A 454,787-nucleotide genomic window follows, 5' to 3' on the forward strand; every position below is an offset into this window, starting at 1 on the left:
AGTACATCCAGTACGAGGGCTCGCACCCGGCACGCCGAGAGCACGCACCGGACGCCGCTCCTTGACGGGCAAACGTTGCCTGCCGCGGCACTAGTCGCGAGCCTCCGTGAGCAGCATCAGGCCGTTGCCGTCGGGGTCCCGGAAGGAGGCCATCCGGCCCCAGGGGAAGTCACCGGGGCCCTCCACCGCGATCCCCGCCCCGGCGAGCCGTGCGCAGTCGGCGTCGACGTCGGTCGTGACCAACATGATCCCCCGAGCGGAGCCGGGCTCGAAATCCCCCATGCCCGGACCGGACAGCGTGAAGACGGTCTGCGCGCCCTTGGGGGCGACTTGCAGCCACCGGCCCTGCGGCATGGCCAGGTCGGCGGTGACCTCGAAGCCGAGGACGTCCGTGTAGAAGCGCAGGGCGCGGTCCTGGTCGGCGACCGGGAGGGTGAGGAAGGAGGCGTGGGTGATGTTCATACCGTTCATGCCGTTCATGTCCTCGACGATAGGTAGGTGTTTCCCTACCAGTCAAGCGTAGGGAAACGCCTACCTGTGCCTGCCCGTGCCTGCCTATGAGGTCCTCCTGGGAAGTGCTGGTAGCTTGCTGCGGTCCCGCCGGTCGACCGGCGGCCGTTTCCGGCTACAGCTTGGGAGCATGCAGTGACTTCCCCGACCAAGAAGGTGGCGCCGGCGGCGTCCACGAGGGTGCGGACAGCGGCCGCGGCGGCGGGGCTGGCGGGCGCGCTGGCGCTGACCGCGTGCGGCGGCGGGGGCGACTCCAAGAACGACTCCTCGACGGGCCCGAGCGCATCGGCGTCCGCTTCGGCCTCCTCGTCCGCGGACAGCGGGGGCGGCACGGGCGGGGTCACGGGCTCGTCCGGCGCCCTTCAGGGCAGCTGGCTCGCCACGACCGACGGCAAGGCCGTCGCCCTGGTCGTCACCGGCAAGAAGGCCGGGCTGTTCTCCACCGGCGGGACCGTGTGCAGCGGCACCGCCGGCGAGGAGGCCGGGATGGAGATGATCCACCTGAGCTGCGCCGACGGCAGCAAGGACCGGGCGACCGGGATGGTCGACTCGACCGGCAAGGACTCACTGAAGGTCACCTGGTCGGGCAAGGCCGGCAAGGAGACGTACACCAAGGCCGAGGGCGGCAAGCTGCCGTCGGGGCTGGCGACGGCGAGCTTCCCCGCGTCCTGAACGGTGGGGCGTGCGACGGGACTCCGCGCGCAGGCGCAATGATGCTGGGGCACCGTCACGCTCTCGACAGGGACACCATTCATGCGCGCCATTCCGCTCACCGTCACCGCCCTCGCCGCCGCCCTCGTCCTGACCGCCTGCGGCCACGGCGGCGGCAGCGGCGACAAGGGCAAGAACAGCTCCGCCTGCGAGATCGGCGGGGTCTCCGTGCAGATCGGCTCCGCGAGTGTGGCCCCGGCCGCCGGGGACACGGGCGAGGTGCCCGTCAGCATCACCAACCAGAGCGCGCCGTGCACCCTGGAGCACTTTCCCGGCGTCACGCTGGAAGGCGGCGGGGCCTCGGCGAGCCTCTCCGCCCAGCAGGGCGCGAAGGCGCAGAAGCTGAAGCTCGCCAAGGGCGACTCCGCGTCCTTCACCATCTCCTACGTACGGGGCGCGGCCGGCGGCAGGAACAGCCTCGCGGCCAAGACCGTGAAGATCACCCTGCCCGGCGGCAGCGCCGACCAGAGCTTCCCCTGGAAGTACGGTCCGGTGGCCGGGAAGACCAAGGCCGGCGACCAGGCCTCGGTGAGCGCCTTCCAGCAGGTCGGCGACTGAGGCTCGCCCCGACAGAGGCTCAGTCCAGGCGCGGGCGGGCCCCGACCTGGGCCCGGTCCGCCGCCCGGGCGCCCTCCGTCCAGCCCGCCGCGTCGCTCACACCGCGCAGCCGGGTCGTGGTGGTCTCCGGGAACAGGTTCTCCAGGCGGTGGGTGACGGCTGTCTCGCGGGTGGCCAGGACCGGGAGCAGGTCCTGGGTGACCTGGGTCCCGGCGACGGCCGCGAGGCGCTCGCCGACGCGGTGGGCGTAGGCCGCGAGGAACGACTGCCGGAAAGTCTTCGTCCGCTTGCGGCCGCCGGCTCGCTGGGCTGCCTCGGCCTTCGTCATCGCGCGCGTGGCCTGCACGAGGAGCGAGGTGTGGAGCAGCTCGACCGCCTCCAGGTCGGGCTCGAAGCCGACGACCGTGGAGAAGCCGAGCGGTTCGTTCCACACCGCCCGGCAGTGGTTGGCGGTGGCGACCGCGTCGAGCAGGACCGCCTTGGCCTGTTCGTACGGCGGTTCGACGCCGATCCGGCAGGCGCCGGGCGTGTCCGCCGAGGGCGCCCCGGCCGCGAGCAGCGCCTCGTCGACGCTGTGCCGGGCCATCAGCTCCTGCGCCTTGGCACTCAGCGCCTCCGCCTCCTCCGGGTACCCGGTCGCCTCCGCCTTGGCGAGCAGCGCCCGGATCCGGGTGAGCATGCGGGAGGCGGGCCGGTGCTGCTCCTGGCGGGGTTCGTCCAGGGGCTCCAGGGAGGGCAGCCGCAGCAGCAGGCGGTACACCTCGAGGACGGTGGTGGCGTGCGAGAAACGGTCGGCCACGCGCGCGGGTCCGTCCGGCTCCGGGAGGGCCTCGAGCTGCGCGGCCCAGCGCCGACCACGCAGCCGGTCCCCCGGCGCCTGCGCCCGGATGAGCTCCGCCGCCAGCGCCACGTGCGCGTCCTCCAGCTCGCGCCGCACCAGTCGTACGACGTCGGCGGGCTGCCAGCCGCGCCGCCAGGCCGTCGCGACCAGCTCCGTTCCACGCCGGGCCAGTTCGGCGTCCGCCCCGGGGTCGGCCGCGAGGAGTGACGCGCCCGTGTCCAGGCCGGGGTCGGAATCGTCGTACAGGGCGGCCCGGAAGGCGCGCTCGACGGTGCTGGTCTCGCTGCTCACCCGTCGATCGTGCCATGGGCCGCCGACAGCGGGCGGCGGCCGTCCACAGCCTGTGGACAACGGATGGGGTCGGACGGCCGGCGTCTCACTCCCCGAAATTCGGTCGCCCCGCCGCGGGGCCGCCCGAAGCATGGCCGGCATGGTCGACACATCTCTCTACGCGGCGTTCCTCGTCGCCGCCTTCGCGCTCTGTGTCACTCCCGGTCCCGACATGATGTTCATCGTGGCGATGGGCGGCCGGGGCGGTCCCTCGGCGGGGGTGACGGCCGCCGTCGGGGTGGCCTGCGCGATGTTCGTGCACGCGGTCGCCGCGGCGCTCGGGCTGTCGGCGCTGTTCCTGACGCTGCCGGTGCTCTACCACGTGCTGCGCTGGGCGGGCGCCGCCTATCTGCTGTACCTCGCGGTCAAGGCGTTCCGCGGCGGCTCCGCCCCGGTCGAGACGGACGGGGCCGCGGGGGCGGGACGGCGGTGGGCCTTCTGGCGAGGGGCCGTCACCAACCTGCTGAACCCCAAGGTGATCCTCTTCAACGTGTCCTTCCTGCCGCAGTTCGTGGACCCCGGGCTGGGGCATGTGCGCGAGCAGTTCCTCCTGCTCGGCGTCACGATCACGGTGATGGGCCTGGTGGTGGACGGCTCGGTCGGGCTGCTGTCGGGGAAGCTCGCCACGCTGCTGCGGCGCAGCCGGCGGGTGGCGCGGGGGCTGGACCTGTTCAGCGGGACGGTGTTCGCGGGGCTGGCGGTGCGGTTGGCGGCGACGCCCAAGTAGAGGAGTCGAGTTGAGGACCCGAGCAGAGGACGGGAGTAGAGCCCGATCGCTGTCAACTTCGGGTTGACGCCCCCTCGGTGTCAACCTAAGGTTGACATATGTCGACGAACCCGACCACGTCATCCGTACGTCTCGACGACCTCATCGCGGCGATCAAGAAGGTCCACGCCGAGCCCCTCGACCAGCTCCAGGACGCGGTGATCGCCGCGGATCACCTCGGTGAGGTGGCCGACCATCTGATCGGCCACTTCGTGGACCAGGCCCGGCGCTCCGGTGCGTCCTGGACCGACATCGGCCAGAGCATGGGCGTCACCCGGCAGGCCGCGCAGAAGCGGTTCGTGCCGAAGGAGTCCACCGACCTGGACCCGAACCAGGGCTTCGGGCGGTACACCACGCGCGCCCGCAACGTGGTGATGACCTCGCACAACGAGGCCAAGGCCGCTCCCCACACCGAGGTCGTGCCGGCCCATCTGGTCCTCGGCCTGCTCGCCGAGCCCGACGGCCTGGCCGCCAAGGCGATCGCCGCCCGGGGCGTCTCCGCCGACGCCGTGCGGGCAGCCGCGACCGCCGCGCTCCCGCCCGCCGCCGAACAGGCCCTGGAGCTCGTCCCGTACAGCTCCGACGCCAAGAAGGTCCTGGAACTCACCTTCCGCGAGGCCCTCCGCCTCGGACACAACTACATCGGCACCGAGCACATCCTGCTGGCCCTGCTGGAGTTCGAGCACGGCACCGGGGTGCTGTCCGGCCTCGGTATCGAGAAGGAACCGGTGGAGGCCCAGCTCGCCGAGGCCCTGGAGAAGTTTCTTCAGGCCCCGCCCCAGCCGAGCTGAGGCCGTTGTCAGACCCCCCTGCCACACTCCAGTCATGACCGACCGCTGGGCGCTCGCGCCGGCCGAGGACGGTGGCGTGGAGCTCGCCCCCCTCGGCCCGGACGGGCTGCCCTGCGGGCCGGTGCGGCGGGAGCCCGATCTCGCCGGGGCGGTGCGGAGCCGCCCGGAGGTGACGCGCTGGGTGTGGCGGTCGACCGCCGAGGTCTATCCGCGTCTGCTCGCCACGGGGGTGCGAGTGGAGCGGTGCTACGACATCGAGGACGCCGAGACACTGCTGCTGGGCCACGAGGGGCGGTACGGCGAGCCGCGTTCGGCCGCCGCCGCCCTGGCCCGCCTCCGGGGCGGCCCCGTACCGCCCGATCCACCGCAGCGCGCCGCCGAACCGGGCGCGCAGTCCCCGCTGTTCGAGCCGCAGGGCACCCGCCTGCCGCTGGCGGACCTCCTCGCGGTCTACGCCGAGCAGCAGCGGCGGCACGACCGGGCCGCGCACCCCGACCGGATGCGGCTGCTGACGGCGTCCGAGTCGGCGGGGATGCTGGTGGCCGCAGAGATGAACCGCGCGGGACTGCCGTGGAGCGCGGACGTCCACCGCGAGCTGCTGCGCGATCTGCTCGGCGAGCGGTACGCGGGCGGGGGCGAACCCCGCCGGCTGGCCGAGCTGGCGGACGAGGTGTCCGCGGCGTTCGGCCGCAGGGTGCGGCCCGACCTGCCCGCCGATGTCGTCAAGGCCTTCGCCCAGGCCGGGATCAAGGTGAAGTCCACCCGCCGCTGGGAGATCGAATCCCTCGACCACCCGGCCGTGAAGCCGCTGCTGGAGTACAAGAAGCTGTACCGCATCTGGGTCGCGCACGGCTGGACCTGGCTGCACGACTGGGTGCGCGAGGGGCGGTTCCGGCCGGAGTTCCTCGCGGGCGGGACGGTCACCGGGCGCTGGGTCACCAACGGCGGGGGCGCGCTCCAGATACCCAAGGTGATCCGGCGGGCGGTGGTCGCCGACCCCGGCTGGCGGCTGGTGGTCGCCGACGCCGACCAGATGGAGCCGCGGGTGCTGGCGGCGATCTCCCGGGATCCGGGGCTGATGGAGGTGGCCGGCCGGGCGAGCGACCTGTACCAGTCCGTCTCCGACCGGGCCTTCTCCGGCGACCGCGCGCAGGCCAAGCTCGCCGTGCTCGGCGCGGTCTACGGCCAGACCTCCGGTGACGGCCTGAAGAACCTCGCCGCGCTCAGACGCCGTTTCCCCAAGGCCGTGGCGTACGTCGACGACGCGGCGCGGGCCGGTGAGGAGGGGCGGCTGGTGCGCACCTGGCTGGGGCGGACCTGCCCGCCCGCGGCCGGGGCCGACCAGGACGCGGCGGAGGAAGCCGGCATCCCGGCCGGGGAGGAGGAGTCCGACGGGCAGCAGTGGGTGCCCGGTTACGCCTCCACCAACGCCCGCGCCCGTGGCCGCTTCGCCCGCAACTTCGTGGTGCAGGGCAGTGCCGCCGACTGGGCCCTGCTGCTGCTCGCCGCGCTGCGCCGGGCCTGTGCGGACCTGGCGGCCGAGCTGGTCTTCTTCCAGCACGACGAGGTGATCGTGCACTGTCCCGAGGAGGAGGCCGAGACGGTGGTGGCGGCGATCCGGGAGGCGGCGGACCTGGCGGGGCGGCTGACGTTCGGCCAGACGCCGGTGAGGTTTCCGTTCACGACCGCGGTGGTGGAGTGCTATGCCGACGCCAAGTGATCATCCGTTCGCGGCGAGCAGCTCCCGCAGCTGTGCCACGACCGCCTTCTCGTCCGTGCCGTCCAGCGCGGCGAGCGCCTCGCGCCAGGCCTCGTACGCCTCCCGAACACGCCCCTCCTCGCGCAGCAGGAACCCGTGCTGGTGGCGGGCGAGGCCGCCCATGTAGCGGTCGGCGCGGGCGTCCGCGCGGGTCAGCAGTTCGGCGCACTCGCGCCCGGCGCGTTCGGTGCGGCCCAGCTGCCGGAGCGCGCGGACCAGGCCGAGCCGGGTCTGGGACTCGCCGTGCCAGTCGCCGTGGCCGCCGAGGATGCGCAGGCTCTCCTCGAAGTGCGTGGCGGCGGCGGCCGGTTCGCCGAGGGTGAGGTGGGCGTAGCCGGTGTTGCAGTGCGCGGAGTGCTGCACGATGACGGCGCCGATCGCGTCCCCGATCGCCAGCGAGCGCCGGTGCTGTTCGATGGCGGCGCGCGGGTCGGTGTGCTCGTACAGGTTGCCGAGGTGGCTGTAGGTGATGGCCTCCCCGTAGGGGTCGTTGAGCTGCCGCGAGTACTCCAGGCTCTGCCGCAGCGCCTCGCCGGACTCCGCGTACCGGCCGAGGCCCTCCAGCAGCAGGCCCCGGTTGTTGAGGCAGCGCCGGATCCAGGAGACCGTGCCCAGGCGCCGCCAGATCGTCAGGGCCTGGTCGGTGAGGGCGAGGGCGTCGTTCTGCCGGCCGGTCAGGAAGTGCAGGCCCGCCAGGTCGCCCAGCGCGTACGCCTCGGCCGCCTCGTCGCCGAGCCGCCGTGCCGTGCCCAGGGCGGCCCGGCCGAGCACCTCCATCTCGGCCACCCGGCCGCCGCGCTGGAGACAGGGGAAGAACAGCCGCACGAGCGTGGCGAGATGGGCGGCCTGCCGGTCGTCGGGGGTCTCGGCGTACCGCTCGACCAGGGCGACGACGCTCTCCAGTTCCTCGTCGCCCCAGGCGAAGGCCTCCTCGGCGGAGCCGAAGGGCGGTACGGCCCGCACCTCCGCCGCGTGTGTCGGCGGCTGGGCGGCCGTCGGGCGGCGGCGGTCGTCCTGGTCGAGGCCCTGTTCCACGATGGCGGTGAGGGTGCGCTCGGCGACGGCGGCGTACCAGCGCAGGGCCGCGGTGGCGGCGGCGGTGTCCTCGCCGGCGGCGGTGAGTTCCCGGGCGAAGTCGCGGACGAGGTCGTGGGGTGCGTAGCGGCCGTACGCGGTCTCCTCCAGCAGGGCGACGTCGACCAGGCGGTCGAGGGCGGCCTCGGCCCGGCGCTCGTCGGTGCCGGTGAGACGGGCGATCAGGGCCGCGCCGTACGCGGGCAGGTCGAGGGCGCCGATGCGGCGCAGGGCGCGGGCCGCGTCCCGGTCGGCCTCGCGCACGGAGGCGGCGAGCGCGTCGTGCGCGACGGCCAGGGAGCGGCGGACGCTCAGGTCGTCGTACTCCAGGTGGTGCAGGCGGCCTTCGGTGGCGGCCAGTTGGCCGGCGAGGACGTCCGGGGTGAGGGCGCGGCGGGCGGCGAGCCGGGCGGCGACCACCCGCAGGGCGAGCGGCAGGCGGCCGGTCAGCTCGACGAGGGGGTGCCCGGCGTCGAGCCCGTCGCGGCCGGAGACCGTGCGCAGCAGGGCCGCGCTGTCCTCGCCGGTCAGCGGCCCGAGCGGGAAGCGGTCGGCGCCGTCGAGGGCGGTCAGCGGGGAGCGGCTGGTGACGATCACCGCGCATCCGGCGCCGGCCGGCAGCAGTGGCCGTACCTGCGCGGCGTTGGCGGCGTCGTCCAGCACCATGAGGGTGCGGGTCGGCGCGAGCAGGGAGCGCAGCAACGCGGCGGCCGCGTCCGGATGTTCGGGGATGCTGCGGGGGTCGGCGCCGAGGTCGCGCAGGAGGGCGCCGAGGGCCTGGGCGGGGGGCAGCGGGGACATGCCGGGGGTGGCGCCGTGCAGGCTGACGTACAACTGCCCATCAGGGAATCGTTCCCGCAGCTGGTGTGCCACATGGAGGGCCAGGGCGCTCTTGCCGACGCCGGCCATGCCGCTGATGACGGCGACGACGGGGGGCCGTGCGTGGCCGTCCTCGGCGTGGCCGTCGTCCGCACCGGGGCGGGCGAGGGCGCGGCGCAGGTCCTGGAGTACGGCGACGCGACCGGTGAAATGCGCTGGTGGTGGCGGGAGTTGGGCGGGCGGAGTGGCGTTCCTGCGCGTGGCCGCGGGGGTGTGCGACGGGACAGGGGTGTCCTCTTGGGACGGCGCGCCGTCGTCCTCCTCCCGGCCTACAGGGGCGGTCGCCGCTTCGGAGTCCGTCCGTTCGCCCCCCGTCCGCTCGGCCTCCTCCGCCCCCCGCAGCACCTCGACATGGGCTTTGCGTATCGCCGGGCCAGGCTCGATGCCGAGTTCCTCGACCAGGCGGGTGCGCAGGTCGCGGTGGACGGCGAGGGCCTCGGCCTGGCGGCCGGTGCGGTGCAGGGCCAGCATGAGCTGGCGGTGGAAGGCCTCGCGCAGGGAATGTTCGGCCACCAGGGCGGCCAACTCCGGGACCAGGGAGGACAGCCGGGGGCCGCCGAGGGCCAGCTCGGCGTCGTACCGCCACTCCAGCAGGAGCAGCCGCGCTTCCTCCAGGCGCTGGGTGAAGGCGTATCCGCCGAGTTCGGCGGGCAGCCCGCTCAGCGGCGCGCCCCGCCACAGCGCGAGCGCCGCCGTGCAGGCGCGCAGCACGCCCGCCCAGTCCCGGCGGCTGTGCGCGGTCCGCGCCTCGGTCACCCGCGCGTCGAAGAGGTGCACGTCCAACTCGCCGTCGTAGACGCGCAGCTGATAGCCCGGCGGTACGGCCCGCAGCCGCTCCGGGTCGTCGAGGATCCGCCGCAGCCGGGTGACGTGGTTGTGCAGCGAGGCCCGCGCCGAGGCGGGCGGCGCACCGCCCCACAGCGCGTCCTTGAGCGCGTCGACCGACACGACGCGGCCGGCCTCCAGCAGCAGCGCGGCGAGCAGGGCACGCACCTTGGGGCTGCCGATCGGCCGGACCGAGGGGGCCGAGCCGCTGCGGTCCCCGGTGTCGTGGATGTCGTGGGCGTCGCGGCCGCGGCCCGTGCGGGATTCGTGGACGAGCGGGTCGCCGGCGTCCTCCACGGCGTTGTACGAAATACCGTACGCCGCACGGTCGTACAGGACGGGTGGGCCCAGCAGTCCGAACCGCAGCTCGCACCGCCGCATCTCGCCGTCCACTGCCTTCCCGCGCGGTCATACCGGACCGTGCTCCGCGGCGGGCGCGCGCCCGCCGTCCGTGGCGGAATTCCGCCCTGTCCCCGACGGTATCCCGCCACCTGCCCTCTGTCGGTTACCGCCGGAATCCGTTACGGTTCCGGCCTACGGCCGCCGTCGCCCGGCGAGTTCACGCCATCCGATCGACTGCCTCAGAAGAAACCGTTGGCCACATGTTAGCGATCCGTTGGCGCGTCCTGATGTGATCGTTCCACGGAGCTGGCCCGACGGCGCGCGCGTACGACGCGCAACTCGGGGGAGTGTCGCCGCAGGCCGGATCCGGGGACGCAAGAGGGCCCCGGTCGGCGGAGGTGACCGACCGGGGTCCTTGTCCCGTCCGTCTCCCCCGTCTGTCTCCCCTGCCTGTCTTCCCCGCCCGTCTCCCCGTTCGGCTTCGTGTCAGATGACGGGCGGGCGTCCCAGGCGGGTCAGCCGCCACACCGTCCGCCAGCGCATGGGCCGTCGCTCCCCGGCGGATTCGCGCAGTCCTTCCACGAATCCGCCGAACCAGGCCCTGAGGCCGGCGGCCGACCGGGTGCGCAGGAGGGTGAGCAGCGTCCACACGCCCAGGTGGACCGGGATCAGCGGCAGGGGCAGCCGGCGCCGGACCAGCCAGACGCGGTTGCGGGCGGTCACCCGGTGGTAGATGGCGTGCCGGGCGGGCGAGGTCTTCGGGTGCCGCAGGAGCAGTTCGGGCGCGTAGAGGATCTTCCAGCCGGCGTCGGCGGCCCGCCACGCCAGATCGGTCTCCTCGTGCGCGAAGAAGAACTCGGCGGCCCAGTCACCGGTTTCGGCCAGCATCCGCATGCTCAGGGCGTGCCCGCCGCCGAGGAACCCGGTCACGTAGCCGCCCCGCATCGGGTCCGAGGCGCCGACCCGGGGCACGTGCCGCTGCTGGGTCTCGCCGTTCTCGTCGGCGATGCGGAAGCCGACGATGCCCAGGCGCGGGTCGGCGGCGTACAGGTCCCGCACCCGGCGCAGTACGTCGGCGTCGACCAGCAGCCCGTCGTCGTCGAGGTCGACCACGACGTCCACGTCGCCGAACTCCCGCAGCCGGGCGAGGGCGACGTTCCGCCCGCCGGGGCAGCCGAGGTTGTCGTCCACGTCGAGGGTGGTGACCTCGCCGGGCAGTGACAGCCGCCGGGCGAACTCGGGCAGCCGGCAGCCGTTGCCGACGATGACGATCCGGGCGGGGGCGAGGTCCTGCTTGGCCACGGACTCCAGCAGGGCGTCGACTTCGGCGGGCCGGTTGCCCATGGTCACCACGGCGACGGCGATCCTCGGCTCCACCACGTCCCTCACCTCATGCGGCCGACGGCAACCCCACGCCCTGTGCGCGCGAGGTCTCCGTTCACCAAGATGTTGCCTCAGGGGCTCCGCTCTTCCCGACTCCGGTTTACTTTTGCGGCGGCTTTGCCCCGCTTTGGGTCGGGCGTGCGCCCGCTTCACATCCGTATACGGCCCCGGGCGCGCGCCCGCTCATTCGGTGCGCAGCGCACCGGCGGTGTCCCCCCTGGCCGCCCACCCGGCCGGCAGCAGCGCGCCCGCGACCGCGATGACCAGCCCGCCGAGGGCGAGCAGGACGAGCTGGGGCGCGTGGTAGACGGCGATGTCCGACGGGGGCAGGGTCATGCCGACCGCATCGCCCATCAGGGGAGTGACGTACCGGTGCAGGGCGACCCCCACCGGAACCCCCGCCAGCCCGGCGAGCAGCCCGGTCCCGGCGACCGAGGTGACGACCATGGCCACGGTCTGCCGCGGGCTCATCCCCAGGGCCTTGAGGACGCCGAGGTCGTGGACGCGGTCACGGGTGTCGAGGAGAACCGTGTTGAGCACGCCCAGGCCCGCCACCGCCACGAGCATCAGGGTGAGCGTGCCGATCAGCGCGTCCATGGTCATGATGACGTCGGACTCGTTCCCCGTGTCGGCCATGGCGACCGCGCCGGCCGGCTGGAGGGCGGTCCGGAGCGAGGCGAGGTAGTGCGCGAGGTTCGTACCCGGCTTCGTCCGCACGTCGTACCGGCCCGGTGTCGCGTCGAGTCCCAGGTCCGCGAGGGTCGAGGTACGGGTGAGGAGTTCCATGCCCTCGCCCTCGGTGAAGAACGCCTCGCCGACGATCCGTACCGTGGTGTGCCGCCCCTGCTCGGTCAGGGGCACCGTGTCGCCCACGTGGATTCCGGCGGCGTCGAGGAAGCGGCGGGTGACCACCGCCTGGCGCGGGCCGTCGAGCCAGTGGCCCGAGACCATCCGGGGGGCGGCCCAGGAGGCGTCGCCCTGGTAGGCGACCACGGTCGTGGCGCCGGTGATCCCGGACGCGTTCACCTGCGCCTGGGCGATGCCGTAGAACCGGGCGGTCCCGGGCTGGGCGCGGAGTGCGGCGGCGACCCGGGCCGGGTCGGCCTTCGGCCGGTCCCGCCCACCGGCCGCGGGGACCGCCTGGGCGCCCGGCGGGGCCTGCGAGCCGCCCGCCGCCACGGTCACCGAACCGGCCGAGCCGAGCATGCGGCCCGACTGGACCGCCCCGAGCGTCAGGGCGAGCCCGACCCCGAACGTGACGGTGACCGCGCCGAAGACGACCGCGGCGGCCGTCGCGGCCGAGCGCGCCGGGCGGGTGAACGGGTGCGCCAGCCCCAGCCCGACCGCACGCGGCACCGGCAGCCGTCCCGTCAGCCGCCGTACCGCACGCCCCCGTCCCGCGCGGGGCGTGCGCCCCACCGTGATCGCCTCCACGGTGCGCAGCCGGCCGGCGCGCAACGCGGGCGGCAGCGCGGCCAGCGCCACCAGGACGAGGGCGGCCGCGGGCACCGCGACGTCGATCCACACCGGGATCGACGCCGACGGCCCGTCGAAGGCCTCGCCGACGTCACCGAGCACCGGGACGGCCAGCAGATTGCCCAGGGCCAGCCCCAGCACGCAGCCGATCCCCGCCGGGATCAGCGCCTGCCCGACGTAGGCCCGCACCACCTGCGCCGGGGTGAAGCCGAGGGACTTCAGAATGCCGATGCGCCGGGTCGCGGCGCCCACCGCGCCACTCACCACGATGCCGATGACCAGCACCGACAGCAGCAGTCCGAGAACACCGAAGGCGGCCAGGAAGGGCACGAACGCCATCGCGTTGGCGGTCTCCCGCTGCCGGACGGTCAGATACGACTGCGCCCCGGTCATCGCCCCCTTCGGTACCGCAGCGCCGATCGCGGCCCGGTCGGCGGCCACTTCGGCGCCGGTACCGGCGTGCCGGAAGCGGTAGAGCATCTCGTACGCGGGTGCGCCGCCCGTCCCGGTCAGGGCCTCGGCCTGCGCGGGGGTCACCCAGGCGTCCGCGGTGCCGGTCACCGAACGGGCGACGCCCACCACGGTCAGGGTCGGGCCGCCCGGTGCGTCGGGGATCTTCAGCCGGGCGCCCGGACGCAGCGGAACCGTGCCGACGGCCAGCACGATCTGGCCCGGACGGGTGGCCCAGGTGCCCTCCGTGAGGGTGACCCGGTCGACCGGCCCTCCGGCCGCGGTCCGGCCCACGACGGTCAGCGGCGGCAGGTCGACCCCGGCGGGCAGCATGTCCGACGCGGAGACCGTGCGGGGGCGCGCGGACAGGGTCGCGAAGGGGCCCGCCACGTCGGTCACCCCGGCCGCGTGCGCGGTGGCCGCGAGCCGCGCCGGCATCACCCTCGTCCCGTCGAACCGTGCGGTCAGGTGGGCGCCGTGGCGCTGGGCGAAGGCGTGGTCGAAGGGCGCCCGGGACGCCAGGAGGAGCCCGGCGGCGAGGACGGAGGCCGTGACGGACATGAACGTGGTCATGATCAGTACGGCGGTCTGGACGCGGCGACGGCCCACTCCGGCGCGGACGACTCGGGCGAGGGCGCTCATCGGGCCACCCCCACGGAGGCGCTGTCGCGGACGACGCGGCCGTCGACCAGTTCGACGGTGCGGGTGGCGCAGGAACGGGCCAGGCCCAGGTCGTGGGTGACGAGGACGATCGTCTGGCCTTCCGCGTTGAGGTCGGTCAGCAGCTCACGGACGTCCTCGCCGGCGGCGGTGTCCAGCGCGCCCGTCGGCTCGTCGGCCAGCAGCAGGGCCGGACGGTTCATCAGGGCGCGGGCCACGGCGACCCGTTGCCGTTCGCCGCCGGACAGCCGGCCGGGGTAGGCGTCGGCGTGCCGGTCGATGCGCAGGTGCTCCAGCAGTCCGGCGGCACGTCTGCGGGCCTCGGCCCGGGGCAGGCCGGCCAGTTGGGCCGGGAGGAGCACGTTGTCGGTGACGGTCAGGTCGTCGAGGAGGTTGAAGAACTGGAAGACCATGCCGATCCGGGTCCGCCGGTACTGCGCTGACGCGGCCTCGCTCAGTTCGTCCACCCGCAGGCCGGCGACCGTGACGCTGCCCGTGCTCGGCCGGTCGAGCCCGGCGATCAGGTTGAGCAGCGTCGACTTGCCGCTGCCGGACGGGCCGAGGACGGCGACCGCCTCTCCGGCGCACACGCTCAGGGTCACGTCGGCGAGGGCCGGGGGGCCTTCGCCGTACGTTCTGGTGGCGTCCCGGATGTCGATGACGGGCGGGTTCGTTGTCATGGGGCCCGAAGGTAGGGGCCGGACGGTGCCGGGGGCGTCGGCCGCGACGGCGAACCCGGCTGCCGTTTCCGGATGACCCGGCGGGGGCGTCATCCTCGCGATGTACGCGGGGGTTGCAGCGCCCCGCCGTGCCGTCCGCGCCGGGAGGGATGTGGGTGGGAGCGGGAGGTTGCCACACTGGGCGCATGGCCGGGGCTGTGGGGGCGGGTATCGCGGGGATCGCAAGGATCGCAAGGATCGCGGGGCGGTGGCGGTCGGGCGTCGCCGCGGTACTCGCTCGGCTTCCGCTGCCGGCCCCGGTGCCGCTGCTGGGCCGGGGCCCGCTGCCGCGCCCGTCCCGCTGGGCGTGGGTGGCCGACGGGATCCTCGCCGTCGTGCTCGCCGCCTGCACGGTGGGCAGTACGCAGCGGCAGGACCACGGCGCGTTCCCGGTTCCGCCGGCCGGGGGACCGTGGGTGGATCCGGGATCGGCAGGGGCAACGGCGCAGGGCGGCGCGCCTGTTGTGCCCAGCGTGCCGGATGCGCCCGGTGCGCCGCTGCCCGGTGTACGGGGCCTCGAACAGGCGGCCGTCTCACCCGGGCTGCTGGTGCTGGCGGCCCTGACGGCGTTGCCCCTGGTGGTGCGGAGGCGGTATCCGCTGGCCTCGTTCTGGGCGGTGACCGCCGTGAGCCTGGCGTTCGGGCGACGCCTCGGCGGGGGCGACGCAACCGTGTACACCTTCCTCTCCTGTGTGGTCGCCGCCTACAGCGCCGCCGTGTACAGCCCGCACCGGGTGGGCGCCCTCGCCAGTGTGGTGCTCGGCGCCGGCCTGCTCGCCGCGTTCCACGACGAGACCTTCCCGCACCTCACACCTGGTCTGCTGCCGTTCCTCGCACTGCTCGGAGTCGGCTTCGGCGCCGGCGCGGTGCACACCTGGAAACAGCGGGTACGCGTCCTGCGGGAGGAGCAGCGGGCCGCCACCCGGCTGGCCGTGGAACGCGAACGCTCCCGAATCGCACGTGAGTTGCACGACATCGTCACCCACAATGTGAGCGTGATGGTCATCCAGGCGGGCGCGGCCCGCAAGGTGATGGACGCAGCGCCGGACCGGGCCCGCGAGGCCCTCCTCGCCGTCGAGGCCGGCGGGCGCACCGCGATGACCGAACTGCGCCATGTCATGGGACTGCTCACCATGGCGGACTCGGACGTTCCCCCGGACCGTACGTCGGACCCCGAGCTGGCGCCGCAACCGGGCCTGGCGCAGGTGGACGCCCTCACCGCGCGTGTGCGGGCGACCGGCGTCCCCGTCGAACTGACGGTCACCGGCACCCCGGCGCCGCTGCCCGCCGGGGCCGATCTGGCCGCGTACCGCGTGGTGCAGGAGGCGCTGACCAACACGGTCAAGCACGCCGCCGGCGCCCGTGTCCGGGTCGCCGTCGAGCACACCCCGGACGCCGTGCACATCGAGGTGTCCGACACCGGCGGCACCTCCGCGGCACCGGCCGGCCCCGGCGGCGGCCGTGGCCTGACCGGCCTGCGCGAACGCCTCGCCGTCTACGGGGGCACGTTGGAGGCGGGCGAACGTCCCACCGGCGGCTTCCGGGTCCGCGCGGTCGTCCCCGCCGCCCCACCGGTCCAGGAGCTCTCATGACCCCACCGCCGCGCGTGCTGATCGCCGACGATCAGGCGCTGGTACGTACGGGCTTCGGCATGATCCTGACCGCGGACGGCGTCGACGTCGTGGCCGAGGCCGCCGACGGCGACGAAGCGGTCGAAGCCGTCCACCGCACCCGCCCCGACCTGGTCCTGATGGACATCCGGATGCCCGGCACCGACGGTCTGGAAGCCACCCGGCGCATCCTGTCCGGCGCCCTGCCCGAGCCGCCCCGCGTCATCATGCTGACCACCTTCGACCTCGACCGCTACGTCTACGCCGCGCTCACCGCGGGCGCCAGCGGCTTCCTCCTCAAGGACGTCACCCCGGAGCACCTGGTCGCCGCCGTCCGCCTCGCCCGCAACGGCGACGCGCTGCTGGCCCCCGCCATCACCCGCCGCCTCATCGAACGCTTCGTCTCGCAGGACCCCGACTCCCCCGCCCTCCACCGCGACCTGGCGGCCCTCACCCCGCGCGAACTCGAAGTCCTGCGCACGCTCGCCACCGGCCTGAGCAACGCCGAACTGGCCGCCCGCTTCCGCCTCAGCGAGGCCACCGTGAAAACCCACGTCGCCCGCATCCTCGCCAAACTCCGCCTGCGCGACCGCGCCCAGGCCGTCGTCGTGGCCTATGAGACGGGGCTGATCGTGCCGAGGACCGGCCAAGGACAAGACCATTAGAACACCGGAGCTTTACCTTCCTTTTGCATAGAACGTTTCATATAATCGCACCAACCATCGCGGCTGCCGCCACCCCTCCGACCAAGGGCGCCCGGCAGCTGAGAAGCGAGGCACGGGGGTGCTGAATTGACCATTGCGGACATGTCCGTACTCGGGCTCTCGGAGCTGGAGGAACGGCTCTACCGTCACTTCCTCAGAAATCCCGGCACGACGGCCGACAACGTCCACCCGCGACTGGACGCTCCGCTCCCGGAGGTCGAGTCGGCACTGGAGAGGCTGAGCGCACTGGCCGTCCTGGCGGAGGGCGCCGACGGCAGATACCTCCCCGCCCCACCCGAACTGGTCGTGGACAGCCTGACCGACATACGGCTGAGAGAACTGCACGACGAGATGAGGGCGGTGACGCAGGCCCGGCATCTGATCACCTCCTTCCGCAGCGAACAGGACCGCGCACCGGCCGCGGCACCGGTCGTGGAGAAGATCGACAACCTCGACACCATCCGCAGCAAGATCGACGCCCTCGCCTTCTTCGCCCGCGAGGAGATCCTTTCCGCCGAGCCGTACACCGCGCTCACCCCCGAGAACATCCAGCACGCCCGGCCACTGGACCTGCGCTGCATCAGAAGAGGCGTACGGATCCGGAGCGTCGTCCTGAGAGCGGCCCTGGACGACCCGCTCACCGTCGGCTATCTGCACGAACTGGCCTCACTGGGCGCGGAGATCCGCGTGGTGGACGAACTCTCCGCGCGCATCCTCGTCTACGACCGCCGTACGGCACTGACACCGGTCGACCCGGCCGACAGTTCGCGCGGGGCGCTGCTGGCGCAGGAGGCCGGGCTCGTCGCCAACTTCGTGGCGCTCTTCGAGAAGATCTGGGCCGGCGGCGTGGAGCTGGCGGCCTTCTCCGCGGAACCCGACGCGGATCGGCTGCCCTCGGTGGAGCAGTGCGTCCTGGAGGCCATGTGCCAGGGCACGAAGGACGAGATCGGGGCGCGGGACCTGGGTGTCTCGGTCCGGACGTACCGCCGTTACGTCGCCAACATCCTCCAGATCCTGGAAGCGGCGAGCCGCCCGCAGGCGGCGCTGCTCGCGCGTGAGCGGGGGTGGATCTGAGTCCTGGCGGATGGCTCCGGAGCCGCCCAACTCCCTTTTCGTCACCGGCGTTCGGGGACTTGCCATGTTGGAAAGTCGAGGTAGACTTTCCAACATGGAAAACATCGTTCCCGAAGATCCTGCCGACGCCCGCGCGGCCCTCGCCGGCGCGGACACCGCCCGTGCCGCCCTCGCCGACCGCGCCACCGCCCCCTGGTGGTACCACGCCGGTCTCGGCCTGGGTGTGGGTCTCGTCTTCGCCTCGATCGACCTCGGCGGCAGCCTGGTGCCCACCGGTGTGGTCGTCGGCGGGATCCTCCTCCCGGCGGCGCTCACGCTGAGCGTGGCCCGCTCCCGGGGTGTTTCCGTCAACCGCTCCGTGTCCGCGCCCGGCACCCGCGGGCTCAACGGCCTGTTCCTGATCGCGCTCATCGTCTTCGGCGGCATCGGCCTGACCCTCAAGCTGGCCATGGACCTGCCGGGCGCCATGTCGGTCGCCGGTCTCCTGGCACTGGCCCTCACCGTCTACGTCAGCAGGCGCAACGACGAGGCGCTGCGCCGCGACCTGCTGCGCCGGTCCTGACCATGTCCGGTCTCGACGAGGTCATCCACCCGGCCCACCGGCTCCAGATCTGCGCCATGCTCGCGGCCGTCGAGTCCATGGAGTTCTCCGTGATCCGCGACGCCCTCGGGGTCAGCGACTCCGTTCTGAGCAAGCAGATGAAGGTCCTCCAGACGGCCGGCTACGCGACCGTCACCAAGGCCCCCATGAACTCCCGCACCCACACCTGGCTCGCCCTCACCGACACGGGCCGCGAGGCCCTCACGGGCCACCTGGCGGAACTGCGCCGCATCGCGGCACTTGCGGACCCGGCGAAGCGGTAGCGCCCCTCCGCACCAGAACGGCCCCGGTGTACTCCTCGGCGGTACACCGGGGCGCGGCGCGTGGCGGGCCCGGAGCACCGGCGCGGCGGACGCGCGGGCGGGCGAGCGTGGCCGGTTCGGCGCAGCAATACGGCGAATTCACGGCCGGGCACGGCGGATTGGACGCAGCAACGCGGCGAACGCGCGGCCGGCCACGCCGGACCCTGAGCACCGACGCGGCGAACGAGACGCCGGGCACGGCGGATTCGGCGCAGCAACGCGGCGAACTCACGGCCGGGCACGGCGCACCCTGAGCGCCGACGCGGCAAACAAGCCGACGGGCACGGCGGATTCGGCGCAGCGACGCGGCGAACGAGCCGACGGGCACGGACGGTTCGGCGCCGGGGAGGGCGCGAAGTGGCCGGAGCGGCCGTCAGCCGTGGCCCGCGGGCGTCGGTACCAGTTCCCTCGCGCGGTCCGCGGCCAGGTTGCCGAAGAGCACCGTGTCCATCTCGGCGGCGGCGAAGAGCTCCGCGCCCGCACGTGCGACCTCGTGGGCGGGGACCTCGCGCAGGAGCCGGGGGAGGCGGGGCAGCCAGTGGGGGTCGCGGCCCGCGGCGGTGAGCTGGCGGAGCAGGTCGGCCTGGCCGGCCGGGGAGTCGAAGGCTCCGAGGGCCTGGGCCGCGCAGAACTCCCGCGCCGCCGCCACCTCCGCCTCGCCGAACGGTTCCACCCCCGCTCGGCGCAGTTCCTCGCGGATCCCGGCGAGCGTCTCGTCGGCCAGGTGCGGTGCCACGCGTGCCCGCACGAAGACCCGGGGGATCTCCAGCGCGACGTCCCGTCCGGAGTACGCCTCGTAGCCCGCGCCGGTCACCCGGCGGAGGCGTGCGGCCAGCCGGGACCCGAAGTAGCCGCCGAACGCGGCCGTGGCCAGGTAACGGGCCGCCTCGGTGGTCTCGGCGTCCCCGCTTCCGGCCGGCGGCTCGGGTGCGCACAGGGTGAGGTGCAGTGCGGGCTCGGACGGGGCGCGCAGCACCAGCAGCCCGCCGCCCAGGGGGTGTTGCCGGTCGGTCTCCGCCGGACGAGGGGGCACGGACGGCCTGCCGGAGAGTGCGTCCCGCGCCAGCGAGGCCGCCCGCTCCGGGTCCACGTCGCCGAGCAGGACCAGGACGCCGCCCCGCCGCTCCCACGGGCGGGCCTCCCCCGCGGCGGCGTCCGCGAGCCAGTGACGGCGTACCGCGTCGTCCATCAGGCGCTGCGGCGTCGGGCGGGCGAGCCTGTGGCCGTCCGGCAGCGCGGGGAACGGCTCGTGCGGCGCGGTGAGTTCGGCCAGGACGGCCAGCCAGACGGCCAGTTCCCGTGGCGGCACGGCCCCCGTGACGTCCAGCCACTGCCCGTCCGTGCCCGCACTCAGACTGCCGCCCAGGGCCGCCGCGCGGTCCACCGCCCGGGTGCGGGCCAGCGCCCGGCGCAGCAGCGCTTCCGCGCCGGCCGGCTCGCGCCAGCCGTACGGTCCCAGCGGCAGCCGCAGCCGTACCTCCACGGACGGGGCCCGGTGATCGGCGAGCGCGACCACGCGCAGCCCGTCGTCCAGCGTCGTCGCGCACAGCGGAGCCGGCTCGGGCACGAAGGGGGGTCCGTACGGCGGCAGCGGCCGAGGCTCCGGCATGTCCTCGGCCGGAGAACTCCCGCCCGCCGCACGGCGCTCGGTGTCCCCGTCGGCGAAGGACACCTCCGGCCGGGTACGCCCCGGCCCGGGGCGGAGCACCAGCCCCGTCACCGGGCCCTGCGCCAACTCCTTCGCGGCGTGCGCCACTTCGGCCGGGCCGATGGCGGCGAGGTGTTCCGGCAGCAGGTCGAGGAGGTCGGCGCGTCCGAAGAGGATCTCCAGTCGTCCCAGGGCGCGGCACCGCGTCTGGAGGTCGCCGTGGTCACGGTGGTGCTCGGCCGTCATCAGCCGTACGGTCCGCCGCACCGCCTCCGCCGGGGGCCGCTCGGCCCAGTCGGACCACCGTCGGGTGATCGCGGCCGCCGCCTGCTTCGGGTCGGCGTCGTGCGGCAGCAGGGCCGTGACCATGAGGGCGTCGGGGTCCTTGGCGTCCAGGGGGCCGAAGAAGCCGCAGCTCGTGCTGACCGGGGACAGGCCGGGTGCGGGCGGGCCCTGCTCGGCGGTGAGTCGCGCCAGTACGGCGTGGGCCAGGTAGGCCGGGAGGTCCGCCGCCGGGTCGGGCAGCCGGTGGCCGGTCGCCAGCGCGGTCGCCGTGATGCCCGGCTCGCTGCACTCCACCCAGCGCTCCTCGGTGGGGCGGGGCTCGGTGAGCACGGGACCGGGCGCGAGCGGGCGGGGCGGGATGCCGGCGAAGTGCCGCTCGACCAGGGCGCGGGTGGCCTCGGGATCGGCCGCGCCCACGACGGTCAGGACGGCGTTGCCGGGCACGTAGTGCGCCGCGAAGAACTCCGCGCAGTCCGCGACCGTGGTGGTACGCAGCCGGTCGGCGTCGCCGTAGCCGTCGTGCGCGTTGGCGAAGGTCCGGAACAGCGCGCCGGGCATCAGCGGCCAGGGGAACCCGCCGTACGGTCTGGCGTGCACCGCCTGGTGGATCTCCTGTGCCACGCCGTCCAGTTGCTCCGCCAGCGCCGTCTCGGTGAACAGCGGGGCGCGCATCCGGTCGGCCTCCGCGAACAGGGCCCGCTCCAGTGCCTGGGCGGGCACCACCTGGTAGTAGTCGGTGTAGTCCTGGTGCGTGGTGCCGTTGGCCCGGGCGCCGAAGCGGTGCACATGGTCGTAGTAGCGCCCGTCGGGGAGGCTCGCGCTGCCCCGGAACATCAGGTGCTCGAAGAGGTGGGCGAACCCCTCGCGGCCGGGCGGTTCGGACCGGAACCCGGTGCCGTGGTGCACCGCGACCGCCACCCTCGGCTGCGGGAACCGGCAGTCCAGGATCACCCGCAGCCCGTTCGGCAGGGTGAACCTGTGCAGCCGGGGCTGCGGACCGTTGGCGCGCATGACGAACATCTCCCGTTGGTGGTCGCGGAGTCGGGGCCGGCTCGGGCCGGTCAAAGGTCGATCAGAGGCCGGTCAGAGGTCGATCAGAGGTCGATCAGGAACATCAGGAACGTGGCGTAGTGGTCGAACCCGGCGGTGTGCCAGCCGACGTACGCGGCGATGTCGTGGACGTGCAGCAGGATGCGCAGTGCCGCCACGCGGTTCCACTGGGCGCCGAGGTCCCGGCCGTACCCCTCGAAGAACACCTCCAGGAGGAGTTGCCACTCCTGCTGGTCCCCGCCCAACTGCCATTTCAGTTCGACCAGTTCGCCCAGCACCCAGCCCAGGTCGAAGTACCAGGGGGCCACCGCCAGGTCCTCGCCCGTCAGCAGGGCGGCCGGATCGACGGCGTCCCCGACAACCAGCGAGCCGAGGCCGGGAGCGCCGTGCACCAGCGTCACGTCGGTGTCCTCGGTGACCTGGCGGCACCAGTCGGTGGCCTTGGACCAGCGCTCGGGGCCCAGTCGGCCCCGCAGTTGGGAGCCGACGTAGGCGGCACGGGCGGCCGGGGCCCGGCCCGCCAGCCAGGTGTCGAGCCGGATCAGGCCGCGGGGCGGGCCGAGCCGCTGCGCCGACGGCGGCGGGCCGTCCGCGTGCAGCCGGTTCAGCGTCCGGCCGAGCCCGCGCAGCGGCTCCCGCAGCTGTGGCCGAGGGCCTGCGGACAGCAGCCGGTTGGCGACCGACTCGCCGCCCGCGACCGTGTACCGGCGGCTCGTCGCGTCGCCCTGGCCCACGGCCGGCCGGACGGCGCCGTCACGGCCGGCGGCCGTCAGCCGGTCGCCGAGCCCGCCGACCGGCCGGAACCCGGTGGGCGCCAGCCGGCCGCAGGTCCGGGTCCATTCGTGGCCGCCCGAGGTCAACGGCCGCACGGTGGTGCGCAGCAGATCGGTGCCGTACTCCACCACGCCCTCGGGTACCGCCGGGGCCGCCGGGATCGCTTCCAGGCCGCTCATGCGCGGGCCAGATCTGCGGCGAACTCGGCCGGTGTGGCGGGCGGTTCACGATCGGGGGCGCCGGCCTCCAGCTCGGCACGGCGGTGTTCCAGCATGCCGATGACCTCCGGCAACAGGGGCGGCACCCAGGCGTCGGCGCGACCGGTGGTCAGGCTGAGGCCGGGATGGGGCGGGGCGAGGACGATGTTGGGGCGGGTGGCCAGCGCGGCCCAGTGCGCCTGGAAGGCGGCGCTCTCCAGGCCGCCCGGCGGCAGGGCCGGGGCGACCGCCACGGGGGCCCGGGTGCAGTGGCAGGCGAGCAGCGCGGGCGAGTCGGCCAGGCCCAGCGCCAGCCGGGCGGTGAAGTGGAACGTCGCGGGATAGACGACGACCCCCTGGGCCCATTCGGCCAGTTCGACGTGGCGGGCCGTCGCCTCGTCCTCGGGCCACTCGTCGAGCAGCACCTCGCCCCGCCGGTGCAGCCGCCCCGCCAGCGCCTGCCGGGTGACGAACCGCTGGGCGGTGCGGGTGAGGACGAGCTTGATCTCCAGCCCGGGGTAGGACAGGCGCAGCCAGTCGGTCCAGTACGGCATGCCGGTCGCGAAGGCGGAACCGGCGGTGACGACCAGCAGCCGCTCGATGTCCAGGGCGGGCGCCTGCGCGTCCGGTACGGGGGTTCCGGGTACGGAGGTTCCCGGTACGGGGATCCCCGGTACCGGTGAGCCGTGCTCCGTCATGACGTCACCTCCGCGAGGATCGCCTCCAGCTCGCGCAGCGCGCTCTGGCCGCCGTACGTGCCGTGCACCCCGGTCACGTTCAGCACGATCTCGTCGACGCCGGCCTCGTGGAACGTCCGCAGCTCCTCGGCGAGGACCTTGGGTTCCCCGTACAGGAAGGCCCGTCCCTCGACCAGGGCCGCGGCACCGGCGGCCGGGGCGTCGCTGTCGGTCTCGATGCCGGAGCGGCGCAGCATGTCGACGTAGTGCGGCAGCCGGAGATGGCCGATGTTGCTCGCCAGGGCCAGCGCGGCCGGGTCCCGGTCCGGGCCCGCCAGGGCGACCGGCACGATGGACACCAGGCGGGGCACCGGACGCCCCGCGGCGTCCGCGCCCTCGCGCAGGGCGGGGACGATCGTGTCCCGCAGGTAGGCGGCGGGCGTCAGCCAGGTGATGGCGGTGTCGGCGACCTCGCCGGCCAGCCGGGCCATGGCCGGGCGGAGCACGCCGAGCCCCACCTCGATGGGCGGCCGCGGGACGGGGAGCAGCCGTCCGTGGCAGGTGAAGTACGTGCCGTCCTGCTCCACCGCCTCGCCGTCGAGCAGACCCCGTACGGCCGTGAGGTACTCACGCGACGCGGTGAGCGGGCTGCGGTACGGGGCCCCGTACATGCTGCGCTGGAGCACCGCCGCGCCCGGCCCGAAACCCGCCACCACGGGGTGTCCGGTCGCCGCGGCCACCGACTGGGCCTGGAGCGCGGCCTCGTAGGGGTGCGTGAACGGCATGAGGGTCACGCCGAGTCCGACCGGCACCCGGAAACCGGACGCGGCGGCGTAGGCGAAGGCCTGGTGCGGCTGGTTGAGCATGGCCTGGCCCTGCCACAGCCGGTGTGCGCCGCTCCACTGGGTGAGCGCGGCGTAGGGCAGGATCTGCTCGGGCCGCGGCGGCGCGAAGGGCATGAGGATGGAGTACGTGGGTTTCGTGTGGTTGCTCACGGGACGGCTCCTGGCCGGTGTCATCACCGGTGTCGTGACCGGCGTCATGACCGGTGTCATCGGGACGAAGTGCTGAGGACCTGGCCGCTCACCAGGTCGGCGTAGTCGGGGCAGCGGTCGAGGAGATCGAGGTGGGTGCCCTGGTCCACCACCCGGCCGGCGTCGAGCACGATCACGTGGTCGGCGTGCTGGACGGTGGAGATGCGGTGGGCGACCACCAGGACCGCGCGGTCGGCGGCCAGTTCGTCGACGACGTCCCTCAGCTTCTGCTCGTTGACGGAGTCCAGATGGGAGGACGGCTCGTCGAGCAGCACCAGCCGCGCCTCGGCCAGCAGGGCGCGGGCCAGCGCGAGCCGCTGACGCTGGCCTCCGGAGAGGTCGACCGCCCCGCCCAGGACCGTGTCGAGGCCCTGCGGCAGCTGCCGTATCTCCCCTGCCAGGCCGACCCGGTCCAGGGCGGCCATCAGGATCGCGTCGTCGGCCGCTGATTCCTCGTGCCCGAGCAGCAGGTTCTCCCGGACGGTGGCCTGGAGCAGGGTGCAGGGCTGGTCGACGTACGCGATCCGGGACCGCAGTTCGGCGAGCGGCCAGTCCGGCAGGGCGCGCCCGAGGACCTCGATGCGGCCCTCGTCCGGCTCCATGAACCCCTCGATCAGACCGAGCGCGGTCGTCTTGCCCGACCCCGAGAGCCCGACCATCGCGGTCAGCCCGCTCGCCGGGACGGTCAGGCCGGCGTCCCGCAGGACCGGGCGCCCGTCGTCGTACCGGAAGCCGACGTGCTCGAAACGGACGGCGGCGGGGGCGAGTGCCTCGTGCGCGGGGTCCGGCGTCGCGCCGGGAGCCGGATCCGTACGCCCCGAGGTCTCGGTCGGCAGGGCGAACAGCTCCTCGAACCGCTTCCGCGCCACCAGCCCGGTCTGGAGTCCGCTCACTCCCGACGCGGCCATGATCAGCGGTGCGGTGAGCTGGAGCAGGTACAGCAGGAAGGAGACGAAGTCGGCCAGGGCGAGCTGCCCGTCGAGCATCCGGCTGCCGCCGCCGATGACCACGCTGACCAGGGCGACCTGCTGGCCGAGATTGATGATCGGGACCATCAGGGACTCCATCCGGGCCGCCCTGGTCTCCAGCTCGGCGACCTGGCGGGCACGGTCGGCGAGGCGGTCGCCGACGGCCTTCTCGGCGCGGTGCGCCTTGATGATGGTCAGCGCGCCGAGCGCGGCGACGAACTGCTGCGCGAGCGCCCCGACCTCCCCCTGGACGGCCGCGTACGTGCGGCGCAGCCCCTTGACGACCAGCGTGATGAGGCCGACGGCGATCAGGAAGGCCAGCAACGTGATCAGCAACAGGACCCAGTCGAGCAGGCCCATGATCACCAGGGTGCCGAGCACCGTGACCCCGGCCATCGGCAGCTGGATCGGGCCGATGTCGATGAGGTTCTTGATCATGGCCGCGTCGGCCGTCGTACGGGACACCAGATTGCCGGGGCCCTCGCGTCGTGCGTCGCTCAGCCGCAGCTCCAGGGCGTGCCGCATGGTGCGTACGCGCAGTCCGAGGATCAGCCGCTGGCCCATCCGGCCGAGCAGGTACGCGGCCAGCGCCCCGGCGGCGGCCGAGCCGAAGCCGGCGCCCACCATCGCCAGGACCCACCACGTGGGGTTGTCCCCGCGCTGGATGACGGCCAGCAGCCGGCCCACCACCATGGGCAGGGCCAGCGTCGCGCCGGTGGAGACCAGCGCGAGCACGGCGATGACGCCGACCTGGACGCCTCTGCCCCGGGTCAGTTCGCGCAGGACGCGCAGCCGCGCCGGTTCCCCGCCCCGCGCGGCGGCTGCCGCGTGCGGGCCGGGCGCCGCGTGCGGGCCGGGCGCCTCGGTGTGCGCGGCCGCTTCAGACCGCTGCGGCCTCGCGGTGTTCGTCGCCTCGTCGGCGTTCAGTACGTTCGCCATGTCCGGCTTCCCCTCCTCGACCAGCCCTCAGTGCGCCGCACCGCGCAGCGCGTCCCCGACCTTGACGATGCCGCCGTACCTGAGCAGGCCGCCGCGGTAGACGCGGGCGCCCACCCGGACCAGCACGGCGATCGCCAGCAGCATCAGTGCGCAGGCCGCCCCGATCTGCCACCACGGCACCGGGCCGGCGGCCATACGCATCGGCATCGCCGCCCAGGACAGGCCGGGCACCATCGAGACGACGGTCAGCGCAGGGTCGTCCGGGCCGCCGCGCACCGCGAGGGCGGGTCCGGCCAGGCTCAGCATCTGGAGCATGTTCACCGGCCCGATGACGTGGTTGACGTCCTCCTGGCGCGAGACCAGCGCGCCCGCCACCGCGTACAGGGTGACGAACAGGACGTAGCCCGGTACGAACCACAGCAGCAGGTTGGCGGCGGTACCGATGGCGCCCAGCGGGGCATCCAGCGCGCCGAAGCCGATCGCCGCGGACAGCACCGCGGTCATCATCAGCAGGATCTGCGCCAGCGCGGCGGCCCCCAGGCCGACGATCTTGCCGGCCAGCAGATGCCAGGCCCGCACCTTGGCCAGGAGCACCTCGACGATGCGGCTGGACTTCTCCTCCGCGACACCCTGGGCGATGCCCAGACCGGAGATCAGCATCAGGATGAACAGCAGGAACACGCCGAGCCCCGCGGTCATCGTCCGCTCCTGGACCTCGCCCGCGTCCGCGTCGAGGGCGCTGACCCGCAGCACCGGCGGCGCCAGTGCCCGCGCGGTCTCGTCCGGTCCCGCGCCGAGTTCCTTCAACCGCTCGACCTGACCGGCCGTCTGCTCGGCCTGCCGGATCGTGCGGCCCAGGTCGGCGGGCAGGTTGCGGAGCACCAGCACCTCGCCGCCGGGCAGTACCGCGGCGTCCACCGTCCCGTCGCGCACGGCCCGGCGGGCGGCGCCCGCGTCGCCGTACTCCTTCACGGCGGTCTCGGGCCGCAGCGCCGCCGCGACCGGGGTCCGCGCGCCGACGACCCCCACCTCGGGGGCGTCCCCGCCGTCGCCCTCGAGCACGCCGGTCAGGGCGAAGGAGAGGCACATCATCGCGGTGGTCACGATCACCGACGCCCAGAAGGCCTTGCTGCGCAGCTGCCGGGTGACCTCGCGGGAGGCGACGATCCTGATCAGTTCCAGATCCGTACGGCGGTTCATGCCTCCACCGCCTCCCGGAAGATGTCGCCCAGGCCGGCCTCCTGCCGGCCGAAGTACTGCACCCGCCCCACGGTCTGCGCCTCGGCCAGCACGTCGTAGGCCCGCCGGTCGGACTCCAGTTCCAGGGTGGTGACGCCGTTCTTCTCGGCCAGCACCCGCGCACCGCTCAGGCCGCGCGCCCACTGCGGGGGCACGTCCCGCACCGTGATGCGCAACCGGCCGGGACCGGCGGCGCCGCGCAGCTCGTCCACCGTGCCCTCGGCGACCAGGCGGCCGCCGCGCAGGATGCCGACCCGGTCGCACAGCCGCTCCACCAGGTCCAGCTGGTGGCTGGAGAAGACCACCGGCACACCGTCGCGGGCGCGCTGGAGCAGTACGTCCGCCATGGCGTCCACGGCCACCGGGTCGAGCCCGGAGAACGGCTCGTCGAGGACGAGGACGGACGGATCGTGGATCAGGGCCGCGATCAGCTGGACCTTCTGCTGATTGCCGAGGGACAGCTTCTCCAGGGGATCCTTGGGACCGCCCACCACGCCGAGCCGGTCGATCCACTCGGCTGCCCGCTGCCCGGCCTCCCGGGGCCGGAGCCCGCTCAGCCGCCCGAAGTAGGCGAGTTGGTCCAGGGGAGTCATCTTGGCGTAGAGGCCCCGCTCCTCCGGCATGTAGCCGAAGCGCCTGCGGGAGTGGGCGTCCACCTCGTCGCCGTCGAAGCGCACGGTGCCCGAGTCCGCGGCGAGCACGCCGAGGGCGATGCGCATCGCGGTGGTCTTGCCGGCGCCGTTCGCGCCGCAGAACCCGAAGAGTTCACCGGGCCGCACGTCGAAGCTCAGCGCGTCGAGGACGCGCCGGCCGCCGAAACTCTTGCTGACGGCGTCGAAACTCAGCACGGCGAGAACTCCAGGATCGACCGTACGGGGGTCGCCGGGCCCTCCCACGTCAGGCGCAGGCCCGCCGCCGCACCGAGCGTCCTCAGCTGCTCGACGGTGCGCACCGGGGCGGGCATCGTGGCACGCAGCCACAGCTCCAGGGCCGCCGACTCGGGTATCCCGCGCGGCACTTGCAGGTTCACCTCGGCGACCAGGACCTTGCCGGACGGGCCGGCCGCTTCGGCGCAGCGCCGCAGAACGGCCGTGGCCTGCTCGTCGGCCCAGTCGGCGAGGACCGCGGACAGCAGGTACACGTCGGCGCCCGCGGGCAGTGGTTCGAAGAAGCTGCCCACCACCGCTTCGGCCCGGTCCGCCAGCCCGGCGGCGGCGAACCGGCCGCCGGCCACCTCGGCGGCGTTCTTGAGGTCGAGCAACGTGCCGTGCAGATGGGGCTGTTGGCGCAGCAGTTCCATGAGGACGGCACCGCTGTGGCCGCCGACGTCGACGACCCGCCGGATCCGGCTCCAGTCATAGCTGTCGAAGATGAGTTCGGCGCCCCAGCCGGGCTGCGGCGTGGACTCGCTCTGCTCCAGCGCCTCGACGAAGGCGGGGTCCTCGTTGACGCTCTCCCAGTAGCCGGCACCGAAGACGCCGGTGTGGGCGGGCTCTCCGGTACGCAGCGTGTGCAGGATGTTGACGAGCGCCAGATCGGCCCGGCCGTAGAGACCGTCGGCCGTCAAGTGCCCGCGCAGGCTTTCCGGGTGGTCCTCCCGCAGCCGGTCGCCGAGCTCGGTGACGGCGTAGGTGCCGTCGTCGTCCCGGCTCAGCACGCCCTTCACCGCGAGGTGGCGCAGCAGGAGGTCCAGCAGGTCCGCCCGGGTGCCGGTGAGTGCGGCGAGCTTCGCCACGTCACCGCTCCCGGCGCCCAGACGGTCCGCGATGCGAAGGGTGGCCGCGGCACGAATCGCGGCGGGTGTCAGGAGGTCCGCCATCTCCAGCAGATCTCCGTGGTCCGGTTGCTGCGCCATCGGTCGGTTCCCATCTGGTAGCGCGGGCGAACAAAGTCGAAGGAAGAGGGTGGAAGAAGGGGGTGAAGACCGCCGGGCGGCCGACCGCGCGGGTAGCGGGACCTCTGCGGTCGGCCGACCGGCTCGCCGTGATCAGCAGCCGCCGGCGATCGTCCTGGCCGAGAACTGGCTGGCGACGAAGCTGGCGGTGGCGCTGGCGAGGCAGGCGGGCGAGGTGGCGGGCGCCTCGGCGGCGGCCGTCACGTTCAGCTCACGCGCGTCGCTGTAGGCCTCGTAACCGGCCATCAGCTCCATGATCGCGGTGGTCTTCTCCATGGGATTTCCCTTCTTCGTGCTCTCCTTGCGGAGCGCTGCCGGCGGTCGCCGGCAGGTTCGAGGGGCGGTGGGTCAGCAGGTGAGCTCGTAGGTGGCACCGCTGACCGCGCTCGCCGAGGCGGCGCACCAGCTGGAGCTGGCGACGCTGGCCGCGCAGACCGGGGTGGTGGCCGGGGCGTCGGCCGCCGCCGTGATGTTCAGCTCGTCGACGTCCGCGTAGGCGTCGTAGTTCGAAACGAGCTCCATGATCGCCATGGACTTGTCCATAGTTGTCTCCCTTTCCGGGTAACTGGGGTTGTTCTTCTGGGAAAACAGAGGGTTCCCGGACTCAGCAGCCGCCGGCGATCGTCTTGGCCGAGAACTGGCTGGCCACGAAGCTGGCCGTGGCGCTGGCGAGGCACGCGGGCGAGGTGGCGGGCGCCTCGGCGGCGGCCGTCACGTTCAGCTCACGCGCGTCGCTGTAGGCCTCGTAACCGGCCATCAGCTCCATGATCGCGGTGGTCTTCTCCATGGGGACTCCCTCTCCTTGCGGTGACTACCGGCGGTCGCCGGCAGGCTCGAGGGGGCGGTCGGTCAGCAGGTGAGCTCGTAGGTGGCACCGCTGACCGCGCTCGCCGAGGCGGCGCACCAGCTGGAGCTGGCGACACTGACCGCGCAGACCGGGGTGGTGGCCGGGGCGTCGGCCGCCGCCGTGATGTTCAGCTCGTCGACGTCCGCGTAGGCGTCGTAGTTCGAAACGAGCTCCATGATCGCCATGGACTTGTCCATAGTTGTCTCCCTGTCGGGTTTCGGTGATCGGTTTTTCGTGCCGTTCCAGTGAGGCGCACGGAATTTCAGACGGCCTTCACGGACCGGTACGAGGCTTTTCGGACGGGCACCGTGCTTTTTGGGCAGGCGCATTCCAGGCAGGTGCTTTCAGGCGGGCGCATTCCAGGAAGGTGCATTCCAGGAAGGCGATTTTCAGTCAGGCGCCTTTCGAGCCGGCGCCCTCCAAGCCGTTGCCTGTCAAGCCGGTGCCTTCAGGCAGGCACGAGGCCGGAATCCCGCGGGCTGTCGAGCACCGCCGGAAATTCGGGGGAGGCGCTGTTGCGCGCCGGGAGGGCGGGGTCGATGCCCGCCTCGGTGAAGCGGGTGACGACGGCCTCTTCCAGGCGGGCCCGGTCGGTCGCGCCGTCGAGCAGGGCACGGGCCAGGGCGGTGGCCCGGTGCTGGCCGAAGCTGAGGCCGGACATACCGGGGCGGTCGTCCTCGGGTTCCCAGGCGATGGCGACACCGGGCGCGACCGGCTCGGCGAAGACGGATGTCTCCTGCCCGATGCCCGGTGTCCCGCGCAGTGCCTCGGCGAGTTCGGGCACCCGCTGCCACGACTCCTGGCTCAGATAGACCACCAGGGCGTCACGGCGGGGATACAGGGCCTTGGCGGAGAGGATCTTCGAGCGGTACGCGATCCCCCGCTGCTCCAGGTGGCCCAGTACCCGCGCCCAGACCGGGGCCGCGTCCTGCCAGCGCGTGATGTGGATGTACACGCGCAGGAGTTCACGCTGCGGGCTGCGCGGCAGCGAGCCGTCCACCACGAAGAAGCCGGGTGACAGCGCGGGCCGGCGTGCGGGCACGTCGAGCGTCACGACCTGGCCCGCGGTGAGCGGGCCGTCCTCCTGCACGGCCGAGACCGGAACCCACACCCGCACCCCGTCCCGCTCGACCAGCGCGCGCTCCCGCGAGCCCTCGTCGGCGTCGGACGGGGGGATGTGCACCCGGGCGCGGGCGGTGCTGCGCTCGTGCGGTACCGCCGCGCCGAGCACGCGTTCGAAGGGCTCGTCGCGCAGCCGGAAGGACAGCGCGCCCTTCTCCACGTACTGCCCCGCGTGCAGGATGTCGTACAGCGCCTCGGCCAGCAGCCTGCGCATCTCGCGTGGGCTGTCCGCCTCGACCTCGCGGTCGTCCACCCGCGCGCGGGTGCCGTCGGGTGCGACGGTCACCCGCCCAAGGGCGTCCCTCAGCCGTGGTGCCGGGGTCAGCGGTGGTGCCGGGGCCAGCCGTGGTGCCGGCGCCGTGTGTGCAAGGTCCCCGCTCACGCGGCCTCCTCATGTGCTTCGAAGGGGTCCTCCGCTGCCACGGGGTCCTCGAACCCGAGCGTGGTCACGAACCTCTCCGGCGTGATCAGTGCCGCCCGGCCGATGCCGGCCGCGGCCCGCTCGATGCCGGAGAGCCTGGACGTCCGGGACGCGCCGGCCATCAGCCGGTCCAGCAGATGCCAGCCGGCGTAGGCGGTGGCCCGCGTGGCGAGTCCGGCGTCCATGCCGGGGCGGACCTGCCGGTAGCCGCGCCAGAAGGCGCGCACCAGCGGCAGCAGGCGCTGCATCTTCTCCACGCCCCGGCTGAGCACCGCCTCGTGGGTCAGCTCGATGTCCTGGAAGACCGAGTCACCGCGGGTGGTGACGATGTCGAGGACCGAGCGGTGCAGCCACTCGCCGGCGAACGCGCCGACGTCACGGGCCGGGTCCGCCAGCCGGAACTCCTCCCAGTCGGTCACCAGGAAGTCGTCCCCGGTCACCAGGAACTGATCGACGCGCAGATCGCAGTGGGACGGCACCTTGGGAGCCTCCTTCTCCCGCTCCCGCAGCTCCCCGACAGCCCTGACGAGCGCCTCGTCGGTCTGCATCAACCGCCAGCCCTGTAGTTCCGCGAAGCTCAGCGACTCGAACACCGGCAGCGGCAGCCCTTGCAGGAAACCCAGCGGGGGATGCGTGGGCAAGGACCGGTCGAACTCCCCGAGCCCGGCGACCGGCGCCTCGTGCAGCAGCCCGATCGCCTGGCCGATGTTCTCCGCGAGGCCCGCGTCGAACGTCTCGTCGATCATCAACTCGGCACCGCTGCGCGCGCCTTCGACACAGTCGTACGCCACCAGCGCCGCCGCCTCGTCCGCGCCGAGGAACGCCGGTCCGCGCAGCGCCGCCGTCGGCAGCCCTTCGGCGAACCGCTCGAAGGACAGCAGCCGGCGCATCCGGGAACGGACATCGGATTCGGGCCCGAGCAGATGCTTGACGAAGATGTTCCGTCCGCTGGTAGTAGCGCCCACCCAGGAGTCGTTCCGCCCGACCGGCGCCGTCAGGGAGTCCCGTACGAACGGGCCCGTCCCCAGTTCGACGAGGAGTGCGTCCACCGACGGGACCTCGTCCAGATCTCGCGGCTTGAACGTCGCCGCACTGTTGTTCCCCACAAGCCCTCGCTGAGTTCGGAGAGTCGGCATTCGGAGACTCGGCCAGCCGGTCACTGCCAGCCGTTGACGCGGCTGGGGAGCGGGAGAATGCTCCCCTCGAGCTCGGACACCAGCCCGGTGACGGCCTCCGAGATCCGCTCGCCGACCGTCGCGGCGGAATGCGCCGCGGGAGTGTCCTGTTCAGCCGCGAATGCGTTTCCGGAGAGCATCGGTGCCCCGGTGATCACGAGCGCCACGCCGGCCGTCACACCGATTCGGGCGATGGAAGCCGAAACGATCGAATGGAAATTCCTGCTCACGGTTCCCCCTCAATTTCCCTCTGCCCATGACTTTGTCAGCATGCGTGTGCGCGTTCCACAGAGATCGCTGGCAGGTTGGTGCAGGCGCGGTCAGCTTGCTGCCGTGCCCCCGGGCAACCGCGTGAAACCGCGCTGAAACCACGCTGAACCGCCTCGGCCGCAAGCTCTGCGGCATGACGACGGACCACGAACTCGCGATCGCGGCCACCGGGCTGCGCAAGTCCTACGGGGACAAGACCGTCCTCGACGGCATCGACATCCATGTGCCCGCCGGCACGGTCTTCTCCCTCCTGGGGCCGAACGGCGCGGGCAAGACCACGGCGGTCAACATCCTGTCCACCCTGATCTCCGCCGACGGCGGACAGGCGCGGATCGCCGGGCACGACCTCACCGCCGAGGCCCAGGCGGTACGGGCCGCCATCGGGGTCACCGGCCAGTTCTCCGCGGTGGACGGCCTGATCACCGGCGAGGAGAACATGCTCCTCATGACGGACCTGCACCACCTCTCCAAGCGCGAGGGCCGGCAGGTCACCGCCGAGCTGCTGGCGCGCTTCGACCTCACCGAGGCCGCGAAGAAGCCCGCCTCCACCTACTCCGGCGGCATGAAGCGCCGCCTCGACATCGCCATGACCCTGGTCGGCGACCCGCGGATCATCTTCCTCGACGAGCCGACCACCGGCCTCGACCCGCGCTCCCGCCACACCATGTGGCAGATCATCCGCGAACTGGTCTCCGGCGGTACGACCGTCTTCCTCACCACCCAGTACCTGGACGAGGCCGACCAGCTCGCCGACCGCATCGCGGTGCTCAACGGCGGCAGGCTCGTCGCCGAGGGCAGTGCCGAGGAGCTCAAGCGGCTCGTCCCCGGCGGCCACGTACGGCTGCGCTTCTCCGACCCGGTCGCCTACGAACAGGCGGCCACCGCGCTGCGCGAGACGACGCGGGACGACGCGGCACTCGCCCTCCAGATCCCCAGCGACGGAAGCCAGCGCGAGCTGCGCGCCATCCTCGACTGGCTCGACACCGCCGGCATCGAGGCCGACGAGCTGTCCGTGCACACCCCGGACCTGGACGACGTGTTCTTCGCACTGACCGGTACTTCCGAGCCCACCTCCGCCCCAGCCACCGCCACCCGCGCCGCCGCCACCGCCGCCGCCGCCGCCGACAAGGAGACCGCCCGATGAGCGCCCCCGCCCACGCCTTCCGTGACAACCTCACGATGCTGCGGCGCAGCCTCCTGCACGCCCGCCGCTACCCCTCCCTCACCCTGAACCTGCTGCTCACCCCGGTGATGATGCTCCTGCTCTTCGTCTACGTCTTCGGCGACGTGATGAGCGCGGGCATGGCCGGCGGCCATGCGGACCGCTCCGAGTACGTCGCCTACATCGTCCCCGGCATCCTCCTCATGACCGTGGGCATGACCTCGCTGGGCACCGCCGTGTCCGTGGCCACCGACATGACCGAGGGCATCATCGCCCGGTTCCGCACCATGGCGATCTCCCGCGCCTCCGTGCTGACCGGCCATGTGATCGGCACCGTGATCCAGACGATGCTGGCCCTGGCGCTGATCCTGGGCATCGGGGTGGCGATGGGTTTCCGGCCCGACGCCACGCCGCTGGAGTGGCTCGCGGCGGCCGGCCTGATGGCCCTGGTCAGCCTCGCCCTGACCTGGATCGCGGTCGGTATCGGCCTGGTGAGCCCGAACGCCGAGGGGGCCAGCAACCTCGGCATGCCGCTGACGATGCTGCCGCTGCTGTCCAGCGCGTTCGTGCCGGTGGACGCCATGCCGGGCGGGTTCCGCTGGTTCGCCGAGTACCAGCCCTTCTCGCCGGCCATCGAGACCCTGCGCGGGCTGCTGCTGGGCAGCGAGATCGGCACGAAGAACGCGCTGCTGGCGGTCGGCTGGTGCCTGGGGCTGACCGTGCTGGGCTACCTGTGGTCCAAGGCGCAGTTCAACCGCGAGCCGCGGCGGTGAGTTCGCGCAGGGCCGCGGCCCGCAGCTCCTCCTGCCCCAGGGTGGCGTACGCCGATCTCGCCTCGGCGTAGGCCGCCCTGTCGGCGTTCTCGGCCGCCGGCCGGGACCGCGCCGAGGACAGGGTGGGGAGGTCCCGCATCACCGGCATCCGCTCCGCCAGCGCCATCAGCCGTACCGCCGCCGTGTCGCCGCGCGCCAGCCCGGCGAAGCCGAGCGCCAGCAGGACCGTGCCGTACACCGGCAGTTCCGGCAGATCCCCGGCACCGGGGGCGCCGGACAGCATCCCGAGCAGCCGTTCCCGCAGGCGCTCGGCCAGGTGGGCCACGGGCTCCAGCCGGCCGTGCTGCGCGTGCGCGGCGAGCGCGGCCGCCTGCACCTGAAGCGACCAGGACTCCAGGAAGGGATCGCCGGCCACCAGCAGGCTGCCCTGCCGTATCCCCTCCGCCGCCTGTCGCCACAGGCCGAGGCCGACCTCGGTCAGCCCCCGGGCCAGGGCGATCTCCGCCCGGGACTGGAGCAGTTCGGGGGTGAAGGCCTGGGGGGACTCCGGCTGCCGGTCCGGGGCGGCGAGGCCCAGCCAGTACTCCGCCTCGTCGACGTCCCCGCGCTGCAGACAGGCGGACACCAGCCCGTAGCGGACGCCGATCGCGTCCGACCAGTCACCGACCTCACCGAGCGCGTCCGCGGCCCGCAGATGGTCGTACGCCTCCGCGCCGCGTTCCGTCTTGAGGCACAGCTCGCTGATCCGCCCATGGCTGAGCAGCATCATGAACGGATTGCCGAGCGGCTCCACCGCGGTGAGCATCCGGCGGGCGCATGCGAGCGCGCGCTCCGTCTCGTACGCGGATTCCCACACGTAGCTGGCGACGGCCGCCGCGATGCCCGCCAGCATGGGTTCATCGGTGTCGCACAACTCCTGGAGCCGCGCGTACCGCGGCGGGTGTATGTCCGGGACGGCACCCAGCACGACGGCCAGGGCCCGCAGCACGCTGTCCGGCGCGGCGGGCGGCAGGCGGCGCAGGGTGACGAGCTGGCGCACGGCGTGCGGGCCGTGGCCCATGAAGAGCCCGGCCGCGCACACCACCGCCGCGCTGCGAGCCGCCTCCAGGTCCTCGGGGTCCTCCGGTCCCGGGCGGAAATGGGACAGCGGCCCGCCGGTCTCGGCGGCGAGGGAGGTGAGCCGTGCGTAGTTGTTGCCGGCGGACCACACGCAGCCCAGCGCGGCGGTGACGGCGGCGATGGCCGGCGCGTCCGTACGGGCCAGGGCGTGCCGCAGCGCCAGGACGAGGTTGTCCTGCTCGGCACGGACGCGGCCGAAGGAGGCCAGCGCGTCGCCGCCGAACAGCGCGTCGTGGTGCGCCCGGCCGAAGTCCCGGGCCCAGGAGAGGAACCGGCCGGTCACCGCCTCGTCCTCGCCCGCCTCCGCACGCCGGGCGGCGCTGAACTCCCTCAGTGTCTCCAGCATGTGGAAGCGCACCCCGGACGGGCTGTCACCCACCTTGATCAGGGACTGACCGGCCAGCTGCTCCAGCAGGTCCAGCGCGCCCCCGGTCTCGCCGAGCACGTACTCCGCCGCGTCCTCGGTGAAGCCCCCGGGGAAGACCGACAGTGCGCGCAGCGCCGCCTGACCGTCGCCCTCCAGCAGGTTCCAGCTCCACTCGACCACGGCTTGCAGGGTGCGATGCCGCTCGGGGGCGTCCCTGGCGCCGCCGCGCAGCAGCACGAAACGGTCCCGCAGCCGGCGCGAGATGTCGGCCACGGAGAGCACCCGCACCCGGACCGCGGCGAGTTCCACGGCCAGCGGCAGCCCGTCCAGGTGACGGCAGACCTCGGCCACGTGGTCGGCGGGCAGCTCCACTCCGGGCCGGGCCGCCCGCGCCCGCTGTTCGAAGAGCTCGACGGAAGTGGCCAGGGACAGCTCCGGCAGCGCGTACACGGACTCCGAGGTCAGCCCCAGTGGTGCCCGGCTGGTCGCCAGCACCCGCAGCTCCTTCGACCGCGACACCAGCGCCTGTACGAGACCGGCCGCACCGGCGAGCACATGCTCGCAGTTGTCCAGCACCAACAGGGCGGGGCCGGGACCCAGCGCGGTGACGATGCCGCTCACCGCGTCCCCGCCGGGGGCGAACTGCCGGCCTTCCCCGGTGCCGACCGCCGAGGCCACTTCGCCGGCCACGTCGTCGTCGGCGGTGACACCGGCCAGGGTGACGAAGTGCACCAGGCGCTGCTCGACCGCCCGGCTCACCGCGTGGGAGAGCCGTGTCTTGCCCAGCCCGCCGGGGCCGGTGACGGTGACCACCCGCACGTCGCGCAGCAGCCCGGCGACGGCGGCGACATCGGCGGCCCGCCCGAGCAGGGGGTTCGGCTCGTGCGGCACGCCGTGGCGGACGGGCGGTGTGTCCGCGTGCAGCAGTTCCTGGTACACGGACCTGAGCCGGGGCCCCGGATCCGTGCCCAGCTCGTCGCGCAGCCCGCGTCGATAGGCGTCGTACCGGGTCAGCGCCGCGGCCCGGCCCACGGTGGCCGCCTCGCAGCCCAGCAGCTCCGCCAGCACCTCCTCGTCGCGCGGCAGTTCGCGGGCCAGCCCGGCCAGCGGCGCCGCGGCCTCCTCCTTCCGGCCCAGCCGGGCCAGCGCGAGCGCCCGGGACCGGACCAGCGAACGGAACACCCGGACCCGGTCGGCACGCAGCGCCATCACCGGATCGTGCCGCTCCTCGCCCTCCCCGGCACCCAGGCTGCCGTCCCACAGCGCCAGCCCCTGCTCGGCCCGCGCGAGGGCCCCCTCGTGGTCCCCCGCCCGCGCGCGCTCGGCGCTCGCGGTCTCGTGCGACAGCAGCACCGAGCTGTCGACCTGCGCCTCGTCGAGCGCGAGCCGGTACCCCGTAGGTGTGCTCTCGATCAGTCCGGCACCCACCTGTGCCCGGAGCCGCGACACCAGCACCTGCACCGCTTTGCCCGGCCGCTCCGGCAGTTCATCCGGCCACAGCCCCTCCACCAGCCGGCCCGTGCTGCACCCGGTCCGCAGATCCCCGGCGAGCAGCGCCAACAGCCCACGCAGCCGCGGCGCCGTGATCTCCCGTCCACGGCAGGCGACTTGGGACAGCAGCGTCAACTCGGTCGTCACGCCCTGAAGACTAGCCAGCAGCTCCACCGAAGCAGAAAGCCCAGCTCAGAAAGTCTCCGAGCTGGGCTTCAGTGGAGCCGCTTTCGGGATTCGAACCCGAGACCTACGCATTACGAGTGCGTTGCTCTGGCCATCTGAGCTAAAGCGGCGTGTCGTGCGCACCATGGTGCGATCAGCAACGTCGGTAAGTCTACACAGTTTCCCGGGGTGCTTCGCACACGCCCCGGGGAGGGGGCCTCCGGGGCGTGTGATGGGGCTGTGAGCTGGGGTTATGTGCTGGGGTCAGGTGCAGCGCTTGGCGGGGGCGGGAGGGGTCCCGTGGAGGAGGTAGGTGTTGATCGCGGAGTCGATGCAGACGCTGCCCCGGCCGTAGGCGGTGTGGCCGTCGCCGACGAAGGTGAGCAGGCGGCCCGAGGAGAGCTGGTGGGCCAGGGACTGGGCCCAGCGGTAGGGGGTGGCCGGGTCGCGGGTGGTGCCGACCACGACGATCGGGGCGGCGCCCTTCGCCTGGATGCGGTGGGGTTCGCCGGTCGGCTTCACCGGCCAGTACGCGCAGTTCAGGGAGGCCCAGGCGAGGCCGTCGCCGAAGACCGGGGAGGCCTTCTCGAAGACGGGGAGGGCCTTCTCGACCTGGTCGGGGGTGGAGAACGCGGACGGGAGGTCCAGGCAGTTCACGGCGGCGTTGGCGAACATCAGGTTCGTGTAGCGGCCGTCGGGGTCGCGTTCGTAGTAGCTGTCGGAGAGGGCCAGCAGGCCCGCGCCGTCGTTGTTCTTCATCGCCGAGGCCAGGGCCGCGCGCAGTTGCGGCCAGGTCGCCTGGTCGTACATCGCGGCGATCACCCCGGTCGTGGCGAGGGCCTCGCCGAGCTTGCGGCCGTTCGCGTCGCCGGCGGGGATGGGGTGGGCGTCGAGCTTCTGGAAGAAGGCCTTGAGGTTGTTGCCGACCTGGGTGGGCGTCGTGCCCTTGTGGCCGAGCGGGCAGTCGCTGTGCCGTACGCAGTCCTTCGCGAAGGCCTGGAACGCCGTCTCGAAGCCCGCGGTCTGGTCCAGGTTCATCCGGCGCGCGGGCAGGGAGGGATCCATCGCGCCGTCCAGGACCACCCGGCCCACGCGCTTGGGGAACAGGCCCGCGTACGTCGCCCCGAGGAACGTCCCGTACGACGCCCCGACGTAGTTCAGCTTCCGGTCGCCCAGCACGGCCCGCAGGATGTCCATGTCCCGGGCCGCCTCCACCGTGGAGACATGGCGGAGCAGCCGGGGGTCGTGCGCCCCGCAGCCGCCGGCGAACTTCTTGTACGCGTTGACCAGCGCGTCCCTCTCCTGCTGGTCGTCGGGGGTGGCGTCCGTCTGGGTGAACGCGTCCATCTGCCGCGCGCTGAGGCATTCGATCGGCTCGCTGCGGGCGACACCTCGCGGGTCCATCGCGACCATGTCGTAGTGGGCGCGGACCTGGGGCGGGTAGCCGATGCCGGCGTACTGCTGGAGGTAGCCGATCGCCGAGCCGCCCGGTCCGCCCGGGTTGACCAGGAGCGAGCCGATGGGCTTGCCCTTGCCGGTGGCCTTCTTGCGCGCGACGGCGAGCCGGACGTCTCCCGCACCGGGCTCGTCGTAGTTCAGCGGGGCCTTCATCGTGGCGCACTCGAAGCCGGGGACACCGCAGCTGCGCCAGGCCAGTTTCTGCGTGTAGTACGGCGTGAGGGCGGACGGGGTGGCGCTGGGCAGCGCGGCGAGCGCCGCCTCGGCCGCGCCGTCCACCGCACGTGTCGTGCTCGTCGCGCTCCCGGAGGAGCAGGCGGAGACGAGCAGCGCGGCGGCCGCGAGGAGGGGTACGGCCGCCCTGCCGGGGCGGAGCCGGACCGGAGGGGTGGCCCGGGGGGCTCTGCCGGCCCCGGGGGTCTCGGTGGTTCGGGCGGTCGGGCGGAGGATTCGCCTGAGGTGCATCAGGCGAGCGTAACGCTGTGCCATGGATCGGATGCCCTACGTGTGCGCCGTGCCTCTTACGGGTGATGCCGTCAATCCTGTGTGCTGGTCACCCCGCTCTCAGAGCCATCGTCATCGCCTCCACCGCCAGCAGCGGCGCCACGTTGCGGTCGAGTGCCCCGCGGCAGGCGGCGACCGCCTCGATGCGGCGGAGGGTGGATTCCGGGGAGCTGCCCCGGGCGAGCCGGTCCAGGGCGTCCTCGGCGTCCCCGTTGGCGATCGCCACGCGGGAGCCGAGCTGGAGGGCGAGGACATCGCGGTAGAAGGCGGTGAGGTCGCCCAGCGCGACGTCCAGGCTGTCGCGCTGCGTACGCGTCCTGCGCCGCTTCTGCATGTCCTCCAGGTCCTTCATCACGCCCGCCGTACCGCGCGGCAGCCGGCCGCCCTGGGCGGCGCCGAGAGCCGTTTTCAGCTCCTCGGCCTCCTTGCCGTCCATCTCCTCGGCGAGCTGCTTGGCGTCCTCCGCCGCCGCGTCCACCAGTTCCTGCGCGGCCTTGAGGCAGGCACCGACCTCGTCGAGCCTGAGCGGCAGCTTCAGCACGGCGGCTCGGCGCTCGCGGGCGGCGGGGTCGGTGGCCAGGCGGCGGGCCCGGTCGACATGGCCCTGTGTGGCGCGGGACGCCGCGGCGGCCACGCCGGGTTCGACGCCCTCGCGTCGTACGAGCATGTCGGCGACGGCGTCGACCGAGGGCGTGCGCAGGGTGAGGTGGCGGCAGCGGGAGCGGATGGTGGGCAGGACGTCCTCGATCGAGGGGGCGCACAGCAGCCAGACCGTACGGGGGGCGGGCTCCTCCACGGCCTTGAGGACGGCGTTGGCCGACTTCTCGTTCAGCCGCTCGGCGTCCTCGACCAGGATGATCTGCCAGCGGCCGTTCGCCGGTGCGGTGAACGACTTGCGGACCGTGTCCCGCATGTCCTTCACCAGGATCTCGGCGCCGACCGCGGCGACCGTGTTGACGTCGGCGTGGGTGCCGACGAGCGCGGTGTGGCAGCCGTCGCAGAAGCCGCAGCCGGGGGTTCCGCCGAGGGCGCGGTCGGGGCTCACGCACTGCAAGGCGGCGGCGAAGGCCCGCGCCGTCTGGTTGCGGCCCGCGCCGGGCGGCCCCGTGAACAGCCAGGCGTGCGTCATCCGCGACGCCTCCGGCGGGGGCGTGTCGGCGGCGGCCGCGGTGACGAGGGCGTCGGCGTCCCGAGCGGCGGCCTCGAGCACCGCGCTCACCTTCTCCTGCCCGACGAGGTCGTCCCACACGGTCATGGGTCACGCCGCCCTTCCGTCACGTTCACCTTGTGCAGTCCATTGTGCGGGGCGGCACTGACAACGGCCCGGCCGGCAGCCGGGCGAGGAGGCGCTCAGCGCCCCCGGCCCCGCCGGCGCCCCCGCCCCTCGTCGGGGTCCTCGTCCTCCCGGCGCGGTCCGAGCAGTTCGTCCGCCAGCGAGGGCAGGTCGTCCAGCGGCGTCTCCTCGGCCCAGTCGGGCCGCCCGCGGCGCCGGGGCGCCCCGTCCTCGTCGACCTGCGGCAGCTCCCGGGTCCGGTCGCCGGAGCCGTCGGGGTCCGCGGCCGCACGCTCGTCGCGGAAGAATCCCTTCGGCATCCGGTCCGCGGGATCCGTGCCCCGCACCGGCGGCAGCACGGCCGTCTCGTCCGCCTGGTCCGGAGCCACGGGAGGCAGTACGGCGGTCTCGTCGGCCGCACCGGACGGCACCTGCGGCAGAACCGCCGTCTCGTCCGCCGCACCGGAGGGCGCCGGCGGCTGCGGCAGTTCCGCCGTCACCTCGGAGTCGGCGTCCCGGTCCCGGACGGGCCGCAGCACCGCCGTCTCCTCCACCGGACCGCCCGACGCGTTCTTCGGCGTCACGACGGGCGTGGGCACGGTCAGCGCCTCCGGCGGCGCCGCGGCGGCTTCGGGCACCACCGGGCGCGGACCGGCCTGCGCCTCGGCCGTGGCCCGCTCGGCCGCCCTGCGGGCCTCCTCGGCGCGCAGCAGCGCCTCCTCGGCCTTGCGCTGCTTCTCCAGGCGCCGTGCCTCGGCCTCGGCGTGCAGCCGGGCCTGCTCCTCGGCCTCCTTGCGCCGCCGTTCCTCCGCGGCCCTGCGACGGGCCTCCTCCTCGGCGCGGGCCTTCTCCTCGGCGAGCAGCCGCTGCCGCTCCTCCTCGGCCCGGCGCTTCGCCTCCTCGGCCCGCTGCCGGGCCTCCTCCGCCTGCCGTTCGGCCTCCCGGCGCTGCGCCTCCTCCAGCTCGCGCCGCTTGCGCTCCTCCTCCTCGGCGCGCAGCTTGGCGAGCTGCTCCTGGCGCTCGCGCTCCAGGCGCTCCTCCTCGGCCTTGCGGGCGGCCTCCTCCTCGGCCTTGCGGCGGGCCTCCTCCTCGGCCTTCTTCCGCGCCTCCTCCTGGGCCTTGATCTCCGCCTCGGACAGCGGGAGCACGGTGTCGAGCCGGTGCCGGATCACGGTCGTGACGGACTCGGGCTCCTGACCGGCGTCGACGACCAGGTAGCGGCCGGGGTCGGACGCGGCGAGCGCGAGGAAACCGGCCCGCACGCGCGCGTGGAACTCGGCGGGCTCCGACTCCAGCCGGTCCGGGGCCTCCGTGAACCGCTCCCGGGCGGTCTCCGGCGAGACGTCCAGCAGGACGGTGAGGTGCGGTACGAGGCCGTCGGTCGCCCAGCGGTTGATGCGGGCGATCTCGGTCGGGGACAGGTCGCGGCCCGCCCCCTGGTAGGCCACCGACGAGTCGATGTACCGGTCGGAGATGACGACGGCCCCGCGCTCCAGGGCGGGCCGTACGACGGTGTCGATGTGCTCCGCCCGGTCGGCGGCGTACAGCAGCGCCTCCGCCCGGTGCGACAGGCCCGCCGACGACACGTCCAGCAGGATGGAGCGCAGCCGCTTGCCCACCGGGGTCGCCCCCGGCTCACGCGTGAGCACGACCTCGTGGCCCTTGGCCCGGATCCACTCGGCGAGCGCCTCGGCCTGGGTGGACTTGCCGGCGCCGTCACCGCCCTCCAGGGCGATGAAGAAACCGTTGCCCGCAGGGGCCGTGGCGGGGTCGTCGCCGCCGAGCAGCGCGTCCCGCAGGTCGTGCCGCAGCGGCACTCCGGAGCGGTCGTCGGCCTTGGCCAGCACCAGCGCGGCCACCGGCAGCAGCAGCGCGCCGACCAGCATCAGCGTGAACGCGGCGCCGCCGTGCGCGAACACGAACTTGCCGTTCTCCAGGCGGTGCGGGCCGATGAGGGCCGCCACCATGGGCGCGATCAGCGCGCCGAGCGCGACGAAGACCCGTACGACCGCGTGCAGGTGCTCGGTCGTGCGCGGCCGGCGGTACTCCTCGGTCTCCTGGTCGAGGAGGGTGTGCCCGGTGTTGGCGGCGACACCCGCGCCGACGCCGGCCAGCGCGGAGATCAGCAGCACGCTGGTGACGTCCGGGTCGAGACCGGCGGCCAGCAGCGCGATGCCGGTGAAGGCGATCGCCAGCGCCAGCATCCGGCGACGGGAGAGCGAGGGCAGCAGGGAGGGCGCCGTGCGGATGCCGACGGCGACCCCGCCGGTCAGCGCGAGCACCAGCAGCCCGTACAGCACCGGACCGCCGCCCAGGTCCTTGGCGTGCAGCACGGCCACGGCCACGGCGGCCGAGATCGCTCCGGCGACGGCGGCGCAGGCCAGGACGAGCAGCGGCAACGCGCTCGTGCGGCCCTTGTCGACGCCGGTGCCGGTCTTGGGGCGGCGCAGTCCCTCGAGCGGGGACCGCGCGCGCGGGGTGCGCGTGGCGGGCAGTTCCAGGGAGGTCAGCACGGACAGGGAGGCGGCGAACAGTCCGGCCGCCACATACGACCCGAGGGCCGCCTGGTGCTGGGCGAACCAGGCGATCCCGGCGCCCAGCAGGTTGTTGCACAGCGAGGCGACGACGAGGGCGGCGGCGGCCAGCGGGATCGCGACGAAGCCGGTGCGCAGCGACAGCCGGCGCAGGGCGTCCATGTGGTCCGGCAGCGGCCGTACCGTCGCGCCCTCGGGGGGCGGGGCGGGCAGCAGCGCGGGGGCGGCGCTCTCCCGGCACACGGTCCAGAACCGCTCGGCGACCCCGATCAGGAAGGCGGTGACCAGCAGGACGGCCGGCGCGTTGGCCGGGGTCCAGTCGATCCACAGCGGGGCGACGATCAGCAGCGCGGCACGCAGTCCGTCGGCGCCGGCCATGGTCCAGCGGCGGTCGAGCGGACCCTCCTGGGAGGTGAGCGAGGTGAGCGGTCCGAGGAGGACGGCTCCGAAGAGGAGGGTCGCCAGGATGCGCGCCGCGAAGACGGTCGCCACTGCGAACGCCACGCCTCGGTAGCCACCGCCGAACGAGCCTTCGGCGATCGCCGCCTGGAGGGTGAGGACGACCAGGACGAGGAGCGCGAGGGTGTCACCGACACCGCTCACGAGTTGTGCGCTCCACAGCCGCCTCAACTGGGGCCGGCGCAGTAGCGCACGGACCGCGCGCTCACGGGAATCCGCCACGAGGGTGTCGTCGGGGGCCGGGGTGTGGGCCGTTGGCTGCTCGGCTCGCGTCATGCTTTCAGCCTATCGGCAGCGACTGACGGCCCGCCGCGACCGTCCGGACGTGCGCACACCCCGACACCAAAGTGATGCCGGGGCGTTCTTTTCGCGAAGTGTTCGTGCGGTCGCGGTGAAGGACCGGGGTGCCGGACTCTCAGCCGTCCGGCACCTCGCCCGGTCCTCGGGCGCCTTGCTCCACTCCTACGGCGCTTTGCCTCAGTCCTCCGCCGCGTTGGAGGCCGTCGCCTTCTTCGCGGTGGCGGTGGTCTTCTTGGCGGTGGTCTTCTTCGCGGCCGTGGTCGTCTTCTTCGCGGCCGTCTTCTTGGCCGCGGTCTTCTTCGCCGGGGCGGCCTTCTTCGCGGGCGCCTTCTTCGCCGTCTTCTTGGCGGGGCCCTTGGCCCGCTTCTCGGCGAGCAGCTCGAAGCCGCGCTCCGGGGTGATCGTCTCGACGCTGTCGCCGGAGCGCAGGGTCGCGTTGGTCTCCCCGTCGGTGACGTACGGCCCGAAGCGGCCGTCCTTGACCACGACCGGCTTCTTGCTGACCGGGTCCTCGCCCAGCTCCTTCAGCGGCGGCTTGGCGGCGGCGCGACCACGCTGCTTGGGCTGGGCGTAGATCGCCTGCGCCTCCTCCAGCGTGATCGTGAAGAGCTGGTCCTCGGACTGGAGGGAACGCGAGTCCGTCCCCTTCTTCAGGTAGGGCCCGTAGCGGCCGTTCTGCGCGGTGATCTCCACGCCGTCCGCGTCCGTGCCGACGACGCGCGGCAGCGACATCAGCTTCAGGGCGTCCTGAAGCGTGACCGTGTCCAGCGACATCGACTTGAACAGCGAGGCCGTACGCGGCTTGACGGCGTTCTTGCCGGTCTTCGGGGTGCCCTCGGGGAGCACCTCGGTGACGTACGGGCCGTAGCGGCCGTCCTTGGCGATGATCTGGTGGCCGGTCTCCGGGTCGGCGCCCAGCTCGAAGTCGCCGCTCGGCTTGGCGAGCAGTTCCTCCGCCAGCTCGACGGACAGCTCGTCCGGCGCCAGGTCGTCGGGGATGTCCGCGCGCTGGTGCTGCTCGGTGTCCTTCTCGCCGCGCTCGATGTACGGGCCGTACCGGCCGACCCGCAGCACGATGTCGTTGCCCACGGGGAACGACGACACCTCGCGCGCGTCGATCGCGCCCAGGTCGGTCACCAGCTCCTTGAGGCCGCCGAGGTGGTCCCCGTCGCCGTTGCCGGCGTCGGCCGCGCCGCCCGTGACCGACCCCTCGCCGAAGTAGAACCGCTTCAGCCACGGCACGGCCTGCGCCTCGCCGCGCGCGATGCGGTCGAGGTCGTCCTCCATCCTGGCGGTGAAGTCGTAGTCGACGAGCCGCCCGAAGTGCTTCTCCAGGAGGTTGACCACCGCGAAGGACAGGAAGGACGGCACCAGGGCCGTGCCCTTCTTGAAGACGTAGCCGCGGTCGAGGATCGTGCCGATGATCGACGCGTACGTCGACGGGCGGCCGATCTCGCGCTCTTCCAGCTCCTTGACCAGCGAGGCCTCGGTGTAGCGGGCCGGGGGCTTGGTGGCGTGCCCGTCGACCGTGATCTCCTCGGCGCTCAGCGGGTCGCCCTCGGTGACCTGCGGCAGGCGGCGCTCGCGGTCGTCGAGCTCGGCGTTCGGGTCGTCGGCGCCCTCGACGTAGGCCTTCAGGAAGCCGTGGAAGGTGATCGTCTTGCCGGACGCGCTGAATTCGACGTCCCGGCCGTCGGCGGCGGTGCCACCGATCTTCACGGTCACGCTGTTGCCGGTCGCGTCCTTCATCTGGGAGGCGACGGTCCGCTTCCAGATCAGCTCGTAGAGCTTGAACTGGTCGCCGGTCAGCCCGGTCTCGGCGGGGGTGCGGAAACGATCACCCGAGGGGCGGATCGCCTCGTGCGCCTCCTGCGCGTTCTTGACCTTGCCGGCGTACGTGCGGGGCGCGTCCGGCAGGTACTGGGCGCCGTACAGCTGCGTGACCTGGGCGCGGGCGGCGGAGATCGCCGTGTCGCTCAGGGTCGTGGAGTCCGTACGCATGTACGTGATGTAGCCGTTCTCGTACAGCTTCTGCGCGACCTGCATGGTCGCCTTCGCGCCGAAGCCGAGCTTGCGGCTGGCCTCCTGCTGAAGCGTCGTCGTACGGAACGGGGCGTACGGCGAGCGGCGGTACGGCTTGGACTCGACGGACCGCACGGAGAAGCGGGTGTTCTCCAGGGCGGCGGCGAGGGCGCGGGCGTTCGCCTCGTCGAGGTGGAGGGTGTTCGCGCTCTTGAGCTGTCCCAGGGAGTCGAAGTCGCGGCCCTGCGCGACCCGCCTGCCGTCGACGGTCTGGAGGCGGGCGACCAGCGACGACGGGTCCGACGGGTCGCCGGCGCGGCCGGTGGCGAAGGTGCCCGTCAGGTCCCAGTACTCAGCAGAACGAAAAGCGACGCGCTCGCGTTCCCGCTCCACGACGAGCCGGGTGGCGACGGACTGGACGCGGCCCGCCGACAGACGCGGCATGACCTTCTTCCACAGCACCGGCGAGACCTCGTAGCCGTAGAGGCGGTCGAGGATGCGGCGGGTCTCCTGGGCGTCGACCATGCGCTGGTTGAGGTCGCGCGGGTTGGCGACGGCCTCGCGGATCGCGTCCTTGGTGATCTCGTGGAACACCATCCGCTTGACCGGGACCTTGGGCTTCAGGACCTCCAGGAGGTGCCACGCGATGGCCTCGCCCTCGCGGTCCTCATCGGTGGCGAGGAAGAGTTCGTCGGAGTCCTTCAGCAGGTCCTTGAGCTTCTTGACCTGGGCCTTCTTGTCGGCGTTGACGACATAGATCGGCTCGAAGTCGTGTTCGACGTCCACGCCGAGGCGGCGGACCTCGCCGGTGTACTTCTCCGGCACCTCCGCGGCGCCGTTGGGGAGGTCGCGGATGTGCCCGACGCTCGCTTCGACGACGTAGCCGGGGCCCAGGTAGCCCTTGATCGTCTTCGCCTTGGCAGGCGACTCGACGATGACGAGTCGGCGGCCGCCCTGTGCGGTCTCGCTGGTCGGGGACAACTTCGCTCTTCTCTCCGGTCGACGCTGGGGCCTCCCCAGGCCTTGGTCCCGGGGGCGCGGCGTTGCTGTGTGGCTAGCTCTTGTGACGCTGCGGAGTGTGACGGTACATCCCGCCCCCGTGTCAAACGGGAAAAGCTCACAACGGCCACTCGAACGGTAACCCGACTACCGCCCTTCCTGCCGCCCGGAGTCCTCAGCCGACCGTCCGTCCCTGTCCGGAGCGTGACGCTCCCTTTACTGGGACGACATGGTGCGGGCCGCCTTCAGAGGCGGGTCAGGCAGTACGTTCCGAGGCCCAGCGCGATCACTGCGGCGAGGCCCGCGAGGGTCGCGGATGCGACCTGACTCACACCGAGGGCGACCGGCTCGCCGCGCCGGACCCGAGTGACGGTCCACACCAGCAGTGCGGCTCCGAACAGGGCGAACACCGCTCCCGCGAAGATCGCCGGTCCGCTCTCCATGACCCCGTGCGCCCCTTGTCTGCCGTCTGCGAGTGCCCAGCGCGGGGAGAGTGACACGTCCGGGCGGCGGGCGGGCGAACCCGAGGTGAACACCGGGCTGACAGCCCTCCGTGCGCTCCTTCGCGCGCCTCGGGGCGGCCGGCGGGGCACCGGTAATTTTCCGGTCGAATTCTTGTCGTCGGCGAGCCCGAGGAGCGCGAGAATCCGGTTCCCGCGCTTCTTGGCCGGTTTCCGACGGCTGCGGTGCTGGGGCTCCGGGGCGGGGGTCTGCCTCGGGCGTCCCGCGGCAGACCGGTGACGTGACTCTCGACACCGACGTCCGGAGCCTGGGGTGGACGTCGGCGGGACGACTCGGGTCCGGCGGTCCCGGGCCGGGCCGACCCGACCGCCAGAGCCTGGGCCTTAGCCTGAGCCTGAGCCCGATGGCCCTCGACCGGTCACGTGGCCCGGCGGCACCGACCGGGGCAGCCCCCTTGGCGCGGTGACCGACCTGCCCCAGGCTGCCTCAGCCCGGGGACCCAGGACTCACTGCCTCGGCCCGATGCCCTGGCCCACGACGGCCGGGCCCTGCGGCCTCGGCCTGGCCGCTCCGGTCCGCTCCGGTCCGGCGACTCCAGCCCTGCGCCGCAGGACCAGACGGGCACAGCCCCGCCCCCGGCCTCAGCCCGTCGGCTCCAGGAACCCCTGTTCCACCAGCAGGCGGATCTGCGCCGGTGTGCGGTCGCGCAGGATCACGGGGTCCTCGCCCATCAGCTGGGCGATGGCGTCCAGGATGCGGCCCGCGCTGAGCGTGCCGTCGCAGACGCCCGCGAAGCCGGCGCCGACCGTGTCGACCTTCGTGGCGCGGCGCATCCCGCGGTGCTGGCGCAGCACCACGTGCTCCGGGTCCTCGGCGCCGGGCAGCCCGACCTGCTCCTGGACCACCTCCGCGGCGAGCTTGAAGTGCCCGGCGAGCAGCGCCGCGTCGTCGTGCTCCCGCAGGTAGTCGAGGCGTTCGAAGTGGGTTCGGATCGCGTCTCCGAGCGGCTGTTCGATGGCATGCGGCCACTCCTCCACGGTGACCGAGGGCTCGACGGCCCCGGTTCTGCGCAGCGTGATCCAGCCGAAGCCCACCCCCTTGACCTTCCGCGCCTCGAACTCCTCCAGCCAGGCGTCGTACCGCGCCTGGTAATCGGCCGGGCCGGACCGGTGGTCACCGGCGTCCCTCAGCCACAGTTCGGCGTACTGCGCGACGTCCTGCACCTCGCGCTGCACGATCCACGCATCGCACCCGCGCGGCACCCACGACCTGAGCCTGTCCTGCCAGTCCTCCCCTTCCACGTGCTGCCAGTTGGCGAGGAACTGCGCGAACCCGCCCTCGTTCAGCCGTTCCCCCGCTCCCTGAACGAGCGAGCGGCACAGATCGTCCCCGCCCATCCCGCCGTCGCGGTACGTCAGCCGGGCGCCCGGCGAGATCACGAAGGGCGGGTTGGACACGATCAGGTCGTACGTCTCGCCCTCCTTGACGGGCTCGAACAGCGAGCCCTGGCGCAGGTCGGCGGCGGGGGCGCCGGACAGGGCGAGGGTCAGCGCGGTGATGTGCAGCGCGCGCGGGTTGAGGTCGGTCGCCGTCACGCGCGTGGCGTGCCGGCCGGCGTGCAGCGCCTGGATGCCGGAGCCGGTGCCGAGGTCGAGCGCCGCGCCGACGGGGGTGCGGACGGTGATGCCCGCGAGGGTGGTGGACGCGCCGCCGACACCGAGGACGACGCTTTCGTCGCGGCTGCCGATGCCCCCCGCGCCGCCGACCGCGCACCCGAGGTCGGACACGATGAACCAGTCCTCGCCGCCGGGCCCGCCGTACGGCCGTACGTCCACGGTCGCGGCGACGTCGCTCCCCGCGGCACCGCCCGGACGCACCAGCCAGCCGCTCTCCAGGCAGTCCTCGACGGGCAGAACGTCCGCCACGCGCGCGTGCGGCACCGGCTGCTGCAACAGGAACAGCCGTACGAGCGCTTCCAGAGGCGTGTCGCCGCGGGTCGCCCGGAGCGCGGGCACGGTCTCGCTGCGGGCGAGCGCCGCGTACGCGGGCGCGCCGAGCAGTTCCAGCAGCCCGTCGGCGGTGAAGGAGGCGCCGAGCAGGGCGTCGCGCAGCCGGGCGGCGACGTCGGGGCGGTCGGCGGACGGCAGGGAGGGCACAGTGGCGTTACTCACGCCCCCCATTGTGACCCGCGGGCCGGGCTCAGCCGGCGGTCGCCGACCCCGAATCCGAGGTCGACACCTTCTTGCAGCTCGCCTGCTTGGCGATGGCGTCCTTGACGTCGCCCTGCTCCAGGGCCTGCAACGCGACGGTGCCGCTCTGGCTCTGCTTCTGCAGATCCGTCATCTGGGTGGCGATGTCGTGCAGCCCGGTGGCGAACTTGCCCTGGCTCTTCGTGTCCAGCGCGTCGACCTTCTTCTTCAGGTCGGCGTAGGCCGAGGAGAGGTCGTTGAGGTTCTTGACGGCGGCCTGCTGCCGCTTGGTGCCGTCGTCGACCCCGGGAGGCGCCCCGGCGCCGCTGATGGCCGCGCCGAGCGCCTTGTAGCCGTCGGACATGTCCTGGAAGGCCTTGGAGTCGGTCTTCTGGATGGTCGCCGGCGGGTTGGAGGTGTCCGAGGCGGTCTTCGTGATGGCGGCGTTGGCGGCCTTGATCTTGGCGTCCTGCGCCGGCACCGCGTCGCAGACCTGCTTGGCCCACGCGTCCAGCTTGGGGTTGCCCTTGTCGCCGCTGCTGCATCCCGTCAGCGCCACCGCCAGTACCGCACCGCCGGACAGCGCGGCCGCGAGCTTCTTGTTCACCGGTTTGGTCCCTTCCACGGCTCTCGGCCCCCGGAATCTACACGCCGAACGGCGGACCACCCAGTAATAACATCCGTTAAGACCGTATTGTCACTGTTTGAACGATCGAGAGAAGGCTCACGGTGAAGCGGCGCCCACACGCGAGAGCGGGCGGACGGCGCGTCAACGCGCGCCCTCCGCCCGCCCCTTGAGCAGGGCATCTGTAAGACGGCCTACGAAACCACCGCAGGGTCAGCCGACTTGGACACCCGTTCCGCGTTTCCCTCCTCGTCCCCCACGGCGATGCCGCGCCGCTTGGAGATGTAGACCGCGCCGACGATCACGATGAGCGCGAGGACCGCGATCGCGATCCGTACGCCGATGTTCTTGTCCTCCCCGTAGGAGAACTTGATCACCGCGGGCGCGATGAGCAACGACACCAGGTTCATGACCTTCAGCAGGGGGTTGATCGCGGGACCGGCGGTGTCCTTGAAGGGGTCGCCGACCGTGTCGCCGATCACCGTGGCCGCGTGGGCCTCGCTGCCCTTGCCGCCGTGGTGACCGTCCTCCACGAGCTTCTTGGCGTTGTCCCAGGCACCACCGGAGTTGGCCAGGAACACCGCCATCAGCGTGCCCGCGCCGATCGCGCCCGCCAGATACGAGCCGAGCGCCCCGACGCCGAGCGTGAACCCGATGAAGATCGGCGCCATGACGGCGAGCAGACCGGGCGTGGTGAGTTCCCGCAGGGCGTCCTTGGTGCAGATGTCGACGACCTTGCCGTACTCCGGCTTCTCGGTGAAGTCCATGATCCCGGGGTGCTCACGGAACTGCCGCCGCACCTCGTACACCACGGAACCCGCCGACCGCGACACCGCGTTGATCGCCAGCCCCGAGAAGAGGAAGACGACCGCCGCGCCGGCGATCAGGCCGACCAGGTTGTTGGGCTGCGAGATGTCCATGATCAGGCTCATCGGCGCGCCAGGTCCGGACAGCTTCTCACCGACGTCCTGCGCGCCGGTGGTGATGGCGTCGCGGTACGACCCGAACAGCGCCGACGCCGCGAGCACGGCGGTGGCGATGGCGATGCCCTTGGTGATGGCCTTGGTGGTGTTGCCGACCGCGTCCAGGTTGGTGAGCACCTGCGCGCCCGCGCCCTCGACGTCACCGGACATCTCGGCGATGCCCTGCGCGTTGTCGGAGACCGGCCCGAAGGTGTCCATGGCGACGATCACGCCGACCGTGGTGAGCAGGCCGGTGCCGGCCAGCGCCACCGCGAACAGGGCCAGCATGATCGACGTACCGCCGAGCAGGAACGCCCCGTACACGCCGAGTCCGATCAACAGGGCCGTGTAGACGGCCGATTCGAGACCGAGCGAGATGCCGGAGAGGACAACGGTGGCCGGGCCCGTGAGGGAGGTCTTGCCGATGTCCCGCACGGGACGGCGGTTGGTCTCGGTGAAGTAGCCGGTGAGCTGCTGGATCACGGCGGCGAGCAGGATGCCGATGGCCACCGCGACCAGGGCGAGGATCCGCGGGTCGCCGTCCTTGGCCTTGATCGCCGCGTCGGTGACGCCGTCGAGGTCGGCGTACTTGGCGGGCAGATAGACGAAGACCGCGATGGCGACCAGGGCGAGCGAGATCACCGCGGAGATGAAGAAACCACGGTTGATCGCGGACATGCCGCTGCGGTCGGCGCGGCGCGGCGCGACCGCGAAGATGCCGATCATCGCGGTGAGCACGCCGATCGCCGGCACCAGCAGCGGGAAGGCGAGCCCGGAGTCGCCGAACGCCGCCTTGCCGAGGATCAGCGCGGCGACCAGGGTCACGGCGTACGACTCGAAGAGGTCGGCCGCCATGCCCGCGCAGTCGCCGACGTTGTCGCCCACGTTGTCGGCGATGGTCGCGGCATTGCGCGGATCGTCCTCCGGAATGCCCTGTTCGACCTTGCCGACCAGGTCGGCGCCGACGTCGGCGGCCTTGGTGAAGATGCCGCCGCCGACACGCATGAACATGGCGATGAGGGCGGCGCCGAGGCCGAAGCCCTCGAGCACCTTCGGCGCGTCGGCCGCGTACACCAGCACCACACAGGAGGCGCCCAGCAGGCCGAGCCCCACCGTGAACATGCCGACGACGCCGCCTGTGCGAAAAGCGATCTTCATGGCTTTGTGCGAGACGGCGGTGAGATCCTTTTCCGGCTCACCCTCCGTCGGGGTCGCTTCCCGGGCCGCCGCGGCCACGCGTACATTGCTGCGCACGGCGAGCCACATGCCGATATAGCCGGTGGCCGCGGAGAACACGGCACCGATCAGGAAGAACACCGACCGTCCGGCACGCTGATTCCAGTCGTCCGCGGGCAGCAGCATGAGCAGGAAGAACACGAGGACGGCGAATACGCCGAGCGTGCGCAGCTGCCGGCCGAGATAGGCCTTGGCGCCTTCCTGGACCGCTTCCGCGATCTCCTTCATGCTCTCGGTGCCCTCGCCTGCCGCCAGCACCTGGCGCACCAGGACGCCGGCGACCAAGAGCGCGGCCACCGCGACGGCCGCGATGGCCGCCACGATGATCCGGTTGTCGTCGGTCAGGACTGCGGCTGCGAAGGTTGTGGGGTGGTCCAGCTGATGAGGGGTAGAAAGCCCCGCCATTCGTCCTCCTTGACGCTTGGGCTGAGCTCAAGATGTGGACGGATTCTAGGTACCGGAACCTGATCTAAACAGAGCGCGGTAAACGGATTTGGCCTTCACCCGCTCTTCAGCAAATGATCGACATCGCGCCACGGAACCCGAAAGCGGTAATGCCTTTGAAGCATTGACGCTTGATCAATTATCGGGTGATTGATCGTGAATTCATTCACGAATTCCGAAGGTCCGTCAAGAGCAAGACAGGACGACATGACAAAAGGACCCTGCTGAGCAGGGCCCTTCGGGTGATGCGGCTGGTTCAGACGAGTGCGACGGCCGGCGGGGCGGTCGGCCAGGTCATGCGGATCAGCCCGCCGTGCTCGCCGGTGCTGACCTCCACGTCGTCGACGAGGCCGCTGATGACCGCCAGGCCCATCTCGTCCTCGTCGGCCTCCACGTCCGCGTCCGGCGCGGCTCCGGAGGACGTTCCCGGGACCGCGTGCGGCGCCTCGTCGCCGACCTCGATGGAGAACTGCTTCTCCTCTTCGATCAAGGCCACCTTCACCGGCGCCGTGATGCCGACGCTCTGGTGCAGCCCGACGGCACGGGAGCAGGCCTCACCCACGGCGAGCCGGACCTCGTCGAGGACGGCCTCGTCCACCCCGGCCCTGCGCGCCACCGCTGCCGCCACCAGCCGGGCGGTCCTGACGTGCTCGGGCAGCGCGCTGAAGCGGAGTTCGACGGTGGCCATGCATCCCCCTCGGAACATCGGGCTGCGGTCGGGGGCCGGGCCGCCGAGAGCCCGAGCCCCCTGATGAACTTCTTCCGCCCGGGTGATCGACACCCGGGAAACGGACCGACCGGATCGACCGGACGACCGCGTCGACGGCACACGGAACCCCTTGGCCCGCGGCACCTCGACAGCCCGGCCCGGCCGGTGGCCCGGATCCGCCGCCACGCTCCGGGCCGCCTCCGCGGCTCCGCAGTGTGTCGTCGGCCCAGGACCGGCCGGTGACCGAGATCGGTCGGGTCACCCGAGTCAGTCGGTTGCCGCCACCGCTTCCTCGACCGAGGTGTGAATCGGGAACACCTTGGTGAGACCGGTGATGCGGAAGATCTTCAGAATGCGCTCCTGGTTGCAGACCAGGCGCAGCGAGCCCTCATGGGCACGCACCCGCTTCAGGCCGCCGACCAGCACGCCGAGCCCGGTGGAGTCGAGGAAGTCCACGCCCTCCATGTCGACGACGAGATGGAAATTCCCGTCGTTCACCAGCTCAACCAGCTGCTCGCGCAACTTGGGCGCGGTATATACGTCGATTTCGCCACCGACCTCGACGACCGTACGATCGCCGACGGTACGGGTCGACAGGGACAGGTCCACGGATCCTCCAGCACCTTGCTATCGAGCGGTCGTCCCTAGGGCACCTCGGCTTGCGGCCCCCGGGACGCATCGCCAGCCGCGATGGCATTCAATCACTTACCGGCAGGCGTGCACGACGCCTTGGCTCCATTGTCCGTCACGCCAGTGACACACTCGGTGCCGATGGCCAAGAATCACCACACCGATCGACCCCCGGCGGAGCCCGTGTCCCGGTTCTCGCCGGGCAAGGTCCTGGACCGGCTCGCCTCGGGACCGAGCCGGGCCTCGCGCATCACTCATACGGAGCACTTGCCCCCGCGCGCGGGTCGCCATGCCGTTTGGCCTGATCGAATTCGCTCGGAGGTGCTCGCCGCCGTACAGGCGTGCGGCATCGAGCACCCCTGGGCCCACCAGGCACTCGCCGCCGAGCACGCCCTGGACGGCGACTCGGTGGTCGTCGCCACGGGTACGGCGTCCGGCAAGTCCCTGGCCTACCTCGTCCCCGTGCTGTCCACGCTCCTGGCCGGCTCGGAGGCGGCGAACGGCCGCGGCGCCACCGCCCTGTACCTGGCCCCGACCAAGGCCCTCGCGGCCGACCAGTGCCGTTCGGTGAAGGAACTTTCACAACCGCTGGCTTCCGCGATTCGCCCGGCCGTGTACGACGGCGATACTCCGTTCGAGGAACGCGAGTGGATCCGCCAGTACGCCAACTACGTCCTGACCAACCCCGACATGCTGCACCGCGGCATCCTCCCCTCCCACCCCCGCTGGGCCTCCTTCCTGAAGGCGCTCAAGTACGTCGTCATCGACGAGTGCCACACCTACCGGGGTGTCTTCGGCTCCCACGTCGCCCAGGTCCTGCGCCGGCTGCGCCGCCTGTGCGCCCGTTACGGCGCCTCCCCGGTGTTCCTGCTGGCCTCGGCGACCGCCGCCGAGCCGTCCGTGGCCGCCCGCCGGCTGACCGGCCTGCCGGTGGTCGAGGTCGCCGACGACGCCTCCCCGCGCGGGGAGCTCGTCTTCGCCCTCTGGGAGCCCCCGCTGACCGAGCTGCACGGCGAGAAGGGCGCCCCGGTCCGCCGTACCGCCACCGCCGAGACGGCCGACCTGCTCACCGACCTCACCGTGCAGGGCGTCCGCTCGGTGGCCTTCGTACGTTCCCGGCGCGGGGCCGAGCTGATCTCGGTGATCGCCCAGGAACGCCTGGCCGAGGTCGACCGCTCCCTCGCCCGGCGTGTCGCCGCCTACCGGGGCGGCTACCTCCCCGAGGAGCGCCGCGCCCTGGAGCGCGCCCTGCACTCCGGCGAGCTCCTCGGGCTGGCCGCGACGACGGCCCTGGAGCTCGGTGTGGACGTCTCCGGCCTGGACGCCGTGGTGATCGCCGGATACCCGGGCACGCGCGCGTCCCTGTGGCAGCAGGCGGGCCGGGCGGGCCGCTCCGGCCAGGGCGCCCTGGCCGTACTGGTCGCCCGCGACGACCCGCTGGACACCTTCCTGGTCCACCATCCCGAGGCCCTGTTCGACCAACCGGTGGAATCCACCGTCCTCGACCCCGACAACCCGTACGTCCTCGCCCCGCACCTGTGCGCGGCCGCCGCGGAGATCCCGCTGACCGAGGACGACCTGGAGCTGTTCGGGCCCGCCTGCGCGGAGCTGCTGCCGCAGCTGGAGGCCGCGAAGCTGCTGCGCCGCCGTACGAAGGCCTGGCACTGGACCCGCCGGGAGCGGGCCGCCGACCTGACCGACATCCGCGGCGGGGGCGGCCGGCCGGTGCAGGTCGTCGAGGCCGGCACCGGCCGCCTCCTCGGCACGGTGGACGCCTCGGCCGCGCACTCGACGGTGCACGAGGGCGCTGTCCACCTGCACCAGGGCCGTACGTACCTGGTGCGCTCCCTCGACCTGGAGGACTCCGTCGCCCTGGTCGAGCAGGCCGACCCGCCGTACTCGACGGTCGCCCGCGACACGACGTCGATCTCCGTCCTGGAGACGGACATCGAGGTCCCCTGGGGCGCGGGACGGCTGTGCTACGGCTCGGTGGAGGTCACCAACCAGGTGGTCTCCTATCTGCGCCGGCGTGTCATCACCGGTGAAGTGCTGGGCGAGACGAAACTCGACCTCCCTCCTCGGACGCTGCGCACGCGCGCGGTGTGGTGGACGGTCACCGAGGACCAACTGGACGAGGCCCGGATCAACCCGGAGATCCTCGGCGGCGCCCTGCACGCCGCCGAGCACGCCTCGATCGGCATGCTGCCGCTCTTCGCGACCTGCGACCGCTGGGACATCGGCGGGGTCTCGGTCCCCCTGCACCCCGACACGCTTCTGCCCACCGTCTTCGTGTACGACGGCCACCCCGGCGGCGCGGGTTTCGCCGAGCGCGCCTTCCACACCGCCCGCGACTGGCTCACCGCCACCCGCCAGGCCATCGCCTCGTGCGAGTGCGACGCCGGCTGCCCGTCCTGCATCCAGTCCCCCAAGTGCGGCAACGGCAACGATCCACTGCACAAGCGGGGCGCGGTGCGGCTGCTCACGGTGCTGTTGCGGGGGGCGCCGGAGGAGAAACCGGAGGAAGAGCATCCGGAGAAAGAGGATCCGGAGGAGGAGAGGCCGCGGGAGAGGCCGGTCCCGCAGGCCCCGCCCGCGATCTGACCTCCGCCGCGAACGGCTCCCGGCCGGACGCCGCCGTCACGTCCGAGGTCTCGCCCACGACCGCGCACCGCACCAGACGTGCCCCCTGGGCCCGCGCCACCCGGTCGGCCCGGGCGCAGGCCTCCGTGGTGCCCTCGGCCCAGTGGTCGGCCGCCGCGAGCGCCGCGAGATCGGCACCGCCGGCCGCGCGGTGCCGGACGACGAGGGCCTGCCCGAGGGCGAGGAGGACGCCGAAGACCACGCACAGCACGGCGATGGCGACGACACTCCAGACGGTGGCGGATCCCCGGTCGCGGTCGCGGCCCGAGAAGTCGCGGCGGCGGCCCGGGAAGCGGCCTCTCACGGCCCCGCCCCCGCCCCGGCAGGCGTGGCCCCCGCCCCGGCGCCGACGGCCTCCTCCGCCGCGGCCACGGCCTCCTCCCGCACCTCGAAGGGCAGGGCGGTCAGCACCGGCGGCTTCGCCACGACCGTCACCCGCACCTGTTCACCCTCACGGGCCACGGTGATCTCCGCGCCCTGCGGTGCCGCCTCACGGGCCACCGCCACCACCGCGTCCGGGGCGTCCTGACGGGCCGCCGCACGGGCGCCGGTGCGCGCGGCGTCCACGCACTGGAGCTGCGCGGCCATCACGAGCAGCCCCCAGACCAGCGCCATGGTGAACGCCACCAGCACCGGCAGCACCACGGCCGCCTCCGCGGTCACGAACCCGCCGTCCGCCATCCGTCGCCGGGCGCGCCCTCGGTCTCGTCCTCGGGCGCGCCCGCCTCGGCGCTCACATCCGCGCACTGAGGGCTCGTTTCACGATGGCCTGCAGTTCCGCCCGGACCTGCCCGCTCGTCACGACCTCGTAGAGCAGCATGGCGAACCCCACCGCCGCGACGATGCCCATGGCGTACTCCGAGGTGACCATGCCCGCGTCCCGGCGCCACCGCGCCCGCAGCCGCCGCCCCATGTCCTTCGGCTTCTTGCTCATGCCAACCCCCGTGTTCTTGCTCATCTCAACCCCGTGAGGTTCGTTCCTACGACCACTTCTGATCGCTTCGCCGGTTACTTCACTTCGCCGGTCGCTTCACTTCGCCGCTCTCATCCCTTCAGCCGCTTCCGTCACCCACCACCCCCTCCCACGACGCCGCTCGCCAGCCCGATCACCACGGGCAGCACGCCGACCGCGATGAAGGCGGGCAGGAAGCACAGCCCCACCGGCGCGCTGACCAGAACGGCCGCCCGTCTGGCCCGTGCGGTCGCGGCCCGCGACCAGTCCGCGCGCGCGTCCGCCGCGAGCCGCGCGACCGGTGTGGCCGCCGGGAGCCCCGACTCGTCCGCCCGCTCCAGCAGCCGGGCCAGGGCGGCGGCGCCCGGGATCGAGGCCAACCGGCGCCAGCCGTCCGCCGGTTCACCGCCCAGGCGCACCTCCGCCGCGCCCTGTGCCAACGCCTCCCCGACGGGGCCTCCGAGGGCCTCGCCCACGGCCCGGGCGGCGACCACCGGCCCCGCTCCGGCCGCGATGCAGGCGGCCAGGAGATCGGCGGCGAGCGGGAGTTGGCGGGCGGCCGCCGCAGCGTCGAGCCGCACCGCCCGGCCCGCGTCGTCCCCCTGCCGGCTCCGCCACCGCCACAGCCCCAGCGCGCCCACCAGGCCCACCGCGGCCCCGCCGACGCCACCGACCAGCACCCACCCGGTGGCCACCACTCCGGCCATGGGCAGCCATCGCCGTACGGCACCCCGTACATCCGCGGACGGCCGCGGGGGTGGGGGCCGCAAGGCAAGCAGCTCGGCCAGGCGACGCCGCGCCCAGCGCTTGCGCCGCGCCATCTCCAGTCGCCGTACCAGCCATCCGAGAGCCACGACCACCGAGACGGTCATCCCCAGCCTGTGGACGAATCCGGTGCTCATACCGCCTCCGCCGCGCGCACGATCCGCGCCGACCACCACAGCCCGGCGGCCTCCAGGAGGCCGCCGACCAGCAGACATCCCATCCCCGCCCCGCTGTGCAGCAGCACGTGCAGAGGGTCGGCGCCCATGGCCGTACCGAGCAGGAGACCGAGGACCGGCAGCGCGGCGAGCATCACCGCCGTGGCCCGCGCCCCGGCCAACTGGGCGCGCAGGTCGACGCGCTGGTCCCGTTCGGCACGCAGCGCCGCGTCGAGCCGGTCGAGGCCCGCCGCGAGCCCGGCACCCTGGTCCACAGCCACCCGCCAGCAGGCCGCGAGTCCCAGCAGCCCCTCGGCGCCCGGCTGCCGGGCCGCCCCCGCGAGCGCGCCCGGTACGTCGCCGCCGAACCTCGCCGCCGCGAGCACGGTCGCCTGCGCCTCGCCGAGCCCGCCGGAGTCCCGCGCGGCGTACAACAGCGCCTCACCCGGCTGCCGTCCGGCGCGCACCTCCCCCGCGAGCGCACCGCACAGCGCGATCACCGCGTCCCCGAGCCGCTCACGTGCCCGCCGTGCCTCTCTGGCCAGCCGAAGCCGGCGCAGCACCGCGACCCCGGCCGCCCCCGCGACGACCGGAACGACCGAGGCACCCAGCAGCGCCAGCACCAGCCCGGAGACCAGCGCCCACCACTCGCCCCGCAACCGGCCGCCCAGCCGCCGAAGTTCACCGACGATCTGCCGGACGGACGGCGGACCGGACCCCACCACTCCGCCGCCCGCGAGCAGCAGCCGCGCCCGCCGCGCGCCGTAGTGCCGTCCGCCCGTCAGCCACGCCGCCGCTCCGACGCACGCCAGAGCGGCGCCCATGGCCACCTCACCCGTCGATACCTCACCCATCTCCCTCGCCTCCTCCGTCACCGTGGCCGTTCGCCCCGCCACCCGGTTCGCCTTCGACGTCACTTCGCAGCAGCCCGCGCAGCCGCTCCCATCCCCGCTCCCGCGCGAAGGCCTCCGGGCCCCAGCTCAGCGCCGGCACCGTCCGCACCAGCCCGGAGGGGTCCCGCTCCAGCACGTGCATCTCGGAGATGCGGCGCCGGCCGGCCCGGTCCCGCACGAGGTGCAGTACCACCGACAGCGCGGCCGCCAACTGGCTGTGCAGCGCGGCCCGGTCGAGCCCGGCGGCCGTCCCCAACGCCTCCAGGCGGGCCGGGACGTCCGCCGCGGCGTTGGCGTGGACCGTGCCGCAGCCGCCTTCGTGCCCCGTGTTCAGCGCGGCCAGCAGGTGCACCACCTCGGGGCCGCGGACCTCGCCCACGACGAGCCGGTCGGGTCGCATCCGCAGCGCTTGGCGCACCAGGTCCTCGAGGGTGACCAGGCCCGCGCCCTCCTGGTTGGCGGGTCTGGTCTCCAGCCGTACGACATGCGGGTGGTCCGGTCGCAGTTCCGCGGAGTCCTCGGCGAGCACGATCCGTTCGCCGGGTCCGACCAGTCCGAGCAGCGCGCTCAGCAGCGTCGTCTTGCCGCTGCCCGTCCCGCCGCTGACCAGGAAGGACAGCCGTGCCCGCAGCAGCGCCCGCAGGATCCGGTCCCCGCCGGGCGGCACCGTGCCCGCGGTGACCAGTTCGTCGAGTGTGAACGCCCGGGGCCGTACCACCCGCAGGGACAGACAGGTACAGCCGACGGCCACCGGGGGCAGCACCGCGTGCAGCCGGGTTCCGTCGGGCAGCCGGGCGTCGGCCCAGGGGCGGGCGTCGTCGAGCCGGCGTCCGGCCACGGCGGCCAGCCGCTGCGCGAGGCGCCGTACGGCCGCCGCGTCGGGGAAGGTCACGCCGGTGAGCTCCAGTCCGCCGCCGCGGTCCACCCACACCCGGTCCGGGGCCGACACCAGGACGTCGGTGACCGACGGGTCGGCGAGCAGTGGCTCCAGCGGCCCGCTGCCCACCAGCTCGGACCGCAACTCGGCGGCGGCTCCAAGGACTTCGGCGTCGCCGAGGACCCGGCCCTGTTCTCGCAGCGCCTGCGCCACGCGCGCGGGTGTCGGTTCTGCTCCGCTCTCGGCCAGCCACCGTCGCACCCCGTCGAGCAGCGCCGGGGAGTCCACCCGTTCGAGCTGGGGAAACGCGTTCATACGCCACCCGCCTCCACCAGGGCCTGCTCCCAGAACCGCGTGCAGAAGCGCGCCAGCGGCCCGCGACCGGCCGCGCCGGGTGGTTTGCCGCCGTCGTTCGGGCGCAGCAGCCCTGGTTCGACGGGCACCTCGCCGACCAGCGGCAGGCCGAGCAGCCGGGCCACCCCGCGGTCGTCGAGTCCGGGTGCGTACGGCCCGCGTACCGCCACTCTGAGATCGCGCAGGACCATGCCGACGGCGGACGCCACCCGTCCGGCCGCCGCGACGGCACGCAGTTCGGCGGGCACGACGAGGAGCGCGAGGTCGATCTGGGCGAGCGCCTCGGCGACCCCGTCGTCCAGGCGGCGCGGCAGGTCGACGACGACGGTGCCCCCGCGTCGCCGGGCTGCGGCGAGCACCGCTCGCACGGCCTGGGACGGGATGGCGACGCAGTCGCCGCGGTCCCAGCTGAGCACCCTCAGGGAGTGCAGCCGGGGCAGCGACTCCTCCAGGGCGCCGCCGCCGACCCGGCCGCGTGAGGCGGCGAAGGCGGGCCAGCGCAGCCCGTCGGCGCTTTCTCCGCCGAGGAGTACGTCGAGTCCGCCGCCGAGCGGATCGGCGTCGACGAGCAGGGTGCGCAGGCCCTCGCGCGCGGAGGTGACGGCCAGGGCGCAGGCCAGCGTGGACGCGCCGGCCCCGCCTCGGCCGCCGATGACACCGACGGTCAGCGCCGGGCGGCCCACGCCCTCGGCGACGTCGGCGATACGGTCGACCAGCCACTGCTCGCCCTCGGGGAGCATGAGGACGTTGTCGGCGCCGATCTGGACGGCCCGTTTCCAGACGCCGGCGTCGTCCTGGTCGCGGCCGACGAGTACCACCCCCTGCCGGCGGGCGGCTCCGCGGACGCGGTGCGCCGCGTCGTCGCCGACCAGGACGAGCGGGGCCGCCTCCCAGCCGCCTCCGCGTTCCGGTACACCGTGATGGACCTCGGGTGTGGCTCCGGCCGCCGCGCACAGGCGCAACAGGTCGTCGAGGAGTTCGGCGTCCTCGGTGATGATCAGTGGCTGCCCGGCGGTGGCGGGCTGTGGATCATGGGTGGCGGTCTTGGCCATGGCGTGTTCCCCCTTCGCCGCGTCGTGCGCGCAGTCCCCTGCGGCCACGCGATTCCCAAACGTGTGAAGAACCGGCAAGCGGCCTCCATATGAGCGACCGATACAAACCGGCCAAAGACGCTCCGACAAACAGAACCGGCCATGAACTCGCCTCGGTCGGAGCGCGCTGGAATCACGGTGCAGCGATCCCGGAAATCGTGTGGATCTTGGTGGAAAACTGTGGACAACTCAGCGGTTGTGAATATCGCCATCACTCATACCGGTGACCGCTGTAACCGGCCCCGCTTCGACTTCCGCAGAGCACCCTATCGACTACCGAGAGTAACCAATCATGGACATGCAGAGACGGCGGCCGCCATCGGACACCGACAGTCCGGCAACCGCTTGAAGGAAGAAGAAAACCCACCCGGACATGCGACGACCCCCGCCGGGGGGGAGAGCGGGGGTCGTCCCCACGGCCGACTCGGGGGGGGAGGAGTCGGACCGGGTTAGCACGGTCGCGAACGATCCGTGACTTCCATGGTGTACCCGAGAGCCCTCTCAGGCAAACCCACGCGCCCCACCTTACGCCGAATGGTGGGCGCCTATGCTCAGGGTCGTGGAAAACCACTCCTTGCCCCGCACAGCGGCCTTCTTCGACCTGGACAAGACGGTCATTGCGAAGTCGAGCACACTCACGTTCAGCAAGTCGTTCTACCAAGGTGGCCTGATCAACCGCCGAGCCGCGTTGCGTACCGCATATGCCCAGTTCGTCTTCCTGGTCGGCGGACTCGACCACGACCAGATGGAGCGCATGCGCGAGTACTTGTCGACGCTGTGCCGCGGCTGGAACGTGCAGCAGGTGAAGGAGCTCGTCGCCGAGACCCTGCACGACCTGATCGACCCGATCATCTACGACGAGGCCGCCTCCCTCATAGAGAGGCACCACACGGCCGGACGCGACGTGGTGATCGTCTCCACGTCGGGCGCCGAGGTGGTCGAGCCGATCGGCGAGCTGCTCGGGGCGGACCGGGTGGTGGCCACCCGGATGGTCGTGGGCGACGACGGCTGCTTCACCGGCGAGGTGGAGTACTACGCCTACGGCCCCACGAAGGCGGAGGCGGTCAGGGAGCTGGCCGAGTCGGAAGGGTACGACCTCGCCCGCTGCTATGCCTACAGCGACTCGGCGACCGACCTGCCGATGCTCGAGGCCGTCGGCCATCCGCACGCCGTGAACCCCGACCGCGCCCTGCGCCGCGAGGCACTCGCGCGTGGGTGGCCCATCCTGGACTTCCACCGGCCGGTGCGACTCAAGAAGCGACTGCCCACACTGTCCGTACCGCCGAGACCGACGCTGGTCGCGGCCGCGGCGATAGGAGCGGTGGCCACCGCAGGCCTCGTCTGGTACGCCGCCCGGCGCCGCAGCTCAGCGATCTGAACCATTTGTGACCGTTTTTGACCTAAAAGCAAAGAACGGTGGGCAGGGGTTCCACTTGCTCCGGGCTTGCAGTACAAAGGACTTAACGGCCCGCGAGACCGAAGGACATCCGAGAGGATCACCTTTAGAACGCATTTGGCCCCACGGACCGAGCATGAAGATCGGGCACCCACGCGACGTCGACCCGTCGATTACGGGCCAGCCGCACCAGGTGACGGGCAAAGCTCCCGACCTGATGGGCAACATATCGAGGACGCTTGGTAACCCGGTGGTCATGCCAGCGGCGGTACGAGCACTCGTACCGCCGCAACCCTGTTCGGGCCCCTTCGAAGGGGCCCTTTTCACGTCAGGCTCCCGTCAGGCCGCCCCGCGCTGAAGCGCCTCGCACACCGCCGTCGACTCCCGCACGCCCAGCTCCACCGCCCTGCCGCAGTGGACGATCCAGGCCGCCATGCCCTCCGGCGTTCCGGAGACATAGCCGTCCAGGGCCGCCAGGTACGCGGCGCGGCCCAGTTCGGCGTGACCCACCTCGGCAGGGCAGACCGCCTTCGGGTCCAGGCCGCTGCCGATCAGGACGATCCGCTCGGCCGCGCGCGCGACCAGGCCGTTGTGGGACACGAAGGGGCGCAGCGCGAGCAGCTCGCCGTGCACGACCGCGGCCGTCACCAGCGCGGGTGCGGAACCGCCCGCGATGATCAGCTGGGAAAGACCTTCCAGCCGCCCGGACACCTCCGCCGCGTCCGGCAGCGGCAGCTCGACCAGCGGCTCGTCGACCGGCTCGCCCGCCTGGCGCGGCCGGCCGAGCTCGTCAGTCTTGCCCGCCGCGGCGACCAGATGCAGCCGGGCCAGCACCCGCAGGGGCGACTGCCGCCAGATGGACAGCAGCTGGCCCGCCTCCGCGGTCAGCCGCAGGGACGCGCCCACCACGCGCGCCTCGTCGTCGCCGCTGAAGTCGGTGCGTCGGCGCACCTCCTCCAGGGCCCAGTCGGCACCGGACAGCGCCGCGGAGCCACGGGCGCCGCGCAGTGCCGCTTCGGAGGTGATCGCGTTGCTGCGGCGGCGCATGACCCTGTGCCCGTAGACCCGGTCCACGGCCTTGCGCACGGACTCCACGGACTCGGCCACACCGGGCAGCGAGCCCAGGGTCGCGAGCGGATCGGCGGACGCGCCTGTCGTACTCATGAGTACGACCCTACGCACCCCGGCGCCGCGCCCCACGAAGGAGTGGTCTTCTTCACCCTCCCACCACTCAGAGCCATGACACGACTACTCTTGGTGAACATGAAAATTGCTTTCGTCGGGAAGGGCGGCAGCGGCAAGACCACTCTGTCCTCCCTGTTCATCCGCCATCTCACGGCGGCCGGCGCGCCGGTGGTCGCCATCGACGCCGACATCAACCAGCACCTCGGCGCCGCTCTCGGCCTCGACGACGCGCAGGCGGCCGCGCTGCCCGCCATGGGCGAGCGGCTGTCTCTGATCAAGGACCATCTGCGCGGCAACAACCCGCGCATCGCCTCCGCCGCGACGATGATCAAGACGACCCCGCCCGGCGAGGGATCGCGACTGCTGCGGGTGCGCGAACCCAACCCGGTGTACGACGCCTGCGCACGACCGGTGGAACTCGACGGCGGCGCCGTCCGTTTGATGGTCACGGGCTCCTTCACGGACGCCGACCTGGGGGTCGCCTGCTACCACTCCAAGACGGGAGCGGTGGAGCTGTTCCTGAACCACCTGATCGACGGCTGCGACGAGTACGTCGTGGTCGACATGACCGCGGGCTCGGACTCCTTCGCCTCCGGCATGTTCACCCGCTTCGACATCACGTACCTCGTCGCCGAGCCGACCCGGAAGGGGGTCTCCGTCTATCGCCAGTACAAGGAGTACGCCCGCGACTTCGGCGTCACGCTGAAGGTCGTCGGCAACAAGGTGCAGGGCCCGGACGACCTCGACTTCCTGCGCGCGGAGGTCGGAGACGACCTGCTGGTGGCCGTCGGGCACTCGGACTGGGTGCGCGCGATGGAGAAGGGCCGGCCGCCCCGGTTCGAGCTCCTGGAGGAGGCCAACAGCCGCGCCCTGCGCACCCTTCGGAGCGCCGCCGACGCGACGTACGAGCTGCGGGACTGGGAGCGGTACACGCGCCAGATGGTGCACTTCCACCTGAGGAACGCGCACTCCTGGGGCAACGAGCGCACCGGGGCCGACCTGGCGGCGCAGGTCGACCCCGCCTTCGTGCTCAGCGAGGCGGTCGCCGCATCCGCCTGACGGCGACCGCTCCGGTACTCACTGCGGGACCGCCGGCGCCCCCGGCACTCCCTTCGGGGCCGGGGCGGTGCGGCCCGACAGGAAGGACGCCCAGCCCTGCCTGGGGGCCTCGCCCACCTTCAGGGTGCGCAGCCTGGCCAGCACCTGCGGGTCCTGGGCGTCCAGCCAGTCGGCGAGTTGCCGGAAGGAGACGCAGCGCACCTCGGGCTTGTTGCACACCTGCTCGACCACCTCGTCGATGGCGCGCATGTAGGTGCCGCCGTTCCAGGACTCGAAGTGGTTGCCGATGATCAGGGGGGCGCGGTTGCCGTCGTAGGCGCGGTAGAAGCCCTTGAGCAGGCCGTCGCGCATCTGGGCGCCCCAGTAGTCGTACTTGGCCGGGTCACCCTGGGTCGAGGTGCCGGACTGGTTGACCATGAAGTTGTAGTCCATGGTCAACTGCTCGTAGGAATGCCCGGGAAAGGGCACGAGCTGCATCGACAGATCCCACAGGCCGTGCTTCTTCTTCGGCCAGACCTGGTTGTCGACCCCGCTGGTGTCATAGCGGAAGCCGAGCTCGCGGGCCGCCTTCATGAAGTTCTTCTGCCCCTCCAGGCAGGGGGTGCGGGCGCCGATGAGCTCCTTGTCGTAGTCGAAGGGCAGCGGAGCCTCCTTCGTCATTCCGGTGTTGGTCCTCCAGGTCTTCACGAACTGCTTGGCCTGGGCGATCTCGCTCTTCCACTCCGCCACCGACCACTTGCCGACCCCGCCGTTCTCGCCGCAGAAGTGGCCGTTGAAGTGGGTGCCGATCTCATTGCCCTCCTCCCAGGCCAGGCGCAGTTGCGTGACGGTGTCGGCGATGCCCTGCTCGTCGTTGAAGCCGATCTCGGAGCTGCCCGGAGGGTGCTGCGGCGGCGTGTAGAGGTCGCGCTTCTCCTTCGGCAGCAGGTACACCCCGCTGAGGAAGTACGTCATCGTCGCGTTGTTGGCCTTGGCGACGCCGCGGAAGTGGGAGAACAGCTTCTGGCTGTCCTCGCCCGCGCCGTCCCAGGAGAAGACCACGAACTGGGGAGGCTTCTGACCGGGTTCGAGCCGCTCGGGTCTGGGCAGATGCGGCTGTGATCCGGTGTACGCGGTGGAGCCGTCGCCGATCAGCTGGAGCACGCTGTTGGGCGGTGGTGCTCCCTTCTGCGGGCCGGGCGCCCCTTCCTTCGAACCGCTGGAGCCGCCGGCGCAACCGGCCAGCGACGCGGCACAGGCCGCGGCGGCCATGGCTCCCGCGGCGATCCTCTGGGTGGCGGCCATGTTCCGCCCACCTTCTTCCTTCTCTCAGGCAAACGCTGACGAGGGCGTTTTGTGGCGATCTGCTGGGTTTGCCGACAGTGCCGCCAAGGTCGCACGAGGCCGAGAAAGGAATTAATACGACAAGCCGATAAAAAGCTCGCATCACTCGGGCGAGTGAACTAATGCGCCAATTGCGCCAAAAGTCCATGCCTGATCTTTACTCTGCATTACGGTTCATTTACCGATAGTTGATTCATTCGTTGATCCATCCCGCCACTGCACGCCGTGACCCACGGCCGCGACGAGTTCCGCGACCGCGCTGCCCCGGAGGAGACGGGAAACATGTCAGCCTGCGCACCCACCCAGCCCCAGACCCCGACGCGGACCGAGCGCCCCCACCAGCCGCACAGTCCGCCCCACCGCTTCCGCGTCGCCGGCGCCGACGTGTCCGCGTCGATCGCCGTCTTCCTGATCGCCCTGCCCCTGTCACTCGGCATCGCCCTCGCCACAGGCGCCCCGCTCCAGGCCGGGCTGGTCGCCGCCGCCGTCGGCGGGATCGTCGCCGGGCGGCTGGGCGGCTGCCCGCTCCAGGTCAGCGGCCCCGCCGCCGGACTCACCGTCGTCACGGCCGACTTGATCGGCCGCTACGGATGGCGGGCGACGTGCGGCATCACCGTCCTCGCCGGTCTCGCCCAACTCGGCCTGGGCTGCCTGCGCGTGGCACGCTCGGCGCTCGCCGTGAGCCCGGCCGTGGTGCACGGCATGCTCGCCGGCATCGGCGTCACCATCGCCGTCGCCCAACTGCACATCGTGCTCGGCGGCAGCCCGCACAGTTCCGTCCTCGACAATGTCCGCGCCCTGCCGGGGCAGTTGGTCCAGCTACGGCCTGCCGCCGTCACGATGAGCGCGCTGACGCTGACCCTGCTGCTGGCCTGGCCGAGGCTGCCCGGCCGCCCCGGCCGTCTGCTGCGCGGGATCCCGGCCGCGCTCGTCGCCGTCGCCGGGGCCACCGCGACCGCCTCGCTCACCGGGCTGACGCTGCCCAGGGTCGACCTGCCGTCCTGGCGCAGCCATGCCCTGGCGGGGCTGCCCGAGGGACCGGTACTCGGCGTCGCCGCCGCCGTGCTGACCACCACCCTGGTGTGCAGCGTGCAGTCGCTGCTCGGGGCGGTCGCCGTGGACAAGATGGTCGCCGGACGCCCCGGTCCGCAGGCCCGCGTCGGCCGCTCGAATCTGGACCGGGAGCTACTGGGCCAGGGTTCCGCCAACATCGTCTCCGGGGCGCTCGGCGGGCTACCGGTCGCGGGGGTGGCCGTGCGGAGCTCGGCGAATGTTCAGAACGGCGCCGTGAGCCGGAACTCCACGATGCTGCACGGCGTTCTCGTAGTAGTCGCCGCGCTGCTGATGGTCCCGATCCTGGAGCTCATCCCGCTCGCCTCACTCGCCGCCCTGGTGATGGCCGTCGGCATCCAGATGGTGTCCCTGCACCACATCCGCACGGTGACCCGCCACCGCGAGGTCCTGGTGTACGCCGCCACCACCCTCGGCGTGGTCGTCCTGGGTGTCCTGGAAGGGGTGCTGTCCGGGGTCGCCATGGCCGTCGCCGTCGCCCTGCACCGCCTCACCCGCACCCGTATCACGCACGAAGAGAAGGGAGGAGTCCATCACATCCACGCAAGAGGCCAGCTGACGTTCCTCGCGGTTCCCCGGCTCAGCCGGGCCCTGCATCTCGTACCCCAAGGCGCCCACGCCGTCGTGGAGTTGGACGGTTCGTTCATGGACCACGCGGCGTACGAGTCACTGCAGGACTGGCAACACGCACACACCGCGCAGGGCGGCTCCGCCGAACTGACCGGCCGGCGGGGCGGCGTCCGGACCGCCACGTCCGAACACCGCGGATCCAGACCCGACGGCACGGACGGCAGACCGGACGACGGACAACACGACGAGAGACACGACCGCAGAGACGACGACGGACACGACCGCAGACACGACCTGGCACGCGGCATCAGCGCGTTCCAGCGCGACACCGCGCCCCTGGTGCGGGGCGAGCTGGCGCGGCTGGCGCGGGAGGGGCAGCGGCCGTCCCAGCTCTTCCTCACCTGCGCCGACTCGCGGCTCGTCACCTCGATGATCACCTCCAGTGGTCCGGGCGACCTCTTCGTCGTGCGCAATGTCGGCAACCTGGTCCCGCTGCCGGGCGAGGAGAGAGGCGACGACTCGGTGGCGGCCGCCATCGAGTACGCGGTGGACGTGCTGAAGGTGCGCTCCATCACGGTGTGCGGGCACTCCGGATGCGGGGCCATGCAGGCGCTGCTCGAATCCGAGCCGGGCGGCGCGCGGACACCGCTGAGGCGGTGGCTCCGGCACGGGCTGCCGAGCCTGGAGCGCATGGGCGACGGCACCCGTCCCGGAGCACGGCTGGCCGGCCGGTCCGCCGCGGACGCGGTGGAGCAGCTCGGCCTGACCAACGTGGTCCAGCAACTGGAGCACCTGCGTGCGCACGAGTCGGTCGCGCGAGCTCTGCGGGACGGAGTACTGGAGTTGCACGGGATGTACTTCCACGTGGGCGAGGCCCAGGCGTACCTGCTCGACGGAGCGAGCGGGGACGAGCTGTTCGACCGTGTGCGGGAGGCGGACCTGTCGGCGTGACCCGCTCCCGCCGCGGACGGCCTCCCCCGTGGGGCCGCCCGCGGAGGGGCTCGGGGTCTGTCTAGCCGACGGACTCCGGTTCGCAGGGTGCGATCTTGCCCTTGACCGCGTAGAACATCTCGCTCGGCGTCGCCTTGGGGTTCTTCTGGCTGAGGTTCTCGATCGCCAGGGAGTCGCCGGGGTGCAGGGTGACCTTCATGATGTGCCCCGGGTCGGGCTCGCCGGTCGGGACGGAGCCCTCCTTGGGCGGCTTCCCGATGTAGCCCCGAACCAACGTGTTCGACAGCAGCTCGCCGCGTGGCTGCGCGCACTGGTGGCCGTACGTCAGGTCGTCGATGGTGACGTGGATGCCGTCGGCACGCAGCCGTTCGGCGAGTTCGCGCTGGCCCGCCGGGCCGATGCCGATCTTCAGCAGGCTGAAGGTGACGGTGCCGTCTTGGTGGCGGTCCACCGCGTACGCCGGTGAGTCGGCCGGAGAGCCGGGGACCAGCACCATCGCGAGCCCGGCGACCGCGCAGGCCCCGGCGGCGAGGGCGAGACGGCGGCGGGTGAACAGCGGACGGCCCGGAGCGGGCGCTTCGGTCCGGCCGATGCGCTCGCCCGCGGCGTGCTCCCGCCGTGCGCCGACCTCACGTCGCTCGATCTCCGCCTGCAACTGCGCCAACAGCCGGTCCTCGAACATCGCCTTTGTGGTCATGCCTCTCCCTCGGTTCCTCCGTTGACGTATGACAGTGACGTGCCCCGGGGGGCCGGGGCGGGCGGTTCCGCCTCCGTGCGCAAGGACTCCGTGCGCAGGGACTTGCGGGCCCTGTGGAGCCGTACGCGGGCGGTGACCTGGCGGATGCCGAGCGCGGCGGCGGCCTCGGTGACCGTGAGCTGATCGACCGCGATCAGTTCCATGACGGCCCGCTCCCCCTCGGGGAGGCGCTTCAACGCGTCCAGGGCGCGGCGGCCCGGGCTCTCCGCGTCGAGCTTGTCCTCGAGGCGGGCGATGTCGTCGCCCTCCAGCAGCCGCCGCCCCGAGATGCGCCGGACGCGCTCGGTCTCACGGGCGACGCGGCGGTACTCGCCGGAGACCACGTTGCGGGCGATGCCGTAGAGCCAGGCGGTCTCGCTGCCGCGGGACGGTCGGTAGGTGTGGGCCGAGTCCAGGACCGCGAGGAAGACCTCGGCCGTCAGGTCGGCCACCGTGTGGGCGTCGGCGACACGCCGGGCCACGAAAGACGTCACCGCATCCACATGGCGCCGGTAGAAATCTTCGAAGAGCTGTGGGTCGCGAGCCGCCGCAGCCGGCCCGCCCCGTGTCACTTCCACTCGGTCTTCCCCTCGTCGTCGGTGGCGGTTCATCTGTACTTGGGCCGGGGCGTGAAAGGCGTTACAAGAGCGGATGCACAGATAGGTCTAAACCAATTTTCCGTCGGCCCTTGTCACCGGCCCCCCGGGTCTGATGAGCTGTGGCCTGGGACACAACGGACACCCTGCGATTGGGAGATGTCGTGAGCAACGAGAGCCTGGCCAACCTGCTCAAGGAAGAGCGCAGGTTCGCGCCGCCCGCCGAGCTGGCCGCGAACGCCAACGTCACGGCGGAGGCGTATGAACAGGCCAAGGCTGACAGGCTCGGCTTCTGGGCCGAGCAGGCACGCCGGCTGACCTGGGCCACCGAGCCCACCGAGACGCTGGACTGGTCGAACCCGCCGTTCGCCAAGTGGTTCAAGGACGGCAGTCTCAACGTCGCCTACAACTGCGTGGACCGGCATGTGGAGGCGGGGCACGGCGACCGGGTCGCCATCCACTTCGAGGGCGAGCCCGGCGACAGCCGCGCGATCACCTACGCCGAGCTGAAGGACGAGGTGTCCAAGGCGGCGAACGCCCTGCTGGAGCTGGGGGTCCGGAAGGGCGACCGGGTCGCGATCTACATGCCGATGATCCCGGAGACCGCGATCGCGATGCTGGCCTCGGCCCGGATCGGCGCCGCGCACTCGGTCGTCTTCGGCGGCTTCTCGGCGGAGGCGCTCGCGACACGTATCCAGGACGCCGACGCCAAGGTCGTCATCACCTCCGACGGCGGATACCGGCGCGGCAAGCCGTCCGCGCTCAAGCCGGCCGTGGACGAGGCGATCGCCAAGGTCGACAACGTCGAGCACGTGCTCGTGGTCCGCCGCACCGGCCAGGAGGTCGCCTGGAACGGCGAGCGGGACGTGTGGTGGCACGAGATCGTCGAACGGCAGTCCGCCGAGCACACGCCCGAGGCGTTCGAGGCGGAGCACCCGCTGTTCATCCTCTACACCTCGGGCACGACGGGGAAGCCCAAGGGCATCCTGCACACCTCCGGCGGCTATCTGACGCAGACGGCGTACACGCACTGGGCGGTGTTCGACCTCAAGCCGGAGACGGACGTGTACTGGTGCACGGCCGACGTCGGCTGGGTCACCGGGCACTCGTACATCGTGTACGGGCCGCTGGCGAACGGCGCGACCCAGGTGATGTACGAGGGCACGCCCGACACCCCGCACCAGGGCCGGTTCTGGGAGATCGTGCAGAAGTACGGGGTGACGATCCTGTACACGGCGCCGACCGCGATCCGTACGTTCATGAAGTGGGGCGACGACATCCCCGCGAAGTTCGACCTCTCCTCCCTCCGCGTCCTCGGCTCCGTCGGCGAGCCGATCAACCCCGAGGCGTGGATCTGGTACCGCAAGAACATCGGCCACGACCGCACTCCGGTCGTCGACACCTGGTGGCAGACCGAGACCGGCGCGATGATGATCTCGCCGCTGCCCGGCGTCACCGCCGCCAAGCCCGGCTCCGCACAGACCCCGCTGCCCGGTATCTCCGCGACGGTCGTCGACGACGAGGCGAACGAGGTCCCGAACGGCGGCGGTGGCTACCTGGTGCTCACCGAGCCGTGGCCGTCGATGCTGCGCACCATCTGGGGCGACGACCAGCGGTTCATCGACACGTACTGGTCGCGGTTCGAGGGCAAGTACTTCGCCGGTGACGGGGCGAAGAAGGACGACGACGGGGACATCTGGCTGCTCGGCCGGGTGGACGACGTGATGCTCGTCTCCGGGCACAACATCTCCACCACCGAGGTCGAGTCCGCCCTCGTCTCCCACCCGTCCGTCGCCGAGGCGGCCGTCGTCGGCGCCGTCGACGAGACCACCGGTCAGGCGATCGTGGCCTTCGTGATCCTGCGCGGCACGGCGTCCGAGGACGACAAGCTCGTCGGCGCGCTGCGCGACCACGTCGGCAACACGCTCGGCCCGATCGCCAAGCCGAAGCGGATCCTGCCGGTGGCGGAGCTGCCGAAGACCCGCTCCGGCAAGATCATGCGGCGCCTGCTGCGGGACGTCGCGGAGAACCGTCAGCTCGGTGACGTCACCACGCTGACCGACGCCACGGTCATGAACCTCATCCAGGCGAAGCTGCCGGCGGCGCCCAGCGAGGACTGAGCAGGGCTGAGCAGGATTGTCGAGAGGCACCCGGCGTCGCACACCGGGTGCCCCTTTCACCGCACGCAGGGTGCCGCTTTCGCGCACGTTAGGTAAAATAAGCAAAAAACGTCCACTACAGGTGCGCCGGGAAGTCTGGTCGGCATGTGCTCCGTCCTGCCCACCGACCGGAGGTCACCCCCGTGCCCGCGCCCCGCACCACCGCCCCCCGCAAGGTCCTGGGACGGCTCTCCCTGCCCGAGCGGACCCACGTCGCGGACGCCCTGCGCACCGAGACCGTCGGCGGCGTGCTGCTGCTGGTCGCCGCCGTCGCGGCCCTGCTCTGGGCGAACGTCCCGGCGCTGCACCACAGCTACGAGAGCGTCAGCCACCACCGCCTCGGCCCCGCCACCCTGGGGCTGAACCTCTCCGTGGCGCACTGGGCGGCCGACGGACTGCTCGCGGTCTTCTTCTTCGTCGCCGGCATCGAGCTCAAACGCGAGCTCGTCGTCGGTGACCTCCGGGACCCGAAGGCCGCCGCGCTGCCCGTGATCGCCGCGCTGTGCGGCATGGCCGTACCGGCGCTCGTCTACACCCTCACCAACATCACCGGCGACGGCTCGCTCGCCGGCTGGGCGGTGCCCACCGCCACCGACATCGCCTTCGCGCTCGCCGTGCTCGCGGTCATCGGCACGGCGCTGCCCGGCGCCCTGCGCGCCTTCCTGCTCACCCTGGCCGTCGTCGACGACCTCTTCGCGATCCTGATCATCGCGGTCTTCTTCACCGAGCGCATCGACTTCGCCGCGCTCGCCGGCGCGGTCGCCGGGCTCGTCGTCTTCTGGCTGCTGCTGCGCATGGGCGTACGCGGCTGGTACGTGTACGTGCCGCTCGCGCTGGTCGTCTGGGGGCTGATGTACAACAGCGGCGTCCACGCCACCATCGCGGGCGTCGCCATGGGCCTGATGCTGCGCTGCACCACCCGTGAGGGCGAGCGGCACTCGCCCGCCGAGCGTGTCGAGCATCTCCTGCGCCCCCTGTCGGCGGGGCTGGCCGTGCCGCTGTTCGCGCTGTTCAGCGCCGGGGTGGTGGTCTCCGGCGGGGCGCTCGCGGACGTGTTCACCAAGCCGGAGACGCTCGGTGTGGTGCTCGGGCTGGTCGTCGGCAAGACGATCGGCGTCTTCGGCGGCACCTGGCTCACCGCCCGCTTCACCCGGGCCTCGCTCAGCGACGACCTCGCGTGGGCCGACGTCTTCGCCGTGGCGACGCTCGCCGGCATCGGCTTCACGGTCTCGCTGCTCATCGGCGAGCTCGCCTTCGAGGGCGACCCGGTCCTGACGGACGAGGCGAAGGCCGCCGTACTGACCGGGTCGCTGATCGCGGCGGTCTGCGCGACGGCCCTGCTGAAGGTGCGCAACGCCAAGTACCGCAGGCTGTGCGAGGAGGAGGAGCGGGACGAGGACCTCGACGGCATCCCGGACATCTACGAGCAGGACGACCCGGCCTACCACCTGCGCATGGCGGACCTCCTGGAGCGCAAGGCCGCCGAGCACCGGCGTCTCGCCGCGGACCTCGCCAAGACGGCCGCCGGACGCCACACGAGTGCCGAAGTACCGGGCAGGGCAGGCGAGGAAGGCGACCGTCCGGCATGATCTGACGAGACGGTACAAAACGAGACGGCACAAAAAGACGAAGAGGGAGAACGCGATGAGCGCACCCGACGGCAGCCCGGTCGGCGCCGAACGCAGCATCGGCCAGCTGTTCGCCTCGGCGACGACCGAATTGTCGGCGCTGGTGCACGACGAGATCGCGCTGGCCAAGGCCCAGCTGAAGCAGGACGTCAAGCGCGGCGCGACCAGTGGCGGCGCCTTCACGGTGGCCGGCGCGGTGCTGCTGTTCTCCCTGCCGATGCTCAACTTCGCCCTCGCGTACGGCATCCGGACCTGGAGCGGCTGGAACCTGGCGGTCTGCTTCCTGCTGTCCTTCGCCGCCAACGTCCTCGTCGCCGGCGTTCTCGCGCTGATCGGCGTGCTCTTCGCGAAGAAGGCGCAGAAGAGCAAGGGCCCGCAGAAGGTCGCCGCGTCCATGAAGGAGACGGCGGGCGTCCTCCAGAAGGCCAAGCCGCACCCCCGCCAGACGCCGGCCCTGGAGGACCGGTCCCCCGCGGCCATCGAGGCTGTGGCACGCTCGTCGTCATGACGGACCCCGGCGCTTCGGCACACCCTTTCTCGGTCGTACGGCTGGACGTTCCCGGCGGCCGGGAGGTGACGCACCGGGACGTCGCCGCCAACGGCGCCCGCTTCCACATCGCGGAGCTGGGCGACGGCCCGCTGGTGCTGCTGCTGCACGGCTTCCCGCAGTTCTGGTGGACATGGCGGCACCAACTCGTCGCGCTCGCCGACGCGGGCTTCCGCGCCGTCGCGATGGACCTGCGGGGCGTGGGCGGCAGCGACCGCACCCCGCGCGGGTACGACCCGGCCAACCTCGCCCTCGACATCACCGGCGTGGTGCGCTCCCTCGGCGAGCCCGACGCCGCGCTGGTCGGCCACGACCTGGGCGGCTACCTGGCGTGGACGGCCGCCGCGATGCGGCCCAAGCTGGTGCGGCGGCTCGCGGTGGTGTCCATGCCGCATCCGCGGCGCTGGCGCGCGGCGATGCTGCGGGACGCCCGGCAGACGGTGGCCGGCTCCTACATCTGGGGGTTCCAGCGGCCGTGGATCCCGGAACGGCAGCTGACCGCCGACGACGGGGCGCTGGTGGGCCGGCTGATCCGGGACTGGTCCGGGCCGCGGCTGCCGGACGACGAGGCTGTGGAGACGTACCGCCGGGCCATGTGCATCCCGTCGACCGCGCACTGCTCGGTCGAGCCGTACCGCTGGATGGTCCGGTCGCTGGCCCGCCCGGACGGCATCCAGTTCAACCGCCGTATGAAGCGGCCGGTTCGGGTGCCCACGCTGCATCTGCACGGCTCCCTCGATCCCGTCATGCGCACGCGGAGCGCGGCCGGTTCGGGCGAGTACGTCGAAGCCCCGTACCGCTGGCGGCTGTTCGACGGGCTCGGGCACTTCCCGCACGAGGAGGACCCGGTGGCCTTCTCCTCGGAGCTCATCAACTGGCTGAAGGATCCGGAGCCGGACCGCTGACGCATGCGCGCCCCGGCTCCGGTCCGACTGGCCGAAAGGCCACCGGGCCGGATCGGTGACCGCGCCAATGCGCCCGGTATCCGGACCTGAACACCTGTTCCACGAACGGCCACATGCCCAGCGCATAGGCCAATTGAGGGGCTCCGAGGCGGTTATCGACCTTGAGGCGGGGGCACACGTCCGGGTATGGGCTGGACGCACGACTACAGTGACGCACCCCGCAACCGACGCTCGGCCACCGGCCTGGGCTCGCACCGGGGAGGCGCTCCGCAGATGCAGGGCACGGACCTCCGGGTGGGAATTCCGCGCATCCTGCGCCGCCGGGCCCGCTGGGTCTCGGTACGCCTGCGTCACCCCCGCGGCTGAGCCAACGCGGCTGAGCCCCTGCGGCTGGGCCGCGTCGGCGCCCGTCGCCGCCCTAGAGAGCGCAGCTGTCGGTGCCCACCTGCTGGTTCGCGGTACGACCCTGGTCGATGTCCTGCTGGATCTCGTCCGCGGTGAGCGCGTAGCCGGTGTTGGCGTCGTCGAGTGACTTCGCGAAGACCACGCCGTACACCTTGCCCTCGGGCGTGAGCAGCGGGCCGCCGGAGTTGCCCTGGCGGACGGTCGCGTAGAGCGAGTAGACGTCACGGCGGACGGTGCCGCGGTGGTAGATGTCCGGGCCGTTGGCCGTGATGCGTCCGCGTACGCGCGCGGCACGGACGTCGTAGGACCCGTTCTGCGGGAAGCCCGCGACGATCGCGCCGTCGTCGCTCGCCGCGTCCTTCGCGGAGAAGCCGAGGGGGCGTGCCTTCAGGTCCGGGACGTCGAGGACGGCGATGTCGCGGTGCCAGTCGTAGAGGACGACCTTCGCGTCGTACTTGCGGCCCTCTCCGCCTATCTGCACGGTCGGCTCGTCGACGCCGCCGACCACGTGCGCGTTGGTCATCACGCGGCGGTCGGCGAACACGAAGCCGCTGCCCTCCAGGACCTTGCCGCAGCTCTGGGCGGTGCCCATGACCTTGACGACGGACCGCTGGGCGTGCGCGGCGACCACGCTGCCCGCCAGGGCCGGGTCGGGGGGCTGTACGTCGGTGATCGGCTCGTTGGCGAAGGGGCTGAAGACCTGCGGGAAGCCGTTCTGCGCGAGGACGGAGGAGAAGTCCGCGAACCAGGTGTCGGCCTGGGAGGGCAGCGCCTGGGAGACGCCGAGGAGCACCTTGGAGTTGCGGACCTCCTTGCCCAGCGTCGGCAGCGTGGTGCCCGCGAGGGCGGAACCGATCAGCCATGCCACGAGGAGCATCGCGACCACGTTGACCAAGGCCCCGCCGGTGGCGTCCAGGGCACGGGCCGGGGACCAGGTGATGTACCGGCGCAGTTTGTTGCCGAGGTGGGTGGTCAGGGCCTGGCCGATGGAGGCGCAGACGATCACGACCACCACGGCGACGACGGCGGCGGTCGTGCTGACCTCCGCGTTGTCGGTCAGGGCGTCCCAGACGACGGGCAGCGTGTAGACGGCCACGAGACCGCCGCCGAGGAAGCCGATCACCGACAGGATGCCGACGACGAAGCCCTGGCGGTAGCCGACGATCGCGAACCACACGGCGGCGACCAGCAACAGGATGTCCAGCACATTCACGGGGATCACCCTGTCATGACCGCCAGTCGAGCGGGACCTGCTTCTCCCGGTCCCACGGGCGCTCCCAGCCCGCGTAGTGAAGCAGACGGTCGATGATCCCGGCGGTGAATCCCCAGACGAGTGCCGATTCGACCAGGAATGCCGGACCTCGGTGACCGCTGGGGTGAACGGCCGTGGCGCGGTTGTCGGGGTCCGTGAGATCCACCACGGGGACCGTGAAGACACGGGCGGTCTCGTTCGGGTCGACGACGCCCACCGGACTGGGCTCGCGCCACCAGCCGAGCACCGGGGTGACGACGAAGCCGCTGACCGGGATGTAGAGCTTGGGCAGCACGCCGAACAGCTGCACCCCCGAGGGGTCGAGACCGGTCTCCTCCTCGGCCTCGCGGAGAGCGGCCCGCAGCGGCCCGTCGCCCTTCGGGTCGCCGTCCTCGGGGTCGAGGGCGCCGCCGGGGAAGGAGGGCTGCCCGGCGTGGGAGCGCAGCGAGCTCGCGCGCTCCATCAGCAGCAGCTCGGGACCCCGCCCGCCGTCGCCGTCGCTGCTGCCGTCGCCGTCGCCGTCGCCGAACAGGATCAGCACCGCGGACTGGCGGCCCGCGCCGTCCTCGGGCGGCAGGAAGCGGCTGAGCTGTACCGGCTCGACCGTCTCCGCGGCCCGCACCACCGGGTCCAGCCAGGCCGGCAGGTCCACCTTGCTGAGCGTCACCGCGCCGCCCTGGGTATTGCTCGCGTGCGTCATCGCCACCCCCGTTCTGCCCTCTTCAACGCCCGGGTGCCTCGAGATCGTTCCGTCATACGGCCCCCAGCGGCGGCGCCGGGCGGCCGCCCGCGTCGAGGTAGGCCTGCGGGGGCTTCAGGCGCTGGCCGGGGAAGCCGCCCTTCTCGTACTTCAGGAGCTTCTTGGCCTTCTCGGGGTCGGTCTCGCCCTCGCCGTACGCCGGGCAGAGCGGGGCGATGGGGCAGGCGCCGCAGGCGGGCTTGCGGGCGTGGCAGATGCGGCGGCCGTGCCAGATCACGTGGTGCGAGAGGTCCGTCCAGTCGCTCTTGGGGAAGAGCGCGCCGACCTCGGCCTCGATCTTGTCGGGGTCGCTCGCCCCGGTCCACTTCCAGCGCCGCACCAGCCGCTGGAAGTGCGTGTCCACGGTGATGCCGGGCCGCCCGAAGGCGTTGCCGAGGACGACGAAGGCGGTCTTGCGGCCGACGCCGGGCAGTTTGACCAGGTCCTCCAGCCTCCCGGGGACCTCGCCGCCGAACTGCTCGGTCAGGGCCTTGGACAGCCCTATGACCGACTTGGTCTTGGCCCGGAAGAAACCGCACGGGCGGAGGATCTCCTCGACCTCCTCCGGGTTCGCGCCGGCCAGGTCCTCGGGCGTGGGGTACTTGGCGAAGAGCGCGGGCGTGGTCTGGTTGACCCGCAGGTCGGTGGTCTGGGCGGACAGGACCGTGGCGACCACGAGCTGGAAGGGGTTCTCGAAGTCGAGTTCCGGATGGGCGTACGGATAGACCTCCGCGAGCTCGCGGTTGATGCGCCGGGCCCTGCGGACGAGAGCGGTGCGCGACTCGTCCGCCGGTACCTTTTTAGCTGTTTTGACTGTTTTATTACCGCGGCCGGGATCCTGTTCACCCACAGCGGAATCACGACGTACAACCACCCGCCCAGCCCCCTTGGCCTGTGCTCTCACCGGCGATTTGGACACCCGGCCAGCCTAAAGCCCGGCACCGACATCCGCCCCGGACCCGGAAGATCAGCCCCCGATTGGACCCCACCCGCTTACCTCGGGACACCTGTGCGGCATCCTTGTGACAGATCACACTGTTTGGATCGTCCGGCAAAATGGGGAACACGGTCCCCTGGCACATGGGGGAGCAAGATCCCCTGAGCAGGTCGACAAGGGAGAATTCGTGGACGACGTTCTGCGGCGCAACCCGCTCTTCGCGGCGCTCGACGACGAGCAGGCCGCGGAGCTCCGCGCCTCGATGAGTGAGGTGACCCTCGCGCGCGGTGACTCGCTGTTCCACGAGGGCGACCCCGGTGACCGGCTGTACGTCGTCACCGAGGGCAAGGTCAAGCTCCACCGGACCTCTCCCGACGGCCGCGAGAACATGCTGGCGGTGGTCGGTCCCGGCGAGCTCATCGGCGAGCTGTCGCTGTTCGACCCGGGCCCGCGCACGGCGACCGCGACCGCGCTGACCGAGGTCAAGCTGCTGGGCCTCGGCCACGGCGACCTCCAGCCCTGGCTGAACGTGCGTCCCGAGGTGGCCGGCGCCCTGCTGCGCGCCGTCGCACGCCGTCTGCGCAAGACCAACGACGCGATGTCCGACCTGGTCTTCTCCGACGTCCCCGGGCGCGTCGCCCGTGCCCTGCTGGACCTCTCCCGCCGCTTCGGCGTGCAGTCGGAGGAGGGCATCCACGTCGTCCACGACCTCACGCAGGAGGAGCTGGCCCAGCTCGTCGGCGCCTCGCGCGAGACCGTGAACAAGGCGCTGGCGGACTTCGCCCAGCGGGGATGGCTGCGCCTGGAGGCGCGGGCGGTGATCCTGCTCGACGTGGAGCGGCTCGCGAAGCGCTCGCGGTAGCCACGCGGCCCGCGCGGAAAACGGGCTGCCCGGCGCGTATCCGCCGGGCACAGTGGGCGCATGACCGAACCGGCTCCCCCGAAGGGTCTCGACGACCGGGGCCACATCGCGCGTGAAGGCTCGCTCGCGCGCGTCCCGCACGCCTTCCGCCCCGTCGTGGCAGCCGCCCGCGAGCGGCTCCTGGACGCCTTCGGGGCCCGCCTGGACAGCGCGTACCTTTACGGGTCGATTCCGCGCGGCACCGCGCGCGTGGGGCGCAGCGATCTCGATCTGCTGCTCGCCCTGCGCCAGGAGCCGGCCGACGCGGACCGGCAGGCGGCACGCGCAGTCGGTGAGGCGCTCGACAAGGAGTTCCCGCAGATCGACGGCGTCGGGACCCTGCTGTTCGGCCGGGCCCGGCTGCTCAGCGACCTGGAGAGGTACGACCTGGGGTGGTTCGTCGCCTGCCTGTGCACCCCGCTGCTCGGCGACGACCTCGCGGCGTTCCTGCCCCGCTACCGGCCCGATTCCCTGCTGGCCCGCGAGACCAACGGCGACCTGGCCCGGTTGCTGCCGCGCTGGCGTGAGCGGATCGCGGGCGCGGCCGGCAGCGAGGAGGCCCGGCGGCCCCTGGTGCGCTTCATGTCCCGGCACCTCGTCCGCACCGGCTTCACCCTGGTCATGCCCCGCTGGAACGGCTGGACCAGCGATCTCCGCGAGATGGCCGAGGTGTTCGGCGCGTACTACCCGGGGCGCGCCGGACAGCTGCGCACGGCGGCGGAGTACGGCCACGAGCCGGTCGGCGACCCGGACGTCCTGCGGTCGTACGTCGACGACCTGGGGCCCTGGCTGGCCGAGGAGTACGCACGCGTGCACGGGGTGAAGGCCCCGCGCCCCGAGGACGGGCCCTAGATGAGCCCGTGCTCGCTCAGGTAGTCCAGCTGGGCCCGTACCGACAGTTCCGCCGCCGGCCACAGGGTGCGGTCCACGTCGGCGTAGACGTGGGCGACGACCTGGCCGGGGGTGCGGTAGCCGTCCTCGACGGCCGTCTCCACCTGGGCGAGGCGGTGGGCGCGGTGGGCCAGGTAGAACTCCACGGCGCCCTGGGCGTCCTCCAGGACCGGGCCGTGGCCCGGGAGGACCGTGTGGACGCCGTCGTCGACCGTCAGGGACCTCAGCCGCCGCAACGAGTCCAGATAGTCGCCCAGCCGGCCGTCGGGATGCGCCACGACGGTCGTGCCGCGTCCGAGGATCGTGTCGCCGGTGAGGACGGCACGGTCGGCCGGGAGATGGAAGCACAGGGAGTCCGCGGTGTGCCCCGGGGTCGGTACGACCCTCAGCTCGAGGTCACCGACCGTGATCACGTCACCGGCGGCCAGGCCCTCGTCGCCGAGCCGCAGCGCCGGGTCCAGGGCACGCACGCGCGTGCCGGTGAGTTCGGCGAAGCGCCCCGCGCCCTCGGCGTGGTCGGGGTGGCCGTGGGTGAGCAGGGTGAGGGCGACGCGTTTGCCGGCCTTCTCGGCCGCGTCGACGACCGCGCGCAGATGACCGTCGTCCAGGGGCCCCGGGTCGACGACCGCGGCCAGCTCGGAGCCGGGCTCGGAGACGATCCAGGTGTTCGTGCCGTCCAGGGTCATCGCGGAGGCGTTGGGCGCGAGGACGTTGACGGCACGTTCCGTGGCGGGCCCGGCCAGGACTCCGCCGCGGGGCTGGCCGGGCAGGGCTGCTGCGTCCGTCATACGGGGCCTCCACCGGGCGTCGGGAGTGTCGGGGGTGTCGGGATGTGCTTGGTGAACTCGTCGTGGCCGGGCCAGGACAGGACGATCTCGCCGTCCACCAGGCGGGCCCGGGCCAGTACGGGGGCCAGGTCGCGCGCGGGTGCGGCGGCGAGGGCCGCGGCGGCGGTGCCGTACGGGGACAGCTCGCGCAGCGTGGCGATGGTGGGCGGCATCATCAGCAGCTCGCCCTTGTCGTAGCGGGCCGCCGCGTCCCCCGGCCGGATCCACACCGTGCGGTCGGCCTCCGTGGAGGCGTTGCGGGTGCGCTGGCCCTCGGGCAGGGCGGCCACGAAGAACCAGGTGTCGTAGCGGCGGCTCTCGAACTCGGGGGTGATCCAGCGGGCCCAGGCGCCCAGCAGGTCGGAGCGCAGCACCAGGCCGCGGCGGTCCAGGAACTCCGCGAAGGACAGCTCCCGGGCGACCAGGGCGGCGCGGTCCGTCTCCCAGTCGGCGCCGGTGGTGTCACCGACGACCGACTCGGGTGTGGGACCGGCGAGCAGGACGCCCGCCTCCTCGTACGTCTCCCGGACGGCCGCGCAGACGATCGCCTGGGCACCGGTCTCGTCGACGCCCAGCCGGTCGGCCCACCACGCGCGCGTGGGGCCCGCCCAGCGGATGTCGCGGTCGTCGTCGCGCGGGTCGACCCCGCCGCCGGGATACGCGTACGCGCCTCCGGCGAAAGCCATGGAGGCGCGTCTGCGCAGCATGTGGACGATCGGGCCGTTGCCGGCGTCCTTCAGGAGCATCACCGTGGCCGCGCGGCGCGGAAGCACCGGTGTGAGGGTGCCCTCCGCGTGCGCACGGATGCGTTCGGGCCACTCCGGGGGATACCACTGCCCATTCGCCATGGCCGGAGGCTATCCCGTGGTGCTCGAATGTTCGAGAGGCGCCCGGGACCAGGGACTACTCCGCACCCGTTACGGCAGGAGTCCCGCGGAGTCGCCGGGGGAGGAGCTCCACGGGGTCGACGGCAGGAGCTCCACCTGGACCTCGACCTCCACCGGCGCGTCCAGCGGCAGCACGGCGACACCGACCGCGCTGCGCGCGTGCACGCCCTTGTCGCCGAGGACCTCGCCGAGCAGCTCGCTGGCGCCGTTGACGACACCCGGCTGGCCGGTGAAGTCGGCGGCCGAGGCGACGAAGCCCACGACCTTCACCACGCGCGCGATGCGGTCCAGGTCGCCGGCGACGGACTTCACGGCGGCCAGCGCGTTCAGCGCGCAGGTGCGGGCCAGCTCCTTGGCCTCCTCCGCGGTGACCTCCAGGCCCACCTTGCCGGTGACCGGAAGCTTGCCCTCCACCATCGGCAGCTGACCGGAGGTGTAGACGTAGGGTCCGGACTGCACGGCGGGCTGGTACGCGGCCAGCGGCGGCACGACCTCCGGCAGGGTCAGACCGAGTTCGGCCAGCCGGTCCTCGACGGCGCCCATCACTGCTTCTCCCGCTTCATGTAGGCGACGAGCTGCTCGGGGTTGTTCGGCCCGGGCACGACCTGGACGAGCTCCCAGCCGTCCTCGCCCCAGGTGTCCAGAATCTGCTTCGTGGCATGGACGAGCAGAGGCACGGTTGCGTATTCCCACTTGGTCATGTGGCCGACTGTAGCCTCTGTTATCCACAGCCTCCCGCGTAGCCCGCGGGCGGACTGGTTAGGCTCGAAGACGTGAGCAGGCTCCAGGTCGTCAGCGGCAAGGGCGGGACCGGAAAGACGACGGTCGCCGCCGCACTCGCGCTGGCCCTGGCCACGGAGGGGAAGCGGACGCTTCTCGTCGAGGTCGAGGGTCGGCAGGGCATCGCACAGCTCTTCGAGACGGAGGCGCTGCCCTACGAGGAACGGAAGATCGCGGTGGCTCCCGGGGGCGGGGAGGTGTTCGCCCTCGCCATAGACCCCGAACTGGCCCTTCTGGACTACCTCCAGATGTTCTACAAGCTCGGCAGCGCGGGCAGGGCTCTCAAGAAACTCGGCGCCATCGACTTCGCCACCACCGTCGCGCCGGGCGTGCGGGACGTCCTGCTCACCGGCAAGGCGTGCGAGGCGGTCCGGCGCAAGGACAGAAGCGGACGGTTCGCGTACGACTACGTGATCATGGACGCGCCGCCGACCGGACGCATCACCCGCTTCCTCAACGTCAACGACGAGGTCGCCGGGCTCGCCAAGATCGGCCCGATACACAATCAGGCCCAGGCCGTGATGCGCGTCCTGAAGTCGCCCGAGACGGCCGTTCACCTGGTGACGCTCCTCGAGGAGATGCCCGTGCAGGAGACCGCGGACGGGATCGCGGAACTGCGCGCGGCCCGGCTGCCGGTGGGCCGGGTCGTGGTGAACATGGTCCGGCCCGAGGTGCTGGACGCGGAGGACCTGGAACTCGTACGGACCGTGGAGCACACCGCCGTCGCCCGGTCGCTGTCCGCCGCCGGGCTGGGCGGGGCGCGCCGCGGCGGGGTCGCCGAGCGGCTGGTGGACCCGCTGCTGGAGCAGGCCGAGGAGTACGCCGAGCGGTACGCGCTGGAGCAGGAGCAGCGCGCGGTCCTGGGCGAGCTGGGCCTGCCGCTGCACGAGCTGCCGCTGCTCGCCGAGGGCATGGACCTGGCGGGCCTGTACCAACTCGCCCACGAGCTGCGGAATCAGGGGATGTCATGACTCCGGACCCGACCCAGGCGCAGGACACCGCACGCCACCGGCTCTCCCCCGCGCGCGTGCTCGACGTCGATCCGCTGCTCGACGACCCCGGGACCCGGATCGTGGTGTGCTGCGGCTCGGGCGGGGTGGGCAAGACCACGACCGCGGCGGCGCTCGGGCTCAGGGCCGCCGAGCGGGGCCGCAAGGTGGTCGTCCTCACCATCGACCCGGCGCGCAGGCTGGCCCAGTCCATGGGCATCGACTCGCTGGACAACGTGCCGCGCCGGGTGAAGGGCACCGAGAACGACGGCGAACTGCACGCCATGATGCTCGACATGAAGCGCACCTTCGACGAGGTCGTCGAGGCGCACGCCGATCCCCAGCGGGCGGCCGCGATCCTGTCCAACCCCTTCTACCAGTCGCTCTCGGCGGGCTTCGCGGGCACGCAGGAGTACATGGCGATGGAGAAGCTGGGGCAGCTTCGGGCGAAGGACGAGTGGGACCTCATCATCGTCGACACGCCTCCGTCGCGCTCCGCCCTGGACTTCCTGGACGCCCCCAAGCGGCTCGGCTCCTTCCTGGACGGCCGGCTGATCCGGCTGCTGACGGCCCCCGCGAAGCTGGGCGGGCGCGCGGGGATGGCCTTCCTCAACGTCGGCATGTCGATGATGACCGGCACGCTGGGCAAGCTGCTGGGCGGTCAGCTGCTGAAGGACGTCCAGACGTTCGTGGCGGCGATGGACACCACCTTCGGTGGCTTCCGTACGCGCGCGGACGCCACGTACAAGCTGCTTCAGGCGCCCGGCACGGCGTTCCTGGTGGTGGCGGCCCCGGAGCGGGACGCGCTGCGCGAGGCCGCGTACTTCGTCGAGCGGCTGGCCGCGGAGGACATGCCGCTGGTCGGGCTGGTGCTCAACCGGGTCCACGGCAGCGGCGCCGACCGGTTGTCGGCCGAGCGTGCGCTCGCCGCCGCGGAAAATCTTGAAGAGCCCCGCATTGTGGATCAGGGGGACGGGAAAGCTGGACTTCGTAACTCTCCCGACACGTACGGCAGTTCAGAATCATCCGCGTCGGAGCCGACCGCGTCCGAATCTCCCACGGCGGAGGCGTCCACAGCGGAATCCCCCACGGCGGAATCCCCCGTCGACCGGCTCGCCGCGGGCCTGCTGAGGCTGCACGCCGAGCGCATGCGGTTGCTCTCCCGCGAGCAGCGCACACGTGACCGCTTCACCGCGCTCCACCCCGAGGTGGCGGTGGTGGAAGTGGCCGCGCTGCCAGGCGACGTGCACGACCTCACGGGGCTGCGGAACATCGGCGACCGGCTCGCTGCCGGCCGGCCCGAGCTTTCCTAGGCCCTGCGGCTTTCCTAGGCCCCTGTCAGCCGACCTCCGCGGTCAGCTGACGGCCGCGTAGTTCTCGTACACCTCGTCGCTGTCGAGGGGCACGATTCCGACCCCCCGCTCGTACTCCAGGCGCGCGGTCTCCAGGAGCCTGCGCCAGGAGGTCACGGTGGGCCGCCTGCGCAGCAGTGCGCGGCGCTCGCGCTCCGTCATGCCTCCCCACACGCCGAACTCGACGCGGTTGTCCAGCGCGTCGGCCAGGCATTCGGTGCGTACCGGACATCCGGTGCACACCGCCTTGGCCCTGTTCTGCGCTGCTCCCTGAACGAACAGTTCATCCGGATCGGTAGTGCGGCAGGCAGCCTGCGCACTCCAGTCGGTTACCCAGCCCATACCGGCGCCGTCCTCTCCCGAATCGAGGCTCCCCCACGGCGGCTTGCGGCATATTCACCGCCGCCAGTTGAGGACGTTACGGAAGGTGGGCACAGCGCAACACCCCCTTCGGGCCCAATCTTGAATGGCCCGAACGGACTATGGGTAAGCGGCAGATCACCCGCGGGAGTGAGCTGGCGACATGCGTGATCATCCCGGCAAACCGGTACAGCTGTGGTGCGTCACAACGGGCGCCAGGTGACACACGAGGCGGATTCGGACACGCCGCCCACAAAAAATTCGACTACATCCGGAACGATTCGGGGTCGCGGGACGTATTGATACGTGGCCTCACTGCTGTGACAGTTGAGAGCAGCTTAGGCCAAGGCCTTCACGCGTGTCCGGCGAATGAGAACGTAGGCTGCCCTCATGCCAAAGAAGCGCTCGGGCGGTGGTCTGTCGGCGACGCAGCAGGCCGCCAAGTTCCTCGGTGTCAGTGTGCTCGCGGGAGCCGTGATGGCCGGTATCGCGCTGCCCGCGGCCGGTGCGCTCGGTCTCGCGGCCAAGGGTACGGTGCAGGGCTTCGACGAGATCCCCGCCAACCTCAAGAGCCCGCAGCTCAGTCAGCGCACCGCGATCCTGGACAGCGCGGGCCACAAGATCGCCTCGGTGTACTCCCGGGACCGTACGGTGGTGGACCTCAAGGACATCTCGCCGTACATGCAGAAGGCGATCGTCGCGATCGAGGACTCCCGCTACTACCAGCACGGCGCGATCGACCTGAAGGGCGTCCTGCGCGCCCTGAACAAGAACGCGCAGAGCGGCGGGGTCGCCCAGGGCGCCTCCACGCTCACCCAGCAGCTGGTGAAGAACTACTTCATCGAGGAGGCCGGCGACGACCCGACGAAGGTCGCGCAGGCCACCCAGCAGACGCTGGGCCGCAAGATCCGCGAGCTGAAGTACGCGATCCAGCTCGAGGACAAGCTCGGCAAGAAGAAGATCCTCGAGAACTACCTGAACATCACCTTCTTCGGCGAGCAGGCCTACGGCATCGAGGCGGCCTCGCAGCGCTACTTCTCCAAGCACGCCAAGGACCTGAACCTCCAGGAGTCGGCGCTGCTGGCCGGCATCGTGCAGTCCCCGAGCCGGTACGACCCGGTCAACGACGAGGCCGAGGCCACCAAGCGGCGCAACACCGTGCTCACCCGTATGGCTCAGGTCGGCGACATCTCCGGCGCGGAGGCGGACAAGGCCAGGAAGGCCCCGCTCGGGCTGCACGTCAGCCGGCCGAAGAACGGCTGCATCACCGCCTCCAAGGGGGCGGCGTTCTTCTGCAAGTACGTCGAGAACGTCTTCCTCACCGACCCGACCTTCGGCAAGACCCGCGAGGCGCGCGCCAAGCTGTGGAACAAGGGCGGCCTGACGATCCGTACGACACTCGAGCCGCAGGCCCAGGAGTCGGTGCAGACCTCCCTCAAGGAGCACGTCTACAAGTCCGACCGGGTCGCCGCCGCCTCCACCCTGGTGGAGCCCGGCACCGGCAAGATCCTGGCGATGGGCCAGTCGAAGCCGTACGGCTACGGCAAGGACGAGACCGAGTACAACTACTCCGTCAACCACGACATGGGCGGCTCGAACTTCGGCTTCCCGACCGGCTCGACCTTCAAGCCGTTCGTGGCCGCCGCCGCCATCGAGGGCGGCAAGCCCCCGACGCAGCCGTACTCGGCGCCGTACAAGATGAACTACCCGAGCCCCGTGCAGACCTGTAGCAGCAAGCCGTGGGTCAACGACCGCTCGTACACCGTGGAGAACGAGAGCGAGTCCGAGAAGGGCCCGTACCGCATGAAGGAGGCGATGGCGAAGTCCGTCAACACCTACTTCGTGCAGCTCATCTCCGACATCGGCCTGTGCCCGGTGATGAAGATGACCGACGGCCTGCACGTGGTGCAGGGCAACGGCGACAAGCTCCCCGAGAACCCCTCCATCGCCCTCGGCGCGATCGGCCTCTCCCCGCTGACGATGGCCAGCGCGTACGCCACCTTCGCCGACCGGGGCATGTACTGCACGCCGATCGCCATCGAGTCGATCACCCAGAAGGTCGGTGACGAGCAGAAGTCGCTCCAGGTGCCGAAGTCGACCTGCTCGCGCGCGATGAGCGAGAAGACCGCCGACACGGTCAACACCCTGCTGCGCGGCGTGATCGACTCCGGTACGGGCCAGCAGGCCGGACTGAGCGACCGCGAGAGCGCGGGCAAGACGGGTACGACGGACGAGCGGAAGAACGCCTGGTTCGTCGGCTACACCCCCAACCTGGCCGGTGCGGTCTGGGTCGGCAGCGCCAAGCAGAACGTGAAGATGGTCAACATCACCATCGGCGGCCGGTACAACGACCTCGTCTACGGCGGCCGGGTCCCCGGCCCGATCTGGCGCGACGCCATGGACGGCGCGCTGGCCGGCAAGGACGCCCCCGACTTCAACCTCGTCGACATCCCGGACGACAACAAGGACAAGGGCGACGGCAAGGGCAACGGGCACGGGAACGGAAACGGGAACGGCGGCAACGGGGACAACACCGGTGGCGCCATCGGCGGGCTCATCGGCGGTACGACCGGCGACAACAACGGCTTCCCGACGCCCACCTTCTCCTTCCCGGACGGCTTCATCCAGGGGCAGAGCAACGGGGGGACCCGGGGTAACGGGAACGGCGGGCGAGGCTGACCCACCGGGCAACGCGGCAATGCGGCGGGGCCGCACCCTCTGACCGAGGGTGCGGCCCCGCCGTCGTACCTCTGCCGGATCCACCGGCGTGGCGGTCAGCCCGCCAGCAGCTTCTTGACCGCGGCGGCGACCCGGCCGCCCTCGGCCTGACCGGCCACCTTCGGGTTCACGATCTTCATCACGGCGCCCATGGCCCGCGGCCCCTCGGCACCGGCGGCCCTGGCCTCCCCGACGGCCTGCGCCACGATCGCGTCCAGCTCCTCGTCGGACAGCTGCTTCGGCAGGTACGCGGCGAGCACCTCGCCCTCCGCCTTCTCCCGCTCGGCCTGCTCGGCACGACCACCCTGCGCGAAGGCCTCCGCCGCCTCGCGGCGCTTCTTGGCCTCCTTGGTGATCACCTTCTGGACCTCGTCGTCGGAGAGCTCGCGCTTCGCCTTGCCCGCGACCTCCTCCTTGGTGATCGCGGCGAGCGTCAGCCGGAGCGTGGAGGAGCGGAGCTCGTCACGCTCCTTGATCGCGGCGTTGAGGTCGTCGTGCAGCTTCGACTTGAGCGTGGTGGTCATGGCTCGATTGTCGCAGGTGCGGTGACGCGAACGCCCGCTGATTTAAAGGACCCCCGCCGAGGGCCATGGGGCAGCCCCCGCCGAGGGCCATGCGGCGGCCCCATCGAGCGGCCCTATGGGACGGCCCTATGGGACGGCCCGTCTCGATGCCCCGTCAGCGTCTGACACGATGGAGGTATGCGCGCGCGATACGGAGTACCCCTGGGAGTCGTGGCGGCCGGCGCCGCCGGTCTGGTGTATGCGGCGGGCTTCGAGGTCCGTTCGTTCCGCCTCCGCCGGGTGACGGTGCCCGTCCTGCCCCCGGGCATGCGCCCGCTGCGCGTGCTCCAGGTCTCCGACATCCACATGGTCCGCGACCAGCGCAAGAAGCAGCGCTGGCTGCGCTCGCTGGCGGGCCTGCGCCCCGACTTCGTGATCAACACGGGCGACAACCTCTCCGACCCGGAGGGCGTGCCGGAGGTGCTGGACGCGCTCGGTCCCCTGATGGAGTTCCCGGGCGCGTACGTCTTCGGCTCCAACGACTACTACGGCCCCAAGCCCCGCAACCCCGCCCGCTACCTGCTGGAGAAGGCCAGCGGCCGGCACGGCCTGAACGGCAACCCGCCGGCCGTGGGCGCCATCCACAACCCGTGGGAGGACCTCCGGGACGGCTTCGACGGGGCGGGCTGGCTGAACCTGACCAACACCCGGGGCGAGCTCAAGATCGAGGGCATCTCGGTGGAGCTCACCGGCCTGGACGACCCGCACATCAAGCGCGACCGCTACGCCCGGGTCGCCGGCGGCCCCTCCGCCTCCGCCGACTTCTCGATGGGCGTGGTGCACGCTCCGTACCTGCGCGTACTGGACGCGTACACGGCCGACGGCTACCCGCTGCTCCTGGCCGGCCACACCCACGGCGGCCAGCTCTGCATCCCCTTCTACGGCGCCCTGGTCACCAACTGCGACATCGACACGGACCGCGTGAAGGGCCTGTCCACGCACACGGCGGAGGGCCGTACGGCATACCTCCACGTCTCGGCGGGCTGCGGCACGAACCGCTACACGCCGGTACGGTTCGCGTGCCCGCCGGAGGCGTCGCTACTGACGCTGGTGGCGAAGGAGCGATAAGAGGCGGAGGCGGAGGCAGACGCGGCCGGGACACGAAGGGGGGTAACCCACCCGGATCCACCCGGATCGCCCCTTTTGCCCGCCTTGCTTAGCGTGAGGGCATGACCGTCCCGACGCCCTCGACGCCGCCGTCGCCTCGGATACCTCGGACACCTCCGATACCCCGGGAGATCCCCGACCTCCCCCCGGTGCCGGGCTCCCCCGCCCTGCCGCTCTCCCCGGTCCCGGCCGCGGCGGTGGTACCTCCCGTACAGCGCCCCCTGACCGCGGTCTTCCGCCTGCTGATCGCCGCGCTCGCGACGGCAGGCGTCGCGCTGGAGCTACTGCTCGGCAGCCCGGCCCGGACCCTGAGCTACTTCAGCGTCCAGAGCAACGCCCTCCTGGCCCTGACCTTCGCCGCCTCGGCCCACCGCGCGGGAACGGCCCGCCGCCCCCTGCCGCCGTCCCTGACGGGCGCGGTGCTGCTGTACGCCTTGATCACGGCGGCGGTCTACCACCTGTTCCTCCCCCACACGACGCCCCCGTTCGCCATGACGGACGCGACCGCGCCCCCGGCACGCTGGCACGGCCAGTGGACCGCCCTCCAGATCCTCCACACGGCCGTCCCGCTCGGAGTGCTCCTGGACTGGCTCCTGCTCACCGCCCCCGGCCGCCTGCACCTGCGCCAGGCCACCGCCTGGATGCTCTACCCCCTGGCCTACCTGGCCTTCTCCCTCACCCGAGCCGAACTGCTCCTCCCCGGCACCCCGGCCCGCTACCTCTACCCCTTCCTCGACGTCGACCAGCACGGCTACAAGCACACCCTCGCCAACGCCCTCCTCCTCGGCCTCTCCTTCTACGCCCTGGCCGTCCTCCTGGTCGCCCTCGACCACACCCGCCCCAACCCCGTCCGCCGCCACCGCAAAACCGGATTTCGTCTCCGGCCACCGGTGGGCTAAAGTAAACGACGTCGCCGCGACAAGCAGCGACACCGGGGTGTAGCGCAGCTTGGCAGCGCGCTTCGTTCGGGACGAAGAGGCCGTGGGTTCAAATCCCGCCACCCCGACAGCCGCAACAGCAGGTGAGGCACCTAGGAACGCTCCTAGGTGCCTCACCTGTTTCCGTGTGCGTGTCCATCTGCGGGACCGGGAGATCTCCTCCAGTGGGACGCCGCGGTCGGAGAGCAGCGAGACGAAGCTGCCTGCCTCCGGCGGGGGATCGGCCGGCACCGGGTGGGAGGGGCGCCGTTCCTGGCCGCCGGCAACCTCAAGCCGCACGGTCCACAGCCCACCGTGATCGACCTGATGAGGATGAGACCAGGCCGCGAAGACGCGTAGTGCCGGCCTCGGTCGACGGACGGTGTCGGGCTGACTTGATGGCGCTTCTTGAGAATTACTCGCCGACAGCGCCAACCATGCCGCGCAGGCTGAATTCAAGGGACGTGGACGACACCTCGCCGAGTAAACCCTTTGGCTGATTGTTTGAGTGCTAGGTTCCTCGCAGTGCTATTTGGCAGTCGCGTCGACGTAAATAGTTGACTGTCGCGGCTTTCACTCAGAGGACGGTACGTATGGCGCTTCGGGGTTCTTTGGCTCTGGCTGTGGTGGGGGCGGCAGCGGCGTCTGCTGCTGTTCCGGGCACGGCATCCGCGGCTGCTTCGGTTTCGCGGACCTTGACAAGCTGTAATGGTGCGCAGTTGCAGCAGGCGGTCGCGCAGGTGAACAGTAATCCTGGCGGGGGCACCGTCAAGCTGAAGCGAGGCTGCACCTACAGACTCACCCAAGCAGACCCGGTAGGCACGCCAAATGGTTTTACGCCGATCACTAATAGTAGCGGCGTCACCATTCAGGGAAACGGCGCCACCATCAAGCGGGACAGCGCAGCGAAGTTCCGTTTCTTCGAGGTGCTCTCGGGCGGTGTTCTCACTCTCGACAACGTCACCCTGACGAACGGTCACGCCGCCTCCCCGGCAAACGCTGCGGTCGGGGGCGCCGTCTGGCTCCATGGCGGACAGGTGACGATCAACCGGAGCTGCCTGACACGCAACACGGCGGACCTCGAAGGCGGAGCTCTCGACAACGACAGCAGTCTGATGACCGTCACGGACAGCACCGTGGAAGGCAATTCGGTCGTCCACCCCGTGACCACCCCTTTCGGCGCTTTTGGCGGGGGCCTGGCTTCGGCAGCAGGCGCCTTTACCGTCTTCAACAACAGCACCATCACCAAGAACTCCGTCGTTTCCAAGGGAGCTGACCGGAGCGCGGGGGGTGGCATCGAGGTGGATTCGAGTACCGTGAGGTTGAACCATTCCCTCGTGAGCCACAACCGCGTCACTGGGCCCGATGCGCGTGGTGGCGGAATCGTCGACCAGAACGGCAGCCTGGCCGCTCTGGACCACACCAAGGTGATCGGCAACAAGGTGACCGGTTCAGTCGTTGCTCGTGGCGGTGGCATCTATAACGACTCCACACTGGAACTGACCGACAGCCCGGTCGGCGCCGACTCCCAGGGAAATACCGTCAATGGCGTCGGGGTACCAGGGCAGGGTGGTGGAATTTTCAACGGCGGCAACGGTACCGCCACACTGACGCGGAGCCCGGTTGAATTCAATCGCGCTTTCGGGACACCTGGAGACGGCGGCGGAATTTTCAACAGCGCGCCTCTCGGTAATGTGATCCTGGTGAACAGCCCGGTTCGCAAGAACATCCCCAACAACTGCGTCAACGTCGACTGCTGCTGATCTGCCGGCAGCCACAACACCCAGAGGGCCTGGTGCGAACATCGCACCGGGCCCTCTGTCGTGCGTACACGCCACACCCGCGGAAGTGCGGCGCGGTGTCGCTACGATCACCGGTCATGGATTGGCTGGACCGCGCCGCGAAGCTGAGGCAGTGGAGTCGGGACGGGGTGCGGGCGCCGCACAAGCCATTGCTGCTGCTGTACGCGCTGGGCCGCTTTCAGGCGGATGCAGATGACGCGTTGCGCTACAGCGCCGTGGAAGCCGATCTGAAGCAGCTGCTGGCGGAGTACGGTCCCGCTCACGGGACCACGCCTGCCTACCCCTTCCACCATCTGGTCAGCGACGGGGTGTGGGAGGTACGAACCGATCACGGCGTCGGCAGCCCCGGCACCGGGGTGCGGGGGCTGCGTGCCAGTGGCGCCACCGGGCGGCTGGCCCCGGACCTGCGGACGGCGCTCCGGCGCGAACCGTCACTGCTGGGGCGCATGGCGAGAGTACTGCTGGACCTGCACTTCCCTCCGTCGCTGCATCAGGACCTGTGCGACGCGGTGGGCCTGGAACCGGAGCTGGCGGAGACGGACGCGCTGGCGGCGGCGCCCGGGAGGCGGCAGCGGGACAGGCGCATGCGGGAGCTGGTGCTGACCGCCTACGAGTACCAGTGCGCCTTCTGCGGCTACGACGGCATGATCGGCACGGTTCCCGTCGGGCTGGAGGCGGCCCATGTGCGCTGGTGGGCGTTCGACGGCCCGGACGACGTCGACAACGGGCTGTGCCTGTGCTCACTGCATCACAAGCTGTTCGACAAAGGCGTCCTCGGCATAGGCGACGGCCACCGCATTCTGGTCTCGCAGCGTTTCGTCGGGCGCAGCCCCAGCGCCCGCGACCACGTCACAGCACTCGCGGGCCGTCCGCTCATCGGACCTCAGCCCGGCGCCCGGCCCATCGCCGAGGCCCACCGCTCCTGGCACACCAGCCAGGTCTTCCGAGGCTCCCCACGCCCCAGCGCCGTTTAGAGCCCGCCCTCGCATCCCTTCGCATCCCCTCGCGCCCCTTCGCACCATCCGTGAAGAGCGAAGCCCGCTCACAGCCATCCGATAGCATCTTCAAATTCATATTGATCACCCTCCAATATCTAACAAATCGGCCAAACAATTGACATCTATAGCATCGCGGACATTTTCGCGAATAAAACGCAGATATGGGTTCGCCGCGTGGCCTCAACCGCGGACGCTGCTGTGGGCCACGGCGGGTGTGGTGACCCTGGGGTTCCTGGTCACGCTGGAGATCGCCGCGCGTCGCTACGGGCTGCCGGGGCCGATCACCAATCAGGTGAAAGAGGTGGTTTTCCCGCCCAAATCGGGGCCGCTGCTGTACGCCAGCATGGCCTTGATGATGGTGGTGCTCACGTGGCGGGAGCGGTTCATCGCGGCCGGTGTCGCGGTCGGTATCGACGTCGTCCTTTTCGTGGCGCGGTTGGCGGTCGGCGTCAAGGTGCCCGAGGGGAATGGGCACCCCTTCGGGAACGGCGCGTTGTGGGTGATCCTGGGCTATGCGGTCATCGCCGTCACGCGCCGCACCGGCCAGGAACGGGTCCTGCTGCTGAAGGGTGTCGGGCTGGCCCTGCTGCTGGTGGCCGGCCGCAAGACCGGTGACACCTGGCTGCTCATCACGTCGAAGACCCGCCCGACGGTGCTCGACCAGTACGTGGCGACCGCCGATCACGCGCTGGGCAATCCGTCGTGGGTGGTGGGCCGGGTGGTCAAGGCCACCGGTCCGGTCGGCGCCCATGTTCTCGACTACGTCTACATCCAGCTCGCGGTGATGGCGGTCGTCGTCGCGCTGTACCAGCTGCGGAACGTGGCGGTCGAGCGCCGGTTCCCGCGCCATCATCTGGTGCGCACGTTTCTGGTGATCGGCCTCCTCGGGCCGGGCATCTACATGATCTTCCCGGTGGTCGGTCCGATCTTCGCCTACGGCGCCGACGGCGGGCACTGGGCGGCGGCCAGTCTGTGGCCGAACACGCCGCCGCCGTTCAACGCGCCGCACTCGATGTCCTTCGACGCGATCACCCCGCGCAACTGCATGCCCAGCCTGCATACGGCGTGGGCCACCGCGATTTTCATCCACTCCCGCAGGGGCCCGAGGGTTCTGCGCTTCGCGGGCGCGTTCTGGCTGGTCGCCACGCTCGGCGCGACGCTGGGCTTCGGCTACCACTACGGCGCGGATCTCGTCGCCGGTGTGGTGTTCACGCTGACGATCGAGGCGGCTCTGCGCACGCAGGTGCGTGGCTGGGACCGGTCGGGGATCCAGCTGGTCGCCTACGGCACGACGGTCTTCGTCGCGCTCCTGCTGTCGTACCGCTATCTGCCGGTGGAGATGGCCAGGTATCCGTGGGTGTCCGGACCGCTTCTCATTCTGGCGATGGCCTCGGTGATCCAGGGATATGTGCGGACCACCCGGCTGTGGGAGCCGAAGGCCGTACCGGCGCCGCGGCCGGAACGACCGGAACAACCGGAACAACCGGAGCCGCAACCCGAACCGGTTTGAGCAGTCTCACCAGGCCGTATGGCTGAGCACGACGAGCAGGCCGAGCACGCCTGGTACGCCCAGTACGCCGAGCACGCGCGTCATGATCCGGAAACACTCGCATGACCAGTCGTTTACCTCGCCTTTGTCAGCGCCTGGTGGTCTGTCCCTCGTCACCGCGTGCCTACGCGAAACGCCGGACGCCGGACGCCGGACGCCTCAAGGAGTCGTATCCATGCCCAGAGCCACCCGCCGTCACCTCACGGTCGCCACCGCACTGGTCGCCGCGGCCACGGCCGCCGTGGCCGTCACCAACGCCGCCGGCGCCTTCGACAACGCGCAGCAGGCGAAGGACGCGATCAAGGGCGGGAAGGCGAAGAACGTCATCCTGCTCATCGGTGACGGCATGGGCGACTCGGAGATCACCCTCGCCCGCGACTACACCGTCGGCGCCAACGGCCGCCTGAACATGGACAAGTTCCCGCTGACCGGCGCCTACACCACCTACGCGGTGCACGCCGACGGCACCCCGGACTACGTCACCGACTCCGCCGCCAGCGGCACCGGCTGGGCGACCGGCGTGAAGACGGTCAACGGCCGTATCTCCAAGACGCCCGGCACCGACAAGGCCGTCAAGACGGTCCTGGAGCTGGCGCAGAAGAGCGGCTACGCCACCGGCAGCGTGACGACGGCCGAGCTCACCGACGCCACCCCGGCCGTGCTCGCCTCCCACGTCACCGACCGCTCCTGCCAGGGCCCGGCCGACATGGCCAAGTGCCCCACGGACACGATCGCCGCAGGCGGGCCCGGTTCCATCGCCGAGCAGTCCGTCAACCACAGGGTCGACGTCCTCATCGGCGGCGGCAAGCAGCGCTTCGACCAGAAGGTCACCGACGGCAGGTACAAGGGCCTCACCGTCACCGAGCAGGCGCAGAAGCTCGGCTACCAGGTCGTCACCGACAACGCGGGCCTGAAGAGCGTCAAGGCCGGCAAGCCGGTGCTGGGCCTGTTCGCCTCCGGCAACGTGCCGGTGGAGTGGACCGGCAAGGCGGCGGCGGTCGGCGGGACGGACGCGCAGCGGTGCGTGACCTCCAACCCGAACCGCCCGTCCACGACTCCGAGCCTCGCGGACTCCGCCACCAAGGCGATCCAGCTGCTGGAGGACAAGCAGAAGGCCAAGCACTCCAAGCAGGGCTTCTTCCTCCAGATCGAGGGCGCCTCGATCGACAAGCAGGACCACGCGGCCGACCCCTGCGGCCAGATCGGCGAGACCGCGGCCTTCGACCGTGCGGTGAAGGTCGCCCGCGCGTACGCGGCCAAGCACCCGGACACCCTGGTCGTCACCACCGCCGACCACGGCCACACCAGCCAGATCGTCCCGCTGGAGGCCACCCCGCCCGGCCTGTCCTCCACCCTGGTCACCGACGAGGGCCAGCAGCTGAAGGTCAACTACTCGACCAACACCCCGGGCCAGTCCCAGGAGCACACCGGCACCCAGGTCCGCATCGCCGCCCAGGGCCCGCAGGCGTACCGCGTCCTCGGCGTCACCAACCAGACCGACCTGTTCACCACGATCCGCGAGGCGCTGCGCCTGCGCTGAACACCGTGAGCACGTGAACACGTGAACAAGGGGTTCTGATCAGGGGCCCGGTCCGCAAGCGCGGGCCGGGCCCCTGAGTGGTTCCCGGGGAGAGCTCAGGACGAGTTCAGGACGCGCTCGGGACGGGGGTCGGGCCCGTGCCCGTCGCGTGGACGATCTCGCCGCCGAGCCTGGTGCGGAACCGGTTGAGCATCGTCGGCTGGGCGCTGACCACCCAGCGCGTTCCGACCAGGTACGTGCCCTGGTACGGGCTGATCGAGTCGAGCCAGGTCTGCTGGTACTTCTCCTCGGGGAACGTGGTGATGAGGTAGTCGCCCTCCTTGGTGTGGCAGATGCCTTCGCGCAGTTCGTCCGCGTCGACCCGGATCTTGACCTTGCAGTCCGTCAGGCCGGCGATGACCTCCACCTTGGCGGGCGCCACGACCTGCGCCTGCTGGGCGGATATCGCCGGGCTCTTCGACTTCTTGTCATCGGGGGACGCGTCGTCCTCACCGGCACCGCCGCCGCAGGCGACGGTCAGCGGGAGGAGGGCCAGGCTGCCGGCCAGGGCGGCGCCGCGGGCCAGGCGGGCGGCGGGGGAGGTGACAGGTCGCATGTAGGAGGTACGAACGGGTGCCGGTCGGTGTTCACCGAAGAGCGGTCGGCGCCACTTCCCGGCCCGCCGACTGCCGGTCGCGGCCCGCCTCCTGGACCCGCCGGATCCTTGTCCGCGAGGGCACGGTGGGTCGCGAGGCTCCTCAAAGGACCTGGGGAAAGAACTACCCGCCCACCCACCCTCCCCGCCCGCGTCACCCGTGCGGGTGACCGGCTTGCAGCGGCGGGATACGGACCGTTACGTTCGCGGCAACTACCGCAGACAGACGACGGCCCCCGGCCGGGACTGGCATCCCGATCGAGGGCCTGACCGATCAGGAAGCTCCAACCTTCCCAATGGCTGACTCGCAGTCTAACGCGCGCCTGCGCGCCGACGCCGGGGCACCGACCTCCGGCGTGATCCACGTACGCACCCGGCTGACGGCCGACTTCACCGTGATCTCCAATGCCCTCGCGCAGCGTCGCGGAAGTGCCGTCACGGTGGGCGTCGCGGCCTACATCCTGTCCCTCCCCGACGGGGCTCCCGTGAGCATCGCCGCGCTGTGCGCGCACTTCACGGAGGGCGAGATCCTCATCTCGCGGGCGCTCAGGGAACTCGAAGCGGCCGGATACCTGGAGCGCCGCCGCGAGCGGTTGCCCAGCGGGCGGATCCGTACCCGGACGTACTTCTACGACGTACCCGGCGGCGCGCCGGATCCGGACGGGCCTCCCGAGCCACCGCGGCCTCACCGCCCCCGGGAGCAGCCGGTTCCCGAAGAAGCGGTACCGGCGCCCCTCGCCGGCGCCGACCCGGAAGCGGTCGCCGTGCTCGCCGCCCTGCGCCGAGTCGACCCGCGTCTGGTCCTGTCCGGGCGGGAAGCCGCCCGCCTGGCACCGGCGGTCGCCGAGTGGCTCGCGGCGGGTGTGGGGGCACGGCAGATCACCGAGGCGCTCACCACAGGGCTCCCCCACCATTTCCTCGCCCGCCCGGCACGCATCCTCGCCTTCCGCCTGCGCGAGACCCCACTGCCCGCCCCACCCCCACCGACGCATCCCACGGAACGCCCGGCCTTCCTGCCCCTCCAGACCTGCGACGGCTGCGACCGCGCCTCCGCGCACCGGAACCCGGCCGCTGCCGGGACTGCCGAGCCGGAAGCCTTCTCCGTGCGGCCGGCTGAGCCGGTCGCCGGGTGTGCTTGAAGTGTTCTTTTCGGGGGCATTACGGGACAGATGGGTCGTATTTTCTAGGGAATGGAAGATGGGTCTCGGTGCCAGCCTTCCGGCGGTGGGGCGTGGGGCGGTTGTGCGTGTGTCCATGGCGGTCGTGGTCGCCGCCGGGCTGGTGCTGGCCGGGGCGTGCAGTGGCCAGGGCGGGGGCGGGAGCCTCAGTGTCGGGGTGTTGCTGCCGGGCGGGGGTGCCTCGCGGTTCGGGAAGTTCGACGGGCCGCTGATCGAGAAACGGCTGAAGGAGCTGTGCCCGCACTGCCCTGCGGCGGCCTTCGGGGCGACGCCCGACGCCGCGGTCCAGCAGGAACAGCTACAGGCCATGATCACCAGGGGGGTGGATGTGCTGATCGTCGCCGCCATCGACCCCAAGCTGCTGCGCCCGTCGGTCGAGGCCGCGCACCGGGCCGGTATCCCGGTCGTCGCCTACGACCGGCTCGCGCAGGGCCCGATCTCCGGTTACGTCTCCTTCGACGGCGCGGAGGTCGGCAGGCTGCAAGGGCGGGCGCTGCTGAAGGCCATGGGCGCGAAGGCGGACGGCGGCCGGATCGTGATGATGAACGGCGCCAGGAGCGATCCCAATGCCGGCTGGTTCGAGCGGGGAGCGCTCTCCGTCCTCAAGGGCAAGGTGAAGATCGCCAAGTCGTACGACACCGTCGGATGGCGGCAGGAGAACGCCTTCGACAACATGAACGGCGCCATCGCGGCCCTGGGCGGGGGCGGCATCGACGGCGTGCTGGCCGCCAACGACACCCTCGCCGGCGCCGTGGTCTCCGCCCTCAACGCCCACGAGGTCAGGCCGCTGCCCCCGATCACCGGCCAGGACGCCGACCTCGCGGGCGTGCAGCGCATCGTCAGGGGCGACCAGTCCATGACCGTCTACAAGCCGTACAAAGACTCGGCCGACGCCGCCGCCGAGATGGCCATCGCCCTGGGGCGCGGCAGGAAGGTCGATTCCATCGCCACCGACACCGTCGACAGCCCGACCAGCAAGAACGTCCCCGCCGTCCTGCTTCCGTCGGTCTCGGTGACCGTCGGCAACATCAGGACGACCCTGGTGAAGGACGGTACGTACACCATCGACCAGATATGCACCCCGGCGCTCCGGTCCGACTGCGCCAAGGCCGGACTCACCTGACGGGCGTTCCCCGAAGGCGGAAGGAGGTGGCTCCGTGCCGGTTCAGCCCCTGCTGGCGATGCGCGGCGTCTCCAAGCGGTTCGCCGCCGTCCAGGCGCTGCTCGACGTCGAACTGGAGATCAGGGCCGGGGAGGTGGTCGCCCTGGTGGGCGACAACGCCGCCGGCAAGTCCACCCTGGTCAAGGTGATCTCGGGGGTCGGCCCCGCCGACAAGGGGATCATCGAGTGGCAGGGCAGGGCGATCCAGATCAAGCGCCCCCAGGACGCCCAGGTCCTGGGGATCGCGACCGTCTACCAGGACCTCGCGATGTGCGACAACCTCGATGTCGTCGGCAACCTCTTCCTCGGCCAGGAGATCCACCGGCGCGGCATCCTCGACGAGGTGGAGATGGAGCGCCGCACCCGCGACCTGGTGCACACCCTGTCCATCCGCATCCCCGACGTGCGCGCGCCGCTCGCCTCGCTGTCCGGCGGCCAGCGGCAGGCCGTCGCGATCACCCGCTCGCTCCTCGGCACGCCCCGGCTGCTCCTGCTCGACGAGCCCACCGCCTCCCTGGGCATCGAGCAGACCAATCAGCTCCTCGACCTCATCGAGGCACTGCGCGACCGGGGCCTCGGGGTGCTCCTCATCAGCCACAACATGGGCGACATCAAGGCCGTCGCCGACCGGATCGCCGTACTGCGCCTCGGCCGCAACAACGGTGTCTTCGACGTGAACACCACCTCCCAGGAGCAGATCATCTCCTCGATCACCGGCGCGGCGGACAATGCCGTCGCCCACCGCCGGACCCTCCCGGAGGAGACATGGCCGTGAGGGGCCGGGGGACCCGCGCGGGCGACGCCACCGACGCCGCGACGGACACCGGGCGGCGGCGCGCCGGGCGCCGGTGGTACGCCGACCGCCTCGGGACGTACGCCGGCGGGCTGCGCCGCAGACTGCACGACCGGGACCTCGGCCCCGCCCCGGTCCTGCTCGCCCTCGCCGTGATCTGGGCGGTCTTCCAGGGCCTCAACGACAACTTCCTCTCCCCGCGCAACCTGTCCGTCCTCAGCGTGGACATGGTCGGGACCGGCATGATCGCCGTCGGCGTCGTCTTCGTGCTGCTGATCGGTGAGATCGACCTGTCGGTGGGCTCGCTCGCCGGCCTGGCGGGCGCCGTGTTCGCGACGCTGAACGTGAACCTCGGCATGCCGGAATGGATCGCCGTGATCATCGCGGTGAGCAGCGGTGCGGCAGCCGGGGCCGTCCAGGGGTTCTCCTTCGCCAGGATCGGCGTACCCGCGTTCGTGGTCACCCTCGCGGGCCTGCTGGGCTGGAACGGCCTGATGCTCTACCTGCTGGGGCCGGACGTCAGCATCAATTTCAGCGAGGACGGGCTGGTCGCCCAGCTGACCAGCCGCTACTTCGACGCCGCCGTCGCCACCTACGGCCTGGCGGCGCTCGGCACCGCCGCGTACCTCCTCGCCGCCTGCCGCGACCGCAGCCGCCGCGGCGCCGCCGGGATGCCGTGCCGGCCGCTCGGGGAGATCTGGGCGCGTACGGCGCTCCTCGCGGTGGTCGCGTTCGCCGCCGTCTATGTGCTGGGCCGGTTCGCGGGCCTGCCGCTGGCTCTCCTGCTCTTCCTCGGCGTCATCGTCGCCTCGGACCTCTTCCTGCGCCGCACGCCCCACGGCCGGCAGATCCTCGCACTGGGCGGCGGTGTGGAGGCGGCCCGGCGGGCCGGCGTCGACGTGGTGCGGGTGCGGATCGCGGTGTTCATGGTGTCGGGGGCCCTGGCCGCGATCGGCGGGCTGTTCATCGCGTCACGGCTCACCTCGGCCAGTCAGGTCCCGGGCTCGGGCATGCTGCTGGTCAACGCCATCGCCGCCGCGACCATCGGGGGCACCAGCCTGTTCGGCGGGCGCGGCTCGACCTGGTCCGCGCTGCTGGGGGTGCTCATCATCCAGTCGATCGCGTCGGGCATGGCGCTGCTGGGCGTCGAGTCGTCCGTCCAGTTCATGATCACCGGCGGGGTGCTGTTCGCCGCGGTGGTCCTGGACTCGCTGGCGAACCGTGGCGCGGAGGCGCGGGGGCGGGCCTGAGCCATACCGCGGGCCCGCCCCCCCCGTGTCCGTGTCATGTGACGTCAGCTGCGGCGATACGGCGGCACTACTACGGCGCCCGGCGACGTTGCCGCCGCCGGGCGCCGCTCCGGGCCCGTTCTGCCGTGCCTCGGCGTCGCGCCTCAGCCTTCTGTCCTGCGCCTGCCGCGCAACAGCCAGGTGGCTCCGCCGATGGCCAGGGCGACCGGCCATTCAAGAGCACCGGCCACGGTGAGTACTCCGAGGCCGCCGTAGAAGGCCAGGTCCCGGGCGGGCAGTTCCTCCCTGTTGAGATAGGGGATCGGAACCGGAGGGCGGAACGTTCGGGTACGCAGGTGGAGACCCGCGCCGTCAGGGTGCGTCTCTTCACGCTCCTGCCGAGCCTGCGGACTCCCTGTGGTCATGCGCGTGCTCGGGGTGCTCCGGGTATGCGGCTGCCCTTTCTGGGCCCGTACCCGCGCGGCGGGCTCGAGCACGGTCTGAGCTGCGGTGGTCATCCCGTCTCCTCCTCTCGTTCGAGTCGGTATGGATGTGCCTCTTCCATCCTCCCGCGTCTCGGCCATGCCCTCACGGCATGGTGAGCACCATCCGGAAACGGGCTGCGCCGGACATCATGCGCCGGTAGGCCGCGTCGGCCTGGTCCAGGGGGACGGGCTCGATCATCGGGCGGATGCCGTGCAGGGCGCTGAAGGCCATCGTGTCCTCGGTGTCCTGGGAGGTGCCGGACGCGTGGCCGCGGACGACCCTGCCGCCCATGATGAGCTGGGCGGGGCTGATCCGCATGGGTTCGGCGGCCGCGCCGAGGACCACCAGCTCGCCCCGGTGGCCGAGCCCCTCCAGGGTCGCCGTGATCGCGTCGGAGTTGGCGGCGGTGGCCAGGACCACCCGGGCGCCGCCGAGGGACTGGAGGGCCTGCGCGACGGAGGTGTCCGCGGTGCTGTCGATGTAGTGGTGGGCGCCGAGCTGCTTGGCGAAGTCGGCCTTGTCGGCGCCGCGGGCGATGGCCACGGTCTCGAAGCCCATGGCCGTCGCGTACCGCACTCCCAGGTGGCCCAGGCCGCCGATGCCCAGTACGGCGACCAGGTCGCCGGGGCGTGCCGAGCTGCGCCGCAGCCCGTTGAACACCGTGATGCCGGCACAGGCCAGGGGTGCCGCGTCGGGCGCCGCCAGGGCGTCGGGGATGCGGGCCAGGGCGTCCTCGGGGGCGATCACCTTCTCGGCGAAGCCCCCGTCGTACGCCCAGCCGGGGACCTTCAGGTTCACGCAGCTGATGAAGTCGCCCTGCCGGCAGGGCGTGCAGTGGCCGCAGCTGCCGCCGAACCAGCCCACCGCCACCCGGTCGCCCACCTGCCAGATGTCGTCCGTTCCCTCGCCCAGCTCGTCGATGCGCCCGGCGATCTCGTGGCCGGGGACCACCGGGAAGCGGATCCCCGGCACGGCCGCGTTCACGAACAGGGCATCGCTGTGGCAGACCCCGCAGGCCTCCACGGTGATCCGTACATGACGCGGACCCGGCTCCGGCACCTCACGCTCGACGATCTCGAAACGGCCACCGCTCTCGGTCACCTGCGCGACTCGATGCGTACTCATCGGGGTCTCCCGGGGTGCGGGTGCTTGAGGACACCCCTTGAACCATCAGACCAGCTACGGCCGGTTCACGCGCGTCGGGTCGTCGGGGACGATCGCCGGCAGGGGGATACGGGCCGTGACCCGGTGGCCGCCTTCGGGTCCCGCTCGCCTTCGGGTCCCGCTCGCGATCGAGTTCCGCTCGCGTTCGAGTTCCGCCATCCTCGTCTGCCGGTCCTCAGCCGCGCACGCCAGTTGCGCATGGCGTACGCCGTCGCGGTGAGCGGAACGAGGACCAGCAGAGGGAAGTACTGGTTCGGGATGGTGGGCCCGGGCCGCTAGCGGTCGCGGAAGGACGTGCAGTCGCCGACCCAGGAGCCGGCGTACTCGCAGACCTTGAGGGAGATGTGGGTGTAGCCGCTGAGGTTCTTGGAGGCGTGTGCGCAGGCGTCGCCCGACTTCGGGTCGCTGGCCTTGAGGAGGACGGTGCCCTGGGTCTCGTCGCTCGCGGAGGGGATGTACACGTAGGCGCGGACGCCGTATCCGTCCGCGGCCATGTCGCAGACCGAGAGGGCCTCGGTGTCGTCGGCCCAGTCGCCGTAGCCGCCGCTCGTCTGGGTGTAGATCTGTCCTGTGTTGGCGCTCGCCGTCTGGCTCAGGGCCAACACTCCGGCGGCGGCCAAGGCCGCTGCCACCGGGAGTCGACGCGTCAGTGAAAGGGTCCTTGTCCGCATGGGGATGGCCACTCCTTGCATGGTCAGTGCTTTCACGAGTCGCATGATCCTTGCCGGGTCCGGACGAACGTACTGGCGCCGGTTGCTGAATTCGCCGTTCCGGTGAATGAGAAACTCCTGAATTCGATCACTCGAACATCTCCCTGATCGCCGACTCCACGGCCGCCACCCGGTCCGCGAGCAGGCCGAGCGTCGCGACGGCTCGGGTGAGGGGGTCGCCGTCCGGGGTACCGGCGGCCTCCGCTCGGGCGTACGCCGCCTTCAACTCCGCCCAGCGAGCCGCCTGTCCGGCACTCAACCGGCCCCGGATCTCCGCCAGCCGGAGCAGGCCGGCCTCGGCCCCGGACGCGAGCGCCTGCGCCTCCGCCCGGTAGTGGTCGTCGACCACCGCGGCCAGCTCCGCCTCGTTCATCACCGGCCGCACCCGCTGCGCGATCTTGTTCATGTTGCGGTACGACCCCTGGAGCCGGAAGGGCGGCTCGCCGCGGCCCGTGTCGGTCCGGGTGGCGGACGCGATGTACGCCGCGTTCACGGCCAGCACCGTCTCCCGGGCCGTCAGCAAGTGGCGCAGCACCGCCAGGATCTGGTCCAGTTCGGCGGGGAGGTACGGGTGGACCAGCCGGTCGGCCCGAGCCGTGGCGTCGCCCTCCGCGAGGCGGATGAGGAGATCGAGGTCGGCCCGGTCGCGGCCCGCCAGGGGTGTCAGGACCGGGTTGGCCGTCAGGGCGTTCTCGACGAAGCTCAGCGCGAAGTGGTCCTCCTTGCCGGTGAGGACGTCACCCAGGTTCCACACGTCGGCGCGGTTGGCCAGCATGTCGGGGACGTGGAAACGGGTCCCGGACTCGGTGTACGGGTTGCCCGCCATGCAGACGGCGAAGCGTTTGCCGCGCAGGTCGTAGGTGTGCGGCAGACCGTCCCGCACACCCTCCACGCGGCGCGTGGAGTCGCACAACGGGACGAACCTCTGGAGGAGTTCGGGGGACGTGTGCTGGATGTCGTCCAGGTACAGCAGCGTGTTGCCGCCCGCCGCCAGCGCGAAGTTGATCTTCTCCACCTCCTGGCGGGCCGTGGCGTCGGGGGCCTCGGCCGGGTCCAGGGAGGTGACCGCGTGGCCGAGGGCCGGGCCGTCGACCTTGACCAGGACCAGGCCGAGGCGGTCGGCGACGTACTCCATGAGGGTCGTCTTGCCGTAGCCGGGCGGGGAGAGGAGCAGCAGCAGGCCGCCGGAGCCCGGCTGCCCGCCCTCCCCCGTGGTGCCGAGCTGCTTGGCGAGGCTGTCGCCGATCAGCGGGAGGTAGACCTCGTCGATGAGGCGGTTGCGGACGAACGCCGGCATCACGCGCGGGCGGTGGTCGTCCAGGCGGAGCCGGGACCGCTGCGCCTCCACCAGTGCCGTCCGCCGCCGCTGGTAGGCGCGGTGGCCGGGCACGGAACGGGCGCGGAACTCCCCCGTGCGGGCCAGGAATTCGTCGATGCGCACGGTGAGCCGGCCGCCGGCGACCCGCGGGTGGCCGCCCAGCAGCCCCTCGGCCGTCGCCGTCAGCGGCGCGTCCGACTCGTACCGCGTGAGGCCGGGGCAGAGTTCGGCGGCCACCGCCTCGGCCAGGTCGTCCGGGGCGAGCTCGGAACCCGTGGTGGAGGCGTAGGCCGACAGCCAGGTCTCGACCAGCTGGCGGCGGGCGGGCAGGTCCTCGGGGCCGGCGAGGGCGGCGAGGTCGTCCTCGTACGCGGACGTGCCCACCGCACGGCGGAACTTGTCCAGGAAGGTGCGGGTGGCCGCGGCGACGACGAAGCCCTCCGGGCCGGTCGTCAGCTCGTCGAAGAGGTACGCCGCCGCGGGCGCGCCCACCTCGGCGGCGAGTTCGGCGCACAGGTCGGCGATGGCGGGGGCGAGCCCGAAGGTCTCCCGGGCGCGGGCCAGCGACACCGCTCGCCGCGTCCAGTTCCCGCGGGCCTCGGCGGTGGTGCCGTGCGCCCAGAACAGCTGGGCGGCGGCGCGGGCGGCGGGCCGGTGGCGGAGCGGTCCTGCGGCCTCGTGCAGGGGGAGCAGCGCGGTGAGGAGGGTGGTGGCGTCGTGGTCGTGGACGCCGCGTTCGTAGCCCTCGTCGTACGACTCCTGCGCCGCCCGGCGGACCAGCGCGGCCAGGTCGTCCGTCGCGGCGAGGGCGGCGGGGCCGGGTTCGTCGAGGAGGCGGGCCGCGAGGTGCTCGGCGCGGTAGACCTCGGGGGACTCCGAGGGCAGGGGGCGGTTCCAGTAGGGGCGGGTGTCGGCGAAGCCGGGGTCGGTCACCGGGGAGCGGTAGTCGGTGCCGGTGACGGCGAAGGCCAGGCCGTCGTCGCCGTGCGGGACCAGGGTGAGTTCGAAGGGCTCGGTGTTGACGGCGAAGCGGTGCCGGCCCAGGCGCAGGGTGCGGCCGGCGTCGGCGTACAGGTCGGTGCGGTCGCGCAGGGCGCGGGCGGCCTCCTGGCGGGCGGCCGTGAGCAGGCCGGTCAGCTCCTCGGCCCGTACCGGGTCACCGAGGTCCGCGAGCTCGTCGGCCGTGCGGCGGATCCTCGCGACCATCGGGTCGGCGGCGAAGTACGCGCTGACCGCGTCGGCGTCGGCGAGCGCGGTGGCCCGGCGGGTCACGGTGGCGAGGACGCGGTGCGCGGAGGCGGCGAGCCGTTCGGCGCGGCGGGCCCGCTCGTCGGCGAGGCTCTGCTTGCGGGCGGCGAAGGTGTCGTGGATCGCGGCGCGCTTGTCCGCGAGTTCGATGAGGAAGTCGTCGAACTCGGCGAAGCGGGCGTCCAGCCGCTCCAACCGCACGAGCAGCAGGGCGAGTTGGTCCTCGCAGGACGTCGGGTCCACCGAGGCCGCGAGCGCGCCCGTGACCGACTGGGCGAGCAGGGCGAGTTCGGCGGCGAACTCGGCGCGGCCCTCGTGGTCGAGGAGGGCGCGGCGGCGGGCGTCGAGTCCGGCGCGGGTGCGGTTGATGCCGCCCAGCACCTCGGCGACGCGCTCCAGGACGGAGGTGCGGACCGTGGCGTCGCCGACGTCGAGTCCGGCGACGACCTCGGTGACCGTGCGCAGTTGCTCGGTCAGGTCGTCGAGGCGGGCGGCGAGGGGCGCGGTGCCGGCGGCCGTGGTCAGCGCGCCGGCCTCGGCGTCGAGGGCCTCGACGTCCCGGTGGTAGCCGGCGAAGGCGTCCTCGCGGGCCAGCGCGGCCACGGCCCGCTGCCCGAAGGAGGCGAGGTCCGCCTCGGTGTCGGCGGCGAGCGCGTCGATGCGGGCGGTGTCCGCGTACCGCAGGTCCTTCAGCGTGAGCAAGTGGCCCTGTGCGCGGCGCAGTTCGGTCAGTCCGCCGACCCAGGCGGCGGCGTCCCGGGGGGTCTCGCCGCGCAGTCGCCGGACGAGGCCGGTGATGTGCTCGGCGGTCTCGTCGAGGGCGTCGGCGGCCTGCCGGGTGAGGGCCTGGACCGTCTCGAACTCGGTCAGCACCTGCTCGGCGGTGGCCCGGACGGCGTCCAGCGGGGTGCGCAGATCGCCGAGTCCGGGGTCGCCGAGCCAGTGGTGGGTGTCGGCGGCGCGGACGCAGGCGGCGACGAGGGCCTCGTACACCTCGGTGGTCGGCGTCGTCCCGGCGACCGCGGCCCGCAGGGACAGGCAGTCGGAGATGCCCCGCACGAGGTCGGCGTTGCCGACGCGGGCGAGCGGGCCGTGGCCTGCGGGCCGGCCGGCGGCGTGGGTGTCGGAGACGTACGGGGAGCTCCACAGCCGCACCGGATGCACACGGGCCGGCTCGGCGCCGGCTCCCGCGGGATCCGCGCGCAGCGCGACCAGCGTGCCGTCGTCGAACAGCGCCCAGCCCTGGCAGGTCAGCGGCGCCGCGACCTCCCCCCGGACCAGGTTGTACGGCAGCAGCAGGCCGCGCCCGTCCACCCGGGCCCGGTACGCGAACAGCACGTCCTCGCCGTTGGGCGAGCGCACCACCCGCTCGAACTCCAGCCCGTCGGTGTCCGTGTCGAAGGTCTTGTACGCGCCCGTGGCGAGGCAGTAACCGCCGGGGAACACGATCCCCTGGTCCTCGGGCAGCCGGCGGCACGACTGCCCGATGCCGTCCAGGCGTACCACGGTCCGGGTGAGGGTGTTGAAGACCAGATGGCGGTCGGTGTCCTCCTTGTACGGCCGGATCCGCAACAGGATCAGGGCGCCCACGCGCGCGTACGCGATGTCCGCGTCGGCCAGGGACTGGAGCGGTTCGTCGACCGGCTCGGAGTGGATGCCCTCCCCCGACTCGGTGTCGTCCTCGGTCTTGACGGTGAGGCGGCCGCCGGCCGTGGAGACGAACACCTCGCCCTGGACGCGGACGTGCGGGTGACGGCCGAGGACGTGGTCGTCACGGGTCGCCCCGGTCCACGCGAAGTCGTGCGCCGGAGGGAAGACGTCGTCGCGCTCGCCGTGCGCGTCGAGGAAGGCCGCGTGTCCGCCGTCGGACAGGGACCAGCGCAGGACCCGGATGTCGCCGGCCCGTTCGCCGGTCCGGAACACGGCGAGCAGCCGGCCGTCGACATGGCGCAGGCGCAGCAGCCGGGCGTCGCGGTAGTAGCGGTGCAGGGCGGCCAGTTCCCGTTCGAAGTCCGGGTCGTCGAGCAGGCCCGGCACCGCGTCCTGGGGCAGCCGGTTCAGGTCGCGGTCGTACAGGGCGAGGACGTCGGCCTCCGGCCGGGAGCCCGGCGGGACGTCGCAGCCGAGGAGCAGGGCGTCGCCGACGGCGACGAGGTCGCGGGCCGTGCGGCCGCGCTCGGTGCGCAGGCTGCCGGTTCCGGTGAGCTCCAGCCGCAGTGAGCCGAACTCCTCGACGCGGCGGGTGTTGAGCGCCTCGGCGCGGCGGGCGAGTTCGGCGGCCTGTGCGGCGAGCCGGTCGCGGAGCACCTCGTACGTGCCGGCGTCCAGGCCGGTGGTCGGGCCCGTGGTCATGGTTCCTCGCAGGAAGTCGTCAGAGGTGGGGTCCGGAGCCGCCGTCCCCTGTGCGGCGGCTCCGGACCCGTCGGCAGGTCAGTGCCGGGCGCTGCCGTTCAGTGCGGCGAGCGGTGTGTCGGCGAGGCCCAGCTCGCCTGCCTTGTCGAGGAGTTGGCGCATCGCGTCGGAGTCGCCACCACCCGTGTTCATGAGCTTCAGCAGCAGCGCGGAGACGGTCAGGTTCTGCACGTCGGCCGTGGAGACCGAGCCGAGGACGCGGCTCAGGTCGTCGGTGAAGCTGGAGGTGCCGTCCAGCCAGGGCCTGGCGAGCGCCTGCGCCGTCCGCGAGTTCTCCACGAAGCCGTCGACGCCCTTGCCGAGCGTGACCGAGGAGACGAGGCGGTCGAGGAAGACGGAGTCGCCGCCGACGATGTCGATGTCGGCGTTCTCCAGGCCGGTCGCGAGGACCGTGGCCTGCGCCTCGGCGACCTGCCGCTGTACGTCGAGGCCCGCCAGCCGGATCTCCTTCTCCGCCTGGAGCCGCAGCCGGTACTCCTCGTGCCCGCGGGAGGCGTCGTCCAGGGCCGCCATCGCGACCGCCTTCTGGCTCAGGCCCTCCGCCTCCGCCTTCAGCTTCTCGCCGATACCGGTGGCCTCCGCGAGCACCTTGGCCCGCGCGCCCTCGGCCTCCGCGCGCATCCGCGCCTCGGTGCCCTCCGCCTCGGCCCGCATCCGGGCCTCGGTGGCCACCGCCTCCGCGCGGCCGGCCTTCTCGGTGACCTCGGCCTCCTTGTCGCGGACCCGCACCGCCGCGAGGCCCTCGGCGGCGGCCTCGGCCTGCACGCCCTCGGCGAGCCGCAGCTTGGCCTGGGCGTCGAGGTCGGCGGACTTCAACCGGGCCTCCGCCAGGGTCAGTTGCTCGGCCGCCCGGTGCTTGGCGGCGGCCTCCGCGGCCTCGGCCGCCTTGATGTCCTTGACCAGCCTCTCCTGCGCCTCGGCCTCGGCGGCGATGACCACGGACTGCCGGCCGCGCTCGGCCTCCTCCACCACCCGCAGCTTCTTGATGGCCTCCTCCTGCTCGGCGACCGTACGGTCCACGGCGATCCGCTCCCGGACGACGTCCGCGACCTCGCGGCGCTCGGCCTCGACCTCCTTGTCCCGGGCGATCCCCGACAGGGCGGTCTCCCGCTCCCGCGCGATGACTTCGAGCAGGCGGTCCTTCTCGATCCGCTCGTTCTCCACGGCGATGACCCGCTCGCGGTTCTTCTGCGCGACGGCGATCTCGCGGGCCTGGTTCTCGCGCTGGACGCCGAGCTGTTCCTCGGTACGGATGAACGCGGTCTGCGCGCCCAGGCGTTCCTCCTCCTGCACCCGGGCGGTGACCGCCTCCTCGCGGGCCCGCAGCGTCTCCACCTCGCGGCGCTGCTTGATCTCCGCCTCGGCCTGGCGGCGTTCGAGCTCCAGGATGGTCTCCCGGGCCTCCACGTTCTGGCGGGTGATCTCCTTCTGCTCGGTGCGCTGGTACTCGTTGGTGCGGACGTGCTCGACCGTCGTCAGCTCGGTGATCTTGCGGATGCCCTGGGCGTCGAGGATGTTCGCCGCGTCCAGCTGGGACATCGGGGTCTGCTCGAGGAAGTCGATGGCCGCGTCGTCGAGGTGGTAGCCGTTGAGGTCGGTGCCGATGACCTGGATGATCCGGTCCCGGAACTCCTCGCGCTTGGTGTAGAGGTCGACGAAGTCCAGCTGCTTGCCGACGGTCTTGAGGGCCTCGGAGAACTTCGCCGCGAAGAAGTCCTGGATCGCGGCCGGGTCGCTCGCGGTGTGGGTGCCGATCGCCTGGGCGACCTTGATGACGTCCTCGACGGTCTTGTTGACCCGTACGAAGAAGCTGATGTGGATGTCGGCGCGGATGTTGTCCTGGCAGATCAGGCCCTCGCGGCCGGTGCGGCGGATCTCGATGGTCTTCACCGAGATGTCCATGTACTCGGCCTTGTGCAGCACCGGCAGGACGACCGCGCCGGTGAAGGTCACGTCGACCTTCTTCGTCTTGGAGATGATCAGCGCCCGGCCCTGCTCCACCTTGCGGAACAGCCGGCCGACCACCAGCAGCAGGGTGAGCGCGATGAGCAACACGACGGCGACGAGCACGCCGATGCCCATGGTGATGGCGTTCATGACATACGTCCTCGAAGGATGAGAAGGGTTGGGCGTGAGGGAAGGGAGGAGGGGCAGGGGCGGGCCTGCCGGCAGCGTGGCGGCGGCATCCAGGGGTCCCTGACGGCCTGAGCCGCCCCCTCTGGCGGAGCCGAACCAGACCCCCTGCCAGGGCCGACCCGAGCGGCCCCTGCGGGGCTCGGCCGGGCGGGACCCGGGAGCTCTACCCGGGCGGGGCCTGAGAGGTCGAGCCGGGCGAGGCCTGAGAGGTCGAGCCGGGCGGAGCCTGCGAGTCCGAGCCGGGCATCACCGGCGCCATCGAGGCGAGCGGAGCCCGCGGGGCCGAACCAGGCGGAACCTCAGAAGCCGAGCCGGGCGGAACCTGCAAGGTCGTGCCGGGCGGGGCCTGCGAGGTCGTGCCGGGCGTCACCGGTGTGGCCGAGCCGAGCGGGTCCGGCGGGGCGGGGGTTGCCGCGTCCGGCATCAGGAGCGCGTCCAGGGACGGGGAGGCCGCCACCCAGAAGAACTCGCCGGGCTCGTCGTAGGCGTACAGCAGGCCGCTGCTGCCCTTGGAGAGGGATTCCTCGCCGGTCTGGCGGACCTGGACCAGTGCGCTGGAGCCGTCCTCCGCCCTGACCTCGGCCTGGCCGAAGCGGGCGTCCACCCAGCCGGTGCGAATGGTGCAGGTCAGGCCGATGAAGTCCTGCCGGGACGGGCCGCGCTCCTCGGGGAAGAGCCGGTGGAGGGGCCGTACGAGCAACCGGGTCAGCCGCCAGGCGACCAGCACCGACCCCGCCAGCACCGCCACGCTCACCGGCGCCTTGACCAGCGCCGAGCGGGTGAGCGGAGCCAGCAGCACGGTCGCGCTGAGGCTCAGGAACCAGCCGATGGCGGTCAGCAGCGAGAAGGACACCGTCACCGGCACCCCGCCCATCCCCCAGGCGTCGCCGTGCCCGTGCCCGTGGAAGCCGTGCGCATGCACCCCGTGCGCGTCGGCCGCGCCGACGGCGGCCAGCAGCCAGAAGACGACGACCACGACCAGGGCGGAGGTGAACAGAATGGTGGGAAAACCCGCGGCGGCCGCGAGAAACGCCCCCATGGTCCCCGACCCCCCGCTCTCTCCCGTCGTACGCCCTGTACGACGGCCCCGCACGTTCGGGGACGGCGGACCGAGGTCCCGGTGCCGGGCGCCCGCCATCTGCCGGGCTCCGGCATCGGGACCATCCGCAGTGCTCCCCGCGGCACATGGTGCACGCCCCGCGCACACCGGCGCATTGCCGGTTTCCGGCAGTGTTCATTAGGGTCAGCGTGCCGGAGGCGCTAAGAAAGCGTCACCGGCGCGTCAAAATCCGGGGGGACGACGTGACGGAGTACGAGATACCCGACCAGTATCTGCGGGGGTACGCCCAGCTTCTGGCGGACGTCTCCGCCACCGGCCGGCGCCTGACCCGGGACGAGATCGAGGCCCGGCGCGCCCTGGGCGAACAGGCCGCCGAAGCCGGCCACGGACTGCGCGCCCTGGTCCGGGCCCATCTGGCCGCCACCCGCGCCTCCTGGCCCGGCGACCCCGGCTCGACCGACAGCGCCCTGGCCGCCGTGCAGCAGGTCGTCGACGCCTTCGCCGAGGGCTACGAACGCGCCCAGCGGCACGCCGTACGCCAGGAGGAGGCCGCCCGCCGGGAGTTCATCGACGACCTCCTGTACGGCCGCAGCGACCTGGGCCGCCTCGCCGAACGCGCCGAACGCTTCGGGCTGCGCCTGTCCCAGACCCACGCGGTCGCCGTCGCGCAGAGGCCGGCGGCGTACGACGAGAGCGGCCCGGTCCCCCGGCAGGTGGAACGCTCCCTCATCGCCCGGTTCGGCGACCGCAGCATCCTGCTCACCACCAAGGGCGGCCACATGCTGTGCGTCGCGCCCGGCGACCAGGACGAGATCCTCACCCACTTCGCCAAGCAGGTGTACGCGGCCACGGACGGCGGCCGGGTCGCCATCGGCCGCCCGCAGCCCGGCGCCGGCGGGGTCGTCCAGTCGTACGAGGAGGCCCTCAACACACTGGAGCTGGCCGAGCGGCTCCAGCTGACGGACCCGGTCCTGCGCGCCGCCGACTTACTCGTCTACCCCGTCCTCTTCCGCGACCGGCAGGCCATGGCCGACCTCGTGCGCGCCGCGCTGGGGCCGCTCACCACCGCCCGGGGCGGCGCCCAGCCGCTCCTGGACACCCTGACGGCCTATTTCGACTGCGGCTGTGTGGCAGCGGAGGCCGCCCGCCGGCTCTCACTGAGCGTGCGCGCCCTGACCTACCGGCTGGAACGCATCCACCGCCTCACCGGCGCCGATCCGTCCGACCCCGCCCACCGCTACATGCTTCAGACGGCGGTGATCGGCGCCCGGCTGCTGGACTGGCCGGCCAGGCAGCTGTGACGTGCTGCGTTTTGCGCGCGCCGGGCGCATGGTGGTGGCATGAGTACGGGTCCTCCAGTGGTGGTGCTGCCGCCGGCCGCGGACGGTGGGCGGCAGGTGACGGTGCGCGGTGAGCGCGTGGGGACGGCGTACGACCTGTTCGACGTGCTGGACCTCGTGCACCGTGCGGGGCTGCCCGCCGAGGACCAGGCCGTCGACGATCCCGATCTGATCGAGTGGCGCGGTGGCGGGCCGTACGACTTCAACGGCGGCGCCGAGGGCGGCGGCGGCAAGGGCGGCGGCACCGAGGGCGGCGGCGGCAAGGGCGGCGGTGCCGAGGGCGGCGGTGCCGAGGGCGGCGGCGGCAAGGGCGGCGGCACCGAGGGCGGCGGCACCGACCGGGGTGAGAAAGCGGACCAGTGAGCGCCGGGCCCGGCCCAGCTGGTCCGGGTGCCTCGTCGCGTCACTCGCGGACGTGCGCGTTCGCTGTGGGGCGCGCGTCACCGCCGTCCGCGGCCAGGCCCGCGAGCAGGCGCAGGCCGTCCTCGGCGGGGCTGCCGGGGGCCGCGGACAGCACCAGCAGCTCCATGCCCGATTCGTCCGGCAGCGCGAAGTTCTCCTGGTGCAGTTCCAGCAGCCCGACCAGCGGGTGCCGGTACGCCTTGCGTCCATGCGTGCGGGCACGCACGTCCGCGCGGGCCCAGAGGCGGCGGAAGCGCTCGCTGCCCATCGCCAGCTCGCCGATGAGCGAGGCCAGTCGGGGGTCCTCGGGATACTTGCCGGCGGCCAGGCGCAGGTGCCCGACCACGTCGAGGGTGCATTTCTCCCAGTCCGCGTAGAGACCGCGCTCGGCCTCCTCCAGGAAGATGTGCCGGGCGGTGTTCAGACCCGGCATCGGACGGCCGTAGAGGAGCCCGGCGAGGCGGTTCCCGGCGAGCACGTCCAGGCGGTGGTCCACGATCAGCGCGGGTGCGTCGGCGACCAGGCCGAGGACGCGCAGCAGCTCCGGCCGGACCCGCCCGCCCGGCGCCTTCGCGCGGCGGCGGCGCTGCCGCGCGAGCCGGTAGAGATGGCCGCGTTCGGTCTCGTCGAGGCCGAGGACGCGGGCGAGCGCGTCGAGGACCTGCTCGGAGGGCTGGGTCGCGCGGCCCTGCTCCAGGCGTACGTAGTAGTCGACGCTGACTCCGGACAGGTGCGCGACCTCTTCGCGGCGCAGCCCTTCGACCCGGCGGCGGCTGTCTGTGGGGATGCCGGCGGCTGCCGGGTCGACCCGGGAACGCCGGGTCCGGAGGAAGCTCGCAAGGTCGTCCATGCCCCCCAGTATGGCTTCGGTGGTGCCCGCGAAGGTGGCCCTGCCAATACCAGGAAGCCGGGTCCGACGGAAGAGGAGCCCCTGAACGCCGGGCGCCGCGGCGCGCAGGATCGAAGGCATCCGATCCGAAGGAGTTCCCGTGAAGACGCTGATCGTCTACGCCCACCCGGAGCCGAAGTCGCTCAACAGCTCGCTGAAGGACCTCGCGGTGTCCACACTGGAGAGCGCCGGGCACGAGGTACGGGTGAGCGATCTGTACGCGATGAACTGGAAGGCGGTCGTGGACGCCGCGGACTACGGCCCCGACGCCTCGAGTCCGCTGAAGGTCGCCCGTGACTCGGGCCGGGCCTTCGACGCCGGGACGCTCACCGCGGACGTCCGCGCCGAGCAGGAGAAGCTGCTGTGGGCCGACACGGTCATCTTCCAGTTCCCGCTGTGGTGGTACACGATGCCCGCGATCCTCAAAGGCTGGGTGGACCGGGTGTTCACCTACCACTTCGCGTACGGCGTCGGCGAGCACAGCGACACCAGGTACGGCGAGCGCTTCGGTGAGGGCACCCTCGCGGGCAGGAGGGCTCTGCTGTCGGTGACCACCGGCGGCCCGGAGTCGCATTACGCCGCTCGCGGGATCAACGGCCCCATCGACGACCTGCTGTTCCCGATCCAGCACGGCATCCTCTACTACCCGGGCATCGAGGTGCTGCCGCCCTTCGTGCTGTACGGCGCCGACCGGATGACCGGCGAGGACTACCCGGACGTCGCCAAGGCGTGGGAGCAGCGCCTGCTCACCCTGGAGTCGACCGAGCCGCTCGCGTTCCGGCGGCAGAACTTCGGCGACTACGAGATCCCCTCGCTGCAACTGAAGGAGGGACTGGAGCCCGAGGGCCGCACGGGGTTCGGGCTCCACGTGCGGGACTAGGGCCTGTCCGGCGACGACGTACGGGCAGTATCAGGTGTTCCACGTCTCGTCGTACGGGTCGTGCGGTGTGGGCACCGGGCGGGCGGCGGTCACCTTCAGGAACGGGATCGGTCCGTTGTTGACCGGGTCCTTGACCTGCTTCGACGTGTAGGTGCCGGTCACCTCCAGCCAGCTGTCCGGTTGCAGGACCGGCGGGACCTTCCCCATGAGGCCGATCTTCACCGGCTGGGCGTCGGCGGCGCAGCAGTTGAGGGCCATCCGGACCAGGTACGGGGCGCCCGTGCGGTCCAGGGCGATGAACCCGGTGATGCGGACCTGGCGGCCGCCGAGGGAGCGGCCGTGGTCGTAGACCGCGCGGCCCGCGTAGTCGACCAGGCCGAGCGGCACCGGGTTCTTCGCGGGCAGGGACGTGTAGCCGTACGGATGTTGCAGGGCGGTGCCGGTGCGCATGGCGCTGTAGGAGCCCAGGGCGGGCGGGGCGACCAGGATGAGGGCGAGGAGGGGGAGGATCAGCAGCCAGGAGATACGGGGCTCGGGGTGCGCGTGGCCGTGGTCCTCCGCGTGGCCGTGGCCGTCGGCCTCGGGTGCGCTCTCGGGCGTGGCCTCGCCGGTGTGCGGCCCCCGGCGGGTGCGCTTCCACTCGTACCAGGCCGTCGCCAGCGCGGTCACGATCAGCAGCGCGCCGGCCAGCAGCAGCAGCGGTTGCAGCCCCGCCTTCACATAGCGCAGGTAGAGGCCGGTGAGGCCCGCGTGCAGGAGGGCCGCGCCGGTCAGGAACAGGACCGCCGCCTGGGCCTGCCGGTTCACAGCAGCACCGCCCCGGTCAGCACCGCGCCCACGATGGCCAGGGCGAAGGTGGCGGGGGCGAAGCGCAGGGCGAAGCCCCGGCCGAAGGTGCCGGCCTGCATCGCGAACAGCTTCAGGTCGATCATCGGGCCGACGACCAGGAACGCCAGCTTGGCCGTGAGCGAGAACTGGGTGAGCGAGGCCGCCACGAACGCGTCCGCCTCCGAACAGATCGACAGCAGTACGGCGAGGACCGCCAGGGCCAGGACCGAGACCGCCGGGTTGCCGGCCGCGGTACGCAGCCAGCTCGCCGGGGCCACCGCCTTGAGCGTCGCGGCGGCCATCGCGCCGAGCACCAGGAAGCCGCCGGCGTGCATCAGGTCGTGCCGGACCGAGCCCCAGAACGCCTCGCCCTTGCTCTGCCCCTCGTGCCCGGCGTGCTCGGGCTGCCGGATCCAGTCGGTACGGCCGATCCGCTGCCACAGCCAGCCCATCGCGCACGCCACCAGCAGGCTCGCGGCGAACCGGCCGAGCACCATCTCGGGGTTCCGCGGGAAGGCGACGGCGGTGGCGGTCAGCACGATCGGGTTGATCGCCGGGGCGGAGAGCAGGAACGCGATCGCCGCGGCGGGGGTGACCCCGCGCCGGACCAGCGCCCCGGCCACGGGCACCGACGCGCACTCGCAGCCCGGCAGCACCGCGCCCGCGAGCCCGGCGACCGGCACGGCGAGAGCGGGCCGGCCGGGCAGCGCGCGGGCGAAGAACGACGGCGGCACGAACACCGCGATCCCCGCCGAGAGCAGGACACCGAAGGCGAGGAACGGCAGGGCCTGCACGACCACCGCCACGAACACCGTCATCCAGCTCTGCATCACCGGGGCCGACAGCGCCCCGCGGATCGGGCCCTGGAGGACCACGACCAGGACCAGCAGAAGGGTCAGGGCCAGCGGGGAGTTGAGGTGCCAGCCGTCCTGCTCCGGCCGCTTCCCGGCGCCGGGCGGCGCGCCGGCGTCGTCGGGGGCCCGCCCGGGCGGGGCTTCTTCGGTGATGGCCACGGGTGGGGTACCTCCGCGTGCGGGCGCTGGTCCGCGATCTGGGTGCGTCTTCTCCCTCCCCTTCAGTACGGCACGCGGGCGCCCGGCGTTCAGCTGATTGCTGGAACCACCCGTCCCGTTGGGGCAGTCTTTTCCCTCGTGGCGAGCGTTCCGTATCAAGGTGGGCACAGTGGTGGGCACGGTGGTGCGCCCGCGCACATGGTGGTGTGCGGGGACGACGGGCTCGCGCATCGGCTGGCCGCCGAGTTGCGCGGGGTGTACGGGGAGCAGGTGACGCTCGTCGTACCGCCGAACGAACGCACGGCGCGCCCACCGGTCGTCGGGCGGGCACGGGCCGCGTCGGCGGCGCTGCTCGACCGGGTGGTGAACGCCGCGGTGGGGCGCGGGCCCGGGGCTCCGGGCGGCAACGGCGGCAGTGCCGGCGGCAGTGAACCTCCCCGGGGCGAGCGGCTGTTGGAGGCCGCCGAACCCAGCGAGGCGGTGCTCGCCGAGGCGGGGGCCGAGCAGGCGGTCGCGCTGGCGCTCGTGTACGAGGACGACGAGACCAACATCCGTGCCGCGCTCACCGCCCGGCGCCTCAATCCGCGGCTGCGGCTCGTCCTCAGGCTCTACAACCGGCGGTTGGGCCAGCACATCGAGGAACTCCTCGACCAGGCGGCCACGTTGGCCGGGAACGACGACGCCGCCGGGGACGCGTCCACGGTCGTGCTGTCCGACGCCGACACCGCCGCGCCCGCGCTGGCCGCCACCGCGGTCGCCGGCACCAGCAAGGTCGTACAGACCGACGGGCTGCTGCTGCGCGCGGTGGAGCGTCCGCCGCCGCGGCCGGGACAGGTCACCGACCCGGGGCTGTGCACCCTGGCGCTGCTGTCCAGCAGCGATCCGGCCGGGGCGGACGGGGCCGAGGGCAGCGGAGAGCACGGGCCTCGGCTGCTGCCCGACGCGGCCGAGGTGCGGGACGCCGGCGGGCGCGGGTCGGTGGTGCTGGAGCAGGTGTCGTACTCCGCCGGGGCGTCGCTGACGGCGGGGCGCGGGGTCGGCGTCGTACCGCCGTTCGCCTCGCTGTTCTCGCGGCGGCTGCGGTGGTCGCTGGCCGGGATGGTGGGGTGCGTGGTGGCGCTGGCGGTCGCCCTGTCGGTGGTGACCGGGATCCATCCGCTCAGCGCCTTCTATCTGACGCTGCTGGACATGTTCGCGATCGACGACCCGGCCATCGGCAAGTCCCTCGGGCGGCAGATCCTGCAACTGCTGTCCGGACTGGTGGGGTTGCTGCTGCTACCGGTGCTGCTGGCGGCGGTCCTGGAGGCGCTGGGCACCTTCCGGACCGCGTCCGCGCTGCGCAAGCCGCCGCGCGGGCTGGGCGGGCACGTGGTGCTGCTGGGCCTGGGCAAGATCGGCACGCGGGTGCTGACGCGGCTGCGGGAGCTGCACATCCCGGTGGTGTGCGTGGAGTCCGACCCCGAGGCGCGCGGGCTGGCCACGGCCCGGCGGCTGCGGGTGCCGGTGGTGCTGGGCGATGTGACGCAGGAAGGGGTCCTGGAGGCCGCCAAGATCCACCGCGCGCACGCCCTGCTGGCGGTGACCAGCGCGGACACGACCAACCTGGAGGCGGTGCTGTACGCGCGGTCCGTGCGGCCGGATCTGCGGGTGGTGCTGCGGCTGTACGACGACGACTTCGCGACCGCCGTGTACCGCACCCTGCGGGCCGCGCACCCGCAGGCCCAGACCCGGAGCCGCAGCGTGACCCATCTGGCCGCGCCCGCCTTCGCCGGGGCGATGCTGGGGCGTCAGATCCTCGGGGCGATTCCCGTGGAACGGCGGGTGCTGCTGTTCGCGGTGGTGGACGTGGGCGGGCATCCGCAGCTGGAGGGCCGCACGGTCCGGGCGGCGTTCCGGGCCGGGGCCTGGCGGGTCCTGGCGCTGGAGGGCCACCCGGAAGCGGACGAGGGATACGTGCTGCGGGCCGAGGACCGAGTGCTGCTCGCGGCCACCCGCCGGGGCCTCGCGGAACTCCTGGGCCGGCGCGGGGCGCCCGCCCGGACACCGGGACCGGTGGACTGAGCCGGCGCCGATCCGGGCCCGCCGGGCAGGCCCTGGGGCAGTCGGAGTGGTTCCCCGCCACCGGGACGGACGGCGACGCGAAGGGCCGCGGGCGGACCGAGCACTGCTCAAGGCCCCCGCCCCGCCGACTCGCGCAGCCTCCGGGCCGACGCGGAGCGCCCGCCCGGACACCGGGACCGGTGGACTGAGCCGGCGCCGAGCCGGGCCCGCCGGGCAGGCCCTGGGGCAGTCGGAGTGGTTCCCCGCCACCGGGACGGACGGCGACGCGAAGGGCCGCGGGCGGACCGAGCACTGCTCAAGGCCCCCGCCCCGCCGACTCGCGCAGCCTCCGGGCCGACGCGGAGCGCCCGCCCAGAGACCGGGACCGGTGAACTGAGCGGGCGCCGGTGAGGGGCTGCCGGGCGGGTTCTGGGTCAGAGTGATTCCCCGGCGCCGGGGGCGGGCGGCGTCGCGAGGTGCTCCTGGGAGGCCCGCGAGCGGTGCCGCGGGGTGGCCCGGCGGGGCGGTCGGGTCAGGGTGATCTGCCGGACGAGCTGCTGGAAGCAGGCCAGTGCCGCGACCCCGGGCAGGGCCGCCGCCGCCGTGTCCTCGATGGTCCGGGGTGCCTGGACCACGCAGAGCAGTACCGCTACGGAGGAGAAGAGCAGCACGACGAACCACGAGTGCACGGCGCGCCGCTGGTGCAGCGCCGCCCGCAGGATGGACAGCGATCCCGCCATCCAGGGCCCGTAGACCAGCATGGGCCACCAGTCGTCGGTGCCACCGTGGTCGTGCGAGGTGACGACGAGCAACGGCTCGTACGTGGCCAGGCCGCTGAAGACGCTCACCATCGACACGATGATCGCGGCCAGTGCGGCGATGAGGCAGCTGGCGATGCGCAGACCGCCGACACGCCGGTGCGCCGGAATTCTGCGATGCCCCCGGCGGGGCCCGCGCACCGGCGGCAGCTCGGCCGTGATGTCCTGAAGGTGCCGCATGGGACTGCCGGCCGGAGGAGCGGTGACCGACGCCTCGTCACGAGGGGGCGGCACGGACCTCGCGGCTTCCTCCTGGCTGGCCTTCTGTAGCAGGTAAGCGAGTTCCTCGGCCGGGTCCCAGGCCGGATCCGGCGACGATTCGTCGAACTCGTCCAGGTAGTCGGTGCTGCCGTGCCACATACGGCTATAGCGCTCGTCATTCATGAGAATGACAGTGCGCAGGCCCAGCGACCGGCGAGGTCGGATTCCTGCTTCCGGACAGCGGTGAGGAAATTCTGCAGCAGCGGGTCGGTGACCTGGAGTACGACAGGCACACCATCCTTACTGAGGATTCCGGGAGTATAGACGTACGGTCCCACCGTCACCCCGTACAGGCCGGCCGACTCGCCAGGATCGCTTGCATTAGCCATGCCCGACTAACGTCGGCCCTTTTCACTTGGATGCGCGGCGATCGGGTGAACAACCACACGGAAAAACGCTTTAAATAACCCTCGTTTCTTCCGGATCTGAAGTAGCGCGGATAACCAGACTGAAAAAGAAACGTAAGTCGCATTGCACTAAGTCGCATTGCAGACAGTCCACCGGGCCGGGGCCGTGCCGCGCGGACGCGCACGGCCCCGTACGTCACGCCGACGGCTTCAGATGCCTCGCCGCGAAGTCCAGCTCCAGCCGCACCTGCTTGATCCGCTCGTCCACCACCAGCGATCCGTGCCCCGCGTCATAGCGGTACACCTCGTGGACGGCCCCACGGGACTCCAGGCGCTTGACGTAGTTGTCGATCTGGCGGATCGGACAGCGGGGGTCGTTGACGCCGGCGGAGATGTGGACGGGCGCCGTGACCTGCTCGACGTAGGTGAGCGGGGAGGAGGCCTCGAAGCGGTCGGGGACCTCTTCCGGGGTGCCGCCCAGGAGGGTGCGGTCCATGGCCTTCAGGGCTTCCATCTCGTCGTGGTACGCGGTGACGTAGTCCGCGACCGGGACGACGGCGATGCCCAGGGTCCAGACGTCCGGCTGGGTGCCGATGCCGAGCAGGGTGAGGTAGCCGCCCCAGGAGGCACCGGTAAGGATCAGCCGCTCGGGGTCGGCGAGCCCGGAGGAGACCGCCCACTCGCGGACCGCGGCCACGTCCTCCAGCTCGATCAGACCGACCCGGTGCTTGAGCGCGTCCGTCCAGGCCCGGCCGTAGCCCGTGGAACCCCGGTAGTTGATCCTGACCACCGCGTAGCCGTGGTCCACCCAGGCCGCCGGGCCCGCGGCGAAGGCGTCGCTGTCGTGCCAGGTCGGGCCGCCGTGCAGGTCGAAGACGGTGGGCAGGGGGCCCGTCACGCCGGCCGGCTTCTGGATCAGGGCGTGGATACGGCCACCGGGACCCTCGACCCACACGTCCTCCACCGGGACCGAGCCGGGACACTTCAGGCCGGGCGGGTCCAGGACCACCCGGCCCGTCGTCGAACGGACCGACGACGGCTCGGCGGCCGAGGACCAGAGGTACTCCACGCTGCCGTCGGGGCGGGCCGTCGCGCCGGAGACCGTGCCCGGCGGGGTGGGGATCCTGGTCAGCTCGCGGCTGCCCAGGTCGTAGCGGAACACCTCGCTGCGGGCCTTGAAGCTGTGGGCGACGAGCAGTGCCGTGCCGTCCGGGTACCACTCGGCGCTCACGTCGCCCGGCAGGTCCAGCGCCAGGTCCGTCTCCGTGCCCGAGGCGATGTCCCAGACCAGCGGCTCCCACCGGCCGCGCCGCTGGTGCCCGATGAGCAGACGCGTGTCGCCGTCGAGCGGGGCGAAGCCCAGCACCTCCAGGCCCAGCTCTTCCGTGCCGCCCTTGGTGTCGTCCAGCTCGGCGACCGCCGTGCCGTCCGGGCGCAGCACGCGCAGCGCCGAGTGCATCGCGTCGCCGTGCTCCGTGTGCTCGACGGCGATCAGGGAGCCGTCGTGGGAGAGGTCGCCGACGCCCGCCGACTCCCGGTGGCGGTACAGCTCGAAGGGCGCCTCGCCCTCTCTCGCCACGTGGATGGTCGAACCCTCGTCGTCCGTGGAGCGGCCGACGACCGCCGTACGCCCGTCCCGGGACAGGGCCAGTCCCGCCGGGTAGGAGGGCTCCAGGCCCGGGGTGGCCAGTTCGTCCTCGCCGCCCGTGAACCGCTGGCGGCGCCACACCCCGAACTCGTCGCCGTCCTTGTCGTCGAACCACCAGATCCAGGCGCCGTCCGGGGAGAGCACGCCGTCCGTCGTGCCGTTCGGCCGGGACGTCACCTGGCGCTGCTCTCCACTCGTGCGGTCCCAGGCGTACAGCTCGTACGTCCCCGTCGCGTTCGACACGAACAGGGAGCGGTGCGGCGCGTCCTCCGCCCAGTCGGGCAGTGACACCCGCGGCGCCCGAAAGCGCTTCTCCCAGTCCGGCATGTTGCTCTCACTCATGGCCCCAGTCATGCGCCCATACTGCCCGTCCGCGACGACAAATAGCTGGTGGGTATGCGCAGCCTGTGGATAACTTTTGCGATCATGCGCCTCCGAAGGCCTCCCGGGTCCGGGCACGCGAGCGGGCCCCCGTACCGTTGACGGCGTGTACCGCTTTCTGCTGACACCCCGCTGGTGGGGCATCAACGTCTTCGTGCTGCTCGCCATCCCGTTCTGCGTCTTCATGGGGTCCTGGCAGCTGAGCCGGTTCGAGGCGCGGGTGCAGGACCACCGCGACGCGAGCGAGCGGGCCGTGTCCGACCGGCACGAGGCGGCCCGGCCGCTGGCCGAGCTGCTCCCCGTGGACCAGAACACCTCGGGCAAGCAGGTCACCGCGACCGGGCGGTACGGCAAGCAGCTCCTCGTGCCCGGCCGGGAGCTGGACGGCAAGAACGGCTTCTACGTGCTGACGCTGCTGCGCACCGACTCCGGGCGGGCCCTGCCGGTCGTACGCGGCTGGCTGCCCGGCACCGCGAATCCGGCCGAGGCGCCCGCCGCGCCGGCCGGCCGGGTCACCGTCACCGGGGCGCTCCAGGCCTCCGAGACGCCGGGGGACAACGGCGTCAGCTCGGCGAGCGGGCTGCCGGCCGGGCAGACGGCGGCGATCAGCTCCGCGTCGCTGGTGAACCTGGTGCCGTACCGGATGTACGACGCCTGGGTCACCCTCGACAAGGGCGACTCGGGGATGAAGGCCGTCCCGGCGACCGCGCCCGCCGGCTCGGGGCTGGACCTCAAGGCCTTCCAGAACCTCGGCTACACCGGCGAGTGGTTCGTCTTCGCCGGCTTCGTCGTCTTCATGTGGTTCCGGCTGCTGCGCCGCGAGGTCGAGTTCGCACGGGACGCTGCGCTGGGCTTGGTGCCGGATCAGGAGACCGCTGGGGTGTGACCCCCGTTTCCCGGTTGATCGAGGGTGCGGATCATTCAGCCTGTCCGGCGTTTGAGGACGAGGCCGTTCAGGCCGAACGGGGGCCCAGGGGGCGGAGCCCCCTGGTAGCTACGAACCGGAGAGCACCCCGGTCCAGTAGACCGTTCCGGCGCAGGCGTTGGGGACCGTCACGGACGCCGCAGGGGAGCCGCCCTCCGCGGTGTGGGACACCACGACGCTGCCGTCCGCCGTGCCGTCCGCCGTGAAGAGCTGGGTCGTGGTCCCGGAGGACGTCGTACCGGAGGTGTCCGCGCTGCCGGTCTCACCGGTCTGCGTGGGCGTCGGGTCGGGCGTCGCGCCCCCGGTGTCCGAGCCGCCGCCGGTTTCCGTGCCGCCGCCGGTGGTGGGGCAGGTCTCGGACGGGACGAAGGCGAACTTCTCCTCGTAGGCCGCGCCGGGCAGCAGCACCAGGCCGGAGGCCTCCAACGAGGGGTCGGGCAGGCCCGCCGCCGCGTCGCCGGAGACGTGCCGGGCCGTGACGATCTTGGTCGGGTCCGCGGCGCCCTGCGCGGCGGCGCCCACGCTGCCCGGACCGCCGACGGTACAGCTGGTGGAGGAGACGTTGACGACGCGGAAGGTGCCGTAGACCACACCGGTCGCGTCGGGCGCGTTGGCGGTTCCCGTGGCCGAACCCAGCTGGGCCGCCGTGCACACCGAGGTGGCGGTGCCCGCGGTGGCCGAGGGGTTCGCGCCGCCGGTGGAACCGGTGCCGTTGCCCGTGCCCTTGTCCTTGCCGGAGGGCTTCGTGCCGCCCTTGTCCTTGCCGCCGGTCTTGCCGCCGGTGCCGCCCGAGGTGCCGGCCCCGCCGTCCGGGTTCTTGCCCGAGCCGCCGCTCTGGGCCTGGGAGGCCTGGCCGGCCATGGAGGTGTTGGGGTCGGAGCCGGTGGAGTTGGAGACGTGTACCAGGGCCGGGATGGCGGTGCCGATGAAGAGCGCCGCGGCGGCCATGCCGACGACGGCCTGCCGCTTGCGCGCCCGCCGGGCGGGCACCGCGCGCCGCAGGTGATCGAGCGTGCCGTCACTCGGCTCGATGTCGTCGACGGCCGAGTGCAGCAGCCGGCGCAGGTCCAGCTCGTCCGAGTCGAGCCCGTCGGGGCTCTGGTCGGCGGGGCCGTGGTTCACAGTTGCGTTCCCAGCGTGCGTCGGCGTGTGCTCTTGCTCGTCCTGCGTGGTCGGTTCGTGCCAGGCATAGGGTTCGTGGCGGTCATGTGAGCCGCCCTCTTCGACGCGGTCGCTCATGATGCCGACGCCTCCATGGAGACCCGGAGGGCCGCGATGCCGCGCGAGCCGTACGCCTTCACGGAGCCCAGCGATATCCCGAGCGTCTCGGCGACCTGGGCCTCCGTCATGTCGGCGAAGTAGCGCAGGACGAGGACCTCGCGCTGGCGGCGCTGAAGGCCCTTCATCGCCTTGATGAGGTCCCGGCGCTCCAGCGAGTCGTACGCGCCCTCCTCCGCGCTCGCCATGTCGGGCATCGGCTTCGACAGCAGCTTCAGGCCGAGTATGCGGCGGCGCAGCGCGGACCGGGAGAGGTTGACGACGGTCTGGCGGAGGTAGGCGAGCGTCTTCTCCGGGTCCCGGACGCGTTTGCGGGCCGAGTGGACGCGGATGAAGGCCTCCTGGACGACGTCCTCGCAGGAGGCGGTGTCGTCGAGGAGGAGCGCGGCCAGGCCGAGCAGCGAGCGGTAGTGGGCCCGGTAGGTCTCGGTGAGGTGGTCGACGGTGGTACCGGCCGCCTCGGTGTCCTCGGTGCCCTCGGCGCTCTCGCGCGGAGTCGGTACGCCGTCGCGCTGGTTCGGGATGCGGGTGGGCCGCGCTGCGGGCATGGGCGCGATCACCGGCATGCCGCCGGGCGTGCCGGGCATGCGGGGTCGAAGCGACGCGCGGGGCCGGAGAGCCGTGCCGCGGGGCGCAACCGTGAAGTCGAGTACCTCTGCCACGCCAGTTGGACACGCTTCCCCCCGTCGGGGTTGTACGTGCCGGGCATCACTTTCGCGCGGAGTGCCGCCGGGGTGATCCGCGCCTGTGCGGCCGACGGCGTCGCCGTGACCGACAGCACACCCGACGAGGCCTCAAATGCCGTCATGCGTCCCGCTCTTCCCTTATATCCCATATGAACGGGCGTCCCCACGCCCCGATCACGGCGTCCCCACGCCAGGATCATGCGTCCCCACGCCCCGAAAGGGCGACCGCAAAGACGCTCCCCGCCCTCCGCGTGGTTGCGGAGGGCGGGGAGGAAAATCTTCGGACGCCGAAGGGGGTCGATTCAAGTGGTCCGGACCATGCTCCTGACCACACTTTTTTGCGCAGAACCTACGAATGGGTGCGCTCCCACCGCCGGTCTTCCGGCGGGCCCGGGGGCCTCACGAGAACTCTGCCGCCACCAGCTCGGCGATCTGCGCGGTGTTCAGAGCGGCACCTTTGCGCAGATTGTCCCCGCATACGAAGAGTTCGAGCGCGGTGGGATCGTCGAGCGCCCGCCGCACCCGCCCCACCCAGGTCGGGTCGGTGCCCACCACGTCGGCGGGCGTGGGGAACTCCCCGGCGGCGGGGTTGTCGCAGAGCACGACACCGGGCGCCGTGGCGAGGATCTCCCGGGCTCCGTCGACGGACACCTCGCCCTGGAAGCGGGCGTGGACGGTGAGGGAGTGCGTGGTGACGACCGGCACGCGCACGCAGGTCACCGCGACGGGCAGCTTCGGCAGTCCGAGGATCTTGCGGGACTCGTCCCGCACCTTCATCTCCTCCGACGACCAGCCGTCCTCCCGCAGCGACCCGGCCCACGGTACGACGTTCAGCGCGACCGGCTCCGGGAACGGCCCGGTGTGGTCCCCGACGGCCCGCCGCACGTCACCGGGGCTGGTCCCGAGCTCCGTACCGGCGACCAGGTCCAGCTGGGCGCGCAGCGTGTCCACGCCGGCCCGCCCGGCCCCGCTCACCGCCTGGTACGAGGAGACCACCAGCTCGCGCAGCCCGAACTCGGCGTGCAGCGCGCCCAGGGCGACGATCATCGTCAGGGTCGTGCAGTTGGGGTTGGCGATGATGCCGCGCGGGCGGACCCGGGCCGTGTGCGGATTGACCTCGGGGACGACCAGGGGCACGTCCGGGTCCATCCGGAAGGCGCCCGAGTTGTCCACGACGACGGCACCGCGCGCGGCGGCGATCGGCGCCCACCGTGCGGAGACCTCGTCGGGAACGTCGAACATGGCGACGTCGACCCCGGCGAAGGCCTCCTCCGTGAGGGCGGCCACCTCGACCTCCTCGCCGCGCACGGCCAGCTTGCGGCCGGCCGAGCGCGGGGAGGCGATCAGTCGGATCTCGCCCCAGACGTCCGCGCGCTCGGACAGGATCCGGAGCATGACCGTGCCGACGGCTCCGGTCGCTCCCACGACCGCGAGCGTCGGTCGGCGGGTCATCGCCCGGTGCCTCCGTACACGACGGCCTCGTCGGTGTCGGAGTCGAGTCCGAAGGCGGTGTGCACGGCCCGCACGGCCTCCGGCACGTCGTCGGCGCGGGTGACGACCGAGATGCGGATCTCGGAGGTCGAGATCAGCTCGATGTTCACGCCCGCGTCGGACAGCGCCTCGAAGAAGGACGCGGTGACACCCGGGTTGGTCTTCATGCCCGCGCCGACCAGGGAGATCTTGCCGATCTGGTCGTCGTAGCGCAGCGAGTCGAAGCCGATGCCGGACTTGTTCCGCTCCAGCGCGTCGATGGCCTTGCGGCCCTCGGTCTTGGGCAGCGTGAAGGAGATGTCCGTCAGGCCGGTGGAGGCGGCGGACACGTTCTGCACGACCATGTCGATGTTGACCGCGGCATCCGCGATCGCGCGGAAGATCGAGGCGGCCTCGCCCGGCTTGTCCGGCACACCGACGACCGTGATCTTGGCCTCGGAGGTGTCGTGCGCGACACCGGAGATGATGGCCTGCTCCACCTTCTTGTCCCCTTGCTCGATCGGCTCGCTGCTGACCCATGTGCCCTGGAGTCCGCTGAAGCTGGACCGGACGTGGATCGGGATGTTGTAACGGCGGGCGTACTCCACACAGCGGTGGAGCAGCACCTTGGAGCCGGAGGCCGCGAGCTCCAGCATGTCCTCGAAGGAGATCCAGTCGATCTTCTTCGCCTTCTTCACCACGCGCGGGTCGGCGGTGAAGACGCCGTCGACGTCGGTGTAGATCTCACAGACCTCGGCGTCCAGCGCGGCCGCGAGGGCCACGGCCGTGGTGTCCGAGCCACCCCGGCCCAGGGTCGTGATGTCCTTCTTGTCCTGGCTGACACCCTGGAACCCGGCGACGATGGCGATGTTGCCCTCGTCCAGCGCGGTGCGGATGCGGCCTGGCGTGACGTCGATGATCCGGGCTTTGTTGTGGACCGAGTCGGTGATGACACCTGCCTGGCTGCCGGTGAACGACTGGGCCTCGTGACCCAGGTTTTTGATCGCCATGGCCAGCAGGGCCATGGAGATCCGCTCTCCGGCGGTCAGCAGCATGTCGAACTCGCGCCCGGCAGGCATCGGGGACACCTGCTCGGCGAGATCGATCAGCTCGTCCGTCGTGTCGCCCATCGCGGAAACCACGACAACCACCTGGTTGCCGTTCTTCTTGGCTTCCACGATCCGCTTGGCGACGCGCTTGATGCCCTCGGCATCGGCTACGGAGGAGCCTCCGTACTTCTGCACGACAAGGCCCACGTGCGCTCCTCGCTCCGGTATGTATCGGTCGGCTCAGTCTAACGAGCGCCCGGAATTCCCCTCCGCGATATCGCATCGTGAGATCCCGGCCACCCGTCCGGAACAGCACATGCCCAGCCCGGGGGAGCCCACTCGGAAAGTGCCCGGGGTCACAAAGACCACCGCGCGGCGGCTACCTGGCTTCGCGCATCCCCAGCGGGTCGGCGATCTCCTCCGCCATGACGCGGCCCGCCTCGAACTCCAGGGTCTCGTCGCCCATGGCGGGCTGGTCGGTGTCGAGGCCGTCGAGTTCTTCCAGGGGCTGGTTCAGGCGGACGTGGATGAGCACCGACTGGAGGGCGCGCAGCACGGCGGAGGCCGTGGGGCCCCAGTTGGAGAAGTAGGAGAACTGCCACCACCACAGGGCCTCCGTGGTGCGGCCGGCCCGGTAGTGGACCATGCCGTGGCGCAGGTCGGTGATGACGTCGGCCAGGTCGTCGGAGATCCGGGCCGGCACCGGCGCCTTACGGGGCTCGTAGGGGTCGAAGACCTCCGAGTAGACGTCGATCGGGTCCAGGAGCCGTACGAGGTTCTCGCGTAGCCCGTCGGCGTCGGGCTCCGGGCCCGGGTCCGGCTCGTAGCGCTCGTCGGGGACGATGTCCTCGTGGGCGCCCAGCCGGCCGCCGGCCAGCAGCAGCTGGGAGACCTCCAGGAGGAGGAAGGGCACCGCCGAGTCCGGCTCGTCGCCCTTCGCCACCTCCGTGACGGCCACCAGGAAACTCTCCACCTGGTCCGCGATCTGGACCGCGAAGTCGTCCGGGTTCTGCGTCGTGTCGTGCAGCGTGGCGTCAGACATCTAGGAGTCGTCTCCCCTCGAAGGCGCGGCCGAGTGTGACCTCGTCCGCGTATTCCAGGTCGCCACCCACCGGGAGGCCGCTGGCCAGGCGGGTGACCTTCAGGCCCATGGGTTTGATCATCCGGGCGAGGTACGTGGCCGTGGCCTCGCCCTCCAGGTTCGGATCCGTGGCAAGGATCAGCTCCGTGACCGTCCCGTCGGCCAACCGCGCGAGAAGTTCTCGTATACGCAGGTCGTCGGGGCCGACGCCCTCGATCGGGCTGATCGCGCCGCCGAGCACGTGGTAGCGGCCGCGGAACTCGCGGGTGCGCTCGATCGCCACGACGTCCTTCGGCTCCTCCACCACGCAGATGACGGCCGGGTCGCGGCGCGCGTCACGGCAGATGCCGCACAGCTCCTCCTGCGCGACGTTGCCGCAGGTCGCGCAGAAGCGGACCTTCGCCTTCACCTCCAGGAGGGCCTGTGCGAGCCGCCGTACGTCCGTCGGCTCCGCCTGGAGGATGTGGAAGGCGATCCGCTGCGCGCTCTTGGGACCGACGCCGGGCAGGCGACCCAGCTCGTCGATGAGGTCCTGGACCACGCCTTCGTACAACGGACTGCCCTTCCTGGAGTCTTACGGTACGTACCGTAGTTGGCGGTGGCCGGTCTTAGAAAGGCAGGCCGGGAATGCCGCTGCCGCCGCCCAGGCCCTGGGCCAGCGGACCCAGCTTCTGCTGCTGCAACGCCTGGGCGTTCTCGTTGGCCGCCTGGACGGCCGCGACGATCAGGTCCGCGAGGGTCTCGGTGTCGTCGGGGTCCACCGCCTTGGGGTCGATCCGCAGCGCGCGGAGCTCGCCCGAGCCGGTCACCGTGGCCCGCACCAGGCCGCCGCCCGCCTGCCCGTCGACCTCCGTGGCCGCGAGCTCCTCCTGCGCCCGCGCCAGATCCTGCTGCATCTTCTGGGCCTGCTGGAGCAGCTGCTGCATGTTGGGCTGGCCACCACCGGGAATCACGATCAGCTCCTGGTCTTGTCGTTTCCTCCGTTGTGCACGAGCCTACGTGGTCCACTCAGCCGTCGCCCCAGCACTCTTTCGAGTGACATATGCGCCGGCCCTATACCTGACCAAGGCCCCCTTACGGGCGGAAAACCGACCGAAACCACGCCCTCGCCACCCGTTGGGCGGTAGGAAGGGTCCGCACATCGACATGCGCTATCACGCGGAGTGACGGGTCGGCATCAGTAGGGTCGCAATCAGTAGGGAGTGCCGGGTGGGTCAGCCGGAGATGCAGCCCGAGGGTCCGCCTCAGGACGGGCGGGGCGAGGGGGCGGCCGGGCTGCGGCCGGGCGATCTGACCGGGCGGCCGTTTCCGCTCGGGGACTGGGGCGAGCCGGCGGAGCGGCTCGACGAGCTGTACCGGTGGGTGGAACGGGGAGCACTGGACACCGCGGCCTGGTACCTCGCGGACCGGGTGTGGAAACGTCGCGGCGCGCGGGCGCTGCGGGGCGGAGCGGCGGCCGGGGCGGTGTGCGGGGCCGCGCTGCCCCTGCTGGACCTCACCGGGGTGGTCGGCGGGGCCGCCGCCTGGGGGTATCTGGCGTTCGTGCTGGCGGTGGCGTGCGTGGCCGTGGACCGGTTCTTCGGGATCACGTCCGGGTGGGTGAGGGACGTGGCCACCGCGCAGGCCGTGCAGCGACGGCTACAGGTGTTCCAGTTCGACTGGGCGTCGGAGAGCGTGCGGGAGGTGCTCGGACCGACGGAGGGGACGGCCGGGGAGGCCGCGGAGCGGTGTCTCGGGGTGCTGCGGAGGTTCTCCGAGGACGTGACGGAGCTGGTGCGGGTGGAGACGGCGGACTGGATGGTGGAGTTCCGCACCGGGGCGGCGCCGCTGGGCATCCAGACGGCGGTGGCTTCCGGGGCGCGGCCGGAGAGCGCGTCCACCGGGCCGGGCCGGTTTCCCCTCCCGCCGGGCCCGGCCCGCCCGAACATGCCCCGGCAGCGGCCACCGGAACCTCGCTGACCCGCTCCGCGGCCATACCGACCGAGTCACCCGCAGAGCTTCATGCCCTCCGGTGTCCAGCACGGGACGTGGCCGTGGGTGCGGATGATGTCCTGGCCGTTGCCTCGGGAGAGGTAGGTGAGGAAGCTCGAGGCGAGGGAGTCGGCGGGCGGCCGGCCGTAGGTGTAGGCGTACTCGATCTCCCGGTACGGGTACGCGCTGCGGCCGTGCTCGATGGCGTCCACCGACGGCGCGTCGCCGTCGAGGTCCAGCACGCGCAGCCCCTTCGCGGCGGCGGCCAGGTTCAGCTCGCTGTACCCGACCGCGCCGGGCAGCCCCGCGACCTCGGTCAGGACCTGGTCGGTGGAGTCCAGCTCGCAGCGGGTCACCGGGGCCGTGGCGTCGTCCTTGTGGACGCAGTCGACGGAGGAGTTGGCGATCTCGCCCCGGCCCAGCACCCGCCGCTGGAACACCTGCCGCGTCCCGGAGTTGGCGTCCCGGCTGACCAGGCGCACGGGGAGGTGCGGGCCGCCCAGCTGCCGCCAGTCGGTGATCTCGCCGCGGTACAGGCGGCGTACGTCGGCCGTGGAGAGGTTCTTCAGGCCCACGTCGTCGTTCACGACGAGCGCGAACACGGACACCGCCACCCGGTTCTCCCGCAGCTGGGGCATGTCGCTCGGCTTGGGCCCGTCGGAGAGGGCCACGACCGGCGGGGAGCTCTTCTCCCCCTTGCCGAGCGCGTCCAGCTCCCGTACGCCCGCCGTCGAGCCGTGCGGGTCCACCGTGATCGCCGAGCCCTCGCAGTCCCCTTCGTACTTGCGCGCCGCCTCCCGCAGCACGGGCGCGAACGCCGTCGAGCCGATCACCCGCAGCGTGCCCTTCTCGCAGCCGATCGGCGGCGGGGTGTCGTCCCGGACCACCACGATCGCGGCGAGCGTGACCACGCAGACGGTCAGTGTGAGGGTGATCAGCCGGGACGCCCTGCTGAACAGCGGCGGCTTGTCGTCCGGGGTGGCGCTGCGGTTGGGGTGGACCTCGCCCTCGCGGATCCCGCCGATGAGCCGTATCTCGCGGCCCACGTCCCCGCCGGACAGCAGCACGAGGAGCTTGAAGTGGTCACCCCGGTTGAGCGGGACGCGCGGTATGCGCAGGGTGTTGCCCTCGTAGCCGAACCCCCGCGCGGCGGTGAAGTGGTCCATGAGGTGGTCGGTGTCGGTCGGCTGGGTGACCGAGACGCCCCGGACGGTGCGGTCGGCGAACACCGCGGTGAGGCCGTGCGGTTCGGGGCTGGTGTAGTCGTCGCGGTCGATGCCGATCGAGCCGTCGTTCTCGACGCGCAGCAGCACCAGGGTCGCGTCGGCCATGACCGGGGCCTCGTCGAACAGGCCGAGGCGGCGGTTGGCCCGGCCGGAACGGACGTCGTCGCCGATCGGGTTGTCCATCTGCACGCGGTAGCCGATCCGTTTGCGACGCGGCACCCGCCGCTCGTACCAGACCATGCCCGCCGAGGCCACGATGCCCAGCACCGCGGTGCCGACGGCCACGACGTTCTCCGCGCTCAGCCACTCCATGTGGGTGCCCCCGCCACTCCCCGGAGTCGAATGGTGGGGTCACGGTATGTGTCTCGGCGAGGACAATCCGGTCACGCCCGCTGAAGTTCGCCGGACGTTCAACGACCTCATTCCTTGGTGTAGGTCAGGCTCTCCACGCTGCCCTGCATCTCGCGCCGCAGCCTGCCGTCCGACAGCAGGGTGACCTCGCTGGGGTCGCCCGGCTTGCAGTCCGAACTCGGGCCTTCGGTGACGCTGGACGACCCGATCTCCAACGGGCCGTCGGCGCCAGGCTGTTGGGCGAGCTTCGCCTCGAAGACGCAGTGGTACGTCCCGCCGTCCCTGGTGGGGCCGTCGGCGACCACCGTGAGGACCGTGTCCCCCACCTCGCCCTGCTGGAGGGTCAGTTCGCGGGTGTGGTGGCCGAGGGAGTTGTCGATCGTTCCCGACCACGTGCCCAGGTACGCGGCCGGGACCGCGCCGTCCGACGCCGACGGGATCGGGGACTCCGGCTCCGTGGTGGTCGGGGTGGGCCCGGGGGTGGTGGGCGCGCCGGTGGCGGTCGGGGACGGACTGACCGTGCCCCCGCCGGTGTCGTCGCCGCCGTCCCTCATCAGCGCGTACACCGAGCCGCCCGCGGCGAGCGCGACGACCAGCGCGACCACGACGAGCAGCGCGGTGGACCGCCGGTTTCCCTGCGCGGGCTGCTGGGGTCCGAGACCGATGGGCGGCGGCCCGTACGGCGGGGTCGAGCCGTAGCCGCCCGCGTACGGGTTGTACGGCGCCTGGGGGCCGGGCTGTTGCGGGTAGCCGTAGGCGACGGGCTGCGGGTGCTGGGGGTGCTGCTGGGGATAGCCGTACGCGGGGTGCGCCGGGGGCGCGCCGGGCGGGGGCGTCTGACCCTGACCGGCGATCATCGTCGGGAGGTGGTTCAGGGGCGCGCCGCCGCCCTGCTGTCCCTGCGGGCGCGGGTCCCCGGGCGGGGGCGGCGCGGAGGCGTCGTCGGAGGCGGGGGCGTGCTCGGGGGAGGCGGCGGGTGCGGGGGCCGGCGGACGGTCCGGCATACGGTCCTGGCCGGGCGCGTGGTCGGGCGTGGGGTCAGGCGTGCGGTCGGGCATACGGTCCTGGCCGGGCCCGGGTTCCTGCCGCCGGTCCTTGTCCTCGAGCCACGCGGGGACGGGGTCGGGCATCCGGTCTCCCCCGGGGACGGCCGGCGGGCCGGCCACCGGACCGGGCGCGGGGACGGACGCCGCCGCCACCTCGCCTGCCCCACCGGCTCCCCCGGTCCCGTTGACCCCTCCAGTCCCCCCAGTCCCCCCAGTCCCGCGAGCCCCGCCGGCCCCCGAGGTCCCCTCCGGATCCTCCGTGTCCAGCAGCCGCACCGCGTGCCGCCCCAGCTGGGCAACGAGTGCCCCCGGCAGCCAGGGGTCCCGGGAGCGGCCCCCGGCGACGGTGTCCTCCGCGCCCGTGAGCTCCAGGATCGTGTCCAGCGTCGGGCGTGCGGCCGGGTCCTTCTTCAGGCAGTCGCGGACGAGGTCGGCGATGCCCTCGGGCACGCCCTCCAGGTCGGGTTCCTCCTGGGCGATGCGGAACATCATCGCGTGGACCCCGCTGTTGGAGGTCCCGAAGGGCAGCGCGCCGGTCGCGGCGTACGCGAGGACCGAGCCGAGGCAGAAGACGTCGCAGGCGGGCGTGATCCGGTCGCCGCGCACCTGCTCGGGCGCCATGAACCCGGGCGAGCCGACCAGTGAGCCGGTGCGGGTGAGCCCGTCCCCGGCCAGGGTCTCCAGCGCCCGCGCGATGCCGAAGTCGATGACCCGGGGCCCGTCGATGGTGACCAGCACGTTGGACGGCTTGAGGTCGCGGTGGACGATCCCGGCGGCGTGGATGTCCTTCAGCGCGTGCGCGAGCCCGGCCGCGAGGATCCGTACCGACCGCTCGGGCAGCGCCCCGTGGTCGTGCCCGACGACCTGCTGGAGGCTTGGCCCGGCGACGTACCCGGTGGCCACCCAGGGCACGACGGCCTCGGTGTCCGCGTCCAGCACGGGCGCCGTCCAGTGGCCGCCGACCCGGCGCGCGGCCTGCACCTCCTGCCGGAACCGCGCCCGGAACTCCTCCTGTTCGGCGAGCTCCTCGCGCACCAGCTTCACGGCGACGGTACGGCCCCGGTCCGACCGGGCGAGATACACCTGCCCCATGCCGCCCGCGCCCAGCCGCGCCAGCAGCCGATACGCCCCGATGCGTTGCGGATCCCCCGGCCCCAGCTTCTCCATCGCCGCGCCGCCTCCCCCGATAGGCCCGAAATCTGCGCGTGTGCAACAAACCGAGAATAGTGCGGCACTGATCCCCTCCGCACCGAGCGGGCTCTACGGTTCCGTAACAGCTCTCGACACCCTGTCGCGGAAACCCTCCACCCAGGGAACAGGACGCCGATACCGGCTGCGCATCGCGGACATCTACGCTCACCGCCATGACCCCTCAGCCCAACCCTCAGGCCGGCGCCGCCGTGAAGGCCGCGGACCGTGCGCACGTCTTCCACTCCTGGTCCGCGCAGGAGCTCATCGACCCGCTCGCCGTCGCCGGCGCCGAAGGGTCGTACTTCTGGGACTACGACGGCAGGCGGTACCTGGACTTCTCCAGCGGGCTCGTCTTCACCAACATCGGCTACCAGCACCCCAAGGTCGTCGCCGCCATCCAGGAGCAGGCCGCGACGATGACGACCTTCGCGCCCGCGTTCGCCGTCGAGGCGCGCTCGGAGGCGGCCCGGCTGATCGCCGAGCGGACGCCCGGCGACCTGGACAAGATCTTCTTCACCAACGGCGGGGCCGACGCCGTCGAGCACGCGGTGCGCATGGCCCGGCTGCACACGGGCCGCCCGAAGGTGCTGTCCGCGTACCGCTCGTACCACGGCGGCACCCAGCAGGCGGTGAACATCACCGGCGACCCGCGCCGCTGGGCCTCCGACGGCGCCGCGGCCGGGGTCGTGCACTTCTGGGCCCCCTTCCTCTACCGCTCCCGGTTCTACGCCGAGACCGAGGAGCAGGAGTGCGCGCGGGCGCTGGAGCACCTGGAGACGACCATCGCCTTCGAGGGGCCCGCGACGATCGCCGCGATCATCCTGGAGACGATCCCGGGCACGGCCGGGATCATGGTCCCGCCGCCCGGTTATCTCGCCGGGGTGCGTGAGCTGTGCGACAAGTACGGGATCGTGTTCGTCCTGGACGAGGTCATGGCCGGGTTCGGGCGGACCGGCGAGTGGTTCGCGGCCGGCCTGCTGGACGTGGTGCCCGACCTGATGACCTTCGCCAAGGGCGTGAACTCCGGATACGTGCCGCTCGGCGGCGTCGCGATCTCCGGGAAGATCGCGGAGACCTTCGCCCGGCGGCCCTACCCCGGCGGCCTGACGTACTCGGGGCACCCGCTGGCCTGTGCGGCGGCCGTCGCCACGATCAACGTGATGGCCGAGGAGGGCATCGTCGCCAACGCCGCCGCGCTGGGCGCGTCGGTGCTTGAGCCGGGGCTGCGGGCGCTGGCCGAGCGGCACCCGAGCGTGGGCGAGGTGCGGGGCGTCGGCATGTTCTGGGCGCTCGAACTGGTGCGGAACCGCGAGACCCGGGAGCCGCTCGTGCCGTACAACGCGGCCGGTCAGGACAACGCGCCCATGGCGGCGTTCGCCGGGGCGGCGAAGGAGCGGGGCCTGTGGCCCTTCGTGAACATGAACCGGACGCACGTGGTGCCGCCGTGCAACGCGAGCGAGGCGGAGCTGAAGGAGGGGCTGGCGGCACTCGACGCCGCACTGAGCGTGGCGGACGAGTACACGGGGTGACCGAGTAGCGGTTGTCACAGCTACGTACGCGAATGCTCCGAACGCGTAAGGTGGCGTGCTCGTAGACATAAGCGAGCAACCACCCGCACGTGTGAGGAGATCCCCCCGACGATGCCCGGCACCGGCGCCGTGACCCGCAGCACCCTGCGACAGCAGATAGCGGACGCGCTACGTGACGAGGTACTGGCCGGGCGGCTGCTGCCGGGGCGGGAATTCACCGTGAAGGAGATAGCGGAGCAGTACGGGGTCTCCGCGACGCCGGTCCGCGAGGCGCTGGTCGACCTGTCCGCCCAGGGGCTCCTGGAGGCCGACCAGCACCGCGGCTTCCGGGTCCCTCAGTACACGGCGGCCGACCACCGGAACATGATCGAGGCCCGCAGCCTGGTCACCGACGGCATGTTCCAGGCCCTCGCCGAGGGCCACGACGACTTCCGGAACCCGGAGGACTCCCGTACGGCGGCCGCCCTCGCCGTGGTGCGCCGCCGCGGCGAGGAGGCGCGGCGCGCCGCCGCGGCCGGTGACCTCTCCGTGCTGATCGGCTACGACCTGCGCTTCTGGCGCGAGCTCAGCGCCATGTTCGGCAACCCCTACCTGGCGGACTTCCTGCACCGGCTGCGCGTGCAGTCCTGGGTGTGCACGGTGCAGCACCTGCGCCGCCTCACCGACCTGCGCGGCCACCTGTGGTCCCGGCACACCGAACTGGTCGACGCCCTGGCCCGCCGGGACGACGCGACCGCCCGGTCGATCGTCGCCGCGTACAACGCGCACTCCCTGGCGCTGATCGAGCGGCGGATCGAGCGGCCTGGCGAATGAGGCCCGGGGCATGGGTATGGGACGTGCACGAGGGGAGTCGACCGGGTACCGCACCGACTACGCTTCCCTGTCCACCCTGCCATGCTGTACGCGTGCTGATGCGAGGAGCCCTCATTGGCTTGTGACCTGTGGCTGGTCCCGCTCGTCGATGTGTTGTGCCACACCCCGGACAACCCGTTCGCCGAGGAACTCGCGCAATACAACAAGGTGCTCACCGAGGCCGGGCTCCCACCGGTGCCCGTCTACCAGTACATGCCGGGCCTGTCCGGCGAGGTCGCCCCGGTGGCCGGCTTCGACTACGACGCGCTGCATTTCCTGCGCCGCGTCTACCTGCTCCAGATGTGCGGCCTGCCGGTGGCCCCGGTCGACGAACTGGGCGGGGACTACGAGCAGTTGCTGGAGATGTTCGAGTCGACGGCGCAGCAGTCCCACCTGGTCTGGCACTACGACCACGCGGGCGCCTACGTCCCGGTGGACTTCCCGAACCCGCTCTCCAACGACGATCTGCTGGCCGGCGGCGGACCGCTGGGCTCCGCCCAGAGCCTGCTCAGGGAGCTGGAGTTCGTGGCCCCGTCGATCGGCATCGACCCGGCCAATCCGCCGGCGCCGCCGGAGCCGCCCCGGGCGCCGACGGAGCTGGAGGAGCCGGCCGTCGCCGCCCCGTACGACCCCAGCCCGTTCGCGCGCGAACGGCACGTCTGGCTGGGGTTGCACGCGGCGGCGACGCGGAGCCTGGCGCAGGGCTCGATGATCGTGTTCAGTTGAACCATTCTCGGCCTACCCACCGGTAGTTGACGGGCTCGTGTCACGATCGCGACACGAGCCCCTCGCCTGGTTGTCCTTACGTCTTGACGTCACTTGGTTTCTCTGCGTTTCCTTCCTTGCACATCATCGGTTCACGCATGATGCCCCCCTCGGAAGGCACCGCTGTGTGCAGCACCCGTAGGACCCTCGTACGCCGTATCGCCATGGCCCTGACCGCCTCCGCCTCGGCCCTCACGCTCGCCGCCTGCGGTGCCGTCGACAGCATCGGCGGGAGCGACAGCACCGCGACCCCCAAGAAGGGCGACGACATCACGGTGGGGCTGCTCCTGCCCGACAAGGACACGGCTCGTTTCGAGGCCTTCGACCACCCCATCTTCAAGAAGGAGGTCGCCTCCCTCACGCACGGCAAGGGCAAGGTCGACTACGCCAACGCCGAGGCGAGCCAGGACAGACAGAGCCGGCAGTTCCAGGAGATGGTGTCCAGGAAGGTCGACATCATCGTGGTGGACGCGCTGGACTCCAAGGCCATCGCGCCGGACGTCCGGAAGGCGAAGGCCGCCGGCATCCCCGTCATCGCCTACGACCGGCTCGCCCAGGGCCCGATCGACGCGTACGTCTCGCACGACAACGAACTCGTCGGTGAGGTCCAGGGCCGCGCCATCCTCGAAGCCCTCGGCGGCAAGGCGGCGACCAGCGAGGTCGTCATGATGAACGGCGACCCCGCGGACCCGAACACCGGGAAGTTCAAGGAAGGCGCCCTCAGCGAGCTCAAGAACAAGGTCCGGCTCGCCAAGGTGTACAACACGGACAAGTGGGCGCCGGACGCCGCCAAGGCGAACATGGAGAAGGCGATCCAGGCCATCGGCCTCGACAACATCGCCGCCGTCTACTCGGCCAACGACGGTATGGCGGGCGCCGTGATCGAGGCGCTGAAGGAGGCGGGCGCCGCCAAGATCCCGCCGGTGACCGGACAGGACGCGAACCTGGACGCGGTGCAGCGGGTCATCTCCGGCGAGCAGTACATGACGGTGTACAAGTCGTTCCTGGAGGAGGCCACCAACGCGGCGGAGATGGCGGTGTACAAGGTGCAGGGCCACGACATCCAGTTCGACGCGCTGGCCAAGGACACGGCGGACAGCCCGACCGAAAAGAAGATCCCCGCCGCGCTGGTTCCGGTGGTCTCCCTCACGAAGGACAACATCAAGGACACGGTGATCGCGGACGGCGTGTACACCGTCAAGCAGCTCTGCACCCAGAAGTACGCGGCGGACTGCGCCGCGATCGGCCTGAAGCCCTAGAACACCGGCGTGCCGGCCTGGGTGAGCTTCCAGTTGACGGCCGCGAAGTCCTTCGGGTCGAGGGTCTTCTTCGCCGTCACGTAGTCGATCATCAGCTGGCGGATCTCGTTCGTGGAGCTGTAGGCGATCTCCGCGGAAGAGATGTGCGGGTACCCCGAACCGCCGTTGGCCCGGTAGTTGTTGACGGCGACGACGAAGACCTGGTCGTCGGTGACCGGCGCGCCGGCGTACGTCAGGTTCTTGATCCGCGAGCCGTCCGCCTGCGCGATGTCGATCTCGTAGTCGACGCCCGCCGCGGTGTCGTACATGTAGTCCAGGAAGCTGTTGGCGCCGGTGAGGGTGGCGGTGTCCACCGCCGTGCCCGACGGGACCTGGTGGTAGTACTTCGCCGCGTACTCCAGGTAGTCCTTGAGCTGGGCGCCGGTGAGCTTCTTGCCGTACAGGGTGTTGTCGTAGATGTAGAGCCCGGCGATGTCCTTGATGGTCACGTTCCCGGCGGGGATGTCCGCCGTGCGGCTGAAGGGCGCGGCGACCGAGATCAGCGGCAGGGCCGCGTCCGCCGTGGACAGGCCCGCCTTGACCGTGTCCGCCTGGACCTTGTGGATGAAGTCCATGATGGGCACGTCCTTCCAGCAGGACTCCGCCGCCGAGAGGTCCTCGGTGCAGGTGCCCACCGCCGTGTTGACGTACTTCACGACCAGTTCGTGGTCGGCCGCCAGGAGCTTCTTGATCTCCGGGTCCTCGTCCACCGTGTTGGCGTTGAGGGTCTGCGCCTTCTTGCCCGTCACCTTCCACTGGCCGTGGCGCAGTTCGAGCTCGAAGTCGAAGACGCTGAGGCGGTAGCCCCAGCAGTACGGCTCGGAGAGGAGGACGTCCTCGCCGGTCTGCTCGTTCTTCACCGTGTACGACGGGACGTCGACGTGGGTGTGGCCCACCAGGATCGCGTCGATGCCCGGGACCTGCTCGGCGACGAGGTTCGAGGCGTTCTCGACGTACGGCAGTGCGTCACCGTAGGAGGTGGAGCCGTCGAGGCCGGAGTGGTCGGTGAGGAAGACGACGTCACAGCCCAGCGCCCGCAGCCGGGGCACGTACTTCTTCGCCTGCTCCACCAGGCCGGGGAACACCATCTTCCCGCTGACGTTGTCCTTGTCCCAGATCGCGATGCCCGGGTTGGTGAGGCCGAGGATGCCGACCTTGATGTCGGGGGCGCCGGGGACGCGGATCTTCTTCACGGTGTACGGGGCGAACGCCGGGCGCAGGGTCTTCGCGTCCAGCGCGTTCGCGCCGAGCAGCGGGAAGCGGCACTGCTTCTCGAACCTGCGCAGCACGTCGATGCCGTAGTTGAACTCGTGGTTGCCGAGCGCGGCGGCGTCGTAGCGCATGTGGTTCATGGCGACGGCCATCGGGTGCTGGACGCCGTCGGTGATGGGGTCCACGCGCGCGAAGTAGTAGGCGAGGGAGGTGCCCTGGATGATGTCGCCGGCGTCGACCAGGAGGACGTGGTCCTCGCCCTTCGCCTCCCGCTGCTGCTTGACGAGCGTGGCGACGCGGGCGACGCCCACGGAGTTGCCGGCCTTGTCGCTGTAGGCCGCGTCCTTGTAGTAGTCCCAGTCGAAGACGTGGCTGTGCAGGTCCGTGGTGCCCAGGATGGAGAAGGTCCAGGTGCGGGGCTTGCAGTCGGGCTTGTGCCCGGCGGCCTCGGCGGTGCCGGTGCCGGCCGCTCCCGCGACGGCCACCGCCGCACCGGTGACGGCCGACTTCTGCACGAACTCACGGCGGTTCATGGGACTGACGGGCATTCGGAACTCCTGGAGGGGGAGGGAGGAGGAAGACAGGCAACTACCCGCGTAGATGCTTGCTCTCGGCCACTTCCGTGCGGAACCACGAACAGCCCAAGGGCCGGTCAAGGATGCTCATGTCCATGACCGGCCCAACGGGAGACGGAGACAGCGGACTTACAGGAACGAGTTGATCTCGATCGTCTCGTCACGGCCCGGACCCACGCCGATCGCGGAGATCGGGGCGCCGGACATCTCCTCCAGCGCCTTGACGTAGTTCTGGGCGTTCTTCGGCAGGTCGGAGAAGGACTTCGCCTTGGTGATGTCCTCGGACCAGCCCGGCAGGGTCTCGTAGACCGGCTTGGCGTGGTGGAAGTCGGTCTGCGAGTAGGGCAGTTCCTCCACCCGCTTGCCGTCGATCTCGTACGCCACGCAGACCGGGATCTGCTCCCAGCCGGTCAGCACGTCCAGCTTGGTGAGGAAGAAGTCGGTCAGGCCGTTCACGCGGGTCGCGTAGCGGGCGATGACCGCGTCGAACCAGCCGCAGCGCCGGTCACGGCCCGTGGTCACACCCCGCTCGCCGCCGATGCGGCGCAGCGCCTCGCCGTCCTCGTCGAACAGCTCGGTCGGGAAGGGACCGGCGCCGACGCGCGTGGTGTACGCCTTGAGGATGCCGATGACCCGGCTGATCTTCGTCGGGCCGACACCGGCGCCGGTGCAGGCGCCGCCGGCGGTGGGGTTGCTGGAGGTGACGAACGGATACGTGCCGTGGTCGATGTCCAGCAGCGTGCCCTGGCCGCCCTCGAAGAGGACGACCTTGTTCTCCTCCAGGGCCTGGTTCAGGACCAGCACCGTGTCGGTGACGTACGGCGCGAGCTTGTCGGCGTAGCCCAGCAGCTCCTCGACCACCTGGTCGACGGCGATCGCGCGCCGGTTGAAGAGCTTGGTGAGGACCTGGTTCTTGATGTCGAGGGCCGCCTCGACCTTCTGGGTCAGGATCGACTCGTCGTACAGGTCCTGCACGCGGATGCCCACACGGTTGATCTTGTCCGCGTACGTCGGGCCGATCCCGCGCCCGGTGGTCCCGATCTTCCGCTTGCCGAGGAAACGCTCCGTCACCTTGTCGACGGTGACGTTGTACGGCGTGATGATGTGCGCGTTTCCGCTGATGAGGAGCTTGGACGTGTCAACGCCTCGCTCGTTCAGACCGCTCAGCTCGGAGAGCAGGACCGACGGGTCGACGACGACGCCGTTACCGATGACCGGCGTACAACCGGGCGAGAGGATTCCGGAAGGGAGGAGGTGGAGTGCATACTTCTGGTCGCCGACGACCACCGTGTGGCCGGCGTTGTTGCCGCCCTGGTAGCGCACCACATAATCCACCGAGCCACCGAGCAGGTCGGTCGCCTTTCCCTTGCCTTCGTCACCCCACTGAGCACCGAGCAGCACAAGTGCGGGCACGCGCGTACACCCCTTCCGGGCGGGGCATGTCCAAGGTCAGGGGCGCACGCGTAGGCTTCACCGCCGCGTACCACCGCGACCGTCATTGGTCGCACAACCGTCGGACCGGATGCCCCGGAATAGACGAAGCCCCTGGCGCAATAGCGCAAGGGGCTCTTGCACAAAGATGCTACCCGAGGAAGCGAGGCAGGACCGAGGTGGCGACTTTCGCGACGTCCGATCAGCTGCTGGTGATCATCGATCCCGTCGCCCGGCAGGCGGACGGGGAGGCGGTACGGATCGCGAAAGACGTGCTCAGCGCGGGTGCGGCGACCAAGGTGTGCCTGCCGGACGACCCCGAGGAATTCGCGCGGGCGCTCACCCGGCGGGGCTCGCGGCGGCCGGTGGTCGTGGGCGACGACCGGGCGCTGGTCCGCGCGGTGACCCTGCTGCACCGCCAGCGGGAGCTGGCCGGATGCGTGCTGTCGATGGTGCCCGTAGGGGGTTCCCTCGCCCTGGCGGAGACGCTGGGCGTGCCGACGGGGGCCGTGGCGGCGGCGCGGGCGGTGCTGGACGGCACCGAGCGCCGGATGGACCTGCTCGTCGACGACAGCGACGGGGTGGTGCTGGGCGCGCTGCGGATCCCGCCGGTTCCCGCGCGGGAGGCCGCGACGGTGGAGCGGGTGGCGTCGACTTCCGGGCACCCGTGGCTGCGTACGCGGTACCGGTCGCTCGTACGGACCCTGGCGGCCCGCCCCGCCCGGCTCACCACGACCGTCCCCGGCCCCGGCCCGTCCCGGCTGCGGGTGGAGGTCGACGGGGAGACGGTCGTCGGCCTGGAGCAGCCGGTGGAGGCGGTGTCGGTGACCGCGGGCGCCTGTGGTGTGGCGGACGTGGAGGTGCGGCCGGTGTCGGTGGGCGCGGAGGCGTCGCCCCTGCTGGCGTCCGGCCGCACGGTGACCGTGACCGGCGCGGACTTCCGCTACCGCGCGGACGCGGGGGTGTCGGGGCCGGTACGCAGGCGGACGTGGCGGGTGATGGAGGGGGCCTGGGGGCTCACGGTGCCGCCGGCGGAGACCGTCGCACGCTGACCGGCGTCAGCGGCCGAAGGTCCGCTCGCGGTACGCGCGCCAGCGCTCCATCATCCCGGCGACGTCCTTCTCGATGAACTCGAAGAAGGCCAGCGTCTCGGCCAGCCTGCGCCCCGCCGGAGTGTCCGGGCCCAGGCCGGCCACCCCCTCCCGCAGCGCCTCCTCCCAGCGCTTGATGATCGCCTCGCGGCTGGTGAGCGCCTCGTACCACTGGTCGCTGTGCACCCGGTACCGCTCCCGGCGCGAACCGGGCTCCCGCTCCCGGGAGACCAGGTGCACCTGGGAGAGGTAGCGCACGGCGCCGGAGACGGCCGCGGGGCTGATCTTCAGCTGCTCGCCGAGCTCGGCGGAGGTCAGGGTGCCGGTGTCGGAGGCCAGGAGCGCTGCGAAGACCCGGGCGGGCATGCGGGGCACGCCGGCCTCGACGAGCTGCGCCGCAAAGTGCTCCACGAACCTGGAGACCGACTCGGGGTCCCGCCCCACCTCTTCCGTCATCCCACCACCCTAACCAACCATTCGGGACTTCGGTAACTTCACAAATTTCTGAAAGAAGCGTACGTTCGGTGCCATGACGAAGGCAATCACGGTCTCCGGGCTGCACAAGTCCTTCGGCCGTACGCACGCCCTGGACGGCCTCGACCTGGACGTCGAGACCGGCGAGGTGCACGGCTTCCTCGGCCCCAACGGCTCCGGCAAGTCCACCACCATCCGGGTCCTGCTCGGCCTGCTGCGCGCCGACTCCGGCGCCGCGCGGATACTGGGCCGCGACCCGTGGACCGACGCGGTCGAGGCGCACCGCCGGATCGCCTACGTGCCCGGGGACGTGACCCTGTGGCGCAACCTCTCCGGCGGCGAGGTCATCGACCTGTACGGCCGGCTGCGCGGAGGACTGGACCCACGGCGCCGGGCGGAGCTGGTCGACCGCTTCGAACTCGACCCCACCCGCAAGGGCCGCACCTACTCCAAGGGCAACCGGCAGAAGGTCGCCCTGGTCGCCGCCTTCGCCTCGGACGTCGACCTGCTGATCCTCGACGAACCGACCTCCGGGCTCGACCCGCTGATGGAGGAGGTCTTCCGGCGCTGCGTGACGGAGGAACGGGACAGGGGCCGCACGGTCCTCCTCTCCTCGCACATCCTCAGCGAGGTCGAGGAACTCTGCGACCGGGTGAGCATCGTCCGCAAGGGCCGCACGGTCGAGACCGGCTCGCTCGCCGACCTGCGCCACCTCACCCGCACCAGCGTCACCGCCGAACTCGCCGGCCCGCCCAACGGCCTGGCGCGCCTGCCGGGCGTGCACGACCTCGACGTCCGGGGACGGCGGGTGCGGTTGCAGGTCGACACGGACAAACTCGACGCCGTGCTGCGCTCGCTGACCGAGTCGGGCGTACGGTCGCTGACGTCGACGCCACCGACGCTGGAGGAACTCTTCCTGCGCCACTACCAGGACGAGGCGGCCGGCCTGGGCGAGGTGGCCCGATGACCGTGCTGCGAGCGGGCCTCACCGGCACCGGCACCCTCACGCGCTTCGCCCTGCGCCGCGACCGGGTGATGCTCCCGGTCTGGATCGCGGTGAACGCCCTGATGGTCCTCTCCATGCCGAACACCCTTGAGGGCCTGTACGGCACCCCGGCCGAACGTGCCGACCTGGTAAGGCAGTTGGCGACCAACGCCTCCCTGCGCGCGCTGATCGGCCCGGTCTTCGACACCTCGATCGGCGCGCTGACCGCCTGGCGCGTCGGCGTGTACGCGGGGGCGCTGGCCGCCGTGACGAGCCTGCTCGTCGTCGTACGCCACACCCGGGACGAGGAGGAGAGCGGCCGTCAGGAACTGGTGGCGTCGGGCATGGTGGGCCGCCGGGCCCCCCTGACGGCGGCGCTGCTCACGGCGGCGGTCGGGAACGCCGTACTGGCGCTGCTGGTGACGGCGGGCCTGGCCGGCCGGGGCGGGCCGGGGGCCCTGGCGTTCGGGCTCGGCCTCGCGGCCGTCGGGATGCTCTTCGCCACCATGGCCGCGATCGTCGCCCAGCTGACGGAGAGCGCCCGCCTGGCGCGGGGCCTGACGGCTGCGGTGCTGGGGGCCGCCTTCGTCCTGCGCGCGGCGGGCGACTCGGCGACGGACGGGGGCACCTCGGTACTCACCTGGCTGTCGCCGCTGGGCTGGCTGGAGAACCTGCGGCCCTTCGCCGGCGAGCGCTGGTGGGTGCTGCTGCTGTTCGCCGCGGCGGTGGCCGTGCAGTGCGCGGTGGCGTACGCCCTCGCCGGGCGCCGCGACCTGGGCATGAGCTTCGTGCCCACCCGCCCCGGACCGCCCGCCGGCCGTCTCGCGTCCGCGGGCGCCCTGGCCTGGCGGCTTCAGCGGGGCGGCGTGCTCGGCTGGTCCCTCGGCTTCTTCCTCGCCGGGGTGGTGTACGGCGGGCTGACGGACGGCGCGGCCGACCTGGTCCGCGGCAACGACAAGGCGCGGGAGATCTTCGAGCGGATGGGCGGGCGGAGCGGCCTCACGGACGCGTTCCTCGCCGCGATGATCGGCATGCTCGGAATGATCGCCGCCCTCTACATCGTGGCGTCGGTGCTACGGCTGCACGCCGAGGAGACATCGGGCCGCGCCGAACCGGTGCTGGCCTGCGCGGTGGGCCGGCTCCGCTGGGCCGCCGGCCACCTCGCGCCCGCCTTCGGCGGAGCCGCGCTGCTCATGCTGCTGGCGGGGGCGGGCTTCGCGGCCGGCTACGGCAAGGAGACCGGCCCGATCCTCGGCGCGTGCCTGCTCCAGCTGCCGGCGGTGTGGGTGATCGGCGGGGTGGCGGTGCTGCTGTACGGGGTGGTGCCGAGGGCGGCGACGGCGGCGTGGGGCGTGGCCGTGGCGGTGTTGCTGATCGGCTGGGTGGGGCCGGCCCTGGACGCACCCCGCGTGGTCCTGGACCTGTCCCCGTTCGGGCACCTGCCGAAGCTGCCGGGCGGAGGGATGGAGTGGGGGCCGGTGCTGGTCCTGCTGGGGCTGGCGGTGGTGCTCGTCGGTGGGGGGCTGACGGGCCTGCGGCGTCGGGACCTGACCACCTGAACCGCCGTCCGCGTCACCCCACCTCCACGCCCAGCCCTTCCAGCCCCCGGATCACGAAGTTCGGCTTCCGCTTCGGCTCGGCGGCCAGGGTCAGGGCCGGGGCCTTCTCCAGCAGGGCCGTCATCGAGGCGGCGAGCTCGATACGGGCGAGGGGCGCGCCGATGCAGTAGTGGATGCCCGCGCTGAAGGAGATGTGCGGGTTGTCCTTGCGGGTCAGGTCCAGCCGCCCGGGGTCGGTGAAGACCGCCGGGTCGTGGTTGGCGGAGCCGAAGAGCATGGCGATCTCGGCGCCCCTCGGGATCGTCGTGCCGTCGATCTCGATCTCGTCCAGGACCCAGCGTTCGAAGAGCTGGAGCGGGGTGTCGTAGCGCATGAGCTCCTCGATCGCGGAGGGGATCAGGGAGTGATCGGCGCGCAGGGCGGCCAGCTGGTCAGGGTTGCGGAAGAGGGCCCACCAGCCGTTCACTGTGGCGTTGACGGTGGCCTCATGACCGGCGTTGAGGAGGAGTACGGCAGTCGAGATCATCTCCTGCTCGGTCAGCCGGTCGCCCTCGTCGTGCGCGGCGATCAGGCCGGAGACGAGGTCGTCACCCGGCTCCTTGCGGCGGGCGGCGATCAGCTCGCGGAGGTACTCGGAGAACTCGACGGAGGCGCGTACGGCCCTCGCCGCCGTCTCCTGGGACGGATTCAGCTCATACATCCCGCAGATGTCCGCCGACCAGGGCCGCAGCGGGGCCCGGTCGGACTCCGGGATGCCCAGCATCTCGGCGATCACCGCGACCGGCAGCGGTTCGGCCACGTCCGTCAGCAGATCGCCGCCGCCCGCGTCGACCAGGGCGGCCACGAGGTCGTTCGCCAGGTTCTGGACGTACGGCTTCAGCGCCTCCACCGTGCGCGGCGTGAACGCCTTCGACACCAGGCGCCGGATCCGGGTGTGGTCCGGCGGTTCGAGGTCGAGCATGCCGTGGTCGTTCAGGACACGGAACGGCTCGTGCTCCGGCGGGGGCGCGGTACGGCCGAAGTCCTCGTGCGTGAACCGGTGCTGATACGTCCGCCCCAGCCGGCGGTCCCGCAGCAGCGCCGAGACGTCCGCGTGGTGCGGTACCAGCCACTGGTCGGTGCGCTCGTAGTAGACCGCCCGGCCCCTCCTTCGCAGCTCGGCGTAGGCCGGGTACGGGTCGGCCACGAACGCCTGGTCCCAGGGGTCGAACGCGAGGTCATCAGCAACTGCCATGCCCGGACGCTAGCCCGGCAGCGGTAGCCCTGACCAGGGGGTTGGGGGGGTGAGCTTGCCGCCGGTCGGGGGGTACGCGTGCCTCTCAGCCCGGCGTGACCAGTCGGGCCTCGTAGGCGAACACCGCCGCCTGAGTCCGGTCCCTGAGCCCCAGTTTCACCAGGATCCGGCTGACGTGGGTCTTGATCGTGGACTCGGCGACCACGAGCTGTTCGGCGATCTCCGCGTTGGACAGGCCCTGGGCGATGAGGACGAGCACCTCCGTCTCGCGTTCCGTGAGGTCTCCGTAGGCGGCCTGGGCCGTGGCCGACAGGCGTGGGGTCTCGGCGAGCCGGGAGAACTCCGTGATCAGCCGCCTGGTGACCGAGGGGGCCAGGAGGGCCTCGCCGGAGGCCACCACCCGGACCCCGTCGGCCAGTTGCCGTGCGGAGGCGTCCTTGAGGAGGAAGCCGGAGGCGCCCGCCCGCAGGGCCTGGTAGACGTACTCGTCGAGGTCGAAGGTGGTGAGCACGAGGACCTTCGCCGTGCCGTCCGCCGCGACGATCTCGCGGGTGGCCTCGATGCCGTTCAGTTCGGGCATGCGGATGTCCATCAGGACGACGTCCGGGGACAGTTCGCGGACGCGGTCCACCGCATCGCGGCCGTTGACCGCCTCGCCGACGACCTCGATGTCCGGCATGGCGTTGAGGAGCACCGAGAAGCCCTCCCGCACCATCATCTGGTCGTCCGCGATCAGTACCCGAATGCTCATGCGGATCCTTCGTTCATCGTGGTGACCGGCAGGAACACCGTCACCTCGTAGCCGCCGTCGTCGGACGGGCCGGCCGTCATCTCGCCGTTCAGCATGGACACGCGCTCCCGCATGCCGGTGATGCCGTGGCCGGCCCCGGGTGAGGGCTTGATCAGGGACGGGGCGGGCGGCGGGCCGTTCACCACGCGCAGGCCGAGCCCGCCGAGGACGTATCCGACCTCGACGCGGGCGCTCGCGCCGGGAGCGTGCCGCAGGGTGTTGCTCAGGGCCTCCTGGACGATCCGGTACGCCGACAGCTCGACGCCCTGCGGCAGTTCGCGCACCGCGCCGGTCACCACCTTCTCGACGGCGAGGCCCGCCTCGCGCACGTTGGCGAGCAGGGCGTCCAGGTCGGCGAGGGTGGGCTGCGGGGCGTCCGGGACCTCGTAGTCCTCGGCGCGGACGACACCGAGGACGCGGCGCAGCTCGGTCAGCGCCGCCACCGCGTTCTCCCGGATGGTGGCGAAGGCCCGTTCCAGCTCCGGCGGCGGGTTCTCCACCCGGTAGGGGGCCGCCTCCGCCTGGATGGCGACCACCGACATGTGGTGGGCGACGACGTCGTGCAGCTCGCGGGCGATGGTGGTGCGCTCCTCCAGCAGGGTGCGGCGGGAGCGCTCGTGCTCGGTCGCGGTCTGCTGGGCGGTCACCTCCTGCCGGGCGTCGCGGCGGACGTGCCAGACGGTGACGGCCAGCAGGGCCATGGCGGCGATGAACAGCATGGGGGAGGTTCTGGCGCCGTTGTCGCCGCCGCCGAAGAGGTACTCGGCGACGAAGCCGTAGACAGCGGTGATCGCCCACATCCAGGCCGCCGTGCGCGGGCGGGTGCGTATCGCGACGATCGTGAGCACCGCCAGGTGGGAGACGGCGGGGCCGGGCAGCCACGGCCAGTCGAGCGGTGAGGCGCTCAGCAGGGTCACCATCGTCGTCGTCACGAAGGACAGCCAGAAGGCGCCGATCGGGCGGATCAGGGTGAGCAGGACCGGGACGGCGACGATCGGGCCGGACAGCAGCCCCGGCAGATCGCCACCGCTCTCGCCGGACCAGGTCACCAGCGTGGCGAACACGGCGACCGCGGCCACCACCCAGTGCGGGGTCCACAGCGCGTACTGCCGCATGCGGGGCGTGAACCGGCCGGTGACCGGGCCGTCGACGTCCATGCCGGGCAGCGGGCGGTAGGCGAAGGCATCCTGGAACAGGTCCTGCCGCAGGTTCCGCAGGGCGTCCGCGGCGAGCCGGTACTCCAGGCTGCGCGGCCCGGCGCCCGCGCCCGGCGGTGTGGTCTGCGTGTGCGTTGTCTCGGTCACGTTAAGAAGGTAGGCGGGAACCGGGGGCCCGGTCGTCACCAGTGAGGGGGGTCCTGGGGAATCCGTCTCAGGTACTACGGGGCATCCCCGGCAGGGTTCAGCGGCCGCCCGGGCGGACCAGGCCCGACTCGTAGGCGAAGACCGCCGCCTGGGTGCGGTCGCGCAGGCCGAGCTTCACCAGGATGCGGCCGACATGGGTCTTCACGGTCTGTTCCGCGACCACGAGCCGTTCGGCGATCTCCGCGTTCGACAGGCCCTGGGCGATCAGGGCGAGCACCTCGGTCTCGCGTTCCGTCAGGCCGCCCACGCGCTGCTTCAGCGGTGCCCGGCGGCTGCCGTCCAGGCGGGAGAACTCGGCGATCAGCCGACGGGTGATCCCGGGCGCGAGCAGCGCGTCACCGGCGGCCACCACCCGGACCGCCTCGGCGAGCTGGTCCGCGGAGGCGTCCTTGAGCAGGAAGCCGGAGGCGCCGGCGCGCAGGGCCTCGTACACGTACTCGTCGAGGTCGAAGGTGGTGAGGACCAGTACCCGTATGTCCGGGTGCTCGGCGGTGATGCGGCCGGTGGCCTCGATGCCGCCCAGTTCGGGCATGCGGATGTCCATCAGGACGACGTCCGGGGCCAGTTCGGCGACCTGGCCGATCGCGTCCAGGCCGTCCACCGCCTGGCCGACGACGTCGATGTCGGGCTGGGTGTTGAGCAGCACGGTGAAGCCCTGCCGGACCATCTGCTGGTCGTCGGCGATGAGGACGCGGATGGCGCTGCTCGTCATGCGGTGTGGTCCTTCGGGTCGGTCGGGTCGATGGCGGGGTCCGGGCCCGCGACGAGCGTGGACGTGGGGAGGATCGCGCTCACCCGGTAGCCGCCGTCGGGCAGCGGGTGCGCCGCCAGGGAGCCGTCGAGCATCGCGATCCGCTCCCGCATGCCGAGCAGCCCGTGCCCGGCGCCCGGTGACGGCGACGTGGGCCGCGTCGGCGGCGAGTTGACTATCTCCACGCTCAACTTGAGGAGGGAGTAGTGCAGTTCGACGCGGGCGGTCGCGCCGGGAGCGTGCCGCAGTACGTTGCTCAGCGCCTCCTGCACGATCCGGTACGCGGACAGCTGCACGCCCGGTGCCAGCACTCGCCGCTCGCCCGTGACGTCGAGGGTCACCGTGAGCCCCGCGGCCCGGGTGTTCTCCACGAGCGCGTCGAGCCGGTCCAGGCCGGGCTGCGGGGCGTGCGGGGCGGCGCCGGTGGCCGGCCCGCCGAGGGGGTCGCCCGTCTCGGGGTGCTCCGAGCGCAGCACGCCGAGCACCCGGCGCAGCTCGGTCAGCGCCTCCAGCGCGTTCTCGCGGATGCCCGCCAGGTTCTCCTTGAGCTCCTCGGACGGGTTCTCCACGAGGTGCGGGGCCACCTGGGCCTGGATGGAGATCACGGACATGTGGTGGGCGACCACGTCGTGCAGCTCGCGCGCGATACGGCTGCGCTCCTCCAGGAGGGTGCGCCGGGCCCGTTCCTCGGCGGTGAGCGTGGTCTGCCGGCCGAGTTCCGCGCGCGCCACGCGGCGGCCGCGCAGCGCCATGCCGAGCACCACGACGACCGCCGACAGGACGATCGTGACCACCCCGGTGGGCTGGTACTTCGACGCCCCCCACAGCCCTTCGAAGACATAGGTGACCAGTACGGTCAGGGCCAGCGCCTCGCCGGAGATCCTGGTGCGCACCCGCAGCGCGAGCAGCAGCAGTACGAGCAGGTGGGCGATGATCCCGGCCGGGGTCCAGGGCCAGGTGAACGTCACCCCCTCGTGCGCGGCCAGCCGGCCGTGCACCGCGACGGCCCCCACCACCATGGCCGCCATGGACAGCCACCACGCCGGAATCGGCCGCCGCATGGCGAGCACCACCGCGCCGCCCTGCGCGATGCCGATCAGCAGGGCGGCCGTGAGGTTCAGGTTCCCGTCGTTCGCGAGATGGGCCGTGCCGCCGAGGCCGATGCCGAACGCGGCGAGCCACAGCACGCCGTGCGGCAGCCAGCGCACCCATACGGAAGGGGGCAGCGGATCCGCCCCGACGGTGCACAGGTCGTCCCGCAACACCCGCAGCCAGCCCAGGACTCGGCGGCCGAACGCGCCTTGGACCCCCGGTTCCGTCACGCGCTCCACCCTAGACACGGTGACCGTCCACCGTCGCTCCCCGGCCGGACGGCCGGTGGGTCCGGATCACGCGTGACCGCCGGCGGCGGGCACGGCCGGGCCGCTCGTGGCCGCGGAACGCGGTCCAGCACACGGCGAGGGCCAGGGTGAGGACCGGCAGCCAGGCCAGGCGGGCGGCGACCCAGGTCAGGTCGTCGGGTGGGGTGTGCAGTCCGGTCAGCCGGCCCGCGGGGAGGGCGAGGGCCGTGGTGGCCATCATCGCGGTCTGGTGCCAGAGGAAGATCGTCATCGCGGAGAGGTTCACCAGGGCCACCGCGGCCCAGGCGAGAGGCCGGCGCAGCGCCCGGCGCAGCGGCGCCCGCAGCAGCAGGGCCAGCCCGCACTGGGCGAGGCCGAAGGTCACGGCCGCCAGGGTCGGCGGGTCCAGGTTGGAGACGGCCGTCCCGGGGACGCCGACCATCGAGGCCGGGTAGCCCGCCCACGCGACCAGCCCCGCGGTGGCCGTCGTCCCGCCGGCGAGCAGCACCCAGCCCGCCCGGCGGCTCTCCAGCTCACCCCGGGTCCAGGCCGCGCCCAGGGTGTAGGGCACCAGCCAGCCCGCCGCCACGTTCACCCAGCCGAGCCAGGGCGGGGCGAAGCCGAGGCCGAATCGGAGGAGGTCCACATGGAGGACGACGGCCAGCGGCCACAGCGGGTTGAGCCGGGTCACCAGCGGGGTCGCCGCCGTCAGAACGGCGAACACCAGCAGGAACCACATCGGCGACAGGGCCAGTTTGACCAGGGTGCGGACCGTGCCGTACGGGGCGCCGGCGAGGAGCAGGGCGGTCGCCGCCACCGTCCACAGGGCCAGTACGGCGGCCACCGGACGGAACAGCCGGGTCAGCCGGCCGCGCAGCCACTCGCCGTACGACACCCCCCGGGCGCGCGCGGAGGCGTACCCGCGGGTCGCCACGTGCCCGCCCACCAGGAAGAACACCGCGAGGGTCTGGAAGGCCCAGGAGACGGGGGCCAGCCAGGTCATGTGCTGGAGCGGGCTCGCCGCGTGCAGCGCGCCGTCGTCCACGACGAGGGCGGTGACCAGCCAGTGGCCGAGGACGACACCGAGGATCGCGAAGGCGCGCAGGGCGTCGACCGCGCGGTCCCGGGAGGCGGGGGTGGCGGCGTCCACGCGGCGGGCGCTCTGCCGTATGCCTTGGAGAAGCGGTGTGCGGAGGGTGCGCTCAGTCATGGGTGACCTCCGAGGTGTCGCCCAGGACGATCCGGGCCAGGTTGGTGAGGGCCGTCGAGCCCGGTGTGAAGTAGCCGCTGTGGTCGGCGTCGCCGGCGTCGAAGACCCGGGCACCGAAGGCCGGTGAGACCGGGTCGGTGCCGAAGCCGACGGTGGTGACGAGCAGATCCGCGCGGACGTGCGGCACCTCGGCCACCCAGTCCTCGCTGCCCCGGGCCGCCCAGACCCGGGCGGGTGTGTGCAGGGCGGATGCCTTGTCGGCGCCCGTGCCGGGGCTGCCTATCAGCGCGAGGTCGTCCACCGCGAGGTGGTCGGCGGCCCGGCCGCACACCACCGAGCCGTACGAGTGGCAGACCAGGGTGAGCCGGGTGTGCGGGCCGGTGACGCGGCGCAGCTCGCCGACGAAGTCCCTGAGGTGCGGGGCGGCTTGCTCGGCGCGGCCCGCGGTGAGGACGGTCGTGCTGACCGTGCCGGGCGTGCGGTAGCCCAGCCAGGCCACGACCGCGGTACGGGTGCCGGGCGGGGCCTGCCGGGTGAGTTCGCGGTGCAGGGCGGCGGCGGCCGTGTGGAAGCGGGCGTAGGTGTCGAGGGAGGTGTCGGAGCCCGGGACCACGACGGCCACCCGGTCGGCATGGGCGAGGTCGCCGAAGACCTCCGTGGCCAGGCCCGCGCCCCGACCGTCGAAGGCGAGGAGACGGCGGGCCGGTCCGGCGAGCGAGCGGTCCGCCGCGGCGCGCCGCCGGTCACCGTGGGCGGCGGCCATCCGGGACGCCTTCTCGGCGTTGGCCCGGTTGGCCGTGTAGGCCTCGCCCAGGGTGGACGGCGTCAGGGGGGCGAGGGCGGCGGGCGCCGGGGCGGGGACCTCCGGTCGGGCGGCGGCGGAGAGCGGGACCACTATGGCTGCGGTGATCGAGGCGGCCAGGAGGGCGCGGACCCAGCTGGTGCCCCGGCTGGTGCCACGGCTGGTGCCCCGGCGCCGTTCTCCGCCGCTGTCGCGTGCCGTCCGTGCCAGCGCCATGCCGGCCTCCCCTCCCGATGCCGCCCGGTCATCGGGCTGGTCTGGAGGGGAAGTTACGGAGCGGGGCTCGTAGCCGGCGTCCCGCCGGAGAGCTGTCCTCGGCGGTAGCTCTCAGGTACTACGGGTATGACCGGGTGCCGCGTCACCAGGCCAGCTGGGCGATCTCCTCCGCCACCACCGCGCAGGCGTCCGCCGCCGGGTCGATCAGCGGGAAGTGGCCGACGTCCTCCAGCAGGGTCAGGCCCACCATCTCGCCCGCCTTCGCCGCCGCGTCCGCGTACGACTCGGCGACCGCCTCCGGGACGACCAGGTCCGCTCGGCCCTGGACGAGCGTGGTCGCGATGCCGGTGGGCAGCAGCAGGGCGGGGTCGGCGTACGGCTGACGCTCGGCGAACTTCTCCTCGCCGCCGAGGAGTTGGAGGGCCGCGTTGCCGCAGACCTCCAGTTTCCCGGCGACCGCGAAGTCGGCGATCGGGGCGAGGGCGACCACTCCGCGCAGCGGGGCGGGGCCGTTGGTGCGCCAGGGGGCGTCGGCGGGCAGGACGTGACGGGCCGCGGCCCACAGGGCCAGGTGACCGCCCGCCGAGTGGCCGGTGAGCACCGTGCGGCGGGGGTCGGCCTGGGGAAGTGCCTCGCGGACGAGGGCGGGGAGCGCGTCGAGCGCCGCGGCGACGTCGTCGAAGGTGTCCGGCCAGCGGCCGGCGACCGGGGTGCCCTCGCCCTGTGCCGGGGTCGCGCTGCCGCGCCGGTACTCGACGTTGGCGACGGCGAAGCCCCTGGCGGCCAGGGAGTCGGCGAACGGGGTGATGTGGCGGCGGTCGTAGGGGGCGCGCCAGGCTCCGCCGTGCAGGACGACGACGAGGGGGACGGGGACGGGGTCGGGGTCGGCGGGGGCGCTCACGCCTCGCGGCGCGTAGAAGTCGATCACCTGGTCGGGGTGGTCGCCGTAGGCACGGGTGGCGTCGGGAGCGACGGACGGGTGGGAGAAGGCCGACTCCTCCTCGGCAGCGGCGCGGGATGCTGCGGCGTCGTCCGGCATGCTCCAACCTCTCAGCGGTGATGGGGGTACCTCCCAGGCTTTCGGCTCTGGGGGAAGGTTTGGCGGACCAGGTGGCAGATCGGCCGTTGGCGGGGACGGTATCAGGCCGGTGACGTGCCATGTCACTCTCGGTGAGGATAAACGGTTCTGTAGCGGGCGGGGGTTGGGGCCGCGGGTTCCTCGCCCCCGCCGCCCCTACCCTTCCCGTCCTCCAGGGGCTCCGCCCCTTCGACCCCGCCGGGGCTCCGCCCCGGACCCCATCGGCCTGAACGGCCTCGTCCTCAAACTCCCCCAGAGGGGACACCCTCAGACGGGCTGATAAGAGCAGGCCCTGTCACCCCGTGACCGTCTCCCCCAGTACCCGCGCCGCCCGTTCCACGTCCGTGAAGCGGACGTACAGCGGGGTGAAGCCGAAGCGGAGGACGTCGGGGTGGCGGAAGTCGCCCACTACGCCGCGTTCGATGAGGCGGCGCATCACCTCCCCGGCGTCGTCGCAGCGCAACGCGATCTGGCTGCCGCGCTGCTCGTGGGGGACAGGGGTGAGGGACTCGACGCGGCCCGGCGGGACGTACGCGGTCACGCACTCCAGGAAGAAGTCGGTCAGGGCGAGGGACTTGGCCCGTACGGCCCGCACCGACGCGTCCTCCCAGACCTCCAGAGCCGCCTCCAGGGCCAGCATGGACAGGATGTCCGGCGTGCCGACGCGGCCGCGCGGGGCGCCCGGTGCCGGTTCGTAGGACGGGCGCATGCCGAAGGGCTCGGCGTGCGAGTTCCAGCCGGGGAGGGGCGAGTCGAAGCGGGACTGGAGGTCACGGCGGACATACAGGAACGCCGGTGAACCCGGGCCGCCGTTCAGGTACTTGTAGGTGCAGCCGATCGCCAGGTCCACCCCGTGCTCGTCCAGCCCCACCTCCAGCGCACCCGCGCTGTGGCACAGGTCCCAGACCGCGAGCGCGCCGGACGCGTGGATCGCCGCCGTGAGGGCGGGCAGGTCGTGCAGGCGGCCGGTGCGGTAGTCCACGTGGTTCAGCAGGACCGCCGCCGTACGGTCGGTCAGCGCGGCCGGCACCTCGGCCGGGGTCACCGGGCGTAGCGTGCGGCCGGTCAGGCGGGCCGCCGACTCGGCGATGTAGCCGTCCGTGGGGAAGGTCGTCGCGTCGACCAGGATCTCGTCGCGGTCCTCGCCCGCCATGCGTACGGCCGCCACGAGCGCCTTGAAGACGTTGACGCTCGTGGAGTCGCCCACCACGATCTGGCCCGGCGCCGCGCCCACCAGCGGGGCGATCCGGTCACCGATCCGCTCCGGCGCCGTCCACCAGCCGCTCTCCGTCCAGGAGCGGATGCGCAGCTCGCCCCACTCCCGCCGGATCACGTCGTCCAGCCGGGCCGGGACGTGGGCGGGCAGCGCGCCCAGTGAGTTCCCGTCCAGGTACACCACATCGTCGAGCAGGAAACGGGACCTGACGGGGGCGAGGTCGTCCGCCGCGTCCAGCTTCTCCGCCCGCGCCATGAGTTCGGACTCAGACATGGGACCTCGCCGTCCACAGCTCCGGGAAGACGTTCTTCCGCGCGCGCTTCTCCAGCCAGGCCACGCCCGCCGAGCCGCCGGTGCCGGGCTTGGCGCCCATCGCGCGGCGGGTGGCGACCAGGTGGTCGTTGCGCCAGCGCCAGACCAGCTCGGCCACGTCGCTGAGCGCCTCCCCGAGCCGGGCGAGCTCGGCGTTCTGGTCGCCGGAGTAGATCGCGGCCCAGGCCGACTCGACGGCGTCCGAGGGGTCGTAGCGCAGGGACACGTCACGGTCGAGGACGGCCGCGGGGATCGCGTGGCCGCGGCGGGCCAGCAGCCGCAGCACCTCGTCGTAGAGGCTCGGCTCGTGCAGGGCCTTCTCCAGTTCGGCGTGCACGCGCGGCGCGCCCCGGTGCGGGACGAGCATCGACGCGGACTTCTCACCGAGCAGGAACTCCATGCGGCGGTACATCGCCGACTGGAAACCGGAGCCCTCGCCGAGAGCGGAGCGGTACGAGTTGAACTGCGCCGGGGTGAGCTGGCCCAGCGGCTTCCAGGAGGCGTTGAGCGCCTCCAGCTCGCGTACGGAACGCTTCAGCGCGTCGGTCGCGACCGGCACCCGGTCCTCGCGGAGCGCCCTGGCCGCGGTCTCCCACTCGTGGACGATGACGGTGAACCACAGCTCCATCACCTGCGTGGTGACCAGGAAGACCATCTCTCCGGGGTCGTCGGAGAGGGTGTGCTGGAGGTGGGTGAGCACGTCCGCCTTGACGTAGTCTTCGTACGGCGTCGTACCCGCGAAGTCGAGATGCGGGGTCTCGGGCTCATGGTCCTCATGGGGCTGAGGGGTCGGGTGAGCCTGTTGGGACATCGCTGTCTCCTGTTGTTGCTCCGGGTAGCGGTCCGCCCCTGCCGATTCCGGCACGGGGGCCCCGGTCCCCTATGCGCATCCTCCGCAATCCCCCCGGATACGGCAAGGCCCGCCTGCTGCCAGACGGGCCACACCGCGACGTCCCCGAGGCGTCAGCCGAGGGTCTGGGCCGCCGTCGGGGAGGAGTCCTTCAGGAACTGCGTGCAGCGCTCGTACTCCTCCTGCTCGCCGATCGCCTGCGCGGCGCGGGCGAGGGCGTGCAGGGCGCGCAGGAAGCCACGGTTCGGCTCGTGCTCCCAGGGGACGGGGCCGTGGCCCTTCCAGCCGCTGCGGCGCAGGGCGTCCAGGCCCCGGTGGTAGCCCGTGCGGGCATAGGCGTACGACTCGACGACCGAGCCCCGCTCGAAGGCGTCGTCGGCCAGCTGGGCCCAGGCGAGCGACGAGGTGGGGTACCTGGCGGCGACGTCCGCCGGCGCGGTGCCCTGGGCCAGGAGCTCACGGGGCTCCGGGTCGTCGGGGAGGTGCGTGGGGGGCGGGCCCCCGAGGAGGTTCTCGTGAATGCTCATGGGTCCAGTCTCGCGCATGATCTCCGGGGCTCGGCCGATCGGTGGAGCGGGCCGCCGCGGTCCGAACGGCCGCCTCCACGGTCGCCGGACGGGCCGGGGCTACGCCGACCCGCGTTCCAGCGGCGGTGCCGTCACCGAGCCGTGCGTGTGGCATTCCGGGCGGATGCAGCCCGGCCGCGGGCGGCGTACGAAGCTGAAGGCCAGCGCCGATCCGGCGATCAGGACACCGGCGCAGATCGGCATCGCCCGGCGGAAGGCGGCGTCGAAGGCGGCCGCCGAGCGGTAGGCCTCCGGGCCCATCCCGGCCAGCAGCGGCAGCGCGGCCACCGCGATCAGTCCCGCCGCGCGGGCCGCCGCGTTGTTGATGCCGCTGGCCAGGCCCGCCCGCGCGGTGTCCACGGAGGCCAGCACGGAGGCGGTGAGCGGGGCTACCAGGGTGACCATGCCGGCGCCCATGACCAGCAGGGCGGGGAGTACGTCCGTCACGTAGTTCGCGTCCCGGCCCACCCGCAGCATCAGCAGCATCGCCGCCGCGCACAGCAGGGGCCCGACGGTGAGCGGGATGCGCGGGCCGATCCGGTCGGCGAGGGCGCCCGAGCGGGCCGAGAACAGCAGCATCAGGACGGTCGTCGGCAGCAGGGCCACGCCGGCCTGGAGGGGCGAGTAGCCGGACACGACCTGGAGCTGGAGGGCGGTGAGGAAGAAGAAGCCGCCGAAGGCCGCGTAGACGCAGAGGGTCACCAGGTTGACCGAGGTGAACTGGCGGGAGGCGAAGATGCCGAGCGGCAGCATCGGGTCGGGGCTGTGCTTCTCGACGTACACGAAGGCGACCGCGGCCAGCAGGCCCGCCACCGCCGTGAGGGTGACGACCAGTGAGCCGCCGCGGGCCTCGATCAGCGCGTACGTCACCAGGGCCAGGGCCAGCGCGCCCAGCGCGGCGCCGAGCACGTCGAAGCGGCCTCGCGCACGCGCTCCCCCACTCTCGGCTGCGCTCGAGCGGGAGGTACCCCCAGAGGACTCCGGGACGTGCCGCAGGGCGACCGGCGCGCACAGCAGCGCCAGCGGCACGTTCAGCAGGAAAACCCAGCGCCAGCCGGGGCCCGACACCAGCCAGCCGCCGAGGAACGGGCCGACGGCCGCGCCGACCCCGCCGAAGCCGGACCACAGGCCGATCGCCCTCCCCCGGTCGTCGGGGTGGAAGGACGCCTGGATCAGGGCGAGGGAGCCGGGGGTCAGGAGGGCCCCGCCGATGCCCTGGAGGGCGCGGGCCGCGATCAGGATGACCGGGGTGGGGGCGAGCCCGCACAGCAGGGACGCCAGGGCGAACCAGATCACGCCGAGCACGAAGATCTTGCGGCGGCCGTAGCGGTCGCCGAGGGAGCCGCCGAGCAGGATCAGCCCGGCCAGCGTGACCATGTACGCGTTGACCGTCCACTGGAGGGCGGCGAGGCTCGCGTCGAGGTCGCGGCCGATGGTCGGGAGTGCCACGTTGACGACGGTCGAGTCCAGCATCGCCATGCTGGAGCCGAGGACGGTGGTGAGCAGGATCCACTTGCCCTGCGGGGAGGACAGCCGGACGTCGGGCATGCCCCCAGGTATACAGCGAGCCCGGCGCCGTAGACAGACGCCGGGCCCGCCGGAAGTACCGCGGCCGGTTACTTGATCTTGTTGCCGGCGGACCGCAGGTTCTGCGTGGCCTCGACGACACGCTTGGCCATGCTCGCCTCGGCCAGCTTGCCCCAGGTGCGCGGGTCGTAGGCCTTCTTGTTGCCGACCTCGCCGTCGACCTTCAGGACGCCGTCGTAGTTCTTGAGCATGTGGTCGGCGACGGGACGCGTGAAGGCGTACTGCGTGTCCGTGTCGAGGTTCATCTTGACGACGCCGTTCTCCAGCGCGGTCGCGATCTCCTCCGCCGTGGAGCCGGAGCCACCGTGGAAGACGAAGTCGAACGGCTTGCTGCCGGACGGGCGGCCGAACTTGGCGGCGACGCCGTCGTTCAGCTCCTTCAGCAGGTCGGGGCGGAGGACGACGTTGCCCGGCTTGTACACGCCGTGCACGTTGCCGAAGGACGCGGCCAGCAGGTAACGGCCCTTGTCGCCGAGACCGAGCGCCTCCACGGTGCGGATCGCGTCCTCGACCGTGGTGTACAGGGAGTCGTTGATCTCGTGCGAGACGCCGTCCTCCTCACCACCGGTCGGGGTGATCTCGACCTCGAGGATGATCCGCGCGGCGGCGGCGCGGGCCAGCAGCTCCTGGGCGATCTCCAGGTTGTCGGCGAGGGTCTCGGCCGAGCCGTCCCACATGTGGGACTGGAAGAGCGGGTTGCGGCCGGCCTTGACGCGCTCCTCGGAGACCGCGAGCAGCGGACGTACGTACCCGTCGAGCTTGTCCTTCGGGCAGTGGTCCGTGTGCAGGGCGACGGTGACCGGGTACTTCTCGGCGACGATGTGCGCGAACTCGGCCAGGGCCACCGCGCCGGTGACCATGTCCTTGTCGTACTGGCCGCCCAGGAACTCGGCGCCACCCGTGGAGATCTGGATGATGCCGTCGCTCTCCGCCTCCGCGAAGCCGCGCAGGGCCGCGTGCAGGGTCTGGGTCGACGTCACGTTGATGGCCGGGTAGGCGAACTTGCCTGCCTTCGCCCGGTCGAGCATCTCGTTGTAGACCTCGGGGGTTGCGATGGGCATCTGTCCGCTCCTTGTATGTGCGGGTTTGCGTTCTGCTATTACGGCCCTGACCTAGGGAGTGACGTCATCGTCGGGGCCATCTTCGCAGACTCGACGGGATCCTTCGGACACCCTGTCCAGCCTGTGGATAACCGCTCAGTCGAGCCCCAGGTCGTCCTTCGAGTAGGCGTAGAGGTACGGCACCCCGGCCTGCTCGGCGATGGCCTCGGCGGCCCCCGTGGCCCGGTCCACGATCGTCGCCACGGCCACGACCACCGCGCCGGCCTCGCGCAGCGCCTCGACCGCGGTCAGCACCGAGCCGCCCGTGGTGGAGGTGTCCTCGACGGCCAGCACCCGGCGGCCCTCGACCTCGGTGCCCTCGATACGGCGCTGAAGGCCGTGCGCCTTGCCCGCCTTGCGCACCACGAAGGCGTCCAGCGTCTTCCCGCGCGCGTGGGAGGCGTGCAGCATGGCCGTGGCCACCGGGTCGGCGCCCAGCGTGAGCCCGCCGACCGCCTCGAAGTCGAGGTCGGCGGTCAGGTCGAGCATGACCTGACCGACCAGCGGCGCGGCCACTCCGTCGAGGGTGATCCGGCGAAGGTCGACGTAGTAGTCGGCTTCCTTGCCCGACGACAGGGTCACCTTGCCGTGCACCACGGCCTTGTCCTTGATCTCGCGAAGCAGCTCGCCACGTACGTCCGTCATGCCGGACAGCTTAAGGGCGGCGCCAGCGCCAGGTCGTCGTGGCCTCCAGCGGCTCCAGGGGTGTGACCAGGCGAGGGAGGGTGTTCAGGCCGTTGGGCGGGCCGGTCTGGGGCTCCACGCAGACCGCGGCCTCCTGCTCGTCGTAGACGACGACCCACTCCTCGCGGCTGGTCACCTTCAGCTCCAGCTGACCGGGCCAGGTGAGCGTGACGTCCACCCCGCCCGGCATGCCGAAGCAGTCGTCCCAGGGGCCCGGCTTCGGCGCGACACGGTTGCCGGTGGGCAGGTGGTCGTCGCCGCGCTCCTCCTGCCAGGCGGGGTCGAAGTCCAGGCGCACGTCCTGATCACCCAGGTTCCGGTTGAACCACGGGTGCCAGCCGATCTGCGCCGGGAAGGACGAGTCGTACGTCTCCACGGACATGGTGAGCGTCAGCGCGTCCTCGGCCAGCGTCACCGCCTGGGTGACCCGGGCCGGGAAGGGCCACGGCTCGACCAGGTCGTAGGTGAGGACCGCCTCGTCGACGCCGACGCGGGCGACGCGCCAGGCGCCGTCGCGGGCGGTGCCGTGGATGGCGTGCGGCGGGGAGTTCAGCGGCATCCGGTGGGCGGTGGCGCCGTCCAGGAAGCGGCCCTCCCGGATCCGGCCGCACCAGGGGACCATCGGGAAGCACCCGAACCGGTCACCCTGCCGGAGCAGTTCGAGACCGCCGATCCTCAGTCCGCCGACCCGGCCACCGTGGGCGGGCCGCAGGGTCACTTCCGCGTCACCCGCGGTCAGAGTGATGTCCTTGTTGCTCACGTGACGACCCTACTGGGGCGATCAAGAGGGCGTGCGAGATCCGGACCGCGGTGGTCAGCGGCGTCGGCGCAGGGCCCGGCCCACCACGATCGCCGAGGCCAGCACCAGCGCCGCCGCCGGGGCGGCCCAGCGGAGCGTGGAGTTCACGGCGACGGCTTGCGGCGCCGGCACGGGCGCGTACCGGCCGCGCGGCGGCGCGTGGTCGACCTCCTCCGCGCTGCGGCCGATCATCGTCCGCCGTGCGTGTGCCGCCTCGGCGGGCGGCTCGTCCGGCTCGTAACCCTCGGTGCCGGGGCCCTCGTCGGCCGCGGGGGCGAGGGAGGGCGGCGGGATCTCCGTGTCGTGGACGGAGGCCTCGGCGGCGGTGTCCGCTGCCTCCGGCTTCGCCTCGGAGTCCGGCTCCGCGCCCAGCGCCTCCAGGCAGCGGTTCAGCAGCCGCAGCGCCGCCGAGGCCACCGCGTCCCGCGGCAGTTCGGCGACGCGGCCCTCCCCGGTGGCGGTGCCGTGGACGGTGACGGTGGTGCCGCCGTCGGTGCCGCGCAGCCGGAGGGTGAGGACGAGGGTGACCGTGCCCGTGCCGCGGGTCTCGGTCGCGTCGCCCTCGACGACGTACGCGCCGTCCTGTCCGGGCGAGACCCGCAGCGAACCGCGGTAGGTGATGGAGTGGCTGCCGATGCGCACCTTCAGCCGCCCGGTGACGGGCTCGGCACCGGCGTCCTGCTGGAGCCCGGGAATCGCCCGGGCGACGCGCGCGGGGTCGGCGAGCGCCTCCCTCAGCCGCTCGACCGGAACCGGAAGGAAGACCTCGTGCTCCATGTCGGCTGAGCCTACCCAGGTGTGACCGCCGCGTACCCCCCTCGGCGAAGCGTCAGTAGCGCGGATGCACCAAAGTGGACGCGGGCAGCCCCGGCACGCGCGTACGGTCCGCCGAGCGGGCGGCGGCGGTGAGTACGGCCCGGGTCACGGTGCGCGGGCGCGGCTGGGCCGGGTCCAGGCGCAGCGGCGGTGCGGCCCTGCCCGGCGCGGCCAGGAGGAAGCCCCAGTCGTGCGGGGCGTGGAAGGCACCGGCGGAGCGGTCGGGGCCCGCGGCGAGGCCAGGGTCCTGGCCCAGGACGCGGTACGGGGTGGCGGCGAGGCCGGCCGCGCGGAGGGTCGACGCCACCGTCCAGAAGACCCGTGCCCGGCCGGAGACCGGGCCGGCGTGCACGGCCAGGCGGCCGCCCGGTGCCAGGGCCCGGCGGGCCAGGCCGTAGAACTCCAGGGAGTACAGCTTGGTGCTGGCCGTGATGCCGGGGTCGGGGAGGTCCGCGATCACCACGTCGTACGCCGCCGGGGACGCCCCGCGCAGCCAGCCGAAGGCGTCCGCGGCGGTGGTGTGGACGCGGGTGTCGTCGTACACATGCCCGTTCAGACGGGACAGGGCGGGGTCGTGGCGGGCGAGGCGGAGCAGGCCGGCGTCGAGTTCGACGACGTCCACGCGGCGCACGCCCCGGTGGCGCAGCACCTCGCGGGCGGCCAGCCCGTCGCCGCCGCCGAGGATCAGCACGCGCGCGTGGGGGCCGGTCATCGCCGGGTCCACGAGGGCCTCGTGGTAGCGGCGTTCGTCCTGGCCGCCCACCCGTAGCCGGCCGTCCAGGAAGAGGTCGAGCGGACGGCCGCGGGTGCCGCCGGTGAGGACGACCTCCTGGACGCCGGTCTGGACGGCGACGCGGACGTCCGGGCCGTACACCGCGTGCCGGGCGGCCCGTTCGAAGTCGTCGACGAGTACGGCGGCGGAGGCGAGGACGGTGAGGACGGTGAGGTTGGCGAGCAGCAGCAGCCAGCGGGCCCGGCGGGTCAGGTCGCGGCGGAACAGGCCGAGGACCAGGGCGCCGCCCGCCACCACGTTGACCGTGCCGGTGAGCAGTGTGCCGGTCAACTGGCCCAGCCGGGGCAGCAGGAGGAAGGGGAAGGCCAGGCCCCCGACCAGGGCGCCGACGTAGTCCGCCGCGAACAGGTCGGCCACCGCGCCGCCCGCGTCCTCGCGGCGGATGCGCTGGATCAGCTCCATCAGCAGCGGGACCTCGACGCCGATCAGCAGGCCGATGGTGAGGGAGAAGGCGACCAGGAGGCAGCGCGGGCCGTAGGCCCACATGCCGCCCCAGTCGCCGGTCCAGGCGAAGACCGCGTACAGCGCCATCGCGCTGCACCCGCCGACCAGCGCGAGGGTCGCCTCCACGGCGCCGAAGCCGGCGGCGGCGAGCGGGCGCAGCCGCTTCGCGGCGAGCGAGCCGATGCCCATCGCGAAGACCATCACGGACAGCACCACGGAGGCCTGGGTGACCGAGTCGCCCATCAAGTAGGAGGCGAGCGCGACCAGTTCGAGTTCGTACACGAGTCCGCAGGCCGCACAGACGAAGACACCCGCGAGGACCAGGAAGCGTCCGGTCCCCGGCCGGACGGGCAGCCGCGCGGGGGCGCCCCAGGACGGCGGTGTGCCGGGCGGGGCGGGCGCGTGCGGTTCGATCACGCTGCGACGTTACGTCACGGGCGGGGCACTCTTCGTCACCCACACGTGTGGAACTCCGTCACTCGCGGGCGCCACTCGCCGGCGTTCGCACCCCCACCCTCGTCCGCGTCGCCACCAGTTGGCCGTCCTGCGGGTAGGCGTGCCAGGTGCGCCAGTGCACCTGGCCCTCGTGGTGCTGGGCCAGCAGCGCGGTGAAGGCGTGCGGGCTGCCGGGGAAGACGCCGGCCAGGCCGTGGGGGTGGTCGGAGACCAGGGCCAGCAACTCCTGTGCGCGGCCCGCGAAGGAGCCGGGTGAGAGGACCTCCACCCGGGCCGCGAACTCGTACTCCCAGTCGTCGACCCGCTTGGCGACGCCCAGCGGGAGCGGGGTGCTGGATCCCGGGATGCACGCCACCGTCTCCGAGCAGTTGCCCCGCTCCTCCTCCAGCAGCACCTGGTGGGACGCGCCGAGGAGTCTCAACTGCAACTTTGATCCGGTGAGTTCGAGATCGAGCGTGGCCAGGGCGGGGAGCGGCTCGCGTCCCAGGGCCCAGGCTAGGTCGGCGGCGCGCGTATCGGTGTAGGCGGTGTTCAGGGTCGTGAGCATGGATCGGCTCCGCTAGCACGCAAAGAAAAGGAAGAAGGCAGGGAAAGAAGGGAAGGAAGGGAAGGCGCCGGGAGATCGGCCAGGTCAGCGCGTTCGGCCCGGCCGGCCCAGGGCGGTTTAGAGGGAATCATGAACGGTGGCGCCGCCCAAGCGTTTTTACCCAACTTCGTGGGGTTTCCATCCCCTAGAGGGCTCAACAGCTCAACTGTTCAACCATGGCGCGCGTACGACGGAGCGCCCGCCGGATGCCTTCTTCCGGCGGGCGCTCGGTGTGCGGCCCCGACGAACAGGGCCTGGGGAGGAACTCAGCTGCCCCGTGTCAGCTGCCTCCGCCGCATCCGCCCCCGCCGCCGCAGGACGAGCCGCCCCCGCAGGACGACCCGCCGCACGACGAGTGACCCCCGCACGAGTGACCCCCGTGACCGCTGTGCCCGCTGTGCCCGCTGTGACCGCTGTGACCGCTGGACGACGACCCGCACGACGAGGCCGCCCCCGAACTCCCGGCCACCCACCAGCTGCTGCCGCCGCCGCTCCCGCTCCCTTTGCGGCAGGACCGCCCCTTGCGCACGCTGCTCCGCATGGCCACGACGAATATGACCGCGATCACCGCCAGGATGATGCCGATGAACATGGCGTCACCCTCCTTCCGTTCCCCCGTGAGTGTGGTGAACGGGGGATGCCCGGCCCTCTCGCGAGCCAAAGCAGAGTTGAGGAAGTCCAGAGCTTGGGCGCAGGATGACCGGCATGACCTCCAGTGCGCGCCCCCTCCTCAATCGCCGGCTCGCCGAGTTCGGGACGACGATCTTCGCCGAGATGTCGGCCCTCGCCGTGCGGACCGGCTCGATCAACCTGGGCCAGGGCTTCCCGGACACGGACGGCCCCGAGGAGGTACGGGAGGCGGCGGTGCGCGCCCTGCGTGACGGGCGTGGCAACCAGTACCCGCCGGGGCCGGGCGTCCCCGAGCTGCGTACCGCGATCGCCGCGCACCAGGAGCGCCGCTACGGACTGTCCTTCGACCCCGACACCGAGGTGCTGGTCACGGCCGGTGCCACGGAGGCCATCGCCGCGTCGCTGCTGGCGCTGATGGAGCCCGGCGACGAGGTGATCGCGTTCGAGCCGTACTACGACTCCTACGCGGCGAGCATCGCGATGGCGGGCGGTACCCGGGTACCGGTGACCCTGCGGCCGCACTCCGAGGGCGGCGCCGGCTTCCGGCTCGACCTCGACGAGCTGCGCGCGGCCGTCACCGACCGCACCCGACTGCTGCTGATCAACACCCCGCACAACCCGACGGGGACGGTGCTCACCCGCGAGGAGCTCACCGCGATCGCCGAGCTGGCGGTGGAGCGCGATCTGCTGGTGGTCACGGACGAGGTGTACGAGCACCTGGTGTTCGACGAGGCCGAGCACCTGCCGCTGGCCGCGTTCCCGGGCATGCGCGAGCGCACGGTGACGATCGGGTCGGCGGGGAAGACCTTCTCCTTCACCGGGTGGAAGGTCGGCTGGGTGACGGCGGCGCCCGGACTGGTGACGGCGGTGCGCTCGGCGAAGCAGTTCCTGACGTACGTGGCGTCGGGCCCCTTCCAGTACGCGGTGGCCGAGGCGCTCGCCCTGCCCGACTCGTACTTCGACGCCTTCCGCGCGGACATGCTGGCCAAGCGGGATCTGCTGTCGGCGGGGCTGGCGGACGCCGGCTTCCGGGTGTTCCGGCCCGCCGGCACGTACTTCGTCACCACCGACATCCGCCCGCTCGGCGAGAAGGACGGCCTCTCCTTCTGCCGCGCCCTGCCGGAGCGGGCGGGTGTCGTCGCCGTCCCCAACGCCGTCTTCTACGACGACCGCGAGGCCGGGGCCCCCTTCGTGCGCTTCGCCTTCTGCAAGCGGGAGGACGTCCTCACCGAGGCCGCCGGTCGGCTGCGGCGCCTGACGTCCTGAACGCCCCGGCCGGTGCGGAGCGGGGGGGTCAGCCGATCAGCTTCTCGTAGGCGGCGGCGTCGAGGAGGTGGTCGGTGGAGGCACCGGCCGCCAGCTTGATCTTGAACAGCCAGACGCCGTAGGCGTCGCTGTTCACCTCCTCGGGCGCGTCGGCGGCGTCGGTGTTGATCGCTACGACTTCACCGGTGAGCGGGCTGTAGATGTCGGAGGCGGCCTTGACCGACTCCACGACGCCGATGGCGTCCCCGGCCTTGACCCGCTTGCCCACCTGGGGCAGCTCGAGGAACACGATGTCCCCGAGCGTGTTCTGGGCGTGGTCGGTGATGCCGACGACAAGTGTTCCGTCGCCATCGGCATGCACCCACTCGTGCTCGTCGGTGTATTTGAGATCGGCAGGGACGTTCGACATGGCACCACTCCTCCACGACGTGATCAACTGATCACACAGTGTCACATCGGTGCGCGTTCGCGATGTCTTTCGAGGAGGAGTCGCGGGCGGCGACTGCGCCGGCCCACGGGCCCTTACTTGGTCGTGTGCGTGGGGTAGACCTGAACGTCGGTGTAGGCGCCCTTGATGGCACCCGCGCCCTTGGGCCAGTCCAGGCTCACGGTGTGGGTCTCGTTCGGCGGCGTCACCAGGATGTTGGTCGGGGACGCGAGGCTCTTGCCGGTGCTGTCGATGTCGTAGGCGAGGTCGAAGACAGCGGCGTCGCCGGGCTTCAGGATGGTGACACGCGGCTGGGCGTGGCCGCGCTCGATGGGGTTCGAGGTGTGGTCGGCGTCCTTGATGTCGACGCCCGCGAAGCCGGTCGCCGAGCAGGTGGTCGCACCCCGGTTGACCATGGTGATGTTGATCCTGCCGGTGTTCTTGTCGGGCGCGGCGTTCGCGGCATCGATGGCCAGGTCCTCCGTCTTGCAGAACGTGACCTTGGCGCTGGTCCCCGTCGCGCCGTTCGCGGCTGTCCCTGCCGCGGTGTTCTCACCGGAGCCCGACTTCGCGTTGTCGGCCTTCGAGCCGCCGTTCGCCGTCGGGCCACCCTCCGGCTTCGAGCCACCGTTAGCCGTCGAGCCACCGTCCGAGGACGAAGAAGACGAGGCCGAGGACGAGGACGAGGAGCCCTTGGAGGACGAGTCCTTCCCGGAGCCGTCGCCGCTACAGGCGGTGAGCGAGAGGGTGGCGGCGAGGCTGATGGCGGCGAGAGCGGTGACGCGGGTGTACTTCATGGTGTTCCCCCTGGACTGACGCGGTGCGTTTGCGGTCTGAAGTATTTGTATCTCGCACCGAGTTACAGCCGGTCCACCGCGAAGTCCTCGTTCTGTCACGGGCGTATTGACCTCACGATCCGTCAACCCGACCACTCGGACGAGTGCGGCGGGCCTCCCGGGCGGGGCGGACGGGTAGTTCTTCGCCGGTTCTTTCAGGAGGTCAGCGGCCCGCCGGACCCTCGTGGGCAAGGGCCCGGCGGACCCGGAAGGCGGACCGTGGCCGGCCCCGGCCGACTCAGAGACGGTATCAATCAGCCTTCAACTGGCCGATGAAAGCAGCCCATGAGCGGGTTGCGAAGCTCAGGGCGGGCCCGTGCGGGACCTTGCTGTCACGGACGGGCACGATCCCGGGGAACCCGTCGGCCACCTCCACGCAGTTGCCGCCCTCCTGATTGCTGTGACTGCTCTTGCGCCACCTTCGCTCCACCGTTGTTGCCCTCCGTTCAGAGGCGGTGCCGACCGGCCTTCAACTCTCCTATGAAGGCTTCCCATGAGCAGGATTCGAAGCTCAGCGAGGGACCGTGCGGAACCTTGCTGTCACGGACGGGCACGACGCCGGGGAACCCGTCGGCCACCTCCACGCAGTCGCCCCCCTCCTGATTGCTGTAACTGCTCTTGCGCCACGCGGCGCCGTTCAGATCGGGATGGGACCTTCGCTCCACGGTGGTTGTCCTCCATCACGGATCGGATCATGTCGAGCGACATGAGCGGGGGCAGAGCTGCCGCCCGCAGCCGATCGTAGGCCAGCGCGAAACTCCTGACCTCGTCCGGATCCTCGATGAGTTGGCCGTAGTGTGCGCCTTCGGTGTAGGCGATCTCCGAGCCGTCCGGCATGGTGAGCACCGTGAGCGAACCGCCCATGACATCGTGCTCGCCCTGGTCGAACGGCAGTAACTGCACGGTGACGTGAGGTTCCGCCGCGGTCCTGAGTAGCCGCGCCAACTGCTCGCGCATCACTGCCTGGCCGCCAACGGGACGCCTGAGCACCGCTTCGTCGAGGACCACCCACAGTTCGGGCCGATCAGCCGCGCCGAGCCGCTCCTGTCGTCCCATACGAAGGGCGACACGCTCCTCCAACTGCTCTGCGCTACCCAGCGTTCGACCGACCCTCAGCACCGCCCGCGCATAGTCCTCCGTCTGCAACAGACCCGGCACCACATGGGCCGCGTACTGCCTGATGACCACCGCCCGCTCCGAGTACTCCATGAACCTCCGCGACCAGTCCGGAAACGCCTCCCGGTACACGTACGGCCACAACTCCACCAGCAGGTCGTCCGCGCCGAGGGCCGCGTCCAGCGCACGCGCCAGGTCCAGCGTCGGCTTCGCGCCGGACGCGCGCTCGATCTGTGTGATCCGGGTGCTCACCACGTGCGTCCGGTCGCCGAGTTCGGCCTGGGTCAGGCCGGCCGCCGTACGGAGTCTGCGTACCCGTGCGCCGAACAGGGCCGCCATCGACGCGCTGGGGTCAATTCCGTTGGCCAAAGCGTCACTTCCGTTCCTTACAGCCGGAAAAGTAATGCTGTGTCACCTGTCGAGCGTAGGGCGATCGGACGACTCTTGGGTACGGAACGTGATGACTCGCGCACGTTGCGAGATGACTCAGCTCGGCAGACAAGGACGGACAAGCCGTGCCCACAGGAACGACCACCCCGGGATACGGGCCACGCGAACTCCCCTGCTTCACCGAACAGTTCGCCTCTTCGCCCCGAGGTGCGCAGCTCGCCCGCCGGCTGGCCGTCCGGCGCATGGGGGAGTGGGGCTACCCGCCGACGTCGGACGCGTCGTGCGCGGTCGCCCTGCCCGCGGGTCTGGTGCGTGTGGAGGTCGCGGACGCGGCCTCCGAGAAGCGGCTGCCCGCGGCCCCGCCCCTGTCGTGCCCCGACGGCGAGTCCGGTCGAGGACTGCTTCTGGTGGATGTCCTGGCCGTGCGCTGGGGGTCCACGCCTCGTCTTCCCCTGGGCAAGACGGTGTGGGCGGAGGTGGAAATTCAGGCGTCAACCTCTGTGTAACGCCGGTGATACGACAGGAGCCCGGCCGTGGGCACGCGGCCGTACTGGCCGGTGCCCTGGCCGGGCTCTCACGCGTGGGGCGGGAGGACTACTCCTCGTCGTCGTCGCCGTCCTCGGACTCCTCCGCTTCGTTGACCTCCTGCTCGAGGCCGAGCTGCTCGACCAGCCACTTGTCGAACTCGATCGCGGCCCGCACCCAGCTGACCGTGGAGGAGACGAAGTGGTTGAGGTCGACGCCGGTGCCGATCAGCATCTGCGCCTCGCCGATGAGGCGGACGGTGCCGTCGTCGTGGGTGTGGCTGTACACCTTGGGCCACAGGGTCCGCCGGTTCCAGTCGTCGATGGACTCCAGCAGCTGCGGCTTCTCGTCGATCTTGTGGGGACGGTCGTAGAAGGTCCGCACCGAGAAGACGGCCTGCTCGGCCTCTCCGCGGAACATGAAATACGTACGGAACTGCTCCCACGGCGCCGCGAGGTCGCCCTCGTCGTCGACGACGTACTTGAGCTCCATCTGGTCGAGGAGCTGCTTCACGAGATCCTGATCCGGGACGACGGGGCCCGCCGGTCCTTGGGGCTGCGGGTCGGGCTGGCCCCCGAAGTTCGGAATCGAGGACGGGTCGATGGTCACCGTGTTTTTCCCTTCGTACGGATCCCGCCATCCTCCCTCATCCGGGGAGGGGGGTGGCAAGCCCCGACGGGGCCTGTCAGCCGTCGGCTGACATGATCCGGCCTGTACCCAAGTAACCACTGCACGGCACGGGAAACGACGCCCGCGTGGGTGATGATTTCGGCATGCGCATGCGGAGAGAGGTGCGGTGGCTGCTGTGGGCCCTTTGGTGGGCCTGCCTGGGGTTCGCGGTGTGGTTCTGCTGGATGGTGTACGTCGTCTACACCACGGACACCTGACCCGGCCGCCGGGAAACGGCGGCCGGGCGGGGGCCGGGCGGGCGCCGGCTACAGCGTCTTGCCGGTGGCCGCGCCCACGATCAGACCGTCCCCGAACGTGTCCACGCGGACCGTGTCGCCGTCCTTGACCTCGCCGGAGAGGATCTCCTTGGCGAGACGGTCGCCGATGGCGGTCTGGACGAGGCGGCGCAGCGGACGGGCGCCGTACGCCGGGTCGTTGCCCTCGTCGGCGAGCCAGGCCAGGGCCTCGTCGGTGATCTCCAGGGTGAGCCGCCGCTCGGCGAGCCGCCTCGCGAGCCGGTCGATCTGGAGGCGGGCGATACGGGCCAGCTCCTCCTTGCTGAGCGCGGAGAAGACCACCAGGTCGTCCAGCCGGTTGAGGAACTCCGGCTTGAAAGAGGTCCGTACCGTCTCCAGCACCTGCTCCTTCTTCTCCGCCTCGCCGAGCACCGGGTCGACCAGGTACTGGCTGCCCAGGTTGGAGGTGAGGACCAGGATGGTGTTGCGGAAGTCGACCGTGCGGCCCTGACCGTCCGTCAGGCGGCCGTCGTCCAGCACCTGGAGCAGGATGTCGAAGACCTCGGGGTGGGCCTTCTCGACCTCGTCGAGCAGGATCACGCTGTACGGGCGGCGGCGCACCGCCTCCGTCAGCTGGCCGCCCTCCTCGTAGCCGACGTAGCCGGGAGGCGCGCCGACCAGCCGGGCCACGCTGTGCTTCTCGCTGTACTCGGACATGTCGATGCGGACCATGGCCCGCTCGTCGTCGAAGAGGAAGTCGGCGAGCGCCTTGGCCAGTTCGGTCTTGCCGACGCCGGTCGGGCCGAGGAAGAGGAAGGAGCCGGTGGGCCGGTCGGGGTCGGCGATCCCGGCGCGGCTGCGGCGCACGGCGTCGGACACGGCCTGTACGGCCTCGGTCTGGCCGATGAGCCGCTTGCCGAGCTCGTCCTCCATGCGCAGCAGCTTCTGCGTCTCGCCCTCCAGCAGCCGCCCGGCCGGAATGCCGGTCCAGGAGCCCACGACGTCGGCGATGTCGTCGGAGCCGACCTCGTCCTTGACCATCGTGTCCCTGGCGGCCTCCTCCTCGGCCTCGGAGGCGGCCTCCAGCTCCTTCTCCAGGCCGGGGATCTCGCCGTACAGCAGCTTGGAGGCGCTGTCGAAGTCGCCGTCGCGCTGGGCGCGTTCGGCCTGCCCGCGCAGGTCGTCGAGGCGTTCCTTCAGCTCGCCGACCCGGTTGAGGGACTGCTTCTCCTTCTCCCAGCGGGCGGTGAGGCCCCGCAGTTCCTCCTCCTTGTCGGCGAGGTCGCGGCGCAGCTTCTCCAGGCGTTCACGGGAGGCCGGGTCGGTCTCCTTGTCGAGGGCGAGTTCCTCCATCCGGAGCCGGTCGACGGCCCGCTGGAGTTCGTCGATCTCTACCGGGGACGAGTCGATCTCCATGCGCAGCCGGGAGGCGGCCTCGTCGACGAGGTCGATGGCCTTGTCGGGCAGGAAGCGGGAGGTGATGTAGCGGTCGGAGAGGGTGGCCGCGGCGACCAGCGCGCTGTCCGCGATCTGCACCTTGTGGTGGGCCTCGTACCGGCCCTTGAGGCCGCGCAGGATCGCGATGGTGTCCTCGACGGTCGGCTCGGCGACCATCACCTGCTGGAAGCGCCGCTCCAGCGCGGGGTCCTTCTCGATCCGCTCCCGGTACTCGTCCAGGGTGGTCGCGCCGACCATGCGCAGCTCACCGCGGGCGAGCATGGGCTTGAGCATGTTGCCGGCGTCCATGGCGGAGTCGCCGCCGGCGCCCGCGCCCACGACCGTGTGCAGCTCGTCGATGAAGGTGATGATCTGCCCGTCGGAGTCCTTGATCTCGGCCAGGACGGTCTTCAGGCGCTCCTCGAACTCGCCGCGGTACTTGGCGCCCGCGACCATCGCGCCCAGGTCGAGCGCGACCAGCCGCTTGTCCTTGAGGGACTCGGGCACGTCCCCCTTCACGATCCGCTGGGCGAGGCCCTCGACGACGGCGGTCTTGCCGACGCCGGGCTCGCCGATGAGCACGGGGTTGTTCTTGGTGCGGCGCGACAGCACCTGCACGACCCGGCGGATCTCCTGGTCGCGCCCGATGACCGGGTCGAGCTTGCCGTCGCGCGCGGCGGCCGTGAAGTCGGTGCCGAACTTCTCCAGGGCCTTGTACTGGCCCTCGGGGTCCGCGGTGGTCACGCGGCGCCCTCCCCTCGCCTTCTGGAAGGCCTCCTGGAGCTTCTTCGCGGTCGCGCCCTGCCGCTCCAGCACCTCGCCGGCCGCGCCGCCCTTCGCGGCGATGCCGATGAGCAGGTGCTCGGTGGAAAGGTACTCGTCGCCGAGGTCCTTGGCGCGCTCGGTCGCGTCCGCGATGACGGCGAGCAGCTCACGGTTGGGCTGCGGGGGCGCGACGGTGGACCCGGTCACGCTGGGCAGCCCGGAGAGGACGCGCTCGGCGCCGGAGCGCACGGCGGCCTGGTCGGCGTCGACGGCGGCGAGCAGGTCGGTGATGTTCTCGTTCTCCTGCCCCTGGAGCAGAGCCAGCAGCAGATGGGCAGGGGTGAGGTCCGGGTGCCCCTCGGTCACGGCTCGGTTGCCGGCCGCGTTGATCGCTTCCCGGCTCCTGTTGGTCAGCTCGGCGTCCACGTGTCCGTTCTCCTCCTCGGCGCCGGCCCGTCGGCCGGGTCTCCCACTGCTGCGTCTCCCACTGCTGACTTAGCCAATGTACACAAAGTTGAGTCTATTCCACTCAATCCTTTCCTCAAGGCGGTCCGGGCGGTCCGGCGGTCCGCCCGAGGTGGAGCCTGGAGCCGTTCCGGGCTAGCTTCCGGTCCCATGAGCACGTACTCAGTGGATCCGGGTGCCCCGGACGAGCCGTATCTCCGCTTCTGGCGTGAGCGACATCTGTGCACGCTGACCACCCTGCGCCCGGACGGCAGCCCGCATGTCGTACCCGTCGGAGTGACATACGAGCCCGGGGCGCGGCTGGCTCGGGTGATCACGAACAAGGCGAGCGCGAAGGCGGCCCACGTCCTGGCCGCGGGGCCGGAGGGCGCCCGGGTCGCCGTGTGCCAGGTGGACGGGCGCCGGTGGGCGACGCTGGAGGGCCGCGCGTACGTCCGCGGCGAACCGGAGCGGGTGGCGGAGGCGGAGCGGCGCTACGCCGAGCGCTACGAGCGGACCCCGTCCCCCAACCCGTCACGCGTAGTGATCGAGATCCGGGTGGAGCGGGCCCTGGGGCGAGGTTGAGCGTGTTTCGGCCACCATGACGGCCTGGCCGAATATGCCCATACGGAGAAATGTCCCCACAAACGACAGCGGCGTCACCGTGTTCAGGTCACGGTGACGCCGCTGCGGGGGGAAGCACCTGAGCGATCTTTTACGACGGGGGAATCGCGTCAGGCACTGCGGGGGGTGGCCGAGATGGTCCTCACATCCGAGATCTCCGGGTCTGCCAGCCGGTGGTCTCGTCGGTCCAGGTTCACAAAGATCATTCCGTATCGGACGGCACATCGCACGGGCTGTGGCGCCCCTCGGGGCTTCCGCAGGCACCGATACGCCCGCACATCCTCGTCCTCGTCCCGCGTGACGACGACCGGCTCTCCGAAGACGGTCACCATCAGCGAGTCGCCGCTGTGGGGGATGGCGGTGACCAGGTCGATGAAGTGCCAGCCGGAGCGATAGGCGGTGGCCATCTCGCGGCGGAAGGAACGGTCGTCGGGCGGAGTCGTCACGTCAGCTCCCGGTTCCGCCTGCCGCGCCGGCGTCCACGGCGACAGTGGGCCACTCGGTGACCGCCAGGGTGTCGCCCTTCGCCCCGGAGACTCCGCTCGCCACCCCCAAGGCAACGAGGGCTGCGAGCGCGGCGGCGACCACCGAGCGAAGCAGTCTGTTACGCATAGTCGGCTTCATCCTCACTTGAAGGTCCCCTTTTCCCCCGTCAGGTACGACGATGGCTCATTCGGGCACGTGATGGCCACACAATCAGTGCATCATGTTCCTGCATGTTCAGGACCCTGGGGGGTGGAGATTTGACAACAAATCAGGCGAAAGGAACACATCCTCATGCGGTGACCGAACTATGTGAGGAAGGCAACCGCCTTTACGCCACCGCCCTGCGCTCGGGACGCGTCGCCCGCGCGGACGCGGAGACCGCTCCCTGTCTGATGGAGTTCGCCCTGCTCCACCCGGATCCCGACGACCCCTCCTGGTTCCGCCCGGTCCCGCCGGCCGTCGCCCTGGCCCGGCGGGTCAACCCGATCGAACGCGAGATCACCGAACGCAGGCAGCTGTCGGTCGAACTCGCCCAGGTCTTCGAGCCGTTCATGGCGATCGGCACGGAGGTGAGCACGTCCGGCGACTCCATCACCGTCCTGGAGGGCGGCGAGCGGATCAACGCGGCGCTCAACCTCGCCACGTCCCAGTCCCAGTCCGAGATCCTCACCGTACAACCGTCGGACCGCATCTCGGAGCACAGCCTGCTGCGCGGGCTGGAGCGGGACCGGCAGCTGATCGAACGCGGCGTGAAGGTCCGTAGCCTCTATCAGCACACCGCGCGCTACAACCCGGAGAAGCTCGCCTACGCGGCCCAGCTCTCGGACGGCAAGTTCGAGTACCGCACCATCGACGAACTGGTCGAGCGCCTGATCATCGTCGACGAGGCCATCGCCTTCATCCCGGCCCGCGACGACCAGAAGATCGCGCTGGAACTGCGCCACCCCGGCCTGGTCCGCTATCTCATGAAGGTCTTCGAGTACCTGTGGGACCGGGCCGTCCCGATGAGCGCCGGCGGCCCGTACGCGACCGACACCGACGGCATCACCGAGATCCAGCACTCCATCGCCAAGCTCCTGGTGGAGGGCCACGTCGACGAGGCCATCGCGCGCCGCCTGGGCATGAACGTACGGACCTGCCGCGCCCACATCGCCAAGCTCGCCCAGGCGCTGGGCAGCGGCAGCCGCGCCCAACTCGGCTACCTCGTCGCCCAGTCGGGCATCCTGACCAAGAACAGCCCACTGCCGGGCCCGGTCGACCACCGGTGAGGCACCGCGCCGCCGGCCGGCCCGGCCGGCTCAGCGCACGGTCGGGGATTCCTGGCCGGGGAGCCTGAGCACGGCCGGTGCCGCCGTGCGGGGCGGGCCGTCCAGGCCCACCTGGGCTATGCGCACGCCCAGTTGGGTGCGGCTGGCCGCTCCCAGGGTCTCCGACAGCCGGGCGATGTGGGCCCGGCAGGTGCGGACGCTGATGCCGAGCCGCTCGGCGATCACCGCGTCCTGGTGGCCCTCCGCGAGCAGCGCCGCGATGGACTGTTCGCGGTGGGAGATGCCCTCGATGCCGGTGTCGGGCAGCGGTGCGGTCAGCGGGATCGCCAGCCTCCACAACCTTTCGAAAACCGTCACGAGGTATTCGACCAGCGCGGGGTGGCGCAGCTCCAGCGCCATCGTGCGGTCGGCGTTGGCGGGGATGAACGCCACCGTGCGGTCGAAGAGGATCAGCCGGTCGATGACCTCGTCCAGGGTGCGGGCCTCGACCGCGTCACCCATCAGCTCCAGGTAGTTCAGCAGCCCCTGCCCGTGCCGGGCCACATGCGTGTACAGGTCCCGCATGCGCACGCCCCGGCCGCGCAGCGCCAGCGCCCGGTGCAGGCCCTCGGTGAGCTCGGCCTCCCGCCGGATGCCGCCGGGCTGCACGGTCAGCACCTCGGTGGTGCACGCCTCGGTCGCCTCGTCCATGGCGGCCTGGATCCGCGACAGCCCGTCCAGGACGCGGATGGCGGTGCCCTCCGCCGAGGCCGCCGCGGAGGCCTGCAACTGCCGTCCCAGGCCCGCGTAGCGCTCGAAGGCGGTCACCGCCGAGCCCACCCGCCGCTGGCTCTCCCTGACCTCGTCGTACACCCCGCGCAGCAGCCGGGTCATGACCTCCTGCGGAGAGGTCGGCACCAGCCAGTCCATGTCGTCGGGGTCAGGGTGCAGCAGCGCCAGGTCCAGCAGGCAGGGCACCGCCTCGGCGTCCGCGCGCGTCACCCGGCCGCGCCGTACGGCCCGGGAATACACGCGATCCCCGGCCTCGCACAGTCGGTCGGCACCGTGGGGATGCTCCTCCGTCCCGTGCCCGGCCATCGCCCATTCCACCCCCGGTTTGCTGCCACATCCGCAGCGCAACTATGCGCGGCCCCGACCGGGTCCGCAACACGGCTCTCCGGGCCACGACCGTCGTAAACCACCGGAATGACCCGCTATCCCCCGGGCTCAGCCTGTCGCGTCGCAACAAGCTGATGGCGGTGGCTCGAACGCCGTCACCGCGCCCCGGGCCGGCGCGCCCGCGGACCGAACGCGGCAAGGCGCCCACCCGCGCGGGTGAACGCCTTGCACCGTGTCGCGTTGACCGGGGAGGTGGGCTACTTCAGGCCGATGGACGCACAGGCCGACTTGTACTTGGCCGTGCAGATGTCGCCCACCTTGTAGATGCCGTCCGCGAGGACGGTGCTCTTGATGGTCTTCCGCGTCAGGGCGTTCACCGTGACCAGCTGGGCGGGAATGTCCTTGTTGCTGGGGCTGTCGACCTTGTCGCGGGTGAGGGCGTCGAACTGGATGTCCCGGCCCTGGACCCGGGCGACGGCCATCTCGGCGGCGGCCTCGGCCAGGTCCGGGTAGGGCTTGTAGACGCTCATGTACTGCTCGCCGGAGACGACCCGCTGCACCGCCGTCAGCTCCGCGTCCTGACCGGTGACGGGCGGCACGGTGGTGACGCCCGCGTTGGTGAACGCCTTGACGATGCCCCCGGCCATGGCGTCGTTGGCGGAGTAGACGGCGGCGATGTTGTCCTTGCCGATCGAGTTGATCGCCTTGGTCATCTCGGCCTGGGCGATGGCCGGGTCCCACTTGTCGGTGTCGTAGCTCGCGGCGATGGTCACCTTGCCGTTGAGCTCGGAGAGCGCGCCCTGCTTGAACTGCTTGGCGTTCGGGTCGGTGGGCGAGCCGTTGATCATGACGACCTTGTCGGAGGTGTCGGCGCCCGAGCCCAGCGCCTCGAGCAGGGTGCGGGCCTGCACCTCGCCGACGAGCTCGTTGTCGAAGGAGGCGTACGCGTCGATCGGGCCCTCGGCCAGCCGGTCGTAGGCGATGACCGGGATGCCCGCGTCCTTGGCCTTCTTCACGGTGGGCGCGATGGCGTGCGAGTCGACGGCGTCGAGGATGATGACGTCGACCTTGTCGTCGATCATCTTCTCCATCTGGGTGGTCTGCACCTTCGCGTCGGCACCCGCGTTCTGGTACTCCGTCTTGCCCTGCTTCTTGGTGAGATCGGCGACCTTGTCCCTGATGATGGGGTAGTCGAAGTCCGCGTACCGCGTGTTCGTCTTCTCCGGCATCAGCACGCCGACGGTGATGTCGTTGCCCTTCTTCGGGCTTGCGTCGCTCGAGCCCCCTGTCGCGTTCAGCATGCCGCAGCCGGCGAGCGAGAGGGTCATCGTGGTGGCGGCCACGGATATGGCGATACGACGCATTCGAGGGCTCACTTCAGGTGCGTTCGGGACGTGGCGGCTCCTATGCCACCCAGATGTCTGAAAAGACAACGCGGAGGCCACCACCGGCGTCAAGCGGAATCACTTAACGAGTGCGCAACGCCACGCTCCGCTGCATCTGTGAAGGGTCAGCGGAATCGCCTTCAAACACCCTTTACGGACCCTCCACCCAACGGGAGTTCATGTGCGGGCAAAGATCAGTACAACCAACTCCATTCCTCCCGAGTCGTGATCGTCGACGACCCGGACGCCTGCCGGGTCGTCGTACCGACCGAGCAGAGGATCGAATGAAGCCAGCCAGACGCACGACAGCCGTCGCCGCGACAGCCGTCGTGCTCGCCACCGCCGGGGGCCTGCTCGGCGCCGGCGCCGCACCCGCTGCCGCCGCCGGCTGTGCGTCACCGGTCTACACCCGGCAGTTCTTCGCCAACACCACGTTCTCGGGCACTCCGAAGAAGACCGACTGCGACAGCGCGATCGACCAGGACTGGGGCACCGGCGCCCCCGCCTCCGGCCTGCCGAAGGACAACTTCGGCGTCCGCTGGAGCGTCACACGGGACTTCGGCTCCGGCGGCCCCTTCGCGCTGCCCGTCGCCGCCCAGGACGGCATCCGCGTCTACCTGGACGGCACCCGCGAGGTCGACCTCTGGAAGAACGTCTCCACGACCCGGAAGAAGACCGTCGACGTCACCGTCCCCGCCGGGAAGCACACCCTGCGCGTCGACTTCGTCAATTGGACCGGCAAGGCCCTCGTCTCCTTCGGCTACCTGCCCCGCACCACCGCCGACGTCGACAAGGTCGAGCCGCTGGCGCCGGCGGGGACCTCCGTCTCCTACGACCCGGCGACCGGCAGGGCCAAGCTGACCTGGTCGAAGAACAAGGAGCTGGACCTCGCGGGCTACCAGGTCCACCGGCGCCTGAAGGGCACCTCGTTCGGCTCCGCCCCACTCGCCACGACCACCGCCGGCTCGTACACCGACAGCACCGTCCCGGCGACCGGCGAGACCTACTACTACGAGGTCCGCGCCCTCGACAAGGCCGGCAACACCTCGTCGGGCTCCGCCGACCAGGCGGTCACCACCGCCGACCGCACCGCTCCCGCACAGGTCACCGGGGTGTCCGCCACCGGCACCACCGCGGGCGTCTCCGTCACCTGGCGGCCGTCCTCGTCACGGGACGTCGACCACTACGAGCTGTGGAGCTCGCGGAAGGGGGAACCGGACCCGGACGGCCCCGAGTTCCTGGCGGGCACGTCGTACACCGACGCCCACGCCGAGGTCGGCGCGCCGTACGCGTACACCGTGCACGCGGTGGACGCCGCCGGCAACGTCTCCCCGGTCTCCGCCCCGGCGAACGCGACCCGCCCCGCCGCGTCCGGCGTGCCCGCCCCGGCCGCCCTGAAGGGCACGCCCGCCGACGCCGCCACCACCCTGACGTGGACCGCCGGCGGCGCCGACGTCACCGGGTACCGCGTCTACCGCCGCACCCACGAGTCCGAGGCCTGGTCCCTGCTGGGCGGCACCTCGTCGGCCTCGTACGAGGACACGTCCGCGCCGAAGGGGAAGGCCTACTACTACGTCGCCGCCGTCGACGGCGCGGGCGCCGAGTCCGTGCCCTCCGGCCAGGCCGCCGTCGACCGGCTCTCACCGGCCACCGCGACCGGGCCCGCCGCGCCGAAGCTGACCCTGGAGTCCGCGGGCGGCACGCGGTTCCCCATCCGGGTCACGGCCGTGCCCGGCGCGGGTGACGAGCAGCGGGTGCTGAAGGGCTACTCCTGGGAGATCGAGGGCGCCTGCGGCGACAGCGGCGTCCAGCGGTCCACGACCGGCGCCATCTCCTGGACCCCGCCCTACAACGGCCCCTGCACGGTCACCGTGTACGCCGTGGACGCCTACGGGCGCACGGGAGGGCAGAGTTCCGCCCTGGAGTTCATGGTGGCCCGCTAGCGGCCCGCCGAGGGCCCGCGGACGGCCCGCGCTGACGGCCCGCCGACGGCCCGCACGGGAAAGGGCCCGGAGTCGCCTCCGGGCCCTCTGTCACGCATGGGTGGTTCAGTCGCTCTGCTGCTGCCGCTTCGGCCGCCACACCACCAGGGCGCTGGTCTGCTGGACCTCCTGGTACGGGACCAGGTCCCGCCGGTAGGAGGCGTGCACGGCGGCCTCGCGCTGGCGCATCGTGGCCGCGGCGCCGTCCAGGGCCGCTTGCAGTTCCGCTACGCGGGACTGGAGGGCGGCGACCTGGTTCTCCAGTTCGATGATGCGCTTGATGCCGGCCAGGTTGATGCCCTCGTCCTGCGACAACTGCTGGACGGTGCGCAGCAGTTCGATGTCGCGGGCCGAGTAGCGGCGGCCCCGGCCGGGAGTGCGGTCGGGCGAGACCAGGCCCAGGCGGTCGTACTGGCGCAGCGTCTGCGGGTGCAGGCCGGAGAGCTGGGCCGCCACCGAGATGACGTAGACCGGGGTTTCCTCGGTCAGTTCATACGGCCCACGGAAATTGTCACTGCGTCGACGGCCGTCCATCCCACTCAAGCTCCCTTCGCAGCCTCGAACAGCTCCGCGCGCGGGTCCTCGCCCGCGGTCGCCTCGCGATACGCCTCGAGCGCGTCACGAGCCTTCCCCGTCACGTCCTTGGGCACACTCACCTCGACGGTGACCAACAGGTCGCCGCGGGTGCCGTCCTTGCGGACCGCGCCCTTGCCCCGCGCCCGCATGGTGCGGCCGTTGGGCGTGCCGGGCGGCAGCTTCAGCGTGACGGCGGGGCCGCCGAGGGTCGGGACCCGGACCTCGCCGCCGAGGGCCGCCTCGGCGAACGTCACCGGGACGGTCACCGTGAGGTTGTCGCCCCTGCGGCCGAACACCGGGTGCTCGCCGACGTGCACGACCACGTACAGGTCGCCCGCCGGTCCGCCCCGCTCGCCGGGCGCGCCCTTGCCGCGCAGCCGGATGCGCTGCCCGTCGGTCACGCCGGCCGGGATGCGGACCTGCATGGTGCGGGACGACTTGGCCCGGCCGCTGCCCTTGCACTCCAGGCAGGGGTGCTCGGCCATCAGGCCGCGGCCCTTGCAGTCGGGGCAGGGGTCGGTGAGGGAGAACCCTCCCCCGGAGCCCCGGGCCACCTGGCCGGTGCCGACGCAGGTCGGGCACACGCGTGGCGTGCCGTTCTTGTCGCCGGTGCCCGAACAGGCCTTGCACGGTGCCTGCGAGGACATCCTGAGGGGGACCGTGGCCCCCTCGATGGCCTCCGTGAAGCTCAGCGTGACCTCGGACTCGATGTCCTGGCCGCGCCGGGGCTGGGTGCGCGTGGTGCCCGCACCGCCGCCCCGGTTGAACAGGCCCCCGAAGACGTCACCGATTCCGCCGCCGAAGCCGCCGCTCCCGCCCTGGGGAGCGCCTGCGCCGCCGCCTCCGAAGAGGTCGCCCAGGTCGAAGTTGAACGATCCTCCGCCCGCACCCGGCCCCGGACGACCCTGCCTGTCAAAGAGGGCTCCGTTGCCGAAGAGGGTGCGTGCCTCGTCGTACTCCTTGCGCTTCTTCGGGTCACCGAGGATGTCGTTCGCCTCGGAGATCTCCTTGAAGCGTTCCTCGGCCTTGGCGTTGCCCTTGTTGGCGTCCGGGTGGAACTCGCGGGCGAGCTTCCGGTACGCCTTCTTGATCTCGGCCTCGGTGGCGTCCTTGGGGACGCCGAGGACCTTGTAGTAGTCCTTCTCGATGAAGTCCTTGGTGCTCATCCCCGACGCCCCTCCTTCCCTGCTTGGTTCGTGTCGACGTCAGCCCTCCTCCGGGCCACCGCTCTCCTTGTCGTCGGCGGCGTCGGCCCCGGTGGTCTCCTCGGACCCCTCGGCCTTGACCGTCTGCGCGCCGGGCTGCGGCTCGGCCACGGCCACCCGCGCGGGGCGGATGGTGCGCTCGCCGATGCGATACCCGGGCTGGAGAATCGCCACGCACGTCGTCTCGGTGACGTCCGGCGCGTAGCTGTGCATCAGGGCCTCGTGGATCGTCGGGTCGAAGGGCTCGCCCTCCTTGCCGAACTGCTGGAGGCCCATCTTGGCCGCGACGGTCTCCAGCGACTCGGCCACCGACTTGAAGCCGCCGACCAGTTCGCCGTGTTCCCGCGCGCGGCCGATGTCGTCCAGCACGGGCAGGAGCTCGGTCAGGAGGTTCGCGATGGCGATCTCCTTGACCGTGATCCGGTCGCGCTCCACGCGGCGGCGGTAGTTCTGGTACTCGGCCTGGAGTCGCTGGAGGTCCGCGGTGCGCTCACCGAGCGCGGTGCGCACCTGGTCCAGCTGGGCCACCAGGCCCGCTGTCTGGTTCGCGTCCCCGGCCGGGGCCGCCTGCTCCTTGGGGGAGGAGGCGGCCTTCGGCTCGGCGTCGTCAGGGGTGGCGCCGGAGGGGACGTCGGGCTTCTCGTCGAAGCCCGGGGTCTCCTCCGTCACGCGGCACCGTCCTTGCGCTCGTCGTCGACGATCTCCGCGTCGACGACGTCGTCGTCGGCCTTGGCCTCACCGGCTCCGGCGGACTCGCCACCGGCGGCCTGCGAAGCCTGGGCGTCGGCGTACATGGCCTGGCCGAGCTTCTGGGAGACCGCCGCGACCTTCTCCGTGGCGGTGCGGATCTCGGCGGTGTCCTCGCCCTTGAGGGCTTCCTTCAGCTCGCCGATCGCGGCCTCGACCTCGGTCTTGATCTCGCCCGGGACCTTGTCCTCGTTGTCCTTGAGGAACTTCTCGGTCTGGTAGACGAGCTGCTCGCCCTGGTTGCGGCTCTCGGCGGCCTCGCGGCGGGCGTGGTCCTCCTCCGCGTACTTCTCGGCCTCCTGGCGCATGCGGTCGACCTCGTCCTTCGGCAGCGAGGAGCCGCCGGTGACGGTCATCTTCTGCTCCTTGCCGGTGCCGAGGTCCTTCGCCGTGACGTGCATGATGCCGTTGGCGTCGATGTCGAAGGAGACCTCGATCTGCGGGACGCCACGCGGCGCCGGCGGCAGACCGGTCAGCTCGAACATGCCGAGCTTCTTGTTGTAGGCCGCGATCTCGCGCTCGCCCTGGTAGACCTGGATCTGCACGGACGGCTGGTTGTCCTCGGCCGTCGTGAAGATCTCCGACCGCTTGGTCGGGATGGTCGTGTTGCGCTCGATGAGCTTGGTCATGATGCCGCCCTTGGTCTCGATACCGAGGGACAGCGGGGTGACGTCGAGGAGCAGGACGTCCTTGACCTCGCCCTTGAGGACACCGGCCTGGAGCGAGGCGCCGATGGCGACGACCTCGTCCGGGTTGACGCCCTTGTTGGCCTCCTTGCCGCCGGTGAGCTCCTTGACGAGCTCGGCCACGGCGGGCATACGGGTGGAGCCGCCGACGAGGACGACGTGGTCGATCTCGCCGAGGGCGATGCCGGCGTCCTTGATGACGTTGTGGAACGGCGTCTTGCAGCGCTCCAGCAGGTCGGCCGTCAGCTGCTGGAACTGAGCCCGGGTGAGCTTCTCGTCCAGGTGCAGCGGGCCCTCGGCGGACGCGGTGATGTAGGGCAGGTTGATCGAGGTCTCGCTGGACGAGGACAGCTCGATCTTGGCCTTCTCGGCGGCCTCGCGGAGGCGCTGGAGGGCCATCTTGTCCTTGGCCAGGTCCACGCCGTGACCGGACTTGAACTGCTGCACCAGGTAGTCGACGACGCGCTGGTCCCAGTCGTCACCGCCGAGGTGGTTGTCACCGTTGGTGGCCTTCACCTCGACGACGCCGTCGCCGATCTCCAGCAGGGACACGTCGAAGGTGCCGCCACCGAGGTCGAAGACGAGGATCGTCTGGTCGTCCTTGTCGAGGCCGTAGGCGAGCGCGGCCGCGGTCGGCTCGTTGACGATGCGCAGGACGTTCAGACCGGCGATCTCGCCGGCCTCCTTCGTCGCCTGGCGCTCGGAGTCGTTGAAGTACGCCGGGACGGTGATGACCGCGTCGGTCACCTTCTCGCCCAGGTAGGACTCGGCGTCGCGCTTCAGCTTCTGGAGGATGAAGGCGGAGATCTGCTGCGGGTTGAAGGGCTTCCCGTCCAGCTCCATCTTCCAGTCGGTGCCCATGTGACGCTTGACGGACCGGATGGTCCGGTCCACGTTGGTGACCGCCTGACGCTTGGCGACCTCGCCGACGAGCACCTCGCCGTTCTTGGCGAAGGCGACGACGGACGGCGTGGTCCTGGCGCCCTCTGCGTTGGTGATGACGGTGGGCTCGCCGCCTTCGAGAACGCTGACGACGGAGTTAGTCGTGCCCAGGTCGATGCCGACCGCACGTGCCATGGTGAATTCCTCCAGCTGACTTGAGTGGAACAGGCTCAAGTGTGCATGAGGGGGGCCGCCCGGTCAACAGACCTGAGTCGAGCAGGCTCAAGTCTTATCCGTTCCTTACACGCAATGTGCCGGTGACCTGCGCGGATGTCCGCGTGGACGTGTGCCTGGACGTTTGTGTGGACACCCGCATGGACGTCTGCGCGGGCGCCCGCATGCCCGTCTGCGTACCCGTCCGCATGGATGTCTGCGTGGACGACTGCGTGGATGTCTGCGCGGCCGTCCGGCGGCGCCCGTAGGCGGGTACCCGAAGCAGCCCGAGCACGACCACGGACGCCCCGCCGACCACCCACAGCACGGCCGGCTCCCCCGCCCAGCCGCTGTGCACGAGCACCCCGACGGCCACCGCCGCGAAGGCCCCGGCACCCAGCAGCACGGTGACCCCCGGCGGGGTGAGCCCGAGCCGCCGCAGCCGGTGCGCGAGATGGTCCGGCCCGCCGCGCAGCAGCGGCCGCCGGGCCATGAGCCGGGAGAGGACCACGAGGACCACGTCCGCGGTGGCGACGGCGGTGAGCGGGAACAGCACCCGCACGCTGGACCCGAGCGGGTACCCCGCGCGCGCGAACACCGCGGCGGAGGCGAGCAGGAACCCGGTGAACAGCGACCCGCAGGCCCCGAGCCCGATCCGCGCGGGCGGCCAGTTGTGCATGAGGAACCCGGTGAGGGCGGCGGCCAGCACGCTCAGCAGCACCGCCAGCCCGTCCATCACCTCGGCCGCCGCGCACGCCCCCGCCCCGAACGCCGTGACCACGCCGACCGTTCCCGCGAGCCCGTCGGCATGGTCCAGCGCCCGGAAGGCGAGCGTGACGAAGACGATCCAGAGCACCGCCAGCAGCCCGGCGAGCAGCCCCGTCTCCTCGTACGGCACGACACAGGCGGCCGCCACCGCCGCACCGGCGACCAGTACCCGCGCCCGCAGCCGCCACACATCCGCGACCAGCCCGAGCGCGGCGACCCCGGCCCCGGCGACCAGCAGGTCCCCCACCCCGTCCCCCAGCGGCGCGACCCGCGTCCACTGCCCCGTGCCGGCGACCAGGCAGGTGACGGCCACCACGGCCAGTCCCCCGAACAGCGGCATGGGCCGCTGCCGCCGCCGGTCGACGATCCCGGCCCGCAGGACCGGCCCCCTCAGCAGCGCCGCGAGCACGGCGGTCAGGAGGAGGGCGGCGGTGGCGGCGAGGATCCCGTAGAGCACGGCAATAAATTAGGCATGAAAGTAGCAATTTTGGATGAATAACACGATCCGATTGCCTGGCGAGTGGGCAGCTCCACCGCAGGAAGGACCCGCGGGCCGTCCCCTGTGGGAATCTGGAGCACTGGGGGTCGAAGGGGCTCGGGGGGCGACTCGGTGGGGGACAGGCTCGAAGTCTGGGCGGTGGGCGCGGGCGGCTTCCTGCTCGGCGTCGCCGTCCTCGCCCTGAAGGACTGGCTCGGCGGCAAGCTCAAAGTGCTGCTCGAGTTCCTGTACGGCCAGTTCGCGGGGAGCCGGCTGCTGCGCCGCGCCGCGCTCGCGAAGTACACGCGTGAGCTCTACCGCCGCCACAAGGAGTTTCCCGTCTCGTTCCAGGTCGACGAGTCGTTCAGGCTGCCCATGGAGTCGGTGTACGTACCGCTGCGCGGCGGCAACGGCCACGGCAACGGCTCGGTCGACCGGCTGGAGGCCGCGCTGCGGCGGAAGAGGCGTACGGTCGTGCTGGGCGTCCCCGGCGCCGGCAAGACCATGCTGCTGCGCCACGAGACGCTGATGTGGGCGAAACGCCGGATCCGCGCGGGACGCCGCCGGGTCGATCTCGGCGACCTGAAGGACATCCCGGTCCTCTTCGAGCTCCACCGGCTGAACAAGGGCGAGGGAAGCGGCCTGGAAGGCCACCTGAGCGACCACTTCAAGCGCCACGGCTTCCCCCGCGCGGACAAGTGGGTGGCGAGCGCGCTGGCCCGGGGCGATCTCGCCCTCTACTTCGACGGCCTGGACGAGGTGTCGACCGACCTGCGCGAGCGGGTGGTCGGGATGATCAAGGACTTCGCGGAGACGTACCCCGAGTGCCGGATCGTGGTCACCTGCCGGGTGGCGGTCTACGAGGGGCAGTTCGCCGAGTTCCACCAGACCCTGCGCGTGAAGGACTTCGACGAGCACCTCATCCGCCGCTTCCTGGGCGGCTGGCCCTGGCAGGCGGGCACGGCGGAGGCGACCAGCAGCGTGGACCAGCTCCTCGGTGCCCTGCGGGACACCCCGCAGATCATGTCGCTGGCCCGCAACCCGCTCCTGCTGACGATGATCGCCTACCTCTACGACTTCGTGTACGCCGGCACCGACCAGGTCCTCCCGCACACCCGGGCCGACTTCTACAAGCAGGTCACCGACAACCTGCTGATCGACCGCCGGCGCCGGTCCGTCTTCCCGTATCCGCTGAAGAAGGCCGTGCTGCGTCATCTCGCACTGGTCGCCCAGGACGTGCCGTCCCAGGCGCACGACCGGCTGGCGATGCCCGCGGAGACGGTGCTCGGCCGGATCGGGGCGGTGCTGGAACAGCACGGCAGGGACACCTCCCAGGCCGAGGAGGTCCTGACGGAGATCGTCGAGCGCAGCGGACTGCTGCTGGCCGTGGACAACGGCGAGCGGTACCAGTTCGCCCACCTCACTCTTCAGGAGTACCTGGCGGCGGAATTCCTGGCGGCCGACCCCGGGGGCCTGCTGGACCGCTACCGCGCGGACCCGCCCGCCTGGCGCGAGGCGGTACGACTGTGGTGCGGGGCGGAGGCGCGGGACTGCACGGAGGTCGTCCGGGCCGTCCGCGATCACGACGCCGTGCTCGCCTTCCAGTGCCTGGCGGACGCGCACACCGTCGACGACGACCTGGCGGAGTCCATCCTGGACGGCTTCCGCCGACGGCTGGCGCACGCCGGGGACACGGAGATCGCGGCGTTCGGGCTGGTGGCGGGGGACCGGCGGACGCGGGGAGAGAGGGTTTTCGAATTCCTGCGGGAGATCGCGGCGACGTCCCACGACTCCCGTCGCACCCGCGCGGCCACCCGGGCCCTGGCGGCGACGCATCTGCCGCAGGCGGTGGAGGCCCTGGCGGAGCTGGCCGTGTCACCGAACGGCCCGGCATGGGCGGCGCTGGGGCAGATGGGGGACCTGGCGGTGCCGGCGTTCGAGGAGATGGCTCCGGTGCGGCCGGAGGCGTACCGGATGCTGTGGGCGATCCGTACGCCGAAGGCCGCGCTGGCGTTGAACAGGCTGATGTGGGAGGTGCCCTCGAGGGCCTCCGTCGACCGGTACTTCTACCTCGGGGAACTCCTGACGGTGCCGGAGATCGCGGCCGAACTGCGGACCGCGCCGACGGACCGGGGCACCGTCCCCACCTGGGTCTGGCGGCCCTTCACCGAGGGGTACCACGACGCTCGGGCGGAGATCGCCGGAAGGATCGGGCAGGTCCTGCGCGACAGCGAGGAGGACGAGCTGCGGCGCTCCGACCTGCCTGATCCCGATCCCCGGATCGTCGCGGCGGTGGCCCTCCTCCACGAGCACGGCCCCCGGCAAGAGCTGGAGCTGACCGTGCGGATCCCGACCGGCCTGGCCGCCGCCGTGACAGATCTGAGCACGTCCAGCGGCGCCCTCAGGCAGGAGAGGGCGGGCGAGTACCTGATCGACGTGCGCGCCTTCGGCCACCAGATGGAGTCGCTCCTCGACGACGACGGGTCCCCGCCGATCGACGCCGACCAGGCACGGAGCCGCACGCTGGACGTCTGTCTCGCCGTGCTCGGGCAGGCCGGGCTGCCGGCCCGGCGGCGGGCGCTGCTCGACCGCCTGCCTCCCGCCCTCCGTCTCCGCGCCGCCGTCGCACTGCTCACCCAGGGCTGGTACGCCGACCCGCAGACGTGGGTCACCGCCCAGGCCGACCCCGGGACACCCGGGTACGGCTTCCTCCGGCACTGGTCCACCGGCCTCACGCTGCTGCTCTGGCTCGCGATCAGCGGCCTCGCCGGGTGGCGGGCACTGCCCCCCACGGCGGGCGGCCAGCCCTGGGGACCGGCATGGCTGGGCTGGGTGGCGACGGCCGTCATCGTCGCCGGGTGGGCGGCAGTCGTCACCTTCGCCCGGTACAGGGGGCGGAGCGACCGCGTGTTCGTCGTCGGGGCCACGCTGTTCACCGCCGTGGCCGCGCTGTTCACCGTCTCCTACTACGCCTTCCACGCCGTCGAGCGGGTCTGGGGCAATCCGGTCGCGACCTGTGCCGCCGCCGCGGTCGTGACCTACTCGGGCGCGGCCGCGCTCGCCGCGAGCGCCCTGAGGGACCGCAAGAACGCCCTCACCCACCCGGTCCGCCACCTCGTGCTGGATCCCCTCCTGCCCCACCCCTAACCTGCACTCAGGCACGCCTCAGCGATCCAGATCACCCCGCACCCGGCTGCATCCCGACGGAAGATGGGGGTAGTCTCAGACGGACTGCATAAGTTACCGCTTAGTAATGTTGCTCAGTTAATTCGAGGCCGCCTCAGGAGCCCCCAATGCAACTCGCCGCGATCATCGTGTCGCTGGTCCTGACCGTGGTCGGCGTTGCCCTGCTCGCCCGTGCCATCGGCCAGTTCGTCCGGTACTTCAAGCTGGGCCAGCCCGTCCCCGCCGGCAGCCGGACCGACAACCCGTACCAGCGCAGCGTGACCCTGGTCCGGGAGTTCCTCGGCCACACCCGGATGAACCGCTGGGGGATCATCGGCTTCGCCCACTGGTTCGTGGCCATCGGCTTCCTGACGCTGCCGCCCACGATCATCAACGCCTACGGCCAGCTCTTCCAGGCCGACTGGTCGCTGCCGGTGCTCGGCGACTTCGTGCCGTACGAGATGTACATCGAGTTCATCGGCGTGATGACCACGCTCGGCATCGCGACGCTGATCGTCATCCGACTGCTGAACCTGCCGTCGCGGCCGGGCCGCAAGTCGCGCTTCGCGGGCTCGAAGATGGGCCAGGCGTACTTCGTCGAGTACGTCATCCTCATCATCGGCCTCGCCATCTACATGCTGCGTGGCCTCGAGGGCGCCCTGCACCACGTGGACCACTACGAGGCCGGCTACTTCGCCTCCTACCCGGTGATCCTGGCGCTGAAGGGGCTGAGCGTCTCCACGCTCCAGAACCTCACCTACCTGTTCGCCATGATCAAGCTGGGCACGACCATGATCTGGATGATCACGGTCTCGCTCAACACCAACATGGGCGTGGCCTGGCACCGCTTCCTGGCGTTCCCGAACATCTGGTTCAAGCGCAACGCGACCGGTGAGACGGCCCTGGGCGGCCTCCAGCCGATGACGAGCGGCGGCAGGCCGATCAACTTCGAGGACCCGGGCGACGACGACGTCTTCGGCGTCTCGCAGGTCGAGCAGTTCTCCTGGAAGGGCCTGCTCGACTTCTCCACCTGCACCGAGTGCGGCCGCTGCCAGTCGCAGTGCCCCGCCTGGAACACCGGCAAGCCCCTCTCCCCCAAGCTCCTGATCATGTCCCTGAGGGACCACGCCCACGCCAAGGCGCCGTACCTGCTCGCGGGTGGCGGCAAGACCATGGAGGGCGAGGAGAAGGCGTCCGAGGAGCAGCTGAAGGACGTCCCCGCCACCGCCCTGGCGGAGGCCGAGCGCCCGCTCATCGGCACCGCGGAAGAGAACGGCGTCATCGACCCGGACGTGCTGTGGTCCTGCACGACCTGCGGCGCGTGCGTCGAGCAGTGCCCGGTGGACATCGAGCACGTCGACCACATCGTCGACATGCGCCGCTACCAGGTCATGATCGAATCGGCCTTCCCCTCCGAGGCGGGCACGATGCTCAAGAACCTGGAGAAGAAGGGCAACCCCTGGGGCCTGGCGAAGAAGCAGCGCCTGGAGTGGCTCAAGGAGGTCGACTTCGAGATCCCGGTCGTCGGCAAGGACATCGAGGACCTCTCCGAGGTCGAGTACCTGTACTGGGTCGGCTGCGCCGGCGCCCTGGAGGACCGCGCCAAGAAGACCACGAAGGCCTTCGCCGAACTCCTCCACATCGCGGGCGTCAAGTTCGCGATCATGGGCGGCGACGAGAAGTGCACCGGCGACTCCGCCCGCCGCCTCGGCAACGAGCCCCTGTTCCAGGAGCTCGGCATGGAGAACGTGATGGCCCTGAACACGGCGTTCGGCGAGGAGCTGGACGACGACGGCAAGGTCACACCGGAGTCCGCGAAGCCGAAGTCGGCGAAGAAGATCGTCGCCACCTGCCCGCACTGCCTGAACACGCTCGGCAACGAGTACCCGCAGCTCGGCGGCGACTACGAGGTCATCCACCACACCCAGCTGCTCCAGCACCTGGTGGACGAGGGCAAGCTGATCCCGGTCACCCCGGTCGAGGGCATCATCACCTACCACGACCCCTGCTACCTGGGCCGCCACAACAAGATCTACACGCCCCCGCGCGAGATCATCGCCAGCGTCCCGGGCCTGCGCAACGAGGAGATGCACCGCCACAAGGAGCGCGGCTTCTGCTGCGGCGCCGGCGGCGCCCGGATGTGGATGGAGGAGCGGATCGGCAAGCGCATCAACAACGAGCGCGTCGACGAGGCCCTCTCCCTCAACCCGGACATCGTCTCGACGGCTTGCCCGTTCTGCCTCGTCATGCTGACCGACTCGGTCAACGGCAAGAAGAACGATGGCAAGGCCAAGGAGTCCATCCAGGTCGTGGACGTCGCCCAGCTCCTCCTCGACTCCGTGAAGACCCCGGTCGACCCGGCGGGCGAGGCGGAGACGGAGAACGAGCCGGAGCCGGAGCCGGTGAAGTAACCACCCTGCTCGGTACGACCGACGCCCCGCACCTGTCCGGTGCGGGGCGTCGGTCGTACCGGGCTCGGCGGAGTCCTGGTGCCGTGACAGGCACCATTCGCCCTGCCGGTGGCTACTCTGCCGATGTGGCCGATGAGGAGGACAGCGGGAACGGCTCGGTCCGGGGCCGTCCGTGGGACCTGGTGGTCTCCACCGTCATGCTGGAACTCGTCGGCCTCGCCTTCGCCGGGATCCTCACCCTGTTGGCGTGGCCGTTCGGGTGGCTGCCCGACCCCGGTCTCGTCGCCCTCGTGACGACCATGTGCGCGTTCGGTCCCGCGGTCGAGTCGTACCGGGCGGGGCCGCCGCGTCGCCTTGCCGTCGTCGCCGCCCTCCTCGCGCCGGCAACGGTCGCCCTGCTCTTGGACGCGGCGGCGAACTGGGCCTTCCCGACGCTGACCGGCCCGGACGTCGGCCTCCTCGTCGGCTACCTCCTCGCCGCACCCGTGGGCGTGGCTGTGCTGGCCTGGTTCCTCAACAGGGCGAACGGCACGGGAAACGGGCGGTGTTGAGGGGGCCTATGGGGTAAACCCCCGTGCGCAGAGGCCTGTTGGCGGGATGTCGGGGATGGACGGGGCAGGCGAAGCTCGTCCGTATGACGAAGATCAAGCGAAACGCGGCCCTGCTCGCCGCCTCCGCCGCCCTCCTGAGCCTCGCCGTACCCCTCACCACGGCCTCCGCCTCGACGGCCGGCGACGCCAGGCCACCGTCGCTCGACTGGGCGAAGTGCGAGGGAACAGGTCTCGATCCGCGGCAGGAGTGCGCGAGCATCGAGGTGCCGATGGACTACGCCGACCCGCACGGCAAGAAGATCACCCTCGCGTTCTCCCGCATCCCTGCCGAGAACCCGAAGACACGCCGCGGCGCCCTGTTCATGATCCCCGGCGGACCCGGCGGCGGCAGCCTCGACCAGCCCTCGGGCAAGGGGCAGAAGCTGCCGCAGGAGGTACGGGACACCTACGACCTGATCGGGTTCGATCCCCGCGGGTACGGCCGCTCCACCCCGGTGAGCTGCGGCATGGAACAAGGCGACCTCGCCCGGACGAAGCTCCTTCCCTGGCCCGCCCCCGACGGCTCCGTCACCCAGAACATGGCCACCGCGCGGCGGATGTCGGAAGCCTGCGCACGCAACGGCGGCCAGTTGATACGGCACATCAGCACCGCCAACGAGGCCCGCGACCTCGACCGCATCCGGGCGGCGCTCGGCGAGCGGAAGATCTCCGCCTGGGGCGTCTCGTACGGCACGTACGTCGGCGCCGTCTACAACGAGCTGTTCCCGCACCGCACCGACCGCTTCGTGCTGGACAGCAACGACAACCCCGACCACGAGCGGGTGGAGCGGGCCTGGCTCGCCGCGTACGAGGTGGGCGCCGAGGACAACTTCCCCGAGTTCGCCAAGTGGGCGTCGCGGCCGGACAACCCCCAGCGACTGGCCGGGACCCCGGCCGAGGTGCGCCGGCTCTTTCTCCGTCTCGCCGCACGCCTCGACCGTGCGCCCCTCCCGTGGCCCGGCGCCAACCCGGAAGAGCTCAACGGCGACGTGCTCCGCCAGACGATGCTGGACAGCTTCTACGACCCCGACAACTATCCCGCCCTGGCCAAGCTGATCCTGGCCGCCCAGCAGGGCACCGTGCCGCCCGCGCCCCAGGCACCGCCCGAGCCGGCCCTCCAGAACGTCACCGCGGTCAGCGCCGCGACCCTCTGCAACGACGTCGCCTGGCCCAGGTCCGCGGCCGGGTACGAGAAGGAGGTCGCCGAGAGCCGCGCCAAGTTCCCGCTGACCGCGGGGATGCCGAGGAACGCGTCGATGTGCGCCGCCTGGCCGTACCCGCCGGCGGAGCCCGCGGTGAGGATCACCGACCGTGGCCCCTCCACCGTCCTCATGGTCCAGAACCGGCGTGACGTGGCCACCCCCCTCAGCGGCGCCCGCAAACTCCGCGAGGCCCTCGGCCGGCGCACCGTCATGGTGACCGTGAACTCCACCGGCCACGATGCCTACCTCGCCAACGGCAACGCCTGCGGCGACCGCACGGTCTCCCGCTTCCTGGCGACAGGCAAGCGGCCGAGGCGGGACGTCGTCTGCGGCTAGGCGCGGCCCGACACCGCTAGGCTCGTTCCATGGGGGAGCCGAACACGGTGCCCGCGGCAGGGGTCGTCCTGGTGCGTGGCCGTACGCGGGTGTGGGTGGAGCGGGGTGCGCTGCACTGGACGCGGGGGCGTACGACGGTCACCGTTCCGGGCGCGCGGATCCGCCGGGTCGAAGTCGCCGGAAAGTCGCTGACGGTGGCCCTCTTCGAGGACCAGGAAGCCGACGCGGCCAAGACGGTCCGGCACCGCAACGAGACGCTGGTCGCCGCGCTCGGCGCCGAGATCGAAGCGATCATGGGCGACGCGGGCCCCTCGGGTGACCGGCAGCCGCTGCGGCGGGAGCGGGTACGCGCATGGCCCCTGCGGATGCTGACCGGTCTCCGGGACCGGATACGGCACGGCAACCCGTGGTGGCGGCGCGCTCTCTGGTACGTGGTTCTGGGACTTCCGACGGCCGTGGGGGTGCCCGTGGAACCCCGCTACTGGTTGGGGCCCATCGCCTGGCTGTTGCTGCCGGCGAGCGTCGCGCTGCTGCGCCTGTGGGTGGACATGGCCGGGCTGGACACGCGGTGGGTGATGTGGCGGCGGGGCATCACCGTACGGGCGAGATACGAGGTGGACCCGTACAGCGAAGCCACCCATGACTACATCGTCCACTTCCGCACACTCGACGGCGAGAAGATCACGGCGCACCCGGAATTCCGAGGACGCCGGGACGAGATCCGCTACGACCCCCAGGACCCCTCACGCGTGCTCGCGCCGACCCGCGTGGCCTGGCTGGGGATCGCCCTGGTCGCGTTCATGGTCACCGGCTTCTGGGGCGTCGTCTTCGGCATCCCGGCGGTTCTCTGGGTGATCGAGCTGCTGTCACTGCCGTTCTAGAGACGGGCGCTCCGCCGGTCCGTTACCGGTCGTGCAGGACCTTCGGGCGGGTCACAGGGACGACGGTGAGGAGGTCGTCCAGTCCCTGAAAGTCGTCCGGGTTGGTGGTGAAGAGCGGGAGACCCTCGGCGACGGCGATGGAAGCGATCATCAGATCGGCAACCCGCCGCCGCGGTTTGCGACCCGCGCTGATGACGGCGGCGCAGATCCGGCCGTAGATCCGAGCGGCTTCGGCGTCGAGGGGGATGGGGTCGAACTCGTTCTCCGCGCGCTGGAGAACGTCCGTACGGCGAGCGCGTTCGACATGCTCGTCGTAGTCGTCCTGTTCCGCATTGCTGCGGACCTCATGGGGGCCTGCGGAGAGTTCGGCCAGGGTGACCGCGCTGATGGCCACTTCGGCAGGAAGTTCCTCGGGGTCGATCCAGCGGCGAAGGATCACGATGTTGGTGTCGAGGAGCCCCTGCTGGTGCTCAACGGGCATACGGGTCGTCCAGCTCCTGCTCGGCGGTGGCCTCCTGGTCGTGCCGGAAGGCGTCCAGAGACATGTCGGGGGCCGTGCGGGACATGGCGGCGAACTCCCCGCGCGGAACGAAGCGCCGACGGCGGCGCAGCGGGACCAGCTCACCGATGCGGTGCCCGTCCCGGGTGACGGTGAACGCCTGCCCGCCCTGGACGGCGTCCATGATCTCCTTCGACCTCATGCGGAGGTCACGCTGAGTGATCTCGGGCTGTGCGGTCATGGTCTTCATGGTAGCGCGGTGTAGCACCAGGTGCTACGGGGTCACGCCGACGCCTCCATGGCTCTCTGGCGCAAGAGGGCGTCGGCTTCCCCGTCGCCGCGGCCTACTCGCCCTTCGGCCCCGCCTGCTGCACGACCTCGAAGGACCAGAGCGTGGAGCCGCTGGCCGCGGGCCTGGGCCGCTCGCCGGCCTCGCCGCCGCCCTGGTGCGCGGACTTCATCGGGCCCTCCATCCACGCCTGGAAGGACTCCTCGTCACGCCAGCGCGTGTAGACGAGGTAGGTGTCGGTGCCCTCGACGGGGCGCAGCAGCTCGAACCACTCGAAGCCGTCGGAGTTCTCCACGGCGTGCGCCCGCGAGGCGAACCGCTTTTCGAGGGTCTCCCGCTGCTCGGTCGGCACGGCCAGTACGTTGATCTTGACTACGCTCATGACCCCATCCTGCCCCTTCATCCGTCCGCGTCGGGCCGCCGCACCGTATCGGCCCCCTCACCGCGTTCCCGGACGCGCTCGTGCCGTCCGCGGGCGGGTTCGTCGTGCCGGTGTCGCGGCTCAGCGCGGGCGCGCTCGTCGCCGTGGGCGGCGGCCGGGGCGATGCGGCCGGGGAAGTCGAGCAGCCGGCCCATGGCGGACAGCGGGTCGGGGTCGGCCGGGTGCTCCGCCGGGCGGGACGGGTCGGCGGCCACGTGGCCGGGGGGCTCGGGCTCGTCGGACGGGCGGACCGCTCGCGCGTGTTCTTCCCAGCCCATCCGGTACCACTGGAGGTTGGCCCGCTGCACCTCCTCGTCGGTGAGGATGCGGACCCCTTCCGGTCCCACGTCCCGGACCTTCTCACCCAGTGCGATCAGCAGGCCGCCCAGCAGCCGGGTGACCCGCTCCGTCTCGGCGGGCGACACCTCGGCGGACGGCCCCTCACCGTCGGTACCGCCCCTGTCGTTTTCCCGGCGTCCCCCGTCACCCATGTGTGCACTCCTCGCACTCCCGCGCGCCCCCGTCCCGCGTCTCTTTCCCTAACGCCCCTCCGTCAGAAACTGCCGGGCCACCTTCACGAACAGGCAACGCAGGTCCTCCGGTACGCCCATGCGCCGCGCCGCCTCCTCCGGGCTCAGCCGCCGGCCCGCCGTCGGGGCCGCCGCCGGGTCCGCGGCCGGGCCGGGGCCGAGCGGCAGATCGTCCTCGGACAGCCGTCCGGAGCGGATCAGCATGTCCCGCAGCGGTACGCCGAGCACCACGGCCAGCCGCCGCATGGTCTCGAGGTCCGGCATGCTCTGCCGCTGCAACAGCCGGGTCACCGCGGCCCGGTGCACACCGGAGTCGTCGGCCAGCCGGGACTTGCCGCCGCCGCGCGGGCCGTCGATCACATAGCCGCGCTCCCGCATCAGGTCCTCGACCCAGGCGGCGAACTCCTCCAGCGCGTCGGTGCGTTCCGTACGTTCCGCTCGTTCTGTTCGTTCCGTGCGTGCGGCGCGTGGGCTGGGCTCCATGTTCCCGCTCTCCCCTCGTTTCGGGAGCAGCGTACCGATCGCGCACGCACTGGGAGTGCGCGCGCACGCGCGTAAGGGAACGCACTTTTCTCCACCTCACCTAGGACGGCTTCCCAGATTCTTTCGAACTAATGTTCGCATGCCTGACAGTTGGCCGCACCCGTCCCGGCCACCCCCACGACCCCTCAAGTCACTTGCGCTCGCGCTCGCACGGTGTCACGCTGGCCGTCGCTCGCATGTGTCGAACAAATATTCCCATCCACGGGGAGGTGCCGCCTGTGAGCAGCGAACTCGACTGGCGCAGGGCCGCAGCCTGCGCAAACCTTCCGCAACGCTACGTGTTCACCCGTAATCCCTCCGACGCCAAGCATACGTTGCGCGCGTGCAACCAATGCCCGATCCGACGTCAGTGCGAGACCGTCGTCGACCCCGCGCACACCTGGTTCGACGGCGTCAGCGGCGGGCGGCTGTGGCGCAACGGGCGCGAGGTGGCCGTATGAACCCGGCCGTCTGGATCTCGTCCCTGCTGCGCCGATACCCCGAACTGGTCGCCGAGCTGGCGCCCGCGGCCCACGGGGGGCTGCGGGAACGGCGCGGCGGCGGGCCCGTCGGCGGCACCACCCTGCCCGTACGGCTGCATGTCTCCGACGCCCTGCGCGACATCAACGACGGCGTCGTCGAACTGGAGGAGGCCGTACGGGAACGGCTCGGCCTGCGCCCCGTACCCGCCGCCCCCGTTCCGGTCCGGCTGCGCCGGATCGCCGGGCTGCTGGAGCGGGTCGCCGCCGACCCGGTACTGGCCGCCCACGTCGAGGACGAGGCCCGGCGCATGGCCGCGCGCTGCGCCCGCGCCCTCGGCGACCCTGAGCAGATGGTCCGCCTGGCCGGCCGCTGCCCGGCCTGCGACTCGGTGTCGCTGCGGGCGTTCCCGGAGCGGGCCGAGGTGCGGTGCGTGAATCCGCCCTGCGGGCATGTCGTCGAGTCGGGAGGCAAGGAGAGCCCGTGAACTTCCCCATGGTCACGTCCGAGCTGGCCGCCACCGAGGCCGGCGTCACCCCCGCCACCATCCGCAAGTGGGTGCAGCGCGGGCATCTGCGGCCCGCCGGCACACAGGGCCGCCGGCAGCTGTACCGGCTGGAGGACGTGTTCGCCGCCGAACGCGCGACGAACCGTTTACGCGGCGACCGCTGACAACCGCCGACAACCGCCGACAACCGCTGATCCGCATCCGCACCACCGGGGTCCCGTCGCTCACCGCGACGGGACCCCTTCGGCATTCCCAGCCCTCAACTCCCCCGGGAACAAGCTCAGTTGCGCGATCCCAGGGTTGCCGTCACACTCGAAGCAGCGGCAGAGCTGCGCCCGGATCCCGGGCGGCGGGCCTGCCGCTTTCTGCTGCCCGGAAACCGGGCCCCCTCTTCGCCTCCTCTTCCCGAAGGGAGCGTCCATGTGGCGATCCTGAACTTCCCCGACGTGGAGCGGCTCGTCGTCGACTTCCTGAAGAACCGGACCGAGCTGGCCGGTACCACGGTGGACAACCGGCCGCCCGCCGGGTTCGACGGCACCCAGCAGGTCGTACTCGTCTCCCGCGCCGGCGGCGCCTGGATCGACGACCTCAACCTCGACCGGCCGCTGGTCGACCTCGAGGTGTACGGCCCGGACAAGACCACCGCACTCGTCACGGCCAACGCGGCCCGCGCCTGCGCCCTGGAACTCCAAGGCACCCGGTACGGAACCGCGCTGGTCACCGACGTCGACGAGGCGGACGGACCCCGCTGGCTGCCGGACTACAACCGCCCGGCCGGCAACCGCTACCTGGCCACCCTGCGGCTGTCGATCCGCCCGGCGTAAGCCACTTCATCACTTTCCCGAGGAGCACACATGGCAGGCTTCAAGAACACCGAGATCCGCATCGCCGGCGCCGGCAACGTCTGGTGGGCCCCGGCCGGCACCACCGCCAAGGACACCACCGCGCTGGCCTCCCCGTGGGTCAACCTGGGCTTCACCTCGTCCGACGGGGTCAAGTTCAACAAGAAGGACAAGAACGACCCGGTCGACACCTGGCAGTCGATGGCCCCGGCGCGCTTCATGCTCTCCGACCGGGACCTGACCCTGAAGTTCCAGCTGCTCCAGATCAACAAGGACACGTTCCCGTTCTACCTGGGGCTGCCGTCGGCCTCGGTCGTCACGGCCGGTTCGCAGACGGAGACCACCGCGCAGAAGATCGACATCGGCGGCACGCCGGGCGGCCAGGACCAGCGGGCCCTCGCCATCGACTTCGCGGACAACAACGGCACCAAGGACCTGCGCTACCGGCTGGTGGTCCCGTACGGCGCCGTCTCCGAGGTGGAGGAGCTGTCGCTGTCCCGCACCGGCGCGGTCAAGCTGGGCGTCACCTTCACCGCGCTGTCCGGCGACGACCCGACCAAGCCGATGGCGACCTGGCTGGTCAACGACCCGGCCGCGCTGGCCTGATCATCCCTCCCCCCCATCGGGCCCGGCGTGCGCGCGCACGCCGGGCCCGGCCAACCCCATGGAATGGAGCCCGAGATGACCACTTTCAACGTCAACGCCGCCCGCGCCCAGCGCCTGGAGGCCCTCGGCCGCGACTGGACCTTCGCGCTGGACGGCGACACCTTCGCCCTGCCGACCGAGCTGACCCGCACCACCGCGCGCAAGCTGCGCGACCTCGACGACAACGACGTGGACGGGCTGCTCCGACTCCTCCTCGGCGAGCAGCAGTTCGCCCGCTTCGAGCAGCACGACGTCACCATGCAGGACATCGCCGCGATCCTGGAGGCCTACGGCAAGGAGACGGGGCTGGGCCTGGGGGAAGACTGAGCCTCGGCGAGCTCGTCGAAGAGCACGCCGGGGCCCTGGAGGCGGATCTGCTCCGCCACTACGGCGTCGACCTCCTGGACTGGCACCGCGGCCGGCTCTCCTCCCGCCGGCTCGCGGTGCTGGTCCGGCATCTGCCACGGGACAGCGCGCTGCTGCGAGCAGTGCAGGGTGAGGCCGCCGAGTGGTCGGTGACCGACCATCTGCTCGCCGCCGTGGTCGATCAACTCGCCCAGGCCAACTGGATGTTCGCCACCGTCAACCAGGACGAGGACACGGAGCCCCTGGATCCTCCGGAGCCGCTGCCGCGCCCTGGGTCGGCTCAGGAGGCGGACACCCTGCCGAGTCCGGAGGAGATGGCCCGGTTCCTCGCCTGACCGGAGTGGGAGGGCGCGAGGGACGCCGTACGCGTCACACCAGCGCCTTGATCACGCCCGCGATCGCGGCGATCGAGGCACCTGCGACGAACACGTACATCGCGGCGCGGTACCCCCCCGCCGACTCCACTCGGTCCTCCACCAGGACGGCATGGGTCGGCTGGTCCGGATCGTAGAGGACCTGTGCCACCTCCCCCACCTCGAACATGGGGGCTTGCGGACGTTTCGACGACCTCACCCTGATCCGTCTTCCGTCATCGAGCTGGAAATAGCAGAAGGACTCCGCTTCCCCGTCCGTCCAGCTGACCCACTCGCACACCGCTTCGGCCAGCACGCCGTGCTCGTTGAGCCAGTAGACCCGGCGGACTCTGCCCCGGGCCCACAGCGCCCACCAGACGAAAAGAGAAAACAGTACCCAGGCGGTCACACCCCACCCCTCCGATCGATACGCACCAGCCAGGCGTCCAACCAGGAGGCAGCCCATGCCCAACATCACGACCGCGCAGATACGCGCCGAAGACGTCAGCAAGGTCCTGGAGCAGGCAAAGAGTATCGCCAGGGAGGTATCAAAGAACGTCTTCAAGGACTTCCAACTGCACAAGGCAGGCGGAGTCCAGGCCACCGCCGCGTCCGGCCAGGCCTTCAAGTTCGACCCCTCGGTGATCAAGTACGACGAAAAGGGCCTGACCATTGCCGGCCTGACCGTCAAAGGAGTCCCTTCCGTCCAGAGCTTTATGAAGCCCGTCGTGGAGCCGATGCTCCAACGTCTGAAATTGCTGAAGATCGAAGAGCCCAAAGCCTCCAAGAAGGACCTCGACGCACTGGCCGTCAAGGCCACCTCCGCGAAGGAATCGGCCTCGAGTGCCTTCCGCAAGGCCCACGAAGCCGACGGCTCCGTACAGCGCCTCCACCGGACCATGACCCAGAAACTCGATGGCATCGAGGTCCACATGATCAGGCAGGCCGAACAGGTCGAGAAAACGGAACGCGAAGTCGACTCGCTCAGGACCGGCGCCCGGCACACGATCACCGAGATGGACGCCCTCCTGGAGCTGATGACGGACCTGGAAACGCAAGTAGGACGTTGAGGAGGCACTACCGATGTCACTCGTACAGAGTCTGAGAAGCGCCACCAGCGCGATCCGTCAGTTCTCGTCCGCCTCCCGCACCGCCCACGGTTCCGTGCGGCAGTTGAAGGACTCCACCGCCCAGGCGAGCAGCGGCATCACCAAGTCGAATGCCGCGACCGGGAAGTTCAAGACCTCCCTCGACCACCTCAAAACCTCCTCCGGCGGCACCAAGAACGCCCTCCGCGACGTCAAGCGCCAGTCCGACGCCGTGGAGAAGTCCGTCGGGAACGCCGGGAAGAAGGCGACGGCGAGCGGGACCTCCATGAAGGGGTTCGGGTCGGGACTGAAAGGAGCGTCGCTCGCGCAGAAGGGGCTCAACACCGCCATGAAGGCCAACGCCTTCGGATTGATCATGGCGCTGCTCGCCCCGCTCATCTCGAAGTTCATCAACATGGACAAGGTCTCCGCCGCCCTCGCCAAGGGCGTGAAGTGGGCCTGGAACGCCATCTACGGCGCGATCAAGAACCACGCGGGGCCCATCAAGTCGGTGCTGAAGGGCATCATCAACGCCTTCACCGCGCTGCCCCGCGCCTACATCGGCGGCCTCAACGCCATGATCGGCGCCCTGAACCGGATCCACGTCAAGATCCCCGACTGGGTGCCCCACTTCGGCGGCCGGGAGTTCGGCATCCATCTGCCGATGCTGCCCAACATCCCCACCCTCGCCCAGGGCGGTGTCGTGCCCGCCCGCCGCGGCGGCACCCTGGCGCTGCTCGCCGAGGCCGGCGAGCCCGAGGCCGTGATCCCGCTGTCGAAGCTGGAGCGGGTGCTCGGCTCGGGCGGCGGGATGCACCGGCTCGCCGCCGCCGTCGAGAAGCTCGCCGAGCGGCCCGTGCACGTCGAGGTGGACTCGCAAGTCATCGCCCGCGCCGTCCTCGTCGGACAGCGCCAGCTCGCCCGGAGGTGAGGAAGAGACCATGGCCAGGAACCTGTGGATCGGACGGCCCGGATTCATGCGGGAGATCGCCCAGGCCGCGAAGAGCTGGGACCGCACCGCCGATCTGAACGTCACCGAGTTCAAGTCCCTCGAAGGGAACATCACCACCGTCGCGACCGCGCGCACCGTGCGCCGTATCAAACTGTCCTGGGACGCCCTGTCCCCGGGCGACGCCCAACACCTCACCCGCCTGGCCCGCCGGGTCAACGAGCCCGGCTTCCAGGGCGCCCCGCAGCCTCCGTACGGGCCGCTCGCCCTGCTCGACCCGGCGTCCGTGAACCTGCTCGACCCGTACCAGGCGACAGCCCAGAGCAGCCAGTCCAGCGGGACCGACCACTGGTTCACCGTGCAGGGCACGGTCGTCATCAGCCCGTCCGTCGCGGGCACCGTCGTCGCCGACTGCCAGGACGCGGCGAGCCGCCTCGGCTGGCGGCACGGCGTGTGGACCGGGTGGCCGGTGATGCCCGGCATGCAGGTGTCGTGGCAGCTGCCGCCCGACTGGAACCCGGCGACCGCCACCGCCCAGCTCGACTGGAAGACCGTGGACGGGACGTACCTCGCCTCCACCTCCGCGAACGACACCGACGTCACCGGGACCGCCCCGGCCGACGCCGCCTTCGTCACCCCGGTCGGCGGACCGGGCGCCACCGGCCTCTTCGGGCTCGCCGGAGCGTGCCTCACCGTCGGCGAGCCGACGAGCGCGTTCGCGCTCGGCGACGGCTGCCCGGCCATGAGCGTCACCGGCTACACCGACGTGCCCGCCTCCCCGCTGCCGTACCGCAACGTCAGCCTCGACCTGGTGGAGGTGCGCGGTGCTCAGCTCTGACCCGGCACTGGACGACGCGCTCGCCGCCCCCGACCGCACCCCGGCGCACGCCACCCGCTGCGGCGGCCGTGAACTCGGCGCCCAGGTGCAGTCCTGGAAGGCCGAACGCGCCTACAGCACCGACCTGCCCGAGGCGCTGCGCGCCTTCTCCGGCAGCGCCTCCGCCCAGCTGGAGATGCAGCTCGGCGGCGCGAGCGGGTCGCCGGCGCCCCAGCTGTACTCGGCGTGGGCCGGGCGGTACACGGGCGACGCCGTACGCCCCGGCCAGTCCGTCGTGCACGAGACGGGCCTGCTCGGCTCGACCCTGCCCGCCTTCCGCGGCACCGTCCGCTCCCGCACCGCGGCCTCCGGCACCGACACCGTCACCGTCCAGGCGCTGGACGGCGCCGAGCGGCTGCGCGGAGCGGCCCTGCTGCCCCGGCCGTACCACGGCCTGATGTACGCCAAGCCCGTGGCGAGCGCCACCTGGTGCGCGGACGAACTGCTGCGCCAGGGCGGCATCCACACCTGCCCGCCGCCCCGCGCACCCGCGGCGAGCACCGACGTCACCGCGCCCTTCACCGCGCTGTACGCCTCGCTGCACGGCGGCTTCAACGCCACCCACGGCCAGCCGGAGACGCTGCCCGACCCGGCGTCGTACTCCTGGATCCGGGACGGCGCGCCGCACGAGATGGCCCTGATGCCGGCCGCCGCGGGGCTGACGGTGTCCTGGATGCCGCGGTCCCGGTTCGTCGTGGCCGGCAAGGTGTTCCAGGCCGAGCTGCACGTCAACACGGCCCGTGCCGTGGGCAGCACCCTGGAGCTGAAGCTGGTCTTCGACCGCAGCGCGGGCGCCTACGGCAACTACGCGATGAACGTCGACTTCGCGGCCGGCACCGTGAAGATCACCTCCGGGACGGTCGGCGGCAGCGGCCAGGTCTTCAGCTGGACCGTGCCGAAGCTGGCGTCCCTCAAGGGCTCCTGGCACCTGGGCTTCACGGTGGACACCCGGGCCGGGACCACGTCCGCCGCCACACCGGCGACCGTGTACCCGCGGCTGACCGCACCCGACGGCGAGTACGTCGTGCCGTCCACCGCGCCCGGCACGTTCAGCGACGCCACCTCCACCCAGCCGCCGTCCGAGCTCTTCCGGATCGACCTGAAGACGGACGTGGCCGTGGAGTGCCTCCAGGTCACCGACCGGGTCTGGCCCGACCTCACCTCCTACACCGCCGACGAGTGGGAGCAGCGGGGCCGCTGGGCCAAGGCCGCCGAACTGGACGACGTCACGGTCCCCCTCTTCGACGTGCCGAAGGTCTCCGGCTCCCAGTGGGACGCGATCACCGAGATCGCGCGGGCGACCATGTCCACGGCCGAGTTCGACGAGCAGGGCGTCTTCCGCTGGCGCGGCCCCGGGCGGTTCCAGAAGGTGCCCGCGCAGCCGGACGTGACCGTCACGACCCGGCGGGACATCGCCTCGATCACCGTCTCCGAGGAGATCGACGCCTGCCGCAACCACTGCGAACAGCCCTACCAGGACTACACCGCGGTCCGCAGCACCTACGCCGACACGACCACCGACACCGCCGTACGGGAGATCAAGCCGGGCACGGCGGTGGAGGTGGCGTACGCCATGGCCGACGACGAGCTCGACATCGGCCCGCTCCAGATCGAGGACGACGCGTCGTCGACGGCCGGGCACAAGGTCCGCTTCGGCAGCGCGGCCGCCGGCGGCACCTCGGTCAAGGGAAGCGTCACGGTCAGCGCCCGGCGCGACGGCCCGAACTACATCGTCCGGTTCATCAACCACGGCACGGCGAGCGTGTGGACGGTCACCAAGGACGGCAAGCCGTCGGTGCAGATCGTGCCGCAGAAGCGGACCGCGGACCCGGCCCAGCGCACGGCCCTCTGGTACAACACCACGAGCCAGAGGTACTACGGCAAGCAGGTCTACCAGGCTCCCGCGAGCGACTGGGTGCAGCAGCTCCAGGTGGCCTCCGACCTCTCCCACGCCATGCTCGACGCCGGCCGCTACCCGGTCCCCGTGCTCGGCGAGGTGGACGTCCTGCACGACCCGCGCATCCAACTCGGCGACGTCGTACGGGTGGTGGACAGCACCGGCGCCGCGCTGGACACCCTCGCCTGGGTCGTCGGCATCCGCACCACCTGCCAGGCGGGCTCGGTGCCCCAGCAGACACTGACCCTGCGCGGGACCTCCTACAACGGCGTCCCCCTGGACTCCGGCCTGACGCCCGACCCGCCGGTGGACCCGCAGTACGGCACCCGGCGCAGCTACGCCCTGGTCGCCGCGCAGTTCCCGACCCTGGACGACCTCACACAGAGCAAGCTCAGCTACCGCGAGCTGCTCCAGCCGCCGGGAGGCGCCGCATGAGCGACCAGCCCGCACCGGTGACCGAGGACGACGGCACGGCCGTACTCGCGCCGGACGGCTCCACACAGGACGGCTCCACACAGGACGACCCGGCTCAGGACGACCCGGCTCAGGACGGCGACACCGCCACGCCCGTGCCCGTGGACAGCGCCACCGCCCGCTCGGGAGACGACGGCAGCCCCTTCGACACGCTCCCGCCGGCCCTCGGCACCTGACCGCCCCCGCCCCTGCCCGCACACCGCAAGGAGGAGCCGTCATGGCCCTGCTCACCCCGCTCGGCAGTCTCCCCTACCCGCAGCCCGCCGACGCCGCGAACGTCCCGCAGCACATCCAGTCCCTCGCCGAGGCCGTCGACGGCCGCACCGTGCTGCGGTTCGCCGACGCCGCCACCCGCGACACCAAGGTGACGTCCCCGGTGGCCGGCATGCTCGTCTGGCTCAGCACACCCAAGCAGTACTGGTACTACACGGGCAGCGCCTGGGCGCAGCTCGCCCCCGGCCCGGTCCACAAGGCCAACACCACCACCGGCACGACCACTTCCACCTCGTACGCGGAGACCCTCACCGGCTCCACCGGCGACCCGACCGCCGTCACCTTCACCGCCCCGGCCTCCGGCGCCGTCCTGGTCACGGTGGGCGCCCGGACCAACAGCAGCGCCGCGACGGCCTGTTACGTCTCCGCGAACGTCCGTCTCGGCACGACCGTCACGCTCGCCGCCGCGGACACCCGGGCGGCGGTCTCCTACGGCACCAACCTGTGCTCCGCCAGCACCCAGTTCCAGGTGACCGGCCTGACGGTGAACAGCTCGTACACCGCCACCCTCGCCTACAAATCCGCGGCCACCACCAGCACCGCGACCTTCACCAACCGTTTCGTCACCGTCACCCCCGTCACCTGAGGACGCCATGGCCACTCCCCTCACTTCGGACGCCTTCGTGCGCGCGCTGCGCGCCGAGGGCGTCGTCGTCCGCGAGCACGGCGACTGGCGGACGCACAACCGCAACCACAAGGGCCCCTGGGGCCCCGTCAACGGCGTGATGCTCCACCACACCGCCGGCTCGGACAGCCTCCGCTTCTGCCTCGACGGCACCGCGGCGCTGCCCGGCCCGCTCTGCATCGGCCTGGTCACCAAGGACGGCACCGTGCACCTGGTGGGCTACGGCCGTACCAACCACGCCGGTTCCGGCTCCACCGCCGTGCTGTCCGCCGTGGTCGCCGAGAAGACCCCGCCGCCCGCACCCGGCCCGGACACGGTCGACGGCAACACCCACTTCTACGGCTTCGAGATCGAGAACCTCGGCACCGGCCGCGACCCGTACCCGACGGCCCAACTCGACGCCGTGGAACGCCTGTCGGCCGCCCTGTGCCGCGCCCACGGCTGGAACGCGGCCAGCGTGATCGGCCACAAGGAGTGGACGCGCCGCAAGATCGACCCGTCCTTCTCGATGCCGGGCATGCGCACCAGGATCGACGCCCGCCTCGGCCTCCGGCCGGCCCCCGGCCCTACGCCGTACGAACCCTTCCCCGGCGCCGGCTACTTCGTCACCGGCCGCCGCGGTCCCCTGATCACGGCGATCGGCCGGCGCCTCGTCGCCGAGGGCTGCGGCCGGTACACCGTCGGCCCCGGCCCGGTGTGGGGCGAGGCCGACGTCCGCTCGTACGCCGCCTGGCAGCGCAGACTCGGCTACAGCGGCCCGGACGCCGACGGCGTCCCCGGGCGCACCAGTTGGGACCTGCTGCACGTACCGCGCACCGGCTGAGGAGGCCCCGCGATGACCGATGCCCCGCGCCGCACGTTCCGGACGCCGCGCAAGGGGGGCTCACCATGACGACCCGCGAGGCGGAAGGAGTCGCCCTGGAACTGGAACGCCTGCGCCGCTCGGTCGACGTCGGCTTCGCCACCACCCGGGGCGACCTCGCCCTGCTCCTCCAGCGCGCCGACCAGACCGACAAGACCCTGAGCGAGCACGAGGACCGCCTGGACGCCCTCGAACGCACCCGCTGGCCGCTGCCCTCCCTGGCCGCGCTGACCTCCTGCACGGCACTCGCGGTCACGCTGTGGGAGGCGACCCGCAGGTGACAGGTCCGGGTGCTGTGGGGTGGGGCGATGGGGGCGTTCTTCCCACCCCACAGCAACCTCAAAGAATCACCGAACCCACATACAACCCTTACGTCCCGCCACAGGTCTCCTGATCGCCGACCGCTCCCGTGCGGAGCACGAAAGCCGCGCCCCGAACGGTCACAAGCCATCGACTGCGGATGCCCTGACCCGGCATCCCCGCATGCAGCAGGAGACCCCAGCATGCACAAACCCCTGCGACTCGCCCTCGCGACGGCCACCGCTGCCGCGCTGACGGGCGGTCTGCTCACCTTCGCGACGACGACCGCCTCGGCCGCGGACTCGACGAGGGTCGCGAAGGCCGACTTCAACGGCGACGGCATCGGCGACGTGGTGACCTCCGCCGCCACCGCCTACGTCAGCGGCCACAAGGACGCCGGCCAGATCGTCGCCCTCTACGGCTCCGCCTCCGGCGTGACCTCCGCCAAGCGCACCACCATCAGCCAGAACACCGCCGGCGTCCCGGGCACCGCCGAGGCCGGCGACAAGTTCGGCAAGGCGCTGGCGTACGCCGACTTCAACGGCGACGGCTACGACGACCTCGCCGTCGGCTCCCCGCAGGAGAAGGTCGGCACCGACACCAACGGCGGTGCCCTCGCCATCCTCTGGGGCTCCGCGAACGGCCTCACCGGCAAGAGCGTCGACGTCCCCGACCCGGCCGTCGGCTCCCACGACTACTGGGGCAAGAACCTCGCCGCCGGCGACTTCGACGGCGACGGCAAGGCGGACCTGGCCGTCGGCAACTCCTCCAACACGATCTACGTCTACAAGGGCGGTTTCAGCGGCTCCGGCACGCCCGGCGGCCGTACCACCGTCAAGCCGCCCATCCAGAACGGCACCAACGACTTCCCGAACGGTCCGCTCAACCTGACCGCCGGTGACGTCAACGGCGACGGCCGCACCGACCTGATCGTCGACGGGTTCGAGACGAGGACGGGGGTCGGCTGGAACACCAACTACTGGCTGCCCGGCACGGCCAACGGCCTGAGCGTGTCCTCCGCCAAGGTCCTCAAGTCGGGCGTCGTCACGGGAGTCGGCGACATCAACGGCGACGGCTTCGGCGACATCGTCAGCGGCGCCTCCTGGGACACCAAGGACAACGACGGCAGAACCGTCCCCGACAGCGCCAAGGGCGGCCGGGTGGCCATCACCTACGGCACGGCCTCCGGCCCCGGTACGACCAAGTCCGTCAACCAGGACACCGGCAACGTGCCCGGCACCTCGGAGACCGGCGACAACTTCGGCTGGGACCTCGACCTCGGCGACATCAACCACGACGGCTACCAGGACCTCGTCGTCAGCTCCCCGCTGGAGGACATGGGCAGCGTCACCGACGCCGGCCAGGTCACCGTCCTGTACGGCTCCGCCACCGGCATCAACACCACCTCCGGCACCCAGTCCTTCGCCCAGAGCACCGCGGGCGTGCCCGACAACGACGAGAAGAAGGACCTCTTCGGCGTCGACGTCAAGCTCGACGACATCACCGGCGACGGCAAGGCCGACCTGGTCGTGGGCTCGTACGAGAACGGCGGCGACGGCGCGCTGACCTACCTGCCGTCCAACGGCACGAAGATCACCACGACCGGCTCCCGCGCCATCTCCGCGAGCTCGGCCGGCGTGTCGACGACGGGCACGCCGCAGTTCGGCTCCCTCTTCGCCGACTGAGCGGACGCCCGACCGCACCGCCGCACCACCGCACCACCGCACCACCGTCATGGGCGGGCCCACAGTCGCACGCGGGCCCGCCCACCCAACTCCTCACCGTCCCCTCCGGAGCCCCCGCCTTGCGCCAGCGCACCCCTCTGCTCGTCGCCGCCCTCACCACCGGCCTGCTCACCGCCCTGCCCGCGCCCGCCGCCCAGGCCGCGCCCGCGAAGGTCACGTACGACTTCAACGGCGACGGCTACCGCGACCTCGCGATCGGCGCGCCCTGCACCGACGTCGGCTCGGCGTCCTGCGCCGGCGCCGTGGTCGTGATGTACGGGTCGTCGTCGGGGGTGTCGGCGGCGAAGAAGACGCTCGTCACCCAGAACTCGGCGGGCATCCCGGGCACCGCCGAGGCCGGCGACACCTTCGGCGGCAGCCTCGCCGTCGGCGACCTGGACCGCGACGGCTACGCGGACCTCGTCGTAGGTGCCCCGGGCGAGAACGGCGTCGGCGCCGCCACCGTCGTCTGGGGCGGCAGGTCCGGGCTGTCCGGGGGCGCCTCCCTGCCCCAGCCGTCCGCCTCCTCCCTCGGCCGGTACGGCGGCTACTCCCAGGGCGTCGCGGTCGGCGACTTCGACGGCGACGGCGCGCTCGACGTGACCCTCTCGGGGCAGACGGCCACCCACTTCCACCGCGGCCCGTTCACCCGCACCGGCACCCCGAAGTCCCACGGCTCGATCGACGAGGGCGCCACCTCCGAGATCGTCACGGGCGACCTCACCGGCGACGGCGTCCCCGAGCGCATCTACACCTACTCCACCAGCTCCGACAAGGGCGGCGTCGTCCGCTACCACCACTGGAACGGCACCAAGGACACGACGACCCTGCTGCCCGACGCCGACGGCACCACCGGCTCGATCGCCGACGTCAACGGCGACGGCTACGGCGACCTGGTCCTCGGCGACTACGAGGACCCGAGCACCGGCAACTCCCCGCACGGTCACGAGGGCGGCCGGATCACCGTCTGGTACGGCGGCCCGGACGGCCCCGACCCCGCGCAGACCCCGACCGTCGTCCACCAGGACACCGCGGGCGTGCCCGGCGGCGGCGAGACCGGCGACCGCTTCGGCGCCACGCTGAGCACCGGTGACGTCAACGGCGACGGCTACGCCGACGTGGCCGTGGGCGCCCCGTTCGAGGACCTCGGCGCGGCGCGCGACGCGGGCACGGTGACCGTCCTGTACGGCTCGGCCTCCGGACTGACCACCAAGGGCGTCAAGACGTACAGCCAGGACACCGCGGGCGTGCCCGGCACCGCCGAGAAGTGGGACGACTTCGGCTCCGCGGTCCGGCTCGTCGACCTGAACAAGGACGGCAGGGCCGAACTCGTCGCGGGCGCCGACGGCGAGAACGGCACGGGCGGCGTCTGGACCCTGCGCGGCACCGCCGGCGGCACCACCACGACCGGCGCCAAGTCCTTCACCGCGTCCGACGTCTCCCTCTCGTCCGCCATGAACTTCGGCTTGGTGATCGCCCGGTGACCTCCCCGGGAGACCCCTGGGGGATCCCTGGAGAACCCCTTAGGGGATGTCACAGGTCGGCAGCAAAGCCGGGCCGGAAGGCCGGGCCCGGCACGTCACTCCCGGGGACCAGGTACGTTCGATGACGTGGCTGGATTCAGGATCGGACGCGGGGGCCGGAACGGCCGTGCCCCGCAAGGACAGCAGGCCCCGCGGGGACAGCAGGCTCCGCAGGGACGGCAGGCCCCGCAGGGACCGTCGTACGGCCGTCAGGCGCCGCAGGGACAGGGGCCGTCGTACGGTTACCCGTCGGCGCAGCAGCAGCGGCCGCAGTACGGCGGTGCCGCGGGCGGGGGCGGCCAGTGGCCGCAGGCGGGCGGCGGCTACTCCGGTGGCGACGGCCCGGAGTACTTCGGCGACGGCTACGGCGACAGAGGCGGCGCCCCGGACCCGTACGCGGCGAACAGTCCGGGCCACACCCAGGCCTTCTCGGTCGACGAGGCCGCGTCCTACACCCAGGGCGAGACCTACCACGCGGGCGCGGCGGCCCCGGCCGGCCCGATCGGCCCGCCCCTGCACTGGAAGGAACTGCTGCGGGGCATCGTCCTCGCCCCCAACCAGACCTTCCTGCGGATGCGGGACTACACGATGTGGGGCCCCGCCCTCATCGTGACCTTCCTCTACGGCCTCCTCGCCGTCTTCGGCTTCGACGGCGCCCGCAAGGACGCGATCGGCGCCACGCTCTCCAACGCGGTCCCGATCGTCCTGACGACGGCCGTCGCGCTGGTCCTGTCGGCCTTCATCCTGGGCGTGGTCACCCACACCCTGGCCCGCCAGCTCGGCGGCGACGGCGCCTGGCAGCCCACGGTCGGCCTCTCCATGCTGATCATGTCCATCACGGACGCGCCCCGCCTCGTCTTCGCCATGTTCTTCGGCGGCGACGCCGGCTTCGTCCAGCTCCTGGGCTGGGCCACCTGGGTCGCCGCGGGCGCCCTGCTGACCCTGATGGTCAGCCGCTCCCACGACCTGCCCTGGCCGAAGGCACTGGGCGCGTCGGCGATCCAGTTGATCGCGTTGCTGTCGATCGTGAAGCTGGGGACGTTCTAGCAGCACACGCACGCGAGAAGGGCCCCCGGCACGACAGCCGGGGGCCCTTTCTCACGGGACGCGGATCTCAGGGACGCAGGTCTCAGGGACGCAGGTCTCAGGGACGCAGGTCTCAGGGACGCAGGTCTCAGGCGTCGAGAACCTGCCCGGCCCGCCTGACGACCGGGGGCTCGACACTCCACGGGAAGTTGATCCAGTCATCGGTCCGCTGCCACACGTAGTCGCACTTCACGAGGGAGTGGGACTTCTCATAGATCACGGCGGACCGCACCTCGGCCACCGTGTCGACGCAGAAGTCACGCACGAGCTTCAGCGTCTTCCCCGTGTCGGCGACGTCATCGGTGATGAGCACCTTCTTGTCGGAGAAGTCGATCGCGTTCGGGACGGGAGCGAGCATGACGGGCATGGGAAGAGTGGTCCCCACACCTGTGTAGAACTCGACGTTCACCAGATGGATGTTCTTGCAGTCGAGGGCATAGGCGAGCCCGCCGGCCACGAAGACCCCGCCGCGCGCGATGCTCAGCACTATGTCGGGCTCGAACCCGTCGTCGGCGATGGTCTGCGCGAGTTCGCGCACGGCGGCGCCGAACCGCTCGTAGCTCAGGTTCTCTCTCCGGTCACCCATGGCGCCGCCCTCAGACCTGCGTCCGGTGGAAGTTGAGGAAGGAGCGCGAGGCGGTGGGCCCGCGCTGCCCCTGGTACCGGGATCCGTACCGCTCGCTGCCGTACGGGTGCTCGGCCGGCGAGCTGAGCCGGAACATGCACAGCTGGCCGATCTTCATGCCGGGCCAGAGCTTGATGGGGAGCGTGGCGAGATTGGACAGCTCGAGGGTGACGTGCCCGCTGAACCCCGGGTCGATGAACCCGGCCGTGGAGTGCGTGACGAGCCCGAGCCGTCCGAGGGAGCTCTTCCCCTCGAGGCGCGAGGCGAGATCGTCGGGCAGCGTGACGACCTCGTACGTCGAGGCGAGGACGAACTCCCCGGGGTGGAGGATGAACGGCTCGTCGCCGTCGGGCTCCACGAGCCGGGTGAGATCCACCTGCTCGACGGAGGGGTCGATGTGCGGGTACCGGTGATTCTCGAACACCCGGAAGTAGCGGTCCAGCCGCACGTCGATGCTCGACGGCTGCACCATGAATTCGTCGTAGGGATCGATCCGCACCCGCCCGGCGTCGATCTCGGCCCGGATGTCCTTGTCTGAGAGAAGCACGTCCCGAGGATACGCAAGGCGCGCGGAGCCGTAACAATCGTGACGACTCCACGCGCCGGGATACTGCTGTCGCGCTTACCGCTGGCTACCGCCCGCTACTGCCGGCTACCGCTTCTCAAGCGCCACCGGCACGACACTGCGCAGCCGGGCACACCGTGGACACCGGACGAGCCGGCCGGGGCCGAGCCGCTCGGCCTGCTGCATCGGGAACGAAGCGGTGCTGAACACGTGCCCATCGGCACAGCGGACGACGGTGCGTTCCATCAAGTCCAAGAGTCCCTTCCCCAAGAGCCGCGTCTGGCTGACTTCCCTGACGACAAAAGCCACGTTACGGGATCAAAGAGACGACCCTCCAGGCGGCACCCCGACCCCCCACGGTACGCCCCAACTCAGTTCCCCCGCACACCGATCCCACGCCCTGAAACGCACTCAGGCCCCGGGTCCCGAGCACCCAGGGCCTGCGATGAGGTACAGTGAGCGAGCGTTCGGCCACCGGTTCCGCCGAGGTCCGACCGTCTTACGCGGGTGTAGTTTAATGGTAGAACATCAGCTTCCCAAGCTGAGAGCGCGAGTTCGATTCTCGTCACCCGCTCCACGCGAAACCCCCAGGTCAGGGACCCGGGGGTTCTTTGTTGTCTAGACCAGTGGGCGAGCTGCGCACCACATCTCTCGTTCTTGTGGCGCTTCGCATGCGCCCTCGGAGCAATCCTCGTAATCGGCGCGCTCATGGTCGCATGGGTGACGACCCGTGATCCCGGCGCACAACCGGTCATGGTGCGGACGAACACGGGTGTGGAGCGCGGCGAGTTGATCCTGGCAGACCGGCATCACGTGGAGATCAGCTCCGAGGCGGACGGCAAAGTCTCCTTGCCATGGACGGCCGTGGTGCGCGTGAAACCTGGCAAGACCTGCGCTGGAGTCCCGTAGCGTACTGCCGTGGACGCATGGCGGATGGTCCAGGCCGGGCACTTGACCGCCGAGGATCCTGCGTCAGAGCGGGAGGTCGTCGGGGAGTACCCGGAACGCCTTGTAACGGCCCAACGGGCGTACGGCCCGGAAGTCTCGTCGGTCGAGGGTGAGAATCGCGTCCGTGTCGTAGTCGGCGGCGAGCGCCACGTTCACCGCGTCGGCGAGGTCGAGGTCGAGGTCCAGCGCGCGGTAGCGGACACGGACGGACTGGGCGGCACCCAGGTGGACCTCCGTGATCTCCGGTATGACGACACGCCCCCGGCTCATCCAGCGCCGCAGGTCGTCGACCGCGCTGAGGGCAGCCTCCCTGCCGAGCTCACGCGTCGCCACGTGATCCAGTGCGGCCAGCAGGAGCGGGGACATGACCAGCAGGCCCGCCGCCATGATGGCCTCGTTCGCCGCCCGGTGTTCCGGGTGAGCCGAGTCCAGGGCTGCCAGAAGGCCGGACGTATCGGCGATGACAATGATCACGCGGCTGATCCGGAGCCCGAGCTGGTCTCAGGCCGGACGGCCTCGGCGACCGTGTCGCGGACCTCCGACTCGGACAGCGTGCGCCCCGGCCCCTCAAACGTGCGCGAGAACAGCGGCTCGTCCCAGACCCGGTTCGCCATGGCTGCAAGGTGGATGCCCTGGCGGATGATCTCGGCCTCGCTTATGCCTCGGCGCTTGGCGGCCTCCTTGATGATCGCCAGGTCCTCGGGGTCCGCGTAGACGTTCGTGCGCTTCATGGACATGTACCAAGAGTAGTCCATGTACCGGATTGATGTATCCGGTGCTTCTGGGCCACGTGCGGCGAGGCTCAGCGTGAGCAGTGGCGGCGCCAGGATGTCGACCGGACTCGGCCCCTTCTACGCGTCGAGTTCAGCAGCGCAACCGGACCGGGCGTGCCCTCAGGCGGAACAGGCTCAGCAGGAGGCGGAGCGCGATGCCGCCTGGGCGCTGAAGAACCTCACCAAGCGGGCCGGTGAAGCCAACGATGTCGACGCGGCCGAGGAAGCGGAGGTGCTCCTTGCCCGTCCATGCCGCAGCCGCCCAAGCGCGAGATTCCGCAATGCGGGCACTCGGACACGACGAGGTCACCGCTGAGAGAACGGGAGAGCTCCCGCAGACATCGGGCCTGCGGGAGCCGTCCTGGCGGCAGTAGAGAGTCACCGCGAGTGCCTGTACAGCGGCGAGGAAGCCCATGATCCGGCCGCCGGAAGCCCCGCGTCGATCAAACGGGCGCCCCGATGAAGAGGTCGATCAGTGCACGGAGTTGGCGGCGGCGACGATGGCACGGTCGACCGCTCCCGGGCTGATCGAAGGAACATCATGGCCGGAGCGGGTGTAGATGATGTGGGCACCCACTCGGTTGGCCTCGAACTTCTGGGCGGCCGTCGGCACGGCGTGGTCCTCGGTCGAGATGACCGCCCACTTCGGCGTATTCGCCGGTGGATTCACCGTGGCCTTGTCGGTGAACGCCGAAAGGGCGACCGGCTCCTGAGTCACCGAGGCGACCTGTATGTCCGACTTCGACAGCCCGTTTCCGTAGACGGTCCCGAACTTGTCGGCCTTGAGGTACACGTCGGTGTCACCGCCGGGCAGGGGAACGGTGCGGAAGTTCTCCGGAGTGAGCTGCGATCCGGGGAACTGTCCGATGAGGGAGCCGGCGGTGTCTCCCGCCTTCGGGATGAGAGCCGCCACATACACGAGGGCCTTGACCTTCGACGTCTTTGCGGCGACCTGGCTGACGACCTCTCCCGCGTAGGAGTGGCCGACCAGTACGACGGGGCCCTTGACGGTCTTGAGCTGTGCCTCGACATAGGTGCTGTCGAAGGCCAGGCCGCGCAGCGGGGTGTCGATCGCGAGGACCGGGTAGCCGTGGCGTCGCAGGTAGCCGATCTCGCTGTTCCAGCTGGAGGAGTCGGCGAACGCCCCGTGGACCAGGACCACCGTCGGCTTCGCGTGGTGCGCCGTCCGCGAGGTGACGGCGTGATCGTTCGCGCTGGTCGTGACGGCGCTCGCGTTCGTCACGGCCAGCGAGGCCACGACCGCGCCACTCACAAGCCCGGCAGCCGCCAGCGCTTTGAATCGAACGGTGGACTTCATGTGGTGTTGTTCCTCTCGAGTCGTCCAGCCGAATCGGCAGAGGAAGCGGCGTGGTCCGCAAGGACACGGAAACCGTATTTGTTGCGGCCGGCGGCGCTTCGCGGAATCGACTATGGCCGCTGTATCGGCGGAAGGCTAATGCCAATTCTGCTTCTTTCCATGTCGATCCGGCATGAGCCAGTGGACACCTCCACTGTTCTTCACTATTTCCAGCACCGAATTTCTATGGAGGGGCTACACGAACTACGACTCCACCACCGGTGAGGGCCAGTACTGCGCGGAGTCCAAGGGTGCGGTGTTCCAGACCGTGGGACTCAAGTACCAGACGTCCTACGGCGGCGGCTGGGCCGCTTGGTGCAACGACACGAACTCGCACGGCACGAACTCGCACGGCACGATCGCGGTTGAGCGCAAGTGCATGGCCGTCCATGACGGGGGCACGGCCTCCGACGGGGGCCGGCCTCGCTCGGACCAGGGCGGGCGATGCTCCATGACACCGAACGCGACGAGGCTCCCGCCTCACGTCCGTCCCCTGCGCCACCCCCTGCCGCCCAAGCGTCCAGAAGCGCGGCCCGCACCTCTTCCTCCGACTCCTCCGGTTCCGACGCTTCGCCTGATGTCGCCGCTCGCTCGTCCACTGGTTCATCTCTCCGTTGGTCTGTTCATCTCCGAGGTACACAGCCACACGTGGCGATGGCCTTGAGCAGGGTCTCGGGCCGTTCAGTCGTCCCTTCAGTGCCGCTCCGATGGCCCAGGCTTTCCCCCGGACTCCTCGACGAGGCCCCGGAACGTCGTGCGCCCCCATTGGGTCGTGCGGTCGACCGACAGCCCGTCACGCGCGAGCCGCTCGTTGAGCCGTACGACTCTGCCCTGGAGCGCTCGGCGGCTCATCGGTTCCCCGGCTGCGCCGAGCAGTAGGCACAGATCGTGGCAGCACCAGGGCCGCGAGGCGGAACAGAGGATGTCGAACAGCACCTGCTGGGAGTGCTGCCGGGCGCGGACGGCACGAAACGGTGGCGAATCCGCGGCCCGCCGCCGCGGTGAGCACCGCATGTCCAGCCATCGCCGCTCGGCGGCGATTCTGCCGGCGAGTTCCCTGGGCGGCGAGTCACGGGGGAGGACATTGGCGGCACCCGCCAGCAGAAGCCGTACGGAATCCGTGTGATCCGGTATGAGTACGACCACGGACGAGATGTTGCTGAGCGCGCGCACGCGGTGCTCGAGACCGTCGCTCCACTGCGAACCGGGTACGTCCAGGACGGTGAGGCGAGGGCCGGCCTCGTGCAGCAGGACGCCGTAGGCCCGCTCGGAGCCCCAGGTGTGCGTCTGGGCGGGCAGCACCCGCTGACTGCGCATGGTGCGGAGCAGTGACGCCGTCTGCTCGCGCTGAAGCGTGAGCACGATGCTCACCGGATAGGTGACGTCCTCCTCTTCCACGAGGCCGATGGGACCTTGGGCGATGCTGAGGTCAGTCATGTTCGGTGTTCGTCCTCCGGGGTTGCAGCGCCCGGACCTGGGCCTGGAGGCGTTGGCGAAGGCCGGCTCTCCCGGACGTCGGCGGGTCGCCGGGCGCCAGAGGCAGACCTGACCCGCCCGCCGATTCTCGGTCAGGCCCAGCCGGTGCCGCCGATACCGACTCGGGCCGTTCTGATGCCGCATCGGCATGTCACCAGCTCGCCGACGCCTCGTCCGCCACACCTGCCGCGCCGAAGTGTCCGTTCGGCCCCTGCCGAGGTCCCGTTGGTACCCGATGCACTACGGCAGCCGTGAGCACATCACCCGGAGCCCTACGGTGATCCCCGTCGGCCTCCCCCGGTCCCCCTCGGCGGGAGGCCGGCCTGATGCCCGTCGAGTCGCCTGCGGCGTCGGAGTCATGGAGAGCCCGGCCCCGTCGGTGCGTACCGCGCTCCGCGGGCGGCCGTGGCGCGTCGCGGGGGCGACGACTCCGGAACGCGCCGACAGACCAAGTGACCTGGGCCCTGCGGGTGCCGCTCGCGTGTCCCACTCCGTCCTTCCCGTACAGAGAGCCGAACAGCGATGCTCGAAGAGCTTCATGCCAAGTCCGAGGCAAGGGCCAGGCCGCCCAGCGGGTGGGCCGATGACGCGGTCACTCGCCGGAGGTCGGCTGTCTTCTTGTCCACCGTCCTCACCACGTTCCTCGTCGCCTCCAGTGCGCCCACTCCGCTCTACCGCGTCTACCAGGCGAGCTGGCACCTCTCCTCCGGCACGGTCACCGTGGTCTACGGCGTGTACTGCCTGAGCGTCCTGGTCGCGCTCCTGACCGTCGGTGCGCTCTCCGACCATGTCGGCCGACGGCCGGTCATCGGCGCCGCTCTCGCCCTCGAAGCACTGTCCATGCTGCTCTTCCTGCAAGCCGGCGGCGTGACCTCGCTGATCCTCGCCCGGACGCTCCAGGGGCTGGCCACGGGTGCCGCGACGAGTGCGGTGGGTGCTGCCCTGCTCGACGTGACCAGGCGGTGGGGCCCTCTGTTCGTCAGCCTCGCACCGCTCATCGGCATGGCGTTGGGGACGATCGGCACGAGCCTGCTCATGGACCTGATCCCGGCTCACCTCGGCAGCGTGTACACACTGCTGTTCAGCGCGCTGGCCGTGCAGACGCTGGGTCTGGCCTTCCTTCCGGAGTCGAGGTCGCCGAGGCCGGGAGCCTGGCCTTCCCTGCGACCACGGATCCGCGCTCCCCGGTCGAGTCGCCGAGCCCTCCTCGTCACCGCACCCGTGTTCGTGGCTGTCTGGGCTCTGGGCGGTTTCTATCTGTCCCTCGGGCCCGATCTGGTCCAGGGCATCACAGGATCGGCGTCGTCGACCGCCGACGGCCTGATCGTGTCCCTGCTGACCGCCAGTGCGGTCCCCGCAGTGCTGCTGACCCGGCATGCCGACGCCGGACGAACGGCTTTGGTCGGCTCCCTGCTTCTGACGACGGGAGTGGCTGTCACGCTGCTGGCCGCGCACCGCGATTCCGCCACAGCCTTGTACGTGGGGACCGCGGTGGCCGGCGCGGGATTCGGCCCCGCGTTCCAGGGCGGCGTCCGTCTGGTGACTGCGAACGTCCTCGCGACGGAACGGGCGGGCCTGATGGCCGCCATCTACACCATCACTTATACGTCGATGTGCGTTCCGGTACTGGTCACGGGTTTACTCGTCGGCGAATACGGTCTCCTGCACTGCACCTTGTTCTTCGGTGTTTTCGTCATGGTGCTCTCGCTGACGCCGTTCGCGGGTCTGGGGAAACTCTCCACCCATATATCAAGTAAGGGTACGGCATAGTGAAAATCAACAATGCGCGCATGCGCGTCCCCATGCTGCTGGCATTTCTGGCGGCCGTCCTTGTCACGGTGACGAGCGCGTCCGTCACCGCGCAGGCCGCCGACACGGAAAGCAAGGCACCCGCTGATTTCGTCGCGCTCCACGATGTGGCCCCGGCGATTCTGCAGGAAATCCGCTACGCCACGCCCCACAATTTCATCGGCACGCCGATAAACGGCTATGCCGAACCGCTGTGCATCGTCACCGCCCCGACGGCACAGGCCCTGGCGAAGGCCGAGCGCTACTTCCTGACGCAGGGCTACACGCTGAAGGTGTACGACTGCTACCGGCCGCAGCGCGCGGTGGACCAGTTCGTCGACTGGGCACAGGACCTGACCGACCTGAAGATGAAGGACGAGTTCTACCCGCAGGTGGACAAGGCCGACCTCTTCGCCGACGGGTACATCGCGGCGAAGTCGGGGCACAGCCGTGGCAGCACGATCGACCTCACGCTCGTGAAGCTGCCGGTCCACCCGACGCGCCCTTACGTTCCCGGGGAAAGGCTTGAGCCGTGCTACGCCCCGGCGGCGCGGAGGTTCCCGGACAACTCGATCGACATGGGCACCGGGTACGACTGCTTCGACACGCTCGCGCACACGCTCGACCCGCGGATCGTGGGAGTCCAGCACAGCAACAGACTGCTGCTCAAGAACGAGCTCGAGTCTCTCGGATTCGTGAACCTCGCCGAGGAATGGTGGCACTTCACCTTCGCCGCCGAGCCCTACCCGTCCACCTATTTCGACTTCCCCGTCTCCCGGTCCTCGCTGACCGGCTGACCGGCTGACCGCACAGCGAAGGAAGCAGAAACCATGACCGAACAATCCACCACCCCTCCGTCCGGATCGCGCCGCAGGCCGCTGGTGCTGCTCCTCTTCGGCGGCCGGAGCTCGGAGCACGGCATTTCCGTCGTGACCGCGGGGGCCGTGCTGCGAGCCATCGACCGGACGAAGTACGACGTCCTGCCGGTCGGCATCACCCGGGACGGGCGCTGGGTCCTGACGGCGGACGATCCCGAGCGCATGGCGATGGTCGACCGGCGGCAGCCCGTGGTCGAGCAGCTCACGGATTCGGACCGGGGCAACATCATCGTCTCCGTCGACCCGACCGACCGGACTGTCGTCCGCGGCGAACGCGGCACGGAGCCCAAGGTCCTCGGCGAAGTGGACGTGGTCTTTCCCGTACTGCACGGACCGTACGGCGAGGACGGCACTGTGCAGGGCCTGCTGGAGCTGGCGGGAATCCCCTACGTCGGAGCGGGCGTTCTCGCCTCGGCGGTCGGCCAGGACAAGGAGTACATGAAGAGGGTGTTCAGCTCGTTCGGCCTGGCGGTCGGGCCGTACCTGGTGATCAGGCCCCGGGAGTGGCAGTCCGACTCGGCAGGTTCCCGCGCGAGAATCAGCCGCTTCGCCGACGTGTACGGCTGGCCGCTGTTCGTGAAACCGGCACGCGCCGGCTCTTCGATCGGTATCACCAGGGTCGACGGGCCGCCGGGGCTGGAGGACGCGATCGCGGAGGCGCACCGGCATGACGCGAAGATCATCGTGGAGGCCCTGGTGCGGGGCCGCGAGATCGAGTGCGGCGTACTCGAGTTCCCCGAGGGGCCCAGGGCCAGCGTGCCGGCCGAGATCCCGGCGCCCGACGCACGCGCGTACTACGACTTCGAGGCGAAGTACCTCGAATCGACCCCCGGAGTGGTCCCCGCGGCGCTGACCGAGAGCCAGACCGGTGAGGTGCGCCGACTGGCCCTCAAGGCGTTCGAGGCGGCTTCTTGCGAGGGGCTGGTCCGTGCGGACTTCTTCCTCACCGAGGAGGGACGATTCGTGATCAACGAGATCAACACCATGCCCGGCTTCACCCCCGTCTCGATGTACCCGCAGATGTGGCAGGCCAGTGGCATCGGGTACGGGGAGCTGGTGGATCGTCTGCTTCAGGCGGCGCTGCGGCGGACCACCAGGCTCAGGTGAAACGAGCCGGACCGCCCCGTCCGGGACACCTCGGCCATAAAACTCGGGGGTTTGCCGATTGTCGCGCCGAGGCGGAGTGGAATTATTTCACGCCGGAGGAGTCCGGTTGAATGCGTGGGGCGACGCCGGGCTGCGTGCATGGCAGGGCGACCATCCGCCGATGGGGGCCACTTTATGTCAGTCAATCATGGTCATGGATGCCCGGTGGCGCCAATGCCGATTCGCGCAGAAGTCATGCCGATTGGGCATCGCTAAAGCCCAAGGCGCTTTTCCGGATCGCAGTTCGACAGGAAAATCGGCGTGGCTAATATGGCGTCATGGATATCGACCTCCGGCGTCTCCGCTATTTCGTGACGGTTGCCGAAGAGCTCAGTTTTGTGCGTGGCGCCGAACGACTGAAGATGACGCAGCCCGCACTGAGCCGACAGATCCGCGCCCTTGAAGACGATCTCGGAGCGTCGCTGCTCCAGCGAGGCCCGCTGGGTACGGCGCTCACACGGGCGGGCGGTCAGCTGCTGGAGGACGCACGGCCGCTGCTCGCGGCATCGCTGGCTTTACAGCGGCGAGTCCGGCTCGCCAGCCGTGAGGGGCACCACTTCACCATCGGCTTCATGCCGGGTGTCATAGTCACGCCGATCGTCAGGCAGTTCCGGGCGCTGGCGCCGGAGGTCAATGTGCAGGTGCTGCACACGGCACCCACCGACCAGGTCGACTATCTGCTGGACGGTCGCGTCGATGTCTGCTTCGTCCGGCTGCCGCTGCCGGTCGATACCTTCGAGATCGTTCCTCTGTTCCCGGAGCCGCGGGTTGCGGCTCTGTCCGACGAACATCCGCTGGCACAGGCGCGGACCGTCCACATCGCGGAGCTGACGCCGTACCGCTTGCTCCAGGACTCCGCCGACGTACCGGAGTGGCACGGCACCGATGTCGACGCGGCAGCGGCGCGCAACCGTCCGGAAGCCGAACGGCCCACCTCGATCGAGGAGAGCCTGGAAGCCGTCGCGTCCGGCACCGGGTTCATCGTCGTCCCGGCCGGCCTCGCCGATTTCTACCGTCGCCCCGATATCCGCTACGTCCAGCTCACGGGGGTTGCCCCGCGCATGGTGGCGCTGGCGTACGCCAGGAACCGGAAGATGCCGTCCATCGACCAGTTCGCCAGGATCGTGATTGCGGCGCTCGGTTCGGCATAGAGACGCGCGCATGACCTCTGTGCCCACGCGCCGAGCAGAACCGCGCTGTCCTGTCGCCATGTCCGATCGGCATGACGATTCGGGTAATCGGCATTGGCGCGACGAGCCGTGTTCCCGCAAAGCTCATTGGCGGAAGGAAATTGAGCTGACAGAAAAGGTTTTGACGATGTGGCATCGCGGCTTACTCGTGCCGGGCACGAGATGACTGCGTACGACTATGTGGTCGTCGGTGGCGGAACGGCCGGCTGTGTTCTCGCGGCGCGTCTGTCCGAAGACGCGGCGGCGGAGGTGCTTCTCGTGGAGACCGGCTCGGCGCTCGGGCCGCCGGCCATGCACCTTCCGGTCGGGTTCCCGCTCATCCCGGCCAAGGAGATCCTCTGGTCACGCTGGACGACACCGCAGCCCGGGACGCTGTCGCGCAGTCACCACTGGCCCAGCGGACGGGTCCTCGGAGGATCGAGTTCGATCAACGCGATGATGCACGTCCGCGGGCACCGCGCCGTCTACGACGGATGGGCGGACAGCGGTGCGAAGGGCTGGAGCTACACCGAGCTGCTGCCGTACTTCCGCCGGACGGAGACGGCGATAGGCCGCAACCCCGCCCTGCGCGGCGTCATCGGGCCGGTGTGGGCGGCGCCGACGACCCAGCTCGACGACGGGTCGCTGACCTTCCTCGACGCACTCACCCAGGCCGGTCACGATCTCACCGACGACATCAACGGCGCACGGCAGCACGGAGCCTTCTGGTGTGACCTGGCGGGGGCGGGTGGCCGTAGGCAGAGCGCCGCGGACGCCTATCTGGTCCCGGTGCTCGACCGGCCCAATCTGCACCTGGCCACGGAGGCGGACGTCAGCCGCCTGGTGATCGAGCGCGGACGCTGCACCGGCGTGGAATACACGTCCTCCGGCCCCGTGGAACGTGCCGAGGTGCGCGGCGAGGTGATAGTGGCGGCCGGGACGGTGGGCTCCGCCCACCTGCTGCTGCTCTCCGGTATCGGCCCCGCGGCGCATCTGCGTGATGTCGGGATTCCGGTGCTGGCCGATCTCCCCGGGGTCGGCGCCAATCTGCACGATCACCTCCAGTGCCCTGTGGTCTTCGAGGCGGGGCGGCAACTGACCACCAGCCATGGTTTCAGTGCGGTCGGTGCCCTGGTGCACAGCGGTGCGACAGCCGTTCCGGACGTTCAGCTGATGCTGCTCGACGCTCCGGCGGACATCGCGGACGTCGGGACGCCCGAGTGCGGACACACGGTCGCCTTCGCCCACACGGCGCCCGCGAGCCGGGGAACGGTTCGGCTCAGGAGCTCGAACCCGGGCCGGCTGCCGTTGATCGACCCGAACTACCTCGCCGACAGCGCTGACGTGTCCGCCATGCTCGCGGCCCTCGGCATCGCGCGAGCGATCGGCGGCATGCCCGCCTGGGGTCAGTGGGGTGCCCGGGAGACCGCTCCGGGAAAGGGAGACGACCTCGTCACCTACATCCGCAGGAACGCGGCGACCTTCTACGACCCCGTCGGCACCTGCCGGATCGGGATGGACGACCTCGCCGTCGTCGACCCGGACCTGAGAGTGCACGGCGTCGACGGTCTGCGTGTCGCGGACGCCTCGGTGATGCCGTCCATTCCCAACACCGGAGTCAACGCGACTGTCCTGGCCGTCGCCGAACGGGCTGCCGACAACATCCGACGCGATGCACGACGGCCCCTGAATACGAAGGAGCGGTAACCGTGAAGTTCTTGTGGCGCCTGGTGGATGAAACCCTCGTCGGCGCGGTGATCTACGCACTCACGTGCAGGCTGCCCCGCAGCTTGCCTCGAACGGACGTCACGCGTGCGACGCGGCGCGGTCCCGTGTGATCCATCCCGAATTCGCGAACCTCGTCAGCCGCATCACGTGCACCCAAGTGGACTGATGCCGAACCGGCATGCCGAACCAGCGGATAGGCATTGGCGACGAATGACCGCGCCGGGTCAGGATGTTCGACGTGGCCCACTTCGACCTCGGGGTGCCCGGCGCAGCGGTGGTAACGCACTGCTTGGCGACGGCCTTGAGCACCTGAGCGCGGCGATCGTCAGGCCGCGGCCACCTGGGTTCGCAGAACCGAACCTCTTATTGCCCTCACAGAAGGCCCATCGATGTCCCACCACCAGGATTCAGCTGCCGCGAAACAGGACCCCCGCCTGGACATCAGCGATGTCTACCTGTTCCAGGGTCGGACCGGCACGGTCTTCGTCATGAACACCAACCCGGTGTCGGCCGACAAGGGCTTCCACCCGGAGGCACTGTACGAGTTCCACATCGACACCGACGACGACGCGGTGCAGGATCTGACGTTCCGGTTCAGATTCCTCGCCACCGAACCGGACGGCCGGCAGGCATGGGTGCTCGACCGGCTCGCCGGTGCCGAGGCCCCCGACCGCAACGCCTCGGGAGCCCTCGTCGCAAGCGGCAGGACGCAGGAGATCGTCACCACGCCGGACGGCGTCAACGTCTTCGTCGGCCGGGCCGGAGACCCGTTCTACCTCGACGGCACCGTCGTCACGGCGGTCCTGACCGCGCTCCGGAACGGCGCGGCGGTGGACCTCTCCGCGTTCGACCCGAAGCGAGCCTCGAACCTGTTCGCCGGCACCAACGTCACCGCCATCGTCCTCGAAGTACCGGACGGGCTCATCGGATCGGAGACGATCGGCCTCTGGGCCACCACCGCGCTGAACGACCACCACGGCGGCTGGGTGCAGATCAACCGGTGCGCGAATCCTCTCGTCAGCACGTTGTTCGATGTCACCGAGGCCGGCTTCGACGACTACAACGCCACTGATCCACATGCCGACCTCGACGACTACGGAGACCTCGTACGCCGGAAGGTCGCGGGTCTCGTGTCCGCCAACGACACGCACTCCGACCCGCAGGGCTACGGCGCTGCGACACGGGACGTCATCTTCCCGGACCTCCTGCGCTACCAGGTGGGCACCGAAGCCGACTTCGGCGCGAAGGCCCGCAACGGCAGAGGGCTCACCGAGTCCGCTCCCGAGGCAATGTTCGAGATCGTGCTGAACGCTCCCGTCCCCATGGGCCTGGACGCCGGCCACGCCACCGGGACGCTGCGCGCCGTGTTCCCGTATCTGAGCGCACCGGCCTGACACCGCCAGGACGACAGTCCCACCCCTACGTCCTCAGGTCCGTGCAGCGAAGCCCGCTCCGTACCCGTCCCCTCCGGAACCAGGAGATTCCACCATGTCCCGCCGAATCCTGATCGTCTGCGCGAGCTTCGGTTACCTGTTCATCGCGCTGTTCTTCGCCGCTCTGCTGATCGCCCACTGGATACCGCCGATGGCGCCGAGCTGGTCGGCGGAGCGGGTGGCGGCCTTCTATACGGACCACGCCAACTCGATCCGTGCCGGACTCGTGGTCATGCTCGTCGGCGCCGTGGTGACCGCACCTTTCGTCGCGGCGCTGTCGAGCCTGATCCGGCGTATCGACTCGCGGCTGGCGCCGCTGGCCGCCACACAACTCGTCTGCGGTGCCGCGAACGTGGCCGCGATCTTCGTACCGGTCCTGATCTTCACCGCGACGGCCTACCGGCCGGACCGCTCGCCCGACATCACGATGGCACTCAACGACACCGCCTGGATCACCCTGGTCATGAACGCCTTCCCGGCCATCGGACAAGCCACCGTGGTCGGAGTGGCGATCCTGGCCGACAAGCGCCCCACGCCGCTCCTGCCCCGCTGGGCCGCGTACCTGAACTTCTGGATGGCCTTCCTCTTCCTGCCCAGCATCCTGCTGACCTTCTTCAAGACCGGCCCCTTCGCCTGGAACGGCATCCTCTCGTTCTGGGTCGCGGCCGGCGCCTTCGGCGCCTGGTTCCTCGTCATGACGCCCCTCATGGTGCGGGCCGCGAACCGGGTGGACGACGACCGGGCCCCGGCCGTCCTGGAACCCGCGGTATGACCGCCACGGCAGCCCGGACCGGGCACTCGGCGCCCCAGCGCCACCGCCACATCCCCGGCGAGCCCGGTCTCTGGGTCTTCCTCCTCGGCGACATGATCATGTTCTCGGTGTTCTTCGGTTTCATCGCGGTACTGCACGGCCGGTATCCGAGGATGTTCCGGGCTTCTCAGCAGGCCCTTCATCCAGACCTGGGACTCGTGAACACACTGCTCCTGCTGATCGCGTCAGCGCTGGTGGCTCGCGGGCTGCGGCAGCTGCGATCCGGCGGGCCCGCACGGACACTGCCATGGGCGCTCCTGTGCGCGCTCGGATTCGCCGCCATCAAAGGCTCCGAATACGCGCTCGTGATCCACGACGGACATACACCGAGCAGCAACGCCTTCTTCATGTACTACTTCGTGTTCACCGGCATCCACCTGGCCCACCTGGCGATCGGGACAGGCGCGCTGACGGTCCTCATGGTCCTGTCCCGTCGGCCGGCGCTGAGCCGGGGCCAACTGCTGGTCGCCGAGGGGGCGGCCGCGTACTGGCACATGGTGGACCTGCTCTGGCTCGTCCTCTTCCCGCTCTTCTACCTGGTGGCGTGACACATGTGGGTCTTTCCGGTACTCGTCCTGGCCACGCTGTCGAGCTGGCTGCTGGGCATCGAAGGCAGCACGTCGACCCTGATCGGCTGCGCGGTCGTGGCGATCGCGCTGATCAAGGTACGCCTGGTCGGCCTGCACTTCATGGAGTTGCGCAACGCCCCGGCGGCCCTCCGCGGCGCCTTCGAGGTCTACATCGTGGCCACGGGCGCCACTCTGCTCACGCTCTACCTGATCCTCTGAAACGCAGCGCACCCGTCGATGCCGATTCGGTATGGCCGACGACAATATCGGCATTAGCAATATGCGGCGATTTCCTCGATGATTTTCCCAGCGACTCCCTTATGGAGGGGAGTTCATGAGCAGTGGAGGTGAAAGATGAAGAAGCAGCACTCCTGGTGAATTCATCGGCCGCTCCGGTTACTTGTTCGGGTCCGGAGCGGCCGCATGTTCCGCGCAATATCCGTCATCGCGAGAAACAGGATCCATCACCTTGCGGGCCCCACGTCCTTCGGTGCCGGCGCCGCTGCGCCATTCCGCGTTCAGAAAGCTCTGGTCCGCCACCACTCTGGCCGCCCTGGGCGATGCCATCTCCTCGGTGGCCCTGCCGCTGGCCGCGATCGAGGTCCTGGGAGCCGACGCCGTGCAAAGTGCCGTCCTGTCGGCCGTGATCTGGCTCCCGAGCCTGTTCCTGGCCATACCGGCCGGCTCCTTCGCCGACCGTACGGGACACCACCGCAGGCTCCTGGCCGGCGCCAATCTCCTGCGGGTCGCCGCCCTGAGCAGCGTGCCGATCGCAACGGCCTTCGGCCTGCTCTCGCTCATCCAGCTGGCCGTCATCCTGGCCGTCATCGGTCTGTGCTCGGTGCTGTCGAACGTCAGCGAGAGTGGTCTGTTCGCCACCACCCTGCCGTCCGAGCTCTACGTGGCCGGGCAGGCGGCCTCCTACACGGGCCAGACCGCCGCGATCCTGGCCGGACCTTCCATCGGTGGACTCCTGGTCCAACTCGCCGGTGTACCAGCGGCGGTCGGCGTGGACGCGGCCACCGCCGTCACGGCCGCCCTGTTCCTCCTCCGACTGCGCCCGGTGGAGCGCCGCCACGAACCCGGCTCCCCGGAGAGCCGCGACCGTCGGCCGGGCTTGGCCTTCATCCGACGAAATCCGCTGATCAGGACGGCCCTGTCGGTCACCGCCACCGGCAACTTCTTCAACATGCTCTTCTTGTCGGTGCTCGTCTGGTACTACGTCCACAAGCTGTCCCTGACCGGCGCCCAGATCGGGTTCGTGTTCAGCGTGCAGGCCATCGGCGGGCTCATCGGCGCGGCCCTGGCTTCCCGGCTCGCCCGCCGCATCGGTCTGGGGCGGATGCTCCTGGTCGGTTGCGTGCTGTCGCACGCTCCACTCCTCGTGATCCCCGCCGTCGGCGCCACCGGCGGCCTCGTCTTCGCCCTGGTCCTGGCCTCGACACTGCTGGGCGGCATCGGTGAGTCCGTTCAGGACATCTCGGTCGGCTCAGTGTTCGCGCTGGTGGTGCCACCTCACCTCCGGTCACAGACCCGGGGTGCGTACCAGACCGTGAGTTTCGGCCTCCGGCCGCTGGGCTCGGTCGCCGGTGCCCTCATCGCGGCGACAGCGGGAATCCCCGTGGCACTGTGGGTCGGCGCGATCGGCGGAACCCTTGCCTGCCTCTGGCTTCTTCCCTCACGCCTGCTGTCGTTCCGCGGCCAGGACGACCCGTCCGGGCAGCCGGAAAGTGCCACCGCTCCCTCGCACTGAGGCAGCCCGCGCCCCAGATCCGCGACCTGCACATTCACGATGTACCCGGCCCACCGGGCAGGCTCATATGAGTTTGTTGCGGATGGCGTAGGAGACGGCGTGGACGCGGTTGCGCAGTCCGAGGCGGTTGATGACTCCGTAGAGGATCTTCTTGATGTTGCGTTCGGAATAGCACATCGTGTCGGCTATCTCGGCGAGGTCCAGGCCCTGCGCGACCAGCCGGAGCACGTCGATCTCACGTGTGCTCAAGCCGGACGGCGTCAGGCCCTTGGGTACCAGCACGTTGCGCTGGAGGCGGTCTGCCTGGTCGAGCAGTTCACCCTGTACCGCGGACGGCAGCAGCGCATCGCCGGCGGCGACCGCCAGCACGGCACGGACCAGGGACTGCGGCTGCGCCTCGGCCCGCCAGAGCACGGCCCGTATTCCGCTGTGGGCCGCCACCGTCAAGTCGGCGTACCAGCCGTCACTGACGACGAGCACCATCCGTGCCGGAGGCGGCATGGGCAGACTACGCAGTGCTTCCAGCGTGGAGTTGTCGGCGGTCTGGATCGCGGCCACCACGACGTCCGCCTCCCTCACCGTGGTGAGCGCCACTCTCGGTCCGCGACTCAGCCCGGCCGCCAGCCCGGCGTGTGTCACCGGGTCCGCGGCGTCCACGGCCACCGATACCGAGGCCGTGGGGAGCCGTCTTGTGACGTCGGCGTGCGGCCGCAGGCCCGGTCTGGCTGCCGGACCGGTCGGAAGACGCCGGTCCGATTCGACCTGGCGCTGCACCGGCACCAGTCGTGCCGGAACTTCCGTCGGATGGCTTCTCATCGCTGCTCGCTTTCTGAATTGAACGTGCCTGTTGGGTCAGCGCCGTTGGACGCGGCCGACAGCCGGTCTGGAGGAGACCTGCGCCCAGATGACCGCGAGCCACACCAGCGCGCGGTCGCCGTGCCTCTGCAGGTCGAGGCCGGTGAGCTTCTCGATCTGCTTGATCCGGTACAGCAGGGTGTTGCGGTGCATGTGAAGGGCGGCCGTGGTGGAGGCGCTGTCGAACTGGTTCTCGGCCAGGCAGGCGAGAGTCGCGGTCAGTTCGCCGTGGTCCCCGCCTGTCAGCGGGCCGAAAACCCGGTGGGCCACCGCGTCGGCGAGTTCGGGAGAGTGCGCCAGGAGCAGCTGGGGCAGGAAATCCTCGACCCGGACACGTCCACGCCGATGGGACCGCGATGCGACGGCGACCAGCAGACGCAGCTTGTCGACGGCGGTCTGAAGGCCGGGCGGCCCGGTCGGCAGGTCCTGTGCCAGGAGCAGGCGTCGGTCGGCCAAGAACGAGGACCAGTCGAACGCGGGCCCGGTGAGTCCGGTGACGCGGACGTCCTCGACGAAGGCCAGGGCTCCTGCGGTGCGCAGTCGGGCCGCCAGGTCGGCGCGTTCGGCGGGGGCGGACCTGTCGAGCAGCACGACGAAGGGCGCGTACGGAGGCGTCAGCTCGAAGCCGAGCCGAGCGGCACGCTCCTGGTCCTCCACCGTGATGGGAAGGTGGGCGCAGAGGCGGTCGAAGAGGGTGTGCGCCCGGCGTTCGCCCTGTGCGGACGGCAGGTCGGCCTGGTCCGCGTATGCCTGCGCGAACATCCGGGTGACCATGTCGAGGTAGCTGTCGAGATGACGCCGCGCCTGGTCGGTCCAGTCCGCCAGGTGTCCGCGTGTCTCCTCGGTGGCCAGGCCGAGCGCGGCGTCCCAGAAGACGGTCGCAACCCGGTGATGGAGGAGCAGGCCGCCGTCCAACGGCTGTCCGGCGGCGGCGCACTGCCGCGCCTGCTCGTACATCTCGGACAGGACGTACGAGTCCGGGGGCGTGCCCCTCACCATCCAGTTCAGGAGCAGGCCGGCGTGCCGGCGCAGCGAGGCACGAAGAGCGGAGGCCCCGCAGTCGCGCGCCGAGCGCACGTATTCGGGCGTATGGCGAAGTACGGGTTCCATACGCTGGACCACGGCATCGGCGTCGATGCGTTCCAGGACGTCGCGCAGAGCCGCTGTCGCGGCGGCGGCACGCTCGGATCTGCCGGTCATGACGGACGGGCACGAACCAGGGAGAGAAGCGAGCGCCATGCCGTGCCGTCGTATGCCGCGGCGCGGTACCGGCGTAGACCCATGGTGATTCCTTTCCTGGGGCACATCGGCCCCGCGGGCCGGATGTGGGGCCGATGTCCGAAGGCGCGGGCACGCTCCCGCTCGGCGGTGTGTGCGCCCCCGGCCCACGACGGTGGCCGGCTGTCCTCGCGAGCCCGGCCTCCTGCACAACTGCTGTGACAGCGGCGGACGTTGTGGCTTTCCCCCTCGGTCCGACCATGGTGGACCGGTCGAGGGGGGCCGCGCCAATGCCTATCTGTTCGATTCTGAGGCCGTTTCGGCATATGCCGTGATGGGCGTGGCTACGATGAGCCGCATGGACCTCGACATACGCCGGGTGCGCTACTTCGTGGCCGTGGCCGAGGAGTGCAGCTTCGTGCGGGCGGCGAGCCGCCTCTACATGACGCAGCCGGCGCTCAGCCGTCAGATCCGGGCGCTGGAGGAGGATCTGGGCGTGGTCCTCTTCCTGCGTGACCGGCAGGGCACCGTACTGACGCGGGCGGGTCACCAGTTGCTGGAGGACGCCCGGCCGATGCTGGCGATGGCGCAGGCGGTGCAGCAGCGGGTGCGGTCGGCGAGCCGGGAGGTGAACCAGTTCACCATCGGCTTCATGCCGGGTGTCATCGTCACTCCCATCGTGCGGGAGTTCGCCCGGATGGCGCCGCAACTGGACATCGATGTCGTCCACACCTCGATCACCGATCAGGTCGACTTCCTGCTCGACGGGCGGGTCGACGTCTGCTACGTCCGACTGCCCCTGCCCGAGGGCATGTTCGAGGTGGTCCCGCTCTTCCCGGAGCCCCGTGTGGTGGCGCTGTCCAGTGATCACCCGCTCGCGGAACTCAAGGCGGTGCACGTCGAGGACCTGCGGGACATGGCCTTGCTCCAGGATCCGCGGGACGTACCGGAATGGCGCGGACGTGTCCCGCTCGATCCGGTGGCGCCGCCGGGGGACGCCGGACGGTTCCCGGCGACGATCGAGGAATGCCTACAGACCGTCGCCTTCGGGTCCGGGTGCTATGTCATGCCGGCCGGCATGGCCGGCTTCTACCGCCGTGACGACGTCGTCTACCTGACGCTGGAGGGCGTCGCACCGCGCATGGTCGCCCTGGCCTACTCCAAGCACCGGACCATGCCCGAACTGCTCCAGTTCGCCGAACTCTCGCGCCGCATGCTCGGCCCGGGCCCGGACTGACGCCCGGCAGCACCGTGTCCACGACGAGGTCGAGACCCGGACATGGCGTGGGCTGAACGACGGCACGGCGGAGGGACTCGGCACGCCGTCCGGCCCGACCGACATCCGTACGGGCAGCCGATTGTGATGCGTGGCGTCCCCTGCACGCAGGGCCCGTGATCGGGGATCGCGCCACCGGCAGAGCCGTTGTGCCGGCGCCCAAAGAATGTAGATCACGTTGGTCCTGTGCACGTTGTGCGCGGCCGCGTCACGCGTCGACACTGACACACAGGCATCTGCGGTCGCAGGACCCGGCATGCCGGAAGGGCGCCCGGCAAGGTGCCCTCACCGTCTCCGCGGTGCGAGGAGGTGACCGGTACCGGATGTCGCCCATGAGCGGCGCAGCGGGCAGGTGCTGAGTCCGCCGCCTCCTGGTCCGGTCGAATGTCGAACGGCAACTGCGCTGGAGTTCCGTCCTCATGTCAACACTCGTCACTGTCGGACGTCACCGCTTGCAGCGCCTTTTGGGCTGCGGAGGTTTCGGCATGGTCTGGCTCGCCCATGACGACATACTCGAAGCCCCGATCGCGGTGAAGGTCATGGCGGAGAAGTGGGTTCACCGGCCCGACCTCCGGGAGCGTTTCCTGGACGAGGCCCGGCTGCTGCGCCAGGCCGCGTCGGACCGCGTGGTGCAGGTGTACGACATCGGTGAACTGCCGGACGGGCGGCCGTACTTCGTCATGACCTACGCCGACGGCGGCACGCTGGCCGACCGGGTGGCCCAGGGGCCCCTGGCCGTCGGCCAGGCGCTGCGGTTCGCGGTGCAGGCCGCACGGGGCGTGGCCGACCTGCACGCGGTCGGCATCGTGCACCGTGACATCAAGCCGTCCAACATTCTGCTCCAGACGGTGTCGGGCGGCCGTGAACGGCTGCTGGTGGCCGATCTCGGCCTGGCCAAGAGTCTGGCGCACGCCTCGGGGCTGACGCAGGGTGTGGGATCACCCGGCTACATGGCTCCGGAGCAGGTCCCGGAGGACCGCTTGGTCGATGTCGACGAGCGGGCCGACGTCTACGGCCTGGGCGTACTCACCTACGAGCTGCTGACCGGGAGGCTGCCGGGCTCGACGGAACAACTCGACTGGCCCGGGCCGCCGCGCCCCCAGGTGCCGGCGGCGGTCCGGCGCGTGACGCGACGTGCCCTGGAGCCCGAGCGGGAGGGGCGCTGGGCCGATGCCGCCGAGTTCGCGGACGCACTCGAAGCCGCCGGTGCCACGACCATCCGCAGCCGCCTGTTCCGAACCGTCGTGACCGGCAAGGGCACCGGCGCCCGGAGAGTGGGGGCCGTACTCGCCGGGACCGCCGTCCTCGTGACCGCGGGGTTGGCCACCCGCGCGGCCTTCGAAGCGGACTCCGCCGTCGACACGAAGACCCGCGCGGGGGCCGGCAGCACAGTGATCGCCGAGCCGTACGCGTCCTCCGCGGCCTCGACATCACCGTCCCCGCACCGAGCACCCGCCGCGGCGGCTTCTTCGTCTTCACCCACACGGACCGCCGCACCGCCGTCACCGAGCCCCTCGGCCGGACGCGGCGCCGAGACGACGAAGACGACGGCTCCTACGGGCAAGGCGGCGGACCCGGACCCGAGCGAGACGGCATCGGCCTCGCCCCGGTGGACGACGTTGACCGTGCGACATGACCAGCAGTTGATGCCCGGCGAGTCCTGGCAGACCAACCGGACGACCATGACGATGCAGACCGACGGCAACCTCGTCATCTACGACGAGAATCACCACCGGCGCTGGTCCTCGGGCACCTCGGGCACCGGATACCGCGCCATCATGCAGGCCGACGGCAACCTCGTCGTCTACAACAAGGACACCTGGGGTGTCTGGAGCTCCGTCACCTCCGGGCACGACGGCGCCTGTCTGTACTTCGGTACCGACGGCGGCGTCAGCGTGGTCCGCCAGGGCACCACCCTCTGGTCCGCCCGCACCCAGCACTGAACCGTCGCCGGTCGTCGTGCCCTGGCCCCGGCGACCCGGATCCGTCCATGAGCGTCCGGGCCGGCTCGTCCACCGGCTAGAACATGGTGTTGTCGTTGGCCGATGTCGCCGGGACCGGCTGGATGACGTCCCAGTGCTCGACGACCTTGCCGTCCCGGACCCGGAAGAAATCGATCACGGCGGCCCCACGGTCGTCGGGGGTGGCCTTGAAGTGGTGGTGGACCGCGACGTAGTCACCTTCGGCGATCACCCGCTTGACGGTGAAGGTCACCTCCGGGAGCGCGGCGAACGTTGCGGCGAGCACTTCCTTGGCGGCCGCGATGCCGTTGGAGTGCTGCGGGTTGTGCTCGTAGTACGGGTCGACGGCGTACCGGTCGAGGGCGGTCAGGTCCCGCTCGACGGCCAGCTCGTCGAACAGAGCGGTGGCGACCCGCCTGCTCTCGGCGGTGGACGCTCCCGCGTCCGGGGAGTTACGAGCCGGGGCGCTGAGCGTGGTGAACATGTCGTTGCCGCCGGCCGAGTCGTCCGGGACCGGCTGGATGACGTCCCAGTGTTCGACGATCTTGCCCTCCCGCACCCGGAAGATGTCCACGACCACCTGGTCATTTGCGCCCGGCTCCAGCACGGAGCGAGTGTGCAGCAGGACCAGGTCGTCCTCGGCGACGACCCGCTCGACGGTGTGGTGCAGGTGTGGGTGAGCGCCCCTGAAGAAGGTCACGAAGCGGCGCAGCCCCTCGGGGCCGTCGACGCCCTGCGGGTTGTGGTTGGTGTACGTGCTGCCGACGTACTTGTCGACCACCTCGAGGTTGCCGTGGCTGAACAACTCGTCGTAGAAGCGGAGCACGATCTCCTTGTTCTCGGCGGACATGCCGAACCTCCCTCCATAGTTACTTCTTGTGCGTAACCCCATCTTTGGTGACCATGGGAAGGGACGTAAGGAGGCACTTTCATGTCAGCCACGCACACCGATGTGCCTGCCGAGGGCGCCGGCGACCAGGACTGCCCGATCCGCGAGGTCCTCGACCGGGTCGGCGACAAGTGGAGCACCCTGATCGTGCTCAGACTCGGCAAGGGCACCCGCCGGTTCAACGAACTCCACCGTGAGATCGACGGAATCAGTCAGCGCATGCTGACTCTCACCCTGCGGGCACTCGAACGCGACGGCCTGGTCACCCGCACCGTCTACGCGACCGTGCCACCACGCGTCGACTATGAACTCACCGACATCGGCCGCACCCTGCTCACCCCCATCACCGCGCTGCACGAATGGGCCGTGGCACACCGCGACGACATCCGTGACGCACGCGCTCAGCACGACGCCAGGGCCACCGCGTAGGCAACCCCACGCCGACCTGCTGTGCGTGGTGATCAGGTCAGGACCCGATCAAGGACTGCTTGACAAGCGATCAAGGATGCATGCAAGATGCATCCACTTCACAAATTGTTCACACTGACTTCACATTTGGGGGAGCTATGTCTTTTCGTCAAGGAGACCATGCCCGCTGGACGCCTCCCGGTTCCCGCGAAGTCGAGGTGATCATCCTGGAAACTCAGGGATCCGAAGCGAAGGTTCAGGAAAAGGGAACCCGACGAGTTGAGTGGGCGCCGTTCTCGCAGCTCCGCTAGCAGGGCGTGGCGCAATTTGCCAGGCCATTTCCCAAACTCCGAGGGGGGCCGCGTCCCCGGTCGGCACCGGCAAAGACGCGTTGGCGGCACAAGTGCGCCATGAGTGCCGGGACTTGATCGACCAGTTGTCAAAGGTCGTCGACCTTCACCGCACATGCGTTTCCTATGCATGGGAGGGCGGCGGGTCTACACACTGAGCATCTCCTTTCGGGCGGCAGCGGAGATCGCCCGCGATCATTGCCAAAAGACCCTGGTGCTGGCGCAGGAGGTTCTTCCGGAGCTGGATTCTGTCCGGTTGGGTCACCTGCTCCGCTCATTCCACCTGGCGGCTCCAGAAATGAAGAAAGCCGTGGATGCGTCAGTCCGGCTCTCGCAGATCTACCACGAGCAGTACCAGCTGGAAGCGCCAGGAGAGCGCAAAGAGACCCTTGAGCAAATGTCGGCATACTATGCCGAGATCGTACGCGGCGAATACACGGATGCGACACATGCATTCAGCGCCTGCTCCAACAGGGTTGCGGCACTGAAGTCAACCGTGGTCGCAGCGGGATATCAACCGGGTGCCAGCTGAGAGTGCCCTCGCTCTCCTGCCGGGGAGCGAGGGCACTTCTATGCGGCGTTCGGGTTATTGCACGTCCACGAAGTCACCGGCTGCCGTTACGGCCGGGGTGGTGGAGGTGCCTGCGAAGTTCCAGCGCCAGTAGCCGTCCTCGGACGCGGGGGCCGTGGTCGTCAGGTTGCCGGTGCTGGAGGTGTTCACGGTCTTGACGGTGGTGTAGGTCGTCGTACCGGCCTTGCGGAACTGGAGCTTGACCGGCTGGCTGGCGTAGCCCCGGTAGTCGAGGGTGTCCCAGTTGGCGCGGGTGAGCTTGCCGGTGATGGTGAGCGTCCTGCCCTTGGCGATCGGCTCGGGACTCGCGTTGGCGGTCAGCTTGGAGTGCCGCTGGAGGCGGGTGGTGGAGTAGGCCCACCGATCGGTGTAGCTGCCGTCGTTGGCCGACACCTGGACTTCGGTCTTCCAGGTACCGGCGTCGGCGTTCTTGAGCCACCAGTCCGGTTCGAAGGTGAAGGTCTTCGAGCAGGTCGACGTCGTACTGCTGGAGGCGACGCAGTCCGCCGGGGTGGTGTTCTCGTTGGGCTCGACGAAGCTGTCGGCGCTGAAGTAGGGGTCGGTGCCGTCCGGGCCCCGCCACAGGTAGAAGTCCGCGTCCCAGATGCCCGACGGGTCGGTGGCGGTCACCGAGACCGTGATCGTCTTGTCGGCCGTGTCGACCACGATGTTCTTACCGCCGTTGACGACGACGCTGTCGACCTGGATGTCGCCCACGTTGTCGTCCGCGTAGGCGCCGGGGACGGCGAAGCCTGCCAGTCCGGCGACGGCGGTGAGTACGGCAATGGCAGCGCGCTTGCGCATGTATCTCCTTCACGGAGCGATGACTGGGAACCGCCGAACGGAGCACGGCGGGGCAGTTGGTGCCGGTCAGGGTCCGGTGACGGACGTGCTCGTGCACGGGAAGGTCTCCTGCTGCGAGATCACCGTGAACCGGGAGCTCGGGCGGGCGTCGACCTGGGGCACCCGGCCATCCGACGCGAGCGGACGGCCGTGTGGAAGACCACGCGATGCCACTCTGATCCCCCAGTTCCATTGACACAGCCCAGACACAGCCGTCACACAGACTGTCCGCCATGTCCAGCGCACCTGCCTGCTCAAACGTCACCCGGACGCGAGCTTGCCTTCCCCAAGTGCCGTGGCAGCGCTCGGCATCCGGTACGTGAGGTCGCCATGGCGGTATCCGGGGCGCGTGAGTCCGCCCGTCGCCGCGGCGGTACCGTATGCGGCAGTCGATCGCGCGTTCTACGATCGCTGACCACCAAGGGGGTTTCATGAGACATCGCCGCCCGCGCCACCTTCGCAGAGCGATCGCCAGGGCGATCGGCTCGGCGGGTGTGCTGGCCCTCGCGCTGGGCGTGGGGACGACACCGGCGATGGCCGCCGGGAAGACGTCCGAGAGGCATGCGGCCACCGGGGCTTCGGCCGGCCGGCCCGACCCGAAGACGCCCTGGGCGCCTGAGAACGACGAGTTGCCGCTGCACCACAAGCCCGTACATCCCGAGGCACTCTCGTCCGCCCGCACGGCCGGGTCCGGTCTACAGCTCAAGATGCCCGCGCCGACCGGGCAGAACAGCGTGGGCATGGTCGGCCTGCACCTCGTCGACTCGTCCCGTACGGATCCGTACGTGGGCGGCAAGCGCGAGTTGATGGTGTCGCTCTGGTATCCGGCCACCTCGACGTCCGGGCACTATCAGGCGCCGTGGATGCCGTCGATCTCCGGCTCCCACTTCCTCGGCACGCGCGGGCTGTCGCCGCAGCAGGTGACCCTGCCGACCACCGCGGGCCATGTCCTCGCCCCGGTGAAGACCTCGCTCGGCAAGCTGCCCGTCCTGCTGTACTCGACCGGGCTGCACTCGGACCGCGCGATGGGCACCGCGCTCGCCCAGGACCTCGCCAGCCGCGGCTACCTCGTCGTCACCGTCGACCACACCCACGACGCCAACGAGGTGCAGTTCCCCGCCAACCGGCTCGAGCTCAACAAGATGCCGTCGGGCGCGCACTCCTCCGACACGCTCAAGGTGCGCGCGGCCGACATCAAGTTCGTCATCGACGCGCTCGGCAAGATCAGCAGCGGCGGCAATCCGGACGCCGGCCACGCGACGCTCCCCTCCGGGCTGGCGAAGTCGGTGGACACCTCCCGTATCGGGATGTTCGGCTGGTCGCTGGGCGGCGCGGCGGTCGACACCGCCATGCAGCTCGACAAGCGGATCGACGCCGGTGCCAACCTGGACGGCCAGTTCTTCGGGACGGCGCCGAGCAAGGACCTGAGCCGCCCCTTCATGCTGTTCAGCTCCGGCTCCCACAACCGCAACAACGACTCGTCGTGGCGCACGCTGTGGTCGCATCTGAAGGGGTACCGGGTCGACATCAAGCTCAAGGGCGCGGCGCACCTTTCGTTCAGCGACAACGAGTGGCTGGTGCCGCAGTGGGCGCGCCTGCTCGGGATCTCCCAGGATCAGATCCAGAAGCAGTACGGCACGATCGACCCGAACCGGGCGGTCCAGGTCCAGCGCGTCTACCTCGCCGCCTTCTTCGACCAGGAGCTGCGCAAGCAGCACAGCACCCTGCTCGACGGGACCTCCAGCAAGTACCCGGAGATCTCTTTCGTCCGATGACCAGCATCCGAAGGGCCGGGCCCGTTCGCGGGTCCGCCCTTCGGCGCGTGGGAGGGGGTCCCCCAGGTGTCGCCGCCGCGCAGAGTTCCGTTGTCGCGTACGACACATGGAGCGAAGCTGTGATGGTTATGTGATCGCAGGGGGCTAGAATGTTCGTATTGTCGAACATTTGGGCGCTCGGCGCCAACTGAGGAAGGATCCGCTCCCCTGTCCTCCGCATCCCGGGCGCCGCGACGGCACCGCACTCGCCGCCGCGCCGATATGCCGATGCTCGGCGGGGTGCGCCCGCCGATAGCCTCCCTTGTCATACTCCTGCTGGTGGTCGCCGCCCTGACCGTGATCGGTCTCACCGGCGTCCACACCGCGGGCATCCCGCAGGCCGTGCTGAACGGGGAGCAGCAGATCGCCGCGGACACCGCGGTGTCGATGCGCACCGCGATCGAAGCCGAGGCGGGCACGGTACGACGTAAGGCCCACGCGTACCCGGCGACGAGCACATCGACCCCCACGACCACGCTCAAAGCGCTGACCTCTGCCAACAAGGCGTTCCTCGGCCGTGCGCTGCTCGACGCGCACACCGGCAAACTGCTGGCGACCGGCGGCAAGACCGTGCCGCTGGCCGGGGTGGACGTCGCCAGGACGGCATCCGGGCACGGGGAGGTCCCGCCCCGGCTGGTGACGTCGGGCGGCACGCGGGAAATCCTGTACTTCGCCAGGGTCACGCTGCCCGCGCAACAGGACGACCCCGACCAGGACCAGTACCAGGCTCCGAACGGGACCGAGCGGCAGTGGCTGCTGGTGGTCTCCGAGGCGCTCCCCGCCCTCGCGGCGTACGGCGACGGACGCACCGCCGAAGCGCTGGACGCGAGCGGCACGGTGCTCGCCACCGCGGTCCACGGCAAGGCCTCGCCGGCCGCCGCTCGCAGCGGTCTGTCCGCGGCGGCGACCCGCGCGGCGAAGGGGTCGGGGAGCGACACCGACGCCTCGGGAAGCCTGCTGGGCGCCACCACCGGCGGCCGGCGCACCGTGGCCGGCTGGGCCCAGGTCGCCTCGGCGACGGGCCGGGGCGAGACCGACGACCTCGGCCTGGTGGTGCTCACCTCCCGCGCGGTGCCCCCCACGACCACCGCCGCCGACTACTCGCGTTTCGCGCTCGAGGCAGCCGGGACGCTGGCCGTGGTCGCGCTGCTGCTCGCGCTGGCGCTGCACTTCTCCGTGCAGCAGCCACTGCTGCGGCTGTATCTGTCCGCCGGCCGCCTGGCCCGGGGCGCGACCGGGGACGGGCCGATCGCGTCGGAGGAGCTGTCCAGGCCGGTTCCGGTGCACGGCTTCGGAGAACTGGCCCGGATCGGGCGGGCACTGGAGTCGCTGCGCGGGCAACTGCTCGGCGAGAGCGGCCCCCAGGAGTTCCCGGCCCGGCGCGGGCCGGGCTACCGGGCGCTGGCCGTGGTCTGCGTGGTGGTCGTGGCCTGCTGGGCAGTTCCGATGATCTTCATGCTGAACCGGGCGGACACCGCGACCGCGGTTCCGGCCACGGTCCTCGCCGACCAGCAGGCGCGCACCGAGATCGCGACGCATCGGATCCGGCAGTCCCTCGACCAGTCGTACACCGACCTGAGCGAGGCGGCCACGAGTCTGGCGGGCAGGAGCCGGGCCGCCCAGACCGAGGTCCTGCGGCAGTCCCTCGCCGACCACCGGCAGTACCGCTCGCTGTATCTCCTGGACCGCTCGGGGGGCATCACGCTGAGGGTGGGCGGCACACCGCTGCGGACCCTCGTCCACGTGCCCCACGGCGGCGGGATCACCACCGTCAACACCTCGGGCCGGATCCCGGCGATCGCCGCCTACGCCCAGGTCCGGGCCGTCAAGGGCAAGGCCCCGGCGGCCGGGGTGGTGCTGTTCGGCGAGATCGACGTGAAGGCGCTCAACTCCATTCTGTCCAGGCCGAAGCTGAGCAGCGTCTGGGTGACGGACAGCCACGACAAGGTGCTGGCGGCGAGCGTGGGCTACCGCGCCTTCCAGTCACTGCCCGACTCCGGCCTGACCCGTCTCGTCCGCACCACCCAGGGCGCCCCGGGCACCACGGGCACCGCCGCCTCGGCGGTGCACCGCACCTCCTCCGGACCATCGGTCGACGCCGCCGCGCCGCTGGCGCAGAGCGGCCCGACGGCCCGCCTCGGCTGGCACGTGGTGACCGCGGAGCCCGCGGCGGCGCTCCAGATCCCCGCCGTGCAGGCCGAGCAGCGCACCATGCTCGCCGGCATCCTGGGCCTCGCCGTGAGCGCGGCCTGCCTGGGCTGGCTGCATGTCGTGGTGATCCGGCCGCTGCGCGCGGTCGCCGTGCTCGTCGAACGGCTCGCGGGCGGAGACCGCCGCACCGTGCTGCATCCGGTCAACCACGACGAGATCGGCTCGGTCACCCGCGGCCTGGAGCTGGTGCGCCAGACCCTGGCGGAACGCGACCGGGCGGCCAGGTCCGGCCCCGCCGCCGGGCCCTCGCGGTCCCTGCGCGAGAACACCCTCCAGCGGTAGAAGGACGGAATCGGCGTGCTCTTCCTCTATGTCATCGTCCTGCTGTGCTGCGCCGGACTGTGGATCGCCGGCGCCCTGGAGCAGCGGCGGCACTTCGACTCGCTGGAGCAGATACCCACGCGGGTGCTGGTCAACGGCATCCGCGGCAAGAGTTCGATCACCCGGCTGTGCGCGGGCGCGCTGCGCGGCGGCGGCCTGGTCACGGTGGCCAAGACCACCGGCACCGCGGCCCGGTTCATCCATCCGGATGCCACCGAGGAGCCGATCTACCGCAAGTTCAACATCTCCAACATCGTCGAGCAGATCGGCATCGTGCGGCGGGCGGCGACCTACCGGCCGGACGCGCTGGTGATCGAGTGCATGGCGGTGATGCCCGCGCTCCAGGAGATCAACCAGGAGAAGCTGATCCGCTCCACGATCGGCGTGCTGTGCAACGTCCGCGAGGACCATCTGGAGGAGATGGGGCCGACACTGGACGACGTCGCCCGCTCGCTCTCCCGCTCGATGCCGGTGGGCGGGGTGTGCGTGACGGCGGAGAAGGACCGGCTGCACATCCTCCAGGAGGAGGCCGACAAGCGGAACTGCCGGCTGATCGCGGTCGATCCGGAGACGGTGACCGACGCCGAACTGCGCGGCTTCAGCTGGTTCACCTTCAAGGAGAACGTGGCGATCGCACTCGCCGTGGCCGAACTGCTCGGCGTGGAGCGGCAGACCGCGATGCAGGGCATGTGGGACGCGCCGCCCGACCCGGGCGTGCTGTCCGTGGAGCGCTATGTCACCCCCGAGGGCAAGCGGCTGCGGTTCGCCAACGTCTTCGCGGCCAACGACCCCGAGTCGACGCTGATGAACGTCAAGCAGCTGGAGGATCTGGGCGCGATCAGACGGCCGATCGGCGTGGTCATCAACTGCCGCCCCGACCGGGTGGAGCGCAACGGCCAGATGGGCACGATCGTCCCCGACCTCGCCGCCGAGACGGTGTTCCTGATCGGCCACCCGACCAAGAGCGCCGCCGACGCGATTCCGGCCGGCTTCACCGGGCGGGTGGTGGATCTCGGCGGCGACCGCCGGGACCCCGAGGAGCTGACCGCGGCGATCCTCGCGGAACTCGGCCCGGACTCCTCGCTGGTGGCGATCGGCAACATCCACGGCCAGGGCGAGCTGTTCCTGGAGTGCCTCGCCGAGCTGCCGCTGGACGAATCCGAGGACCCGCTCGACGTCGTCCCCGACGGCGACGGCCTGGACCAGGAGACCATGCAGTTCGCCATACCCCGGCCGCGGGTCTCGGTGGCCCGGCCGCCCGAGCCGGAGCCGTACAGCTGGGTGGCACCGCTGGATTCACCGACGCAAGCCATCCGCATCCCGGATCAGCGCGACCTCGCCCGCCGGGCCGCCGCCCGTCAGGGCCGGTCCGACGACCGGCACACCGCGGACGACCAGCACCACTCCTACGACCCGTCCCAGTCCACGAGGAACCCGTGATCCCCGCCAATCTCAACGCACAGACCGCCGCGCTCGGGATCGCCCTCGGGCTGATCTTCTCGCTCGTGTGCTATCTGACCACCAACCTCTCCCCCGGGGGGATGATCACCCCCGGCTGGATCGCCCTCACGCTCGTCACCGACGTGCGGATGGCCGGGCTGATGGTCGCCGTGGCGGCGGGAACGTACTTCCTGACGAAGCTGGTGCAGCGCACGGTGATTCTCTACGGCAAGCGGCTGTTCGCCGCCGTCGTGCTGTGCGCGGTGCTGATGCAGACCACCGTGATGCTCGCCCTCAGCCACGAGTTTCCGCTGCTTTACACGTCACAGACCCTTGGCTTCATCGTCCCCGGCCTGGTCTCCTACCAGATGGCCCGCCAGCCGCTGGCGGCCACGGTCATCTCGACCACGGCGGTGACCCTGGCCACGTACGTGGTGCTGGTCGCCGGTCTGTTGATCGGGGCCCTGCCCACCGGCTGACCCGCTCACCACTCTCTCTTCTCACAGTCCCAGGAGGATCCGGCCATGCACTCCGCACATGACGGCAGGCGAAGCGGCCCGACGCGCCGCGCCGTGTTCCGGACGATCGCGGGCGTGGCGGCCGCCGGTGCCGCGGGCGGGTTCGCCTGGGACCGCTTCGGGCACGGCAGCGACGACTCCGGCGGTACGGCCGCCGACGGCACGGGCTCCGACCCGAGCGCCCGGGCCACCGGGCCCCACACCTTCGAGCGGCTGTCCGCCCCCGACCGCACCGTGGTCCGGGCCGGCGACGGCGGCACGCTCGCCACGTTCACCGACGGCGCCCGCACGGCCGTACTCACCGGGCCCAGCCGCACCTTCAGCGAGCCGCGCACCACCGAGGCCAAGGTGACCACGGACGCCTGGGTGCGGGTGCTGCCGCACGCGTGGCAGAAGGGCATGGAGAAGTCCGCCTGGTTCAAGGGCTGGTTCAAGAAGGCGCTCGTCGACAGCAGCCCGGACGTCTTCGCCGTGGCGTTCCAGTACAGCAGCGCCGGGGCGCGCGACAAGCACAACGCCAAGGGCGTGCGCTACGCGGGCACCGCGCACTTCGGCCCGCGCAACTCCGCGGTCAAGAACCCGCTGGACTTCGCCTACTACGACGAGCAGTCCGACTTCTACGACTATCTGGGAACCGAATGGACCTTCCCGGACGGCACGCGCGTGCAGCCGGAACAGGCCCGCTACGGCGATGTCGACTGCTCCGGCTTCCAGCGTCTGGTGTGGGGCTACCGCATGGGCATCCCCCTGCACAACACCAACACCAAGGGCACCGGTCTGCCGCGCCGCGCCTTCGCCATCGCCGCCTACGGTCCCGGCCGCACGGTGATCCCGCACACCGGCACGAAGCAGGCCACCGACCTCGACGCCCTGCAACCCGGCGATCTGGTCTTCTTCGCCATCATCAAGGACAAGCCGGACTTCATCGACCACGTCGGCATGTACATGGGCCTCGACGACCAGGGCCGACACCGCTTCTACTCCAGCCGCTCCGCCGCCAACGGCCCCACCCTGGGTGACCTGTCGGGCCACGCGCTGCTGGACGGCACCGACTTCTACGCCCGCGGCTTCCGGGCGGCCCGCCGCCTGTGACTGAGCCGCGTGTGATGTCGCCGCTCGTGACTCCGCCGCGTGTGCACCGCCGCTTCACCTGACCTGCTGATCCGAGGACCACTGCCATGACCGCCATCCCCGCCGCCCAGCCCACCGGAGCGCAGCAAGGCCGTCCGGTGGCGAACAGCCGCTCCGAGGGGCCAAAGGACGCCCCGCGCTGGGAGCGCCCGGCACTCGCCGCGGTGCTGGTCGTCGCCACGGGGCTGTACTCCTGGGGCATCGGGCACGCCGCGCTCCACCCCTTCTACGGTGCGGCGATACGCTCGATGGCCGGCAGCTGGCGGGCGTTCTTCTTCGGCGGGCTCGACACCTCCGGCTCGATCAGCATCGACAAGCTGCCCGGCGCCTTCTGGCCCGACGCCGTCTCCGTCTGGCTGTTCGGCCCGCACACCTGGGCGGCCGCGCTTCCGCAGGTCGTCGAGGGCGTGCTCACCGTATGGCTGTTGCACCGGATCGTACGGGCCTGGGCCGGTCCGTTCGCGGCGCTGATCGCCGCGCTGGCGCTCACCCTCACCCCGGTCACCGTGGTGCTCACCCGGGCCACCATCCCGGACACCGCGCTCACGCTGCTCCTGGTGGCGGCGGCCGGAGCGCTGCAGAAGGCGGTGCGCACCGAACGGCTGCTGCCGCTGATCACCTGCGGGATCTGGGTCGGGCTCGCGTTCCAGACGAAGATGCTTCAGGCGTGGCTGGTACTGCCGGTCTTCGCCGCCGTGTACCAACTCGTCGCGCCCGGAAGGCCGTTGCATCGAGCCGTGCGCGTCCTGGTGGGCGGAGCGGTCGCGCTGGCGGTCTCCTGCTCCTGGATGCTGATCGCCTCGGCGACATCGGCCGCCGACCGCCCGTACCTCGACGGAACGTCCGACAACGATCCGTTCGCCCTGGTCTTCGGCTACAACGGCCTGAGCCGCTTCAGCAGCGATCCCACCGCGTTCGGCGCCGTCGCGGGCACCGCCGCCAGCCGCACCACCGGCAACACCGGCTGGGACATGCTGATCAACGAAACGGTCGGCCCGCAGATCGCCTGGTTCCTGCCGCTCGCCGTGCTCGCCGCGGTCCTGGGCGTCACCCGGCGCGCCGGGCGCCCGCGAACCGACCTGCCGCGCGCGGGATTCCTGCTGTGGGGTGGCTGGCTGGCCGTGCACGCCCTGGTGTTCAGCGTCTCCAACGGCAACCACGCCTACTACACGGCCGTCATCGCCCCGGCGCTCGCCGCACTGGCCGGCGGCGGTCTCGCGCTCTTCCGCTCGGAGTACGAGGCGAAGTACGCGCCGGAGCGGGAGGCGGAGCTCACGCCGGAGCCGGCGACGGAGCACGAGGGGGAGCGGGAGGCAAAGCACGAGAGGCAGCGGGAGGCGGAGCACGAGACGGAGCTGGAGACGACGTACGCGCTGAGGCTGCCGACGACGTACGCGCCGGAGCTGGACACGACGTACACGCCGGAGCGGGAGGCAGAGCACGAGACGGAGCCGGAGACGGAGCAGGCGTCGGCCGGCCGGCGGCACCTGGTGCTGCCGGCGGCGATCGCGCTGACGGTGGCGTGGGCGCTGATGCTCGACTGGCCGACCCGGTTCGTCTCCTGGCTGCTGCCGGTCGCGGTGATGCTCGCGCTGTGCGGCGTGGTGGCACTGTGGAGCCGCGGGGCGCGCACCTCCCCGCGGATGATCCACGCCGCCCTCGCCGCCGGGATCGCGGCCACCCTGGTCGTACCGGCCGGCTGGGCCGTCTCCGGCCTCGACCCGCTCTACGCGGGCGCGACCACCTCGCCGATGACCGGTCCGGTCGGCAAGTCGTACAACGAGCATCCCCATCACGCGCCGCGGAGGATAGGCCTCGACCGGCCCAACGCCCGCGACACCGCCCTGCTCGACTACCTCACCAAACACCGCCACGGCGAGAAGTACCTTGTCGCCACCCAGGCCGCCTACACCGCCGAGCCCCTGCTCCGCGCGAAGTCCGAGCCCATCCTCGTCATGGGCGGCTTCACCGGCAACACCCCCTTCCCGACCGCCCGGCAGCTCGGCAGCCTGGTCACCGCCCACCAGTTGCGCTATGCGCTGCTCACCACCCGGCGCCCCACCACTCCCGCCACCACCTGGGTGAAGTCCCACTGCACCCGCATCCGGCCCACCGCCTACGGCCTCCGCACCCACGGCAGCTTCGTTCTCTACGACTGCGCCCCCCAGAGGTGAGGCGCCGCCTGCTCTAGCGTGTGAGGCATGACAGCGAGATGCCAAGCCTGTGGGGGTCCGATCGAGGGTGGTGGCGGGCCGGGGCGGGTGGCGTCGTACTGCTCGCAGGCCTGCCGTCAGCGCGCCTATCGGGAGCGGCGGCGGCCGGGCGGCGTGCCCGTCAGGGAGCTGATATCCGACATCGGGGATCGGCTGGGGCGGCTGCGGCTGGAACCCGGGCTCGCGTTCCATGCCGATGTCGAGGCCCTCTCGACGCGTTTCGCGCAGCTGCGGCGCCTCGCACGTGAAGCACGTGAAGCACGTGAAGCACGTCAGGACCCTGCTCGGTCGGTGGGCGCCACGGCAGCCGTCACCGACGTCACGGAATTCGTCACACCTGCCGGTGTGACGAATTCCGATGTGCCGAATTCCCGTGAGGACGCCTTCACCACTCTCGTCGAAGGGCACCGGCGGGAGCTGCGGGTGCACTGCTATCGGCTGCTCGGCTCGTACGACGAGGCCGAGGACCTCACCCAGGAGGCCTTCCTGCGGGCCTGGCGGGCGCGGGAGACCTTGGAGGGCGTGGACAACGCGCGCGCCTGGCTCTACAAGGTCGCCACCAATCTGTGTCTCGACTTCCTGCGCAAGCACAACCGGCGCCCGGCTCCCTATGACCCGGTTCCGGGCATGGACTCCGGAGACGGGCCGGCGCCCCCGCGTCTGCCCTGGCTTCAGCCGTTTCCCGACGACCAGTTGCCCGAGATCCCCGCGGTTCAGCACGAGCCCGACGAACAGGCCGTGGCAGGCGAGACGCTGGAGCTGGTCTTCCTGACCGCCATCCAGCAGCTCCCGCCCCGCCAGCGCGCGGCGGTGATCCTGCGCGATGTCGCGGGGTGGTCGGCCCAGGAGACCGCCGATCTGCTGGGTTCCAGCCTGGCCTCGGCCAACAGCGCCGTCCAGCGCGGCAGATCGGCTCTCCGACAGGCACTGCCGGACCGGCGCGAGGACTGGTCGGCCGCGCCGCCCAGTGCCGAGGACCTGGCCCTGCTTCAGCGCTACATGGACGCGGCGGCACGGGCCGACACGGACGCCATGATCGAGCTCGTACGGGAGGACGCGGTGCTCACCATGCCGCCGAACCCGTTCTGGTTCACCTCGCGTGACGCGCTCTTCGCGTTCGTACGGCCGAACCTCGATCCGGCGTCGCCGATGTTCGCCGGGCACTGGCGGCACCTGCCCGTGCACGCCAATGGCCAGCTGGCGGTCGCCGGCTATCTGAAGCGGCCGGGGACCAGCGTCTTCAGGGCCCAACTCATCGACGTACTGCGGGTGGAGGAGGGCCGGATCGCTGAGATCACCACCTTCGAACCCCACCTGTTCGCCGCGTTCGGGCTGCCGATGACGCTCTGATGCCGCCGGGGAGCGATGAGTCTGCCCGGCAGGCACGTCTCATGGGTGACGGGCGCACACGGCGCCCTCGACCCAAGGAGCCGAAGAGCCATGCTGAAGGACAAGATCGCGATCGTCTACGGTGGAGCGGGTTCCCTCGGTGCGGGAGTCGCGAGGGCGTACACGCAGGCGGGGGCGCGGGTGTTCCTCGTCGGCCGTACGGAGGCCACGCTACGGAAGGTCGCCGCCGAGACGGGTGCCGAGTACGACGTGCTCGACGCTCGTGCCGAGGACGCCGTCGAGGCCCACGCGGCATCGGTCGTCGAGCGGGCGGGACGGATCGACATCTCGCTCAACCTCGTGCCGCGAGGGGACTTCCAGGGCGTACCGCTGACCGAGATGTCGGTCGGGGACTACACGCGGCCGGTCGTGCAGGGCATCGCCTGCCAGTTCATCACCGCCCGGGCCGCGGCACGCCGGATGACCGCACAGGGCTCGGGGGTGATCCTCTCCCTGGACAGCGCGTCCGGCAACGGCAGCCCGATGATGGGGGGCACCGCCGCGGCCGACGGCGCGATCGACGCGCTGATCCGCCAGTTCGCCCAGGAGGTCGGCCCGGCGGGCGTACGCGTCTGCGGGATCTGGACCGCCGGTGTCACCGACAGCCTCACCCCCGAGAAGCTGGCTGCCGCCGGTGCCCCGGGCATGGACGAGGCCGCGGTACAGGGCGTCCGCTCCCACCTGGACAGTCTGCGGATGACGAAGCGCTCGCCGCGGATCGCGGACATCGCCGCGCTGGCGACGTTCCTCGCCTCCGATGCCGGTGCCGCCATCACCGGCACGTGGGTCAACGCGACCGCCGGAATGTTTCCCAGCTGACAACCGCGTCGATCACGCTGTCCACCACCTCGGTCACCGGCTTGGACGCATCGATGATCGTCGCGCCACGGCTTTCGTGGATCGCTCGCATCCGAGGGTTCCACTTCAGGGCCGCCGCGAGCTCTTCGGGATGTCGGCCGAAGGTGTTCGTGGTGCGGGTCGCGAGCCGGTGGCGGAGGGTGTCCTCGTCGATCACCAGGCAGACGGTGTGGTCGAAGAGATCGCGGACGTCTGCCTCGTTCTCCGCCGACCCGCACAAGAACGCGATGCGGGAACGGGACTCCTCGGCGAGGGTCTCGACGCGCTCGCGGACGATCGCCCACCCGTATCGATCGAGCCAGCCTTGGGGAACCGGATACGGAGGATCCATCACGACCACGCCCTCAGCTCGGTCGACCCAGCGACTGAAGCCGTCCTCGTCGGCGTCGAACGCGACGTGGCCCCGCTCTCGCAACACCCCGCAGACCGTGGACTTACCAGTCCCTGAGTTGCCCGTCACCCACACCAGTGTCACGCCGTCAGCGTAGACATGACCGCCCTCTCAGTTCTCGTCGGAGCGTTCATACGGCCGGCGTCTCGCCCGGCTTGTCCGCGACCCCGACGTCCAGCAGTGCCTCGTGGGACGAGCCCAGGAAGTCGAGGGACTTGTCGTCGAAGACCCAGACCGTGTGACCGTCGCTCTCCTCGAAACTCAGGCCGATGCCGGGGCGGCCGGTGTAGTCCTCGGCGTCGGTCACGACCGAGACGCCCGGGATCTTCGCGGCCGCGCGGTAGAGCGCGGCGTCCAGTTCGGGCAGGAGCGTGGCGTCGGGCAGCATGTCGCCGATCTTCTCCAGTGCCGCGCTCTGCCGGGTCCGCCCGTCGCCCTTCGTACCTGCGTAGATCTTCTCCAGCAGCGCGTCGGGGTCCGTGGGCAGTGCCTGGAGCTCACGGAACGTGGTGGCGTTCGGGTCGGGGCTCAGCCTCATGTCGTGCGTGCCCTTGGAGTACGAGGAGAACGGGTCCCGGGTCCGGAACGGCGGCCCCACCAGCACCGTGACCCGGCGCAGTCCCGCGCGCTCGCCGTCGACGGCGGTCCAGCTCGCTTCGCGCAGGATCCGGACGTCGTCGTCCGAGAACTTCATGGATCCCTGGGTGCGGACATAGATGTACTGGTCGTCCCTGACGGGCACGGTCTTCTTCGCGGCGGCGACCTCGGCGATGCGATTGAGGAGGTCGGCCGCGTCCGCATCGGTCGTGGTGGTCCCGGACCCGACGGTGCCGGCGAGGACAGTGGCGACGACCGCCGCCACGAGGGGTACGGCGATGGCGGCGAACCGGCGGCGGGGGGCACGTGCTCGTCGGCCGGGCGCCGTCGCGATCTCGGGGCGTTCCGCGGCTTGCTCGGTGAGCTCTGTCATCAGATGGTCCTTCAGCAGGTCGTGGCGGTCGCTCGTCAGGACCGGGTCACCCGGGCTCGGCAGCAGCCTGGCCAGTTCCTCGCGCTCTTCGGGGTTCATCCGTGCTTCTCCTGTGTCGACCGGGCCGTTGCGGGACGGCCACCCGGTACCTGTCCGGTGCGCCGGCCGAGTCCCGGCCTTTCCGGCTGAGGGGGAGGGTCCGGTGTCGCGGCGGTACTCCGCTGCGCCGGGTACTCGGCTCGCCGCCCGGCGGAGGTGCGCCGGGCCAACTCCGCCTCCGACAACGTCCGCAGCCGCTGCCGTGCGCGGGCGAGCCGCGACCGTACGGTGCTCGTCGGCACGCCGAGGGCCTCGCCCGCGGCCGCGTAGCTCAGTCCCGACCAGACGCACAGGGCGAACACCTCACGCTCGGCCCTGCGCAGCCTTCCGAGCGCGGTGCGCGCGGCAGCGAGCCGCTCGGCGTTCTCCATGCGGCCGACGAGATCGTCGGCGAAGTCCGGCAGGGTGTCACGGTCCGCCGGGCGGCCGGGGAGCCGGGCGAGCGCGGCACTGTGCCGACGGGCGGCGCGGCGGGTGTTGCGCAGCACGTTGGTGGCGATGCCGTACAGCCAGGGGCGCAGTCCGTCGCCTTCGGGCACGCCGACGTCTTCTTCCAGGGCCGCGGCTTCGGGTCTCAGCTTGTCCCTGAGCCGCCAGGCCTCCAGGAAGGTCAGGGACACCACGTCCTCCGCGGTGCTCCGGTCCGCCGACAGGCGGGCGGCGTGACCGTAGACGGCCGAGGCGTGCGCGCCGAAGAGTTCGGCGAAGGCTTCCGGATCGCCGGCGCGGATCCGGTCACGCAGGGAAGGTTCCACAACCACCCCTGTCCGCTCGGCACTTGCCATCCCTGTGGCGACGATCACACTACGAACCGGTCCTCGAACAGATGCCGACCGAGGCGGTCTGTTCGAGGCCCTACTCTGATCCCCGTGAGGCAGGCGAGCGCTGGGAAGGACGATCGGCGATGACGCCCCTGAACAGCGGGGACCCGGAGTCCGTAGGCGGGTACACCCTTCTCGGCCGGCTCGGTGCGGGCGGCATGGGAGCCGTCTATCTGGGAGTCTCCGCCTCGGGACGGCAGGTCGCGGTCAAGCTCGTGCACGGGCCGTATGCCCAGGAGGAGGAGTTCCGCACGCGCTTCCGGCAGGAGATCGCGGCGGCGCGCAGAGTGAGCGGCGCCTTCACCGCGCCGGTCGTGGACGCCGACCCGGACGCCGACCGGCCGTGGATGGCGACGCTCTACGTGCCGGGGCTCACCCTCGCCGAGGTCGTGGAGAAGGACGGCCCGCTGAGCCGGCGGGAACTGCGCGCGCTGGGGCTGGGGCTCACCGAGGCGCTGCGCGACATCCACCGGGCAGGCCTGGTGCACCGGGACCTCAAACCGGGCAACGTCCTGATGACCGAGGACGGGCCGCGCGTCATCGACTTCGGCATATCGCGCGCTTCCGACCACCAGAGCCGCACCACGACCGGGCGGATGATCGGCACTCCGCCCTTCATGTCGCCGGAGCAACTGGCCTCTCCCCGGGACGTCACCCCGGCCTCGGACGTGTTCTCGCTGGGGTCGCTGCTGGTGTTCGCGGCGGTCGGCACGGGACCGTTCGACGCCGACAGCCCGTACATAACCGGCTATCAGGTGGTGTTCGGGACCCCGGACCTCGGCGGGGTGCCCGAACCGCTCCTGGGCATAGTCGAGCGCTGCCTGGACAAGGACCCGGCCGCACGGCCGGAACTGACGGACCTGCACCACATGCTCCAGGCGCTGCCGGAGTCCGACGCCACCGGGTCCCCGGAGACCGGGCAGTCCGCGAAACCCCTGCGCCGCCCCGCTTCCCGCACTGCGGCCGCCACCCCCGCGAGCGCCTCGACCCGCACCGGCACCGGCACCGGCACCGGCAAGCGACGCCGGGTCCGGATGCTGCTCACCGGCCTCGGAGCGGTGCTGGCCGTCACGGGGCTGGGTATCGGGGTGGGGGCTTTCGTGTCCGGTCCGGACACGAAAGCCCCCACCCGTGCCGCGTCACTGCCCGACGGCTGGCGGCCGTGGCGGACGGAGCTGCGGTACGACGTGAAGGGTGTCCCTCTCGACTACGACAGCCCCGGATGCGTGACGGAGGGCAGCGCCCTGTTCTGTGGCGGTACGGGCTTCACGACCGCCAGGATCGACGCGGCCTCCGGCCGCACCCTGTGGCGGTCCGGCACCCGCCCGCAGGGAGCGCAGCCGATCGGCGTTCGCGACGGGCTGGTCTACATGTACGAGGAACCGGACGCCAAGACCAGGCGCGTGGTGGCCCTCGACGCCGGCACCGGGCACCGGCGGTGGCAACGCGACGTCAACCGGTCCGAGAACGCGGTCCTGTACGACGGCGGACTGCTGACCCTGTCTCCCGACTACTCGTCGTTCGTGGCCTACGGGCCCTCCGGCAAGGAACTGTGGCGGGCGCCCTCGCTGGACGAGTACTGCACTCCGTCGGCGCTCGGAGGCGTCCCCTACGCCCTGTGCTCGCAGGGCACCGAGCCCGGCCAGGCCCCGGTCGAACTGATGAGGCTCGGACCCGGCAGCCTGAGCGAAACCGCCACACTGCCGCAGAAGGCGCAGGCACTCGGCGCCGTCGGCGGGCAGCCCCTGTTCCTCGCCCCCCAGACCGCGAAGGACGTGTACGAGGCCGGGTACGAACGGCCGTACAACGCGCTGCTGCGGGTGGCCCCGGAAACGGGGCAGGTCAGACGGATACCGCTGGCACATCCGCTGACCGGCACGGCCACCCTTGTGAACGGCGTCGTCTACTTCGTCCGGTTCGACGGGTCGGTCACCGCGGTATCGGCGGACAGCGGCAGACAGCTCTGGCAGAAGGTGACGGACGTGGAGAGTCTGTCCGTGCCCGCGGTGTCAGCGACGTACGGGCGGGTCTACTTCTCCAACCGCTTCGGCCGTCTGCTGGCACTGGACAGCCGCACCGGAGCGGAGGTCTGGCGCACCTCCGCACTGGCCGACCCCGGGGACAAAGCGCAGGGCTACCCGCCGCGCGTACTGCTCGTCAAGGACGCGATCGTGGCGATGGCCGGTGACACGGCCTTCTCCCGGAGCCCGGACGGGCCCACCTGACCGGCCGAGTCGATCGCCGCGCACCGTGTGCATGACGGGATGCAATCAATGGCACTGTTGATATCAACGGAGGTGTACTCGATGAGCCGGACCGTGATCGACCTCGACGATCAGCTGGTCGCGGACGTGGCCAAAGCTCTCGGTACCAGCACCAAGAAGGAAGGGGAACTACCGCCGGTGAACGCCGCGAATACCTGATCGACACCAGCGCGTTCCGCCGCCGACCGCACCCGGGGCATCGAGGACATGCGCCTGCTCTCCGGCTGGGTGCCCGTTGACGACCGTGCCTACGACCGCGCCTGACGGGTCCATGAGGTCCTCACCCAGCGCGGACAGCACCGCAGCGCCGGGGCCGTCGACCTCGTGGCGGCCGCCACGGCCGAGTTGCAGGGACTGACGCTGCTACACCGCGACCGGGACTTCGAGTGCATCGCCGCCGTCACCGGCCAGGCGCTCCAGTGGTACGGCCCCGAAGCCGGCAAGTGACACGGGGCTTCACGGCAAGCCCTGTGCACGCGCATGGCGCGGATCATGTGCGGGTGCCGTTCTGTTCGATGCCGGCAGGGTGGGGGATGCGGGCGGCGAGCCGCCAGGCGCCCGCGCCGGCTGGTCCGGCGTTCAGTTGGCCGCCGAGGGCGGCCACACGTTCCTGTAGGCCGATGAGTCCGTAGCCGGAGTCGACGGAGCTGATTTCCCCGGGAGTGCCGGCCGTGTTGGTGACCTCGACCAGTGTGGCCGGTGGCCCGTAGTCGACGCGTACGGTCACCAGGGCGCCGGCGGCGTGCTTGCGGGTGTTGGTCAGTGCTTCCTGGACAATGCGGTACACCGCGAGGCGATGGGTGGTGGGGGCCTGTTCCGGGTGGCCCTGGATCGTCATCCCGACGCGCTGGCCGGCGGCGCGGGCTTCGTCGGCCAGTTCCTGTGCATCCCTCACGGCAGGGGCCAGTGCGGCAGGCGCCCGCGTGGTGTCGGGCTCGCGCAGGGCGCCGAGTACGTCGCGCAGGTCGGCCAGTGCTGCGGTGGACGCGGTGCGCAGCAGACCGAGCCGTTCGGCGACCGTCGCGGGCAGCGTGTCGCTCCTCGTGGCCAGCACACCGGTGTGCAGGGCGATCAGGCTGAGGCGGTGCGCGAGGACATCGTGCATCTCAGCGGCGATACGGGATCGTTCCGCGACGCGCGCGGCCTCCTCACGCAACTGTGCCTCGACACGCAGGTGCTCCACGTCGGCGGCCAGCGCCTGCACCAGTCGACGGCGGCTGCCGACCCACAGGCCGACGACGAGGCCGAACAGCAGCACGAACACCGCGGACACATACCGTAGTTCGTCCCAGATGCGGGATGCCGGGAAGCCGAGCAGGTTGGCGGTCAGCGCGACGACGGCGCAGCCCGCCGCCACCCGCAACCGACGGGCTGCGGCCAGGTCGAACATGACGACGGCCAGCAGTATCAGCGTGAGCCATCCCCACCACGCGGTGACCACGGTGACAAGGAACGGCGCGACGGGCCACCGCAACCGCGGCACCAGCAGGGCCACGCCGCAGACCACCGCCGAGGCCGTGGCCGGGACCAGGTACCGACCGTCGCTGACGGTCAGGGCGTTCATTGCGGTGATCAGCACGAAGAGCGCCACGATTCCGGCCCGCGCGAAGGCTGCCGACCACCTTGCGACCGTACTCCTGTTCACCGTGGCAATCCTAGAAAGGCTCCCGCTCCACTCCCTCCGCTGGATCTGCCGCCCGCCCACGTCTGGCACCTGCGACGCCCTCTCGTCCGTTCCTGACGTTTCTTCATCCCATCTGACCCGTTATTGCACAGCTGTGACGGTGAGCGCACAGCTCCGGCACTCTCTGTTGGGAGACTCCTCTCATCGCGAAGGGCGGCAAGCCGAAAGGACCGGTTCAGGTCCCAGGGACGGCGGGCGGTTCCCGCGGAAGTCTCGTCGCAGCGTCATCCACATCCCTGGGGGAACCTCGATGTCCACTCGTAACCGCCGGAGCACCGCAGCCGCCGTCACCGCGGGCGCCGCCACACTGCTCACCCTGTGCGGCACGGCCGTCGCCGCGGCCGCGTCCGCCCACACACTCACCGTGCCCAGGGGACTCACCCTCAGCGACGGCACCCGCCACGTCGTGGTCAACGGGAGGTCGATCGACTTCGGCACCACCGTCCGTGACCTGGCCTGGAACCCCAGCGGCAGCAAGGCCGCCTTCATCGACGGGCACGGCGACCTCGTCGTCTCCAGCCCCGACGGCAGCCACCGCGTCACCGTCGCCGCCAACCCGGGCGGGCAGACCTGGTCCCACCCCACCTGGCAGGTGACCGCCGCCGACCGGGCGAACCGGATCCCCGCGAAGAACAACCTCATCTTCTCGGCCAAGGTCCACGGCCACACCGTCCTGGAGGGCATCAAGGCCACCGCCGACCACGGCAAGCCGGCGAAGATCAGCCTCAACGGCGACCCGGGCGACGGCGCCCTCCCCCAGACCGACAACACCTGGCCGAACGTCGGCGGCGGCTACGGCACGGCCGTCTACGAGAACACCCACACCGGCGAGGTCTACATCCGCGACGACTACCTGCGGCAGCAGGGCGGCGCGCTGACCAAGGGGTCCGAGCCCGCTCTCTCCCCCGACAACGAGGAGGTCGTCTTCGTCCGCTCCGTCCACGGGCACGACCACCTCTTCGTCGAGGACTTCGGCGGCTCCACCCACGTCGTCAAGGACGTCACCCCCAGCGCCACCACCGACTACACCGAGCCCACCTGGTCGCCCAACGGCAAGACCATCGCCTTCCGCGCCCCGACCGGTACGTACACCATCACGAAGACCGCCCACGGCTTCGGCAAGCCCGTCAAGGTCTCCAAGCACACCGGCCTGCCTGCCTACCGCGGCTGACCGCCGCCCAACCGCCCACCGGAGCGGGCGAGTTCGGCCTGGAGCTCCGGCAGGTGCTGGTCGGCCGTGTCATGCGGCAGGTACTCGACCACATCGAGAAAGCGGAACAGGACCTGGGTCTTGGTGACGGCGAACTCGTAGTCGCCGAATCCCACCACGGCACCCAGCTCACCACGGACGGCTCCCCGGACGACATGCGCGGTCATGTCGTCCGGGCTTTCCGCCGTCAGCCCCCGCCGCGCGTTGGGGCGAGCCAGATACGGGCAGACCATCGAGGCGTAGAGCATGCACGCGCGGTGCCCCGGCGCTTCCAGCGTCGCCGCCATGTTCCGGTACGGCCGCCCGGCGGCGAGCGCCTCGCGGATCGCGGAGCTCTCCGCGGCGCCGACCACCCGCCACACCGGACCCTTGGGCATCAGCGTGTCGCAGACGGAACACAGACGCCGTCGTGCGCACTCGGCGCTGCGGCCGTAGTCGGTGAGCGCGAACTGGGGCTCGTCGCCCTCCCACGGGGTGATGGCAGGTACGGGGTAGCCACGGCTGTCACGAGGCCTGGCCTCGACGGTCGCCGGCATGGGAACGGAATCGAATCGCACACCTCATGTTCAACCACATGACCGCCCACCGCGACGGTCGGTCAGGCATGACCTTGACCAGCGGGTTTCGGTGCGATCAGTCCCCGCCTAACACGACCCGCCGCACCGCATCCGCAGCGACACGCTGACGCCAAGGGGTGAGCAGGCATCAGAAGATCCCCCGAAAGGACTAATAGTATGTCAATCCGCTTTTCATCATAGTGATGTGATTCTCCATCAGTTTCAGAAGTGCCGTTATAAATGCCTCGATTGGCGCTCTACTGCCGATCTTCCGATATGACCGACATGCCAGCCGTGGGTAAGTTCGTTCACGAGCCGGCTGACGGGCCGGCAGCTCTGAGACAGGAGATCGCGACATGAAGCTTCGTTCCACGGTGGTCACCGCCGCTGTTTCGGCCGCTGCGGCTCTGGCCGCGACTGGCATCACCTACGCCTCGGCCGCTTCCGCCCCGGCGGCCCAGGAGGCCCCGGCCGTTGCCGCCGCGCCCGCCGTCGCACCCGCCGGTGGCGGCAACGGAAACAACAACAACGGCAACAACAACAGCAAGGGCAACGAAGGCAACAACAGCAAGGGCAACGAGGGCAACGAGGACAACGACCACCACGGCCGGGAAGAGGGCCGTATCGAGATCAACGAGCGGTCGTACCACGCCAACCCCGGCGACTGCATCACCGTGATCAGCGGCCTGGGCGCGAAGAGCCTGAACGTCCGCAACGACACCCGCAAGACCGTCGAGGTCTTCCGTGGGGCGGTCTGCGACAACGGCGCTCCCATCGCCACCGTCGGACCCCACAGCTCCAGCGACGGCGTGCGCCCGGGATGGGTCGACGGCATCGACATCGACAAGGGCGTCGTGGCCAGCTTCCGGGTGATCAGGAACCACCACGAGGACCGCGGCGACCGCGGCGACCACGGCGACGACTACTAGGCCGCGAGGACTACTAGTAGTACGCCGACCGCACACTGTGGAGCCCCGGCCCGCCGGAATCGGGCCGGGGTCCCCAGTCTGGACCATTCTCCGACAGCCACGCCCTGTGTGCACCCCGCGAGCCGGGCACCAGGCGCGCGGCACCCGGTGCCCCGGCCGTCTTCCGGCCTTCCCCGTCCAGCGAACGGGTGAGGAGTGACATGAGTATCCGCCTGGTGGAGGACGTGAGCGACGGCACCTATGTCCTGGACGGCCTCGACATCACACTGACCCCGGCCCTGCCGTGGCTGGGGCACCAAGTCTCGTGGGAGATGAACGGCCACCTCAAGGAGCCGGTCGACCTGACCCGGGTCACCTGCAATGTGATCATGAAGTTCGGTCCGGTGAAGATGCTCGACAGGAACTACGAGCTGCCCGACCTGTTGAAGGGCGTGGGCGCGAGGCTGTCGGGTGACCCCAGGCCGCCCGCCGGTCCGTGGCGACAGACGTGGAACCTTCAACTTCCCGAGGCGGTGCCGGTGGCCGAGCACCGCATCCTGCTGCGCGCCCGGACGGGCAGAGGAAAGAACTTCTTCGCGCTGGACATCGCCCTGAACTTCAGCCGCAGCTTCCGTCCGGCCGCGACGAGCGGCTGCGGAGGCTCACGCGTGCTTCACGGCTCGTGCCGCGATTCCCGTTGAAGCGCGGGCCGACCTACGGGAGATCAGTTCTCCGTCACTCTGTACCATTTGGGGCCGCCGACCGGGTACTCGAAGAGGGGACGGCCCCGGCTGCCGCTGGTGCGGAACGGTTTTCCGTGGTCATCGATCCGGGTGGTTCCCTGACGGCCGCCGCTGGACCACTGGAGCTCCACGTACCAGCGCACGTCGTGGGCGTCGGCGTGGGCGGTGATGTACAGCACCTCGGGATCGGACTGGCTGACCTTGTAGGGGACACCGCGCTGGCCGGCCTTCGGCACGATGGTGGGGTGAGCGGCGTCGAGGTTCGTGTCGAACGACCTCGTCTCGACGCCTCCGCCGCAGCCCGACGACCCCTCGTACGCGTTCCAGGCCGGGGGCGCGCCCGAGTCGACCACACGGACGTGCAGGGACTCGATGACGACCGTTTCGTCCCCGGCGCCCTGGACGGTCAGCGCCACCCGCTGACCGTCGGCGGCGATGGCGCCGTGCGCCTTCACCCAGCCCGGGACGTCCTGCCCCATCACCGGCGGCGAGACTTCGCCGGGAGGCCGGTCGATCAGGTACTTCCCCTCGCACTGCGGGTCGTCCCAGGCATAGGTGCGGGTGCTCACCGTGAGCGGGACCGCGGCGCTGTCCCGGGCGGGACCCGGGTCGGTGTCGTGTGCCGACGGCTCGGCGTCGGGCGTTGTGCGGACCGGGGCCGGGGAGTGGCTCGGACGTACGGAGGGGGACGTGGACGCCGACGGGTGCGGCGTGGAGGCGGTGGAGGCCGGCGGTCCGGAGGAGGTCACGGTGCCGGTCGGCCGGCCGTGCTCCGCCAGGTCCGTGCCCCCGCCCTTCAGGTCGACCGCGAACGCGGTGGACACGGCGACGACGACGGCGGTGCCCGCCGCGATCAGGGCCCACCGTCCGCGGGCGGTCCGAACGAGCCTCGGCGTGCGGCGAGCGGGGACAGCCGCCTCGGGCGGGGGTGGCGGCGGGGTGTCCGACCCGGCCTCCGGCTGGGCGGAGGCCGGTTCCGACTCCGCTGCGGCACGATCCGCCCCGGCCCGCCGGGCGCGCTCCCGTGCCGCGTCGGCCAGGACCCAGCGCCGGTGTAACTCGACCAGTTCCTCCGGGGTCGCTCTGCACACCCGGCCGAAGCGGGAGACGGCCGCGTTGTCGGCCGGTACTCCTTCCCCCTTGCAGTACCGGTGCAGCGTCGAGGTGCTCATGTGCGCCCGCTTCGCCAGCGCCTCGTAGCTCAGCCCGGACCGCTGCTTCAACTCGCGCAGCAGCGCCGCGAACTCAGCGATCTCCTCAGCCGCCCCCACCAGTCCTCCATTCCGTTCGGCATCCCAGGAAGGTCACGTTTCCCCTGGTCAGAGCCGGTCTCGCATCCCAGCGTCCCAAAATTCCCGATGGAATGGCCGAGGGGACGCCGCATGGCACAGGCTTGGGCCATCCAAGCACGGCGCCTCGCCGGACACGGTGCTCGGCCCCGCTCAACTCCCCTTCCACGGAACACGTTTCCGGCGCGCCCATCGCCTGCTGCCCACCAGCTACTCGTTGTTCAGAGAAAGCAGTCCATTCATGCGTATCGCCACTCGTCTCGCCTCCCGCACCGCCGCCTCCTCCATGGTCGTCGCCGCCACCCTCGCGCTCGTCGGCATCCAGGCCGCCGGGCAGACCGCCGCCGCCACGACGCAGGCCTCCTCGGTCGTCACCTGCACCGCGGCGAACACCGAGCTGACCGTCACCGAGGTGACCCGCCCGATCAACCACCTGCTGCTCAAGGCCACCAACACCGGCACCAAGCCCTGCTACGCCTACAGCGCCCCCTACCTGAGGGCCGGCGCCGACGCCCAGGCCCCGGTGGCGTGGAACCAGGAGAGCACGCCGCAGGCCGTGGTGGTGCTCAAGCCCGGTCAGTCCGCCTACGCGGGCATCCTGACGTCCACCCCCGACGGCGAAGGGGGCGGCACCGAGAAGACCCTGGGCGTGATCTTCGCTGACAGGAAGGGCAACGCGACCGACAAGGAGAAGACCCTGAAGCTGCCGAACGGCGGTGTCTTCTTCAACAGCCTCGCCGCCGTCACCTACTGGCAGGACAACGCGGCGGACGCCCTCGTCTGGTAGCCGGCCCCGGCGTCCACGCGATGCGGTCGCCGGCGGCGGCCGCATCGCGGACGTCACGCGGGCTCCCGCCGTCTGTCGCCTGTCGCCGATCAGTCGATGCGGTCGCTCAGGCCCAGTACCTGCGGGTTCTCGCATGGGAAGTCCCTGGGCATGCCGGGCACGTCGATGGTGCGCCCGTACACGCCGGCCAGGAACTCGACGGCACCGACCGGGAACTCCGACCAGTCGCCGTTGGCTCCGCGGACGACCACCGTCCATGCGTCCGGGTCCGCGGGGCTCGTCCTCCAGTAGAAGGAGTCCCCCGAGTCGGACTCCGCCCAGGAGATCAGTCCGCCCGGCTCCGGGTAGGGAACGTAGCCCTCGGTGTCGCCCATCTCGTACAGATCCTGAAGGATCTCGTCCTGCCTGCACCCGGACGCCCACAACACCTCGGTGCCGGGCCGGGGAACGGACACGCTCAGGAAGCCGTCGACGATCAGGACCGGATACGCCTCCGCCAGAGAGCGGAAGTCCGAGGGCAGCGCCGTCCCGAGACCCGCCTCCAGAGCGGCCCAGTCCACGTGGCGCCCCCCGGGCACACGCCACCGTGTCATCGACGGAAGCACGGCCTCCAACTCTTCGACCCTCAGCATGTCACCCGCTCCGTGATCGAGGCCCAGGGTCCAGGACCCGGGCCTTTTCGCTGTGCGTGATGACCGTAGATCAAAGGGCCTTGTCCGTCTGCCTCAGCTCGAGAAGGGAACGGCGTCAGCGGCGGACGTGTGCCAGCTGGTGACGATCGGCTTGTCGACGACGAACGAGCCGACCTTCAGGGACACCGGGTTCGGGTCGGTGTCGGAGACGGAGACGATGAGGCTGTTCAGCTCCTTGCCGCCGTCCTCCTTGGTGGTCTTCGGGTTCACACCGGCATAGGCGGTGACCCCGGCACGGAGCGTGATGTCCTGGCCCGCCGACTGCTCCGCGGGCGCGGCCTCCGTTCCGTCCGACCCGAAGGCCACGACCGGCAGTGCGGCCTTGAGGACACAGGTGATGCCGGGCTTGGCCTTGGCCTTGATCAGGAAGTAGCCACCGGCCTGGGACTCGGAGCTCACGCTCCAGGAGATGTCGTTGGTCCCGCAGCTCTGCCCGTAGCCGCTCTTGCCTCCGGACGTGCCGGTGCCGCCCGTACCGGACTTGCCCGAGGAGCCGCTTCCCGTGGTCCCGCCGCCGGAGGACTTCGAAGTGCCGGAAGACTTCGAGGCGCCGGAACCGCTGTTCGTGCCGCTCGTGCTCCCACTCCCGCCGCCGTTGGCCGCCGTCGTGCCTCCCTTGCCGGATGCCGTCGAGGAGTGCGGGGTGGCGGCCACGTCGGCCGACGCCGACGACGAGTCACCACTGCCGCACGCCGTCGTCAGCAGGCCGGCACCGAGCACGGCGGTGGCGAAGAAGGCGGTGCGCAGACGACGGTTCATTACAGATTTCCCTTCCAGGAGGACAGAGACGACAGATGCGGGGCGCCAGGTGCTCGGTCACCGCGCGTTCACGATCACCAAGACGGCCGCTCCTGATCGCGGGTTGCCGCCGTCTCACGTCCAGGACCTGGCTGGCACGCGCCCGTGACACAGCTTCAGCGGGCCAACCAGGTCAGAACCGTCGTCACCAGGAACACGACGACCGCCGCCAGCCAGACCACAGGGCGTGCCGGCTCCGAAGGCCTGGCCCGCGTCCACTCCTCGCCCTCCCGGGACAGCAGCGCATCCGCGAATGCCTGCGCGGTGGGGGGCCGGTCCTCGGGGTCCGCGGCCAGCGCGGCACGGAGAAGTGTGTCGATGCCCTCCGGAACCCCGGGCTCTCTGGGAATCATGGGCAACGACGAGGTCGATGCCCGCTCTGTCGTGAGGCCCACGCGACCGCCAGGACCGAACGGCTTGCGTCCGGTGAGCAGTTCGAACGTGACGACGGCGAGGGCGTACACATCGGCTCGGCCGTCGAACCCGCCGGTCTGGAGGGCTTGTTCGGGCGCCATGTACGCGGGGGTGCCCGTGGTCACGGTCAGCCCCGACGCGTCAGCCAGTCGCTTCGCGCTGCCGAGGTCGGCGACGAGTACGGCGGTGGGCGTACGGCCGGCGTCGAGCAGGAGGTTCGACGGCTTGACGTCGCGGTGGACGACGCCTGTTTCATGGAGCACCTGGACGGCGTAGCCGGCCTCGGCTGCCAGGTGGAGTGCCTCCGCGGGCCGGCAGTGCCCGACCTTCTCGGCCAGCGTGCCGCCTCGGACGTAGTCCATGACGAAGTAGGGCCGGTCGTCCTCGACGCCGACGTCGTGCACGCGTACGACACGTGGGCTGGAGATCCTGCGGAGCAGCCTCGCCTCCGCCAGAAAGCGTTGCCGTACATCGGCGTTCGACGCCCAGTTGTCGGCCAGCACCTTGACCGCGACGTCCGTGTCGAGCTCGGGATCGTATGCTTTCCAGACGGTGGCGAACGAGCCGGCTCCCAGTCTCTCCTCAAGGAGATAACGACCTAGCTTCTGCATGTGGAAGCATTTTGCCTGAGGCGAGGGGGACAGCACGGTGCTGGAAGAGGATGAGCTGGCGCGGCTCGTGGCGTCTGCCCAGGCAGGTGACCGGGCGTCCCTGGACCGCCTCCTCGTCAGGCTTCGGCCCGTGGTCGTGCGCCGCTGCTCCAGGTTCCTTCCGCACCACGCCGACGCCGAAGAGGCCGCGCAGGATGCCCTGCTGTCCATCAGTACACATCTGCACGAGTACAGCGGGCGGGGCTCGTTCCGCGGGTGGGTGACGGTGATCGCCTCGAACGCCGCCAGGTCCACGTACCGCTCGATGCGCCGGCGCGCGGAGGACAGTCACGCGGTCGTTCCCGAGGGCGCCGACCCTCGGACGACGAGCGTCATCGCGGGGACCCGCCTGGACCTGATGGAGGCGCTGGCCGCCCTGGAGGAGCGGCATCCGGCCCTCCTGGAGTCCTTCGTGCTGCGGGACCTCGGAGACCTGACCTATCTTCAGGTCGCCGAGATCACCGACGCTCCCCTGGGCACGGTCAAGGACCGCATCCACCAGGCTCGTCGCTTCATGCGGGACCGCCTCGGCGGTGGCTTCTGAGACGCACCGACTTCGTCATCCTGGCGGTGGCCATCGGACTCGGCCTGCTGACCGGCCGGTTCGTCCTGCCCGCACGCTCCGCTCCGGCCACCCCGGCAGGGCCACCGGGCGCTTCGGCGTCCTCGCCGGGTCACGGCTCTCCGGCGCCGAAGCCCGCCGGCGGGCCCATGACGGACCGGCATCTGTTGGCGGCGGCCGAGTTCAGGAAGGCCGGGTTCGCCAAGCGCATCTACGTACGCGACCGTGTCGGAGACGGCAGGTACGCCAACGCGGCCTGCGCCGGAGAGAAGACCCTCGGCGAGACCCTGGGCGGGCCGGACGCCCACTTCCGCGGGCTGGTGACGACCAAGGACACGGACGACAGCGACCCCACCCTGGCCGTGAACATCACCGATCAGGTCGCGCGCGAGGTCGCCGCCGACGCCCGAAGTCGGGCACTGGCTCAGAACTACGCCCAGCGCCTGCTGCTGGAGGAGGTGCCGTGCCAGGAGGAACCGGCCGGTCACTGGGTCTACGGGCCGACGCACACGATCGATGTCGCCACGAGTGTCACCGCGAGCTGGATGGGTTCCTACGACGGTGACCTGAACACCACGGGGACCGCTCCACGGGGCAAGGAGCCGTGTGGTGGCATCGCCATACTCCAGAACGGCTCCCACTACGGGATCCTGGAGGTCGACGCCTGCCTGGACACGGCCGCGATGACGCGGATCGTCCGTGCGGCCGTGACACGGCTCTGAGACCACTCCGACCTCGCCGGCGAAAGTGATGTGGATCACAGCGATCGCGGCGGATCACCATCCAACATTCTCCCGTTCCTCGCGCATCTCCCTGGTACGACGACGCGAACCGCGTCGCGCCCAGACAGGAGATGAGATGTTCGACAACCAGCTCACCAACCGGACGGCCGGCAAGAAGCCCTCGCGTCGCGGTCGTACCGCAGGAGTGGCGGCCTCCGTCGGTGCCGCCCTGATCGCGCTCGTCATCGGCACGCACCCCGCTGCCGCCGGCGCGGGCCAGGGCCCGGCCGAACCCGGTCTCGGCTCCGGCAACCTGATGCAGAGCGAGGACTTCTTCCAGCAGGGCCTGGCCCCGGTCCGCGCGACGGTGGACATGACCGGGAAGCAGGCTCTCTCGGCCTGCTCCGGCGAGGAGACGATGCGCACGCTGACCAAGGGGAAGGCCGCCGCCTATGCCGACGTGACCTGGGCCTTCGACACCGACGACACCTCGCTGACCGAATCCGTCGCGGACGGCGCCACCGACACGTCGGCGGTCTCGTACGAGAAGCGGCTCGACAAGCTGGTGCGCGGCTGCCAGGACGAGCCGGCCGGTCACTGGCACTACGGCAAGGGGCATGCGATCAACGCCAGGGCCGGTGAGGGCAGTTGGTACACGGCCTTCGGCGGCGACGGCCGCGTCGCCGGTGGTGTCGCGGTGATCCGCAGTGGTCACAGGTTCGGCATCGTGGAGCTGTCCGGTCAGCCCAGCGACGACCCCGGCTACATGGCGGGCATCGCTGCCGCCGCCCTCAACCGGCTGGCCGACTGATCCCGGTCAGAATCGTGTCCCGGTAGTCGAGTTGTCCGCGGACTCCCCCGGAATTGTCCTTGATCGGTAACGGGCGCATCCGCCGGCTGCCGCCCCTCGTCCTCTCAGGTGGTCGGAAGGCGACCACGCATCGGCGAGGAACTGCGTGAAAGCGGGGCGGACATGGCACGTCACAGCGGCGGGCGGGGCTGGTACGGCAAGGTGCTCGGGGCGGCGCTCGGGATGACGCTGCTGGCCGCCGGTGCCTCCGTGTGGTCCGCGCAGGCCGGCGCCTTGGGCGGCTCGTCGCCCAAGGCGACCGCGTCGGCCAAGCCGGGCAGTGACGCCGTCAAGCCGGTGGACGTGACCATCGTGCACGCCTCGGACAAGGGGGACCACGGCGTCAACATCACCATCGACGACGGCCCCGACCCCACGTGGACCCCTCAGGTGCTCGACGTGCTGCGGGAGTACGGGGTGAAGGCCACGTTCTGCATGGTGGGAACGCAGGCGCAGGCCCACCCGGACCTGGTGAAGAAGGTGGTCGCGGCCGGGCACCGGCTGTGCGACCACTCGGTGTCGCACGACACCACCATGGACAAGAAGTCCGAGGCCTACCAGTCGAAGGAGATCCTCGACGCCGAGCGCATGATCACCGAGGCGTCCGGTGGCGTACGGCCGATGTACTACCGGGCGCCCGGCGGGGCCTTCACCCCGTACAGCCGCAAGCTGGCCGCCTCCCGGGGCATGCGCCCGCTGGGCTGGAACGTGGACACCAAGGACTTCGAGCGGCCGGGCGCGGACGCCATCGTCGCCACCGTGCAGCGGGAGCTGCCCAGCGGGCCGACGCTCCTCTTCCACGACGCGGGCGGCGACCGCTCCCAGACCGTCGAGGCCCTGCGCCGGGTCCTCCCCCAGCTCAAGGAGCAGGGCTACTCCTACGGCTTCCCGGTGCGCTGAGCTCACGTGGCGGTGCCGAACGCGCCGGAGCGGCTCACCAGGCGGGAGCTGGTCCCCGTGCAGCTGTACGGCGGCGTCGGCTCGGGAACGACGGACGGTTCTACGGAGCGGGTTCGTAGGTCAGGACGGTGCCGGGGCACGCGTCCGCGAGCTGGGTGAGTGCCTCGAGTTCGACGGCGTCGACGGTGAGTCCCCAGCGGAGCTTCGTGGCGACCCACTCCGAGGCGTACCGGCACGTGGCGTCGACGGCCGGCGGCAGCCACTGGGCCGGGTCCTGGTCGGCCTTGCTGCGGTTGGAGGCCGCGGAGACGGCGACGAGGGAGGCCTGGGCGCCGAGGTCGTTGGCGTACGCCTCACGCCGCTGCGCGGTCCATTGCGACGCCCCGGAGTCCCAGGCCTCCGCGAGCGGCACCATGTGGTCGATGTCCAGGGCGGAGGCCGGGGTCATCCACTTGGCGTCGTAGTACGACCACCAGAGCCCGCCCGACAGCTTGCAGCCGGGGAGGACCTGGGGCGGGACGACCGCCTCGGAGATGAGCACCTCCGCTCGGGTGTTGCAGCCGTCGGTCGGGTTCGCGCCCGCGTTCCAGTGCTTGAAGCTCGTGCGCTGGTAGCCGTCCCTCACCTCCGCCGCGAGCGGGAGGTCGTGGACCGCTTCCGCCATCGGGAGGACGTACGTCTCAGAGGAACGATTCTGCGCATGAGCCGGAGTGGGTGCCGCAAGGGGCACGACGAGGAGTGCGGCCGCGATGGCGGCACGTCTGAGGTTTTTGATCACACAAAGCAGACTCGACCGCGCGTCCCTCTTTCGAGCGGTTCGACTCGAACTGATGAGCCAGGTGGACGCGTGAGTTCACCGGACAGGTGTGCCACGAGCCACTCGCTGATCAGAGAGACCTCAGGACCTGGCCGGCCCTGGTGACGAAGTCCGCCATGGCTTTCTCCAACGTCGCGGCTTCCTGGGTCTGCGCCGACCAGAGTTCGTCCTCCGTGAGGGACGCGCCCGCGGCCAGTGTCTGCTCCTGCTTGTCCCAGAGCGCTTCGAACGCGTCGGTCATGTCGGCCGCGAGCCGCTGCACCGTGGTGTCCGCGATGAGCGTCAGGTGGGTCCTGTGGGTGAACAGGGCTCTTACGGCCACGTCCAGCTCCCGCTCCGCGACCGCTCGCAGCTCATCCGATCGCGCCACGGCCGCTCTGCCGATCGCGGCCAGCTCCAGCCGGGCCTTGCTGATCGCCTCAAGACACTGAGCGCACGCATTCCTCAGCACCTGCTCACGCCGAGCGGAACGCTGCTCCCTCGCCTGGTGTGTCAGCTGGATCCGCATCACCAGCCAGGCCATACCGCCGGTGATCACGCTGGCCGCCAACGCGGACCCAGCGGCGATCACCGCGACCGCCACGTCACCTGACATGTTCCCCCCCTCGGCCGCCACGGATTCCGGGCACCGAAACGGCCCCCGACCAGCTACCCAGGTCGGGGGCCGTTCGCACTGCTCAGTGGTGGGAACGGCCCTCCTGCCACCGCCGCACCGCCTTTGCACGGCCTCCTCGTCCTCGACGGCATGGGCACCGGACGCGCCCGCGGCGCCCAGGATCAGCTCACCGTCGGCGACCAGGACTCCGCCGGCCCACGGGACGAAGTCGCCGCCGTAGAGGTGCTGGATGCCGTCGACGATCCCGCCGGGCAGGTCGATCTGCCCGGAGGGCTTGAGGGCGAGCAGCGCGGTGCGTGCCTTGGCCACGGCGATTCGGCTGGTCATGGGCATACCGCCGTCGTCCCGCCGCAGGGCGATCACCTCCCCGGCGACGTCGACGACGGCCACCGCCAACGGAGGGAACCCCCGCTCCGCACCGACGTCCAACGCGGCTTGGACCAGCCAGGCAGCCTCGGCCGACTCCAGCCCGGGAAGGCGTGGAGTATCAGACATGGGTACGAAATCATCAGCGCGGGCCCGCGTCGAGGGCGGCGAGAATGTCGGCGGGTTCGGCCCGCTTGGTGTAGTCGGTGTCCACGAACGCCCAGCGGATGATGCCGTCAGGGCCGATGACGTACGTGGCCGGCAGCGGCAGGGTGCGGGCGTGGCCGCCGTTGACGCGCTGGAGGTCGAAGCCGAACTCGTCGTAGACGGCGGCCAGTTCGTCGGACAGGTCGAAGGCGAGGCCGTACTGCTTGGCGGTGTCCGAGCCGATGTCGCTGAGCACGTCGAAGGCCAGCTCGTGCTTCTCGGCCAGGGTCAGGGACTCGTCGGGGATCTGCGGGGAGACGGCCACCAGGCGGGCGCCGCGGGCGGTGATGGCGTCGTGGTGCTGCTGGAGGGCGCGCAGCGCGAGGTTGCAGTACGGGCACCAGGCGCCGCGGTAGAAGGTCAGCACGACCGGGCCCCCGGCCAGCAGTTCGTCCAGGGCGACGGTCCGGCCCGCGGCGGAGGGCAGGCTGAAGCGGGGTGCCTGGGCGCCCGCGGACAGGGCGCGCTCGGACTGTCCGGACGCGGCGAGTTCCCGGGCCGCGCGTTCCATCACGTCCCGCTGGGCGGCGGGGATCTGCGGGTAGCGGGTCGTGAAGAAGGCCCGCAGTTCGGCATCGAGGCTCATCGTTGCTGTTCCCCCTGCTGACGACGGATCAACTCGGAACGGACGTTCCAAGTTGATCCGAGAGTAGCGGGTGACGCGCTATCTTGGAACCATCGTTTCAAGATGGTGAAGGACGCATGCCGGACATCAAGCACTTCGACCCCGACGCGGCCCTGGACACGGTGGTACGGCTGTTCTGGCGGCAGGGCGTCGCCTCGACCGGCGTACAGGACGTCGTGACCGCGACCGGGCTCAACCGGTCGAGTCTGTACGCGACCTTCGGTGGAAAGCAGGAGCTGTACCTCGCCGCGCTGCGGCGCTACGTCGAGACCCACTCCGAGCCGGCGTTCCGCCGCCTCGCGGAGGACGACCGCGGGCTGCCGGCCGTCGCCGAGTTCTTCACCGGGCTGATCGAGGTCCGCTGCTCGGGGCCGTACGCCCGGTGGGGCTGCATGGTCGTCAACGCGCACGCCGGCACGGAGAACGGCGAGGCGGAGGTCCGCCATGTCCTCGAACGGCACCATCACCGGTTGCGGGACGCCCTGCTCGCCGCCCTCCGCACCGCCCGGTCACGGGGGCAGCTGGCCCCGGACGCCGAACTCGCCGCCGCTGCCGAGCTGCTGGCCACGCTCGCCTACGGGGTCAACCTGCGCTCCCGCGCCGGGGCCGGCGCCCCGACCCTGCACCGGACGGTGTCCACGGCCCTGGCCTTCCTCGGCGGCGAGCCCGCCTACTGACGTCGGGCGCGGATCCTGCGCCCGCGGTGGAGCCGGCCGCTCACGCCGGTGAACTCCAGGTCCAGGCCGATGCCTTCGCGTTCGGCGTGGATGTGCAGGTGCGGCTCGGTGGTGTTGCCGGTGTTGCCGACCTCGCCGAGGAGTTGGCCCCGGCGGACGGTGTCGCCCTCGGTGACCGTCACCGAGCCGGGGCGCAGGTGGGCCAGTTTGACGATCTCCCGGCCGGTGTCGAGGAACACGTGGTTGCCGTAAGGCGGTTGGTAGCGGATCTCGCCCGGTTTCTGGTCGTGGAACGTGTCGGCGGCGGAGACCACCCGGCCGTCGCAGGGAGAGCGGACGGGACGTCCGTAGGCGGCGTAGGCGGTCAGGTCATGGCCGGATCCGGTACGGGTGCCGTACGGGCCCAGCGCGACCAGGTCGAGCGCGCCGCGCTGTTCCGGGATCCGGGCGTGGTGGTTGAGCGCTCGGCCGCCGCCCTGGACGACGTACCAGGTGCCCTCCAGCGGGAACAGCAGCGGCTGGGACAGCGGTGCCTTCCAGCGGTGCAGCCGCGCGGCGGCGACCAGCCACACGGCTCCGGCCAGGAGCGCCAGGCCGCCGGCAAGGCCGAGGGTGCCGTGTCCCGCCGGCAGACCGGGCAGCCGCCACGCGGAGGCGACGGCCGCGACGCCGCCCGCTTCGACCAGGCGGCGCGGCAGACGGGGCTGCTGCGCCGGCGCGCCCCACCCCTCGACGATCACGTAGAAGGCGGCGAGGGTCGCCATGTCGCCGAGCCAGGCGGTCCGGTCGGCCGCCGTCCACAGGGTCAGGACGGTCCACGACGCGACCAGGATCAGGCACACCGCCCACGTCAGGAGCACCGGCCCGCGTCGGCGGCGCCGTGCCGGCGTGTAGCGGGCGCCTTCGAGGAGCAGGCCCGTGAGTTCGCCGTCGGGGGCCACTTGGGCCCAGGCCCGCACCCGGCCCTTGCTGCCGGTCACGATCAGCCCGTCGGGACCGTCCGCCACGGTGACGAGATCTCCGACGCGGGCGATCGTGGCGCGGACGATCCGCTCCAGGGTGTCCGCGCCGACCGCTTCCGCCACGCGGGGCGCGAGGCGGGGCCGGTCGTCCGGGTCCGCCGTGAGGAACCGCGCCAGGGCCCGCGCTTCCGGCGGTTGCGCGGCCTCAGGCATGCTCGTGGGCTGCCTCGGCGGCGGTCTTCAGGTCGTGCAGCCAGGCTTCGATGCCCGCCCCGAGCGCCGCGGTCGCCGTGGGAACGTCTGCCTCGACCTGGTCGCCGGTCCAGGTCTCCTCCGTATGGACGCGCACGCCGCCCCTCACCTTCCTGAACGTCCACAGGTGGACGCCTTCGTCGATACGCAGCCCGTCACCGATGGCGGGTCCACTCCACAAGACGCAGTCGTGACGCTGGAGTTCCCGGACGGTGGAGGTGATTTCGAGTGTGATGGCGGGGGTCGTGGGGGTGGCCGGTGCGGGGGTCGTCCAGCGGAACCGCGCACCCTTCCGCAGCGGGCCGGGGTCGAGACGTTCGACGCCGGTGACGGGGGGCTGCCAGGACGGCCAGCGTTCCACGTCGGTCTGGAGTTTCCAGACGGTGCTCAGCGGCGCCTTGATCACGACGTCGGACCGGTAGCGGATGAGGGCGCCGGTGTCGACGCCGTGGCCGCCGCACTCGGACGGGTCGCTGTGGCGGGCGGCGTGGGCGGGTGCGGCCTGGGCGGGCGGCACGGTGCTCGCGAGTACGCCGGCGACGGCGAGCGAGACCGTGATCGTGACCGCGGCCGTGCGCAGGCGAAGGGGGCGGGGGCGCTGACCGGGTGAGGGCGACGGGCCGTTGCCGGACATGGTGGTCCTCTCGTCGTGCCGTCGTGTCGTCGTGGTGATCTGCGTGATCTGGGTGATCTGACCGCGCGCTCGGTGTCCGCTACGGGTTCAGCACGACCTTCCCGGCCACGGTGCCGGACTCGGCCAGCCGCAGGGCGTCGGCGACGCGGGTGAGCGGCAGTTGGGCGGCGATCTGGGCGGTGACCTCGCCGCGCTGGAGGGCGGTGAAGACCTGGGTGAGGTCGGCGCGGAGCCGGGACCGGAACCGGTTCTTGGCCAGGGCCCGGCCGGCCCAGACGTTGAAGAAGTAGGCGCTGCGGCGGTTGGGCAGCGTGTTCCACAGCCACACCCGGAAGAGCAGCTTGATGACGGGCCACTGCTTGGACCCCTCGTCGTCACGGGTGGAGGCGCTGCCGTACGAGACGAGCGTGCCGCCGGGGGCGAGGAGGCGCCAGGAGTCGACGATGCCGCGCCCGCCGACGTGGTCGAAGACGGCGTCCACCCCGCGGGGGGCGAGTTCGCGGATCCGTGCGGCGAGGTCGCCGCCGCGGTAGTCGACGGGGGTCACTCCGCGTTCCCGCAGGGCGTCGTGGTGGCGGGCGGACGCCGTGCCGATCACACGCGCCCCCGCGGCCTGGGCGAGCTGGACCAGGACCGAGCCGACGCCACCGTTGGCGCCGTGCACCACGACGGTGTGCCCGGCGCGGACGCGGGCCTTGCGGTGCAGCATCTGCCAGGCGGTGATGCCGTTGACGACGAGGGTCTCCGCCTCCGCCGCACCGATCCCGTGGGGCACCGGCACCGCGTCCGCCGCGTCGACGAGCACGTGGCTGGCCCAGCCGCCGACCTTGACCAGCGCGGCGACCCGGGTGCCGGCCAGGCCCGGCTCGACGCCCTCGCCGGTCGACAGCACCGTACCGACGAGGTCGTAGCCGGGGACGAACGGGAACGGGGGCTGGTCGTAGTAGCGGCCACGCCGCATCTGCTGCTCGGCGAAGGAGACCCCGGTCGCCTCCATCCGGATCACGACCTGACCCGGGCCCGGGGTGGGGACGGCTCCGTGCCGGATCTGGAGTCCTTCGGGCTCGACCTTGCCCGGCAGAACGACCTCGACGAGTCCTTCGGCGCTCATGGTGACCTCCGCTGCGTTTCCCGATGTGGTTACTTGCTTTCGCGTTCGTTAGAAGTTGTAACTCACCGGCACGCGGAGAGTCAATAGCTTCCGTGATAGCCTCTAACTAAGCTTGCGGGTGCAGGCGTAGCGGTGCGGAAAGGCGGCAGGCCGATGACGGACAAGGGCACGAAGACCCCGCGCGAGCGCTATCGCGCCCAGGTGCGTACGGAGATCAAGGAACGCGCGTGGGAGCAGATCGCCGCGGCGGGCGCGTCCGCGCTCTCCCTCAACGCGATCGCCAAGCGGATGGGCATGAGCGGACCCGCGCTGTACCGGTACTTCGACAGCCGTGACGAGCTGATCACCGAGCTCGTCCGGGACGCGTACCGCAGCCTGGCCGACACCATCCGCGCGGCCTCGGAGATCGGTACCGACGTGGCCACGCTGGCGCACGCCCTGCGCGGCTGGGCCCTGGCGGACCCCCACCGCTACTTCCTCATCTACGGCACGCCCGTCCCCGGTTACCACGCGCCCGACGACATCACCGCGATCGCGGCCGAGATCATGGCGACCCTTCTGGACGCCTTCGCCGCGCTGCCGCCGGCCGGCCCGGTGACCTCGTTCGACGGGCACCTCGAAGGCCACCGGGACTGGGCGGGCGGGCATCCCGCCCCGCCCGCGGTCCTGCACCGGGCCCTGAGCTTCTGGACCCGGCTGCACGGCGTCCTGTCCCTGGAACTCGCCGGCCACTTCACCGGGATGGGCTTCGACCCCGCGCAGTTCTTCGACGCCGAACTGGACGACCTGGCCGGCCCCGGCGCGTCAGGCCGGTGACTTCACCGCCAGGGCGGCCTGGGCGGGCCGGTGTACGACGCGGCGGGGCCGGGTCGGCATCCCGAGCATCGGGTTGGCGACGCTCCAGGCCGCGCCCTTGCAGATCAGCTCCTTGTAGACGGCGGCGAGCCGTCCGGTCAGGGCCGCCCGGACCGCGCGGTCGTCGGCGGTGACGTACTGGATCAGGCCTTCCCTCCGGCCCAGTGAGATGCACTGGTTGAAGTAGCGCAGCGGCGTCCTCGGGAGCTTTCCGCCGGTCAGGCGCGCCGCGATGGCGTCGGCGGCCTGCCATGCCATGGGGGTGCCCGAGGCGCACGACATCCGCAGCGGCTTGTCGCCGGGGCCCATCGCCATGGCCGCGTCGCCGATGGCGTACACGTCCGGGTGCGAGACCGAGCGCATGGTCCGGTCGACCACGATCCGGCCCGTCCCGGTGACCTCCAGGGTGGTGGCCTTCGCGATCGGGTGGACGGCGAAGCCGGTGGTCCACACGGTGACCGCGGCCGGGACGGAGGCTCCGTCGGCGGTGGCGACGCGGTCGGCCTCGACGGCGGTGACGGCGGCGTGCTCGTACGCGGTGATGCCGAGCCTGCCGAAGACCTTCCGCAGGTGCCGGCGGCCCTTGGGCGAGAGCCAGTCGCCGAGGGCACCGCGGGCGGCGAGGGCGACGTCGAGGTCCGGGCGGGCCTCGGCGATCTCGGTCGCGGCCTCCAGGCCGGTGAGGCCGCCGCCGACCACGACCACGTGCTGCCCGGCGCCGAGGCCGGCCAGCCGCTCGCGCAGCCGGAGCGCTCCGGGGCGGCCGGCGATCTCGTGGGCGTGCTCGGCGGTGCCGGGGACGCCCTGGCTGTTCCAGCCGCTGCCGAGGGCGTAGACGAGGGTGTCGTACGCCAGCTCCTCGGCCGCCGGCTCCTCGGCCGCCGGCTCCTCAGCCGTCGGCTTCTCGGCCGCCGGCCCCGCGGCGTCGTTCACGTCGGTGACGGTGACGGTGACGGTCTTGCGGTCGGTGTCGACGCCGGTGACCTTCGCGAGCCTCAGTTCGACGCCGGTGCCCGCGAACATCTCGCCGAAGGGCCTGGGCGCGAGATCCTGGCCGGTCGCCAGCTGGTGCATCCGGACGCGCTCGACGAAGTCGGGCTCGGCGTTGACGAGAGTGATGGCGACGTCTTCGCGGTGCAGCCTCCTGGCGAGGCGCCCGGCGGCGATGGCTCCGGTGTATCCGGCTCCGAGGACGACGATGCGGTGCTGCATTTCCTGGCTCCTGTCTTGAGCGGATTCGCCTCTTGAACCGGACGGTCCGCCGTTTCCTGACAGGAATGGGATGTGAAGCAGCTCACATCGTGGTCAGAAGGCGCTGAGCAGGGGCTCGCCCTGGTCGCCGGCCGCCCACTGCCGGGTCGCGCGTTCGAGCTTGTCGGGGTTGACCTGGTTGCGGAACGCGGCGATGCCCTCGGCCGTGATCTCCAGGCACATGACGCCGACGACCCGGTCCTCGACGACCGCCACGACGGCGGGGTCGCCGTTGGCGGTCCTGACATACATCTCGGGCGAGCCGCCGACCAGGGCGCGCTTGGCCTCGCTGGGCTTGAACAGGCCCCGCAGGAACTTCGCGACCGCGAGCGCGCCCTCGAACGCCTTGGCGCGGGCCGGGACCTTCCCGCCGCCGTCGCCGACCGAGACGGCGTCCTCGGTGAGCAGCCGCACGAGCGGCTCGGTCCGGCCGCTGGTGGCGGCCGCGAGGAACTCCTCGACGATCCGCCGGGCGGCGGCCTCGTCGATCCCGGTGCGGGCCTTGCCGGCCGCGACGTGCTTCTTGGCACGGTGGAAGATCTGGGCGCTGGCGGCCTCGGTGAGGTCGAGGATCTCGGCGATCTCCCGGTGCGGGTAGCCGAAGGCCTCCCGCAGCACGTACACCGCCCGCTCGCCCGGAGAGAGGCGCTCCAGCAGGACGAGGACCGCGTACGAGACCGACTCGCGCTGTTCTGCGGTGTCGGCCGGGCCGAGCATCGGGTCCCCGGCGAGCAGCGGCTCGGGAAGCCACTGGCCCACATAGGTCTCGCGCCGGGCGCGGGCCGAGGTGAGCTGGGTGAGGCACAGGTTGGTGAGCACCTTCGTCAGCCACGCCTCGGGGACCTCGATGCGCTCGACGTCGGCGGCCTGCCAGCGCAGGAACGTCTCCTGCACGACGTCCTCGGCCTCGCTCGCGGAGCCGAGGAGACGGTACGCGAGGGCCTCCAGACGGGGCCGGAAGGCCTCGAACCGGTCCACGTCGTGCACGGTCAGCGCCATGGCCCGGATCCTAGTGCCCGCGGCGCGCGACGGAGGCGGCGGTCAGTGGTCGAGGCTCGCGTACCACTCGCCGCGGCCCCGCGGTGTCAGGTCGAGGAGGTGCCAGACGGGGGCCAGGAGGTCGATGCCGCGCTGGTCGATGTCGTCGGCCATGCGGGGGTGGGCGGAGTAGAAGTGGCGGATCGTGCCGTCGCCGTCGCGGGTGAGGACGGAGACCGTGGAGTCCTGTTCGCCGGCCTTGTCCTCGCTGCCCAGGTCGTACTTGAACGTACTGTCACCGCAGCTCAGCAGCCGCAGCCGGCGCCAGCCGCGATCGCGGGCGTACTGCCGCAGGGTGGGCGGGTCGGCGGCCGCGGCGACGGCGAAGTCCGCGTTGGGGGCGAGGTGGCGGGCGACGCCTTCGAAGCCGTCGATCCACAGGGTGCACATCGGGCAGGGGCTGCTCTGGAGCTTGCCGTACATGAAGTGGTAGACGATCAGCGGTCGTCCCGGGCCGGTGAACAGCTCGCTCAGGGCGACCTCGCGGACCGGTGTGTCGCCGGCGTCGAGGTCCGCGGGGACTTCGAGGAAGACGTAGTCGTCCACGGGCGGCCCCTGGGGGAGGCTCCGGCGCAGGGCCGCGACCGTCTCGCGGTGCCGCATGAGGTCGATCTCGGCCTGGCGCAGCTCTTCGCGGGCCGCGAGGTAGTCCGCCGATTCCCCGGCCAGTCTGGTGTGCCGCAACATCGCGTCCTCCTGGGGTGGCCATCCCCCGGTCCCGAGTCTATGGCGCCCGCTCGCGCCCGGCGACCGTGTCGGCCACGACACGGGGTACAGGGTCAGCCTTTAGTCTGAGGACCTGAAATCGCTCTCGATGCACAGCGTTTGGGAAAGGTGACCGGCGATGCCGCTGAGCCCCGGGGATGCCGAGTCCATAGGGTCGATAGGCGGCTACACGCTGATCGACCGGCTGGGCAGCGGTGGCATGGGGGTCGTCTACCTGGGGCGCGCGGCCTCGGGGCGGCAGGTCGCGGTGAAGGTGGTGCACGCCCAGTACGCGCAGGACGAGGAGTTCCGGGCGCGCTTCCGGCAGGAGGTCGCGGCGGCCCGCCGGGTGAGCGGCGCGTTCACCGCCCCCGTGGTGGACGCCGATCCGGAGGCCGGGCAGCCGTGGATGGCGACGCTGTACGTGCCGGGCCGCACGCTGTCGGAGGTCGTGGCCAAGGAAGGCCCGTTGAACGGGCGGGAGTTGCGCGCGCTGGGGCTGGGGCTCGTCGAGGCGCTGCGGGACATCCACCAGGTGGGCCTGGTGCACCGGGACCTGAAGCCGAGCAACGTCCTGATGGCCGAGGACGGGCCGCGCGTCATCGACTTCGGCATCTCGCGCGCCGCCGACAACGAGACCCTCACCGTGACCGGGCGGCTGATCGGCACCCCGCCGTTCATGTCGCCGGAGCAGTTCGTCTCGCCGCGGGACGTCACCGCGGCCTCGGACGTGTTCTCGCTGGGGTCGGTCCTGGTGTACGCGGCCACCGGCAACCGTCCCTTCGACGGCGGCAGCCCGTACCTGACGGGCTATCAGGTGATGCACGAGCCACCGACCCTGGACGGGCTCCGGGAGCCGCTCCGGAGCATGGTCGAACGCTGCCTGGACAAGGACCCGGCCGCCCGGCCCGACCCGGCCGAACTGCACCGCATGCTCCAGACGCTGCCGGATTCCACCGCGGCCGCGACCGCCGTGGAACCCCGCCGCCAGGGTGTCCGTCCGCGCCCCGGGCCAACGGGTACGGACCCCACCCACGTGACGGACGGGACGGGCGGGACGGGTGACACGGCCGCGCCCCGTGCCGGCCGCGGACGCCGCCGGCGACGGGTCCTCGTCAGCCTCGCCGCGGCCCTGGCCGTCACCGGGCTGAGCGTCACCACGATGCACCTCGTGTCGCACTCGACCTCGCAGCCGCCGACGAAGTCCTCGTCGTCCGCCTCCACCGGCACGCGCGCCGCGGCGCTGCCCGCCGGCTGGAAGCCCTGGCGGACGAAGCTGACGCACGGCTCGGGCGGCATCGACCCGATCTTCTACGCGGAGTCCGGGTGCCTGCCGGGCGGAACGGCCGTGTACTGCGCCGGAACGGGCTTCACGGTCGCCAAGGTCGACGCCGCCTCCGGCCGCACCCTGTGGCGGTCCGGCACCAACCCGCAGGAAGTACGGCCGGTCGGTGTCCAGGACGGGCTCGTCTACGTCTACTCCATGCCGGACGACGCGGCCGCCGGCAACAGGTACCTGAACCTGGTCGCCCTGGACGCCGCCACCGGGAAGCAGCGGTGGGCGCGCCGTATCGGCGACAACGACGCACCGGCGTACGTGTTCGACGGCGGGGTGCTGACCATGTCGTCCTCCGGGACGCGGTTCGTGGCGTACGGGCCCTCGGGCAAGGCGCTGTGGACGTCGCCGGCGGCGGTGCCGGGCAAGACCTGCAAACCGCTGGCGCTGGGCGGCGCCCCGTACGCCCTGTGCTCGGCGGACGACGATCCCAACGGGGTTCCGGTGAACCTGCTGCGGCTCGACACGTCGAACGGCACCCGGAGCGACTTCACGACGCTGCCGCCGACGGCGCAGCCGCTCGGGATGTCCGGCGGACAGTTCCTGTTCGCCGTGACGCAGAACCCGAACGAGGTGTCGCAGTCCGTGGGCGACTGGTCGTACGCGGCGCTGGTGCGGGTGAACCCGAGCAGCGGCGCCGCGAAGCGGCTACCGCTGACGGGAACGGCGCGCGGCGCCGCCGCCCTGGTGGACGGCGCCGTCTACGTCGTACGGCAGGACGGAGTCGTCACCGCGGTGTCGGCGACCACCGGCAAGCAGCTGTGGCGGAAGGCCACGCAGCTGGAGAACCTGTCCACACCGGTGTTCTCGTCGCACTACGGCGACCTCTACCTCGCCAACCACTTCGGCCGTCTGCTGGCGCTGGACCGGGGCACCGGAGCGGAGCGGTGGCGCACGGCCGCGATGGACGACCTCGGGAACTCGGCGGGCGAGAACACCCCGAGCCTGCTGCTGGTCAAGGACGCGATCGTGGCGGTGGCGGGCAACACGGCCTTCTCCGTACGCCCGGACCGCCCCACGGTTCGTTGACGCCCCGTCATATGTCGCGTGTGACAGAGGCGATCACAGCGGAGACGACCCCGGTCACGACAAGGCTCCCCACCATGACCAGCCCCACGCCGATCACGAAGAGACCGCTGGAGTCGTCCGACCAGTCGTAATAGGCGGCGGCGGTCAGGCCGAGCGTGGTGCCGAGCACGGCGCCCATGACGTAGTGCCGGGACGCGGCCCAGTACACCGGCAGCAGCAGCGTCAGTACCAGCCCGATGATCTGCCACGTCTCGTACGGGCCGGTCGCCGTGCCGTCGAACTGTTCGACACGACGCTGGTCCCAGCCCAGCCAGGCGGCCCACATCGCCACCGTGACCCCCGCCAGGGCGAGGATCGACAGCAGTTGTCGGAGAACCGGTCTCATCAGTCCTTCGCGCATGACCCAAGCGTTTCGGCTCGCCCCGGCGCCGGCCAGAGCCCGGGTACTCAGCTCCACCCGAGTACCTGAGCTCTGGGCACGTCATGTGGACCGGCGCGCCTGTCGCACTTCGCGGTCGATCGCCCAGGCGTCCGCCACCGGGCCCAGGTGCCCGAGCTTGTCGGGGTTGATCACCGAGCGGATCGTCTGGATCCTCCCGTCGAGGACATCGAGCGCCAGGGTGTGCAGGACCCTGCCGTCCCGGTCGCGGAAGACCGCACCCGGCCGCCCGTTGACCTCGTGCGGTTCGAACGTCACGCCGACCCGGGCCATACGGGGCAAGACGGAGGCGAGCAGCCGGGCCACGTTCTCGGCGCCGATGACGGCCCTGGCCAGCTGCGGGGCCTTGCCGCCGCCGTCGCCGACCATCGACACGTCGGCGGCGAGCAGTTCCCGCAGCCCGGCGACGTCGCCTCCGCGGAGGGCGGCGAAGAACCGTGACGCCAGTTCCTCCCGCTCCTCACGGGCCGTCTCGAAGCGCGGCCGCCCGGCCTCCATGTGCCGCCGCGCCCGCACCAGCAGCTGCCGGCACGCCGCCTCCGACCGCCCCACCGCGGCGGCGACCTCGTCGAACCCGAAGCCGAACACCTCCCGCAGCACGAAGACCCCCCGCTCCAGCGGGCTGAGCCGCTCCAGCAGCAACAGCGCCGCCATCGACACCGAGTCGGCCAGCTCCGCCGACCGGGACGGATCCTGATACGGGTCGTCGAGCAGCGGCTCGGGGAACCACGGGCCGACGTACTCCTCCCGCCGCACCCGCGCCGACCGCAGCACATCGATCGAGATCCGTGTCACGACGGCCGCCAGAAAGGCCTTGACCGACGTGGGCCGGGTCGAGGAGCCGGCGAAGCGCAGCCATGTCTCCTGCACCGCGTCCTCGGCCTCGGCCACGCTGCCCAGGATCCGGTAGGCGATCGAGAACAGCAGTGGCCGCAGCTCCTCGAACTCCTCGACCTCGCTCACGCCGGACGACCTTCCCCGATGCCGGTCAGTGGAACGAGCCGGGCTGGTAGTCGCCGGCCGGCTGCTGGTTGATGATGTTCAGCCGGTTCGCCGCGTTCATGAAGGCGACCAGGATCGCCAGGGCGGTGAGCTGGTCCTCGTCGTAGTACTTGGCGGCGGCCGCCCACACGTCGTCACCGACCCCGCCGGCCGCGTCCGCGACCCGGGTGCCCTCCTCCGCCAGCTCCAGCGCGGCACGCTCGGCCTCGGTGAAGACGGTGGCCTCCCGCCACGCCGCGACCAGGTTCAGCCGCACCGGGCTCTCGCCGGCGGCGGCCGCTTCCTTGGTGTGCATGTCGATGCAGAAGGCGCAGCCGTTGATCTGGCTCACGCGCAGGGACACCAGCTCCCGTGTCGTGGCCGGCAGGGGCCCTTCCGTGATCGTCCTGCCCGCCGACATGAAGTGCTTGAGGGCCTTGCCGGCGGTCGGGGCGGCGAGATAGTCCAGTCGCGCTTCCATGGTGCGCCTCCTCTGAGGTCGTCAGTGGCTACACACCCGAGACGGGACGACCCCGCCGCCTGTGACATCGGTGGATGTGACCTGCGTCTCCCGGCCCTGAGCAGGCGTCAGCCGTTGCGCGACGGGGTCTGCTTGATGCCGTCGACGACGGCCCGGTCCATGATGGCGCTGGTGTACACCACCGTGCCGGGCTTGATCAGGCCGTCCTGGCCGCTGTTCTTCCGTACCTGGACGGTGCGCTCGCCGAGGAAGACATGGGTCTTCGGGTCGAAGATCCACTCCTCGCGCTGACCACTGCTCTCGTCGAGCCGGGCCACCGCCACCCCGTGCCGGCCCACCGCGTCCACCGCGTCCCGCACCACGACGACACCGGGGATCTTCTCGGCGGCCTTGAACAGTGCCGAGTAGAGCTCCGCGGGCGGGTAGCTCTCGCCGAGCAGGTCCCCGATCGTGGTGAACGCCTCCTGGTCGGGGGAGTTGCCGTGCCCCTTGGTCTCCTTGTAGATCTTGGCCAGCAGTGCGGCGGGGTCGGTGGTGAGCTTGGTCAGGTAGTCGTACGACGGACCGTTGAGGGACGGCTTCGGGGTGAAGCCCCGCTCGTCGGGGAGGTCCAGCGTCTCGCCCTTGGGGTTTTCGTCGTCCGAGGGGTCGATCAGCCAGCCCTTGGTGCCGTCCGGGGACTTCCAGATCTGGCGGCGGTGCAGCTCGTGGGAGGCCGGCGTGGTCTTGCCGTCGACGGTCTTCAGGAAGCTGTCGGCCGACTTGGACTCGATGTAGATGTACTGGCCGGGCTTGACGTCCGGGTGGGACCCGTCGGCCGCCGCCAGCGAGATCTGGTCCAGCAGCTGGGGCACGCCCTTGGTGGTCGCGGCGCCGACCTGTGTGGTCAGGGCAGGGCCGGTGGCCACGCCGCCGTCCCTGACCCCGCCGCCGCCGGACATCGCGGTCCCGGCGACGACCGCCGCCGCGACGGCCGCCGCCATGGCGGGCAGTACGATCGCCGGGCGCGGCAGCCGGAAGCCCCGCCGTGCCTTCGCGGGGGCCGCCCCCGTGCGCTCTTCCCGCTGCGTGTCGTGGATCTGGGCCATCAGACGCTCCCTGTGGAACTGGTGACGGCCCGTCGGCAGGTCACGCGCCGTCCGGGAGAAGAGCTGTGCGCTCTCGTCCCACTCGGCCTGGTCCTGCCGGGACGTGTCCGCGTTCATCGGTTTCCTTCCTGCGCGGGCCGGATCGCGTTTGTGCGTTCGCCTCTTGTCTGTCGGCCGGGACGGCTGTGTTCCCGATTTCCGTGAACTTTCTTGCGCGTCGGCTCGGTTGCGGGGCGGGCGGGTTCGGGCTCGGCGAGCGCGCGCAGCTTCTTGCGGGCGCGGGAGAGCCGGGAGGCGACGGTGCCGACGGCGATGCCGAAGGCTTCCGCCGCCGCCTCGTAGTCCAGGCCCTACCCCAGGCAGAGCGCGATGACCTCGCGCTCCGGTCTGCGCAGGGCGGCGAGCGCGGTCAGGGCCGTCGCGAGCCGCCGCCGGCCGTCGACCCGGTCGGCGACCTCGTCGGCGTGGTCGGGCACCGACAGCTCGGCCGCCGCGGCCGCGCCCGCCGCCGCCCGGTACCGCCGGTTGCTCCGGTACTGGTTGCGGGCCGTGTTGGTGGCGATGCCCAGCAGCCAGGGCCGCAGGGAGCCGCCCTCGGGCTCGACCCGGTCGCGGAGCCGCCATGCCTCCATGAAGGTCGCGGCCATCACGTCCTCGGCCGTCGACCAGTCGGCGGTCAGCCGGAAGGCATGGTTGTAGACCGCGCGGGCGTGACTGTCGAAGAGCTCCGCGAACGCGCTCGACTCCCCGGCCCGTACCCGGGTACGCATATGAGTGCTCACTTCAATGAGCTGTCCGGCACCTCCCACCGGCTTCCCGTGACCTGCGCCACATTCGGTGTCGGCGTGGTCAGCGGCACTTGTGATGATGGCACTTGGGCCGCGGGGCCGGGGCGCCCGGTGTGGGAGCGGCGGTGGGGGCGGTCTTCCTGCCGGGCTTCCCGGGGCGCTTGGCGGGGGGCGCGGAGTGCGTGGGCGAGGGAGAGGGAGCGCCGGGCTCGTCGCTGCCGTGGCCCAGGGGGGCGGGAGCGGGGAAGGCGGTGTCGGGCAGGCCGGTGAGGGCGTCGCGCATGTACTGGGTCCAGATCTCCGTGGGGATGTCGCCGCCGAACACCTTCTGGAGGCCGCCGACACCGACCAGGGACTGCAACTGGGGGTGGGCCGGGTCCTCGCGGAAGAGGAGCACCGAGGTGGCGAGCCGGGGGGTGTAGCCGACGAACCAGGCCGACCGGTAGTCGTCGGTGGTTCCGGTCTTGCCCGCGGCCGTCCTGCCGAGGGCCTGGGCCTTGGTGCCGGTGCCCCGGCTGATGACGCCGCGGAGCACGTCGGTCACGTTGTCGGCGACCGCCGCCGGCAGGGCGCGTACGGGGGCGGGCGTGGTGAAGACGGGCAGTGCGGAGCCGTCGCGGACCACCTTGGTCACCGAGTACGGGGTGCTCTGCATGCCGGAGGCGGCGAAGGTCGCGTACGCGCCCGCCATGCGGATGGCGCTCGGTGTGGAGGTGCCGATGTAGAAGCCGGCGCTGGGCGCGGCGAGGCTGTCCGGCCGCAGGCCGAGGGCCTTCGCCGTGCCCGCCACGTTCTCGTGGCCGACGTCCTCTCCCAACTGGACGTACGGCGTGTTGACCGACTGCTCCATCGCCTTGCGCAGAGTGATGTGGCCCCAGCGCTGAGGGGTGTCGTTGTGCTGGTGGAGGAGGCCGCTGGGGTCCTTGTCGTCGGTGACGTAGTCGCCCTGCTGGTCCTTGATCTTGATGCCGTCGTCGCCGTCGAACTTGCTGGCCGGGGTGATCGGCTCGGGGGCCGTGCCGGGTCGCAGTACGGCTCCGTGCTGGAGCGCCGAGGCGAGGACGATGGGCTTGAAGGTCGATCCCACCGGGACGCCGGTGGTGTCGGCGTTGTCCGAGAAGTGGGCGTGGTCGAAGCCGGGGCCGCCGTAGACGGCGAGGATCCTGCCGGTCGCGGGGTCCACCGAGGCGGCTCCGACCTGGACGTCCCGGTCGACCGACCGGTGGGCCGGGTCGAGGCGTTCCCCCCGCACCTTCGCGACGGCCCTGGCCAGGTCCGCCGTCTTCTTCCGGTCGAAGGTGGTGTGGATCTGGTAGCCGCCCCGGCTCAGGCTGCCGTCGGTGATGGCCGGGTCGTGTGCCTGGACGTACGACCTGGCCAGCTGGACCAGGTAGCCGGTCTGGCCCGTGAGTCCCGAACCGGGGGTCCACTTCTTGGGCGCGGGGAACCCGGCGGCGGCGTACCGTGCCCGCTGCCCGGGTGTCAGCCTGCCGGTGTCGACCATCCGGTCGAGCACCCAGGACCAGCGGGCCTTCGCCTGTGCCCTGGCCCGGGGGTCGGAGTCCGCGTGCTGGAAGAGGCTCGGCTCGTTGACCGCGGCGGCGAGGAAGGCTCCCTGGCTCACGTCGAGCTTCTCCACCGGCAGGCCGTAGTACACGCGGGCGGCTGCCTGGATGCCGTTGGCCTGGCGGCCGAAGAAACAGGTGTTCAGATACCCCTGGAGGATCTGGTCCTTGCTCATGACGGCGCCGATCTTGGTGGAGATCAGCAGCTCCCGGAACTTGCGGGACAGCGTCTGCGACTGGTCCAGGTAGGTGTTCTTCACGAACTGCTGGGTGATCGTCGATCCCGACTGGACGGATCCGCCCTGGGCCATGTGGACGACGGCGCGGGCGATTCCCTCCGGGTCGATGCCGGGGTCGGTGTAGAAGGAGGCGTTCTCCGCGGCGATGAAGTCCCCCCGCACGTCGGCGGGCACCTGCGAGAGCATGACGTTCTGCCGGTTGACGCTGCCGTCGGTCGCCAGGACCGTGCCGTCGGACCAGTAGTAGACGTTGTTCTGGAGCAGTGTCGAGGGGTTGGGGTCGGGGATGGTGACCGTGGCGTAGGCGTAGCCGACGGCCGCCGCCGTGCCGCCGAAGAGCAGCAGGAAGAGCGCCAGGAGCTGGCGCACCGACGGCAGCCAGCGGCGCACGCCCGTCCTGCCTCGGCGCGGGTAGTCGATCCAACGTTTCTGCTGGGGTGCCCGCCTCCTTCGGCTGGAGCTCTGCGGCGGTCGGCGCCGGTGTCCGCTCATGGGCTCGGCTCACTGTCCTCTCAGTACCACTGCGTGGTGTCGTGCGGTGCGGGGGCGGGTGCGGGGGTCGGCGCCGGAGCCGGGGCCCGTAGGCTGCCGTAGCGCTCCATGCGCTGCCATCGCAGCCGTGAGCCCGCCAGGGCGGTGAAGACGGACTGGATCACCACCAGGTACATCAACTGGCGGTAGACGAACTGCTGCAGCGGCAGGCTCCACAGCGGGCCCGGGCGTTCCCCGTCCAGGCGGAACGCGTACAGGCCCATCACGAGCTGCAGCAGCAGAAAGGCCAGCCACAGCCCGACGATCCGGACCGGGTCGAGGAAGAGCAGCCCGTAGAGGGCGAAGATGTCGACGACGGGGGCGAGCAGGGGCAGCAGGACCTGGAAGAGCAGCAGATAGCCCAGGCCCCGGCGGCCCAGCTTTCCGGCCGCGCCCCGCTGGACCAGCGCGCCGCGGTGCTTCCACATCGCCTGCAGGGTGCCGTAGCACCAGCGGTACCGCTGGCGCCACAGGGCGTTCAGTGACGCGGGGGCCTCGGTCCAGGCCCTCGCCCGCTCCTCGTACACCACACGCCAGCCTTCGCGGCACAGTGCCATGGTGAGGTCCGTGTCCTCGGCGAGGGTGACGTCGCTGACGCCGCCGAGGCCGAGCAGCGCCCGGCGGCGGAACGCCCCGACCGCTCCCGGTACGGTCGGCATGCACTCGGCCAGGTCGAACAGCCGGCGGTCGAGGTTGAACCCGACCACGTACTCGATGTGCTGCCAGCGGCCCAGCAGGCCGCCGCGGTTGACGACCTTGGCGTTGCCCGAGACGGCGCCCACCCGGGGGTCGGCGAAGGGCTGCACGATCATGCGGACGGTGTCGGGTTCGAAGACGGTGTCGCCGTCGACCATTACCACCAGGTCGCAGGAGGCCGCGGCGAGTCCGGTGTTGAGAGCGGCGGGCTTGCCCGCGTTCTGCTGCCTGATCACCCGTACCGGCAGGTGGAGCGACTCCACCAGGTCGGCGGTGCCGTCGGTGGAACCGTCGTCCACCACGATGATCTCCACCGGATGGTCGGAGGCGAGGAGTGAGCGCACGGCCGCCTCGATCCCGGCGCTCTCGTTGTACGCCGGGACGATGACGCTGACCGGCTCGGTCACCGGCGGCCCCCAGGAGCGGCTCCGGCGCCTCGTCCGCAGGCGCCGGTGGCGCCGGGCGGCGATCAGGACGACCGCCGCGCGCAGCACGCTGATCGCTCCGGCGGTGTACATCAGCACCCCCAGCAGCCACACGGCCCAGTCACCCGCCCGCAGCAGCTTGATGAGGGCCATTCCCTGAAGACGGTCGCCGAGCCCGGCGCGCTGGACGGGCCCGGCCATGCGGACCGCGGCGCCGACCGTCGCGAACCTGAAGCCCCGCGCCTTGAGCCGCGGAATCAGGGTTTTCAGCGCGGCGACGGTCTGTGACCGGTCACCGCCGCCGTCGTGCATCAGCACGATCTGCCCGGCGTGGCCGTGCGGTGTCGCACGGGCGAGGACGCGGTCCGCACCCGGGCGCTGCCAGTCCTCGGCGTCCTGTGTGGAGAGCACCGTGACATAGCCTGCCGCGTCGGCCTGCTCGAGGACGGACCAGTCGGCGTCGTCCAGCGCGTCGTTCTCAGAGGAGTAGGGCGGTCTCAGCAGTGCGGTGGTGACCCCCGCGGCGCCGGCCACCGCCAGCTGTGTCTCCCGCAGTTCCAGGGAGCGCTGCCATGGGGCAATGCGGGCCAGGTCGGGGTGGGTGAAGGTGTGGATGCCGATCTGATGGCCCTCGGCGACGATCCGGCGGACCAGCTCCGGGTGGGCCACGACCTGGGTTCCGACGACGAAGAACGTCGCGTGCACATGGTCGCGGCGCAGCACGTCCAGGATCCGCGGGGTCCAGACGGGGTCGGGGCCGTCGTCGAAGGTGAGCGCGACGGTACGGTCCTTCACCCCGGCGGTGTGCGGGGAGGTGGCGGCGTCCGCGATCACCGGGCCACCACGGGTCACCCGGCTGGGCACCGCCCCGCTCGGGCCACGGGCACCGGACACGGCGTCCGATGTGATTCCGAACATGTGGTGGGTGTAGCCCTGCAGCAGGAGGGCCGTCGACAGGGTGACCGCGAGCACGCTCAGCAGCAGCCAGTGGGTGCGGGGGGTGGTCCGGCGGGTGCGGCCGTGGCGGCGGCCAGGAGCGTTGCGGCGTCGGCGGTCGGTCACGTTCAAGGGTCTTGGATCACTTCACGGGCTTGTGGGACGAGCCGAGCGCGCGGCCCTTGGAGGCAGGGGTCCGTGCGGGGGCCGGGGTCGTGGTGGGCGCCGTCGTGGGCGCGGACGCGGCTGCCGAGGGGGCGGGGGTCGTCGGCCGGCCGGAGGGGCGGGATGTGTGCTGCGCCTCGGTCGCCCGGGAGGTGTTCCGCGCCGTGACGGGGCGCGTGCTCCCTGCCGAGTGGCTACCTCCGGCGGTGGAGCCGGGCACGGACGCGTGCGGGGCCGGGTGCGTGGAGTGCGACTGCGGGACGAACGGGGCGCTGAGGCCGGGGCCGCCCAGCACGGTGCTGATCAGCAGGGCGACGTAGCCGACGGCGGGGATCAACAGCAGCCGGGCGGCACGGCGCACTCGGCGCTGGCGTCGCCCCGAGGAGTCGACGAAGACGGGACGCTCCGACCCGCTCGCCGTCGTGTCCGGTTCCGGTACGGGGCGGCCGGGTGTGTCGAAGAGGTCCGCGGGCGGCACGGTGAGGACGTCACCGTGGGGGGAGTCCCACATCGTGTCCGTGCCGGCGGTGCCACCGCGGTACTCGTGGCCGTGGGCATACGCGTACCCGAGGCCACCGTACGGATCCTCGCCGTACGCTCCGCCGCTTTCGTCCGTCCACTGCACGAGTCGTGCCCCCTGTCCCGGCCGACCGACGTGGTCGTCCGCATGGAAAGAGCGCACGGGGCCGAAAGTGTTACACCCCTGGCCGGCGCCCTCGGCCTGCCTCAGGCCGGCAGGCGCTTCACCACCGCGTCCCCGCACTCGGCCGTCCGTGCGTAGAACGCCGTCAACTCCCGGTGCGTGGAGGCGAACGCACCCCACGTCTCGGGCTCCGCGGTCACGCCGCCGTAGCGCGGCAGCAGTTCGTCGCGGGCGAACAGCCACAGCGCGTCGAAGTCGGCCATCGCGAGGAACCCGGCCACCCGGCGGGTCTGGGCGGCCGTCAGCACCAGAAGCGACGGTTTGTGCCGGTCGGGGCGGAACACCGGCCGGCCGCCCAGCACCACCTGGGTCTGTGGCCGGCCCTCGGCACACCGCGGGGGCGGGCCGGCGTAGATGCGTTCCTGGTCCAGGTAACGCTGGTCCAGCACCTCTTCGCGGTGCGGGCCGACCCGGTGCCGGACGGTCTCCGAGCCATTCTCGAACAGTCGTTCAAGCCAGGTCGCGCTGTTGCGCAGGGCCGGGGGCGGCACCGCGCACATGCGGAGGTTCGTACTCATGCCAGGAGGAGCGCACGGGGGCGGCGAAGCATTACGCGGCCCGTCGGACCCGTACGCCGAGGCGTATGTGGGGCGGCCGGAACCTCGTGCAGTGGCTGGGGTTCCGGCCGCCCCGGCTCTCTCCGGACCGCCCCTCGGGGGGAGTCGGAAGCGGGCACGGAGAGAGGTCCGGGAGTGGTGGCTCGCGACTCCTGCAGCGCACGGCCGGCGCGAAACGTCACCCGGCGCGGGCACGGTCCCCGGCACGACGGGGCCGTCTCGAACTGCGGCGTCGACCCTCGCGTCGCCAACGGCTGTGCGGCGGGGCGTCGTTGCGGTGCAGCGCGCCGCCGACGACGTGGAGGGCTCCTGAGGTGTTGTGACATTTCTGTGAGGACGGACGCTGGTCACCATGGGGCCGTCGACGCGACCGGAGCGCGGCGGACGGCATGGACTCACTGTGAAACCGGTGCGAACGAGGACAGTTTTGGGCCAGGTACGGCAATCCCGGCGCGTACAGGCGTACGACGGGGAACTGGGCGCGGCGGTCGCGCGGGCCCAGGACGGTGACGAGGCCGCTTTCTCGATCGCCTACCGGATCGTGCAGCCGGGCCTGCTCGGCTATCTGCACGGCCTCGTCGGCGACGACGCGGAGGACGTGGCGTCCGACGCCTGGCTGGTGATCGCCCGTGACCTAGGGCGTTTCAAGGGCGACGGGGCCGGGTTCCGCGGCTGGACGGCGACCATCGCCCGGCACCGGGCACTGGACCATCTGCGCCGGCAGCGCGTGCGGCCCCGGGCGGGCGGGACCGAACAGGACGTACTGGACCTGGCCGGCCCGCACAGCACCCATGAGCAGGCCCTGGAGTCCCTCTCCACCGAGCGGGCCCTGGAACTGGTCCGCGGTCTGCCTCGGGACCAGGCCGAGGCAGTGCTCCTGCGGGTCGTCGTCGGCCTGGACGGTCCCGCTGCCGCACGCGTCCTCGGCAAGCGCCCGGGAGCGGTGCGCACCGCCGCCCACCGGGGCCTGAAACGCCTCGCCCGTCAGCTCGGTATCGGCGGTGAGGCGGACGAGGGTGTGACGGATGAGGCTTCCCGGACGCTGGGTGAGTCGAAATGAACGACGAACGGATCGAACCTGTCGGACACGAACGGATGCGGACATGGGTAAGCGGCTGAGCGGTGGCGGCGGTCCGGGCCGTCGGCGTGCGCGTCCAGGTGGCGCCGCGTCCGGCCCGTGGGACGTACGTGACTCCGCCGCACTGGAAACGGCCCTCGCCGCCGCCCTGCGCGAAGACGGTCTCGCCCCCGAGGCCGAACAGCGGGCCGTGGCCGCCTTCCGGGCCGCCCGCGGCACGCACAAGGCGCGTACCCGGCGCCGGGACGACTGGCGGCTGCCCGCCGAGCGGCGTACCGGGCGCTCGGTGAAGATGACCTTCGGCGTGGTGTTCGCCAGCCTCACCCTGGGCGGTGTCGCGATGGCGGCCATCGGCTCGGTCGGCTCGTCCGCGGACGGCGCCGACGCCGGACGGGGAACCGCGCACCCGTCGTCGACCGCCCCGGGCCGGCCGGGCGGTGCGGCCCCGTCGACGTCCCCCGGCGGCCACGGGCCGACGGACCGCCCGGCCACCGCCAAGGACACCGAAGCGCACTGCCGCGCCTACGAGCAGGTCCAGAACCACGGCAAGGCACTCGACGCGACGGCCTGGCGGCGGCTCATCGCGGCCGCCGGCGGAAAGGACGAGGTCGCCGCGTACTGCTCCGCGCAGCTGGCCCGGGCCACGGCCACGCCGGGCGGCAAGAACAACCCCGGCGCGGGCTCCGCGAACCCCGGCAACGGCACGCCCGGCAACACCGGCACCTCCGGAAACGGAACGTCCGGAAACGGCACGTCCGGAAACGGCACGTCCGGAAACGGCGGGTCGAACGGGGGCAAGGGCAGCGGGAAGCACAAGTAGGGCTCCCGGGCCCCTGACGCGATCGGCGGAGTCTCGCGTGGGCCCTTGTGCCGCTCTCTGCCTACGCTGGTGCCGTTCTCCGCGTGTTGGCCGAAAACCGCACGCCGAGCCGCACGGCAGAAGAGAGCACGTCGATGGCCGCCACCGAACACCGACCGCAGAGCCGGCTGCGGACGTGGATGCTGGAGGGCCTGTCCGACATGGGCAGGCCCGGCGGTCACACCGGCCCGTACGCCGAGCCGGAGCCCCCGCACAAGGGGCAGCGCTGGTACCGGGTGATGTGCCTGACCGGCGTGGACTACTTCTCCACCCTCGGCTACCAGCCCGGCATCGCGGCCCTCGCCGCGGGCCTGCTGTCGCCGATCGCCACGCTCGTGCTCGTCGTCGTCACCCTGGCGGGCGCGCTCCCGGTGTACCGCCGGGTGGCCGAGGAGAGCCCGCACGGACAGGGCTCCATCGCCATGCTGGAACGGCTGCTCTCCTTCTGGCAGGGCAAGCTGTTCGTCCTCACGCTGCTCGGTTTCGCCGCCACCGACTTCCTGATCACCATCACCCTCTCCGCCGCCGACGCCTCCACGCACCTCGTCGAGAACCCTCATCTGACCAGCGCCCTGCACGGCAAGCAGCTGCTGTTCACCCTGCTGCTGGTGGCCCTGCTCGGCGCGGTGTTCCTCAAGGGCTTCCTGGAGGCGATCGGCGTCGCGGTCGCCCTGGTGGTCGTCTACCTCGGGCTGAACGCCGTGGTCGTGGTCGACGGCCTCTGGCACGTGGTCACCGCCGAGCACCTGATCACCGACTGGACCAGCGCCCTCACCACGGAGCACGGCAATGTCTTCGTCATGATCGGCCTGTCCCTGCTGGTCTTCCCGAAACTGGCGCTGGGCCTGTCCGGCTTCGAGACGGGCGTCGCCGTCATGCCGCACGTCAGGGGCGACCCGGATGACACGGAGGAGAACCCGAAGGGCCGGATCCGGGACGCGAAGAAGCTGCTCACGGCCGCCGCGCTGATCATGAGCGTGTTCCTGATCGCCACCAGCTTCATCACCACCGTGCTGATCCCGGCGCCGGAGTTCAAGACGGGCGGGCAGGCCAACGGCCGCGCACTCTCCTACCTCGCCCACGAGTACCTCGGCAACGCGTTCGGCACGGTCTACGACGTCTCCACGATCGCCATCCTCTGGTTCGCGGGCGCCTCCGCGATGGCCGGCCTGCTCAACCTGATGCCGCGCTACCTCCCCCGCTACGGCATGGCCCCGCACTGGGCGCGCGCCGTCCGCCCGATGGTCATCGTCTTCACCCTCATCGCCTTCCTGGTCACCTGGATCTTCGACGCCAGCGTGGACGCGCAGGGCAGCGCCTACGCCACCGGTGTGCTGGTCCTGATGTCCTCCGCGGCGATCGCGGTGACCATCGCCTCGCGCAAGGCCCGGCAACACGGCTGGACCACCGGCTTCGCGGTCGTGTCCGCGGTCCTGCTCTACGTCACCGTCGCCAACGTCATCGAACGCCCCGACGGTGTGAAGATCGGCGCCTGCTTCATCGTCGGCATCATCCTGGTCTCGCTGCTGTCCCGGCTGGCCCGCGCCTTCGAGCTGCGCGTGACCCACGTGACGCTGGACGACATGGCGCAGCGGTTCGTCCGCGACATGTCCCACCGGCGCATCCGCTTCCTCGCCAACGAGCCCGGCGAGCGGGACAAGGCCGAGTACCGCGACAAGATCAACCAGATCCGGGCCGACAACGACCTGCCGGAACAGGAGGACTTCGTCTTCGCCGAGGTCACCGTCACCGACCCCTCGGAGTTCGAGGCGGAGCTGACCGTACGCGGCGAGGTGCTGCACGACCGCTACCGCGTCCTGACCCTGGAGTCCTCCTCCGTCCCCAACGCCCTCGCCGCCCTCCTCCTGCACGTCCGCGACACCACGGGCTGCATCCCGCACATCTACTTCGAGTGGACCGAGGGCGCCCCCCTCGCCAACTTCCTGCGCTTCTTCCTCTTCGGCCAGGGCGAGGTCGCCCCCGTCACCCGCGAGGTGCTGCGCGAAGCGGAACCGGACCGCGACCGCCGCCCCCGCGTCCACACCGGCTGAAAATCAACGTCCGCGTCAGGACCCCGTCAAGAGCCGACCTCATTGCGTCAGAAGACCGTCAGCGCCCTTCGCCCAGGGGCACGATGCCGCCTAGCGTCGAAGACATGCGAGGAAGCGGAACGGGCGACGGCCCGGTCACCGACCGCCACTGGCCCGGCAGCGCCCGGCTCGCGGCGAGCTGCGCCCTCGCCTTCTTCGCACTGACCGTCCTCGTCGACTGGGACGCGGGCACCCTCACCGTCGCCCGCGCCGCGCTGTGGCTCGCCCTGTCCGCCGCCGTCTTCGCCGTCCTGCTGCCGCAGCGGGTCAGCGCGGGCCGCGGCTGGCTGATGACACGCGGCCCGCTCGGCCGACGGGTGGTACGGACGGACGCGCTGGTGTCCGTACGGCAGTCCGGCGGCATCACCACCCGCCTCGTCCTGCGGGACGCCCACGGCGGACGCCTCGAACTCGACACCCGCGTGCTGGCCGCCAACCCCTTCCTGTGGCACGAACTCGACACCGGCCTGCGCCGCTCCGTGCACCGGGGCACCCTGCTGCACGGCGAGGACGCGTTCCGGCGGCTGGGCGAGCGGATCGACACCGAGACGGCGCGAGCGGTTCTCCGGGCGTCCGGGCTGTCGTAGGCCGGACGCCCTGAAGCGTGCCGCGCCTCAGGTGGTCGCGGTGGCCCTCACCAGGTTCAGCTCGCGGACGATGCGGTCGAGGTCGGCCGGGGCGGCGGCGAGGCGGACCGTGCCGCCCGCGTCGTCGAGTTCGGCGATGTGCCAGCTTCTGGGCACGGTGTCGCCGTCGCTGCCCCGGGCGCGGCGCACGGTTCTCAGGGCGAGCCGCTCCACCGGGATGCGTTTCGCGGCGAACCTGCCCGGACCGGGGGTGACCGCCGGCGGGCCGTCCCCGAGGGCGATGTGGGTGCCGAAGCCGTGCGGGTTGTAGTCGGTGTGCTCCAGGAAACGGGCGGCCAGGAAGACCTCGTGCGCTTCCCGGTCGGTGGACTGCGCGCTCGCCGCGGCCGGTTGGGGCGTACGCACACGCGTGGTCCGCCAGGCCCAGGCGAGGAGGGCGAGGGTGGCGAGGGAGCCCGACGCGGCCCAGGTGAGCGCGACGGGAGAGGTGAACAGAGTGGTGGGGTGGAGGTAGCAGAGCGGCAGCAGCCACAGGGCGGTGCCGACGAGCGCGCCCGCGAAGGGCAACTCCGAAGGGAGGACCTCGTCGTCGGGCAGCCGGCGCCCGCGCAGCCGCAGCAGCACCTGGGCGGCGGGGTAGCCGGCGGCGAGGGCGAACACGGCGGCCATGGCGGCCACGTCCCCGGCGCCCGGAACGTGGTCGTGCCACACGTAGTGCGCCCCGCTGACCTCCCGCACCTCACCGCGCCAGACGGTCAGTTCGACCCGGTCACCGGGACGGAACCCCTCCGCGGCCTCCCGGGACACCGCGACCCGGGCCGTCGGCCTGCCGTCGGCGAAGTACAGCCAGCTGCTCTTCTTCGGCCTGTTGGCGTCGGTGCGCGCGATCACGGCCGGCACGGTGGTCAGACAGTCGGCGCGCGCCGAGGCGGGCGTCGCCGCGGTGCACGGGCGGGCCGACCGCCAGGCCTGTTCCGCCGACGCGGCGTCCGGCACGAACCACGCGGCCACCCCCGCGCACACCAGCAGCAGCGCGCTCACGCTCAGCGATCCGGCCCAGCCGCGCCCGGCCGTGCGGTTCGAGACGACGGGGACGTGGCCGGACTCCGGGGCTCCGTGCCGCCGGTGCAGTGTGCGCAGCGCTTCCAGCGTCGCGTCGAACTCCGGGTCGTCGGACGACCCGCTCCACGGCAGCGGCAGGAGCCGCTTGCGGCCGTCACGCAGCGCCAGGCCGACGCGCCGGGAGACGGGGACCCTGGGGTTCCTCCCGTACTTCAGGTACACCCGCAGGCCGGCGACGTCCCCCCAGGGCACGCTCCGGGTCCCCCACAGCGTGCGGATCCGCAGCCCGTACGCGTCGGCGCTCACCCGGGCGGTGGCCCAGTGGAGCGCCATGACGCCGATCAGCGCCAGCAGCAGGCCGGCGATCGGCCACCCGTCCACCAGCCCGCCCGCGTACGCCAGGCGCACCCCGGCCAGGGCCGCCCCGGCCGCTCCGAGGACGACGAGGGACCACAGCATGCGCCGGCGCGAGGGAAGACAGGTCACTTCCCGGACATCGTTCATGAACGGGAGCCTGACACCGGCGGGGCCGCGCCCGCTTGTGCTGTGTCCGGCAATGTCCCGGCCCTCGACATTGCCGACGGCAGGCCAGGGCCTGTCCGGCGGATCAGGCCGCAGGAAATGGGCGGTGCCCCATCGGTGCTGGTGAGCGGGGCGAATGGGGGTGCCCCCGCGCGAGCTGGTTCGAGCGTGGGGGAGTCGGCAACCGACGACAACGCCGCAGGTGGGGGTGCCAAGCCCCGTGTCTGCGGCATGTCCGCCGGACAGGCCCTAGCTGGCCTTCTTGGCCGGGTCGGTGCCCCGGTGGTCGACGACCGCGCGTTCCATGACGGCGGTGACACCGGCGAGGGTGGTGGGGCGCGGCTCCTTCTTCCGGTCCTTGGTCATGTACGAGCGGGCGCCCAGGTAGGCGAGGCTGTGCTTGTCGAAGATCCAGACGTCGCGGATCACGGACCTGGGGTCCTCGCGGGTGATGCCGAGGCCGTGCCGGCCGGCGGCGTCGGTGACGTCGGGGAGCTCGGTCACGCCGGGAATCTTCGCGGCGGCCTTGTAGAACGCGGCGTTGTTCGCGGCGGGCATGACCGTCCCGCTCAGCAGGTCACCGATCTTGTCGAAGGCGGCCTGGTCGTGCGACTCGGTCTCGTCCGCCTTCGTCTTGGAGTAGATCAGGCGGAGCAGGGCGTCGGGGTCGGTCGGGAGGGAGGCCAGCCACTTGTAGGTGGGACGGTTCCAGCCCGCCGGGACGGGGGTGCCGCCCTCCTCGATGGGGATCGTCTCACCGGGCATCACGGCGTCCTTGCCGGTTTCCTTGAGCCACCCGGCGGTCTTGACGGGTGCGGGGTTCTGCACCGTCCATTCCTCCGACGTGTGCAGGGCGCCGAGCTCCACCGGGCCTTCGAACGTGCCCTTGTTGGCGCGGAGCAGCGTCTTGACGTAGACCAGCTGCCCGTCCTTCACCGGGCTGGTGTCGGTCTCCATGGCCGCCGCGGCGATCCGGCCGAGGGTCACGGACGCGTGGTTGGCCCGCGCCGGGCCCGCGGTGGCCGTCCCGCCCTTCGGGGTGGAACCGTCTCCCCCGGCGAGGGTGACGACCAGCGCCCCGGCCAGTGCCATCGACGCGGCGGGCAGCAGCACCGCGGGGCGCAGCAGTGTGCGGCGGCGCGGTGCGGCCGCACGCGGGGAGGGGGTCAGGTCCTGGTCGATGCGCTGCATCAGTACGTCCTTGTGGTGGAGGTGCCGGTTCCGGGGGAGGTCCCATTCGGCCGGGGCCGACAGCAGCTCCTCGGCCTCGCTCCGGGCGGAGCCGGCGCGGGGCAGGTCGTCAGCGTTCATGGGGTTTCCTCCTGAAGGAACAGGGCCGCGAAGGCGGCCTCACTCTCCATCTCTCCGCGCGGCCGGGGTGGTTCCGGTTTCTCTCGGTCGGGTTCACCGGAGGCACTGAGCCGGGCCAGCCGCGCGCGGGCCCGCGACAGCCGCGACCGTACGGTGCCGACCGGGATGCCGAGGGCCTCGGCCGCCTGCTGGTAGTCCAGCCCGGAGGCCACGCACAGGGTGAGCACCTCCCGGTCCTGGCGGCGCAGCCGGCGCAGCGCGTCGTGGACCAGCGCGAGCCGGCGGGCGTCGTCGATGCGGCCCGCCGTCTCGTCCGCGAAGTCCTCGACCGGCCGGGGCTCCGGGCTGCGGGCCAGGAAGGCGAGCCGGCGGCGTACCCCGCGGTTGGCGTTGCGTGCCTTGTGCGTGGCGATGCCGAGCAGCCAGGGCTTGAGCGAGCCGCCCTCGGGCTCCACCGTCCCGCGGGCCCGCCAGGCGGCGAGGAAGGTCTCGGACATCGCCTCCTCGGCCTCCGCCCAGTTCCCCGTCAGCCGCAGGGCGTGGTTGTAGACCGCCCGCGCGTACTCCTCGTACAACTCGGCGAAGGCTTCGCGGTCCCCTGCCCGTATGCGCGCACGCACTGACTCTCCTCGTTCCGGTTGCCGCCTCACATCCGGTACTCACCGCGGACCACGGGGAGTTCCCGTGCTCTGCGTCACACGACGCCCGGTGGGACGCCTACTTGATCAGCCCCGCCGCCCACTCCGCCCACTCCCGCCGCATGGCGTTGAACCGCAGGCCGAACTCCAGGACGATCCGGCCGTAGACCGAGAGGTCGTCCTCGTCCCAGTCGATGGAGTCCACCAGGTGGCGCAGCTCTTCGTGGACCTGGTCGGAGAGCTCGACCAGGTCGGTCAGGTAGGCCCTGGCCTGCTCGGGGGGCAGGACGCCGAGGAAGAAGACGCGGAGCAGGACGTCGCTGCGGACGGTGCGCTGCGGGCGGGTCTCGGTCAGCCAGTGCCGCAGTTCGGCCATGCCCTCGTCGGTGAGGGCGTACTCCTTGCGACCGCGCGGACCTTCGGCCGACACCGTGATCAGGCCGGTGTCCGCGAGCCTGGTGAGCTCCGTGTAGATCTGGCTCTGGGTGGCCGGCCAGACGTTGGCCAGCGACGTCTCGAACAGTTTCAGCAGGTCGTAGCCGCTCGCGGGGCGCTCCGAGAGAAGGCCGAGCAGCGCGTGTCGAAGGCTCATGCCCACACCATACATTCCAGCATTGACATGTCACCCGTGGACCTTCTAGTTTTGACATGTCAGAAGAGAAAGCCAGCGGGAGAACACAAGCCCGGCACGCAACGCCGAAACGGAGCGACACCCTCATGTCCTACCTGCGCACCTTCCTCCCGTGGATCGTCTTCGCGGTACTGCCGTCCGGCAGCTGGCAGTGGGGCGCGCTCGCCGCCCTGGTGGTCGCGGTGGCGCTGATCGCCCAGCAGATGCGGGCCGGCACCGGGTTCGACGCGCTGATCATCGAGCTGGGCTCGGCGGCCTTCTTCGCCGTACTGGCCGTCATAGCCTTCGCCGACCCGCACTCGGGCGTGCACGACTACTCCGCGGCCCTCTCCTCCGGCACCCTCGCGGTGATCGCCGGGATCTCCCTCGCCGTCGGCAAGCCGTTCACGCTGGGCATCGCCAAGCGCACCACCCCGCGCGAGGTGTGGGGGCTGAAGCCGTTCATCCGGACCAACGTCGTCATCACCGCCGTGTGGACCGCCGCCTTCGCCGTGACCGCCGTCGTCCTCGCCGTCGTGGCGCACGCCGGGAACGCCCACTCGACCCCGGCCACCCTCGTCCAGATCGCCGGCTTCGTCGTCCCGATGCTCTTCACCGTCCGCTACGTCGCCCACGTCCAGGCCAAGGCCAAGGCCCAGCAGCTCGCCGGCTGACGGGACGCCCGGTCGGTTACTTCTCGTCCGTGCCCTCGGTGGGGCGGGTGCGGCCGACCTCCGGCAACTCGTCCTGCTGGGCGCGGATGTGGAGTACGTCGCCGATGAACAGGTCGTACACCAGCACGCCGATGACCCCGCCCACGAGCGGTCCGACGATCGGGATCCAGAAGTAATAGCTGAACCATGGGCCGTCCCCCGGCAAGGCCAGACTCTGCCAGCCGGCCAGCCAGGTCAGCAGGCGCGGGCCGAAGTCACGGGCGGGGTTGATGGCGTAGCCGGCGTTCGTCCCGTAGGACATGCCGATGGCGGCGACCACGAAGCCGATCACCAGGGGGCCGAGGTTCGCCTGCACCGCCGTGTTGCGCAGGTCGACGATGGCCACGACCAGCATCACGAGGAAGGCGGTACCGACGATCTGGTCGATCAGCGGTCCCCAGACACTGCCGTGGAAGTAGGGCGCGGGGAAGGTGGCGAAGATCGAGAACGTGGCGAGCGTGTGCCCGTTGGTCTTCGGCGGTTTCGAGGCGGCGTCGAAGGCGTTGATCGCGTCGTGGTAGACGGCGAAGACCAGGGCCGCCCCGGTGAAGGCGCCGACCAGTTGGGACAGCCAGTACGGGAGGACTTTGGCCCAGGCGAACTTGCGGCGCACCGCGAACGCCAGCGTCACGGCCGGGTTGAGGTGGGCGCCGCTGACCCCGCCGGCCACGTAGATGCCGAAGACCACGGCGAAGGCCCAGCCCCAGGTGATCAGCAGCCAGTCGCCGGCGGCGAGGAAGATCGTGGTGGGGGACTCCGTGCGGCCCGAGCCGGGCAGTCCGGCGACGGCCACGGCCACGGAACCGGCTCCGAACGAGATCAGGACGAACGTCCCCAGGAACTCCGCCATGCATTCGCCCAGCAGGCCCCCGCGGCGTCTGAGCGTGGAGGGTTTGATCAGGGGAGGTATTTCCACAGCCATATCGGCCCCCTCAGTGAGAGCATCCGGCCACACAACCGATCACGAAACCGGCCTTTCCCCATCGTCACGCATGAACGGGACAACGGACACCGGAGGGGATTCGGGGGACATTTCACCGGAGCGGACGACTACGCGGGCCACCCGCGAGCACGGCCACGCTCACACGGGGACCGCCCGAACCGTCCCGGCAGGGGGCCGGGGCCTGGTGGGGAAGACGGGGGCTGGCTGGGAAAGCCGAGGCCCGGTGGGGGAGCCGAGGCCCGGCGGGGGAAGCCGAGGCCCGGCAGGGGAAGCCGAGGCCCGGCAGGGGAAGCCGAGGCCCGGCAGGGGAAGCCGAGGCCCGGCAGGGGAAGCCGAGGCCCGGCGGGGGAAGCCGAGGCCCGGCGGGGGAAGCCGAGGCCCGGCGGGGGAAGCCGAGGCCCGGCGGGGGAAGCCGAGGCCCGGCGGGGACCTCGTGGCCCGGCGGGGAAGCCGAGGCCCGGCGGGGACCTCGTGGCACCCGGCCAAGGGAGTCGTGGCGGAGGCGGGCGCCGACGGATCCCGGTCCCCGCCGGATCAGGCCTGCGGACGAGCATCGACCCCGCCCCGACCGGCCCACCCGCGCAACCGGCCCCGGCCGCAGCCCGACGAGCCCGCCATCGCCCCGTGCCGGCGGGCCCACCCCCGCCGGATCAGGACCGCATGCGCCCCGAGCCGACCGGTCCCCACGTCACAACCGGCCCCGGCATCGCCCCGCGCGGCCTCGGGTCAGGAGTGTGTGTCGCCCGAAGCGGCCGGGGCGGAGTGTCAGGGCGCGAGGGTGCGGTCGTGCTGGGCCGCGGTGATGGCGCGGACGGCGCAGACGCCTGCGACGGCGGCGGCGACGACCGACGCCTCGGAGGCCAGGAGGGGCCAGACCCCGGTGTAGGCGCGCTCGATGACCTTGTCCGTGGAGTCCGTGTACAGCAGGCCGACGCCGCTGACCATGCCGACCAGCCAGAACCCCCACCACACGTTCAGCGAGCGCGGCACGGGCCGCCCCGGGACGCTCTTCTCGTAGGCGTCGGCGAGGATGCCCCGCGGCACCCAGAAGTTCATGACGGGCACGATCCACCCCAGGTAGACCCAGAACCCGGAATAGCGCGGCGGCTCGGGCGAGAGGGCGCTCGCGTTGTCCCGGACGCGCCACATCCAGGACACGAACGCCAGCGCGCAGATCAGCGCGGCACCGTCCCCCAGCGCACTGACGAGGTGGTACGAGTCCTCGAGCGCGGTCAGCTTCCGGTGCACGCCGTCCCCCTGGTCCGGCGGCCCCGACGCCGGCTCCCCGGCCAGGGAAAGCCGCACCTGCCACACACCCCGGGCGGCCCAGGCGGCCCCCGCGAGCAGCAGCCCGCCCACGGCACACCACTGCGCCGCCCGGTCCGACCGCAGACCGGCGGACTGCTCCATGTAGTCGTCGTTCACCTGGGCATCCTGTCCTACGACCTTTTGTTTACGCCATGTCAGACGACGAAATGCGGGCCGTGGTCACGAGGCCGCGGAAGGAAGATCACGCGTGCGGTGGTACGCCGTACGGATGACCCGGCATGCGCGAGAGCGGTCGCGGTCCTTGACTGGACGGGAGAACGGCGGGGGCCAGGACACGGACGGAGTGCGCAATGACGGGTCTGACGGCTGTACGGACAGGCGCGGTGCTGACGCTCGTCGCCTGCCTGGGCGCGGGGCTGGGCGGTTGCTCGAACGGCAGCACCTCCAGCACCCCCACGTCCGCGGTCAGCAAGGCGGCGTCCTTCGCCTCGCAGGGCGCGTCGGCGCTGGCTTCGGCGACCGCCGAGGCGGGCAACAAGCTGAACGAGGTGAAGGGCGGCATCAACGCCAAGGACGCGGTGACCCTGGGCACACCGGCCTCGGCATCCGACGGCCGTATGACGGTCGACCTCACGGCCGTCAACAAGGCGAGCTCCACCAAGTCCTTCGCCGTCCAGGTCAACTTCACGGACAGCAGCGGGAACCTCCTGGACACGACCGTCGTGACGGTCTCCGACGTGGCTGCCGGAAAGTCGGGCAAGGCGACGGCCCAGAGTCACCGCAAGCTGACGGGACAGGTGAAGACGGTGGTGGCGCGGGCGCTGCGGTACTGAGGCGCCCGGCCACCGGTCGGCCCGCGGCCGGCCCCGCGGCTCAGGCCATCCAGAAGAAGACCGCCGTCATCCGCTTCTCCTCCAGCGTCCTGCCGAAGTAACCGCTCGCGCTGTGCACGAGGTTGGCGTTGTAGAGGAGCAGACGGTTGTACTTGTGGGGGACGCGCACGTCCTCCTCGAAGGCGTCCGGCGCGACGAACCGGGTGCCGAGGGCCTCGACGAGGTTGTTGTGCGGGGCCTGGACGACATTGCCGCCGAGGCGTCCGCCGGGCATGGACTGCCGGTAGAAGCCGGTGCCGCAGTCCTTGGGCACGCCCGGGTTGAGGTAGAGCACGGCCGCGTAGCGGCACAGGGCACGCGAGTCGGTGTGCGGCCGGGGCTCGCTCTCCCCCTCGCCCACCACCTGTACGCAGTTGTGGTTCAGGGTGCCGCCGCCGGGCGCCTGCTGCACCCACAGCTCCCGGGCGCCCGTGGCCTTCTTCACCAGCCGCTCGATCCGCGCCAGCTCGCCCGGCTCCAGCCCCGGCATGGCCCGCAGTCCCGGCCAGGTCTCCTGCGTGTACGGATATCCCTCGACCCAGTCGTCCTTGGCGAGACACCGCTGCCGTACGGCGTCCACGTCCGGCAGGACGTCGTCCAGGACCCAGTAGTCGCGGCCCTTGGTGGGCTTGCGGTAGGGAAGCACGGGGAGGGGGGCGGCGGCCCGCGCGGGCCGTCCGGGCCGTGGTGACATGGACATGCGGCGAACGTATAGCCGGGGCCCGTCTGGACTCTCCCCACGACTGGTCAATGTTCGGTCAACGGAAAGGGGTTCGACCAGCGGAAAGCCGGGCCGTCTCGGCGACTCCCCGAAATTTTTGCCGAAACCATAGAGTCATCCGGCTTCCCCGTCCGTACTCCAGTGCGTCCGAACCTCTCGCCTCGGCGGGTGGGATCCACTACCGGGCAGGAGGCACGGTGCGCTTTTCGCGAAACGCGACGGGAACTCTCTTCGTGGGCGGGGCCATGGCGGTGACGCTTGTAGCGATGGCCTACCCGAGCATGCTCGGGGTGTCCACCGTCTCCAGCGACCAGTCCCGGGTCATCGCCAACACCCAGTGGGGCCCGCTGACGGAGGGCGACCGGGACTTCGTGGTGAAGGTGCGGGCGGCGGGACTCTGGGAGTACCCGGTCGGCCAGATCGGGCTTCAGAAGGGCCAGTCGGCGGCGGTCAAGACGGCCAGCAACCACCTGATCGACGGCCACGCCGCGCTGGACGTCTCCTGCCGCAAGATCGCTCCCCTGCTGAACATCACGCTGCCCAACATCGCGAGCCCCCAGCAGGAGGGCTTCGTCACCCAGCTGAAGAGTGACAGCGGCAAGCAGTTCGACGTCGACTTCGCCAACATCCTGCGGATGACGCACGGCTCGATCTTCAACACCATCGCGAAGATCCGCTCCACCACCAAGAACTCGCTGGTGCGCGCACTCGCCGACCAGGCCAACGACACGGTTCTGGACCATATGACGGTCATGGAGAAGACGGGCGACGTCGACTTCGACACGACCCTCAACACGCAGACGAACCCGCCGAAGATGCCGGCCACCATGCTGACCCCGCCCGCTCCGCCCGCCGGGCAGCCGCAGGTGGTGCTCACCGCACCGCCGACCGAGACGTCGACCGCACTGGACCTCAGCGGCCTGGGCGTCGGCTCGGCCCCCGCCGCCGGCCCCTCCCCCAGCGCGTCGGGCGGCTAGTGCCGCGGCAGGCAACGTTTGCCCGTCAAGGAGCGGCGTCCGGTGCGTGCTCTCGGCGTGCCGGGTGCGAGCCCTCGTACTGGATGTACTTGGGCTTGTGCCCGGTGCGGCGAGAGTGCGTGCCGGGCGTCGCGACGGGGCGAACGTTGCCTGTGGCGGCACTAGGTCCCGTACGGCGGATCAGGCCGCAGGAAGTGGGCGGTGCCTCATCGGTGCTGGTGGGCGGGGCTTGGTGCGTCCAGCTGCAAGGCGGAGGGAGTCGGCAACCGACGACAACGCCGGTGGGGGCACCGCCCGCTCGAGCGAAGTCGAGAGTGGGGGAGGGCGTGCCAAGCCCCGCGTCTGCGGCATGATCCGCCGGACAGGCCCTAGGCCAGCCACACGGTGGTGTCGGGCGGCAGGTCGCCTTCGTCCGGCACCGGCGCGCTGCTCAGCAGTACCTCCCCGGGCGGCAGCGGTACCGGCTCGTCGCCGAGGTTGGTGACGCACCGCCAGCCGTCCGAGCGGGCGAACTGAAGGACGCCGGCGGGTGCGTCCGGGGCCCAGGCCAGCGACTCGCCCTCGATGAGTTTGCGGCGCAGGCGCAGGGCCCTGCGGTAGAGCTCCAGGGTGGAGCCCTCGACGCCGTCCTGGGCCTGGACCGCGTACGCGGCGAAGGCCGGCGGCTGGGGCAGCCAGGCACCCGCCGCGCCGAAGCCGTACGACGGGCCGTCAGTCGTCCACGGCAGCGGTACCCGGCAGCCGTCGCGGCCCTTGCGGACGTGGCCGCTCTGTCCCCAGATCGGGTCCTGGAGGACCTCGGTGGGCAGGCCGGCCACCTCGGGCAGACCGAGTTCCTCGCCCTGGTAGACGTACGCGGATCCGGGCAGGGCCAGCATCAGCAGGGTCGCCGCCCGAGCCCGGCGCAGGCCCGCCGCGTCGTCGATCCCGGGTGCCCGGCCGCCGGAGAGCAGCCAGGCGTTGTCGTCCGTGCCGGGCGGGAGCATCAGCCGGGAGGGGTGGCGTACGACGTCGTGGTTGGACAGGACCCAGGTGGCGGAGGCCCCTGCCGTGCGGGCCGTGCGCAGCGAGTCGGTGATGACGCTGCGCAGCTCGTCCGCTCCCCAGCCCGCTTGCAGGTACTCGAAGTTGAACGCCTGGCCCAGTTCGTCCGGGCGGGCGTACAGGGCGCGGCGGGCGTCCGGGACCCAGGCCTCGGCGACCGCCGTGCGGGGCGGGGTGTAGGCGTCGAAGATCTTGCGCCAGTCGCGGTAGATCTCGTGGACCTCGTCGCGGTCCCAGTAGGGGTGGCTGCCGGGCGGTACGTGTTCCAGGGACTCCTCGCCGGTCGGGCCGAGGTCGCCGAGTTCGGCGAGATCGCGGAGCGGTTCGGTGAGGTCCTTGGCCAGGCCGTGGGCGACGTCGACACGGAAGCCGTCGACCCCCCGGTCGGACCAGAAGCGCAGGGTGGTGCGGAAGTCTGCGCGGACCTCCTCGTTGTCCCAGTTGAGGTCGGGCTGCTCGGAGGCGAACAGATGGAGGTACCACTGGCCGTCGGGGACCCGCTGCCAGGCGCTGCCGCCGAAGACCGACTGCCAGTCGGTGGGCGGGAGTTCGCCGCTCTCGCCCCGGCCGGCACGGAAGACGTAGCGGTCGCGGGCGGCGGAGCCGGGGCCGGCGCGCAGCGCCTCCTGGAACCAGGGGTGCAGGTGCGAGGTGTGGTTGGGGACGATGTCGACGACGACCTTCAGGCCGAGCCGGTGGGCCGCGGCGACCATGGCGTCGAAGTCGTCCAGTGTGCCGAGGCGGGGGTCGACGTCCCGGTGGTCGGCGACGTCGTAGCCGCCGTCGGCGAGTTCGGAGGGGTAGAAGGGGCTCAGCCACAGGGCGTCGACGCCCAGCGCGGCCACATGGGGCAGGCGCTCGGCGATGCCCCGGATGTCGCCGAGCCCGTCGCCGTCGGCGTCGGCGAAGCTGCGGGGATAGACCTGGTAGACGACGGCCTGGCGCCACCAGTCGGGGTTCCTGGACGAATGGTCGGTCACAGTGGCTCCCTTGGAAAGGACGACAGGGGAGAGCCTGTCCACATTGCCGGGAAAGCGAACCTTCACACTCTGCGGAGTAGATCATTCCCAGTGTGGCGAAGTTGTGTTGAGCGCCGAACTCCCCTTGCTACAGCGCAGGTTGACAGGGTTCTGCCGGTCGACCCACCATGTGCACACGCTGTGGCGCATGTGACCGATGGGCCCGGTGTCTTCGACCTGCTTCGGCCTGCCGCGGTCCGCTTCGCGCTGCCTGAAGCACTCTCAGAACTCCTGATGGGATACACATGTCCATAGCGAGCCGTGCCACCACGCGCCGCCTGCTGGGGACGGGCGTCGCGACGCTCGCCCTCTGCGCGGCCTCCGTCGCCGCCGCCTCCGCGGCTCTGGCCAACGACGCGCCCGGCGGCGACGGCTGGAAGTCCGGCGGCACCTACAAGCCGGGGACGGGCGCGGGCACGGAGACCGGTACCGACCGCTGCCAGTTCTCGCTCGACGGCACCAGCTTCTACGACTCGGTGAAGGTCGACGACCAGAACCTCAAGCCCACCGAGGACGGCAAGGTCCACGTCAAGGTCCGCACCGCCGGTGACGCCTCCACCTGCACCGCCTCGCTGGCCTCCTACCTCGCCCACGGTGCCTCCTTCAACACCTCCGGCGAGCAGGTCTTCGTCGACTTCGACACCGTGACCGTCAAGCCGGGCCAGACCGACTCCCTCGACATCGCGGTGCCCGACGCGGGCTGCTTCGCGCAGATCGACCTGTACCGGGGCGCGGTGAAGTTCGACGGCAAGCTCGACGCCAAGGACGGCTTCGAGCACGGCGACCTGCCCAAGGGCCCGGATCACCCGGTCATCAAGGACAAGCTGATCGCGGCCTGGAACGGCGGCACGAAGGAGTGCGCCTCCACCGAGTCCGCCACGCCGACCCCCTCGGCGCCGGAGTCCGCCCCGGCCCAGCCGTCGACGCCGGCCAAGGGCAGCGACACCCCGACCCCGAGCGCCTCGGAGTCGAAGTCCACCGGCACGCCGACCCCGTCCGCCTCCGAGTCCACCCCGGCCGCGGCCCCGACGCCCGACGGTGGCGGCGGCGACCTCGCCGAGACCGGTGGCGGCAGCAGCTCCGGCATCCTCGCCGGAGGCGCGGCGGTGCTCCTCGCGGGCGGCGCGGCCATCGTCGTCGCGACGCGCCGCAAGCGGACCGCACGCGGCTGACCCTTCCAGGGGGCCGGGGCCGCTCAGTCTCCGTCGGCCGTGCAGTGCTTGAGCAAGCCCTGAACCTCCGTGTCCACCACCCGGTACCTGACCACCCGTCCCTCCTTCTCGCCCTCCACGACCCCCGCGGCCCGCAGCAGCCTGAGCGCCTGCGACACCGCGGGGTCGTTCATTCCGGTGGCGATCGCCAGGTCGGACACGGCGAGCGGGCCGGTGCGGTGCAGGGCGAGCAGCAGAGCGAGCCGCTTGGCGTCGGCGAGCAGGGAGAAGCGGTCGGCCCAGGCGCGCACATGGCCGGGTTCGCCGATCGCGGCGATGGCGTCGCACACCCGGTGACCGTCGATGGTGCGACGGTCCGCGCGGTCGGCAGGCACGAGATGCATACCGCCATGTTCGCAGGCGCCCTTCTGTGATCTTCCATACCTGCGCAGGTACGCAGCTATGCAGACGACCGCCCGCGCCCCTACGGTGGGCGGGCCGTGGTGCTCGGGAAGTCGATGCGATGTCGACGCGGCCCTCGCCACTGTGAATCGGGGAGTTCCCGTCCCGTCCGGCACCCGCCGGGCCACTGGTCGTACGACCGGGAAGGCAGGGACGGCGGACGCATGACCCGAAAGCCAGGAGACCGGCCACGGCAGCTCACGAAGTGATCCACGAGGTGCTGGAGCGTGAAACCGGATGACCCTGCCCGAGACCGTGCCCGAGACCAAGGCCGCCTCCTTCCGCTGGCGGCGCGAGGACACCGTCAAGACAGCCGGGCTGATGGGTGTGATCGCCGCCCTCCACGTCGTCGCCTTCGGCATCCTGTTCCTCCTCGTCGCCCCCGGTCACTACGAGGTCGGCTCCAAGGCCTTCGGCATCGGGCTCGGCGTCACCGCCTACACCCTCGGCATGCGGCACGCCTTCGACGCCGACCACATCGCCGCGATCGACAACACCACCCGCAAGCTGATGGCCGACGGCAAGCGGCCGGTCTCGGTGGGCTTCTGGTTCGCGCTCGGGCACTCCAGCGTCGTGGTCGTGCTGGCCGCGATGATCGCCGGCGGCACCCAGCTGGCGGGCCGGGTGATGAACGAGAACTCCCGCACCCACCAGGTGCTGGGCTTCATGGGTACGACGATCTCGGCCACGTTCCTCTATCTCGTGGCCGCGCTCAACCTCGTCGCCCTCGTCGGCATCCTGCGCGTCTTCAGGGCGATGCGGGCGGGTTCGTACGACGAGAAGGAGCTCGAACAGCACCTCGACTCCCGCGGCTTCATGAACCGCCTCCTCGGCCGCCTCACCAGGTCCATCACCCGGCCCGGCCAGATGTTCCCGCTGGGCTTCCTCTTCGGCCTCGGCTTCGACACGGCGACCGAGGTCACGCTGATGGTGATGGCCGGCTCGGGCGCGGCGGCGGGACTGCCCTGGTACGCGATCCTCTGCCTGCCCCTGCTGTTCGCGGCCGGCATGAGCCTGTTCGACACCCTCGACGGCACGTTCATGAACTTCGCCTACCAGTGGGCGTTCTCGAACCCGGTGCGCAAGGTCTTCTACAACCTCACCATCACCGGCCTGTCCATCGCCGTCGCCTTCGTCATCGCCACGATGGAACTCCTCGGCCTCGAACTCGGCAACGTCGGCTACCTCATCGTCGGCCTGTTCGTGGTGGTGTGGGCGGCGGCACTGGCGTACTGGAAGCTGGCCAGGGTCGAGGAACGCTGGACGGCACAGGCACAGGCACAGGCACCGGCACAGGCACAGGCACAGGCACAGGCACCGGCACAGGCCGACACCGACCAGGTGTGCTGACCGGACAGGCCCGCAGGGTCCGCCGCCGGCTACACGTACGCGGCCAGCCCCTCGGACAGCAGCGTGAAGGCGTGTTCGGCGTCGGCGACCGCCTCCGGGTAGCGGTCGTCGGCGGACCGGCCGCCGGCCACCGCCTGGAAGTTGTCCATGGACAGCAGCCTCTGCGTACCCACCATCTGGCTCGCCGCGAGGCGCGCGGTCAGGGCGGGGACCTCGGTGGTGTCCCGCAGCGCCTCCGCGAGCGCGCGTTGCGCCCCCTCGTCGAAACGGACCATGCTCGTGCGCAGCGCCGGGGTCCGAAGGATCATCCGGGTCAGCGCCAGGATCTGCGGGACGTCGTTGAGGCCGGTGATCGGGTCGCGGTCGCGCAGGCCCGCCATGAAGTGGTCGCGGAGGGCTGACAGCGGCCCGACGGCCGACGGCCGGGCGCGCACCACGCGGGCGGCCTCGGTCTCGTGGTCGGCGAGGCGGTGGATGACGAGCTCCTCCTTGGTGGCGAAGTAGGCGAACACCGTCCGCTTCGACACCTCGGCGGCCTCCGCCACCTGTGCCACCGACACCTGGTCGAACCCGTGCTCAAGGAAGAGCGCGATGGCCGCGTCCGAGATGGCGGCATGGGTCCGAGCGCGTTTGCGTTCACGCAGCCCTGTCATGCCCCCACCGTACCAAATATCTGCACCCGGATTCTTCTTGCATCCGGATTCTCATTGCACTCGAATCCTTCTTGCACTCGGTGTATATTTTCACTCGGTCGAGTCCAAGGAGGAGCGATGACCGACGTGATCGTGGCGGGTGCCGGACCCACCGGGCTTACGCTGGCCTGCGAGCTGGCGCTGGCGGGCGTGCGGACCCTGGTGGTCGAGCGTCTGCCGCAGCGGGTCGAGCAGATCAAGGGCGGGGCGATCCAGCCGCGCACCCAGGAACTGCTGGAGCTGCGCGGCCTGCTGGACCCGATGCGGGCCAGGGCAATGGCACGCGAGCCGGTGGGCGGGCACTTCGCGTTACTGCCCGTGCCGCTGGACTGCACGGCCTGGGACACCGCGCACCCCTACCCACTCTCGATCCCGCAGTGGGAGATCGAGGAAGTGCTGGAGCAGCGGGCCACGGAGCTGGGGGTCGAGGTGCTGCGCGACACCCCGTTGACGGCCGTGGAGCAGTCCGAGGACGGCGTGGTCGTGACCGCGGGCGACCGGCGGATCGAGGCCCGCTGCCTGGCGGCCTGCGACGGCGGGCACAGCACGGTCAGGAAGCTGCTCGGCGTGCCCTTCTCCGGCAGGCCCGGGACGTACACGGCGATCCTGGCCGACGTGCGACTGTCGTCCGTGTCCGACCTCGTGCCGAAGACCCAAGGGCACATCAGCACGCTCACGCGCGAGGCCGGCCACCGCTGGGTGATGCTGGTGCCGGTCGGCGGCGACCGCTACCGGTTCACCGGCGGGACGGTGGACGAGGAGGACCTGCCCAGGGACAGGCCGGTGACCTTCGAGGAGATCGCCGAGACGCTGCGCGTCGTGTACGGCGAGGAGACCGTCCTGGCCGCCGTGGACAACGCCTCGCGGTTCGGCGACGCCACCCGGCAGGTCGACCACTACCGGGTGGGCAATGTGTTCTTCGCCGGTGACGCCGCGCACATCCACCCTCCCTTCGGCGGGCAGGGCCTGAACCTGGGCGTGCAGGACGCCTTCAACCTGGGCTGGAAGCTGGCCGCCGTACTGCGGGGCCGGGCCGAGGCGGACCTGCTGGACACCTACCACGCCGAGCGGCACCCGGCCGGGGCGTGGGTCCTGCACATCACCCAGGCACAGCGGGTCTTCGCCGCCCCCCGGCCCGGCGCGGACGTCGTCGAGCTGCGCCAGGTCTTCACCGACCTGATGCGCCTGCCCGAGGCCAACCGGCACCTGGCCGGGCTGATGTCGGGGCTGTCGCACTCCTACGACGTCCCCGGCGGCCACCCGCTCGCCGGGCACCGGGTCGCCGGTCTCGATCCGTCGCTGTTCCGGTCCGGCCGACCCGTCCTGCTCGACCTGGCCGGACTCCTCCCGCCCCACCTCGACGCCGTCCGCGCCGAGCCGGTGGACGGACTGCCCGGGGCGGTGCTGGTCCGCCCCGACGGCTACGCGGCCTGGGCGGCGGACACAGCCCCCGACCTGGACGCCCTCGTCGGCGATCCGTGCTGGTCCCTCCTGGCCCAGGGCCTTTCGCCCTACCGCTCGACGGTCTCCAGGTAGAGCTTCACGAACCGGTCGACGTCCACGTCCAACGCCACGTCCACCAGGGTCTGTTCGCGGACGCCCTCGTGGATCTCGGACTCGCCCGGCCGGGGCCGGCGGTCGACGATCGTCTGACCCCGGCCGGGACCGGGGGCGAGGCAGACCTCGACAGGCAGCAGGCCGGTGGTGATGCCCTCCGGGTCGGCGACCGCGCAGACCGCGCCCGCGTCACCGAGGCCGCCCGCCGCCTCGGCCTCGGCGGAGCCGCCCTGCGTGGCCGGCCGGTGGGCGAGCAGCTCGCCGGCCAGCCGGGTGCCGGGCTCGGTGCTCGCCCGCAGCCGCCGCACCTGGACGCCGGGGACGACGACCCGCTGGAAGACGTCCAGCCCGTACATGGTGATCGGCACCCCGGCGGTGAGCAGGATCGCCGCCGCCTCCGGATCGTGCCAGACGTTGAACTCGGCGACGGGCGTGGCGTTCCCGGTGGCCACCGCGCCGCCCATGAACACGATCCGCTCGATGTTGCCGGTCACCTCCGGGTGGGTGCGCAGCAGCAGGGCGATGTTCGTGAGCGGGGCCGTCGGGATCAGGGTGACCGGGCGGGGCGAGGCGAGGATCTCGCGGCGCAGCAGCGTCACCGCGTCCACTGCGGCCGGGGCCCGGGTGGGCGCGGGCAGCCCGAGGTCGCCCATCCCGTCGTGCCCGTGCACGTGCCGGGCCGAGCGGGACGGCTCGATCAGCGGCCGCTCGGCACCCCGGGCCACCGGGATGTCCGGCGCGCCCGCCTGTTCCAGCACGGTCAGCGTGTTGCGGACCACCCCGTCGACGTCCGTGTTCCCGGCCACGCACGTCACCGCGCGCAGCTCCAGGTCCGGGTGGCGGACGGCGAACAGCAGGGCGAGGGCGTCGTCGACACCGGTGTCGCAGTCGATGATCACGGGGATGGGCTGACCGGTCACGGCGGACTCCTTCCGTCGTGACCGACACTAGGGCCTGCCAGGTCACTCCCACAGGGCGGTACCGCGTGCCCGCACCCGGTCGCCGATCCGCCGCAGCAGCTCGTCGACGGGAAGGGCGCCCGGTCGCCGGCCGTCCCGCAGCCGTACGGCGGCCAGGCCCGCGCCAGCCTCCCGGTCGCCGATCACCGCCTGGTACGGCACCAGGCGCCCCGCGCGGATCCGGGCGCCCAGGGTGCCCTGCCCGGGACCGGAGAGTTCGGCCCGCAGGCCCCGCGCGGCGGCCTCCCGCACCACCGCCTCCGCCTGCTCCGCCTGTGCCTCGGCGACCGGCAGCACGACCAGTTGCACCGGCGCCAGCCAGGCCGGGAAGGCGCCGCCGTGCTCCTCGACGAGATGCGCGACCGCTCGCTCCATGCTGCCGATGACGCTGCGGTGCACCATGACCGGGCGGTGTCTGGCCCCGTCGGCGCCGATGTGGTGCAGGTCGAAGCGTTCGGGCTGGTGGAAGTCGATCTGGACGGTGGACAGGGTGGCCTCACGGCCGGCGGGGTCGGTGATCTGCACGTCGATCTTGGGGCCGTAGAAGGCTGCCTCGCCCGCCGCCTCCTCGTACTCCTGCCCGGACTCCTCCAGCACCTCCCGCAGCATCGCGGTCGCCCGCCGCCACAGGGCCGGGTCGGCGACGTACTTGCCGCCCTCGCCGGGAAGCGAGAGACGGTACCGGGAGGCGCGGATGCCGAGGTCGGCGTAGGCGCGGGCGATCAGGCCCAGGGCCGCCCCGGCCTCCTCGACCGCCTGGTCCAGGGTGCAGAAGACATGGGCGTCGTTGAGCTGGATGGACCGCACCCGGGTCAGCCCGCCCAGCACCCCGGACGGATCGGAACGGTACATGGCACCCAACTCCGCGATCCGCAGCGGCAGTTCGCGGTAACTGCGGGAGCGGGAACGGTAGATGAGCGCATGGTGGGGGCAGAGGCTGGGGCGCAGCACGACCTCCTCCGCCCCGAGCCGCATGGGCGGGAACATGTCGTCGCTGTAGTGGTCCCAGTGACCGGACAGCTCGTACAGCTCCCGTTTGCTGAGGACGGGCGAGTACACGTGCCGGTACCCGGCCGCGCGCTCCGCCTGACGGACGTACTCCTCCAGGGTGTGCCGTACGACGGCCCCGTCCGGGAGCCAGTACGGCAGCCCCGCGCCCATCAGCGGATCGGTGTCGAACAGGCCCAGCTCACGGCCGAGCCGGCGGTGGTCGTGCATCGCGGTCTCCTCGCGGGTGGTGTGGTGGCCGGGACGAGAACCGGGACGCACACACACCGAAGCCCCGGGGCACTCGCCCCGGGGCTTCGGACTTGAGGTCACCTGTCAGCGCACCGGGACGTACTCCGGCGTCGTCGTACGGAAGGGGGAGGACGGGGCGCGCTTCATGGGAGGGACGCTAACAAGGGCGCGTGGGCGGGGCCACGCATTTTCCCGCCGGACGGCACCCCTCACCCGGACGGCCCGGACAACTGGTGGCCCGCCGGAGGCAATGGTGCCGTGGGTACATGCGCCGCCGCCCCACCCCCGCCGCCGCCGTCGCCGTCACCGCGGTCACGCTGTTCACCGCCTCCGCCTGCCTGGCCGGCACGCCGGGGCAGGCCCGGGATCCGCTCGCCGCCCCCGTTTCGAGCGGGCCGGACACCGGGGCCGGCTCCGCTCCCGGCCTCACCGACGCCCAGACCCGGGCCGCGCTGATCAACGAGGCCGATCTCGGCGCGCCCTGGATGCCGTCCGAGGGCGCGGCGACCTGGCGGGACGGGCTGCTGAAGGCGACGACGACCGCGTCGCCCGACTGCCAGCGGCTGCTGGAGGCGCTGTACACGGAGGAGCCGTTCGGGCGGCCGTCGGGCAGCCGGGCCGTGTCCGCCCTCGACGACGGCGACGACCAGGCCCAGCTGCGTTACCAGGTCGCCGCCCACCGCCCGGCGGACGTGGACCGCGCGCTGGCCTGGCTGCGGACGCTGCCGAGCACCTGCGGACAGTTCCTGGCGACGACCACGAGCTCGGGCGTCGAGACCGTCCAGGTCGAGGAGCTGCTGCTGCCGGCCGTCGGGGACGCCCGCCAGGGCCTGCGGGTGACGCTGACCGGCGAGAGCGACATGAACGGGCAGTCACCCGTGCTCACCCTGGAGGTCGCCGCGGTACGGGTCGCGGACGAGGCGATCGTGCTCACCGACGGCGCGCTCGGTTCCGTACCCCCGGACGACAGCACCCGCCGGGCCCTGGAACTCGGCGCCCAGCGCCTGACCCAGGTCCGCGCCCAGGCCCGCACCCAGGCCTGACCGCCCACGGTTCAGGCCCGCTCCTCGTGGAACCGCTCGCGGTGGGCGACCACGTCGTGGGCCATCTCCAGCGCGGTACGCCCGCAGGCGAAGGCGTGGCCGCGCAGGCGGGCCAGGGCCTCGTCCGCGTCGATCCCCAGCTGGGCCATGATCATGCCGATGGCCTGCTGGATCTCGTTGTGCCCGGTGGTCAGGCCGCCGAGCCAGAAGCCGTCCGCGCGGCCGACCTCCTCGTCCCGGGGCAGCGACATCAGCGCCGTGGTCAGCGCGCCCGCCAGCAGCCGGGCGGTGTGCAGATCGGGGCCGGCCAGCTCGCCGGGGTCGGTGCCGTACAGGTCGAACGTGCCCACGCACACCGTGGAGTCGCCGAGCGGCAATGAGTACGCCGCCCGGATCCCCGCGCCGGTCGCCTGCTGCGCGTACACCGGCCAGCGTGCCATGTCCTGCCCGGCCGTGAGATCGCCGGCGAACACCGCCGCGGTGGTCTCCGCGGCGCACACGCACGGCCCCTCGCCCAGCGTGGCCTGCATCTCCGCCACACCGGCCGCCGTGTCGTCACTGGCCCCGACCAGCACCGGCACGCCCTCGCTGCGCAGTGACACGCTCGCGCCGGTCACCGGCAGCAGTTCGACCGCGGCCGCGCACAGCCGCTCCGGCACCTGCTCGGCCGTCGCGCCGCGCACCGCCGCGGCCAGGGCTTCCGCCGGGTCCTCGAAGTGCGGTGCCGCGTTTCCGGGAACGCCCGGGGGGCGCCGCTCCTCCCCTGCGCCGCCGGAACCGCCGAGACGCGCACCGTCGTCCCTGGGCCGCACCTTCACCGCCTCCTTCAGCCTCGGCCCGGCCGTCGTCGAAGGCTCCCGGAGCAGGTCACCCTGCCCGAGAGGACTTTCGACTACCCGTGGCGAGGGGGGCGAAACAGCTTTTGGCGCCGCTCAGAGCGGAGGCTGCGCGGGAGCCGGCCCGAGGGTGGTGGTGCCGGGGGCCGTACGGTGCCCCAGCCCCGTCCGGTAGGCGTCCAGGGCGGCCTCCACCCGCCCGGTCCGGCGCAGCAGGTCGCCGAGCAGCCGGCACAGGTCGGCGAGGTCACCGGCGGCGCCCGCCCGCTCCAGCAGGCTCAGCGCGCGCACGTAGTGCTCCTCGGCGGCCTCCGTGTCCCGGGCGTCCTCGGCGATGATCCCGAGCAGGCGGTGCGCGGCCGCCGAGTGCACGGCGCCCCGCTCCGACGACAGGTCCCCGAGCACCCCGTGCAGCAGCTCGGCGGCCTCCTCCGACTTGCCGCGCCGGTGCAGGACGTCGGCGAGCTCGACGGCGGCCTGGCTGCTGTAGAGGGCGGCGCGGGTGGCGGAGAGCATGGTGAGCGCCTCGCGCAACTCGTGTTCCGCGCGCTCCAGTTCACCGTCCTGGGCGTACACGTACCCGCGCATCCAGTGGCAGTTGGCGAGTTCGGTACGGATCTGGAGCCGGCGGTAGAGCTCGGCCGCCTTGGCCAGGGAGGCGTCGGCCTCGGCGACCCGGCCCTCGGCGAGCAGGGTACGGGCGACGGAGCGGTGCATCCGAGCGAGCAGTGCGGGGTCCTCGACCTGCGGCGCGAGCGCGAGGGCGAACTCGGCGGCCTGGGCGGCGCGGGCGTGGGCGCCCATGTCCATGTAGGGGCCGATGACGCTGGCGTAGAGCAGGAGCAGCGCGTCCGGGTCGTGCAGCCCGCCACGGTTGAGCTCGTCGACGGTGGACTCCAACAGGTACACCGCGTACCGGAGTTCACCGGCGAGGTAGTGGGCGACGGCGCGGCCGCGCAGGGCGGGCACCCGCACCGGGAGCGGCTCCGAGGCCATCCCCTCCTCGGCACGCTCGAAGTACTGCCTGGCCTCCACCAGATCACCCGTCTCGAGGGCGCACTCCCCGAGTCCGAGCAGCGAGGTGGCCTGTTCGCAGGCCAGCCCGTGCGTCTCCGCCTCCGCGAGCAGGGCGGCGTACTGGGCGGCCGCCTCCTTGGCCTCGCCCGTGGCCAGGGTCCGCTGTGCCTCGGTGAGCCGCAGCCGCAGATCGGTGGCCAGGTGGGGGGAGCGCCCCAGGGCCAGCTCCTCGAAGGTGACGCCGAGCCGGCCCGCGATGTGCCGCAACGCCTCGTCGGAGGCCCGCGCCCGTCCCGCCTCGAGCGTCGAGACATAGGCGGGCGTGTAGGCGGGTTCCGCCAACTGTTTCTGCGTCAGACCGCGTTCCGCCCGCAGCTGCTGCACCCGGCGCCCGATGGTCTCAGGATCGTCACGTTCCTGCACCCCCAACTCCCCCTAAACCCCTTGCCGTTCGGCTTGGCCAGCCCCTAGGTTAAGCGTCGCATTAAACATGGTTAATACGCCGCTGTTGTTGCGAGGTCGCCGTGCTCGGACGCTCAGCCGCACGCTACGGACGCCCCACCGAACGGTACGCCAGAGGTGTCGCCGCGGCCGTGGTCGCCGTGGCCGCCCTCGTCACGGCGGCGAACGCGGGCCCGGCCCGCGCCGCGGACAGCACCCACGCCACACCCTCGGCCCAGCACGCACCGCGCCGCTAGGCCCGGCCGGGCCCCGGCGCCGCCCGGAGGCGGCGTGCGCGTTCCCTGATGGTCACTCAGCTCGTCGTGCCGGCGGTTCCCCTGGGGCTTACTGCCGAAGGAGTGACGATATATCAGATTATCACCTTGAAAGGCTAACTGTCCCTCAAGTTCCCTTTCGCCAGGGGCACTTCACACGCAGCCGACCGGCCGGGAGACCCTCCGGCATCCCTCGTTCGGAGCCCTGAGAGCAGCCTTCCGATTTGCCCGATATGACAGCCATGGTGGTGGTTAGTACGTTCAATCACGTGCCGGCTGTCCCGGCCGGTCTCTCTCAGACAGGAGAAGCTGCATGCTGAAGACCCGCCGCTCCACCGCTGTCACCGCGGGAGTCGTGGCCGCCACGGCCCTGGTCGCGGGCGGCCTCACCTACGCCTCGGCCGCCTCCGGGCCGGTCGACCAGGCGCCGGCCGTCCAGAAGGCGGAGGCCATGCAGGAGCCCGCTCTCGGTACCGGCACCGGTGGCGACCCCGGAGGAAAGGGCAACGAGGGCAACAACAATGTCAGCGCCTTCGTGGGCAACATCGGAGGCAACAGCTTCCAGGGCAAAGGCCGCGAGGGCCGCCACGAGGAGCGTCGCCACGAGGACGAGGGCCGGATCGACGTCAACGAGCGGAGCTACTCCAGCCGCCCGGGCGACTGCATCACCGTGCTCCTCCTGGGCGGCGCCAACAGCCTGAACATCCGCAACGACAGCCGCAGGACCGTCGAGGTGTTCAACGGAGTGGTCTGCGACAACGGCGCTCCCATCGCCACGGTCGGGCCCCACAGCTCCAGCTTCGGTGTGATCCCCACCTTCCCGGTGCCCGGCCTCGGCGTCGGCGCGGCCAGCTTCCGGGTGGTCCGCGACAACCACGACCGCGACCACGACCGCGACGACGACAACGACTGGTGAACCTGATGCCTGAGATGGAGCCCCCGGCCCGCCGCAATCGGGCCGGGGTACCCGTCCAGGCCACCCACCTGGGGCATTGCGCTCCGGGCGGTAGCCCAGTAATGACCATTCTCCGACACCCCGGACGTCGTGCACGCCCTGTCAGCGCCGGACAGGGCGTGCACGACCCCTCCACCCGTGCGGCAGCCCCGCCCTTCCACCCGCCCCTTCGACCCATGACTCCCGCCGGAGCGCCTGCCGTTGACGCCCTTGCCGCGCCCGGGCCGCCGGCCCTTTCCTCCCGGAGTTCCGGCACCGCCGGACGGGTGACGGACGAAGGCCTAACCTGACCCCCATGACCTCCGCCGCCGCCCGCACCGCCCTCGACCTGACCGCCGGGCTCCCCGTCCCCTCCCTGGAGGACTTCTACCGGGACCTGCACCGACACCCGGAGCTGTCCATGGCCGAGCACCGCACCGCCGGCCGGCTCGCCGAGCGGCTGCGGACGGCCGGGTTCGAGACGGTCGAGGGGGTCGGGGGGACCGGGGTGGCGGGGCTGCTGCGGAACGGGGACGGCCCGGCCGTGCTGCTGCGGGCGGACATGGACGCGCTGCCGGTCAGGGAGGAGACCGGACTGCCGTACGCCTCGGAGGCGGACGGAGTGATGCACGCCTGCGGGCACGATCTGCACGTCACCTGGCTCGCGGGCGCGGCGGCGGCGCTGGCGGACGGGCGGGAGACCTGGTCGGGGACGCTGCTGGTGGTGGGGCAGCCCGCCGAGGAGACCGGGCAGGGCGCGGCCGGCATGGTCGCGGACGGGCTGTACGAGCGGTTCGTACGGCCGGACGTGCTGCTCGGGCAGCACGCGGCCCCCGGTCCGGCCGGCCTGTACCCGCACGCGCCCGGACTGATCATGTCCGCCTCGACGGACGTGGACATCGTCGTGCACGGGCGGGGCGGGCACGGATCCCGGCCCGAGGCGACCGTCGATCCGGTGGTGACGGCCGCGTATCTCGTCACCCGGCTCCAGACCGTCGTCGCCCGGGAGACCGCGGCCGCCGAGTCCGCCGTGCTGACGGTCGGCCGGATCGAGGCGGGCACCCGGCACAACATCATCCCGGCCGAGGCGCGCATCGCCCTGAATCTGCGCACCCAGTCCGAGGCGGTGCGGCAGCGCATGCTCGCCGCGATCCGGCGTATCGCGCTCGGCGAGTGCCTGGCGGCCGGGTGCCCGAAGGAGCCCGAGGTGACCGTCGGGGCGACCTTCCCGGTGACGGTGAACGACATGGAGACCGACCGCCGGGTCGCCGCCGTGCACGGCGAGGTGTTCGGCGCGGCGACCGTGTTCGACCCGGGCCCGGCGATGGGCAGCGAGGACTTCCCGCAGCTGGCGGCGGGCTCGATCCCGTACTCGTACTGGTTCGTGACGACCACTCCGCACGCGGTGTGGGAGGCGGCGGAGGGCGAGGGCATCCCGGACAAGCTCCAGGCCGTACCGAGCAACCACAGCCCGCACTTCGCGCCCGATCTCTCCACGGTCGCGCCGGGCGTGCGGACGCTGGTCGCCGGAGCCCTGGCTCAATTGTCAGTTGCATGACGTAGCCTGCAAGCGCTTCACTCAGTCGTCACACACGGCCCACAGGGGACACACACATCAGCGGCCGTGTCGCGTGACGCTCCTTTACTTCCATTCGATCCGGGGGGTTCGAATCAGCGTGCGTAAGCGCACCCTCACCACCGCCACCACCCTGGCGGTCCTCCTCAGCTCGGCGGCGCTCGCCGCCACTCCGGCGTCCGCCGACTCCACCAAGATCCTGCCGGTCAGGCAGACCGGTGACATCGTGGTGGACGGCGTCCACAAGCAGGTCTTCGTCAGCGACCCGAGCAACGGCAAGATCGTCGTCACGGACTACGCCGGCAACGTCGTCAAGCAGCTCACCACCAACCTCTCCGGTGTCTTCGGCCTGGAGCTGTCCGCCGACTCGGGCACGCTCTACGCGGCCGTGCAGGACCTGGACGCCATCGCCGTCATCGACACCGCGACCGACACCGAGACCACCCGCTACACGGTGGGCGACAAGCCGCTGAGCGTCGCCCTCGCGGGCGGCAAGCTGTGGTTCGGCTACGGCGGCGCCACCCAGGGCAACCTCGGCTCCGTCGACCTGACGGGCGAGCAGCACGAGGTCACCCTGGGCCAGGACAACGGCTGGTACTCCGCACCGATGCTGGACGCGGCGCCGGGCTCCACCACGCTGATCGCGGGCGCGGTCGGCCAGAGCCCCGTCGAACTGGCCTCGTACGACGTCTCGTCGGGAACCGCGAGCCGGGTGGCGAGCACCCGCGAGGCCGGCAGCAACCTCGGCGACCTCCAGGTCACCCCCGACGGCAAGGACGTCGTGGTGGCCAGCGGCGCACCGTACTACCAGCAGGTGTTCAAGACCGCCGACCTCAACGAGGACGGCAAGTACGTCACCGACGCCTACCCGAACTCGGTGGCCATCGCGCCCGACGGCACGGTGGCGGCCGGTATCGACGGCTCGTACGAGCCGGACGTCTACGTCTTCAAGCCGGGCAGCGGCGAGGCGGTCCGCACCTACGACTTCCCCAACACCGGCCAGACCAGCGGCTCCGACCTGCTGGCCTCCTCCGGGCTGGCCTGGGCCCCGGACGGCTCCCGGCTGTTCGCGGTGTCCAGGAACAGCGAGGGCGTGTACTCGCTGCGCGAGTTCGACGCCCCCGCCAAGGCGGCCACCACCGTCACCGTGGACGCCCCGGCGACGGCCCCCCGGGCCAAGAAGCTCACCGTCAAGGGCACCGTCACCTCGAAGACCGCGCTCCCGGCGGGCGCCCAGCTGACGGTCACCCGTACCGACCTGGACTCCCCGAACGGCAAGGCCCTCGCCCCGGTGACGGTCAAGGCCGACGGCACCTACTCCTTCACGGACACCCCGCCGGCCGGCGGCAAGGTGAAGTACACGGTGGCGTACGCGGGCGACGCCGACCACGCCGCCGCGAAGGCCTCCGACACCGTCGACGTCTCCCGCGCCAAGCCGGCGCTGACGGTCGACAACAACGGCAAGGTGTACTCGTACGGCAAGGACGTGAAGTTCACGGCCCACCTCGGCACGACGTACAAGAACCGCACGGTCGAGATCTGGGCCGACCCGTTCGGCTCCGACAAGACCGACAAGCTGGTGAAGTCGGGGAAGGTCAACTCCGCCGGCAACCTGTCGGTCGTCCTGGACCTGAAGCGGGACACCAAGGTCACCGCGAAGTTCGCCGGCGACGCCCGCTACCAGCCGCGGTCGGCGACCAGCACGGTCGGCGCCCAGGTGAGCGTGTCCACCTCGGTCAGCGGCCACTACAGGACGAAGAACACGTGGGGCCACACGTACTACTTCGTCCACAAGTCCAAGAACCCGGTGATCACGACGAAGATGCCGTACCTCCCGGGCCGGAAGCAGAAGTTCGAGTTCGAGGTGTACTACCAGGGCGCCTGGCGCGCCGGTGACGCCGAGTACTTCGGCATGGGCACCGACGGTGTCTCGAAGGTGGAGATCACCGGCAACCACAGCCAGGACGTCGGCTGGCGCTTCCGGGTCCGCTCCTCGTACATCAACGGCTCCTCCGGTGACACCGTGAACTCCACGACGCACGGCGCCTGGAAGTACCTCACGTTCACCAGCTGAGGCTCAAGCCTGGGTCTGGAGCTGCCGCAGCTGCTGCTGGACATGGTCCAGCGCGCCCTGTCTGCGCCCCGGCACCCTGAGCCGCAACTCCGCGAGCGCGGGCCCGAGTTCACGGGCCCGCGCCGTGTCGTCGATGCACCCCCACTGATGGTGGGCGCGGTCCACGGCCGCCTCCACGGCGGGCGCGTCCGGCGCCTGCCCGGCGGCCAGCCGGGCCGAGGCGACGGCCAGCCAGGTACGGCAGCTGCGCACCGGGTCGCCCGCGAACATCGCCAGGTCCGCGCGGACCTCCGCCCAGTGCAGCGCGTCCGTGGAGCCGGGCCCGTAGGCGCGCGCGGCGGCCTCCTCGTGGCGCGCGGCCAGGGCGTCGGCCTCGGTGTGCCGCCCGGCCTGGACGGCGGCGCTGATCTCGGCATGCGGATCGGCTGCCCCGAGCCGTCCGGTGGCCGTCAGCACCAGGTCGCGGTGGGCGCTCTCGTCGGCGATCCGGGCCAGCGCCTGCTCGTGCAACCGCTCCAGCGGGGGACGCGAACCGCTGCGCAGCAGTGTCGCCACCGCCTTCATGTACGTCGGCGCGGCCACCTGGCGGCGGGTCGGCGGGGGTGCGACCCGGCCGAAGACGGCGTTGTTCCGGCCGGAGTCCAGGGGTGTGCCGTGCAGGTGTTCCCAGGTCTCGGCGTCCGCGTGCAGGTCGACGACCAGGGTGGTCTCGCCGGTGGGGCGCAGCCGCAGCTCCTCGCGGATCCAGTGCCAGGGCAGGGCCGTGTAGCGGACGGAAGCCGGGGTGGTGCGGGCCAGCGCCAGGTGGGGCAGGTGCTGGCGGCGGTCGAGCTGGAGCTGGCCGGTGACGAAGACGGTCAGCGGGCCGGGGGCGGCCGCGGCGGCGCGCAGCCGGGTGAGGACGGCCTGCGGGTCGAGCGGGTCGGCGAGTTCGACCACGTTGGCGGTGTCGGTGCCGGACAGCACGGCGGGGGCGACGGCCGCCAGGACGGGGAGCACGGAGGCCGCGTCCACCAGGCGCCCCTTGCCCATCGGTGAGGCCGCGAGCAGCAGCACGGTTCCGGGCATCGTCCCCCCTTTGATCGGTCAGGCCGACCGGTCCACTCCGTGATCGGTCAGAACAGCACCGTAACCGCTGCGGCTGCGAACGTGGGTGTCAGGCCCGGAAACGTCCCCCCAGCACGGCCCCTTCGATGCGCCGTACCGCGAAGACCGTGGTGTCGTCCCCCAGACGGCCGGCGCTGTGCCGCAGCACGCCCTCGCGGATCAGGCGGATCAGGCGGCGGGGCCGGACGGCGCCCGGGTCGGCGGCGGCGGCGCGGGCCACCTGGCCGGCGAGGTCGTAGAAGACGCCGTGGCCGTTGCGGGCCTCGGTCACACCGTCCGTGGTGAGCAGCAGGGTCTCGCCCGGGGCGAGGGGCACCCGGGTGGGCAGCGGCGGGCCCGCGGCGGGGACGAGTCCGCCGAGGCCCAGCGGGAGGCGGTCGCCGGCCGGCAGGGACCGTACACCGTGGGGGCCGACCGCGAGCGGGGGTTCGTGGCCGAAGTTGACGACCTCGACGGTGCCGTCGTCCACCACGGGGAAGCCGATCAGCACGGCGGTGGCGAACCGGTCGCCGTCGTCGCGGCCCAGGGCGATGCTGTGGAAGCGGTGGCGGCCCATGCGCACCTCGAGGTGGGCGGCGACCGTCGTCAGGCCGGGCGCGTGATAGCCGATCTCCCGGAAGGTGCCGAGCAGCGCGGCCGCCGCCTCCACCGCGCCGAGCCCCTTGCCCTGCACGTCACCGAGGAGCACGCGGGTGCCGTTGGGGCCGGCCTGGATGTCGTAGAAGTCGCCGCCGACGCGGGCCTCGGTGTCGGCGGCCAGATAGGCGGCGGCGTGTTCGAGGCCGCCCCAGCCCGGTGGCAGCGGGCGCAGCACGGTGCGGCGGGTGGTCTCGGCGATGTCCCGCATGTGCAGCATGCGCCGCTCGCCGCGCAGCCGGACCGCGCAGGCCAGGGTGGCGAGGATGCCGCCGAGGGTGACCAGGACGGCGTCGGGCCAGCCCACCTTGTACTGGTTGAACCAGACGCCGTCCACGAGCGCGTAGTCGACGACCGCGAGCACGGCGAACGCGGCCGTGGTCCACAGCCCGCAGAGCGCGGCGGCGATCCCGGGCACGAGGACGATCCAGGTGATGATCCGGATGTTCGCGCCGGTGCCGATGTCGGCCAGCGTGATCAGGACGAGCAGCAGCAGCGGCACCACCCAGGCGACGCTGCGGCCACGGATCCGCAAGGGCTCCCGCCGGCGCAGGTCCTCGCGTTCGGTCACGGTGAGCAGTGCGAGCCCTTCATGCCCTCAGCGAAGCACGGGAGTGGGTGGGCCGCATCCGGGGAACCCGTGCCTCCCTCCCGCTTGCCAGGGCGTTCCCCTGGGGTGTGCCCTGTAAGGCAGGGGCGTGGAGAGAGAGGAGAGCTCTCATGGCTCAAGCGGCACACGCGTCCGGTGAGGTGGCCCGGTACGGCGGCCCGCCCGATGTCTTCAGCGAGCGGACGCATGCGATCACCAGGTGGGCGTTTCCGCTGGTGCTCGCGCTGATCTACGGGTACTGGGCCGCCGCCAACACCCGCTACGGCGGACCCGTCACCGGCTGGAACATCCTGTTCGGCTTCGTGACCGCGATCGTGTTCTTCGCCCTGTACATGGGCGTGCAGGCCCTCGGCTCGCGCGTGAAGCGCGAGGTGCACGCGTTCTTGTGGGCGGCCCTGTGGGGCAGCGCGCTCGGTTTCCTGTACAGCCTGAGCGGGCGTGGCCACACCGTGCTGGCGTCCGCGGGGCTGGCGGTGGCGCTCGCCGTGCCCTTGTTCATGGTGATCTTCTACCGCTACTACACGCACGAGGACGCCGCCGGGCACCGGGTCAGGTGACCGGGGGACCCGGCTGCGTGTCAGCCGTGTGTCCTGTATTCCCCCGGCGTCCCCCCGAATGCACCCACCCGGCTCGCGCACCCCGGTTACGGGCCGTGTCCTGGGAGTGTGCCCCCACGTCCCAGGAGCGCCCTGTCGGCCGTACTGATCGCCCTGTCCTGCCTCCTCGTGCCCGCCGGCACGCTGGGGGCCTGGGCGTCGTACGGGCTCGCCGACACGGGCCGGTACGTCACCGTCATGGCGCCGCTCGCCACCGACCCGGACGTGCGTGACGCGGTCGCGGACACGGTGGCGGACGGCATCATGCGCGAGGTCGACGTGGGCGGGTCGGTGCGCGGCGCCGTCCGCCCCTTCGTACGCGACGCGGTGCGCTCCTTCACCCGGACGCACGCCTTCCGGCTGGCCTGGGACGCCGGCAACCGGGCCACCCACGAGGCCGTGCTCCGGGCGCTGCGCGACGGACGCGCCGTGCGCGACGAGCCGGTCACCGTCGATCTCGCCCCCGTCACCGCCCTGGTCAAACGGCAACTCACCGACGACCACGTGCCGCTGGCCGCCCGCATCCCGGTGGCGCACACCGCGGTGACCGTCCTCCCGGCCCGGGAGCTGGGCCGGCTCCGAAAGGGGTTCCACGTGCTCGAAGTCGCCGGCTTCTGGCTTCCCGTCGCGGCCGTCGCCTTCGCCGCCGCCGGGATCGCCCTCGCCGTCCGCCGCCGCCGCGCGGTCACCGCCACCGCCCTCGGCACGGCCCTGGGCGGCGCGCTGCTCGCCCTCGCCCTCACCGTCGGCCGCCGCCTCACCCTCGCCGACCTGCCCGCCGACATCTCCCCGCCGGCGGCGGGCGCCGTCTACGACGCCCTCACCGAGACCCTGCGCGCGGCCTCCTGGCTGCTGCTCGCCTGCGGCCTGACGGTGGCGGCGGCCACCTGGCTCACCCGGCTCCTGAGGGGCTCGCTCGTCGAGCGACGCCGGCGAGCGTCCGCAGCGCCCGCGCCAGTTCCGGCACCGGCACCGACGCGAGCCCGAGCCTGACCGCGTCCGGCGTACGGCTCGGATCCACACAGAAGGCCGTACCCGGTGTGACGGCGATCCCGCGGGCCGCCGCGGCGGCCGTGAAGGTGTCCGCCCGCCACCGCGGGGGCAGCTCCCACCAGGCGAAACAGGCCTGCGGGTCGGACCGTACGGTGAATCCGGCGAGCTCCTCGGCGACCACCCGCTGCCGTCGTGCCGCGTCCGCCCGCTTGGCTTCCACCAGCCGCGTCACGGTCCCGTCCCCGAGCCACCGCACCGCCGCCTCCAGCGCGAACGCGCCCGCGCTCCAGCCCCCGGACCGGATCGCGGAGGCCACCGCCCCGACCCGGTCCGGCGGTACGACGGCGAAGCCGGCGGTGAGGCCCGGCGCGACGCGCTTGGAGAGGCCGTCGACGAGGTGGGTGAGGGCGGGGGCGAGGGCGGCGAGCGGGGGTTCGGTGCCCTGGTGCAGGAACGACCAGATGCGGTCCTCCACGACCGGCAGGTTCAAGTCCGTCATGGCGTCCGCGAGTTGCCCGCGCCGCTCGGTGCCCATGGTCACCGAGGTCGGGTTGTGCAGGGTCGGCTGGACGTAGAGGGCGGACAGGGGAGCGGTCCGGTGGGCGGCGGCGACGGACCGCGGGCAGAGACCCTGGTCGTCCGCCGCGAGCGGCACCAGGGTGATGCCCAGCCGGGCCGCCATCTCCTTGACCAGCGGATACGTCAGCGGCTCGACGCCGACACGGCCGCCGGGCCGGACCAGGGAGGCGAGGGTCGCGGCGATGGCCTGGCGGGCGTTGCCGGTGAAGAGGATCCCGCCGGGGTCCGGGCACCAGGCCCCGGTGCCGAGCAGGGCGGCCACCGCGTCCCGGGCGGCGGCGTGGCCGGTGGCGGCGGCCGGGCGGAGCGCCTCGGTGAGGGCGTCCGGGCGGAGCAGGGCGGCCAGGGCGGGGGCGAGGATCTCCGACTGGCCGGGCGCGGAGGGGTAGTTGAGCTCCAGGTTGACCGAGCGGTCGGGGCCGGACGCTTCCGTGAGCGCCCGCCCGGCCGCCTCCGGGCCGGTACCGGCACGCACGAAGGTGCCGCGTCCGACCTCGCCCACCACCAGTCCGCGCCGCACGAGTTCGGCGTACACGCGCCCCGCCGTCGAGGCGGCGATCCCGCGCCGCCGGGCGAACGTCCGCTGCGGAAGCAGCCGTTGCCCCGGCCGGAGCCGGCCGGCGGCTATCTCTTCGGCGATCCGGTCGGCGAGGTACCGGAAGTCGTCCACCACTCTCGTCAACTCTCCTCGTTCCACGGGCCGGTCGGATTGCACCGAGAGCAAAGATCTTATTGCACCGAGTAATCGATCAACCTAGGGTCGCTGGTATGACCTCCTTCCTCGCATACGAGGACAAAGGCCCCGAAGTTCCGCACGGGCTCCCCCTCGTCCTCGTCCACGGCCACCCCTTCGACCGCACCATGTGGGCCCCGCAGACCGAGGCCTTCTCCGCCGCCCGCCGGGTGATCGCCCCCGACCTGCGCGGCTACGGCGCCTCCCCCGTCGTCCCCGGCACCACCCCGCTCGCCCGGTTCGCACAGGACATCGCCGAGCTGCTGGACGAGCTGGAGGTGGAGTCCTTCGTGCTCGCCGGGCTGTCCATGGGCGGGCAGATCGTCATGGACTGCTACCGGCAGTTCCCCGAGCGGATACGGGGCCTGGTCCTCGCCGACACCTTCCCGGCGGCGGAGACCGCCGAGGGCAGGCGGGCCCGGGGCGACATGGCCGGCCGGCTGCTGCGGGAGGGCATGCGCGGGTACGCCGACGAGGTCCTGGAGAAGATGGTCGCCCCGTACGCCGCACCCGAGGTCAAGGCCCACGTCCACCGCATGATGACGGCCACCCCGCCCGAGGGCGCCGCGGCGGCCCTGCGCGGCCGGGCCGAACGCCCCGACTACCGCGAGCTGCTGACCCGGGTCGGCGTGCCCGCGCTCGTGGTCGTCGGCGCCGACGACGCCTTCACCCCGGTCCCCGACGCCGAGGCGATGCACGCCGCCCTGCCCGACTCGACGCTGCACGTGATCGAGGGGGCGGCACACATGCCCAACCTGGAACGGCCGAAGGAGTTCAACGAGGCGCTGGGGGCGTTCCTGGCGCGGGTGGACAGGGGACTCGTACGCTCGGACCAATGACGAACCAGCCCGGACGCAGGCGGCTCGGCGCCTGGTGCGCCGGGCTGCTGTTCGCGGGCGTGAGCGTGGTCGTCGGCTGCCGGGTCGCCGACACCGACGGCATCACACCGGTGACCCAGCTGCTCGCCTTCCTGCCGTGGCTGCTGCTCCCCACCGGCACGGCCCTGCTGTTCGCGCTCCTCGCGCGGTGGTGGACCGGCCTGGTGTGGGGGCTGGCCCTGCTCGGGCTGCTGGCCTGGTTCATCGAGCCGTACGGCAAGACCAGCGACGCCTCCGGGCAGCCGCTGGCCTCCTTCCGGGTGCTGACCTCGAACGTCGAGTTCGGCCGCGGAACCGGTTCCCTCGTCCCCGCCGTCCGCCGCTACCAGCCCGCCCTGGTATTCGTACAGGAGTGCGATCGCACCTGTCAGGCCACGCTCACGCGGGAGTTCGGCGACACCTACCCCCACCGTCAGGCGGTCGTCGCGGACGGCTCCAAGGGCTCCCTCATCCTCAGCCGCTACCCGCTGCGGGGCACCGACGGCGTCACCGGCACCATGGGCATGCCCGGCGCCGTCGCCGACGTACGCGGCCACCCCGTACGGCTCCAGCTCGCCCACCCCATGCCCCCGCTCCCCGGGCAGCTCGGCCCCTGGCACCGCGAGCTGGGCCGGCTGCGCGACTTCGCCGCCGCCGACCGGCGGACGCCCACCGTCCTCGCCGGCGACTTCAACGCCTCCCAGGACCACGCCGCCTTCCGCCGCATCCTCGACACCGGCCTGCGCGACGCGGCCCGCCTCGTCGGCGACGACCGCACCCCCAGCTGGCCGGCCCGCACCGCCCGGGTCCTCGGCGCCCAGATCGACCACGTCCTGGTCTCCCCGGACTTCTCCGCGACCAGCGCCCGCTTCCTCGGGCTCACCGGCACCGACCACCGCGCGCTGCTCACCGACCTCACCCTCCACCAGCGCGAATGACCCGGCTCGGGGCCGCGCGAGACGGCCATAATGGGCGCATGTCCCGAGAGTTCCCCATCGGCCTCACACCCCCCGACTGGCTGATGCGGAACCTCCAGCCCCACCGGGCCCCCGTCAACCTGCCCGCCGCGGCCCGCGCCGCCGCCGCGATGTCGGCACCCCTGGCCGTCGGACTCGCCACCGGACACCCCCAGTACGGCGCGCTCGCCTCCATGGGCGCCCTGTCCGGCGTCATCGGCGACACCGCCGACGCCTACCGCATGCGGCTCCTCAACATCGCTGTCCCCCAGCTCTTCGGCGCGATCGGCGTCACCCTGGGCGCGCTCGTCCACGGCCGGGGCTGGCTCGCCGTCGCCGTCGTCACCGGCGTCGCACTCCTCTCCGGAATGATCTCCACGATCGGCGCGGTGGCCTCGGTGTCGGGCCTGCTGCTCCTCCTGAACGCGGTCATCGGCGCGGGCCTCCCCCTCCCCGGCCCCTGGTGGCTGGCGCCCGCCCTGATGACCGGCGGCGGCCTGCTGGTCCTCCTGCTCACCCTGCTGGCCTGGCCACTGCGGTCCGGAGTGCCGGAACGGACGGCGGTGGCGGCCACCTACCGGACCGTGGCCGCCCTGCTCGCGGCGAGCGGCACCGACCGCACGTCGGAGTACGACGCCGCCCGTCACGCCGTGACCCAGTCCCTGAACCAGTCCTACGACCTCGTCCTCTCCCACCGCGCCCGCCATCACGGCCGCAGCCGCGAACTCACCCGGCTGCTGGCCCAGTTGAACGCGATCACCCCGGTGGTGGAGGCGGCCCCCGCGGCCCACCTGGCGGGCCGCCCGCTCCCGCCCGAGGTCCCCAAGACGATCCGCCACCTGGCCCACGCCGTCGAAACCGGCTACACGGGCCCGATAAACCCAGCCCCCCTCCCCACCCCCACCACCGAGACCGGCCGCGCCGTCGACCACGCCCTGCGCCACGCGGCCGAGGTCGTCACCTCCCCCGACGTGGACCCGCGCGGCATCGACGACCGGCTCGGCCGCCCCGCCGCCCTCGGCGTCCGCACCGCGCGGGCGGCCCGCAACGTCGTCCTCTCCGCCCACTCCTGGCGCTACGGCCTGCGCCTGGCCCTGTGCATCGGCATCGCGCAGGCCCTGGTCTCCCTCATCCCCGTGCCCCGCTCCTACTGGATCGCCCTCACCATCACCTTCGTCCTCAAGCCCGACTTCGGCTCGGTCTTCTCCCGCGCCCTGCTGCGCGCCCTCGGCACGGTGGCGGGCCTGGTGATCGCGGCGGCGGTCCTGGCGGAGGTGCCCAGGGGCTGGTGGGACGTCCTGGTGATGCTGATCCTGGCCCCGCTGATCCCGGCCCTGACCCCCCGCGGCTACGGCTACCAGACCGCGGCGATCACCCCGGTGATCCTCCTCCTCTCCGACATCCTGAACCACCAGGGCACGGCCCTGCTCCTGCCCCGCCTGATGGACTCCCTGCTGGGCTGCGCCATCGCCCTGATCGCCGGCTACCTCCTCTGGCCGGAGAGCTGGCACACGCGCGTGGGCGACCGCCTGGCGAACGCGGTCGCGGACACGGCCCGCTACGTGGAGGCGGCGTTCGGCGAAGCCACGGAGACGACGGCCGACCCGGCATCCCGCGCCCGCATGCGCCGCCGCCTCTACCGCGACCTCTCCGCCATCCGTACGGAATTCCAGCGCGCCCTGACCGAACCGCCGCCCACCGGCCGCCGCGCCGCCGCCTGGTGGCCGCTGGTCGTCGCCGTGGAACGCATCGTCGACGCGACGACAGCGGCCCGCGTCCGCGTGCGGCACGGCGCGGCTCCGCCGTCCTCGGCCGAAGTGGCCCAGGTGGCCATGCAGTTGACAGAACTCTCGGACGGTGTCCGCCATGCCGAGTCCCTGATCGCCGTCCGCACCGACCTCACGGGCCCGTCGGGCAGCGTCCTCGAACCGCTGCGCCAGGAAGTGGCGGCGGCCCGGACGATCGCCTCACCACACTGACCCACCCCAAGATCACCACCGGGGGCCGCTAACCTTACGTGTCCGTCCTGGCCAGGGATCGACGGGCATCAACTCAGTGAAGGGTTGCGCACATGGGCATTCTCACTCTCCTGCGGAACGCGTTCGGCCGGTCACGCAAGGGGCGTACCGCCGAAGCAGAGGGTGCGGACAGCACGCCTTCGCCCCAGCCGGTCGCCCCGGCCCCGCAGCCCGAACCCACGGCCCGGATCCCCGAGCCCCGCCCCTCCTCCCCCGAGGAGCAGGCAACGGAACACGACCTCGTCTCCGCAGCCTTCGACAAAGTGACGGTCCCCCACCCGTCCACCCCCACCGAAGCCGAAATCACCCTGAGGCCCACGGAACCCACTCCGGAGGCGAAGGCCGAGGCGGAGCCGGCGGCCACGCCCGAACCCGTGGCCGAGGCCGAACCGACGGTCACCGCCGATGTGGAGCCGGAGCCCACCCCCGAGCCCGAGGCGGAACCGGAGGCCAAGGCCGAGCCTGTGGCCGAGCCGGAGCCGGAGGCCACCGCCGACGTGGAGCCGGAGGCCAAGGCCGAGCCGGAGGCTGAACCGGAGCCGGAGGCCGAAGCCGAGCCCGTGGCGGAAGCAGCCGCCGAGGTCGAGACCGAGGTCCAGGCCGAGCCCGTAGCGGAAGCGACCGCGGAGCCGGAGCCGGAGCCGGAGGCCGTGGCAGAGCCGGAGGCCGTGGCGGAGTCCACGCCGGAACCGCAGCCCGCAGCCGCCGACGGCGAGGACACCCCACAGGGGCCACCCACACCCGACCACGAAACCAGCACGGGTGCTGCGGGTGGGAACAACCCGGCCGAAGGCGAAGCCGAGGCGACCCCCGAGCCCGAGCCCGCGGCGGAAGCAGCCACCGAGCCGGAGGCTGAGACCGAGGTACAGCCGGAGGCCGTGGCGGAGTCCACGCCGGAACCGCAGCCCGCAGCCGCCGACGGCGAGGACACCCCACAGGGGCCACCCACACCCGACCACGAAACCAGCACGGGTGCTGCGGGTGGGAACAACCCGGCCGAAGGCGAAGCCGAGGCCGCCACCGAGGCGACCGCCGAGCCGGAGCTCGTAACGGAAGCAGCCACCAAGCCGGCGCCCCAGGCGGAAGCAGTCACCGAGCCGGTGGCTGAGACCGAGGTACAGCCGGAGGCCGAGGCCGTGGCCGCTACCGAGGCGACCCCCGAGCCCGAGCCCGAACCCTCACAGGGCCCCGCCACCACCCTCGCCCAGGTAAAGACCCGCGCCCCCGGCCTCCTCACCGCCTACAAGGCAGCCACAGCCACCCTCAAGAACTCCGACCTCACCGGCACCCGAGCAAGGCTCTACCTCGTCCTCGACCGCTCCGCGAGCATGCGCCCGTACTACAAGGACGGCTCCGCCCAGGCCCTCGCCGAGCAGACCCTCGCCCTCGCCGCCCACCTCGACCCCGAGGCCACGGTCCCGGTCGTGTTCTTCTCCACGGAGCTGGACGGCACCGGCGAGCTCACCCTCACCACCCACGAGAACAAGATCGACGACCTGCACGCAGGGCTCGGCCGCATGGGCCGCACCAGCTACCACGCCGCCGTCGAAGCCGTACTCGCCCTGCACGACAAGACCCCCGACCCCACCGCCCCCGCCCTGGTGATCTTCCAGACGGACGGCGCCCCCGACGCCAAGACCCCCGCCACCCAGTCCCTCACCGAGGCCGCGAAGACCCACCCCGGCGTCTTCTTCTCGTTCGTCGCCTTCGGTGAGCACGACAACAAGGCGTTCGACTACCTCCGCAAACTGAAGACCGACAACGCGTCCTTCTTCCACGCGGGCCCGACCCCGCGCGAGCTCACGGACACCGAGCTCTACGAGGGCGTCCTGGCGGCCTGGCGGCCGTAAACCCGCCGCCGATCCCTTCGGGGGGTGGACCAGTGGCCCCGCGCCACAGGTCCACCCCCCGAAACGCATGTGAGCCCATGTTCAGCGGGCCAGTAGGATTTCGACTTATGGCGGCCACTGGATCCGAGAAGCAGGGGGCGAAGACGTACTACGTCACGACCCCCATCTACTACGTCAACGACGCTCCTCACCTGGGCCACGCCTATACGACCGTCGCAGGCGACGTGCTCACCCGCTGGCACCGTCAGCGCGGCGAGAAGGTGTGGTACCTCACCGGCACGGACGAGCACGGTCAGAAGATCATGCGCACGGCCGAGGCGAACGGGTTCACGCCCCAGGCGTGGGCCGACAAGCTCGTCACCGAGTCCTGGGAGCCCCTCTGGGAGCACCTGGAGATCGCGAACGACGACTTCATCCGCACCACGCAGAAGCGGCACACCGACCGCGTCCAGGAGTTCGTGCAGGACCTGTACGACAAGGGCGAGATCTACAAGGGCGGCTACGAGGGCCCGTACTGCGTGGGCTGCGAGGAGTACAAGCTCCCGGGCGAGCTGCTCGACGGCGAGGGCGAGTACGCGGGCCAGAAGCTGTGCCCCATCCACAAGACGCCGGTGGAGATCCTCAGCGAGGAGAACTACTTCTTCAAGCTGAGCGAGTACACCGACCGGGTCCTCGCCCACTACGAGGCCAATCCGGACTTCATCCAGCCCGAGTCCGCGCGCAACGAGGTCGTGAACTTCGTCCGCGGGGGCCTCCAGGACCTCTCCATCTCCCGCTCGACCTTCGACTGGGGCATCCCGGTCCCCTGGGACGACAAGCACGTGATCTACGTGTGGTTCGACGCGCTGCTGAACTACGCCACGGCGGTCGGCTACAACGAGAACCAGGAGAAGTTCGACTCCACCTTCCCGGCCGACGTCCACCTGGTCGGCAAGGACATCCTCCGCTTCCACGCGGTGATCTGGCCGGCGATGCTGATGGCCCAGGGCCTGCCCCTGCCCGGCAAGATCGCCGCGAACGGCTGGCTGATGGTCGGCGGCGAGAAGATGTCGAAGTCGAACCTGACCGGCATCAAGCCGCAGGACCTGACCACGCACTTCGGCGTGGACGCCTACCGCTGGTACTTCCTGCGCGCCATCGCCTTCGGCCAGGACGGCTCGTTCTCGTGGGAGGACTTCTCCGCCCGTTACACGAGCGAGCTGGCGAACGACTACGGCAACCTGGCCTCCCGGGTCGCCGCGATGGTCGGCAAGTACTTCGGCGGCGCGCTGCCCGAGGCGACGGCCGTCGGCGAGGCGGAGAAGGCCGTCCACGAGGGCCTGGCCAAGGCCGTGGCGGAGGCCGACCGGAAGATCGGCGAGGAGCTGGACTTCCAGGGCGGCATCCTGGCCGTCTTCGAATTCGTCAAGCAGGTCAACGGCTACCTCACCGAGCAGGAGCCGTGGAAGGTCGCCAAGGACACGAGCGACGAGGGCCAGGCCCGCCTCGCCACGATCCTCTACACCGCCGCGGAGGCGCTCCGCGCGATCGCCGTCCTGCTCAACCCGGTCATGCCGGAGACCTCCCAGAAGCTCTGGGACTCCCTCGGCGCCGATGCCTCCCTGGGCGCCCTCCCGGCCCAGCTGGTCCAGGAGGCCGGCGAGTGGGGCAAGCTCCCGGCGGGCTCCACGGTCACGAAGGGCGCGGTCCTCTTCCCGCGCCTCGAGGAGAAGCCGAACGAGTAGGGCGTACGCCGTGCACACGCAGAGGCCCGGAAACGACTCGTTTCCGGGCCTTTTCGCGCGGGGTTCAGCCCACCGGTGAGGGCGAAGGCGCGCCGGCCCACCGGTGCAAGGCGGCTTCGAGACCGGTGACAGCGGCGGTGTCGGCGCTGTCGGACGCCCAGGCGACCACCCCGTCCGGACGTACCAGCACCCCGGTCGGCGTCGCATGGCCATCGGTCACGCCGCTCACCCGCCCGGCCCAGGCCGCGGCGCGGCGGGCGAACGCGCCGTCCGGAGTGCGGTCGAGCAGCAGGAACCCGCCGCCGTGACCGTGGTCGGCCAGCCGGGAGCCGTCCCCCAGCCACAGGTCGGGGACGAACCGGCCGACCAGCGGATGGTCGCCGGGCAGGTCGATGCGCTGTGTGACACCGGAGATCTTCTTGACCGCGTACGTCGTGCCGTCCCGGGTGCTCAGCAGATCGGCGACGACCTCCCGGAGCGCGGCCGACTTGGCGTCCCCGCGCAGCACCCCGATCTGGGCCCGAGTCCAGTCCAGCACCCAGGCGCCGAGGGGACGGCGCTCGGCGTCGTAGGTGTCGAGCAGCCCTTCGGGTGCCCACCCGGCGATCACGGCACCGAGCTTCCAGCCGAGGTTCATCGCGTCGCCGGCCCCCAGGTTGAGCCCCTGGCCGCCGAAGGGCGGGTGCACGTGCGCGGCGTCACCGGCCAGGAGCACCCGCCCCGACCGGTAGGCCGCCGCCTGGCGGGCGTTGTCGGTCCAGCGGGTCGGGATGGCGCGCAGCGCGGTCAGCGTGACATCGGTGCCCGAGACCCGGCGCAGACTGCTCTGCACCTCTTCGAGGGTGACCGGCGCCGACCGGTCGGCGGGAGGACCGCCGAACTCCAGGGTGGCCACCCGGCCGGGCTGTGGCCCGTAGCGGTACGCCCCCCGGCTCGACCATGTCCATCCGTCCGCGAGCACCGAGGGGTCGGCGATGTCGGCGACCGCCTGGTAGCCGGTGAGTTCGGGGTCGGTGCCGGGGAAGCCGATGCCCGCGAGGCGGCGCACGGTGCTGTGCCCGCCGTCGCACCCGACCAGCCACCGGGTGCGTACCGTATCGGCGGTGGTGCCGACGAGCACACCGTCGCCGGTGTCTTCGAGCGCGGTGACCTCCACCCCGCGCCGCACCGGGACGCCAAGTCGCGCGACGTGGTCGGCCAACAGCTTCTCCAGCTGGGGCTGCGGCAGCATCCGCGCCCCGCCGACCGCGGCGTGCGCGGCGAAGTCGGGATCGGACCAGTCCACGAGGTCGGGGTCGAGGACCATCCCCGCGACATGTCCGGTGAGCCGAGCATCGCCCACTCGCCCGCCGCCACTGGGCAACAGTCCTCGGCGGTCGAGTGCCTCGGCGGTCGGCACGTTGATCGACTGCGCCTTCATCGCCTCGTCCGGCTCGGCCCGCCGCTCGAGTATCTGCACCGCCGCCCCGGAGAGCGCCAGCTCAGCGGCGAGCAGAAGGCCCACGGGCCCGGCCCCGACCACGGTCACGTCCACATCGCACTTCTCATCGCTATGCACGAACAGTGTTCTATGTACGAACACTGTTCGTGTCAAGTTATAGTGGTCAGGTGAACCCGAGAGAGCGACGCGCGGCGCGCCACCAGCCGCCGAGCCCCGACACCGACGCCAAGGCCGCCCCCAGGCCGCGGCGCCGCAAGGCCCCGATCACCGTGGAGCAGGTCGTCGACACCGCGCTGGGCGTCATCGCCACAGAGGGTTACGAAGCTCTGACCATGCGCCGACTGGCCGGCGCACTCGACACCGGACCCGCCTCGCTCTACGCCCACGTGGTCAACAAGGCCGACCTCGACGAGCTGCTCATCGGGCGGCTGTGCGCCGAACTCGTACTCCCCGAGCCCGACCCCGCGGCCTGGCGGGAACAGCTCCGCGGCGTGTGCGCCCAGATACGCGACCAGTACCTGAAATACCCCGGCATCTCCCGCGCCGCGCTCGCCATGGCCCCCACCAACCTGGAGACCGTGCGCGTCAGCGAGGGAATGCTGGCGATCGTGCTCACCGGCGGCGCCGCCCCCCAGGCCGCCGCCTGGGCCATCGACGCCCTCCTGCTGTACGTGGCCGCCTACTGCCTCGAAGTATCGATCGCGCGCCGCCGCTCAGCGGACGACGACGCCGTCTGGGTCCACGACCGCGACGAACTACTACGCCGCCTCACCGCCCTGCCCCCCGAAACCTTCCCCCACACCACCCGCCACGCCCCCGAACTCACCGCCGGCGAGGGCCACGACCGCTTCGACTTCACCCTCACCCTGATGCTGGACGGCCTCGCACACCGGTAGCGCGTGGCACCCCGGTACACAAAAACGTTCATTCGTATCTCGAACGGGTGAATGCTCCTCGTCACCCGGACAGCGCGCCTCGTGATCGTCGAGATTGCTCCCATGGTCACATCGACACACGAGGCCTCACATCGGATCTTCCAGGAGCATCCCGAGGTCCTCGCCCCCGTCTTCGAGGCACTGGGACTGCCGCCTCCGGCAAAATCGATCATCGAGGCGATGTCCCCCGACGCCACGGAGATCCGTCCCATGGAACGCCGTGTGGACACCGTGCTGAAGGTCGAGCCGTCCGAGGGAGACCGGTTCGTGGTCGCCGTCGAGAAACAGACCGAACCAGTCCCGGGCAAAGGAATCAGCTGGGCGTACTACGTCGCGTACCTGCATGCGAAGTTCGGACTCCCGGTGCTGCTGGTCGCGGTCTGCCACAGCAAGCGGACCGCGAAGTGGGCGACAGGGCCGTTCGAAAGCCGCGTCGGCCCCTGGGCCACCCAGGTGACGCGCCCGTTCGTCCTGGGTCCGCACAACGTTCCGGAGATCACCGACGTGTCGATGGTCACCGAGAATCCGGCGCTGGCGACGATCTCTGCCATCGTGCACTGCGAGAGCGAGAACCACCCCGCCATACTGAACATGCTGGCCGGCGGGATCCGGTTCTTCGACAAGGCCACAGCGAAATACTGGTGCGAGTTCGTGGAAATCGGCCTGGAGAACACTCCAGCCAGGGAGACATGGAAAGGGCTTCAGAAAATGATCGCCACCTACTTCCCCGGCCGGGGAACCCTCTTCGAGCAGACGTACCTGGAAGGCGAGGCCAAGGGCGAGGCCAAGGGCGAGGCCAAGGCCATCCTTCGCTTCCTCGAAGCACGGGGCGTCTCCGTCCCCGAGGAGGCACGGGACCGCATCGCCGACTGCACCGACCTCGACCTCCTCAACCGCTGGCTGGACCGGACGCCGCATGTGGAGAGCGTCGACGAGCTCTTCGCCGAGGAGTCAGGACCCACCGCGGACCAGGCCGAAGCCTGAGCCAGGAGGCGATCGTGACCGACGATCTCGATCTCGACGATTCATCGAACCTGCACGACCTGCTCTGGTTCACCTTGGCATGCATGGACTTGGGCATCCCGCCGGAGCGCATCGTGGGCGACTTCCGATTCGGGCTGGAGGAGCTGAGACAACAGGGCTCCCTCCCTCTCCAGGAGATGGCCCGCGTCCGGGCCACGGTGGCCAAGCAGCCCGAGAACGAACACGAGGACGAGGACTGGGTCCGGGGACACACCGCCGGATACACCGCCGGATACACCGCGGCGTGGGCCGCAGCGGTCCTGCGGGTCCTGGAGGCGCGTGACATCGCGCTCCCCAAGGAGGTCTTCCGCCCCCTCTACGTGTGTCCGGACCCGGACGCCCTCACTCGCTACCTCGACCGCGCCATCACGGTCGACACGGCGGAGGGAATCTTCGCTCCTACCCCCTGAAGTGAGCTGCCCCCGAGCCGCTTCAGCTTCCTGAGGCGTACGTGACGAAGTCCGCCCAGGCCTCCGGCGCCAGCGCGAGCCGGGGGCCTGCGGCGTGCTTGGAGTCGCGGACGTGGACGGTGCCGGGGGTGACGGCCAGTTCGACGCAGGAGTTGCCGTCGTTGCCGCCGCTGTAACTGCTCTTGAACCACGCCAGCTCGGAGGTGTCCCCGGCAGTGGTCTTGCGGATCATGTGTCTCCCAGCAGTTGCTCAATAAGGGCCAGCGACTCCTTCGGCGAGAGCGCCTGAGCCCGGATGGTGCCATACCGCAGCTCAAGGATGCGCAGTTGTTTGGGGTCGGAGGTCGGCCGGGCGTTGAACGCGCCGTCCGAGCGGCCGACGGCCGTACCGTCCGGGAACTTCAACAATTCGATCCGCCCGTCCAGGCCGGAATGGGTGTCGCAGTCCATCGGCATCACCTGAAGCACGACGTTGTGCAACCGCCCTGTCTCCAGCAGACGTTCAAGCTGCTGACGCCACACCATTCTGCCTCCGATAGGACGCCGCAGGACCCCTTCTTCCAGGACGAAGCTGAGCGCCGGTGCCGGCGAGCGTTCGAAGACCGACTGCCGGGCCAGACGAGCGGCCACCATCCTTTCCACATCGTCCGGCGAGTACGGCGGCTGCGCTGCCCCGATCACGGATCGCGCGTGCTCCGCGGTCTGCAACAGCCCAGGGATGATGTGGCACTCGTACAGGGCGATCTCGACCGCCCTGCCCTCCAGCTTCCCCAGTTCCCGAACGTTCTTCGGGTACCGGACCTTCTTCACGTCCTCCCAAGCCGCCGCAATCAATCCACCCGCGCCCAACACCTCGTCGGCCTTGTCCAAGTACTCCTGCCGAGGAATCCGCTTCCCACCCTCGACCTTGTAGACCAGGTCCTCCCCGTACCCGACCGCCGTGGCGAAGTCGGCGGCCCGCATCCCCACCGCCTCCCGCCGCAGCCTCAACTGCCGCCCCACGGTGGTGATGACGGCCACGCCCCACTCGTCGTCCGGATCCACCTCCCACCCCGGCTCGTCAGCCTCGCTCCTGAGCCGCCGCGCCTCGCCGTCCACCGACATGCCGCACCCTCCGTCGTCCCCGTAGGCCCAGTTCCGACAGCCCGGACAACAGCCAAGAAGCCTCGGACGGTCACCCTACGTATCAGTGCTGTCACTGTTCACGGTAAGCACGCACCGCCACGGTCAGTGACGTGAACCAGGAAAAGTCCACCCAACTTCGCTCACCCAAGGACCACTTCAGCGTCCTGCTGTCCCCCACACCACGCGGCGCCCGCCTCGCCCGCCTCCTCGCCACGGAGTGGCTGCGCACCCGCGACCTGCCCCGCCGCGTAACCGAGGCCGCCGAACACCTCGTCGCCGAACTGGCCACCAACGCCGCCACCCACGGCCGGCTCCCCGGACGCGACTTCCGCCTCGCCCTCCTGGCCCGCCACGCGACCCTCCGCATCGAGGTCACGGACACCCGCGGCGACAACCTCCCCCACCACCGCCCGCCCACCCCCGACGCAGAGTCAGGCCGCGGCCTCCTCCTCGTCGACGCCCTCGCCGACCGCTGGGGCGTGAAGCTGGGCCCTGTCCCCCGCAAGACCGTCTGGGCCGAACTCGACCTGCCACCGGAGCCCGACCCCGTGTGCTCCGGTGCCGTCGGCGGTCTTCCCCAAGGAACACGAGAGGGAAAGAAACCACGCCAAGCCCCACCCCTCCCGCCCACGGCACACGCTCACTCTCGCGAGTGAACATCACCAACTCGGCTGGATTCGTGATGGGTTGTCTGCCTTACGCTCAGCGCAACACGACACAGCACAACCCGAGACACACGACGGCCCTCGCCGGGACTGGCATCCCACTGCGAGGGCCTGACCACCAAGGAAGCAACAACCTTCCCGATGGATAACCAAAACACTAGCGTGCTCCCGCACGCCCAGCCCCGTCTCAGCGAGAAGAACCACCCTCGCGCGAACGCGCACCCCGGCGGCGTCATCCACGACAACTTCCGCCACGCCACCCGCTTCGCGGTGATCGGCAACCACCTCACGCAGCACCCGGACCTGTCGCTGCTGGCAATCGGCCTGGCCTGCCACATCCAGTCGCTGCCCACCGGCGCCCGCGTCGACATCAAGACCCTCGCCGCCCGCTTCCCCGAGGGCCCGACCCGGATCGCCTCCGCCCTGCGCGAGCTGGAGGCCCACGGCTACTTGCGCCGTACCCGCGAACGCACGGAGACCGGCCGGATCATCACCCGCACCGTCTCCTGCAACCAGCCGGGCCACCGCCGCGACACACCCAAGCCACCGGCCCGCCGCGCAGCCACCACCCCGGAGCGAAAACCCGCACGCCCCCGCGCCCTCCCCGCCGTACCGAAGCCCGCGTGCACCTCCCCCGCCCTCCTCCAGACGGCCACCGAAGTCCTCGCCGGCCTCCGCCGCACGGACCCGCGCCTGCTGCTCTCCGCCACGGACGCCGAGCACCTTGTCCCCGGCGTAGCCGCCTGGCTGGAACGGGACCTCACCCCCACGGCCGTACGCCACGCCCTGACCAGCGACCTGCCCGCGGAACCCCTACGCCGCCCGGCCGCCCTCCTGGCCCACCGCCTCACGGCCCAGCTCCCACCCCTGCCGCCGTTCCGCGCCCCCGAACCACCCCCGCCCGTCCGTCACCCACTCCGCAACTGCGATACCTGCGACCGCGGCTACCGGGGCCCCAACCCACACAACTGCGGTGACTGCCGGACCCCCACCCACCGCTGAGACCAAGGAACCGAATGGTCAGCTCGCCCCACGAGGCGATGCACCGCATCTTCCAGCAGTATCCGGGCCTCTTCTCCGGAGTGGCCGAAGTACTCGGCATCGACTTCCCCCAGCCCACCTCTTTCACCGTCCTGCCCAACGACCTCACCGAGACCAGCCCCGTCGAACGCCGCGTGGACACCCTCCTGCGGCTGGAGTCGGAGCACGACGAGCCACTGCTCCTGGCGGTCGAGTCCCAGAGCGGGAAGGACCCGGACAAGCCCGCCAGCTGGGCCTACTACGCCTCGTACCTGCTCACGAAGTACCGGCTGCAGCCGTTACTGCTGGTCGTCTGCCAGGACCGCGCCACGGCGGAATGGGCCGCGCGCGAGGTCAGCTTCGGTCCTCGACAGTGGCCCTTGCTGACCCTGCGGCCGCTGGTCGCGGGACCACACAACATGCCGGTGATCACCGACCCGGCCGAAGTCCGCAAGGATCTCGCCCTCGCCACGCTGGCCGCGATCACTCATGCCACGCATCCGGACGCCGGGGTCATACTCAAATCGATGACGACCGTTCTGCGGGACACACCACAGAGCATCGCCAACCCGATCATCGAACTCATCGCACAAGGCCTGGGCAAGCACCCAGCCGCACAGCTGTGGAGGAAACTGGTGGCCGTGGACCTCTCCTTTTACAAGTCACCCCTCTCCGAGGAAATCCGCGACGAGGGCCGAGCCGAGGGCGAGGCGCGTCGCGCCGCCGAGGACGTCCTGGACATCCTGGAAGTGCGCGGCATCGACGTCCCCGAAGCGGTCCGGGAACGCGTCACCGGCTGTGGCGACCCCGAGATCCTGCGCCACTGGCACCGGCGCGCCGTCACAGCCCCGACAGCCGAAGCGATCTTCGAAGACGAGTAGCCCCGAACCATGGCGGAGAGGCCGACCCGGTACACGGGCCGGCCTCCACCGCACGGACCCCTGTCTACTGAGGGCCGGGACTGGGCAGTTCCCGGCCCTCTCATGGCTGTCCTACGACAGCACCCCGGCCCCCGTCGTCGTAGCCAGCGACGTCGGCAGGTTCTTCGCCGAGGTCTCCAGGCCCGCCGTGAGGGTCGGCGTCCAGTTGACGGTTGTCTTGATCTTCTTCGACGAGGCGGAGTTGTAGGCGGCGACCAGGTCCGTGGCCGTGCCGTTGACGAGGTTGCCGCCGCCCGCGACCGAGCCCGTGCCGTCGCCGCTCAGCAGCTTGGAGACCTTCTGGCCGGCGGGGATCTTCCAGTAGTTGTCCTCGGCGACGACCTGCGCCTTGGCACGGGAGTTGATGCTGTACTGGAGGACGTAGCCGTTGACCGTCGCGGTGTCGTAGAGGTTGTTGTAGATGTGGACCTGGCCGATGCGGGCCAGGGGCGCGCGCTGCACGATGCCCTTCCACACGTTGTGGTGGATGGAGACGTGCAGCTTGCCGGTGCTGTCGGTGTCGCTGCTGCCGATCAGCATGGTCTTGTCGTGGTTGGTGAACTGGTTGCGCTCGACGGTCACCAGGTCCGAGCCCTTGGTGATGTCGAGGGATCCGTCGTGGATCTGGTATTCGCGGCCGAAGTACTTCGGGTTGGCGCTGTCGAAGTGGGGCGCGTCGGTGAAGGTGTTGTGGTCCGCCCAGACGTGGGTCGCCCCGCGCAGGGTGACCGAGTCGTAGTTCGAGTTCCAGTTGCCGTCGTCGCCGTCGGTCGGGTCCCACTGCGGGAAGCAGTCCTCGGTGGCGGAGAAGGTGAGGTTGCGGACGATGACGTTGTCCACGCTCTGGATCTGGAGCATGCCGCCGGTGATCCCCGCCTTGGTGCCCGGCACGCCGACGATCGTGGTGTTGGCCGGCACCTTGAAGGTGACGTTCTTGGCCTGCTTGGTCTGGGCGGCGGACCGGGCCTTCTCCTGCGTACCGGAGGGCAGCTTGGAGCGGCCGTAGGTGGCGGGGTCGAACGCCTTCAGGTAGGCCGAGAGCGAGTAGCCGGTGCCCGACGCGTAGTCCGCGCAGGTCAGCCTCTTCCCCGAGTCGTCGGTGTTGGCGTCGATGGTCCCGCTGACCTTGATGATCCGGGGCGTGGTGTCGGAGGCGGAGCCCAGCGCCTTCACGAGCTGCGCGCGGGTGGACACGGTGAACGTGTGCGCGGAGTCGGCCTTCGCCCCACCGGTCGTACCGGACCCGGAGGACGCCCAGCCGTCCTTGGCGGCGAGCGTCTGGTGGTACAGGTCGGTGCCGCTGGCGTTCGCGTTCATCACGAAGAAGCCGGCACCGGCACCGGCGACCACGGCGGCGGCGGAGACGACGAGGGCTCGCCGCGTGCGGAGGGACCGGCGGTGGGAGGGGCGCTGCGAAGGGGATGCGACGGGGGATGCCACGGAAGAGTCCTTACGTGCTGGGACGGCTTACGACTCGTCAGTGGTCATGGGTGGCGGGAAGGTTGCCGCCATTGGGGAAAACTTTCCAGGGTGAACCTGCCGCACCTTCCCCAGCCCGGAGCAGAAGCGCACCTCCGCCTCCTCGCCGATGTCTTCGCCATGGACGCGGTCGTCCCGTTGGCCCTGGCCGGTGGTTATGCCCTACAGGCCCACGACCTGCTCGAACGCCCGCACGCGAACGTCGATCTGGCGACGGAGAGCACCGAGCCGATGGACCGGATCGCCCGCGCCCTCGGCGGCGCGCTGGCCGCCCGGGGCCGTGAGGTGACGCTCCGGGACGCGGATCCGCTGTCCGCCCACCTGTCCGTCACGGACCCGCAGACGGGTGGTCCGGTCACCGGCCTGGCCCTGCACAAGGAAACCTTCTGGAGCCCGCCCGTCCCGACCCCCTACGGCCCGGCGCTGTGTCTGGAGGACGCGGTCGGCACCAAGATCCGGGCCCTCTACGACCGCGGCCTCGCCGTCGACCTGATCGACGCGAGGGCGGCCTCGGCCCGCTTCACCCGTCCCGAACTGGAGGAACTGGCCCGCCGCCACGCCAGGGACGAGTTCGACCTGCCCACCCTCCAGAGCCGTCTGGAGGGCATGGACTACTACGCGGACTCGGCGTTCACGGCGTACGGCCTGACGGAGGACGAGGTCACGGAGCTGCGCGCCTGGGCTCTGGCCTGGTCGACGGACATCGCCGAGCGGCTGCTGGAGGAGGGCGCGTCCCCGGACGAGACGGGGGACTGAGGTACGGGGCCGAGGGTCAGGCGTGCCGTTCGCAGGTGCCGCAGGCCCTCGCGCGCCGTCCGCGTCACCTGTTCGTACTCCTCCGCCGTGCGGGCGGCGGCCAACTGGACCCGGGCCGTGCGGTGGCACTCCGCCGCGATCGTCAGCGCCCGCCCCGCGTGCTCGTCCGCCGTCGCCCACGTCCTGGCGTCCGGCGGGGCCAGGCTTCCGCCGAGCCGTACGAGCCAGTGGTTGGCCTCCGCCTCCGCGTCCAGGCCGGAGCGGTGGCGCCTTCGCGTGATCCTGAATCCCATGGCTGTCGCTTCCTCCCTTGTCACCCCTCATGACAAGGGAGGTCGCTGTGACGCACCATCGGGATCCCTGTGCGCCTCCGGTGAGCTGTCAGCTCGCCGAAGCGGAAGGTGACGCCGACGAGGTGGGCTGGGGACCGCCGCCACCGCCCGTGCCGTCGTTCGTCGCGCTCGGGTCGACGCCCAGGGTCAGATGGGCGCGCACACCACGGGCGATGTTCTTCCTGTCGTACTTGAGGTGGAGCAGGCCGCCCTCGTGCCCGTTGTCCGGGTAGATGCCGTCCTCGTCGAGGGTCGTGCGGGTCGTGGTGTTGGTGGAGTACGGGGCCACCGTCGTGGTCAGCAGCACCGACTTCTCGTCGAAGAACAGCTGGCCGGTGTGGCAGGCGTGCCCGCCCTCGTACCCGGCGTCCGTCCACTCGCCGTCCACGTGGACCTTGACATGGATGTGGATGCAGCGGCCCTGGTACCAGCCGGGGAAGACGGTCTTGAAGGTGACGTGGCCGTGCCGGTCGGTGTGCCAGGTGCCGCGCAGGAAGCGGTCGTCGTCCGTCGGCTCCGCATGTCCGCCGCCGCCTCCGCCCGGACCGCCCGTGGGGGGCTCGCCGGTGGGGGTGCCGGTCGGGGTGCCGGACGGCGGCTCGCCCGTGGGGGCCGGGCCGCCACCGCCGCTGCCCATCTCCTCGTAGCCCGAGTAGATGCCCACCGCGTTACAGTGCCAGATGTCGACGGCCGCGTTCCTGACGGGCTTGCAGGTCTCGGAGTCGATCACCTTGAGCGTGAGGGTCAGGGGGATGCCCTCCTGGTCCTCGGTGACGTCCTGGCGGAGTTTGTCGGCGTCGATGTAGTACGGGCCCTCGGTCAGCTCCGAGGTGAGCGTGTAGCACGCCTCCGACGTGCTCGCGGCGGTCGCACCGGTCGTCCCGGTCGCCGAGTCCGCGAACGCGTCCACCGCGAGGGCACCGCCGAGGCCCACGGCCGCCACGGCCGCGCCACCTGCGACGACGACCCTACGGCGGGTCATGTCTCGTTCGATGTCAGGGAGTTGGGGGGTGTCTGTCATGCGCCGGGACGTTAGGGACGCAAGCTGTCAGGAGCATGGGTGAGAGCTGTGGTTCGCTGTGTTCGTCCAAAAGTGGCTCGGAAACGGCGACGGTTCCGAGCCACCCGCGGTTTCCGCCGCCTCACCCCGCCTCGTCCGCCGCGACCCGGCCCCCCACCGCGGACGGTGCGCCGGAGCCGGGCTCGGCCGCCGCGGCCGAGCCCTCGCGGCGGCGGATGAACGCGGCTCCGGCCACCGCCAGCAGGGAGGCCGCGGAGAGCGTGTAGAGGCCGCCGGTCGTGCTTCCGGTGGTGTCCTTGAGGTAGCCGAAGAGGAAGGGCGAGACGAAACCGCCCAGGTTTCCTATGGAGTTGATGACGGCGAGTCCGGGCGCGGCGATCTTCAGGTCAAGCCCCGTCTGCGCCATCGGCCAGAACAGCGTGGCCCCGCACTTGGCGCCGACGCCCGCGAGCGTGATGGCCGCGAGGCCGAACCAGGGGGAGCCCAGCGTGGCGAGCAGGGTGCCCACCGCCGACACGACCAGGGCGATGGCCAGATACGGCCGCCGGTCCGGGGCGCGGTCGGTGAAGTGGCTCATCGAGTACATGGCGATGATGGAGCAGACCGCCGGGATGGCCGAGAGCAGGCCGACCTGGAAGGAGGACAGGCCCTCGATCTCCTCGATCAGGCTGGGCAGCCAGAAGGTGATCGCGTAGCCGGTGAGCGTCGTCGCGAAGAAGACACCGGTGAGCAGCGCGACCTGCGGGTGGAGGATCAGCCTGAGCCGCGAGGTCCGCGGCGCCCGCGCGCGGGCCTCCTCGTCCTTGGCGACGGCGGCGCGCAGGGCCCGCTTCTCCTCGGGGGTGAGCCAGCGGGCGTCCTCGATCCGGGAGACGAGGAAGAATCCGGCGATGATCCCGACCAGCACCGAGAACGCGCCTTCGAGCCCGAACATCCAGCGCCAGCCGGCGATCCCGCTCGCCCCGTGCAGCTCCAGCAGGGCCCCGGTGACCGGCCCGGTCACCACCCCGGCCGCGGCGGAACCGCCGAGGAAGACGGCGGTCGCCCGGCCGCGGCCGGAGTCGGGCAGCCACTGGGTGATGTAGAGCATCGCGCCGGGGAAGAAGCCGGCCTCCGCGACGCCCAGCAGGAACCGCAGGACGTAGAACATCGACACGCTGTGGATGAAGCACATCGCCACGATGACCAGACCCCACGTGATCATGATGCGGGTCAGCCAGACGCGGGCGCCGAAGCGTTCGAGGAGCATGTTGCTCGGCACCTCGAACAGCGCGTACCCGATGAAGAACAGGCCGGCGCCGAGGCCGTAGGCGGTGGCGCTGACTCCCACGTCGGCCTGGAGTTCGTCCTGGACGAAGCCGACGTTCGTCCGGTCCAGCTGGTTGACCAGGAGCATCAGGACCAGGATCGGCATCATGCGGCGCAGGAACTTGCCGGCCGCCCGGCCTTCGGCCCCGGCCTCGGCTTCGGCCCCGGCCCCGGCCCCGGCCCCGGAGGGTTGCGACATCGTCGACATCGTTGTCTCCCATTCGCCGTACACGTACATGAACAGCAATCACGTAGGTGGAGACGTTACGTGAACGGACGGCTTCAGCGAGCGCGGGCACAGAACGCATACGAAAGCGGCCCGGAACCGTCACCGGTTCCGGGCCGCCCAGGCCGTCCGTGGACTACAGGCCTACATGGCCTACATGGCCTGCGCCTACTTCGGCTGCGGCTTGCGCACCGAGAGGTGCAGCTCCTTCAGCCGTGCCTCCTCCAGCTCCGTCGGCGCGCCCATCATCAGGTCCTGGGCGTTGCCGTTGAGCGGGAAGGCGATGGTCTCGCGGATGTTGGGCTCGTCCGCGAGGAGCATGACGATGCGGTCGACACCCGGGGCGATGCCGCCGTGCGGCGGGGCGCCGAAGCGGAAGGCGCGCAGCATGCCGGCGAACTTCTCCTCGACGGTCTCGCGGTCGTAGCCCGCGATCTCGAAGGCCTTCAGCATGATGTCCGGCTCGTGGTTCCGGATCGCGCCGGAGGACAGCTCGACGCCGTTGCAGACGATGTCGTACTGCCAGCCCAGGATGTCCAGCGGGTCCTGGGTCTGAAGGGCCTCCAGGCCGCCCTGCGGCATCGAGAACGGGTTGTGCGAGAAGTCGATCGCGCCGGTCTCCTCGTCCTTCTCGTACATCGGGAAGTCGACGATCCAGCAGAAGCGGAAGACGTTCTCCTCGAAGTGCCCGGCGCGCTTGGCGGCCTCGACCCGCACCGCGCCCATGATCTTCGTGACCTCGTCGAACTCGCCCGCGCCGAAGAAGACGGCGTGGCCGGGGGCCAGGGAGAGCCGCTTGGTCAGCTCGGCGACGTTCTCCTCGGTGAGGAACTTCGCGATCGGGCCGGTGAGGGAACCGTCCTCGGCGACCCGCACCCAGGCCAGGCCCTTCGCGCCCAGCGAGACCGCGAAGTCGCCGAGCTGGTCGAAGAACTTGCGGGGCTGCGCCGAGACGTCCGGCACCGGCAGCGCGCGCACGTGCTTGCCCGCGAACGCCTTGAACTCCGAGCCCTCGAAGACGTCGGTGATGTCCACCAGCTCGAGCTTCGCCCGCAGGTCGGGCTTGTCCGAGCCGTACTTCAGCATCGCCTCGCGGAACGGGATCCGCGGGAAGGGGGACGTGACGTGGCGGCCGCCGCCGAACTCCTCGAACAGCTCCGTCATCAGCTGCTCGATCGGCCGGAAGACGTCCTCCTGCTCGACGAAGCTCATCTCGACGTCGAGCTGGTAGAACTCGCCCGGCGAGCGGTCCGCGCGCGCGTCCTCGTCGCGGAAGCAGGGCGCGATCTGGAAGTAGCGGTCGAAGCCGGAGATCATCAGCAGCTGCTTGAACTGCTGCGGGGCCTGCGGCAGGGCGTAGAACTTGCCGGGGTTCAGACGGGACGGGACGACGAAGTCACGGGCGCCCTCGGGGGAGGTCGCGGACAGGATCGGCGTCGCCATCTCGTTGAAGCCGAGCGCCGTCATCTTGTGACGGATCGCCGAGATGACCGCCGTACGCAGCATGATGTTGCGGTGCATGCGCTCGCGGCGCAGGTCCAGGAAGCGGTACTCCAGGCGCCGCTCCTCGTTGACCCCGTCCTCGGTGTTGATCGTGAAGGGCAGCGGCTGGGCGGCACCCAGCAGCTCGACCTCACCGACCTCGACCTCGATCTCGCCGGTGGGCAGGTCGGGGTTCACGTTCTCGGTTCCACGTGAAACGACCTTGCCGTCGACGCGGACCGTCGACTCCTTGGAGACCTTGTCGAGGGCCTCGTACGCGGGCGTGCCGGGGCGGGCGACCAGCTGGGTGATGCCGTAGTGATCGCGCAGATCGATGAAGAGGATGCCGCCCAGGTCGCGCCGATTGTGCAGCCAGCCACTCAGCCGGACGTCGGTGCCGACGTCAGAGGCGCGGAGCTCGCCGCAGGTGTGGGACCTGTACCGATGCATCGTCGTTCATCCAGTCTTCGCGGATCGGGGACTCGTTTCACGGGAAACTCCCCCCAAGCCTACCGGGCAGCCCAAGATCCACTCTCGCCATTACGAGGCAGCCGCTCAGCGGCGGACCCGGATCTCGTGCAGGACCCCGAACCCGGCCGCGGTCAGGGGCACCGACAGCAGCATGCCGAGGATCCCGGCGACGGACGCCCCGGCGGTGATCGCCAGCAGTACGGCCGCCGGGTGCATCTGCACGGTGCGGCTCTGGATCGCCGGCTGGAGCACATGCCCTTCGAGGAGCTGCACGGCGAGGACGACACCCAGAGCCCACAGGGCGATGACGAAACCGCGGTCGGCGAGCGCGACCAGCACCGCGACCGCGCCGGAGATGAAGGCGCCGAGGTAGGGGATGTAGGCGCCCACGAAGACGAGCGCCCCGAGGCCGACCGCGCCGGGCACGCCCAGGACGAGCAGCCCGATGGTGATGCAGGTGGCGTCGATGAGTGCGATGAGGGTGGTGCCGCGCATGAAGCCCTCGACGGCCTCGTAGGCGCGCCGGGCCATGGCCTCCAGGGTGTCGGCGGTGCCGCCCGGGGCGACGGAGCGCAGGGCCTGGACGGCCCGGTCGGAGTCGCGCAGGAAGAAGAAGACGAGCAGCAGGGCGAGCACGGCCTCGGCGATGGTCTGGCCGACCACGCTGACCCCGCTGATGACATTGGAGGCGGCCGTCCCGCCGAACCTGCGCAGCAACTCACCGGAGTGGGCGGCGAGATCGTCCACCGAGGCCCCGGCCGCCCCGAAGTGCAGGGCGACGCTCCTGGCCGCCGCCCTGAGCGAGGAGACGATCTGGCCGCCGGTGTCGATCAGCGCGGTGACGACGATGTAGACGGCGCCCCCGACCACGGCCACCACCGCGACACAGGTGAGCCCGGCCGCGACCGACCGCTGCACCCCGACCCGCACCAGCCGCCGGTGCAGCGGCCCCAGCAGCGCGGTGCCCAGCAGCGCGAGCAGCACGGGGATCACGGCCGTACGCAGCTCCCCGCACAGCCGGATACCGATCCACACGACCCCCGAAACGAGCAGGATCACCGCACACCAGGCGGCGAGCCGGCGGACCGGGGCGGGGAGCAGGGCCGGCGGCGGGGGCATGCGCCCATGGCACCACGCGCCGGGGGACGGTGCCCGCCGGGGCATGCCACGGGGGTGACACTCGTCCTCGAGTGTCACCCCCGGATGCGACCACCGGCCGAAGCCCCGCGGTCGGGCCCGCGGTCAGACCCGCGATCAGGCCTCCGATCAGGCCTGCGGACCGGTCTCCGTCATCCCGTGAACCGCGGGGACCGTGCCCAGGCGGCCCTTCTGGAAGTCCTCGAACGCCTGCTGAAGCTCTTCCCTGGTGTTCATGACGAACGGGCCGTAGTGGGCCATGGGCTCACGGATGGGCTGTCCGCCGAGGAGGACGACCTCCAGGTCCGGCGTGTGGGAGTCCTGCTTCTCGTCCGCGCGGACGGTCAGCGAGGAACCCGCGCCGAAGACCGCCGTCTGGCCCAGGTGGACGGGGCGGCGGTCGGTGCCGACGGAGCCGCGGCCCGCGAGGACGTAGGCGAGGCCGTTGAAGTCCTCCCGCCAGGGCAGGGTGAGCTCGGCGCCCGGCGCGAGCGTGGCGTGCACCATGGTGATCGGGGTGTGCGTGATGCCGGGGCCCGCGTGGCCGTCCAGTTCACCGGCGATGACACGGAGCAGCGCGCCGCCGTCGGGGGTGGTGAGCAGCTGGACGTTGCCGCCGCGGATGTCCTGGTAGCGCGGGGCCATCATCTTGTCCTTGGCAGGCAGGTTCACCCACAGCTGGAGGCCGTGGAAGAGGCCGCCGGACATGACGAGGGACTCCGGCGGGGCCTCGATGTGCAGGAGGCCCGAGCCCGCGGTCATCCACTGGGTGTCACCGTTGGTGATGGTGCCGCCACCGCCGTTGGAGTCCTGGTGGTCGAAGACGCCGTCGATGATGTAGGTCACGGTCTCGAAGCCGCGGTGCGGGTGCCAGGGGGTGCCCTTGGGCTCGCCCGGCGCGTAGTCCACCTCGCCCATCTGGTCCATCATGATGAACGGGTCGAGGTGGCGGTAGTTGATCCCGGCGAACGCCCGGCGCACCGGGAAGCCCTCACCCTCGAAACCGCTCGGCGCGGTCGTGACGGCGAGCACGGGCCGTGCCACGGCGTCGGCGGGTGCGATCACACGGGGCAGGGTCAGCGGGTTCTCGACGGTCACTGCAGGCATGTCGGTACCTCCTTGTGCGGCCAGTTTAGTTGAGCGTTGAACTTTCTGTCACCCAGAACAGAGAAAGCCCGGAGGGAATTCCCTCCGGGCAGGTGGGCGGCGAACCGTCAGCCGTACATACGGCGCATCGCGAACTCAACCATCTGTTCGACCGCCTTCGCGTCGAAGACCATGCGGTGCTCGCCCTCCATGTCGAGGACGAAGCCGTAGCCGGTCGGCAGCAGGTCGATGACCTCGGAGCCGGTGATGACGAAGTACTTGGACTCCTTGCCCGCGTACCGGCGCAGCTCCTTGAGGGAGGTGAACATCGGGATCACCGGCTGCTGGGTGTTGTGCAGGGCGAGGAAGCCGGGGTTGTCGCCGCGCGGGCAGTACACCTTGGAGGTGGCGAACACCTGCTGGAAGTCCTCGGCGGCCAGCTGGCCGGTGGTGAAGGCGCGCACCGCGTCCGCGAGCGAGGGCGGGGACGGCTCCGGGTACAGCGGCGGCTGCTGGCCGTAGCCGCCCAGGCCGCCGCCGGGCATCTGCTGCTGCGTCGAGGCGTACTGCTGCTGAGCGGCGCCACCGTCCATGGGCTGGCCGTATCCATACATGCGCGCAAGCGTACCGAGATGCCCCGCGGGGCAGGAGGGCCGTCAAGGGTTCTTGAGCCGTTTCCGAGCGCGGGTATGTAGACCCTTCTCACACTTGAACCGGTAGGGGTTGCTTCTTATTACCGACGGGTAGCATCATCGTAGCTACTTGTTGGTACGTGAACCAGATGCGAGGAGCCAGTGCCTCGCCCAGTCCTATACGGAGCCGTCACCATGGGGCACTACAAGTCCAATCTCCGCGACATCGAGTTCAACCTCTTCGAAGTACTCGGCCGCGACAAGCTCTACGGCACCGGCCCGTTCGAGGAGATGGACACGGACACCGCCAAGAGCGTCCTCGAGGAGCTGACGCGCCTCGCGGAGAACGAGCTGGCGGAGTCCTTCACGGACGCCGACCGCAACCCGCCGGTCTTCGACCCCGAGACGAACACCGCGCCGGTCCCGGCGACGTTCAAGAAGAGCTACAAGGCCTTCATGGAGTCCGAGTACTGGCGCCTGGGCCTGCCCGAGGAGATCGGCGGTACGACGGCTCCCCCGTCCCTGATCTGGGCGTACGCGGAGCTGGTCCTCGGCTCGAACCCGGCCGTGTGGATGTACTCCTCCGGCCCGGCGTTCGCCGGCATCCTCTTCGACGAGGGCAACGACGAGCAGAAGAAGATCGCCCGGATCGCCGTGGAGCGGACCTGGGGTTCGACCATGGTGCTCACCGAGCCCGACGCGGGCTCCGACGTGGGCGCCGGCCGCACCAAGGCGATCCAGCAGGAGGACGGCTCCTGGCACATCGAGGGCGTGAAGCGCTTCATCACCTCCGGTGAGCACGACATGGAGGAGAACATCCTCCACTACGTCCTCGCGCGCCCCGAGGGCGCCGGCCCCGGCACCAAGGGCCTGTCCCTCTTCCTCGTCCCGAAGTACCTCTTCGACTTCGAGACCGGCGAGCTGGGCGAGCGCAACGGCGCCTACGCCACCAACGTCGAGCACAAGATGGGCCTGAAGGCCTCCAACACCTGCGAGATGACCTTCGGTGACCGCCACCCGGCCAAGGGCTGGCTGATCGGCGACAAGCACGACGGCATCCGCCAGATGTTCCGCATCATCGAGTTCGCCCGGATGATGGTCGGCACGAAGGCGATCTCGACGCTGTCGACCGGTTACCTCAACGCGCTGGAGTACGCCAAGGAGCGCGTCCAGGGCCCCGACCTGGCGAACTTCATGGACAAGTCCGCGCCCAAGGTCACCATCACGCACCACCCGGACGTGCGCCGCTCCCTGATGACGCAGAAGGCGTACGCCGAGGGCATGCGCGCCCTCGTCCTCTACACCGCCTCCGTGCAGGACGCGATAGCCGTCAAGGAGGCCGCCGGCGAGGACACCTCGACCGAGAACGCCCTCAACGACCTGCTCCTCCCGATCGTCAAGGGCTACGGCTCGGAGAAGGGCTACGAGCAGCTCGCCCAGTCGCTCCAGACCTTCGGCGGCTCCGGGTTCCTCCAGGAGTACCCGATCGAGCAGTACATCCGCGATGCCAAGATCGACACCCTGTACGAGGGCACCACCGCGATCCAGGGCCAGGACTTCTTCTTCCGGAAGATCGTCCGCAACCAGGGTGCCGCGCTGAACTCCCTCGCCGAGGACATCAAGAAGTTCCTGGCGCTCGGCACGGGCGGCGAGGCGCTGGCCGGCTCCCGCGAGCACCTCGCCAAGGCGGCCGTCGAGCTGGAGGCCATCGTCGGCCTGATGCTCACCGACCTCGCGGCCACCGAGCAGGACGTCAAGAACATCTACAAGGTGGGCCTCAACAGCACCCGGCTGCTGCTGGCCTCCGGTGACGTCGTCGTCGGCTACCTGCTGCTCAAGGGCGCCGCGGTCGCCGCCGAGAAGCTTCAGACGGCCTCCGCGAAGGCTGTGTCTTCCAAGGATGTGGCGTTCTACACCGGCAAGATCGCGGCGGCGAAGTTCTTCGCGGCCAACGTCCTGCCCGGCGTCACCCTGGCCCGCAAGGTGGCCGAGGGTGTCGACCTGGACCTGATGGAGCTGGACGAGGCCGCCTTCTGAGCCGGCCCCACCGTCCCTGCTGAACACTCACGAGGGCCCGCTCCCGGTAGGGGGGAGCGGGCCCTCGTACGTCGTTAAGGTGAAGACTATGAGTGCACCAGCCCGCTTCGACCGCGGCCACACCGACGACCTGATGTCCTTCCTCGCGGCGAGCCCGTCGCCGTACCACGCCGTGGCGAACGCCGCCGAACGGCTGGAGAAGGCAGGCTTCAGGCAGGTCGCGGAGACGGACGCCTGGGACGGGACGCACGGCGGCAAGTACGTGCTGCGCGGCGGCGCGATCGTGGCCTGGTACGTCCCCGAGGGCGCGGCCGCCCACACCCCGTTCCGGATCGTCGGCGCGCACACCGACTCCCCCAACCTGCGGGTCAAGCCGCAGCCGGACAACGGGGCGCACGGCTGGCGCCAGGTCGCCGTCGAGATCTACGGCGGGCCGCTGCTGAACTCCTGGCTCGACCGCGACCTCGGGCTCGCCGGACGGCTCACGCTGCGGGACGGCTCGACCCGCCTGGTGAACGTCGACCGGCCGCTGCTCAGGGTGCCCCAGCTGGCCATCCACCTGGACCGGTCGGTGTCGTCCGAGGGGCTCAAGCTGGACAAGCAGCGGCACCTCCAGCCGGTGTGGGGCCTGGGCAACGACGTGCGCGACGGCGACCTGATCGCCTTCCTGGAGCACGAGTGCGGGCTGCCGGCGGGCGAGGTCGCCGGCTGGGACCTGATGACGCACTCCGTGGAGCCGCCGGCGTACCTCGGCCGGGACCGCGAACTCCTCGCGGGCCCGCGCATGGACAACCTGCTGTCGGTGCACGCGGGCGTGGCCGCCCTCGCCGCCGTCGCCGCCTCCGGCGAGCCGCTGCCCGCCATCCCGGTGCTGGCCGCCTTCGACCACGAGGAGAACGGCTCCCAGTCGGACACCGGCGCGGACGGACCGCTGCTCGGCAGCATCCTGGAGCGCTCGGTGTTCGCGCGCGGCGGCGGCTACGAGGACCGGGCGCGCGCCTTCGCCGCCACCATCTGCCTGTCCTCCGACACCGGCCACGCCGTCCACCCCAACTACGCGGAGCGGCACGACCCGACGCACCACCCGCGCGTCAACGGCGGCCCGATCCTCAAGGTCAACGTCAACAACCGCTACGCCACGGACGGTTCGGGACGTGCCGTGTGGGCCGCGGCCTGCGAGAAGGCGAACGTCCCCTTCCAGTCCTTCGTCTCCAACAACTCCATGCCCTGCGGCACCACCATCGGCCCCATCACCGCGGCCCGGCACGGCATCCGCACCGTCGACATCGGCGTGGCGATCCTCTCGATGCACAGCGCCCGCGAACTGTGCGGCGCGGACGACCCGCATCTGCTGGCGAACGCGCTGGGGGCGTTCCTGGAGGGCTAGAGCCTGGCCTGGGCCGGGGCCGCCGATGGACGGTCGGCCGCTACGACCTGTACCGGTAGCGGATCCGGCCGCGGGTGAGGTCGTAGGGGCTGAGTTCGACGAGCACCCGGTCGTACGGAAGGATCTTGATGTAGTTCTTCCGGATCTTCCCGCTGATGTGGGCGAGGACGGTGTGCCCGTTCTCCAGTTCCACCTTGAAGGTGGCGTTGCGCAGGCACTCGACGACGGTGCCTTCGACTTCAACGCCACCTGCTTGCTTTGTCATGGTTTCTCTTCTCTTCAGGTATGTGACGGAGTGTCAGCGGCGGACGAGTTCCACGGTGCCGCCCGCGCGCCGGGCACCGATGCCCTCGAACAGGGCGGTGGCCGCCGCGTTGGACTCGTCCACCTCGGCCCATGCCGAAGCGGTCCCGGAGCGGTGCAGTGCGTCCAGCGCATGGGCCAGCAGGGCACGGGCGATGCCGCGGCGGTGCCTGTCGGCCCGGACGGCGATCAGCCCGATCCGTGGCTGCCGGGTCCGCGTCGCCAGCCGGACCAGTCCGACGTACTGGTCGTCGTGCAGCGCCACCGCGTACTTCGACGGGTCGAGCACGGTGATCCCCGGCGGGCAGGGCAGTACCTCGGCCGGCATCGTCCGCCATCCGACGGTGGCCTCGACCTCGTCGCGGATGACGCGGTCCAGGGCGCGCAGCGGGCCCTCCTCCGCCATGCCGGGCGGCACGATGGTCACACCCGACGGCGGCCGCACCGAGCCGAGCCCGGTGACCTGCGGGTCGGTGGGCACGAGATAGCCCCGCTCGCGGCGCGCGGCGGCGAAGCCGGCCCGCTCCCAGGCGGACCGCGAGTCGTGGTCGGCTTCGTCGACGACGGTGTACAGCGGCGTCGGCAGGTCGGCCTGCATCGCGTCGGCGACACGGTCGAAGACGGCGCCGTGCCACGCGTCGACGCTGATGAAGAGCCGCCCGTCGGGCCGGCGCGAAGCGTGCCCGCGGCCGACCGTCCGGTCGTCCTCCAGGGCGTGCCACTGCGTGTCCGAGACCCGCGTGACCACAGAGATCGAAGAGTTCATAGGTGTTGCCTCTCAGGAGTGCCTGTCTCAGGCGCTCCCGGCGACACCTACGTCAACCGCCCACCGTGACCAAAAGGGGGAGCACCCACACCACTACAGCCTTCATGGGTCTCACCTCCTAGTGTCGTCTCACGGCTGCCCAGACGGTACCAGTGGGGGGCCCGTCGGCCCAACCTATTTAATTTGCCGTCGCTTTCGGCAGGGCCCGGTCCAGGTCCATGACGCAGTCGCGCAGGATCCGCCGGCGCTCCGCGTCGAGGGAGCCACCGTTGTTCTGTACCCAGGTGTTCCTGCCACAGGCGAACCAAGGTGGCGTGATGCTCACTCACTCTGTTCACAGGGCCCGCCTCCGGGAAGGGTCCGGCATCGCATGGGGGTTGACAACGGGGGTACCCGCAGTCGCGGACCGGAACGGCCGGTCCGGACAGGAGGCGACAGTCATGGGCCTCGGCGGATGCATCATCCTCATCGCCGTGGGAGCCATCCTCAGCTTCGCCACGGACTGGCACATGAGCGGGGTGAACCTTCATCTGGTCGGGTTCATCCTGATGATCGTGGGGCTGATCGGCGTGGCGACGTTCAGCAGCATCGCACGGCGCAGGCGGGTCGTGATGCCGCCCCCGACGGCCACGGTCGTCGAGGAGGAGCGGCACCACCATCACCACGGAAGCGGATACGACGACGGTTACCGGGACGGTTACGGCGTCTGAGCCTCGGCGGCATCGTCCATCCCCGCCAGGACGAGGGGCAGCCGGTCCGCCCCACCCTCGGTGAGGCGGACCGGGACGCCCCAGTCCTGCTGGTGGACGTGGCAGGCGGGGTATTCGTTGGCAGGGTCGTCGTCGCAGGAGGCGGCCATCGCGGAGACGTGCAGCACGCCCTCGGTGACCTCCGGGTCGAGTTCGAGCGTGCGGGACAGGTCCGTGTCCGCGCCCTCTCCCTTCAACAGCAGCTCCGGCGGGGTGGAGGACACCAGAAGGCGGGTCGAGGGACCGTATCGGGTGTCCAGCTTCTGGCCCGCCGGAGCCTGGAAGATGACGTCCAAATGGAGTGTTCCGGGCGCGACTTCCGTGGCCGTGCGCTGGGTGCGGTGGGCGACGGCCTCCACCCGCACCGCCTCCTCGGGCAGCCGCAGCCGGGTCAGGCGGTGCCGGGCCGACTCCACGACCACGATGTCCTCGCCGACGAGCACGGCGTCGCTGGGCTCGCGCAGGTCGGTGGCGAGGGTGGTCACCTCGCCAGTGGCCGGGTCGTAGCGGCGCAGGGCGTGGTTGTAGGTGTCGGCGACCGCCACCGAGCCGTCCGGCAGCGCGGTGACGCCCAACGGGTGCTGGAGCAGGGCCTGTTCGGCGGCGCCGTCCCGGTGCCCGAAGTCGAAGAGCCCGGTACCGACCGCGGTGTGGACGTGACCGTCGAGGTCCACCCAGCGCAGCGCGGAGGTCTCGGAGTCGGCGAGCCAGAGCCGGTCGGGGGTCGCCGCGAGCCCGGACGGCTGCGCGAACCAGGCCTCGGCGCCCGGCCCGTCCACGAGCCCCTCGTTGGTCGTACCGGCGGTGACGGCGACGGTTCCCTCGGCCGGGTCGTACGCCCACAGCTGGTGCACGCCCGCCATGGCGACCCACACCTTGCCGCCGAAAACGGCCACGTCCCAGGGGGAGGAGAGGTCGACCTCGCGGGCCGGACCCGAGGTCGGTGAACCCTGCCACCACTGCTTTCCGGTACCGGCGAGGGTCGTCACCGCCCCGGTGGCGAGGTCCAGCCGGCGCAGGGCGTGGTTCACGGTGTCGGCGACGACGACCACGGACCCCCCGCCGTCGCCGTCGAGCAGCGCGAGCCCCTGCGGCTCACTGAAGGAGGCCTCCTCGGCACCGCCGTCGGCGAACCCCCGCACACCGGAACCGATACGCCGTACGACGGTCTCCCCGTCCCCCTCAAGCTCCACCAGCTGATGCCGGGTGGTGTCACTGACCAGGAAGTTCCCGCCGGGCAGCAGCAGCGCCTTGCCCGGGAAACGCAGGGCGGTCGGCTCCGGCTCCGGCGCCACGTACGGGCCGTCGCCGCGCCGCAGGGTGCCCTTCGCCTCGTGCTCGGCCTCCAGCTCGGTCACCAGCCGCTCGATGGCGTGCACATGCCCCTCACCGGCGTGCTGCGCCACGACGTACCCCTCCGGGTCGATGACGACCAGCGTCGGCCAGGCCCGCACCGCGTACTGCTTCCAGGTCGCCAGCTCCGGGTCGTCGAGCACCGGGTGCTCCACCCCGTACCGCTCCACGGCATCGACCACCGCCCGATGCTCGGCCTCGTGCACGAACTTCGGCGAGTGCACGCCGATGACGACGACGGTGTCCCGGTGCTTCTCCTCCAGCTCGCGGAGCTCGTCGAGAACGTGCAGGCAGTTGATGCAGCAGAAGGTCCAGAAATCGAGGACGACGATCCGTCCCCGCAGCTCGGCCAGCGTGTACTGCTGCCCCCCGGTGTTCAGCCAGCCACCCTTGCCGACCAGCTCGGGGGCACGGACACGGGCACGGCGGCGGGGCGCGGGTGAAGCGGCATTCATGGTTCAAGCTTGCCATCCGGGTATGAACATCGGATCACACACATACGGCGAGACCGACGACGAAGGAGCGGTGGTTGGCTGCGAACGAGAACGAGACGGCTGCCGGTAGGACGACGCGGGCGGTACAGGGATTCATGGCGCTGCCGGAGCGTACGGAGCAACGGCGGGAGGCGTTCGCCGGGTGCGTCGCGGACGTCGTCCGGGTCCTCTCACTCGATGTCGCCGCCGAACCGGAGGCCCACGGCCCACACACCTGGGTGCACCGCGCCCGGGCGGCACTGCGTGACGCTTGCCGCCGAGGCCTGATCCTTTCCGACGAGTCCTTCCACGCACTGGTCAAGGCGGCCGTCCACGACCCCGATCCGAGTCTCAACCGCCAGTTCGTAGAGCCCGCTCTGAACGCGTTCGGGCATGTGCGCGTCCAGACCGCGCTGCTCGGGTACCTACGAACGGGCACGGACCTTGAGCGTGCGGGCGCCGCGCGGGCCTGGTACTGGTCGGCCCTGCCCCCGCGGATGCCCCTCGTACGGGCGGAGAACCCCGGCGCCGGCCGGCCTGAGCCCGATGACGGCCCGACCGTGGTGGCCGAGTGGAACGAGACCGCGCTGCGCGAGTTCGTGAGCAACGGGCACGTGGACGTCCGGCGCTGCATCCTGCCGGGCATGTCCCTCCAGAAGGAGGCCTACCCGACGGAGCTGCACGACCTGGTGGACCAAGCGGTGGCGATAGCCCGGTCCCATCCGGACGAATACATCCGCCACCGTGTGGAACACCAGGTCGGCGCGCCCTGATCACCGCGCTGAAACAGTGAGCAGGGCGGCCGACGGGGTGCGGGAAGGTCAGTCCTGGTGGGTCACGTCCCGGCCGGGGCCGCCGGACAGGGTGTCGCGGCCCGGGCCGCCGTAGAGCTTGTCGTCGCCGCTGTTGCCGTACAGCTTGTCGTTGCCGCTCTGGCCGTACAGGGTGTCGTTGCCCTTGCCGCCGTTGAGCGTGTCGTCGGCGTTCCCGCCGTAGAGCTTGTCGTTGCCGTCGTCGCCGGACAGGTTCTGGCTTCCGGAGCCGCCGTGGAGAACGTCGTTGCCCTTGCCGCCCTGGACGATGTTGTCGCCGCCGCTCGCGTAGACGGTGTCGTTGCCGTCACCGCCCCAGGCCAGACCCTCCGCGCCCACCGTGATGGTGTCGTCGCCCGCGTCGCCCGAGGCGTAGGCGCCGTCGAGGCGGCCGGAGTCGGTCAGCTTGTCGTTGCCCGCGCCCAGTGAGATCTCGGCGTAGGAGTAGACCTGGTCGGTGGCGTTCTTGTACGCGAGCGTGTCGTTGCCGTCGCCGAGGTTCATGACCAGGGCGGCGTACGGGTCCTGGCTGTCCACGTCGGTGACCGTGCAGGAGACCTTCGTGTGGTCCGCGCCGTCGGGGTAGGCGCAGTCGTGCCCCGCGCTGATCGGGACGACGTCGTCGATCACGTAGGTGATGCCCGTGCGGTCGGCGGTGCGCGTCGCGGTGACGGTGGCCTTGTTGGTCTGGCCGGCGGCGGCCTTGTAGGTGAGCTGCCAGTCGTACTGGTTGACCGAGGCCGTGGCCGATGACCGCGCGACGGCCCCGGCGGTTCCGGCGAGCGCCAACGGGGCGGCCAGGGCGGTGCCGAGGAGCAGCGCCGCCGCCGGGACAGCGCGTAACACCCGACGGCGGACGGAAGAGCGAGGGAGCATTGCGGAACCTCCGAGAAGAACGTGCGGCGCTGTGTGCGACTTACGCACCGTTCGACGCGGCACCGATGCGTCTGGTTGGGCAACTTTTCCGCACGCACCGGAAGTTCAACTTCGGGACACCCCTCGGCCCGGCGGATTCCGGGACCCGGTCAGAAGAGGGCGTGTCCGGTGGTCGCGTCCACGAGGGACGTGATCTCCTCGTGGCGGTCGCCGACCGTTGACGTGCCGGTGGGCCCAGCTCGGGACGCCCCCGCCGGCCTGGCTGACGGGGGTGGGGGTCCCCCCACGCCCTTGAGGCAGTGGGGGAGGGTGGCGCCGGCCTGCCGGCTGATCGAGCGCGGCGAGGAGCGGCTCGACGTCGTGGCGGCGCGCAGCGGGCTGGGTGCGGCGGCCAGTCTGCGCGCGCGGCTGCGTCGCGAGACGGGGCTCAGCCCGTCGGCGTACCGGCGGCGTTTCGGACCGGCCGCCGGGGAAGCGGTTCAAGTATGAGATTCCTCGTACGCGACCGGATCCTCGGCATCGGTGACGACTACTGGATCGAGGACGAGCACGGCGGCAAGGTGTTCCTCGTCGACGGCAAGGCGATGCGGCTGCGGGACACCTTCGAGCTGAAGGACACGCAGGGGCGGGTCCTCATCGACATCCACCAGAAGATGCTCAGCCTGCGGAACACGATGGTGATCGAGCGGGGCGGCGAGCCCCTGGCGCGGATCAAGCGCAAGCGGCTGTCCCTGCTGCGCAACCACTACCGCGTGTCCCTGGTGGACGGCACCGAGTTGGACGTCAGCGGCAAGATCCTGGACCGCGAGTTCGCCGTCGAGTACGACGGTGAGCTGCTGGCGGTGATCTCCCGGCGCTGGCTGCACGTCAGGGAGACGTACGGAGTGGACGTCGTACGGGACGACGCGGACCCGGCGCTGCTGATCGCGGTGGCGGTGTGTGTGATCCACCTCGCGGAACAGGAGCACGAGGAGTAACTCGTCCCCGGCATCGGGAAGGACCCCGGTCGAGCAGGCCGATTTCGATCTACGCAGTCGACGAACGGGGACGATTCGTGAAAATAGCGGTGGTAGGGGCGGGCGGCATCGGCGGCTACTTCGGCGGCCGGCTCGCGGCCGCCGGGCACGACGTGTGGTTCGTGGCACGCGGCGCGCACCTTCAGGCACTGCGCCGCGACGGGCTCCGCATCGAGAGCCCGGACGGCGACCTCACCGTCACGCCGGTACGGGCGACGGACGACACCCGGGAGATCGGGCCGGTCGATGTCGTACTGCTGTGCGTCAAGACCTGGCAGCTCGAGCCCGCCGTCGAGGCGCTGAAGCCGCTGATCGGCACCGGTGTCGGCACCGGCACCGCGGTGGTGACGCTCCAGAACGGCGTCGAGGCCCCGGAGCGGGTGGCCGCGGCCGTCGGCCGGGAGGCGGTGCTGCCCGGCATCGCGAAGATCATCGCGAGGGTGTCCGGGCCCGGCCGGATCCAGCACGTGGGGGGCCTGGGGTCACTGACCTTCGGGGAGTGGGACAACCGGGTCGGTGAGCGGGCCCGTGAGCGGTCCGGTGAGCGGGCCGGTGACCGCGTCGAGCGGCTGCGCGAGGCGCTCGCCGGGGCGTCCGTGACGGCCGTCGTGGCCGAGGACGTCTGGACCGAGCTGTGGGCCAAGTTCCTGTTCGTCGTTCCCCTCGGCTCGCTCGGCGCCGTGGCGGACGTCCCGTTCGGGGTGCTGCGGTCCCGCCCCGGGACCCGGCGGCTGCTGGCCGACGGCATGCGGGAGATCGAGCGGGTCGCCCGGGCGGCCGGGATCCCGCTGCCCGACGGCATCGTGGCGTCCACCCTCGACTTCGTCGACGCCCAGCCCGCCCAGGGCACCACCTCGCTCCAGCGGGACGTCCTGGCCGGCCTGCCCTCCGAACTCGACGCCTGGACCGGCTCGGCGGTCCGTCTCGGGGCCCGGTACGGCATCGCGACGCCCGTCCACGACGTCCTGTACGAGGTGCTCCGGCTGCGCGAGGAGCAGGCGCGGCGGGAGCACGGCACCGGCGACCTCCCCGCCTCGGGCGGGGCGGGCACGCGGTGACCACGGGCGCCGACGCGAGGAGCGCACGGGATCACCGGCGCGGCGGCTCCAGGCCGAGGACCCTGTCCTTGAGCGCCGGGAACTGTTCCCGCGTCAGGCCCACCTTCGCCGGGTCGAACTCCACCGTGAGGACCTCCTCTCCGGCGCCCGCCTCGGCCAGTACCTCACCCCATGGATCCACCACGATCGAGTGACCCGCCTGGGGAACCCCGGCGTGGGTCCCGGCCGTTCCACAAGCGAGCACGAACGCCTGGTTCTCGACCGCCCGCGCCTGAGCCAGCAGCGTCCAGTGCGCGCGACGGCGCTCGGGCCAGCCCGCCGGGATCACCAGTGTCTCGGCGCCGGCGTCGACCAGAGCACGGAACAGTTCGGGGAAACGGAGGTCGTAGCAGGTGGCCACGCCCAGGGTGGTGCCGGGCAGACGGACCGTCACCAGGTCCCGGCCCGCGCCCATCAGCACGGCCTCGCCCTTGTCGAAGCCGAAGCGGTGGATCTTGCGGTAGGCCGCGGCCAGGTCACCGGAGGGGGAGAAGACGAGAGACGTGTTGTAGAGGGGGCCTTCACCCGAGGCGGAGCCGCTGTCGGACGGGGCCCGTTCGGGAATCGAGCCCGCGTGCAGCCACACGCCCGCGTCGCTCGCCGCCTTCGCCATCGCCTCGTACGTGGGGCCCTCCAGCGGCTCGGCCTCCCGCCCGAACTCCTCGTAGGCGAAGGCACCCGTCGTCCACAGCTCGGGCAGGACGACCAGGTCGGCGGACCCGGCCTGGTCACGAACCAGCGCGGCCACCCGAAGCCGCCGGGCTTCGACCGATTCGTCCTCTTCTACGGCGATCTGGATCAGCGAGGCGCGCACACTACCACCGTCCTGGCATTCGAGCCGTCCATACCGGGCCTACGATCGTCACACGAAAGCACTGCCGGGGTGCCTCACAGCAGCGTAACTTAGCGTTCCAAGACACCCGCCGACAGCAACGTCCCGCTGGCAACGCCGCCACAACCTGCCCGTGTACCGACCGCCGAGGGGTCCCGTTCCGTGAGTCTGCATCCCACCCTCCAGCCCTACGCCGACGCCTGGACCCACTCCATCGAAGCGATATCCGAACTGGTTCAGCCGCTCGTCGAGGGCGAGTGGAACCGGCGGACCCCATGCCCGGGCTGGTCGGTCCGCGACGTCGTCTCGCATGTCATCGGCATGGACTGCGAGATGCTCGGCGACCCGCGTCCCATCCACACGCTGCCGCGCGACCTGTTCCACGTCACGAACGAGCACCAGCGCTACATGGAGATGCAGGTCGACGTCCGCCGGCACCACACGGCGCCGGAGATGACCTCCGAGCTGGAGTACACGGTCATCCGCCGCAACCGCCAGCTGCGCAACGAGTCCCGCGAGCCCGGCCACAAGGTGCGCGGCCCGCTCGGCCGGGAGATCACCCTCGAGCAGTCCATGCGTACCCGCGCGTTCGACGTGTGGGTGCACGAGCAGGACCTGCGCGCGACTCTGGGACGGCCGGGCAACCTGGACTCGCCGGGCGCGCACGTCGCCCGGGACGTGCTGCTGGAGGCGCTGCCCCGGGTGGTCGCGCACGACGCGCAGGCGCCCCGGAGTTCCGCGATCGTGTTCGACGTGCACGGACCCGTGGAGTTCCTGCGCACCATACGCGTCGACATCCAGGGCCGCGGCACACTGGAGAGCACGCCCGCGCTCGGCCCCGCCGCCACCCTCACCCTGGACTGGGAGACGTACGTCCGCCTGGCCTGCGGCCGGGTCACGCCGGAGGCCGTGGCCGACCGGGTGAAGGCCGAGGGCGACCCGGCTCTGACGGGTGCGATCCTGCGGAACTTCGCGGTGACGCCGTAGGCAGCGCGGGTGGCCGGGTTCAGTGGTCCTCCGTGATCGTCGTCGCGACCCCGTTCGCGACGACGACCTTGGCCGACACGCCCTTCTTCGCGGCGGTCTCCAGCTGGCCGAGCGTGCACCGGTGCGTCTGCCCGGAGGTGGAGCTGCCGCAGATCTTGCCCGCGCCGCGGACGACGGTGCTGTCGGCGACGTAGAACGCCTGCTGGACGCCCTTCATGTCGGAGACGGTGTACTTGCCCGGCGCGAGGTAGCTGACGTTGCCGAACCAGGTGCCGCTGACGCCCTTGGTGCCGGAGCCGCCGGTGCCGGAGCCGGTGCCGTTCTCGACGTCGTGGCGCTCGCGTACGACGGTGGCGATCCCCTTCCTCATCGTCACGTCGGCGGTGACGGCGGCCTTCTTGGCCGCCGTCTCCAGCTGGTCGAGCGTGCAGCGCGGGCGCTCCTCGGACCGAAGGCTCCCGCAGATCCTGCCGGCGCCGTACACGGCGGTGTCGTCGGCGGTGAAGAACGCCCGGTCCGTCTTGCCGGACACGCGCACGAGGTACTTGCCGGGTGCGAGGTAGCTGACCGTGCCGCCCGTGATCTGACGGGTGGCGCCGCCCCGGGAGCCGTTCGCCGGCCGGGCCTTGGAGCCGGAGGAACCGGAGGAGCCGGAGGAGCCCTTGAGGGCTGAGACTCCGGTGCCGGTGCCGGTGCCGTTCTGCTTCGCCGCGGCGCTCGCCTTCGACGTGTGGGACGAGGATCCGGCGCCGGCGCTGTGACCGTTCTGGCAGGCCGTCATGAGCAGGCCGGCGGTGAGGACGGTGGAGACGAGGGTGGCCTTGCGCAGGTGGCGGTTCATCGCGGAGTTCCCTTCGAGGGCTTGAACTGGTGTTCCCATGCATTCGCTCTGTGCGATGACTATGCGGGCCCGAAAGCCCCTGGGAACAGGCCAGTTCTCACTTCACGACACCGTTGTCACCCCGCCGGAACAGAGCAACATCCCGGCACCGACCCACGACCGCCACGAACAAACCCAATTGACCGGACAAAGTCCGTCAGGCGGCCGGTACGTGCACCGTCTCGATCCGGCTCGCCACCAGCCGTTCCCGCTCCCGGCGGGCCGCCCGGCCGCGCAGGCGCAGGATCTGGCTGACCCCGAGCGCCTGGAGGACGAAGACGGCGGAGAAGGCGATGGTGTAGTCGTCGCCGGTGGCGTCCAGCAGGACGCCGACCGCGAACAAGGTCGTCATGGAGGCGACGAAACCGCCCATGTTGGTGATTCCGGAGGCCGTGCCCTGACGCTCCGGCGGGTTGGCGGGACGGGCGAAGTCGAAGCCGAGCATCGACGCCGGACCACAGGCGCCCAGCACCGCGCACAGCACCACCAGCAGCCACATGGGGGCGTGCTCGGCCGGATAGACGAGGGTCGCCGCCCACACGGTCGCCGTCGCCGCGACCGTGCCCAGCGCCAGCGGCAGCCGGGCCGCGTGGTGCCGGGCGACGACCTGACCGTAGACCAGGCCGATCACCATGTTCGACAGGACGACCAGGGTGAGCAGTTCACCGGCCGTGGCGCGGCTGAGGCCCTGCGCCTGGACGAGGAAGGGCAGGCCCCACAGCAGCAGGAACACCATCGCCGGGAACTGGGTGGTGAAGTGCACCCAGAGGCCGAGGCGCGTGCCCGGCTCCCGCCAGGAGGCGGCTATCTGCCGGCGGATGTAGGCCGCGCCCCGGTGCGGGAAGGGCTCCGGCTCACAGCCCTCGGGGTGGTCCTTGAGGAACAGCAGGACGAGGACCAGGACGACCGCGCCGGCGACCGCGCTGCCCGCGAACGCCGGGGTCCAGCCGATGCCGTGCAGCAGCCGGGCCAGCACCAGCGTGGAGACCAGATTGCCGGCCATCCCGGCCAGGCCCGCGAGCTGCGCGACGAGCGGTCCGCGCCGCGCCGGGAACCAGCGCGTGCCCAGCCGCAGCACGCTGATGAAGGTCATCGCGTCACCGCAGCCGAGCAGTGCGCGGGAGGCGAGGGCCGTGCCGTACGACGGGGAGAACGCGAAGCCGAGCTGGCCCGCCGTGAACAGCACGACCCCGATGGTCAGCACCTTCTTCGTGCCGAGCCGGTCGACGAGCAGGCCCACGGGTATCTGCATGCCCGCGTACACCAGGAGCTGGAGGATCGAGAACGTCGACAGGGCGGAGGCGTTCACATGGAAGCGCTCGGCCGCGTCGAGCCCGGCGACCCCCAGGGACGTACGGAAGATGACGGCGACGAAGTAGACCGAGACGCCGATGGACCACACGGCGACGGCACGGCGGCCGCCCGGCGGGTCCCCCGGAAGGGTGGTGTGGGCGCTCGTGACGCTCATCGGACCTCCCCCCGCGCGAGGTGCGAGAACCAGCTCACGTGCCGGTGCACGACCGCCACCGCCGCCTCCGCGTCCCCCGAACGCAGCGCCTCGAGGATCTCCTCGTGCTCGGCGAGGGTCTTGGCGATCCGGTCGGGGTGGGAGTGCATCACGGCGACGCCCATCCGCAGCTGACGGTCGCGCAGCTGGTCGTAGAGGCGGGAGAGGATCTCGTTGCCGCCACTGCGCACGATCTCGGCGTGGAAGCAGCGGTCGGTGACCGCGGCCGCGGCCAGATCTCCGGCGGCGGCCTGCGCCTTCTGCTGCGCGAGCAGTTCCTCGAGCCGCTCGATCAGTCCGGGCCCGGCGGGTACGGCCTTGCGTGCCGCGTGCTCCTCCACCAGCAGCCGGGTCTCCACCACATCGGCGATCTCCTGCGCGGAGACGGGCAGCACCAGGGCGCCCTTCTTCGGGTAGAGCTTGATCAGCCCCTCCGCCTCCAGGCGCAGCAGCGCCTCGCGCACCGGTGTGCGGGAGACCCCCACGGCCTCGGCCAGCTCGCCCTCGGTGAGCAGGGTGCCGCCCTCGTAACGGCGGTCCAGGACGCCTTGCTTGACGTGGGCGTAGACGCGGTCGGCGGCGGGTGGCTGCCTGAGGGGTGCGGGCGGGGCGAAGGACGGCACGGATGGCATGCGCACATCTTAGATACAACACGTACGCGTAGCTCTTCCCGTCCATCATGCGGACCCCGCGTATCCCGCCGGCCTCCCGGGCGTCGTCCATCTCACAGTCGGAATACGGAGACCCCCCGAGAAGCCACACAACCTTCTGTGCTACTTACGTGTCAGACACGTGCGGCCCTACTCCTGTGCCACCTCAACTCGGCCGCATTATCTGGGGCATTCGAGACAATCGGGGTATTTACTTGATTACCGGCATTAAGGGCATCCGCATCCGTCGAGCCGCAGCCGTCGCCGTCACCTCCGGCGCGATGCTCGCCACCGGAGCCCTCACCGCGGCGCCCGCGCAGGCCGTCACGACGCCCTCGATCGTGGCCAAGGGCGGCTACCTCATGAACAACGCCAACACCACGACGCTGTACACCAAGAAGGCGGACACCCAGCTTCCCACGGGCTCCACCACCAAGATCATGACCGCGAAGGTCGTGCTCGCGCAGTCGAACCTCAACCTCGACGCCAAGGTGACGATCGCGAAGGAATACAGCGATTACGTCGTCAGGAACAACGCCTCCCAGGCGCACCTGATCGTCGGCGACAAGGTGACCGTCCGTCAGCTGCTGTACGGCCTGATGCTGCCGTCCGGCTGCGACGCCGCCTACGCGCTGGCCGACAAGTACGGCACCGGCTCCACCCGGGCCAAGCGCGTGGCGAACTTCATCGGCAAGATGAACACCGCCGCCAGGAGCCTCGGCCTGACGCACACCCACTTCGACTCGTTCGACGGCATCGGCAACGGCAACAACCTCTCGACGCCGCGCGACCTGACGAAGATCGCCAGCAGCGCGATGAAGAACTCCACGTTCCGCTCGATCGTCAAGACGAAGTCGTACACGGCCAAGACGGTCACCAAGACCGGCAGCACCCGCACGATGAACCCGTGGACCAACACCAACGGGCTCCTCAACAGCTACAGCGGCACCATCGGCGTGAAGACCGGCTCCGGCCCCGAGGCCAAGTACTGCCTGGTCTTCGCCGCGACCCGGAACGGCAAGACGGTCATCGGCACCGTGCTCGCCTCCACCTCCATCGCCCAGCGCGAGACGGACGCGAAGAAGCTCATGAACTACGGCTTCGCCAAGCTCGGCTGACACCCTCGCGGTGTACGGGCCCGTCGCGGTGAGCGGCGGGCCCTTCGCGTGTTCGGCTGTCCGGCTGTTCGGCTGTTCGGCTGTTCGGCTGTTCAGCGCAGGCCGGGCAGCCGCCGCAGTTCGCCGACCTTCAGGATGCGGCCGAGCACGAGATAGACGACCGCCAGGACGAGCGTCCCCGCGAGGATGGCGAGCGCCGTCGGTACGGTGCCCTCGCCCAGGGCCGCACCGCAGGACCGCGCGGCCGCCCACCCCGCCCCCGCCGCGCACGCCGACGCGGCCAGCAGCTTGGTGTAGGTGACCCGCACGGTTCCGTCGTCGAGCCGGCCACCCGCCTTCCTCGCCAGCAGACGCGCGGTGAGGGCGAGTCCGGCCAGGTAGGAGAGGGTGTAGGCGCCGGCCATGCCGGTGACCGCCCAGCGGGTGGGCAGCAGCAGATGGCAGGCGGTGGCCAGGGCGATGTTCACCACCCCGATCCACACCGCCATCAGGAACGGCGTACGGGTGTCCTCGAAGGCGTAGAAGCCGCGCAGCAGCAGGTACTGGGCGGAGAACGGGATCAGGCCGAGCCCGAACGCCTGGAGCATGTGACCCATCGGCTGGGCGGAGGCCGGGTCCGCGGCGCCGTGCGCGAAGATCAGGGTGGTGATCTGAGGGCCCAGCGCGAGGAAGAGGAAGGCCGTCGGCACGATGACGACCCCGCTGATCCGCAGCGCACGGGACAGGTCGGCGCGCAGATCGGTGATCCGGTCCTCGGCGACGGCCTTGCTCATGCGCGGCAGCAGCGCGGTGACCAGGGAGACGGTGACGATGGACTGGGGCAGCATCCACAGGGTCTGCGCGTAGGTGTACGCGCTGTAGCCCACGCCGGCGTTCGGCAGCTCCTGGTCGGCGGCGTTGGCGTAGTTGGTGACCACGGCGAGCGCGACCTGGTTGGCCAGGACGAACAGCAGCGTCCACTTGGCCGCGTGGATGCCGGAACCCAGTCCCGTACCGCGCCAGTCGAACCGGGGCCGGAAGCGGAACCCGGCGGCGCGGGCGAAGGGGATGAGCGCAAGGGCCTGTACGGCGATCCCGGCCGTGGTTCCTATGCCGAGCCAGCGCACCTGCGCGTCGGTGACCTCCGCGACCGAGTCCGGCACGGTCATCAGGCTCAGGTAGCCGCCGAACATGGCGAGCAGCACGATGTTGTTCAGCACCGGCGTCCACATCATCGCGCCGAACTTCTCGCGGGCGTTCAGGACCTGGCCGTAGATCGAGAAGAGGCCGTAGAAGAAGATCTGCGGCAGCAGGAACCGGGCGAAGACGACGGTGAGCCGGAACGCCTCGTGGTTGCCGGGGGTGTCCCTCATGTAGATGCCCACGATCAGCGGCGCCGCCCACACCGCGAGCGCGGTCCCGACGGCGAGCACGGTGACGACGAGGGTCACCAGACGCTGCTCGTACGCCTTTCCGCCGTCGGGCTGGGTGTTGCGCGCCCGGACGAGCTGCGGCACCAGAACGGCGTTGAGCGCGCCACCGATCAGCAGCGTGTACAGGCTGGTCGGCACGGTGTTGGCGGTGTTGTACGTACTGGCCAGCAGCCCGTTGCCGAGCGCCGCGCCCTGTAGCACCGTCCGGATCAGCCCGGTCGCCCGCGAGACGACGGTGCCGACAGCCATGAGAGCGGAGGAGCGGGCGAGCCCGCCTTCCTCCTTGTCGCGCCGCTTGGCGTGCCGTGCCGTGGTGTTCGTGCCCGTCAACATCCGTTCAAGATAAGGCACTTGGAATCAAGCTCGCTCAACTGCCGTCCCGCCAGCGGAATCAGCGATCTTCGCTCGCAATCGTGAATATCCCGGCTCCAGTTGGCATATTCGATTTGCTCCGCTTTACGTTCCGGGACGGAGGTGGTTCACATGATCGAACCCATCAAGCGACGCGACGCCGCCGAACGGCGGGACGCGATCGACGTCAGCGACTTCGTGTACGCGGCGACCGGCGCCCGGATGCGCCGGCTGACCATGCCGGACGGGAGCCATTGGTTTCCGGCTGTGGATGTCTGCAAGCAGTTGGGTCACACCAACCCGCAGAAGGCACTCTCCGACCATGTCCCGGAGGACTATCGAGAAAGTCTCGAGACCCTAACTGGAGGTTACGGTCTCAGCATTCCCGCAGGTAGGGAGTGGCGCCGAGACCTGAATGTCATCTCTCTGCAGGGTCTCATCCGCCTCGTCCAAGCCTGTACGAAACCCTCCTGCGAGCCCTTCAAGCAATGGGCCGCCGAGGTGATCGAGACAGTGCAGCGAGAGGGCTCTTACACTCTCGAAGAGGCCGAGGTGCAGCCCGCCGACCCGAGTGCCGCGGTCGTGTACGCCATGCCGGAGCAGGTCGCGGAGGCCATCGTCCGGCTTGAGGCGCACAACCTTCAGCTGGACGAGGAGCTTGCGAACGCACAGCGGGAATCTCTCGCGCTACAGAAGGCCACTCTCGCCGTGCAGCAGGCCATGGTCCGGGCGATGGAACGCATCGCGGACCAGCTCGACGCTCTCGTTTTCGAGGGCGGGGCGCCCGGCGGCCACGGTCCTCGTCGAACATGGTGAACTCCGCGAGCCACTGAGAGAAAGACGGAGGGGGCGGTCGCAAGAAGAAGTTGCGGCCGTCCCCTCCGGGGCTCCGAGGCTACCCTGTGATGCCCGTCACGCCCAGGTGATCAACCGCTTCGGCTGCTCCAGAATCGCCGCCACGTCCGCCAGCACCTTGGAGCCCAGCTCGCCGTCGACCAGGCGGTGGTCGAAGGAGAGGGCCAGGGTGGTGACCTGGCGGGGCTTCACCTTGCCCTTGTGGACCCACGGCTGGAGCTTGATCGCGCCGACCGCGAGGATCGCGGACTCACCGGGATTCAGGATCGGCGTGCCGGTGTCGACGCCGAAGACGCCGACGTTGGTGATGGTGACCGTGCCGCCCTGCATGGCCGCGGGAGAGGTCTTGCCCTCGCGGGCCGTGGCGACCAGCTCGCCGAGGCCCTCGGCCAGCTGCGGCAGGGTCTTGACGTGCGCGTCCTTGATGTTCGGGACGATCAGCCCCCGGGGGGTGGCGGCCGCGATGCCCAGGTTGACGTAGTGCTTGAGCACGATCTCCTGGTTCGCCTCGTCCCAGGACGCGTTGATCTCCGGGTTGCGCCGGATGGCGACCAGCAGGGCCCTGGCGACCAGCAGGAGCGGGTTGACCCGCAGGCCCTGCATGTCCTTGTCCTGCTTGAGCTCCTCGACCAGCCGCATCGTGCGCGTGACGTCGACGGTCACGAACTCCGTGACGTGCGGTGCCGTGAACGCCGAGCCGACCATGGCCTGCGCGGTGGCCTTGCGGACGCCCTTGACCGGGACGCGGGTCTCACGGGCGGTGTCGTACGTCGCGACCGGCGCCGGGGGCACGGACACGGGCGTGGCCGCCACCGGCGCGGGGGCCGCTGCCGCGGGGGCCGCCGCCGCGTGGACGTCCTCGCGCGTGATGATGCCGTCCGGGCCCGACGGGGTGACCGTGGCCAGGTCGACGCCCAGGTCCTTGGCGAGCTTGCGCACCGGGGGCTTGGCCAGCGGGCGGGGCTTCGCGGCCGCCGCTCCATGGCCGTTCAGCTCCGACTGGACCGCCGCCGAGGCCTGGGGGACCGTGACCTCCGGGCCCTTGCGGGGGCGCCGCTTGGTCGAGGAGGCGGCGACGCCGTAGCCGACCAGTACCGGCTGGCGGCCCGAGCCCGCCGGCTTCGGCTCCTCGGCCTTCGGCTCCTCGGGCTGCTCCGCGGGAGCGGGCGCGCCGCCCGCCACGTCCACCGCGATGATGGGCGTGCCCACGTCCACCGTGGTGCCCTCGGGGAAGTGCAGTTCGCGGACCACACCGTCGTACGGGATGGGCAGTTCGACGGCCGCCTTGGCGGTCTCGACCTCGCACACCACCTGGCCGTCGGAGACCGTGTCGCCCGGCTGGACGTACCACTTGAGGATCTCGGCCTCGGTCAGGCCCTCGCCGACATCCGGCATCTTGAACTCACGCACGGATGCTTCCGTCATCGTCGTCACGACCCTCTCCTCAGTACGCCAGGGCGCGGTCGACGGCGTCGAGCACCCGGTCCAGGCCCGGCAGGTACTCCTCCTCCAGGCGGGCCGGCGGGTACGGGGCATGGTAGCCGCCGACCCTGAGCACCGGGGCCTCCAGGTGGTAGAAGCAGCGCTCGGTGATCCGGGCGGCGATCTCCGCGCCGGAGCCGAAGAACACCGGTGCCTCGTGGACCACGACCAGGCGGCGGGTCTTCTCCACCGAGGCCTGGATGGAGTCGAAGTCGATCGGGGAGACCGAGCGCAGGTCCAGGACCTCCAGGTTCTTGCCCTCCTCGGCGGCCGCGGCGGCGACCTCCTGGCAGAGCTTGACCATCGGGCCGTAGGCGGCGAGGGTCAGGTCGGTGCCCTCACGGACCACCTGTGCCTTGTGCAGCGGGCCGGGGATCGCCTCGGTGTTGACCTCGGCCCGGTCCCAGTAGCGCCGCTTCGGCTCGAAGTAGATCACCGGGTCGTCGCTCTGGATGGCCTGCTGCATCATCCAGTACGCGTCGGAGGCGTTGGACGGAGAGACGATCTTCAGGCCGGCTACGTGCGCGAACAGCGCCTCCGGCGACTCGGAGTGGTGCTCCACCGCGCCGATGCCGCCGCCGTAGGGGATGCGCACGACGACCGGGAGCTTGACCTTGCCCAGCGAGCGGGCGTGCATCTTCGCGAGCTGCGTGACGATCTGGTCGTACGCCGGGAAGACGAACCCGTCGAACTGGATCTCCACCACCGGGCGGTAGCCGCGCAGGGCCAGCCCGATCGCCGTGCCGACGATGCCCGACTCGGCCAGCGGGGTGTCGATGACGCGGCTCTCGCCGAAGTCCTTCTGAAGTCCGTCGGTCACCCGGAAGACACCGCCGAGCTTGCCGACGTCCTCACCCATGATGATGACCTTGGGGTCCGCCTCCAGGGCGCGCCGCAGCGACTCGTTGATCGCCTTGGCCAGGGGCAGGTTCTTCACCGTCTCCACTGCCATGATCAGACCCCCTCTCCAGCGGCGAGGCCGCTGTCCGACTCCGTCGCGAACGACGCCTGGTAGGCGGCGAACTGGGCGCGCTCCTCGTCGACGAGCGCGTGCCCGTCCGCGTACACGTTCTCGAAGATGGCGAAGTGGTCCGGGTCCGGCATGGCGCGGACCGCTTCACGCACTCGCCTGCCCAACGTCTCGCTCTCGGTCTCGAGTTCCGCGAAGAATCCCTCGTCCGCGTGGTTTGAGGCCTCGAGGAACCGGCGGAGGCGCAGGATCGGGTCCTTCGCCTCCCAGGCCTCACGCTCCTCGTCGGCCCGGTACTTGGTCGGGTCGTCGGAGGTGGTGTGGGCGCCCATGCGGTACGTGTACGCCTCGACGAGGGTGGGGCCCTCGCCGCCGCGGGCGCGCTCCAGCGCCCACTTGGTGACCGCGAGGCAGGCCAGCACGTCGTTGCCGTCGACCCGGACGCCGGGGAAGCCGTAGCCCTGCGCGCGCTGGTAGAGCGGGACGCGGGTCTGCTTCTCGGTCGGCTCGGAGATCGCCCACTGGTTGTTCTGGCAGAAGAACACCACCGGGGCGTTGTAGACCGCGGAGAAGGTGAACGATTCAGCGACGTCGCCCTGGCTGGAGGCACCGTCGCCGAAGTAGGCGATGACCGCCGAGTCCGCGCCGTCCTTGGCGATGCCCATCGCGTAGCCGGTGGCGTGCAGCGTCTGGGAGCCGATGACGATCGTGTACAGGTGGAAGTTGTTGCCGTTCGGGTCCCAGCCGCCGTTGTTCACACCGCGGAACATGCCGAGCAGGTTGGTCGGGTCGACCCCGCGGCACCAGGCGACGCCGTGCTCGCGGTAGGTCGGGAAGACGTAGTCGTCGTCGCGCAGGGCGCGGCCGGAGCCGATCTGGGCAGCCTCCTGGCCGAGCAGCGAGGCCCACAGGCCCAGCTCGCCCTGGCGCTGGAGGGCGGTGGCCTCGGCGTCGAAGCGGCGGGTCAGCACCATGTCGCGATACAGGCCGCGGAGCTCTTCGGGGGTGATGCCGGAGACGTACTTGTCGTACTCGGCATTCTTGACCCGCTTGCCCTCGGGCGTCAGCAGCTGCACGAGCTCCGGGTCGGCGCTCTTCTGGGCGGTGGTGCGGGTGGTGCGCTTGGTGCCGGTGGCGCCGGCCTTGCTTCCGGCGCTGCGTCGCGGCTGGCGCGCGGCAGTGCTGTCCACGGTCACGTGTGCTCCTCCGTCGGTCCGGCCCCCGGGGTTGCCGGTAGGCCAGTGCGGCTCACCTGTTTTTGACCACCGGGCACGGGGTGTGTGCCACTCGGCCGGGAACAGGCGTGACAGGTGCCCCGGCGAGCGCCCTGCAACGGTCACGTTACCCAGTGCGCCACATTTCTGTGAAACCCCTCCTGACCTGCCATTTTGCTTGGATTTCCAAGTAAATCGGTCAGGACCGGAAGGACGCTGGTCACAGCCTTGCAGGAGGCCGGAGCACCGGCACGTTATCTCGCTCACCCAGGTCACGGGAAGAGTCGAGTGTCGCGCGTCGGGCCCGCGCACGCCGCGGCCGGGCGCACCTTTTCGGACGACGGAGGGGCGAGGGCCACGGGTACGCACACCTGACGGACACGTGACCGAAAGCGACCACCCGCGACTGCCTGTGACAAGGCCCAGCTCACGGGCTCTTGCGTTGCCCTACCATCTGGCGCGTGCCGCGCTCATGTGTACCCCCCCTCGTACCCCACGCGCCCCCTCTGGGCGCCCTGCTGCGCCTTTACGCCGCCGGTTCCGCCGTCACCTGCGAGCCCGTCGACCAGGGTCTGCTCAACCGCGGCTACCGCCTGTGCACCACCCGCGGCCGCTACTTCCTCAAGCACCACTTCGACCCGGACACCGCCGACCCTGCCGCCATCGAACGCCGGCACCGGGCCACCCAGCGCCTGGCCGCCCTCGGCGTCCCGGTCGCCCCGCCGCTCGCCCACCGCGACGGACGCACGGTCGCCGTGGTCGGCGGCCACGCCTACGCCCTGTACCCCTGGATCGACGGCCGACACCGCCACGGCGGCCAGCTCACCCCCGGCCAGTGCGCGCGACTCGGGGGGCTCCTGGGCGCGGTGCACGCCTGTCTGGAGCGCGTGATGCCGCCCAAGGGCCGCACCCGCCCCGCCACGAGCCCGCATCCCGTCAAGAGCGCCGACCCGGCCGACACCTTCGCCCTCATCGACGACCTGCTCGCCCACGTCCGCCGCCACCGCCCCTCCGACGCCTTCGACGAACTGGCCCGCCACCGACTGCTGGAACGCCGGGAACTGCTGGAGCAGCACGCCGACCGGCGCCCGCCGCGGGGCGGCCCGGTGGGCTGGGTGCACGGCGACTTCCACCCCTTCAACCTGCTCTACAAGGGCGATGCTCCAGCGGCGATCGTCGACTGGGACCGGCTCGGCGTGCAGCCGCGCGCGGAGGAGGCGGTCCGCGCCGCCGCGATCTTCTTCGTACGGCCCATGGGCGCCCTCGACCTGCCGAAAGTAAGGGCGTACGCGCGCGCGTACCGGCGCGCGGCCGGGGCCACGCCCTCGGAACTGGCGGCGGCGGTGCACCGCGTGTGGTGGGAGCGCCTCAACGACTTCTGGATGCTGCGCTGGCACTACGAACGCGGCGACACCCGCGCCGACCCGCAGTTCCCGGCGGCCTCGGGGCTCGCCGTGTGGTGGACGCGGGAGTACGACGCGGTGTGCGAGGCGTTCGTGGAGTGACACGGCCCCGCCGAGCGTGGCCGTGTCGACCGCATCCCCGCCGACCGCGGTTCAGCGGGCCGTCGCGCCCGCGTCAGTCGGTGTGGGTGTCCTTCAAGGATTTTCCCCGGCGCCGCCGTCCGTGGCTCCCGCGTCCGTGCCGGTGCCCGGGTCCGTGGCCGGGTCCGACGGCTGCGTCTGGGTCTCGGTCCCCGGGTCCGTCGGCTGCTCCTGGGAGGTCTGCGGGTCCGTCGGCTCGTCGGACGGGTCGCTGGTGGCCGTGTCGGACTGGGTGTACGACGGCGTGGGCGACGAGGGTTCCCAGTTCCCACCGGTGCCGTTGTCCGAATTGTCGTCCGTGGACGTGTCGGTGGGCTGGTCGGTGGTGTCGTCGGTCGGGCTCTCGGTCTTCTTCGTGCCCTTGGTGGAGTGCGTGCTGGTCGGCGACGTCTTGGTGCCCGGATCGTCGCTGTTGTTCCCCTTGTGCTGGAGCGCCAGCGCCACGCCCGCCGCGACGGCGATCACCGCGAGCACGGCGAGGATCCACAGCTTGCCGCGGCCGGTGCCCCTGTTGCCGTGTCCCTCGAAGCCGCCGTCGTCGCCGTTGCCGTACCCGGCGGGCAGGATCGTCTGCGGGATCTGCGTGGTGCCTGAGGCGTCCACGGGGTGCGGCATGACGGTCGTACCGGCGAAACCGGCCGCCGGGCCGTGCCGGCCTTCGTGCGTCTCCACCGGGCCGGTGTTCCAGGTGCCGGTGTGGCCACCCTGGTCGTACAGCATCTGAAGCGCGTACTGGGCCAGTCCGCGCATCTCCTCGGCCGTCTGGAACCGGTCGTCCGGCTCCTTGGCGAGGGAGCGCATGACGAGGCCGTCGAGCTCCGGCGGGCAGCTGCCGTCCGAGGTGTGCGACGGCGGCACCGGAATGTCCTGGACGTGCTGGTAGACCACCGACAGCGGGGTCTCACCCGTGAAGGGGGGCCGCAGCGCGAGGAGTTCGTACAGCAGGCAGCCGGTCGCGTACAGGTCGGAACGGTGGTCGACGGCCTTGCCGAGCGCCTGCTCCGGGGAGAGGTACTGCGGGGTGCCCATGACCATGCCGGTCTGCGTCATCGTCGTGGACGCGCCGTGCAGGGCACGGGCGATACCGAAGTCCATCACCTTGACGGCGCCGTTGTCGGTGATGATGACGTTGGCGGGCTTGATGTCGCGGTGCACGATGCCGTGCTGGTGCGAGTAGGCCAGCGCCTCCAGGACGCCGGAGACGATGATCAGGGCCTGCTCGGGGCCCGGCGCCTCCGCGTTGAGCAGCAGGTCGCGGATGGTGCGGCCCTCGACCAGCTCCATCACGATGTACGGCACGGACTGGCCGCCCACGAAATCTTCACCGGAGTCGTACACGGCGACGATCGCGTGGTGGTTGAGCCCGGCCACCGACTGTGCCTCGCGGGTGAAGCGCGCCTTGGAGGTGGGGTCCTCGGCGAGGTCGGCGCGGAGCAGCTTCACGGCGACCGTCCGGCCCAGGCGTACGTCCTCGGCCGCGAACACCTCGGCCATGCCGCCCCGGCCGAGCCGGTGGGTCAGCCGGTACCGGCCGTCGCCGACGAGCCCTCCGTTGCCCCACATCTCCGGCGTCTCTGACATGCCGCCGCCAGACGCCTCGGGGTCGGACGGGCCCTGGGCGCTGTGCGTCTGTGCCATCGGTCCTCGCCGTCGTTTCTGCCCGCGGTGCGCGCGGTGTTGTTACGGTCTCCGTCGGCCACGCTACAGCCTCCGCGCAAGCCTCCGGTCCGGGATCGGACCCGAGACCGGCCCGAGACGGACCGGCCATGAAACCTCTAGCAGGCGCTGTCGTGCAAATTCTGTGTCCCGGAGGTACTCCCGCTGTAACGCTTCCGCGACGCTTCTTTCGCGTACGGTCACGGAACGGGCACCGAGCTTGACGTGTCACTGCCCTGGGGCAGACTTGGCCGGGAATAGCACATTGGATCACCGGCATTGGGTCACCGGTTTCACGGTCACCGGCGCCTATGGGGGACGCAGAACATGAGCCAGGACGGCGCTCAGGGCCGGTACGCGGGGCGGGCTCTCGCCGCCGGCCGCTACCAGCTGCGCGACTTGCTCGGCGAAGGCGGCATGGCCTCGGTGCACCTGGCGTACGACGCCGTGCTGGACCGCCAGGTCGCGATCAAGACACTGCACACCGAGCTGGGCCGGGAACAGGCCTTCCGCGAGCGCTTCCGCCGCGAGGCCCAGGCAGTGGCCAAGCTCACGCACACCAACATCGTCTCGGTCTTCGACACCGGCGAGGACTCCCTCGACGGGATGACCACGCCGTACATCGTCATGGAGTTCGTCGAGGGCCGCCCGCTGGGCTCGGTCCTCGAGGAGGACATCCGGCAGCACGGTGCGATGCCCGCCGACAAGGCGCTGAAGATCACCGCCGATGTGCTGGCCGCGCTGGAGATCAGCCACGAGATGAGCCTGGTCCACCGGGACATCAAGCCGGGCAACGTGATGATGACCAAGCGCGGTGTCGTCAAGGTCATGGACTTCGGCATCGCCCGCGCCATGCAGTCCGGCGTCACCTCGATGACGCAGACCGGCATGGTCGTCGGCACCCCGCAGTACCTGTCGCCGGAACAGGCGCTCGGCCGTGGGGTGGACGCCCGCTCCGACCTGTACTCGGTCGGCATCATGCTGTTCCAGCTGGTCACCGGGCGGCTGCCGTTCGACGCGGACTCGCCGCTGGCGATCGCGTACGCGCATGTGCAGGAGGAGCCGGTGGCGCCCTCCTCGATCAACCGTTCCCTGCCGCCGGCGGTGGACGCGCTGATCGCCCGTGCGCTGAAGAAGAACCCGAACGAGCGGTTCCCGAGCGCCGAGTCCATGCGTGACGAGTGCCTGCGGGTCGCCGCCTCCCTCCAGACGGCCGCGCCGAGCATCGTGCCCGGCGCCGGCCCGACGCAGAGCGGCGCGGGCGTCGGCTCCGCGGTGTTCCCGCCGGTCGACCAGGCGGCACCGGCGCCCCCCGGGCCCGTGCAGACGCCGTACCAGCCGACGCCGGCCCCGGCTCCGTACGGCACCCCGTCGTACGGCTATCCCCAGCAGGGCGGCTACCAGACGCCGGCGATGGGCTACGGGCAGCAGGCGCACGGCACCCCGCCGCCGTACAACATCACACCCCAGACCGCCGCCCAGTCCTCCGGTCCGGGCGGCGGCAAGGGCAACCGGCCGGTGATCATCGGCTCGATCGCGGTGTCCCTGGTCGCGGTGGTCGGCCTGATCGTGGCACTGGTCGTCAACAACGGCAGCGAGGACGACGCCAAGGGCGGGGGCGGGGGCTCCAGTTCCTCGGCCTCGGCCTCACCGTCCCACGCGGCGGGTTACCGCGGGCCGGACACCTCGAAGACGGTCGAGACGAGCGAGTGCTCGGAGCCGCAGGAGTCGTACGACGACCCGGACAAGATCCAGATCCCGGACTTCAAGTTCAAGTACATCAAGTCGGTCAAGGCGTGCTTCCAGGCCGCCGGCTGGCAGATGAAGGAAGTCAAGGTCGACGAGAACACCTACGGCGAGGGCACGGTCATGGGGCAGTTCCCCACCGCCGGTACGGACGTCGCCCCCAAGGACATGCCGACGATCGAGATCAGGGTCTCGAGCGGCAACCCGGCGACCGGCTGACACGGCGACCGGCTGACGCACGGAACGGTGAAGGGCCCGGCCTCCTGGCCGGGCCCTTCGTGCTGAAAACGTCTACGTGCTGAAAACGTCTACGTGCTGAGGACTTCTACGTGCTGAGGACTTCTGCGTTCTGAGGACTTCTACAGGTACGGGCCGCCCGAGCGGCCGCCCGCACGGGGGTCGTCGGCGCCTTCGTGGCTCATGCCCGGCGGCAGGGCGCGGCGCATCTGCTCCAGCTGGGCCCGCGCGGCCATCTGCTGGGCGAACAGGGTCGTCTGGATGCCGTGGAAGAGCCCTTCCAGCCAGCCGACCAACTGGGCCTGGGCGATCCTCAGTTCCGCGTCGCTGGGGGTCCCCTCGTCGGTGAACGGCAGGGAGAGCCGCTCCAGCTCCTCGACGAGCTCCGGCGCCAGGCCGTCCTCCAGCTCCTTCACCGAGCTCGCGTGGATCTCCTTGAGCCGGACCCGGCTGGCCTCGTCCAGAGGCGCCACACGGACCTCCTCCAGCAGCTGCTTGATCATGCTGCCGATCCGCATGACCTTGGCGGGCTGCTCCACCTGCTCCGTCACCGGGATCTCGCGGGAGTCCTGGTCCCCACCGCCGCCACCGAGCGCCATTCCGTCCTGGCCCACGACCAGGATCTGCGGGTTCTCCGGCGACCTATCGTTCCTCGGCATCTCCATGCCGCCATTCTCTCGCACGTGTACACCTCATCACCGTGGTGCCCCCCGGCGCCGGTGATCCACCTTTTCGACCCGCCTTAGACCCTCCGGAGCAATCCGGAATGCCTGGTTGACTGGCAAATGTGAGGCTTGTCGGCGACGGTCTTGCCGACTGGGCTCGGGAGGTCACCGACGTGACTCCATGGCTGCGCTTCACACTCCGCGTGGCACCACTGCCGCTGCTCCTCGCGGCGGTCGTCCTGCCGTACGGCGCCACGGCGTCGTACGGCGCTCAGCCCACGCCCTCCGGCTCCGCCACGGGCTCCCCCGCCCCCAGCCGCTCCTCCTCGCCCTCCGCCGGTCCCTCCCGGGCCGGCAGCCGGGCCGGTGAGGGGCGCCGGCGGCCCGGACGGCCGGAGGCGCCCCCCGCGGAGATCGAGGGGGACGACGACACCCCCTCCACCCAGGACACGGAGCCGCAGGGCCTGGACCCGCAGGACGAGGCGGGGGAGGCGCAGGTGCCGCGGGACGCCGGCACGGAGCCCCCCGCCGCCTCCGAGTCGCCGGAGCAGGCCGACCCGGTCACCTCCGCACCGCCGCCGCGGGACCCGGACCAGACCGTCACCCAGGGCGGCGAGGACGCCGCCGAACCCTTCGTACGGATCCTGCCGCTGGGCAGCGGCCTGATCCTCATCGGGCTGGGCCTGGGGCTCGCCTTCCTGGGACTTCGGGTGCGGCGCGGTTAGGACCCGGCCCCGGACCTGGAGCTGGACCTGGACCTGGACCAGAGCCTGTCCTAGCTCCGCTCGGGCACCAGCAGCAGCACCTTGCCGATGTGGCCGCTCGCCTCCACCACCCGGTGGGCCTCGGCCGCCTCGGGCATCGGCAGTTCGCGGTCGATGATCGGCCGGAGGCGGCCGCCCGCGAGCAGCGGCCAGACGTGCTCGTGCACGGCCGCGACGATGGCCGCCTTCTCACCGAGCGGACGGGCGCGCAGCGAGGTCGCGCTGATCGCGGCCCGCTTGGTGAGCAGCGCGCCCAGGTTCAGCTCCCCCTTGGCTCCGCCCTGAAGGCCGATGACGGCGAGCCGGCCGTTGACGGCGAGGGCCTGGACGTTGCGGTCCAGGTACTTGGCGCCCATGTTGTCGAGGATGACGTCGGCACCGGCGCCGCCCGTGGCCTCCTTGACCTCGGCGACGAAGTCCTGCTCCCGGTAGTTGATCAGGATGTCGGCGCCCAGCTCGGCGCAGAAGTCCAGCTTCTCCTTGGTGCCGGCCGTGACGGCGACCTTGGCGCCGACCGCCTTGGCGAGCTGGATCGCCATCGTGCCGATGCCACTGGAACCGCCGTGCACGAGCAGCGTCTCGCCGGGGCGCAGATGGGCGACCATGAAGACGTTCGACCAGACGGTGCAGACCACCTCGGGCAGCCCCGCGGCCTGCTTCAGGCCGACCCCCTCGGGCACGGGCAGCAACTGCCCGGCCGGAACGGCGACTTTCTCGGCGTACCCGCCGCCCGAGAGCAGCGCGCACACCTCGTCGCCGACCGACCAGCCGGCCACACCGGACCCCAGCGCGGCGATCCGGCCGGAGCATTCGAGGCCCGGGTACGCGGGCGCGCCGGGAGGCGGGTCGTAGAAGCCCTGCCGCTGGAGGATGTCGGCACGGTTGACGGCGCCGGCCACCACCTCGACCAGCACTTCGCCCTCTCCGGGCACCGGGTCGGGGACCTCGTCCCAGACCAGCGCCTCGGGCCCACCGGGTTCGGGAATCGTGATCGCATACATGGCGGCGACGCTACTCCTCGACACGGACCACGCGGCCGAGGGCCACCCGGTCGTGGCCGGCCTGGTCGTGGCCGGCCTGGTCGTGACCGGCCCGGTTGCGGTGTTTCACGTGAAACACACCCCGATGCCGGCGGCCGCCCATGGCAGATCGAGCAGCTCCGTCTCCTGTCCCTGGCGGGCGCCGCCCGGCGGTACGACCGCGAGCGCGTCGGCGGCGGCGACGCCGCGCAGCATCGCCGGGCCGTTGTAGTGCAGCGGAGCGGCGTGATCACCGCGCAGCACGACGGGGATGAGCCGGGTGTCGTGCGGATGCCCGTGCACCGCCTCCTTCAACGGCATCGTGTACGGCTCGGGGGCCGGGCGCGCGGCGAGCGTCCGCAGCAGGGGTTCGGCGAGTGTGAGCAGACCGGAGACGGCTGCCAGGGGGTTGCCGGGCAGGCCGACGAGGTGCTGTCCGTCCTTGGTGCGGGCCAGCAGCATGGGGTGGCCGGGACGCACCTTGACGCCGTCGACGAGGAGTTCGGCACCGATGCGGCGCAGGGTGGGGTGGACGTGGTCGACGGGGCCGGAGGCGGTGCCGCCGGTGGTGACGATGAGGTCGGCGTCGGACGAGGTGACGGCCTTGTGCAGGGCCTTGGCGTCGTCGCCGAGCCGGCGGACCCGGGTGACCTCGGCGCCCAGGGCGCGCAGCCAGGGCGGCAGCATCGGGCCGAGCGCGTCACGGATGAGCCCGTCGTGCGGGAGGCCCTCGGTGAGCAACTCGTCGCCGAGGACGAGCACTTCGGCACGGGGGCGGGGGACTGCGGTGACCGTGTCGTATCCGGCGGCGGCCGCGAGCCCCAGGACGGCGGGGGTGACCTGGGTGCCGACGGGCAGCAGTTGGTCGCCGCTGCGGCATTCCTGGCCGCGCGGCCGGATGTCCTGGCCGTGGACCGTGTCGCGGGTGGGGTGCAGCCGGCCCTTGCCGTCGGTGCGGCCGTGCTCGCTGCGCAGGACGGCGGTGGTGTCCGGCGGGATGCGGGCGCCGGTGGCGATCCGTACCGCCTCTCCGTCCGTCAGCGGCTCGGCTGGTCCGTGACCGGCCAGGACGCCCTCCTCCCGTACGTCCCAGGGGCCCGGGCCCGCCACGGCCCAGCCGTCCATCGCGGAGGTGTCGAAGGAGGGGAGGTCGGTGAGGGCGTCGAGGGGGGCGGCGAGGACCAGGCCGAGGGCGTCCCCGAGGGCCACGGCGACCGGAGCGGGGCGGGCACCGGCGCGAGCCGCGCGGGCGGCGGCCTCGCGGGCCTGTGGCCAGGTGGAGGCCCTGTGGTGACGGTCGTCGGAAGCCTGCCCCTCCTGGGCGGCGGGCGCGGTGACCTGACCGCCTCGGGTGGGGCCGCCCGCGGCCGGGCCGTTGTCTTCGCGGGGTTCCCTCACGAGGGCGAGCGCCTCCTCGACGTCGAGGTCGTCCGTTTCCTCGGTGTGCTCGGCGTACGTGCCGGTCCGGGTGGCGCGGGCGGTCATCCGGCGTCCGGACCCGGGGCGGGCTGGGCGGGGTTGTTCTCTTCCTCCCAGCGCAGGGCCAGTGCCGCGGCCTTCCGGGCGGCCTCGGCGACCGCCTCGGGGCCTCCCCTGCCCTGGGCCGCGGCGTAGCCGACGAGGAAGGTGGTCAGCGGTGCGGCGGGCCTGGCCACGCCGTGCGCGGCATCACGGGCGAGGTCGAGCAGTACGCCGGTGTCGACGTCCAGGTCGATGCCCAGTTCGTCCTTGACTGCGGAGATCCATTCATCCAACACGTGCCCATGCTCCCTGATCCGTGCCCTGGCGGCGGCGATGTCGTCCCAGGTGTCGCAGTCGAAGGAGGCGACAGGGTCCGGGACGCGGGTGAGGTCCAGCGCGCCGGTCAGCCGGCGCAGGGGCAGCCCGGTGAGGCCGCCGTGAGCGCCGGTGAGCGTGGTCAGCTCACGGCGCAGCGCGGCCGTGCGGTACGCGGCCACCAGCGGCTGGTCGCGTCCGTCCGCGTCGGTCAGCAGCACGCCCTCGGCGGCGGTGGTGCGCAGGGCGGCCAGCAGCCGCCCCACGGTGGCCCCTTCGAGGAACGGCAGGTCGGCGGAGAGCAGGACGAGGTGCTCCGCCGTGGTGTGCCGCAGCCCGGCGTCGAGCGCGGCGACCGGCCCGCCGCCGGGGGGCTCCTCGCGGGCCCACCGCACCGGGCGGGCGGTGGCGCGGGGGTCGGCCACGACGACGGTCGTGGCCGCGTCGGCGCAGGCCGCGAGCACCCGGTCGAGCAGTGGGCGCCCGCCGACGCGCAGGCCGGGCTTGTCGGCCCCGCCGAGCCGCCGGGCGGCACCGCCCGCGAGCACGACGGCGTCGTACGGCAGGGCGGTCCGGGCGGCCGGGGCGTTGTCGGTCACCCTTCGAGTATGTCCTGTGCGTCCTTTCTTCCCGACCCCGCGTGGGTCACAGGGTGCGCAGCAGCACCGCCGGCTGTTCCACGCAGTCGGCCACGTACCGCAGGAAGCCGCCCGCCGTGCCGCCGTCGCACACCCGGTGGTCGAAGGTGAGCGACAGCTGGACGACCTGGCGCACGGCCAGCTCGCCCTCGTGCACCCAGGGTTTGGGCACGATGCGGCCGACGCCGAGCATGGCCGCCTCGGGGTGGTTGATGATCGGGGTGGAGCCGTCGACGCCGAACACCCCGTAGTTGTTCAACGTGAAGGTGCCGCCGGTGAGTTCCCCGGGCGTCAGCGTCCCGGACCGGGCGGCATCGGTCAGCCGGGCGAACTCGGCGCCGAGGGACTCGGCGTCGCGCGCGTGGGCGTCCCGGACGACCGGCACGACCAGCCCGCGTTCGGTCTGCGCGGCGAACCCGAGGTGGACGTGGTCGAGCCGGACGACCTCGCGGGCGTCGGTGTCGACGTAGGAGTTCAGCTCGGGGTACCGGGCGAGGGCCGCGGTGCAGATGCGGGCGAGCAGCGCGATCAGGGGGATCTTCGGTCCCGTGCCCGCGTTCATCGCGGCTCGCGCGCGCATGAGCTCGGTGGCGTCCACGTCGACCCAGCAGGTGGCGTCCGGGATCTCCCGCCGGCTGCGGGAGAGCTTGTCGGCGACGGCACCGCGGACGCCCTTGAGGGGGGTGCGCACGCCGTCGCGGACGGAGGAGGCCCGGGCAGGCGTTTCCTCCGCCACGGGGGCGGGGGCGGCCTTGGTCCGCAGGGCGCTCTCGACGTCGGCCCGCAGGATCAGCCCGTCGCGACCGGACCCGGACAGCTGCCGCAGGTCGAGGCCGTTGTCGCGGGCGAGCCGGCGCACCAGCGGCGAGATCACGGGCACCGGGCCTTCGAAGGGCGCCGGTACCGGTCCTTCGACGGACGCGGGGGCGACCGGCACGGGGGCGGACGGCGCCGGAGCGGGGGCCTTGACCTTCCCGTCGGCGGCGGCCGATCGCACCCTCCGGCGCCGCGCCGGCGCTTCCGAGGTGCCGTAGCCGACCAGGACGTTGCCCGACCCCTCGATGCTCCCGCCGTCGGCCGGGGGACCCACCGCCACCGTCAACAGCGGCGCGCCCACCGGCAGTTCCGTGCCCTCCTCGCCGAAGCGTGCGGTGACCACGCCGCCGTACGGGCAGGGGACCTCGACCATCGCCTTGGCCGTCTCGACCTCGACGACCGGCTGGTCGATGGCGACGACGTCGCCGACCTGGACCAGCCAGCGGACGATCTCCGCCTCGGTCAGCCCCTCCCCGAGGTCGGGGAGCTTGAATTCGAGCACCTGCGCCATCAGCCCTCGGCCTCCCACTGAAGACGCGCCACGGCGTCCAGGATCCGGTCGACACCGGGCAGGTGGTGCCGCTCCAGCATCGGCGGCGGGTAGGGGATGTCGAACCCGGCCACGCGCAGCACCGGCGCCTCCAGATGGTGGAAGCAGCGCTCCGTGACCCGGGCCGCGATCTCCCCGCCCGGTCCGCCGAACCCGCCCGACTCGTGCACGACGACCGCGCGCCCGGTGCGCCGCACCGACGCGGCGACCGTCTCGTCGTCGAACGGCACCAGGGAGCGCAGGTCGACGACTTCGAGGTCCCAGCCCTCGGTCCGGGCCGCCTCGGCGGCCTCGAGGCAGACGGGTACGGACGGCCCGTAGGTGATGAGCGTGGCACTGCGGCCCGCGCGCCGCACCACCGCGCGGCCTATCGGCTCAACGGTTCCCGGCTCCTCCGGGTTCCAGGAGTCCTTCGACCAGTACAGCCGCTTGGGTTCGAGGAAGACGACCGGGTCGTCCGAGGCGATGGCCGCGCGCAGCAGTCCGTAGGCGTCGGCGACGGTGGCGGGCGTGACGACATGGAGCCCCGGAGTCGCCATGTAGTACGCCTCGGACGAGTCGCTGTGGTGCTCGACACCGCCGATGCCGCCGCCGTAGGGGACGCGGATGGTGATCGGCAGCGGCATCCGGCCGCGGGTGCGGTTGCGCATCCGCGAGACGTGGCTGATCAGCTGTTCGAAGGCGGGGTAGGCGAAGGCGTCGAACTGCATCTCCACGACCGGCCGCAGCCCGTACATGGCCATGCCGACGGCCGTGCCGAGGATGCCCGCCTCGGCCAGCGGGGTGTCCGTGCAGCGGTCCTCGCCGAACTCCTTGGCGAGCCCGTCGGTGACCCGGAAGACACCGCCGAGGGTGCCGACGTCCTCGCCCATGACGTGCACGGCGGGGTCGGCGGCCATCGCGTCGCGCAGCGCGCGCGTGAGGGCCTGCGCCATGGTGGCGGGCTTGACGGCGACGGTGGTCATCGGTGACCGCCTTCCTGCTCGGCCTCCAGCTCGGCCCGCAGCAGGTCGCGCTGCTCCCGCAGTTGCGGGGTGGGCTCGGCGTACACATGGGCGAAGAGGTCCATGGGGTCGAGTTCCGCGTCCCTGTTCATGCGCTCGCGCAGGTCGGCGGCCATCGCCTCGGCGTCCTCGCGCGCGGCCCGGATGCCGTCCTCGTCGAGCAGGCCGCGTTCGGTCAGTTCGCGCTCCAGCAGCTGTACGGGGTCGTGCCCGCGCCAGGTCTCGACCTCGGCGTCGCCGCGGTAGCGGGTGGCGTCGTCGGCGTTGGTGTGGGCGTCGATGCGGTACGTCACCGCCTCGACCAGGGTCGGACCGCCGCCCGCGCGCGCGTGCCGCACGGCGTCGCTGAGGATTTCGTGCACGGCGGCCGCGTCGTTTCCGTCCACCAGACGGCCCGGCATGCCGTACCCGACGGCCTTGTGCGCCAGGGAGGGCGCGGCGGTCTGCTTGGCGAGCGGCACGGAGATGGCGAAGCCGTTGTTCTGGACCAGGAAGACGACCGGGGCCTGCCAGACGGCGGCGAAGTTCAGCGCCTCGTGGAAGTCGCCCTCGCTGGTGCCGCCGTCGCCGACCAGGGCGAGCGCGACCACGTCGTCGCCCTTGAGGCGAGCGGCGTGGGCGAGGCCGACGGCGTGCGGGAGCTGGGTGGCGAGCGGTGTGCTCAGCGGGGCGACACGGTGCTCGTAGGGGTCGTAGCCGGTGTGCCAGTCGCCGCGCAGCAGGGTGAGGGCCTCGACGGGGTCCACGCCGCGGGCCACGGCGGCAAGCGTGTCGCGGTAGCTGGGGAAGAGCCAGTCCTGTTCCCTCAGGGCCAGCGCGGCGGCGACCTCGCAGGCCTCCTGGCCGGTGCTGGAGGGGTAGACGGCGAGACGGCCCTGCTTGGTGAGCGCGGTGGCCTGCGTGTTGTACCGGCGGCCGCGCACCAGGTGCGCGTAGAGCCGGCGCAGCAGCTCCGGGTCGGCCTCGGCCGCCGCCTCGGTGCCGAGGACGCGGTACGGATCGGGGTCGGGCAGCAGCGGCGCGGGATCGGTACGGGGCTGCCAAGCGGGCGGCGGCGAAGGCCGGTACGCGCCCCGCTGCTCCATGACCGTCATGACGGCACCTCCTCGTGGGAGCGGCTACGGGAGGCGTGTCGTCAGTGACCCGCCTCACCTACCGATTGTTCGGTCGCCGACACATTTTGGCTACGGGCCCCCCGAGGCTGTGGACAAACGGTTCTCCACACCCTGGAATGAACGCAGGACGTCCACGGCGGGAAGGCGGGGGGACATGGCATCTGAACAAATGGCCGAGAGCCCGGAGTCCGGTGCCACCCTGCCACCCCCGCGTCCGCTGGACGCCATCGACCAGGACATCCTGCGGATGCTCCAGGCGGACGGCCGCGCGTCGATACGGTCGGTCGCCGAGCGGGTCCATGTCTCGCGCGCGAACGCCTACGCGCGGATCAACCGCCTCGTCGAGGACGGTGTCATCCGGGGTTTCGGCGCCCGCGTCGACCACGAACGGGCGGGACACGGCACGTCGGCCTACATCACCCTGAAGATCGTGCAGAACACCTGGCGCACCGTGCGCGAGCAGCTCAGACTGCTGCCGGGCGCCTCGCACATCGCTCTGGTGGGCGGCGACTTCGACGTCCTGCTCCTGGTGCACACGCCGGACAACAGGGCACTGCGCGAGCTGGTGCTCACCCGTCTCCAGGCCATCCCGGAGGTGCTCAGCACCCGGACCCTGCTGGTGTTCGAGGAAGAGGACCTGGATCCGGAGGCCTGAGCCCAAAGCCGGTGTCTCAGCGTTCGCTGCGCAGCCCCGAGAAGACCAGCCGCGCCACCGCGTCGGCCACCTCACGCTCACCCATGCCGCGGCCGTCCGGCCGGTACCACTCCACGATCGAGTTGATCATGCCGAAGACCAGCCGGGTCGCCAGGCGCACCTCCACGTCGCCGCGCACCTCCCCGTCGGCGGCCGCCGCCTTCAGCAGGTCGGCCACCCGGTGGTCGAAGTCACGCCGCCGCTCCAGCGCCCAGCGCTCGGTGGCGGTGTTCCCGCGCACGCGCAGCAGCAGCGTCACGTAGGGCAGCTCGGCTATCAGTACCTCGACCATGCGCCGGACGACGTACTCCAGACGGTCCGCGGGCCGCCCCACACACGCGCGGTCCTCGTCGAGGATCCCGAAGAGGCCGTCCAGCGCCCGGCTGACGGCGCGGCGCAGCAGCTCCTCCTTGCCGGTCACGTGGTGGTAGATCGACGACTTGGAGATGCCGGCCGCCTTGGACAGGTGCTCCATGGAGGTGCCGTCGTAGCCGCGCTCGTTGAAGACCCGCACGGCGACCGTGAGCAGGGTCTCGGGGGTGTAGGTGTCCCGTTTGGCAGTGGCCATCAGGCGCCCTCCCGCCTCTCGGTGGCGTACGCGTGGCGGTAGAGCGCGAGGGACGGGGCGTAGCGCCCGGAGGGGTCGCGCAGGTGCAGGTCGTCCAGGAGGTCGTAGGCCCAGCCGCGGCCGAGCCTGCGGCTCCACTCAAAGGGGCCGAGGGGGTAGTTGACGCCCAGGCACATCGCGGTGTCGATGTCCTCCTCGGTGGCCACGCCCTTGGCGACGGCGTCGTGCGCGAAGTCGACGATGCGGGCGACCGTGCGGGCGACGATCATGCCGGGCGCGTCCCCGATCAGGCTGACGTCCTTGCCGATCGACTGGAAGAGACCGATGGCCTCCTGCAAGGTCCGCGGAGCGGTGTCCTGGGAGGCGGACAGGGCGATGCGGGTGGCCCGGCGGTAGTCGAGGGCGAGGTCGAAGTAGACGACGTCGCGGAACTCCACGGAGGTCTGGCCGTCGGCGAGCACCAGCTGGCCGCCGCTGGGCAGGACCAGGCGGGTGCCGTGGTCCTCGTCCTCCTCGCGGATCTGGATGCCCGCCTCGCGGATCAGCGTGAGCAGTTCGGCCGCCGGGCCCAGGCCGCCCTCGGCGACGACGTAGGCGGGCGCCTGCGCCTTCTCGGCGGTGTGCGGCTCGGGGCGATCGCCGTCCTCGGCGTAGTCGTACCAGCCGTGGCCCGACTTGCGGCCCAGGCGGCCGGACTCGACCAGGCGGCGCTGGGCGAGCGACGGCGTGAAGCGGACGTCCTGGAAGAAGGACTGCCACACGGAGTGCGTGACGGACTCGTTGACGTCCTGCCCGATGAGGTCGGTCAGCTCGAAGGCCCCCATCCGGAAACCGCCGCACTCGCGCAGGACGGCGTCGATGGTGGCCGGGTCGGCGACCGCGGCCTCGTAGACGGCGAAGGCCTCGGCGTAGAAGGGCCGGGCTATGCGGTTGACGATGAAGCCCGGGGTGTCGGCGCAGGCCACCGGGGTCTTGCCCCAGGCGCGGGCGGTCTCGTACGCGCGCGTGGCCGAGGTGACGTCGGTGGCGAACCCGGAGACGACCTCCACCAGCGGCATCAGCGGGGCGGGGTTGAAGAAGTGCAGGCCCACGAACCGCCCGGCGCCCCGCAGTGCGCCGCCGATGGCGGTCACCGACAGGGAGGAGGTGTTGGTGGCGAGCAGGCAGTCCTCGGCGACGATGCCCTCCAGCTCGCGGAAGAGCTCCTGCTTGGCATCGAGCCGCTCCAGGACGGCCTCGACGACCAGGGCGCAGTCGGCGAGCTCGGCGAGGCTCTCGGCCGGCCGGAGCCGGTCACGGGCGGCGTCCCGTTCGGCGCCGGTGAGCCGGTCCTTCGCCACGAGCCGGTCCAGCCGGGCGCCGATCGCGGCGACCGCCTCCTGGGCGCGCCCGGGCACCGTGTCGTACAGCCGTACGGGGTGGCCCGCGACCAGCGCGACCTGGGCGATGCCCTGGCCCATGGTGCCGGTGCCGACCACGGCCACGGGGCTGCTGAGGTCGAGTGCTGTCATGAGCGCGATCCTCCCGCACGGGGTTTTCCACAGATGCGGCGGACCCCCTTGTCCCGACCGATCGTTCGGTTACTCTAACTCTGTCCGGCTGTTCCTGCCCATGGTTCTGCTGTTTCTGCCCAGGTCATGAGCTCGACGGAGAGCTCTTGAGACGAGGAGTTGGTCCCGCATGGCCGCCGAACTGACCGCGCACGAGCTGATCGCCAAGCACCGGCCCACCCTCGACCAGGCGCTGGAGGCTATCCGCACCCGCGCGTACTGGTCCCCCCACCCCGAGCACCCGAAGGCGTACGGCGAGAACGGCAGCCTGGACGCGGCCGCGGGCAAGGCCGCCTTCGACGCCCTCCTCGGCACCCGCGTCGACCTCGGCCAGCCCGGCACGGACGACTGGGTGGGCGGCGAGGTCTCCCCCTACGGCATCGAGCTCGGCGTCACCTACCCGCACGCGGACGTCGACACCCTGCTGCCCGCGATGCGGGCCGGGCAGGTCGCCTGGCGGGACGCGGGCGCGGAGGCCCGTGCCGTGGTCTGCCTGGAGATCCTCAAGCGGATCAGCGACCGGACGCACGAGTTCGCGCACGCGGTCATGCACACCTCCGGCCAGGCGTTCATGATGGCGTTCCAGGCCGGCGGCCCGCACGCCCAGGACCGCGGCCTGGAGGCGGTGGCGTACGCCTACGCGGAGCAGGTGCGCACCCCCGACACCGCGGAGTGGACCAAGCCGCAGGGCAAGCGCGACCCGCTGGCCCTCGTCAAGCGCTTCACGCCGGTCCCGCGCGGGACCGCGCTGCTCATCGGCTGCAACACCTTCCCGACGTGGAACGGCTACCCGGGCCTGTTCGCCTCCCTGGCCACCGGCAACGCGGTCCTGGTCAAGCCCCATCCGCGCGCGGTGCTGCCGCTCGCCCTCACCGTCCAGGTGGCCCGCCAGGTGCTCGCCGAGGCCGGCTTCGACCCGAACCTGGTCGCCCTCGCCGCCGAGCGTCCCGGCGAGGGCATCGCCAAGACGCTGGCCACCCGCCCCGAGATCAGGATCATCGACTACACGGGCTCGACGGCGTTCGGCGACTGGCTGGAGGCCAACGCCCGCCAGGCGCAGGTCTACACGGAGAAGGCCGGCGTCAACACGGTGATCGTGGAGTCGACGGACGACTACAAGGCCATGCTCTCGAATCTGGCCTTCTCGCTGTCCCTGTACAGCGGCCAGATGTGCACCACCCCGCAGAACCTGCTCGTCCCCCGCGACGGCATCCGCACCGACCAGGGCCCCAAGTCCTACGACGAGGTGGTCGCCGACCTCGCCCGCTCGGTCGACGGCCTGCTCGGCGACGACGCGCGCGCCAACGCCCTGCTCGGCGCCATCGTCAACCCGGACGTGAAGGCCCGTCTGGAGGCCGCGGCGGGACTCGGCGAGGTCGCGCTCGCCTCGCGTGAGATCGCCAACCCGGAGTTCCCGGGCGCGGTCGTCCGCACCCCGGTGATCGTCAAGCTGGACGGCGCCAAGCCTGACGACGAGGCCGCCTACATGAGCGAGTGCTTCGGCCCCGTCTCCTTCGCCGTCGCCGTCGACTCGGCCGCCGACGCGGTGGAACTGCTGCGGCGCACGGTCCGCGAGAAGGGCGCCATGACGGTCGGCGCGTACACCACCGACGAGCAGGTCGAGCAGGCGATCGAGGAGGCCTGCCTGGAGGAGGCCGCCCAGCTGTCGCTCAACCTCACCGGCGGGGTGTACGTGAACCAGACCGCCGCCTTCTCCGACTTCCACGGCTCCGGCGGCAACCCTGCGGCCAACGCGGCCCTGTGCGACGGCGCCTTCGTGGCGGGCCGCTTCCGGGTGGTGGAGGTACGCCGGGAGGTCTAGGGCCTGTCCGGCGGATCGGGCTCCAGGACCGGCTCAGGCCGGCGCGCCCCCGGTGGCGCTCCAGTGGTACAGCGTCATGGCCACACTGGTCGCGAGGTTGTAGCTGGAGACCTGGGGGCGCATCGGCAGGGAGACCAGGTGGTCGGTGCGGGCGCGCAGCTCGGCGGACAGCCCGCTGCGCTCCGAGCCGAAGGCGAGCACCGCGTCGTCCGGCAGCTTCATGCCCCGGAGGTCCTCGCCCTCCGGGTCGAGGGCGAACAGGGGGCCGGGCGGCAGTTCGGCGACGGTCAGCCGCTCCACGGCGGTCGCGAAGTGCAGCCCCGCCCCGCCGCGCACCACCGTGGGATGCCATGGGTCGAGCGTGCCCGTGGTGACGACCCCGGTCGCCCCGAAGCCGGCGGCCAGCCGGATCACGGCCCCCGCGTTCCCGAGATTGCGCGGGTTGTCGAGGACCACGACGGGCGCCCCGCGCGGGGCGCGCGCCAGCTTCTCCAGGTTGGCCGCGCGGGACGGCCGTACGGCCAGGGCGGCCACGGCGGTGGGGTGCGGACGCGGCACCAGGCTCGCGTACGTCGCCTCCGGCACCTCGGTCAGGAGCGCGTCCAGCGTGTCCCGGACGTCCGGGGCCAGCTCCTCGGCGAGGGCGAGCGCCGCCGGCCGGTCGGTGGTGACCGCGACCGGTACCTCGGCCCCGAAGCGCACCGCGTGCTTGAGGGCGTGGAAGCCGTCGAGCAGCACACAGGCGGCGGCGCGCTCGCGCCAGCGGGTCACGGGGCCGGTCATGCCCCGAAGCCTACGTGGGCGGTCTCACTGTCCTGGGACGAGCGCGGCGGAGGCAGGTCCCGGCCGCCGCGCCGCATCAGCCGTTCACGCGCGCGCGTCGCCCAGCCGCCGAGCCGGAGCAGGAAGGACGTCGGCAGGAACACCGAGTCCGCGGCGATCATCGCCAGCGAGAAGAAGGGCAGCCCGAGGACGACCGCGATCACGGCGTGCTCGGTCATCATCACGGCCAGCAGCACGTTCTTGACCCGCCGGTTGAACAGGGTGAACGGGAAGGCGACCTGGGCGACGACCGTCCCGTACGTCACCAGCATGACCAGGGTGCCGTTGGCCGTCAGCAGGTCGGCGAGGGCGGGCCAGGGCGAGAAGTAGTCCAGGTGCAGCGGGTAGTAGACGGCCGTGCCGTCCTGCCAGCGCGAGCCCTGGATCTTGTACCAGCCGGCCGTGGCGTAGATCAGGCAGGCCTCCGCCATGATCACGAAGAGGGCGCCGTTGTGGACGATGTTGGCCCCCACGTCCAGCAGGATCCGGGGCTCCGCCGAGCGGCTGCGGCGCCCCACCGCCCACCACAGGCCCTGAGCCAGCCAGAACGTCCACAGCAGCACGGGGACGAACAGGCCGCCGTGCAGGCTGCCCGTCAGCGTCACCCAGGCCAGCGCCAGACCGAGCACCCCCCACAGCGGGGGGCCGACCCGGTCGGTGACCCGCTCCCCACGCGCGCGTGCCGCCGCCGCGCGCCCGGCCCGCCGGGCGTCCAGGGACCACACCTGGCCGCAGCGGGTGAACACCAGGTAGATCGACATCAGGTGCAGGACGTTGTCGCCGCCGTCGCCCACGAAGACGCTGCGGTTCTGCAGGGAGAGCACGCCGACCATGAACAGCACGGACGCCGTGCGGGTGCGCCAGCCCAGCAGGAGCAGGGCGCTCGCGACGAGGGCGAGCACGTAGAACGTCTGGAACCAGGCCCGCCCGTCCGTCCACATCAGAGCCGAGAAGGCGCCGTTGTCCGAGGTCAGGCGGCGGGCCATGGCCCAGCTCCAGGGGCCGTCCGGGCCGTAGAGCTGCTCACGGTGGGGGAACTCGCGCAGCAGGAACAGCAGCCAGGTCCCGGCGGAGCCGATACGGATCACGGCGGACTGGTAGGGACCGAGGGCCGACTCGGTGACACGGGCGATGCCGCGGGAGACCGGCAGCACGAGACGGTTCACCGCACACCTCCCGCGGCCTCGTCGTGCGTCACCGTCCACCAGGGCAGCGACCGGTAGACCGGGGTGTCGGAGACCTGCTCGTGGCTCCACGTGGGCGGCGGCACGCTGGTCGTGCGGGAGCGGACCTGGACACGGCGGATGACGCTCTCCCGGCCCATGCCGTCCTCGGCGTACAGACGCCGGACCACGATGCGGCGCAGATACTGCTCGGAGAGGGAGCCTCGCAGGCCCGCCGGGCGGTTGTCGGCGCCGTGCGTGGCGACGAAGAAGTCCCAGGCCCGGCGCAGCTCGTTCTGCTCGGTGTGGCTGGGCAGCAGACTGCCGTCTATCGCCTCGCCGTCCTGCGCCGACAGGTCGTACCAGCCGGTGGCCGTGTCCGTGCCGTCCGCCGCCCGGACCTCGGCGCGGACCTGCACCGCGATGTTCTGTTGCAGCGGATTCGGTGCGAACAGCTTCCAGTTCTGCTCGAACTCCGGGTAGATCCACTCGTCGATCGCCCGGCCGTGCTGCTTCGTCACCGTGTTCGCCGGTGCGACGTGCAGGAACACCATGCCGAGGTGCACACACGCGCCCACCGCCACGACCGCCACCGCGAGGGCGGCACCGACCTGATAGCGGAGGGAGAGCGCGGCCAGGCCGGTGCGCGGGCTGTTCTCCTGCCCCTGCTGCTCCTCGGCCGGCCCGTCGGTGGCGTCCGGCCCGGGCCGGTGACGCGTCCCGCCCGAGCCGTCAGGCCCCGGCGGGGCCGTCGAGTCCTCGTCGTACGCGTCCATTCCGCCCCGTTTCCCTGTCACGCCGTATGGCCCACGGGCATCGCACGGCTCGTCGGCACCCGCACGGAACGGTACTCAGCCTCACCCGTCCGGCGCAGCCCCGAGGCACTGCCGATGCGCCGCGGCACGGCGGGGGACAGGGTGACGACCAGGTTGTCCACAGGCTGTGGGAGTGATTGTCCACAGCGGTTGACACCTCGCGGCGACTCGCCCCACCATTGAATCGACACGGACCGAACGATCGGTCGGGAGAGTGCTCCAGCAGAGCCCAAGCTCAGGGGGACCGCATGGCCACAGCAGCCGCGCAGCGCACCGCCGGCACGGAGGCGTACGAGCGCGCATTCGACGCCGCCGTGGCCGCGGACGAGCGCATCGAACCGCGCGACTGGATGCCCGACGCCTACCGCGCGACCCTGGTCAGGCAGATCGCCCAGCACGCCCACTCCGAGATCATCGGCATGCAGCCGGAGGCCAACTGGATCACGCGCGCTCCCTCGCTGCGCCGCAAGGCCATCCTCATGGCCAAGGTCCAGGACGAGGCCGGCCACGGGCTGTACCTGTACAGCGCCGCCGAGACCCTGGGCACCAGCCGGGAGGAACTCCTCGACAAGCTGCACAGCGGCCACCAGAAGTACTCCTCGATCTTCAACTACCCCACCCTGACCTGGGCCGACGTCGGCGCGATCGGCTGGCTGGTGGACGGCGCCGCCATCACCAACCAGGTGCCCCTGTGCCGCTGCTCGTACGGGCCGTACGCGCGCGCGATGATCCGCGTCTGCAAGGAGGAGTCCTTCCACCAGCGCCAGGGGTACGAGCTGCTGCTCGCCCTCAGCCGCGGCACGCCGGAGCAGCACGCGATGGCGCAGGACGCGGTGGACCGCTGGTGGTGGCCGTCCCTGATGATGTTCGGCCCGCCCGACGACGCCTCGCGGCATTCCGCGCAGTCGATGGCGTGGAAGATCAAGCGCCACTCCAACGACGAGCTGCGCCAGCGCTTCGTCGACATCTGCGTCCCGCAGGCCGAGTCGCTGGGCCTGAGCCTGCCGGACCCCGACCTGAAGTGGAACGAGGAGCGCGGGCACCACGACTTCGGCGCGATCGACTGGGCGGAGTTCCAGGAGGTCCTCAAGGGCAACGGCCCGTGCAACGAACAGCGCATCACCCAGCGCCGCCGCGCACACGACGAGGGCGCGTGGGTACGGGAGGCGGCCGCGGCGTACGCGGCCAAGCACACCGGTGACAAGCACACCGGTGGGACAGGAGCGAGCCGAGCATGACCACCACCGACTGGCCCCTGTGGGAGGTCTTCGTGCGCTCCCGCCGCGGCCTCTCCCACACCCACGCCGGCAGCCTGCACGCCCCGGACGCGGAACTGGCCCTGCGCAACGCCCGCGATCTGTACACCCGGCGCGGCGAGGGCGTCTCCATATGGGTCGTCCCCGCGTCCGCGATCACGGCGTCCTCCCCCGACGAGAAGGACCCGTTCTTCGAACCGGCCGCCGACAAGCCGTACCGGCACCCGACCTTCTACGAGATCCCGGAAGGGGTGAAGCACCTGTGACGGCGACCACCGTGCCCATGACGGCCGCCCTCGCCCTCGGCGACGACGCCCTGGTGCTCTCCCACCGCCTGGGCGAATGGGCGGGCCACGCGCCCGTCCTCGAGGAGGAGGTCGCCCTCGCCAACATCGCGCTGGACCTGCTGGGACAGGCCCGGGTCCTGCTGTCGATGGCCGGGGACGAGGACGAACTGGCGTATCTGCGCGAGGAGCGCGCCTTCACCAACCTCCAGCTGGTGGAGCAGCCGAACGGCGACTTCGCGCACACCATCGCCCGCCAGCTGTACTTCTCCACCTACCAGCACCTGCTCTACGGCGAACTGGCCACCGGGAGCGGCCCCTTCGCCCCGCTCGCAGCGAAGGCCGTCAAGGAGGTCGCCTACCACCGCGACCACGCCGAGCAGTGGACCCTGCGGCTAGGCGACGGCACGGAGGCCGGTCACGAGCGGATGCGGCGGGCGTGCGAGGCCCTGTGGCGGTTCACCGGGGAGATGTTCCAGCCGGTGGAGGGCCTGGACGCCGACCGGGCGGCCCTGGAGACGGCCTGGCTGGAGTCGGTCGGGGACGTGCTGCGCCGGGCCACCCTGACGGTCCCCGAGGGATCGCGGACCGGGGCGTGGTCGGCGGGCGCCGGCCGCCAGGGACTGCACACCGAGCCGTTCGGGCGGATGCTCGCCGAGATGCAGCACCTGCACCGCAGCCACCCGGGGGCGTCATGGTGACCGCGACGACTGCCCTGGAGACCGAGCTGCTCCGCCTCGCGGGCTCCGTCCCCGACCCCGAGCTGCCCGTGCTCACCCTTCAGGAGCTGGGCGTGGTGCGCGGTGTGCGGGTGCGCGGCACGGACGCCGTGGACGTCGAGCTGACGCCGACCTACACCGGCTGCCCGGCGATCGAGGCGATGTCCCTCGACATAGAGCGGGTGCTGCGCGAGCACGGCATGCGGGAGGTCACCGTGCGCACGGTGCTCACGCCCGCCTGGTCGACGGACGACATCTCCGACGAAGGGCGGCGCAAGCTGCGGGAGTTCGGGATAGCTCCCCCGCGCGTGCGACGGGACGCCGGGCCGGTGGCCCTGGCACTGGGACCGACCCGCACCCGCACCCACGTCGGCGAGCCCGACGCGACCGCGACCGACGCGACCGACCAGTCCGCCCCCGTCCGCTGCCCGCACTGCGGATCCGCCGACACCGAGCTGCTGAGCCGGTTCTCGTCCACCGCCTGCAAGGCGCTGCGGCGCTGTCTGGCCTGCCGGGAACCGTTCGACCACTTCAAGGAGCTGTGATGGCCCGCTTCCACCCGCTCCCGGTGGCCGCGGTCGACCGGCTCACCGACGACTCCGTGGCCCTCACCTTCACCGTCCCGCCCGAGCTGCGCGAGGAGTACCGGCACGCGCCGGGCCAGCACCTCGCGCTGCGGCGCCGGGCCGACGGGGTCGAGATACGGCGGACGTACTCGATCTGCTCGCCGGCGCCCGAGCCCGGCGGCGAGGGACCGCGCACCCTGAAGGTCGGGGTGCGGCTGGTCGAGGCCGGGGCGTTCTCGACGTACGCGCTGAAGGAGGTGAACGTCGGCGACGAGCTGGAGGTGATGACCCCGGCCGGGCGGTTCACCCTCGAACCCGCGCCCGGTCTGTACGCCGCGATCGTGGGCGGCAGCGGGATCACCCCGGTGCTGTCGATCGTCTCCACGCTGCTGGCGCGCGAGCCCCGCGCCCGGTTCTGCCTGATACGCAGCGACCGCACGGCCGCCTCCACGATGTTCCTGGAGGAGGTCGCCGACCTCAAGGACCGCTATCCGGAGCGGCTGCAGCTGGTGACCGTGCTGTCCCGGGAGGAGCAGCAGGCGGGACTGCCGTCCGGGCGGCTGGACCAGGAGCGGCTGACGGGACTGCTGCCGGCGCTGTTGCCGGTGGGCGAGGTGGCCGGCTGGTTCCTGTGCGGTCCCTACGGGCTGGTGCAGGGCGCGGAGCGGGCGCTGCGGGGCCTTGGCGTGGACCGGGCCCGGATTCACGAGGAGATCTTCCATGTGGACGCGGGCGCCGCACCGGCGACGGTCACCGTGGCCCCCGCGCACAGCAGCGTGACCGCCCGGCTCGACGGGCGCGGCGGGACCTGGCCGGTCCGGGACGGCGAGTCGCTCCTGGAGACGGTGCTGCGCAACCGGCCCGACGCGCCCTACGCCTGCAAGGGCGGGGTGTGCGGAACGTGCCGCGCCTTCCTGGTCGCGGGCGAGGTGCGCATGGACCGCAACTTCGCGCTGGAGGCGGAGGAGACGGAGGCCGGGTATGTGCTGGCCTGCCAGTCGCATCCGGTGACGGAGAAGGTGGAGCTGGACTTCGACCGCTGACGCACCGTTCCCTTCTTCTAGAACCTGTTCTATCTTGACGGACCGTCAGATGAGCACCGCTGGACGGGCGGATCCGCCGGGAGGACAGGACCGTGGACTTCACCTTCACCGAGGAGCAGTTGGCGGCGGCCGAGGCGGCCAGGGGGGTGTTCGCCGGGATCGCGCCGGACGCGGTACCGAGCCCCGCGCTGACCACGGGCGCCGTGGCCGAGGACTTCGACCGGGCACTGTGGTCCAGGCTCGCCGACGCGGACCTGCTGAGCCTGCTGCTCGACGACGGGTACGGCGGCGCGGGCCTGGACGCCATCGCGCTGTGCCTGGTGCTGCGGGAGTCCGCGAAGGTACTGGCGCGGGTGCCGCTGCTGGAGAGCAGCGCGGCAGCGGCGGCCGTACAGGCCTACGGCAGCGAGGAGTTGAGGGCCCGGCTGCTGCCGCGTGCCGGGCGGGGCGAGCTCGTGCTCACCGTCGCGGCGCACGGACGCACCGGTCACGACCCGGCCGAACTCGCCGTGACGGCACGGCGGGACGGCGAGGCATGGGTGCTGGACGGGGTGCAGACCGGGGTGGCGTGGGCGTACGGCGCCGACCTCGTCGTCGTACCGGCGCACACCGATGCCGACCGGACCGTCCTCGCGCTGGTCCCCCGCGGCCATGACGGTGCCGTGCTCGCCGAGCAGGTCTCCACCTCCGGGGAGCGGCTGGGCGAGCTGCGTCTGCGGTCCGCGCGGATCGCGGCCGAGGACGTCATCGAGGCCGACGGCGCCTGGGAACGGCTGCGCGCGCTGCTGGCCACCGGGACGTGCGCGCTCGCGCTCGGGCTGGGCGAGCGGGTGCTGCGGATGACCAGCGACTACACCGGCAAGCGTGAGCAGTTCGGCCACCCGATCGCGACCTTCCAGGCGGTCGCCGTGCAGGCCGCCGACCGGTACATCGACCTGCGGGCCATGGAGGCCACGCTGTGGCAGGCCGCATGGCGCATCGCCTCGGGCGCGCCGGGCGCGCTGCCCGCCGCCGGGGACGTGGCCGTGGCGAAGATCTGGGCCGCGGACGGCGTACGGCGGGTCGTGCAGACCGCGCAGCATCTGCACGGCGGGTTCGGCGCCGACACCGACTACCCCCTGCACCGGTACCACGCCTGGGCCAAACAGCTGGAGCTGTCGCTCGGCCCGGCGGCGGCGTACGAGGAGACGCTGGGGGACCTGCTGGCCGCCCATCCGCTGGGCTGACCGCCTGACCCGGCGACGAGGCTACAGAACGTGACCGGGCTGCCCCTGATCGGTGACAACGGGACGGCCCGCGGCCGCCCAGACCTGCATGCCGCCGTCCACGTTCACGGCGTCGAGGCCCTGCTGCACCAGATACATCGTGACCTGGGCCGAACGGCCACCGGAGCGGCAGATCACATGGACCCGGCCGTCCTGCGGAGCCGCCGCGGTCAGCTCTCCGTACCGGGCCACGAACTCGCTGATGGGAATGTGCAGCGCCCCTTCGGCATGACCCGCCTGCCACTCGTCGTCCTCGCGGACGTCCAGCAGGAAGTCGTCGTCCTTGAGGTCCGTGACCTCGACCGTGGGCACACCAGCTCCGAAACTCATGCTGCCGACGCTACCCGAAGAGGCTCGCGGGACCGGGCGGGCTACCCCTGGGCCAGCAGCTCCGCCAGCTCGGCCTCCCGCTCCGCCACGTCCTTGCGGAGCTTCTCGGCGATCTCCTCCAGAAGGGAGTCGGGGTCGTCGGGGGCCAGGCGGAGCATCGAGGCGATCGCGCTGTCCTCCAGTTCGCGGGCGACGAGGGCGAGCAGTTCCTTGCGCTGGGCCAGCCACTCCAGACGGGCGTAGAGCTCCTCGCTGCGGCTGGGAAGCCGCTCGGCGAGCGCCGGTCCCGCGGCCCACTCCTCGGCCAGCTCCCGCAGCAGCACCTCGTCGCCACGGGCGTAGGCGGCGTTGACCCGGGTGAGGAACTCCTCGCGCCGCGCCCGCTCGGGCTCCTCCTGCGCCAGATCCGGGTGGGCCTTGCGGGCCAGCTCGCGGTAGAGCTTGCGGGCCTCCTCGCTGGGGCGGACCCGCTGCGGGGGCCGCACCTCCTGCTCGGTGAGCATCGCGGCGGCCTCCGGGAACAGTCCGTGGCCGTCCATCCAGCCGTGCAGCAGTTCCTCGACACCGGGGATGGGCATCACCCGGGCCCGCGCCTCCTCGGCCCGCCGCAGGTCCTCGGGATCGCCGGTGCGGGCGGCTTTGGCCTCGGCGATCCGCGCCTCCAGTTCCTCGAGCCTGGAGTACATGGGGCCGAGCCGCTGCTCGTGCAGCCGGGAGAAGTTCTCGACCTCGACGCGGAAGGTCTCCACCGCGATCTCGAACTCGATCAGGGCCTGCTCGGCGGCCCGCACGGCCCGCTCCAGCCGCTCCTCGGGCCGGGGCGGCTGGGACTGCTCAGCTTCCGGGGTCGTCACCCGACCAGCGTAGGCCACCGAGCCCCCGGCCCCGGCCCGGCGCTCGGCCCGCCCCGACGAGCTCCTGGTCACCCGCTACGAGGGCGTCGCCCGGCCGCCGCACAGGCGCGCCTGCCTCACACGCCCAGCTCCGCCGCGATCCGCCCCGACCGCACCGCCGCCACCAGGTCCGCGTGGTCCGCCTCCGTGCGGTCGGCGTAGGCGACCGCGAACGCGGCCATCGCCTCGTCCAGTTCCTCGTTCTTGCCGCAGTAGCCGGCGATCAGGCGGGGATCGACGCTGTGGGAGTGGGCGCGGGCCAGCAGGGCGCCGGTCATACGGCCGTAGTCGTCGACGTGGTCGGCAGCGAGCGCGGCGGGGTCGACGCTGCCCTTGCGGTTGCGGAACTGCCGCACCTGGAACGGCCGCCCGTCGACCGTCGTCCAGCCCAGCAGAATGTCGCTGACGACCTGCATGCGCTTCTGGCCCAGCACCACCCGGCGGCCCTCGTGGTCGACGGACGGCGACTCGAAGCCGGCCGTCGCCAGGTGCGGGACCAGCGCGGAGGGACGGGCCTCCTTCACCTGGAGGACGAGTGGTTCGCCGCGGTGGTCCAGGAGCAGCACGACGTACGACCGGGTGCCCACGCTGCCCGTGCCGACGACCCGGAACGCGACGTCGTGCACCGTGTGGCGGGCCAGCAGCGGCAGCCGGTCCTCGGAGAGGGTCGTGACGTACCGCTCCAGGGACGCCGCCACCGCCGCGGCCTCCGCGTCCGGTATGCGGCGCAGCACCGGCGAGGCGTCGACGAAGCGGCGCCCGCCGTCCTCGGCGGCCTCGGTCGACTTGGCCGCGAACCGCCCGCTGGTGTTGGCCCGCGCCTTCTCGGAGACCCGCTCCAGCGTGCCGAGCAGGTCGTGCGCGTCGGTGTGCGAGACGAGTTCCTCGTCGGCGATGGCGTTCCAGGCGTCCAGCACCGGCAGCTTGGCGAGCAGCCGCATGGTGCGCCGGTAGGCCCCCACCGCGCCGTGTGCCGCCTGACGGCACGTGTCCTCGTCGGCGCCCGCCTCCCGGCCGGCCAGTACCAGCGAGGCGGCGAGCCGCTTGAGGTCCCATTCCCAGGGGCCGTGCACCGTCTCGTCGAAGTCGTTGAGGTCGATGACCAGACCGCCTCGCGCGTCGCCGTACAGGCCGAAGTTGGCCGCGTGCGCGTCACCGCATATCTGGGTGCCTATGCGGGTCGTGGGGGTACGGGCGAGGTCGTACGCCATGAGACCCGCCGAGCCCCGCAGGAACGCGAACGGCGTCGCCGCCATCCTGCCGACCCGGATCGGGGTGAGCTCGGGGATACGGCCGAGGCTCGACTCCTCCACCGCGCTGACCGCGTCCGGGCGGGAGCCGTCGAGGTCCAGGGCGCTGTGCGCACGGCGCGGGATGCTCGCCCGCAACGCCTTGCCCTCCTCCTTCGGCGAACCCTGCGCCGGCCAGTCGGCGAATCCACGCACCCGGGGCAGCCGACGCACCTCTGCGGTGCCGGTCCCCACTCCCGTATCCGTCCCCGCTCCCGTATCCGTCCCCACTCCCGTATCGGCCCCTGCTCCGGTCTCCGCCCCCGCTCCGGTTTCCGTCCCCGCCACTCCAGCACCGGTCTCGGTCATCGCGACCGCCTCCCCCGAACCCACTCGTAGCCCACTCGTAGCCCACTCGTACGAACATCAACGCCTGCCGACCGTACAGCCGGTGGCCGAAACACGTCAGACCCTGTGGACAACTCCCCGCCTGTGGAAAACCCGCCGGTCGGGCCGTCCTCACCCACGCAGATACGCCAGCACCGCCAGGACCCGGCGGTGCGTCTCCCCGGCGGGCGGCAGGTCCAGCTTGGTGAGGATGCTGCCGATGTGCTTGCCGACGGCCGCCTCGGAGACCACCAGGTGCCGGGCGATCGCGCTGTTCGACCTGCCCTCGGCGATCAGCGCGAGCACCTCGCGTTCGCGCGGGGTGAGCCGTTGCAGCGGGTCCCGGCGCCGGCGCAGCAGTTGCCGTACGACCTCGGGGTCGACCACCGTGCCGCCGGACGCGACCTCCTCCAGCGCCAGCACGAACTCCTCGACCTGTCCGACACGGTCCTTCAGCAGGTAGCCGACACCGGTTCCGTCACCGGAGTCGAGCAGGTCGGAGGCGTAGGCCCGCTGCACGTACTGGCTCAGTACGAGGACGGGCAGCGTGGGCCGGCGCTCGCGCAGCCGGACCGCCGCGTGCAGGCCCTCGTCCTGGAAGCCGGGAGGCATACGGACGTCCGTCACCACGATGTCCGGGCGGTGCTCGGCCGCCGCGGCGACGAGCGCCTCCGCGTCGCCGACGGCCGCCGCGACCTCGTGGCCGAAACGGGTGAGCAGGCCGGTCAGGCCCTCCCGCAGCAGCACGCTGTCCTCGGCCAGCACTACGCGCAGCGCTCGGCCCTCTCCCGGGGCGGGCGAGGCCGGCAAGGTTCGCAAGGAATCTCCACACGCAGCAGGGTCGGTCCGCCCACGGGGCTGGACAGGGAGAGTGTGCCATCCAGGACCGACACCCGGTCCGCGAGTCCGGTCAGCCCGCTGCCCCGGCCGGCCTCGGCGCCGCCCCGGCCGTCGTCGCGCACCCGCAGGACCAGCCGCCCGGCGCGGTGTCCGCCGCTCACACGCGCGCGGGTGGCCGCGCTGTGCCGGTCGACGTTGGCGAGGGCCTCGCACACCACGAAGTACGCGGCCGCCTCGACCGGTTGGGGCAGCCGTCCGGGCAGCTCCAGGTCCACGTCGACGGGGATCGCGCACCGGTCCGCCGCGTCGGCGACGGCGGCCTCGAGACCGTAGTCGGCGAGGACCTTGGGATGGATGCCGTGGATCAGCTCGCGGAGTTCGGCCAGCGCGGTGCCCGCCTCCTCGTGAGCTTTGGCGAGTTGGTCCGCGAGGGGGCCGGGCGGGGCGTCCAGCCGGGCCAGGCCGAGCGTCATCGTCAGGGCGACCAGGCGCTGTTGGGCCCCGTCGTGCAGATCGCGCTCGATGCGCCGCCGTTCGGCCTCGAAGGCGTCCACCAACCGCGCGCGGGAGCGGGTGAGTTCGGTCACCGCCTCACTCGGCTCGGGGGACAGCAGCAGCCGCGCCAGGGCGGCCCGTGCGCCTGCCATGACGCCCAGCGCGTAGGCGCCCGCGGCCAGCAGGACGAGCCCGAGCAAGGCCACCCCGAGCGCCTCCGGCCAGCCGGTCACCGTCCACTGCTTGAGCACCTTCGCCTCGCGGCCCTCGCCGACCGTGGCCATCAGCAGCGGGGTGGCGACCAGGGACAGCGGCCCGCCCAGGGCGACGGTGACCGCGAGCGCGTCGACCGGCCACAGCAGGCCCGCGAACAGCAGCGCGTACCCGAACTCCCGCCAGGTGGCCCGCTCCCGCAACCGCGTCACCAGCCAGGCCCGCAACCCCGTGGCCACGGGCGCCCGGTGCGGGTCGGCGGCGGGCACGGCATCGACCAGGCGCAGCCTGCGCCGCTCCACCGCGGCCACCGGGATCCCGGCGAGGGCGGCGGCGAGCAGCAGCGGCAGCCCCACGAGCACGACGGCCAGGACACCGCCGGCCACCGCCGTGACCGCGAGCACGACGAGCGTGACGGCACCGGTCAGCACGCCGGAGAGCAGGTACAGGGCCGAGCGCCACGGCCAGGCCGACAGCGGGAAGCCGGGCCGGGTCATGGCCTGCCACACGTTCCGAGGGGGCTGCATGCGGATCACCGTAGGAGGCCACTGCGGGCCCGACCATCCGTCCAGACAGGGGAGTCGGGGTATGCCTGGCCCTACCCCGGTTCTCGGTCCTGCCGCACTGCGCCGAGGGGACCGCCGACGGTTTCGTGGAGCCACCGACCGGCGACGACCCCAGGGGGACCGATGAGCACCGACGCGATCAGGCTTCGGGCAGTCAGCAGGCGTTACGGCACGGGCGACGGGGCGGTGACCGCGCTCGACGGGGTCACCCTCGGCTTCCCGCGCGGCACCTTCACCGCCGTCATGGGCCCCTCCGGCTCGGGCAAGTCCACGCTGCTGCAATGCGCGGCGGGGCTGGACCGGCCCACTTCGGGATCGGTGCGGGTCGGCGGGACCGAGCTCGCGGGGCTGAGCGAGAGACGGCTGACCCTGCTGCGGCGCGACCGCATCGGGTTCGTCTTCCAGGCGTTCAACCTGCTGCCGTCCCTGACCGCCGAGCAGAACGTGGCCCTCCCCCTGCGCCTGGCCGGCCGCCGCCCCTCCCGCGCGCGGGTGCGTGAGGCGCTCGACCGGGTCGGCCTCGCCGACCGCTCCCGGCACCACCCGAGCGAACTGTCCGGCGGCCAGCAGCAGCGCGTCGCCCTGGCCCGCGCCCTCATCACCCGCCCCGAGGTGCTCTTCGGCGACGAACCGACCGGCGCCCTCGACTCCCGCACCGGCCGCGAGGTGCTGCGGCTGCTGCGCGACATGGTCGACCGGGAGGACCGGACGGTGGTCATGGTCACCCACGACCCGGTGGCCGCCTCCTGCGCGGACCGCGTGGTCTTCCTCGTCGACGGCCGCCTCACCGGCGAACTGAGCGGCGCGGACGCGGGCCGGATCGCCGCGCACATGACGGGACTGGAGGCCGCGGCGTGCTGACCCTCGCCCTGAGCACCCTGCGCGCCCGCTGGGCCACCTTCACCGGCGGCTTCATCGCCCTCTTCCTCGGGGTCACGCTCCTCACCGTGACGGGCCTGACCCTCGCCGCGTCCCTGGACGCACCCCATCGCGCCCCCGAGCGGTTCGCCGCCGCGCCGGTCGTGGTCAAGGGAGCGGACACCCTGCGCGTGGCCACCCCGGCCGGGGAACGCGTGAGCGAACTCGCCCGGCCGCGCCCCGTCCCCGCGGCGGCCGTCACCCGATTGAGGCGGCTGGGAACCGTCGTCGAGGACCGCTCGTTCCCCGTACGAGCGGACAGCGGACCCGACGACCTGGTCGGCCACCCCTGGTCCACGGCCGCGTTCGCTCCGTACACCCTCGCCGCGGGCCGCGCGCCCCGTACCGCGGACGAGGTCGTCGTCAGCGGCGGCTGGGCGCGTCCGGGCGAGCGCGTCCGCACCGGCCACGGCACCGTCCGGGTCGTCGGAACCGTCACCGCACGCCACGACTTCGAGCACGCCGTCTTCTACACCGACGACCGGGCCGCCCAACTCTCCCCGACCAGCACCCAGTTGGCCATCGACGCCGACCCGGCAGCCGTACAGGAGGTGATACGGACCACAGAAAACACCAACGGCACCCCAGACACCCAAGGCATCCGCAGCACCCACGGCACCCACGACACCCACGACACGGACGTCCAGGTCCTCACCGGCGACGCCCGCCGCCTCGCCGACGCCGATCCCGACCGGGACCACGAGGCCCTCACCACGCTGAACGCCCTGTTCGGCACGGCCGGCGGGGTCACCGCCTTCGTGTCGGTGTTCGTCGTGGCGTCCACCTTCGCCTTCTGCGTCGCCCTGCGCCGCCGGGAGTTCGGATTGCTGCGCGCCGTCGGGGCGACCGCCGGGCAGATCCGCCGGACGGTGCTCGCCGAGGCCCTGACGGTCGGCGCGCTCGCCTCGGCGACCGGCTGCGCGGCCGGCGCGTACGGGGCGCCGTGGCTCGCCGGACGGGTCGTCGACGAAGGTCTCGCCCCGGGCTGGTTCACGATCGGCGACAGCGTCTGGCCGTACCACCTGGCCTTCTGGACGGGCCTGCTCGTCGCGGTGTGCGGGGCGCTGACCGCCTCCTGGCGGGCAGGACGCACCGGACCGCTCCAGGCGCTGCGCGAGGCGTCCGTGGACGGCAGAGCGATGACTCCCGGCCGGTGGCTGTGCGGTACGGCACTGCTGCTGGCGGCCGCCGTCACGCTGTGCCTGGCCCTGGCCGGCGACCCGGGCGAGCTGCTGCACCGCAAGTCGTACGTGAGCCGCCCCATGCTGCTGATCACCGCGGTCGCGCTGCTCACACCCGCCGTCGTGCGGCCGGTGGTGCGCGCGCTGGTCCGGCTGCCCGGCGTCACCGGCCTGCTGGTGCGGCAGAGCGCGGCCGCCGATGTACGGCGCACCGCCGCGGTCGCCGCCCCGGTGCTGATCACGGTCGCCCTAGCGGGCTCACTGCTGGGCGCCACCGGGACCCTGAACGCGACGAAGGCCGCCGAGACGCGCGCCCGGACGACCGCCGCGTTCGTGATCACCCCGGGCACCCCGGCCGGCACCGCAGCCGATGGCACGACCGACGGCACGGGCTTCGACGCGGCGACGCTCAGCCGCCTGCGCGCGGTGCCCGGCGCCCGCGTGACGGCGACCTCCTCCAGCGCGGTGTACGTCCTCGAGGACGGTGTGGCCCTGATCAGATCCGAGGCCCGCGCCGCCGACCCGGCACGGCTGGCCGCCACCGCCCGGCTCCCGCTGACCGCCGGACGCGTCGCCGACCTCGACGACGGCTCGATCATCGTCAACCAGGAGTGGCGGCGGCACACCGTCGGGCAGCGCGTCCGGGTCCGGCTCGGCGACGGCACCCCGAAGACCCTGCGGATCGCCGCCGTCATGACCACCGGTACCGGCGACAACGGCGTCTACATCACCCCGCGCAACGCCCCCGGCGCACCGGTCGACCGGGCCGACGTCACCCTCGCGCCCGGCGCCGACACGCACACCGTGGCCACGGGACTGCGCACGGCCGTACACGCCTCGGGCGGCCGGGTGCTGACCAAGGAGCAGTGGCTGCACGCGACTTACCCGGGCACCGACCGCACCACCCGCCTCGGACTGCTGCTGGTCCTGGGCATCGCCCTGCTGTGCACCGCCGTCTCGGTCGCCAACACCGCGGTGATGGCCACCTCGGACCGGCGGCACGACCTGGCCGTCCTGCGCCTGACCGGGGCGACCCGGACGCAGACACTGCGGCTGGTGGCCACGGAGGCCCTGACGGTGGTCGCGGTCGGCGCACTCCTCGGAGTGCTCGTCACCACCCTGAACCTGTGGGAGATCGGCGCCGCCCTGCACCTGCTGTCGGCCCCGGCCGCCGTACGCCTCCCCTGGACCGCACTCGGCACCACCGCGGGCGCCTGCGCACTGCTCACGGTGACGGCATCCGTCGTACCGGCCGCACTCGCACTGCGCCGCCGCGCGACCTGAGAGACTCATCACACCACACGGCGACACTCCACCAACGCCAACGGGCCCACCGTGATGATCACGATGGGCCCGTTGCCTCTGTGCGCGAGGGGGGAGTTGAACCCCCACGCCCTTGCGGGCACTGGAACCTGAATCCAGCGCGTCTGCCTATTCCGCCACCCGCGCATTGGGTGTGTCCTCCGGCTCCGGCCCTTGCGGGTTGGCCCCTTCCGACACCCAGAACATTAGCACGCCGGACAGGGCCGATTCACATCCCTTACCCGCCCACGCCCGCTCCCCCTGGCCACGTATCAAGGAGACCCTGTTCGCGTATCAACCTCGTACCGGTCATGGCCATCTCCCCAGGAGGCGGGCAAGGTCCACAGCCAGGTGCGGGACACTGGTCTTCACGCCCCTCTACGATCCTTGACAAGAGGAGTTCGAAGGGGAGCCGCTCGGGGAACCGGCTGTTTGCCGGGCCGCGTGGATACGATCAGTGAGCGGTACCGCGCTAGGCAGTACGGAACCGCAGTACGGCAAGGCAGGACGACAGCGACGGAGGAGGTGCCCCATGGGAGTCCTGAAGAAGTTCGAGCAGCGCCTCGAAGGTCTGGTCAACGGCACCTTTGCCAAGGTGTTCAAGTCCGAGGTCCAGCCGGTGGAGATCGCCGGCGCGCTCCAGCGGGAGTGCGACAACAACGCCACCATCTGGAACCGCGACCGGACCGTCGTACCCAACGACTTCATCGTGGAGCTGAGCGCGCCGGACCACGAGCGCCTCAGCCCCTACTCCGGCCAGCTCGGCGACGAGCTCGCCGGCATGGTGCGTGACTACGCCAAGCAGCAGCGCTACACCTTCATGGGCCCGATCAAGGTCAACCTGGAGAAGGCCGACGACCTCGACACCGGCCTGTACCGGGTGCGCAGCCGCACGCTCGCCTCCTCGAGCAACCAGCAGGCCCCCTCCGCACCCTCGCCGGCCCCGTCCACCGGACGGCCCGGCCAGAACGCCTCCGGCGGCTACGGCTACCCGCCGGCCGCCGCCCCGCCCATGCCGGCCGCGCCGCCCCCCGGCGCCCGCCCCGGCGGATACGGCTACCCGCAGCCCGCCACCCAGCGGCCCGCGGCCGCCCCCATGAGCGGCGGGCGCACCCGCTACTGGATCGAGATCAACGGCACCCGCCACCAGATCTCCCGCGCGACACTGGTGCTGGGCCGCAGCACCGAGGCCGACGTGCGGATCGACGACCCCGGCGTCTCCCGCCGGCACTGCGAGATCCGGACCGGAACGCCCTCGACGATCCAGGATCTCGGCTCCACCAACGGCATCGTGGTGGACGGGCAGCACACCACCCGCGCTACGCTCCGCGACGGCTCGCGGATCGTCGTGGGCAGCAGCACCATCATTTACCGGCAAGCCGAAGGGTGAAGCGGGGGCAATGTCAGAGCTGACCCTCACGGTCATGCGGCTGGGTTTCCTGGCCGTACTGTGGCTGTTCGTGATCGTGGCCGTGCAGGTCATCCGCAGCGACCTGTTCGGTACGCGCGTCACCCAGCGCGGAGCGCGCAGGGAAGCCGCGCGCCCGCAGCAGGCCCAGGCCCGGCAGCAGGCCGCGCCCCCGCAGCAGCGCGGCCAGCAGCAGGGCGGCGGCCGACAGCGCCGCAACGCCCCCACCAAGCTGGTCGTGACCGAAGGCACACTGACCGGCACCACCGTCGCGCTCCAGGGCCAGACCATCACCCTGGGCCGCGCCCACGACTCCACGATCGTGCTGGACGACGACTACGCCTCCAGCCGTCATGCCAGGATCTACCCGGACCGCGACGGCCAGTGGATCGTCGAGGACCTCGGCTCCACCAACGGCACGTACCTGGACCGGTCCCGGCTGACGACTCCCACACCGATCGCGCCGGGCGCGCCGATCCGCATCGGCAAGACCGTCATCGAGCTGCGGAAGTAGTGCTACATCATGACTGAGCGCGAGCGGAGCGAGCACGCACCGGCGGACCGCACCCCGGTCTCCGGCGCGCTCCCGACCGGAGGGTGGGCAGTGTGGCTCGACACGACCGGCTGTACCCGGAGCCGACGGGCGAGGTGCGCATGAGTCTGTCACTGCGCTTCGCCGCCGGATCGCACAAGGGCATGATCCGGGAGGGCAACGAGGACTCCGGTTACGCCGGTCCGCGCCTGCTCGCCATCGCCGACGGCATGGGCGGCCAGGCGGCCGGCGAGGTCGCCTCCTCGGAGGTCATCTCCACCCTGGTCACGCTCGACGACGACGTGCCCGGCTCCGACATCCTCACCTCCCTCGGCCAGGCCGTGCAGCGCGCCAACGACCAGCTGCGCTCCATGGTCGAGGAGGACCCCCAGCTCGAGGGCATGGGCACCACCCTCACCGCCCTGCTGTGGACCGGACAGCGCCTCGGCCTCGTCCACGTCGGCGACTCCCGCGCCTACCTGCTGCGCGACGGCGTCCTCACCCAGATCACCCAGGACCACACCTGGGTCCAGCGGCTCGTCGACGAGGGCCGGATCACCGAGGAAGAGGCGACCACCCACCCGCAGCGGTCCCTGCTCATGCGGGCCCTCGGCAGCGGCGACCACGTGGAGCCCGACCTGTCGATCCGCGAGGTGCGGGCCGGCGACCGCTACCTGATCTGCTCCGACGGCCTCTCCGGCGTCGTCTCCCACCAGACGATGGAGGAGACCCTCGCCAGCTACCAGGGCCCGCAGGAGACCGTGCAGGAGCTCATCCAGCTCGCGCTGCGCGGCGGCGGCCCCGACAACATCACCGTGATCATCGCCGACGTCCTCGACCTGGACACCGGCGACACCCTCGCCGGACAGCTGTCCGACACCCCCGTGGTGGTCGGCGCCGTCGCCGAGAACCAGAACCACCTGCACGACAACAACATCATGCAGACCCCGGCCGGCCGCGCCTCCGGCCTCGGCCGCCAGGGCCACGGCCAGGGCGGCGGCGAGTTCGGCCCGCCCGGCAGCGGCGACACCACCGGCTACGTCCCCGGCGGCAGCTTCGGCGACTACAGCGACGAGGACTTCGTCAAGCCCCGCAGAGGCCGCAGGTGGCTCAAGCGCTCCCTCTACGGCACCCTCGCCCTCGCCGTCATCGGCGGCGGCCTCTACGGCGGCTACCGCTGGACCCAGACCCAGTACTACGTCGGTACCAAGGACGAGCACGTGGCCCTGTACCAGGGCATCAGCCAGGACCTCGCCTGGGTGTCACTGTCGAAGGTCGAGAAGGACCACCCCGAGATCGAACTCAAGTACCTGCCGCCCTACCAGCAGAAGCAGGTCAAGAACACGATCGCGGAAGGCGGCCTCCAGGACGCCCAGTCGAAGATCGACGAACTCTCCGTACAGGCCTCCGCATGCAAGAAGGAAGCCGAGCGCCAGACGGCCGCCGACAAGAACAACAGCAAGACCGGCCAGGGCAAGACCTCGGGCACCACGGGAACCACGAACACCTCCTTCACGTCCAAGGCCTCGCCGACACCGAACCCGTCGGGCAGCAAGACGCCGTCCCCTTCGAATTCGAAGTCTCCGTCCCCGTCCGCGACCCCCAGCCCCGGCCCCACCCTCTCGGAGGATGAGCAGAAGGTCGTCTCGCTGTGCGGTAAGCAGTAGGCAAGCCGTGAGAGGCCCCGTCACACGATGAGCACTACCAACCCGTCGACGCACCACACGTCCACCATCGGCGCCATCGGCGCACCGAGCAGACGCAACACCGAGCTGGCGCTCCTGGTGTTCGCCGTCGCCATTCCGGTGTTCGCCTACGCCAACGTGGGCCTGGCCATCAACGACCAGGTACCCGCGGGCCTGCTGAGCTACGGCCTCGGCCTCGGCCTGCTGGCCGGCGTCGGCCATCTCGCCGTAAGAAAGTTCGCCGCCTACGCGGACCCGCTGCTGCTGCCCATCGCCACGCTCCTCAACGGCCTCGGGCTCGTCATCATCTGGCGTCTCGACCAGTCGAAGCTGCTCCAGTCGCTGCCCCACTTCACCGCCGCCGCGCCCCGGCAGCTGCTCTACACCGCGCTGGGCATCGCGATGTTCGTCGTCGTGCTGATCTTCCTCAAGGACCACCGCGTCCTCCAGCGCTACACCTACATCTCCATGTTCGGCGCACTGATCCTGCTCATCCTGCCGCTGGTGCCCGGCCTCGGAGCCAACATCTACGGCGCCAAGATCTGGATCAGGGTTCCCGGCCTCGGCTCCCTCCAGCCCGGCGAGTTCGCGAAGATCGCCCTCGCCATCTTCTTCGCCGGCTACCTGATGGTGAAGCGCGACGCACTGGCACTGGCCAGCCGCCGCTTCATGGGCCTGTACCTGCCGCGCGGCCGCGACCTGGGCCCCATCCTGGTCGTCTGGGTGATCTCGATCCTCATCCTGGTCTTCGAGACCGACCTCGGCACCTCGCTGCTGTTCTTCGGCATGTTCGTGGTCATGCTGTACGTCGCCACCGAGCGGACCAGCTGGATCGTCTTCGGTCTGCTGATGTCCGCGGTCGGCGCCGTCGGCGTGGCCAGCTTCGAGCCGCACATCCAGACCCGTGTCCAGGCCTGGCTCAACCCGATGCACGAGTACAAGCTCAGCCGCATGGTGACCCACGACGGCATCCTCCACTCCGACCAGTTGCAGCAGGCCCTGTGGGCCTTCGGCTCCGGCGGCACCCTCGGCACCGGCCTCGGCCAGGGACACTCCGACCTGATCAAGTTCGCCGCCAACTCCGACTTCATCCTCGCCACCTTCGGCGAGGAACTCGGCCTGGCCGGCATCATGGCGATCCTGCTGCTCTACGGCCTGATCGTGGAGCGCGGCGTGCGCACCGCCCTCGCCGCCCGCGACCCGTTCGGCAAGCTGCTCGCCGTCGGCCTGTCCGGCGCCTTCGCGCTCCAGGTGTTCGTCGTGGCCGGCGGTGTGATGGGCCTCATCCCGCTGACCGGTATGACGATGCCGTTCCTCGCGTACGGCGGCTCCTCCGTGCTGGCCAACTGGGCCCTGATCGGCATCCTGATCCGCATCAGCGACACCGCCAGACGTCCGGCGCCCGCCCCCGCCGCCAGCCCCGACGCCGAGATGACCCAGGTGGTCCGCCCGTGAACAAGCCCCTGCGCCGGATCGCGATCTTCTGCGGTCTCCTCGTCCTCACACTGCTCCTGCGTGACAACTGGCTCCAGTACGTCAAGTCGGACAGCCTCAAGGAGGACACCAACAACCGCCGCGTCACCATCGCCCGCTACGCCACCCCGCGCGGCGACATCATCGTCGACGGCAACCCCATCACCGGGTCCGTCAAGACGAGCAGCGGCGACCTGAAGTACAAGCGCACCTACAAGGACGGCGCCATGTGGTCGCCGGTCACCGGGTACGCCTCCCAGGCCTTCGGCGCCACCCAGCTGGAGTCCATCGACGACGGCATACTCACCGGCGACGACGACCGGCTCTTCTTCCGCAAGACCCTCGACATGATCACGGGGAAGCAGCAGCAGGGCGGAAACGTCGTCACCACGCTCAACGCGGCCGCGCAGAAGGCCGCGTACAACGGCCTGAAGTCGCAGGGCGGCAAGGGCGCGGTCGCCGCGCTCGACCCGTCCACCGGCAAGATCCTGGCGCTGGCCTCGTACCCGTCGTACGACCCCTCGTCCTTCGCCGGCAACAGCCTCACCACGGACTCCAAGGCCTGGAACGCGCTGAAGAAGGACAACAACCCCAGCGACCCGACGCTGAACCGGGCGCTGCGCGAGACCTACCCGCCGGGTTCCACCTTCAAGGTGGTCACCGCGGCGGCCGCGCTGGAGAACGGGCTGTACTCCTCGGCCGACGAGAACACCAAGTCGCCGCTGCCGTGGATCATGCCGGGCACCACCACCCCGCTGAAGAACGAGGGCAACATCCCCTGCAAGAACGCGACCATGCGGGTCGCGCTCAAGGTCTCCTGCAACTCCGTCTTCGGCAAGATCGGCGCGGACCTCGGCAACGACAAGATGCTGGAGGAGGCCAAGAAGTTCGGCTTCGACTCCGAGCAGTTCACCCCGGTCCGTTCCAACGCATCGGTGTTCTCCGACAAGATGAACACCTCGCAGACCGCGCTGTCCTCGATCGGCCAGTTCAACACCGCCGCGACCCCGCTCCAGATGGCGATGGTCGCCTCCGCCGTCGCCAACGACGGCAAGCTGATGAAGCCGTACATGGTCGACTCGCTCCAGTCCCCCAGCCTCGACCCGGTCGCCAAGACCCAGCCCGAGGAGCTCAGCCAGCCGCTGACGCCGAAGAACGCCCAGATCCTCCAGGACATGATGCAGACGGTCGTCAAGGAAGGTACGGGCCAGCACGCCCAGATCCCCAACGTGACCGTGGGCGGCAAGACCGGTACCGCCCAGCACGGCGTCGCGAACAGCAAGAACCCGTACGCCTGGTTCATCTCCTACGCCAAGCTCCCCGACGGCAGCTCGCCGGTCGCCGTGGCCGTGGTCATCGAGGACGACCAGGCGAGCCGCGACGACATCTCCGGTGGCGGCCTCGCGGCCCCGATCGCGAAGAAAGTGATGGAGGCGGTCATCAACTCCAAGAAGTGACTCCGCTCACGTCCCCCACGCATCGGTGCACGTTGCGATACCGGTCCTGTATCGGGTGACGGGCTTGGCCAGGTCACACAGAGCGAGCCGGGTACGGTAGGCCCGGACGGCAGCCTCCGGCCGCACACCCACGTGCCGGCCGGGACCGACGGAGAGGGCTGGTAGGGAACTATGGAAGAGCCGCGTCGCCTCGGCGGCCGGTACGAGCTGGGCCAGGTGCTCGGCCGTGGTGGCATGGCCGAGGTCTACCTCGCGCATGACACGCGCCTCGGCCGCACCGTGGCGGTGAAGACGCTTCGCGCCGACCTCGCGCGCGACCCGTCCTTCCAGGCCCGGTTCCGCCGGGAGGCCCAGTCGGCCGCCTCGCTCAACCATCCCGCGATCGTCGCGGTCTACGACACGGGTGAGGACTACATCGACGGGGTCTCGATCCCGTACATCGTGATGGAGTACGTCGACGGCTCCACGCTCCGTGAGCTTCTTCACAGCGGCCGCAAGCTGCTGCCGGAGCGGTCGATGGAGATGACCATCGGCATCCTCCAGGGCCTGGAGTACGCCCACCGCAGTGGCATCGTCCACCGCGACATCAAGCCGGCGAACGTCATGCTGACCCGCAACGGCCAGGTCAAGGTCATGGACTTCGGTATCGCCCGCGCGATGGGCGATTCCGGCATGACCATGACGCAGACCGCGGCGGTCATCGGCACCGCGCAGTACCTCTCGCCCGAGCAGGCCAAGGGCGAGCAGGTCGACGCCCGCTCGGACCTCTATTCGACCGGCTGTCTCCTCTACGAGCTGTTGACGGTACGTCCCCCGTTCGTGGGCGACTCCCCGGTGGCCGTCGCCTACCAGCACGTACGCGAGGAACCGCAGGCGCCGAGCGTCTTCGACCCCGAGATCACGCCCGAGATGGACGCCATCGTCCTGAAGGCGCTGGTCAAGGACCCCGACTACCGCTACCAGTCCGCCGACGAGATGCGCGCCGACATCGAGGCCTGCCTCGACGGCCAGCCCGTCGCGGCCACGGCGGCACTGGGCGCCGTCGGCTACGGCGGCTACCCGGACGACCAGCCGACGACGGCCCTCCGCTCCGACGCGGGCGCCGGCGCCACGACGATGCTCCCGCCGATGAACCCGGACGACGGCGGCTACGGCTACGACGACCGCCCCGACCGGCGCCGCCAGCCGAAGAAGAACAACACCTCCACGATCCTGCTCGTCGTGGCGGGCATCCTGGTGCTGGTCGGCGCGATCCTGATCGGGAAGTGGGCGTTCCCCGGGAACAACTCGGGAGACGAGACCCTCAAGGCTCCGAACTTCGTCGACCACACAGAGGCCGACGCGAAGAACATGGCCACGAACGTCGACCTCAAGGTCACGGTCACCAGGAAGGCCTGCGGCAAACCGGCGAAAACGGTCTGCTCCCAGAACCCCACCGCAGGCACGGACGTGAAGAAGAACGACACAGTCGCCCTGACCGTGTCGACGGGCACTCCGAAGGTCACCGTGCCCAGCGTGATCGGACTCAGCCAGGACGAGGCCACGTCGAAGCTCCAGAGCGACGACTACAAGTTCGTGGTCAAGACCGAGACCCGCGTCTCCACCGAGGACCCGGGCTCCGTACTCGACCAGGACCCCATCGGCGGCAAGCAGGTCCAGAAGGGCTCGACCATCACCATCACGGTCGCCAAGGCCGAAGCCAAGGCGACCGTCCCCGACGTCACCGGCAAGTCCTGTGACGAGGCCAAGGCCCAGATGACGGCCAACAACCTGGTCGGCAACTGCACCGACGTCGAGACCGACGACAACTCCAAGGTCGGCAAGGTCATCGCGACCGACCCGCAGGCCAACACTCAGGTCAGCAAGAACTCGACGGTGCAGATCCAGATCGGCAAGGCGAAGCAGAACCAGCAGACGCAGGTTCCGAACCTCCAGGGCCAGACCCTGAAGAACGCCAAGACCCTGCTCCAGCAGGCCGGCCTCCAGCTCGGCAACGTCACCGGGTCCCAAGACGACAACGCCATCGTCTTCAATTCCGACCCCGGCGCGGGCAACCCGGTTGACCAGGGCACCGCGGTCAACGTGGTCACGGTCGGGCAGGGCGGCAATAACAACGGCGGCAATAACAACGGCGGCACCAACATCTTCGGTGGCACCACTGGCTGACGCATCGCCAACTTAAGGCAGCGAGACGCTCGGCTGGATTTCCCAGCCGAGCGTCTCACGTCCGCTCCGCGCTCTGATCCCATGGCACGGGACTGACACTTGTAGGACGGCCGGTATGGTCGGCTCATGGCCCGCCGGTCCGCAGGTCCCCCTTCACGAGGCAGCCGTCGGCCAGCACCGTGCGGTTACGGCGTATGTCGCGGCTGATTGCGGATGCAGACACTGGTGACTTTTTCGCTTCGTACCGCAAGCGAATTTTTCGAGCCACCCTCAATTTCGGACAAATTAGCGAAAATGATTCGAAATTCGCGGGACAAGCCTGCATAACAGGCATTCCATGTCGGCTCGAAAATAGTCTTTTATCACCCAACCGAACCGATAACGTTTCTCTCGTGAAGCGATCACATCAACGGATTTCACTGGTCAGTACTGCGGCCGCAGCCCTGCTCGTCGCGGCACCGATGAGCAGCGCCCACGCAGACAATCCTCCACAATACGCGGGGTGCACCACCACGGGGGCCAGTGGTTCGGCAACCTTCAACAACCCTTCTGCGGTGCACGTCGATATCGAGATGAACGTCTCGGATATCGATACGGACAATCACCACGTGGCCATCCGCTTTGTTTCCGATGAGGTTGGTAAGCCGATTCAGTACTGGCCCTGGCACCACAATTACAAGGGCGCCGGAAAGACCATAAACGTGAGCACCTATGCCGATACGTCCCGCGGGTACTTGAACTATAAGGGCGTTCAGGTGGCCACCATGGAAGGGTCGACCGTGCTGCACAGTTGCATCGACTGGGTGGGCGGAGGCCCCTGACTGGCCTTCCGGAGGCGCTGGCCCTTCAGTGGGGCCAGCGCCTCCGCTTGCTTTCCACCTTGCCCACACCCGGATCGCACGGACATGCTGAACCGCACGAAGGTGCTGTCCCTGCTCCCGGACAGGATGCATGTGACGACGGCGAATGGTGGCGCCGTACTTCGGGGGTCACCGTCGAATCCGTCCGTCAGATGGCCAAGCACCACCGCGAAGAGCTGGAAGCCAACGGTTTGGCCGTACTGCGGGGTGCTGACCTTCGAAAATTGGAGAGTGACAACATGTCACTCTCACTGGCAAGTGATCCATAGGCACGCCGGAGTCGCAACTCCCGCCGGACCATCCGCAACATCGCCATACTCCTCTGCGCAGCTAAGCCGCACGCCAACCATCGTCGTCCCTGGCCGCAACGGAGGTCAGGGCGTCGCAATCACCACACTGATGTAATGGTCCGGCTTGTTCCTGCCGGGCTCCGATGCATGTGGCAGCGGCGATGGTTGCCGCGTATTTTCAGGTCCGTGTCAAGGCGATCCGATCCCTTGTGGTCGACCACCGGACTGAGTGGAGGCCAACGGACTACCACGTGCTGACAAGCACAGAACTGAGCGCCTGCAAGGCGCTCAGTTGAATCCAGTCCCGTACAGCATCAGCATGCTGCTTGGCCTTCCGCTCCCTGCCATGGCGGCCTGGGCACGGCCCGTTGCCGGCGACGGTGAACTCGATCGGGGGCAACCCGTACAGCTCATCGGCGACAGCATCGACCCGGACTCGCCTTCCTCAGACGCTGGTGAGCCGCGACTCTCCCTTGACGCTCGCACGGCAGTGCCCCTGCCGATCGTGTCTTCATATGTCAGGACTCGTTGATCGGGTGGGGTAAGGGGAATCGGAGTCTCTGCCCCGGCCTAACGGCCACCGAGTGAGCAGAGGGGCAGAACATGATCAACGAATCGGCGCTGCTGGAATCGAAGTCCCTGCGCGACAGCGTGCTGGAGCGCACGGACGTGCTGGACCGCGTGAAGGTGCTGTCACTGCTGCCGGACGGGATGCATGTGACGACGGCGATGGTGGCGGCGTACTTCGAGATCACCGTGAAGACGCTGGAGTCGGTGGTGGAAGATCACCGACAGGAGCTTGAAGCCAGCGGCTACCAGGTCCTGACAGGGAAACGACTGGCCCTCTTTAAGGGGGCCAGTGGGATCCAGTCACGCTCCAAGGCACTGGCCCTGTTCTCCCGCCGAGCCGTCCTCAACGTCGCCATGCTCCTCCGCGACAGCGAAGTCGCACGTCAGGCGCGTGTGTACCTCCTGGACATGGAGTATCTGGCCAGGACACAGCCTGTGGATAACCCTGTCCACAGGACAGCCCCCTCGCTCGACGACCACATCGACCGACGCATCACCCACATCCTCGGCAAGACCGTCGTCCCCATGTTCAACGCCCTGATCGCCACCTCCGGCGAACACCGCCGCGAGCTCATCGCCCTCCGCGACGACATCCAAAGCGTCGAGCAAAGGCTGTGCTGGCACCACCGACGGCTCACCAGCCTGGAAGGAGACGCGCCGAGGGATCAGGTCAGGGCTGCCATCAGCGCCATGACCTGGCAGGCATTCGAACACCACGTCGCCGATCTGCTCCGGCGCGACGGCTGCACGGACGTCGTCGTACGACAAGCCCGCAGCGACCGAGGTATCGACATCACCGGCCGCACGGCCGACGGACGTACCGTGGCCGTCCAGTGCAAGAACCGGGCCGGCCGCTGGACCGTCCCCAGCGCGGACATGCAGAAGTTCGCCGGTGCCGCACGAGCCATCGACCGCGTCGACGTCGCCCTGTTCGTTGCCACTTCGAACTTCAGCAGCGAAGCCCAAGCCATCGCCGACCTCACCGGAGTCATCACCGTGAACCGTGACGAGGTGGAGGCGTGGAGCGCGGGAGCGCCTCTGAAGGCGTTGCGCTGAGCCATAGCAGAGGGCCCGAAGCCGCAAGAGATAGTTGCGGCTTCGGGCCCTCGTCATGCTAGCTGGCAGAGTTACTCAAAGAACCTCTGTCAGTCGCGCAGTTCCTTCGGTGGCGTCCGCTTGGCATCGACCTTGTCGACACGCACCAGCTCCCCCCACACCACATACCGGTACCGGGACGTGTACACCGGGGTGCAGGTCGTCAGGGTGATGTAGTGGCCGGGCTTCTTGACGCCCGACTCCTTCGGGACGGAGGTCAGGACCTTGACGTTGTACTTCGAGGTCTCAGGGAGAATGGCGAAGGCCTTGTAGACGTACCACTTGTCCTTCGTCTCGAAGACGATCGGGTCGCCCTGCTCCACCTTGTCGATGTTGTGGAACTTGGCGCCGTGGCCGTCACGATGGGCCGCGAGGGTGAAGTTGCCCTTCTTGCCGGAGATCGGCAGCGTGGCCTTGACGGGGTCCGTGTAGTAGCCGGCGACGCCGTCGTTCAGGACCTCCGTCGACGTGCCCTTCTCGACCAGGACCTCGCCGTTCTTCATCGAGGGAACGTGCAGGAAGCCGATGCCGTCCTTGGTGTCCAGCGCCCCCGGACCGCCCGCCGAGCCGTGGGCCCAGCTGTCCCGGACCTTGTCGGCCTCCTTGTGCGCCGTACGGTCGGCGACGACGTTCGTCCACCACAGGGAGTAGACGACGAAGAGGCCGAGCACGAGGCCCGCCGTGATGAGGAGTTCACCGAAAAAGCTGACGGCCGTGGCGATCGGTCCGGTGCCCCGGCGCCGTGCTGCGGGCGCCGCCGCGGGCGCCCCCGTGTGCTCTTCGGTGTCGTCGGCGGTCGCTGCCACTGTTCATCTGCCCTTACTCGACGAGCGCATCCGGCTTGCCCTTGCTGCGCGGCCGTTCCTCGACCATCTTGCCCCAGACGATCAGCCGGTACTTGCTCGTGAACTCCGGCGTGCACGTGGTGAGGGTGATGTAGCGGCCCGGCGTGGTGAAGCCCGAACCCTTCGGGACGGGGTCCAGCACGCTCGTGTTGGAGGGCGCCGTCACCGGCAGCATCGACGTCATCTTGTAGACGTAGTACGTGTCCTGCGTCTCGACGACGACCGCGTCGCCCTTCTTGAGCCGGTTGATGTACCGGAAGGGCTCCCCGTGCGTGTTGCGATGCGCGGCCAGGCCGAAGTTGCCGGTCTTCGCGTCCGGCATCGCCGTCTTCAGCGCGCCCTCGCCGTAGTGGCCGACCATGCCCTTGTCGAGCACCTTCTTGTTGCTGACGCCCTCCGCGATCGGCGCCACCACGTCCAGCTCCGGAATGTGCAGGATCGCGAAGCCCTGCCCCGGCTCGAAGGTCCCCGGCGCGCGCTTGCCGCTCGCCCAGTCCTGCTGGAGGCTGTTCGCCTCCTGGCCGGCCTGGGCGTGCGCCCGGACGTTCGTCCACCACAGCTGGTAGGTGACGAACAGCAGCATCAGCACACCGGTGGTGATGAACACCTCGCCGATCGCCCGGCTCGCGACGACCCCCGGACCCGGCTTGCGCGCCCGTTCCTGCCGCCGGGCCTCGACCCGGGACAGCGGCGCCCCGGACCTCGACTCTCCGGCCCGCGACTCCTCGGACGGCTCCTGCGCGGCCTCCCGCGCACCGCCATGACGCCCGCCACGCCGCTTGGCGGCCTTTCTGCGGGCCGCTCGGCCGCCCGGTGTGGCTCGAGTGGCAGACGTGGCCGAAGAGGCCGCAGAAGCCAACCTGGGCGGTGGCTCGGGTAGCCGCAGCGCCACCGTCTCCTCGTCGATGGGAGCCTCGCGCGGCGGCATGCCGTAGGACTCGTACGACGCGCCGCCGTACGAGTCCTCGCGCTCGGGGCGCAGCGCGGTCACGCCGTGGCCCTGCCCACCACCGGGGCGAGCCCCGCCGACCTCGCCACGGCACCCTGGTCGCCGCACTCCACCAGCCAGTTGGCCAGCATCCGGTGCCCGTGCTCGGTCAGCACCGACTCGGGGTGGAACTGCACTCCCTCGACCAGGAGTTCGCGGTGGCGCAGTCCCATGATGATCCCGTCGTGCGTCCGGGCCGTGACCTCAAGCTCCGCCGGGACCGTGGCCGGCTCCGCGGCCAGCGAGTGGTAACGGGTCGCCGTGAAGGGGGAGGGCAGCCCGGCGAAGACGCCCCTGCCCTCGTGCTCCACCAGCGAGGTCTTGCCGTGCAGCAGCTCGGGCGCGCGGTCCACCACCCCGCCGTACGCCACCTGCATCGACTGCATCCCCAGGCAGACGCCGAAGACGGGCACCCCGGTCGAGGCGCAGTGCCGGACCATGTCCACGCAGACCCCGGCCTCCTCCGGCGTGCCGGGGCCCGGGGACAGCAGCACGCCGTCGAAGCCGTCCTGGGCGTGCGCCGTCGACACCTCGTCGTTGCGCAGCACCTCGCACTCGGCGCCCAGCTGGTAGAGGTACTGGACCAGGTTGAAGACGAAGCTGTCGTAGTTGTCGACGACGAGAATCCGCGCACTCACTGGTTGTCCACCGTCACATCGTTGAAGGGCAGCAGCGGTTCGGCCCAGGGGAACACGTACTGGAAGAGGACATAGACCACGGCCAGAGCCAGCAGGAGCGAGGTCAGCGCCTTCACCCACGTGTTTCCCGGCAGATGCCGCCAGATCCAGCCGTACATGCCGTCCCTTCCGTTCCACCACGGCACCAGACTCCCGCCGTACGTCACCAGACTAACGGCGCAGAGCCTTCGGTTCGCCTGCCTCCACAGGCTGTGTGGAGTCAAGATGCGCCCAGACGATCAGCCGGTGACTGTGGCCCCATTCGGGATCGCACGTCGTCAGCGTCAGATACCGGCCCGGACGCGTGTACCCCGACTTACGTGGCACAGGGTCGATCACTTCAACATCATTCGGAACCGTTTTGTAGGGCCCTTTGTCGATCCGATACGTGAACCAGGTCGTTCCGTCCGTCAATACGACCGCGTCACCGGGCCGCAGCCGCGGAAAGTCCTTGAAGGGGTCGCCGTACGTCCGCCGATGACCCGCCACGGCGAAGTTGCCCTCCTGACCCAGCCGCGCGGTGCGCGCGTAGTGGGCGAGTCCCTTCTTCAGCACGTCGGTGCCGGTGCCCTCGAGCACGGGCTTGTTCCACGTGAAACCGAGCCGCGGGATGTACATGATCGCGAAAGGCCTGCCGTACGTGTACGAGGCGGGCTTCGGGGCCGGCCCGCTCGCCCCCCGCGACGCGGCGGCCGTGGGATGCACGGCCCCCTTCGCCCACTGCTGGTGCAGCTGGTCGATCTGGTCGTTCATCTCGCGGTCGGCCTTGACGCCGGTCCAGAACAGCACATAGACCACGAACAGCACGATCAAGGCGCCCACGGTGATGCAGAGCTCGCTGACGGTCCTGACGATCACGCGCACCGGCGGCTCCTGGCGGGGGCACCTACTTCACGGGCTTCGCGTAGTGCAGGTCCACTGTGCCCGAGTAGCCGGGCAGAGTCACCGTCCCGTCCTCGGTGACTTTCCAGCCGAGGCCGTAGACGTTCACGTACACCATGTAGGTCTGGATCGCCTGCGAGTCCGCCAGCGCCTGCTGCATCTTCGCCGGGTCACCGACCGCCGTGATCTTGTACGGCGGCGAGTAGACGCGGCCCTGGAGGATCAGCGTGTTGCCCACGCAGCGCACGGCACTGGTGGAGATCAGCCGCTGGTCCATGACCTTGATGCCCTTGGCCCCGCCCTGCCACAGCGCGTTCACCACGGCCTGGAGATCCTGCTGGTGGATGACCAGGTAGTCGGGCTGCGGCTCGGGATAGCCGGGCAGTTTGGCCGTGGCGTTCGGCGGGGCGTCGTTCAGCGTGACCGAGATCGCCTTGCCCTTGACCTTCTCCGTCCCCGCGTTCTTCTCCAGCCCGGAGAGCTTCTCGTCCTGCGCCTTGGTGCTGCCGTCGTCCCGCTCGGCCAGCGCCTCGACGTCGTCCCGCAGCGTCGCGTTGGACTCGTCCAGCCCCTTGTTCTTGTGGCTGCGTTCCTGGACGAGGTCGGACAGCTTCAGCAAGGAGGAGTCCGTACGGATGTCGGTGCCCTTGGCCGTGTTGAAGCTGGTGAAGAAGATCAGACCGGCGAGGGCGAAGACCGCCGCGGTCAGAACCCGCACCGGCTTGAGGCGGGGACCGCGGACAGGGCCGGAACCCGTTGATCCCGTACCGGGGGAGTCGGCAGAATTGCTCAACGTACCCTTATCTCCTTCGGCGCCGCGGAAGCACTACGCTAACGGACGCCCGGGGGAGTGCTCAGTCTGCCCTTACTGTCCCCTTGTACGCTGCCCCGGACCCCGACCCAGTTACCTGCGCGGCCACGCAGCGCATCGACAGGAGAGACCCTCGTGCCGAAGTCACGTATCCGCAAGAAGGCCGACTACACGCCGCCGCCGTCGAAGCAGGCCACGGCGATCAAACTGACCAACCGCGCCTGGGTCGCGCCCGTCATGCTGGCGATGTTCCTCATCGGCCTGGCCTGGATCGTCGTCTTCTACGTGACCGACGGTTCGCTGCCGATCGACAAGCTGGACAACTGGAACATCGTGGTGGGCTTCGGCTTCATCGCCGCGGGATTCGGCGTCTCCACCCAGTGGAAGTAGCGGCTGCCTCCGGGTGAACGCAGCTCTGCCCAGGGTTATCCGCTGAGTTATCCACAGGCACTGTCCACACGCTGGGGAAAAGAAAGACGATCTGTGGATAACCCGCCGGAGGTTGACGCCGGTGTGACAGACATACCGGTTGACGCGAAACCCTCGCCCCCTGCCCGACCTGGGAAAACACACCTGAGCGGCAGGGGGCGCAGCTGTTGCCGCACAGTGTGCACAAGATCGGGCACAGACTGTGGACAACGGTTCGGTATCAGGTGAGCTGAGCCGTCCTGACCAGCATCAGGAGCACCACCACGGCCAGGACCAGCGCGCAGGTGCCGTACTGGATCAGGGCTCGGTGTCTGCGTGGGGCGTGGACCATGGCGTAACCGCACACGACGCCTGCCACGAGGCCGCCGATGTGGGCCTGCCAGGCGATGCCGCTGAACCCGAAGGTGAAGATGAGGTTGATCACCAGCAGGGCGATGACCGGCCGCATGTCGTAGTTGAGCCGGCGCACCAGCACGGCGGTCGCGCCGAAGAGGCCGTAGACGGCTCCGGAGGCGCCGAGGGAGGCCTGGGACGGGGCGGCCAGCAGGTAGGTCAGGGCGCCGCCGGCCAGGCCGGAGACGAGGTAGAGCGTCAGGTAGCGGGCGCGGCCGAGGGCGGCTTCCAGGGGGCCGCCGATCCACCACAGGCTCAGCATGTTGAAGCCGATGTGCCAGAAGGCCTGGTGGGCGAACATGGAGGTCACCAGGCGGTACCACTCGCCCTGTGCGACGCCCAGCGTGGGGGTGTACGGCTTCGGGGGCCACTCGCCGATGAGCAGCAGGTGGTCCAGGAGCGAGGAGTCCGCCCGGATGGCGATGAACACGGCGAGGTTGATCCCGATGAGGATCTTGGTGATCAGCCGCGGGTCGGCGGTGACCGTACCTCCGGCGACCGTCCGGGGCCGGGAGGCGGCCGTGGACCGTCCGCTGCCGCCGCCTCCCCCACTCTCGGCTCCGCTCGAGCGGGAGGTACCACGGACGCATTCCGGGCACTGGAAGCCCACGGAGGCGCTGACCATGCATTCGGGGCAGATGGGGCGCTCGCAGCGGGTGCAGCGGACGCCGGTCTCGCGGTCCGGGTGCCGGTAGCACACGGGCACGCTCCTGGCGTCCTGCGCGCTGCCTGCGGCCTCCTGGTCCATGGAGTCACCTCGGTCGTCTCGTGGACACTGCACCAGCCCGCTCATCCTTACGGACGAGCGGGGCGATTGGTTCCCGACCTGTCTCAGCCCTGGCGGCGCTCGATGACGATCGTCTCGATGACGACGTCCTTGACCGGCCGGTCGTTGGGCTTGGTGGTGGGGACGGCGGCGATGGCGTCCACGACCTTCTGGCCGGCCGGGTCGGCGACCTCGCCGAAGATGGTGTGCTTGCGGTTCAGCCAGGTCGTCGGGGAGACGGTGATGAAGAACTGCGAGCCGTTGGTGCCGGGGCCGGCGTTGGCCATGGCGAGCAGGTAGGGCTTGTTGAAGGACAGGTCCGGGTGGAACTCGTCCTCGAACTCGTAGCCCGGGCCGCCGATGCCGGTGCCGAGCGGGTCGCCGCCCTGGATCATGAAGCCGCTGATCACCCGGTGGAAGACCGTGCCGTCGTAGAGCTTGTCGTGGCTCGCCGCGCCGGTGGCCGGGTGCTTCCACTCGCGCTCGCCCTGGGCGAGCTCGACGAAGTTCTTGACCGTCTTGGGCGTGTGGTTCGGGAAGAGCCGGACCTCGATGTCGCCGTGGTTGGTCTTCAGGGTGGCGTAGAGCTGCTCGGCCACGATCTGCCTTCCGTTGTCTTCCTGTGACCCTCTGATCCTCGCACGCTCCAGGCCACGCGTCGCCCGACCGTGTCTTGTGGGCGCGAATCGGCCCGGGGCGGGCGCGCGCGGCGGCGATTCGTGGCATTGTCGGGATTGTCGTCGACAGGCTCGTGTTGCCCCGTATTCACCCGCTCTTCGTGTGGGGCGTGGGGTGTGAGTGGTTCGGTCGGCACCCGTATGCCCGTCCGCGCATGCCCCATGTCCCGTTGACAGGCATGATCCGTAAAAGGGTGGAAAGTCGAAATACCGTACGCCACCGAGGAGGAGGAACCCGTGACCCGCATCGACAGCGTGCGCGCCGCGACCGGCTCGGCGAAGGACAGCGTGCTGCACGCCGCGGAAGTGGTGGCGCCCTACGCCGACACGGCCAAGGAGCGTGCCGCGCACTACGCGCAGGAGGCACGCGTACGGCTCGCGCCCAAGGTGTCGCAGGCCGCAGAACAGGCCCGCGTGCAGTACGACGCCCGTCTCGCGCCCCGGCTGGAGCTGGCCCGGGCGCAGGCCATGGCCCATGTCCCGCCGAAGGTCGACCAGGCCGCCCATGAGGCGGCGGTCCGTACCCGCAAGGCCGCCCGGCAGGCGGCGGTGTACTCGCGGCCGAAGATCGAGCAGGCGGTGGCCGCGGCCGGGCCGGTGCGCGACGAGGCGGCGGCGCGGGGTGCCGCGGCGCTGGCCGCGCTGCGTGGCCAGGTCTCGCCCAAGGAGATCCAGAAGCTGGCTCGTAAGCACCGGCGGCGGGCCAGGGCCGGTCGTGTCGCCAAGGCGCTGGCCGTGGTGGGTGCGGTGGCCGGTACTGCTTTCGCGGCCTGGAAGTGGTGGGACAAGCAGGCCAATCCCGACTGGCTGGTGGAGCCGCCCGCCGCGACGGAGGTGCCCGAGTCGGGCCGGCTGGCGTCGGTCGACGGCACTGGGCAGGCGCCGCTCGATCCCGAGGTGCAGGCCAAGGAGGCCGAGGAGGAATCGGCGGACCGCGACGAGCGCGGCCGCGGCTGACGGCGGCGTCCGGAGACGGACGCGGATGGGGCGGGAGGCTTTCGGGCCTCCCGCCCCATCCGCGTTCCATCACAAACAATTGCAAATCATCGCAAATCGCTCAATCGTCACCCAGTCGGAACACGGTCCCCGGGATGCCGGACATGAGCGCGCCCATGGCACGCAAAAGCCCCTCCGGTCCGCTTTTCGCAGACCGGAGGGGCTTCCTGGAGTGGAGCCTAGGGGAGTCGAACCCCTGACATCTGCCATGCAAAGACAGCGCTCTACCAACTGAGCTAAGGCCCCGTGACGCAGGCGTCCACCGGAAGAATCACCTACCGGCGTGCGCCGCAGACCAGAGTACCGGGTCACCCCCGGGATCTCGCAAAAAAGTTGGGGTCCCCGTCGGCGACCACGCTCCGTAAGATGCCCCTCGTGGTTCGCTACAGCGAACCCACGTTCAGGGGAAGCGATGGGGAGACGCAATGGACGCCGCACAGCAGGAAGCCACCGCAAGAGCGCGGGAGCTGCAGCGGAACTGGTACGGGGAGCCGTTGGGGGCGCTCTTCCGTAAGCTCATCGAAGATCTCGGTCTCAACCAGGCCCGCCTCGCGGCGGTCCTCGGCCTGTCCGCGCCGATGCTGTCGCAGCTGATGAGCGGTCAGCGCGCGAAGATCGGCAATCCGGCGGTCGTGCAGCGGGTGCAGCTGCTGCAGGACCTGGCGGGGCAGGTCGCGGACGGCAGCGTCAGCGCGGCCGAGGCGACCGAGCGCATGGAGGAGATCAAGAAGTCACAAGGGGGATCGGTGCTCAGCAACACCACACAGACGACCAGCAGTTCGGGGGCGCCCACGGTCAAGCGGGTGGTCCGCGAGATCCAGTCGCTGCTGCGCTCGGTGGCCGCGGCCGGGGACATCATCGAGGCCGCGGACACCCTCGCCCCGAGCCATCCGGAGCTGGCGGAGTTCCTGCGCGTCTACGGCGCCGGCCGCACCTCGGACGCGGTCGCGCACTACCAGTCCCACCAGAGCTGAGTCCGCGGCCCGGGGAGGGGTCGTAGCTCTCATCACGGGGGAAGCTCGTCACGGGGGAAGCAAGTGACGGGGAAACATCACGGGGGCCGCAGGGGGAGGAGCGACGGACAGCCATGGGTGAGGTCTTCGCCGGGCGGTACGAACTGGCCGACCCGATCGGACGCGGCGGAGTCGGCGCCGTCTGGCGCGCCTGGGACCACCGCCGTCGCCGTTACGTCGCCGCCAAGGTGCTCCAGCAGCGCGACGCCCACTCCCTCCTGCGCTTCGTACGGGAGCAGGCCCTGCGGATCGACCACCCGCACGTGCTCGCTCCGGCGAGCTGGGCCGCCGACGACGACAAGGTCCTGTTCACCATGGACCTGGTCGTCGGTGGTTCCCTGGTCCACCTGGTCGGGGACTACGGTCCCCTGCCGCCCGGTTTCGTCTGCACTCTCCTCGACCAGCTGCTGGCCGGCCTCGCCGCCGTGCACGCCGAGGGTGTCGTCCACCGGGACATCAAGCCCGCCAACATCCTGCTGGAGGCCACCGGCACCGGCCGGCCCCGGCTGCGGCTGTCCGACTTCGGCATCGCGATGCGGCTGGGCGAGCCGCGCCTGACGGAGACCAACCTCGTGGTGGGGACGCCGGGTTACCTCGCGCCCGAGCAGATGCTGGGCGCCGAACCGGACTTCCCCGCCGACCTGTTCGCGGTCGGCCTGGTCGCGCTGTACCTGCTCCAGGGCGCCAAGCCCGACGCCAAGGCGCTCGTCCAGTACTTCATGGAACACGGCACGCCCGGCGCTCCCAAGGGCGTTCCCGAGCCGCTGTGGCAGGTCGTGGCCTCCCTGCTGCAACCGGATCCACAGGCCCGCTTCCGCACCGCCACGGGAGCGCGCAAGGCCCTCGCCGCCGCCGTGGAGCTCCTGCCGGAGCCGGGCCCCGACGAGGAACTGATCGAGATCTTCGACCAAGTCGGCCCCCTGCCTCCGGGGTTCGGCCCGGAGGGGCCACTGGGTGCCGGGCCCGGGGCGAGAGCGGACGAAGGGGCGTACGAGGGCACGAGTACGGGGTCGGAGGCGCCCGCCGACACGGATACGGACACGGGCCACTCCGTGTCGGACACCGGCAGCTTCCGCCTGCCGCCACCGCGGCAACCGTCCACGCCTACGCCCACACCGGCACCGACGCCGGCGCCCACCCCGACACCCACGCCGACGCCGACGACGCAGAGCCACAACCCCGCGCCCGCGCCGCACGCCCCCTTTCCCCCACCCTCGTACGCCGTCGCATCACCCCCGTACACCCACACCCCGCCGCACCCCCACACCCCCACCGCCCCCTACACCGCGCAGGTCCCCCGAGCCACACACGCCACGCATGCCGCACACGCCGCGCCACGGCACCGTCCCGGGCCCCCGTCCAAGGTCGTCGTGCCGGTACTGCTGTTCGCGCTGGCCTGCTACGCGGTCGGGTTCTGGGCGCTGGCCCGCGTCTGAGCCGTGGCGGTCGCGGCCCTGCGCCGTGCCGTCAGGGTCCACAGGCCGAGCCCCAGGAGCAGTACCGTCCCGGTGCCGATCCCGCCGGCGGCGAGGGCCTTCATGGCGGTGCCGCCACCGGGGGCCTCGCCCGTGACCGCGGCCTCCCGGTCGCCGGCCGTGATCTCGAAGAGGTGCGCGGGTGCGGACTTCCCGGTGTACCCGGGTCCGGCGTGGGGCGTGCCGTCGACGCGGACGCGCAGTGTCAGCCCGTACGCCTTGTCGCCGAAGGTGTCGGCGACCTGCCCGCTGAGGTGGACGGCGAGGTAGTAGGAGCCGGCGAAGCGCATGGCGCTGACCTGGCCGCTCGCGGCGTACCGGTTGACGTAGGCGACGGGCGGCAGGGGGGCGAGGGCGGCCGTCGCCTGCCGGCCGCTGTAGCCGCTGGCGGCGTCGGTGACGGCACCGCGGGCGGGGTTGTACAGGGACAGGCCGAGGGCGCCGGTCACATAGCCGCCGCCCTCGGCGGAACTGCCGAGTTCGGCGGTGGCGTACAGCTGCTGGCCCCAGTCGACGGGGACCTTGTAGAAGAGGGTCTGGCCGGGCCGGATGCGGGTGTCCCAGACGCCCTGGACCAGTGCCCGCGCCCCGGCGAAGCCGGCGCCGCCGGCTCGGGTCCGGGGGTCGCCGGTGAGGGGCTCGGGGGTGGCGGAGTTCCAGTCCCCGGGCGCCGCGGTGCCGGTGGCCTTGGCCCGGGGCGGTTCGGTGACCGGGGCGATCTCCAGGCTCCAGTCCTGGGCCGAGGAGGCGCCGCCGGACCCGGAGCCGGTCGCGTCGGCGCGTTCGACGACCAGGTAGAACGTGCCCGCCCCCTGACACAGCGCCTTGCCCGCCTCACGTATCCCCAACGCGGTGACGGGGTGCGGGCTCAGGCCGCCGCCGAAGCTCGCGGTGTCGTTGGAGCAGGTGGTGCCGTCGGCGGCCTGGAGCGAGACACGGATGCCGTCGGTGGCGGAGACCTTGGCGTCGGGCGGGGGGACGGCGGTGACGGCGACGTAGGCCGTCGTCGCCCGGTCGGTGAGTGCGAAGCGGTAGTAGACCTCGGCGTTCTTCCCGAGGGAGCTGCGGTAGCTCTTGCCGGGCTCCAGGCGTTCGGCGTCCGTGGTGCCTGCCGTGCCCTTCACGGTCCGCGCCTCGGGTGCGAAGGCGTAGCCGCCCGGTGTCCCGGTCGTGGTGCCGTCGGCGGCCGCGGTGCCGCCCGGCAGGGCGACCGCCGCGCCCGTCAGCACTCCGGTGACGGCGAACCGTACCGCCGTACGCCACCAAGCCGTACGCCACCGCCCCGTCCCCATGCCGCCCCGCCCCCTCGCGCTCGTACCGGACCGTCGCCCATCCTGCAACACGAAACCCCGACCGCGAGGGCGGTCGGGGCTTGCTCAGATTCCGGTTTTTCCGGTACTCACGAACCCGTGGGCACGGAGTCAGTCGCCTCCGTCCACAGATCCTGCTCGGCGCGATCCGCCTGGATCTGGCGGTACACGAGGAGCCCGCCGATGGCGGCCAGTGCGACCAGGAGAAGCTTCTTCACCGCGCGACCTCGTCTTTCGTTGACGTAGGGGACCTCTGGCGCCCGACTATACACACCGACCGATATCGATCGGTGACCTACATCGGTACGTCAACTTCCGCCCGTCTGAGATCAATTCTTGTCCTTTACGCCCATACGAGTGGTGTTCATCAGAACATCGCCGCGCCACGGGCGTCGGTCCACCACTTCGCGGCCCTCATACACATCATGAGGAAAGTACGCAAATCGCCCGACCTGAAAGTGAGGGGCCATGACCCAGAACAAGGTCATGAAGCTGTGGACCGCCATCATCACCGCATTCCTCGCGCTGTTCACGGCGCTCGGCCTCGCCACGGCGACCACCGCCGCGGCCGCACCGCAGACCCGGACCGAGGAACCGTGCGGCGAGACCGTACAGGTTTCGGCTCCGCTCCCGCCCCTCCTGTCCCGGTTGGTCGCTCCGTCCCTGCCCCCCACGATGAAGCAGCGCATCCAGGCCGAGGCCCACGGCAAGTCCCCCGGCTGCCGTCGCCAGTCCCCCAGCGACCAGGAAGCGTCCTCCTCTTCCTCCGAGCACAAGGCCCCCCTGCAGACCTGACGGAGCCGGGCAGCACACGAGCGACGTAACACGACACAACGGCGGTTTGCGTACAGCCACCCGCACAGAGAGACCCCCGACCGGCAGAACCGGTCGGGGGTCTCGTCGTACTGCGACGGGCCGTTCCCGCTGCCCCCCTGAACGCCAAAACCCCCAACCGCTATCAGTTGGGGGTCTTCCTGCTGGTGGCGCCAACAGGATCGCTCTACAGCACCCGCCCTACTCCTCCGGCTCCCACGCGCGGAGAAGGTCGAACAAACCTGCGTCTCCCTCGATCTGCACGGAGTCCGCCGGGATACGGTCGTACACGAAGAGGACCAGCTCACTGGCCGTGCCGCGAACGGAGACGCCGGCCGCGTCCGGGCCCTCGTCGGCAGCGGCGACAGGCGTCGTGCCGGGCGCGGGGATACGGGTGGAGCGTGCGCCGTCGCCGTCGACCGTGAGGCGCCAGGAGTGGCCCTCGGTGGCGTGGAAGTCGAAGGCAGTGGGCTTGTGCGGCCAGGCACTCGTCGTTGCGACGCAGGTGAACAGGAACTCCTCGACACCGTCGAGTGCCACCTCGTCCGGCAGCGGCTCCGGAGCACCCACAGTGACCTGGGCGTCGTAGGTGTGCACCGCCATCTGCTGGAGCTGGTGCCGGGCGACGGCGCCACAGGTCTGCGGCGACTGGGACGCACCCCACCACGTCCAGCAACCGCGATCCGGGCCGGCCTCCCGCAATGCGTCCAGCAGTTGCTCCGTGGACTCCGCCAACCAGGCCGGCAGGGCCTCCCGCTCCCGAGGCGCAGCCGGGTCGCCCTCCGCTGCGGACTTGGCCGGAGCAGGCCCTGCGGCGACGGTGGCGGCCCAGGCGCGGCGTCCCTCGCCGATGTGCTGCGCCAGATCGAACAGCGTCCACTCCGGGCAGGTCGGCACCTGCACGTCGAGGCTGGTCGCGGAGGCGACCACGGCGCGGAAGGCGCTCGACCGTTCGTCGATCAGTCGCAACAGAGCGGGGAACGCAAGTGTCGTTGTCACGTGGACTCTCTATCACCGTGTTCCGACAATCGGACAGTGATTTTCACAGCCGAGGCGGCGAGCGCGCGCCACGCGCCGTAAGGGGTTGATGTCAGTCGTAGATGTCAAAAACCCCCGGCCCATGTGGACCGGGGGTCTTCGTGATGGTGGGGCTAACAGGATTTGAACCTGTGGCCTCATCCTTATCAGGGATGCGCTCTAACCAACTGAGCTATAGCCCCGCCGCGCTGTGCGGTGTATGTCCCGCGCGCTGACTCCTGAAGATTAGCGCACGAGAGGGGCAGTCCCAAAATCGGTTGTCGGGGGTCCGTCACTCGTCTTCGGCGAGGGTCAGCTCGATGCCCCCGACGAAGCCCGCGGAGAGGTTGTAGATGAACGCGCCGAGCGTGGCGAGGGCGGTGGCCAGGACGACGTCGATGACCGCGATGATCGTCGCGAACGTCAGGACGTGCGGCAGCGACAGGAAGGCTTGCAGGTCGAAGCCGTTGGACTCGGTGGAGCCCGTGGCCTCCGAGATCTGGCCGCCGACCGTCGAGAAGACGCCCATCGCGTCCAGGACCATCCACAGCACCGCGGACGCGACGACCGTGCAGATGCCGATCGCGATGGAGAGCAGGAAACTGACCTTCATCACGGACCACGGGTCGGCCTTGGCCACCCGCAGCCGCGCCTTGCGCGTACGGGGCGTGGTGCGCGCTCCGGAACCGGTGCGCGGCCGGCGTACGGCCGCGCCGGGGCCCTGCGCCGGGTAGGCCTGCGGCGGGTGGTAGGGGCCGGAGGGCTGCTGCGGCTTGCGTTCCCCGGGCAGCGGCGAGGCCGCCTCGGGCGCCGGCCCGTCCTCACGGCCGCGGGCGTCCGCCACAGTTCCCCCCTGGGATCCATGCGAGTCGGGTGAGGGTGAGCCCGCCTTGACCGGCTTCAGGTTGGTCGTGTGCGGATCCGTCGGCTGCGCGGCGCTCGCGGCGGAGCCACGGCCGCCGCCGCCCGTTTCCGTACCCGTGGAGGTACCGGCCGACCCGGCGCCCGTGGCTCCGCTCACGATGACTCACTCCTCGTGCTACTCGTCCGAGGGCGCCTCACCCTCGTCCGTGCCGGTGGTCGCGGCACCCTCGGCGGTCTCGTCGACGGCCACGTCGCCGTCGACCTCCTCCGCCTCGCGTCCCGCCTCGGCGTTACGTGCGATACCGACCACGGCATCGCGCTTGCCCAGGTTGATCAGTTGGACGCCCATGGTGTCACGGCCCGTCTCCCTGACCTCGTTGACTCGCGTACGAATCACACCGCCGGAGAGGGTGATGGCGAGGATCTCGTCGAGTTCCTCCACCACCAGCGCGCCCACGAGCGATCCGCGGTCCTCCACGATCTTGGCGGCCTTGATACCGAGGCCACCGCGGCCCTGGACGCGGTACTCGTCGACGCGGGTCCGCTTCGCGTACCCGCCGTCTGTGGCAGTGAACACGAACGTACCGGTTCGAACAACATTCATCGAGAGCAGCTCGTCGCCCTCGCGGAAACTCATGCCCTTGACACCCGAGGTGGCACGGCCCATGGGCCGCAGGGTGTCGTCCGAGGCGGTGAACCTGATCGACTGCGCCTTCTTGCTGATCAAGAGCAGATCGTCGTCGGCCGAGACGAGTTCGGCTCCGATCAGTTCGTCGTCGGAACCGTCCGCGCTCTCCCGCAGATTGATCGCGATGACGCCACCGGAGCGGGGCGAATCGTAATCCTTCAGAGGCGTCTTCTTGACCAGACCGGCCTTGGTGGCCAGCACCAGGTACGGCGCCGCCTCGTAGTCCCGGATCGCGAGGATCTCGGCGATGGCCTCGTCCGGCTGGAAGGCCAGGAGGTTGGCCACGTGCTGCCCGCGCGCGTCCCGGCCGGCGTCGGGGAGCTCGTACGCCTTCGCCCGGTACACCCGGCCCTTGTTGGTGAAGAACAGCAGCCAGTGGTGCGTGGTCGAGACGAAGAAGTGGTCGACGATGTCGTCTTCCTTCAGCTTCGTGCCGCGCACGCCCTTGCCGCCGCGCTTCTGCGCCCGGTAGTCGTCCGTCTTGGTGCGCTTGACGTAGCCGCCGCGCGAGACGGTGACGACGATGTCCTCCTCGGCGATCAGGTCCTCGATGGACATGTCACCGTCGTAGGGCACCAGCATGGTCTTGCGGTCGTCGCCGTACTTCTCGACGATCGCGGCGAGCTCCTCGCTGACGATGCCGCGCTGGCGGACCGGCGAGGCCAGGATCGCGTTGTACTCGTTGATCTTCGCCTGGAGTTCGTCGTGCTCCTGGACGATCTTCTGCCGCTCCAGGGCGGCCAGGCGGCGCAGCTGCATCTCGAGGATGGCGTTGGCCTGGATCTCGTCGATCTCCAGGAGCTCCATCAGGCCCCCGCGCGCGATCTCGACGGTCTCACTGCGCCGGATCAGCGCGATGACCTCGTCGATGGCGTCCAGCGCCTTCAGCAGACCGCGCAGGATGTGCGCCCGCTCCTCCGCCTTGCGCAGCCTGAAGCGCGTACGGCGGACGACGACCTCGATCTGGTGCGTCACCCAGTGCCGGATGAACGCGTCCAGCGACAGCGTGCGCGGCACGCCGTCGACCAGCGCCAGCATGTTGGCGCCGAAGTTCGTCTGGAGGTCCGTGTGCTTGTAGAGGTTGTTCAGGACGACCTTGGCGACCGCGTCCCGCTTCAGGACGATGACCAGCCGCTGACCCGTGCGGGACGAGGTCTCGTCCCGCACGTCCGCGATCCCGCCGATCTTGCCGTCCTTGACGAGATCGGCGATCTTCTGGGCCAGGTTGTCGGGGTTCACCTGGTACGGCAGCTCCGTGACCACCAGGCACTGCCGGTTCTGGATCTCCTCGACCTCGACGACCGCGCGCATGGTGATCGAGCCGCGGCCCGTGCGGTAGGCCTCCTCGATGCCCTTGCGGCCGACGACGAGCGCGCCGGTCGGGAAGTCCGGGCCCTTGATGCGCTCGATGAGGGCGTCCAGGAGCTCCTCGTGCGAGGCCTCCGGGTTCTCCAGATACCACTGGGCGCCGGAGGCGACCTCGCGCAGGTTGTGCGGCGGGATGTTGGTCGCCATACCGACCGCGATACCGGCCGAGCCGTTGATCAGCAGGTTCGGGAAGCGGGCCGGCAGAACGGTCGGCTCCTGGGAGCGGCCGTCGTAGTTGTCCGTGAAGTCGACGGTCCCCTCGTCGATGTCACGGACCATCTCCATCGACAGCGGCGCCATCTTGCACTCGGTGTAGCGCATCGCCGCGGCGGGGTCGTTGCCCGGGGAACCGAAGTTGCCGTTGGAGTCCACCAGCGGCATGCGCATCGACCACGGCTGGGCGAGGCGCACCAGGGCGTCGTAGATCGAGGAGTCGCCGTGGGGGTGGTAGTTGCCCATGACGTCGCCGACGACGCGGGCGCACTTGTAGAAGCCGCGATCGGGGCGGTAGCCGCCGTCGTACATGGCGTACAGGACGCGGCGGTGGACGGGCTTGAGACCGTCACGGACGTCGGGCAGCGCGCGGGACACGATGACGGACATCGCGTAGTCCAGATACGAGCGCTGCATCTCCGTCTCGAGCCCGACGGGCTCGACGCGCATCGCGACTTCGCCGCCCTCTTCGGGGGTGACGGGAGTGTTCTCGTCGGCCATTGCTGGTGAAGATCCTTCCCTGTGCGGTCAGCTGAGACCGACTCAGATGTCGAGGAAGCGGACGTCCTTGGCGTTTCGCTGGATGAACTGGCGGCGGGCCTCGACGTCCTCGCCCATCAGGACCGAGAACAGGTCGTCGGCCTGGGCGGCGTCGTCGAGGGTGACCTGGCCGAGGACCCGGTGCTCCTGGTCCATCGTGGTCACGCGCAGCTCCTCGGCGTTCATCTCACCGAGGCCCTTGAAGCGCTGGATCGAGTCCTCGCGGACGCGCTTGCCGCGCTGCCGGCCCATCTCGATCAGCGCGTCACGCTCGCGGTCCGAGTAGGCGTACTCGATGTCGTCCCGGCCCCACTTGATCTTGTACAGCGGGGGACGGGACAGGTACACGTGCCCGGCCTCGACCAGTGGCCGCATGAAGCGGAACAGGAAGGTCAGCAGCAGGGTGCTGATGTGCTGGCCGTCGACGTCGGCGTCCGCCATCAAGATGATCTTGTGGTAGCGGAGCCGCTCGATGTCGAAGTCCTCGTGCACACCCGTGCCGAACGCGGAGATCAGCGCCTGGATCTCCTGGTTCTGCAGGATCTTGTCGATCCTGGCCTTCTCCACGTTGAGGATCTTGCCGCGGATCGGGAGGATCGCCTGGTACTCCGGGTTCCGGCCGGACTTGGCCGAGCCGCCGGCGGAGTCACCCTCGACGATGAAGATCTCGCACTTGGTCGGGTCGTTCGACTGGCAGTCGGAGAGCTTGCCCGGCAGGGACGCCGACTCCAGCAGGCCCTTGCGGCGGGTCAGGTCGCGGGCCTTGCGGGCCGCCACGCGCGCGGTGGCCGCCTGGATGCCCTTGCGGACGATGTCCGCGGCCTCCACCGGGTTGCGGTCCAGCCAGTCGTTGAGGTGCTCGTAGACCGCCTTCTGAACGAAGGTCTTGGCCTCCGTGTTGCCCAGCTTGGTCTTGGTCTGGCCCTCGAACTGCGGCTCGCTCAGCTTCACCGAGATGATCGCGGTCAGACCCTCGCGGATGTCGTCACCCGTGAGGTTGTCGTCCTTCTCGCGCAGCAGCTTCTTGTCGCGCGCGTACTTGTTGATCAGCGAGGTCAGCGCCGCACGGAAGCCCTCCTCGTGCGTGCCGCCCTCGTGGGTGTGGATGATGTTGGCGAACGAGTAGACGCCCTCGCTGTAGCCGCTGTTCCACTGCAACGCGACCTCGAGGGACAGGCTCTTGTCCCTGTCCTCGGCCTCGAGGTCGATGACCGAGGGATGCACCAGCTCTCCCTTGCGGGAGTTGAGGTACTTCACGAAGTCGACGATGCCGCCCTCGTAGTGGTACTTGACCGACTTGACCTCGGCCTTCTCGTCGGCGCCCGCCTCGTCCGCACCGGTCACGGCCTTCGCCGACTCGCGCTCATCAGTGAGTTTGATCGTCAAACCCTTGTTGAGGAACGCCATCTCCTGGAAGCGCCGCGAGAGCGTCTCGAAGGAGTACTCGGTGGTCTCGAAGATGTCCGGGTCGGCCCAGAAGGTGACCGAGGTGCCGGTCTCCTCCGTCGCCTCGTGCTGGGCGAGCGGGGCCGTCGGGACGCCCAGCTTGTAGTCCTGCGTCCAGCGGTGGCCGTCGGTCTTGATCTCGACGGAGACCTTGGTCGACAGGGCGTTCACGACGGAGACACCGACGCCGTGCAGACCGCCGGAGACCGCGTAGCCGCCGCCGCCGAACTTGCCGCCCGCGTGCAGCACGGTCAGCACGACCTCGACGGCCGGCTTCCCCTCGGAGGGGACGATGCCCACCGGGATGCCGCGGCCGTTGTCGACGACGCGCACGCCACCGTCGGCGAGGATCGTCACGTCGATGGTGTCCGCGTGGCCGGCCAGTGCCTCGTCGACGGAGTTGTCGACGACCTCCTGCACGAGGTGGTGCAGACCGCGCTCGCCGGTGGAACCGATGTACATACCGGGTCGCTTGCGGACCGCGTCCAGGCCCTCGAGGACGGTGATGGCGCTGGCGTCGTACGAGGCCGTGACCTCCCCGTTCGAGGAGGTCGCCGGGCCGTTCACGCCCGCGTCGGTGGACGGGATGTTCTCGTTGGGGTTGCCGGAATCGGCCACGAAGCGCCCTTTCTGGCACAGCACGAGCCGGGCTCGTCGGCGGGTTGCCGGAGCGGCTGCGGCATGTTGCGTTGGTAAGCCTTGATCAGCGTTGCTCAGCTTTTCCCGGACGGTCCCCACGTTTGGGGCGGGATTGGCTTCCAGTCTACCGGTAGCGCCGACAGTGATGGGGGTTTGCCGGTACCTGAGTACTCATGTGCCGCCCTCAACCGGTCTCCGCCGGGTCCCGATATACGGATGGGGGCTCCAAGAGGCTCACAGCGGCACTCAGCGCTTCGGGATGTCAACCCTTGGCTACTCAAGGGTCAGGTCGGGATTCGCAAGAGCGTGCGGTTGCACGCCGAACCACCGGGACGCACCCGCGGCAGCCCTCCATGGCCTTCCTGTGTGAGTTCTGTCACCCGTAGGTGTCACCGGGGCCCATGCTGCCCGGAGCCCGCAACGGGCCATAGCGACGGACGGGACCACCCGGCCCGAACACCTTGATCATCCGGACCGCACCGTGCCCGAGATCCTCGTTGAGCCGCGCGACCAGAGTCGGCGCCAGCAGCCGCAGATTCGTCGCCCACGCCGTCGAATCGCAGCGCACGACCAGCACCCGCTCGTCCTCGTCGTACTTCTCCGGCACACAGTGCTTGGCCACGTCCTCACCCACGATCTGCGGCCAGCGGCCCATCACACCGCCCACCGCGGCCGGGGTCTCCCAGCCCCGCTCGGTGATCAGCCGGTTGATCGCCGCACCGAGCGCCATCGGATCCCGGCCGTCCGCCCGCGCACCGGAACGCAGACCGCCCCGCCGCGCCTGCTTCTTCTGCTGCGCCGCGTCCCCACGCGCGCGTGCCTGCTCCTTCGCGGCACGCAGCGCCACCCGCGCCAGATCGACCCCCGAAGGCTCGGGCGCCTTCCCGGCAGTCGCGTCGGCCCCGGACGCCGCGTCGGGCCTGGGAGCCGCGTCAGGCCTGGGAGTCCTGTCGGAGCCGGGACCCTCGGTGCTCATACCCGCTCCACCTCCCCCTCGGACACGGCATACCGGACACCCGCCAGCACATGCGGCACGTCATCGTCGACCGCGGCCGTCACCAGCACCTGCTCGCCGGGAGCCACCAGCTCCGCCAGCCGCTCACGGCGCCGGGCGTCCAGCTCGGCGAAGACGTCGTCGAGGACCAGCACCGGCTCGTTGCCCTCCGCACGCAGCAGGTCGTACGACGCCAGGCGCAGCGCCAGCGCATAGGACCAGGACTCGCCGTGCGACGCGTACCCCTTGGCGGGCAGCTGACCGAGTTTGAGAACCAGATCGTCACGGTGCGGGCCCACGAGGGTGACGCCCCGCTCGATCTCCTGCTTGCGCGCGTCGGCCAGGGCCGCCATCAGCTGGGCGTAGAGGTCCTCACGCGTGTGCGCCTCGCCCGGCGCCGACGGCTTGTACTCCAGGGCGACCGGGCCACCGCCGGGAGCCAGTTGCTCGTACGCCTTGTCGGCGAGCGGCTGGATCGCGGCGATCAGGTCGAGCCGCTGGGCGAGCAGCTCGCCACCCGCGCGCGCGAGGTGCTGGTCCCACACGTCCAGCGTGGACAGGTCCATGGAGCGGCCGCCGTGCCGCCGGGCCAGCGCCGCCGACTTCAGCAGCGTGTTGCGCTGCTTGAGCACCCGCTCGTAGTCGGAACGGACGCCGGCCATGCGCGGCGAGCGCGCGGTGATCATCTCGTCCAGGAAACGGCGCCGCTCGCCGGGATCACCCTTGACCAGGGCGAGGTCCTCCGGCGCGAACAGCACCGTGCGTACGATCCCCAGCACGTCCCGCGGCCTGACCTGCGAGGACCGGTTGATCCGGGCGCGGTTGGCCCTGCCGGGGTTCAGCTCCAGCTCGACCAGCTGCTGCCGCTCGCCCTGCCGGACCTGGGCACGGATGATCGCGCGATCGGCGCCCATGCGCACCAGCGGGGCGTCGGAGGCGACCCGGTGACTGCCGAGGGTGGCGAGATAGCCGATCGCCTCGACGAGATTCGTCTTGCCCTGCCCGTTCGGGCCGACGAAGGCCGTGACGCCCGGGTCCAGCGGGACCTCGACCCGGGCGTACGAGCGGAAGTCGGCCAGCGACAGATGCGTGACGTGCATGGTCGTTCGCCGACCTCCCCCAGGCTTGTGGATCGCCGCGCGACCCTGTGGACAACTTCTTCCGGCTTCGCCGAGTCCGCTACGGCTTCTTCTCGACCGCGTGGCCGCCAAACTGGTTGCGCAGCGCGGCGATCATCTTCATCTGCGGGGAGTCCTCCTGGCGCGAGGCGAACCGCGCGAACAGCGACGCGGTGATCGCCGGCAGCGGCACCGCGTTGTCTATGGCGGCTTCCACAGTCCAGCGTCCCTCGCCCGAGTCCTGTGCATAACCCCGCAGCCGCTCCAGGTGCTCGTCCTCGTCCAGGGCGTTGACCGCGAGGTCGAGCAGCCAGGAACGGATGACCGTGCCCTCCTGCCAGGACCGGAAGACCTCGCGGACGTTCTCCACGGAGTCGACCTTCTCCAGCAGCTCCCAGCCCTCGGCGTAGGCCTGCATCATCGCGTACTCGATGCCGTTGTGGACCATCTTCGCGAAGTGGCCCGCGCCGACCTTGCCGGCGTGCACGGCGCCGAGGTCGCCCTCCGGCTTGAGCGCGTCGAACACCGGCCGCACTCTGGCGACGTGCTCGGCGTCACCGCCGTACATCAGCGCGTACCCGTTCTCCAGGCCCCAGACGCCGCCGGAGACACCGCAGTCCACGAAGCCGATGCCCTTGGCGGCCAGCTCCTGGGCGTGCCGCTCGTCGTCCGTCCAGCGGGAGTTGCCGCCGTCCACGACCACGTCACCGGGCTCCAGGAGCTCGGCGAGCTCGTCGATCGTGGACTGGGTGGGCTCGCCGGCCGGGACCATCACCCAGACCACGCGCGGGCCGGGAAGCTTGCCCACAAGCTCTTCCAGGCTGTGGACATCCGCGAGGTCAGCGTTGCGGTCGTATCCGACGACGGTGTGGCCCGCGCGGCGGATCCGCTCGCGCATGTTGCCGCCCATCTTGCCGAGGCCGACGAGACCGAGCTCCATCAGTTGTGTTCCTTAGGTCGCTGTGTGGCGTGTGAGGCACTGTCGTACCCGTGTCCGAGCCTAAACCCGGACGCTCACGCACAGCTGTGGGCATACGCGCTCATTCGTATGCCCTCACCTGGGGCTTTGCCGGAGGTCGCGATCAGCCGGTCAGCCGCTGAGCCGCACCGGCATGATCAGGTACTTGTAGGCCTCGTCCGCCTCGGCGTCCACCGCCGGCTTGCCGCTGAGCAGCGCGGGCTTGGTGGACGTCGTGAACGACAGCTGGGCCACCGGGGAGTCGATCGCGCTCAGCCCGTCCAGCAGGAAGGTCGGGTTGAAGGCGATGGAGATGTCGTCGCCGTCCAGCTGGGCGTCGACCCTTTCCACAGCCTGTGCGTCGTCGCTGGAACCCGCCTCCAGGATGAGCACGCCCTGCTCGAAGCTCAGCCGCACCGGGGTGTTCCGCTCGGCGACCAGGGCCACACGCTTGACGGCCTCCACGAAGGGGGCGGTCTCGATCACGGCGACGGAGTTGAACTCGGTCGGGAACAGCGTGCGGTACTTCGGGAGGTCGCCCTCCAGCAGACGCGTGGTCGTCCGCCGCCCGGCGCCCTCGAAACCGATCAGGCCCTCGCCCGCGCCCGAGCCGGACAGCGCCAGGATGACGTTGTCGCCGCTGGTCAGCGCCTTGGCGGTGTCCTGGAGCGTCTTGGCGGGGACCAGGGCGACCGCGGAGACGTCCGGGTTCTCCGGCTTCCACAGGAACTCGCGGACCGCGAAGCGGTAGCGGTCGGTGGAGGCCAGCGTGACCGTGTCGCCCTCGATCTCGATGCGCACACCGGTGAGGACGGGCAGCGTGTCGTCGCGGCCGGCGGCGATGGCGACCTGCTGCACGGCGGAGGCGAAGACCTCGCCGGGGACCGTGCCGGTCGCGTTCGGCATCTGGGGCAGCGCCGGGTACTCCTCCACAGGCAGTGTGTGGAGCGTGAACCGCGAGGAGCCGCAGACCACGGTCGCCCGTACACCGTCTGTGGAAATCTCCACCGGACGGTTGGGCAGGGCGCGGGAGATGTCGGCGAGCAGGCGGCCGGAGACGAGGACCGTGCCCTCCTCCTCGACCTCCGCCTCGACGGACACGCGCGCGGAGACCTCGTAGTCGAAGCTGGACAGGCTCAGATGGCCGTCCTCGGCCTTCAGGAGCAGGCCGGCGAGCACAGGCGCCGGCGGACGGGCCGGGAGGCTGCGTGCCGCCCACGCCACTGCCTCCGCGAGTACGTCGCGTTCCACCCGGATCTTCACCGTAAGCCGCCTCCTGCGCTGCTGTTGCCTCTGAGTCCTCCGACTCGGTGTCGCCGCCCACTGGGACGGGAAGGACACCGGGGACCAGTCTGACGCACCGCACTGACAGTAGGTGCCTGTCGGGGTCAAGTCGCTCCGAGGGGCAGCCGGGCTCGAGACGGCGAGTTGTGCACAGGCCCCGCTTCGAAACGGATTTCCCGCTCTCTCTAGTCGGGAGTAGTAGTAGGGCCTGTGGATACCGTGGATAACCACGTTTTCCCAGCTCAGGGCCCATTTTTTATCCACTGACCCTGTGGGTGACGGCGGTGGACAACCGAGGGTTTCTGTGGAGAACAGAAAGTTCTGCACACACCGCCCACAGCCCGAGGGCAGTTCTCCCCAGCTGCGTCCCCAGATTTACCCACGTTTCCCACACCCCAACCCGGCACCTTGGTGTGACGCCTTTCACTCGACGCGGTGATCGGGTGCGTCGCGTTGCCGAACAGTGGACAGCCATGTGGAGAAGCGGGCGATCGCTGGGGACAACCGGCTCCAAGCTGTGGGTTGCCGGTGGACAACTTCGTGCACAGCCTGTGGATCCTCGCTTCGTCCACAGTCTGTGGAGATCCTTCGTCCACCGATCCACAGGCACATGAGCTGGGCTGATGAGCTTTCAACCGCACAGCCTGTGGATGGTTTCGGGACAACTCCACAGTCCCCAGCATGTGGACGCAAAAAAGTGCCCGAATCTGTGGAGGGCGGCCGTAACCCGGCGGGTAATCGAACACCGGATGGCCGCGGCATGACGAAGGGCGCCCCCGGGATCTCCTCCCGAGGGCGCCCTCAGCGCTGTCGTAGGCCCGCGCCGGCCGTTCGCAGGGCCGTGTCAGCCGTTCTTGATGCGGTTGGTCAGCTCGGTGACCTGGTTGTAGATGGACCGGCGCTCGGCCATCAGCGCGCGGATCTTGCGGTCGGCGTGCATCACGGTCGTGTGGTCGCGGCCGCCGAACTGCGCGCCGATCTTGGGCAGCGACAGGTCGGTGAGCTCACGGCACAGGTACATGGCGATCTGCCGGGCGGTCACCAGGGCACGGCCGCGCGAGGTGCCGCACAGGTCCTCGACCGTGAGGCCGAAGTAGTCCGCGGTCGCGGCCATGATCGCGGTGGCCGTGATCTCGGGGGCCGCGTTCTCGCCGCCGGGGATGAGGTCCTTGAGGACGATCTCCGTCAGGCCCAGGTCCACCGGCTGCCGGTTGAGCGAGGCGAACGCCGTCACCCGGATCAGCGCGCCCTCCAGCTCGCGGATGTTGCGCGAGATCCGGGAGGCGATGAACTCCAGCACCTCCGGCGGGGCGTTGAGCTGCTCCTGCACCGCCTTCTTGCGCAGGATCGCGATGCGCGTCTCCAGCTCGGGCGGCTGGACGTCCGTGATCAGGCCCCACTCGAAACGGTTCCGCAGCCTGTCCTCCAGCGTGACCAGCTGCTTGGGCGGCCGGTCGCTGGAGAGCACGATCTGCTTGTTGGCGTTGTGGAGCGTGTTGAAGGTGTGGAAGAACTCCTCCTGCGTCGACTCCTTGTCCGCCAGGAACTGGATGTCGTCGACGAGCAGGATGTCCATCTCGCGGTAGCGCTTGCGGAAGCTGTCGCCCTTGCCGTCGCGGATGGAGTTGATGAACTCGTTGGTGAACTCCTCGGAGCTCACGTACCGCACCCGCGTGCCCGGGTAGAGGCTGCGCGCGTAGTGCCCGATCGCGTGCAGCAGGTGCGTCTTGCCGAGGCCGGACTCCCCGTAGATGAAGAGGGGGTTGTACGCCTTCGCGGGCGCTTCGGCGACGGCGACCGCGGCCGCGTGCGCGAAGCGGTTGGAGGCGCCGATGACGAAGGTGTCGAAGAGGTACTTCGGGTTCAGCCGCGCGGTGGGCTCCCCCGGACCGGTCGCCGGCGCGGGCTGCGCGGCCAGCGGGCCGGGGGCGCCGGTCGTGGGCAGGTTCGGGCCCACGGGTCCGCCGCGGTGCACGTGACCGGCTCCGGCCGGCGGCTCCGGGCGCTCGCGGCGGGCCGGGTCGCGCTGGTCGTAGTCGATGCGGGAGGGGTCGATGCGGGAGGGGTCGTACTCGGAGCGCGGCTTGTCGTAGTCCGGGCGCGGCTTGTCGTAGTCCGGACGCGGCTTGTCGTACGGCTGCTCGTACGGCTGGTCGTACGACGGGCGGTCCATCGCCGGCGGGCGGTAGTCCTGGGGCGGGGCTCCGTAGGCGTCGCGGTGCGGCTCACCGTAGGTGTCCGGCGGGGACGCGTACGGGTCGCGCTCGGGGAAGCCCAGGCGCTGCTGCTGCCAGCCGTAGTCGTCGTGGGTCGGGCGCGGCCAGGCGCCGGGCTCGGGCCGCTGGTACTCCGACGGGTAGGCGGGCCGGGCGGTGGGGAGCTGGTCGTCGGCCCGGTGGCGGCCGTATCCCTCGTACTGTCCGGTGGGGAGCTCGGGCTCCTCGTAGCGCGGCTGCGGCTGGGCGGGGGGCGCGGGTGGAGCCGGGGGCTCGCCCGCGGAGTCGTCGACGGTGATCGCGATCCGGATGGGGCGGCCGCACTCGCGGCTCAGGGTCTCGCTGACGATCGGGGCCAGACGGCCTTCCAGTACGCCCTTCGCGAATTCGTTCGGTACGGCGAGCAGGGCGGTGTCCGCGACGAGCGCGAGGGGCTGGCAGCGTCGGATCCAGTGCTCGTCCTTGGCCTCCACGCCCTGCCCGCGGCCCTCACCGAGGAGCTGCTCGAGTACTCGTGGCCACACTGCGGCAAGATCGGCAGGTACGTCAGCCACAGGGCACGCTCTCTCACAGGTCCCACGAACGTGTGGTTGTGGGACGGGTCGGGATGTAGATCGGTGGGGCAGGGGGACAAAGGAACGAATCGGAGTCCAGTCACGGTAGTCAGGGCGGCGGGTACGGTTCAAGTTGTTGTCCCCAGCCTGTGGATAGTGTCTCTCCGTGACACTCGGTTTGACCGGATGGCGTAGCCCCGCGTACCGTAACCAGGTCGAGTTGTCGATGGCTGCTGCCGCCTGCCTCCGATGGGCACAGATCGCTGAAGGTGATCGGGAAGCGGTGCACTCGGGCGTGATGCGAGCTACTCGTGGGCGCACGGTGACAGCCAGGACGGCACCCCGCCACTACCGAATTTCTCTGGAGCCCCCGAGTGAGCAAGCGCACCTTCCAGCCGAACAACCGTCGTCGCGCGAAGACCCACGGCTTCCGCCTGCGGATGCGTACCCGTGCCGGACGCGCGATTCTCGCGAACCGTCGCAGCAAGGGTCGCGCCAGCCTGTCCGCCTGATCTGATCAGGTCATGACGTCGTGCTGCCTACCGAGCATCGGCTGAGGCGGCGCGAGGACTTCGCGACCGCGGTACGACGGGGTCGTCGGGCAGGCCGCCCGACGCTCGTCGTCCACCTACGTAGCGGTGCCACGGACCCGCACGCGCCTGGGGAGAGCGCTCCCCCGACGCGTGCGGGTTTCGTCGTGAGCAAGGCCGTGGGCGGCGCGGTCGTGCGTAACCAAGTGAAGCGCAGACTTCGCCATCTGATGCGTGACCGAGTCGTCCTGTTTCCCCCCGGTAGCCTGGTAGTCGTACGAGCGCTGCCCGGAGCGGGCGACGCAGACCACGCACAGCTGGCCCGAGACCTGGATGCCGCCGTTCAGCGGCTGCTGGGAGGGGGCGCGCGATGAAGTACCCGCTACTGGCTCTGATCAAGCTGTACCAGTGGACGATCAGCCCACTGCTCGGACCGGTGTGCAAGTACTACCCGTCGTGCTCCCACTACGGCTACACGGCCATCGACCGGCATGGTGCGCTCAAGGGCACGGCACTCACCGCCTGGCGCATCCTGCGGTGCAATCCGTGGTCGCTGGGCGGGGTGGACCATGTTCCGCCGCGCAAGCGCCCGCGGTGGCACGAAATGCTGCGTGACGCCTGGCGCGCACGCAGGGGCGGGCCCTCCGCCGCCGAACCGGCCCTCGAAGGGGAGCTCCTTTCCGAGCCTTCCTCGAGCCCGGCCGCAGAGACCTCGTCCCATGCCCAAGGAGCATGATTAGTGGACACGATTGCCAGCCTCTTCAGCTTCATCACGACACCCGTTTCATGGGTCATCGTCCAGTTCCACACGGTGTACGGCGCCATTTTCGGGCCTGACACCGGTTGGGCCTGGGGCTTGTCCATCGTGTCCTTGGTGATTCTGATCCGCATCTGCCTGATCCCGCTCTTCGTGAAGCAGATCAAGGCGACCCGGGCCATGCAGACGCTCCAGCCCGAGATGAAGAAGATCCAGGAGCGCTACAAGAACGACAAGCAGCGTCAGTCCGAAGAGATGATGAAGCTGTACAAGGAGTCGGGTACCAACCCGCTCTCCTCGTGCCTTCCCATCCTGGCGCAGTCTCCGTTCTTCTTCGCCCTGTACCACGTGCTCAACGGCATCGCGTCGGGCACGACCATCGGTGTCATCAACGAGTCGCTGCTGGCCAGTGCCCGTCAGGCGCACATCTTCGGGGCCCCGCTGGCCGCGAAGTTCAAGGACGGCTCCGCCACCGTCCAGGCCCTGGGCGCCACGGTCACGGATGTGCGGGTCGTCACCGCTGTCATGATCGTCATGATGTCGGCGTCGCAGTTCTACACGCAGCGCCAGCTGATGACGAAGAACGTCGACACGACCGTGAAGACGCCGTTCATGCAGCAGCAGAAGATGCTGATGTACGTCTTCCCCGTCATGTTCGCCGTCTTCGGTATCAACTTCCCGGTCGGTGTCCTCGTCTACTGGCTGACCACCAACGTGTGGACCATGGGCCAGCAGATGTACGTGATCCACAACAACCCGACCCCGGGTTCCAAGGCCCAGGCCGCTTATCTGGAGCGTCTGACCAAGCACGTCACGCACCACGGCAAGGTCGGCCGGCGGAGCGAGAAGGCCATCGTCAAGGCGATCGTCGCCAAGGGCCGCGACCGCAACGAGTTCGAGCGCAAGTTCATCAACGGTCTGACCAAGGCGGGCCTCGCGGCCCAGGCCGACGGGTCCGTGGTGAAGAGCGAGGGCCAGGCCGTGGTGGAGACCGAGGACGGTGTGACCACCGCCACCACCACGACTGCCGCCGCCAAGCGGCAGCAGCCCAAGCGGCAGAGCAAGGCCCAGCGCCAGTCCGGCAGCACCAAGCAGGCGGGTGACGCTGAGCCGTCCACGTCGCTGGAGAAGTCCGAGGAGCCCGAGGACGCCAAGCCTGCCGCCGCCGCCGAGAAGGCCGCCCCGAAGTCCGGCAGCGGCACCCGCAGCAAGGCCCAGTCCGGCCAGCGCAAGGGTGGCCCGCAGCGGCCCAAGTCCCCGTCCAAGAAGTAAGAAGGAGCCCATCCCGTGACGGAAGGCACCACCTCCGCCGCTGCCGAGGGTGCAGACACCCTTACCCGCCTGGAGCAGGAGGGCGAGATCGCGGCGGACTACCTCGAGGGCCTGCTGGACATCGCCGACCTCGACGGCGACATCGACATGGATGTCGAGGCCGACCGTGCCTCTGTGTCGATCATCAGCGACGCGGGCACCCGCGACCTGCAGAAGCTGGTCGGCCGGGACGGTGAGGTACTGGAGGCGCTGCAGGAGCTGACGCGGCTGGCCGTGCACCGGGAGACCGGGGACCGCAGCAGGCTGATGCTGGACATCGCCGGCTACCGGGCCAAGAAGCGCTCCGAGCTGTCCGAGCTGGGCGCCAAGGCCGCCGCGGAGGCCAAGAACAGCGGCGAGCCCGTGAAGCTCAAGCCGATGACCCCGTTCGAGCGGAAGGTCGTGCACGACGCGGTGAAGGCCGCGGGTCTGAGCAGCGAGTCCGAGGGCGAGGAGCCGCAGCGCTTCGTCGTCGTGCTGCCCAACTGATTCGGTTCGTACGTCCCCTCGGCCCCGTCTGTTGCGCAGGCGGGGCCGAACTTTGTCAGCCTGGTAGTTCTGGTGGTCGGCGCGTGCGTGCCGATGCTGTAGGGAAGGACGGTCCCCGTGACGGAGGCAGCGGAGCTCCCCCCTGCGCCTGAGCAGGCGCGGGAGGTGTTCGGTGATCGCTTCGCCGATGCGGTGCGCTATGCGGAGCTGCTCGCCGAAGCCGGTGTGCAGCGTGGGCTGATCGGCCCCCGTGAGGTGCCTCGCCTCTGGGAGCGGCATCTGCTGAACTGCGCGGTGCTCTCGGAGGTGGTTCCGGAGGGCGTGACCGTGTGTGATGTCGGCTCTGGTGCCGGTCTGCCCGGGATTCCCCTGGCGCTCGTCCGAGGCGATCTGAAGATCACCCTGTTGGAGCCGCTCCTTCGGCGTACCAACTTCCTGACCGAGGTCGTCGAGCTACTGGGCCTGGACCATGTGACCGTAGTGCGCGGCCGTGCCGAGGAGGTCATGGGCAGGGTCCAGCCGGTGCATGTGGTCACGGCCCGTGCGGTGGCTCCCCTGGACCGGCTGGCCACGTGGGGCATCCCACTGCTGAGGCCCTACGGCGAGATGCTCGCGCTCAAGGGGGACACCGCGGAGGAGGAGCTGAAGGCCGCGACCGTCGCGTTGAGCAAGCTCGGTGCGGTGTCGACGTCCATCCTTCAGGTCGGTGAGGGAGTGGTGGATCCCCTGTCCACCGTGGTGCGGGTCGAGGTGGGCGAAAGCCCGGGAGGTGTTCGCTTCGCGGCCAAGCGGGCCAAGGCGGCCCGTACGGGACGAGCGCGCAGGCGTCGGTGAGGGCGTCAGGACGGATCGGCCGCGCTGATCCGTCCTGACGACGAGACGTACTCCACACAAGCTGCCAAACCTATGCATGACGGAGTGTCGCGACAGTCCGGACGCGCTCGCTGTGCATCGTGTTTCACGTGAAACGTCGCTCACTGCTGCACGGCATCATCAGTCGCGGTCGGGCCGCGGCCGAACCGCGGGACCGGAAGCCTCTCGGCTCGCTCGGAGAGGTAACGGAGTTGTCCACAGAGGTGGATTTCTCCACAGAACGACAGGCCTCACTGGTTCACGACCCCGAAGGCATGGGAGGCTCTGTGTATTGCGAGCCTGAAGTCGAGGAGAGTGAATCCTTGCGGTCCGACGCCAACATCGCGGGACCGATGACCGATCCGGTCCCCGGTCCCCGTACCGAGTCGATGGGGGCGGATGTTTCACGTGAAACACCGCCTCCGATGGACGACACTCCCATCGGTCGTGCTGCCCAACTTGCGGTGGAGGCTCTCGGCCGTGCCGGTGAAGGCCTGCCACGGCCTGAGCAGACCCGGGTCATGGTGGTCGCCAACCAGAAGGGCGGCGTCGGCAAGACGACGACGACCGTCAACCTTGCCGCTTCGCTGGCTCTGCACGGCGGCCGTGTCCTGGTGGTCGACCTCGATCCGCAGGGCAACGCGTCCACTGCCCTCGGTATCGACCACCACGCCGAAGTTCCGTCCATCTATGACGTCTTGGTCGAGAGCAGGCCCCTGGCGGAGGTCGTCCAGCCTGTTCCCGATGTCGAGGGACTGTTCTGTGCCCCGGCCACGATCGATCTCGCCGGTGCGGAGATCGAGCTGGTGTCCCTGGTGGCGCGGGAGAGCCGGCTGGAGCGGGCGATCCGGGCCTATGAGCAGCCGCTGGACTACATCCTCATCGACTGCCCGCCATCGCTCGGCCTGTTGACGGTCAACGCGTTGGTCGCCGGCCAGGAGGTCCTCATCCCGATCCAGTGCGAGTACTACGCGTTGGAGGGCCTGGGTCAACTGCTGCGCAATGTCGACCTGGTGCGGGGGCACCTCAACCCCGACCTGCATGTATCGACGATCCTGCTCACCATGTACGACGGCCGGACGCGGCTCGCGTCCCAGGTCGCGGACGAGGTGCGCACCCACTTCGGCGACGAGGTGCTGCGGACGAGCATTCCCCGGTCGGTCCGCATCTCCGAGGCGCCGAGTTACGGCCAGACGGTACTGACGTACGATCCAGGTTCGAGCGGTGCCCTCTCCTATCTTGAGGCCGCACGAGAAATCGCGCTGAAGGGTGTCGGCGTCAGCTACGACCCGATTCAGGCCCACATCGGCGCACAGAGCAATCCGAGCATGGTGGAGGGGATCCAGTGAGCGAGCGACGGAGGGGGCTGGGCCGTGGTCTCGGGGCACTGATTCCTGCTGCCCCGACGGAGAAGAACCCGCCCTCGGCCCCGGTGGGGGGTGCAGCATCCTCGTCCCCGTCCCCCGCGACGGTGCCGGTCCTGATGGCCGATCGGGGAGTGGCCGCGGCGAAGGTGGCCACGCTGCCTCCCGTTCCCGAGGAGACCGAGGAGCTTCCGGTTCATGGAGCCGGGGAGGTGCCCGCGCCCCCGATGGGTGCGCACTTCGCCGAGATCCCCCTCGACTCCATCACGCCGAACCCTCGCCAGCCGCGTGACGTCTTCGACGAGGACGCGCTCCAGGAGCTCGTCACCTCCATCCAGGAAGTCGGCCTTCTCCAGCCCGTCGTCGTACGGCAGCTGGGTCCCGACCACTACGAGCTCATCATGGGTGAGCGGCGCTGGCGGGCCTGCCGTGAGGCCGGGCTCGAGGCGATCCCGGCGATCGTACGGGCCACGGAGGACGAGAAGCTCCTCCTGGACGCACTGCTGGAGAACCTGCACCGGGCACAGCTGAACCCGCTGGAAGAGGCGGCCGCCTACGACCAGTTGCTGAAGGACTTCAACTGCACCCACGACCAGCTGGCGGACCGCATCGGGCGTTCCCGCCCGCAGGTCTCCAACACGCTGCGTCTGCTGAAGCTCTCGTCGGCCGTGCAGAAGCGGGTGGCCGCCGGTGTGCTCTCCGCCGGACATGCCCGAGCGCTGCTCTCGGTCGAGGACTCGGAGGAGCAGGACCGGCTGGCCCACCGGATCGTGGCCGAGGGGCTTTCCGTGCGGGCGGTCGAGGAGATCGTGACGCTGATGGGCTCGCGGCCGCAGAAGGCGCAGCGCTCGAAGGGGCCGCGGGCCGGTGCCCGGGTCTCCCCGGCGCTGACCGATCTCGCCACCCGACTGTCGGATCGCTTCGAGACTCGGGTGAAGGTCGACCTGGGGCAGAAGAAGGGCAAGATCACGGTCGAGTTCGCCTCCATGGAGGACCTGGAGCGGATCCTGGGCACACTCGCTCCGGGCGAGGGGCAGGTCCTCCAGAAGGGCCTTCATGACGGTGAGTCCTCGGCGTCCTCGGAGTCCGAGGACACGGAGGACTGACGGCGCGGTTGATCCGCGCGGGCAGGGGAGCGGATCGTGTCCGGTAAGTACCGGAACACGGTCCGCTCTTTGCTTTCAGGCGGTTTCTAGGCAATCGCATCGTGGATACGATGCGATCGGGTATGGCGCATCCACCTGACGG

Annotated in this window: 407 protein-coding genes, 6 tRNA genes, 9 pseudogenes and 1 riboswitch; of the genes and pseudogenes, 188 read left to right on the forward strand and 234 right to left on the reverse strand. The window is 71.2% G+C overall.

The features are described from left to right. Positions 1–90: 90 nt before the first annotated feature. A complete protein-coding gene (locus tag ABZ915_RS08150) occupies positions 91–462 on the reverse strand; it encodes a VOC family protein (RefSeq protein ID WP_361799421.1) in 372 nt (123 codons plus the stop codon). A 183-nt stretch (positions 463–645) separates the two neighbouring features. On the opposite strand from ABZ915_RS08150, the gene ABZ915_RS08155 reads away from it, so the two are divergent. Together ABZ915_RS08155 and ABZ915_RS08160 are read left to right on the forward strand one after the other, a co-directional pair. Further along, positions 646–1,182 (forward strand): hypothetical protein, encoded by a 537-nt coding sequence (locus tag ABZ915_RS08155; RefSeq protein WP_361797779.1) that lies wholly within the window; start codon positions 646–648, stop codon positions 1,180–1,182. 81 nt (positions 1,183–1,263) lie between these two features. Further along, entirely contained in the window at positions 1,264–1,779 is a 516-nt protein-coding gene (locus ABZ915_RS08160) for a DUF4232 domain-containing protein (protein WP_361797782.1), read from the forward strand. 19 nt (positions 1,780–1,798) lie between these two features. Here the strand turns inward: ABZ915_RS08160 and ABZ915_RS08165 are convergent, their stop codons facing one another. Next, positions 1,799–2,911 (reverse strand): DUF2786 domain-containing protein, encoded by a 1,113-nt coding sequence (locus ABZ915_RS08165; protein ID WP_361797785.1) that lies wholly within the window; start codon positions 2,909–2,911, stop codon positions 1,799–1,801. A gap of 139 nt (positions 2,912–3,050) precedes the next feature. Between ABZ915_RS08165 and ABZ915_RS08170 the strand changes: the two genes are divergently transcribed. The 3 genes from ABZ915_RS08170 to ABZ915_RS08180 all read left to right on the forward strand — a co-directional run bounded on the left by ABZ915_RS08170 (position 3,051) and on the right by ABZ915_RS08180 (position 6,227). Further along, positions 3,051–3,677, forward strand: a complete 627-nt coding sequence (locus ABZ915_RS08170; RefSeq protein WP_361797788.1) for a LysE family translocator — start codon at positions 3,051–3,053, stop codon at positions 3,675–3,677. Between the two features lie 98 nt (positions 3,678–3,775). Next, positions 3,776–4,507 carry a Clp protease N-terminal domain-containing protein gene (locus ABZ915_RS08175; RefSeq protein WP_361797791.1) on the forward strand — a complete coding sequence of 244 codons (732 nt, stop codon included), beginning with the start codon at positions 3,776–3,778 and terminating at the stop codon, positions 4,505–4,507. Positions 4,508–4,541: 34 nt separating this feature from the next. Continuing rightward, positions 4,542–6,227, forward strand: coding sequence for a bifunctional 3'-5' exonuclease/DNA polymerase (locus ABZ915_RS08180; protein ID WP_361797794.1), 1,686 nt, complete (start codon positions 4,542–4,544; stop codon positions 6,225–6,227). On the opposite strand, the gene ABZ915_RS08185 is transcribed toward ABZ915_RS08180, so the two are convergent. The 4 genes from ABZ915_RS08185 to ABZ915_RS08200 form a co-directional block, all read right to left on the reverse strand. Next, positions 6,228–9,425, reverse strand: a complete 3,198-nt coding sequence (locus tag ABZ915_RS08185; protein WP_361799424.1) for a BTAD domain-containing putative transcriptional regulator — start codon at positions 9,423–9,425, stop codon at positions 6,228–6,230. A gap of 447 nt (positions 9,426–9,872) precedes the next feature. Next, positions 9,873–10,766, reverse strand: coding sequence for a glycosyltransferase (locus tag ABZ915_RS08190; protein ID WP_361797797.1), 894 nt, complete (start codon positions 10,764–10,766; stop codon positions 9,873–9,875). A 186-nt stretch (positions 10,767–10,952) separates the two neighbouring features. Next, positions 10,953–13,337, reverse strand: coding sequence for an ABC transporter permease (locus ABZ915_RS08195; RefSeq protein WP_361797800.1), 2,385 nt, complete (start codon positions 13,335–13,337; stop codon positions 10,953–10,955). Beyond that, on the reverse strand, positions 13,334–14,035 hold the full coding sequence (locus ABZ915_RS08200) for an ABC transporter ATP-binding protein (RefSeq protein WP_361797803.1): 702 nt from the start codon (positions 14,033–14,035) through the stop codon (positions 13,334–13,336). The genes ABZ915_RS08195 and ABZ915_RS08200 overlap by 4 nt, the downstream gene beginning before the upstream one ends. Positions 14,036–14,220: 185 nt before the next feature. Here ABZ915_RS08200 and ABZ915_RS08205 point away from each other — a divergent pair, with 185 nt between their 5' ends. The 5 genes from ABZ915_RS08205 to ABZ915_RS08225 all read left to right on the forward strand — a co-directional run bounded on the left by ABZ915_RS08205 (position 14,221) and on the right by ABZ915_RS08225 (position 18,326). Then, positions 14,221–15,666 (forward strand): histidine kinase, encoded by a 1,446-nt coding sequence (locus ABZ915_RS08205; RefSeq protein ID WP_361797806.1) that lies wholly within the window; start codon positions 14,221–14,223, stop codon positions 15,664–15,666. Then, positions 15,663–16,349, forward strand: coding sequence for a response regulator transcription factor (locus ABZ915_RS08210; protein ID WP_361797809.1), 687 nt, complete (start codon positions 15,663–15,665; stop codon positions 16,347–16,349). The genes ABZ915_RS08205 and ABZ915_RS08210 overlap by 4 nt, the downstream gene beginning before the upstream one ends. Positions 16,350–16,490: 141 nt before the next feature. Next, entirely contained in the window at positions 16,491–17,462 is a 972-nt protein-coding gene (locus ABZ915_RS08215) for a helix-turn-helix transcriptional regulator (RefSeq protein ID WP_361797812.1), read from the forward strand. A 94-nt stretch (positions 17,463–17,556) separates the two neighbouring features. Beyond that, entirely contained in the window at positions 17,557–18,024 is a 468-nt protein-coding gene (locus tag ABZ915_RS08220; protein ID WP_361797815.1) for a hypothetical protein, read from the forward strand. Positions 18,025–18,026: 2 nt separating this feature from the next. Next, entirely contained in the window at positions 18,027–18,326 is a 300-nt protein-coding gene (locus tag ABZ915_RS08225) for a transcriptional regulator (protein WP_361797818.1), read from the forward strand. Between the two features lie 412 nt (positions 18,327–18,738). On the opposite strand, the gene ABZ915_RS08230 is transcribed toward ABZ915_RS08225, so the two are convergent. From ABZ915_RS08230 to ABZ915_RS08300, 15 genes are all read right to left on the reverse strand, one after another. Continuing rightward, positions 18,739–21,309, reverse strand: a complete 2,571-nt coding sequence (locus tag ABZ915_RS08230; RefSeq protein ID WP_361797821.1) for an insulinase family protein — start codon at positions 21,307–21,309, stop codon at positions 18,739–18,741. An 83-nt stretch (positions 21,310–21,392) separates the two neighbouring features. Next, positions 21,393–22,301 carry a hypothetical protein gene (locus tag ABZ915_RS08235; protein ID WP_361797824.1) on the reverse strand — a complete coding sequence of 303 codons (909 nt, stop codon included), beginning with the start codon at positions 22,299–22,301 and terminating at the stop codon, positions 21,393–21,395. Beyond that, positions 22,298–23,017 (reverse strand): flavoprotein, encoded by a 720-nt coding sequence (locus ABZ915_RS08240; protein WP_361797826.1) that lies wholly within the window; start codon positions 23,015–23,017, stop codon positions 22,298–22,300. Before ABZ915_RS08240 ends, ABZ915_RS08235 begins: the two co-directional genes overlap by 4 nt. Then, positions 23,014–24,015, reverse strand: a complete 1,002-nt coding sequence (locus ABZ915_RS08245) for an LLM class flavin-dependent oxidoreductase (RefSeq protein ID WP_361799427.1) — start codon at positions 24,013–24,015, stop codon at positions 23,014–23,016. Before ABZ915_RS08245 ends, ABZ915_RS08240 begins: the two co-directional genes overlap by 4 nt. Before the next feature lie 32 nt (positions 24,016–24,047). Continuing rightward, positions 24,048–25,937, reverse strand: a complete 1,890-nt coding sequence (locus ABZ915_RS08250; protein ID WP_361797829.1) for an ABC transporter ATP-binding protein — start codon at positions 25,935–25,937, stop codon at positions 24,048–24,050. Positions 25,938–25,964: 27 nt separating this feature from the next. Beyond that, positions 25,965–27,137: an ABC transporter permease gene (locus tag ABZ915_RS08255; RefSeq protein WP_361797832.1), complete on the reverse strand. Its 1,173-nt coding sequence runs from the start codon at positions 27,135–27,137 to the stop codon at positions 25,965–25,967. After that, positions 27,134–28,024 carry an ATP-binding cassette domain-containing protein gene (locus ABZ915_RS08260; protein ID WP_361797835.1) on the reverse strand — a complete coding sequence of 297 codons (891 nt, stop codon included), beginning with the start codon at positions 28,022–28,024 and terminating at the stop codon, positions 27,134–27,136. The genes ABZ915_RS08255 and ABZ915_RS08260 overlap by 4 nt, the downstream gene beginning before the upstream one ends. After that, entirely contained in the window at positions 28,018–29,031 is a 1,014-nt protein-coding gene (locus ABZ915_RS08265; protein WP_361797838.1) for a methyltransferase, read from the reverse strand. The genes ABZ915_RS08260 and ABZ915_RS08265 overlap by 7 nt, the downstream gene beginning before the upstream one ends. 132 nt (positions 29,032–29,163) lie before the next feature. After that, entirely contained in the window at positions 29,164–29,346 is a 183-nt protein-coding gene (locus ABZ915_RS08270) for an LxmA leader domain family RiPP (RefSeq protein ID WP_266398935.1), read from the reverse strand. 72 nt (positions 29,347–29,418) lie between these two features. Continuing rightward, on the reverse strand, positions 29,419–29,613 hold the full coding sequence (locus ABZ915_RS08275) for an LxmA leader domain family RiPP (RefSeq protein WP_073951094.1): 195 nt from the start codon (positions 29,611–29,613) through the stop codon (positions 29,419–29,421). Positions 29,614–29,674: 61 nt separating this feature from the next. Then, the gene (locus tag ABZ915_RS08280) at positions 29,675–29,857 is read right to left on the reverse strand and encodes an LxmA leader domain family RiPP (RefSeq protein WP_239766125.1); all 183 of its coding nucleotides are present in this window, start codon (positions 29,855–29,857) and stop codon (positions 29,675–29,677) included. Positions 29,858–29,919: 62 nt separating this feature from the next. Beyond that, positions 29,920–30,114, reverse strand: a complete 195-nt coding sequence (locus ABZ915_RS08285; protein WP_361797843.1) for an LxmA leader domain family RiPP — start codon at positions 30,112–30,114, stop codon at positions 29,920–29,922. Between the two features lie 251 nt (positions 30,115–30,365). Continuing rightward, positions 30,366–31,421, reverse strand: a complete 1,056-nt coding sequence (locus tag ABZ915_RS08290; protein WP_361797846.1) for a T3SS effector HopA1 family protein — start codon at positions 31,419–31,421, stop codon at positions 30,366–30,368. Next, a complete protein-coding gene (gene lxmK / locus ABZ915_RS08295; RefSeq protein ID WP_361797849.1) occupies positions 31,418–32,566 on the reverse strand; it encodes a class V lanthionine synthetase subunit LxmK in 1,149 nt (382 codons plus the stop codon). The genes ABZ915_RS08290 and lxmK overlap by 4 nt, the downstream gene beginning before the upstream one ends. Positions 32,567–32,616: 50 nt before the next feature. Next, the gene (locus tag ABZ915_RS08300) at positions 32,617–32,865 is read right to left on the reverse strand and encodes a hypothetical protein (RefSeq protein ID WP_361797852.1); all 249 of its coding nucleotides are present in this window, start codon (positions 32,863–32,865) and stop codon (positions 32,617–32,619) included. Between the two features lie 173 nt (positions 32,866–33,038). On the opposite strand from ABZ915_RS08300, the gene ABZ915_RS08305 reads away from it, so the two are divergent. Together ABZ915_RS08305 and ABZ915_RS08310 are read left to right on the forward strand one after the other, a co-directional pair. Beyond that, complete coding sequence (locus ABZ915_RS08305; RefSeq protein ID WP_361797855.1) at positions 33,039–34,049, forward strand: ATP-binding cassette domain-containing protein; 1,011 nt, start codon at positions 33,039–33,041, stop codon at positions 34,047–34,049. Next, positions 34,046–34,840 (forward strand): ABC transporter permease, encoded by a 795-nt coding sequence (locus ABZ915_RS08310; RefSeq protein ID WP_361797858.1) that lies wholly within the window; start codon positions 34,046–34,048, stop codon positions 34,838–34,840. Before ABZ915_RS08305 ends, ABZ915_RS08310 begins: the two co-directional genes overlap by 4 nt. Here the strand turns inward: ABZ915_RS08310 and ABZ915_RS08315 are convergent. From ABZ915_RS08315 to bldG, 12 genes are all read right to left on the reverse strand, one after another. Beyond that, positions 34,818–37,964: a BTAD domain-containing putative transcriptional regulator gene (locus ABZ915_RS08315; protein ID WP_361797861.1), complete on the reverse strand. Its 3,147-nt coding sequence runs from the start codon at positions 37,962–37,964 to the stop codon at positions 34,818–34,820. The genes ABZ915_RS08310 and ABZ915_RS08315 overlap by 23 nt on opposite strands. A gap of 72 nt (positions 37,965–38,036) precedes the next feature. After that, positions 38,037–38,113 (reverse strand) — tRNA-Thr (locus tag ABZ915_RS08320). 133 nt (positions 38,114–38,246) lie between these two features. Continuing rightward, positions 38,247–39,905 (reverse strand): alpha/beta hydrolase, encoded by a 1,659-nt coding sequence (locus ABZ915_RS08325; RefSeq protein WP_361797864.1) that lies wholly within the window; start codon positions 39,903–39,905, stop codon positions 38,247–38,249. Between the two features lie 88 nt (positions 39,906–39,993). After that, positions 39,994–41,199, reverse strand: a complete 1,206-nt coding sequence (locus ABZ915_RS08330) for a DNA polymerase III subunit delta' (protein ID WP_361797867.1) — start codon at positions 41,197–41,199, stop codon at positions 39,994–39,996. A 95-nt stretch (positions 41,200–41,294) separates the two neighbouring features. After that, the gene (gene tmk, locus ABZ915_RS08335) at positions 41,295–44,486 is read right to left on the reverse strand and encodes a dTMP kinase (RefSeq protein ID WP_361797870.1); all 3,192 of its coding nucleotides are present in this window, start codon (positions 44,484–44,486) and stop codon (positions 41,295–41,297) included. Between the two features lie 201 nt (positions 44,487–44,687). Further along, positions 44,688–47,513 (reverse strand): type I DNA topoisomerase, encoded by a 2,826-nt coding sequence (gene topA, locus ABZ915_RS08340; protein ID WP_361797873.1) that lies wholly within the window; start codon positions 47,511–47,513, stop codon positions 44,688–44,690. A 263-nt stretch (positions 47,514–47,776) separates the two neighbouring features. After that, complete coding sequence (locus ABZ915_RS08345) at positions 47,777–47,974, reverse strand: hypothetical protein (protein WP_361797876.1); 198 nt, start codon at positions 47,972–47,974, stop codon at positions 47,777–47,779. A gap of 660 nt (positions 47,975–48,634) precedes the next feature. Further along, positions 48,635–50,173, reverse strand: coding sequence for a class I SAM-dependent methyltransferase (locus tag ABZ915_RS08350; protein ID WP_361797879.1), 1,539 nt, complete (start codon positions 50,171–50,173; stop codon positions 48,635–48,637). A gap of 19 nt (positions 50,174–50,192) precedes the next feature. Further along, positions 50,193–50,789 carry a small secreted protein gene (locus ABZ915_RS08355; RefSeq protein WP_361797882.1) on the reverse strand — a complete coding sequence of 199 codons (597 nt, stop codon included), beginning with the start codon at positions 50,787–50,789 and terminating at the stop codon, positions 50,193–50,195. A gap of 212 nt (positions 50,790–51,001) precedes the next feature. After that, positions 51,002–53,410 (reverse strand): sodium-translocating pyrophosphatase, encoded by a 2,409-nt coding sequence (locus ABZ915_RS08360; protein ID WP_361797885.1) that lies wholly within the window; start codon positions 53,408–53,410, stop codon positions 51,002–51,004. Between the two features lie 295 nt (positions 53,411–53,705). Further along, complete coding sequence (locus ABZ915_RS08365; protein WP_361797888.1) at positions 53,706–54,137, reverse strand: ATP-binding protein; 432 nt, start codon at positions 54,135–54,137, stop codon at positions 53,706–53,708. Positions 54,138–54,425: 288 nt separating this feature from the next. Then, positions 54,426–54,767 carry an anti-sigma factor antagonist BldG gene (gene bldG / locus ABZ915_RS08370; protein ID WP_010986038.1) on the reverse strand — a complete coding sequence of 114 codons (342 nt, stop codon included), beginning with the start codon at positions 54,765–54,767 and terminating at the stop codon, positions 54,426–54,428. A gap of 81 nt (positions 54,768–54,848) precedes the next feature. Between bldG and ABZ915_RS08375 the strand changes: the two genes are divergently transcribed. After that, the gene (locus tag ABZ915_RS08375; protein ID WP_361797891.1) at positions 54,849–57,389 is read left to right on the forward strand and encodes a DEAD/DEAH box helicase; all 2,541 of its coding nucleotides are present in this window, start codon (positions 54,849–54,851) and stop codon (positions 57,387–57,389) included. On the opposite strand, the pseudogene ABZ915_RS08380 reads toward ABZ915_RS08375, so the two are convergent. The 7 genes and pseudogenes from ABZ915_RS08380 to ssd form a co-directional block, all read right to left on the reverse strand. Continuing rightward, positions 57,358–57,732 (reverse strand): annotated as a pseudogene (locus ABZ915_RS08380) (Rv3654c family TadE-like protein); the annotation flags it as partial. The gene ABZ915_RS08375 and the pseudogene ABZ915_RS08380 overlap by 32 nt on opposite strands. Next, complete coding sequence (locus ABZ915_RS08385) at positions 57,729–58,109, reverse strand: TadE family type IV pilus minor pilin (RefSeq protein WP_361797894.1); 381 nt, start codon at positions 58,107–58,109, stop codon at positions 57,729–57,731. The pseudogene ABZ915_RS08380 and the gene ABZ915_RS08385, both read right to left, overlap by 4 nt. A 52-nt stretch (positions 58,110–58,161) precedes the next feature. Beyond that, positions 58,162–58,362: a DUF4244 domain-containing protein gene (locus ABZ915_RS08390; RefSeq protein WP_361797897.1), complete on the reverse strand. Its 201-nt coding sequence runs from the start codon at positions 58,360–58,362 to the stop codon at positions 58,162–58,164. A gap of 131 nt (positions 58,363–58,493) precedes the next feature. Further along, complete coding sequence (locus tag ABZ915_RS08395; RefSeq protein ID WP_361797900.1) at positions 58,494–59,282, reverse strand: type II secretion system F family protein; 789 nt, start codon at positions 59,280–59,282, stop codon at positions 58,494–58,496. Then, on the reverse strand, positions 59,279–60,154 hold the full coding sequence (locus ABZ915_RS08400; protein ID WP_361797903.1) for a type II secretion system F family protein: 876 nt from the start codon (positions 60,152–60,154) through the stop codon (positions 59,279–59,281). The genes ABZ915_RS08395 and ABZ915_RS08400 overlap by 4 nt, the downstream gene beginning before the upstream one ends. Next, on the reverse strand, positions 60,147–61,385 hold the full coding sequence (locus ABZ915_RS08405) for a TadA family conjugal transfer-associated ATPase (protein WP_361797905.1): 1,239 nt from the start codon (positions 61,383–61,385) through the stop codon (positions 60,147–60,149). Before ABZ915_RS08405 ends, ABZ915_RS08400 begins: the two co-directional genes overlap by 8 nt. Beyond that, a complete protein-coding gene (ssd, locus tag ABZ915_RS08410) occupies positions 61,382–62,476 on the reverse strand; it encodes a septum site-determining protein Ssd (RefSeq protein ID WP_361797908.1) in 1,095 nt (364 codons plus the stop codon). The genes ABZ915_RS08405 and ssd overlap by 4 nt, the downstream gene beginning before the upstream one ends. A gap of 586 nt (positions 62,477–63,062) precedes the next feature. Here ssd and ABZ915_RS08415 point away from each other — a divergent pair. Continuing rightward, a complete protein-coding gene (locus ABZ915_RS08415; protein WP_361797911.1) occupies positions 63,063–63,893 on the forward strand; it encodes an HAD-IB family hydrolase in 831 nt (276 codons plus the stop codon). 357 nt (positions 63,894–64,250) lie between these two features. Here ABZ915_RS08415 and ABZ915_RS08420 read toward each other — a convergent pair whose 3' ends face one another. Continuing rightward, complete coding sequence (locus ABZ915_RS08420; RefSeq protein WP_361797914.1) at positions 64,251–65,075, reverse strand: oxidoreductase; 825 nt, start codon at positions 65,073–65,075, stop codon at positions 64,251–64,253. Positions 65,076–65,174: 99 nt separating this feature from the next. Between ABZ915_RS08420 and ABZ915_RS08425 the strand changes: the two genes are divergently transcribed. Then, entirely contained in the window at positions 65,175–66,155 is a 981-nt protein-coding gene (locus ABZ915_RS08425; RefSeq protein WP_361797917.1) for an ATP-binding protein, read from the forward strand. An 18-nt stretch (positions 66,156–66,173) separates the two neighbouring features. On the opposite strand, the gene ABZ915_RS08430 is transcribed toward ABZ915_RS08425, so the two are convergent. After that, entirely contained in the window at positions 66,174–67,439 is a 1,266-nt protein-coding gene (locus ABZ915_RS08430; RefSeq protein WP_361797920.1) for a hypothetical protein, read from the reverse strand. A 321-nt stretch (positions 67,440–67,760) separates the two neighbouring features. On the opposite strand from ABZ915_RS08430, the gene ABZ915_RS08435 reads away from it, so the two are divergent. Next, on the forward strand, positions 67,761–70,070 hold the full coding sequence (locus ABZ915_RS08435) for a SulP family inorganic anion transporter (RefSeq protein WP_361797923.1): 2,310 nt from the start codon (positions 67,761–67,763) through the stop codon (positions 70,068–70,070). A gap of 61 nt (positions 70,071–70,131) precedes the next feature. On the opposite strand, the gene ABZ915_RS08440 is transcribed toward ABZ915_RS08435, so the two are convergent. Continuing rightward, positions 70,132–70,767 carry a hypothetical protein gene (locus ABZ915_RS08440; protein ID WP_361797926.1) on the reverse strand — a complete coding sequence of 212 codons (636 nt, stop codon included), beginning with the start codon at positions 70,765–70,767 and terminating at the stop codon, positions 70,132–70,134. Continuing rightward, on the reverse strand, positions 70,764–71,417 hold the full coding sequence (locus ABZ915_RS08445) for a sigma-70 family RNA polymerase sigma factor (protein ID WP_361797929.1): 654 nt from the start codon (positions 71,415–71,417) through the stop codon (positions 70,764–70,766). The genes ABZ915_RS08440 and ABZ915_RS08445 overlap by 4 nt, the downstream gene beginning before the upstream one ends. Positions 71,418–71,566: 149 nt before the next feature. On the opposite strand from ABZ915_RS08445, the gene acs reads away from it, so the two are divergent. From acs to ABZ915_RS08470, 5 genes are all read left to right on the forward strand, one after another. Then, positions 71,567–73,522, forward strand: coding sequence for an acetate--CoA ligase (acs, locus tag ABZ915_RS08450; RefSeq protein ID WP_361797932.1), 1,956 nt, complete (start codon positions 71,567–71,569; stop codon positions 73,520–73,522). A gap of 182 nt (positions 73,523–73,704) precedes the next feature. Then, positions 73,705–75,150, forward strand: coding sequence for a Na+/H+ antiporter NhaA (nhaA, locus tag ABZ915_RS08455; protein WP_361797935.1), 1,446 nt, complete (start codon positions 73,705–73,707; stop codon positions 75,148–75,150). 55 nt (positions 75,151–75,205) lie between these two features. Then, positions 75,206–75,697 (forward strand): phage holin family protein, encoded by a 492-nt coding sequence (locus ABZ915_RS08460; protein WP_361797938.1) that lies wholly within the window; start codon positions 75,206–75,208, stop codon positions 75,695–75,697. Further along, complete coding sequence (locus ABZ915_RS08465) at positions 75,694–76,641, forward strand: alpha/beta hydrolase (RefSeq protein WP_361797941.1); 948 nt, start codon at positions 75,694–75,696, stop codon at positions 76,639–76,641. Before ABZ915_RS08460 ends, ABZ915_RS08465 begins: the two co-directional genes overlap by 4 nt. A 186-nt stretch (positions 76,642–76,827) precedes the next feature. After that, positions 76,828–77,007, forward strand: coding sequence for a hypothetical protein (locus ABZ915_RS08470; protein WP_361797944.1), 180 nt, complete (start codon positions 76,828–76,830; stop codon positions 77,005–77,007). Between the two features lie 52 nt (positions 77,008–77,059). Here ABZ915_RS08470 and ABZ915_RS08475 read toward each other — a convergent pair whose 3' ends face one another. The 3 genes from ABZ915_RS08475 to nth are packed head-to-tail and all read right to left on the reverse strand — an operon-like array spanning position 77,060 to position 79,887. Next, the gene (locus tag ABZ915_RS08475; protein ID WP_361797947.1) at positions 77,060–78,259 is read right to left on the reverse strand and encodes a MarP family serine protease; all 1,200 of its coding nucleotides are present in this window, start codon (positions 78,257–78,259) and stop codon (positions 77,060–77,062) included. Positions 78,260–78,272: 13 nt separating this feature from the next. After that, positions 78,273–78,998 carry a CoA pyrophosphatase gene (locus tag ABZ915_RS08480; protein ID WP_361797950.1) on the reverse strand — a complete coding sequence of 242 codons (726 nt, stop codon included), beginning with the start codon at positions 78,996–78,998 and terminating at the stop codon, positions 78,273–78,275. A 52-nt stretch (positions 78,999–79,050) separates the two neighbouring features. Next, a complete protein-coding gene (nth, locus tag ABZ915_RS08485; protein WP_361797953.1) occupies positions 79,051–79,887 on the reverse strand; it encodes an endonuclease III in 837 nt (278 codons plus the stop codon). Between the two features lie 274 nt (positions 79,888–80,161). On the opposite strand from nth, the gene ABZ915_RS08490 reads away from it, so the two are divergent. Further along, positions 80,162–80,836 (forward strand): Crp/Fnr family transcriptional regulator, encoded by a 675-nt coding sequence (locus ABZ915_RS08490; RefSeq protein ID WP_030734182.1) that lies wholly within the window; start codon positions 80,162–80,164, stop codon positions 80,834–80,836. 60 nt (positions 80,837–80,896) lie between these two features. Beyond that, positions 80,897–81,727 carry a nucleotidyltransferase domain-containing protein gene (locus ABZ915_RS08495; protein ID WP_361797957.1) on the forward strand — a complete coding sequence of 277 codons (831 nt, stop codon included), beginning with the start codon at positions 80,897–80,899 and terminating at the stop codon, positions 81,725–81,727. On the opposite strand, the gene ABZ915_RS08500 is transcribed toward ABZ915_RS08495, so the two are convergent. From ABZ915_RS08500 to ABZ915_RS08515, 4 genes are all read right to left on the reverse strand, one after another. Beyond that, on the reverse strand, positions 81,724–82,554 hold the full coding sequence (locus ABZ915_RS08500) for an MBL fold metallo-hydrolase (RefSeq protein ID WP_361797959.1): 831 nt from the start codon (positions 82,552–82,554) through the stop codon (positions 81,724–81,726). The genes ABZ915_RS08495 and ABZ915_RS08500 overlap by 4 nt on opposite strands. Beyond that, positions 82,551–83,441, reverse strand: a complete 891-nt coding sequence (locus ABZ915_RS08505; protein WP_361797962.1) for an NUDIX hydrolase — start codon at positions 83,439–83,441, stop codon at positions 82,551–82,553. The genes ABZ915_RS08500 and ABZ915_RS08505 overlap by 4 nt, the downstream gene beginning before the upstream one ends. Positions 83,442–83,510: 69 nt before the next feature. Next, on the reverse strand, positions 83,511–84,023 hold the full coding sequence (locus tag ABZ915_RS08510; protein WP_361797965.1) for a RidA family protein: 513 nt from the start codon (positions 84,021–84,023) through the stop codon (positions 83,511–83,513). Then, the gene (locus tag ABZ915_RS08515; protein ID WP_132856578.1) at positions 84,023–84,181 is read right to left on the reverse strand and encodes a DUF4177 domain-containing protein; all 159 of its coding nucleotides are present in this window, start codon (positions 84,179–84,181) and stop codon (positions 84,023–84,025) included. The genes ABZ915_RS08510 and ABZ915_RS08515 overlap by 1 nt, the downstream gene beginning before the upstream one ends. Before the next feature lie 72 nt (positions 84,182–84,253). On the opposite strand from ABZ915_RS08515, the gene ABZ915_RS08520 reads away from it, so the two are divergent. After that, a complete protein-coding gene (locus tag ABZ915_RS08520; RefSeq protein WP_361797968.1) occupies positions 84,254–85,231 on the forward strand; it encodes an ArsA-related P-loop ATPase in 978 nt (325 codons plus the stop codon). After that, a complete protein-coding gene (locus ABZ915_RS08525) occupies positions 85,228–86,562 on the forward strand; it encodes an ArsA family ATPase (protein WP_361797971.1) in 1,335 nt (444 codons plus the stop codon). Before ABZ915_RS08520 ends, ABZ915_RS08525 begins: the two co-directional genes overlap by 4 nt. A gap of 42 nt (positions 86,563–86,604) precedes the next feature. Here ABZ915_RS08525 and wblA read toward each other — a convergent pair whose 3' ends face one another. Beyond that, positions 86,605–86,943 (reverse strand): transcriptional regulator WblA, encoded by a 339-nt coding sequence (wblA, locus tag ABZ915_RS08530; RefSeq protein ID WP_179851885.1) that lies wholly within the window; start codon positions 86,941–86,943, stop codon positions 86,605–86,607. 408 nt (positions 86,944–87,351) lie between these two features. Between wblA and ABZ915_RS08535 the strand changes: the two genes are divergently transcribed. Continuing rightward, entirely contained in the window at positions 87,352–89,640 is a 2,289-nt protein-coding gene (locus ABZ915_RS08535) for a transglycosylase domain-containing protein (protein ID WP_361797974.1), read from the forward strand. A gap of 95 nt (positions 89,641–89,735) precedes the next feature. On the opposite strand, the gene ABZ915_RS08540 is transcribed toward ABZ915_RS08535, so the two are convergent. After that, positions 89,736–90,203: a GatB/YqeY domain-containing protein gene (locus ABZ915_RS08540; protein ID WP_361797977.1), complete on the reverse strand. Its 468-nt coding sequence runs from the start codon at positions 90,201–90,203 to the stop codon at positions 89,736–89,738. A gap of 177 nt (positions 90,204–90,380) precedes the next feature. On the opposite strand from ABZ915_RS08540, the gene ABZ915_RS08545 reads away from it, so the two are divergent. The 7 genes from ABZ915_RS08545 (at position 90,381) to ABZ915_RS08575 (ending at position 98,155) form a co-directional block, all read left to right on the forward strand. After that, positions 90,381–91,310: a metallophosphoesterase gene (locus tag ABZ915_RS08545; protein WP_361797980.1), complete on the forward strand. Its 930-nt coding sequence runs from the start codon at positions 90,381–90,383 to the stop codon at positions 91,308–91,310. 101 nt (positions 91,311–91,411) lie between these two features. Further along, on the forward strand, positions 91,412–92,248 hold the full coding sequence (locus ABZ915_RS08550) for a Pr6Pr family membrane protein (protein ID WP_361797983.1): 837 nt from the start codon (positions 91,412–91,414) through the stop codon (positions 92,246–92,248). A gap of 33 nt (positions 92,249–92,281) precedes the next feature. After that, positions 92,282–92,355: transfer RNA gene (locus ABZ915_RS08555), tRNA-Pro, on the forward strand. 504 nt (positions 92,356–92,859) lie between these two features. Next, a complete protein-coding gene (locus ABZ915_RS08560; protein ID WP_361797986.1) occupies positions 92,860–94,029 on the forward strand; it encodes a hypothetical protein in 1,170 nt (389 codons plus the stop codon). A gap of 116 nt (positions 94,030–94,145) precedes the next feature. Beyond that, positions 94,146–95,042 carry a phosphorothioated DNA-binding restriction endonuclease gene (locus ABZ915_RS08565; protein ID WP_361797989.1) on the forward strand — a complete coding sequence of 299 codons (897 nt, stop codon included), beginning with the start codon at positions 94,146–94,148 and terminating at the stop codon, positions 95,040–95,042. Positions 95,043–95,280: 238 nt separating this feature from the next. Continuing rightward, positions 95,281–96,576 (forward strand): phosphatase PAP2 family protein, encoded by a 1,296-nt coding sequence (locus ABZ915_RS08570; RefSeq protein ID WP_361799430.1) that lies wholly within the window; start codon positions 95,281–95,283, stop codon positions 96,574–96,576. 214 nt (positions 96,577–96,790) lie between these two features. Further along, positions 96,791–98,155: an alkaline phosphatase gene (locus ABZ915_RS08575; RefSeq protein WP_361797992.1), complete on the forward strand. Its 1,365-nt coding sequence runs from the start codon at positions 96,791–96,793 to the stop codon at positions 98,153–98,155. A 106-nt stretch (positions 98,156–98,261) separates the two neighbouring features. On the opposite strand, the gene ABZ915_RS08580 is transcribed toward ABZ915_RS08575, so the two are convergent. Beyond that, positions 98,262–98,750, reverse strand: coding sequence for a hypothetical protein (locus ABZ915_RS08580; protein ID WP_361797995.1), 489 nt, complete (start codon positions 98,748–98,750; stop codon positions 98,262–98,264). Positions 98,751–99,085: 335 nt separating this feature from the next. On the opposite strand from ABZ915_RS08580, the pseudogene ABZ915_RS08585 reads away from it, so the two are divergent. The 4 genes and pseudogenes from ABZ915_RS08585 (at position 99,086) to ABZ915_RS08600 (ending at position 103,172) form a co-directional block, all read left to right on the forward strand. Next, a pseudogene (locus ABZ915_RS08585) lies at positions 99,086–99,906 on the forward strand (hypothetical protein). An 80-nt stretch (positions 99,907–99,986) separates the two neighbouring features. After that, positions 99,987–101,090 carry a substrate-binding domain-containing protein gene (locus ABZ915_RS08590; RefSeq protein WP_361797998.1) on the forward strand — a complete coding sequence of 368 codons (1,104 nt, stop codon included), beginning with the start codon at positions 99,987–99,989 and terminating at the stop codon, positions 101,088–101,090. 34 nt (positions 101,091–101,124) lie between these two features. Then, positions 101,125–101,904 carry an ATP-binding cassette domain-containing protein gene (locus ABZ915_RS08595; RefSeq protein ID WP_361798001.1) on the forward strand — a complete coding sequence of 260 codons (780 nt, stop codon included), beginning with the start codon at positions 101,125–101,127 and terminating at the stop codon, positions 101,902–101,904. Next, positions 101,895–103,172: a sugar ABC transporter permease gene (locus ABZ915_RS08600; protein ID WP_361798004.1), complete on the forward strand. Its 1,278-nt coding sequence runs from the start codon at positions 101,895–101,897 to the stop codon at positions 103,170–103,172. Before ABZ915_RS08595 ends, ABZ915_RS08600 begins: the two co-directional genes overlap by 10 nt. Before the next feature lie 143 nt (positions 103,173–103,315). Here ABZ915_RS08600 and ABZ915_RS08605 read toward each other — a convergent pair whose 3' ends face one another. The 6 genes from ABZ915_RS08605 to ABZ915_RS08630 form a co-directional block, all read right to left on the reverse strand. After that, positions 103,316–103,669: a hypothetical protein gene (locus tag ABZ915_RS08605; protein ID WP_361798006.1), complete on the reverse strand. Its 354-nt coding sequence runs from the start codon at positions 103,667–103,669 to the stop codon at positions 103,316–103,318. A gap of 70 nt (positions 103,670–103,739) precedes the next feature. Further along, positions 103,740–104,762: an alcohol dehydrogenase gene (locus ABZ915_RS08610; RefSeq protein ID WP_361798009.1), complete on the reverse strand. Its 1,023-nt coding sequence runs from the start codon at positions 104,760–104,762 to the stop codon at positions 103,740–103,742. Between the two features lie 314 nt (positions 104,763–105,076). After that, entirely contained in the window at positions 105,077–105,472 is a 396-nt protein-coding gene (locus tag ABZ915_RS08615) for a hypothetical protein (protein ID WP_361798012.1), read from the reverse strand. A gap of 127 nt (positions 105,473–105,599) precedes the next feature. Beyond that, on the reverse strand, positions 105,600–110,429 hold the full coding sequence (locus ABZ915_RS08620) for a DNA repair ATPase (protein WP_361798015.1): 4,830 nt from the start codon (positions 110,427–110,429) through the stop codon (positions 105,600–105,602). 78 nt (positions 110,430–110,507) lie between these two features. Further along, positions 110,508–112,586 (reverse strand): flotillin family protein, encoded by a 2,079-nt coding sequence (locus ABZ915_RS08625; protein WP_361798018.1) that lies wholly within the window; start codon positions 112,584–112,586, stop codon positions 110,508–110,510. 202 nt (positions 112,587–112,788) lie between these two features. Further along, entirely contained in the window at positions 112,789–113,664 is an 876-nt protein-coding gene (locus tag ABZ915_RS08630) for a hypothetical protein (RefSeq protein WP_361798021.1), read from the reverse strand. Positions 113,665–113,927: 263 nt separating this feature from the next. On the opposite strand from ABZ915_RS08630, the gene ABZ915_RS08635 reads away from it, so the two are divergent. Beyond that, a complete protein-coding gene (locus ABZ915_RS08635) occupies positions 113,928–114,986 on the forward strand; it encodes a helix-turn-helix domain-containing protein (protein WP_361798024.1) in 1,059 nt (352 codons plus the stop codon). Between the two features lie 39 nt (positions 114,987–115,025). After that, positions 115,026–115,232: pseudogene (locus tag ABZ915_RS08640) on the forward strand (hypothetical protein); the annotation flags it as partial. Positions 115,233–115,428: 196 nt separating this feature from the next. Here ABZ915_RS08640 and ABZ915_RS08645 read toward each other — a convergent pair. Beyond that, positions 115,429–116,277, reverse strand: coding sequence for a helix-turn-helix transcriptional regulator (locus tag ABZ915_RS08645; protein WP_361798027.1), 849 nt, complete (start codon positions 116,275–116,277; stop codon positions 115,429–115,431). 139 nt (positions 116,278–116,416) lie between these two features. On the opposite strand from ABZ915_RS08645, the gene ABZ915_RS08650 reads away from it, so the two are divergent. Beyond that, on the forward strand, positions 116,417–117,196 hold the full coding sequence (locus tag ABZ915_RS08650) for an NAD(P)H-dependent oxidoreductase (RefSeq protein WP_361798030.1): 780 nt from the start codon (positions 116,417–116,419) through the stop codon (positions 117,194–117,196). 30 nt (positions 117,197–117,226) lie between these two features. Here the strand turns inward: ABZ915_RS08650 and ABZ915_RS08655 are convergent, their stop codons facing one another. Next, a complete protein-coding gene (locus ABZ915_RS08655; protein WP_361798033.1) occupies positions 117,227–118,003 on the reverse strand; it encodes a TIGR03943 family protein in 777 nt (258 codons plus the stop codon). Next, positions 118,000–119,037, reverse strand: coding sequence for a permease (locus tag ABZ915_RS08660; RefSeq protein WP_361798036.1), 1,038 nt, complete (start codon positions 119,035–119,037; stop codon positions 118,000–118,002). The genes ABZ915_RS08655 and ABZ915_RS08660 overlap by 4 nt, the downstream gene beginning before the upstream one ends. 198 nt (positions 119,038–119,235) lie before the next feature. On the opposite strand from ABZ915_RS08660, the gene ABZ915_RS08665 reads away from it, so the two are divergent. Then, complete coding sequence (locus tag ABZ915_RS08665) at positions 119,236–121,098, forward strand: NAD-binding protein (protein WP_361798039.1); 1,863 nt, start codon at positions 119,236–119,238, stop codon at positions 121,096–121,098. A 413-nt stretch (positions 121,099–121,511) separates the two neighbouring features. Here ABZ915_RS08665 and ABZ915_RS08670 read toward each other — a convergent pair whose 3' ends face one another. Beyond that, the gene (locus ABZ915_RS08670; RefSeq protein WP_361798042.1) at positions 121,512–122,279 is read right to left on the reverse strand and encodes a hypothetical protein; all 768 of its coding nucleotides are present in this window, start codon (positions 122,277–122,279) and stop codon (positions 121,512–121,514) included. Between the two features lie 420 nt (positions 122,280–122,699). Then, positions 122,700–124,493: a prolyl oligopeptidase family serine peptidase gene (locus ABZ915_RS08675; protein WP_361798045.1), complete on the reverse strand. Its 1,794-nt coding sequence runs from the start codon at positions 124,491–124,493 to the stop codon at positions 122,700–122,702. A 145-nt stretch (positions 124,494–124,638) separates the two neighbouring features. Here ABZ915_RS08675 and ABZ915_RS08680 point away from each other — a divergent pair, with 145 nt between their 5' ends. Then, positions 124,639–125,418, forward strand: coding sequence for an SURF1 family protein (locus ABZ915_RS08680; protein ID WP_361798048.1), 780 nt, complete (start codon positions 124,639–124,641; stop codon positions 125,416–125,418). Positions 125,419–125,526: 108 nt separating this feature from the next. On the opposite strand, the gene ABZ915_RS08685 is transcribed toward ABZ915_RS08680, so the two are convergent. From ABZ915_RS08685 to ABZ915_RS08715, 7 genes are all read right to left on the reverse strand, one after another. Further along, positions 125,527–126,696: a hypothetical protein gene (locus tag ABZ915_RS08685; RefSeq protein ID WP_361798051.1), complete on the reverse strand. Its 1,170-nt coding sequence runs from the start codon at positions 126,694–126,696 to the stop codon at positions 125,527–125,529. Continuing rightward, positions 126,693–127,322, reverse strand: coding sequence for a SigE family RNA polymerase sigma factor (locus tag ABZ915_RS08690; protein WP_361798054.1), 630 nt, complete (start codon positions 127,320–127,322; stop codon positions 126,693–126,695). Before ABZ915_RS08690 ends, ABZ915_RS08685 begins: the two co-directional genes overlap by 4 nt. A 498-nt stretch (positions 127,323–127,820) precedes the next feature. After that, the gene (locus ABZ915_RS08695) at positions 127,821–128,873 is read right to left on the reverse strand and encodes an aspartate-semialdehyde dehydrogenase (protein WP_361798057.1); all 1,053 of its coding nucleotides are present in this window, start codon (positions 128,871–128,873) and stop codon (positions 127,821–127,823) included. After that, positions 128,870–130,147 carry an aspartate kinase gene (locus tag ABZ915_RS08700; protein ID WP_361798061.1) on the reverse strand — a complete coding sequence of 426 codons (1,278 nt, stop codon included), beginning with the start codon at positions 130,145–130,147 and terminating at the stop codon, positions 128,870–128,872. The genes ABZ915_RS08695 and ABZ915_RS08700 overlap by 4 nt, the downstream gene beginning before the upstream one ends. A 172-nt stretch (positions 130,148–130,319) precedes the next feature. After that, positions 130,320–130,982: a DUF5063 domain-containing protein gene (locus ABZ915_RS08705; protein WP_361798064.1), complete on the reverse strand. Its 663-nt coding sequence runs from the start codon at positions 130,980–130,982 to the stop codon at positions 130,320–130,322. Then, positions 130,975–131,574, reverse strand: a complete 600-nt coding sequence (gene recR / locus ABZ915_RS08710) for a recombination mediator RecR (RefSeq protein ID WP_132856910.1) — start codon at positions 131,572–131,574, stop codon at positions 130,975–130,977. The genes ABZ915_RS08705 and recR overlap by 8 nt, the downstream gene beginning before the upstream one ends. A gap of 55 nt (positions 131,575–131,629) precedes the next feature. Beyond that, positions 131,630–131,974: a YbaB/EbfC family nucleoid-associated protein gene (locus ABZ915_RS08715; RefSeq protein ID WP_361798067.1), complete on the reverse strand. Its 345-nt coding sequence runs from the start codon at positions 131,972–131,974 to the stop codon at positions 131,630–131,632. 256 nt (positions 131,975–132,230) lie between these two features. On the opposite strand from ABZ915_RS08715, the gene ABZ915_RS08720 reads away from it, so the two are divergent. Further along, on the forward strand, positions 132,231–132,980 hold the full coding sequence (locus tag ABZ915_RS08720; RefSeq protein ID WP_361798070.1) for an SLATT domain-containing protein: 750 nt from the start codon (positions 132,231–132,233) through the stop codon (positions 132,978–132,980). Positions 132,981–133,006: 26 nt separating this feature from the next. On the opposite strand, the gene ABZ915_RS08725 is transcribed toward ABZ915_RS08720, so the two are convergent. Further along, positions 133,007–134,530: a substrate-binding domain-containing protein gene (locus ABZ915_RS08725; protein ID WP_361798073.1), complete on the reverse strand. Its 1,524-nt coding sequence runs from the start codon at positions 134,528–134,530 to the stop codon at positions 133,007–133,009. Positions 134,531–134,637: 107 nt separating this feature from the next. Then, on the reverse strand, positions 134,638–136,782 hold the full coding sequence (locus ABZ915_RS08730) for a serine/threonine-protein kinase (RefSeq protein WP_361798076.1): 2,145 nt from the start codon (positions 136,780–136,782) through the stop codon (positions 134,638–134,640). 197 nt (positions 136,783–136,979) lie between these two features. Between ABZ915_RS08730 and ABZ915_RS08735 the strand changes: the two genes are divergently transcribed. The 4 genes from ABZ915_RS08735 (at position 136,980) to ABZ915_RS08750 (ending at position 141,211) form a co-directional block, all read left to right on the forward strand. Beyond that, the gene (locus tag ABZ915_RS08735) at positions 136,980–138,335 is read left to right on the forward strand and encodes an aspartate aminotransferase family protein (protein ID WP_361798079.1); all 1,356 of its coding nucleotides are present in this window, start codon (positions 136,980–136,982) and stop codon (positions 138,333–138,335) included. 111 nt (positions 138,336–138,446) lie between these two features. Next, a complete protein-coding gene (locus ABZ915_RS08740; protein WP_361798082.1) occupies positions 138,447–139,148 on the forward strand; it encodes a GntR family transcriptional regulator in 702 nt (233 codons plus the stop codon). A gap of 114 nt (positions 139,149–139,262) precedes the next feature. Next, complete coding sequence (locus ABZ915_RS08745) at positions 139,263–139,913, forward strand: hypothetical protein (RefSeq protein ID WP_361798085.1); 651 nt, start codon at positions 139,263–139,265, stop codon at positions 139,911–139,913. A 203-nt stretch (positions 139,914–140,116) separates the two neighbouring features. Continuing rightward, the gene (locus ABZ915_RS08750) at positions 140,117–141,211 is read left to right on the forward strand and encodes a substrate-binding domain-containing protein (RefSeq protein ID WP_361799433.1); all 1,095 of its coding nucleotides are present in this window, start codon (positions 140,117–140,119) and stop codon (positions 141,209–141,211) included. On the opposite strand, the gene ABZ915_RS08755 is transcribed toward ABZ915_RS08750, so the two are convergent. Together ABZ915_RS08755 and ABZ915_RS08760 are read right to left on the reverse strand one after the other, a co-directional pair. Beyond that, a complete protein-coding gene (locus ABZ915_RS08755; protein ID WP_361798088.1) occupies positions 141,208–143,010 on the reverse strand; it encodes a 5'-nucleotidase C-terminal domain-containing protein in 1,803 nt (600 codons plus the stop codon). The two genes, ABZ915_RS08750 and ABZ915_RS08755, sit on opposite strands and share 4 nt — an antisense overlap. 156 nt (positions 143,011–143,166) lie before the next feature. Continuing rightward, positions 143,167–144,450, reverse strand: coding sequence for an adenylosuccinate synthase (locus ABZ915_RS08760; protein ID WP_361798090.1), 1,284 nt, complete (start codon positions 144,448–144,450; stop codon positions 143,167–143,169). Between the two features lie 197 nt (positions 144,451–144,647). Here ABZ915_RS08760 and ABZ915_RS08765 point away from each other — a divergent pair, with 197 nt between their 5' ends. Further along, a complete protein-coding gene (locus ABZ915_RS08765) occupies positions 144,648–145,520 on the forward strand; it encodes a diacylglycerol kinase (protein WP_361798093.1) in 873 nt (290 codons plus the stop codon). 6 nt (positions 145,521–145,526) lie between these two features. Here ABZ915_RS08765 and ABZ915_RS08770 read toward each other — a convergent pair whose 3' ends face one another. Continuing rightward, on the reverse strand, positions 145,527–146,015 hold the full coding sequence (locus ABZ915_RS08770; RefSeq protein WP_361798096.1) for a MarR family transcriptional regulator: 489 nt from the start codon (positions 146,013–146,015) through the stop codon (positions 145,527–145,529). Between the two features lie 73 nt (positions 146,016–146,088). Here ABZ915_RS08770 and ABZ915_RS08775 point away from each other — a divergent pair, with 73 nt between their 5' ends. Both ABZ915_RS08775 and ABZ915_RS08780 read left to right on the forward strand, forming a co-directional pair. Further along, positions 146,089–147,000: an ABC transporter ATP-binding protein gene (locus ABZ915_RS08775; protein WP_361798099.1), complete on the forward strand. Its 912-nt coding sequence runs from the start codon at positions 146,089–146,091 to the stop codon at positions 146,998–147,000. After that, a complete protein-coding gene (locus ABZ915_RS08780) occupies positions 146,997–148,577 on the forward strand; it encodes an ABC transporter permease (RefSeq protein WP_361798102.1) in 1,581 nt (526 codons plus the stop codon). Before ABZ915_RS08775 ends, ABZ915_RS08780 begins: the two co-directional genes overlap by 4 nt. A 13-nt stretch (positions 148,578–148,590) precedes the next feature. Here ABZ915_RS08780 and ABZ915_RS08785 read toward each other — a convergent pair whose 3' ends face one another. The 18 genes from ABZ915_RS08785 to ABZ915_RS08870 form a co-directional block, all read right to left on the reverse strand. Continuing rightward, a complete protein-coding gene (locus ABZ915_RS08785; protein WP_361798105.1) occupies positions 148,591–149,811 on the reverse strand; it encodes a cytochrome P450 in 1,221 nt (406 codons plus the stop codon). Between the two features lie 85 nt (positions 149,812–149,896). Then, entirely contained in the window at positions 149,897–150,562 is a 666-nt protein-coding gene (locus ABZ915_RS08790) for a response regulator transcription factor (RefSeq protein ID WP_361798108.1), read from the reverse strand. After that, positions 150,559–151,905, reverse strand: coding sequence for a histidine kinase (locus ABZ915_RS08795; protein ID WP_361798111.1), 1,347 nt, complete (start codon positions 151,903–151,905; stop codon positions 150,559–150,561). Before ABZ915_RS08795 ends, ABZ915_RS08790 begins: the two co-directional genes overlap by 4 nt. A gap of 97 nt (positions 151,906–152,002) precedes the next feature. Then, the gene (locus ABZ915_RS08800) at positions 152,003–152,677 is read right to left on the reverse strand and encodes a response regulator transcription factor (RefSeq protein WP_361798114.1); all 675 of its coding nucleotides are present in this window, start codon (positions 152,675–152,677) and stop codon (positions 152,003–152,005) included. Then, positions 152,674–154,038, reverse strand: a complete 1,365-nt coding sequence (locus tag ABZ915_RS08805) for a sensor histidine kinase (RefSeq protein ID WP_361798117.1) — start codon at positions 154,036–154,038, stop codon at positions 152,674–152,676. Before ABZ915_RS08805 ends, ABZ915_RS08800 begins: the two co-directional genes overlap by 4 nt. A 10-nt stretch (positions 154,039–154,048) precedes the next feature. Then, positions 154,049–155,266, reverse strand: a complete 1,218-nt coding sequence (locus tag ABZ915_RS08810; RefSeq protein WP_361798119.1) for an acyltransferase — start codon at positions 155,264–155,266, stop codon at positions 154,049–154,051. Further along, positions 155,259–156,284: an alpha/beta hydrolase gene (locus tag ABZ915_RS08815; RefSeq protein WP_361798122.1), complete on the reverse strand. Its 1,026-nt coding sequence runs from the start codon at positions 156,282–156,284 to the stop codon at positions 155,259–155,261. The genes ABZ915_RS08810 and ABZ915_RS08815 overlap by 8 nt, the downstream gene beginning before the upstream one ends. Before the next feature lie 142 nt (positions 156,285–156,426). Further along, entirely contained in the window at positions 156,427–157,323 is an 897-nt protein-coding gene (locus tag ABZ915_RS08820) for an alpha/beta hydrolase (RefSeq protein WP_361798125.1), read from the reverse strand. Positions 157,324–157,657: 334 nt separating this feature from the next. After that, positions 157,658–158,851, reverse strand: coding sequence for a kynureninase (gene kynU, locus ABZ915_RS08825; RefSeq protein WP_361798128.1), 1,194 nt, complete (start codon positions 158,849–158,851; stop codon positions 157,658–157,660). Next, on the reverse strand, positions 158,844–159,701 hold the full coding sequence (locus tag ABZ915_RS08830; RefSeq protein WP_361798131.1) for a tryptophan 2,3-dioxygenase family protein: 858 nt from the start codon (positions 159,699–159,701) through the stop codon (positions 158,844–158,846). Before ABZ915_RS08830 ends, kynU begins: the two co-directional genes overlap by 8 nt. Positions 159,702–159,853: 152 nt before the next feature. After that, the gene (locus ABZ915_RS08835; protein ID WP_361798134.1) at positions 159,854–160,267 is read right to left on the reverse strand and encodes a DUF3151 domain-containing protein; all 414 of its coding nucleotides are present in this window, start codon (positions 160,265–160,267) and stop codon (positions 159,854–159,856) included. A 99-nt stretch (positions 160,268–160,366) separates the two neighbouring features. After that, positions 160,367–161,854 (reverse strand): MFS transporter, encoded by a 1,488-nt coding sequence (locus tag ABZ915_RS08840; protein ID WP_361798137.1) that lies wholly within the window; start codon positions 161,852–161,854, stop codon positions 160,367–160,369. A gap of 68 nt (positions 161,855–161,922) precedes the next feature. Beyond that, positions 161,923–162,954 (reverse strand): class II fructose-bisphosphate aldolase, encoded by a 1,032-nt coding sequence (fbaA, locus tag ABZ915_RS08845; RefSeq protein ID WP_361798140.1) that lies wholly within the window; start codon positions 162,952–162,954, stop codon positions 161,923–161,925. A gap of 135 nt (positions 162,955–163,089) precedes the next feature. After that, positions 163,090–163,638 (reverse strand): orotate phosphoribosyltransferase, encoded by a 549-nt coding sequence (pyrE, locus tag ABZ915_RS08850; protein WP_361798143.1) that lies wholly within the window; start codon positions 163,636–163,638, stop codon positions 163,090–163,092. A gap of 10 nt (positions 163,639–163,648) precedes the next feature. Continuing rightward, positions 163,649–164,437, reverse strand: coding sequence for an aldose 1-epimerase (locus ABZ915_RS08855; protein ID WP_361798146.1), 789 nt, complete (start codon positions 164,435–164,437; stop codon positions 163,649–163,651). 54 nt (positions 164,438–164,491) lie between these two features. Next, positions 164,492–165,253, reverse strand: a complete 762-nt coding sequence (locus ABZ915_RS08860; RefSeq protein ID WP_361798149.1) for an SRPBCC family protein — start codon at positions 165,251–165,253, stop codon at positions 164,492–164,494. A 52-nt stretch (positions 165,254–165,305) separates the two neighbouring features. Beyond that, positions 165,306–166,946: a polyamine aminopropyltransferase gene (locus ABZ915_RS08865; RefSeq protein ID WP_361798152.1), complete on the reverse strand. Its 1,641-nt coding sequence runs from the start codon at positions 166,944–166,946 to the stop codon at positions 165,306–165,308. Positions 166,947–167,004: 58 nt separating this feature from the next. Continuing rightward, positions 167,005–167,532 (reverse strand): DUF2617 family protein, encoded by a 528-nt coding sequence (locus tag ABZ915_RS08870; RefSeq protein WP_361798155.1) that lies wholly within the window; start codon positions 167,530–167,532, stop codon positions 167,005–167,007. 735 nt (positions 167,533–168,267) lie between these two features. Here ABZ915_RS08870 and ABZ915_RS08875 point away from each other — a divergent pair. Continuing rightward, positions 168,268–169,467: a pyridoxal phosphate-dependent aminotransferase gene (locus ABZ915_RS08875; protein ID WP_361798158.1), complete on the forward strand. Its 1,200-nt coding sequence runs from the start codon at positions 168,268–168,270 to the stop codon at positions 169,465–169,467. Positions 169,468–169,495: 28 nt separating this feature from the next. Here ABZ915_RS08875 and gcvH read toward each other — a convergent pair whose 3' ends face one another. The 5 genes from gcvH to ABZ915_RS08900 all read right to left on the reverse strand — a co-directional run bounded on the left by gcvH (position 169,496) and on the right by ABZ915_RS08900 (position 172,185). Next, positions 169,496–169,876: a glycine cleavage system protein GcvH gene (gene gcvH / locus ABZ915_RS08880; RefSeq protein ID WP_361798161.1), complete on the reverse strand. Its 381-nt coding sequence runs from the start codon at positions 169,874–169,876 to the stop codon at positions 169,496–169,498. Between the two features lie 113 nt (positions 169,877–169,989). Beyond that, positions 169,990–170,691 carry a DUF4232 domain-containing protein gene (locus tag ABZ915_RS08885; RefSeq protein ID WP_361798163.1) on the reverse strand — a complete coding sequence of 234 codons (702 nt, stop codon included), beginning with the start codon at positions 170,689–170,691 and terminating at the stop codon, positions 169,990–169,992. A 289-nt stretch (positions 170,692–170,980) separates the two neighbouring features. Next, on the reverse strand, positions 170,981–171,160 hold the full coding sequence (locus ABZ915_RS08890; RefSeq protein WP_361798166.1) for a DUF397 domain-containing protein: 180 nt from the start codon (positions 171,158–171,160) through the stop codon (positions 170,981–170,983). Positions 171,161–171,176: 16 nt separating this feature from the next. Continuing rightward, a complete protein-coding gene (locus tag ABZ915_RS08895) occupies positions 171,177–171,314 on the reverse strand; it encodes a DUF397 domain-containing protein (protein ID WP_361798169.1) in 138 nt (45 codons plus the stop codon). Then, complete coding sequence (locus ABZ915_RS08900) at positions 171,271–172,185, reverse strand: helix-turn-helix transcriptional regulator (RefSeq protein ID WP_361798172.1); 915 nt, start codon at positions 172,183–172,185, stop codon at positions 171,271–171,273. The genes ABZ915_RS08895 and ABZ915_RS08900 overlap by 44 nt, the downstream gene beginning before the upstream one ends. 176 nt (positions 172,186–172,361) lie before the next feature. Between ABZ915_RS08900 and ABZ915_RS08905 the strand changes: the two genes are divergently transcribed. Continuing rightward, positions 172,362–172,742 carry an ATP-binding protein gene (locus tag ABZ915_RS08905; protein WP_361798175.1) on the forward strand — a complete coding sequence of 127 codons (381 nt, stop codon included), beginning with the start codon at positions 172,362–172,364 and terminating at the stop codon, positions 172,740–172,742. 88 nt (positions 172,743–172,830) lie between these two features. On the opposite strand, the gene ABZ915_RS08910 is transcribed toward ABZ915_RS08905, so the two are convergent. Both ABZ915_RS08910 and clpB read right to left on the reverse strand, forming a co-directional pair. Next, positions 172,831–173,370 (reverse strand): YbjN domain-containing protein, encoded by a 540-nt coding sequence (locus ABZ915_RS08910; RefSeq protein WP_361798178.1) that lies wholly within the window; start codon positions 173,368–173,370, stop codon positions 172,831–172,833. 326 nt (positions 173,371–173,696) lie between these two features. Further along, complete coding sequence (gene clpB / locus ABZ915_RS08915; RefSeq protein ID WP_361798180.1) at positions 173,697–176,294, reverse strand: ATP-dependent chaperone ClpB; 2,598 nt, start codon at positions 176,292–176,294, stop codon at positions 173,697–173,699. 189 nt (positions 176,295–176,483) lie between these two features. On the opposite strand from clpB, the gene ABZ915_RS08920 reads away from it, so the two are divergent. Beyond that, complete coding sequence (locus ABZ915_RS08920) at positions 176,484–176,897, forward strand: TIGR03618 family F420-dependent PPOX class oxidoreductase (RefSeq protein ID WP_361798183.1); 414 nt, start codon at positions 176,484–176,486, stop codon at positions 176,895–176,897. 149 nt (positions 176,898–177,046) lie between these two features. On the opposite strand, the gene ABZ915_RS08925 is transcribed toward ABZ915_RS08920, so the two are convergent. Together ABZ915_RS08925 and ABZ915_RS08930 are read right to left on the reverse strand one after the other, a co-directional pair. Then, positions 177,047–177,382: a hypothetical protein gene (locus tag ABZ915_RS08925; protein ID WP_361798186.1), complete on the reverse strand. Its 336-nt coding sequence runs from the start codon at positions 177,380–177,382 to the stop codon at positions 177,047–177,049. Between the two features lies 1 nt (position 177,383). Further along, on the reverse strand, positions 177,384–177,548 hold the full coding sequence (locus ABZ915_RS08930; RefSeq protein ID WP_361798189.1) for a hypothetical protein: 165 nt from the start codon (positions 177,546–177,548) through the stop codon (positions 177,384–177,386). A gap of 104 nt (positions 177,549–177,652) precedes the next feature. Between ABZ915_RS08930 and ABZ915_RS08935 the strand changes: the two genes are divergently transcribed. Then, the gene (locus ABZ915_RS08935; protein ID WP_361798192.1) at positions 177,653–178,690 is read left to right on the forward strand and encodes a helix-turn-helix transcriptional regulator; all 1,038 of its coding nucleotides are present in this window, start codon (positions 177,653–177,655) and stop codon (positions 178,688–178,690) included. 30 nt (positions 178,691–178,720) lie between these two features. Here the strand turns inward: ABZ915_RS08935 and ABZ915_RS08940 are convergent, their stop codons facing one another. Both ABZ915_RS08940 and ABZ915_RS08945 read right to left on the reverse strand, forming a co-directional pair. Then, complete coding sequence (locus ABZ915_RS08940; RefSeq protein ID WP_361798195.1) at positions 178,721–179,767, reverse strand: LuxR C-terminal-related transcriptional regulator; 1,047 nt, start codon at positions 179,765–179,767, stop codon at positions 178,721–178,723. A 278-nt stretch (positions 179,768–180,045) separates the two neighbouring features. Further along, positions 180,046–181,152 carry a substrate-binding domain-containing protein gene (locus ABZ915_RS08945; RefSeq protein ID WP_361798198.1) on the reverse strand — a complete coding sequence of 369 codons (1,107 nt, stop codon included), beginning with the start codon at positions 181,150–181,152 and terminating at the stop codon, positions 180,046–180,048. Between the two features lie 305 nt (positions 181,153–181,457). Between ABZ915_RS08945 and ABZ915_RS08950 the strand changes: the two genes are divergently transcribed. Then, positions 181,458–183,116 (forward strand): PA14 domain-containing protein, encoded by a 1,659-nt coding sequence (locus tag ABZ915_RS08950; protein ID WP_361798201.1) that lies wholly within the window; start codon positions 181,458–181,460, stop codon positions 183,114–183,116. A gap of 105 nt (positions 183,117–183,221) precedes the next feature. Here ABZ915_RS08950 and ABZ915_RS08955 read toward each other — a convergent pair whose 3' ends face one another. The 5 genes from ABZ915_RS08955 to ABZ915_RS08975 form a co-directional block, all read right to left on the reverse strand. Next, a complete protein-coding gene (locus ABZ915_RS08955) occupies positions 183,222–183,689 on the reverse strand; it encodes a helix-turn-helix domain-containing protein (protein ID WP_361798204.1) in 468 nt (155 codons plus the stop codon). A gap of 5 nt (positions 183,690–183,694) precedes the next feature. Beyond that, on the reverse strand, positions 183,695–184,897 hold the full coding sequence (gene dnaJ, locus ABZ915_RS08960; RefSeq protein ID WP_361798207.1) for a molecular chaperone DnaJ: 1,203 nt from the start codon (positions 184,895–184,897) through the stop codon (positions 183,695–183,697). A gap of 39 nt (positions 184,898–184,936) precedes the next feature. Beyond that, positions 184,937–185,605, reverse strand: a complete 669-nt coding sequence (gene grpE / locus ABZ915_RS08965; protein WP_361798210.1) for a nucleotide exchange factor GrpE — start codon at positions 185,603–185,605, stop codon at positions 184,937–184,939. Then, complete coding sequence (dnaK, locus tag ABZ915_RS08970) at positions 185,602–187,446, reverse strand: molecular chaperone DnaK (RefSeq protein ID WP_361798213.1); 1,845 nt, start codon at positions 187,444–187,446, stop codon at positions 185,602–185,604. Before dnaK ends, grpE begins: the two co-directional genes overlap by 4 nt. Positions 187,447–187,540: 94 nt before the next feature. After that, on the reverse strand, positions 187,541–188,689 hold the full coding sequence (locus tag ABZ915_RS08975) for an MraY family glycosyltransferase (protein ID WP_361798216.1): 1,149 nt from the start codon (positions 188,687–188,689) through the stop codon (positions 187,541–187,543). A 153-nt stretch (positions 188,690–188,842) separates the two neighbouring features. Here ABZ915_RS08975 and ABZ915_RS08980 point away from each other — a divergent pair, with 153 nt between their 5' ends. The 5 genes from ABZ915_RS08980 to ABZ915_RS09000 all read left to right on the forward strand — a co-directional run bounded on the left by ABZ915_RS08980 (position 188,843) and on the right by ABZ915_RS09000 (position 197,295). After that, positions 188,843–191,857, forward strand: a complete 3,015-nt coding sequence (locus ABZ915_RS08980; protein WP_361798219.1) for an NACHT domain-containing protein — start codon at positions 188,843–188,845, stop codon at positions 191,855–191,857. 146 nt (positions 191,858–192,003) lie between these two features. Continuing rightward, a complete protein-coding gene (locus tag ABZ915_RS08985) occupies positions 192,004–194,286 on the forward strand; it encodes a (Fe-S)-binding protein (protein WP_361798222.1) in 2,283 nt (760 codons plus the stop codon). A 125-nt stretch (positions 194,287–194,411) separates the two neighbouring features. Continuing rightward, positions 194,412–194,837 (forward strand): hypothetical protein, encoded by a 426-nt coding sequence (locus tag ABZ915_RS08990; protein ID WP_361798225.1) that lies wholly within the window; start codon positions 194,412–194,414, stop codon positions 194,835–194,837. Positions 194,838–194,920: 83 nt separating this feature from the next. Then, positions 194,921–196,414: an alpha/beta hydrolase gene (locus ABZ915_RS08995; RefSeq protein WP_361798228.1), complete on the forward strand. Its 1,494-nt coding sequence runs from the start codon at positions 194,921–194,923 to the stop codon at positions 196,412–196,414. Positions 196,415–196,443: 29 nt separating this feature from the next. Next, the gene (locus tag ABZ915_RS09000) at positions 196,444–197,295 is read left to right on the forward strand and encodes a hypothetical protein (protein WP_361798231.1); all 852 of its coding nucleotides are present in this window, start codon (positions 196,444–196,446) and stop codon (positions 197,293–197,295) included. A 22-nt stretch (positions 197,296–197,317) separates the two neighbouring features. Here ABZ915_RS09000 and ABZ915_RS09005 read toward each other — a convergent pair whose 3' ends face one another. The 5 genes from ABZ915_RS09005 to ABZ915_RS09025 all read right to left on the reverse strand — a co-directional run bounded on the left by ABZ915_RS09005 (position 197,318) and on the right by ABZ915_RS09025 (position 199,412). Then, complete coding sequence (locus ABZ915_RS09005; protein WP_361798234.1) at positions 197,318–197,776, reverse strand: type II toxin-antitoxin system VapC family toxin; 459 nt, start codon at positions 197,774–197,776, stop codon at positions 197,318–197,320. Further along, the gene (locus tag ABZ915_RS09010) at positions 197,766–198,044 is read right to left on the reverse strand and encodes a prevent-host-death protein (protein WP_361798237.1); all 279 of its coding nucleotides are present in this window, start codon (positions 198,042–198,044) and stop codon (positions 197,766–197,768) included. The genes ABZ915_RS09005 and ABZ915_RS09010 overlap by 11 nt, the downstream gene beginning before the upstream one ends. A 94-nt stretch (positions 198,045–198,138) precedes the next feature. Beyond that, positions 198,139–198,465, reverse strand: a complete 327-nt coding sequence (locus ABZ915_RS09015) for an antibiotic biosynthesis monooxygenase (RefSeq protein ID WP_361798240.1) — start codon at positions 198,463–198,465, stop codon at positions 198,139–198,141. A gap of 17 nt (positions 198,466–198,482) precedes the next feature. Then, positions 198,483–198,995: a hypothetical protein gene (locus ABZ915_RS09020; RefSeq protein ID WP_361798243.1), complete on the reverse strand. Its 513-nt coding sequence runs from the start codon at positions 198,993–198,995 to the stop codon at positions 198,483–198,485. A gap of 48 nt (positions 198,996–199,043) precedes the next feature. Further along, positions 199,044–199,412 (reverse strand): helix-turn-helix transcriptional regulator, encoded by a 369-nt coding sequence (locus ABZ915_RS09025; protein WP_361799436.1) that lies wholly within the window; start codon positions 199,410–199,412, stop codon positions 199,044–199,046. A 383-nt stretch (positions 199,413–199,795) separates the two neighbouring features. Between ABZ915_RS09025 and ABZ915_RS09030 the strand changes: the two genes are divergently transcribed. The 7 genes from ABZ915_RS09030 to ABZ915_RS09060 all read left to right on the forward strand — a co-directional run bounded on the left by ABZ915_RS09030 (position 199,796) and on the right by ABZ915_RS09060 (position 202,732). Beyond that, on the forward strand, positions 199,796–200,017 hold the full coding sequence (locus ABZ915_RS09030) for a WhiB family transcriptional regulator (protein WP_361798246.1): 222 nt from the start codon (positions 199,796–199,798) through the stop codon (positions 200,015–200,017). Next, a complete protein-coding gene (locus ABZ915_RS09035; protein ID WP_361798249.1) occupies positions 200,014–200,523 on the forward strand; it encodes a hypothetical protein in 510 nt (169 codons plus the stop codon). Before ABZ915_RS09030 ends, ABZ915_RS09035 begins: the two co-directional genes overlap by 4 nt. An 8-nt stretch (positions 200,524–200,531) precedes the next feature. Further along, positions 200,532–200,708, forward strand: a complete 177-nt coding sequence (locus tag ABZ915_RS09040) for a helix-turn-helix domain-containing protein (RefSeq protein ID WP_361799439.1) — start codon at positions 200,532–200,534, stop codon at positions 200,706–200,708. A gap of 258 nt (positions 200,709–200,966) precedes the next feature. Beyond that, a complete protein-coding gene (locus ABZ915_RS09045; protein WP_132856854.1) occupies positions 200,967–201,368 on the forward strand; it encodes a hypothetical protein in 402 nt (133 codons plus the stop codon). Between the two features lie 30 nt (positions 201,369–201,398). Next, a complete protein-coding gene (locus ABZ915_RS09050) occupies positions 201,399–201,992 on the forward strand; it encodes a phage tail protein (RefSeq protein ID WP_361798252.1) in 594 nt (197 codons plus the stop codon). Between the two features lie 75 nt (positions 201,993–202,067). After that, positions 202,068–202,358 carry a hypothetical protein gene (locus ABZ915_RS09055; protein WP_361798255.1) on the forward strand — a complete coding sequence of 97 codons (291 nt, stop codon included), beginning with the start codon at positions 202,068–202,070 and terminating at the stop codon, positions 202,356–202,358. 47 nt (positions 202,359–202,405) lie between these two features. After that, on the forward strand, positions 202,406–202,732 hold the full coding sequence (locus ABZ915_RS09060; RefSeq protein WP_361799442.1) for a hypothetical protein: 327 nt from the start codon (positions 202,406–202,408) through the stop codon (positions 202,730–202,732). A 34-nt stretch (positions 202,733–202,766) separates the two neighbouring features. Here ABZ915_RS09060 and ABZ915_RS09065 read toward each other — a convergent pair whose 3' ends face one another. Then, on the reverse strand, positions 202,767–203,159 hold the full coding sequence (locus ABZ915_RS09065) for a DUF3592 domain-containing protein (RefSeq protein WP_361798258.1): 393 nt from the start codon (positions 203,157–203,159) through the stop codon (positions 202,767–202,769). A gap of 55 nt (positions 203,160–203,214) precedes the next feature. Here ABZ915_RS09065 and ABZ915_RS09070 point away from each other — a divergent pair, with 55 nt between their 5' ends. The 11 genes from ABZ915_RS09070 to ABZ915_RS09120 all read left to right on the forward strand — a co-directional run bounded on the left by ABZ915_RS09070 (position 203,215) and on the right by ABZ915_RS09120 (position 214,389). Then, complete coding sequence (locus tag ABZ915_RS09070; protein ID WP_361798261.1) at positions 203,215–203,820, forward strand: hypothetical protein; 606 nt, start codon at positions 203,215–203,217, stop codon at positions 203,818–203,820. A gap of 13 nt (positions 203,821–203,833) precedes the next feature. Then, positions 203,834–204,769 (forward strand): hypothetical protein, encoded by a 936-nt coding sequence (locus ABZ915_RS09075; protein ID WP_361798264.1) that lies wholly within the window; start codon positions 203,834–203,836, stop codon positions 204,767–204,769. A 10-nt stretch (positions 204,770–204,779) separates the two neighbouring features. Continuing rightward, positions 204,780–205,625 carry a hypothetical protein gene (locus tag ABZ915_RS09080; protein ID WP_361798267.1) on the forward strand — a complete coding sequence of 282 codons (846 nt, stop codon included), beginning with the start codon at positions 204,780–204,782 and terminating at the stop codon, positions 205,623–205,625. Further along, on the forward strand, positions 205,612–207,996 hold the full coding sequence (locus tag ABZ915_RS09085; RefSeq protein WP_361798270.1) for a hypothetical protein: 2,385 nt from the start codon (positions 205,612–205,614) through the stop codon (positions 207,994–207,996). The genes ABZ915_RS09080 and ABZ915_RS09085 overlap by 14 nt, the downstream gene beginning before the upstream one ends. Continuing rightward, on the forward strand, positions 207,993–208,211 hold the full coding sequence (locus tag ABZ915_RS09090) for a hypothetical protein (RefSeq protein ID WP_361798272.1): 219 nt from the start codon (positions 207,993–207,995) through the stop codon (positions 208,209–208,211). The genes ABZ915_RS09085 and ABZ915_RS09090 overlap by 4 nt, the downstream gene beginning before the upstream one ends. Before the next feature lie 41 nt (positions 208,212–208,252). After that, positions 208,253–208,894 carry a hypothetical protein gene (locus ABZ915_RS09095; protein WP_361798275.1) on the forward strand — a complete coding sequence of 214 codons (642 nt, stop codon included), beginning with the start codon at positions 208,253–208,255 and terminating at the stop codon, positions 208,892–208,894. A 7-nt stretch (positions 208,895–208,901) separates the two neighbouring features. Continuing rightward, the gene (locus ABZ915_RS09100; protein WP_361798278.1) at positions 208,902–209,756 is read left to right on the forward strand and encodes a peptidoglycan-binding protein; all 855 of its coding nucleotides are present in this window, start codon (positions 208,902–208,904) and stop codon (positions 209,754–209,756) included. Between the two features lie 65 nt (positions 209,757–209,821). After that, positions 209,822–210,076 carry a hypothetical protein gene (locus ABZ915_RS09105; protein ID WP_361798281.1) on the forward strand — a complete coding sequence of 85 codons (255 nt, stop codon included), beginning with the start codon at positions 209,822–209,824 and terminating at the stop codon, positions 210,074–210,076. Positions 210,077–210,298: 222 nt separating this feature from the next. Then, entirely contained in the window at positions 210,299–211,780 is a 1,482-nt protein-coding gene (locus ABZ915_RS09110) for an FG-GAP and VCBS repeat-containing protein (protein ID WP_361798284.1), read from the forward strand. Between the two features lie 119 nt (positions 211,781–211,899). Continuing rightward, positions 211,900–213,303, forward strand: a complete 1,404-nt coding sequence (locus ABZ915_RS09115; protein ID WP_361798287.1) for an FG-GAP-like repeat-containing protein — start codon at positions 211,900–211,902, stop codon at positions 213,301–213,303. Between the two features lie 126 nt (positions 213,304–213,429). Continuing rightward, entirely contained in the window at positions 213,430–214,389 is a 960-nt protein-coding gene (locus ABZ915_RS09120) for a Yip1 family protein (RefSeq protein WP_361798290.1), read from the forward strand. 127 nt (positions 214,390–214,516) lie between these two features. On the opposite strand, the gene ABZ915_RS09125 is transcribed toward ABZ915_RS09120, so the two are convergent. Continuing rightward, the gene (locus tag ABZ915_RS09125; protein WP_361798293.1) at positions 214,517–215,014 is read right to left on the reverse strand and encodes a phosphoribosyltransferase; all 498 of its coding nucleotides are present in this window, start codon (positions 215,012–215,014) and stop codon (positions 214,517–214,519) included. A 10-nt stretch (positions 215,015–215,024) separates the two neighbouring features. After that, positions 215,025–215,600: a dCTP deaminase gene (gene dcd, locus ABZ915_RS09130; RefSeq protein WP_361798296.1), complete on the reverse strand. Its 576-nt coding sequence runs from the start codon at positions 215,598–215,600 to the stop codon at positions 215,025–215,027. Positions 215,601–216,121: 521 nt separating this feature from the next. Here dcd and ABZ915_RS09135 point away from each other — a divergent pair. After that, positions 216,122–216,195 (forward strand) — tRNA-Gly (locus ABZ915_RS09135). Positions 216,196–216,590: 395 nt separating this feature from the next. Here the strand turns inward: ABZ915_RS09135 and ABZ915_RS09140 are convergent. From ABZ915_RS09140 to ABZ915_RS09155, 4 genes are all read right to left on the reverse strand, one after another. Beyond that, a complete protein-coding gene (locus tag ABZ915_RS09140) occupies positions 216,591–217,040 on the reverse strand; it encodes a PIN domain-containing protein (protein WP_361798299.1) in 450 nt (149 codons plus the stop codon). Further along, positions 217,037–217,303 (reverse strand): CopG family transcriptional regulator, encoded by a 267-nt coding sequence (locus ABZ915_RS09145; RefSeq protein ID WP_361798302.1) that lies wholly within the window; start codon positions 217,301–217,303, stop codon positions 217,037–217,039. The genes ABZ915_RS09140 and ABZ915_RS09145 overlap by 4 nt, the downstream gene beginning before the upstream one ends. 508 nt (positions 217,304–217,811) lie before the next feature. Further along, positions 217,812–218,657: an alpha/beta hydrolase family protein gene (locus ABZ915_RS09150; protein WP_361798305.1), complete on the reverse strand. Its 846-nt coding sequence runs from the start codon at positions 218,655–218,657 to the stop codon at positions 217,812–217,814. A gap of 732 nt (positions 218,658–219,389) precedes the next feature. Then, entirely contained in the window at positions 219,390–220,133 is a 744-nt protein-coding gene (locus ABZ915_RS09155) for a hypothetical protein (protein ID WP_361798308.1), read from the reverse strand. 657 nt (positions 220,134–220,790) lie between these two features. Here ABZ915_RS09155 and ABZ915_RS09160 point away from each other — a divergent pair. From ABZ915_RS09160 to ABZ915_RS09205, 10 genes are all read left to right on the forward strand, one after another. Next, entirely contained in the window at positions 220,791–221,942 is a 1,152-nt protein-coding gene (locus ABZ915_RS09160; protein ID WP_361798311.1) for an MFS transporter, read from the forward strand. A gap of 20 nt (positions 221,943–221,962) precedes the next feature. Then, positions 221,963–222,757 (forward strand): M15 family metallopeptidase, encoded by a 795-nt coding sequence (locus tag ABZ915_RS09165; protein ID WP_361798314.1) that lies wholly within the window; start codon positions 221,963–221,965, stop codon positions 222,755–222,757. 33 nt (positions 222,758–222,790) lie between these two features. Beyond that, positions 222,791–223,945 carry a D-alanine--D-alanine ligase family protein gene (locus ABZ915_RS09170; RefSeq protein WP_361798317.1) on the forward strand — a complete coding sequence of 385 codons (1,155 nt, stop codon included), beginning with the start codon at positions 222,791–222,793 and terminating at the stop codon, positions 223,943–223,945. A gap of 317 nt (positions 223,946–224,262) precedes the next feature. After that, a complete protein-coding gene (locus ABZ915_RS09175) occupies positions 224,263–225,135 on the forward strand; it encodes a LysR substrate-binding domain-containing protein (protein WP_361798320.1) in 873 nt (290 codons plus the stop codon). 201 nt (positions 225,136–225,336) lie between these two features. Beyond that, positions 225,337–226,860, forward strand: a complete 1,524-nt coding sequence (locus ABZ915_RS09180) for a GMC family oxidoreductase N-terminal domain-containing protein (RefSeq protein WP_361798323.1) — start codon at positions 225,337–225,339, stop codon at positions 226,858–226,860. 410 nt (positions 226,861–227,270) lie between these two features. Next, positions 227,271–228,275: a DUF4331 family protein gene (locus ABZ915_RS09185; protein WP_361798326.1), complete on the forward strand. Its 1,005-nt coding sequence runs from the start codon at positions 227,271–227,273 to the stop codon at positions 228,273–228,275. Positions 228,276–228,369: 94 nt separating this feature from the next. Then, a complete protein-coding gene (locus ABZ915_RS09190) occupies positions 228,370–229,086 on the forward strand; it encodes a hypothetical protein (RefSeq protein ID WP_361798329.1) in 717 nt (238 codons plus the stop codon). Beyond that, positions 229,083–229,673, forward strand: coding sequence for a cytochrome c oxidase subunit 3 (locus tag ABZ915_RS09195; protein WP_361798332.1), 591 nt, complete (start codon positions 229,083–229,085; stop codon positions 229,671–229,673). Before ABZ915_RS09190 ends, ABZ915_RS09195 begins: the two co-directional genes overlap by 4 nt. A gap of 3 nt (positions 229,674–229,676) precedes the next feature. Beyond that, positions 229,677–229,913, forward strand: coding sequence for a cytochrome C oxidase subunit IV family protein (locus ABZ915_RS09200; protein ID WP_361798335.1), 237 nt, complete (start codon positions 229,677–229,679; stop codon positions 229,911–229,913). Between the two features lie 250 nt (positions 229,914–230,163). Then, on the forward strand, positions 230,164–231,447 hold the full coding sequence (locus tag ABZ915_RS09205; RefSeq protein ID WP_361798338.1) for an MFS transporter: 1,284 nt from the start codon (positions 230,164–230,166) through the stop codon (positions 231,445–231,447). A 63-nt stretch (positions 231,448–231,510) separates the two neighbouring features. Here the strand turns inward: ABZ915_RS09205 and ABZ915_RS09210 are convergent, their stop codons facing one another. Both ABZ915_RS09210 and ABZ915_RS09215 read right to left on the reverse strand, forming a co-directional pair. Next, positions 231,511–232,041, reverse strand: a complete 531-nt coding sequence (locus tag ABZ915_RS09210) for a response regulator transcription factor (RefSeq protein WP_361798341.1) — start codon at positions 232,039–232,041, stop codon at positions 231,511–231,513. A 258-nt stretch (positions 232,042–232,299) separates the two neighbouring features. Further along, positions 232,300–233,502: a helix-turn-helix domain-containing protein gene (locus ABZ915_RS09215; RefSeq protein WP_361798344.1), complete on the reverse strand. Its 1,203-nt coding sequence runs from the start codon at positions 233,500–233,502 to the stop codon at positions 232,300–232,302. Positions 233,503–233,878: 376 nt separating this feature from the next. Between ABZ915_RS09215 and ABZ915_RS09220 the strand changes: the two genes are divergently transcribed. Together ABZ915_RS09220 and ABZ915_RS09225 are read left to right on the forward strand one after the other, a co-directional pair. Beyond that, positions 233,879–234,757 carry a LysR substrate-binding domain-containing protein gene (locus tag ABZ915_RS09220; RefSeq protein WP_361798347.1) on the forward strand — a complete coding sequence of 293 codons (879 nt, stop codon included), beginning with the start codon at positions 233,879–233,881 and terminating at the stop codon, positions 234,755–234,757. Between the two features lie 458 nt (positions 234,758–235,215). Then, positions 235,216–236,739 carry a protein kinase gene (locus ABZ915_RS09225; protein WP_361798350.1) on the forward strand — a complete coding sequence of 508 codons (1,524 nt, stop codon included), beginning with the start codon at positions 235,216–235,218 and terminating at the stop codon, positions 236,737–236,739. A gap of 76 nt (positions 236,740–236,815) precedes the next feature. Here the strand turns inward: ABZ915_RS09225 and ABZ915_RS09230 are convergent, their stop codons facing one another. Then, the gene (locus ABZ915_RS09230) at positions 236,816–237,607 is read right to left on the reverse strand and encodes an ester cyclase (protein WP_361798353.1); all 792 of its coding nucleotides are present in this window, start codon (positions 237,605–237,607) and stop codon (positions 236,816–236,818) included. Positions 237,608–237,688: 81 nt separating this feature from the next. Here ABZ915_RS09230 and ABZ915_RS09235 point away from each other — a divergent pair, with 81 nt between their 5' ends. Together ABZ915_RS09235 and ABZ915_RS09240 are read left to right on the forward strand one after the other, a co-directional pair. Then, positions 237,689–238,075, forward strand: a complete 387-nt coding sequence (locus ABZ915_RS09235) for a helix-turn-helix domain-containing protein (protein WP_361798356.1) — start codon at positions 237,689–237,691, stop codon at positions 238,073–238,075. Between the two features lie 444 nt (positions 238,076–238,519). Beyond that, complete coding sequence (locus ABZ915_RS09240) at positions 238,520–238,936, forward strand: hypothetical protein (protein WP_361798359.1); 417 nt, start codon at positions 238,520–238,522, stop codon at positions 238,934–238,936. Between the two features lie 54 nt (positions 238,937–238,990). Here the strand turns inward: ABZ915_RS09240 and ABZ915_RS09245 are convergent, their stop codons facing one another. Beyond that, complete coding sequence (locus ABZ915_RS09245; protein ID WP_361798362.1) at positions 238,991–239,779, reverse strand: calcium-binding protein; 789 nt, start codon at positions 239,777–239,779, stop codon at positions 238,991–238,993. 470 nt (positions 239,780–240,249) lie between these two features. Between ABZ915_RS09245 and ABZ915_RS09250 the strand changes: the two genes are divergently transcribed. The 8 genes from ABZ915_RS09250 to ABZ915_RS09285 all read left to right on the forward strand — a co-directional run bounded on the left by ABZ915_RS09250 (position 240,250) and on the right by ABZ915_RS09285 (position 251,674). Beyond that, positions 240,250–241,593, forward strand: coding sequence for a hydrolase (locus ABZ915_RS09250; RefSeq protein ID WP_361798365.1), 1,344 nt, complete (start codon positions 240,250–240,252; stop codon positions 241,591–241,593). Between the two features lie 279 nt (positions 241,594–241,872). Then, a complete protein-coding gene (locus ABZ915_RS09255; protein WP_361798368.1) occupies positions 241,873–244,125 on the forward strand; it encodes a HAMP domain-containing protein in 2,253 nt (750 codons plus the stop codon). 15 nt (positions 244,126–244,140) lie between these two features. Further along, a complete protein-coding gene (gene pgsB, locus ABZ915_RS09260; RefSeq protein ID WP_361798371.1) occupies positions 244,141–245,604 on the forward strand; it encodes a poly-gamma-glutamate synthase PgsB in 1,464 nt (487 codons plus the stop codon). Further along, entirely contained in the window at positions 245,601–246,083 is a 483-nt protein-coding gene (locus ABZ915_RS09265) for a poly-gamma-glutamate biosynthesis protein PgsC/CapC (RefSeq protein ID WP_361798374.1), read from the forward strand. Before pgsB ends, ABZ915_RS09265 begins: the two co-directional genes overlap by 4 nt. Positions 246,084–246,128: 45 nt before the next feature. Continuing rightward, the gene (locus ABZ915_RS09270) at positions 246,129–247,214 is read left to right on the forward strand and encodes an NlpC/P60 family protein (protein ID WP_361798377.1); all 1,086 of its coding nucleotides are present in this window, start codon (positions 246,129–246,131) and stop codon (positions 247,212–247,214) included. Between the two features lie 86 nt (positions 247,215–247,300). Further along, a complete protein-coding gene (locus tag ABZ915_RS09275; protein ID WP_361798381.1) occupies positions 247,301–249,427 on the forward strand; it encodes a glycosyltransferase family 39 protein in 2,127 nt (708 codons plus the stop codon). Between the two features lie 399 nt (positions 249,428–249,826). Further along, entirely contained in the window at positions 249,827–250,816 is a 990-nt protein-coding gene (locus ABZ915_RS09280) for an RNA polymerase subunit sigma-70 (RefSeq protein WP_361798384.1), read from the forward strand. A 90-nt stretch (positions 250,817–250,906) separates the two neighbouring features. Then, positions 250,907–251,674 carry an SDR family oxidoreductase gene (locus ABZ915_RS09285; protein ID WP_361798386.1) on the forward strand — a complete coding sequence of 256 codons (768 nt, stop codon included), beginning with the start codon at positions 250,907–250,909 and terminating at the stop codon, positions 251,672–251,674. Here the strand turns inward: ABZ915_RS09285 and ABZ915_RS09290 are convergent. From ABZ915_RS09290 to ABZ915_RS09300, 3 genes are read right to left on the reverse strand one after another with little or no spacing between them, the layout of a single operon-like run. Next, complete coding sequence (locus ABZ915_RS09290) at positions 251,643–252,188, reverse strand: AAA family ATPase (RefSeq protein WP_361798389.1); 546 nt, start codon at positions 252,186–252,188, stop codon at positions 251,643–251,645. The two genes, ABZ915_RS09285 and ABZ915_RS09290, sit on opposite strands and share 32 nt — an antisense overlap. A 46-nt stretch (positions 252,189–252,234) precedes the next feature. After that, positions 252,235–253,173: a CU044_5270 family protein gene (locus tag ABZ915_RS09295; protein WP_361798392.1), complete on the reverse strand. Its 939-nt coding sequence runs from the start codon at positions 253,171–253,173 to the stop codon at positions 252,235–252,237. Continuing rightward, positions 253,170–253,928, reverse strand: a complete 759-nt coding sequence (locus ABZ915_RS09300; RefSeq protein ID WP_361798395.1) for an RNA polymerase sigma factor — start codon at positions 253,926–253,928, stop codon at positions 253,170–253,172. Before ABZ915_RS09300 ends, ABZ915_RS09295 begins: the two co-directional genes overlap by 4 nt. A gap of 149 nt (positions 253,929–254,077) precedes the next feature. Here ABZ915_RS09300 and ABZ915_RS09305 point away from each other — a divergent pair, with 149 nt between their 5' ends. The 3 genes and pseudogenes from ABZ915_RS09305 to ABZ915_RS09315 all read left to right on the forward strand — a co-directional run. Continuing rightward, on the forward strand, positions 254,078–256,219 hold the full coding sequence (locus ABZ915_RS09305; RefSeq protein WP_361798398.1) for a serine/threonine-protein kinase: 2,142 nt from the start codon (positions 254,078–254,080) through the stop codon (positions 256,217–256,219). A gap of 81 nt (positions 256,220–256,300) precedes the next feature. Next, a pseudogene (locus ABZ915_RS09310) lies at positions 256,301–256,381 on the forward strand (type II toxin-antitoxin system VapB family antitoxin); the annotation flags it as partial. Between the two features lie 45 nt (positions 256,382–256,426). Further along, positions 256,427–256,705: pseudogene (locus ABZ915_RS09315) on the forward strand (PIN domain-containing protein); the annotation flags it as partial. A 43-nt stretch (positions 256,706–256,748) separates the two neighbouring features. Here the strand turns inward: ABZ915_RS09315 and ABZ915_RS09320 are convergent. Next, on the reverse strand, positions 256,749–257,822 hold the full coding sequence (locus ABZ915_RS09320; RefSeq protein ID WP_361799445.1) for a histidine kinase: 1,074 nt from the start codon (positions 257,820–257,822) through the stop codon (positions 256,749–256,751). A gap of 370 nt (positions 257,823–258,192) precedes the next feature. Here ABZ915_RS09320 and ABZ915_RS09325 point away from each other — a divergent pair, with 370 nt between their 5' ends. Next, on the forward strand, positions 258,193–259,113 hold the full coding sequence (locus ABZ915_RS09325) for a hypothetical protein (RefSeq protein ID WP_361798401.1): 921 nt from the start codon (positions 258,193–258,195) through the stop codon (positions 259,111–259,113). On the opposite strand, the gene ABZ915_RS09330 is transcribed toward ABZ915_RS09325, so the two are convergent. After that, the gene (locus ABZ915_RS09330; RefSeq protein WP_361798404.1) at positions 259,101–259,688 is read right to left on the reverse strand and encodes a hypothetical protein; all 588 of its coding nucleotides are present in this window, start codon (positions 259,686–259,688) and stop codon (positions 259,101–259,103) included. The genes ABZ915_RS09325 and ABZ915_RS09330 overlap by 13 nt on opposite strands. Positions 259,689–260,065: 377 nt before the next feature. Between ABZ915_RS09330 and ABZ915_RS09335 the strand changes: the two genes are divergently transcribed. Beyond that, the gene (locus ABZ915_RS09335) at positions 260,066–260,638 is read left to right on the forward strand and encodes a hypothetical protein (protein ID WP_361798407.1); all 573 of its coding nucleotides are present in this window, start codon (positions 260,066–260,068) and stop codon (positions 260,636–260,638) included. A 200-nt stretch (positions 260,639–260,838) separates the two neighbouring features. Further along, a complete protein-coding gene (locus tag ABZ915_RS09340; RefSeq protein ID WP_361798410.1) occupies positions 260,839–261,318 on the forward strand; it encodes a hypothetical protein in 480 nt (159 codons plus the stop codon). 23 nt (positions 261,319–261,341) lie between these two features. Here ABZ915_RS09340 and ABZ915_RS09345 read toward each other — a convergent pair whose 3' ends face one another. Continuing rightward, on the reverse strand, positions 261,342–262,631 hold the full coding sequence (locus ABZ915_RS09345; RefSeq protein WP_361798413.1) for a helix-turn-helix domain-containing protein: 1,290 nt from the start codon (positions 262,629–262,631) through the stop codon (positions 261,342–261,344). 259 nt (positions 262,632–262,890) lie between these two features. Between ABZ915_RS09345 and ABZ915_RS09350 the strand changes: the two genes are divergently transcribed. Next, positions 262,891–263,436, forward strand: a complete 546-nt coding sequence (locus ABZ915_RS09350; RefSeq protein ID WP_361798416.1) for a DUF4232 domain-containing protein — start codon at positions 262,891–262,893, stop codon at positions 263,434–263,436. An 89-nt stretch (positions 263,437–263,525) separates the two neighbouring features. On the opposite strand, the gene ABZ915_RS09355 is transcribed toward ABZ915_RS09350, so the two are convergent. The 3 genes from ABZ915_RS09355 to ABZ915_RS09365 form a co-directional block, all read right to left on the reverse strand. After that, positions 263,526–264,068, reverse strand: coding sequence for a hypothetical protein (locus ABZ915_RS09355; RefSeq protein ID WP_361798419.1), 543 nt, complete (start codon positions 264,066–264,068; stop codon positions 263,526–263,528). 93 nt (positions 264,069–264,161) lie between these two features. Then, positions 264,162–264,887, reverse strand: coding sequence for a DUF4232 domain-containing protein (locus tag ABZ915_RS09360; protein WP_361798422.1), 726 nt, complete (start codon positions 264,885–264,887; stop codon positions 264,162–264,164). A 155-nt stretch (positions 264,888–265,042) separates the two neighbouring features. Next, the gene (locus ABZ915_RS09365; RefSeq protein WP_361798425.1) at positions 265,043–265,951 is read right to left on the reverse strand and encodes a serine/threonine-protein kinase; all 909 of its coding nucleotides are present in this window, start codon (positions 265,949–265,951) and stop codon (positions 265,043–265,045) included. A gap of 37 nt (positions 265,952–265,988) precedes the next feature. Here ABZ915_RS09365 and ABZ915_RS09370 point away from each other — a divergent pair, with 37 nt between their 5' ends. From ABZ915_RS09370 to ABZ915_RS09385, 4 genes are all read left to right on the forward strand, one after another. After that, positions 265,989–266,534: a sigma-70 family RNA polymerase sigma factor gene (locus tag ABZ915_RS09370; protein WP_361798428.1), complete on the forward strand. Its 546-nt coding sequence runs from the start codon at positions 265,989–265,991 to the stop codon at positions 266,532–266,534. 26 nt (positions 266,535–266,560) lie between these two features. Further along, positions 266,561–267,274, forward strand: a complete 714-nt coding sequence (locus ABZ915_RS09375) for a hypothetical protein (protein ID WP_361798431.1) — start codon at positions 266,561–266,563, stop codon at positions 267,272–267,274. A gap of 136 nt (positions 267,275–267,410) precedes the next feature. Continuing rightward, positions 267,411–268,085: a hypothetical protein gene (locus ABZ915_RS09380; RefSeq protein ID WP_361798434.1), complete on the forward strand. Its 675-nt coding sequence runs from the start codon at positions 267,411–267,413 to the stop codon at positions 268,083–268,085. 162 nt (positions 268,086–268,247) lie between these two features. Continuing rightward, complete coding sequence (locus ABZ915_RS09385; protein WP_361798437.1) at positions 268,248–269,024, forward strand: polysaccharide deacetylase family protein; 777 nt, start codon at positions 268,248–268,250, stop codon at positions 269,022–269,024. Between the two features lie 100 nt (positions 269,025–269,124). On the opposite strand, the gene ABZ915_RS09390 is transcribed toward ABZ915_RS09385, so the two are convergent. The 3 genes from ABZ915_RS09390 to ABZ915_RS09400 form a co-directional block, all read right to left on the reverse strand. Further along, entirely contained in the window at positions 269,125–269,802 is a 678-nt protein-coding gene (locus tag ABZ915_RS09390; protein ID WP_361798440.1) for an HNH endonuclease family protein, read from the reverse strand. A 109-nt stretch (positions 269,803–269,911) separates the two neighbouring features. After that, positions 269,912–270,952, reverse strand: coding sequence for a heme-binding protein (locus ABZ915_RS09395; protein WP_361798443.1), 1,041 nt, complete (start codon positions 270,950–270,952; stop codon positions 269,912–269,914). A 13-nt stretch (positions 270,953–270,965) separates the two neighbouring features. Beyond that, positions 270,966–271,616 (reverse strand): peroxiredoxin-like family protein, encoded by a 651-nt coding sequence (locus tag ABZ915_RS09400; protein WP_361798446.1) that lies wholly within the window; start codon positions 271,614–271,616, stop codon positions 270,966–270,968. A gap of 116 nt (positions 271,617–271,732) precedes the next feature. Between ABZ915_RS09400 and ABZ915_RS09405 the strand changes: the two genes are divergently transcribed. After that, complete coding sequence (locus tag ABZ915_RS09405; RefSeq protein ID WP_361798449.1) at positions 271,733–272,332, forward strand: TetR/AcrR family transcriptional regulator; 600 nt, start codon at positions 271,733–271,735, stop codon at positions 272,330–272,332. On the opposite strand, the gene ABZ915_RS09410 is transcribed toward ABZ915_RS09405, so the two are convergent. From ABZ915_RS09410 to ABZ915_RS09420, 3 genes are all read right to left on the reverse strand, one after another. Beyond that, positions 272,326–273,507 (reverse strand): M23 family metallopeptidase, encoded by a 1,182-nt coding sequence (locus tag ABZ915_RS09410; RefSeq protein ID WP_361798452.1) that lies wholly within the window; start codon positions 273,505–273,507, stop codon positions 272,326–272,328. The two genes, ABZ915_RS09405 and ABZ915_RS09410, sit on opposite strands and share 7 nt — an antisense overlap. Continuing rightward, the gene (locus ABZ915_RS09415; protein ID WP_361798455.1) at positions 273,500–274,180 is read right to left on the reverse strand and encodes an SRPBCC family protein; all 681 of its coding nucleotides are present in this window, start codon (positions 274,178–274,180) and stop codon (positions 273,500–273,502) included. Before ABZ915_RS09415 ends, ABZ915_RS09410 begins: the two co-directional genes overlap by 8 nt. 79 nt (positions 274,181–274,259) lie before the next feature. Beyond that, positions 274,260–275,291: a medium chain dehydrogenase/reductase family protein gene (locus ABZ915_RS09420; protein ID WP_361798458.1), complete on the reverse strand. Its 1,032-nt coding sequence runs from the start codon at positions 275,289–275,291 to the stop codon at positions 274,260–274,262. 153 nt (positions 275,292–275,444) lie between these two features. Between ABZ915_RS09420 and ABZ915_RS09425 the strand changes: the two genes are divergently transcribed. Then, positions 275,445–276,107, forward strand: a complete 663-nt coding sequence (locus tag ABZ915_RS09425) for a TetR/AcrR family transcriptional regulator (protein ID WP_361798461.1) — start codon at positions 275,445–275,447, stop codon at positions 276,105–276,107. Here the strand turns inward: ABZ915_RS09425 and ABZ915_RS09430 are convergent. The 3 genes from ABZ915_RS09430 to ABZ915_RS09440 all read right to left on the reverse strand — a co-directional run bounded on the left by ABZ915_RS09430 (position 276,096) and on the right by ABZ915_RS09440 (position 279,122). Continuing rightward, positions 276,096–277,358 carry an FAD-dependent oxidoreductase gene (locus ABZ915_RS09430; RefSeq protein ID WP_361798464.1) on the reverse strand — a complete coding sequence of 421 codons (1,263 nt, stop codon included), beginning with the start codon at positions 277,356–277,358 and terminating at the stop codon, positions 276,096–276,098. The two genes, ABZ915_RS09425 and ABZ915_RS09430, sit on opposite strands and share 12 nt — an antisense overlap. Before the next feature lie 93 nt (positions 277,359–277,451). Next, entirely contained in the window at positions 277,452–278,396 is a 945-nt protein-coding gene (gene sigJ / locus ABZ915_RS09435; RefSeq protein WP_361798467.1) for an RNA polymerase sigma factor SigJ, read from the reverse strand. A 42-nt stretch (positions 278,397–278,438) separates the two neighbouring features. Further along, entirely contained in the window at positions 278,439–279,122 is a 684-nt protein-coding gene (locus tag ABZ915_RS09440; protein WP_361798470.1) for a DUF899 family protein, read from the reverse strand. Between the two features lie 157 nt (positions 279,123–279,279). Here ABZ915_RS09440 and ABZ915_RS09445 point away from each other — a divergent pair, with 157 nt between their 5' ends. Then, positions 279,280–281,505, forward strand: coding sequence for a PQQ-binding-like beta-propeller repeat protein (locus ABZ915_RS09445; protein WP_361798474.1), 2,226 nt, complete (start codon positions 279,280–279,282; stop codon positions 281,503–281,505). A gap of 7 nt (positions 281,506–281,512) precedes the next feature. Here ABZ915_RS09445 and ABZ915_RS09450 read toward each other — a convergent pair whose 3' ends face one another. The 9 genes and pseudogenes from ABZ915_RS09450 to ABZ915_RS09490 form a co-directional block, all read right to left on the reverse strand. Further along, positions 281,513–281,905, reverse strand: coding sequence for a hypothetical protein (locus ABZ915_RS09450; RefSeq protein ID WP_361798477.1), 393 nt, complete (start codon positions 281,903–281,905; stop codon positions 281,513–281,515). An 81-nt stretch (positions 281,906–281,986) separates the two neighbouring features. Beyond that, positions 281,987–282,907: an RNA polymerase sigma-70 factor gene (locus tag ABZ915_RS09455; RefSeq protein ID WP_361798480.1), complete on the reverse strand. Its 921-nt coding sequence runs from the start codon at positions 282,905–282,907 to the stop codon at positions 281,987–281,989. A 25-nt stretch (positions 282,908–282,932) separates the two neighbouring features. Beyond that, the gene (locus ABZ915_RS09460) at positions 282,933–283,406 is read right to left on the reverse strand and encodes a carboxymuconolactone decarboxylase family protein (protein ID WP_361798483.1); all 474 of its coding nucleotides are present in this window, start codon (positions 283,404–283,406) and stop codon (positions 282,933–282,935) included. 107 nt (positions 283,407–283,513) lie between these two features. Next, a complete protein-coding gene (locus ABZ915_RS09465) occupies positions 283,514–284,611 on the reverse strand; it encodes a CU044_5270 family protein (RefSeq protein ID WP_361798486.1) in 1,098 nt (365 codons plus the stop codon). Next, positions 284,608–285,264: pseudogene (locus ABZ915_RS09470) on the reverse strand (RNA polymerase sigma factor). The gene ABZ915_RS09465 and the pseudogene ABZ915_RS09470 overlap by 4 nt, the downstream one beginning before the upstream one ends. Before the next feature lie 79 nt (positions 285,265–285,343). After that, positions 285,344–287,578: a transglycosylase domain-containing protein gene (locus tag ABZ915_RS09475; RefSeq protein ID WP_361798489.1), complete on the reverse strand. Its 2,235-nt coding sequence runs from the start codon at positions 287,576–287,578 to the stop codon at positions 285,344–285,346. A gap of 20 nt (positions 287,579–287,598) precedes the next feature. After that, a complete protein-coding gene (locus ABZ915_RS09480) occupies positions 287,599–289,800 on the reverse strand; it encodes a bifunctional polysaccharide deacetylase/glycosyltransferase family 2 protein (protein WP_361798492.1) in 2,202 nt (733 codons plus the stop codon). 16 nt (positions 289,801–289,816) lie between these two features. Beyond that, positions 289,817–290,464 (reverse strand): hypothetical protein, encoded by a 648-nt coding sequence (locus ABZ915_RS09485; RefSeq protein ID WP_361798495.1) that lies wholly within the window; start codon positions 290,462–290,464, stop codon positions 289,817–289,819. Positions 290,465–290,565: 101 nt separating this feature from the next. After that, positions 290,566–291,060: a DUF1877 family protein gene (locus tag ABZ915_RS09490; protein WP_361798498.1), complete on the reverse strand. Its 495-nt coding sequence runs from the start codon at positions 291,058–291,060 to the stop codon at positions 290,566–290,568. A gap of 466 nt (positions 291,061–291,526) precedes the next feature. On the opposite strand from ABZ915_RS09490, the gene ABZ915_RS09495 reads away from it, so the two are divergent. The 4 genes from ABZ915_RS09495 to ABZ915_RS09510 all read left to right on the forward strand — a co-directional run bounded on the left by ABZ915_RS09495 (position 291,527) and on the right by ABZ915_RS09510 (position 295,713). Then, complete coding sequence (locus ABZ915_RS09495) at positions 291,527–292,159, forward strand: RNA polymerase sigma factor (protein ID WP_361799448.1); 633 nt, start codon at positions 291,527–291,529, stop codon at positions 292,157–292,159. A gap of 43 nt (positions 292,160–292,202) precedes the next feature. Continuing rightward, positions 292,203–292,997, forward strand: a complete 795-nt coding sequence (locus ABZ915_RS09500; RefSeq protein WP_361798501.1) for a hypothetical protein — start codon at positions 292,203–292,205, stop codon at positions 292,995–292,997. Between the two features lie 134 nt (positions 292,998–293,131). Next, the gene (locus ABZ915_RS09505; protein WP_361798504.1) at positions 293,132–295,087 is read left to right on the forward strand and encodes an amino acid transporter; all 1,956 of its coding nucleotides are present in this window, start codon (positions 293,132–293,134) and stop codon (positions 295,085–295,087) included. A gap of 104 nt (positions 295,088–295,191) precedes the next feature. Then, on the forward strand, positions 295,192–295,713 hold the full coding sequence (locus tag ABZ915_RS09510) for a hypothetical protein (protein WP_361798507.1): 522 nt from the start codon (positions 295,192–295,194) through the stop codon (positions 295,711–295,713). Between the two features lie 27 nt (positions 295,714–295,740). Here ABZ915_RS09510 and ABZ915_RS09515 read toward each other — a convergent pair whose 3' ends face one another. The 4 genes from ABZ915_RS09515 to ABZ915_RS09530 form a co-directional block, all read right to left on the reverse strand. Beyond that, positions 295,741–297,279, reverse strand: coding sequence for a PH domain-containing protein (locus ABZ915_RS09515; protein WP_361798510.1), 1,539 nt, complete (start codon positions 297,277–297,279; stop codon positions 295,741–295,743). A 267-nt stretch (positions 297,280–297,546) separates the two neighbouring features. After that, on the reverse strand, positions 297,547–298,608 hold the full coding sequence (locus tag ABZ915_RS09520) for a CU044_5270 family protein (protein ID WP_361798513.1): 1,062 nt from the start codon (positions 298,606–298,608) through the stop codon (positions 297,547–297,549). After that, complete coding sequence (locus tag ABZ915_RS09525; RefSeq protein WP_361798516.1) at positions 298,605–299,228, reverse strand: RNA polymerase sigma factor; 624 nt, start codon at positions 299,226–299,228, stop codon at positions 298,605–298,607. The genes ABZ915_RS09520 and ABZ915_RS09525 overlap by 4 nt, the downstream gene beginning before the upstream one ends. Before the next feature lie 97 nt (positions 299,229–299,325). Beyond that, on the reverse strand, positions 299,326–299,838 hold the full coding sequence (locus ABZ915_RS09530) for a PadR family transcriptional regulator (RefSeq protein ID WP_361798519.1): 513 nt from the start codon (positions 299,836–299,838) through the stop codon (positions 299,326–299,328). Positions 299,839–299,963: 125 nt separating this feature from the next. Here ABZ915_RS09530 and ABZ915_RS09535 point away from each other — a divergent pair, with 125 nt between their 5' ends. Continuing rightward, positions 299,964–300,530 carry a hypothetical protein gene (locus tag ABZ915_RS09535; protein WP_361798522.1) on the forward strand — a complete coding sequence of 189 codons (567 nt, stop codon included), beginning with the start codon at positions 299,964–299,966 and terminating at the stop codon, positions 300,528–300,530. Positions 300,531–300,546: 16 nt separating this feature from the next. Here ABZ915_RS09535 and ABZ915_RS09540 read toward each other — a convergent pair whose 3' ends face one another. Further along, a complete protein-coding gene (locus tag ABZ915_RS09540; protein WP_361798525.1) occupies positions 300,547–301,491 on the reverse strand; it encodes an MIP/aquaporin family protein in 945 nt (314 codons plus the stop codon). 786 nt (positions 301,492–302,277) lie between these two features. Continuing rightward, positions 302,278–302,922 (reverse strand): DUF4328 domain-containing protein, encoded by a 645-nt coding sequence (locus tag ABZ915_RS09545; RefSeq protein ID WP_361799451.1) that lies wholly within the window; start codon positions 302,920–302,922, stop codon positions 302,278–302,280. 209 nt (positions 302,923–303,131) lie between these two features. On the opposite strand from ABZ915_RS09545, the gene ABZ915_RS09550 reads away from it, so the two are divergent. Further along, positions 303,132–303,614 (forward strand): hypothetical protein, encoded by a 483-nt coding sequence (locus tag ABZ915_RS09550; protein WP_361798528.1) that lies wholly within the window; start codon positions 303,132–303,134, stop codon positions 303,612–303,614. Between the two features lie 40 nt (positions 303,615–303,654). Here ABZ915_RS09550 and ABZ915_RS09555 read toward each other — a convergent pair whose 3' ends face one another. Next, positions 303,655–304,347 carry a DUF6445 family protein gene (locus tag ABZ915_RS09555; protein WP_361799454.1) on the reverse strand — a complete coding sequence of 231 codons (693 nt, stop codon included), beginning with the start codon at positions 304,345–304,347 and terminating at the stop codon, positions 303,655–303,657. Between the two features lie 260 nt (positions 304,348–304,607). Between ABZ915_RS09555 and ABZ915_RS09560 the strand changes: the two genes are divergently transcribed. After that, positions 304,608–305,351, forward strand: a complete 744-nt coding sequence (locus ABZ915_RS09560; protein WP_361799457.1) for a DUF4142 domain-containing protein — start codon at positions 304,608–304,610, stop codon at positions 305,349–305,351. Between the two features lie 368 nt (positions 305,352–305,719). Here ABZ915_RS09560 and ABZ915_RS09565 read toward each other — a convergent pair whose 3' ends face one another. Continuing rightward, positions 305,720–307,375: a glycoside hydrolase family 13 protein gene (locus ABZ915_RS09565; protein WP_361798531.1), complete on the reverse strand. Its 1,656-nt coding sequence runs from the start codon at positions 307,373–307,375 to the stop codon at positions 305,720–305,722. Positions 307,376–307,659: 284 nt separating this feature from the next. On the opposite strand from ABZ915_RS09565, the gene ABZ915_RS09570 reads away from it, so the two are divergent. Then, entirely contained in the window at positions 307,660–308,586 is a 927-nt protein-coding gene (locus ABZ915_RS09570; protein ID WP_361798534.1) for an LAETG motif-containing sortase-dependent surface protein, read from the forward strand. Positions 308,587–308,609: 23 nt separating this feature from the next. Here the strand turns inward: ABZ915_RS09570 and ABZ915_RS09575 are convergent, their stop codons facing one another. After that, a complete protein-coding gene (locus ABZ915_RS09575) occupies positions 308,610–308,969 on the reverse strand; it encodes a metalloregulator ArsR/SmtB family transcription factor (RefSeq protein ID WP_361798537.1) in 360 nt (119 codons plus the stop codon). Positions 308,970–309,049: 80 nt separating this feature from the next. Continuing rightward, a riboswitch (cobalamin riboswitch) is annotated at positions 309,050–309,235 on the forward strand. 29 nt (positions 309,236–309,264) lie between these two features. Between ABZ915_RS09575 and ABZ915_RS09580 the strand changes: the two genes are divergently transcribed. Then, positions 309,265–310,377, forward strand: coding sequence for a HoxN/HupN/NixA family nickel/cobalt transporter (locus ABZ915_RS09580; RefSeq protein WP_361798540.1), 1,113 nt, complete (start codon positions 309,265–309,267; stop codon positions 310,375–310,377). Positions 310,378–310,406: 29 nt separating this feature from the next. Here ABZ915_RS09580 and ABZ915_RS09585 read toward each other — a convergent pair whose 3' ends face one another. After that, a complete protein-coding gene (locus tag ABZ915_RS09585; RefSeq protein WP_361798543.1) occupies positions 310,407–311,030 on the reverse strand; it encodes a helix-turn-helix domain-containing protein in 624 nt (207 codons plus the stop codon). A gap of 117 nt (positions 311,031–311,147) precedes the next feature. Here ABZ915_RS09585 and ABZ915_RS09590 point away from each other — a divergent pair, with 117 nt between their 5' ends. Next, the gene (locus tag ABZ915_RS09590; protein ID WP_361798546.1) at positions 311,148–312,605 is read left to right on the forward strand and encodes an FAD-dependent monooxygenase; all 1,458 of its coding nucleotides are present in this window, start codon (positions 311,148–311,150) and stop codon (positions 312,603–312,605) included. Here the strand turns inward: ABZ915_RS09590 and ABZ915_RS09595 are convergent. Together ABZ915_RS09595 and thrS are read right to left on the reverse strand one after the other, a co-directional pair. Next, positions 312,581–313,546, reverse strand: a complete 966-nt coding sequence (locus tag ABZ915_RS09595) for a nucleoside hydrolase (protein ID WP_361798548.1) — start codon at positions 313,544–313,546, stop codon at positions 312,581–312,583. The genes ABZ915_RS09590 and ABZ915_RS09595 overlap by 25 nt on opposite strands. Before the next feature lie 42 nt (positions 313,547–313,588). Then, entirely contained in the window at positions 313,589–314,854 is a 1,266-nt protein-coding gene (thrS, locus tag ABZ915_RS09600; protein ID WP_361798551.1) for a threonine--tRNA ligase, read from the reverse strand. Positions 314,855–315,090: 236 nt separating this feature from the next. On the opposite strand from thrS, the gene ABZ915_RS09605 reads away from it, so the two are divergent. Beyond that, entirely contained in the window at positions 315,091–315,867 is a 777-nt protein-coding gene (locus tag ABZ915_RS09605; RefSeq protein ID WP_361798554.1) for a hypothetical protein, read from the forward strand. An 11-nt stretch (positions 315,868–315,878) separates the two neighbouring features. Here the strand turns inward: ABZ915_RS09605 and ABZ915_RS09610 are convergent, their stop codons facing one another. Together ABZ915_RS09610 and ABZ915_RS09615 are read right to left on the reverse strand one after the other, a co-directional pair. Next, positions 315,879–316,679: a GAF and ANTAR domain-containing protein gene (locus ABZ915_RS09610; protein WP_361798557.1), complete on the reverse strand. Its 801-nt coding sequence runs from the start codon at positions 316,677–316,679 to the stop codon at positions 315,879–315,881. A gap of 120 nt (positions 316,680–316,799) precedes the next feature. Continuing rightward, entirely contained in the window at positions 316,800–318,143 is a 1,344-nt protein-coding gene (locus ABZ915_RS09615; RefSeq protein WP_361798560.1) for a tetratricopeptide repeat protein, read from the reverse strand. 101 nt (positions 318,144–318,244) lie between these two features. Between ABZ915_RS09615 and ABZ915_RS09620 the strand changes: the two genes are divergently transcribed. From ABZ915_RS09620 to ABZ915_RS09635, 4 genes are all read left to right on the forward strand, one after another. Further along, positions 318,245–318,418 carry a hypothetical protein gene (locus tag ABZ915_RS09620; protein ID WP_361798562.1) on the forward strand — a complete coding sequence of 58 codons (174 nt, stop codon included), beginning with the start codon at positions 318,245–318,247 and terminating at the stop codon, positions 318,416–318,418. Between the two features lie 331 nt (positions 318,419–318,749). Beyond that, positions 318,750–319,352: a hypothetical protein gene (locus ABZ915_RS09625; protein WP_361798565.1), complete on the forward strand. Its 603-nt coding sequence runs from the start codon at positions 318,750–318,752 to the stop codon at positions 319,350–319,352. Positions 319,353–319,686: 334 nt separating this feature from the next. Beyond that, entirely contained in the window at positions 319,687–320,928 is a 1,242-nt protein-coding gene (locus tag ABZ915_RS09630) for an amidohydrolase (protein WP_361798568.1), read from the forward strand. A 118-nt stretch (positions 320,929–321,046) separates the two neighbouring features. Next, a complete protein-coding gene (locus ABZ915_RS09635) occupies positions 321,047–323,020 on the forward strand; it encodes an Ig-like domain repeat protein (RefSeq protein ID WP_361798571.1) in 1,974 nt (657 codons plus the stop codon). 3 nt (positions 323,021–323,023) lie between these two features. Here ABZ915_RS09635 and ABZ915_RS09640 read toward each other — a convergent pair whose 3' ends face one another. Together ABZ915_RS09640 and ABZ915_RS09645 are read right to left on the reverse strand one after the other, a co-directional pair. Continuing rightward, positions 323,024–324,088, reverse strand: a complete 1,065-nt coding sequence (locus ABZ915_RS09640; protein ID WP_361798574.1) for a hypothetical protein — start codon at positions 324,086–324,088, stop codon at positions 323,024–323,026. Between the two features lie 88 nt (positions 324,089–324,176). Continuing rightward, the gene (locus ABZ915_RS09645) at positions 324,177–325,334 is read right to left on the reverse strand and encodes a PP2C family protein-serine/threonine phosphatase (protein ID WP_361798577.1); all 1,158 of its coding nucleotides are present in this window, start codon (positions 325,332–325,334) and stop codon (positions 324,177–324,179) included. A gap of 149 nt (positions 325,335–325,483) precedes the next feature. Between ABZ915_RS09645 and ABZ915_RS09650 the strand changes: the two genes are divergently transcribed. Both ABZ915_RS09650 and ABZ915_RS09655 read left to right on the forward strand, forming a co-directional pair. Further along, on the forward strand, positions 325,484–325,930 hold the full coding sequence (locus tag ABZ915_RS09650; protein WP_361798580.1) for a hypothetical protein: 447 nt from the start codon (positions 325,484–325,486) through the stop codon (positions 325,928–325,930). A gap of 108 nt (positions 325,931–326,038) precedes the next feature. Continuing rightward, the gene (locus tag ABZ915_RS09655; protein WP_361798583.1) at positions 326,039–326,962 is read left to right on the forward strand and encodes a hypothetical protein; all 924 of its coding nucleotides are present in this window, start codon (positions 326,039–326,041) and stop codon (positions 326,960–326,962) included. On the opposite strand, the gene ABZ915_RS09660 is transcribed toward ABZ915_RS09655, so the two are convergent. Continuing rightward, complete coding sequence (locus tag ABZ915_RS09660; protein WP_361799460.1) at positions 326,862–328,211, reverse strand: PLP-dependent aminotransferase family protein; 1,350 nt, start codon at positions 328,209–328,211, stop codon at positions 326,862–326,864. The two genes, ABZ915_RS09655 and ABZ915_RS09660, sit on opposite strands and share 101 nt — an antisense overlap. Before the next feature lie 98 nt (positions 328,212–328,309). Between ABZ915_RS09660 and ABZ915_RS09665 the strand changes: the two genes are divergently transcribed. The 5 genes from ABZ915_RS09665 (at position 328,310) to metG (ending at position 335,679) form a co-directional block, all read left to right on the forward strand. Next, positions 328,310–329,113, forward strand: coding sequence for an alpha/beta hydrolase (locus ABZ915_RS09665; protein ID WP_361798586.1), 804 nt, complete (start codon positions 328,310–328,312; stop codon positions 329,111–329,113). Then, the gene (locus ABZ915_RS09670; RefSeq protein WP_361798589.1) at positions 329,110–330,069 is read left to right on the forward strand and encodes an endonuclease/exonuclease/phosphatase family protein; all 960 of its coding nucleotides are present in this window, start codon (positions 329,110–329,112) and stop codon (positions 330,067–330,069) included. The genes ABZ915_RS09665 and ABZ915_RS09670 overlap by 4 nt, the downstream gene beginning before the upstream one ends. A 38-nt stretch (positions 330,070–330,107) precedes the next feature. Continuing rightward, positions 330,108–332,066: an FUSC family protein gene (locus tag ABZ915_RS09675; RefSeq protein WP_361798592.1), complete on the forward strand. Its 1,959-nt coding sequence runs from the start codon at positions 330,108–330,110 to the stop codon at positions 332,064–332,066. 92 nt (positions 332,067–332,158) lie between these two features. Continuing rightward, positions 332,159–333,955: a VWA domain-containing protein gene (locus ABZ915_RS09680; protein WP_361798595.1), complete on the forward strand. Its 1,797-nt coding sequence runs from the start codon at positions 332,159–332,161 to the stop codon at positions 333,953–333,955. Between the two features lie 107 nt (positions 333,956–334,062). After that, the gene (gene metG / locus ABZ915_RS09685) at positions 334,063–335,679 is read left to right on the forward strand and encodes a methionine--tRNA ligase (protein ID WP_361798598.1); all 1,617 of its coding nucleotides are present in this window, start codon (positions 334,063–334,065) and stop codon (positions 335,677–335,679) included. 64 nt (positions 335,680–335,743) lie between these two features. Here the strand turns inward: metG and ABZ915_RS09690 are convergent, their stop codons facing one another. Next, positions 335,744–337,243 carry an FAD-dependent monooxygenase gene (locus ABZ915_RS09690; RefSeq protein ID WP_361799463.1) on the reverse strand — a complete coding sequence of 500 codons (1,500 nt, stop codon included), beginning with the start codon at positions 337,241–337,243 and terminating at the stop codon, positions 335,744–335,746. Positions 337,244–337,287: 44 nt separating this feature from the next. On the opposite strand from ABZ915_RS09690, the gene ABZ915_RS09695 reads away from it, so the two are divergent. The 3 genes from ABZ915_RS09695 (at position 337,288) to ABZ915_RS09705 (ending at position 339,488) form a co-directional block, all read left to right on the forward strand. Continuing rightward, positions 337,288–338,016 carry a TetR/AcrR family transcriptional regulator gene (locus tag ABZ915_RS09695; RefSeq protein WP_361798601.1) on the forward strand — a complete coding sequence of 243 codons (729 nt, stop codon included), beginning with the start codon at positions 337,288–337,290 and terminating at the stop codon, positions 338,014–338,016. A 102-nt stretch (positions 338,017–338,118) separates the two neighbouring features. Further along, positions 338,119–339,039, forward strand: coding sequence for a hypothetical protein (locus ABZ915_RS09700; RefSeq protein WP_361798604.1), 921 nt, complete (start codon positions 338,119–338,121; stop codon positions 339,037–339,039). Positions 339,040–339,053: 14 nt separating this feature from the next. Next, positions 339,054–339,488: a hypothetical protein gene (locus tag ABZ915_RS09705; protein ID WP_361798607.1), complete on the forward strand. Its 435-nt coding sequence runs from the start codon at positions 339,054–339,056 to the stop codon at positions 339,486–339,488. A 22-nt stretch (positions 339,489–339,510) separates the two neighbouring features. On the opposite strand, the gene ABZ915_RS09710 is transcribed toward ABZ915_RS09705, so the two are convergent. Beyond that, positions 339,511–339,720 (reverse strand): DUF397 domain-containing protein, encoded by a 210-nt coding sequence (locus ABZ915_RS09710; protein WP_361798610.1) that lies wholly within the window; start codon positions 339,718–339,720, stop codon positions 339,511–339,513. Continuing rightward, positions 339,717–340,592: a helix-turn-helix transcriptional regulator gene (locus ABZ915_RS09715; RefSeq protein WP_361798613.1), complete on the reverse strand. Its 876-nt coding sequence runs from the start codon at positions 340,590–340,592 to the stop codon at positions 339,717–339,719. Before ABZ915_RS09715 ends, ABZ915_RS09710 begins: the two co-directional genes overlap by 4 nt. A gap of 131 nt (positions 340,593–340,723) precedes the next feature. On the opposite strand from ABZ915_RS09715, the gene ABZ915_RS09720 reads away from it, so the two are divergent. The 3 genes from ABZ915_RS09720 to ABZ915_RS09730 all read left to right on the forward strand — a co-directional run bounded on the left by ABZ915_RS09720 (position 340,724) and on the right by ABZ915_RS09730 (position 343,179). Then, positions 340,724–341,269 carry an ATP-binding protein gene (locus tag ABZ915_RS09720; RefSeq protein WP_361798616.1) on the forward strand — a complete coding sequence of 182 codons (546 nt, stop codon included), beginning with the start codon at positions 340,724–340,726 and terminating at the stop codon, positions 341,267–341,269. 150 nt (positions 341,270–341,419) lie between these two features. After that, entirely contained in the window at positions 341,420–342,280 is an 861-nt protein-coding gene (locus ABZ915_RS09725; protein ID WP_361798619.1) for a helix-turn-helix domain-containing protein, read from the forward strand. A 14-nt stretch (positions 342,281–342,294) separates the two neighbouring features. Beyond that, entirely contained in the window at positions 342,295–343,179 is an 885-nt protein-coding gene (locus ABZ915_RS09730) for a hypothetical protein (RefSeq protein ID WP_361798622.1), read from the forward strand. A gap of 111 nt (positions 343,180–343,290) precedes the next feature. Here ABZ915_RS09730 and ABZ915_RS09735 read toward each other — a convergent pair whose 3' ends face one another. Continuing rightward, entirely contained in the window at positions 343,291–344,538 is a 1,248-nt protein-coding gene (locus ABZ915_RS09735; protein WP_361799466.1) for a polysaccharide lyase family 1 protein, read from the reverse strand. Positions 344,539–344,817: 279 nt separating this feature from the next. Here ABZ915_RS09735 and ABZ915_RS09740 point away from each other — a divergent pair, with 279 nt between their 5' ends. Next, a complete protein-coding gene (locus tag ABZ915_RS09740; protein ID WP_361799468.1) occupies positions 344,818–345,453 on the forward strand; it encodes a hypothetical protein in 636 nt (211 codons plus the stop codon). Between the two features lie 381 nt (positions 345,454–345,834). Here ABZ915_RS09740 and ABZ915_RS09745 read toward each other — a convergent pair whose 3' ends face one another. The 6 genes from ABZ915_RS09745 to ABZ915_RS09770 form a co-directional block, all read right to left on the reverse strand. Further along, positions 345,835–346,806 carry an intradiol ring-cleavage dioxygenase gene (locus tag ABZ915_RS09745; protein WP_361798625.1) on the reverse strand — a complete coding sequence of 324 codons (972 nt, stop codon included), beginning with the start codon at positions 346,804–346,806 and terminating at the stop codon, positions 345,835–345,837. 121 nt (positions 346,807–346,927) lie between these two features. After that, the gene (locus tag ABZ915_RS09750) at positions 346,928–348,313 is read right to left on the reverse strand and encodes an MFS transporter (protein ID WP_361798628.1); all 1,386 of its coding nucleotides are present in this window, start codon (positions 348,311–348,313) and stop codon (positions 346,928–346,930) included. A 195-nt stretch (positions 348,314–348,508) separates the two neighbouring features. Further along, positions 348,509–350,272 carry an aspartate--tRNA ligase gene (aspS, locus tag ABZ915_RS09755; RefSeq protein ID WP_361798631.1) on the reverse strand — a complete coding sequence of 588 codons (1,764 nt, stop codon included), beginning with the start codon at positions 350,270–350,272 and terminating at the stop codon, positions 348,509–348,511. A gap of 105 nt (positions 350,273–350,377) precedes the next feature. After that, positions 350,378–351,412, reverse strand: coding sequence for an AI-2E family transporter (locus tag ABZ915_RS09760; RefSeq protein ID WP_361798634.1), 1,035 nt, complete (start codon positions 351,410–351,412; stop codon positions 350,378–350,380). 147 nt (positions 351,413–351,559) lie between these two features. After that, a complete protein-coding gene (locus ABZ915_RS09765; protein WP_361798637.1) occupies positions 351,560–352,537 on the reverse strand; it encodes a pirin family protein in 978 nt (325 codons plus the stop codon). 107 nt (positions 352,538–352,644) lie between these two features. Continuing rightward, positions 352,645–353,130: an SseB family protein gene (locus tag ABZ915_RS09770; protein WP_361798640.1), complete on the reverse strand. Its 486-nt coding sequence runs from the start codon at positions 353,128–353,130 to the stop codon at positions 352,645–352,647. Positions 353,131–353,343: 213 nt separating this feature from the next. On the opposite strand from ABZ915_RS09770, the gene ABZ915_RS09775 reads away from it, so the two are divergent. Beyond that, positions 353,344–355,185, forward strand: a complete 1,842-nt coding sequence (locus ABZ915_RS09775) for an acyl-CoA dehydrogenase (RefSeq protein WP_361798643.1) — start codon at positions 353,344–353,346, stop codon at positions 355,183–355,185. Positions 355,186–355,273: 88 nt separating this feature from the next. Then, positions 355,274–356,572 (forward strand): M18 family aminopeptidase, encoded by a 1,299-nt coding sequence (locus ABZ915_RS09780; protein WP_361798646.1) that lies wholly within the window; start codon positions 355,274–355,276, stop codon positions 356,570–356,572. Between the two features lie 40 nt (positions 356,573–356,612). Here the strand turns inward: ABZ915_RS09780 and infA are convergent, their stop codons facing one another. Together infA and ABZ915_RS09790 are read right to left on the reverse strand one after the other, a co-directional pair. Beyond that, positions 356,613–356,837, reverse strand: a complete 225-nt coding sequence (gene infA / locus ABZ915_RS09785; RefSeq protein WP_361798649.1) for a translation initiation factor IF-1 — start codon at positions 356,835–356,837, stop codon at positions 356,613–356,615. A 33-nt stretch (positions 356,838–356,870) separates the two neighbouring features. Beyond that, positions 356,871–357,641, reverse strand: a complete 771-nt coding sequence (locus tag ABZ915_RS09790) for a GNAT family N-acetyltransferase (protein ID WP_361798652.1) — start codon at positions 357,639–357,641, stop codon at positions 356,871–356,873. 440 nt (positions 357,642–358,081) lie between these two features. Here ABZ915_RS09790 and ABZ915_RS09795 point away from each other — a divergent pair, with 440 nt between their 5' ends. After that, entirely contained in the window at positions 358,082–358,351 is a 270-nt protein-coding gene (locus ABZ915_RS09795; protein WP_361798655.1) for a DUF6458 family protein, read from the forward strand. Here the strand turns inward: ABZ915_RS09795 and ABZ915_RS09800 are convergent. Then, positions 358,339–360,198, reverse strand: a complete 1,860-nt coding sequence (locus ABZ915_RS09800; protein ID WP_361798658.1) for an NHL domain-containing thioredoxin family protein — start codon at positions 360,196–360,198, stop codon at positions 358,339–358,341. The genes ABZ915_RS09795 and ABZ915_RS09800 overlap by 13 nt on opposite strands. 74 nt (positions 360,199–360,272) lie before the next feature. On the opposite strand from ABZ915_RS09800, the gene ABZ915_RS09805 reads away from it, so the two are divergent. Continuing rightward, entirely contained in the window at positions 360,273–360,989 is a 717-nt protein-coding gene (locus ABZ915_RS09805; RefSeq protein WP_361798661.1) for a hypothetical protein, read from the forward strand. A gap of 48 nt (positions 360,990–361,037) precedes the next feature. Here ABZ915_RS09805 and ABZ915_RS09810 read toward each other — a convergent pair whose 3' ends face one another. Both ABZ915_RS09810 and ABZ915_RS09815 read right to left on the reverse strand, forming a co-directional pair. Further along, positions 361,038–361,874: a calcium-binding protein gene (locus ABZ915_RS09810; RefSeq protein ID WP_361798664.1), complete on the reverse strand. Its 837-nt coding sequence runs from the start codon at positions 361,872–361,874 to the stop codon at positions 361,038–361,040. Positions 361,875–362,053: 179 nt separating this feature from the next. Next, a pseudogene (locus tag ABZ915_RS09815) lies at positions 362,054–362,137 on the reverse strand (cupin); the annotation flags it as partial. Between the two features lie 73 nt (positions 362,138–362,210). Here ABZ915_RS09815 and ABZ915_RS09820 point away from each other — a divergent pair. The 3 genes and pseudogenes from ABZ915_RS09820 to ABZ915_RS09830 form a co-directional block, all read left to right on the forward strand. Beyond that, positions 362,211–362,393: pseudogene (locus ABZ915_RS09820) on the forward strand (AraC family transcriptional regulator); the annotation flags it as partial. Continuing rightward, positions 362,390–362,881, forward strand: a complete 492-nt coding sequence (locus tag ABZ915_RS09825; RefSeq protein ID WP_361798667.1) for an LURP-one-related family protein — start codon at positions 362,390–362,392, stop codon at positions 362,879–362,881. The pseudogene ABZ915_RS09820 and the gene ABZ915_RS09825, both read left to right, overlap by 4 nt. A gap of 77 nt (positions 362,882–362,958) precedes the next feature. After that, on the forward strand, positions 362,959–363,978 hold the full coding sequence (locus ABZ915_RS09830; RefSeq protein ID WP_361798670.1) for a 2-dehydropantoate 2-reductase: 1,020 nt from the start codon (positions 362,959–362,961) through the stop codon (positions 363,976–363,978). Positions 363,979–364,009: 31 nt separating this feature from the next. Here the strand turns inward: ABZ915_RS09830 and ABZ915_RS09835 are convergent, their stop codons facing one another. Next, complete coding sequence (locus ABZ915_RS09835) at positions 364,010–364,831, reverse strand: carbon-nitrogen family hydrolase (protein WP_361798673.1); 822 nt, start codon at positions 364,829–364,831, stop codon at positions 364,010–364,012. Positions 364,832–365,011: 180 nt separating this feature from the next. Between ABZ915_RS09835 and ABZ915_RS09840 the strand changes: the two genes are divergently transcribed. Next, entirely contained in the window at positions 365,012–365,836 is an 825-nt protein-coding gene (locus tag ABZ915_RS09840) for a maleylpyruvate isomerase family mycothiol-dependent enzyme (RefSeq protein WP_361798676.1), read from the forward strand. A gap of 19 nt (positions 365,837–365,855) precedes the next feature. Here the strand turns inward: ABZ915_RS09840 and ABZ915_RS09845 are convergent, their stop codons facing one another. From ABZ915_RS09845 to ABZ915_RS09855, 3 genes are all read right to left on the reverse strand, one after another. Next, complete coding sequence (locus ABZ915_RS09845) at positions 365,856–366,677, reverse strand: hypothetical protein (RefSeq protein ID WP_361798679.1); 822 nt, start codon at positions 366,675–366,677, stop codon at positions 365,856–365,858. 196 nt (positions 366,678–366,873) lie between these two features. Next, the gene (locus ABZ915_RS09850; RefSeq protein WP_361798682.1) at positions 366,874–368,184 is read right to left on the reverse strand and encodes an MFS transporter; all 1,311 of its coding nucleotides are present in this window, start codon (positions 368,182–368,184) and stop codon (positions 366,874–366,876) included. Next, a complete protein-coding gene (locus ABZ915_RS09855) occupies positions 368,181–368,855 on the reverse strand; it encodes a GntR family transcriptional regulator (RefSeq protein WP_361798685.1) in 675 nt (224 codons plus the stop codon). Before ABZ915_RS09855 ends, ABZ915_RS09850 begins: the two co-directional genes overlap by 4 nt. 233 nt (positions 368,856–369,088) lie before the next feature. Between ABZ915_RS09855 and ABZ915_RS09860 the strand changes: the two genes are divergently transcribed. Next, positions 369,089–369,991, forward strand: a complete 903-nt coding sequence (locus ABZ915_RS09860) for a serine hydrolase (RefSeq protein WP_361798688.1) — start codon at positions 369,089–369,091, stop codon at positions 369,989–369,991. A 92-nt stretch (positions 369,992–370,083) separates the two neighbouring features. Here ABZ915_RS09860 and murJ read toward each other — a convergent pair whose 3' ends face one another. Further along, positions 370,084–371,736, reverse strand: a complete 1,653-nt coding sequence (gene murJ, locus ABZ915_RS09865; protein ID WP_361798691.1) for a murein biosynthesis integral membrane protein MurJ — start codon at positions 371,734–371,736, stop codon at positions 370,084–370,086. A 150-nt stretch (positions 371,737–371,886) separates the two neighbouring features. Between murJ and ABZ915_RS09870 the strand changes: the two are divergent. After that, positions 371,887–372,519: pseudogene (locus ABZ915_RS09870) on the forward strand (Bro-N domain-containing protein); the annotation flags it as partial. A 147-nt stretch (positions 372,520–372,666) separates the two neighbouring features. On the opposite strand, the gene ABZ915_RS09875 reads toward ABZ915_RS09870, so the two are convergent. The 3 genes from ABZ915_RS09875 to pdhA (ABZ915_RS09885) are packed head-to-tail and all read right to left on the reverse strand — an operon-like array spanning position 372,667 to position 376,257. Continuing rightward, a complete protein-coding gene (locus ABZ915_RS09875) occupies positions 372,667–374,043 on the reverse strand; it encodes a dihydrolipoamide acetyltransferase family protein (protein WP_361798694.1) in 1,377 nt (458 codons plus the stop codon). Positions 374,044–374,053: 10 nt separating this feature from the next. Beyond that, the gene (locus tag ABZ915_RS09880) at positions 374,054–375,043 is read right to left on the reverse strand and encodes an alpha-ketoacid dehydrogenase subunit beta (RefSeq protein ID WP_361798697.1); all 990 of its coding nucleotides are present in this window, start codon (positions 375,041–375,043) and stop codon (positions 374,054–374,056) included. A gap of 2 nt (positions 375,044–375,045) precedes the next feature. After that, positions 375,046–376,257, reverse strand: a complete 1,212-nt coding sequence (gene pdhA, locus ABZ915_RS09885) for a pyruvate dehydrogenase (acetyl-transferring) E1 component subunit alpha (protein ID WP_361798700.1) — start codon at positions 376,255–376,257, stop codon at positions 375,046–375,048. Between the two features lie 479 nt (positions 376,258–376,736). On the opposite strand from pdhA (ABZ915_RS09885), the gene ABZ915_RS09890 reads away from it, so the two are divergent. Beyond that, complete coding sequence (locus tag ABZ915_RS09890; RefSeq protein ID WP_361798703.1) at positions 376,737–377,780, forward strand: phosphotransferase; 1,044 nt, start codon at positions 376,737–376,739, stop codon at positions 377,778–377,780. Between the two features lie 93 nt (positions 377,781–377,873). Here the strand turns inward: ABZ915_RS09890 and ABZ915_RS09895 are convergent, their stop codons facing one another. Further along, positions 377,874–379,457 (reverse strand): protein kinase, encoded by a 1,584-nt coding sequence (locus tag ABZ915_RS09895; RefSeq protein ID WP_361798706.1) that lies wholly within the window; start codon positions 379,455–379,457, stop codon positions 377,874–377,876. 345 nt (positions 379,458–379,802) lie between these two features. Between ABZ915_RS09895 and ABZ915_RS09900 the strand changes: the two genes are divergently transcribed. Further along, positions 379,803–381,440 (forward strand): protein kinase, encoded by a 1,638-nt coding sequence (locus ABZ915_RS09900; protein ID WP_361798709.1) that lies wholly within the window; start codon positions 379,803–379,805, stop codon positions 381,438–381,440. A gap of 140 nt (positions 381,441–381,580) precedes the next feature. On the opposite strand, the gene ABZ915_RS09905 is transcribed toward ABZ915_RS09900, so the two are convergent. Beyond that, positions 381,581–382,123: a bacterial proteasome activator family protein gene (locus ABZ915_RS09905; protein WP_361798712.1), complete on the reverse strand. Its 543-nt coding sequence runs from the start codon at positions 382,121–382,123 to the stop codon at positions 381,581–381,583. Positions 382,124–382,245: 122 nt separating this feature from the next. Between ABZ915_RS09905 and ABZ915_RS09910 the strand changes: the two genes are divergently transcribed. Beyond that, complete coding sequence (locus ABZ915_RS09910) at positions 382,246–382,848, forward strand: hypothetical protein (RefSeq protein ID WP_361798715.1); 603 nt, start codon at positions 382,246–382,248, stop codon at positions 382,846–382,848. Positions 382,849–382,898: 50 nt separating this feature from the next. Here the strand turns inward: ABZ915_RS09910 and ABZ915_RS09915 are convergent, their stop codons facing one another. The 6 genes from ABZ915_RS09915 to pdhA (ABZ915_RS09940) form a co-directional block, all read right to left on the reverse strand. Then, complete coding sequence (locus ABZ915_RS09915; protein ID WP_361798718.1) at positions 382,899–383,888, reverse strand: NAD(P)H-quinone oxidoreductase; 990 nt, start codon at positions 383,886–383,888, stop codon at positions 382,899–382,901. A gap of 105 nt (positions 383,889–383,993) precedes the next feature. Then, positions 383,994–385,391: a molybdopterin molybdotransferase MoeA gene (locus tag ABZ915_RS09920; RefSeq protein WP_361798721.1), complete on the reverse strand. Its 1,398-nt coding sequence runs from the start codon at positions 385,389–385,391 to the stop codon at positions 383,994–383,996. Further along, the gene (locus ABZ915_RS09925) at positions 385,388–386,281 is read right to left on the reverse strand and encodes an NTP transferase domain-containing protein (protein ID WP_361798724.1); all 894 of its coding nucleotides are present in this window, start codon (positions 386,279–386,281) and stop codon (positions 385,388–385,390) included. The genes ABZ915_RS09920 and ABZ915_RS09925 overlap by 4 nt, the downstream gene beginning before the upstream one ends. A gap of 46 nt (positions 386,282–386,327) precedes the next feature. Further along, complete coding sequence (locus ABZ915_RS09930; RefSeq protein ID WP_361798727.1) at positions 386,328–387,647, reverse strand: dihydrolipoamide acetyltransferase family protein; 1,320 nt, start codon at positions 387,645–387,647, stop codon at positions 386,328–386,330. Further along, positions 387,647–388,651, reverse strand: a complete 1,005-nt coding sequence (locus ABZ915_RS09935) for an alpha-ketoacid dehydrogenase subunit beta (RefSeq protein ID WP_361798730.1) — start codon at positions 388,649–388,651, stop codon at positions 387,647–387,649. Before ABZ915_RS09935 ends, ABZ915_RS09930 begins: the two co-directional genes overlap by 1 nt. Further along, positions 388,648–389,784, reverse strand: coding sequence for a pyruvate dehydrogenase (acetyl-transferring) E1 component subunit alpha (gene pdhA / locus ABZ915_RS09940; protein WP_361798733.1), 1,137 nt, complete (start codon positions 389,782–389,784; stop codon positions 388,648–388,650). The genes ABZ915_RS09935 and pdhA (ABZ915_RS09940) overlap by 4 nt, the downstream gene beginning before the upstream one ends. A gap of 190 nt (positions 389,785–389,974) precedes the next feature. On the opposite strand from pdhA (ABZ915_RS09940), the gene ABZ915_RS09945 reads away from it, so the two are divergent. Then, entirely contained in the window at positions 389,975–390,460 is a 486-nt protein-coding gene (locus ABZ915_RS09945; RefSeq protein ID WP_361799471.1) for an Lrp/AsnC family transcriptional regulator, read from the forward strand. A gap of 16 nt (positions 390,461–390,476) precedes the next feature. Here ABZ915_RS09945 and ABZ915_RS09950 read toward each other — a convergent pair whose 3' ends face one another. Next, entirely contained in the window at positions 390,477–391,067 is a 591-nt protein-coding gene (locus ABZ915_RS09950; protein ID WP_361798736.1) for a TetR/AcrR family transcriptional regulator, read from the reverse strand. Next, on the reverse strand, positions 391,067–392,578 hold the full coding sequence (locus ABZ915_RS09955) for a 3-hydroxyacyl-CoA dehydrogenase (protein ID WP_361798739.1): 1,512 nt from the start codon (positions 392,576–392,578) through the stop codon (positions 391,067–391,069). Before ABZ915_RS09955 ends, ABZ915_RS09950 begins: the two co-directional genes overlap by 1 nt. Positions 392,579–392,747: 169 nt before the next feature. Here ABZ915_RS09955 and paaN point away from each other — a divergent pair, with 169 nt between their 5' ends. Next, positions 392,748–394,439, forward strand: a complete 1,692-nt coding sequence (gene paaN, locus ABZ915_RS09960) for a phenylacetic acid degradation protein PaaN (RefSeq protein WP_361798742.1) — start codon at positions 392,748–392,750, stop codon at positions 394,437–394,439. Between the two features lie 33 nt (positions 394,440–394,472). On the opposite strand, the gene ABZ915_RS09965 is transcribed toward paaN, so the two are convergent. The 3 genes from ABZ915_RS09965 to ABZ915_RS09975 are packed head-to-tail and all read right to left on the reverse strand — an operon-like array spanning position 394,473 to position 397,200. Beyond that, the gene (locus tag ABZ915_RS09965) at positions 394,473–395,222 is read right to left on the reverse strand and encodes a TrmH family RNA methyltransferase (RefSeq protein ID WP_361798745.1); all 750 of its coding nucleotides are present in this window, start codon (positions 395,220–395,222) and stop codon (positions 394,473–394,475) included. Next, complete coding sequence (locus tag ABZ915_RS09970) at positions 395,219–396,427, reverse strand: HTTM domain-containing protein (RefSeq protein ID WP_361798748.1); 1,209 nt, start codon at positions 396,425–396,427, stop codon at positions 395,219–395,221. The genes ABZ915_RS09965 and ABZ915_RS09970 overlap by 4 nt, the downstream gene beginning before the upstream one ends. Beyond that, positions 396,424–397,200, reverse strand: coding sequence for a DUF5819 family protein (locus ABZ915_RS09975; RefSeq protein ID WP_361798751.1), 777 nt, complete (start codon positions 397,198–397,200; stop codon positions 396,424–396,426). The genes ABZ915_RS09970 and ABZ915_RS09975 overlap by 4 nt, the downstream gene beginning before the upstream one ends. A gap of 287 nt (positions 397,201–397,487) precedes the next feature. Between ABZ915_RS09975 and paaA the strand changes: the two genes are divergently transcribed. The 6 genes from paaA (at position 397,488) to ABZ915_RS10005 (ending at position 402,333) form a co-directional block, all read left to right on the forward strand. Then, positions 397,488–398,477: a 1,2-phenylacetyl-CoA epoxidase subunit PaaA gene (gene paaA, locus ABZ915_RS09980; RefSeq protein WP_361798754.1), complete on the forward strand. Its 990-nt coding sequence runs from the start codon at positions 397,488–397,490 to the stop codon at positions 398,475–398,477. Further along, positions 398,474–398,761, forward strand: coding sequence for a 1,2-phenylacetyl-CoA epoxidase subunit PaaB (gene paaB / locus ABZ915_RS09985; protein ID WP_355929675.1), 288 nt, complete (start codon positions 398,474–398,476; stop codon positions 398,759–398,761). Before paaA ends, paaB begins: the two co-directional genes overlap by 4 nt. Positions 398,762–398,778: 17 nt before the next feature. Continuing rightward, positions 398,779–399,480 (forward strand): 1,2-phenylacetyl-CoA epoxidase subunit PaaC, encoded by a 702-nt coding sequence (paaC, locus tag ABZ915_RS09990; RefSeq protein ID WP_361799474.1) that lies wholly within the window; start codon positions 398,779–398,781, stop codon positions 399,478–399,480. Further along, a complete protein-coding gene (gene paaD / locus ABZ915_RS09995) occupies positions 399,474–400,043 on the forward strand; it encodes a 1,2-phenylacetyl-CoA epoxidase subunit PaaD (protein WP_361798758.1) in 570 nt (189 codons plus the stop codon). Before paaC ends, paaD begins: the two co-directional genes overlap by 7 nt. Further along, on the forward strand, positions 400,043–401,107 hold the full coding sequence (locus ABZ915_RS10000; RefSeq protein WP_361798761.1) for a 2Fe-2S iron-sulfur cluster-binding protein: 1,065 nt from the start codon (positions 400,043–400,045) through the stop codon (positions 401,105–401,107). The genes paaD and ABZ915_RS10000 overlap by 1 nt, the downstream gene beginning before the upstream one ends. Before the next feature lie 92 nt (positions 401,108–401,199). Continuing rightward, the gene (locus tag ABZ915_RS10005) at positions 401,200–402,333 is read left to right on the forward strand and encodes an acyl-CoA dehydrogenase family protein (RefSeq protein ID WP_361798764.1); all 1,134 of its coding nucleotides are present in this window, start codon (positions 401,200–401,202) and stop codon (positions 402,331–402,333) included. A 21-nt stretch (positions 402,334–402,354) separates the two neighbouring features. Here ABZ915_RS10005 and ABZ915_RS10010 read toward each other — a convergent pair whose 3' ends face one another. The 5 genes from ABZ915_RS10010 to ABZ915_RS10030 form a co-directional block, all read right to left on the reverse strand. Beyond that, positions 402,355–402,684: a rhodanese-like domain-containing protein gene (locus tag ABZ915_RS10010; RefSeq protein WP_361799477.1), complete on the reverse strand. Its 330-nt coding sequence runs from the start codon at positions 402,682–402,684 to the stop codon at positions 402,355–402,357. Between the two features lie 59 nt (positions 402,685–402,743). Next, positions 402,744–403,556 carry a hypothetical protein gene (locus ABZ915_RS10015; RefSeq protein WP_361798767.1) on the reverse strand — a complete coding sequence of 271 codons (813 nt, stop codon included), beginning with the start codon at positions 403,554–403,556 and terminating at the stop codon, positions 402,744–402,746. A gap of 116 nt (positions 403,557–403,672) precedes the next feature. Beyond that, positions 403,673–405,193 carry a DUF2252 domain-containing protein gene (locus ABZ915_RS10020; protein WP_361798770.1) on the reverse strand — a complete coding sequence of 507 codons (1,521 nt, stop codon included), beginning with the start codon at positions 405,191–405,193 and terminating at the stop codon, positions 403,673–403,675. Between the two features lie 150 nt (positions 405,194–405,343). Continuing rightward, positions 405,344–405,976 (reverse strand): response regulator transcription factor, encoded by a 633-nt coding sequence (locus ABZ915_RS10025; protein ID WP_361799480.1) that lies wholly within the window; start codon positions 405,974–405,976, stop codon positions 405,344–405,346. After that, positions 405,976–407,256 (reverse strand): sensor domain-containing protein, encoded by a 1,281-nt coding sequence (locus tag ABZ915_RS10030; RefSeq protein ID WP_361799483.1) that lies wholly within the window; start codon positions 407,254–407,256, stop codon positions 405,976–405,978. The genes ABZ915_RS10025 and ABZ915_RS10030 overlap by 1 nt, the downstream gene beginning before the upstream one ends. Positions 407,257–407,448: 192 nt before the next feature. On the opposite strand from ABZ915_RS10030, the gene ABZ915_RS10035 reads away from it, so the two are divergent. Both ABZ915_RS10035 and ABZ915_RS10040 read left to right on the forward strand, forming a co-directional pair. Then, positions 407,449–408,186 (forward strand): ABC transporter ATP-binding protein, encoded by a 738-nt coding sequence (locus ABZ915_RS10035; protein WP_361798773.1) that lies wholly within the window; start codon positions 407,449–407,451, stop codon positions 408,184–408,186. After that, entirely contained in the window at positions 408,180–410,708 is a 2,529-nt protein-coding gene (locus tag ABZ915_RS10040; RefSeq protein WP_361798776.1) for an ABC transporter permease, read from the forward strand. The genes ABZ915_RS10035 and ABZ915_RS10040 overlap by 7 nt, the downstream gene beginning before the upstream one ends. Positions 410,709–410,789: 81 nt before the next feature. Here ABZ915_RS10040 and ABZ915_RS10045 read toward each other — a convergent pair. Continuing rightward, a tRNA-Leu gene (locus ABZ915_RS10045) sits at positions 410,790–410,873 on the reverse strand. A 385-nt stretch (positions 410,874–411,258) separates the two neighbouring features. On the opposite strand from ABZ915_RS10045, the gene ABZ915_RS10050 reads away from it, so the two are divergent. From ABZ915_RS10050 to ABZ915_RS10085, 8 genes are all read left to right on the forward strand, one after another. Further along, positions 411,259–412,116 (forward strand): DUF3662 and FHA domain-containing protein, encoded by an 858-nt coding sequence (locus tag ABZ915_RS10050; protein WP_361798779.1) that lies wholly within the window; start codon positions 411,259–411,261, stop codon positions 412,114–412,116. 10 nt (positions 412,117–412,126) lie between these two features. Further along, entirely contained in the window at positions 412,127–412,648 is a 522-nt protein-coding gene (locus ABZ915_RS10055) for an FHA domain-containing protein (protein ID WP_361798782.1), read from the forward strand. 140 nt (positions 412,649–412,788) lie between these two features. Continuing rightward, positions 412,789–414,333, forward strand: coding sequence for a Stp1/IreP family PP2C-type Ser/Thr phosphatase (locus ABZ915_RS10060; RefSeq protein WP_361799486.1), 1,545 nt, complete (start codon positions 412,789–412,791; stop codon positions 414,331–414,333). 27 nt (positions 414,334–414,360) lie between these two features. After that, complete coding sequence (locus ABZ915_RS10065) at positions 414,361–415,806, forward strand: FtsW/RodA/SpoVE family cell cycle protein (protein WP_361798785.1); 1,446 nt, start codon at positions 414,361–414,363, stop codon at positions 415,804–415,806. After that, complete coding sequence (locus ABZ915_RS10070; RefSeq protein WP_361798788.1) at positions 415,803–417,281, forward strand: penicillin-binding protein 2; 1,479 nt, start codon at positions 415,803–415,805, stop codon at positions 417,279–417,281. The genes ABZ915_RS10065 and ABZ915_RS10070 overlap by 4 nt, the downstream gene beginning before the upstream one ends. Before the next feature lie 171 nt (positions 417,282–417,452). After that, complete coding sequence (pknB, locus tag ABZ915_RS10075) at positions 417,453–419,447, forward strand: Stk1 family PASTA domain-containing Ser/Thr kinase (RefSeq protein WP_361798791.1); 1,995 nt, start codon at positions 417,453–417,455, stop codon at positions 419,445–419,447. Positions 419,448–419,641: 194 nt separating this feature from the next. After that, positions 419,642–420,268 carry a hypothetical protein gene (locus ABZ915_RS10080; RefSeq protein WP_361798794.1) on the forward strand — a complete coding sequence of 209 codons (627 nt, stop codon included), beginning with the start codon at positions 419,642–419,644 and terminating at the stop codon, positions 420,266–420,268. A 932-nt stretch (positions 420,269–421,200) separates the two neighbouring features. Beyond that, positions 421,201–422,223, forward strand: a complete 1,023-nt coding sequence (locus ABZ915_RS10085) for a restriction endonuclease (protein WP_361798797.1) — start codon at positions 421,201–421,203, stop codon at positions 422,221–422,223. An 89-nt stretch (positions 422,224–422,312) separates the two neighbouring features. On the opposite strand, the gene ABZ915_RS10090 is transcribed toward ABZ915_RS10085, so the two are convergent. Genes ABZ915_RS10090 through ABZ915_RS10115 form a run of 6 tightly spaced genes read right to left on the reverse strand, consistent with a single transcriptional unit; the run spans position 422,313 to position 426,447 of the window. Next, a complete protein-coding gene (locus ABZ915_RS10090) occupies positions 422,313–423,068 on the reverse strand; it encodes a class E sortase (protein ID WP_361798800.1) in 756 nt (251 codons plus the stop codon). A gap of 13 nt (positions 423,069–423,081) precedes the next feature. Beyond that, entirely contained in the window at positions 423,082–424,098 is a 1,017-nt protein-coding gene (locus tag ABZ915_RS10095; RefSeq protein ID WP_361798803.1) for a class E sortase, read from the reverse strand. Continuing rightward, positions 424,095–424,733, reverse strand: a complete 639-nt coding sequence (locus ABZ915_RS10100) for an aminodeoxychorismate/anthranilate synthase component II (RefSeq protein WP_361798805.1) — start codon at positions 424,731–424,733, stop codon at positions 424,095–424,097. The genes ABZ915_RS10095 and ABZ915_RS10100 overlap by 4 nt, the downstream gene beginning before the upstream one ends. After that, complete coding sequence (locus ABZ915_RS10105; protein ID WP_361798807.1) at positions 424,730–424,891, reverse strand: hypothetical protein; 162 nt, start codon at positions 424,889–424,891, stop codon at positions 424,730–424,732. The genes ABZ915_RS10100 and ABZ915_RS10105 overlap by 4 nt, the downstream gene beginning before the upstream one ends. 52 nt (positions 424,892–424,943) lie before the next feature. Next, positions 424,944–425,636 (reverse strand): class E sortase, encoded by a 693-nt coding sequence (locus ABZ915_RS10110; RefSeq protein ID WP_361798809.1) that lies wholly within the window; start codon positions 425,634–425,636, stop codon positions 424,944–424,946. Between the two features lie 22 nt (positions 425,637–425,658). Beyond that, positions 425,659–426,447, reverse strand: coding sequence for a DUF881 domain-containing protein (locus ABZ915_RS10115; RefSeq protein ID WP_361798812.1), 789 nt, complete (start codon positions 426,445–426,447; stop codon positions 425,659–425,661). A gap of 153 nt (positions 426,448–426,600) precedes the next feature. Here ABZ915_RS10115 and crgA point away from each other — a divergent pair, with 153 nt between their 5' ends. Continuing rightward, positions 426,601–426,855: a cell division protein CrgA gene (gene crgA, locus ABZ915_RS10120; protein WP_132855222.1), complete on the forward strand. Its 255-nt coding sequence runs from the start codon at positions 426,601–426,603 to the stop codon at positions 426,853–426,855. Positions 426,856–427,114: 259 nt separating this feature from the next. Here the strand turns inward: crgA and ABZ915_RS10125 are convergent, their stop codons facing one another. Both ABZ915_RS10125 and ABZ915_RS10130 read right to left on the reverse strand, forming a co-directional pair. Beyond that, positions 427,115–428,035 carry a rhomboid family intramembrane serine protease gene (locus tag ABZ915_RS10125; RefSeq protein ID WP_361798815.1) on the reverse strand — a complete coding sequence of 307 codons (921 nt, stop codon included), beginning with the start codon at positions 428,033–428,035 and terminating at the stop codon, positions 427,115–427,117. 83 nt (positions 428,036–428,118) lie between these two features. Continuing rightward, entirely contained in the window at positions 428,119–428,652 is a 534-nt protein-coding gene (locus ABZ915_RS10130) for a peptidylprolyl isomerase (RefSeq protein ID WP_361798818.1), read from the reverse strand. 315 nt (positions 428,653–428,967) lie between these two features. Here ABZ915_RS10130 and ABZ915_RS10135 point away from each other — a divergent pair, with 315 nt between their 5' ends. Next, a complete protein-coding gene (locus ABZ915_RS10135) occupies positions 428,968–429,687 on the forward strand; it encodes a DUF5324 family protein (RefSeq protein WP_361798820.1) in 720 nt (239 codons plus the stop codon). Between the two features lie 212 nt (positions 429,688–429,899). Here the strand turns inward: ABZ915_RS10135 and ABZ915_RS10140 are convergent. Next, a tRNA-Ala gene (locus ABZ915_RS10140) sits at positions 429,900–429,972 on the reverse strand. A 179-nt stretch (positions 429,973–430,151) separates the two neighbouring features. Here ABZ915_RS10140 and ABZ915_RS10145 point away from each other — a divergent pair. After that, positions 430,152–430,700: a helix-turn-helix transcriptional regulator gene (locus ABZ915_RS10145; RefSeq protein ID WP_132855218.1), complete on the forward strand. Its 549-nt coding sequence runs from the start codon at positions 430,152–430,154 to the stop codon at positions 430,698–430,700. Between the two features lie 113 nt (positions 430,701–430,813). Beyond that, entirely contained in the window at positions 430,814–432,175 is a 1,362-nt protein-coding gene (locus ABZ915_RS10150; protein WP_361798823.1) for a serine/threonine-protein kinase, read from the forward strand. On the opposite strand, the gene ABZ915_RS10155 is transcribed toward ABZ915_RS10150, so the two are convergent. Next, positions 432,139–433,506 carry a hypothetical protein gene (locus ABZ915_RS10155; RefSeq protein WP_361798826.1) on the reverse strand — a complete coding sequence of 456 codons (1,368 nt, stop codon included), beginning with the start codon at positions 433,504–433,506 and terminating at the stop codon, positions 432,139–432,141. The genes ABZ915_RS10150 and ABZ915_RS10155 overlap by 37 nt on opposite strands. A 107-nt stretch (positions 433,507–433,613) precedes the next feature. After that, entirely contained in the window at positions 433,614–433,742 is a 129-nt protein-coding gene (locus ABZ915_RS10160) for a DLW-39 family protein (protein WP_003999697.1), read from the reverse strand. A gap of 250 nt (positions 433,743–433,992) precedes the next feature. On the opposite strand from ABZ915_RS10160, the gene ABZ915_RS10165 reads away from it, so the two are divergent. Then, the gene (locus ABZ915_RS10165; RefSeq protein ID WP_361798829.1) at positions 433,993–434,319 is read left to right on the forward strand and encodes a DUF6344 domain-containing protein; all 327 of its coding nucleotides are present in this window, start codon (positions 433,993–433,995) and stop codon (positions 434,317–434,319) included. Positions 434,320–434,538: 219 nt separating this feature from the next. Here ABZ915_RS10165 and ABZ915_RS10170 read toward each other — a convergent pair whose 3' ends face one another. The 10 genes from ABZ915_RS10170 to dnaA all read right to left on the reverse strand — a co-directional run bounded on the left by ABZ915_RS10170 (position 434,539) and on the right by dnaA (position 448,236). Further along, entirely contained in the window at positions 434,539–435,336 is a 798-nt protein-coding gene (locus ABZ915_RS10170; RefSeq protein ID WP_361798831.1) for a maleylpyruvate isomerase family mycothiol-dependent enzyme, read from the reverse strand. A 144-nt stretch (positions 435,337–435,480) separates the two neighbouring features. Continuing rightward, positions 435,481–435,557 (reverse strand) — tRNA-Ile (locus ABZ915_RS10175). An 89-nt stretch (positions 435,558–435,646) separates the two neighbouring features. Beyond that, complete coding sequence (locus tag ABZ915_RS10180; protein WP_361798834.1) at positions 435,647–436,375, reverse strand: DUF3566 domain-containing protein; 729 nt, start codon at positions 436,373–436,375, stop codon at positions 435,647–435,649. Between the two features lie 18 nt (positions 436,376–436,393). Further along, positions 436,394–438,988, reverse strand: a complete 2,595-nt coding sequence (gene gyrA / locus ABZ915_RS10185; protein WP_361798837.1) for a DNA gyrase subunit A — start codon at positions 438,986–438,988, stop codon at positions 436,394–436,396. Between the two features lie 42 nt (positions 438,989–439,030). Further along, complete coding sequence (gene gyrB / locus ABZ915_RS10190; protein WP_361798840.1) at positions 439,031–441,091, reverse strand: DNA topoisomerase (ATP-hydrolyzing) subunit B; 2,061 nt, start codon at positions 441,089–441,091, stop codon at positions 439,031–439,033. Between the two features lie 397 nt (positions 441,092–441,488). Next, on the reverse strand, positions 441,489–442,088 hold the full coding sequence (locus tag ABZ915_RS10195) for a DciA family protein (protein ID WP_361798843.1): 600 nt from the start codon (positions 442,086–442,088) through the stop codon (positions 441,489–441,491). Continuing rightward, positions 442,085–443,206 (reverse strand): DNA replication/repair protein RecF, encoded by a 1,122-nt coding sequence (gene recF / locus ABZ915_RS10200; protein ID WP_361798846.1) that lies wholly within the window; start codon positions 443,204–443,206, stop codon positions 442,085–442,087. Before recF ends, ABZ915_RS10195 begins: the two co-directional genes overlap by 4 nt. 79 nt (positions 443,207–443,285) lie before the next feature. Beyond that, entirely contained in the window at positions 443,286–444,164 is an 879-nt protein-coding gene (gnd, locus tag ABZ915_RS10205; protein ID WP_361798849.1) for a phosphogluconate dehydrogenase (NAD(+)-dependent, decarboxylating), read from the reverse strand. Positions 444,165–444,314: 150 nt separating this feature from the next. Further along, positions 444,315–445,445 (reverse strand): DNA polymerase III subunit beta, encoded by a 1,131-nt coding sequence (gene dnaN / locus ABZ915_RS10210; RefSeq protein WP_361798852.1) that lies wholly within the window; start codon positions 445,443–445,445, stop codon positions 444,315–444,317. Positions 445,446–446,310: 865 nt separating this feature from the next. Next, on the reverse strand, positions 446,311–448,236 hold the full coding sequence (gene dnaA, locus ABZ915_RS10215) for a chromosomal replication initiator protein DnaA (RefSeq protein ID WP_361798855.1): 1,926 nt from the start codon (positions 448,234–448,236) through the stop codon (positions 446,311–446,313). A gap of 374 nt (positions 448,237–448,610) precedes the next feature. On the opposite strand from dnaA, the gene rpmH reads away from it, so the two are divergent. The 8 genes from rpmH (at position 448,611) to ABZ915_RS10255 (ending at position 454,645) form a co-directional block, all read left to right on the forward strand. Continuing rightward, entirely contained in the window at positions 448,611–448,748 is a 138-nt protein-coding gene (gene rpmH, locus ABZ915_RS10220) for a 50S ribosomal protein L34 (protein ID WP_005482975.1), read from the forward strand. A gap of 20 nt (positions 448,749–448,768) precedes the next feature. Then, a complete protein-coding gene (rnpA, locus tag ABZ915_RS10225) occupies positions 448,769–449,140 on the forward strand; it encodes a ribonuclease P protein component (RefSeq protein WP_361442064.1) in 372 nt (123 codons plus the stop codon). Beyond that, the gene (yidD, locus tag ABZ915_RS10230; RefSeq protein ID WP_361798858.1) at positions 449,137–449,502 is read left to right on the forward strand and encodes a membrane protein insertion efficiency factor YidD; all 366 of its coding nucleotides are present in this window, start codon (positions 449,137–449,139) and stop codon (positions 449,500–449,502) included. The genes rnpA and yidD overlap by 4 nt, the downstream gene beginning before the upstream one ends. Positions 449,503–449,505: 3 nt before the next feature. Next, entirely contained in the window at positions 449,506–450,795 is a 1,290-nt protein-coding gene (gene yidC, locus ABZ915_RS10235; RefSeq protein ID WP_361798861.1) for a membrane protein insertase YidC, read from the forward strand. A 15-nt stretch (positions 450,796–450,810) separates the two neighbouring features. Further along, entirely contained in the window at positions 450,811–451,323 is a 513-nt protein-coding gene (locus tag ABZ915_RS10240) for a R3H domain-containing nucleic acid-binding protein (RefSeq protein WP_361798864.1), read from the forward strand. 117 nt (positions 451,324–451,440) lie between these two features. Continuing rightward, complete coding sequence (rsmG, locus tag ABZ915_RS10245; RefSeq protein ID WP_361798867.1) at positions 451,441–452,157, forward strand: 16S rRNA (guanine(527)-N(7))-methyltransferase RsmG; 717 nt, start codon at positions 451,441–451,443, stop codon at positions 452,155–452,157. 293 nt (positions 452,158–452,450) lie between these two features. Then, positions 452,451–453,524: a ParA family protein gene (locus ABZ915_RS10250; RefSeq protein ID WP_361799489.1), complete on the forward strand. Its 1,074-nt coding sequence runs from the start codon at positions 452,451–452,453 to the stop codon at positions 453,522–453,524. Continuing rightward, positions 453,521–454,645 (forward strand): ParB/RepB/Spo0J family partition protein, encoded by a 1,125-nt coding sequence (locus tag ABZ915_RS10255; RefSeq protein ID WP_361798870.1) that lies wholly within the window; start codon positions 453,521–453,523, stop codon positions 454,643–454,645. Before ABZ915_RS10250 ends, ABZ915_RS10255 begins: the two co-directional genes overlap by 4 nt. Positions 454,646–454,787 lie beyond the last annotated feature (142 nt).

Source organism: Streptomyces sp. NPDC046915, from assembly GCF_040644935.1.
In the GTDB taxonomy this organism is placed as follows: Bacteria; Actinomycetota; Actinomycetes; order Streptomycetales; family Streptomycetaceae; genus Streptomyces.

What these genes read in the sequence shown, in the direction of transcription:
- ABZ915_RS09570 (WP_361798534.1), top strand. Translation starts at nt 307,660, where the DNA reads ATGTCCATAGCGAGCCGTGCCACCACGCGCCGCCTGCTGGGGACGGGC.
- ABZ915_RS08685 (WP_361798051.1), bottom strand. Translation starts at nt 126,696, where the DNA reads ATGAGCGACCGCGTCGAAGAGGGCGGCTCACATGACCGCCACGAACCC.
- ABZ915_RS09575 (WP_361798537.1), bottom strand. Translation starts at nt 308,969, where the DNA reads ATGCATCTCGTGCCTGCCGACCGCGCGGACCGTCGCACCATCGACGGT.
- ABZ915_RS10020 (WP_361798770.1), bottom strand. Translation starts at nt 405,193, where the DNA reads ATGACCGAGACCGGTGCTGGAGTGGCGGGGACGGAAACCGGAGCGGGG.
- ABZ915_RS08150 (WP_361799421.1), bottom strand. Translation starts at nt 462, where the DNA reads ATGAACATCACCCACGCCTCCTTCCTCACCCTCCCGGTCGCCGACCAG.
- ABZ915_RS08445 (WP_361797929.1), bottom strand. Translation starts at nt 71,417, where the DNA reads ATGAACCGCCACCGACGACGAGGGGAAGACCGAGTGGAAGTGACACGG.
- ABZ915_RS10065 (WP_361798785.1), top strand. Translation starts at nt 414,361, where the DNA reads ATGAGCACTACCAACCCGTCGACGCACCACACGTCCACCATCGGCGCC.
- dnaK (WP_361798213.1), bottom strand. Translation starts at nt 187,446, where the DNA reads ATGGCACGTGCGGTCGGCATCGACCTGGGCACGACTAACTCCGTCGTC.
- ABZ915_RS08830 (WP_361798131.1), bottom strand. Translation starts at nt 159,701, where the DNA reads ATGTCCCAACAGGCTCACCCGACCCCTCAGCCCCATGAGGACCATGAG.
- infA (WP_361798649.1), bottom strand. Translation starts at nt 356,837, where the DNA reads ATGACAAAGCAAGCAGGTGGCGTTGAAGTCGAAGGCACCGTCGTCGAG.
- ABZ915_RS09180 (WP_361798323.1), top strand. Translation starts at nt 225,337, where the DNA reads ATGACTGCGTACGACTATGTGGTCGTCGGTGGCGGAACGGCCGGCTGT.
- ABZ915_RS08405 (WP_361797905.1), bottom strand. Translation starts at nt 61,385, where the DNA reads ATGAACGCGTTTCCCCAGCTCGAACGGGTGGACTCCCCGGCGCTGCTC.
- ABZ915_RS08630 (WP_361798021.1), bottom strand. Translation starts at nt 113,664, where the DNA reads ATGGGGGCGTTTCTCGCGGCCGCCGCGGGTTTTCCCACCATTCTGTTC.
- sigJ (WP_361798467.1), bottom strand. Translation starts at nt 278,396, where the DNA reads ATGGCGCTGACCGTGCACGACGTGGACCGGTTCGAGGCCTTCCGGCCC.
- ABZ915_RS09220 (WP_361798347.1), top strand. Translation starts at nt 233,879, where the DNA reads ATGGACCTCGACATACGCCGGGTGCGCTACTTCGTGGCCGTGGCCGAG.
- ABZ915_RS09270 (WP_361798377.1), top strand. Translation starts at nt 246,129, where the DNA reads ATGCACTCCGCACATGACGGCAGGCGAAGCGGCCCGACGCGCCGCGCC.
- ABZ915_RS08465 (WP_361797941.1), top strand. Translation starts at nt 75,694, where the DNA reads ATGACGGACCCCGGCGCTTCGGCACACCCTTTCTCGGTCGTACGGCTG.
- ABZ915_RS08255 (WP_361797832.1), bottom strand. Translation starts at nt 27,137, where the DNA reads ATGAACCGCCGTACGGATCTGGAACTGATCAGGATCGTCGCCTCCCGC.
- ABZ915_RS09295 (WP_361798392.1), bottom strand. Translation starts at nt 253,173, where the DNA reads ATGAACCCCGAAGAGCGCGAGGAACTGGCCAGGCTGCTGCCGAGCCCG.
- ABZ915_RS08800 (WP_361798114.1), bottom strand. Translation starts at nt 152,677, where the DNA reads ATGACGAGCAGCGCCATCCGCGTCCTCATCGCCGACGACCAGCAGATG.
- ABZ915_RS08415 (WP_361797911.1), top strand. Translation starts at nt 63,063, where the DNA reads ATGCTCAGGGTCGTGGAAAACCACTCCTTGCCCCGCACAGCGGCCTTC.
- ABZ915_RS08935 (WP_361798192.1), top strand. Translation starts at nt 177,653, where the DNA reads ATGTTCAGGACCCTGGGGGGTGGAGATTTGACAACAAATCAGGCGAAA.
- ABZ915_RS09080 (WP_361798267.1), top strand. Translation starts at nt 204,780, where the DNA reads ATGGCCAGGAACCTGTGGATCGGACGGCCCGGATTCATGCGGGAGATC.
- ABZ915_RS09235 (WP_361798356.1), top strand. Translation starts at nt 237,689, where the DNA reads ATGTCAGCCACGCACACCGATGTGCCTGCCGAGGGCGCCGGCGACCAG.
- ABZ915_RS08440 (WP_361797926.1), bottom strand. Translation starts at nt 70,767, where the DNA reads ATGACCACAAAGGCGATGTTCGAGGACCGGCTGTTGGCGCAGTTGCAG.
- ABZ915_RS08510 (WP_361797965.1), bottom strand. Translation starts at nt 84,023, where the DNA reads ATGGGCGCCGTCGAGGACCGGCTGGCCGAACTCGGTCTGACCCTGCCG.
- fbaA (WP_361798140.1), bottom strand. Translation starts at nt 162,954, where the DNA reads ATGCCCATCGCAACCCCCGAGGTCTACAACGAGATGCTCGACCGGGCG.
- ABZ915_RS09360 (WP_361798422.1), bottom strand. Translation starts at nt 264,887, where the DNA reads ATGAACCGTCGTCTGCGCACCGCCTTCTTCGCCACCGCCGTGCTCGGT.
- ABZ915_RS09745 (WP_361798625.1), bottom strand. Translation starts at nt 346,806, where the DNA reads ATGACAGACACCCCCCAACTCCCTGACATCGAACGAGACATGACCCGC.
- ABZ915_RS09945 (WP_361799471.1), top strand. Translation starts at nt 389,975, where the DNA reads ATGGCCGAGAGCCCGGAGTCCGGTGCCACCCTGCCACCCCCGCGTCCG.
- ABZ915_RS10250 (WP_361799489.1), top strand. Translation starts at nt 452,451, where the DNA reads ATGGGAGGCTCTGTGTATTGCGAGCCTGAAGTCGAGGAGAGTGAATCC.
- ABZ915_RS09545 (WP_361799451.1), bottom strand. Translation starts at nt 302,922, where the DNA reads ATGGAGCAGTCCGCCGGTCTGCGGTCGGACCGGGCGGCGCAGTGGTGT.
- ABZ915_RS09845 (WP_361798679.1), bottom strand. Translation starts at nt 366,677, where the DNA reads ATGAACCGCCACCTGCGCAAGGCCACCCTCGTCTCCACCGTCCTCACC.
- ABZ915_RS09665 (WP_361798586.1), top strand. Translation starts at nt 328,310, where the DNA reads ATGACCTCCTTCCTCGCATACGAGGACAAAGGCCCCGAAGTTCCGCAC.
- ABZ915_RS08900 (WP_361798172.1), bottom strand. Translation starts at nt 172,185, where the DNA reads ATGGCGGCCCTGTTCGGCGCACGGGTACGCAGACTCCGTACGGCGGCC.
- ABZ915_RS09740 (WP_361799468.1), top strand. Translation starts at nt 344,818, where the DNA reads ATGGACGCGGTCGTCCCGTTGGCCCTGGCCGGTGGTTATGCCCTACAG.
- ABZ915_RS08535 (WP_361797974.1), top strand. Translation starts at nt 87,352, where the DNA reads ATGCCAAAGAAGCGCTCGGGCGGTGGTCTGTCGGCGACGCAGCAGGCC.
- ABZ915_RS08940 (WP_361798195.1), bottom strand. Translation starts at nt 179,767, where the DNA reads ATGGCCGGGCACGGGACGGAGGAGCATCCCCACGGTGCCGACCGACTG.
- ABZ915_RS08945 (WP_361798198.1), bottom strand. Translation starts at nt 181,152, where the DNA reads ATGCGTCGTATCGCCATATCCGTGGCCGCCACCACGATGACCCTCTCG.
- ABZ915_RS08625 (WP_361798018.1), bottom strand. Translation starts at nt 112,586, where the DNA reads ATGAACGCCATCACCATGGGCATCGGCGTGCTCGTCGCCGTCGTGTTG.
- ABZ915_RS08780 (WP_361798102.1), top strand. Translation starts at nt 146,997, where the DNA reads ATGACCGTGCTGCGAGCGGGCCTCACCGGCACCGGCACCCTCACGCGC.
- ABZ915_RS09650 (WP_361798580.1), top strand. Translation starts at nt 325,484, where the DNA reads ATGGCTCAAGCGGCACACGCGTCCGGTGAGGTGGCCCGGTACGGCGGC.
- ABZ915_RS08860 (WP_361798149.1), bottom strand. Translation starts at nt 165,253, where the DNA reads ATGGAGCACGAGGTCTTCCTTCCGGTTCCGGTCGAGCGGCTGAGGGAG.
- ABZ915_RS09195 (WP_361798332.1), top strand. Translation starts at nt 229,083, where the DNA reads ATGACCGCCACGGCAGCCCGGACCGGGCACTCGGCGCCCCAGCGCCAC.
- ABZ915_RS09770 (WP_361798640.1), bottom strand. Translation starts at nt 353,130, where the DNA reads ATGTATGGATACGGCCAGCCCATGGACGGTGGCGCCGCTCAGCAGCAG.
- ABZ915_RS08930 (WP_361798189.1), bottom strand. Translation starts at nt 177,548, where the DNA reads ATGCGTAACAGACTGCTTCGCTCGGTGGTCGCCGCCGCGCTCGCAGCC.
- ABZ915_RS08215 (WP_361797812.1), top strand. Translation starts at nt 16,491, where the DNA reads ATGTCCGTACTCGGGCTCTCGGAGCTGGAGGAACGGCTCTACCGTCAC.
- ABZ915_RS09025 (WP_361799436.1), bottom strand. Translation starts at nt 199,412, where the DNA reads ATGCGGGAGCGCGGCTATGTGATCGACGGCCCGCGCGGCGGCGGCAAG.
- ABZ915_RS08360 (WP_361797885.1), bottom strand. Translation starts at nt 53,410, where the DNA reads ATGGCGGGGCTTTCTACCCCTCATCAGCTGGACCACCCCACAACCTTC.
- ABZ915_RS09090 (WP_361798272.1), top strand. Translation starts at nt 207,993, where the DNA reads ATGAGCGACCAGCCCGCACCGGTGACCGAGGACGACGGCACGGCCGTA.
- ABZ915_RS09335 (WP_361798407.1), top strand. Translation starts at nt 260,066, where the DNA reads ATGAAGCTTCGTTCCACGGTGGTCACCGCCGCTGTTTCGGCCGCTGCG.
- ABZ915_RS08620 (WP_361798015.1), bottom strand. Translation starts at nt 110,429, where the DNA reads ATGACCACGGGCCCGACCACCGGCCTGGACGCCGGCACGTACGAGGTG.
- ABZ915_RS09395 (WP_361798443.1), bottom strand. Translation starts at nt 270,952, where the DNA reads ATGTCTGATACTCCACGCCTTCCCGGGCTGGAGTCGGCCGAGGCTGCC.
- ABZ915_RS08690 (WP_361798054.1), bottom strand. Translation starts at nt 127,322, where the DNA reads ATGCCCGGCACGCCCGGCGGCATGCCGGTGATCGCGCCCATGCCCGCA.
- ABZ915_RS09145 (WP_361798302.1), bottom strand. Translation starts at nt 217,303, where the DNA reads ATGTCCATGAAGCGCACGAACGTCTACGCGGACCCCGAGGACCTGGCG.
- ABZ915_RS09190 (WP_361798329.1), top strand. Translation starts at nt 228,370, where the DNA reads ATGTCCCGCCGAATCCTGATCGTCTGCGCGAGCTTCGGTTACCTGTTC.
- ABZ915_RS08235 (WP_361797824.1), bottom strand. Translation starts at nt 22,301, where the DNA reads ATGAGCGGCCTGGAAGCGATCCCGGCGGCCCCGGCGGTACCCGAGGGC.
- ABZ915_RS09000 (WP_361798231.1), top strand. Translation starts at nt 196,444, where the DNA reads ATGGGGGAGCCGAACACGGTGCCCGCGGCAGGGGTCGTCCTGGTGCGT.
- ABZ915_RS09935 (WP_361798730.1), bottom strand. Translation starts at nt 388,651, where the DNA reads ATGACCACCGTCGCCGTCAAGCCCGCCACCATGGCGCAGGCCCTCACG.
- ABZ915_RS09110 (WP_361798284.1), top strand. Translation starts at nt 210,299, where the DNA reads ATGCACAAACCCCTGCGACTCGCCCTCGCGACGGCCACCGCTGCCGCG.
- ABZ915_RS08755 (WP_361798088.1), bottom strand. Translation starts at nt 143,010, where the DNA reads ATGCCCGTCAGTCCCATGAACCGCCGTGAGTTCGTGCAGAAGTCGGCC.
- ABZ915_RS09320 (WP_361799445.1), bottom strand. Translation starts at nt 257,822, where the DNA reads ATGAACGCCCTGACCGTCAGCGACGGTCGGTACCTGGTCCCGGCCACG.
- ABZ915_RS08500 (WP_361797959.1), bottom strand. Translation starts at nt 82,554, where the DNA reads ATGACGGACGCAGCAGCCCTGCCCGGCCAGCCCCGCGGCGGAGTCCTG.
- ABZ915_RS09465 (WP_361798486.1), bottom strand. Translation starts at nt 284,611, where the DNA reads ATGAACGCGGACACGTCCCGGCAGGACCAGGCCGAGTGGGACGAGAGC.
- ABZ915_RS08265 (WP_361797838.1), bottom strand. Translation starts at nt 29,031, where the DNA reads ATGGCGCAGCAACCGGACCACGGAGATCTGCTGGAGATGGCGGACCTC.
- ABZ915_RS09250 (WP_361798365.1), top strand. Translation starts at nt 240,250, where the DNA reads ATGAGACATCGCCGCCCGCGCCACCTTCGCAGAGCGATCGCCAGGGCG.
- ABZ915_RS08575 (WP_361797992.1), top strand. Translation starts at nt 96,791, where the DNA reads ATGCCCAGAGCCACCCGCCGTCACCTCACGGTCGCCACCGCACTGGTC.
- ABZ915_RS09625 (WP_361798565.1), top strand. Translation starts at nt 318,750, where the DNA reads ATGCTGAAGACCCGCCGCTCCACCGCTGTCACCGCGGGAGTCGTGGCC.
- ABZ915_RS09350 (WP_361798416.1), top strand. Translation starts at nt 262,891, where the DNA reads ATGCGTATCGCCACTCGTCTCGCCTCCCGCACCGCCGCCTCCTCCATG.
- ABZ915_RS08725 (WP_361798073.1), bottom strand. Translation starts at nt 134,530, where the DNA reads ATGGAGTGGCTGAGCGCGGAGAACGTCGTGGCCGTCGGCACCGCGGTG.
- ABZ915_RS10085 (WP_361798797.1), top strand. Translation starts at nt 421,201, where the DNA reads ATGATCAACGAATCGGCGCTGCTGGAATCGAAGTCCCTGCGCGACAGC.
- ABZ915_RS09590 (WP_361798546.1), top strand. Translation starts at nt 311,148, where the DNA reads ATGACCGACGTGATCGTGGCGGGTGCCGGACCCACCGGGCTTACGCTG.
- ABZ915_RS09285 (WP_361798386.1), top strand. Translation starts at nt 250,907, where the DNA reads ATGCTGAAGGACAAGATCGCGATCGTCTACGGTGGAGCGGGTTCCCTC.
- ABZ915_RS09675 (WP_361798592.1), top strand. Translation starts at nt 330,108, where the DNA reads ATGTCCCGAGAGTTCCCCATCGGCCTCACACCCCCCGACTGGCTGATG.
- ABZ915_RS08420 (WP_361797914.1), bottom strand. Translation starts at nt 65,075, where the DNA reads ATGAGTACGACAGGCGCGTCCGCCGATCCGCTCGCGACCCTGGGCTCG.
- ABZ915_RS09365 (WP_361798425.1), bottom strand. Translation starts at nt 265,951, where the DNA reads ATGCAGAAGCTAGGTCGTTATCTCCTTGAGGAGAGACTGGGAGCCGGC.
- ABZ915_RS08200 (WP_361797803.1), bottom strand. Translation starts at nt 14,035, where the DNA reads ATGACAACGAACCCGCCCGTCATCGACATCCGGGACGCCACCAGAACG.
- ABZ915_RS09920 (WP_361798721.1), bottom strand. Translation starts at nt 385,391, where the DNA reads ATGACCGCCCGCGCCACCCGGACCGGCACGTACGCCGAGCACACCGAG.
- gcvH (WP_361798161.1), bottom strand. Translation starts at nt 169,876, where the DNA reads ATGTCGAACGTCCCTGCCGATCTCAAATACACCGACGAGCACGAGTGG.
- ABZ915_RS09580 (WP_361798540.1), top strand. Translation starts at nt 309,265, where the DNA reads ATGACCCTGCCCGAGACCGTGCCCGAGACCAAGGCCGCCTCCTTCCGC.
- ABZ915_RS08670 (WP_361798042.1), bottom strand. Translation starts at nt 122,279, where the DNA reads ATGAATGACGAGCGCTATAGCCGTATGTGGCACGGCAGCACCGACTAC.
- ABZ915_RS10150 (WP_361798823.1), top strand. Translation starts at nt 430,814, where the DNA reads ATGGGTGAGGTCTTCGCCGGGCGGTACGAACTGGCCGACCCGATCGGA.
- ABZ915_RS08400 (WP_361797903.1), bottom strand. Translation starts at nt 60,154, where the DNA reads ATGGGTGAGGTATCGACGGGTGAGGTGGCCATGGGCGCCGCTCTGGCG.
- ABZ915_RS09530 (WP_361798519.1), bottom strand. Translation starts at nt 299,838, where the DNA reads ATGAGCCTTCGACACGCGCTGCTCGGCCTTCTCTCGGAGCGCCCCGCG.
- ABZ915_RS08395 (WP_361797900.1), bottom strand. Translation starts at nt 59,282, where the DNA reads ATGAGCACCGGATTCGTCCACAGGCTGGGGATGACCGTCTCGGTGGTC.
- ABZ915_RS09730 (WP_361798622.1), top strand. Translation starts at nt 342,295, where the DNA reads ATGGTCAGCTCGCCCCACGAGGCGATGCACCGCATCTTCCAGCAGTAT.
- ABZ915_RS08525 (WP_361797971.1), top strand. Translation starts at nt 85,228, where the DNA reads ATGACTCCGGACCCGACCCAGGCGCAGGACACCGCACGCCACCGGCTC.
- ABZ915_RS09440 (WP_361798470.1), bottom strand. Translation starts at nt 279,122, where the DNA reads ATGTTGCGGCACACCAGACTGGCCGGGGAATCGGCGGACTACCTCGCG.
- tmk (WP_361797870.1), bottom strand. Translation starts at nt 44,486, where the DNA reads ATGACGCGAGCCGAGCAGCCAACGGCCCACACCCCGGCCCCCGACGAC.
- ABZ915_RS09240 (WP_361798359.1), top strand. Translation starts at nt 238,520, where the DNA reads ATGCGTTTCCTATGCATGGGAGGGCGGCGGGTCTACACACTGAGCATC.
- ABZ915_RS09230 (WP_361798353.1), bottom strand. Translation starts at nt 237,607, where the DNA reads ATGTCCGCCGAGAACAAGGAGATCGTGCTCCGCTTCTACGACGAGTTG.
- ABZ915_RS08220 (WP_361797815.1), top strand. Translation starts at nt 17,557, where the DNA reads ATGGAAAACATCGTTCCCGAAGATCCTGCCGACGCCCGCGCGGCCCTC.
- ABZ915_RS09790 (WP_361798652.1), bottom strand. Translation starts at nt 357,641, where the DNA reads ATGAACTCTTCGATCTCTGTGGTCACGCGGGTCTCGGACACGCAGTGG.
- ABZ915_RS08920 (WP_361798183.1), top strand. Translation starts at nt 176,484, where the DNA reads ATGAGCACGTACTCAGTGGATCCGGGTGCCCCGGACGAGCCGTATCTC.
- paaN (WP_361798742.1), top strand. Translation starts at nt 392,748, where the DNA reads ATGGCCGCCGAACTGACCGCGCACGAGCTGATCGCCAAGCACCGGCCC.
- ABZ915_RS10155 (WP_361798826.1), bottom strand. Translation starts at nt 433,506, where the DNA reads ATGGGGACGGGGCGGTGGCGTACGGCTTGGTGGCGTACGGCGGTACGG.
- ABZ915_RS10000 (WP_361798761.1), top strand. Translation starts at nt 400,043, where the DNA reads ATGGCCCGCTTCCACCCGCTCCCGGTGGCCGCGGTCGACCGGCTCACC.
- ABZ915_RS09100 (WP_361798278.1), top strand. Translation starts at nt 208,902, where the DNA reads ATGGCCACTCCCCTCACTTCGGACGCCTTCGTGCGCGCGCTGCGCGCC.
- ABZ915_RS08790 (WP_361798108.1), bottom strand. Translation starts at nt 150,562, where the DNA reads ATGAGCATTCGGGTACTGATCGCGGACGACCAGATGATGGTGCGGGAG.
- ABZ915_RS09105 (WP_361798281.1), top strand. Translation starts at nt 209,822, where the DNA reads ATGACGACCCGCGAGGCGGAAGGAGTCGCCCTGGAACTGGAACGCCTG.
- ABZ915_RS08205 (WP_361797806.1), top strand. Translation starts at nt 14,221, where the DNA reads ATGGCCGGGGCTGTGGGGGCGGGTATCGCGGGGATCGCAAGGATCGCA.
- ABZ915_RS09405 (WP_361798449.1), top strand. Translation starts at nt 271,733, where the DNA reads ATGCCGGACATCAAGCACTTCGACCCCGACGCGGCCCTGGACACGGTG.
- ABZ915_RS08875 (WP_361798158.1), top strand. Translation starts at nt 168,268, where the DNA reads ATGACCGGCATGACCTCCAGTGCGCGCCCCCTCCTCAATCGCCGGCTC.
- ABZ915_RS09585 (WP_361798543.1), bottom strand. Translation starts at nt 311,030, where the DNA reads ATGACAGGGCTGCGTGAACGCAAACGCGCTCGGACCCATGCCGCCATC.
- ABZ915_RS09185 (WP_361798326.1), top strand. Translation starts at nt 227,271, where the DNA reads ATGTCCCACCACCAGGATTCAGCTGCCGCGAAACAGGACCCCCGCCTG.
- ABZ915_RS09245 (WP_361798362.1), bottom strand. Translation starts at nt 239,779, where the DNA reads ATGCGCAAGCGCGCTGCCATTGCCGTACTCACCGCCGTCGCCGGACTG.
- ABZ915_RS09895 (WP_361798706.1), bottom strand. Translation starts at nt 379,457, where the DNA reads ATGGCACAGACGCACAGCGCCCAGGGCCCGTCCGACCCCGAGGCGTCT.
- ABZ915_RS08605 (WP_361798006.1), bottom strand. Translation starts at nt 103,669, where the DNA reads ATGACCACCGCAGCTCAGACCGTGCTCGAGCCCGCCGCGCGGGTACGG.
- ABZ915_RS09200 (WP_361798335.1), top strand. Translation starts at nt 229,677, where the DNA reads ATGTGGGTCTTTCCGGTACTCGTCCTGGCCACGCTGTCGAGCTGGCTG.
- dnaJ (WP_361798207.1), bottom strand. Translation starts at nt 184,897, where the DNA reads ATGAGCACCAAGGACTTCATCGAGAAGGACTACTACAAGGTCCTCGGC.
- ABZ915_RS09385 (WP_361798437.1), top strand. Translation starts at nt 268,248, where the DNA reads ATGGCACGTCACAGCGGCGGGCGGGGCTGGTACGGCAAGGTGCTCGGG.
- ABZ915_RS08350 (WP_361797879.1), bottom strand. Translation starts at nt 50,173, where the DNA reads ATGGGGGGCGTGAGTAACGCCACTGTGCCCTCCCTGCCGTCCGCCGAC.
- murJ (WP_361798691.1), bottom strand. Translation starts at nt 371,736, where the DNA reads ATGTTGACGGGCACGAACACCACGGCACGGCACGCCAAGCGGCGCGAC.
- paaD (WP_361798758.1), top strand. Translation starts at nt 399,474, where the DNA reads ATGGTGACCGCGACGACTGCCCTGGAGACCGAGCTGCTCCGCCTCGCG.
- aspS (WP_361798631.1), bottom strand. Translation starts at nt 350,272, where the DNA reads ATGCATCGGTACAGGTCCCACACCTGCGGCGAGCTCCGCGCCTCTGAC.
- ABZ915_RS09965 (WP_361798745.1), bottom strand. Translation starts at nt 395,222, where the DNA reads ATGACCGGCCCCGTGACCCGCTGGCGCGAGCGCGCCGCCGCCTGTGTG.
- ABZ915_RS09930 (WP_361798727.1), bottom strand. Translation starts at nt 387,647, where the DNA reads ATGGCGCAGGTGCTCGAATTCAAGCTCCCCGACCTCGGGGAGGGGCTG.
- ABZ915_RS08590 (WP_361797998.1), top strand. Translation starts at nt 99,987, where the DNA reads ATGGGTCTCGGTGCCAGCCTTCCGGCGGTGGGGCGTGGGGCGGTTGTG.
- ABZ915_RS08705 (WP_361798064.1), bottom strand. Translation starts at nt 130,982, where the DNA reads ATGTCTGACGCCACGCTGCACGACACGACGCAGAACCCGGACGACTTC.
- ABZ915_RS09640 (WP_361798574.1), bottom strand. Translation starts at nt 324,088, where the DNA reads ATGCCCGGAACCGTGCTGCTGCTCGCGGCCTCACCGATGGGCAAGGGG.
- ABZ915_RS08195 (WP_361797800.1), bottom strand. Translation starts at nt 13,337, where the DNA reads ATGAGCGCCCTCGCCCGAGTCGTCCGCGCCGGAGTGGGCCGTCGCCGC.
- ABZ915_RS09055 (WP_361798255.1), top strand. Translation starts at nt 202,068, where the DNA reads ATGACCACTTTCAACGTCAACGCCGCCCGCGCCCAGCGCCTGGAGGCC.
- ABZ915_RS09010 (WP_361798237.1), bottom strand. Translation starts at nt 198,044, where the DNA reads ATGAAGACCATGACCGCACAGCCCGAGATCACTCAGCGTGACCTCCGC.
- ABZ915_RS09780 (WP_361798646.1), top strand. Translation starts at nt 355,274, where the DNA reads ATGAGTGCACCAGCCCGCTTCGACCGCGGCCACACCGACGACCTGATG.
- ABZ915_RS09825 (WP_361798667.1), top strand. Translation starts at nt 362,390, where the DNA reads ATGAGATTCCTCGTACGCGACCGGATCCTCGGCATCGGTGACGACTAC.
- ABZ915_RS09215 (WP_361798344.1), bottom strand. Translation starts at nt 233,502, where the DNA reads ATGACCGGCAGATCCGAGCGTGCCGCCGCCGCGACAGCGGCTCTGCGC.
- ABZ915_RS08330 (WP_361797867.1), bottom strand. Translation starts at nt 41,199, where the DNA reads ATGACCGTGTGGGACGACCTCGTCGGGCAGGAGAAGGTGAGCGCGGTG.
- ABZ915_RS08870 (WP_361798155.1), bottom strand. Translation starts at nt 167,532, where the DNA reads ATGCTCACGACCCTGAACACCGCCTACACCGATACGCGCGCCGCCGAC.
- ABZ915_RS08305 (WP_361797855.1), top strand. Translation starts at nt 33,039, where the DNA reads ATGACGACGGACCACGAACTCGCGATCGCGGCCACCGGGCTGCGCAAG.
- ABZ915_RS09450 (WP_361798477.1), bottom strand. Translation starts at nt 281,905, where the DNA reads ATGCGCGAAGGACTGATGAGACCGGTTCTCCGACAACTGCTGTCGATC.
- pyrE (WP_361798143.1), bottom strand. Translation starts at nt 163,638, where the DNA reads ATGACGGACGTACGTGGCGAGCTGCTTCGCGAGATCAAGGACAAGGCC.
- paaB (WP_355929675.1), top strand. Translation starts at nt 398,474, where the DNA reads ATGACCACCACCGACTGGCCCCTGTGGGAGGTCTTCGTGCGCTCCCGC.
- ABZ915_RS09500 (WP_361798501.1), top strand. Translation starts at nt 292,203, where the DNA reads ATGGGTAAGCGGCTGAGCGGTGGCGGCGGTCCGGGCCGTCGGCGTGCG.
- ABZ915_RS08470 (WP_361797944.1), top strand. Translation starts at nt 76,828, where the DNA reads ATGGGCTGGACGCACGACTACAGTGACGCACCCCGCAACCGACGCTCG.
- ABZ915_RS08505 (WP_361797962.1), bottom strand. Translation starts at nt 83,441, where the DNA reads ATGGCGAATGGGCAGTGGTATCCCCCGGAGTGGCCCGAACGCATCCGT.
- ABZ915_RS08230 (WP_361797821.1), bottom strand. Translation starts at nt 21,309, where the DNA reads ATGCGCGCCAACGGTCCGCAGCCCCGGCTGCACAGGTTCACCCTGCCG.
- ABZ915_RS08250 (WP_361797829.1), bottom strand. Translation starts at nt 25,937, where the DNA reads ATGGCGAACGTACTGAACGCCGACGAGGCGACGAACACCGCGAGGCCG.
- ABZ915_RS08245 (WP_361799427.1), bottom strand. Translation starts at nt 24,015, where the DNA reads ATGACACCGGCCAGGAGCCGTCCCGTGAGCAACCACACGAAACCCACG.
- ABZ915_RS09605 (WP_361798554.1), top strand. Translation starts at nt 315,091, where the DNA reads ATGCGCCGCCGCCCCACCCCCGCCGCCGCCGTCGCCGTCACCGCGGTC.
- ABZ915_RS08695 (WP_361798057.1), bottom strand. Translation starts at nt 128,873, where the DNA reads ATGACCCGCCGACCGACGCTCGCGGTCGTGGGAGCGACCGGAGCCGTC.
- gnd (WP_361798849.1), bottom strand. Translation starts at nt 444,164, where the DNA reads ATGGAGCTCGGTCTCGTCGGCCTCGGCAAGATGGGCGGCAACATGCGC.
- ABZ915_RS08540 (WP_361797977.1), bottom strand. Translation starts at nt 90,203, where the DNA reads ATGACCACCACGCTCAAGTCGAAGCTGCACGACGACCTCAACGCCGCG.
- yidD (WP_361798858.1), top strand. Translation starts at nt 449,137, where the DNA reads ATGAAGTACCCGCTACTGGCTCTGATCAAGCTGTACCAGTGGACGATC.
- ABZ915_RS09775 (WP_361798643.1), top strand. Translation starts at nt 353,344, where the DNA reads ATGGGGCACTACAAGTCCAATCTCCGCGACATCGAGTTCAACCTCTTC.
- ABZ915_RS09415 (WP_361798455.1), bottom strand. Translation starts at nt 274,180, where the DNA reads ATGTCCGGCAACGGCCCGTCGCCCTCACCCGGTCAGCGCCCCCGCCCC.
- ABZ915_RS08225 (WP_361797818.1), top strand. Translation starts at nt 18,027, where the DNA reads ATGTCCGGTCTCGACGAGGTCATCCACCCGGCCCACCGGCTCCAGATC.
- ABZ915_RS08565 (WP_361797989.1), top strand. Translation starts at nt 94,146, where the DNA reads ATGGATTGGCTGGACCGCGCCGCGAAGCTGAGGCAGTGGAGTCGGGAC.
- ABZ915_RS08560 (WP_361797986.1), top strand. Translation starts at nt 92,860, where the DNA reads ATGGCGCTTCGGGGTTCTTTGGCTCTGGCTGTGGTGGGGGCGGCAGCG.
- ABZ915_RS08425 (WP_361797917.1), top strand. Translation starts at nt 65,175, where the DNA reads ATGAAAATTGCTTTCGTCGGGAAGGGCGGCAGCGGCAAGACCACTCTG.
- ABZ915_RS09155 (WP_361798308.1), bottom strand. Translation starts at nt 220,133, where the DNA reads ATGACTGACCTCAGCATCGCCCAAGGTCCCATCGGCCTCGTGGAAGAG.
- ABZ915_RS08775 (WP_361798099.1), top strand. Translation starts at nt 146,089, where the DNA reads ATGACGAAGGCAATCACGGTCTCCGGGCTGCACAAGTCCTTCGGCCGT.
- ABZ915_RS08170 (WP_361797788.1), top strand. Translation starts at nt 3,051, where the DNA reads ATGGTCGACACATCTCTCTACGCGGCGTTCCTCGTCGCCGCCTTCGCG.
- ABZ915_RS10030 (WP_361799483.1), bottom strand. Translation starts at nt 407,256, where the DNA reads ATGACCCGGCCCGGCTTCCCGCTGTCGGCCTGGCCGTGGCGCTCGGCC.
- metG (WP_361798598.1), top strand. Translation starts at nt 334,063, where the DNA reads ATGGCGGCCACTGGATCCGAGAAGCAGGGGGCGAAGACGTACTACGTC.
- ABZ915_RS10080 (WP_361798794.1), top strand. Translation starts at nt 419,642, where the DNA reads ATGTCGCGGCTGATTGCGGATGCAGACACTGGTGACTTTTTCGCTTCG.
- ABZ915_RS10035 (WP_361798773.1), top strand. Translation starts at nt 407,449, where the DNA reads ATGAGCACCGACGCGATCAGGCTTCGGGCAGTCAGCAGGCGTTACGGC.
- ABZ915_RS09855 (WP_361798685.1), bottom strand. Translation starts at nt 368,855, where the DNA reads ATGCCATCCGTGCCGTCCTTCGCCCCGCCCGCACCCCTCAGGCAGCCA.
- ABZ915_RS08240 (WP_361797826.1), bottom strand. Translation starts at nt 23,017, where the DNA reads ATGACGGAGCACGGCTCACCGGTACCGGGGATCCCCGTACCGGGAACC.
- ABZ915_RS08435 (WP_361797923.1), top strand. Translation starts at nt 67,761, where the DNA reads ATGTCAGCCTGCGCACCCACCCAGCCCCAGACCCCGACGCGGACCGAG.
- ssd (WP_361797908.1), bottom strand. Translation starts at nt 62,476, where the DNA reads ATGGCCAAGACCGCCACCCATGATCCACAGCCCGCCACCGCCGGGCAG.
- ABZ915_RS08175 (WP_361797791.1), top strand. Translation starts at nt 3,776, where the DNA reads ATGTCGACGAACCCGACCACGTCATCCGTACGTCTCGACGACCTCATC.
- ABZ915_RS08550 (WP_361797983.1), top strand. Translation starts at nt 91,412, where the DNA reads ATGACCGTCCCGACGCCCTCGACGCCGCCGTCGCCTCGGATACCTCGG.
- ABZ915_RS08180 (WP_361797794.1), top strand. Translation starts at nt 4,542, where the DNA reads ATGACCGACCGCTGGGCGCTCGCGCCGGCCGAGGACGGTGGCGTGGAG.
- pdhA (WP_361798733.1), bottom strand. Translation starts at nt 389,784, where the DNA reads ATGACGGTCATGGAGCAGCGGGGCGCGTACCGGCCTTCGCCGCCGCCC.
- ABZ915_RS08390 (WP_361797897.1), bottom strand. Translation starts at nt 58,362, where the DNA reads ATGAGCAAGAAGCCGAAGGACATGGGGCGGCGGCTGCGGGCGCGGTGG.
- ABZ915_RS08365 (WP_361797888.1), bottom strand. Translation starts at nt 54,137, where the DNA reads ATGGCCACCGTCGAACTCCGCTTCAGCGCGCTGCCCGAGCACGTCAGG.
- ABZ915_RS09035 (WP_361798249.1), top strand. Translation starts at nt 200,014, where the DNA reads ATGAACCCGGCCGTCTGGATCTCGTCCCTGCTGCGCCGATACCCCGAA.
- ABZ915_RS09075 (WP_361798264.1), top strand. Translation starts at nt 203,834, where the DNA reads ATGTCACTCGTACAGAGTCTGAGAAGCGCCACCAGCGCGATCCGTCAG.
- ABZ915_RS09725 (WP_361798619.1), top strand. Translation starts at nt 341,420, where the DNA reads ATGGATAACCAAAACACTAGCGTGCTCCCGCACGCCCAGCCCCGTCTC.
- ABZ915_RS09710 (WP_361798610.1), bottom strand. Translation starts at nt 339,720, where the DNA reads ATGATCCGCAAGACCACTGCCGGGGACACCTCCGAGCTGGCGTGGTTC.
- ABZ915_RS08820 (WP_361798125.1), bottom strand. Translation starts at nt 157,323, where the DNA reads ATGCCGGACGACGCCGCAGCATCCCGCGCCGCTGCCGAGGAGGAGTCG.
- ABZ915_RS08645 (WP_361798027.1), bottom strand. Translation starts at nt 116,277, where the DNA reads ATGGACGACCTTGCGAGCTTCCTCCGGACCCGGCGTTCCCGGGTCGAC.
- ABZ915_RS09420 (WP_361798458.1), bottom strand. Translation starts at nt 275,291, where the DNA reads ATGAGCGCCGAAGGACTCGTCGAGGTCGTTCTGCCGGGCAAGGTCGAG.
- ABZ915_RS09510 (WP_361798507.1), top strand. Translation starts at nt 295,192, where the DNA reads ATGCGAGGAAGCGGAACGGGCGACGGCCCGGTCACCGACCGCCACTGG.
- ABZ915_RS09760 (WP_361798634.1), bottom strand. Translation starts at nt 351,412, where the DNA reads ATGCCCCCGCCGCCGGCCCTGCTCCCCGCCCCGGTCCGCCGGCTCGCC.
- ABZ915_RS10050 (WP_361798779.1), top strand. Translation starts at nt 411,259, where the DNA reads ATGGGAGTCCTGAAGAAGTTCGAGCAGCGCCTCGAAGGTCTGGTCAAC.
- ABZ915_RS09445 (WP_361798474.1), top strand. Translation starts at nt 279,280, where the DNA reads ATGCCGCTGAGCCCCGGGGATGCCGAGTCCATAGGGTCGATAGGCGGC.
- ABZ915_RS08785 (WP_361798105.1), bottom strand. Translation starts at nt 149,811, where the DNA reads ATGGCAGTTGCTGATGACCTCGCGTTCGACCCCTGGGACCAGGCGTTC.
- ABZ915_RS09850 (WP_361798682.1), bottom strand. Translation starts at nt 368,184, where the DNA reads ATGAGCGTCACGAGCGCCCACACCACCCTTCCGGGGGACCCGCCGGGC.
- ABZ915_RS09040 (WP_361799439.1), top strand. Translation starts at nt 200,532, where the DNA reads ATGGTCACGTCCGAGCTGGCCGCCACCGAGGCCGGCGTCACCCCCGCC.
- ABZ915_RS09325 (WP_361798401.1), top strand. Translation starts at nt 258,193, where the DNA reads ATGTCCACTCGTAACCGCCGGAGCACCGCAGCCGCCGTCACCGCGGGC.
- ABZ915_RS09905 (WP_361798712.1), bottom strand. Translation starts at nt 382,123, where the DNA reads ATGGAGATGCCGAGGAACGATAGGTCGCCGGAGAACCCGCAGATCCTG.
- ABZ915_RS09475 (WP_361798489.1), bottom strand. Translation starts at nt 287,578, where the DNA reads ATGAGCGGACACCGGCGCCGACCGCCGCAGAGCTCCAGCCGAAGGAGG.
- ABZ915_RS09020 (WP_361798243.1), bottom strand. Translation starts at nt 198,995, where the DNA reads ATGGGTGACGGGGGACGCCGGGAAAACGACAGGGGCGGTACCGACGGT.
- ABZ915_RS09900 (WP_361798709.1), top strand. Translation starts at nt 379,803, where the DNA reads ATGAGCCAGGACGGCGCTCAGGGCCGGTACGCGGGGCGGGCTCTCGCC.
- recF (WP_361798846.1), bottom strand. Translation starts at nt 443,206, where the DNA reads ATGCACGTCACGCATCTGTCGCTGGCCGACTTCCGCTCGTACGCCCGG.
- pknB (WP_361798791.1), top strand. Translation starts at nt 417,453, where the DNA reads ATGGAAGAGCCGCGTCGCCTCGGCGGCCGGTACGAGCTGGGCCAGGTG.
- ABZ915_RS08985 (WP_361798222.1), top strand. Translation starts at nt 192,004, where the DNA reads ATGCAACTCGCCGCGATCATCGTGTCGCTGGTCCTGACCGTGGTCGGC.
- ABZ915_RS09330 (WP_361798404.1), bottom strand. Translation starts at nt 259,688, where the DNA reads ATGCCGGCGACCGTCGAGGCCAGGCCTCGTGACAGCCGTGGCTACCCC.
- ABZ915_RS09765 (WP_361798637.1), bottom strand. Translation starts at nt 352,537, where the DNA reads ATGCCTGCAGTGACCGTCGAGAACCCGCTGACCCTGCCCCGTGTGATC.
- ABZ915_RS09700 (WP_361798604.1), top strand. Translation starts at nt 338,119, where the DNA reads ATGGTCACATCGACACACGAGGCCTCACATCGGATCTTCCAGGAGCAT.
- ABZ915_RS10145 (WP_132855218.1), top strand. Translation starts at nt 430,152, where the DNA reads ATGGACGCCGCACAGCAGGAAGCCACCGCAAGAGCGCGGGAGCTGCAG.
- ABZ915_RS09400 (WP_361798446.1), bottom strand. Translation starts at nt 271,616, where the DNA reads ATGAGCCTCGATGCCGAACTGCGGGCCTTCTTCACGACCCGCTACCCG.
- ABZ915_RS10055 (WP_361798782.1), top strand. Translation starts at nt 412,127, where the DNA reads ATGTCAGAGCTGACCCTCACGGTCATGCGGCTGGGTTTCCTGGCCGTA.
- ABZ915_RS09460 (WP_361798483.1), bottom strand. Translation starts at nt 283,406, where the DNA reads ATGGAAGCGCGACTGGACTATCTCGCCGCCCCGACCGCCGGCAAGGCC.
- ABZ915_RS10195 (WP_361798843.1), bottom strand. Translation starts at nt 442,088, where the DNA reads ATGAGCACCGAGGGTCCCGGCTCCGACAGGACTCCCAGGCCTGACGCG.
- ABZ915_RS08730 (WP_361798076.1), bottom strand. Translation starts at nt 136,782, where the DNA reads ATGGAGAAGCTGGGGCCGGGGGATCCGCAACGCATCGGGGCGTATCGG.
- ABZ915_RS09950 (WP_361798736.1), bottom strand. Translation starts at nt 391,067, where the DNA reads ATGGCCACTGCCAAACGGGACACCTACACCCCCGAGACCCTGCTCACG.
- ABZ915_RS09630 (WP_361798568.1), top strand. Translation starts at nt 319,687, where the DNA reads ATGACCTCCGCCGCCGCCCGCACCGCCCTCGACCTGACCGCCGGGCTC.
- ABZ915_RS08495 (WP_361797957.1), top strand. Translation starts at nt 80,897, where the DNA reads ATGACCGAACCGGCTCCCCCGAAGGGTCTCGACGACCGGGGCCACATC.
- ABZ915_RS08835 (WP_361798134.1), bottom strand. Translation starts at nt 160,267, where the DNA reads ATGAGCATTCACGAGAACCTCCTCGGGGGCCCGCCCCCCACGCACCTC.
- ABZ915_RS09955 (WP_361798739.1), bottom strand. Translation starts at nt 392,578, where the DNA reads ATGACAGCACTCGACCTCAGCAGCCCCGTGGCCGTGGTCGGCACCGGC.
- ABZ915_RS09535 (WP_361798522.1), top strand. Translation starts at nt 299,964, where the DNA reads ATGTCCTACCTGCGCACCTTCCTCCCGTGGATCGTCTTCGCGGTACTG.
- ABZ915_RS09800 (WP_361798658.1), bottom strand. Translation starts at nt 360,198, where the DNA reads ATGAATGCCGCTTCACCCGCGCCCCGCCGCCGTGCCCGTGTCCGTGCC.
- ABZ915_RS08810 (WP_361798119.1), bottom strand. Translation starts at nt 155,266, where the DNA reads ATGACTGAGCGCACCCTCCGCACACCGCTTCTCCAAGGCATACGGCAG.
- ABZ915_RS09540 (WP_361798525.1), bottom strand. Translation starts at nt 301,491, where the DNA reads ATGGCTGTGGAAATACCTCCCCTGATCAAACCCTCCACGCTCAGACGC.
- ABZ915_RS09095 (WP_361798275.1), top strand. Translation starts at nt 208,253, where the DNA reads ATGGCCCTGCTCACCCCGCTCGGCAGTCTCCCCTACCCGCAGCCCGCC.
- ABZ915_RS09355 (WP_361798419.1), bottom strand. Translation starts at nt 264,068, where the DNA reads ATGCTGAGGGTCGAAGAGTTGGAGGCCGTGCTTCCGTCGATGACACGG.
- ABZ915_RS08665 (WP_361798039.1), top strand. Translation starts at nt 119,236, where the DNA reads ATGGTGGTGTGCGGGGACGACGGGCTCGCGCATCGGCTGGCCGCCGAG.
- ABZ915_RS08675 (WP_361798045.1), bottom strand. Translation starts at nt 124,493, where the DNA reads ATGAGTGAGAGCAACATGCCGGACTGGGAGAAGCGCTTTCGGGCGCCG.
- ABZ915_RS09505 (WP_361798504.1), top strand. Translation starts at nt 293,132, where the DNA reads ATGGCCGCCACCGAACACCGACCGCAGAGCCGGCTGCGGACGTGGATG.
- ABZ915_RS09425 (WP_361798461.1), top strand. Translation starts at nt 275,445, where the DNA reads ATGACGGACAAGGGCACGAAGACCCCGCGCGAGCGCTATCGCGCCCAG.
- ABZ915_RS09165 (WP_361798314.1), top strand. Translation starts at nt 221,963, where the DNA reads ATGCGCGTCCCCATGCTGCTGGCATTTCTGGCGGCCGTCCTTGTCACG.
- ABZ915_RS09305 (WP_361798398.1), top strand. Translation starts at nt 254,078, where the DNA reads ATGACGCCCCTGAACAGCGGGGACCCGGAGTCCGTAGGCGGGTACACC.
- ABZ915_RS08840 (WP_361798137.1), bottom strand. Translation starts at nt 161,854, where the DNA reads ATGCCCGACGTCCGGCTGTCCTCCCCGCAGGGCAAGTGGATCCTGCTC.
- ABZ915_RS08275 (WP_073951094.1), bottom strand. Translation starts at nt 29,613, where the DNA reads ATGGACAAGTCCATGGCGATCATGGAGCTCGTTTCGAACTACGACGCC.
- ABZ915_RS09175 (WP_361798320.1), top strand. Translation starts at nt 224,263, where the DNA reads ATGGATATCGACCTCCGGCGTCTCCGCTATTTCGTGACGGTTGCCGAA.
- ABZ915_RS08770 (WP_361798096.1), bottom strand. Translation starts at nt 146,015, where the DNA reads ATGACGGAAGAGGTGGGGCGGGACCCCGAGTCGGTCTCCAGGTTCGTG.
- ABZ915_RS09550 (WP_361798528.1), top strand. Translation starts at nt 303,132, where the DNA reads ATGACGGGTCTGACGGCTGTACGGACAGGCGCGGTGCTGACGCTCGTC.
- ABZ915_RS09170 (WP_361798317.1), top strand. Translation starts at nt 222,791, where the DNA reads ATGACCGAACAATCCACCACCCCTCCGTCCGGATCGCGCCGCAGGCCG.
- ABZ915_RS08580 (WP_361797995.1), bottom strand. Translation starts at nt 98,750, where the DNA reads ATGCGACCTGTCACCTCCCCCGCCGCCCGCCTGGCCCGCGGCGCCGCC.
- ABZ915_RS09555 (WP_361799454.1), bottom strand. Translation starts at nt 304,347, where the DNA reads ATGTCACCACGGCCCGGACGGCCCGCGCGGGCCGCCGCCCCCCTCCCC.
- ABZ915_RS09520 (WP_361798513.1), bottom strand. Translation starts at nt 298,608, where the DNA reads ATGAACGCTGACGACCTGCCCCGCGCCGGCTCCGCCCGGAGCGAGGCC.
- ABZ915_RS10125 (WP_361798815.1), bottom strand. Translation starts at nt 428,035, where the DNA reads ATGGACCAGGAGGCCGCAGGCAGCGCGCAGGACGCCAGGAGCGTGCCC.
- ABZ915_RS08345 (WP_361797876.1), bottom strand. Translation starts at nt 47,974, where the DNA reads ATGGAGAGCGGACCGGCGATCTTCGCGGGAGCGGTGTTCGCCCTGTTC.
- gyrA (WP_361798837.1), bottom strand. Translation starts at nt 438,988, where the DNA reads ATGGCCGACGAGAACACTCCCGTCACCCCCGAAGAGGGCGGCGAAGTC.
- ABZ915_RS08735 (WP_361798079.1), top strand. Translation starts at nt 136,980, where the DNA reads ATGACCCCTCAGCCCAACCCTCAGGCCGGCGCCGCCGTGAAGGCCGCG.
- ABZ915_RS08310 (WP_361797858.1), top strand. Translation starts at nt 34,046, where the DNA reads ATGAGCGCCCCCGCCCACGCCTTCCGTGACAACCTCACGATGCTGCGG.
- ABZ915_RS09515 (WP_361798510.1), bottom strand. Translation starts at nt 297,279, where the DNA reads ATGAACGATGTCCGGGAAGTGACCTGTCTTCCCTCGCGCCGGCGCATG.
- ABZ915_RS09150 (WP_361798305.1), bottom strand. Translation starts at nt 218,657, where the DNA reads ATGAAGTCCACCGTTCGATTCAAAGCGCTGGCGGCTGCCGGGCTTGTG.
- ABZ915_RS10105 (WP_361798807.1), bottom strand. Translation starts at nt 424,891, where the DNA reads ATGTACGGCTGGATCTGGCGGCATCTGCCGGGAAACACGTGGGTGAAG.
- ABZ915_RS09070 (WP_361798261.1), top strand. Translation starts at nt 203,215, where the DNA reads ATGCCCAACATCACGACCGCGCAGATACGCGCCGAAGACGTCAGCAAG.
- ABZ915_RS08515 (WP_132856578.1), bottom strand. Translation starts at nt 84,181, where the DNA reads ATGACCAAGTGGGAATACGCAACCGTGCCTCTGCTCGTCCATGCCACG.
- ABZ915_RS08610 (WP_361798009.1), bottom strand. Translation starts at nt 104,762, where the DNA reads ATGAGTACGCATCGAGTCGCGCAGGTGACCGAGAGCGGTGGCCGTTTC.
- ABZ915_RS08815 (WP_361798122.1), bottom strand. Translation starts at nt 156,284, where the DNA reads ATGGCGCTGGCACGGACGGCACGCGACAGCGGCGGAGAACGGCGCCGG.
- ABZ915_RS09680 (WP_361798595.1), top strand. Translation starts at nt 332,159, where the DNA reads ATGGGCATTCTCACTCTCCTGCGGAACGCGTTCGGCCGGTCACGCAAG.
- ABZ915_RS08480 (WP_361797950.1), bottom strand. Translation starts at nt 78,998, where the DNA reads ATGACGCACGCGAGCAATACCCAGGGCGGCGCGGTGACGCTCAGCAAG.
- ABZ915_RS08750 (WP_361799433.1), top strand. Translation starts at nt 140,117, where the DNA reads ATGGCCCTGACCGCCTCCGCCTCGGCCCTCACGCTCGCCGCCTGCGGT.
- ABZ915_RS08545 (WP_361797980.1), top strand. Translation starts at nt 90,381, where the DNA reads ATGCGCGCGCGATACGGAGTACCCCTGGGAGTCGTGGCGGCCGGCGCC.
- ABZ915_RS09490 (WP_361798498.1), bottom strand. Translation starts at nt 291,060, where the DNA reads ATGAGTACGAACCTCCGCATGTGCGCGGTGCCGCCCCCGGCCCTGCGC.
- ABZ915_RS08385 (WP_361797894.1), bottom strand. Translation starts at nt 58,109, where the DNA reads ATGGCGGACGGCGGGTTCGTGACCGCGGAGGCGGCCGTGGTGCTGCCG.
- ABZ915_RS08375 (WP_361797891.1), top strand. Translation starts at nt 54,849, where the DNA reads ATGGCATTCAATCACTTACCGGCAGGCGTGCACGACGCCTTGGCTCCA.
- ABZ915_RS09225 (WP_361798350.1), top strand. Translation starts at nt 235,216, where the DNA reads ATGTCAACACTCGTCACTGTCGGACGTCACCGCTTGCAGCGCCTTTTG.
- ABZ915_RS08280 (WP_239766125.1), bottom strand. Translation starts at nt 29,857, where the DNA reads ATGGAGAAGACCACCGCGATCATGGAGCTGATGGCCGGTTACGAGGCC.
- ABZ915_RS09050 (WP_361798252.1), top strand. Translation starts at nt 201,399, where the DNA reads ATGGCAGGCTTCAAGAACACCGAGATCCGCATCGCCGGCGCCGGCAAC.
- ABZ915_RS10165 (WP_361798829.1), top strand. Translation starts at nt 433,993, where the DNA reads ATGACCCAGAACAAGGTCATGAAGCTGTGGACCGCCATCATCACCGCA.
- ABZ915_RS09670 (WP_361798589.1), top strand. Translation starts at nt 329,110, where the DNA reads ATGACGAACCAGCCCGGACGCAGGCGGCTCGGCGCCTGGTGCGCCGGG.
- paaA (WP_361798754.1), top strand. Translation starts at nt 397,488, where the DNA reads ATGGCCACAGCAGCCGCGCAGCGCACCGCCGGCACGGAGGCGTACGAG.
- ABZ915_RS09275 (WP_361798381.1), top strand. Translation starts at nt 247,301, where the DNA reads ATGACCGCCATCCCCGCCGCCCAGCCCACCGGAGCGCAGCAAGGCCGT.
- ABZ915_RS08460 (WP_361797938.1), top strand. Translation starts at nt 75,206, where the DNA reads ATGAGCGCACCCGACGGCAGCCCGGTCGGCGCCGAACGCAGCATCGGC.
- ABZ915_RS09915 (WP_361798718.1), bottom strand. Translation starts at nt 383,888, where the DNA reads ATGTATGCGATCACGATTCCCGAACCCGGTGGGCCCGAGGCGCTGGTC.
- ABZ915_RS09340 (WP_361798410.1), top strand. Translation starts at nt 260,839, where the DNA reads ATGAGTATCCGCCTGGTGGAGGACGTGAGCGACGGCACCTATGTCCTG.
- ABZ915_RS08995 (WP_361798228.1), top strand. Translation starts at nt 194,921, where the DNA reads ATGACGAAGATCAAGCGAAACGCGGCCCTGCTCGCCGCCTCCGCCGCC.
- ABZ915_RS09795 (WP_361798655.1), top strand. Translation starts at nt 358,082, where the DNA reads ATGGGCCTCGGCGGATGCATCATCCTCATCGCCGTGGGAGCCATCCTC.
- ABZ915_RS09015 (WP_361798240.1), bottom strand. Translation starts at nt 198,465, where the DNA reads ATGAGCGTAGTCAAGATCAACGTACTGGCCGTGCCGACCGAGCAGCGG.
- ABZ915_RS09975 (WP_361798751.1), bottom strand. Translation starts at nt 397,200, where the DNA reads ATGGACGCGTACGACGAGGACTCGACGGCCCCGCCGGGGCCTGACGGC.
- ABZ915_RS08160 (WP_361797782.1), top strand. Translation starts at nt 1,264, where the DNA reads ATGCGCGCCATTCCGCTCACCGTCACCGCCCTCGCCGCCGCCCTCGTC.
- ABZ915_RS08430 (WP_361797920.1), bottom strand. Translation starts at nt 67,439, where the DNA reads ATGGCCGCCACCCAGAGGATCGCCGCGGGAGCCATGGCCGCCGCGGCC.
- ABZ915_RS09750 (WP_361798628.1), bottom strand. Translation starts at nt 348,313, where the DNA reads ATGTCGCAACCCTCCGGGGCCGGGGCCGGGGCCGGGGCCGAAGCCGAG.
- ABZ915_RS08600 (WP_361798004.1), top strand. Translation starts at nt 101,895, where the DNA reads ATGGCCGTGAGGGGCCGGGGGACCCGCGCGGGCGACGCCACCGACGCC.
- paaC (WP_361799474.1), top strand. Translation starts at nt 398,779, where the DNA reads ATGACGGCCGCCCTCGCCCTCGGCGACGACGCCCTGGTGCTCTCCCAC.
- ABZ915_RS08210 (WP_361797809.1), top strand. Translation starts at nt 15,663, where the DNA reads ATGACCCCACCGCCGCGCGTGCTGATCGCCGACGATCAGGCGCTGGTA.
- wblA (WP_179851885.1), bottom strand. Translation starts at nt 86,943, where the DNA reads ATGGGCTGGGTAACCGACTGGAGTGCGCAGGCTGCCTGCCGCACTACC.
- ABZ915_RS09715 (WP_361798613.1), bottom strand. Translation starts at nt 340,592, where the DNA reads ATGTCGGTGGACGGCGAGGCGCGGCGGCTCAGGAGCGAGGCTGACGAG.
- ABZ915_RS08885 (WP_361798163.1), bottom strand. Translation starts at nt 170,691, where the DNA reads ATGAAGTACACCCGCGTCACCGCTCTCGCCGCCATCAGCCTCGCCGCC.
- ABZ915_RS09410 (WP_361798452.1), bottom strand. Translation starts at nt 273,507, where the DNA reads ATGCCTGAGGCCGCGCAACCGCCGGAAGCGCGGGCCCTGGCGCGGTTC.
- ABZ915_RS09880 (WP_361798697.1), bottom strand. Translation starts at nt 375,043, where the DNA reads ATGGCAGTGGAGACGGTGAAGAACCTGCCCCTGGCCAAGGCGATCAAC.
- ABZ915_RS08285 (WP_361797843.1), bottom strand. Translation starts at nt 30,114, where the DNA reads ATGGACAAGTCCATGGCGATCATGGAGCTCGTTTCGAACTACGACGCC.
- ABZ915_RS08950 (WP_361798201.1), top strand. Translation starts at nt 181,458, where the DNA reads ATGAAGCCAGCCAGACGCACGACAGCCGTCGCCGCGACAGCCGTCGTG.
- ABZ915_RS09380 (WP_361798434.1), top strand. Translation starts at nt 267,411, where the DNA reads ATGTTCGACAACCAGCTCACCAACCGGACGGCCGGCAAGAAGCCCTCG.
- kynU (WP_361798128.1), bottom strand. Translation starts at nt 158,851, where the DNA reads ATGTCTGAGTCCGAACTCATGGCGCGGGCGGAGAAGCTGGACGCGGCG.
- ABZ915_RS08955 (WP_361798204.1), bottom strand. Translation starts at nt 183,689, where the DNA reads ATGGACGGCCGTCGACGCAGTGACAATTTCCGTGGGCCGTATGAACTG.
- ABZ915_RS10060 (WP_361799486.1), top strand. Translation starts at nt 412,789, where the DNA reads ATGAGTCTGTCACTGCGCTTCGCCGCCGGATCGCACAAGGGCATGATC.
- ABZ915_RS08325 (WP_361797864.1), bottom strand. Translation starts at nt 39,905, where the DNA reads ATGCACCTCAGGCGAATCCTCCGCCCGACCGCCCGAACCACCGAGACC.
- ABZ915_RS08740 (WP_361798082.1), top strand. Translation starts at nt 138,447, where the DNA reads ATGCCCGGCACCGGCGCCGTGACCCGCAGCACCCTGCGACAGCAGATA.
- ABZ915_RS08270 (WP_266398935.1), bottom strand. Translation starts at nt 29,346, where the DNA reads ATGGAGAAGACCACCGCGATCATGGAGCTGATGGCCGGTTACGAGGCC.
- ABZ915_RS09125 (WP_361798293.1), bottom strand. Translation starts at nt 215,014, where the DNA reads ATGGGTGACCGGAGAGAGAACCTGAGCTACGAGCGGTTCGGCGCCGCC.
- ABZ915_RS08185 (WP_361799424.1), bottom strand. Translation starts at nt 9,425, where the DNA reads ATGCGGCGGTGCGAGCTGCGGTTCGGACTGCTGGGCCCACCCGTCCTG.
- ABZ915_RS09005 (WP_361798234.1), bottom strand. Translation starts at nt 197,776, where the DNA reads ATGCCCGTTGAGCACCAGCAGGGGCTCCTCGACACCAACATCGTGATC.
- ABZ915_RS08615 (WP_361798012.1), bottom strand. Translation starts at nt 105,472, where the DNA reads ATGCGGACAAGGACCCTTTCACTGACGCGTCGACTCCCGGTGGCAGCG.
- ABZ915_RS09430 (WP_361798464.1), bottom strand. Translation starts at nt 277,358, where the DNA reads ATGCAGCACCGCATCGTCGTCCTCGGAGCCGGATACACCGGAGCCATC.